Annotated in this window: 407 protein-coding genes, 7 tRNA genes, 3 pseudogenes and 6 riboswitches (1 of these 423 running past the window's edge); of the genes and pseudogenes, 270 read left to right on the top strand and 147 right to left on the bottom strand. The window is 66.7% G+C overall.

Going from position 1 to position 458412, the window contains the following annotated elements; translation table 11 throughout:
- Positions 1-116 precede the first annotated feature (116 nt).
- The 4 genes from IY716_RS07370 to pstB all read left to right on the top strand — a co-directional run bounded on the left by IY716_RS07370 (position 117) and on the right by pstB (position 3908).
- Positions 117-1052, top strand: coding sequence for a PstS family phosphate ABC transporter substrate-binding protein (locus IY716_RS07370; RefSeq protein ID WP_369699622.1), 936 nt, complete (start codon positions 117-119; stop codon positions 1050-1052).
- Between the two features lie 83 nt (positions 1053-1135).
- Positions 1136-2092: a phosphate ABC transporter permease subunit PstC gene (gene pstC, locus IY716_RS07365; protein WP_218220914.1), complete on the top strand. Its 957-nt coding sequence runs from the start codon at positions 1136-1138 to the stop codon at positions 2090-2092.
- Positions 2092-3015, top strand: a complete 924-nt coding sequence (gene pstA, locus IY716_RS07360; protein WP_218220913.1) for a phosphate ABC transporter permease PstA — start codon at positions 2092-2094, stop codon at positions 3013-3015. The genes pstC and pstA overlap by 1 nt, the downstream gene beginning before the upstream one ends.
- Positions 3016-3137: 122 nt before the next feature.
- Entirely contained in the window at positions 3138-3908 is a 771-nt protein-coding gene (gene pstB, locus IY716_RS07355) for a phosphate ABC transporter ATP-binding protein PstB (RefSeq protein ID WP_218221456.1), read from the top strand.
- A 44-nt stretch (positions 3909-3952) separates the two neighbouring features.
- Here pstB and IY716_RS07350 read toward each other — a convergent pair whose 3' ends face one another.
- From IY716_RS07350 to IY716_RS07340, 3 genes are all read right to left on the bottom strand, one after another.
- Positions 3953-4969 (bottom strand): inorganic phosphate transporter, encoded by a 1017-nt coding sequence (locus IY716_RS07350; protein ID WP_218220912.1) that lies wholly within the window; start codon positions 4967-4969, stop codon positions 3953-3955.
- 9 nt (positions 4970-4978) lie between these two features.
- Entirely contained in the window at positions 4979-5596 is a 618-nt protein-coding gene (locus tag IY716_RS07345; RefSeq protein WP_218220911.1) for a DUF47 domain-containing protein, read from the bottom strand.
- 403 nt (positions 5597-5999) lie between these two features.
- Positions 6000-6072, bottom strand: a tRNA-Lys gene (locus tag IY716_RS07340).
- Positions 6073-6200: 128 nt separating this feature from the next.
- On the opposite strand from IY716_RS07340, the gene IY716_RS07335 reads away from it, so the two are divergent.
- The 7 genes from IY716_RS07335 (at position 6201) to IY716_RS07305 (ending at position 14664) form a co-directional block, all read left to right on the top strand.
- The gene (locus IY716_RS07335) at positions 6201-6830 is read left to right on the top strand and encodes a hypothetical protein (protein WP_218220910.1); all 630 of its coding nucleotides are present in this window, start codon (positions 6201-6203) and stop codon (positions 6828-6830) included.
- A gap of 83 nt (positions 6831-6913) precedes the next feature.
- Entirely contained in the window at positions 6914-8281 is a 1368-nt protein-coding gene (locus tag IY716_RS07330; RefSeq protein WP_369699621.1) for an MFS transporter, read from the top strand.
- A 143-nt stretch (positions 8282-8424) separates the two neighbouring features.
- Positions 8425-9522: a BMP family protein gene (locus tag IY716_RS07325; RefSeq protein ID WP_218220909.1), complete on the top strand. Its 1098-nt coding sequence runs from the start codon at positions 8425-8427 to the stop codon at positions 9520-9522.
- Between the two features lie 33 nt (positions 9523-9555).
- Positions 9556-11145 (top strand): ABC transporter ATP-binding protein, encoded by a 1590-nt coding sequence (locus IY716_RS07320; RefSeq protein ID WP_218220908.1) that lies wholly within the window; start codon positions 9556-9558, stop codon positions 11143-11145.
- Complete coding sequence (locus IY716_RS07315; RefSeq protein ID WP_218220907.1) at positions 11142-12500, top strand: ABC transporter permease; 1359 nt, start codon at positions 11142-11144, stop codon at positions 12498-12500. Before IY716_RS07320 ends, IY716_RS07315 begins: the two co-directional genes overlap by 4 nt.
- Complete coding sequence (locus tag IY716_RS07310; protein WP_218220906.1) at positions 12497-13795, top strand: ABC transporter permease; 1299 nt, start codon at positions 12497-12499, stop codon at positions 13793-13795. Before IY716_RS07315 ends, IY716_RS07310 begins: the two co-directional genes overlap by 4 nt.
- A 26-nt stretch (positions 13796-13821) precedes the next feature.
- Entirely contained in the window at positions 13822-14664 is an 843-nt protein-coding gene (locus IY716_RS07305; RefSeq protein WP_218220905.1) for an NAD(P)-dependent oxidoreductase, read from the top strand.
- A 123-nt stretch (positions 14665-14787) separates the two neighbouring features.
- Here the strand turns inward: IY716_RS07305 and IY716_RS07300 are convergent, their stop codons facing one another.
- A complete protein-coding gene (locus IY716_RS07300; protein ID WP_218220904.1) occupies positions 14788-16461 on the bottom strand; it encodes a sodium:solute symporter family protein in 1674 nt (557 codons plus the stop codon).
- Positions 16458-16784 carry a DUF4212 domain-containing protein gene (locus IY716_RS07295; RefSeq protein ID WP_192591493.1) on the bottom strand — a complete coding sequence of 109 codons (327 nt, stop codon included), beginning with the start codon at positions 16782-16784 and terminating at the stop codon, positions 16458-16460. The genes IY716_RS07300 and IY716_RS07295 overlap by 4 nt, the downstream gene beginning before the upstream one ends.
- Positions 16785-17061: 277 nt before the next feature.
- On the opposite strand from IY716_RS07295, the gene IY716_RS07290 reads away from it, so the two are divergent.
- Genes IY716_RS07290 through IY716_RS07270 form a run of 5 tightly spaced genes read left to right on the top strand, consistent with a single transcriptional unit; the run spans position 17062 to position 21767 of the window.
- A complete protein-coding gene (locus IY716_RS07290; protein WP_218220903.1) occupies positions 17062-17544 on the top strand; it encodes a hypothetical protein in 483 nt (160 codons plus the stop codon).
- A 17-nt stretch (positions 17545-17561) separates the two neighbouring features.
- Positions 17562-17915 carry a hypothetical protein gene (locus tag IY716_RS07285; RefSeq protein ID WP_218220902.1) on the top strand — a complete coding sequence of 118 codons (354 nt, stop codon included), beginning with the start codon at positions 17562-17564 and terminating at the stop codon, positions 17913-17915.
- A complete protein-coding gene (locus IY716_RS07280) occupies positions 17912-19597 on the top strand; it encodes a cation acetate symporter (RefSeq protein WP_218220901.1) in 1686 nt (561 codons plus the stop codon). The genes IY716_RS07285 and IY716_RS07280 overlap by 4 nt, the downstream gene beginning before the upstream one ends.
- 19 nt (positions 19598-19616) lie before the next feature.
- Positions 19617-20912, top strand: coding sequence for a histidine kinase (locus tag IY716_RS07275; RefSeq protein WP_369699620.1), 1296 nt, complete (start codon positions 19617-19619; stop codon positions 20910-20912).
- A 42-nt stretch (positions 20913-20954) separates the two neighbouring features.
- Positions 20955-21767 (top strand): LytTR family DNA-binding domain-containing protein, encoded by an 813-nt coding sequence (locus IY716_RS07270; protein WP_218220899.1) that lies wholly within the window; start codon positions 20955-20957, stop codon positions 21765-21767.
- Positions 21768-21800: 33 nt separating this feature from the next.
- Here the strand turns inward: IY716_RS07270 and IY716_RS07265 are convergent, their stop codons facing one another.
- Positions 21801-22412, bottom strand: coding sequence for a hypothetical protein (locus IY716_RS07265; RefSeq protein ID WP_218220898.1), 612 nt, complete (start codon positions 22410-22412; stop codon positions 21801-21803).
- 224 nt (positions 22413-22636) lie between these two features.
- Between IY716_RS07265 and IY716_RS07260 the strand changes: the two genes are divergently transcribed.
- Entirely contained in the window at positions 22637-23467 is an 831-nt protein-coding gene (locus tag IY716_RS07260) for an aldo/keto reductase (protein ID WP_218220897.1), read from the top strand.
- A 132-nt stretch (positions 23468-23599) separates the two neighbouring features.
- Here the strand turns inward: IY716_RS07260 and IY716_RS07255 are convergent, their stop codons facing one another.
- Positions 23600-25696, bottom strand: coding sequence for a BCCT family transporter (locus IY716_RS07255; protein WP_218220896.1), 2097 nt, complete (start codon positions 25694-25696; stop codon positions 23600-23602).
- A gap of 414 nt (positions 25697-26110) precedes the next feature.
- Here IY716_RS07255 and IY716_RS07250 point away from each other — a divergent pair, with 414 nt between their 5' ends.
- The 4 genes from IY716_RS07250 (at position 26111) to IY716_RS07235 (ending at position 30711) form a co-directional block, all read left to right on the top strand.
- Positions 26111-27412, top strand: coding sequence for an endonuclease/exonuclease/phosphatase family protein (locus tag IY716_RS07250; RefSeq protein WP_218220895.1), 1302 nt, complete (start codon positions 26111-26113; stop codon positions 27410-27412).
- Positions 27413-27454: 42 nt separating this feature from the next.
- Positions 27455-28411: an EcsC family protein gene (locus tag IY716_RS07245; RefSeq protein ID WP_218220894.1), complete on the top strand. Its 957-nt coding sequence runs from the start codon at positions 27455-27457 to the stop codon at positions 28409-28411.
- A gap of 108 nt (positions 28412-28519) precedes the next feature.
- Complete coding sequence (locus IY716_RS07240; RefSeq protein ID WP_369699619.1) at positions 28520-29548, top strand: glycerophosphodiester phosphodiesterase; 1029 nt, start codon at positions 28520-28522, stop codon at positions 29546-29548.
- A gap of 80 nt (positions 29549-29628) precedes the next feature.
- Positions 29629-30711 (top strand): universal stress protein, encoded by a 1083-nt coding sequence (locus tag IY716_RS07235; RefSeq protein WP_218220892.1) that lies wholly within the window; start codon positions 29629-29631, stop codon positions 30709-30711.
- 180 nt (positions 30712-30891) lie between these two features.
- On the opposite strand, the gene IY716_RS14025 is transcribed toward IY716_RS07235, so the two are convergent.
- Complete coding sequence (locus IY716_RS14025; protein ID WP_218220891.1) at positions 30892-33069, bottom strand: C40 family peptidase; 2178 nt, start codon at positions 33067-33069, stop codon at positions 30892-30894.
- Between the two features lie 456 nt (positions 33070-33525).
- Positions 33526-33891, bottom strand: a complete 366-nt coding sequence (locus tag IY716_RS07225; RefSeq protein WP_218220890.1) for a metallopeptidase family protein — start codon at positions 33889-33891, stop codon at positions 33526-33528.
- A gap of 106 nt (positions 33892-33997) precedes the next feature.
- On the opposite strand from IY716_RS07225, the gene IY716_RS07220 reads away from it, so the two are divergent.
- The 4 genes from IY716_RS07220 to IY716_RS07205 all read left to right on the top strand — a co-directional run bounded on the left by IY716_RS07220 (position 33998) and on the right by IY716_RS07205 (position 35135).
- Positions 33998-34070 (top strand) — tRNA-Glu (locus IY716_RS07220).
- 81 nt (positions 34071-34151) lie between these two features.
- Positions 34152-34225: transfer RNA gene (locus IY716_RS07215), tRNA-Asp, on the top strand.
- Positions 34226-34286: 61 nt separating this feature from the next.
- Positions 34287-34362: transfer RNA gene (locus IY716_RS07210), tRNA-Phe, on the top strand.
- A 230-nt stretch (positions 34363-34592) separates the two neighbouring features.
- Positions 34593-35135: a DUF4282 domain-containing protein gene (locus tag IY716_RS07205; protein ID WP_218220889.1), complete on the top strand. Its 543-nt coding sequence runs from the start codon at positions 34593-34595 to the stop codon at positions 35133-35135.
- A gap of 28 nt (positions 35136-35163) precedes the next feature.
- Here IY716_RS07205 and IY716_RS07200 read toward each other — a convergent pair whose 3' ends face one another.
- Positions 35164-35967 (bottom strand): exodeoxyribonuclease III, encoded by an 804-nt coding sequence (locus IY716_RS07200; protein ID WP_218220888.1) that lies wholly within the window; start codon positions 35965-35967, stop codon positions 35164-35166.
- Between the two features lie 86 nt (positions 35968-36053).
- On the bottom strand, positions 36054-36881 hold the full coding sequence (gene nadE, locus IY716_RS07195) for an ammonia-dependent NAD(+) synthetase (RefSeq protein ID WP_218220887.1): 828 nt from the start codon (positions 36879-36881) through the stop codon (positions 36054-36056).
- 117 nt (positions 36882-36998) lie between these two features.
- On the opposite strand from nadE, the gene pyrE reads away from it, so the two are divergent.
- The 4 genes from pyrE (at position 36999) to IY716_RS07175 (ending at position 41555) form a co-directional block, all read left to right on the top strand.
- Entirely contained in the window at positions 36999-37595 is a 597-nt protein-coding gene (gene pyrE / locus IY716_RS07190; RefSeq protein WP_218220886.1) for an orotate phosphoribosyltransferase, read from the top strand.
- Positions 37596-37717: 122 nt separating this feature from the next.
- Positions 37718-39172, top strand: coding sequence for an FAD-dependent oxidoreductase (locus IY716_RS07185; RefSeq protein WP_218220885.1), 1455 nt, complete (start codon positions 37718-37720; stop codon positions 39170-39172).
- 19 nt (positions 39173-39191) lie between these two features.
- Positions 39192-40445 (top strand): MFS transporter, encoded by a 1254-nt coding sequence (locus IY716_RS07180; protein ID WP_218220884.1) that lies wholly within the window; start codon positions 39192-39194, stop codon positions 40443-40445.
- Between the two features lie 180 nt (positions 40446-40625).
- Positions 40626-41555, top strand: coding sequence for a DUF559 domain-containing protein (locus IY716_RS07175; protein ID WP_218220883.1), 930 nt, complete (start codon positions 40626-40628; stop codon positions 41553-41555).
- On the opposite strand, the gene IY716_RS07170 is transcribed toward IY716_RS07175, so the two are convergent.
- On the bottom strand, positions 41556-42071 hold the full coding sequence (locus tag IY716_RS07170) for a GNAT family N-acetyltransferase (RefSeq protein ID WP_218220882.1): 516 nt from the start codon (positions 42069-42071) through the stop codon (positions 41556-41558).
- A gap of 78 nt (positions 42072-42149) precedes the next feature.
- Between IY716_RS07170 and IY716_RS07165 the strand changes: the two genes are divergently transcribed.
- Positions 42150-42821 (top strand): O-methyltransferase, encoded by a 672-nt coding sequence (locus IY716_RS07165; RefSeq protein WP_218220881.1) that lies wholly within the window; start codon positions 42150-42152, stop codon positions 42819-42821.
- A 24-nt stretch (positions 42822-42845) separates the two neighbouring features.
- Positions 42846-43493: an RNA methyltransferase gene (locus tag IY716_RS07160; RefSeq protein ID WP_218220880.1), complete on the top strand. Its 648-nt coding sequence runs from the start codon at positions 42846-42848 to the stop codon at positions 43491-43493.
- Between the two features lie 27 nt (positions 43494-43520).
- On the opposite strand, the gene IY716_RS07155 is transcribed toward IY716_RS07160, so the two are convergent.
- Both IY716_RS07155 and IY716_RS07150 read right to left on the bottom strand, forming a co-directional pair.
- On the bottom strand, positions 43521-44090 hold the full coding sequence (locus IY716_RS07155; protein WP_369699618.1) for a YdeI family protein: 570 nt from the start codon (positions 44088-44090) through the stop codon (positions 43521-43523).
- Positions 44083-44958, bottom strand: coding sequence for a hypothetical protein (locus IY716_RS07150; RefSeq protein WP_218220878.1), 876 nt, complete (start codon positions 44956-44958; stop codon positions 44083-44085). Before IY716_RS07150 ends, IY716_RS07155 begins: the two co-directional genes overlap by 8 nt.
- An 81-nt stretch (positions 44959-45039) precedes the next feature.
- Here IY716_RS07150 and IY716_RS07145 point away from each other — a divergent pair.
- From IY716_RS07145 to fbaA, 4 genes are all read left to right on the top strand, one after another.
- Positions 45040-45112: transfer RNA gene (locus tag IY716_RS07145), tRNA-Ala, on the top strand.
- Positions 45113-45262: 150 nt separating this feature from the next.
- On the top strand, positions 45263-45556 hold the full coding sequence (locus IY716_RS07140; RefSeq protein ID WP_369699617.1) for a DUF3892 domain-containing protein: 294 nt from the start codon (positions 45263-45265) through the stop codon (positions 45554-45556).
- 232 nt (positions 45557-45788) lie between these two features.
- Positions 45789-49244 (top strand): pyruvate carboxylase, encoded by a 3456-nt coding sequence (locus IY716_RS07135; protein ID WP_218220876.1) that lies wholly within the window; start codon positions 45789-45791, stop codon positions 49242-49244.
- A 99-nt stretch (positions 49245-49343) separates the two neighbouring features.
- Entirely contained in the window at positions 49344-50366 is a 1023-nt protein-coding gene (gene fbaA, locus IY716_RS07130; RefSeq protein WP_218220875.1) for a class II fructose-bisphosphate aldolase, read from the top strand.
- Positions 50367-50776: 410 nt separating this feature from the next.
- Here the strand turns inward: fbaA and IY716_RS07125 are convergent, their stop codons facing one another.
- The 4 genes from IY716_RS07125 to IY716_RS07110 are packed head-to-tail and all read right to left on the bottom strand — an operon-like array spanning position 50777 to position 53798.
- A complete protein-coding gene (locus IY716_RS07125) occupies positions 50777-51592 on the bottom strand; it encodes an SDR family oxidoreductase (protein ID WP_218220874.1) in 816 nt (271 codons plus the stop codon).
- Between the two features lie 17 nt (positions 51593-51609).
- On the bottom strand, positions 51610-52194 hold the full coding sequence (locus IY716_RS07120) for an NADPH-dependent FMN reductase (RefSeq protein WP_218220873.1): 585 nt from the start codon (positions 52192-52194) through the stop codon (positions 51610-51612).
- A 48-nt stretch (positions 52195-52242) separates the two neighbouring features.
- Positions 52243-52515, bottom strand: a complete 273-nt coding sequence (locus tag IY716_RS07115) for a hypothetical protein (RefSeq protein WP_218220872.1) — start codon at positions 52513-52515, stop codon at positions 52243-52245.
- Positions 52491-53798, bottom strand: a complete 1308-nt coding sequence (locus tag IY716_RS07110) for an MFS transporter (protein WP_218220871.1) — start codon at positions 53796-53798, stop codon at positions 52491-52493. Before IY716_RS07110 ends, IY716_RS07115 begins: the two co-directional genes overlap by 25 nt.
- A 70-nt stretch (positions 53799-53868) precedes the next feature.
- Here IY716_RS07110 and IY716_RS07105 point away from each other — a divergent pair, with 70 nt between their 5' ends.
- From IY716_RS07105 to IY716_RS07030, 17 genes and pseudogenes are all read left to right on the top strand, one after another.
- Complete coding sequence (locus IY716_RS07105; RefSeq protein ID WP_218220870.1) at positions 53869-54444, top strand: TetR/AcrR family transcriptional regulator; 576 nt, start codon at positions 53869-53871, stop codon at positions 54442-54444.
- A 272-nt stretch (positions 54445-54716) separates the two neighbouring features.
- Entirely contained in the window at positions 54717-55145 is a 429-nt protein-coding gene (locus IY716_RS07100; RefSeq protein WP_218220869.1) for a hypothetical protein, read from the top strand.
- 108 nt (positions 55146-55253) lie between these two features.
- Positions 55254-56117: an HAD family hydrolase gene (locus tag IY716_RS07095; RefSeq protein ID WP_218220868.1), complete on the top strand. Its 864-nt coding sequence runs from the start codon at positions 55254-55256 to the stop codon at positions 56115-56117.
- Between the two features lie 235 nt (positions 56118-56352).
- On the top strand, positions 56353-57381 hold the full coding sequence (phnD, locus tag IY716_RS07090; protein ID WP_218220867.1) for a phosphate/phosphite/phosphonate ABC transporter substrate-binding protein: 1029 nt from the start codon (positions 56353-56355) through the stop codon (positions 57379-57381).
- A gap of 114 nt (positions 57382-57495) precedes the next feature.
- A complete protein-coding gene (gene phnC / locus IY716_RS07085) occupies positions 57496-58275 on the top strand; it encodes a phosphonate ABC transporter ATP-binding protein (RefSeq protein ID WP_218220866.1) in 780 nt (259 codons plus the stop codon).
- A gap of 6 nt (positions 58276-58281) precedes the next feature.
- Entirely contained in the window at positions 58282-59307 is a 1026-nt protein-coding gene (gene phnE, locus IY716_RS07080) for a phosphonate ABC transporter, permease protein PhnE (protein ID WP_218220865.1), read from the top strand.
- Positions 59304-60323: a phosphonate ABC transporter, permease protein PhnE gene (phnE, locus tag IY716_RS07075; protein ID WP_369699616.1), complete on the top strand. Its 1020-nt coding sequence runs from the start codon at positions 59304-59306 to the stop codon at positions 60321-60323. The genes phnE (IY716_RS07080) and phnE (IY716_RS07075) overlap by 4 nt, the downstream gene beginning before the upstream one ends.
- Positions 60324-60347: 24 nt before the next feature.
- Positions 60348-60770, top strand: coding sequence for a DUF3151 domain-containing protein (locus IY716_RS07070; RefSeq protein ID WP_218220864.1), 423 nt, complete (start codon positions 60348-60350; stop codon positions 60768-60770).
- A 68-nt stretch (positions 60771-60838) separates the two neighbouring features.
- On the top strand, positions 60839-61489 hold the full coding sequence (locus tag IY716_RS07065) for a thymidine kinase (protein ID WP_218220863.1): 651 nt from the start codon (positions 60839-60841) through the stop codon (positions 61487-61489).
- Between the two features lie 109 nt (positions 61490-61598).
- Positions 61599-62888, top strand: a complete 1290-nt coding sequence (locus IY716_RS07060; protein ID WP_218220855.1) for an adenylosuccinate synthase — start codon at positions 61599-61601, stop codon at positions 62886-62888.
- A 416-nt stretch (positions 62889-63304) separates the two neighbouring features.
- Positions 63305-63703, top strand: a complete 399-nt coding sequence (locus tag IY716_RS14020) for a DUF3693 domain-containing protein (protein ID WP_218220853.1) — start codon at positions 63305-63307, stop codon at positions 63701-63703.
- Positions 63606-64307, top strand: a pseudogene (locus IY716_RS14015) (choice-of-anchor G family protein); the annotation flags it as partial. The gene IY716_RS14020 and the pseudogene IY716_RS14015, both read left to right, overlap by 98 nt.
- A 423-nt stretch (positions 64308-64730) precedes the next feature.
- On the top strand, positions 64731-66932 hold the full coding sequence (locus IY716_RS07050) for a hypothetical protein (protein WP_255316461.1): 2202 nt from the start codon (positions 64731-64733) through the stop codon (positions 66930-66932).
- Between the two features lie 256 nt (positions 66933-67188).
- Entirely contained in the window at positions 67189-70158 is a 2970-nt protein-coding gene (locus tag IY716_RS07045; protein WP_218220849.1) for a LuxR family transcriptional regulator, read from the top strand.
- Positions 70159-70403: 245 nt separating this feature from the next.
- Complete coding sequence (locus tag IY716_RS07040; protein ID WP_218220848.1) at positions 70404-73121, top strand: hypothetical protein; 2718 nt, start codon at positions 70404-70406, stop codon at positions 73119-73121.
- A 96-nt stretch (positions 73122-73217) separates the two neighbouring features.
- On the top strand, positions 73218-74627 hold the full coding sequence (locus tag IY716_RS07035; RefSeq protein ID WP_218220846.1) for a SpaH/EbpB family LPXTG-anchored major pilin: 1410 nt from the start codon (positions 73218-73220) through the stop codon (positions 74625-74627).
- 12 nt (positions 74628-74639) lie between these two features.
- Entirely contained in the window at positions 74640-75575 is a 936-nt protein-coding gene (locus IY716_RS07030; RefSeq protein ID WP_218220844.1) for a class C sortase, read from the top strand.
- Positions 75576-75582: 7 nt separating this feature from the next.
- On the opposite strand, the gene IY716_RS07025 is transcribed toward IY716_RS07030, so the two are convergent.
- Genes IY716_RS07025 through IY716_RS07010 form a run of 4 tightly spaced genes read right to left on the bottom strand, consistent with a single transcriptional unit; the run spans position 75583 to position 80064 of the window.
- The gene (locus tag IY716_RS07025; RefSeq protein WP_218220842.1) at positions 75583-76119 is read right to left on the bottom strand and encodes a CoA-binding protein; all 537 of its coding nucleotides are present in this window, start codon (positions 76117-76119) and stop codon (positions 75583-75585) included.
- A complete protein-coding gene (locus IY716_RS07020) occupies positions 76119-77414 on the bottom strand; it encodes an O-acetylhomoserine aminocarboxypropyltransferase/cysteine synthase family protein (protein WP_218220840.1) in 1296 nt (431 codons plus the stop codon). The genes IY716_RS07025 and IY716_RS07020 overlap by 1 nt, the downstream gene beginning before the upstream one ends.
- Positions 77411-79516: an acetate--CoA ligase gene (gene acs / locus IY716_RS07015; RefSeq protein ID WP_255316460.1), complete on the bottom strand. Its 2106-nt coding sequence runs from the start codon at positions 79514-79516 to the stop codon at positions 77411-77413. Before acs ends, IY716_RS07020 begins: the two co-directional genes overlap by 4 nt.
- Before the next feature lie 17 nt (positions 79517-79533).
- Entirely contained in the window at positions 79534-80064 is a 531-nt protein-coding gene (locus IY716_RS07010) for a flavin reductase family protein (protein ID WP_218220839.1), read from the bottom strand.
- An 8-nt stretch (positions 80065-80072) separates the two neighbouring features.
- Positions 80073-80159: riboswitch (SAM riboswitch) on the bottom strand.
- A gap of 183 nt (positions 80160-80342) precedes the next feature.
- Positions 80343-80429, top strand: a riboswitch (SAM riboswitch).
- A 5-nt stretch (positions 80430-80434) separates the two neighbouring features.
- Between IY716_RS07010 and IY716_RS07005 the strand changes: the two genes are divergently transcribed.
- The 7 genes from IY716_RS07005 (at position 80435) to IY716_RS06975 (ending at position 89239) form a co-directional block, all read left to right on the top strand.
- Positions 80435-81649, top strand: a complete 1215-nt coding sequence (locus IY716_RS07005) for an acyl-CoA dehydrogenase family protein (protein WP_218220837.1) — start codon at positions 80435-80437, stop codon at positions 81647-81649.
- A gap of 86 nt (positions 81650-81735) precedes the next feature.
- Complete coding sequence (locus IY716_RS07000) at positions 81736-82971, top strand: acyl-CoA dehydrogenase family protein (protein ID WP_218220836.1); 1236 nt, start codon at positions 81736-81738, stop codon at positions 82969-82971.
- Positions 82972-82985: 14 nt separating this feature from the next.
- On the top strand, positions 82986-84431 hold the full coding sequence (locus IY716_RS06995; RefSeq protein ID WP_218220834.1) for an NtaA/DmoA family FMN-dependent monooxygenase: 1446 nt from the start codon (positions 82986-82988) through the stop codon (positions 84429-84431).
- A gap of 101 nt (positions 84432-84532) precedes the next feature.
- Positions 84533-85876, top strand: a complete 1344-nt coding sequence (locus IY716_RS06990) for an ABC transporter substrate-binding protein (RefSeq protein WP_218220832.1) — start codon at positions 84533-84535, stop codon at positions 85874-85876.
- Between the two features lie 133 nt (positions 85877-86009).
- The gene (locus IY716_RS06985; protein WP_369699615.1) at positions 86010-86837 is read left to right on the top strand and encodes a carbohydrate ABC transporter permease; all 828 of its coding nucleotides are present in this window, start codon (positions 86010-86012) and stop codon (positions 86835-86837) included.
- Positions 86830-87750, top strand: a complete 921-nt coding sequence (locus IY716_RS06980) for a carbohydrate ABC transporter permease (protein WP_255316459.1) — start codon at positions 86830-86832, stop codon at positions 87748-87750. Before IY716_RS06985 ends, IY716_RS06980 begins: the two co-directional genes overlap by 8 nt.
- Positions 87751-87835: 85 nt before the next feature.
- Complete coding sequence (locus tag IY716_RS06975; RefSeq protein WP_218220830.1) at positions 87836-89239, top strand: LLM class flavin-dependent oxidoreductase; 1404 nt, start codon at positions 87836-87838, stop codon at positions 89237-89239.
- A gap of 100 nt (positions 89240-89339) precedes the next feature.
- Here IY716_RS06975 and IY716_RS06970 read toward each other — a convergent pair whose 3' ends face one another.
- The 3 genes from IY716_RS06970 to IY716_RS06960 all read right to left on the bottom strand — a co-directional run bounded on the left by IY716_RS06970 (position 89340) and on the right by IY716_RS06960 (position 92325).
- Entirely contained in the window at positions 89340-90176 is an 837-nt protein-coding gene (locus IY716_RS06970; RefSeq protein ID WP_218220826.1) for an ABC transporter permease, read from the bottom strand.
- On the bottom strand, positions 90173-91255 hold the full coding sequence (locus tag IY716_RS06965; RefSeq protein ID WP_218220825.1) for an aliphatic sulfonate ABC transporter substrate-binding protein: 1083 nt from the start codon (positions 91253-91255) through the stop codon (positions 90173-90175). Before IY716_RS06965 ends, IY716_RS06970 begins: the two co-directional genes overlap by 4 nt.
- A gap of 182 nt (positions 91256-91437) precedes the next feature.
- Positions 91438-92325, bottom strand: a complete 888-nt coding sequence (locus IY716_RS06960; RefSeq protein WP_218220823.1) for an ABC transporter ATP-binding protein — start codon at positions 92323-92325, stop codon at positions 91438-91440.
- Positions 92326-92333: 8 nt separating this feature from the next.
- Positions 92334-92445, bottom strand: a riboswitch (SAM riboswitch).
- Between the two features lie 121 nt (positions 92446-92566).
- A riboswitch (SAM riboswitch) is annotated at positions 92567-92666 on the top strand.
- Positions 92667-92673: 7 nt separating this feature from the next.
- Here IY716_RS06960 and IY716_RS06955 point away from each other — a divergent pair.
- The 6 genes from IY716_RS06955 (at position 92674) to IY716_RS06930 (ending at position 98678) form a co-directional block, all read left to right on the top strand.
- Positions 92674-93546, top strand: a complete 873-nt coding sequence (locus IY716_RS06955; protein ID WP_218220822.1) for a methionine ABC transporter ATP-binding protein — start codon at positions 92674-92676, stop codon at positions 93544-93546.
- Positions 93546-94214, top strand: a complete 669-nt coding sequence (locus tag IY716_RS06950; RefSeq protein ID WP_218220820.1) for a methionine ABC transporter permease — start codon at positions 93546-93548, stop codon at positions 94212-94214. Before IY716_RS06955 ends, IY716_RS06950 begins: the two co-directional genes overlap by 1 nt.
- A 150-nt stretch (positions 94215-94364) precedes the next feature.
- Positions 94365-95237 carry a MetQ/NlpA family ABC transporter substrate-binding protein gene (locus tag IY716_RS06945; protein WP_218220819.1) on the top strand — a complete coding sequence of 291 codons (873 nt, stop codon included), beginning with the start codon at positions 94365-94367 and terminating at the stop codon, positions 95235-95237.
- Entirely contained in the window at positions 95234-96136 is a 903-nt protein-coding gene (locus tag IY716_RS06940; protein ID WP_218220818.1) for a MetQ/NlpA family ABC transporter substrate-binding protein, read from the top strand. The genes IY716_RS06945 and IY716_RS06940 overlap by 4 nt, the downstream gene beginning before the upstream one ends.
- On the top strand, positions 96133-97317 hold the full coding sequence (locus IY716_RS06935) for an acyl-CoA dehydrogenase family protein (protein WP_218220817.1): 1185 nt from the start codon (positions 96133-96135) through the stop codon (positions 97315-97317). The genes IY716_RS06940 and IY716_RS06935 overlap by 4 nt, the downstream gene beginning before the upstream one ends.
- Complete coding sequence (locus tag IY716_RS06930) at positions 97314-98678, top strand: LLM class flavin-dependent oxidoreductase (RefSeq protein WP_218220815.1); 1365 nt, start codon at positions 97314-97316, stop codon at positions 98676-98678. Before IY716_RS06935 ends, IY716_RS06930 begins: the two co-directional genes overlap by 4 nt.
- A 30-nt stretch (positions 98679-98708) precedes the next feature.
- Here IY716_RS06930 and IY716_RS06925 read toward each other — a convergent pair whose 3' ends face one another.
- From IY716_RS06925 to IY716_RS06890, 8 genes are all read right to left on the bottom strand, one after another.
- Positions 98709-99842, bottom strand: coding sequence for a hypothetical protein (locus IY716_RS06925; protein WP_218220814.1), 1134 nt, complete (start codon positions 99840-99842; stop codon positions 98709-98711).
- The gene (locus tag IY716_RS06920; protein WP_218220811.1) at positions 99829-100734 is read right to left on the bottom strand and encodes a hypothetical protein; all 906 of its coding nucleotides are present in this window, start codon (positions 100732-100734) and stop codon (positions 99829-99831) included. Before IY716_RS06920 ends, IY716_RS06925 begins: the two co-directional genes overlap by 14 nt.
- Before the next feature lie 95 nt (positions 100735-100829).
- Positions 100830-101240, bottom strand: a complete 411-nt coding sequence (locus tag IY716_RS06915) for a hypothetical protein (RefSeq protein ID WP_218220810.1) — start codon at positions 101238-101240, stop codon at positions 100830-100832.
- 140 nt (positions 101241-101380) lie between these two features.
- Positions 101381-101803: an aspartate 1-decarboxylase gene (panD, locus tag IY716_RS06910; RefSeq protein ID WP_218220809.1), complete on the bottom strand. Its 423-nt coding sequence runs from the start codon at positions 101801-101803 to the stop codon at positions 101381-101383.
- Between the two features lie 58 nt (positions 101804-101861).
- Positions 101862-104429, bottom strand: coding sequence for an HAD-IC family P-type ATPase (locus IY716_RS06905; RefSeq protein ID WP_218220808.1), 2568 nt, complete (start codon positions 104427-104429; stop codon positions 101862-101864).
- A gap of 25 nt (positions 104430-104454) precedes the next feature.
- Positions 104455-105531 carry a hypothetical protein gene (locus tag IY716_RS06900; RefSeq protein ID WP_218220805.1) on the bottom strand — a complete coding sequence of 359 codons (1077 nt, stop codon included), beginning with the start codon at positions 105529-105531 and terminating at the stop codon, positions 104455-104457.
- A 45-nt stretch (positions 105532-105576) separates the two neighbouring features.
- Positions 105577-106539, bottom strand: a complete 963-nt coding sequence (locus tag IY716_RS06895; protein WP_218220804.1) for an AEC family transporter — start codon at positions 106537-106539, stop codon at positions 105577-105579.
- A gap of 120 nt (positions 106540-106659) precedes the next feature.
- Positions 106660-107121, bottom strand: coding sequence for an SseB family protein (locus IY716_RS06890; protein WP_218220803.1), 462 nt, complete (start codon positions 107119-107121; stop codon positions 106660-106662).
- A gap of 102 nt (positions 107122-107223) precedes the next feature.
- Here IY716_RS06890 and dcd point away from each other — a divergent pair, with 102 nt between their 5' ends.
- Entirely contained in the window at positions 107224-107802 is a 579-nt protein-coding gene (gene dcd, locus IY716_RS06885; protein ID WP_192591405.1) for a dCTP deaminase, read from the top strand.
- Positions 107803-107903: 101 nt separating this feature from the next.
- On the opposite strand, the gene IY716_RS06880 is transcribed toward dcd, so the two are convergent.
- The gene (locus IY716_RS06880) at positions 107904-109277 is read right to left on the bottom strand and encodes an MFS transporter (protein ID WP_218220802.1); all 1374 of its coding nucleotides are present in this window, start codon (positions 109275-109277) and stop codon (positions 107904-107906) included.
- A 114-nt stretch (positions 109278-109391) separates the two neighbouring features.
- Here IY716_RS06880 and IY716_RS06875 point away from each other — a divergent pair, with 114 nt between their 5' ends.
- Genes IY716_RS06875 through mnhG form a run of 6 tightly spaced genes read left to right on the top strand, consistent with a single transcriptional unit; the run spans position 109392 to position 116369 of the window.
- On the top strand, positions 109392-112466 hold the full coding sequence (locus IY716_RS06875) for a Na+/H+ antiporter subunit A (RefSeq protein ID WP_255316458.1): 3075 nt from the start codon (positions 109392-109394) through the stop codon (positions 112464-112466).
- Positions 112463-112987, top strand: a complete 525-nt coding sequence (locus IY716_RS06870; RefSeq protein WP_218220801.1) for a Na(+)/H(+) antiporter subunit C — start codon at positions 112463-112465, stop codon at positions 112985-112987. The genes IY716_RS06875 and IY716_RS06870 overlap by 4 nt, the downstream gene beginning before the upstream one ends.
- Positions 112987-114723: a Na+/H+ antiporter subunit D gene (locus IY716_RS06865; RefSeq protein WP_218220800.1), complete on the top strand. Its 1737-nt coding sequence runs from the start codon at positions 112987-112989 to the stop codon at positions 114721-114723. The genes IY716_RS06870 and IY716_RS06865 overlap by 1 nt, the downstream gene beginning before the upstream one ends.
- A complete protein-coding gene (locus IY716_RS06860; RefSeq protein WP_218220798.1) occupies positions 114720-115391 on the top strand; it encodes a Na+/H+ antiporter subunit E in 672 nt (223 codons plus the stop codon). Before IY716_RS06865 ends, IY716_RS06860 begins: the two co-directional genes overlap by 4 nt.
- Positions 115391-115990, top strand: a complete 600-nt coding sequence (locus tag IY716_RS06855) for a monovalent cation/H+ antiporter complex subunit F (RefSeq protein ID WP_218220797.1) — start codon at positions 115391-115393, stop codon at positions 115988-115990. The genes IY716_RS06860 and IY716_RS06855 overlap by 1 nt, the downstream gene beginning before the upstream one ends.
- Positions 115983-116369, top strand: coding sequence for a monovalent cation/H(+) antiporter subunit G (mnhG, locus tag IY716_RS06850; protein WP_218220796.1), 387 nt, complete (start codon positions 115983-115985; stop codon positions 116367-116369). The genes IY716_RS06855 and mnhG overlap by 8 nt, the downstream gene beginning before the upstream one ends.
- 58 nt (positions 116370-116427) lie before the next feature.
- On the opposite strand, the gene IY716_RS06845 is transcribed toward mnhG, so the two are convergent.
- Both IY716_RS06845 and IY716_RS06840 read right to left on the bottom strand, forming a co-directional pair.
- Entirely contained in the window at positions 116428-118821 is a 2394-nt protein-coding gene (locus IY716_RS06845; RefSeq protein WP_218220795.1) for an ATP-binding cassette domain-containing protein, read from the bottom strand.
- Positions 118814-119443 carry an ECF transporter S component gene (locus IY716_RS06840; protein WP_218220794.1) on the bottom strand — a complete coding sequence of 210 codons (630 nt, stop codon included), beginning with the start codon at positions 119441-119443 and terminating at the stop codon, positions 118814-118816. Before IY716_RS06840 ends, IY716_RS06845 begins: the two co-directional genes overlap by 8 nt.
- Positions 119444-119520: 77 nt before the next feature.
- Positions 119521-119666, bottom strand: a riboswitch (TPP riboswitch).
- A gap of 59 nt (positions 119667-119725) precedes the next feature.
- On the opposite strand from IY716_RS06840, the gene IY716_RS06835 reads away from it, so the two are divergent.
- Both IY716_RS06835 and IY716_RS06830 read left to right on the top strand, forming a co-directional pair.
- On the top strand, positions 119726-119995 hold the full coding sequence (locus IY716_RS06835; RefSeq protein ID WP_369699614.1) for a DUF4235 domain-containing protein: 270 nt from the start codon (positions 119726-119728) through the stop codon (positions 119993-119995).
- 4 nt (positions 119996-119999) lie between these two features.
- Entirely contained in the window at positions 120000-120815 is an 816-nt protein-coding gene (locus tag IY716_RS06830) for a carbon-nitrogen hydrolase family protein (protein ID WP_218220793.1), read from the top strand.
- 58 nt (positions 120816-120873) lie between these two features.
- Here IY716_RS06830 and IY716_RS06825 read toward each other — a convergent pair whose 3' ends face one another.
- Positions 120874-121830 carry an aminodeoxychorismate lyase gene (locus IY716_RS06825; protein WP_218220792.1) on the bottom strand — a complete coding sequence of 319 codons (957 nt, stop codon included), beginning with the start codon at positions 121828-121830 and terminating at the stop codon, positions 120874-120876.
- A gap of 101 nt (positions 121831-121931) precedes the next feature.
- Here IY716_RS06825 and cls point away from each other — a divergent pair, with 101 nt between their 5' ends.
- Both cls and IY716_RS06815 read left to right on the top strand, forming a co-directional pair.
- Complete coding sequence (cls, locus tag IY716_RS06820) at positions 121932-123425, top strand: cardiolipin synthase (protein WP_218220790.1); 1494 nt, start codon at positions 121932-121934, stop codon at positions 123423-123425.
- Between the two features lie 175 nt (positions 123426-123600).
- A complete protein-coding gene (locus IY716_RS06815; RefSeq protein WP_218220789.1) occupies positions 123601-124500 on the top strand; it encodes a hypothetical protein in 900 nt (299 codons plus the stop codon).
- On the opposite strand, the gene IY716_RS06810 is transcribed toward IY716_RS06815, so the two are convergent.
- Positions 124497-126158, bottom strand: a complete 1662-nt coding sequence (locus tag IY716_RS06810; protein ID WP_218220788.1) for an anthranilate synthase component I family protein — start codon at positions 126156-126158, stop codon at positions 124497-124499. The genes IY716_RS06815 and IY716_RS06810 overlap by 4 nt on opposite strands.
- A gap of 51 nt (positions 126159-126209) precedes the next feature.
- Between IY716_RS06810 and IY716_RS06805 the strand changes: the two genes are divergently transcribed.
- Together IY716_RS06805 and IY716_RS06800 are read left to right on the top strand one after the other, a co-directional pair.
- Complete coding sequence (locus tag IY716_RS06805) at positions 126210-126845, top strand: TetR/AcrR family transcriptional regulator (RefSeq protein WP_218220787.1); 636 nt, start codon at positions 126210-126212, stop codon at positions 126843-126845.
- 82 nt (positions 126846-126927) lie between these two features.
- Positions 126928-129444: an MMPL family transporter gene (locus IY716_RS06800; RefSeq protein ID WP_218220783.1), complete on the top strand. Its 2517-nt coding sequence runs from the start codon at positions 126928-126930 to the stop codon at positions 129442-129444.
- 123 nt (positions 129445-129567) lie between these two features.
- On the opposite strand, the gene IY716_RS06795 is transcribed toward IY716_RS06800, so the two are convergent.
- The gene (locus IY716_RS06795; protein ID WP_218220782.1) at positions 129568-130383 is read right to left on the bottom strand and encodes an HAD-IIA family hydrolase; all 816 of its coding nucleotides are present in this window, start codon (positions 130381-130383) and stop codon (positions 129568-129570) included.
- 207 nt (positions 130384-130590) lie between these two features.
- Between IY716_RS06795 and IY716_RS06790 the strand changes: the two genes are divergently transcribed.
- From IY716_RS06790 to IY716_RS06780, 3 genes are read left to right on the top strand one after another with little or no spacing between them, the layout of a single operon-like run.
- Positions 130591-130941, top strand: a complete 351-nt coding sequence (locus tag IY716_RS06790; protein WP_318779798.1) for a GntR family transcriptional regulator — start codon at positions 130591-130593, stop codon at positions 130939-130941.
- 35 nt (positions 130942-130976) lie between these two features.
- Positions 130977-131894, top strand: coding sequence for an ATP-binding cassette domain-containing protein (locus tag IY716_RS06785; RefSeq protein ID WP_218220780.1), 918 nt, complete (start codon positions 130977-130979; stop codon positions 131892-131894).
- Positions 131891-132670 carry a hypothetical protein gene (locus IY716_RS06780; protein WP_218220778.1) on the top strand — a complete coding sequence of 260 codons (780 nt, stop codon included), beginning with the start codon at positions 131891-131893 and terminating at the stop codon, positions 132668-132670. The genes IY716_RS06785 and IY716_RS06780 overlap by 4 nt, the downstream gene beginning before the upstream one ends.
- Before the next feature lie 371 nt (positions 132671-133041).
- Here IY716_RS06780 and IY716_RS06775 read toward each other — a convergent pair whose 3' ends face one another.
- The 3 genes from IY716_RS06775 to IY716_RS06765 form a co-directional block, all read right to left on the bottom strand.
- Complete coding sequence (locus tag IY716_RS06775; RefSeq protein ID WP_218220777.1) at positions 133042-133404, bottom strand: non-heme iron oxygenase ferredoxin subunit; 363 nt, start codon at positions 133402-133404, stop codon at positions 133042-133044.
- A gap of 54 nt (positions 133405-133458) precedes the next feature.
- The gene (locus tag IY716_RS06770) at positions 133459-133845 is read right to left on the bottom strand and encodes an RNA-binding S4 domain-containing protein (protein WP_218220776.1); all 387 of its coding nucleotides are present in this window, start codon (positions 133843-133845) and stop codon (positions 133459-133461) included.
- A 182-nt stretch (positions 133846-134027) separates the two neighbouring features.
- A complete protein-coding gene (locus IY716_RS06765) occupies positions 134028-134678 on the bottom strand; it encodes a hypothetical protein (RefSeq protein ID WP_218220775.1) in 651 nt (216 codons plus the stop codon).
- Positions 134679-135274: 596 nt separating this feature from the next.
- Here IY716_RS06765 and IY716_RS06760 point away from each other — a divergent pair.
- On the top strand, positions 135275-139108 hold the full coding sequence (locus IY716_RS06760) for an SH3 domain-containing protein (RefSeq protein ID WP_218220774.1): 3834 nt from the start codon (positions 135275-135277) through the stop codon (positions 139106-139108).
- Positions 139109-139185: 77 nt separating this feature from the next.
- Here IY716_RS06760 and hisD (IY716_RS06755) read toward each other — a convergent pair whose 3' ends face one another.
- A complete protein-coding gene (gene hisD / locus IY716_RS06755; protein WP_218220773.1) occupies positions 139186-140493 on the bottom strand; it encodes a histidinol dehydrogenase in 1308 nt (435 codons plus the stop codon).
- Between the two features lie 132 nt (positions 140494-140625).
- Here hisD (IY716_RS06755) and IY716_RS06750 point away from each other — a divergent pair, with 132 nt between their 5' ends.
- Positions 140626-142131, top strand: coding sequence for a mechanosensitive ion channel family protein (locus tag IY716_RS06750; RefSeq protein WP_218220772.1), 1506 nt, complete (start codon positions 140626-140628; stop codon positions 142129-142131).
- A gap of 41 nt (positions 142132-142172) precedes the next feature.
- On the opposite strand, the gene IY716_RS06745 is transcribed toward IY716_RS06750, so the two are convergent.
- Positions 142173-143111, bottom strand: coding sequence for an SDR family oxidoreductase (locus IY716_RS06745; RefSeq protein ID WP_218220771.1), 939 nt, complete (start codon positions 143109-143111; stop codon positions 142173-142175).
- 117 nt (positions 143112-143228) lie between these two features.
- Here IY716_RS06745 and IY716_RS06740 point away from each other — a divergent pair, with 117 nt between their 5' ends.
- Positions 143229-143633 (top strand): hypothetical protein, encoded by a 405-nt coding sequence (locus tag IY716_RS06740; protein ID WP_218220770.1) that lies wholly within the window; start codon positions 143229-143231, stop codon positions 143631-143633.
- Between the two features lie 28 nt (positions 143634-143661).
- On the opposite strand, the gene IY716_RS06735 is transcribed toward IY716_RS06740, so the two are convergent.
- On the bottom strand, positions 143662-144429 hold the full coding sequence (locus IY716_RS06735) for an MBL fold metallo-hydrolase (protein WP_218220769.1): 768 nt from the start codon (positions 144427-144429) through the stop codon (positions 143662-143664).
- A gap of 120 nt (positions 144430-144549) precedes the next feature.
- On the opposite strand from IY716_RS06735, the gene IY716_RS06730 reads away from it, so the two are divergent.
- Positions 144550-145683, top strand: a complete 1134-nt coding sequence (locus tag IY716_RS06730) for a glutathione S-transferase family protein (protein ID WP_218220768.1) — start codon at positions 144550-144552, stop codon at positions 145681-145683.
- 143 nt (positions 145684-145826) lie between these two features.
- Positions 145827-146618, top strand: coding sequence for an SGNH/GDSL hydrolase family protein (locus IY716_RS06725; RefSeq protein ID WP_218220767.1), 792 nt, complete (start codon positions 145827-145829; stop codon positions 146616-146618).
- A gap of 70 nt (positions 146619-146688) precedes the next feature.
- Here the strand turns inward: IY716_RS06725 and IY716_RS06720 are convergent, their stop codons facing one another.
- Complete coding sequence (locus tag IY716_RS06720) at positions 146689-147987, bottom strand: aspartate aminotransferase family protein (RefSeq protein ID WP_218220766.1); 1299 nt, start codon at positions 147985-147987, stop codon at positions 146689-146691.
- 229 nt (positions 147988-148216) lie between these two features.
- On the opposite strand from IY716_RS06720, the gene IY716_RS06715 reads away from it, so the two are divergent.
- The 8 genes from IY716_RS06715 to IY716_RS06680 all read left to right on the top strand — a co-directional run bounded on the left by IY716_RS06715 (position 148217) and on the right by IY716_RS06680 (position 159343).
- Positions 148217-149695 (top strand): NAD-dependent succinate-semialdehyde dehydrogenase, encoded by a 1479-nt coding sequence (locus IY716_RS06715; RefSeq protein WP_218220765.1) that lies wholly within the window; start codon positions 148217-148219, stop codon positions 149693-149695.
- Between the two features lie 323 nt (positions 149696-150018).
- Positions 150019-151869, top strand: a complete 1851-nt coding sequence (gene dnaK, locus IY716_RS06710) for a molecular chaperone DnaK (RefSeq protein ID WP_218220764.1) — start codon at positions 150019-150021, stop codon at positions 151867-151869.
- A gap of 12 nt (positions 151870-151881) precedes the next feature.
- Positions 151882-152718, top strand: coding sequence for a nucleotide exchange factor GrpE (locus tag IY716_RS06705; RefSeq protein ID WP_255316457.1), 837 nt, complete (start codon positions 151882-151884; stop codon positions 152716-152718).
- Positions 152719-152747: 29 nt separating this feature from the next.
- Positions 152748-153755: a DnaJ C-terminal domain-containing protein gene (locus IY716_RS06700; RefSeq protein ID WP_218220763.1), complete on the top strand. Its 1008-nt coding sequence runs from the start codon at positions 152748-152750 to the stop codon at positions 153753-153755.
- A 14-nt stretch (positions 153756-153769) separates the two neighbouring features.
- Positions 153770-154222, top strand: a complete 453-nt coding sequence (locus IY716_RS06695) for a heat shock protein transcriptional repressor HspR (protein WP_304413974.1) — start codon at positions 153770-153772, stop codon at positions 154220-154222.
- A gap of 82 nt (positions 154223-154304) precedes the next feature.
- Positions 154305-156248, top strand: coding sequence for a penicillin-binding transpeptidase domain-containing protein (locus IY716_RS06690; protein ID WP_218220762.1), 1944 nt, complete (start codon positions 154305-154307; stop codon positions 156246-156248).
- Positions 156249-156250: 2 nt separating this feature from the next.
- Positions 156251-157138: a tRNA (guanosine(46)-N7)-methyltransferase TrmB gene (gene trmB / locus IY716_RS06685; RefSeq protein WP_369699613.1), complete on the top strand. Its 888-nt coding sequence runs from the start codon at positions 156251-156253 to the stop codon at positions 157136-157138.
- Positions 157139-157312: 174 nt separating this feature from the next.
- Positions 157313-159343, top strand: a complete 2031-nt coding sequence (locus tag IY716_RS06680) for a BCCT family transporter (RefSeq protein ID WP_218220761.1) — start codon at positions 157313-157315, stop codon at positions 159341-159343.
- Here the strand turns inward: IY716_RS06680 and IY716_RS06675 are convergent.
- From IY716_RS06675 to IY716_RS06665, 3 genes are all read right to left on the bottom strand, one after another.
- Positions 159325-159654: a winged helix-turn-helix domain-containing protein gene (locus IY716_RS06675; protein WP_218220760.1), complete on the bottom strand. Its 330-nt coding sequence runs from the start codon at positions 159652-159654 to the stop codon at positions 159325-159327. The genes IY716_RS06680 and IY716_RS06675 overlap by 19 nt on opposite strands.
- Before the next feature lie 227 nt (positions 159655-159881).
- Complete coding sequence (locus IY716_RS14010) at positions 159882-160877, bottom strand: type II CAAX endopeptidase family protein (RefSeq protein WP_218220759.1); 996 nt, start codon at positions 160875-160877, stop codon at positions 159882-159884.
- Positions 160878-160918: 41 nt separating this feature from the next.
- The gene (locus tag IY716_RS06665) at positions 160919-161704 is read right to left on the bottom strand and encodes a methyltransferase domain-containing protein (RefSeq protein WP_218220758.1); all 786 of its coding nucleotides are present in this window, start codon (positions 161702-161704) and stop codon (positions 160919-160921) included.
- A gap of 128 nt (positions 161705-161832) precedes the next feature.
- Here IY716_RS06665 and IY716_RS06660 point away from each other — a divergent pair, with 128 nt between their 5' ends.
- Positions 161833-163329 (top strand): hypothetical protein, encoded by a 1497-nt coding sequence (locus tag IY716_RS06660; protein ID WP_218220757.1) that lies wholly within the window; start codon positions 161833-161835, stop codon positions 163327-163329.
- Between the two features lie 38 nt (positions 163330-163367).
- Here the strand turns inward: IY716_RS06660 and IY716_RS06655 are convergent, their stop codons facing one another.
- The gene (locus IY716_RS06655; protein ID WP_218220756.1) at positions 163368-164333 is read right to left on the bottom strand and encodes a DMT family transporter; all 966 of its coding nucleotides are present in this window, start codon (positions 164331-164333) and stop codon (positions 163368-163370) included.
- A gap of 8 nt (positions 164334-164341) precedes the next feature.
- The gene (locus IY716_RS06650; protein ID WP_192591361.1) at positions 164342-164632 is read right to left on the bottom strand and encodes a metal-sensitive transcriptional regulator; all 291 of its coding nucleotides are present in this window, start codon (positions 164630-164632) and stop codon (positions 164342-164344) included.
- Positions 164633-164746: 114 nt separating this feature from the next.
- On the opposite strand from IY716_RS06650, the gene IY716_RS06645 reads away from it, so the two are divergent.
- The 6 genes from IY716_RS06645 (at position 164747) to IY716_RS06620 (ending at position 171627) form a co-directional block, all read left to right on the top strand.
- Positions 164747-164965, top strand: coding sequence for a heavy-metal-associated domain-containing protein (locus tag IY716_RS06645; RefSeq protein WP_218220755.1), 219 nt, complete (start codon positions 164747-164749; stop codon positions 164963-164965).
- Between the two features lie 11 nt (positions 164966-164976).
- A complete protein-coding gene (locus IY716_RS06640; protein WP_369699673.1) occupies positions 164977-167382 on the top strand; it encodes a heavy metal translocating P-type ATPase in 2406 nt (801 codons plus the stop codon).
- A gap of 117 nt (positions 167383-167499) precedes the next feature.
- Complete coding sequence (locus tag IY716_RS06635) at positions 167500-168369, top strand: PhzF family phenazine biosynthesis protein (protein WP_218220754.1); 870 nt, start codon at positions 167500-167502, stop codon at positions 168367-168369.
- A gap of 250 nt (positions 168370-168619) precedes the next feature.
- Positions 168620-170152: an HNH endonuclease signature motif containing protein gene (locus IY716_RS06630; RefSeq protein WP_218220753.1), complete on the top strand. Its 1533-nt coding sequence runs from the start codon at positions 168620-168622 to the stop codon at positions 170150-170152.
- 37 nt (positions 170153-170189) lie between these two features.
- Positions 170190-170981: an ABC transporter ATP-binding protein gene (locus tag IY716_RS06625; protein ID WP_218220752.1), complete on the top strand. Its 792-nt coding sequence runs from the start codon at positions 170190-170192 to the stop codon at positions 170979-170981.
- Between the two features lie 88 nt (positions 170982-171069).
- Positions 171070-171627, top strand: coding sequence for a dihydrofolate reductase family protein (locus IY716_RS06620; protein ID WP_218220751.1), 558 nt, complete (start codon positions 171070-171072; stop codon positions 171625-171627).
- 14 nt (positions 171628-171641) lie between these two features.
- Here IY716_RS06620 and IY716_RS06615 read toward each other — a convergent pair whose 3' ends face one another.
- Complete coding sequence (locus IY716_RS06615; RefSeq protein ID WP_218220750.1) at positions 171642-173213, bottom strand: GntR family transcriptional regulator; 1572 nt, start codon at positions 173211-173213, stop codon at positions 171642-171644.
- Positions 173214-173331: 118 nt separating this feature from the next.
- On the opposite strand from IY716_RS06615, the gene IY716_RS06610 reads away from it, so the two are divergent.
- Positions 173332-176925: a bifunctional proline dehydrogenase/L-glutamate gamma-semialdehyde dehydrogenase gene (locus IY716_RS06610; protein WP_218220749.1), complete on the top strand. Its 3594-nt coding sequence runs from the start codon at positions 173332-173334 to the stop codon at positions 176923-176925.
- Here the strand turns inward: IY716_RS06610 and IY716_RS06605 are convergent.
- Entirely contained in the window at positions 176831-178435 is a 1605-nt protein-coding gene (locus IY716_RS06605; protein WP_218220748.1) for a M14 family zinc carboxypeptidase, read from the bottom strand. The genes IY716_RS06610 and IY716_RS06605 overlap by 95 nt on opposite strands.
- A gap of 55 nt (positions 178436-178490) precedes the next feature.
- Between IY716_RS06605 and IY716_RS06600 the strand changes: the two genes are divergently transcribed.
- Entirely contained in the window at positions 178491-179186 is a 696-nt protein-coding gene (locus tag IY716_RS06600; protein ID WP_218220747.1) for an FMN-binding negative transcriptional regulator, read from the top strand.
- Entirely contained in the window at positions 179183-180769 is a 1587-nt protein-coding gene (locus IY716_RS06595; RefSeq protein ID WP_255316456.1) for an amidohydrolase, read from the top strand. The genes IY716_RS06600 and IY716_RS06595 overlap by 4 nt, the downstream gene beginning before the upstream one ends.
- Before the next feature lie 34 nt (positions 180770-180803).
- On the opposite strand, the gene IY716_RS06590 is transcribed toward IY716_RS06595, so the two are convergent.
- Positions 180804-181847, bottom strand: coding sequence for a FecCD family ABC transporter permease (locus tag IY716_RS06590; RefSeq protein WP_369699612.1), 1044 nt, complete (start codon positions 181845-181847; stop codon positions 180804-180806).
- Positions 181844-182905, bottom strand: a complete 1062-nt coding sequence (locus IY716_RS06585) for an iron ABC transporter permease (protein WP_255316455.1) — start codon at positions 182903-182905, stop codon at positions 181844-181846. The genes IY716_RS06590 and IY716_RS06585 overlap by 4 nt, the downstream gene beginning before the upstream one ends.
- A gap of 119 nt (positions 182906-183024) precedes the next feature.
- On the opposite strand from IY716_RS06585, the gene IY716_RS06580 reads away from it, so the two are divergent.
- The 4 genes from IY716_RS06580 to IY716_RS06565 all read left to right on the top strand — a co-directional run bounded on the left by IY716_RS06580 (position 183025) and on the right by IY716_RS06565 (position 189013).
- Complete coding sequence (locus IY716_RS06580) at positions 183025-184065, top strand: iron-siderophore ABC transporter substrate-binding protein (RefSeq protein ID WP_255316454.1); 1041 nt, start codon at positions 183025-183027, stop codon at positions 184063-184065.
- Positions 184065-185075, top strand: coding sequence for a siderophore-interacting protein (locus tag IY716_RS06575; RefSeq protein WP_218220746.1), 1011 nt, complete (start codon positions 184065-184067; stop codon positions 185073-185075). Before IY716_RS06580 ends, IY716_RS06575 begins: the two co-directional genes overlap by 1 nt.
- 115 nt (positions 185076-185190) lie before the next feature.
- On the top strand, positions 185191-186609 hold the full coding sequence (gene rlmN, locus IY716_RS06570) for a 23S rRNA (adenine(2503)-C(2))-methyltransferase RlmN (protein ID WP_369699611.1): 1419 nt from the start codon (positions 185191-185193) through the stop codon (positions 186607-186609).
- A gap of 19 nt (positions 186610-186628) precedes the next feature.
- Positions 186629-189013, top strand: a complete 2385-nt coding sequence (locus tag IY716_RS06565) for an excinuclease ABC subunit UvrA (protein WP_218220745.1) — start codon at positions 186629-186631, stop codon at positions 189011-189013.
- Here IY716_RS06565 and IY716_RS06560 read toward each other — a convergent pair.
- Complete coding sequence (locus tag IY716_RS06560) at positions 188976-189773, bottom strand: ABC transporter permease (RefSeq protein ID WP_218220744.1); 798 nt, start codon at positions 189771-189773, stop codon at positions 188976-188978. The two genes, IY716_RS06565 and IY716_RS06560, sit on opposite strands and share 38 nt — an antisense overlap.
- Entirely contained in the window at positions 189770-190579 is an 810-nt protein-coding gene (gene modA, locus IY716_RS06555; protein ID WP_218220743.1) for a molybdate ABC transporter substrate-binding protein, read from the bottom strand. The genes IY716_RS06560 and modA overlap by 4 nt, the downstream gene beginning before the upstream one ends.
- Before the next feature lie 26 nt (positions 190580-190605).
- Here modA and IY716_RS06550 point away from each other — a divergent pair, with 26 nt between their 5' ends.
- Positions 190606-191799, top strand: coding sequence for a pyridoxal phosphate-dependent aminotransferase (locus IY716_RS06550; protein WP_218220742.1), 1194 nt, complete (start codon positions 190606-190608; stop codon positions 191797-191799).
- Here the strand turns inward: IY716_RS06550 and IY716_RS06545 are convergent.
- The 5 genes from IY716_RS06545 to IY716_RS06525 all read right to left on the bottom strand — a co-directional run bounded on the left by IY716_RS06545 (position 191792) and on the right by IY716_RS06525 (position 197464).
- Positions 191792-193429: a molybdopterin-dependent oxidoreductase gene (locus tag IY716_RS06545; protein ID WP_218220741.1), complete on the bottom strand. Its 1638-nt coding sequence runs from the start codon at positions 193427-193429 to the stop codon at positions 191792-191794. The genes IY716_RS06550 and IY716_RS06545 overlap by 8 nt on opposite strands.
- Positions 193430-193484: 55 nt before the next feature.
- Positions 193485-194300 (bottom strand): anti-sigma factor domain-containing protein, encoded by an 816-nt coding sequence (locus IY716_RS06540; RefSeq protein ID WP_218220740.1) that lies wholly within the window; start codon positions 194298-194300, stop codon positions 193485-193487.
- Positions 194297-194908 carry a sigma-70 family RNA polymerase sigma factor gene (locus tag IY716_RS06535; RefSeq protein WP_255316453.1) on the bottom strand — a complete coding sequence of 204 codons (612 nt, stop codon included), beginning with the start codon at positions 194906-194908 and terminating at the stop codon, positions 194297-194299. Before IY716_RS06535 ends, IY716_RS06540 begins: the two co-directional genes overlap by 4 nt.
- A gap of 191 nt (positions 194909-195099) precedes the next feature.
- Positions 195100-195819 (bottom strand): fasciclin domain-containing protein, encoded by a 720-nt coding sequence (locus IY716_RS06530; protein ID WP_218220739.1) that lies wholly within the window; start codon positions 195817-195819, stop codon positions 195100-195102.
- A 157-nt stretch (positions 195820-195976) separates the two neighbouring features.
- Complete coding sequence (locus IY716_RS06525) at positions 195977-197464, bottom strand: SDR family oxidoreductase (RefSeq protein WP_218220738.1); 1488 nt, start codon at positions 197462-197464, stop codon at positions 195977-195979.
- A 165-nt stretch (positions 197465-197629) separates the two neighbouring features.
- Between IY716_RS06525 and idi the strand changes: the two genes are divergently transcribed.
- Genes idi through IY716_RS06495 form a run of 6 tightly spaced genes read left to right on the top strand, consistent with a single transcriptional unit; the run spans position 197630 to position 202265 of the window.
- Complete coding sequence (gene idi / locus IY716_RS06520; protein WP_218220737.1) at positions 197630-198184, top strand: isopentenyl-diphosphate Delta-isomerase; 555 nt, start codon at positions 197630-197632, stop codon at positions 198182-198184.
- Positions 198181-199056 carry a squalene/phytoene synthase family protein gene (locus IY716_RS06515; RefSeq protein WP_218220736.1) on the top strand — a complete coding sequence of 292 codons (876 nt, stop codon included), beginning with the start codon at positions 198181-198183 and terminating at the stop codon, positions 199054-199056. Before idi ends, IY716_RS06515 begins: the two co-directional genes overlap by 4 nt.
- Complete coding sequence (gene crtI, locus IY716_RS06510; RefSeq protein ID WP_218220735.1) at positions 199056-200702, top strand: phytoene desaturase family protein; 1647 nt, start codon at positions 199056-199058, stop codon at positions 200700-200702. The genes IY716_RS06515 and crtI overlap by 1 nt, the downstream gene beginning before the upstream one ends.
- 2 nt (positions 200703-200704) lie before the next feature.
- A complete protein-coding gene (locus tag IY716_RS06505) occupies positions 200705-201070 on the top strand; it encodes a lycopene cyclase domain-containing protein (protein WP_218220734.1) in 366 nt (121 codons plus the stop codon).
- Positions 201070-201402 (top strand): lycopene cyclase domain-containing protein, encoded by a 333-nt coding sequence (locus IY716_RS06500; RefSeq protein WP_218220733.1) that lies wholly within the window; start codon positions 201070-201072, stop codon positions 201400-201402. The genes IY716_RS06505 and IY716_RS06500 overlap by 1 nt, the downstream gene beginning before the upstream one ends.
- Positions 201399-202265, top strand: a complete 867-nt coding sequence (locus IY716_RS06495; protein ID WP_218220732.1) for a prenyltransferase — start codon at positions 201399-201401, stop codon at positions 202263-202265. The genes IY716_RS06500 and IY716_RS06495 overlap by 4 nt, the downstream gene beginning before the upstream one ends.
- A gap of 56 nt (positions 202266-202321) precedes the next feature.
- Here IY716_RS06495 and IY716_RS06490 read toward each other — a convergent pair whose 3' ends face one another.
- The 3 genes from IY716_RS06490 to purB all read right to left on the bottom strand — a co-directional run bounded on the left by IY716_RS06490 (position 202322) and on the right by purB (position 204936).
- Positions 202322-202732: a VOC family protein gene (locus IY716_RS06490; protein ID WP_218220731.1), complete on the bottom strand. Its 411-nt coding sequence runs from the start codon at positions 202730-202732 to the stop codon at positions 202322-202324.
- 160 nt (positions 202733-202892) lie between these two features.
- A complete protein-coding gene (locus tag IY716_RS06485; RefSeq protein WP_218220730.1) occupies positions 202893-203480 on the bottom strand; it encodes a sugar O-acetyltransferase in 588 nt (195 codons plus the stop codon).
- Positions 203481-203487: 7 nt separating this feature from the next.
- Entirely contained in the window at positions 203488-204936 is a 1449-nt protein-coding gene (gene purB / locus IY716_RS06480) for an adenylosuccinate lyase (RefSeq protein WP_218220729.1), read from the bottom strand.
- A gap of 163 nt (positions 204937-205099) precedes the next feature.
- Here purB and IY716_RS06475 point away from each other — a divergent pair, with 163 nt between their 5' ends.
- Positions 205100-205582, top strand: a complete 483-nt coding sequence (locus tag IY716_RS06475) for a hypothetical protein (RefSeq protein ID WP_218220728.1) — start codon at positions 205100-205102, stop codon at positions 205580-205582.
- A gap of 10 nt (positions 205583-205592) precedes the next feature.
- Positions 205593-207095, top strand: a complete 1503-nt coding sequence (locus IY716_RS06470) for a hypothetical protein (protein WP_218220727.1) — start codon at positions 205593-205595, stop codon at positions 207093-207095.
- Here IY716_RS06470 and IY716_RS06465 read toward each other — a convergent pair.
- The gene (locus IY716_RS06465; protein ID WP_218220726.1) at positions 207092-207481 is read right to left on the bottom strand and encodes a phage holin family protein; all 390 of its coding nucleotides are present in this window, start codon (positions 207479-207481) and stop codon (positions 207092-207094) included. The two genes, IY716_RS06470 and IY716_RS06465, sit on opposite strands and share 4 nt — an antisense overlap.
- A 7-nt stretch (positions 207482-207488) precedes the next feature.
- Here IY716_RS06465 and hisC point away from each other — a divergent pair, with 7 nt between their 5' ends.
- Genes hisC through IY716_RS06445 form a run of 4 tightly spaced genes read left to right on the top strand, consistent with a single transcriptional unit; the run spans position 207489 to position 212295 of the window.
- Positions 207489-208589 (top strand): histidinol-phosphate transaminase, encoded by a 1101-nt coding sequence (gene hisC, locus IY716_RS06460; RefSeq protein WP_218221439.1) that lies wholly within the window; start codon positions 207489-207491, stop codon positions 208587-208589.
- A 21-nt stretch (positions 208590-208610) separates the two neighbouring features.
- A complete protein-coding gene (locus IY716_RS06455; protein WP_369699610.1) occupies positions 208611-209810 on the top strand; it encodes a thiamine pyrophosphate-dependent dehydrogenase E1 component subunit alpha in 1200 nt (399 codons plus the stop codon).
- A complete protein-coding gene (locus tag IY716_RS06450; protein WP_218220725.1) occupies positions 209807-210802 on the top strand; it encodes an alpha-ketoacid dehydrogenase subunit beta in 996 nt (331 codons plus the stop codon). Before IY716_RS06455 ends, IY716_RS06450 begins: the two co-directional genes overlap by 4 nt.
- Before the next feature lie 2 nt (positions 210803-210804).
- Positions 210805-212295: a dihydrolipoamide acetyltransferase family protein gene (locus tag IY716_RS06445; protein WP_218220724.1), complete on the top strand. Its 1491-nt coding sequence runs from the start codon at positions 210805-210807 to the stop codon at positions 212293-212295.
- A gap of 28 nt (positions 212296-212323) precedes the next feature.
- On the opposite strand, the gene IY716_RS06440 is transcribed toward IY716_RS06445, so the two are convergent.
- Positions 212324-213034 carry a GerMN domain-containing protein gene (locus IY716_RS06440; RefSeq protein ID WP_218220723.1) on the bottom strand — a complete coding sequence of 237 codons (711 nt, stop codon included), beginning with the start codon at positions 213032-213034 and terminating at the stop codon, positions 212324-212326.
- Positions 213035-213489: 455 nt separating this feature from the next.
- On the opposite strand from IY716_RS06440, the gene IY716_RS06435 reads away from it, so the two are divergent.
- Together IY716_RS06435 and IY716_RS06430 are read left to right on the top strand one after the other, a co-directional pair.
- A complete protein-coding gene (locus tag IY716_RS06435) occupies positions 213490-214335 on the top strand; it encodes a CoA ester lyase (protein WP_218220722.1) in 846 nt (281 codons plus the stop codon).
- Positions 214336-214425: 90 nt separating this feature from the next.
- Positions 214426-215541: an enoyl-CoA hydratase/isomerase family protein gene (locus tag IY716_RS06430; RefSeq protein ID WP_218220721.1), complete on the top strand. Its 1116-nt coding sequence runs from the start codon at positions 214426-214428 to the stop codon at positions 215539-215541.
- Between the two features lie 4 nt (positions 215542-215545).
- Here IY716_RS06430 and ald read toward each other — a convergent pair whose 3' ends face one another.
- Positions 215546-216658, bottom strand: coding sequence for an alanine dehydrogenase (gene ald, locus IY716_RS06425; protein ID WP_218220720.1), 1113 nt, complete (start codon positions 216656-216658; stop codon positions 215546-215548).
- Between the two features lie 270 nt (positions 216659-216928).
- Between ald and IY716_RS13745 the strand changes: the two genes are divergently transcribed.
- Positions 216929-217744 (top strand): response regulator transcription factor, encoded by an 816-nt coding sequence (locus IY716_RS13745; RefSeq protein WP_255316452.1) that lies wholly within the window; start codon positions 216929-216931, stop codon positions 217742-217744.
- Positions 217745-217807: 63 nt separating this feature from the next.
- A complete protein-coding gene (locus IY716_RS06415) occupies positions 217808-218362 on the top strand; it encodes a thioesterase family protein (RefSeq protein ID WP_218220719.1) in 555 nt (184 codons plus the stop codon).
- Positions 218363-218439: 77 nt separating this feature from the next.
- On the opposite strand, the gene IY716_RS06410 is transcribed toward IY716_RS06415, so the two are convergent.
- The 3 genes from IY716_RS06410 to IY716_RS06400 form a co-directional block, all read right to left on the bottom strand.
- Entirely contained in the window at positions 218440-219513 is a 1074-nt protein-coding gene (locus IY716_RS06410) for a hypothetical protein (protein ID WP_218220718.1), read from the bottom strand.
- 197 nt (positions 219514-219710) lie between these two features.
- Positions 219711-220712, bottom strand: coding sequence for an aldo/keto reductase family protein (locus IY716_RS06405; protein WP_218220717.1), 1002 nt, complete (start codon positions 220710-220712; stop codon positions 219711-219713).
- A 9-nt stretch (positions 220713-220721) separates the two neighbouring features.
- On the bottom strand, positions 220722-221396 hold the full coding sequence (locus IY716_RS06400) for a GntR family transcriptional regulator (protein ID WP_218220716.1): 675 nt from the start codon (positions 221394-221396) through the stop codon (positions 220722-220724).
- 118 nt (positions 221397-221514) lie between these two features.
- Here IY716_RS06400 and IY716_RS06395 point away from each other — a divergent pair, with 118 nt between their 5' ends.
- Positions 221515-222507, top strand: coding sequence for a D-2-hydroxyacid dehydrogenase (locus IY716_RS06395; protein ID WP_218220715.1), 993 nt, complete (start codon positions 221515-221517; stop codon positions 222505-222507).
- An 82-nt stretch (positions 222508-222589) separates the two neighbouring features.
- Entirely contained in the window at positions 222590-224035 is a 1446-nt protein-coding gene (locus IY716_RS06390; protein WP_218220714.1) for an amidase, read from the top strand.
- Here IY716_RS06390 and IY716_RS06385 read toward each other — a convergent pair.
- Positions 223986-224900, bottom strand: coding sequence for a DMT family transporter (locus tag IY716_RS06385; protein WP_218220713.1), 915 nt, complete (start codon positions 224898-224900; stop codon positions 223986-223988). The two genes, IY716_RS06390 and IY716_RS06385, sit on opposite strands and share 50 nt — an antisense overlap.
- Before the next feature lie 364 nt (positions 224901-225264).
- Here IY716_RS06385 and rpmB point away from each other — a divergent pair, with 364 nt between their 5' ends.
- The 12 genes from rpmB (at position 225265) to IY716_RS06330 (ending at position 235144) form a co-directional block, all read left to right on the top strand.
- Entirely contained in the window at positions 225265-225501 is a 237-nt protein-coding gene (gene rpmB / locus IY716_RS06380; protein WP_036474464.1) for a 50S ribosomal protein L28, read from the top strand.
- Positions 225501-225668: a 50S ribosomal protein L33 gene (rpmG, locus tag IY716_RS06375; RefSeq protein ID WP_022872124.1), complete on the top strand. Its 168-nt coding sequence runs from the start codon at positions 225501-225503 to the stop codon at positions 225666-225668. The genes rpmB and rpmG overlap by 1 nt, the downstream gene beginning before the upstream one ends.
- 2 nt (positions 225669-225670) lie before the next feature.
- Positions 225671-225976 (top strand): 30S ribosomal protein S14, encoded by a 306-nt coding sequence (rpsN, locus tag IY716_RS06370; RefSeq protein ID WP_036474463.1) that lies wholly within the window; start codon positions 225671-225673, stop codon positions 225974-225976.
- 403 nt (positions 225977-226379) lie between these two features.
- Complete coding sequence (locus IY716_RS06365; RefSeq protein WP_036474622.1) at positions 226380-226664, top strand: HU family DNA-binding protein; 285 nt, start codon at positions 226380-226382, stop codon at positions 226662-226664.
- Positions 226665-226873: 209 nt separating this feature from the next.
- Entirely contained in the window at positions 226874-227122 is a 249-nt protein-coding gene (locus IY716_RS13740; RefSeq protein WP_255316451.1) for a hypothetical protein, read from the top strand.
- The gene (locus tag IY716_RS06360; RefSeq protein ID WP_369699609.1) at positions 227119-229251 is read left to right on the top strand and encodes a cytochrome c oxidase assembly protein; all 2133 of its coding nucleotides are present in this window, start codon (positions 227119-227121) and stop codon (positions 229249-229251) included. The genes IY716_RS13740 and IY716_RS06360 overlap by 4 nt, the downstream gene beginning before the upstream one ends.
- Positions 229248-230045: a hypothetical protein gene (locus IY716_RS06355; RefSeq protein WP_218220711.1), complete on the top strand. Its 798-nt coding sequence runs from the start codon at positions 229248-229250 to the stop codon at positions 230043-230045. The genes IY716_RS06360 and IY716_RS06355 overlap by 4 nt, the downstream gene beginning before the upstream one ends.
- Before the next feature lie 49 nt (positions 230046-230094).
- The gene (locus IY716_RS06350; protein WP_218220710.1) at positions 230095-232062 is read left to right on the top strand and encodes an NHL domain-containing thioredoxin family protein; all 1968 of its coding nucleotides are present in this window, start codon (positions 230095-230097) and stop codon (positions 232060-232062) included.
- A 94-nt stretch (positions 232063-232156) separates the two neighbouring features.
- A complete protein-coding gene (locus IY716_RS06345; protein ID WP_218220709.1) occupies positions 232157-232633 on the top strand; it encodes a flavodoxin domain-containing protein in 477 nt (158 codons plus the stop codon).
- A 19-nt stretch (positions 232634-232652) separates the two neighbouring features.
- Positions 232653-233513, top strand: a complete 861-nt coding sequence (locus tag IY716_RS06340; RefSeq protein WP_218220708.1) for a methionine ABC transporter ATP-binding protein — start codon at positions 232653-232655, stop codon at positions 233511-233513.
- On the top strand, positions 233510-234187 hold the full coding sequence (locus IY716_RS06335) for a methionine ABC transporter permease (protein ID WP_218220707.1): 678 nt from the start codon (positions 233510-233512) through the stop codon (positions 234185-234187). Before IY716_RS06340 ends, IY716_RS06335 begins: the two co-directional genes overlap by 4 nt.
- Positions 234188-234289: 102 nt before the next feature.
- On the top strand, positions 234290-235144 hold the full coding sequence (locus tag IY716_RS06330) for a MetQ/NlpA family ABC transporter substrate-binding protein (RefSeq protein WP_255316450.1): 855 nt from the start codon (positions 234290-234292) through the stop codon (positions 235142-235144).
- A gap of 26 nt (positions 235145-235170) precedes the next feature.
- Here IY716_RS06330 and IY716_RS06325 read toward each other — a convergent pair whose 3' ends face one another.
- Complete coding sequence (locus IY716_RS06325) at positions 235171-235665, bottom strand: pyrimidine dimer DNA glycosylase/endonuclease V (protein ID WP_218220706.1); 495 nt, start codon at positions 235663-235665, stop codon at positions 235171-235173.
- 144 nt (positions 235666-235809) lie between these two features.
- Here IY716_RS06325 and IY716_RS06320 point away from each other — a divergent pair, with 144 nt between their 5' ends.
- From IY716_RS06320 to IY716_RS13730, 8 genes and pseudogenes are all read left to right on the top strand, one after another.
- The gene (locus IY716_RS06320) at positions 235810-236625 is read left to right on the top strand and encodes an amino acid ABC transporter substrate-binding protein (RefSeq protein WP_218220705.1); all 816 of its coding nucleotides are present in this window, start codon (positions 235810-235812) and stop codon (positions 236623-236625) included.
- Between the two features lie 44 nt (positions 236626-236669).
- A complete protein-coding gene (locus tag IY716_RS06315) occupies positions 236670-237329 on the top strand; it encodes an amino acid ABC transporter permease (protein ID WP_218221435.1) in 660 nt (219 codons plus the stop codon).
- The gene (locus tag IY716_RS06310) at positions 237316-238095 is read left to right on the top strand and encodes an amino acid ABC transporter ATP-binding protein (RefSeq protein ID WP_304413973.1); all 780 of its coding nucleotides are present in this window, start codon (positions 237316-237318) and stop codon (positions 238093-238095) included. Before IY716_RS06315 ends, IY716_RS06310 begins: the two co-directional genes overlap by 14 nt.
- A 68-nt stretch (positions 238096-238163) precedes the next feature.
- A complete protein-coding gene (locus tag IY716_RS06305; RefSeq protein WP_218220704.1) occupies positions 238164-238517 on the top strand; it encodes a VOC family protein in 354 nt (117 codons plus the stop codon).
- Positions 238518-238584: 67 nt separating this feature from the next.
- Positions 238585-239538, top strand: coding sequence for an L-lactate dehydrogenase (locus IY716_RS06300; protein WP_218220703.1), 954 nt, complete (start codon positions 238585-238587; stop codon positions 239536-239538).
- 76 nt (positions 239539-239614) lie between these two features.
- Positions 239615-240778 (top strand): annotated as a pseudogene (locus IY716_RS14005) (histidine kinase dimerization/phospho-acceptor domain-containing protein); the annotation flags it as partial.
- Positions 240779-241022: 244 nt separating this feature from the next.
- Positions 241023-241319, top strand: a complete 297-nt coding sequence (locus tag IY716_RS14000; protein ID WP_369699672.1) for an ATP-binding protein — start codon at positions 241023-241025, stop codon at positions 241317-241319.
- A gap of 70 nt (positions 241320-241389) precedes the next feature.
- Positions 241390-243183 carry a glycosyltransferase family 2 protein gene (locus IY716_RS13730; RefSeq protein WP_255316449.1) on the top strand — a complete coding sequence of 598 codons (1794 nt, stop codon included), beginning with the start codon at positions 241390-241392 and terminating at the stop codon, positions 243181-243183.
- A 9-nt stretch (positions 243184-243192) separates the two neighbouring features.
- On the opposite strand, the gene IY716_RS06290 is transcribed toward IY716_RS13730, so the two are convergent.
- From IY716_RS06290 to purS, 4 genes are all read right to left on the bottom strand, one after another.
- The gene (locus IY716_RS06290) at positions 243193-243567 is read right to left on the bottom strand and encodes a response regulator transcription factor (RefSeq protein WP_218220701.1); all 375 of its coding nucleotides are present in this window, start codon (positions 243565-243567) and stop codon (positions 243193-243195) included.
- Positions 243568-243646: 79 nt separating this feature from the next.
- Entirely contained in the window at positions 243647-246022 is a 2376-nt protein-coding gene (purL, locus tag IY716_RS06285; protein WP_369699608.1) for a phosphoribosylformylglycinamidine synthase subunit PurL, read from the bottom strand.
- Entirely contained in the window at positions 246019-246798 is a 780-nt protein-coding gene (purQ, locus tag IY716_RS06280; protein WP_218220700.1) for a phosphoribosylformylglycinamidine synthase subunit PurQ, read from the bottom strand. Before purQ ends, purL begins: the two co-directional genes overlap by 4 nt.
- Entirely contained in the window at positions 246795-247055 is a 261-nt protein-coding gene (purS, locus tag IY716_RS06275; RefSeq protein ID WP_218220699.1) for a phosphoribosylformylglycinamidine synthase subunit PurS, read from the bottom strand. Before purS ends, purQ begins: the two co-directional genes overlap by 4 nt.
- 278 nt (positions 247056-247333) lie before the next feature.
- On the opposite strand from purS, the gene IY716_RS06270 reads away from it, so the two are divergent.
- Positions 247334-247825, top strand: coding sequence for a YchJ family protein (locus tag IY716_RS06270; RefSeq protein WP_369699607.1), 492 nt, complete (start codon positions 247334-247336; stop codon positions 247823-247825).
- 135 nt (positions 247826-247960) lie between these two features.
- Positions 247961-248617: an NADPH-dependent F420 reductase gene (locus tag IY716_RS06265; protein ID WP_218220698.1), complete on the top strand. Its 657-nt coding sequence runs from the start codon at positions 247961-247963 to the stop codon at positions 248615-248617.
- A gap of 18 nt (positions 248618-248635) precedes the next feature.
- On the opposite strand, the gene IY716_RS06260 is transcribed toward IY716_RS06265, so the two are convergent.
- The 10 genes from IY716_RS06260 to IY716_RS06215 all read right to left on the bottom strand — a co-directional run bounded on the left by IY716_RS06260 (position 248636) and on the right by IY716_RS06215 (position 259723).
- Positions 248636-249544: a 3-methyladenine DNA glycosylase gene (locus IY716_RS06260; RefSeq protein ID WP_255316448.1), complete on the bottom strand. Its 909-nt coding sequence runs from the start codon at positions 249542-249544 to the stop codon at positions 248636-248638.
- Positions 249545-249652: 108 nt separating this feature from the next.
- Positions 249653-250222, bottom strand: a complete 570-nt coding sequence (locus tag IY716_RS06255; protein WP_218220697.1) for a GNAT family N-acetyltransferase — start codon at positions 250220-250222, stop codon at positions 249653-249655.
- Positions 250223-250230: 8 nt separating this feature from the next.
- The gene (locus tag IY716_RS06250) at positions 250231-251514 is read right to left on the bottom strand and encodes an aspartate kinase (RefSeq protein WP_218220696.1); all 1284 of its coding nucleotides are present in this window, start codon (positions 251512-251514) and stop codon (positions 250231-250233) included.
- Positions 251515-251574: 60 nt separating this feature from the next.
- Positions 251575-252369: an ectoine/hydroxyectoine ABC transporter ATP-binding protein EhuA gene (gene ehuA, locus IY716_RS06245; protein WP_218220695.1), complete on the bottom strand. Its 795-nt coding sequence runs from the start codon at positions 252367-252369 to the stop codon at positions 251575-251577.
- Positions 252353-253033 carry an ectoine/hydroxyectoine ABC transporter permease subunit EhuD gene (gene ehuD, locus IY716_RS06240; RefSeq protein ID WP_255316447.1) on the bottom strand — a complete coding sequence of 227 codons (681 nt, stop codon included), beginning with the start codon at positions 253031-253033 and terminating at the stop codon, positions 252353-252355. Before ehuD ends, ehuA begins: the two co-directional genes overlap by 17 nt.
- 17 nt (positions 253034-253050) lie before the next feature.
- The gene (locus tag IY716_RS06235) at positions 253051-253845 is read right to left on the bottom strand and encodes an amino acid ABC transporter permease (RefSeq protein WP_218220693.1); all 795 of its coding nucleotides are present in this window, start codon (positions 253843-253845) and stop codon (positions 253051-253053) included.
- A gap of 98 nt (positions 253846-253943) precedes the next feature.
- Complete coding sequence (locus IY716_RS06230; RefSeq protein WP_255316446.1) at positions 253944-254825, bottom strand: transporter substrate-binding domain-containing protein; 882 nt, start codon at positions 254823-254825, stop codon at positions 253944-253946.
- A 358-nt stretch (positions 254826-255183) separates the two neighbouring features.
- Entirely contained in the window at positions 255184-255780 is a 597-nt protein-coding gene (recR, locus tag IY716_RS06225; RefSeq protein ID WP_218220691.1) for a recombination mediator RecR, read from the bottom strand.
- Between the two features lie 47 nt (positions 255781-255827).
- Positions 255828-258629 carry a DNA polymerase III subunit gamma and tau gene (locus IY716_RS06220; protein WP_218220690.1) on the bottom strand — a complete coding sequence of 934 codons (2802 nt, stop codon included), beginning with the start codon at positions 258627-258629 and terminating at the stop codon, positions 255828-255830.
- 83 nt (positions 258630-258712) lie between these two features.
- Positions 258713-259723: an acyltransferase gene (locus IY716_RS06215; protein WP_218220689.1), complete on the bottom strand. Its 1011-nt coding sequence runs from the start codon at positions 259721-259723 to the stop codon at positions 258713-258715.
- A gap of 229 nt (positions 259724-259952) precedes the next feature.
- Between IY716_RS06215 and IY716_RS06210 the strand changes: the two genes are divergently transcribed.
- The 4 genes from IY716_RS06210 (at position 259953) to IY716_RS06195 (ending at position 264358) form a co-directional block, all read left to right on the top strand.
- Complete coding sequence (locus tag IY716_RS06210) at positions 259953-261335, top strand: MFS transporter (RefSeq protein WP_218220688.1); 1383 nt, start codon at positions 259953-259955, stop codon at positions 261333-261335.
- A gap of 42 nt (positions 261336-261377) precedes the next feature.
- Entirely contained in the window at positions 261378-262436 is a 1059-nt protein-coding gene (locus tag IY716_RS06205; RefSeq protein ID WP_218220687.1) for an ABC transporter substrate-binding protein, read from the top strand.
- A gap of 178 nt (positions 262437-262614) precedes the next feature.
- Positions 262615-263565 carry an ABC transporter permease gene (locus IY716_RS06200; RefSeq protein WP_218220686.1) on the top strand — a complete coding sequence of 317 codons (951 nt, stop codon included), beginning with the start codon at positions 262615-262617 and terminating at the stop codon, positions 263563-263565.
- A 1-nt stretch (position 263566) separates the two neighbouring features.
- Positions 263567-264358, top strand: a complete 792-nt coding sequence (locus IY716_RS06195) for an ABC transporter ATP-binding protein (protein WP_218220685.1) — start codon at positions 263567-263569, stop codon at positions 264356-264358.
- 63 nt (positions 264359-264421) lie between these two features.
- Here the strand turns inward: IY716_RS06195 and IY716_RS06190 are convergent, their stop codons facing one another.
- Complete coding sequence (locus IY716_RS06190) at positions 264422-265060, bottom strand: HD domain-containing protein (RefSeq protein WP_218220684.1); 639 nt, start codon at positions 265058-265060, stop codon at positions 264422-264424.
- Positions 265061-265172: 112 nt separating this feature from the next.
- Between IY716_RS06190 and IY716_RS06185 the strand changes: the two genes are divergently transcribed.
- The 3 genes from IY716_RS06185 to IY716_RS06175 are packed head-to-tail and all read left to right on the top strand — an operon-like array spanning position 265173 to position 268135.
- Positions 265173-266378 (top strand): acetyl-CoA C-acyltransferase, encoded by a 1206-nt coding sequence (locus IY716_RS06185; protein WP_369699606.1) that lies wholly within the window; start codon positions 265173-265175, stop codon positions 266376-266378.
- Positions 266379-266381: 3 nt separating this feature from the next.
- Entirely contained in the window at positions 266382-267257 is an 876-nt protein-coding gene (locus IY716_RS06180) for an enoyl-CoA hydratase/isomerase family protein (RefSeq protein WP_218220683.1), read from the top strand.
- Positions 267254-268135 carry a 3-hydroxyacyl-CoA dehydrogenase family protein gene (locus IY716_RS06175; RefSeq protein ID WP_218220682.1) on the top strand — a complete coding sequence of 294 codons (882 nt, stop codon included), beginning with the start codon at positions 267254-267256 and terminating at the stop codon, positions 268133-268135. Before IY716_RS06180 ends, IY716_RS06175 begins: the two co-directional genes overlap by 4 nt.
- A 36-nt stretch (positions 268136-268171) precedes the next feature.
- Here IY716_RS06175 and IY716_RS06170 read toward each other — a convergent pair whose 3' ends face one another.
- Positions 268172-269089 carry a sugar-binding transcriptional regulator gene (locus IY716_RS06170; RefSeq protein WP_255316645.1) on the bottom strand — a complete coding sequence of 306 codons (918 nt, stop codon included), beginning with the start codon at positions 269087-269089 and terminating at the stop codon, positions 268172-268174.
- Positions 269090-269317: 228 nt separating this feature from the next.
- Here IY716_RS06170 and IY716_RS06165 point away from each other — a divergent pair, with 228 nt between their 5' ends.
- From IY716_RS06165 to glpK, 3 genes are all read left to right on the top strand, one after another.
- Entirely contained in the window at positions 269318-271066 is a 1749-nt protein-coding gene (locus tag IY716_RS06165) for a glycerol-3-phosphate dehydrogenase/oxidase (RefSeq protein WP_218220680.1), read from the top strand.
- A 65-nt stretch (positions 271067-271131) separates the two neighbouring features.
- Positions 271132-271875: an MIP/aquaporin family protein gene (locus IY716_RS06160; RefSeq protein ID WP_218220679.1), complete on the top strand. Its 744-nt coding sequence runs from the start codon at positions 271132-271134 to the stop codon at positions 271873-271875.
- A gap of 79 nt (positions 271876-271954) precedes the next feature.
- On the top strand, positions 271955-273469 hold the full coding sequence (gene glpK / locus IY716_RS06155) for a glycerol kinase GlpK (protein WP_218220678.1): 1515 nt from the start codon (positions 271955-271957) through the stop codon (positions 273467-273469).
- A gap of 117 nt (positions 273470-273586) precedes the next feature.
- Here glpK and IY716_RS06150 read toward each other — a convergent pair whose 3' ends face one another.
- The 4 genes from IY716_RS06150 to pdhA all read right to left on the bottom strand — a co-directional run bounded on the left by IY716_RS06150 (position 273587) and on the right by pdhA (position 278434).
- Entirely contained in the window at positions 273587-274477 is an 891-nt protein-coding gene (locus tag IY716_RS06150) for an urea carboxylase-associated family protein (RefSeq protein WP_218220677.1), read from the bottom strand.
- A gap of 149 nt (positions 274478-274626) precedes the next feature.
- Positions 274627-276168: a dihydrolipoamide acetyltransferase family protein gene (locus IY716_RS06145; RefSeq protein WP_218220676.1), complete on the bottom strand. Its 1542-nt coding sequence runs from the start codon at positions 276166-276168 to the stop codon at positions 274627-274629.
- 1 nt (position 276169) lies between these two features.
- Positions 276170-277246, bottom strand: coding sequence for an alpha-ketoacid dehydrogenase subunit beta (locus IY716_RS06140; RefSeq protein WP_218220675.1), 1077 nt, complete (start codon positions 277244-277246; stop codon positions 276170-276172).
- A gap of 3 nt (positions 277247-277249) precedes the next feature.
- Positions 277250-278434 carry a pyruvate dehydrogenase (acetyl-transferring) E1 component subunit alpha gene (gene pdhA / locus IY716_RS06135; protein ID WP_218220674.1) on the bottom strand — a complete coding sequence of 395 codons (1185 nt, stop codon included), beginning with the start codon at positions 278432-278434 and terminating at the stop codon, positions 277250-277252.
- Positions 278435-278669: 235 nt separating this feature from the next.
- On the opposite strand from pdhA, the gene IY716_RS06130 reads away from it, so the two are divergent.
- The 4 genes from IY716_RS06130 to IY716_RS06115 all read left to right on the top strand — a co-directional run bounded on the left by IY716_RS06130 (position 278670) and on the right by IY716_RS06115 (position 284063).
- Positions 278670-279116, top strand: a complete 447-nt coding sequence (locus IY716_RS06130) for an Lrp/AsnC family transcriptional regulator (RefSeq protein WP_369699605.1) — start codon at positions 278670-278672, stop codon at positions 279114-279116.
- Positions 279113-280129 (top strand): MDR family oxidoreductase, encoded by a 1017-nt coding sequence (locus IY716_RS06125; protein ID WP_218220672.1) that lies wholly within the window; start codon positions 279113-279115, stop codon positions 280127-280129. Before IY716_RS06130 ends, IY716_RS06125 begins: the two co-directional genes overlap by 4 nt.
- A 125-nt stretch (positions 280130-280254) precedes the next feature.
- Positions 280255-282363 carry a phenylacetic acid degradation bifunctional protein PaaZ gene (paaZ, locus tag IY716_RS06120; protein WP_218220671.1) on the top strand — a complete coding sequence of 703 codons (2109 nt, stop codon included), beginning with the start codon at positions 280255-280257 and terminating at the stop codon, positions 282361-282363.
- 98 nt (positions 282364-282461) lie between these two features.
- On the top strand, positions 282462-284063 hold the full coding sequence (locus tag IY716_RS06115; protein WP_218220670.1) for a sulfatase-like hydrolase/transferase: 1602 nt from the start codon (positions 282462-282464) through the stop codon (positions 284061-284063).
- A gap of 189 nt (positions 284064-284252) precedes the next feature.
- On the opposite strand, the gene IY716_RS06110 is transcribed toward IY716_RS06115, so the two are convergent.
- The gene (locus tag IY716_RS06110) at positions 284253-285152 is read right to left on the bottom strand and encodes a LysR family transcriptional regulator (protein WP_218220669.1); all 900 of its coding nucleotides are present in this window, start codon (positions 285150-285152) and stop codon (positions 284253-284255) included.
- Positions 285153-285224: 72 nt separating this feature from the next.
- Here IY716_RS06110 and hisD (IY716_RS06105) point away from each other — a divergent pair, with 72 nt between their 5' ends.
- The 6 genes from hisD (IY716_RS06105) (at position 285225) to IY716_RS06080 (ending at position 292221) form a co-directional block, all read left to right on the top strand.
- The gene (hisD, locus tag IY716_RS06105) at positions 285225-286571 is read left to right on the top strand and encodes a histidinol dehydrogenase (RefSeq protein ID WP_255316445.1); all 1347 of its coding nucleotides are present in this window, start codon (positions 285225-285227) and stop codon (positions 286569-286571) included.
- Positions 286568-287923 carry an ABC transporter substrate-binding protein gene (locus tag IY716_RS06100; protein WP_218220667.1) on the top strand — a complete coding sequence of 452 codons (1356 nt, stop codon included), beginning with the start codon at positions 286568-286570 and terminating at the stop codon, positions 287921-287923. Before hisD (IY716_RS06105) ends, IY716_RS06100 begins: the two co-directional genes overlap by 4 nt.
- Positions 287924-288006: 83 nt before the next feature.
- Positions 288007-288909 carry a carbohydrate ABC transporter permease gene (locus IY716_RS06095; protein ID WP_255316444.1) on the top strand — a complete coding sequence of 301 codons (903 nt, stop codon included), beginning with the start codon at positions 288007-288009 and terminating at the stop codon, positions 288907-288909.
- Positions 288906-289712, top strand: a complete 807-nt coding sequence (locus IY716_RS06090; protein WP_218220665.1) for a carbohydrate ABC transporter permease — start codon at positions 288906-288908, stop codon at positions 289710-289712. The genes IY716_RS06095 and IY716_RS06090 overlap by 4 nt, the downstream gene beginning before the upstream one ends.
- Positions 289709-290569, top strand: a complete 861-nt coding sequence (locus tag IY716_RS06085) for a nitrilase-related carbon-nitrogen hydrolase (protein ID WP_218220664.1) — start codon at positions 289709-289711, stop codon at positions 290567-290569. The genes IY716_RS06090 and IY716_RS06085 overlap by 4 nt, the downstream gene beginning before the upstream one ends.
- Complete coding sequence (locus tag IY716_RS06080) at positions 290566-292221, top strand: glycoside hydrolase family 13 protein (protein ID WP_218220663.1); 1656 nt, start codon at positions 290566-290568, stop codon at positions 292219-292221. Before IY716_RS06085 ends, IY716_RS06080 begins: the two co-directional genes overlap by 4 nt.
- A gap of 113 nt (positions 292222-292334) precedes the next feature.
- Here the strand turns inward: IY716_RS06080 and IY716_RS06075 are convergent, their stop codons facing one another.
- Together IY716_RS06075 and IY716_RS06070 are read right to left on the bottom strand one after the other, a co-directional pair.
- A complete protein-coding gene (locus IY716_RS06075) occupies positions 292335-293732 on the bottom strand; it encodes an aldehyde dehydrogenase family protein (RefSeq protein ID WP_218220662.1) in 1398 nt (465 codons plus the stop codon).
- 43 nt (positions 293733-293775) lie between these two features.
- Positions 293776-295299 (bottom strand): GMC family oxidoreductase, encoded by a 1524-nt coding sequence (locus tag IY716_RS06070; RefSeq protein WP_218220661.1) that lies wholly within the window; start codon positions 295297-295299, stop codon positions 293776-293778.
- Between the two features lie 183 nt (positions 295300-295482).
- Between IY716_RS06070 and IY716_RS06065 the strand changes: the two genes are divergently transcribed.
- Positions 295483-296445: a helix-turn-helix domain-containing protein gene (locus IY716_RS06065; RefSeq protein ID WP_218220660.1), complete on the top strand. Its 963-nt coding sequence runs from the start codon at positions 295483-295485 to the stop codon at positions 296443-296445.
- 24 nt (positions 296446-296469) lie between these two features.
- On the opposite strand, the gene IY716_RS06060 is transcribed toward IY716_RS06065, so the two are convergent.
- The 15 genes from IY716_RS06060 to IY716_RS05990 all read right to left on the bottom strand — a co-directional run bounded on the left by IY716_RS06060 (position 296470) and on the right by IY716_RS05990 (position 309305).
- Positions 296470-296697 (bottom strand): hypothetical protein, encoded by a 228-nt coding sequence (locus IY716_RS06060; protein ID WP_218220659.1) that lies wholly within the window; start codon positions 296695-296697, stop codon positions 296470-296472.
- A gap of 64 nt (positions 296698-296761) precedes the next feature.
- Entirely contained in the window at positions 296762-297532 is a 771-nt protein-coding gene (locus tag IY716_RS06055) for an enoyl-CoA hydratase/isomerase family protein (protein ID WP_218220658.1), read from the bottom strand.
- A 26-nt stretch (positions 297533-297558) separates the two neighbouring features.
- Positions 297559-298710 carry a 1,2-phenylacetyl-CoA epoxidase subunit PaaE gene (gene paaE, locus IY716_RS06050; RefSeq protein WP_218220657.1) on the bottom strand — a complete coding sequence of 384 codons (1152 nt, stop codon included), beginning with the start codon at positions 298708-298710 and terminating at the stop codon, positions 297559-297561.
- On the bottom strand, positions 298710-299222 hold the full coding sequence (gene paaD / locus IY716_RS06045; protein WP_218220656.1) for a 1,2-phenylacetyl-CoA epoxidase subunit PaaD: 513 nt from the start codon (positions 299220-299222) through the stop codon (positions 298710-298712). Before paaD ends, paaE begins: the two co-directional genes overlap by 1 nt.
- A gap of 11 nt (positions 299223-299233) precedes the next feature.
- Positions 299234-300061 (bottom strand): 1,2-phenylacetyl-CoA epoxidase subunit PaaC, encoded by an 828-nt coding sequence (paaC, locus tag IY716_RS06040; protein ID WP_218220655.1) that lies wholly within the window; start codon positions 300059-300061, stop codon positions 299234-299236.
- A complete protein-coding gene (paaB, locus tag IY716_RS06035) occupies positions 300058-300357 on the bottom strand; it encodes a 1,2-phenylacetyl-CoA epoxidase subunit PaaB (RefSeq protein WP_192591261.1) in 300 nt (99 codons plus the stop codon). Before paaB ends, paaC begins: the two co-directional genes overlap by 4 nt.
- A 74-nt stretch (positions 300358-300431) precedes the next feature.
- Positions 300432-301463 carry a 1,2-phenylacetyl-CoA epoxidase subunit PaaA gene (gene paaA, locus IY716_RS06030; protein WP_218220654.1) on the bottom strand — a complete coding sequence of 344 codons (1032 nt, stop codon included), beginning with the start codon at positions 301461-301463 and terminating at the stop codon, positions 300432-300434.
- Positions 301464-301647: 184 nt separating this feature from the next.
- The gene (locus IY716_RS06025; RefSeq protein WP_218220653.1) at positions 301648-302874 is read right to left on the bottom strand and encodes an MFS transporter; all 1227 of its coding nucleotides are present in this window, start codon (positions 302872-302874) and stop codon (positions 301648-301650) included.
- A 49-nt stretch (positions 302875-302923) separates the two neighbouring features.
- Positions 302924-303658 (bottom strand): MerR family transcriptional regulator, encoded by a 735-nt coding sequence (locus IY716_RS06020; protein ID WP_218220652.1) that lies wholly within the window; start codon positions 303656-303658, stop codon positions 302924-302926.
- 108 nt (positions 303659-303766) lie between these two features.
- The gene (locus tag IY716_RS06015; RefSeq protein ID WP_218220651.1) at positions 303767-305203 is read right to left on the bottom strand and encodes an SPFH domain-containing protein; all 1437 of its coding nucleotides are present in this window, start codon (positions 305201-305203) and stop codon (positions 303767-303769) included.
- A 364-nt stretch (positions 305204-305567) separates the two neighbouring features.
- Positions 305568-306188, bottom strand: a complete 621-nt coding sequence (locus tag IY716_RS06010) for a TetR/AcrR family transcriptional regulator (protein WP_218220650.1) — start codon at positions 306186-306188, stop codon at positions 305568-305570.
- Between the two features lie 21 nt (positions 306189-306209).
- The gene (locus IY716_RS06005) at positions 306210-307541 is read right to left on the bottom strand and encodes an AMP-binding protein (protein WP_218220649.1); all 1332 of its coding nucleotides are present in this window, start codon (positions 307539-307541) and stop codon (positions 306210-306212) included.
- 4 nt (positions 307542-307545) lie between these two features.
- The gene (paaI, locus tag IY716_RS06000; protein WP_218220648.1) at positions 307546-308004 is read right to left on the bottom strand and encodes a hydroxyphenylacetyl-CoA thioesterase PaaI; all 459 of its coding nucleotides are present in this window, start codon (positions 308002-308004) and stop codon (positions 307546-307548) included.
- Positions 308005-308133: 129 nt separating this feature from the next.
- A complete protein-coding gene (locus tag IY716_RS05995; RefSeq protein ID WP_218220647.1) occupies positions 308134-309090 on the bottom strand; it encodes an NAD-dependent epimerase/dehydratase family protein in 957 nt (318 codons plus the stop codon).
- A 123-nt stretch (positions 309091-309213) separates the two neighbouring features.
- A tRNA-Ser gene (locus tag IY716_RS05990) sits at positions 309214-309305 on the bottom strand.
- A 139-nt stretch (positions 309306-309444) separates the two neighbouring features.
- On the opposite strand from IY716_RS05990, the gene IY716_RS05985 reads away from it, so the two are divergent.
- A complete protein-coding gene (locus IY716_RS05985) occupies positions 309445-311532 on the top strand; it encodes an FAD/NAD(P)-binding domain-containing protein (protein WP_218220646.1) in 2088 nt (695 codons plus the stop codon).
- Here IY716_RS05985 and IY716_RS05980 read toward each other — a convergent pair.
- From IY716_RS05980 to IY716_RS05970, 3 genes are all read right to left on the bottom strand, one after another.
- Positions 311507-312943, bottom strand: a complete 1437-nt coding sequence (locus IY716_RS05980) for an FAD-binding oxidoreductase (protein WP_218220645.1) — start codon at positions 312941-312943, stop codon at positions 311507-311509. The two genes, IY716_RS05985 and IY716_RS05980, sit on opposite strands and share 26 nt — an antisense overlap.
- A 137-nt stretch (positions 312944-313080) precedes the next feature.
- The gene (locus tag IY716_RS05975) at positions 313081-313521 is read right to left on the bottom strand and encodes a hypothetical protein (protein WP_218220644.1); all 441 of its coding nucleotides are present in this window, start codon (positions 313519-313521) and stop codon (positions 313081-313083) included.
- A gap of 1 nt (position 313522) precedes the next feature.
- Positions 313523-313939, bottom strand: a complete 417-nt coding sequence (locus IY716_RS05970; protein WP_218220643.1) for a hypothetical protein — start codon at positions 313937-313939, stop codon at positions 313523-313525.
- A 149-nt stretch (positions 313940-314088) separates the two neighbouring features.
- Positions 314089-314218, top strand: a riboswitch (SAM riboswitch).
- Positions 314219-314351: 133 nt separating this feature from the next.
- Here IY716_RS05970 and IY716_RS05965 point away from each other — a divergent pair.
- From IY716_RS05965 to IY716_RS05900, 14 genes are all read left to right on the top strand, one after another.
- A complete protein-coding gene (locus IY716_RS05965; protein WP_218220642.1) occupies positions 314352-315803 on the top strand; it encodes an O-acetylhomoserine aminocarboxypropyltransferase/cysteine synthase family protein in 1452 nt (483 codons plus the stop codon).
- Between the two features lie 15 nt (positions 315804-315818).
- The gene (locus tag IY716_RS05960; RefSeq protein WP_218220641.1) at positions 315819-316925 is read left to right on the top strand and encodes a homoserine O-acetyltransferase; all 1107 of its coding nucleotides are present in this window, start codon (positions 315819-315821) and stop codon (positions 316923-316925) included.
- A gap of 74 nt (positions 316926-316999) precedes the next feature.
- Entirely contained in the window at positions 317000-318094 is a 1095-nt protein-coding gene (locus tag IY716_RS05955) for an acetamidase/formamidase family protein (RefSeq protein ID WP_218220640.1), read from the top strand.
- Complete coding sequence (locus tag IY716_RS05950; protein WP_218220639.1) at positions 318091-319338, top strand: amidase; 1248 nt, start codon at positions 318091-318093, stop codon at positions 319336-319338. The genes IY716_RS05955 and IY716_RS05950 overlap by 4 nt, the downstream gene beginning before the upstream one ends.
- A complete protein-coding gene (uraD, locus tag IY716_RS05945; protein ID WP_218220638.1) occupies positions 319335-319829 on the top strand; it encodes a 2-oxo-4-hydroxy-4-carboxy-5-ureidoimidazoline decarboxylase in 495 nt (164 codons plus the stop codon). Before IY716_RS05950 ends, uraD begins: the two co-directional genes overlap by 4 nt.
- A 52-nt stretch (positions 319830-319881) precedes the next feature.
- Positions 319882-321240, top strand: a complete 1359-nt coding sequence (locus tag IY716_RS05940; RefSeq protein ID WP_255316443.1) for an alanine--glyoxylate aminotransferase family protein — start codon at positions 319882-319884, stop codon at positions 321238-321240.
- Positions 321237-322490 carry an allantoate amidohydrolase gene (locus IY716_RS05935; RefSeq protein WP_369699604.1) on the top strand — a complete coding sequence of 418 codons (1254 nt, stop codon included), beginning with the start codon at positions 321237-321239 and terminating at the stop codon, positions 322488-322490. Before IY716_RS05940 ends, IY716_RS05935 begins: the two co-directional genes overlap by 4 nt.
- Positions 322487-323374: a MurR/RpiR family transcriptional regulator gene (locus tag IY716_RS05930; protein ID WP_218220637.1), complete on the top strand. Its 888-nt coding sequence runs from the start codon at positions 322487-322489 to the stop codon at positions 323372-323374. Before IY716_RS05935 ends, IY716_RS05930 begins: the two co-directional genes overlap by 4 nt.
- Before the next feature lie 28 nt (positions 323375-323402).
- Positions 323403-323729 carry a hydroxyisourate hydrolase gene (gene uraH, locus IY716_RS05925; RefSeq protein WP_218220636.1) on the top strand — a complete coding sequence of 109 codons (327 nt, stop codon included), beginning with the start codon at positions 323403-323405 and terminating at the stop codon, positions 323727-323729.
- Between the two features lie 100 nt (positions 323730-323829).
- Entirely contained in the window at positions 323830-324756 is a 927-nt protein-coding gene (gene pucL / locus IY716_RS05920) for a factor-independent urate hydroxylase (RefSeq protein ID WP_218220635.1), read from the top strand.
- 141 nt (positions 324757-324897) lie between these two features.
- Positions 324898-326388, top strand: a complete 1491-nt coding sequence (locus IY716_RS05915; RefSeq protein WP_218220634.1) for a uracil-xanthine permease family protein — start codon at positions 324898-324900, stop codon at positions 326386-326388.
- Positions 326385-327818, top strand: a complete 1434-nt coding sequence (gene allB / locus IY716_RS05910; protein ID WP_218220633.1) for an allantoinase AllB — start codon at positions 326385-326387, stop codon at positions 327816-327818. Before IY716_RS05915 ends, allB begins: the two co-directional genes overlap by 4 nt.
- A gap of 29 nt (positions 327819-327847) precedes the next feature.
- Positions 327848-328096 carry a helix-turn-helix domain-containing protein gene (locus tag IY716_RS05905; RefSeq protein WP_218220632.1) on the top strand — a complete coding sequence of 83 codons (249 nt, stop codon included), beginning with the start codon at positions 327848-327850 and terminating at the stop codon, positions 328094-328096.
- A gap of 13 nt (positions 328097-328109) precedes the next feature.
- The gene (locus IY716_RS05900; protein ID WP_218220631.1) at positions 328110-328808 is read left to right on the top strand and encodes an NTP transferase domain-containing protein; all 699 of its coding nucleotides are present in this window, start codon (positions 328110-328112) and stop codon (positions 328806-328808) included.
- On the opposite strand, the gene IY716_RS05895 is transcribed toward IY716_RS05900, so the two are convergent.
- Positions 328784-332782 (bottom strand): molybdopterin cofactor-binding domain-containing protein, encoded by a 3999-nt coding sequence (locus IY716_RS05895; RefSeq protein ID WP_218220630.1) that lies wholly within the window; start codon positions 332780-332782, stop codon positions 328784-328786. The two genes, IY716_RS05900 and IY716_RS05895, sit on opposite strands and share 25 nt — an antisense overlap.
- A 3-nt stretch (positions 332783-332785) precedes the next feature.
- Positions 332786-333829, bottom strand: coding sequence for an XdhC family protein (locus IY716_RS05890; protein ID WP_218220629.1), 1044 nt, complete (start codon positions 333827-333829; stop codon positions 332786-332788).
- Between the two features lie 178 nt (positions 333830-334007).
- Here IY716_RS05890 and IY716_RS05885 point away from each other — a divergent pair, with 178 nt between their 5' ends.
- The 5 genes from IY716_RS05885 (at position 334008) to IY716_RS05865 (ending at position 339126) form a co-directional block, all read left to right on the top strand.
- A complete protein-coding gene (locus tag IY716_RS05885) occupies positions 334008-335417 on the top strand; it encodes an amidohydrolase family protein (protein ID WP_218220628.1) in 1410 nt (469 codons plus the stop codon).
- A 114-nt stretch (positions 335418-335531) separates the two neighbouring features.
- The gene (locus IY716_RS05880) at positions 335532-336602 is read left to right on the top strand and encodes an ABC transporter substrate-binding protein (RefSeq protein ID WP_218220627.1); all 1071 of its coding nucleotides are present in this window, start codon (positions 335532-335534) and stop codon (positions 336600-336602) included.
- A gap of 9 nt (positions 336603-336611) precedes the next feature.
- Complete coding sequence (locus IY716_RS05875; RefSeq protein ID WP_255316442.1) at positions 336612-337484, top strand: ABC transporter ATP-binding protein; 873 nt, start codon at positions 336612-336614, stop codon at positions 337482-337484.
- A gap of 8 nt (positions 337485-337492) precedes the next feature.
- Positions 337493-338269 carry an ABC transporter permease gene (locus IY716_RS05870; RefSeq protein ID WP_218220626.1) on the top strand — a complete coding sequence of 259 codons (777 nt, stop codon included), beginning with the start codon at positions 337493-337495 and terminating at the stop codon, positions 338267-338269.
- A complete protein-coding gene (locus IY716_RS05865) occupies positions 338266-339126 on the top strand; it encodes an ABC transporter permease (RefSeq protein WP_218220625.1) in 861 nt (286 codons plus the stop codon). The genes IY716_RS05870 and IY716_RS05865 overlap by 4 nt, the downstream gene beginning before the upstream one ends.
- A gap of 13 nt (positions 339127-339139) precedes the next feature.
- On the opposite strand, the gene IY716_RS05860 is transcribed toward IY716_RS05865, so the two are convergent.
- The 5 genes from IY716_RS05860 to IY716_RS05840 form a co-directional block, all read right to left on the bottom strand.
- Positions 339140-339412: a CrcB family protein gene (locus IY716_RS05860; RefSeq protein WP_218220624.1), complete on the bottom strand. Its 273-nt coding sequence runs from the start codon at positions 339410-339412 to the stop codon at positions 339140-339142.
- A 196-nt stretch (positions 339413-339608) separates the two neighbouring features.
- Entirely contained in the window at positions 339609-339986 is a 378-nt protein-coding gene (gene fliW / locus IY716_RS05855) for a flagellar assembly protein FliW (RefSeq protein WP_218220623.1), read from the bottom strand.
- A 16-nt stretch (positions 339987-340002) separates the two neighbouring features.
- On the bottom strand, positions 340003-340890 hold the full coding sequence (locus tag IY716_RS05850; RefSeq protein ID WP_218220622.1) for a flagellin: 888 nt from the start codon (positions 340888-340890) through the stop codon (positions 340003-340005).
- 13 nt (positions 340891-340903) lie between these two features.
- Complete coding sequence (gene flgK / locus IY716_RS05845) at positions 340904-342331, bottom strand: flagellar hook-associated protein FlgK (protein WP_218220621.1); 1428 nt, start codon at positions 342329-342331, stop codon at positions 340904-340906.
- A 46-nt stretch (positions 342332-342377) separates the two neighbouring features.
- The gene (locus tag IY716_RS05840; RefSeq protein ID WP_218220620.1) at positions 342378-342842 is read right to left on the bottom strand and encodes a flagellar protein FlgN; all 465 of its coding nucleotides are present in this window, start codon (positions 342840-342842) and stop codon (positions 342378-342380) included.
- A gap of 318 nt (positions 342843-343160) precedes the next feature.
- Here IY716_RS05840 and IY716_RS05835 point away from each other — a divergent pair, with 318 nt between their 5' ends.
- The 16 genes from IY716_RS05835 to IY716_RS05760 all read left to right on the top strand — a co-directional run bounded on the left by IY716_RS05835 (position 343161) and on the right by IY716_RS05760 (position 358073).
- Complete coding sequence (locus tag IY716_RS05835) at positions 343161-343973, top strand: sigma-70 family RNA polymerase sigma factor (RefSeq protein WP_218220619.1); 813 nt, start codon at positions 343161-343163, stop codon at positions 343971-343973.
- A 148-nt stretch (positions 343974-344121) separates the two neighbouring features.
- Positions 344122-344946: a flagellin gene (locus tag IY716_RS05830; protein ID WP_218220618.1), complete on the top strand. Its 825-nt coding sequence runs from the start codon at positions 344122-344124 to the stop codon at positions 344944-344946.
- Positions 344947-345140: 194 nt separating this feature from the next.
- Positions 345141-346460, top strand: coding sequence for a flagellar filament capping protein FliD (gene fliD, locus IY716_RS05825; protein ID WP_218220617.1), 1320 nt, complete (start codon positions 345141-345143; stop codon positions 346458-346460).
- Positions 346461-346479: 19 nt separating this feature from the next.
- The gene (gene fliS / locus IY716_RS05820) at positions 346480-346905 is read left to right on the top strand and encodes a flagellar export chaperone FliS (RefSeq protein ID WP_218220616.1); all 426 of its coding nucleotides are present in this window, start codon (positions 346480-346482) and stop codon (positions 346903-346905) included.
- A 573-nt stretch (positions 346906-347478) separates the two neighbouring features.
- On the top strand, positions 347479-347820 hold the full coding sequence (flgB, locus tag IY716_RS05815; protein WP_218220615.1) for a flagellar basal body rod protein FlgB: 342 nt from the start codon (positions 347479-347481) through the stop codon (positions 347818-347820).
- The gene (flgC, locus tag IY716_RS05810; protein ID WP_218220614.1) at positions 347820-348215 is read left to right on the top strand and encodes a flagellar basal body rod protein FlgC; all 396 of its coding nucleotides are present in this window, start codon (positions 347820-347822) and stop codon (positions 348213-348215) included. The genes flgB and flgC overlap by 1 nt, the downstream gene beginning before the upstream one ends.
- Positions 348212-348547 (top strand): flagellar hook-basal body complex protein FliE, encoded by a 336-nt coding sequence (gene fliE, locus IY716_RS05805; RefSeq protein WP_218220613.1) that lies wholly within the window; start codon positions 348212-348214, stop codon positions 348545-348547. The genes flgC and fliE overlap by 4 nt, the downstream gene beginning before the upstream one ends.
- Positions 348547-350202: a flagellar basal-body MS-ring/collar protein FliF gene (fliF, locus tag IY716_RS05800; protein ID WP_218220612.1), complete on the top strand. Its 1656-nt coding sequence runs from the start codon at positions 348547-348549 to the stop codon at positions 350200-350202. Before fliE ends, fliF begins: the two co-directional genes overlap by 1 nt.
- On the top strand, positions 350199-351230 hold the full coding sequence (fliG, locus tag IY716_RS05795) for a flagellar motor switch protein FliG (protein ID WP_218220611.1): 1032 nt from the start codon (positions 350199-350201) through the stop codon (positions 351228-351230). Before fliF ends, fliG begins: the two co-directional genes overlap by 4 nt.
- The gene (locus IY716_RS05790) at positions 351220-351903 is read left to right on the top strand and encodes a FliH/SctL family protein (RefSeq protein WP_218220610.1); all 684 of its coding nucleotides are present in this window, start codon (positions 351220-351222) and stop codon (positions 351901-351903) included. Before fliG ends, IY716_RS05790 begins: the two co-directional genes overlap by 11 nt.
- Positions 351900-353252 carry a FliI/YscN family ATPase gene (locus IY716_RS05785; protein ID WP_218220609.1) on the top strand — a complete coding sequence of 451 codons (1353 nt, stop codon included), beginning with the start codon at positions 351900-351902 and terminating at the stop codon, positions 353250-353252. The genes IY716_RS05790 and IY716_RS05785 overlap by 4 nt, the downstream gene beginning before the upstream one ends.
- Positions 353249-353674, top strand: coding sequence for a flagellar FliJ family protein (locus tag IY716_RS05780; protein ID WP_218220608.1), 426 nt, complete (start codon positions 353249-353251; stop codon positions 353672-353674). Before IY716_RS05785 ends, IY716_RS05780 begins: the two co-directional genes overlap by 4 nt.
- Positions 353671-354519, top strand: a complete 849-nt coding sequence (locus IY716_RS13885; protein ID WP_218220607.1) for a C40 family peptidase — start codon at positions 353671-353673, stop codon at positions 354517-354519. Before IY716_RS05780 ends, IY716_RS13885 begins: the two co-directional genes overlap by 4 nt.
- The gene (locus IY716_RS05770) at positions 354516-356291 is read left to right on the top strand and encodes a flagellar hook-length control protein FliK (RefSeq protein WP_218220606.1); all 1776 of its coding nucleotides are present in this window, start codon (positions 354516-354518) and stop codon (positions 356289-356291) included. The genes IY716_RS13885 and IY716_RS05770 overlap by 4 nt, the downstream gene beginning before the upstream one ends.
- 54 nt (positions 356292-356345) lie before the next feature.
- Complete coding sequence (locus IY716_RS05765; protein WP_218220605.1) at positions 356346-356825, top strand: flagellar hook assembly protein FlgD; 480 nt, start codon at positions 356346-356348, stop codon at positions 356823-356825.
- Positions 356826-356909: 84 nt separating this feature from the next.
- A complete protein-coding gene (locus IY716_RS05760) occupies positions 356910-358073 on the top strand; it encodes a flagellar hook protein FlgE (RefSeq protein ID WP_218220604.1) in 1164 nt (387 codons plus the stop codon).
- A gap of 106 nt (positions 358074-358179) precedes the next feature.
- Here IY716_RS05760 and IY716_RS05755 read toward each other — a convergent pair whose 3' ends face one another.
- The gene (locus tag IY716_RS05755; RefSeq protein WP_218220603.1) at positions 358180-358962 is read right to left on the bottom strand and encodes an alpha/beta fold hydrolase; all 783 of its coding nucleotides are present in this window, start codon (positions 358960-358962) and stop codon (positions 358180-358182) included.
- A 145-nt stretch (positions 358963-359107) separates the two neighbouring features.
- On the opposite strand from IY716_RS05755, the gene IY716_RS05750 reads away from it, so the two are divergent.
- The 13 genes from IY716_RS05750 (at position 359108) to csrA (ending at position 369828) form a co-directional block, all read left to right on the top strand.
- Positions 359108-359356 carry a flagellar FlbD family protein gene (locus IY716_RS05750; protein ID WP_218220602.1) on the top strand — a complete coding sequence of 83 codons (249 nt, stop codon included), beginning with the start codon at positions 359108-359110 and terminating at the stop codon, positions 359354-359356.
- Positions 359356-360159 (top strand): motility protein A, encoded by an 804-nt coding sequence (locus IY716_RS05745; protein ID WP_218220601.1) that lies wholly within the window; start codon positions 359356-359358, stop codon positions 360157-360159. The genes IY716_RS05750 and IY716_RS05745 overlap by 1 nt, the downstream gene beginning before the upstream one ends.
- A complete protein-coding gene (locus IY716_RS05740; protein ID WP_369699603.1) occupies positions 360156-361067 on the top strand; it encodes a flagellar motor protein MotB in 912 nt (303 codons plus the stop codon). Before IY716_RS05745 ends, IY716_RS05740 begins: the two co-directional genes overlap by 4 nt.
- Before the next feature lie 71 nt (positions 361068-361138).
- Positions 361139-362062 (top strand): flagellar motor switch protein FliM, encoded by a 924-nt coding sequence (locus tag IY716_RS05735; RefSeq protein WP_369699602.1) that lies wholly within the window; start codon positions 361139-361141, stop codon positions 362060-362062.
- Entirely contained in the window at positions 362059-362868 is an 810-nt protein-coding gene (gene fliN / locus IY716_RS05730; protein WP_218220600.1) for a flagellar motor switch protein FliN, read from the top strand. The genes IY716_RS05735 and fliN overlap by 4 nt, the downstream gene beginning before the upstream one ends.
- Positions 362869-363297 (top strand): flagellar biosynthetic protein FliO, encoded by a 429-nt coding sequence (locus IY716_RS05725; RefSeq protein ID WP_218220599.1) that lies wholly within the window; start codon positions 362869-362871, stop codon positions 363295-363297.
- A 95-nt stretch (positions 363298-363392) separates the two neighbouring features.
- Positions 363393-364265, top strand: a complete 873-nt coding sequence (fliP, locus tag IY716_RS05720; protein WP_218221424.1) for a flagellar type III secretion system pore protein FliP — start codon at positions 363393-363395, stop codon at positions 364263-364265.
- A 2-nt stretch (positions 364266-364267) separates the two neighbouring features.
- Positions 364268-364543 carry a flagellar biosynthesis protein FliQ gene (gene fliQ, locus IY716_RS05715; RefSeq protein ID WP_218220598.1) on the top strand — a complete coding sequence of 92 codons (276 nt, stop codon included), beginning with the start codon at positions 364268-364270 and terminating at the stop codon, positions 364541-364543.
- 1 nt (position 364544) lies between these two features.
- Positions 364545-365303: a flagellar biosynthetic protein FliR gene (locus IY716_RS05710; RefSeq protein WP_369699601.1), complete on the top strand. Its 759-nt coding sequence runs from the start codon at positions 364545-364547 to the stop codon at positions 365301-365303.
- Positions 365303-366421, top strand: coding sequence for a flagellar biosynthesis protein FlhB (locus IY716_RS05705; protein ID WP_218220597.1), 1119 nt, complete (start codon positions 365303-365305; stop codon positions 366419-366421). The genes IY716_RS05710 and IY716_RS05705 overlap by 1 nt, the downstream gene beginning before the upstream one ends.
- 53 nt (positions 366422-366474) lie before the next feature.
- Positions 366475-368469, top strand: a complete 1995-nt coding sequence (locus IY716_RS05700; RefSeq protein ID WP_255316636.1) for a flagellar biosynthesis protein FlhA — start codon at positions 366475-366477, stop codon at positions 368467-368469.
- Positions 368444-369469, top strand: a complete 1026-nt coding sequence (locus IY716_RS05695; RefSeq protein ID WP_218220595.1) for a hypothetical protein — start codon at positions 368444-368446, stop codon at positions 369467-369469. Before IY716_RS05700 ends, IY716_RS05695 begins: the two co-directional genes overlap by 26 nt.
- Positions 369463-369828: a carbon storage regulator CsrA gene (gene csrA / locus IY716_RS13880; protein ID WP_218220594.1), complete on the top strand. Its 366-nt coding sequence runs from the start codon at positions 369463-369465 to the stop codon at positions 369826-369828. Before IY716_RS05695 ends, csrA begins: the two co-directional genes overlap by 7 nt.
- A gap of 2 nt (positions 369829-369830) precedes the next feature.
- On the opposite strand, the gene IY716_RS05685 is transcribed toward csrA, so the two are convergent.
- Complete coding sequence (locus IY716_RS05685) at positions 369831-370673, bottom strand: SGNH/GDSL hydrolase family protein (protein WP_369699671.1); 843 nt, start codon at positions 370671-370673, stop codon at positions 369831-369833.
- A gap of 181 nt (positions 370674-370854) precedes the next feature.
- Here IY716_RS05685 and IY716_RS05680 point away from each other — a divergent pair, with 181 nt between their 5' ends.
- Positions 370855-371520 carry an alpha/beta hydrolase gene (locus IY716_RS05680; RefSeq protein ID WP_218220592.1) on the top strand — a complete coding sequence of 222 codons (666 nt, stop codon included), beginning with the start codon at positions 370855-370857 and terminating at the stop codon, positions 371518-371520.
- Between the two features lie 11 nt (positions 371521-371531).
- On the opposite strand, the gene IY716_RS05675 is transcribed toward IY716_RS05680, so the two are convergent.
- From IY716_RS05675 to IY716_RS05660, 4 genes are all read right to left on the bottom strand, one after another.
- Complete coding sequence (locus tag IY716_RS05675) at positions 371532-372431, bottom strand: glycosyltransferase family 2 protein (RefSeq protein ID WP_218220591.1); 900 nt, start codon at positions 372429-372431, stop codon at positions 371532-371534.
- Positions 372428-373519: a hypothetical protein gene (locus IY716_RS05670; RefSeq protein ID WP_218220590.1), complete on the bottom strand. Its 1092-nt coding sequence runs from the start codon at positions 373517-373519 to the stop codon at positions 372428-372430. The genes IY716_RS05675 and IY716_RS05670 overlap by 4 nt, the downstream gene beginning before the upstream one ends.
- Positions 373516-374595, bottom strand: coding sequence for a glycosyltransferase family 4 protein (locus IY716_RS05665; RefSeq protein WP_218220589.1), 1080 nt, complete (start codon positions 374593-374595; stop codon positions 373516-373518). The genes IY716_RS05670 and IY716_RS05665 overlap by 4 nt, the downstream gene beginning before the upstream one ends.
- 151 nt (positions 374596-374746) lie before the next feature.
- Positions 374747-374998 (bottom strand): RNA-binding S4 domain-containing protein, encoded by a 252-nt coding sequence (locus IY716_RS05660; RefSeq protein ID WP_218220588.1) that lies wholly within the window; start codon positions 374996-374998, stop codon positions 374747-374749.
- Positions 374999-375166: 168 nt separating this feature from the next.
- Here IY716_RS05660 and IY716_RS05655 point away from each other — a divergent pair, with 168 nt between their 5' ends.
- The 5 genes from IY716_RS05655 to IY716_RS05635 all read left to right on the top strand — a co-directional run bounded on the left by IY716_RS05655 (position 375167) and on the right by IY716_RS05635 (position 381262).
- Entirely contained in the window at positions 375167-376159 is a 993-nt protein-coding gene (locus IY716_RS05655) for a DMT family transporter (protein WP_218220587.1), read from the top strand.
- A gap of 49 nt (positions 376160-376208) precedes the next feature.
- A complete protein-coding gene (locus IY716_RS05650; protein ID WP_218220586.1) occupies positions 376209-377591 on the top strand; it encodes a glycine--tRNA ligase in 1383 nt (460 codons plus the stop codon).
- Between the two features lie 134 nt (positions 377592-377725).
- On the top strand, positions 377726-378691 hold the full coding sequence (locus IY716_RS05645) for a GNAT family N-acetyltransferase (protein WP_218220585.1): 966 nt from the start codon (positions 377726-377728) through the stop codon (positions 378689-378691).
- A gap of 11 nt (positions 378692-378702) precedes the next feature.
- Positions 378703-379929 carry a tRNA dihydrouridine synthase DusB gene (dusB, locus tag IY716_RS05640; RefSeq protein ID WP_218220584.1) on the top strand — a complete coding sequence of 409 codons (1227 nt, stop codon included), beginning with the start codon at positions 378703-378705 and terminating at the stop codon, positions 379927-379929.
- Positions 379930-379939: 10 nt separating this feature from the next.
- Positions 379940-381262 (top strand): deoxyguanosinetriphosphate triphosphohydrolase, encoded by a 1323-nt coding sequence (locus IY716_RS05635; protein WP_218220583.1) that lies wholly within the window; start codon positions 379940-379942, stop codon positions 381260-381262.
- A 116-nt stretch (positions 381263-381378) separates the two neighbouring features.
- Here IY716_RS05635 and IY716_RS05630 read toward each other — a convergent pair whose 3' ends face one another.
- Positions 381379-381876 (bottom strand): aminoacyl-tRNA deacylase, encoded by a 498-nt coding sequence (locus tag IY716_RS05630; RefSeq protein WP_218220582.1) that lies wholly within the window; start codon positions 381874-381876, stop codon positions 381379-381381.
- Between the two features lie 111 nt (positions 381877-381987).
- On the opposite strand from IY716_RS05630, the gene dnaG reads away from it, so the two are divergent.
- From dnaG to IY716_RS05605, 5 genes are all read left to right on the top strand, one after another.
- Positions 381988-383898, top strand: a complete 1911-nt coding sequence (dnaG, locus tag IY716_RS05625; RefSeq protein WP_218220581.1) for a DNA primase — start codon at positions 381988-381990, stop codon at positions 383896-383898.
- 195 nt (positions 383899-384093) lie between these two features.
- Positions 384094-386793 (top strand): phosphoenolpyruvate carboxylase, encoded by a 2700-nt coding sequence (locus IY716_RS05620; RefSeq protein WP_218220580.1) that lies wholly within the window; start codon positions 384094-384096, stop codon positions 386791-386793.
- A 113-nt stretch (positions 386794-386906) separates the two neighbouring features.
- Positions 386907-389102, top strand: a complete 2196-nt coding sequence (locus IY716_RS05615) for a prolyl oligopeptidase family protein (RefSeq protein ID WP_218220579.1) — start codon at positions 386907-386909, stop codon at positions 389100-389102.
- A 138-nt stretch (positions 389103-389240) separates the two neighbouring features.
- Entirely contained in the window at positions 389241-390230 is a 990-nt protein-coding gene (locus IY716_RS05610; RefSeq protein WP_218220578.1) for an ATP-binding cassette domain-containing protein, read from the top strand.
- Positions 390227-391057 (top strand): ABC transporter permease, encoded by an 831-nt coding sequence (locus IY716_RS05605; RefSeq protein ID WP_218220577.1) that lies wholly within the window; start codon positions 390227-390229, stop codon positions 391055-391057. Before IY716_RS05610 ends, IY716_RS05605 begins: the two co-directional genes overlap by 4 nt.
- A gap of 49 nt (positions 391058-391106) precedes the next feature.
- On the opposite strand, the gene IY716_RS05600 is transcribed toward IY716_RS05605, so the two are convergent.
- Complete coding sequence (locus tag IY716_RS05600) at positions 391107-391496, bottom strand: DUF4870 domain-containing protein (RefSeq protein WP_218220576.1); 390 nt, start codon at positions 391494-391496, stop codon at positions 391107-391109.
- A gap of 116 nt (positions 391497-391612) precedes the next feature.
- Between IY716_RS05600 and IY716_RS05595 the strand changes: the two genes are divergently transcribed.
- The 3 genes from IY716_RS05595 to IY716_RS05585 all read left to right on the top strand — a co-directional run bounded on the left by IY716_RS05595 (position 391613) and on the right by IY716_RS05585 (position 393075).
- Positions 391613-392413: an NAD-dependent deacylase gene (locus IY716_RS05595; RefSeq protein WP_218220575.1), complete on the top strand. Its 801-nt coding sequence runs from the start codon at positions 391613-391615 to the stop codon at positions 392411-392413.
- A gap of 4 nt (positions 392414-392417) precedes the next feature.
- Positions 392418-392804: a DivIVA domain-containing protein gene (locus IY716_RS05590; protein ID WP_218220574.1), complete on the top strand. Its 387-nt coding sequence runs from the start codon at positions 392418-392420 to the stop codon at positions 392802-392804.
- A 100-nt stretch (positions 392805-392904) separates the two neighbouring features.
- Positions 392905-393075 (top strand): DUF3117 domain-containing protein, encoded by a 171-nt coding sequence (locus tag IY716_RS05585; protein WP_084479395.1) that lies wholly within the window; start codon positions 392905-392907, stop codon positions 393073-393075.
- Positions 393076-393135: 60 nt separating this feature from the next.
- On the opposite strand, the gene IY716_RS05580 is transcribed toward IY716_RS05585, so the two are convergent.
- Positions 393136-393786 (bottom strand): O-methyltransferase, encoded by a 651-nt coding sequence (locus IY716_RS05580; RefSeq protein ID WP_218220573.1) that lies wholly within the window; start codon positions 393784-393786, stop codon positions 393136-393138.
- Positions 393787-393946: 160 nt separating this feature from the next.
- On the opposite strand from IY716_RS05580, the gene IY716_RS05575 reads away from it, so the two are divergent.
- Positions 393947-394840: a hypothetical protein gene (locus IY716_RS05575; RefSeq protein WP_218220572.1), complete on the top strand. Its 894-nt coding sequence runs from the start codon at positions 393947-393949 to the stop codon at positions 394838-394840.
- Positions 394841-394866: 26 nt separating this feature from the next.
- On the top strand, positions 394867-395409 hold the full coding sequence (locus tag IY716_RS05570; protein ID WP_218220571.1) for a twin-arginine translocase TatA/TatE family subunit: 543 nt from the start codon (positions 394867-394869) through the stop codon (positions 395407-395409).
- Between the two features lie 110 nt (positions 395410-395519).
- On the opposite strand, the gene IY716_RS05565 is transcribed toward IY716_RS05570, so the two are convergent.
- Positions 395520-396653, bottom strand: coding sequence for a P-loop NTPase (locus IY716_RS05565; RefSeq protein WP_218220570.1), 1134 nt, complete (start codon positions 396651-396653; stop codon positions 395520-395522).
- A 132-nt stretch (positions 396654-396785) separates the two neighbouring features.
- Between IY716_RS05565 and IY716_RS05560 the strand changes: the two genes are divergently transcribed.
- Positions 396786-397700 carry a general stress protein gene (locus IY716_RS05560; RefSeq protein ID WP_218220569.1) on the top strand — a complete coding sequence of 305 codons (915 nt, stop codon included), beginning with the start codon at positions 396786-396788 and terminating at the stop codon, positions 397698-397700.
- 155 nt (positions 397701-397855) lie between these two features.
- Here IY716_RS05560 and IY716_RS05555 read toward each other — a convergent pair whose 3' ends face one another.
- Together IY716_RS05555 and IY716_RS05550 are read right to left on the bottom strand one after the other, a co-directional pair.
- Positions 397856-398131, bottom strand: a complete 276-nt coding sequence (locus IY716_RS05555; RefSeq protein ID WP_218220568.1) for a GlsB/YeaQ/YmgE family stress response membrane protein — start codon at positions 398129-398131, stop codon at positions 397856-397858.
- A gap of 148 nt (positions 398132-398279) precedes the next feature.
- On the bottom strand, positions 398280-399860 hold the full coding sequence (locus IY716_RS05550) for an aminopeptidase P family protein (RefSeq protein ID WP_218220567.1): 1581 nt from the start codon (positions 399858-399860) through the stop codon (positions 398280-398282).
- Positions 399861-399923: 63 nt separating this feature from the next.
- On the opposite strand from IY716_RS05550, the gene IY716_RS05545 reads away from it, so the two are divergent.
- The 9 genes from IY716_RS05545 (at position 399924) to IY716_RS05505 (ending at position 407809) form a co-directional block, all read left to right on the top strand.
- Positions 399924-400772 carry a PHP domain-containing protein gene (locus tag IY716_RS05545; RefSeq protein ID WP_218220566.1) on the top strand — a complete coding sequence of 283 codons (849 nt, stop codon included), beginning with the start codon at positions 399924-399926 and terminating at the stop codon, positions 400770-400772.
- Positions 400773-400813: 41 nt separating this feature from the next.
- Positions 400814-401464, top strand: coding sequence for a TetR/AcrR family transcriptional regulator (locus IY716_RS05540; protein WP_218220565.1), 651 nt, complete (start codon positions 400814-400816; stop codon positions 401462-401464).
- A gap of 107 nt (positions 401465-401571) precedes the next feature.
- The gene (locus IY716_RS05535; RefSeq protein ID WP_218220564.1) at positions 401572-401805 is read left to right on the top strand and encodes a DUF3107 domain-containing protein; all 234 of its coding nucleotides are present in this window, start codon (positions 401572-401574) and stop codon (positions 401803-401805) included.
- Positions 401806-401816: 11 nt separating this feature from the next.
- A complete protein-coding gene (locus tag IY716_RS05530; protein ID WP_218220563.1) occupies positions 401817-403580 on the top strand; it encodes a DEAD/DEAH box helicase in 1764 nt (587 codons plus the stop codon).
- An 11-nt stretch (positions 403581-403591) separates the two neighbouring features.
- Positions 403592-404497 (top strand): site-specific DNA-methyltransferase, encoded by a 906-nt coding sequence (locus IY716_RS05525; RefSeq protein WP_369699600.1) that lies wholly within the window; start codon positions 403592-403594, stop codon positions 404495-404497.
- On the top strand, positions 404494-405333 hold the full coding sequence (locus IY716_RS05520) for an ABC transporter ATP-binding protein (protein ID WP_218220562.1): 840 nt from the start codon (positions 404494-404496) through the stop codon (positions 405331-405333). The genes IY716_RS05525 and IY716_RS05520 overlap by 4 nt, the downstream gene beginning before the upstream one ends.
- A complete protein-coding gene (locus IY716_RS05515; protein ID WP_218220561.1) occupies positions 405330-406016 on the top strand; it encodes an ABC transporter permease in 687 nt (228 codons plus the stop codon). The genes IY716_RS05520 and IY716_RS05515 overlap by 4 nt, the downstream gene beginning before the upstream one ends.
- Positions 406013-406750, top strand: a complete 738-nt coding sequence (locus tag IY716_RS05510; RefSeq protein ID WP_218220560.1) for an ABC transporter permease — start codon at positions 406013-406015, stop codon at positions 406748-406750. The genes IY716_RS05515 and IY716_RS05510 overlap by 4 nt, the downstream gene beginning before the upstream one ends.
- A 150-nt stretch (positions 406751-406900) precedes the next feature.
- Positions 406901-407809 carry an ABC transporter substrate-binding protein gene (locus IY716_RS05505; RefSeq protein WP_218220559.1) on the top strand — a complete coding sequence of 303 codons (909 nt, stop codon included), beginning with the start codon at positions 406901-406903 and terminating at the stop codon, positions 407807-407809.
- 179 nt (positions 407810-407988) lie between these two features.
- On the opposite strand, the gene IY716_RS05500 is transcribed toward IY716_RS05505, so the two are convergent.
- On the bottom strand, positions 407989-409452 hold the full coding sequence (locus IY716_RS05500) for a glutamyl-tRNA reductase (RefSeq protein ID WP_218220558.1): 1464 nt from the start codon (positions 409450-409452) through the stop codon (positions 407989-407991).
- Between the two features lie 59 nt (positions 409453-409511).
- On the opposite strand from IY716_RS05500, the gene hemE reads away from it, so the two are divergent.
- From hemE to hemC, 5 genes are all read left to right on the top strand, one after another.
- Positions 409512-410732 (top strand): uroporphyrinogen decarboxylase, encoded by a 1221-nt coding sequence (gene hemE, locus IY716_RS05495; RefSeq protein ID WP_218220557.1) that lies wholly within the window; start codon positions 409512-409514, stop codon positions 410730-410732.
- 23 nt (positions 410733-410755) lie between these two features.
- On the top strand, positions 410756-412324 hold the full coding sequence (locus tag IY716_RS05490; protein ID WP_218220556.1) for an FAD-dependent oxidoreductase: 1569 nt from the start codon (positions 410756-410758) through the stop codon (positions 412322-412324).
- A 143-nt stretch (positions 412325-412467) separates the two neighbouring features.
- Complete coding sequence (gene hemQ / locus IY716_RS05485) at positions 412468-413196, top strand: hydrogen peroxide-dependent heme synthase (RefSeq protein ID WP_218220555.1); 729 nt, start codon at positions 412468-412470, stop codon at positions 413194-413196.
- Complete coding sequence (locus tag IY716_RS05480; protein ID WP_369699599.1) at positions 413193-414491, top strand: ferrochelatase; 1299 nt, start codon at positions 413193-413195, stop codon at positions 414489-414491. Before hemQ ends, IY716_RS05480 begins: the two co-directional genes overlap by 4 nt.
- Positions 414492-415511, top strand: coding sequence for a hydroxymethylbilane synthase (hemC, locus tag IY716_RS05475; RefSeq protein WP_218220554.1), 1020 nt, complete (start codon positions 414492-414494; stop codon positions 415509-415511).
- A 9-nt stretch (positions 415512-415520) separates the two neighbouring features.
- On the opposite strand, the gene IY716_RS05470 is transcribed toward hemC, so the two are convergent.
- Positions 415521-416006, bottom strand: a complete 486-nt coding sequence (locus tag IY716_RS05470; protein ID WP_218220553.1) for a hypothetical protein — start codon at positions 416004-416006, stop codon at positions 415521-415523.
- Positions 416007-416046: 40 nt separating this feature from the next.
- On the opposite strand from IY716_RS05470, the gene IY716_RS05465 reads away from it, so the two are divergent.
- The 3 genes and pseudogenes from IY716_RS05465 (at position 416047) to hemL (ending at position 419447) form a co-directional block, all read left to right on the top strand.
- Positions 416047-416859 (top strand): uroporphyrinogen-III synthase, encoded by an 813-nt coding sequence (locus IY716_RS05465; RefSeq protein ID WP_218220552.1) that lies wholly within the window; start codon positions 416047-416049, stop codon positions 416857-416859.
- Positions 416860-416946: 87 nt separating this feature from the next.
- Positions 416947-417921 (top strand): annotated as a pseudogene (gene hemB / locus IY716_RS05460) (porphobilinogen synthase); the annotation flags it as partial.
- 215 nt (positions 417922-418136) lie between these two features.
- A complete protein-coding gene (gene hemL, locus IY716_RS05455) occupies positions 418137-419447 on the top strand; it encodes a glutamate-1-semialdehyde 2,1-aminomutase (RefSeq protein WP_218220550.1) in 1311 nt (436 codons plus the stop codon).
- Between the two features lie 9 nt (positions 419448-419456).
- Here hemL and IY716_RS05450 read toward each other — a convergent pair whose 3' ends face one another.
- Both IY716_RS05450 and betC read right to left on the bottom strand, forming a co-directional pair.
- Positions 419457-420518 carry a zinc-dependent alcohol dehydrogenase family protein gene (locus tag IY716_RS05450; RefSeq protein ID WP_218220549.1) on the bottom strand — a complete coding sequence of 354 codons (1062 nt, stop codon included), beginning with the start codon at positions 420516-420518 and terminating at the stop codon, positions 419457-419459.
- A 202-nt stretch (positions 420519-420720) separates the two neighbouring features.
- Positions 420721-422346, bottom strand: a complete 1626-nt coding sequence (gene betC, locus IY716_RS05445; RefSeq protein WP_218220548.1) for a choline-sulfatase — start codon at positions 422344-422346, stop codon at positions 420721-420723.
- A gap of 153 nt (positions 422347-422499) precedes the next feature.
- On the opposite strand from betC, the gene IY716_RS05440 reads away from it, so the two are divergent.
- Complete coding sequence (locus tag IY716_RS05440) at positions 422500-423525, top strand: formylglycine-generating enzyme family protein (RefSeq protein ID WP_218220547.1); 1026 nt, start codon at positions 422500-422502, stop codon at positions 423523-423525.
- Here the strand turns inward: IY716_RS05440 and IY716_RS05435 are convergent.
- Positions 423503-424285: a 3'-5' exonuclease gene (locus tag IY716_RS05435; RefSeq protein ID WP_218220546.1), complete on the bottom strand. Its 783-nt coding sequence runs from the start codon at positions 424283-424285 to the stop codon at positions 423503-423505. The genes IY716_RS05440 and IY716_RS05435 overlap by 23 nt on opposite strands.
- 63 nt (positions 424286-424348) lie before the next feature.
- On the opposite strand from IY716_RS05435, the gene IY716_RS05430 reads away from it, so the two are divergent.
- Genes IY716_RS05430 through IY716_RS05420 form a run of 3 tightly spaced genes read left to right on the top strand, consistent with a single transcriptional unit; the run spans position 424349 to position 432730 of the window.
- On the top strand, positions 424349-428038 hold the full coding sequence (locus tag IY716_RS05430) for an ATP-dependent DNA helicase (RefSeq protein WP_218220545.1): 3690 nt from the start codon (positions 424349-424351) through the stop codon (positions 428036-428038).
- Positions 428035-431745 (top strand): ATP-dependent DNA helicase, encoded by a 3711-nt coding sequence (locus IY716_RS05425; protein WP_218220544.1) that lies wholly within the window; start codon positions 428035-428037, stop codon positions 431743-431745. Before IY716_RS05430 ends, IY716_RS05425 begins: the two co-directional genes overlap by 4 nt.
- A 55-nt stretch (positions 431746-431800) precedes the next feature.
- A complete protein-coding gene (locus IY716_RS05420; RefSeq protein WP_218220543.1) occupies positions 431801-432730 on the top strand; it encodes an HNH endonuclease in 930 nt (309 codons plus the stop codon).
- On the opposite strand, the gene IY716_RS05415 is transcribed toward IY716_RS05420, so the two are convergent.
- From IY716_RS05415 to IY716_RS13715, 3 genes are all read right to left on the bottom strand, one after another.
- The gene (locus tag IY716_RS05415; protein ID WP_218220542.1) at positions 432727-433431 is read right to left on the bottom strand and encodes a TenA family protein; all 705 of its coding nucleotides are present in this window, start codon (positions 433429-433431) and stop codon (positions 432727-432729) included. The genes IY716_RS05420 and IY716_RS05415 overlap by 4 nt on opposite strands.
- 47 nt (positions 433432-433478) lie before the next feature.
- A complete protein-coding gene (locus IY716_RS05410) occupies positions 433479-434696 on the bottom strand; it encodes an MFS transporter (protein WP_218220541.1) in 1218 nt (405 codons plus the stop codon).
- Positions 434697-434924: 228 nt separating this feature from the next.
- Positions 434925-436499, bottom strand: a complete 1575-nt coding sequence (locus IY716_RS13715) for a phosphotransferase (protein ID WP_255316438.1) — start codon at positions 436497-436499, stop codon at positions 434925-434927.
- Positions 436500-436701: 202 nt separating this feature from the next.
- On the opposite strand from IY716_RS13715, the gene nudC reads away from it, so the two are divergent.
- A complete protein-coding gene (nudC, locus tag IY716_RS05400; RefSeq protein ID WP_218220540.1) occupies positions 436702-437745 on the top strand; it encodes an NAD(+) diphosphatase in 1044 nt (347 codons plus the stop codon).
- Positions 437742-439934 (top strand): ATP-dependent DNA helicase UvrD2, encoded by a 2193-nt coding sequence (locus tag IY716_RS05395; RefSeq protein ID WP_218220539.1) that lies wholly within the window; start codon positions 437742-437744, stop codon positions 439932-439934. The genes nudC and IY716_RS05395 overlap by 4 nt, the downstream gene beginning before the upstream one ends.
- A 103-nt stretch (positions 439935-440037) precedes the next feature.
- On the opposite strand, the gene IY716_RS05390 is transcribed toward IY716_RS05395, so the two are convergent.
- Positions 440038-440577 carry a M48 family metallopeptidase gene (locus tag IY716_RS05390; protein WP_218220538.1) on the bottom strand — a complete coding sequence of 180 codons (540 nt, stop codon included), beginning with the start codon at positions 440575-440577 and terminating at the stop codon, positions 440038-440040.
- Between the two features lie 72 nt (positions 440578-440649).
- Between IY716_RS05390 and IY716_RS05385 the strand changes: the two genes are divergently transcribed.
- The 11 genes from IY716_RS05385 (at position 440650) to IY716_RS05335 (ending at position 454033) form a co-directional block, all read left to right on the top strand.
- Positions 440650-441621, top strand: a complete 972-nt coding sequence (locus IY716_RS05385; protein ID WP_218220537.1) for a hypothetical protein — start codon at positions 440650-440652, stop codon at positions 441619-441621.
- Between the two features lie 84 nt (positions 441622-441705).
- On the top strand, positions 441706-443262 hold the full coding sequence (locus tag IY716_RS05380; RefSeq protein WP_218220536.1) for a zinc-dependent metalloprotease: 1557 nt from the start codon (positions 441706-441708) through the stop codon (positions 443260-443262).
- A 51-nt stretch (positions 443263-443313) separates the two neighbouring features.
- Positions 443314-444408: a PDZ domain-containing protein gene (locus tag IY716_RS05375; protein WP_218220535.1), complete on the top strand. Its 1095-nt coding sequence runs from the start codon at positions 443314-443316 to the stop codon at positions 444406-444408.
- A 66-nt stretch (positions 444409-444474) separates the two neighbouring features.
- A complete protein-coding gene (locus tag IY716_RS05370; RefSeq protein ID WP_218220534.1) occupies positions 444475-447585 on the top strand; it encodes a UPF0182 family protein in 3111 nt (1036 codons plus the stop codon).
- A gap of 160 nt (positions 447586-447745) precedes the next feature.
- Positions 447746-447819, top strand: a tRNA-Met gene (locus IY716_RS05365).
- A 208-nt stretch (positions 447820-448027) separates the two neighbouring features.
- A complete protein-coding gene (locus IY716_RS05360) occupies positions 448028-448843 on the top strand; it encodes a phosphatidylcholine/phosphatidylserine synthase (RefSeq protein WP_218220533.1) in 816 nt (271 codons plus the stop codon).
- Between the two features lie 218 nt (positions 448844-449061).
- Complete coding sequence (locus IY716_RS05355) at positions 449062-449739, top strand: response regulator transcription factor (RefSeq protein WP_218221420.1); 678 nt, start codon at positions 449062-449064, stop codon at positions 449737-449739.
- A complete protein-coding gene (locus tag IY716_RS05350) occupies positions 449732-451072 on the top strand; it encodes a sensor histidine kinase (RefSeq protein ID WP_369699598.1) in 1341 nt (446 codons plus the stop codon). Before IY716_RS05355 ends, IY716_RS05350 begins: the two co-directional genes overlap by 8 nt.
- Positions 451073-451161: 89 nt before the next feature.
- On the top strand, positions 451162-451935 hold the full coding sequence (locus IY716_RS05345) for a PepSY domain-containing protein (RefSeq protein ID WP_218220532.1): 774 nt from the start codon (positions 451162-451164) through the stop codon (positions 451933-451935).
- A 185-nt stretch (positions 451936-452120) separates the two neighbouring features.
- Entirely contained in the window at positions 452121-452546 is a 426-nt protein-coding gene (locus IY716_RS05340; protein WP_218220531.1) for a DUF1801 domain-containing protein, read from the top strand.
- 11 nt (positions 452547-452557) lie between these two features.
- On the top strand, positions 452558-454033 hold the full coding sequence (locus IY716_RS05335; RefSeq protein WP_255316437.1) for a DHA2 family efflux MFS transporter permease subunit: 1476 nt from the start codon (positions 452558-452560) through the stop codon (positions 454031-454033).
- A gap of 7 nt (positions 454034-454040) precedes the next feature.
- Here the strand turns inward: IY716_RS05335 and IY716_RS05330 are convergent, their stop codons facing one another.
- The 5 genes from IY716_RS05330 to pdxS form a co-directional block, all read right to left on the bottom strand.
- Positions 454041-455384, bottom strand: a complete 1344-nt coding sequence (locus IY716_RS05330; protein WP_218220529.1) for a hypothetical protein — start codon at positions 455382-455384, stop codon at positions 454041-454043.
- A gap of 152 nt (positions 455385-455536) precedes the next feature.
- Positions 455537-456379 (bottom strand): hypothetical protein, encoded by an 843-nt coding sequence (locus IY716_RS05325; RefSeq protein WP_218220528.1) that lies wholly within the window; start codon positions 456377-456379, stop codon positions 455537-455539.
- Positions 456380-456381: 2 nt separating this feature from the next.
- Complete coding sequence (locus IY716_RS05320; protein ID WP_218220527.1) at positions 456382-457509, bottom strand: hypothetical protein; 1128 nt, start codon at positions 457507-457509, stop codon at positions 456382-456384.
- Between the two features lie 80 nt (positions 457510-457589).
- The gene (gene pdxT / locus IY716_RS05315) at positions 457590-458201 is read right to left on the bottom strand and encodes a pyridoxal 5'-phosphate synthase glutaminase subunit PdxT (RefSeq protein ID WP_369699597.1); all 612 of its coding nucleotides are present in this window, start codon (positions 458199-458201) and stop codon (positions 457590-457592) included.
- Positions 458198-458412, bottom strand: the final stretch of a protein-coding gene (gene pdxS, locus IY716_RS05310) for a pyridoxal 5'-phosphate synthase lyase subunit PdxS (protein WP_369699596.1). Its footprint extends 697 nt past the window's final position; the window shows 215 of its 912 coding nt (coding positions 698-912); the start codon falls outside the window, past its right edge; its stop codon occupies positions 458198-458200. The genes pdxT and pdxS overlap by 4 nt, the downstream gene beginning before the upstream one ends.

Raw genomic sequence — 458412 nt, 5'->3', positions numbered from 1 at the left:
GCACCGAGGGGAACCGAAACAGACTTAAGCACGGCGCTTCCTTGCGCTTGATGAATCACACGAGAGGCATATACGTGAAGATGAGAACCTTTGGTCGAGCAGCGGCCATCCTGTCAGTGTCAACCCTGGCCCTGGTGGGCTGCGGCAACGGCGACGCTGACCCGAACTCCGAGGCTGGCGCCGAAGAGGGCGAGAACGCCGGTTCGGGCAACGTCGTCATCGATGGCTCCTCCACGGTGGCGCCGTTCGGTGAGGCGGCGGCCGAGCTCTTCATGGAAGAGAACCAGGGCATCCAGGTCCAGGTGGGCACCTCCGGCACCGGCGGCGGCTTCGAGAAGTTCTGCCGCGGCGAGACCGACATCTCCGAGGCCTCTCGCGTGATCGCTGAGGATGAGGTGGCAGCCTGCGAGGAAGAGGGGATCGACTTCGTCGAGGTCGGTGTGGCCAATGACGGACTGACGGTCATCGTCAACGAAGAGAACGACTTCCTCCAGTGCATCAGCCCTGACGACCTCTCCGAGATCTGGAACCAGGACTCCGAGCTGATGAACTGGTCGGACCTTGATCCCTCCTACCCGGATGAGCCGATCGAACTCTACGGTCCCGGCACGGACTCGGGCACCTTCGACTACTTCACCGAAGCGATCAACGGCGAGTCGGGCAACATCCGCGACGACTACAACGACATCGGCGAGGACGACTTCGCGGCGATCAGCGGCACATCCGGCAATGAGTTTGCCATGTCCTTCGTGCCGCTGTCCTACGTGGTCGAGGCCGAGGGTGAGCCGATCCGAGCGTTGGAGATCGAGAACGAAGAGGGAGACTGCGTCGAGGCCTCCAATGAGACGGTCCAGGACGGAAGCTACAACCCACTGGGTCGCGAGCTGTTCATGTATCCCTCGGACGTCGCGCTGGAGCGCCAGGAGGTCGTGGACTTCATGGCCTTCACCCTGGAGAACAGCGAAGCCATCTCCGAGGCGGCGAACTTCATCCCGCTGACCGAGGAGCAGGCAGCCGAGGCCCAGGAAGCCGTGGACTCGATCACCAACTGATCGACCCTGCCGCGGAGGCTCGGTACCCGTTACAGGGCACCGGGCCTCCGTTCCTTGCGTATATGAAAGTAGAAGGAGCATAGGTGAGCACCACGACGCGAACCGACCGACCCAGCGTGGTCCTGGTCGCGCAGTCATCCCGGTGGGGTGAGAAGCTGATCCACTTCTGGCTCGGCTTCTGTGCCTTGTCCTCGGTCATCATCACGGTCGGTATCGTTCTGGCCCTCTTCACGCCGCTGCCCGAGTTCTTCAGCCGAGTCGACTTCCGCGCGTTCTTCTCCGCGGACCCATGGGCGCCCGCCCTGGCCACACCCTCCTTCGGGGTGTGGAACATCGTTGTGGGCACCTTGAACGTGACCATGTACGCGCTGATCGTCGCGATTCCCGCGGGCCTGGGTGCGGCGATCTACCTCAGCGAGTTCGCGGGCCGACGAGCCCGGAAGGTGCTCAAGCCCGTCCTGGAGGTCCTCGAAGGTGTCCCCACGGTGGCGTACGGCATCTTCGCCTTCATCTTCGTGACTCCGCTGCTGCGCGACAACTGGCCGACCTGGTTGCCAGGGGATCTCGGAGATGCTCCGGGCATCTTCTCCTCCGGTGCTGCGGGCCTCGTGCTGGGCGTCATGATCATCCCGACGGTCGCCTCCATCTCCGAGGACGCCATGTCAGCGGTGCCTCGATCCTTGCGAGAGGGCGCCTATGGTCTCGGCAGCACTCGTATGCAGGTGGCGACCAAGGTCGTCGTCCCCGCGGCGCTCTCCGGCATCGTGGCTGGATTCGTCCTGGGCGTCTCCCGAGCGATCGGCGAGACGATGGTGGTGCTTCTGGCCGCCGGCGCGAGTCCCAACCTCACGCTCATGCCGAATGAGTCGGTGCTGCCGATGACCGCCTTCATCGGGCGGACCGCAACAGGCGATATCTCCGTCGGCACCGATGTCTACTTCACGATCTTTGCAGTGGGTGCCCTGCTGTTCACCATGACCTTCCTGATGAACATGATTTCCATCGCCCTCGTCCGTCGATTCCGGGAGCAGTACGAATGATGAGCACGCGCGCCGAGAAGGCGTCCACCGTCGCCCGTGACACGACCAGGCGCATCGCCATGGGCAAGCGAAAAGGCATCTGGAAAGAGCAGCTGTTCAAGTACGTCCTGATCCTGTGCATCGTGATCGCGTTCGTCACGCTCCTGGCGCTGATCATCCATTCCGCGTGGCTGGGACGGGGACGCCTGGATCTGAACCTGATCACCCAGATGCCCTCCACGTTGAACCCGGAGACCTCGGGGATGCAGTCAGCCCTCTGGGGCACCGTGATCCTCATGGTGGGTGTGCTGGTCACCGTGGTTCCGCTGGGGATCTCTGCAGCGGTCTACCTGGAGGAGTACGCGGACACCGAGCGTTGGTGGAATCGCTTCATCGAGCTCAACATCCAGAACCTCGCCGCAGTGCCCTCCATCGTCTTCGGCATCCTTGGTCTGGCCTACGTGGTCCGTGAGGGCTTTGCGTTCGGGCCGGTGGCCTATGCAGGTTCGCTGACCCTGGCGATGCTGGTTCTGCCGACCGTGATCCTGGCTTCCCGTGAAGCCTTGAAGGCGGTCCCGGACTCGATCCGGCAGGCCTCCTATGGCATGGGAGCCACGAAATGGCAGACCGTATGGCACCAGGTTCTGCCAGTTGCGGTCCCCGGCATGATCACCGGCACCATCCTCGCGATGTCCCGGGCGATCGGTGAGACCGCTCCGCTGCTCCTGGTCGGTGCCACCACCTTCGTGACCTTCAACCCGGACAGCGCCTTCGCCGGTGCCTACACTGCGATTCCCGTGCAGATCTACCAGTGGGCCTCACGTCCACAGCCGGAGTTCCGCGAACTGGCCGCTGCAGGTGTCATCCTGCTGATCGTGGTGCTGCTGATCATGAACTCCGCCGCGATCTGGCTGCGCAACCGCTACTCGCGCTTCGACCTGTGACCCACTCCGGCCTACCCCTCTTTTCGCCGTCCTCACCCCTGAATGACAAGGACCACTGACAAATGACTTCGCAGACCACCACCGAAACCACCAGCAATACCCGCGGTCATGTGCCCCCAGTGATGGCGGCCAGGGAGCTCGGCGTGTACTACGGGGATTTCCATGCCGTGTCAGGGGTGAACCTCGACTTCAACCGTCATGAGGTCACCGCGCTCATCGGACCGTCAGGCTGCGGCAAGTCCACCGTTCTGCGCAGCCTGAACCGGATGAACGACCTGATCCCCAAGGCGCGGGTCGAAGGTGAGGTCACCTATCACGGGCAGGACATCTACCAGCCGAAGATCGACCCCATCGAAGTGCGACGCCGGATCGGGATGGTCTTCCAGAAGCCCAACCCCTTCCCGAAGTCCATCTTCGACAACGTCGCCTATGGGCCCCGCGTGACGAAGATGAAGGTCGACTCCATGAACGACCTCGTCGAGCAGTCGCTGCGCCGCGCGGCGCTCTGGGACGAGGTCAAGGACAACCTGAAGGGATCGGCATTCGGCCTCTCGGGCGGGCAGCAGCAGCGCCTGTGTATCGCACGCGCCATCGCCACCTCGCCGGATGTCATCCTGCTCGATGAGCCCTGCTCATCGCTGGACCCGATCGCGACAGCCGCGATCGAGGATCTGATGACTGACCTCAAGCAGGAGTACACGCAGATCATCGTCACCCACAACATGCAGCAGGCGGCTCGCATCTCTGACACGACGGCCTTTTTCACCGCGGGGGTCGACGAGGAGTCAGGCAAGCGTATCGGCCGGCTCGTGGAGTACAACGACACGTCCTCGATCTTCAACAACCCGGCAGAGAAGTCCACCGAAGACTACGTCTCGGGCCGCTTCGGGTGATCTGGAGCTGTCGCGGCTGAGTGGACCTCTGTCCACCGGCCCGCTCAGCCCAGCAGAGGACTCATGGCCAGCGTGAAGAGTGCAGTCGCGGTGCTTGCAGCCAGCGGGGTCAACACCCAGTAGAAGCAGATTCGCCGAAACTGTCGCCAGTGCACCGTGGCGAACCGCTGATTCGAACCGGCTCCGATGATGGTCGAGGCCGCTGTCAGCGAGGTCGACAGCGGCAGCGCAAAGCCCAGTGAACCGATGAACAGCAGCGCGGAGGTCGTCGTCGTGGCGACCATGCCGCGCAGCGGATCGATGTCCACCAGACGATGTCCCAACGTGTGTCCGATGCGCCACCCCCCGGTCAGGCAGCCGGCGCCGATCAGGACGGCGAAAGCCACATAGACATAAGGAAGCCACTGCTGAGCATCCTCCACCTGCGCGGCGACCAGCGCGGTCAGCAGGACGAAGGACAGTCGCTGGCCCTGCTGCAGCCCGGTGCCCAGTGAGGTCACTCCGACGCTGACCGACTGTGCCATCCGAGAGGTGGCGTTCACCGCGTCGGGATCCTCCCCGCGGGCGAAGCGGACGGCGAGGAATACCAGCAGGTAGGCGAGGCCGAAGGCGACCAGAGGTGAGAGCAGCAGTGTCATGGCTACGCCCACCCATGGCATCGCCAACACCTCAGCGATGTCCAGGTCGGCGACGGCGGAGGCGGCCACAGTACCGCCGAGAAGAGCGGCGAGCAGCGCGTGTGTGGTGGATGTGGGCATCCCGCGCACATAGGTGAACAGGTTCCAGCCCAGCAGAGAGACCGAGGCCGACAGCACGACGGCGAGCAGCAGACTCGGTTCCATGCGCGGGAACTCGAACCAGGTATAGAGGTAGATGCCCAGCGGAAGCGCCAGCAGGACACCCAAGGCGTTGAATGCTGCGGCCATCCGAGTCGCGGCGCGAGCCGTGAGTGCACGGGTGCGCACCGGAATGGCGATCGCGTTGGGAACATCGTGCAGGCCTGCAATGAACGCATTCGGGGCCAGCAGGACGCAGATGAGCCCCAACAGCAGGTTCTCCACGACGCGGCCTCAGGACTCGCGGACGATGATTGAACCAGCGGTCACAGCCACCGCACGCTGATCCTCGACGGCGGCGAGGAGGGCATTGGCTATCTGGGCCTGCTGCAGTGCGATGTTGGGCTGAAAGGCATTGTCACTCGACGTCATCCACACGCGATGAGTACGGTTCGCCTGCTTGGTCAGACGCTGCATCTGAATCCAATATTCCTCCAGCAGGTCGAAGTCCTCGAGACGAGACATGGCTGCCACCGTGAGGTCCAGCTGACGGCTGAGCGTCTCCAGCTGATCAGCGCTCTGCGTAGGAAGACTGAGGGTGGGGCGCGCCAGAATGAGGTCACCGGCGGCCACCACGTGCTCCATGGTGCGGTTCAGCTGCTGGGAGAGTGCATAGATGTCCTGGCGCGGCAGCGGGGTCAGAAAGACGCTGCGAATATGGGTCATCAGGTTGAAATGCAGATCCATCGCGCGACCTTCGAGCTCGATCAGCTGCTCTCGGAGAGCCGCTCGATCGTCGTGGGCGCTCCCCAGCAATTGGGAGATCAGCTGGACGCCGACGCGGACTTCACGAGCGATGCTCGCGAGAAGGTCGGTGGCCTCAGGCTTGCGCTGGCCTCTGCGTACGATCATGCGGTGCGTGTCCCCAGGGTGAACGAGTGTCGACGTGTCGGCCCCGAGTGTATAGCGCGCAGATGAACATCTCTGAGACGTTGGAGCAGGGAGCGGCAGGTCAGCGGCCAGAGGCGAGGCAACACGGACCGCGAGGCGGCTGCGCGTCAAGAGTGGGGGTGTGCCGGGCTGGGAACGCCTCACGGCGCGTGGCCGCTCGAAGCGGCTCGAGAATGGAGCCCGGGGGTTACCGCAGCCCGGCACACCTCCAGTGTGCTCCCTGTCCGGGGGCGAGGTCAACTGGGTCGTGAGCGTCTGAGGGGGAGCGGTTCCGGGCCCCTCATCTGCGCTGGAGAATGAGCGATGCCCAGGTCAACGCCGTAGCGTGGACCTGGGCATCGCTGTCTTCTACGGCAGAGGCCGGTGGGCCCTGCGGGACTCGAACCCGCGACCAGCGGATTAAAAGTCCGATGCTCTACCAACTGAGCTAAAGGCCCCTTCAGAAGCCCCTGAAGACGTGCCCTATGGTATCGCCGCCGCGGCCTGCGGCATAATGACGGACACCATGCGAGCGCGGCGATGATGCCGACGACGGACCGAAGCGAATCTCTTCAAGGAGGACGCGATGAGCAGCCAGCCTCGCCACCGCAGGCCCAGGTACACCGAACCAGCAGCATTCGATCAGCGGGAGGGCGGGGCCGACCCCGCCATCATCTCCCAGGCGGCCCACGACACGGCCCACGCACTGGTGTTCCACGGTCGGGATTCCGATGATCCCGAGGTGACCGAGCGCTTCATCCGGCTGGCCGAAACCGAAGGCATCGAGGCGATCGCCGAGCTCTGGTCCGATTCACCCGCGCACTCGTTGGCAGGCGGTCTCTGGAGGATCTACGCGATCCGCGCCGCCGTGAACAAGGACCCACAGCGGATGAGCGAGTACTACACACTCGGCAAGACCGACTCCGCGCCGCATGCGATCGCCGGTGTGGCCGAGCCGCCCACCGCACAGGAGATGGACCGCCTGGCGGACCTGGTGCTCGCCGGGATGTATCGCGGTGACATTGACTCAGCCTTCGACCGGGCCGGTGCCTTCTGCCGCGTGGTCGCCCGAGGTCAGGCTCTCTGGGCCGGAGGCTCAGAGCGTCACAGTCCCGAGTCCGCCCGTCGGCTGACCGAGCGGGCGAACCAGCTGCTGCGCACGGCCGAGGAGCTGGAGAGCGCCGCCCGCGGTTTCCGCGCCGGCACGCTGGACTGAGCTGTACGGGTCACTCCGTGGCGAGCGAGCGGAGTCGTTCACGCAGAGCTCGGTGGCCAGGTCCGGTGGCTTACACTCTCCTCGTGCACCAGAACACCTCGACGCCTTCGACGGCGCTGCCTACGGGAGAATCGGTCCTGCAGAATCTGCCCTGGCGGTGGAACACGCAGGGACGGATCTTCATCGTCGGCGGGCTCGGGTTCATGTTCGACGCCTGGGACGTCTCGCTCAACGGCATCCTGATCCCGCTGCTCTCCGAAGAGTGGAACCTCACCTCCTCGGATGCCGCCTGGATCGGCACCGCGAACCTGATCGGCATGGCGGTGGGGGCGGTTCTCTGGGGCACCATTGCGGATCGGATCGGGCGCAAGAAGGCGTTCGCATGGACCCTGCTGATCTTCTCGGTGTTCACGCTGGCAGGGGTCCTGACCGGCAGCCTCGAATGGTTCGTGCTGTTCCGCTTCCTGGCAGGCGTCGGACTCGGTGGCTGCATCCCGGTGGACTACGCCCTGGTGGGCGAGTTCACGACTGCCAAGCATCGCGGGCGCGTCCTGACCGCGATGGACGGCTGGTGGCCGCTGGGAGCCGCGCTCGCGGGCTTCGTCTCCGCCTGGCTCATCGGCACCTGGGGAGACTGGCGGCTGCCGCTGCTGGCCATGATCCTGCCCGCGCTCCTGGTCTTCGCCGTGCGGCTCTTCGTCCCCGAATCCCCGATGTATCTGATGCGGCAGGGCCAGATGGACGAGGCCCGCAGGGTCATCGACTCCATGGTGACGCGCACCGGCGCAGAGGTGCGTGAGTACGCGCTCGCGCCCACCCAGGCACCGCCGAAGCTGAGCTTCAGCGCCATCGGCGAGCAGCTCAAGCTGGTGTGGGCCCACAGCTGGCGAGTCACCACCGTCTCCTGGGTGCTCTTCCTCGCGATCATGACCGTCTACTACATCGCCATCCAGTGGATGCCCACACTGCTGATCGAAGCCGGTTATGAGCAGGACCAGGCCTTCATCCGGACGGCGGGGATGGCCGCCGTCGGACTTCTCGGCGTGGTGATCTCCACCGTCCTGGTCGAGCTCACCGGGCGTCGGGCACTCCTCGCCGTCTCTGCGCCGCTCGCCACGGCGATGCTGGTGGTGCTCGGACTCACGATGCACCTGCCCACGGCTGTGCTGCTGCTCCTGCTTGGGTTCGGCATGGTCATCCAGATCAGCATTCCGGTTCTCTACACCTACGTCTCAGAGCTCTATCCCACCGAGCTGCGCGGCTCGGGATTCGGCTGGGCCTCGACCATCTCTCGGATCGGAGCCGGGCTGGGCCCGCTGGTCTTCATCGCCTGGATGGAACCGACCTTCGGGCTCGCTGGTGCCTTCGGAATCTGCCTCATCGTCGTGATCGCAGCGGTGCTGCTGATGCTCAAACTCGCTCCCGACACCACGTCCAAGCAGCTTGACTGACCCCTGAAGGCCCCGTTGCGCCGGTGAACATCTCAGAAACATCCACGCAATGTTTGATGTGGAAATGTGTCGTACTATTGCCTGCATCACTCGTTTCACGGCACCCACCTGGGTGCCGTTCTTGCACCATGAGGAGCATCCCCATGAAGAGGTCCTTCAAAACCAGCGGCGCATTCGCCATGACCGCAGCCGCAGCACTTGTCCTGTCATCCTGCGGTGAGGCACCCGAGGAAGAGTCCGAGGGCGGTGACGCCGCAGCTTCCGAGGGGACCGACTACAAGGCTTGTGTGGTCTCCGATGAGGGTGGCTGGGACGACCGTTCGTTCAACCAGTCCGCCTATGAGGGACTGCAGATGGCCATCGATGAGCTTGGCATCGATCATGCCGAGGCGCAGTCCACCGCAGAGTCCGAGTACGCGCCCAACGTGGACACTATGGTCCAGCAGGGCTGCGACGTCGTCTTCGGGGTCGGCTTCCTCCTGGAAGAGGGCCTGCGCCTCGCCGCAGAGTCCAATGAGGACACCAACTTCGCGCTGATCGACTCCTACTTCAACGAGGAGGAGCTCGAGGGGGAGCTCACCAACGGCAAACCGCTGGTGTTCAACACCGGTGAAGCTGCTTACCTGGCCGGCTACGTCGCCGCCGCCATGACCGAGACCGGAACGGTCGGCACCTGGGGCGGCGTGCAGATCCCCTCGGTGACCGTGTTCATGGACGGCTATGCCGACGGAGTGGAACGGTACAACGAGGACAACGACGCCGACGTCGAGCTCGTCGGCTGGGACAAGGAAGAGCAGTCGGGAACCTTCTCCGGCGACTTCAGCGACCAAACCCAGGGAGGCGAGGTCACCGAGCAGCTGCTGAGCCAGGACGCCGACATCATCATGCCGGTGGCCGGCAACGCCGGTGTCGGCGCAGGGCCCGTTCTGGAAGATGCCGATGCGAAGATGATCTGGGTCGACTCCGACGGCTATGAGTCCACCGACTTTCCTGACATCATGCTGACCTCGGTGATGAAGGAGATCGGCCAGTCGGTGTACGCCACCATCGAAGAGGGCGTCGCCGGAGAGTTCACAAGCGAGCCGTATGTCGGCACGCTGGAGAACGACGGCGTCGGCCTGGCCCCCTTCCACGATTTCGAGGATGAGGTCCCCTCCGAGGTGCAGGATGCGATCGAGCAGCTTCGCCAGGAGATCATCGACGGCGAGACAGTCGTCGAATCCGAGAACGCCCCTTCCTGACCCAACGCTGAGCTGATTGGTGACACCGCAGAGATGAAGCTTGAGCTGAGAGGGGTCACTAAGCGGTTCGGCTCCTTCACCGCGAACGACCGGATATCACTCACCGTCGAACCGGGCGAGATCCACGCTCTGCTCGGTGAGAACGGGGCCGGCAAGTCCACCCTGATGAACACCATCTACGGGCTCTACGCTCCCGACGAGGGTGAGATTCGACTGGATGATGAGCCGGTCAGCTTCAACGGGCCCGGGGACGCTGTGGCCGCGGGGATCGGCATGGTGCACCAGCACTTCATGCTGATCCCGGTGTTCACCGTCACCGAGTCGGTGGCGCTGGGCTACGAGCCCACCCGTGCCGCCGGCATCATGGATATGAAGCAGGCACGTGAGAAGGTGCTGGAGATTTCGGGCCGCTTCGGCTTCGATGTGGACCCCGATGCCCGCATCGAAGACCTGCCGGTCGGCGCTCAGCAGCGCGTGGAGATCATCAAGGCGCTCTCCCGTGACGCGAAGGTGCTCATCCTCGATGAACCCACTGCGGTGCTGACCCCGCAGGAGACCGATGAGCTGATCACCATCATGGGACAGCTCCGGGATTCCGGGACGTCCATCGTCTTCATCACGCACAAGCTGCGCGAGGTGCGTGCCGTGGCTGATCGCATCACGGTGATCCGACGCGGAGCAGTGGTGGGGGAGACCACTCCTAAGTCCACCGAGACAGAGCTCGCGGGCCTGATGGTGGGCCGCGAAGTCAATCTCACCACCGCCAAAGAGCCCGCCGTGCCCGGAGATGTCAGTTTCTCGGTGCAGGGACTGACCGTGCTCAGCCCGATGGACAAGGTCGTGGTCGACAACGTGGACCTTGAGGTCCGGCGCGGAGAGATCCTCGTCATCGCGGGCGTGGACGGCAACGGCCAGAGCGAACTCGCTCAGGCGATCCTGGGCATCCGCGAACCCGTGGCCGGCCGGATCCTGCTCGATGATCAGGACCTGGCCCCGCTCAGCGTCAAGCAGCGACTGGCTGCAGGATTGGGCTTCGTGCCCGAGGACCGCAGCACCGACGGCGTGATCGGCGCCTTCACCGTCACCGAGAACTATGTGCTGGACATGTATGACACAGCTCCCTATGCCGGCGGCCCCGGAAACGTGGCCCTTCGTCTGCCGGTGATGCGCAAGGCAGCACAGACTCAGGCGGAACGTTTCGACGTGCGCATGGGCAGCGTGGATGCCCCGATCTCCACGCTTTCCGGAGGCAATCAGCAGAAGGTCGTCCTGGCCCGCGAGATGAGCCGGGATCTCCGCCTGTTCGTCGCCAGCCAGCCCACCCGAGGCCTCGACGTCGGCTCCATCGAATTCGTGCACCGCACGGTCATCGAGGAGCGGGACAAGGGCACCCCGTGTGTGATCGTCTCCACCGAGCTTGACGAGGCGCTGAACCTCGCTGACCGGATTGCGGTCATGTACCGCGGGCGGATCGTGGGGATCGTTCCGGTGACCACGAGCCGAGATGTGCTGGGTCTGATGATGGCCGGCGTTCCGTTGGAAGAGGCCAAGCAGCAGGCAGCCACCCACCACACCATGCTGTCCGAGGCCGATGAGATGGCCGAAGCAGAGGAGAACAAGTGACCGATTCAGGGTCCCAGCCGGGGACTTCCCCTGCCCAGACGTCGAAGCAGGAGGGTCCGTGGGCCGAGGCCGAGGGACGTCTCTCGCGTGCCCTCCGCGACCTGGGCCAGACCTCCTGGCTGGTGACGGTGCTTTCCGTGGTCGTCGCGCTGGTGGTCGGAGCCGTGCTGATCCTCGGCGCGAACGAGCAGGTCCAGGGGAGTCTGAGCTATTTCTTCGCTCAGCCCACCGATTTCCTCGAAACCTCCTTCCAAGTGCTGCGTGAGGCGTACTCCTCACTGTTCCGCGGCGCCGTCTTCGACTGGCAGGCCTCCTCGGTGGAACGTGCCATCCGTCCGTTGACCGAGACGATGGTCTACTCCGTGCCGCTGATCCTGGCCGGCCTAGGCATCGCCATCGGCTTTCGGTCCGGAATGCTGAACATCGGTGGACAGGGACAGATCATCCTGGGTGCCACCTCTGCCGGCTTCCTCGGCTACGCCCTCTCGCTGCCGGTCGGGCTGCATGTTCTCCTGGCGCTCGCCGGAGGCATCATCGGCGGCGCGATCTGGGGCGGCATCGCCGGTGTGCTCAAGGCGCGCACCGGGGCCAACGAGGTCATCGTGACCATCATGCTCAACAACATCGCGATCTACCTGCTGGCCTGGCTGCTGAAGCAGGAGTGGTTCAAGCAGACGGGCTCCAACCAGCCGCTCTCCAGCTCGGTGGACGATTCGGCCCAGCTCTTCTCGCTGCTGGGCCCGGGATTCCGGCTCCACGCCGGATTCCTCATCGCTATCCTCGCGACCGTCTTCGTCTGGTGGCTGCTGGAGCGCTCAACGATCGGTTTCGAATTCCGCGCCATCGGGGAGAACCCCGAGGCAGCCCGCACCGCAGGGATCAACGTCACCAAGGCCACTGCCCTGGTCCTGATCGTCGCCGGTGGGCTCGCCGGCCTCGGTGGAGCAGCCCACGTGCTGGGCACCGAGTACCGTATTGCCGGAGGCATCGCGGGCTCGCTCGGCTTTGATGCGATCACCGTAGCGCTGCTCGGGCGTTCCAAGCCCCTGGGTACCTTCCTGGCGGGGCTGTTGCTGGGCGGTCTGCGCGCCGGCGGTGTTCTGATGCAGGCCCAGACGGGGACGCCGATCGACATCGTCCTGGTGCTCCAGGCAGTGATCGTGCTGATGATCGCCGCCCCACCGCTGGTGCGCACGATCTTCTTCCTGCCCCGCGCTGACGGGCGACCGCGGCTGAGGAAGAATCGTCGCCGGGCACAAGCCGGCGGAGCCGACGAGTCAGCTTCGCGCGAGTCCACCCTCGCCACGGCCAGTTCCGGTTCAGCGCCGACTACGACACAGGAGGCGGACAAGTGAGCCAGACCGTTGAGACCACTGCCGTCGCGGCAGAATCGCCGAAGAACAGTCCCACCGGAGTGCGCCCCATCTCCTGGAAGTACCCCATCACCTATGCCATCCTCGCGGTGCTGGGGCTGATCTTCGCGCTGACCAATCCCGCCGGCGGTCGCACGCACTTCAGGATGGCCTCGGCGGGGGACTTCTTCGAGATCCCGATCATCGAGCTGCCCTCTCGTCCCGCGGGATGGGTGCTCGCCGCCGTCCTGCTCGCCCTCGCGGCGTTCGCATTCCGGCAGGCTGCTCGCCGAGCGCGCACAGGTCTTTGGCTGCCACTGCTCTTCGGGGTCCTCTTCGTGCTCGCATTCCTGGTCTGGGCCGGCGCCGACCGCGGTGCGGTGATCCCGCTGGTCACCATGCTCACCGGGGCCCTGGCGCTCTCGGTTCCGCTGATCTTCGGGGCCATGTGCGGCCTGGTCGGTGAGCGCTCCGGCGTCATCAACATCGCCATCGAGGCCCAGCTGCTGGCCGGGGCGTTCCTGGCCGCCGTCGCCGCCTCGGTCTTCACCAACGCCTATATGGGCCTGCTGTTCTCGCCGCTGGCAGGCGCCATGGTCGGTGCCGTGCTGGTCTTCTTCTCGGTGAGGTACCAGGTCAACCAGATCATCGTCGGCGTGGTGCTCAACGTGCTCATCATCGGGCTGACCGGGTTCTTGTTCTCCACTGCGCTATCGGACAACCCGGGCTTGTGGAACACCCGGCAGCAGCTCCCCGAGCTGCCGATTCCGCTGCTCTCCCAGATCCCCGTGCTCGGTCCGGTGCTCTTCGACCAGACCATCCTGGTCTATCTGATGTACGTCCTGGTGGCTGTCCTCAACGTCTTCCTCTTCCGTTCGCGCTGGGGGCTTCGCACCCGCGCCGTGGGAGAGCACCCCAAGGCTGCAGACACGGTGGGCATCAAGGTCAACCGGATGCGCGTCTACAACGTCATCCTCGCCGGGGGCATCGCCGGACTCGGCGGCTCCTTCTTCACCATCGGTCAGGGACTGGCGTTCGGCAAGGAGATGTCGGCGGGAGCTGGTTTCATCGCCCTGGCCGCCATGATCCTCGGACGCTGGAACCCCATCGGCGCTGTGCTCGCCGCCCTGCTGTTCGGGTTCTCCACCTCACTGGGCAACGTGCTTGCAGCCATCGGCACCCCGGTGCCTTCTGAGGCGCTGCTCATGCTGCCCTACGTGATCACCATCTTCGCGGTGGCAGGCTTCGTGGGACGGATCAGGCCCCCGGCTGCGAACGGCACGCCCTATGTGAAGTAGCGCTCCATGTGAAGTAGCGTGGCGGCATGAGAATTGCAGTCACAGGATCAACAGGCAAGCTCGGAAGTGTCGTGGCCCGGGAGCTCCGCGCGGCCGGACACGAGGTTCTCGGTCTCGACGTGGCGGGTGCTCGCGGACCAGGCTTCGTGAAGCTGGACCTGACTGACTACGGCCAGGTCATCGACGCTCTCGGAGGAGTCGGTGATCAGCACGACGGCGTGGATGCCGTGGTGCACCTGGCAGCGGTGCCCGCTCCCGGGATCCGTCCGGACGCCGCCACCTTCCACAACAACATGACCGCCAGCTTCAACGTCTTCTGGGCTGCGATCCGGCTGGGCATCGAGCGCATCGTCTACGCCTCTTCCGAGACCGTGCTCGGTCTGCCCTTCGATACTCCTCCTCCCTATATCCCGGTGGATGAGGAGTATCCCGCCCGCCCCGAGTCGACCTACTCGCTGGTGAAGCACCTCGAGGAGCAGATGGCGATCGAGCTCGTGCGCTGGAACCCGCAGCTCTCCATCACCGCGCTGCGCTTCTCCAACGTCATGAACCCTGAGGACTATGCAGAGTTCCCAGACTTCGACGCCGATGCGATGGCGCGCAAATGGAACCTGTGGGGGTACATCGACGCCCGCGACGGCGCGCAGGCCATCGAACGTGCACTGCAGGTGGCAGGCCCCGGCTTCGAGCGTTACATCATCGCCGCCGCCGACACCGTCATGTCCCGCCCCAATGCCGAGCTCGTCGCCGAGGTCTTCCCCGACGTGCCGCTGAAGGGTGACCTCGGCACCCATGACACGCTGCTCTCCATCGAGAAGGCCCGACGCGAACTCGGCTACGAGCCGCAGCACTCCTGGCGCGAGGCCTGATCACCCACCCGCGGCACGTGGTCCAGACTCGAGCACAGAGAACAGAGACAGGTGGCCCCCGCTCCATCACCGGAGCGGGGGCCACCTGTGTCTCTAGAACCGGCTGATTCAGCCAGCCGGGTCTCAGGACCGCGCAGCAGCTCGCGTCTGCGGATAGCGGATCTCTTCGACCATCTCCTGGACCACCTGGCTCGGCGGGGCGGTCAGCTTGGAGACCACCACGGTGACGATGAAGTTCACCGCAGCACCCACAGCGCCGATCCCCTCGGGGGAGACGTTGAGGATGTGATCGTTCGCGCCGGTGCCGAAGACCTCCAGCGTGTAGATCATGTAGGTCGAGGTGAACACCAGGCCGCTGAGCATGCCTGCTGTCGCTCCGGGGCCGTTCGCCTTCTTCCAGAAGATGCCCAGTATCAGGATCGGGAAGAAGGTGGAGGCGGCGAGTCCGAAGGCGAACGCGACCACCTGGGCCACGAAGGCCGGCGGGTTGATGCCGGCCCAGATGGCCACCAGGATCGCCACGGCCATGGCGATGCGTCCCACCAGCATCTGCTCCTTATCGGTGGCGCCGGTCTTCTTGATGACCCGGAAGTACAGGTCGTGGGAAGCGGCCGAGGAGATGACCAGAAGCAGACCAGCCGCAGTGGACATTGCTGCCGCCATGCCGCCTGCAGCCATCAGGCCGACGATCGGGGCGGGGAGTCCGCCGATCTCCGGGGAGGCCAGGACCAGGATGTCGTTGTTGACGATCAGGTCCGCGCCCGAGGTTGCGATGTTGGACACCGTCTGGATCGTCTCTGCGTCCTCGTTGACCGTCACCAGCCCCGTGGCTCCCCAGGTGTTGATCCAGTTCGGAAGGGTGTCTGGACTCTGCCCCTGGACTCCCTGGAGCAGGTTCAGCTTGGTGAAGGCGCCCACTGCGGGAGCCGTGAGGTAGAGCAGCGAGATGAAGAACAGCGCCCAGAATGCCGAGTAGCGAGCACCGCGGACCGTCTTGGTCGTGTAGAAGCGGATGATCACATGGGGCAGGCCGGCCGTGCCGAGCATCAAGGAGAGCGTCACCAGGAAGACGTCGACCTGGCCGCCGGCGCGTCCGGCGAAGGCTTCGGTGAAGGCGGCCAGTCCGAACTCCGCGCTGAGTGCGTCCAGCTCGCTGAGGATCTGTCCGTAGGAGATCTGCGGAATCGGGATGCCGGTGGTCTGGTAGGCCACGGCGAACGCGGGGATCAGGTAGGCGATGATCAGCACTGTGTACTGCGCCACCTGGGTATAGGTGATGCCCTTCATGCCGCCGAGCACTGCGTAGAAGAAGATGACGACGGCGACCAGCACCACGCCCCACTCGATGGACAGGCCGAGGAATCGACTGAACACGATGCCGCCGCCAGCCATCTGACCGACGACGTAGGTGAAGGAGACGACGATCGCGCAGATCGCGGCGACCAGGCGCACGGACTCCGAATAGCGGTCCCCGACGAACTCGGGAACCGTGAACTTGCCCCATTTCCGCAGGTAGGGGGCCAGCAGCAGTGCAAGCAGAACGTAGCCGCCGGTCCAGCCCATGAGGTAGACCGAGCCGTCCGATCCCAGGAACGCGATCAGGCCCGCCATTCCGATGAAGCTCGCAGCACTCATCCAGTCGGCCGCGATGGCCGCGCCGTTGGCGAGTGTGGGCACGCCCTGAGAGGCGACGTAGAACTCCTTGGTCTCCTTCACCCGAGAGCGCCACGCGATGATGATGTAGATCCCGAAGGTCAGGATGATGAAGAAGAAGGTCCAGAACTGTGTCTCAGTCACTTGTAGCCTCCTTCGTCATTGCGCTCGGCTACACCGAACTCGTCGTCGATCTTGTCCATCCACAGCGCGTAGACGAGGATCAGGATCAGGAACGTGTAGACGGACCCCTGCTGCGCGAACCACAGGCCCAGCGGGAAGCCGAGGATGACGATGTTGTTCAGCGGCTCGATCAGCAGGATGCCGAAGCCGAAGGAGACGGTGAACCATACCGCCAGAAGCACGAGCATCAGCCGCAGGTTCTTCTTCCAGTAGCGCTGCCGCCAGCTGATGTCCTCCGCTTCGGGCGGTACGCCGGAGTTTCCCTCATGTGCCACATCGGACATGGGAGTCTCCCTTCTTGTCTGTGCGAGGCGATTCACCCGCACGGGATGCGCGGGGCCATGTCTAAGCCACTCAAAATGTGAAACAGATCACAAGGGCAATGTCCCTCAGTGGTGCATCTGTGTTTGCCAACGGCAGATATTCGTCGACGAGCGGAGAATCAGCTCCGGGGAGCCGCTCGGCAGCTGAAAGCCGCCGCTCAGCGCCGCATATCGGCCGCTGGCTGGATTTTCGGTGGAGGATTGCTGCTGTGTCCTCGATCACATCTAGGATGACCGCATGACCACGACTGCTGACAAGGGCATCTACGGCGGCATCTCTGCCCGCCTCAAGGCTGGACGCGCCACCGGCTGGGGAGTGTTCCATCCCGGCAGCCGTGCCATGATCCTGGGCGGGTTGATGCTGATCGTCTCGGCGTTCCTGCCCTGGGTCTATCTGCCCTTCATGGAGCAGGTCACCGGTGAGACCTATGCTCTGCGGGGCACGGACGGTCCTGGTGTGATCACGCTCGCAGTGGGCTTCCTCGCCTTCGCCGGAGCGTTCGTCCCCCGGCGCCGGCTCGCCATAGCCCACGCGGTCATCCCTGGCCTGCTCGTCGCGGCCATCGTGCTGCTCCAGGCCTGGAACATCGTGGCATTCTCGGCCCAGGCCGACGCCTGGGGCGGGCTGCTGCCCGGCATGGGACTCGTGCTCGCGGGTGGCGGAGCCGTCGTGCTGATCAAGTCCGCATGGAACATGTACCGCACGTGGATGCCCGCCTGAACCGAAGCGAGAACTAGGTGACGCTTCCCGAGGTCGGCGCGTCCTCTGACCGAGAGGTGCGCGACACTCCCGCCGAGGTCGACGCCGCCTTCCGTGCCCAGCGTGCCATTGCGCTGGCCTACTTCTTCCTGTTCCTCATCCTCGTCGCCGCGTTTCCGCTGCTGACCCTGACCCTGCAGTGGTGGACCGGAGCGCGTGTGCTCGGCGGACTCAGTCCCGGCTTCGTGGCTGCGGCCGGTGGGCTCTACCTGATCTTTGCGGTCGTCGGCATAGCCGCCGCCAGGCTCAGCGCCTCCGTCGAAGCGCGCATGCTCGGAGGGCAGCAGGAGCTGGACGACCCCGAGATCTCAGCCGAGGAGGTGTCCCGGTGACCTCCACGGCGGTGGTCACCCTGGCAGCTGTCCTGGTGATCGTACTCGGGGTGTCTTTCCTCAGCCGCCCCCGCGGTCCGTCCACTGTGGACTTCTACCTCGCCGGCCAGCGCGTGGGGGTGATGACCAACTCCTGGGCCATCTGCGGGGACTATCTCTCGGCCGCCTCTTTCCTCGGGGTTGCCGCAGCCGTCTATGTCTCGGGTCTGGACGGTGCCTGGTACGCAGTGGGCTTCGCGGCAGGCTTCGTGCCAGTGCTGCTGCTGATCGCCGCACCGCTGCGCCGGTTCGGAGAATTCTCGCTGGCTGACTTCCTCGGGCGTCGAATGGAGTCGGCCCCGGTCCGGCTGGCCTCGGTGGGGGTGGTCCAGCTGGTCATCCTCTGTTACCTCGTCCCGCAGTCCGTGGGCGGGGGGATCACCTGGGAGCTGCTCGTCGGACAGGGACTGCTCGGACTGTCCCCCTATGCGACCGGGGTGCTGCTCTCCACGGCTGTGGTCGCCGTCGTCGTCGCCTTCGGCGGGATGCGCGGGACCACCTGGAACCAGGCGGTCCAATTTCTGCTGCTCTTCGCCGCGCTGGTGTGGCTGGCCGTGGTGGTGACCGCGGACGGTTTCCGCTACGGCGACGCGGTGCACAGTCTCAGCCAGGCGCCGCTGGCCAACCCCACGCTGGATGGGCCTGCAGGTCAGGAGTGGGTGCTGACGGAGGAGACGAACCAGATGCATCCCGGAGAGCCCGCGCTCTTCGGCGAACCTGGAGCGCGCTACGGCCCGCTGGGGCAGGTGGCGCTGGTGGTGACCCTGGGACTCGGCACGGCAGGACTGCCGCATGTGATGAACCGATACTTCACCTCGCCCACGGGCAAGGCGGCCCGCACCACCACGGTCTGGGTGCTGATGCTGATCGGCGCCTTCTATGCCATGGCGATCATGCTCGGCACCGCCGCGCGGGACATCATCCCCGATGCCGTCGCCGGTCGGCCCTGGCTGGAGGAGCTCACCATCAACGGCGTGCTGCATACTCCGGAACACGCGCTGCCGGTGCTGGGGCGCATCTACGGGGAGCAGTCTGGACTGGGCCTGATCGCCGCCGCCGCGCTGATCGCCGCCATGTCCACCGTCGCCGGGCTGCTGCTCGCCTCGGCAGCGACTTGGGGGCACGACGTCTATGAGCGCCACATCAATCCCAAGGCCACTCAGCGTCAGGCTGTCTGGGCAGGGCGGATCACCACTCTGCTCGGAGCCGCCCTCGCGGCAGGCCTGGCCATCGCGCTGCGGCCCGAGGCCTTCGCCCCGGCCATGCCCTCGCTGGTCGCCACCATGGTGACCTGGGCCTTCGCCGTGGCGGGGTCGGCTCTGACGCCGGTGCTCGTGCTGGCCATCTGGTGGCACAGGACGACGGCGGCCGGGGCTCTGGCTGGTCTGCTCACCGGCGCGGGACTTTCGGTGAGCATGTTCCTCACTGCGGGCCTGATCGAGGTCACCTGGCTGCGCGAGCTGCTCGCCGCGCCCACCCTGGTGGTGGCCCCGATCACCGTGGCGGTCGTGGTGCTGGTCTCGCTGCGCACCAGCGCGCCGGCCGGCGTGCAGGCACACTGGGTGCAGATGCATGGGACCGCCGCGGATCGCCGGGCGGAACGCATGGCCCGACTGACGCGAGGGGGAGTGGATGCGCGGTAGCGCGATACTGGCTGCGGCTGTGACGCTGATCTGGGTGCTGGTCTACGTGGGCACCCAGGTCCTGGCCGATCCGGCGCTGCCCATGGTCCCCACCCTGGGGCTCGGGCTGTTCCTGACCATTGGAGCGGTGCTGGGATATCCCTCCGCCCTGCGCGGAGCCACCGGGCGGCGTCGACAGCGCCCGGTCTCCCCGCGTGAGGTGGAGGTCAGCCGGGGGGTGCGAGATCTCGCCGCCGCAGGACGTTCCATGCCGCTGCGTGCAGGCCTCACTCCGGAGGCCGCACGGCGCACCTGCGAGCTGCTGCGCCCGATGCTCTCCGGTGACGCGGTCTCGATCACGGACCGAGAGCAGATCCTCGCCTATGTCGGCCCCGGGGCGGACCACCACCGTGAAGGCGCGCAGATGCAGACCTCTGCGGCACCTCGCACGATCGCCCGGGGCAAGACCCAGGTGGTCCGTGATCGCGCGTCTGTGGGCTGCCGCACCACCGACTGTGAGGTGACCTCAGCGGTGATCGTCCCGCTGCGTGTGGGCAGTCGCGTGATCGGAACGCTGGGGGTCTACCAGGCCGAGACCGAGATCCCGCCGCGCCGGCTCGTGGAGGATATGGCCGCAATGCTGTCACTGCACCTGGAGCTCGCGGAGCTGGACCGGGAGAAGCAGCTCGCCACGGACGCGCGGTTGAACGCGCTGCGGGCCCAGATCAATCCGCACTTCCTCTTCAACATCCTCAACACCATCGCCTCGAAGGCGCGCACCCGTCCGGACGAGGCGCGTGAGCTGCTGCTGCGGCTCTCCGAGTTCTTCCGCTACGCGGTGCGGCAGGAGGGCCACTACGCGGAGTTCGCGCAGGAGTACTACTTCGTGCGCACCTATGTCTCGCTGGAGCAGGCGCGTTTCGGAGACCGGCTCAAGGTCCGCTATGACATCGACCCGCAGGTGCTCACCACACGGGTGCCGGTGCTGATGATCCAGCCGCTGGTGGAGAATGCGGTCAAACATGGGATCGCCGGCAAGCCGGAAGGGGGCACGGTGCATCTGCGTGCCCGGGTCGACCCGCTGGCCCGCACGACCAGCATCAGGGTCAGTGACGACGGCGTCGGCATGGCCCCAGAGGTGCTGGCCAAGATGGCCGACAGTGCCCAGGAGCTTCGGGGCCTGGAATCGATCCAAGAAGACCCCAGCCACGCCGGTGTAGGGCTGCAGAACATCACCGAACGGCTCAACTCGCTGTTCGGGGACCGTTACGACCTCTCCATCTCCACCCCGCGCTCCGGTGGCACCGTGGTGGAACTGACCATTCCGCTCCGGTGATGCGCATCACAGGGAGCTGAACATCAGCTCTATACTGGGCGGATGCACCCCCGGGCCCTGATTGTCGACGACGAGGCGCCGGCCCGTGAAGAGCTGCGCTTTCTCCTGGAGGAGATCGGCGGTGTCCAGGTGGTCGGCGAGGCCACCAATGGTGAAGAGGCCCTCCTCCTGCTGAACTCGCTGGCCTATGACCTGGTCTTTCTGGATATCCGGATGCCCGGGCTGACCGGTCTTCAGGTCGCGGAGCGGCTGCGCGGGGCGGCGGGTGCCGAGGGGGTCCGCAGCCCCCAGGTCATCTTCACCACAGCCTATCCAGATCATGCCGTGGAGGCCTTCGATCTGGCGGCGGCGGACTACCTGGTCAAACCCTTTTCGGCGGAGCGACTGCAGCGTTCCGTGGAACGGGCGCTCGCGGGGGCGGAACCCGCAGCGAGCCCGGCCTCAGCGGCGTCGTCTGCTCGGTCTGCGCCCGCCGCTGCTGCCCCTGGCGAGACTGCTCCCTTGGGGCGCGCGGCGCAGCATCAGCTCGTGCGGATCCCGGTCCAGAAAGACGGGCGCACCGTGTTGGTGGAGGGCGACGCGATCGTCTACGCCGTCGCAGCACGCGGCTACGCCTCGCTGAAGCTGGCGGATGACCGCGTACTGGTCTCCTTCTCGCTCAATGAGCTCGAGCGAAGGCTGCAGGGTCACTTCTTCCGTGTTCACCGCTCATACCTGGTGAATCTGCGCTACGTCCGTGAACTGGTGCCGGACTTCCGCGGAACCCTGGTGCTGGTGCTCAACGATCGCCAGCGCAGCAGGGTAGAGGTCTCCCGCCGGCATGCGCCGGAGCTGCGAAGACGCCTGGGCCTGTGAACCGCTCTCGCGGCCACCAGGCCAGCTGCCGGCTCAACTGCGCGGGCGGTCCTCGGGCAGGCTCTGCGGCATCGGTTTGGTGGGCTGAACCGCGGGCTGCCGCGCCGGGGCAGATTCCTGTCGCGGCGCCGAGGCAGGCGCCGGAGAAGCAGGATCTCGGTCCAATCCCTTGCGCTGCTCGGTCTCAGCTGCGGACTTCTTCCCGGACCCCTTCGCGGCACTGTGATCCTTGGTCGAATCCTTCCGAGCCGCTGGCGCGCTCTGCCGGCCCCATGCCTTGACGCAGCCGAGCATCACGTAGGCGATCAGCAGCGCCAATGTCAGCAGCCCATGCAGCACCATGTTTGCGGTGGAGCCGGCGGCATCCTGATTGCTGAACGCCAGCACGAACATGCCGGCACTGTGCAGGATGGTCAGCTCCATCAGTCCCGGGTAGGCCCGCGGGCGCCACGCGACCAGCGCGAAGAGACCCGCAAAGACGACCAGCCCGAAGGCGTGCCACGCTTCGGCGAGGAACGTCTCGGGGCCGGACTGCTGAAGCTGGGCCATGGACCAGCCGGCAAATCCAGCGGTGCCCAGGGCTGAGACGATCAGCAGGGTCCGCCCCGTGGCGCGGCGTCGTGATGTGGTGACCTCTGCTGGCATGGTGTTTCCTCTGCGATCGGCGTGGGGCGGATTCCTCCGGTGCTGATCTCAGCTTAAGCCCGCTGACAACTGCTGACCAGTGAGGACAGGCTCGTATGATGCTTGGAGGGGCATCCAGGAGTGTCTGCGACTCATCACATGGAATGAACCTGTCCACTCGGTGGTTCGCAGTTTACGAGAGCACGGATGCTCCCGAACATGCACGGAGTACTAGAAAGGTTTCCATGGCTACTGTTCCCACCATCACACTCAACGACGGCGCTGAGATCCCTCAGCTCGGTTTCGGCGTCTGGCAGGTCCCCGCGGATGATGCCGAGACGGTCGTCGCCGAAGCGCTGAAGGTCGGCTACCGGCACATCGACAACGCTGCCGTCTACGGCAATGAAGAAGGCGTGGGCCGCGCAATCGCCGCATCCGGCGTGCCCCGTGAAGAGCTGTTCATCACGACAAAGGTCTGGGTCAACGACTTCAAGGCGGGCCGGACCCGACAGGCCCTGGAGACCTCGCTGCAGAAGCTGGGTCTGGACTACGTGGATCTGTTCCTGATCCACTGGCCTTCACCCGAGGACGAGGCGTACCTCGACGCCTGGAAGACCATGGAGGAGCTGCAGTCGGAAGGACTGACGCGCAGCATCGGCGTCTCCAACTTCCTTCCGGAGCACCTGGACCGGGTCCTCGAGGCCGGCACCATCGTGCCTGCGATCAACCAGGTGGAGATCCACCCGGCGCTGCAGCAGCGCGAGATCCAGGAGGCCAATGAAAAGCACGGCATCAAGACTCAGGCCTGGAGCCCCTTGGCTCAGGGTGCGGTCTTCGAGGATGAGCCGGTCAAGTCCGCAGCCGAGGCGCACAACGTCTCGCCCGCCCAGGTGGTCATCCGCTGGCACCTGCAGCGTGGACGCATCCTCTTTCCCAAGTCCGTGACTCCGGAGCGCATCGCGTCGAACTTCGACGTCTTCGGCTTCGAGCTCAGCGAGGACGAGCTCTCAGCCATCGATTCCCTGGAGCGGGACGGTCGCACGGGCCCGAACCCGGGCGAGTTCAACCCCTCCTGAATCGGGGAGGGTGACGGTTCGGTCAATGGCCTGAAACAGCGCCGGACCTGAAGCAGCACGAAAAGGAGCAGGGCCCCAGTTCGATGAGAACTGGGGCCCTGCTCCTTTTATGCGACCGAGTCGCTCAACGGGTCAGCGCTGAGTCTTGTCCCCGGTCGTCTTGGGGTCAGTCGGCTCGACGTCGCCGTTGCTGACCGCCTCGTCATAGATCTGTTCGGATTCCCACTGCTGGCCGCTGGCCGATTCAGCGAACTCGGGAGTCTCGAAGACCTCGTCTGCGATCGGGTCGTTGAACGCGGCGTCCTCGTCCCAGCCGATGGTGCCCGTCTCCGGGTTGACCGTGGTGGAATGCGAGGGCACGTCCTGGATGGCGAAGACCATGTCGTCCGAGGCGAACGGAGTGGAGATGCCCGACTCCTTCGAGGTGGGCTTGTCCAGACCGGCCAGGGTCGCCGAGGTGTTGCCCAGGAAGCCCTTCAACGCAGTGCGCTGCCCGCTGAGGATCGAGCGCAGATTGCGATGCACGCCGGGGGCGGAATCTCCGCCGCCCGGTGCACTGCGCGCGGTGTCCACCAGGGCTGCCTTGCTCGCCGTTGGGCGGATCCGCACGTAGCGCGGCATGGTGGCGGTCTCGTAGTTGAACATCCGCACCTGGGCGATCACGGCGAGGACCATCACGATCGAGAGCGGGGCTGCCGCAGCGATCGAGGTGACCTGCAGCACGCGCAGCGCCGCGTCTGCGGCTTCGCCCCCGGCGGCCAGCAGCACGATCGCAGTGATGGCGATGAAGACGGTCCAGAAGACCCGCGTGAGCTTCGGCGTGTCGGTGCGACCGCCATAGGCGAGCACATCGGTGACCAGCGAGCCGGAGTCCCCGGAGGTCACGAAGAAGATCGCGATCACCAGGATCGCCACCACGGCCGTGATGGAGGCCAGCGGCAGCTGCTCGAGCAGAGTGAAGGTGGCCCCCACGGTGTCGATGTTGCCGTCCTGGACCATGACGCCCTCGGTCATCTGGTACCAGATGCCGGAGGAGCCGAAGATGGTGAACCAGAGGAGGCTGACCAGGGTCGGTGCCAGCAGCACGCCCATGACGAACTGACGGATGGTGCGGCCGCGGGAGATCCGCGCGATGAACATGCCCACGAAAGGTGACCAGCTCATCCACCAGCCCCAGTAGTAGATCGTCCAGTCAGCAGACCAGCCAGCCTCATCCCCACCGACGTAGTTTGCGCCGGTCTCGAACATGAGCTGCGGGAAGGCCATGAAGTACTCGCCGAGGTTCCCCACGAAGGACTGCAGCAGGAACAGGGTGGGTCCGGCGATCAGCACGAACAGTGCGAGGAGCGCGGCAATCACCATGTTGAAGTTGGAGAGCCACTTCAGGCCCTTGTTCACGCCGGTGATCACCGAGAAGGTGGCGATGGCCATGATGATCACAATGATCGCGGTGAGCAGCACGGTGTTGGCCGGATCCTCGATCCAGCCCATGAAGCCCAGGCCCGCTGCGATCTGCTGCGTGCCGATGCCCAGCGAGGTGACGATGCCGAAGACGGTGCCGACAATCGCGACCACATCGATGACGTGGCCCACCCAGGACTCGATGAGCTTGCGTCCGAAGATCGGCTCCAGCAGCCAGCGGATGGACAGCGGACGTCCGCGGCGGAAGGTCATATACGCCAGACCAAGTCCGACGACCACGTAGATGGCCCAGGCGTGCAGACCCCAGTGGAAGGCTGCCTGACCCATGGCGGTTCCGGAGAGCGTGGCTTCAGAGGCCGAGACGATCTCGCCGTTGGCATCCATGCCCGTTGAGCCCGTGACATCCGGAGGAGCGATGAAGTGCCACAGCGGCTCGGCCACACCCCAGAAGACGAGTCCGATGCCCATGCCGGCGGCGAAGAGCATGGTAAACCATGAACCGAGCGAGAATTCAGGCTTCTCGTCGTCGCGGCCCAGACGGATGTTGCCGGCCTTGGACAGACCCGCCCACAGTGCAAAGACCACGAAGCCGGTGGCGATCAGGACGTACCACCAGCCGATGGTGTCCACGATGGTGGAGTTCAGGGTCTCGAACGCATCGGCTCCGTTCGCAGATCCCCAGATGGTGGCGAAGATCAGTCCGATGACGATGATGAGCACCGCCGGAATGAAGACGGGTTTGTTCAGGCCGCGCCAGGCATCAGCCGGCGACCAGTCCCGTAGTCGAGCTTCGGGTTCCGAAGCCATGAAGTCCTCCTCAGTCAGGTGAGAGTGTTCTCTAGTTATGTGCAAGGTGATTCACCTCGTGCGCACGCGACTCAGGCCAGACACGCAAAAACGACGCCGACTCTGTTGCCTCACCAGGTGGGTATGGTCCCATCCCGATGTGACAGGCGGCAGAGATCCTGCGTCGTCGTCAGAGGGGTCTTGATGCCTGCGTTCCTGCGCGAGTGAATCGGTAGCGTCCACCTACTATTTACACACCCGATGCGCTTATAATGCAACTGCCGTTCCCCGTATGACACCGCCGGAGCGGTTGTGCAGAGCGGCCAGGCCCAGGCCAGGGGCCTCTCGAATGGCGACTGTCACGCCTTCATAACTGTTTCCCCAAGACCGCTTCTGGGGTTGGCAGGGTGAGGCCACGGCGTTACCGTGTAACCCATGCCCACTGGCCCGATGCACCCTGCGTTCCGTGCCAGGGGAGTATTCAAAGGTGCCACGTCTGCATGCCTGCTGGCCTCGTTGATGGTGGCGGGCTCCGCCTCGGCGCAGGCGTCCACGTCGGAGACGGCAGTCACCGCACAGCTCCCGGGCTACCCGACTCCAGGCCAGCCAGCGTCTCCTTCCGCCGAAGAGCGGCCCTCCACGACCGTGGAGAAGGATGAGAGCGACATCCGAGTGGCGACGCTCCACGCGGGACTGAGGGCCGAGTCCTCTGCTGAACTCCTGGACGAGCTTCAGGGGGGAATGCATCCTGCGGCGCGGGTGCTCGCGGAGACCGTGCAGGCCAACGCCCCGGATGTCCTGGTGCTCACCGGCATCAGCTACGACGAGAATGAGCAGATTGCGGAGACCCTGAACAGTCAGTACCTCGCCCGCGGCCAGAACGGGCAGACGGGCATGCAGTACTCCTACACCTACACGGCTCCCACGAACTCGGGGATCGATTCAGGTGCCGACCTCGACGGTGACGGCCGCGTGGGCGGGCCTTCCGACGCGATCGGCTACGGGAATCATCCCGGGGAGCGCGGAATGGCAGTGTTCTCGGCCCACCCCATCGTCCAGGACGAGGTTCGCACCTTCCAGGAGTTCCTCTGGGAGGACATGCCCAAGAATTCGATCCCCGAAGGACAGTTCTCCGACCTCGAGAAGTCCGTGCTGCGACTTCCCAGCACCAGCATGTGGGACATCCCCATCGAGGTCCCAGGCGAAGCCGGACATGTCCACGTGGTCGCCACCGATCTCAACAGCTCACTACGGTCCGCGCGCCCCGACGAGGCGCGCAACCAGGACCAGCGTCGTATGGTCGCCGATTTCGTCTCCGGCTCAGCCTGGTATCTCTACGACGACGACGGCGCCCGCGGTGGTCTCGGGGCAGAGGAATCCTTCGTGATCGCCGGCAGCCTGGCCGACGAGCAGGAGCTGATGACTTCGCCAGCTGACAGGGTCCCCGAGCTTTCCACTCTGCTCAAGAGCGAAGTGCTGCAGGACCCAGCCCCGGAAGCCGTGACGGATGAGCCGCTTCCAGAGCGCGACGAGGCCGCGGATCCGAAGGCTACGCAGGGACTGAGCAACGGTGAAGCGGTGCGATCTTCTTACGTGCTTCCCGCCACCGCCCTCGAGGTGGATGGTACGGGAGTCTTCTGGCCCGCAGAGGGCGAGTTCGGTTTCGACCTGGTGGACCCGGCGGAGTCGGCTTCGCCGTCGGGCCGGTTGGTCTGGCTCGACATCGCCACCAGCTGAGCCGCTCACCTCGCAGTCAGGGTGAAGCTCTAGACTGAAGCCATGGCACCGACAAAACGGACGCTCATGCGCACTGCAGCCACCGGTTTCTTCGTCCAGCGGACGGTGTCCGCGGTCAAGGATCACGCCTTCGATGACCGCGGGAGTCTGACCCCCCGCGCCGAGAGCATGTTGACCCGGGCGGTCACCGTCCAGCGTCCGATCGTGCTGGCCAATCTGCGCAGGCTGCGGAAGGCCCATCCAGACTTCTCCAACCGGCAGCTCGCAGCTCAGCTGGAGCGTGAGTTCGTGCGCGGACTGACCGGCGGCGGCGCGCTCATCGGAGCCACGGCGGCGGTTCCTGCGGTGGGCACGCTGACCTCGTTGGGCCTCTCCGCGGCGGCGACAGGCACCTTCCTCGAAGCCTGCGCCCTGTATGCCCAGTCCATGGCAGAGCTGTCCGGGATCAGCACCGAGGACCCGGAACGGGCGAAGCTGCTCGTCATGGGCGTGATGCTCGGAGATCAGGGCCGCAAGCTGCTCAGTGAGCTCTCACAGCAGGCCGGCGGCAAGGGGGCCGGACCCTTCGCCTCACTGGTCCCGATGAACTCATCGTCCAGCTCCCCAGGGATGACCGGTGTGCTGGTCAACCAGATCAAGCGGCAGTTCGTCCGCCGGTTCTTCATCCGCCAGGGCACCTCCATGGTGGGCCGTGCGATTCCCTTCGGGATCGGGGCCGTCGTCGGTGGGGCCGCCAATCACAGCCTCGCGCGTCAGATCGTGAAGTCTGCTCATCTGACCTTCGGCGATCTCCCCGAGCACACGCCGGAGTCCCTGCTGCACGACATGAGGCGCGCCAAGGAACGTGAGCGACAGCGCGCCGAGCGCCGGCAGCGGCGGGGGCGCAAACGCGAGATCCTTGCCCAGCGCGGGGCGGCTGGACGGAACGGCGGGAGCGCCACGCCAGAGCTCACAGCGGAGAAGAGCTCCGAGACGCCCGCCAAGACCGCCGGGCGCTGAGGCACCTACCGGCGACGAACCCTCAGTCACACGATGTTCATCTGCTCTTCTCCAGCGACGCCGCGAGATGGACGTGTCCCCTTGTCTCCCGAGGCGCAGAATGACCCTGTGACCACTGATCTTGCGCAGCCCCACGATCTTCCCAGCGCGTTGCCTGTGGCGCCCCCGGTCGGTCGGAGTTCACGACACCACGGTCTGTTCTCCCCGGCAGACGCTCCTCATGTGAGACCTGGGCCCGAGTCCCGGCAGGCGATCATCTTCGCCCATCGCGGCTCATCGGGCCTCTTCCCCGAGCACAGTCGGGCCGCCTATCAGCGTGCCATCGAAGAGGGTGCAGACGGGCTGGAGATCGACCTGCACCTGACCGCCGACGGGGAGCCGGTCTGCTTCCATGACGCGACCGTGGACCGCACCAGCAACGGCACTGGAGCCGTTGCCGAGCTGAGCCTGGCCGAGCTGCGGTCCATGGACGTGACCAGCTGGAAGACCCCCCGTCTGCCGGCGGAGTATGGGGCTCGCCACCAGCAGCTGATGACGCTGTCCGACGTGCTGGAGATGCTTCTCGACGCCGGGCGCGACATCAGTCTCGCCATCGAGTTCAAGCATCCGTCCCCGTATGGCGATCGACTTGAGACCAAAGTGCTGCGCACCCTCCTGCGCTTCGGGTGGGATCCCGAGACCTCCGTGATCCCCTCCGAAGATGCCGCCGCGCACTCGGTGACGGTCTCGTTCATGAGCTTCTACCCGGGATCGCTGCTCTACCTCACGGAGATGGTGGCTCCGGACAAGCTGTGCGCCCTGATGAGCGATGTCACCGAGGCCCAGGTGCGCACACGGCTGCGTGGGGTGCCGATGGCCTTCGCCGTTCGGCCCGTGGTGGCCGCAGTGATGCGCGGGAACCAGCGAGATTCAGAGGCCCTGGTGTGGAAGGGACGCGCCGGCATCGCCGGTCCGGGGCTCGCCTACCTGAGGAAGCATCGGGCCGAGGTGAAGGCGTGGCTCGCGCGGGGGACACGTCTGCGGGTCTGGACCGTGGATGATCCGCAGGACGCCCGATTCCTGCTGGACCTCGGCGTTCAGGAGATCACCACGAACTACCCCGCCCGGCTGCTGGAGGCCGTGACGCCGGCTCGCTGAAGCACGGGTGGATGTCTCAGCGGGTACGTGAGCGATATCATGGGCGCAAGCTGACCGCCTACGGCCTTCAGGAGCTCGCCATGACTGATCCACGAATCCACGAACCAGATGAGGCTGCCCCGGGGAGGAAGTCCCGCGGCGTCGTCGTCGGGGTCGACGGCTCCGAGCAGTCTCTGCGCGCCGCGCACTGGGCGGCCGCCGAGGCGCATCGCCGGATGCTTCCGCTGACGGTGGTCACCGCCTATTCGATCCCCGCCTTCGCTGCCTCGTCCATGGATGGCGGGTATGCCCTGATGGACGACTCAGCGCTCCGGCAGGGGTCTGAAAAGGTCATCGAACAAGCGGCCGAGTTCCTGCGGGACTACCCCGGTGAGGTCCACTATGAGGTGGAATCGGGCGATCCCGCGGGAGTCCTGCTGGACTACTCTCACGAGGCCGTCGTGCTGGTCGTCGGCAGCAGGGGGCGGGGAGGCTTTCTCGGCCGCCTGCTCGGCTCGGTCTCCTCCGCGCTGCCGGCCCACGCCAAGTGTCCGACCGTCCTGGTGCCGCTGAAGTTCTCCGCCAAAGAGTCCAACGCGGTCACGACGTCTACCGGTGCGATCCCGATCGTCTCGGCATCGCAGCGTCCGGGCGCGGCTGCGCCGGAGTCCGTCATCGCAGAGGGCGCCCACCCCATCCGCTCCAAGGACGCGCGTCCGGTCGCGGCAGGCGTGGACGGTTCAGACTTTGGTCGCGTCGCGGCATTGGTGGCGGCGCGGGAGGCGAGTGAACGGGGGACCAGCCTGCGCATCGTCTGCGCGCTGCCCCCCGTGGGCGCCACGCTGGTGTGGATCCCGACCAACATCGACAACGACGCTGCGCTCAAGGAGCTCCGCGAGAAGCTCGAGGCGGGGAAGCGATGGCTGCACAGCCACTATCCGGAGCTGCAGATCGACGCCGAGGTCATCGACGGCACTGCGGTCGATGTCCTGGTGCAGGAGACCCGCGGCGCGCAGCTCACGGTGATCGGCACGCGCGGCCGTGGCGGATTCGCAGGGATGCTGCTGGGATCTACCTCCCAGGGCGTCCTGCACCACGCGGAGGGGCCGCTGATGGTGGTTCCCGATCACGAAGACGCCCGACTCGGCAACCGCGGCGAGTTCGGACCCGTGCTGGGCGGATGAGTCTGCGGAGCGGCCAGGCCGAAGACTGAGGGATCGACCTCGGCTGAACAACCCCAGAGACCAGAAGAAGAGGGCTCCCGGTGTCCGACGCCGGGAGCCCTCTTCTGTTCAGATCATCTCAGCGCCCTACCGCGAGCGCGAGAATCCAGTGAGAGGTTATTCAGTTGTGGGTCTTCTTGATCAGACGACTCGGCGAACTGCCGAGGGTGTCTGATAGAGCGAACGGACGGTGAGTCCGCGGGAGGGGTTCGAGGCGTCGACCATCTGCCCGTTGCCGAGGTAGATGCCCACATGCCCCGGAGCGCTCGCGCTGCCGAAGAAGACGAGGTCGCCGCGGCGCATGTCACCGCGGGAGACTGCCTGCCCCTCGTTGACCTGGGTGTAGGTGGTTCGGCTGAGGCCGACCCCGGCCTGGGCGAAGGCCTGCTGCACGAGCGAGGAGCAGTCGAAGGCGTTCGGCCCGTTGGCACCCAACACGTAGCTGACGTCGCTGCGGTTGGCCTGTGACACCGCCCAGTTGATCGCGATCTCGGCAGCGTTCGAGTTGCTGCTGGCCGGGACCACATTTGCGGACTGGGGCTGGCTCTGCGACTGAGTCGGAGCAGGAGCCTCACGACGCTCCGGCTCTGGCTCTGGCTCCGGCTCGGGCTCTGGTTCGGGTTCCGGCTCGACCTGGTCGCGCAGGTAGTCGACGTGCCAACGAAGCTGGGTCCAGGAGGCGTTGCCATCGGCATTCGTCAGCGAACCGTTGCTCAACACGGCCCGGTAGTAGTCCTGCGCTCCGCCGCTGAAGCCGGACTCAAGCTCGGCGCCCTGACGCATCAGAGTCTGCATGCTGGTGCTGAGGTCGCCGAAGGACGCGATGACGGGCTCTGGCTCTGGCTCGGGTTCCGGTTCGGGTTCCGGTTCGGGCTCTGGCTCGGGCTCAGGCTCAGGTTCTGGCTCGGGCTCAGGTTCTGGCTCTGCTTGGTCGCGCAGGTATTCCACGTGCCCACGAAGCTGGGTCCAGGAGGCGTTGCCGTCGGCGTTGGTCAGCGACTCGTTGCTGAGCACCGTCCGGTAGTAGTCCTCGGCGCTTCCGCTGGACTCAAGCTCGGCACCCTGGCGCAGCAGCGTCTGCATGCTGGTGCTGAGATCACCGAAGGAGGTGATGACCGGCTCCGGCGCGGATTGTGGTTCCTCGGAAGGTGCGGCTTCCCCATCCGCACCTTCCGAGGAAGTCTCTTCGGCTTCGGCCGCGGCTGCCTCTTCGGCAGCCTCCGCCTCGGCGGCGGCAGCGGCATCAGCTTCAGCCTGCTCTGCTGCGGCAGCTTCTGCTTGAGCGGCCTCAGCTTCAGCAGCCTCTTCAGCTGCGGCTGCCTCCTCGGCGGCTTCGGCGGCCGCTGCTGCTTCTTCCTCAGCTTCCGCTTCGTCAGCTTCCTCTGCCTCGGCGGCTGCGGCAGCCTCTGCCTCTGCCTCTGCCTCGGCGGTGGCCTCAGCTTCTTCATCCTCGGCGGGAGCCTCTTCGGCATCCTCATCCGTGACCTGAGCCTGCTCTGCATCGGCGCGAAGGGCGGTGATGCGGTAGGTCAGCTCCTCGTTGTCGACCTGACCGTCCTCGTCGACGAAGTCCGCGTTTCCGAGGACGTTCTCGAAGAAGGACTGCAGATCGCCCTCCCAGCCCTCGAGCTCCATGAGCGTCTTCAGAAGGTCCTGGAGGTTCTCACCCACCTGCTCGACGTCGGTGCGTGTCGCTTCGGTGGCGCGTTCGGCATTCTCGCGGGCCTCGGCGGCGCTGGTGGAGTTCTGTCGAGCCTGCTCGGCGAGGCTCTCCGCCTCCTGAGCGGCCTGTTCGGCAGAGACCGCGTCCAGTTCAGCCTGGTCTTCCAGCTGGGTGTCGGTCGCGGCGTCGGCCAGGCTGTCCTCTTCGGTGAGCAGGACCTCCGCGGCGGAGGTATCAGGCTCCTGGTACTCTTCGGCGGCAGCGGCCTGTGACTCTTCAGCTGCGGCGCGGGCCTCATCGGCGGCGGCTGCGGCTTCATCGGCCTCGACCTGGGACTGCACAGCGGCCTGGTGCTGCTCCTGCATGGCCGCTTCCAGTTCCAGCGCTCGCTGGCTGGCCTGGGAGATGCGATCGGCGATCTCGTCGATCATCTGCTCGGTGGCCTGGGAGGAGTCCCGGGCGGTAGAGATCTCTTTGGCGGAGGGAACGGCAGGGAGCTCGGTCAGGGCGACCGAGTCGGAGGCATTGTTGTCATTTTGTTCGACAGAATTGGCGGCACGGTCTGCCACCAGATCGGGGAGTGTTGTCCCGACCAAGGCTGTCGTCACGACGGCGGCAGTAACTGCGGCCACCGCAAGATTGCGACGGTATTTCACGGTAGATCCTCACTTAGTCCTCACTGGGGCAGCGCCGCAGCCCTTCTCAGGGGGCCGGCCGAAACGCGGGTGCCTCAGCTCCTGAGCCCACATGGCCAGGCGGTACTTGGGAGGAAAGTCTGGGAAACCCTCATCCATCAGGTGATCGCCGTGCGGTGCTAGCCATGTGATTCAGAGGCCGAAGCGGAACTATGGGAACCGCGATTCGAGCCTTTTGGCGCTACGCCGGCAACGATAGTTGTGAATTTGTCATCTTGGCAACAGGTCGTGTCGTTTCTGTGATCAAGCTGTGAACGCTACTTCCGCGTCATCCCGGGGATGCAGAGGCGAAAGCTGCTTGTCTGAACCTTCAAGTAGGTTGAAGGTTGAAGCTTCCGAGACATTGGAATCACTCTGTGCTAAGGCCATTTGATACACAAACTTGATAGCGCAATTGGCTCAGCGTTCTGGCGGCACTCAGCCCCAACCGAGGCGATGCAGCGTCTGGTCATCGATGCCGAAGAAGTGTGCGACTTCGTGGATCACGGTGATCGTGACCTGGGTGATGACCTCATCTCTGCTGTGACACATCTGCAGAATGGGTTCCTTATATAACGTGATGCGATCCGGCATGGACCAACCTTCGCCGCCGCGTTCGGTCAGCGGGATTCCTTCGTAGAGTCCCAGCAGCACGGTGGAAGGGTCCTCCCAGGGCTCAGGCGCGTACGTGTCCTCCACGAAGATGGCGACGTTGTCCAGCTGATCGGCCAGATCTGGAGGGATCAGATCCAGGGCCTCAGTGGTGGCGGAGTCGAACTCCTCGTCGCTCATCTGAAAAACCATGGGGCCAGTGTAAGGATCCCGCTCGTCGGGCGGTGCTGCCCAGCGCCGGATTTGCTCTGCGGGAGCTGTTCGACCTAAACTTTTACAGTTCCCTTGCAGGGATCGGGCCCCCATCGTCTAGCGGCCTAGGACACCGCCCTTTCACGGCGGCGGCACGGGTTCGAATCCCGTTGGGGGTACGCTTCAGCAATGAAGAGCAGTGATTTGGACAGCAAGGGTGAGACTGGTAAAGTTTCTCTCCGTGCCAAGGCACAAAGTAAGGCCCTGTAGCGCAGTTGGTTAGCGCGCCGCCCTGTCACGGCGGAGGTCGCGGGTTCAAGTCCCGTCAGGGTCGCTTCACTCTCTGTACAGAGGATCTGGCCGGAGAGCGAGTCGCCGCTTGAGATGGCGTCGATGGCTCTGTAGCTCAGTTGGTAGAGCGTTCGACTGAAAATCGAAAGGTCACCGGATCGACGCCGGTCGGAGCCACCAGAAGAGATGAGACCCTCGGGATTCCCGGGGGTCTTTTCTTGTGCCTCGCGCCCGCGTTCTACCCCTCTCTGCGTGTTCTACCCGCCGGACCGTAGCAGGTACTTCACGAAAGGATTGGTAAAACGCAGGGGTGGTGGGGGCGGGGGAGCGTTGAGAGAATCCTCGACTGTTCATGAGGGCTCGTATAAGTTGTGTTCAGCGCGGAGGGACCGCACTTCACAGGAGGCGTCATGACTCAGAACCCAGGACCTTACGGACCCGAGGACGGCGAGGGGCCCACCGGTGGCAACAGGCCCCCGGGGGGTCCGCCTCCCCAGAATCCCGGCCCCTATGGTCAGCCGAATCCGCCCGCCCAGGGCGGTTCACCCTACGGGTACGGGGGAGGACAGCCCTATCCCCAGCAGTCTCCGCCGAACTCCCCACCGCCGAAATCGCCCAGTCGGACCTCGGTGGAGGGCAAGAACTTCTTCGCCGCTCTGTTCGACTTCTCATTCCAGAGCTTCGTGACGGTGAAGTTCGCAAAGTTCATCTACGCGATCCTGATCGCCTTCATCATTCTCGGCTACTTGCTCGTGGTCATCTCAGCCTTCAGTGAGAATGCTGTTGCGGGGCTGCTCGTGCTGCTGCTGGGCTGGATCCCGGCGATGATCTACCTCATCCTGTTCCGCATCACGCTGGAGTTCATGATCGCGCTGGTGCGCACCTCGCAGAACACCGCCGGGACTCGGGCGGAGATCGAAGCGCTGCGTTCGGACTTGAAGAACCGCGGCTAGATCCGGCTCACCACCGTTGGAGAAGGGGTCAGCTCAGCTCCACGATCACCGGAGCGTGGTCCGAGGCGCCCTTGCCCTTGCGCTCTTCGCGGTCGATGGAGGCGGAGCTCACGCGTTCGGTCAGCGCGGGGGAACCCAACACGAAGTCGATCCGCATCCCTTCCTTCTTCGGGAAGCGCAGCTTGGTGTAGTCCCAGTAGGTGTAGACCCCGGGGCCGGGTGTGTGGGGCCGCACGACCTCGGTGTACCCGCTGTCCAGGAAGCCCTGGAAGGCCTGACGCTCGGGGGCGGAGACGTGGGTGAGGCCCTGGTCGCGGAAGAAGTCGATGTCCCAGACATCCTCATCGTGCGGGGCGATGTTGAAGTCGCCCATGAGTGCGATCTGGGCCTGTGGGTCCTCGGCGAGCCAGCCCTGGGCATTGTCCTTGAGCTGGTCCAACCAGTTGAGCTTGTACTGCATGTGCTCGTCTTCGAGCGAGCGGCCATTGGGGACGTACAGGCTCCAGATGCGCACGCCCCCGCAGGTTGCGGCGATGGCGCGGGCCTCCTGGATGGGATCCTTGCCGCCCTTGCCGAAGACTGGCTGGTCTGCGAAGGTGCGCTCCACGTCCTTCATGCCGACGCGGGAGGCGATGGCCACGCCGTTCCACTGGCTCAGTCCGAAATGCGCGACGTCATAGCCGTTGGCCTCGAAGAGCTCCCAGGGGAAGTTCTCGTCCTTGCACTTGGTCTCCTGGATCGCCAGGACGTCCACGTCGGAGCGGTCCAGCCAGGCCTCGACCCGATCGGCCCGGGCCCGCATTGAGTTCACATTCCATGTCGCAATCCGCATGGCTTCAAACTACCAGCGCGCTCCTCGGCGCCGAGCGTCGGGAGCGAGACCTCGGGAGCGGAGCCCCGGGGAGCGGGGTGGTGGGCTCAGCCTTCGCGCCACCAGTCGTCCTGGATCGTCACCGGCACCGTGCGCTTGTGTCGGGTGCGCAGGAAATGCTTCTCGAGGACAGCGGCTTCGCTGACCGGGATCTCGCGACCTTCGAGGTAGTCATCGATGTGGTCATAGCTGATCCCCAGTTCGGTCTCGTCGAGCTGACCGGGGGTGTCATCGAGCAGATCTGCGGTGGGGGCCTTGGACCAGAGGGTCTCCGAGGCGCCGAGGTGCTTCAGCAGCTGACGGACCTGACGCTTGTTCAGGGTGAACAATGGCAGGATATCGGCGCCGCCGTCCCCGTATTTGGTGAAGAAGCCCGTGGTGGATTCCGCCCCGTGATCGGTGCCGACCACGAGCAGTCCATGCTCGCCGCCCACGGCGTACTGCACTGTCATGCGCAGACGCGCCTTCACATTGCCGCGGTGGTAGTCCTGCAGGGCCCGGCCGAAGGTGTCATCGAACGCGCTATCCACGCCGTTGACGGCCTTCTCGATGTTGAACGAATCGGTCCGGTCCGGAGAGATGAACTCCAGCGCGGCCGCAGCGTCGTCGGCGTCGTGCTGGACGCCGTGGGGCAGGCGCAGCGCGTGGAAATGGGCGTCATGGCCCTGCGAGCGGAGCTTCTCCGCGGCGAGCTGGCAGAGCCGACCGGCCAGGGAGGAGTCCACTCCGCCGGAGATGCCCAGCACGAAACCGTTCACCCCCACGGACTTCGCGTAGTCCACCAGGAAGTCCACCCGGCGGGCGACCTCCTCGGCGGGATCGATCTCAGGCTTCACGCCCATTTCTTCGACGATGACACTCTGTAGCTCACGCATGAGGCGAGTCTACTCAGGGCGAGGTTTCGACCACGTCACTGATGTCTGTGTGTTGGCTCGACGCGTTCGCCGCACGGGGCCGGTCGACGAGCCCTGCAGAGCCATAGGATAGAGACCATGACTGAGACTGCCGCCAGCACCCCGCAGCCCGCCTCCGATCCGGCCGCTGACCGCCGTCGACTGCAGGAGCTCATCAGTGAGCTCGCCGTCGTCCGCGGCAAGGTCACGCTCTCCTCGGGCAAGGAAGCCGACTACTACATCGATCTTCGCCGCATCACGCTCCAGCACGAGGCTGCTCCGCTGGTGGGGCGGGTCATGCGGCATCTGCTCGCGGAGGCAGGTATCGATTACGTCGCCGCCGGCGGTCTGACCATGGGGGCGGACCCCGTAGGAACCGCCGTGATGCACGCCGCCGCGCAGCAGGGGGAGGCCGCAGACACCTTCGTGGTGCGCAAGGCGCAGAAGTCCCATGGCATGGGCCGCCAGGTCGAAGGTCCGAGCGTCGAGGGTCAGAAGGTCGTGGTGCTCGAAGACACCTCCACCACCGGTGGGTCAGCGCTGACGGCGGTGGACGCCGTGCGCGCCGCCGGAGGGCTGGTCCAGGCCGTGGCCGTGATCGTGGACCGCGACACCGGCGCGAAGGAGCATATCGAGGCCACCGCCGGGGTGCCGTACCTCTTTGCGTACTCGAAGAACGACCTCGGCCTGGACTGAGCTGCCTCTCGGCATGCATTGACGTTCATCGATACACCGGGCTAGTCTCAGTGCATCGAAGAAGATCGATATTCATCGATGCGATGCGTATCGAGTGAACTGATCGCCCAGATGGAGCCGTGATGGAAGCCAAGTCCACAAGCACCGAAGAACTGCCCGTCGTCGTCATCGGGGCAGGTCCGATCGGCCTCGCCGCAGCCGCACATCTGCTGGATCAAGGCCTCGAGCCGCTGATTCTGGAGGCCGAGTCCCAGGTGGGCGCGTCGGTCCGGGAATGGGGGCACATCAAGCTCTTCTCCCCGTGGCGGTACAACATCGATGCAGCATCCGCCGCGATGCTGGAGTCCACAGGCTGGGAGCCACCGCGTCCCACGGCTCTGCCCACGGGTGCCGAGCTGGTGCAGGACTACCTCGAACCGCTCGCAGCGCTCCCGGAGCTTGCCGGACGTATCCGCACGGATCACCGAGTTCTCGCCATCAGTCGCGGCGGGCGGGACAAGACCCATGTCCAGGCGCGCGCCGGCCAGCCTTTCGTCCTGCGCGTGGCCCACGCCTCGGCGGTGACCGAGCTGCATGCCCGTGCGGTGATCGACGCCTCCGGGACCTGGGGCAGCCCGAACCCGCTCGGTGCCGCCGGACTTCCCGCTCTGGGCGAGGAGGACCCCGCGGTGAGCGAGCGGCTGCTCGGTTCGCTGCCGGACGTCCTCGGCGCGGAGGCGCAGCGACTCGCCGGACGCCACACACTGGTCGTCGGTTCTGGACACAGCGCGATCAACACGCTGCTCAACCTCGCCGCGCTCAAGCGCCAGGACCACGCCACCACCATCACCTGGGCCATCCGTGGGGACTCCGCCGAGCGCGTCTACGGCGGCGGTGACGCTGATCAGCTTCCTGCTCGCGGCGCACTGGGACAGCGGCTTCGCCGGCTCGTCGAGGAAGGCGAGATCACGCTGCTCACCGGCGCCGAGATCCACGCACTCGCCGTCACCGAGTCGCAGGCTCAGGCCCCGGACGACGACGCCGCGGCCCCCTCGGTGCTGGAGGTCGACTTTGCGGATGGTCGCCGGATCACGGTGGAGTACCTCGCCGCCGCCACAGGCTTCCGCCCGCAGCTGGAGTTGCTGCGCGAGCTGCGTCTGGAGCTGGACCCCGCCGTGGAATCTCCGCGACGGCTCGCCTCCCTCATCGATCCGGAGTTTCACTCCTGCGGCACGGTGGAGGCCCATGGCGCTGATGTGCTGGCGCACCCGGAGGAGGGATTCTTCCTGGCAGGCATGAAGTCCTATGGCCGGGCGCCCACCTTCCTGCTGGCCACCGGCTATGAGCAGGTCCGCTCCATCGCGGCCCACCTCGCCGGCGCCGACGCGTCAGCGCAGAACCTGAACCTGCCCGAGACCGGGGTCTGCTCCGGAGTGAGCGCGCCGGACCCGGCGGAGCCGCAGTCCTGCGGCGCGCCCGCGCCGGCGACTGGAGAAGCGCAGTCCTGTGGCGCACCAGAGCTGGCGGCAGTCGGAAGAGCCTCCGATGGGACCAGGGCCGGTGTCTCCACCGGCGTGCTGCACGGACGCCACGGCTGAGCTCAGCAACACTGTACGAGTGCATCCCACCAAGCGGGCGGTCCTCACTGGTCTCTGCCTGACCCAGATCACGTCCTGGGGTGTGCTCTTCTACGCGTTCCCGGTGCTTCAGCCTCGCATCGCCGAAGACACCGGGTGGTCGGCCACGGCACTGACCGCCGCCTTCTCTGGCGCACTGGTGGTCTCCGGCGTGCTGGGGATCCCGCTGGGGCGGGTACTGGATCGGCGTGGGCCGAGGCTGATCATGACGGCAGGTGCTGCGCTCGCGGTCCTGGGGCTGCTGGCAGTGGCCACGGCGTCGTCGTACTGGGTGTTTCTGCTGGGCTGGCTGGGGATCGGCGTCGCGATGTCCGGCACGCTCTACCCGCCTGCCTTCGCGGCGTTGACCAGGTGGTATGGCTCGCGACGCATCTTCGCGCTGACCATGGTCACGCTCGCCGGAGGGCTGGCGAGCACCGTGTTCGCGCCCGTCACCGAGGTGCTGGCCGGGCATCTCAGCTGGCGGGAGGCCTATGTGGTGCTGGCGGCCGTGCTCGGTGCGTTGGTGGTCCCGGTGCATGCGGTCGTGCTGCGCAGGCCATGGCCGTCGGAGCCCGTCGAGGTGGAGACATCCGATGTCGGGCCAAAGACCGCGCCTCCGAAGGCTTCCGGAACCGGCGCGCCCCTCACGGACTACGCCTCGAGTGCGGACTATGCCCCCACGATCATGCGCAGCCGTCCCTACGTGCTGCTGGTCATCGGTGTGGCGCTCGGTGCCGTAGCGATGTACGCAGGACTGGTCAATCTGGTGCCGATGCTCGTGGAGCGCGGGGTTTCTCCACTGCTAGCCGCCTGGGTGCTGGGTCTCGGCGGAGTGGGGCAGGTCATCGGTCGCTTCTTCTACGCGCGGCTGGATCGGGGCACCACCGTGCGGCAACGCAGCGTGTTCGTCTACGCGCTGCTGGCGATCACCACGGGTGCACTGGCCTGGGACATCACGGCGGCGACGCTGCTGATCGCGATCTCGCTGGCGGCCGGTGTCGCCCGCGGGATCGTGACGCTTCTGCAGGCCACCGCCGTCACCGATCGGTGGGGGACGCGGGAATATGGGCGGCTCTCCGGGGTGCTTAACGGACCCATGATGCTCTCAGTGGCGATCGCTCCTTTCCTGGGTGCGATCCTCGCCGACTGGTTGGGCAGCTACGAGGCCATGTTCGGAGTGTTGGCCGGACTGGCCGTGCTGGGGATCGGTGCGATCGCGGCCAGCATCCCTGCGGAGGCCGCTCAGGGGTGACGGCCCCGCCTGATCCTGCCTCCTGCGTCTGCGTCCTCCCTCCCGGCGGGGGCCATCATCTGTTGAGCAATTCGGGCGAACTTCTCGTCATATCCTGGGAAAAAGCTGCACGAATTGCTCATTAGATGTGAGGTTGTGCATAACTGAGATCTGAGCATGAGAGCTGGGCAGACTGAGTGCATGGACACGCTGCCGCGGGAGCTCACGGGTCGGGCCTTCACCTCAGGTATGGCAGCGCGCGCAGGCGTGACCCGGTCCAGGTTGCGGCGCCGCGACGTCGTGGCGCTCGGGTCTGGCGTCTACATGCTGATGTCGCTTGCACAGGAACGCTCTCCGGAGCAGAAGCTCGAGCCCAAGGTCGCGGCACTCCTCCAGGAATGGCCCGATGCCTGGGCTTCGCACGCCACCGCGGCTCAGCTGCATGGGGTCTGGCTGCCTCCTCGGTTGGGCGAGGATCCGACCGTGCATCTTTCGTATCCTGCTCCGACAACCTCCTGGGCTCGTCGCAACGGGGTCCACGGCCACCGCGTGTCGATCCGGCCGCAGGATGTGATGGAGCGCGATGGCCAGCAGATCACCACCCCCGCGCGCACCTGGCTGGACCTGGCGCGAGACTGCAGCGTCCGCGACCTGATCATCATCGGCGACCAGCTGGTGCGGCATCCCTACCCGCGCTTCGAGGGGCGCGTTGAGCCTCACGCCACCGTCATCGAGCTCCGAAATCTTCTTGAGGCAAGCCCCGGAAAACCAGGACGACGACGCTGCCTCACCGCATTGCCATGGATCCGGGTCGGCGCAGATTCGGTGCAGGAGACGCTTCTTCGACTCGCGCTGATCCGCGCGGGGTTGCCGGAACCGGAGCTGCAGGTCCCTGTCCAGCCGGGGTTCCGTTGGTCGCCGCGCGCCGATCTGGGCTACCCGGCGCTGAAGATCGCCATTCAATATGACGGGGAGACTCACTTCAGGCCGAACCAGCAGCGCGCTGATCAGCGTCGCGACAACGTCTTCCTGGCGGGGGGCTGGCGGGTGCTGCGCTTCAACCAGGATGACTCCCGAGAAGGATTTCAGCGGGCGGTGGGCCAGGTCCGTGCGGCGCTCGGCCACAGGTGATCACCCACCCAGGGAGCGTTGCATCAGGATCGTGCTCAGCGTCCGTCCGCGCTTGACCCCGACGTCGGCCAGCCGGCCCACCTCGGTGAAGCCCAGCCGCTCGTGCAGCGCATAGGAGGCGCGGGTGGACTCATCCTCAGAAAGCACCGCGATGACCTGGCGGTGCCCGGCCTCCTCGCAACGGGTCAGCAGCTCGCTGAGCAGGGCGCGTCCGATCCCACGTCCCTGAGCTCCCGGACGCAGATACACCGTGTCCTCCACGGTGTGGCGGTATGCAGATTTGCGCCGCCAGTGACCGGCGTAGGCGAACCCCAGCACGACGCCCGCCTCCACAGCGACCAGGAAGGGGTGGCCAGCGGCCCGCTTCTCCTCCAGCTCGGCGGCCCACTCGGAGACTCCCATCGGCTCCTCACTGAAGGTGATCACCGTGTGGTGGGCATAGTGAGTCTGGATCATCACGACCTGCGCGAGGTCACGGGGCTCGGCGGGTCGAATAGTGAGCGAAGTGTCAGCCATATCTGGAGCATAATCCCGCCGCGGCTCCGGATCGGCGAACCATTCCCGGCGGCGCGCTCGCGGGCCTAGGGTGCTGACATGGGTGAAATGGAAAAAGAATGGACTGTTGTAGACGACTACCTCATCGAACACCTGGTGCCGGAGGACGAGGCGCTCGCAGAAACTCGGCGCAGCTCCGCAGAGACCGCGACCCCGGGAATCGATGTCACCGCCAATATGGGTGCCTTCCTGGCACTCCTCGTGCAGATCTCCGGGGCCAAGCGGGTGCTGGAGTTCGGCACCCTGGCGGGGTATTCGAGCATCTGGATGGCGCGAGCCATGGACGACGACGGCGCAGTGGTCACCTTGGACATCGATCCGGCGGCGGCCCAGGTGGCCCGGCGGAACTTCACGGCTGCCGGCGTGGCGGAACGCGTCCAGGTGCGGGTGGGTCCCGCACTGGAATCTGCGCAGTCCTTGATCGCGGAACAGATAGAACCCTTCGACCTGGTGTTCATCGACGCGGACAAGGCGAACAATCCGCACTATCTCGAGGCATCGCTGGCGCTGTCGCATCCCGGCACCGTCATCGTGATCGACAACGTGGTGCGCGGCGGTGCGGTGGTCGATCAAGACAGCACCGATCCGGATATTCAGGGCATCCGTACCCTGATGGAGCAGATCGAGGCCGATGATCGGCTCAGCGCCACCGCGCTGCAGACGGTGGGGCTCAAGGGCTGGGACGGGTTCCTTCTCGCGCGGGTGAACTGACGCCGGTGGGATAGCCTCGAAACCATGGAGCAGCAGGGGCAAGCCGACGGCGCAGCGCAGCCCACCGAACGCGAGATCGGTGTGGGCCCGTGGGAGGGGCCCTGGCCCGACGGTGAGCACTATGACCCGGAGCTCCTGCGCGAGGGGGATCGCCGCAACGTCACCGACGAGTACCGGTACTGGTCTCACGAGGCGATCGTCGCGGACCTCGATTCACGTCGTCATGACTTTCACGTGGCGATCGAGAACTGGCAGCACGACTTCAACATCGGCACCGTGGTCCGCACGGCCAATGCGTTCATGGCAAAAGAGGTGCACATCATCGGACGCCGACGCTGGAACCGCCGCGGCGCCATGGTCACCGATCGCTACCAGCACGTGCGCCACCACCCAACAGTGGAGGACTTCGTTGCCTGGGCGGAATCGGAGGGGCTGCCGGTGCTCGGCGTCGACCTGTTTCCGGACTCCAGACCCATTGAGACCTATGAGCTGCCCCAGCGGTGCGTGCTGGTGTTCGGACAGGAAGGCCCCGGACTCAGCGAGGAGATTCGGGAGGCCGCACAGGACACGCTCTCCATCGCGCAGTTCGGCTCCACCCGGTCCATCAATGCCGGCACCGCTGCAGGGATCGCCATGCACGCCTGGATCAGACAGCACCGCTTCAACGGCTGAGCCCGCGCTGCGACATGTGGACTGAAGCTAGGGCGTCTCTCCACGGTCCAGCCTCTCCATGAACCGCTCGATCCTCCGGGCCCGGATCGCCGGGTTGGCCGCGATCATCAGCTGATGCAGCACGTGATACCTGCTCTGGCTGCTCAGCGCCTCGAAGATCGCTTTCGCGGTGGGGGAGTTCTCCAGTGCCGCTGCCAGATCCGGCGGGACCTCGGCCCCGGCCTGACCGGCATAGGCGCGATCCCACCGTCCGTCGGCCTGAGCGCGTCCGATCTCGTCGAAACCTCGCTCCCGCATACGCCCCGAAGCAATCAACGCCTCCACGTAGCCGAAGTTGCGCTGTGACCAGATCGAGGTCTTCCGCCGCGGGGTGAACCGCTGCAGGAAGGTGCTCTCATCGCGGGATTTCCGCTGCCCGTCGATCCACCCGCTGCAGAGTGCCTCCTGCAGCGCGTCTGCGTAGCCCAGCGAGGTCGGCGCGGTGACGCCCTTCTTCGCCATCACCAGCCAGACCCCGTCCGAGCTGTCCTCGTGCTGATCCAGCCAGGCGCGCCAGGCAGCGGCGTCGGGCAGGATCAGCTCGCGGTGCTCAGTCACGGCGGCCCGCCCGGGTTCGTGCAGGGTCGGCGGCCCAGCGCGCGAGGAACTCGGCGCCGGCCTCATCGTGGATGGCGCCGGTGGAGGATGTGAGCACCTCATACTCGGTCTCCGGGATGCCGTCCTTGGGACGCACATCCACGTGACTGACCGGGAGTCCGCGCTCGTGCAGCCAGGTGGCCATGGCGTAGTCGCTGCGCGAGTCACCCATGGTGAACCAGGTCTCGGCGGTGATGCCGCGTGCCTCAAGGAGGCTCAGACTGCGGCGGGCACCGAGGTCCTTGCCCAGCCCTTCGTGCTCCACATCGGTGGAGATGATGGTGGGGTCGATGCGCACATGCTCCAGCTCGTGCTTCTTGAGCAGATCAGGGATTGCGGCGTCGAAGTCTTTCTGGGCCTCCAGGTAGTCCTCGTTCTCCACCTCGGTGGACTGCTCCACGGAGACCATGGCTCTTTTGGTCTCATCGAAGAACATGTGCTCGCTGAAGCGCTCCGCCACTAGGTCACGAACGTCGTCGAACAACTCCGTGGGGAGTTTGAGCTCATCGTCGACATGGATCTCGCCGAGCCCTTCCGGAGTCACCTCCGCCCAGACGGCCCCCTTCTCGCTCACCGTGAAGACCGGAGTGTCCGGGAGCAGCCCCGCCGCGCGCATGGGAGGGACCACCTGCTTGGCGATGAAGTCATCGGAGCGCCCGGTGTTGAAGATGATCGGGATGCCCTGATTGGCCATCATGGTCAGATCCCGTGCGATGGACTCGATGGCGACGCTCCGGGTCACCGGAGAGGCGATGGGCCCGTCCACGTCGAGCAGGAGTCCGAAGGGCGGGGTGGGGTTGAAGACGGCAGTCTCTGCAGAAGAAGTCACCTATCCATTATCCTGTACAGGTCGACGTCGCGCGTCCGGTTCGCGGGAAAGTTCCGGATCGCGTGGCACACGGCAAAGTACGGGGCTATAGCTCAGCTGGTAGAGCGCGTCGTTCGCATCGACGAGGTCAGGGGTTCGACTCCCCTTAGCTCCACTCACAAGGCCCGTGCCGGAGTGGGTACACGTGCACCGCGTTGCCCCTCACAACAAGTCGCTCAACGAAGATTCCCCACACTCTTCAAATTTGTACGGTTTCGTGTGAATATGTCTCTGATGTAGTGACCAATCTGGCCACTCGCGCGAGGTGGAGCGATACGTGGCAGTAGAGATCACACATGTTCGGTACGGTGCGACGGCGAAGACGGAGTCGGAGATCGTGGCCTACCAATGGCGCAACCCCGATGACGGAGTTTCTGGATCGAGCAACAGGCTCATCATGGTCGACTGGATCGAGAACAAGCGCGGAACCGCCTACGTGCAGACCGGGAGCCTCAGGGCCAGAGTTGCCGTTGTACGGCCAGACCATGGTCAGCCATTTCTTCGGACCCGTGCGGACCAGGAGTGGACGAACAATCTGCTCCAACTTCCCGAGTTCTAGCATCTTCCGGTACCTCTTTTGATCTATGAGGTTCTTCCAGCCACTGCGATTCATCGCCGGTCTCGAACCAGGTATTTCGCCGCATTCCGCAGAACCTCGATGAAACTGCCGCTTCCCTGACGAGGCGAATGCCCATGGCGCACCCCTCCTCCCCAAACCCTGCACCCGGTAGGATCGCCCCAACGCCGCCACAATGAGGTGGCGGCGCCATGAGTTGAGGGAGACCGCAGTTATGTTCTCGAAGATCTTGGTCGCCAACCGCGGGGAGATCGCGATCCGCGCGTTCCGCGCCGGCGTCGAACTCGGCGCCCGCACCGTCGCCGTGTACCCGCATGAAGACCGGAACTCCTTCCACCGCCAGAAAGCCGACGAGGCCTACCGGATCGGCGAAGAGGGCCACGCCGTCCGCGCCTACCTGGACATAGAGGAGATCATCCGCGTCGCCAAGGACGCCGGCGTGGATGCCATCTACCCCGGCTACGGCTTCCTCTCCGAGAACCCGGATCTCGCCCGCGCCGCAGAAGCCGCCGGCATCACCTTCATCGGCCCGCCCGCCGACGTCCTGGAATCCACCGGGGACAAGGTCAAGGCCCTGCGCGCCGCGAAGAAGGCAGGCGTGCCCGTCCTGCAGAGCTCCGAACCGTCCAAGGACACCGAGGAACTCACCACAGCTGCCGAGGAGATCGGCTTCCCCATCTTCGTCAAGGCAGTCGCCGGCGGCGGAGGCCGCGGGATGCGCCGGGTGGATAAGCGCGAGGACCTCGCCGAATCCCTGCGTTCGGCTATGCATGAGGCCGAGACCGCATTCGGCAACCCCACCGTCTTCCTAGAGCAGGCCGTTCTGCGGCCTCGCCACATCGAGGTCCAGATCCTCGCCGACGGCGAAGGCAACGTGGTTCACCTCTTCGAACGCGACTGCTCCCTGCAGCGCCGCTACCAGAAGGTCGTCGAGATCGCTCCGGCCCCGCACCTGGACGAGGACATCCGCCAGGCGCTGCACCGGGACGCGGTCGCCTTCGCCAAAGCCATGAACTACCGGAACGCCGGCACGGTCGAGTTCCTCGTGGACACCGTCGGGGAGCGCGCTGGGCAGCACGTGTTCATCGAGATGAACCCTCGCATCCAGGTGGAACACACCGTCACCGAAGAGATCACGGACATCGACCTGGTCTCCGCGCAGATGCGCATCGCCGCAGGCGAGACCCTCGAAGACCTCGACATTCGACAAGAAGACCTGCGCGTCCGCGGTTCCGCCATGCAGTGCCGCATCACCACCGAGGACCCGGCCAACGAGTTCCGGCCGGACATCGGCACGGTCACGGTTTACCGCTCCGCCGGCGGCTCCGGGATCCGGCTCGACGGCGGCACCGTCTACACCGGGGCTGAGATCAGCCCGCACTTCGATTCCATGCTGGTCAAGCTCACCGCACGCGGCCGCAACCACCAGACCGCCATCGCCAGGGCCCGCCGCGCGCTCTCCGAGTTCCGCATCCGCGGGGTCGCCACCAACATCCCGTTCCTGCTCAACGTGCTGGACTCCAAGGAGTTCCTCGCCGGGGACGTGGCCACCGACTTCATCGACGCCCACCCCGAGCTGGCCAAGATCAACCGCTCCCTGGACCGCGGTTCCAAGGCCCTGCAGTACCTCGCGGACATCACGGTGAACCAGCCGCACGGCCCGCGCGTCGAGGGCATCGACCCGCGGGACAAGCTTCCGCACTTCCCCGGGGACAAGCGCGACGAGCCGGACCGAAGCCCCTTCGACGGCCCCTCGGATCACCCCAAGCCCGACGGCTGGCGACAGGTGCTCCAAGCCGAGGGCCCGGAGGGTTTCGCCCGCAAGCTCCGCGAACAGACAGCGCTGGCTGTCACCGACACCACCTTCCGGGACGCCCACCAGTCACTCCTCGCCACCCGCGTACGCACCCGCGACCTGCTCGCGGCTGCGCCCGCCGTCGCGCATGTGACCCCCGGCCTTCTCTCGGTGGAGGCCTGGGGCGGCGCCACCTACGACGTCGCGCTGCGGTTCCTCTCCGAAGACCCGTGGGATCGGCTGCGTCTGCTGCGCGCCGAGCTGCCGAACATCCCGATCCAGATGCTGCTGCGCGGTCGCAACACGGTGGGCTACACCCCGTACCCGCTCGAGGTCACCGACGCCTTCGTGGCCGAGGCCGCCGCCACCGGCGTGGACATCTTCCGGATCTTCGACGCGCTCAATGACGTCAATCAGATCGTCCCGGCCATCGAGGCGGTGCGCAAGACCGGCACAGCCGTGGCCGAGGCCGCCCTCTGCTACACCGGGGACCTCAACAACCCCTCCGAGGATCTCTACACCCTGGACTACTATCTGGGCCTGGCCCAGCAGATGGTCGACGCCGGCGCGCACATCCTCGCGATCAAGGACATGGCCGGACTCCTGCGCCCCGCCGCGGCGAAGACCCTGGTCACTGCTCTGCGCGAGCGCTTCGATCTCCCGGTGCATCTGCACACCCACGACACCGCCGGCGGACAGCTGGCCACCCTGCTGGCCGCCGCCGAGGCGGGAGTGGACGCCGTCGACGTCGCCGTGGCTTCCATGGCAGCGACCACCTCCCAGCCGCCGGCCTCTGCCCTGGTGGCAGCGCTGGAGCACACCGAGCGTGATACCGGACTGGGCCTGGAGGCTGTGGCCTCCATGGAGCCGTACTGGGAGGCCGTGCGCTCGATCTACACGCCATTCGAGTCCGGGTTGCCGAGCCCGACTGGCCGGGTGTACCGGCATGAGATCCCGGGGGGTCAGCTCTCGAACCTGCGTCAGCAGGCCATCGCACTGGGTCTGGGGGAGCGGTTCGAAGCGATCGAGGACATGTACCACGCGGCCGACACCATGCTGGGCCGGCTGGTGAAGGTCACGCCGTCGTCGAAGGTGGTCGGTGACCTCGCCCTGCAGCTGGTGGGCATGGATGTGGACCCCAGGGAATTTGAGGCGAACCCGCAGAGCTTCGATCTGCCGGACTCGGTGATCCAGTTCCTGGCCGGACAGCTCGGGGATCCGCCAGGTGGCTGGCCCGAGCCGTTCCGGTCCAAGGTGCTGGAAGGTCGGACGGTCAAACCCATCGCGGAGGAGCTTTCCGCAGAGGACTCCGCTGCGCTGGCCTCCGAGGATCCCGCCGAGCGGCGCCGCACACTGAACAGGCTGCTCTTCCCCGGCCCGACCAAGGACTTCGAGGCCGCCCGCGACAAGTACGGCGACGTCCAGGTGCTGCATACCCGGGACTTCCTCTACGGTCTGCGCACCGGCTACGAGCACGTCATCTCCCTGGGTAAAGGCGTGCGGCTGCTCGTCACCCTGCAGACCGTCTCAGAACCTGACCCGAAGGGTGTCAGGACCGTCATGTGCACACTCAATGGCCAGGCGCGTCAGGTCGGTGCCCGCGATGACTCCGTGGAAGCCTCCGTTGCTGTCGCGGAGAAGGCCGACAGCTCGAATAAGGGTCATGTGGCTGCGCCTTTCGCGGGAGCGGTCTCACTCACCGTGGAGGAAGGTGACACCGTAGAAGCCGGACAGAACGTGGCCACCATCGAGGCGATGAAGATGGAGGCCGGGATCACGGCCCCGGTAGGCGGCACTGTCTCCCGGGTGGTGCTCACCGGCGTGCAACAGGTGGACGGCGGAGACCTGCTCCTCGTCGTCGAACCGGCAGAGTGAAGCCTTCGCCCCCTGTCACCGAAACCCATCACCGATAGGATGGCGGCAGTGCACCGAAGACGCTGCCGTCTTTGACTCAACGCAAAAAGGAGCTCACACGTGGCTATTGCAACCCCGGACAAGTACAACCAGATGATCGATTCAGCGAAGGCTGGCGGATACGCCTACCCCGCGGTCAACGTCACCAGCTCACAGACCCTGAACGCCGCGATCCGCGGTTTCGCCGAAGCCGAGTCTGACGGCATCATCCAGGTCTCCACCGGCGGTGCCGCGTACTGGTCAGGCGCCAGCGTCAAGGACATGGTGGTCGGCTCCCTGGGCTTCGCCGCCTTCGCCAAGCAGACCGCTAAGAGCTACGGCGTGAACATCGCTCTGCACACCGATCACTGCCCCAAGGACAAGCTCGACGGCTTCGTGCTGCCGCTGCTCGCCGCCTCCGAGGCCGAGGTCAAGGCCGGGCGCGACCCGATCTTCAACTCCCACATGTGGGACGGCTCCGCGGAGACCCTCGAGGAGAACCTGCGCATCGCCGCCGAGCTGCTGCCCCGCAGCGCTGCTGCCAAGCAGATCCTCGAGGTCGAGATCGGCACCGTCGGCGGTGAAGAGGACGGCGTGGAGAACGCGATCAATGACAAGCTCTACACCACCATCGAGGACGCCACCGCCACCATTGAGGCCCTCGGCCTGGGTGAGCACGGCCGCTACATGACCGCGCTGACCTTCGGCAACGTCCACGGCGTCTACAAGCCCGGCGGTGTGAAGCTGCGCCCGGAGATCCTCAAGGCCATCCAGGACGAGGCCGGTGCGAAGTACGGCAAGGATGCCCCCTTCGACCTGGTCTTCCACGGCGGCTCCGGCTCCTCCGAGCAGGAGATCTCCGACGCCGTCTCCTACGGCGTGATCAAGATGAACATCGACACCGACACCCAGTACGCCTTCACCCGCCCGGTGGCCGGGCACATGCTCGCCAACTACGACGGCGTGCTGAAGATCGACGGCGAGGTCGGCAACAAGAAGACCTACGACCCGCGCGTCTGGGGCGCCAAGGCCGAAGAGTCCATGGCGGCCCGCATCGTCGAGGCCTCCCAGCGCCTCGGCTCCGCGGGCAAGTCCATCAAGTAAGTCCCTTGGCTCAGTTCTAAGAGCTGACCGACGACGGCGGCCGCACCCTTTCTCGCGAGGGGTGCGGCCGCCGTCGTCGTCGGAGGGGGCGGTCCGGCCCCCGCCTCCCCCGGAAAAAATCGTAGGGCTCTAGCTTGTCGTATCGCTAGAGCACTACGACACGACGGTAGCTCTACGATTTTTTCAGAGGGAGCGCTTCTGTCGCACCGCGAGCAACAATGCTGCACCAGCCGACGCAAGGACGGCGCCCAGCACGAGGGCGGTTGTCTCGATCCAGGACCCCGCGATGGGGGAGTTGTCCGTTGTGCCGATCGTGGCCCCGAACACCACCGCGCAACCCAAAATGAACAACAACCAGTGAATGCGGCGTCGACGCCGCCGTCGCCCGGTCTTCACGCTCCTCGACTCACTCATCGGCGGAATCCGCCCTCCGTGTTGATGATCTGTCCGGTGATCCATGCGGCCTCCTCGGTGCACAGCCATGCGATCAGCCGCGCTGGATCGTCGGGCTCACCGAAGCGGCCCACCGGGAACAGGTGTGACATCTGCTTCCACGCCTCGGGTCCGAGGTAGCCGGTGTCTACCGGACCGGGGTTCACCGTGTTGACCCGGATGCCATGGCTTATCAGCTGCTCGGAGAGCGTCGCGGTGATGCCCGCGAGAGCGGCCTTGGATGCCGCGTAGGCCACCTCGCCCGGCATCGGTCCCAGTCCCTGCCCCGAGGTCAGGAAGACGATCGACCCCGGGACTTCGCCGGAGTGCTGGCAGAGGAACGCCTGCGCCAGGAGGATCGAGGCCCGGGTGTTCACCGCCCAATGCTCGTCGAGCTTTGCCGCAGTGAGCTCCCCCAGCGCTCCGTCCCGACCGTTGAGCGCCTGATTGCAGACCAGTGCGTCGACCGAGCCCAACTCAGCGATCGCTGCGGTCATCACGTGCTCCGCGCCATCAGGATCGGCCAGGTCAGCATGGACCTCGACGAGCCGAGCGTCTCCGACCAGGTGACCCCGGACACCGTCGAGCACCAGGGAGAGGTCGTCCTCACCCCAGGGCTGTTCCCGGTCATGAGGGGAGTAGTGGTGGCAGACGACGCTGGCGCCGTAGGCGGCCATCCGACATGCCGTGGCGTAGCCGATTCCCGCGCGCCTGCTCACTCCGGTGACCAGCACGTTGCGGCCCTGCAGCGGAAGAGGGTCGCGGGAGAGGTCGGAGGTGCGGGGCTGCTCCATGGGCTTATTGGACCACATCAGACCTCCCAGCGGGAGCTATAGCTGCGGTGTGCAAGCAGCGCGGCGAGTTCCGTGTGAACCGCGACGGTCTTCTCGAGCCGCGACTGCCGATCGGGGATCAGTCCGCTGTCGTCGTCCCAATCTCGGTCGCTGAAATAGCCCATGTAGGGATTGATCACGCACTTGAAGTCAAGCATCAATGACGAGGCCAACTGGCCCGTGGCCATGTAGGACTGCGGCAGGCCCGCCGCGCAGATGAACGTGACCACCTTGTCGAACCACGCAGCGCTCGTCCCCTCTTCGCCGGTGGCCCCGGTCGCTTCGATCAGGCTCTTGGTGGCTGCGGAAGGCGCCCAGTTGTAGATCGGCGTGGCAAGAATGATGCCGTCAGATTCTGCGATCGTGCGATGCAGACGGTCGAAGGGACCGGTCTCGAAGACGCTCGAGTTGTCGAAGGCTGGAAGAGCGTGCTCGCGCAGGTCGAGGATGGGCGCCTGGTGTCCGGCTGACTCCAGCAGTTCTGCGGCCTGAGTGGCAAGGGTTCGGCTTCTGCTCTCCGGATCGAGGCTGCAGGAGATCACGGGAAGCACGAGTCCACTCATGCCGCGAGGTTACCGGAGTTCAGAGTGCGTCAGTGGAGCCGTGAGCGTTCAGCCCGTGGCGCGGCGACGCCGGGCGAATCTCATCCCAGAGAGGAATCCCACCGCGAGCAGTCCCAGTCCCAACAGCACTATGCCGAGTACACCCAGCGTCGTGAATGTAGTAGAGGGATCGGGTGCATACGTGCTTTCTGACAGTGGCGCGTATGCGAACCACCCGAACCTGGTCTGCTGCTGCATAGCCGCGATCAGCGTGACGATGCCGCCTACGGTCAGAGCGATCGCGACCACCCAACTGATCAGCTCCTTGCGCGAGAATTCCATCCCCCGATCGTAGCCATCGCGCCGCCGGCCAGGCAGAGGCTTGCTGCCAGCACGGCCATCGCCGTCGGGCTCCAGCTGCCCTGCAGCATCCCGAACCCGGCCGCGCCCGCCGCTTGCCCCGTCGCCACGGCGATGAACAGTACAGAGGTTCCAGCCCCCGCGTGATCCGGCCAGAGGCGCCGTGCCCAGAGAATCAACACCCCCGTCAGCGCCATGTACCCCGCGCCGAAGATCGCCATGCTGGCATAGGCGAGAGCGGGGTGTTCCCCGAGCAGCGCCCACGCCAGGACCGCGTTCGCCGCCGCCAGCACAACAGCCGTGATGCTCCACCCGACAGGTTCACCGACCCGGTTCACGAGCGCCCCGGTGAGTGTGCCCAAAAGTCCTCCCGCCCCCAGGACGATCCAGAGCCAGCCGACCTGATTCGCGGCGACCACGCCCGAGTCCGTGACCAGCAGCGGTCCGAAGGTCCATAGCAGCGCAGACCCTGACCCGACGACGACGGCGGCGCCGCCCGGGAGCAGCATCTTCCGCCACGCGTGGGCTCTGACCTCGAGGGAGGGGGTCAGGCTCACGCCCGCCCCGGAGCCGGCACTCCAGGATTTCGTCGTCGTCGACGACGCGGCGTGTCCCCGGCGTCGAGGGCTCAGTTCAGCACGCCCGCGCAGCGGAAGCAGCACCGACGCGGCGGCGGCTCCCGCCAGACTCGCCATCACCACCCATGCGGTTCCCACTGACGGCGCGAGAAACGCAATCAGACCTGCCCCGATCACACCCACGCCGGTGCCGGTGTTCACCATCGATTGAGCGGTTGATCTCGCGCGGACAGCGACCATTGCGTCGATCACCGGCACCAGGGCTGGTGAGGCGAACCCCCCGCCCATCCCTGCGATGACCACAGAGGCGATGAAGAAGACCGGCTCCGAGGCCACGGCGACTCCGAGTGACCCGAGGGTCGCGGTGGCCCCTGCGAGGACCAGGACCGTTCGCGGGCGTCGATCCGCCAATCGTCCGGCGATCACGGCCGCCACCGAGTAGGCGATGAACTGGGCTGCGGCCGCCCAGCCGAGGACCTCGATCAGTTCGGGACGCTCGGCAGCCAGCCTCGGGGCGAAGAGCCCGACTCCGAAGCGTGCCATGCCGTACGTCACGGCGATCAAGAGCATGCTCGCCACCGCGATTCCCAACCCCGAGCTGCCTGCGGGTGGGCTCGCGCTGTCTATGGCCGGGGTCGTCCTGGCCGCGCCGATGGGGGAGGCCTGGGTTCCTGGGGTGTCGAGCATGCGCGGCCTCCGAAAGATGGCGTCTGGGGTATAACGAACGTTTCACTGTAACGAACGTTATACTAGTTTCATGCCAGATCCACAACGCACCAGAGACAGGGTGCTCGACGCTGCAGAGAATCTCTTCTTCCACGAGGGCATCAGCATCACCGGCGTGGACCGGGTTGCGGCCGGCGCGGGCGTCTCCATCGTGACGCTCTATAAGCACTTCGGATCCAAGGACAACCTGCTCCGCGAGGTCCTCGACCGCAGGCTCACCGACTGGACCGCACACTGGGACGCAGCCATCACGGCGGCCAACTCGCCCCAGGCGCGGCTGCTCTCGATCTTCGATGCGATCGAGACCTTCCGGGCCTCCGCGGGGGCGACTCAGTGGTGCTGCTTCCTGGCGACAGCTTCCGAGCGCCCAGCCCCCGAGCCGGACAGCGAGGACCCGGTCTTCGAACTCATCCAGCAGGACACGGAACTGGTGGCCCGGCGACTGCGTCAGTTCACGGTGGAAACAGGATTCCCTGACCCTGACGCGGGCGCATCGATGTTCCTGCTCCTCTATAACGGCGTGCTCTCCAGCCTGCTGCGTGGCGCACCGGCAAATCCTGTCAGTCAGGCTCGAAAGACGGCGCAGCAGCTCATCGCCGCCTGGTGAGCTGCCCCGGGTGCTGTTCCGGATGCAGTCCGGAGGAGTGTCACCCCCTTAAAAAATCGTAGAGCTATCCGCATTTCGTAGAGCTATAGCTCTACGATTCGCTAGAGTTCTACGATTTTTTCCAGGAGGGGCGGGGGCTCGACCACATACCCCCCCCCAGCAGCCTGCTCCCCGGGGAATGGAGCTGCTCTCGGTAGGGTTGAGCCTTGGGAAATCGTCTTCCTCGGCCGATCTCTCGGACGGCCGGACGTCACCACAGCTCGGAGAACCTCATGAACCTGACCTCAATCGCCCTGCGCGCCGTGCCCGGTGCCTTCATCCTCAACGCCGGCATCGGCAAGCTGAAGCTCGATGCCGAGTCCGCCGCCGGCATGCAGGGAATGGCCGCCACCGGCGTTCCTGCCGTCAAGCAGCTTTCCCCGGAGCAGTTCGGCAAGGCCCTGGCATGGGGTGAGATCACCCTCGGCACCGCACTGCTGACACCCTTCGTGAGCAACCGAGTGGCCGGCGTGGCCCTGGGCACCTTCGCCAGCGGCATGCTGAGCATGTACTTCCGCAACGACGCCATGACCCAGAGCGACGGCGTCCGCCCCACGCAGGACGGCACGCCGATCGCCAAGGACGCCTGGCTCGCCGCCATCGCCATCGCGCTGGTTGACCTCGGCACGTCGAAGAAGTCGAAGAAGTCCAGCCGCAAGTAGAGCCGACCCGCTCGGCTGCACCGGCCGGCCGATCGATGGCCGCCCCGCCCCGCTGGCGGATTGCCCACCCGCTGCCTGACCGCTGACCCCCGCGAGAAAGCGATCCTCATGACCCGCGAGAAGCTGCTCCTGCTCGATTTCGACGGCACGCTCTGTCTGGGGGACGACCCGGTGCTCTTCTACGCCGACCGGGTGGACGCCCAGCTGCGAGCCCGGAATCTGGCAGGACACTTCGCGGGCAGGACAGTCCGTGAGATCGCGACCCGCGCCTTCGCGGCAAACACCCTGCTTGCCCCGGAGATCCAGTACGACGCCGCGGGGGCTCCGCTCACCGTCGGCAATGAGCCCACCCACGACGATGCCAAGGCCCACCCGGTCTCCTGGCCGCTGCAGGACGGCTACCAGCTCGTCCAGCTGTTGGCCCGGCAGGCCGGGCTCACCGACGCCGAGTCCGGGGAGTGCTTCCGTGCGGCACGGCGGGATCTGCTGGCGCATGGGCTCGAGAAGACCGATGTCCACGCTTCTTCCGGGGCCAGGCAGCTGGTGGCGGAGGTTCGCGAGCACGCCGTCGTCGTGCTGGTGACGAACTCGCCGGCCGAGGTCTTCGCACCCTGGCTGGAGGCGCTCGGGCTGAGCCAGGCCTTCGATCTGGTCATCAATGATGCGCGCAAGCCCTTCGGCATGCCGGAGGCGTTGAAGCGCGCACGGGCTGCGGGAACCACCGCTGCGGGGAGCAGGGCTGCGGGAGTCGCGACGGCGGACGCATCCGGGCAGCCGATCCACCCACACCAGATCCTCTCGGTGGGGGACATCTGGCGCAACGACCTCGAACACGTCGCCGCCATCGGAGGCAGCACGGTCCTGATCGATCGCTTCGACACGGGGCTGGGGGAGCCGGATCACCGCGTGGAAGGCTTCGGCGGCGCCGCCCAAGCGATCCTGACCTGGTCCAATAGCGCGGCAAGGGTGTAACCTTCGTCACAACGCTGATAACCGCGTGTTAACAGTGTGTGACGGGTTGTCGAACAGCCCTCTCACAGGTTGGAGGGGGCCTGAGGCGGCCCTTAGAGTGAATCCAGAATCGCCCGACGTCAGCGTCATCACTGCGCTGACCTGGGGCGTGACTCACCGAGTACCGCAGCACTGAGAGTTCTACGGTGAGCCGGACCGGTGTCGCCCTTGCATCTTGATGAAGAGGAAACTCCATATGCGTATGAAGACCAAGTCCACGTTCGCCCTGGCGGGCGTGCTGACGCTCGCCCTCTCCGGCTGTGTCGCAGATGAGGGAGAGACCGGCGGCGGCGATGCCGAGGAGACCAACGACTCCGAGGCAGCGATCTCCAGCGTCGACGAGATCGTGATTGCGCTCGTCCCCTCCAATGACGTCGACAACATCGTGGAGAGCGCGGAGCCGCTGGCCGACGCCCTCAGCGATGCACTCGACGGATTCCCGGTCCGCGCCGAGGAGACCCAGGACTACCTCGGCGCCATCACCGCCATGCAGACCGGTGACGCACAGGTCGTCATGTCCGGGCCCGTGGGCATGATTCAGGCCGAGGAGCAGGCCGGCGCCGTGCCGATCACCCAGTCCATCCGCTATGGCTCCGATGTCTACGTGACCCAGTGGTTCACCAATGACCCGGACACCTATTGCATGGACGAGCCGGTGGACGTGCCCGATGACGAGGGCAACACCATGCTCTTCTGCAACGGCACCGACGAGGCCGAGCCTGGCGCCGTCGGCACCGAGGCGCTGGAGCAGATCGAAGAGGGCACCACCGTCTCCTATGTGGACCAGGGCTCCGCCTCGGGTTACTACTACCCGGCCACCCAGCTCAACGAACTGCTCGGCTTCGCCCCGGGTGAGGGTGACATCGATGAGCAGTTCGCCGGCAGCCACGACAACTCGGTGATCAACGTCTACAACGGCAGTGCCACGATCGGCACTTCGTTCGACGACGCTCGCGAGAACGTCGTTGCAGAGAACCCCGATGTGGGCGAAGAGGTCGTGGTCTTCGCCTGGGCTGGACCGATTCCGAACGACGGCATCGTCGTTTCGGACGAGTTCACCGAAGAAGAGCAGCAGGTCCTCACCGATGCCTGGCTCGCTGTCGCCGAGGACGAGGACGGTCTCGCAGCACTCGACGAGGTCTACGAGATCGAGGGCATGGTCGAAGCCGATCAGGAGGCGCTCGACGGCGCACGCCAGGTCTACAACGACTTCGGCGATGAGTGACCTCTAGCAACCCCTTCTGAGAGGAAACAGTCCTCCTTCAGTCGGCAGCCCGGGTGCGCAGCTCTTACGCTTGTGGCGTGAGCTGCGCACCCGGACCCGGCTAGGACACAGACCATGATCACTTTCGAGAACATCGACGTCGTCTACCCCAATGGTTTCAAGGGGTTGAGCAACGTCAATCTGCAGATCAACAAGGGCGAGTTCGTGGCCATCGTCGGGCTCTCCGGAGCAGGCAAGTCCACCCTGATCCGGACCGTCAACGGGCTGGTGCCCTTCACCTCGGGCACACTGACCGTGGGCGACGTCGTCGTCGATCCGCGCAGCAAGGCGAAGCTGCGCCGCCTCCGGTCCCGCGTGGGGATGATCTTCCAGTCTTTCAACCTGGTCACCCGGGTCTCCGTGCTGAACAACGTGCTCGTCGGACGATCCGCGGACACCCCCACCTGGCGCTCGCTGCTGGGCTGGTACCGCGCCGAGGACAAGGAGCTCGCCTTCCAGTCCTTGGAACGGGTCGGAATCGTCGACAAGGCCTATATGCGTGCCGCCTCGCTCTCCGGTGGCCAGCAGCAGCGCGTAGCCATCGCCCGTGTGCTGGCTCAGGACCCCGAGGTGATCCTCGCCGATGAGCCGGTCGCCTCGCTGGATCCACCCACTGCGCACAAGGTCATGCGCGACCTGCGCCGCATTCAGCAGGAGCTGGGTATCACCACCATCGTGAACATGCACCATCTGGACCTTGCCCGCAGCTACGCCGATCGCGTGATCGGAATGCGCGCCGGTGAGGTGGTCTTCGACGGACCCGTGGAAGAAGCCACGGATGAGGTCATCGAACAGGTCTACCAGCGCTCGCTGACCGCCGAGGACATCGTGACCGCTGAAGCGACGCAGGAGTAGCGCGTGGTGACCACCTCCACCGCGGAACGCCGTGCCGCACCGCAGGCGGCGACGGTCCGTCCCGAACCCCCGCGGCCCAGCGGCCTGGTCTACCTGGGTCTCGCGGGTCTCGCCGTCCTCGCGTTCATCGTCTTCTGGGTCATCCAGGAGTCCGGGGATGTTCTGCTGATCCCGCTGGGCTTCGTGACGCTGTGGGCCCCCTTGAACCCGGTCATCGGGCTCGTCGTGATGCTGGTGGCGCTCGCGGTGTGCTTCAAGGCCAGGATCGGCACGATGGCGGCCTTCGGAGCGCTCGCCTTCATCATGATGAGTTACTGGGCTGGCGCCACCGTCGGCTTCACGCTGCTCGAGATCCCCGAGCGCTGGTCCAATGTGGAACCTCGGCTCATGGCGTTCCTGGATCCGAACTGGAGCTACATCTGGACCGTCCGGGACCAGTGGCTGATCACGATCTCGATGGCGGTGGTGGCCACGCTGGTCGGCTGCGCCATCGGACTCGTCCTGGCCATGTATGCCTCCCCGGTCTCTAGTCCTAATAAGGGCACCTCGCAGACGATCAAGGCTGTGAACTCGGTCATCCGCTCCATCCCCGACGTCGGCTGGGCGCTGCTGTTCGTCGCTTTCATCGGCGGAACCGCTCACGGGCTGGGTCCCATGGCAGGCATCCTGGCGCTTCTGATGTTCAACATCGGGATCGTGGCCAAGCTGACGAGCGAGACCATCGACGCCGTGAACCCGGGTCCGGTGGAGGCCGCCGACGCCTCTGGCGCCACCCTCACCCAGCGCAACCGGCTCGCGATCCTCCCGCAGGTCCTCCCTGGCTTCGTCTCCTACGGCCTCTACGTCTTTGAGCTGAACATCCGCGCATCGGCCGCACTGGGAATCGTCGGCGTCGGCGGCATCGGCTCCGCCATGATGCTGCAGCTGAATCGTTTCCAGTTCGAGAACGTCGCCGCCATCCTGATAGCCCTGATCGTGGTGGTGCTGCTGGTCGACATGTTCTCCATGTACATCCGGAGGAAGCTGCTGTGAGTACCCCCAACCTCAACGCCGGACCGGGGAGCACCTCGCAGACGAAACCCCGCTTCGCTGAAGACGCGCTGGACCGACGTCCGGTGCGCCCGTCCAAGCTTCGCTACAACCTCGGCATGCTGGCCGTGGGCATCATCTTCATCGCCGCCGTCTCCGGTGCGGGCATGGACTTCGGCGCCCTGCTGAACCTTCCGGCAAGCATCATCCAGTACGGCCAGCTCATGGCTGCGGGCGTCTTCCAGGCCCCGGATGCGACGGTGGCCGGGTACTGGACACAGTCCTTCGACGCGATGTTCGAGTCTGTGGCCATTGCCTGGGTCGGCACCATGGTCGGAGCGCTGTTCTCCCTGCCGCTGGGCTTCCTGGCGGCCCGCAACATGTCCCCGCTGCCGGTGTACATCGTGGTGCGTTTCGTGCTCTCGGTCATCCGTGCGGTGCCGGAGATCATCTTCGCCATCGCCATCATGCTGCCGCTCTTCGGTTTCGGCAGCGGTGGCGGTGGAGCTCTCGCCGGCGCCATGGCGCTGGGCGTCAGCTCCATCGGCACGCTGTCGAAGCTCATCTCCGAGGCCATCGAAGCCGTGGACGGCGGTCCGCTGGAGTCCTCCCGGGCCTCGGGCAGCAACCAGATGCAGATGATCCGGTGGGCCGTGATGCCCCAGGTCATGCCGGAGGTCATCGCCATCTGGCTCTACCGCTTCGAGGTCAACATCCGTGCCTCGGCCATCCTCGGCGTCCTGGGCGCGGGCGGCATCGGCGCGCTGCTCTCCACCGTCTTTGGTGCACGCGAATGGGACCGGATCGGCATCGTCCTGGTGGTCATCATCGTGGTGACCATGCTCGTGGACCAGATCTCCGCATTCATCCGGCACCGCGTCATCCACGGTGGCGACCTCCGCAGTGACGGTGGGGAGCCGCAGGAGGACGACGACGACGCCGGCCCGAGCCCTGAGAATGATCCGCGGGTCGAGACTGATCCGGCTCCTCAGGAGAACCGGGCGGCTGCGGGTCTCTAGCTTCTCGAGCAGTAGGATGGACGAATGAGCATCGTCGGTCACAACTTGATGGAACCGGAGCCCACACTGCTTCCGGCTGAACCCGAAGTCTCTGAATCGCTGGTCGCCGGCGAAGAGCCCGTTGACCTGGCGGCCAAGCACCCAGAATCTTCACTGGTCTGGGCGCTGCTCGCCGAGGATGCGCTGGACCAGGGATACACCGTGGAAGGCTACGCATACGCCCGCGTGGGGTATCACCGTGGCCTCGACGCGCTGCGTGGCTCGGGCTGGCGCGGGGCTGGTCCCGTCCCGTGGAGTCATGAACCCAACCGCGGGTTCCTGCGCGCGCTCGGCGCGCTGGGGCAGGCTGCCGCCGCGATCGGAGAGACTGCCGAGGTCGAGCGCATCTCCCAGCTTTTGCGGGATTGTGATCCTTCGGCTCCTGAAGCGATCAGCCGCCTGCGCTGAACGCGGACTGGCGGGCTGTGGCCTGCGCAGACCTTCACTGACACGCATGCTGGGAGGGCGGCCTGACCATGGCTAAGCTCTATTTTCGCTACGGCGCCATGAACTCGGGGAAATCCACCGGGTTGCTGCAAGCCGCGTTCAACTACGAGGAGCGCGGCCAGCGTGTCCTGCTGGCGAAGCCTCAGGTGGACACCAAGGGTGAGGACGAGATCGTCTCCCGCCTGGGGGTCACGAGGAACGTCGACTTCTTGATCCCTCCTGACGCGCCCCTGCGCGAACTCGTCTCGCAGCATGCCCACGGCACCACGCCTGGCACCCTTCTGGATGACATGGAAGCCGAGTCCGGTGCGCTGAACCGCCAGATCAAGCCCGTAGCCTGCCTGCTCGTCGATGAGGCCCAGTTCCTCGCGCCCGCGCAGGTCGAGGACCTGTTGCGCATCGCGGTGCTCGACGACGTGCCGGTGCTCGCCTACGGGATCCGTACCGACTTTCGCACCACGGCGTTCCCCGGCTCAGCGAGGCTGATGGACCTTGCCCATGCCCTGGAGGAGCTCAAGACGATCTGCCGCTGCGGACGGAAGGCCGTGTTCAACACTCGTCGTTCCGGTGAGGGCATCATCTTCGACGGTGATCAGGTCGCGATCGACGGGACTGACATCTGGTACGAGTCCCTCTGCGCGGCGTGTTATCTGGAAGCGTCCGGAGGTCGGCTCGGCTAGTCAGATGACGGCGCTCGAGGGTGAGACCGAACCGCGTTGATAGAATCTCCCGGGATGCCTTCGCCGCTGCGCGAGCTTCCAGACCAGCTCAGCCCGGGAAAGGAACGCCATGCCAGCCATTGTGATCGTCGGAGCCCAGTGGGGCGACGAAGGTAAGGGCAAGGCCACAGACCTGCTCGGTTCGCGAGTCGACTATGTGGTGAAGCCCAATGGCGGCAACAACGCCGGACACACCGTGGTCGTGGGTGGTGAGAAGTTCGAGCTCAAGCTCCTTCCCGCCGGCATCCTCTCCCCGAACGCCGTGCCAGTCATCGGCAACGGCGTGGTGGTCAACCTTGAGGCACTTTTCCATGAGATCGACGGGCTCGAAGCTCGAGGCGCGGACACCTCCAAGCTGAAGATCTCTGCCAACGCCCATCTGGTGGCGCCCTATCACCAGACCATGGACAAAGTGGCCGAGCGCTTCCTCGGCAAACGTGCCATCGGCACTACCGGACGCGGCATCGGTCCGACCTACATGGACAAAGTGGCCCGCCTGGGCATCCGCGTGCAGGACATCTTCGATGAGTCGATCCTGCGCCAGAAGATCGAAGGAGCACTGCGCCAGAAGAACGAACTCCTGGTCAAGCTGTACAACCGGCGCGCGATCGCCGTGGATGAGATCGCCGAGTACTTCCTGGACTTCGCTGAACGGCTGCGACCGATGGTCGTCGACACCACGATCCTGCTCAACGATGCGCTGGACCGCGGTGACGTGGTGCTGATGGAGGGCGGACAGGCCACCTACCTCGACGTCGACCATGGCACCTACCCGTTCGTGACCTCCTCGAACCCCACGGCAGGCGGAGCCTCGGTGGGCTCGGGCATCGGGCCGACCCGGATCAGGCGTTCCATCGGCATTGTGAAGGCGTACACCACCCGTGTGGGTGCCGGACCGTTCCCCACCGAACTCTTCGACGAGTGGGGCGAATACCTGCAGAAGACCGGCGGAGAGTTCGGCGTCAACACCGGCCGTCCCCGCCGCTGCGGCTGGTACGACGCCGTCATGGCGCGGTACGCATCCCGCATCAACGGCTTCACCGACTTCTTCCTGACCAAGCTCGATGTTCTGACCGGCATCGAGCAGATCCCGGTATGCGTGGCCTATGAGATCGACGGCGTGCGCCACGATGAGATGCCGATGACGCAGACCGAGTTCCACCACGCTAAGCCGATCTTCGCGAACTATCCGGGCTGGACCGAGGACATCTCCGGGGCGCGTACCTTGGAGGACCTGCCGGTCAATGCGCGGGACTACGTGCTGGCCCTGGAAAAGCTCAGCGGCTGCCGCATCTCCGGTGTCGGCGTGGGCCCTGGACGTGACCAGGTGATCGCGATTCACGATCTCATCGAGGACTGACGCTGAGTTTCGCGGACTAAGACCTGGGCCAAGAGAGTGTCGCTTGTCCCAGGTCTTTGCCATATCAGGACGCATCTCGGCTTGTGATCTACATATGATTGGCGTTTCCTATCGACCGATCCGTCCGGAACAAATGCGGATGCTGTATCGAGGGGCCAAGCATCGAGTGCCAACCGGGGACCCTTTTGTTTCCATCTCAAGAAGTTGTGCACACTAACCTTGACGCCATCTAATTATTAGTGATTCTATCGATATGTTCTTGGGTGTCTTAGGTCACTTGTTGAACAAACTGTAATCAGGACGATCGTATTCACTCGCCTCGTCCCAGTACGGCAGGTGGCAGAAACAGGTCACGCAATGCGCGCAGGGGGCGTGCTCGCGGGGCGGGAGAACCTATTCAAAAGGGGATCCCGTAGATGAGGAACGACACACCGACGCGTTCGGAGGCCCGGCCTCCAGCGCACAGAAGCAGGTGGAGGAGGCTGACGGCCGCTGCCTCGACACTCGTATTGGGCTCGGGCCTGACCATGGTGGGCGCCGCGCCTGCTCAGGCAGCTCCCGGAGACGAATCAAGGGCGTCGGCCCAGTTTCTCGGCGGTTCGGTGCTGAGCGGCATTGATCTATCATCAATTGCCGGGCTAGCTGGCGTTGAAGCAGAGAACTTCGGTACACCGGAACCCGAGATCAGTTCCACAGACCTGGATGTGACGGCTCTCAGTGCGATTCAGGTGGTCGTCAGTGACGGGGTATCGGTTCCCCTTGGGGGACCTGTTGCAGCTGGGTGCTGTCAACCAGTACGCGGAGGCCCAGGATGAAGGGACGTCACGAGCCGCGTCGGGTGCTGTAAGCGACGCGGGTGTTGTGGACACGACGGGAGAATCTGGTTATCCCGCAAACGCCAACCTTGACCTGACCTCTCTGCTTCCGAGTTCTTCTCTCCTGTCGACAGCTGAGTTGTCGCTAGGCGCCGTCACTGGCGTCGCCGCGTTGGATGCTTCTGTAGATGGGCCGCTGGCCATTCAGTGCACCGACTTGTCCGCCCCAGCGCATTGCCGGGACTACCAGATTGCATCCGCTGACTTGAGCGTGGTCTCGCCGTTACTGGAAGACGTTGCGACAGGTGTCGACGCCGCCTTGGTGCCCCTGAGTGCAGGCCTCGGGGATCTAGAAGACGACGTTCTGGCTGGCCTTCTCGGTGGTGTCGAGGACTCCTTGGACCTCATTAACGGTTTGGATGGCATCACGGGCCTTGCGGTAGGTGAGAACGATCTTAATGTTGCGATCTCCGCTGACTTGGATGGCGCTCTCTCCCCGATCCTCAATGAAGATCGCAGCGCGGGTGGTGTCACGCTGAATTTGGCAGCAGGCACGGTGTCTGTCGATCTCGCGCAGGTTGTGGATCTGAATAACCTTCCCCCGAATACGCCGCTGCTCGGACCAGCGACCATCACTGCGATTGGGACGCAGGTTGAGGGGCTTCTCGCGGGTGCTCAGGAGGCCCTCAACGCCGAAGTGCAGAACGTCCTGTCTAACGCTGGTGTCACGGTGGGTGGCGGCGTATGTCTCCTGTCGACCCTCGGAGCTTGCACTGCGGGCGTCGATATCGACTTCGAGGGAAACCTGGCCAGCCTTTTGGATGGAAGCACTCCTCTTTCGATCACTGGCTCGGGGCTGCTCGGAGGTCTGCTGACGGGGATTCTTGAACCGCTGACGGCTACGGTGCAGGGGACACTGAGCTCTGTTGTCTCGCCCTTGGTTGAGAATGTTCTCAGCGAGGCAGGGGAAGCAGTTGAGAGCCTCACGACTGACGTAGCGTCAGACCTGACGCCGGCGCTTGCGTCCTTGAATGATCTTGCTGCGGTCAACGTCAATGTCCAGTCGGAAGAAGGTGGCCAGTTCACTGAGACCGCCGTTCAGATCGCTTTATTGGGCGGAGCCGGTGCGACTGTGAACCTTGGTTCTGCATCTGTTGGTCCCAATGCACTGGCGGCTGATGACAGTGATTTCGACACCTCCATCACCGCGGATCCCTCCACGGTGGAGCAGGGCGAGTCCACGGAGATCACCGGTGATGGTTTCGCCGCTGAGGAATCGGTGACGGTGAGCATCCCGGGTGCCGAGGATGGCGATGATCCGATCACGGTGGAGACCACCACGAATGCTGATGGTGAGTTCACCACGGACCTCCCGATCCCGGCCGACTACCCGACCGAGGATGTGACGGTCACTGCTGTGGGCGCTGAGTCTGAGACTCCAGCCACCACGGGTATCACCGTCGTCGCCCCGGGTGATGGGGGCGATGGGGACGATGGTGATTTCGACACCTCGATCACTGCGGACCCCTCCACGGTGGAGCAGGGTGAGTCCACTGAGATCACTGGTGATGGTTTCGCCGCTGACGAATCGGTGACGGTGAGCATCCCGGGAGCTGAGGATGGCGATGATCCGATCACGGTGGAGACCACCACGAACGCCGATGGTGAGTTCACCACGGACCTCCCGATCCCGGCCGACTACCCGACCGAGGATGTGACGGTCACTGCCGAAGGCGCCGAGTCCGAGACCCCCGCGACCACGGGTATCACCGTGGTTGCTCCGGGCGAAGGCCCTGGCGACGGTGATGACGGCGACGATGGCACGTTCGACACGGACATCGTGGCCGAACCCACCAACGTTGAGCAGGGTGGTTCCACGGAGATCACCGGTATCGGTTTCGCTTCGGAGGAAACTGTGACGGTGAGCATCCCCGGAGCCGAGGACGGCGATGATCCGATCACGGTGGACACCACCACCAACACTGACGGTCGCTTCACCGTGAACCTCCCGGTTCCTGCCGATTACCCGCTCGGCGAGGTAGTCGTGACCGCAGTGGGTGCTGAGTCGGAAACTCCCGCCAGCACCGAACTGAATGTCGTCGCTCCCGGCGATGGTGGCGACGATGAGGGTGATTTCGACACTGCTGTAGTCGTGGATCCCTCCACCGTCGAGCAGGGTGACTCCACCGAGGTGACCGGTATCGGGTTCGCTCCCGAGGAAACGGTCACGGTGAGCGTCCCCGGCGCCGGGGACGGCGATGATCCGATCACCGTGGAGACCACTACGGACGGTGACGGTGGATTCACCGTAGACCTTCCGGTCCCCGCGGACTATCCCACCGGTGATGTGGTCGTGACGGCAGTGGGTGATGAGTCCGAGACTCCAGCCACCACTGATCTGTCGATCGTCGCTCCAGGCGGAGGCAACGGCGGGGATGACGACGACTCAGACGTCGATCCCTCAGTCTCGGTTGACCCCGAGATCGCAGCACCTGGCGAAGACGTCACCATCGAGGGTGATGACTTCACCCCCGGCACCACCGTCGATATCGAGATCACCGACGAGAACGGAGACGTCATCGGCACGATCGAAGATGTCGAGGTGAACGACGACGGCGAATTCACCGAGGAGTGGACGGTGCCTGAGGGGACCGAGCCCGGTGATCTGACCGTGACAGCCGCGGATGAGGAGGGCAACAGCGCCAGCGCACCCCTGGTCATCGTCGGCGACGGTGGTTCTGGTGACGAGGACGGAACTGATGAGCCGTCAGTCACGGTGGATCCAGAGACTGCCGAACCGGGTGACACCGTGACGGTCGAGGGTGACGACTTCACCCCCGGCACCACGGTGGACGTCGAGGTCACCGACGAAGATGGCAATGTCGTCGGCACCATCGAGGATATCGAGGTCGACGAGAACGGCGAGTTCATGGTGGACTGGGCCGTTCCCGAGGACATCGAGCCCGGTGAGCTTGTCGTGACCGCCACCGATGAGGAGGGCAACTCCGCCAGCGCTCCGCTCGAGGTGCTTGGTGCGGGCAGCGGTGGGAACGGAGACGGCGTCCCCGTTGAAAGTGGCAGCGACGACGACGGAGCCGCCGGCTCCGGGCCCCTCGCCACGACGGGCGCGACTGTGGCGACATTCGGTCTGGTCGCTCTGGTGCTGACTCTGATCGGTATCGGACTCTACGTGGCGTCACGCCAGCGCCGAGTCACGGACCAAGAGTAAGCGCATTCGGTTGCACTGCTGATCCTCGCGGCGTCGCCTGAGCGACACGCAGGATCTCGAGGGCGGCGTCATCTACGGGTGGCGTCGCCCTCCGGCACGCCGGCATCACGTGACGCCCGCGTAGAGGACCGTCCCTCATCGAGAGCCTCTGCGTCCGTAGTTTGGCCCTCTAACGAGATTCGAGAATGACAGTAGCAAATTAGAAATAAGGACTGTATTGTGAGTGAGGTTACATTCATGATTTTGAGGGGACTCTTTGGGCACTGAAGGTCCTCGCGTCGGACGCGAGCAGGAACTTGAGCTGATCCGGCGGGCCTCGCGTCAGGCCGCAGAGCGCCGGGCGCAGGTCGTCTATCTCGAAGGATTCGCGGGCGTGGGCAAGGGAGCGCTCATGCGAGATGCCCTTGCGGACTTCGAGGACTGGCGGGAGATCGTCGTCGTCCTGGACCAGGAGCAGAGCGATATCTCAGGAGATCTGCTGCGCCGCCTGGTGCTTCCGCCGGATACGCAGTTGCGCGGCCAGAGCGTGGATGAGCTCGTCGCCGAAGGCCTGCAGAGGGCACAGATCCTGCGACGCCCGACGGTGATCACGTTGGTCAACACCCAGTGGATCGACAGTGAGTCGGCTGAGGCTCTGTTGCGCATCTGCACCATGCTTCGTGACGCGGCGATCCTGGTGGTGATATCAGGACGTCCCTCCGCCCGACCGGAGGTCAATCGACTCAGCGCCTTCGCTCGAAACAGCCCGAATGGCACCTACATCCGGGTCGACCCGTTCCGCCCAGCCGAGACGAAGGAGCTTCTGGCGCAGTATCTGACCACTCCGCTGAGCGCCAGGGTCGTCGACACGGTGCAGATCGAGACCGCCGGCTACCCGCTGCTGGTGCATGAGGTGGGACGCCATCTCGCGGCCACTCCCATCGGCACTCGACGACTGGCCATGTCGATCAATGCGACGAAGGCCGGACCCGCGGCCCAGTGGATGCGGCGAGCATTCGAAGAGGCCCTGGTGCCGCTGACCGAAGACACGAGGGAGGTTTTGCGTCTCCTCGCGGTATCCTCCATGCCCCTTGCAAAGCATCAGATCGCCCTCGCGCTGGACTCTCCTGCAGACCTGTCCGACGTTCTGGAATCAGGGCTTGCGGCCTGGGATGAGAGGTTGTTCGGCTACAAGATTCGAAACGGCCTCATCACCGAAGCGCTGCTGGCGTTGATGTGCCCCAAGGAGCTCGCCGAGCTCCGCCAAAAACTGATCGGCATCGTTGATGAAGCTGCTGCGCTCACCCACCGCGTGGAGATTGCCCGAGTCCTCCCCACCTCTGAATCCAACAGTGAGCTGATCCGCGACCTGCGCGATGCCGCCGCTGATTCCCTGCTGCGCGGGGACCTGGAACAAGCGTTCCAACATTTCCTCGCCGTGGCAAGCCTGAAGGCTGACACGCAGGCACTTCTGGATTTGTTGTACTTCGGTGCGGTCCTGGGGCACCTAGATTGTTTCGCCCCGTATGAGTCGTCGCTGCGATGCCTCAAGCCTGGTCCGCTGCGGCAAGGTGGGCTCGCGCTCGTGGCGTTGGATCGCGACAACCTGCAGGAGGCCGTCGCCGCGCTGGAATGGCAGACCCGAGTCGAGCCCGAGGATCCCGCGGCGCTGATCTTCGGACAAGCAGTCGCGCTGGTGGCGGCGGAGCTGGGCATCATGGGCGTTCCTGGCCGTGCCGAGGCGGCAAAACGTGAAACGCTGCGCATGCTCGCAGTCAGGGAGGAGCATCTCGACCAACGCCTCGCCGCACAGGATTACAGTCACGCGCCTCGAGAGGCGATGGAATGGGAGCGAGCGCACGGGGCGGGGTTGTGTGCCTTCATTCAGCTGTGGCAGGTCTTCGATGCTCAGGATCCCCGCACGGTCCGGGAGGCCGAGGCTGAGATCTCTCGAGAGATTCAGAGACTCGAGCAGATACCGAACTCGGAGCTCTTCCAGGTGGGTCTGCGTTCCGCGAGGGGCACCAGGCGTCGCTACCTCGGCGACCCGGTCGGGGCGTATGGGGACCTCTCCGACGTCATGGCGGTCTCTCCCGATATGACGTTCCTGACGTACGCGAAGGCCCAGTTTGCGCAGGTCCTGTTCGCTGCAGGCCTCTGGGAGGACGCGATGGACGTGGCGGCGGCCGCGACGGACAGTGCGCTGCTGAGGCGAGAGGATGCCACGGCGCTCGTCGCCTATTTGACCTGGGCGCTGATACCGATCAGCAGGGGTCGCTACGACGACGTCGCCCCGATGATCGAAGAGATCTCGGCCGTGCGTAAGGGGGCGGGCGTGCTGGTCTCTTCTGCGCTCGAACACCTGTACGCGTGGACGGCCGTGGTGGATGCCGATCATGAGCGCGCCGTGCAGCACCTGCTTCGATTTCGCGATGAGGCCGGTGGCTGGTTGAACGTCGGAATCGACGCGGTGCTGATGCTCGTTCGCGCAGCCCATTACGCCGGACTGAGTTCCATGATCCCCTCGCTACAACGTGTCGTCCAAGCTGGTGACTGTCCGGTCGCACCGGAGTTCGAGGAGGCCGTCGTGGATTACATGGAGGGTTTCCAGGCATGGGAGGGGCACGACCCCACCGAAGCCATGCGGCGATTCGCGCGAGTCGATGCGTGGCTGGAATCCCAGCCTCCCTTGCACCTGGCGCAGCAGATCTCTGACGCAGGCGGATTCCGGCTCTTCAAAGCCTTCACATACCTGGATATGAGTGCGCTGGTCATCGCCTATCCGCAGGAATTGAAGCGGAATCGCGTCACTGTGATCGAGGCGCTTGAGTGGACCATTGCACTGTTCACCAGCGTGGGGTCGCCGGGCCTTCTGAAGTTGGCCGTGGAGCAGCTCTCTGCGCTGAGGCCTCGACTGGACCGGCATGCTCCGCTCAAACGGGTCCCGCATGTGCAGGGGCCCTCAGCGGCGCGGACTTCAGCGGGGTTCACTCCCAAGCTGAAGCCGGAGATCTTCCGCGAGAATGTGGCGAACGACCACACCGGCCCTCTGGATGGGCTGTCTGGGCGGGAGCGCCAGGTGGCGGTATTGATCGCCGATGGGTGGACCAATAAGGAGATCGCCGAGGAGCTGGGGGTTTCCGTGCGCACCATTGACTTCCACGTGCGCAATGCGTTGACCAAGTTCGATGTGAGCTCCCGTCATGAGATTCGACACCGGCTGCGCCACGGGACAGCTGGCGGCTGAGGCTGTTCTCGCGAGCCCCCGCCCGAGGGGGTTCGTCACCGGCGGAAAGCCACCTGGTGATCTATACCAGGTATGACCTGGTGGCCCGGCACTTCTTGCCGGACTTTCACCAAATTGGCCACTTTCGTCTATATCGCGGCTCTCTTCTTTCTAGCCTGTGAGTGCAATAGAAACGTGTGTGCGTTTCCTGAGCACTAGGTGACGGGCGGACGAGCATGACAGGACACATCAACTGGAGTGCGGTCTTGTCGACCCTCCTGTTGATCGTGGTCCTAGCTCTCGGTCCAGGTATCACCGGCCCAGCAAGTGCCGCGGAGACTCCGGGAGAAGCTGAGTCACCGGCGCCGGTCGCCCCGGACGACAACACGGATGCTCCAGAGGAGTCCCCCACGCCCTCGCCTTCCGAAAGTGTGCCTGCCGAAGCTCCCGTGGAGCTCGAGGAACCACCCAGCGAGGCGCCCGAGTCTCCCGCGCCCACCGAGCCGGAAGAGTCTTCCTCTGCTACCCCAGAGGACGACGACTCCGCGGCTCAGGTCGAGGACGACGCCACCGATGAAGAGCCGGCTCCCCAGCAGCGCATGCAGCGGAACATGGGCGGATCCAACACGGCCACGGTGGAAGTCAAGGTCGGCGAGACCCGAGGCAGCGTCGGTGGGAACGCCTTAGACGGCGCGGAACTGGGGATCTTCAGGTCTCTTACAGCCAGTAGCCCCATCACGACGTGTAGATCGTCTTCCGGGATCTGCACTCTCGAGATCCCGATCGACGGTTCGAGCACAAGCACTCCGTATTTCGTGAAAGCGGTCACTGCCCCCGCGGGTTACAGCGTGGTCGGGGATTTGGGTGTGACCGACAACTATGGTCAGATCTCCCGGTCCAACTATGGATTCCGAGTGGGCGAGCGGGTCTGCTCCTGGTATCGCCCCTGTACGTGGGAACTTCGCTCCGGAAAGACCTATCGCTCCTATCCCACGGGCCGACAGGGAGCGGACTTTATGAGCGCAGACGACGCCTCCAGCGGAATCTTTCCCTTTATTCGTGACAATCCTTCGTTGCCCTCTCAGTGTGGGATGGACGTCGCTGTCATTCTGGACCTTTCGACGTCCATGAATGGCTCAGAGGACGAGTTGGCCGAGACTACGAACCGGGTTGTCGATGAGTTGCAGGGCACGCCCTCGACCGTTTCGATGTTCAATTTCGGCACGCACAGTCCCGCAACCCGGGTTTGGGGAATATCCGACTACACGGCTCCGCAGCCAGTCGACACGAGAGAGAAGGCCGACAAGGTTCGAGATCTTTACTCGGCCCGGGCTGACTGGTGGTCCTCGCGGCGCGCGGCGAAATTCGTGATCTCTTCCTACGGCGAGGGGACGAACTGGGACCGCGGTCTCTCCGCACCAGCAGACGCCCCCTCGAGCTATGACGCTGCTGTAGTGCTCACTGACGGAAACCCGACGTACCACGGCGAACCGACGTACTACGGGAATCCTCAGGGCAATGGTGCCCACACTCGCTTTGCGGAGGTGGAGCACGCGATCTTCTCCGCGAACGCGCTGAAGGCCAAGGGGACACACGTCATCGCGGTTGGAGCAGGGAACAGAGAGATCGCCGGCGCAGTCTCCAGAAGCAACCTCCTCGCAATTTCGGGGTCCGGCGCAATGATCCAGCAGTCCGACTTCGATGATGCGGCCGAGGAGCTGGCGAACATGATGAAGCAGAATTGCGCCAGTTCTGTCGCCGTGGACAAGACCTGGGTGATCAACGGCACCGAATACGCGCAGGGGACGCAGCCCGAGGGCATTGACGCGGAGCTCTTCCTTTCCGCTCCCGGGGACTCCTCTGGTAAGACTCGGCAGGCAGCCTGGGGCCAGGAGCGCGAAGGTTATATGGCAGGAACTCAGGTCCGGCTCAAGGAGACGCTGAGCATCAGCGAGACGCGCCCCGGCTGCCAGCTCAAGTCGTCCGAAGTCACGGCGGTCGGACCCGCCAGTACGTCTGCGTCCCTGACAGGCGGTTATCTCTCCAAGGCTCTCTCCGCCGGTGTCACTCGCTTCTCGGTGACCAGCACCGTCATCTGCGAGCAGAGTCTGACGCTGACCATGGAAGCCAAAGACAAGAGGGCCGATGCTTCGCGCTGGAAGCTCTCCGCCTACTCCACCCCAGAGGACCCAAGGAAGGGAAAGCCGGTGTTTTCTGGCTCTCAAGGAGTCAAGAGCCACTCCGTCGCCGCGGGTCAGACCCTTCAGCTTGCCGCCGAACAGGGGCCCGAGGTCTTCGTACAAGATGACAAGCGCTCGAACCCCTCGCGTGCGCCACTGGCCACGGGGTCCTGGACCTGCGTCCATTCCGATGGCCGAGGTTCAGCGCCCGGGGCAGGACTGCCGGCCGGTGGTGAGGATGGAACCGTCCAGGTTCCGCTGGGTGCGGACCTGAACTGCACGGCCACCAGCCGCACGGCAGAGGCGACTCTGCTCAAGCACGTGGTCAATGAGCATGGCGGAACCATCGCGCCGGAGGATTTCCAGCTGCAGGCAGTCCCAACCGCCAGCGGGTCAGCGTTGGCATCCAAAACCGTCCCTGGAAGTGGCGCGCCCAGCGAGAGCACCGCCGTGCTCGTGCGACCCGCTCAGGGCTACACCATCTCCGAAGAGTCACTTGTCGAAAATCTCGCCTTCCGGACCGGGGAGCTCCAGCGCTACACGGGCGTTCCCAACGAAGCGATCGATCACCAGGACGCCCGGCTCTGGGAGACGGTGTCCGACGGCGAGATTGCCGTCGAGGCGGACGGCGCGGAAATCTACCGTCTGGTCAGTTACGACATCGCTCCTTCCGTGCTGCCACAGACCGGTGGTCTCGGCTCCATGCCCTACCTGCTCGGAGGCGGCGCCATGATCACACTTGCCGCTCTCGCTGCCTTCAAGCTCCGTCATCCTGCTCGAACATCACGGAGGCGAGCAGCCTGAATCAGCTCTTCACCCCTTTATCCGACGACTCACATCATTCGCACGATTACTCGCTCGCACCGCTTCCTCCTTGGAAAAGCACCGAAAGGACCTGCCATGTCCCCATCTCACATCGCCCGGCGCTCCACCATCTCGGTGGCCGCCCTGATCGGAGCCTTCGCCCTGCTCTTCAGCGGCGTGGCCCCGGTCCAGGCTGCCCCCGGCCCCGCCAACATCGACCAGACACGGACCGGCTCGATCACCATCCATAAGTTCGCTGAAACCGAGACCGATGGCGCCGAGCACCAGGGTCAGGAGCTTGCCCCCTCCATGACCGCAGGACTTTCGCCCCTCGAGGGGGTGCAGTTCACCATCAGCAGGTTCGATGGGATCGATCTACGCACGGCGGAAGGGTGGGCGGCCATGGAGGGGATCACCGTGGATTCCGATCGGGCCAAGACCGTGGTCGATACTGTGAAGACCGACGCCAGCGGGATCGGATCAAAGAGCGGCCTGCCCCTGGGGCTGTACCTGGTGGAGGAGACCGGGTTCGGTGACAACGATGTCGTGCATCCGACCGCCCCATTCTTGGTGAGCGTCCCCACGGCAGGGGTGAGCGGAGACTGGCTCTACGACGTCCACGCGTACCCCAAGAACTCAGTAGTGAGCCTCGACATGGTGGCCGACGACTCCCGGGCGTTCGGCATGAACGGCACAGGCACCATCGACTGGAAGGTCACCACGAGCATCCCGTACCTGCCCGCCAATCAGTCGCTGAACACCTATTCGATCACCCTCAATCTCACTGACCACCTGACAACCCCGACTCCGAACGATGTCACCCTCCGTGTCGGTGGGATGGAGATTCCGCGCGGACAGTACTCGGTGAACGCCAGCAATGGAATGCTCACAGTCGCCCCGCCTGAGGGCGCCACAGGGTTGGACGCATACCAGGGTCAACCGGTCGAGCTCACCGTCGCGACGAAGATGACTGCGAACGAGGACCAGAAGGGGATCGTCGGCGCCCAGGCCACGGTCCAGGTCAACGACGCCGAGACCCGCCCGGCCGCAGCCGAGAGTGATTGGGGTGCGGTGCGGGTCATCATGAACGATGCTGAGGACGCACCGCTCAGCGGCGCGACCTTCGAGCTTCGGCGCACTCAGGATGGCGACCCGATCGAAGTCGATGGACGCACCTCATTCACCACACAGGACAACGGTGAGCTGATGATCCCCGGCATCCGCGTCGGCGAACGGTACTACCTCGTCCAGACCGGTGCCCCCGCCGGCTACACCCCCGCGCAGGCCAGGAACTTCGAGGTTGTCGCCGCAGACACGAACACCGTGGGGGGAGACTCGACGCATCCCAACGTGGTCACCTTCAACAACGAGCAGGTCTCCGGCTTCGCTCTGCCGATCACCGGTTCCTTCGGCTCGCTGCCCTTCCTGCTCGCTGGCCTGCTGCTCGTTGCCACCGCGCTGCTCGTCAACCGCAGCCGCCGTCGTCGGCTCGCTCGCGCGGTCTGATCCAGCCAACCGATGTCGGTCCTCGCCCCCGCTCCTCGGCATGCTGCCCCTGCGCCTGACTCGACCCCGAGTCAGGCGCAGGGCGGCGTCCGTGGCGCCCTCATGGTCTCCACGATGCTCGTTCTGGGTGTCGCTCTGATGCTCTATCCCAGCGCGGCGCAGTGGTTCACCGCGTGGGAGCAGCAGGGGCAGGTGGATGACTACTCGGAGTCGATGCGCGAGGCTCCGGAGGAGGAACTCGCCGCCGAGGTCGAACGCGCCCAGCAGTACAACCAAGGCCTTACCTCCGGTTCAGGACTCATCGATCCGTTCTCCACTCAGGCAGCTCGGCAGGAGGGCCTCGGCGTCGAACAGGAGGAGCTCTACCGGGATCTGCTCTCGGGTGCCCCCGGGGACGTGATGGCGCGGCTGACGATCCCCAGCATCGACGCGGACCTGCCGATCTTCCATGGCACCAGCGAAGAGATTCTGGCCCGCGGCGTCGGTCACCTCGAGGGCACGGCGCTGCCCGTAGGCGGGGAGGGGACCCACTCCGTGCTGACCGGGCACCGCGGACTTCCCAGCGCGGAGATGTTCACCCGGCTCGATGAGGTGGGGGAGGGGGACACCTTCTCTGTGGAGACCTTCGGCGAGACCCTGACCTATGAAGTCATTCGCACCCAGGTGGTGGAGCCGCAGGAGACCGAGTCGCTCTACCCCGAGGCAGGGCGTGACCTCGTCACGCTGGTGACCTGCACTCCGCTGGGGTTGAACACCCATCGGATCCTGGTCACGGCAGAGCGCACCACGACCCCCACGCAGGAGGAGGAGACATACGATACTGAGCCCTTCGTGCTTCCGTTCCCCTGGTGGGCCCTGATCCTGTTCGGAGCGCTGGCGTTGCAGCTCGTCTATATCTGGCGAGTGAAGTCAGCGGCTCGGCCGACGCAAGCGCAACGCCGGGAATAACAGACCCTCAGCCGTCGAGGATCTGCCGCTTCGCCGAGATGACCCCGGTGTTGAAGCCGGAGAGGTGCAGGTTCCCGTGGAAGCGGCCGTGTTCGATCTTGATGCACCGGTCCTGGACCGCGTTGAGCCCTGCGTCCTGCGCCAGCTGCATGGCCTCCTCAGACTGGATGCCGAGCTGCGCCCAGATCGTCTTCGCGCCGATCTCGGCGGCCTCTTCCGCGATGGCGGGAACGTCCTCGGCACGGCGGAAGATGTCCACGATGTCCGGCACCTCGGGAAGATCCTTCAGCGAGGCGTAGACCGGTTGGCCCAGCACCTCCTTGAGTCGCGGGTTCACGAAGTAGACCGTGTAGCTCGAGGAGCTCATCAGATAGGTGGCCACGAAGTAACTGGCTCGCGCGGGCTTGTCCGACATGCCCACGATCGCCACTGACTTCGCGCTGCGCAGCAGCTGCAGGCGTCGCGAGGGCGACGGCGCGGCCCAACGGCCATGGGGATGTTCGGCTGTGGTCTCGGCGTCGTTCGGCACGGTCTGCTCGCTCATCACTTGTCTCCTTCGACTGCGGTGCTCAGCGCCTGGTCCAGGTCCCAGATGATGTCATCGACGTCCTCGATGCCCACTGAGATGCGGATCAGGTCCTCCGGAATGCCGGCGGCGCTCATCTGCTCGGGGGAGAGCTGCTGGTGGGTGGTGGATCCCGGGTGCAGGATCAGTGTGCGCACATCACCCACATTAGCCAGGTGGCTGGCAAGCTGCAGCGACTCGATGAAGCGCGCCCCGGTCTCGCGCCCGCCCCGGATGCCGAAGCTGAACACCGAGCCCACACCCTTGGGCAGCATCTCCTTGGCGCGGGCATGGTCCGCATGAGAGGGCAGTCCCGCATAGTTCACATAGTCCACGCGCTCATCGGCTTCAAGCCATTCCGCGACCTTCTGCGCATTGGCCACGTGCTCATCGATGCGCTGCGGCAGGGTCTCGATGCCCTGGATCAGGTTGAACGCCGCCTGCGGGCCCAGCGAGGGTCCGATGTCACGCAGCTGCTCCGCGCGTAGCTTGGTGAGGAAGCCGTATTCACCGAAGTTGCCCCACCAGGAGAGTCCTCCGTAGGAGGCCACCGGTTCGGTCATCGCCGGGAAGTTCCCGTTGTCCCACGGGAACTCGCCGGATTCCACGATGACCCCGCCCAAGGTGGTGCCGTGACCACCCATGAACTTGGTGACCGAGTGGATCACGATGTCGGCGCCGTGTTCGAAGGGGCGGATCAGGTACGGGGTGGTCAGGGTGGAGTCCACCACCAGGGGCACGCCGTGGGCATGTGCGACCTCGGAGAGTCCACGCAGATCCGCGATGTCTGAGCTGGGGTTTGCGACCACCTCGGTGTAGACCACCTTGGTGTTCTCCTGCATCGCGGACTCGTAGTCGGCAGGCTCCAGCGAGTCCACGAACGTGGTCTCGATGCCGAATCGGCGCAGCGTGACGTCGAGCTGGGTGATGGTGCCGCCGTAGAGCTTGGAGCTGGCCACGATGTGGTCTCCGGAGCCGCACAGCGCTGCGAAGACGAGGAACTCGGCGCTCATCCCCGAGGCGGTGGCCACCGCGCCGATGCCGCCTTCCAATGAGGCGATACGCTCCTCCAGGGCCGAGACCGTGGGGTTGCCGATGCGGGAGTAGATGTTGCCGTACTTCTGCAGCGCAAACAGGTTCGCCGCGTCTGCGGTGTCCTTGAAGACGAAGGAGGTGGACTGGTGGATGGGCACAGCACGCGAACCGTAGACGGCATCGGGGACGGCCCCGGCGTGCAGGGCGCGGGTGCGGAAGCCGAACTGGCGATCGCTCATGGAGCTACCTCTTCTTTTCTCGGCGCGGTCCCGCGCCGTTGGCAGATCTCTTCAATTTTCGGAACACAGGGTTCATTCTGCAGGCTCGTGGTGTCCCCGAGGGTCTCACCGTCATGCAGCTGGGTCAGCAGCCGGCGCATGATCTTCCCGGAACGGGTCTTCGGCACCTCCGGCACCGGGATCACGCTGCGCGGTTTCGCCACCGGTCCGATCACCTCGCCCACGTGATGGCGCAGCGCATTCAGCAGCTCACGTTCAGTCTCACTTCCCGCCCCGCCCGCGGCTTCCAGGCGCTCGCGGGCGGCGGTGGTCAGCACAGTGAAGGCGACGGCGGCGTGTCCGGTCATCTCATCGAAGACCGGGCAGACCCCGGCCTCGACCACGTCGGGGTGGGAGATCAGCGCAGATTCGATCTCGATCGTGGAGAGCCGGTGCCCGGAGATGTTGATGACGTCATCGATCCGTCCCAGGATCCAGATGTCACCGTCCTCATCCTTGCGGGCGCCGTCTCCGGCGAGGAACCAGCCCTGATCAGCGTATTTCTCCCAGTAGGAGGTGAAATATCGTTCCGGATTTCCCCAGACCGTGCGCGCCATGGAGGGTCCGGTATGGGTGAGCACGATGTTTCCCTGCGTCCCGGCAGGTGCGGTCCGGCCCGCATCATCGACGACGGCGGCGCCCCAGCCGGGCAGTTCGCGCGTGGCCGCGCCGGGCTTGAAGTCACGGTCTTCCGGGCGCGGGGAGAGCACCGTGGACCCGGATTCGGACTGCCACCACGTGTCCACCATGGGAAGGGCGGGCTGGCCGGCGTCGTCGGTGGTGTCTCGGCCGATCTCGCGGCGGATCCAGTGCCAGGCTTCGGGGTTGACGGCCTCGCCCACCGTACCGGCGAGCCGGATCGAAGAGAGGTCGTACTGGGCCGGGACGCCCTCGGGGAACCAGCCCATCAATGAGCGCACCAAGGTCGGGGCGGTGTAGTACGTGGTGACCTTATGGCGTTCGATGATCTCGAAGTGGCGGCCCTCATGCGGGGTGTTCGGGGTGCCCTCGAAGATCACTTGGGTGGCCCCGGCAGCCAGCGGTCCGTAGATCTCATAGGTGTGCGCGGTGACCCAGGCGAGGTCGGCTGTGCACCAGTGAACATCCTCGGTGCGCCGCGCCGGATCGGGGTGGGCGAAGAGCCTCAGGTAGGTGTAGAGCGCGCCGGTGAGGTAGCCGCCGGTGGTGTGGACCAGTCCCTTGGGCTTTCCGGTGGTCCCGGAGGTGTACATGATGAACAGCTCGGTCTCCGCGTCGAAAAACTCGGGTGTGTGCTCGGTGGAGGCGGTCTCCACGACCTCGTGCCACCAGAGGTCACGCCCGTGAGTCCACTCCACCACGGAGTCGGTGCGGTTGATGACCAGCACGTGCTCGAGGTTGCCGCCGTGCTCCGCGCTTGCCTCGGCCACGGCGGCGTCAGCATTGGCCTTCACCGGGACTGCCTTGCCGCGGCGGAACTGACCATCCGTGGTGACCAGCAGCTTCGCCCCGGTGTCCTCCACGCGGAACTTCAGCGCCTCGGCCGAGAAGCCGCCGAAGACCAGCGAGTGCACCGCGCCGATCCGGGCGCAGGCCAGCGTGACCACGATGGTCTCCACCAGGACCGGAAGGTAGATGACCACACGGTCCCCGCGGGCAATGCCCATAGAGGTCAGGGCATTGGCCGCCTGGTTGACTCGGCGGCCAAGCTCGGCATAGCTGACGTCCTCACGGTCGCCGGGCTCACCCTCGAAGTGCAGCGCGATCTTCTCCCCTCGGCCTGCGGCGATGTGGCGATCCACGCAGTTCACGGCCGCATTGAGCGTCCCGCCTTCGTACCAGCCGATCTTTGGGCCGCGCTTTGTGTCTGGGTTCGGTGGGGTCCAGGTGTGAGTGCTTTCCCAGGCCTTTTCCCAGTCGAGCAGAGTGGCGGCCTCGGACCAGAACGCCAGGCGCTGGTCCTCGTCGGTCGGATCGGCCCAGTTGTGGACATCGGCGGCCTGCGGGTCTGCGAGGGCCACAGCTCGCTGCGCCGCCGCAGAGGGCGCAGCTGTGGTCAGGGCAGGGGAGTGCGAGGTGGTCAACGAGGGGTCCTTCTGGGTCAGCTCAGGGGGGTCAGGGTCTTGAACTTGTGCTGGTGGAAGACCAGCCCGGCAGCGTCCTCGGTGAAGCCCAGATCCAGGATCTCCAGCACGATGATGTCGTGGTCCCCGGCTCTGACCTCGTCATAGATGCGGGTACGGAGCCACATCGGCACGCCCTCGAGCAGCAGGGCGGAACCGTGGAACCGGTACTCCACCCCGGTGAAACGGTTCGCGCGGTCCTTCGAGGCGATCTGCCGGCAGAGCCCGTTCTGATCCCGGCCGAGCACGGAGATGCCCAGCTCTTTGCCGCTTCGCGCGAGCTTGGGCCAGGTGGAGGAATCGTGCTGCACGGCGAGGGTGACCAGCGGCGGCTCCAAGGAGACCCCCACCGTGAAGGTGGACGCGATGATCGCCTCGGGGGAGCCGTCGACCTCAGCGCCGACGGCGACCACGCCCTGCGGGAACTGGGCGAGGGCATGGCGCAGCGCAAAGGAGTCCACGCGAGATGCGGCCGCAGGATCTTCGAAAATACGAGCAGGGACAGACATGTCAATCAACTCCATCGGTCCTGGCGTTAGCACCCGGCATATCCGGGTTGCTGCGGCGTCTCTGAGCCAGATCTCTCAGCCGCTCGGGATGGTTACGAGTCAAAGCTACGGGGTCGCACCGTCGAGCAGCAAGATTTGTTCGCACTGTGAGACGCCATATGACGTCCAGATCCTCCCGCGCGTCAATTGTGTTCAGAGCTGACGAGTGAACACAATTCGACATGTGGCGTCATGATCATTTGACGAAACAGCATGCTTGTCCTCTATATTTGAGCCCATCACCATCCAGAGCGACTGAGGGATCTGGCCCGTCGATGTCGCAGCAACCCGGGATTGCCGGGTGCTACCGCCAGAATCGATGGAGGAAAGTATGAACATATATCTGCCTGTCTCTGATGGACTCCGAGACGCTGTGCAGCGCGCCGGGCTTTCTGCCCTGGACCGTGAATGCCACAGGGAACTGGCGCGTGAACAGGTCCGCACTCTCGCCGACGCCGGCATCGGTCGGCTGCGACTTCCGGTGTCCTCCGGAGGCAGCGGGCTCGACTGGGTGCAGACCAGTGTGGTGCTCCTGGAGCTCGCAGCCCAGGACAGCAACCTTCCTCAGGTGCTGCGCGGGCACTTTGCGGTGGAGGAGGACCTGCTCTGGCGCCCCGCCGCGGAAGGGCCTGTGCAGGGCTGGTTGACGCGTCTCGCCGCTGGTGAACTGGTGGGCAACGCCTGGACCGAGCCTGGCAAGGGTGGCTTTCACCGGTCGGGAACGCTTGTCAGTGAGACTTCGGCAGGGCCCGTGGTCAACGGAGTCAAGTACTACACAACCGGGGCGATCTTCGCGGACTGGCTCGACGTCACAGCCCGGGACGCCGACGACAATGAGCTCGCGGTGCTGGTTCGTCGGGATCAGCCCGGTGTCCAGATCGAGGATGACTGGGACGGATTCGGTCAGCGCACTACAGGGTCAGGGACGGCGCGGCTCTCCGATGCCGCGGTGGAGACCTCGGAGCTGCGTGGACTGACGGACCGTTTCCCCTACCAGACGGCCCTGTATCAGCACATCCTGCTGATCGTCTTGGCCGGGATCGTCGAAGCCGCAGCGCGGGATGCGGCGGCACTGCTGCACGAGCGTCCCCGCACCTACACCCACGCCAACACCCGCACACCCCGCACGGACCCTCAGCTGCTCCAGGCGATCGGTGAGGTGGACGCGGTCGCGGAGCTGGCCAGGGCGCAGGTCCTTCACACTGCCACGTATCTCGACGCAGCGTTCGCCACGCGCACCTCTGGGCCGGAGGAAGCGATCGCTGCCGCCAACGCCGCCGAGCTGTCCACGGGACGCGCCCAGGTGGCGCTGCACCGACCGGCGCTGGAAGCTGTCACGCGCATCTTCGACGTGCTAGGCGCCTCGGGAGTCAGCCAGACTCGAGGTCTCGACCGTCATTGGCGCAACGCACGCACGGTCACCAGTCATAACCCTTGGGTGTACAAGGCGCGGATAGCCGGAGATTACCGCGTCAACGGCACCGAGCCGGTGCGGCTATGGAGCGTGGGCGAACCAGACGTTTCGGCCGTCACCCAGCTCGTCTGACTGCCCGCGACAGCGCACTGGCGTGCGCTGTCTGAATCCGATGAGCGCTCGCTCTCGGCCCGCCCCGCCATGCCCTGGAGGATCCCGTGTCATACCCTTCGCCCATCAGCACAGAAGCCCGCACCCACTGGAGCGCAGGCGCCTCGGCCGCAGAACTTGAGGACTGGAGATCCATCGCCACCCATGTGGCGCAGACTCTCTCCCAGGACGCCGTCGAACGCGACCGCGCCAACGAGATCCCCTACCGCGAGACCCAGCTTCTGAAGGCCTCCGGCTTGGTCACTCTGCTGGTCCCAAGCGAGTTCGGTGGTGGTGGCGGCCACTGGGCCACCGCCCTGGAGGCCGTGAGAATCATCGCTCGGGCCGACGCGTCCATCGCGCAGCTCTTGGCATACCACTACGTCAATGAGGCCAACATCGTCTTCGGCATCCCAGAGCCTGGGAACCGCGAACGCTGGTTGCGCGCCACGGCTCGAGAGCAATGGGTCTGGGGCGACGCGGTCAATCCGACAGATCCGGATCTCACTCTGACTCCGAGCGAGAGCGGATATCGGCTCAGCGGACGCAAGCGGTACGCCACAGGCTCCGCCGTCGGAGATGTCTTGCTGGTCAACGCACGCGTCTCCGAAGGTCCCGAAAGTGGACGCGTCCTGGCCTTCGTCCTGGAGAACGGCCGCGAGGGAGTCACCTACCTGGACGACTGGGACTTCCTGGGCCAGCGTCTTTCATCCTCCAACACCGTGATCTTCAACAGCGTGCAGGTCCAGGAGCAGGACGTTCTCGGTTTCCTGTCTGAGGAGCCCTACTCATCGCTGGTCACTCCGGGGATCCAGCTTGCCTTCGGCAATCTGTACCTCGGAATCGCGGAGGGTGCACTTGCGAAGGGGCGCGAGCTGATCAATGCCCGCCCCAACGCCTGGTTCCTCTCCACCGCCTCGCAGTACCGACATGACCCCTTCGTTCAGCGTCTTCTCGGCGAACTCAAGGCCTTCACCGCCGGGGTCGCCGCCCTTGCCGAACGGGTCAACCAGAGGTTTGAGCAGGTACTGACATTGGGAGACACGGTCACTGAGTCGGTCCGCGGGGAGCTCGCCATCGAGATCGCCGAACTCAAGGTGGTCTCCTCCGATGTCGCCACCCGCCTCACGCACCAGATCTTCGAGGCGACGGGTACGTCCTCCACGGCCTCGAAGCACGGTTTCGACCTCTACTGGCGAAATATCCGCACCCATTCGCTGCACGACCCCGTGGACTACAAGAAGCTCGAGGTCGGCGCGCACTTCCTCAATGGCGAGTTCCAGCCCATCTCTCTCTACACATGAACCGGAGTAGCTCTATGCCCCGCAAGCCGCTCATCCTCTCGGCTTTCCTGATGAACACCACAAGCCACATCATCGGGGGAGCCTGGCGCCGCGAAGAGGCCCAACAACATCGATTCAACGAACTCAGCCACTGGACCTCCTTGGTGAAGAAGCTCGAGGGTGCAGGATTCGACATCGCATTCTTCGCCGACGTAGTAGGTCTCTACGGCAATCACGAGGGCGGTTGGGCCTCCCATGTGCGCCGTGGACTCCAGGTCCCGTCGAACGATCCGTTGGTGCTGCTCTCGGCCTTGGCCGCGGTCACAGATCGGATCGGCTTGGCCCTGACATCCTCGGTCATCCAGGCGCACCCGTTCAGCTTCGCCCGCCAGCTCTCCACTCTTGACCACCTCTCCGGCGGACGAGTGGGATGGAACGTGGTGACCAGCGCCCAGGAGAATGCCCACCGCAACTTCGATGCCACCGGTCTCGCAGGCCATGACGACCGATACGCGTGGGCCGAGGAATACCTCGACGTCTGTTACAAGCTCTGGGAGGGTTCCTGGGGCGACGAGGCACTGAGGCAGGACAAAGAGACGGAGCATCCCCGCGGCCGAGGGCTCCACGCGGATCCGGCTCTGGTGTCAAAGATCAACCACGTGGGCCCGCGTTACAGCGTGGAGGGCCCACACCTGGTGGCACCCTCGCCTCAGCGGACCCCGTTCCTTTTCCAAGCCGGTTCATCGGATCGCGGCCGCGACGTCGCAGCACAACATGCCGAAGCAACCTTCTCCATGGCCCCTCGCAGAGATATCGCTGCAGCTCACGCCGCCGACGTCAAAGCCAGGGCGCGTCGCTTCGGCCGATCCCCCGAGGACGTCAGCTTCATCCAGGGCCTGTCCTTCGTGGTCGGCTCCACGGAGGCCGAAGCTGTTGAGAAGGCCGCCGAACTTGATGAGTCCATCGACGATCACGCGCTGATCGCGCACACGGCGGGAAGTCTCGGCGTAGACGTGGGGCACCTCCCCATCGATACGCCCCTCGAGGAGCTCGAACACACAGAACAGGCCCAGGGCCATCTGGAGGAGATCAAGAAGATGGCCCCGAACGGCCGCGTCACACTCCGGGATCTCGCCAGGTTCCGGGCGCAGTCCACTCGTGTGGTGGGCACTCCCGAGCAGATCGCCGGAGAGCTGGCAGATTGGCAGGACTCGGGCATCGACGGGATCAACGTCATCAACTCGACGATCCCTGGCAGCTATGACGAGTTCATCGAGCACATCCTGCCGGTCTTGCGTGACCGCGGACTTGCCCGCCAACTCGAGGAGAGCGCTGCGCCGTCGGACACCCTTCGCCAGCGCCTCACCGGAGCCGATCGACTGCCGCAGACACATCCTGCCGCGCAGTATCGGGGAGCCTTCAGGCACCTGAGCGCCCAGGCCACAGAGGTGCCCCGCGAGGCACTGCTGAGCTCCCACTGACCGTCGCCTCCCCATGAGAGGCCTCACGTCCAAGCAGCGGCACCCCACTTGCTCATCCGACAATCTGCAGACCAGCACACAGAAGAACAGGACCTCAGCTCATGCCTACCAAGAACTCCATCCCCCGGCACGCACCCCTCGCGCTCGCAGCCGTCCTCTCCGTGGTGGCGCTCACAGCTTGCTCCGCCGACGCCGGGGCGCAGTCCCAGGGCGACGCGGCGTCGGGAGACTATGACGGCGAGGAGCTGAATCTGCTGCTCAATGCCTCCCACGAGGGAGCCGGCGAATGGCTTGCGGAAGAATACGAGGCGGAGACGGGCGTGCAGATCAACGTCACCACCGTCCCCTATGACGAGATCGCCTCTCAGCTGACCCTGGACCAGCAGTCAGGGGCCAACACCTACGATGTCTCAGCTCCCTGGTACGTCTCCCTCGGCGATCTGGCTGCCGACGGCAGCATCGCCCCGCTCACCGACTACGTGGAATCCACCCCGGAGATCGACGTGGAGGACTTCATCCCCAGCATCTGGGAACCCTATGCACTGGTCGATGAGGAGATCTACGGACTCCCCTTCGACGGCGACATCCACGCGTTGTTCTACAACGAGGAGATCCTTGAGCGCAATGGCTTCCAGGAACCCCCCGCCACCTGGGACGAGTACGCCGAACAGGTCAGCACCATCACTGAGAACGAGGGCGGGGATGGCGTCTACGGCGCAGCGGTGTTCGGCGAACAGTCGCCGATGATCCTCGGCGCGAGCTTTGCCAACCGATTGGCCGGGTTCGGCGGGGACTTCTTGGATGGGGAAGGCCGACCGGTGATCAACTCGCAGGAAGCAGTGCAGTCCCTGGAAGCCCTTGAAGACGTCTGGGAAGATGCGCTGCCCACTCCCGCCGAGACCGACTTCGGCGCCGGCAACTCGGCGTGGTTCGCCGGCAATGTCGGGTTCATCGAGAACTGGACGGACCTCGGGGTGCGCTCGCAGGACCCCGAATCCGGCTCAGAAGTGGCAGATGGATGGGGTGTGACCTATCTTCCCCGAGCCGAAGAGGGTGAGCGTCCTCGCGCCTCACTCGTGGCTGGCTTCAGTTGGGTGGTTGCGGGAAACACCGACAAGTCCGACCTGGCCCAGCAGTTCATCACCTGGGCGGCCTCGGCCGAGGTCAACGCAGAGCTGCTGACAGCGCTTCCTCCGACAGGGATCGACCCCAACCGAGTGACCTCCCTCGAGGACGAGACCTACTCGGAGGACTTCCCGCAGCTCCAGGAGGTCAACGAGTCCACCCTTGACGGCGCTCTGGCCTGGCCCACTGGGGAGAACGCCACGGAGGCGGCACAGGTGCTCACCGATGAGATCGCGGCTCATCTCTCCGAACAGCGCGATTCTGCCCAGGAGACCCTGGACACCGTACAGAGCGAATGGGAGAGGCTCCTTGTCGACTGACCAGCGTGAGCGCACAAGGATTCCCCCTGCAGCCGCCTCCCCGCCGCAGCCGGAGGCTTCACCGGATGCTGCCCCGACGTCCCGTAGGCGCCGGACCGAGCGGTTCCATCACCGGCTCTTTGTGACTCCCAGCGTGCTGGTGCTTCTGGTGCTGGCGCTGTATCCACTGCTGTTCATCGCCGCTGCGGCCCTCTCCCGGTCGAGCCTGGGGCAGCCCTTCCAGGAGTTCACCGGCCTGCAGAACCTCCGCGCCGCGGCCGGCGACCCCGCCGTGCAGGACTCGATGCTCCTCGGCACCTCCTACGGACTAGGCGTCGCGGCGGTGAGCACCGTGCTCGGCACGGCCACCGCTGTGGCGCTGTGGCGCTCGGTCAGCTCTGGCGCTGTGCTGCGCACTCTGCTGCTGCTTCCGATGATCGTGCCGCCCGTGATCGTGGGGATCCTATTCAGCTTCATCTTCAGTCCCTCCGGTGGCCTGATCGATACGCTGCTGCGGCAGTTCACCTCCTTCTCCGGCTCCTTCGCAGTGCTCTCCGACCCCAGCTGGGCGATCATCGGGGTTGCCGTGGCCGATGTATGGGAATGGACTCCGCTGGTGGTGCTGCTCGTCTTCACCGCGCTGCTCGGCCAGGACCCAGAAATTCTGGAAGCGGCTCAGCTCGACGGCGCGCAGCCCGTGCAGCAGTTCCTCCACGTCACCTTGCCGACGATCGCGGGCACCGTCGCCGCGGCCTTCCTGATCCGGCTGATCCTCGCGTTCAAGGTCTTCGACCTTGTCTACGTGATGACCTCCGGCGGACCCGGCTCCTCAACCCAGGTTCCCGCCTATCTGATCTGGCGGGCGGCCCTGCAGAACTTCGACGTGGGCATGGCCGCCGCCATCACACTCGTGCTCGCCGTGGTCGTCACCCTGGTCACCCTCCCGATCTTCTATCTCACCAAGAGGCTCCGCGATGATTGAGACCGCCGAAGCACCCAGCAGCCGCATGATCGAGGGCGCCGCGCCGCCTGCTGCCCCGTCCGACGTGACAAAGCGTGTGCGACGAGGAGTCGGGCGTCACCCACGCGGGTTGCCCGGCTCGGCGCTGAGCCTCGGCTGGGTGGCGCTCGTCGTCGTCGTCGTGTTGGTGCCGCTGGGCTATCTCGTCTCGCTCTCCCTGATGACGCAGGGCCAGATCTCCGCCGGCCTGCTCTTCCCGTCCGATCCTGCGTGGCAGAACTGGGGCAACGCATGGAATTCGGCGATTCCGCGCGGGATCACGAATTCGCTGATCGCGGCTTTCTTGGGATCCCTGCTGACTCTCGCCCTCGCGGTGCCCGGAGCATGGACGATCGTGCGGCACCGCACAGGTGGCTCCGCGTTGAGCGGGCTGATTCTCAGCCCCTGGCTGCTGCCGCCCGTGGTGGCGATCATTCCGCTGCTCACACTGCTGCGAATGCTGGGTCTGATCAACACTCTGCCCGGACTGACGCTGGTCTATGCACTGATGAATGTCCCGGTGGCCATCTGGCTGCTCGACGGGTTCATCCGTCGCATACCCGTGGAGATCGAGGAGGCCGCGCGCCTGGACGGCGCCGGAGAGCTGCAGCTGCTCCGCAGGGTGGTCGTGCCCGTGCTGGGACCTGCGCTGATCGCCGTCGGTGTGATCGTGGTGATCTTGAACTACAACGAGTTCCTCTTCGCCACCTTCCTGACTCAGAGCGAGGGTTCCCAGACGGTCCCAGTGGTCCTCGCAGGGATGCTCAGCGAACGCGTGCAGGACTTCGGGCGCATTGCCGCGTCTTCCCTGTTGGCGATCATCCCGATCTTCACGATCGCAGTCCTGTTGCAACGCCACCTTGTTGAGGGGCTCACGACTGGCGCCGTGAAATGAGACAGCGGGCGCCCAGACTTTCCACAGCTGGATCCGATTCCGTTGGATGCAGTTCTGCTCGATCCGATTCTGAAGGAGCACGAAAATGACCTACCCCACCACCGAGGCAGGCAACCGCGAGATCCTCTTCAACGCCTTCGACATGAACTGCGTGGTCCACCAGTCTCCGGGGCTGTGGCGCCATCCCGATGACCGCGCCCGGGAGTACAACACCATCGGCTACTGGACCGAGGTCGCGCAGATTCTGGAACGTGGTCTCTTCGACGGCCTGTTCATCGCCGACGTGCTGGGTCCCTACGACGTTTTCGGTTCGAACCCCGATGCCGCGCTGCGCTCAGGCGCGCAGATCCCGCTGCAGGATCCGTTCCTGCTGGTCTCGGCCATGGCCGCGGTGACCAAGAACCTGGGCTTCGGCATCACGGCCGGCACTGCATACGAGCATCCCTACCCCTTCTCCCGCCGGCTGGGCACCCTGGATCACCTGACCGGCGGACGCGTCGGCTGGAACGTGGTCACGGGTTACCTGCCCTCGGCTGCGCAGAACATGGGCCAGGACGATCAGATGGAGCACGACCGCCGCTACGACCACGCGGACGAGTATCTCGAAGTCGTCTACAAGCTGCTCGAGGGTTCCTGGGAGGATGACGCGGTGGTCGCCGACAAGGCTTCAGGGGTGTTCACGGACCCGGAGAAGGTGCACCGGATCGAACACCAGGGTGAGTTCTTCAAGACCCCGGGCATCGGGGTGGTGGAACCCTCCCCGCAGCGGACTCCGGTGATCTACCAGGCCGGGGCCTCCGCTCGGGGCCGCGCATTCGCCGGCAAGCATGCCGAGGCGGTGTTCATCAATCCACCGACCAAAGAGCTGGCCAAGGCCTCGGTGGCCAAGATCCGCCAGTCAGTGGCCGAAGCCGGACGGGACCCCTATTCGGTCCGCATCTTCGCCATGCAGACCATCGTCACCGGCCCGGACAACGATGCCGCCCAGGCGAAGTACGACGATCTCACCCAGTACATCGACGCCGAGGGCGGGCTGGTGCTGATGTCGGGCTGGATGGGGATCGACCTGAGCCAGTTCGACCTGGACCAGCCCATCGGCGACGTGAAGTCCAACGCCATCCAGTCCACTGTGGAGACCTTCCAGAAGGCCTCAGGGCGAGAGGACGAGGTCTGGACCGTCCGGCAGCTGGCCGAATGGGTGGGCGTCGGCGGCTTCGGGCCCGTCATCATCGGCGACGGTCCGAGCGCGGCGCAGCAGCTGATCGAGTGGCAGGAGGAGACCGACGTGGACGGGTTCAACCTGGCCTACCACATCACTCCCGGGACCTTCGAGGATGTGGTGGAGCACGTGGTGCCCGAGCTGCAGCGGCTTGGCCGGTACAAGACCGAGTACGCCGGCGGCACGCTGCGAAACAAGCTCTTCGGCGCGGGGGACCACCTCCCCGAGGACCACCACGGCGCCCAGTTCCAGCTTCGCCGCAAGGCCTGATCCTCCCCTCCACGCAAAATACCGGGGCTTCCGCGTTATACCTGGCCGACGGTGTGGCCGGTATAACTCGGACGCCCCGGTAAAACGTTGGAGCGGAGGGTCAGGCCCAGGTCTTGAGGGCCTTGCGCTCGACGATGCCGAGCAGGGTGTCGGTGAGCTTGCCCAGCAGAGCCAGCAGCACGATGGCCAGCAGCAGCCGATCCGTGCGCCCGTTGTTTCGGGATTCATCCAGCAGGAAGCCCAGTCCTTCGGAGGAGGCCAGCAGCTCGGCGGCCACCAGGAACAGCCAGGCCTGAGCCAGGCCCAGGCGCAGGCCGGAGAACACGCTGGGCACGACGGCAGGAAGCTGCACCGTGCCGAGCAGCCGCACGCCGTGGAACCCGAAGGCGCGCCCGGCCTCCACCAGTTGGGCATCCACATGCCGCAGCGCCGAATGCACGGCGGTGAACACCGGGAAGAACGCGCCGATGGCGATCAGGATGACTTTGGAGTCCTCATCGATGCCGACCCAGAGGAGCAGCAGCGGGACCCAGGCCAGCGAGGGCACTGCACGAAAGGCGCCCACGGTCGGATGCAGCAGGGCATCGGCGATCGAGGACAGTCCCAGCAGCGATCCCAGGGCCAGTCCGAGCCCAGCGCCGGCCGCGAATCCCAGCAGCACGCGCTGCAGCGAGACCGTCATGTGGTCGATCAGATCTCCGGACTCGAAGAGCCCGACCCCGGCGCTGAACACGGTCTGGGGAGCGGGGAGCTGGACCGGGCTGAAGGTGTCGGTCCCCTCGGTGACCAGCCACCACAGGCCCAGGAGCAGCACCGGGACGACGGCGCCGATCAGCAGCCCGCCCCCGGGGAGCTTCCTGCGTCTCCGCCGCCCAGGCGTCCTGGCCGGAGCATCGGCCGGCTGCGTGGTGGGTGCTGCGGGAAGGGTCTCGGTCACTCGTCAGTCTCCTCGATATCGGCCTCGTCGGCGGCGTTCTCGGTGCCTTCGGCGTCGGTGGCCTCGATGTTCTCGGCGAACTCGGTGTAGAACAGCGAATCAAGGGCCTCGTCCACTGCCTCCTGGCTGTCCACGTCGCCGTTCTCCACGAAGAACGGCCCGGCTGCCTCCATGGCCGCACGAACCTCTTCTCCTGGCACCGGATCCACTTCGAAGTTGGTGCGCTCGGTGATGACGGCTTCGGCGATCTCGGGTTCCAGCCCTGCGTACTCCGCCAGGATCTCCGCGGTGCCCTCGGGGTTCTCCTTGGCCCACTCGCGCGCCTGCTCGTAGACGTTGACCACGATCTGAGCGACGTCTGGGTGGTCCTCGACGAACTCGCCGGTCGCGTTGATCACCGAGTAGGTGTTGAAGTCCACGTTGCGATAGAGCAGCTCGGCGCCGTCCGCCTCGGCGCCGGCCATGATGGGATCCAAACCGGCCCAGGCGTCGACGTCGCCGTTGGCCAGGGCCTGCCATCCGTCGGCATGCTGCAGCGACTGGACCTCGACGTCATCCACGCTGAGCCCAGCCTCCTGCAGCGAGCGAGCCATGAAGAAGTACGGGTCGGTGGCCGGCGTGGCTGCGATCGAGGCGCCTTCGAGATCCTCCACCGATTCGATGTCAGAGTCGCCGTTGGTGACAAGCGCAGACCATTCCGGCTGGTTCTCGATCATGATCGTGTGGGTGTCCGCGCCGACTGCGCGGTTGAGCAGCGCGGCCGAGCCTGCAGTGGACCCCACGTCGATGTTGCCGGCGCGCAGGTTCTCGTTGGCGACGTTCGAACCCGTGGACTGCACCCACTTCACGTCGACGTCGAGCTCTTCCAGCTCCTCTTCCAGCCACCCGTTCTCCAGGATGATCAGGCTCAGCGGGTTGTAGGTGGCGAAGTCGATGTTCAGCGTCTCCAGCTGCTCGTCCTCACCGCCGTCTGATCCGCAGGCAGTGGCGAGAAGCGCGACGGCTGCGGCGACCGAGACAGCTTTGGCGGCGGATCCGCGGGAGGTGCCGAACGAGTGGGAAGCGGTGGTGCGGGGCATGGGAGAGCCTTTCAGTTCTTCAACGGTGGACGGGCTCCAGGGAGACCGGAGCTGTTATGTTCAGCAATGATTCTTTGGGGTGGAGGCAAGCGCGTCAGACGGGTCTTCTGCGGGGATGCCTGGACCGACGCGCCACTCGGTGGGACGAGTGCAGACGCGTCGAGCGTGCAGCTTCGGGTGCGTCAGCGGGTGTGGGAGTCCACTCCGAGTCCGGAGAACAGCTCCCCGCGCAGAGCGGCAAGCTCCGCGGAGGCGCGGTCTCGGGGGCGGGAACCCGGCACATCCAGCAGCCGAGCGATGGTCGCTCCCTCTGCGGCCGTCGGATCTTCGGCATTCTTTCCCAGCAGCAGGACACGGTCGGCCAGCTGCAGGGCCTCATCCACGTCATGGGTGACCAGCAGCACGGTGGTGCCGGTCTGGGCGTGGACGTCGAGGAGCAGGTCCTGCATCTTCAGTCGAGTCAGCGCATCCAGGGCGCCGAATGGCTCGTCGAGCAGCAACACTCCGGGGCGGCGCGCCAGTGCACGGGCCAGCGAGGCGCGCTGAGCCATGCCGCCGGAGATCTCACGTGGACGAAGTGCGGCGCGGTCCTTGAGTCCTACCAGTTCCAGGAGCTCATCCACCCGTTCGCGACCCTCGGCCTTGGACAGGCTCCGCGGCAGCCCGAGGCTGACGTTCTTGTAGATCGAGCGCCAGGGCAGCAGGCGCGGCTCCTGGAATCCGACTGCGGTGCGCTCGTCGTAGCGCTGCACCGCAGAGCCGTCGATCAGGATCTCTCCAGTGCTGCCGGTGTCGAGACCGCCGACGGCGCGCAGCAGAGTGGACTTCCCGCACCCGGAGGAACCCAGAATGGCGAGCACCTCGCCGGGCGCGACTCTCAGACTGACGTCGCGCAGCACGGTGTGGTCCCCGAAGGACCGGCCGACGCCGCTGAGCTGGACATCGAGTGAGGTGTAGCCGGGCCGACTGCGTGCCACGGGCGACGAGCCGGAGATCGGGACGGAGGAGACGGCGGCAGCACCAGTGGCGCTCACGTCGTCCTCGGTCAGGGTGGAGGCAGGCAAAATCATCAGAGATACTCCCATCGATCCTGGCGGTAGCACCCGGCGAAAAGACACCTGATCAAGGTGTCCCTGCCCGGGTTGCTGCGGCGTCGACGAGCCAGATCTCTCGGCCGCTCGGGATGGTACAGCCTCCAGAATACGCACAGGCGCGGAATCTGATCAAAACTGAGTTCATTGGGTGAGACAAAACGACACACGGCGACCTGTTTGACATTTCCACTATGTTCAAGCTTAGAGTTGAGGCACTCAACCATCCAGAGCGACTGAGAGATCTGGCTCGAAGACGTCGCAGCAACCCGCAGGGCCCACGGGCTCCGGACGGGTGCTAACGCCAGGACCGATGGAGTATGCCTCATGATTTCCCTGTCCCATGTGTCCACCACCTTTGCCGGCCGCGGCAAGGAACCGCTGACCGCGGTGGATGATGTCAGCCTCCACGTGCCTCGCGGAAGCATCCAAGGCATCATCGGTTTCTCCGGTGCCGGAAAATCCACTCTTCTGCGGAACATCAACCTGTTGGAGCGTCCCACCTCGGGCGAGGTCCGGGTTGCTGGAACGGAGCTGACCAGCCTTGATGACGCCGCCCTGCGGAAGGCCCGGCACCAGATGGGCATGATCTTCCAGGGGTTCAACCTGGTCAACAACCTCACCGTGGCCCAGAATGTCGAGCTCTCACTGAAGTTCGCCGGGGTGCGGGACCGTCGTGAACGCCTGCGCCGCGCCGCCGAGGCCTTGGAGATCGTCGACATCACGGATAAGACTGCGGTCTACCCCGCGCAGCTCTCCGGCGGGCAGAAGCAGCGCGTCGCCATCGCTCGAGCCTTAGCGACCAAGCCCGAGGTGCTGCTCTGCGATGAGCCGACCTCCGCGCTTGATCCCTTCACCACCGCCACCGTGCTGCAGTACCTGGCAGATGTGAACCGCGAGTTCGGCATCACGGTGGTCATCGTGACCCACGAGATGGACGTCATCAAGGCCCTGGCGGACAACGTGGCCGTGATGGAGGACGGCCGCGTCGTCGAGGAGTTCCCTGCTCAGGAGCTGACGCGCGAAGGCTTCAATCCGCGGACCTCGATCGGGAGGTACCTGCTCAGCGACGGCATCACGCTGGACCGGACGGGACGTTCCCGCACGGACCTCCCTGCTCAGGATCGTTCCGGCCCAGAGGATTCGGAATCGGTGCAGCAGAACCCCACGCTCGCCGGGGCCGCGGGAGGTGTTCGCTGATGGATCTCGTGATCGAACGTCTGCCTGAGATCTACCAGGCGATGCTGGAGACCTTCGCCATGATCGCGGTGGCCATCCCGGTGGCAGTCCTGCTCGGCACGCCACTCGGCATCTGGCTGTTCATCCACGCACCCGACAGCCTCGCTCCGCGGCCACGCTCACACGCCGTGGTCTCCGGGCTGGTGAACATGATCAGATCCTTCCCGTTCCTGATTCTGCTGATCGCCATCATTCCCTTCACCCGGTTCGTGGTCGGCACCTCGGTGGGAACTGCCGCGGTGATCGTGCCGCTGACCATCAACGCCATCCCTTATTTCGCTCGACTCGTGGAGCAGAACATCACCCAGCTGGGCTCTGGGGCCGTTGAGGCCTCCCGAGCTATGGGGGCCACGCAGCGCCAGATCATCCGCAATGTGCTTCTCGTGGATGCCAAGCCCGGCATCATCGGGTCCATCACCATCACGACGGTCAGCTTCATCTCCTATTCGGCGATGTCTGGACTCGTCGGCGGCGGGGGCATCGGCGATCTCGCGATCCGCTACGGCTACTACCGCTACGAGACCCCCACTATGATCGCCGCCATCGTGCTCATGGTGCTGCTGGTGACCATCGTGCAGTTCAGCGGAACCCGGATCGCCCGGGCCGCGGACCGACGCATCACCGCCTGACCTGCGTCTGACCAGAATCGCCGTCTGACCAGCAGCGGTCGTCTCTTCTCCCCACCACACACCTCTGCGGCCGACCTCCGACGTCGCCCGTGGCACTTTCCCCTGTCCTGATCCCGGGCCGCAGGCCCAGCAACAGAAAGCAGCACCCTCATGAATGCTCGACGTCCACTCCTCTTCACCGGCGCAGCCCTCTCAGTGGCCGCCCTGAGCCTGACCGGCTGCGGGTTCGTCGAGGACGATTCCACGATCAGCATCGTGGTCACCGAGTCAGCCCCGTTCCAGGAACCGGCCGAGATCGCCGCCGAGCTGCTCGAGGAGCAGGGCTACGAGCTCGACATCACCTATATGACAGACATCGTCCAGCCGAACCAGGTGGTGGACCAGGGGGAGTACGAAGGCAACTACTTCCAGCACCTGGCGTATCTGAACAACTTCAACGAATCCAACGACACCGCCGTGGAGCCGCTGTTCTCGGTGTACTACGCGCCTGCGGGGCTCTTCTCCCTCGAACACGACTCTCTCGAAGACCTCCCCGACGGCGCTGAGATCAATCTTCCGGTGGACCCCTCGAACAACGGCCGGGCGCTGCAGCTGCTCGCCGATGAAGGGCTGATCGAGATCGACGAGTCGGTCTCGGTCATCGACCTCACCCAGAACGACATCACGGACAATCCGCGGGACTTCCAGTTCGTCGAGACCGATCAGCAGTCGGCAGCCCAGGTGCTGCCCGACGTCGACGCCAGCTTCGCCTTCGTGCGGCTGATCGCCGAGGCCGACTACGACGTGGACGAGACCATGCTCAGCATCGAGGACGGCCGCGAAGAGATCCGCACCCCCTTCACCTGCGTGGTGGCGGTCGGACCGGACGGCGTCACCGACGAGCAGGCCCAGGCGCTGCAGGACGCCTTCCAGTCCGAGGAGGTCGAGCAGTGGTTCGAGGACTACCAGGGCGGCGTCATCGACTACGCAGATTTCATCACCCTGGAGAACAACGAGGAGATCTGGGAGGACTTCACCTCATGAGCTCCGCAGACACCCACACACTCTCCCGGCGTCGAGTATTGAGCGGCTCACTGGGCATGGCCGTGCTGCTCGGCGTCGGGAGTCTCACCTCAGGCTGCGGACTCCTCGGCGCTCGCGCCGAGGACCGCACGCTGCGGCTCGTCGTGACGGAGAACGCCCCCTTCCAGGAGCCCACTCGCATCGCCGAGCGGATCCTGACGGAGCAGGGCTGGGACTTCAACGCCACCTACGTCACAGACATCATCCAGCCCAACCACGCCGTGAGCAACGGCGAGTATGACGTCAACTTCTTCCAGAACATCAGTTATCTCCGCCAGTTCAACGAGGACAATGATCTGGACATCGAACCCATCTTCTTCATGTTCGAACAACCCTCGGGAATCTACTCGCAGCAATATGACTCGTTGGACGAGATCCCCGAGGGCGCGCAGATCGCGCTTCCGGTGGACACGGCGAACAACGGCCGAGGGATTCGCCTGCTGGCGCGGGCGGGACTGATCGAGATCGATGAATCCAAACATGTGGCCGCACTCAGCGTCCAGGACATCACCGCGAATCCGAAGAACTTCGAGTTCATCGAGGTCGACCAGCAGTCCGTGGGGCAGATCTATTCCGACGTCGACGCCGTCTTCGGCTTTGCGCGTCTGCTTGCTGAGATCGACGTGCTGCCTGATGAGGTCCTCATCATGGAATCCCCCGAGGAGGCGCTGCCCTTCGCGCTGGCAGTGTGTGCCAGGCCCGGGTTCCGGGAGGAACAGCCGGAGCGGTATGAGGCGCTGAAGTCCGCCTACCACTCGGACGAGGTGCGCGAGTGGTACGGAGAGTATCTGGACGGCCTGCTGACCCCGGCCTTCGACCGCGACATCGACCAGGCCTGGGAGCAGGTGAACAGCGCATGAGCGCAGGACTTTCAGCGCAGCTGCTGACAGAGATTCGAGCAGGTGCAGTGCAGCGCGAGCTGGAGCGCACGCTGCCCTTCGAACAGGTGGGCTGGCTCGACGAGGTACGGTTCGGCGCGCTGCGCGTTCCCGTCGAATTCGGCGGACCAGGACTCAGCGTCGAGGAGCTCATCGGCGAGGTCATCGCCCTCGCAGAAGCCGACTCGAACATCGCCCACCTCTACCGAGGCCATTTCGGCTTCGTGGAATCCCTGCGGTTCCAACCCGCAGAGATCAGGAAGACCTGGTACTCACGAGTGCTCGAGGGCGCGACGATAGGAAATGCCTCCACCGAGAAGGGCGGCAACGCGCTGGGCAGTCTGAACACCACCCTGCACACCGATGACTCCGGCCACCAGGTGCTGAACGGGCAGAAGTACTACTCCACCGGCACGATCTTCTCCGACTACACCCGGGTCTCGGCGGCGCAGGCCCAAGAGCGCGAGGGTCGGCGCTTCGCCGTCGTCCCCACCGATGCCGCCGGGGTCACGCTGATGGATGACTGGGACGGCTTCGGACAGAAGCTGACCGGCACCGGCACCACGGTGCTCGATGCCGTGGCGGTGGAGGACATCGCCGTGCTCGAGCGGCGGCCGGGAGACGCCGAATCAGTGCACGAGGCGGCGTTCTTCCAGCTGTACCTGCTTGCCGTGCAGGTGGGGATCGCCAGATCTGCGCTGAGTGACGCCACGGCCACACTGGCTCGGCGGACCCGGACGTTCAACACCTCAGCCTCGGGCCTGCCCTTCAGCCAGGACCCGCTCATCCAGCAGAGGATCGGCACCATGTCCTCGAAGACGTTCGTGGCCGAGTCCGCCGTTCTGGCAGCCGCACGAGTGCTCGACCACGCGCTGGCGCCGAGCACCGAAGCAGCGCAGCCCCATCAGGCCGAGATCGCCGTCGAGAAGGCGCAGGTCACCGTGCCGGAGCTGGTGCTCGCGGTGACCTCCGAACTCTTCCAGACGGTGGGCGCCTCTGCCACGGCGCGGACCAAGGCGCTGGACCGACACTGGCGGAATGCGCAGACCATCGCCACCCATAACCCCATCGTCTTCCGGGCTCGGTCCCTCGGTGACTATGAGATCAACGGAATCCTGCCGGAAGGGCTCAACGCCATCGGCGAAGCCAAGGAGAAACGATGACGATCTATTTCAACGCCTTCGACATGCTGGTGCCGGTCCACCAGTCGCCAGGCCTCTGGCGGCACCCGGAATCGCGAGTCGAGGAGTTCGACACGCTGCACTACTGGACCGAACTCTCGCAGACCGTGGAGCGGGCCGGCTTCTCCTGCTTGTTCCTCGCGGACATTCCCGGTGTCTACGACGTCTATGGCGGCACCGCCGAAGCCGCAGCGCGTGGGGGAGTGCAGTACCCGCTGCTTGACCCCCAGGTGATCGTGCCCGCCCTGGCCGCGGCCACCACCCACCTGGGCTTCGGCCTGACCGCCTCGGTCACCTACGAGGCTCCATACGCGCTCGCCCGGCGTTTCGCCACCCTGGACCACCTCACAGGGGGCCGCATCGCCTGGAACATCGTCACCAGCTACCAGGACTCGGCCGCACGCAACCTCGGTCTGACCGAACAGATTCCTCACGATGAGCGCTACGACCGCGCCGATGAGTACCTGGAGGTCATGTACAAGCTCTTCGAGCACTCCATCGACGACGGCGCCGTCCTCGCGGACAAGTCCACGGGAGTCTTTGTCGACCCCGAGCGGGTCCACCCGATCGTTCACCAGGGCCGGTGGTTCACCGTCCCCGGGGAGATGCTCACGCATCCAGGACCGCAGCGCACTCCGCTGCTCTTTCAGGCCGGATCCTCGGCGCGCGGACAGCAGTTCGCCGTGGACCATGGGGAGGCCATCTTCGTGATCAGCTCCTCACCGGAGCGACTGGCTCGGCAGGTCACCGATACGCGCGCCGCGCTGCTGCAAGCGCAGCGGGATCCTGAATCGGTGAAGTTCTTCGCCATGGCCACCATCATCGTCGCGGAGACCGAGGCACTGGCTCAGGCTCGGCTTGAGGAGTATCGCCAGTATGTGGACACGGCCTCGGCGTTGACCCTCTTCGGGGGCTGGACCGGCGTGGACCTCTCGGATCTCGACGAGGAGGACGTGATCGCTGATGTGCAGACGGAGGCAAACCAATCAGCGTTGGCGATGTTCACCCGGGACCCCAGCAAGCGCTGGACCGTGCGGGACGTGGCCGAGTTCGTCTCCATCGGCGGCCGCGGGCCCCTGATCGTCGGAGATCCCCGCCAGGTGGTGGACGAGCTCGTCCGGTTCAAGAAGATCTCCGGTGTCGATGGGTTCAACATCTCAGCAGCGGTGCGCCCGGCCGACTTCGAACGCTTCGAAGAGTTCGTCACGCCAGAGCTGCGGCGGCGCGGCCTGCTCCCAGAGAGCCCTGATCACCCGGTGACCCTGCGTGAGTCTCTGCTCCAGGAAGGCCCACACCTGCGGCCGGATCACCCTGCGCGTCGTCTTGCGCGCCCTGCGCCCTGACCGGCGAGATTGACGCGAGCTGAGGTCAGGTCAGCGCGAAGCGCGGTGCAGCAGCTGGTCGAGGATCGGATCGTTGATCCGGCGCGCGGTGCCATAGGCGGGGTAGTGGAACTGCATGAGGTTCGCATAGGGATTCACGTCCAGCACCACGGCCTCCGCAGCCGACCCCAGCTCCGGTGCCAACATGTCCACCGCAGCGGCACCGAGCCCGGGCACCGCCAACAGCCCGTCTACCGCGAGATCCTTGAGCTCGTCGCTGAGCAGGTCCAGGACATCGACGGCGAGTCCTCCGCCGCGGGCGGTGTCCGCCGTCGGCGTCAGCAGCTGCAGGGCTCCGTGCGCAGGGACCGTCTCGGTCGTGATTCCCATCGGCGCCAGGAAGGTGTCCGTGACGCGCGGCTGTCGCGTCGCAAGATAGGCATTGGCCTGCCGGCGCTGGATCTCCGCGGCGGCCAGTTCAGCGACCGTTCGCACACCATCACCGATGACGTAGAACGGGATGCGGGCGACGGCGCCGACCACCGTCTCGCCGACCACGTAGGCGCGGATGTCCAGGCCGGGGCGGTGTTCCTCCACCATGATCACGTAACGGGCGCTGGAGGTGGCCGAACGGGCCGCCATCGCGGAGGTCCAGGCCTGGCGCAGCTGCTCCCGCGTGGTGATGTTTGTGGTGATGCCCCGGCCAGCGCGCCCGGCGGAGGGTTTGACTGTGACGGGCCCGTCGGACTTCTTCAGGTGCTGCACCGCGCGGGTGAACTCGGTGGGGTTGATCGCCCGACCCCTGGGCGTCGGGACCTCCGCCGCCTGAAGGTACTTCTTCGTCATGGCCTTGGAGGCAGAGACCCGGCGTGCCTGATGACTGACCAGAGAGGTCACCACTGTGTCCATCCCCCCGACGACCATGCCGGAGAGGAAGAAGAGGACATTGGAGTCATTGATCTTGGTGATCGTCATCTTCTTGCGCCGGGCGGCGCGGTGCAGCAGCATCTCATGGTCCATGATGTTCTGCCAGCGGTGCAGCTCCTCGAACGCGGGCTCCAGATGCTCGGCGATGAATCTCTCGAGCGCGCTGGGGGCGGCGCTGCGTTCCAGGGCGGGCCGGACAGGCGGTGCCGGGGGCGCGGTCTCGCTGACGGCCGTGGCGCTGTGATTATCGGGATGCACGAAGCAGAATCTCCTCAGCGATGGCTCCCGCGACGTCATGGGAGTCCCCATACGCGGGGTAGTGGGCGGGGCTGATATCGGCCTCGGGCAGCACCGCCCGGACGAACGCACCCTCGGCAGTCTCGATGTCGTCGACTTCCAGATCGACGGCGGCGGCATTCAGTCCGGGGACCGCGGCCACGGCCTCGACGGCAAGTTCCTGCAATGCCTCGGGGAACTCGGCGGTGAGATCGATGTGCACGCCTCCGGCAGACACCTCCGGGGACTCACCGAGGAACACCGGCTCCTTCGCGGTCGGGACCCGCGTGTCCTCACCGGATCCCGTTGCCTGCGTCGTCGGCTCCCACTCCAGGGGGGAAGCCAGCAGGGCATGCCGACCACGGGCCTCGGCGTCCTTCTCCCGGAGCTCACGCAGGGTTGACGTTCCGTCGCCGAGGACCACGGCAGGCACTCGCAGCAGCGCGGCGCAGACGCGATCCCCGACGACGAAGACGCGGACGCTGTTCGCGGGACGCGGCGAGATCTGCGAGCTCTCGCCGGGCGCGGACGGCGCTTCCCCGATCATCTGCGGCTCAGGCGCGGCCTCGGCAGTCTGCGGCTCCACGGGGATCTCCTGGATCTCCAGGTGCCTCCGCAGCAGGTTCCGATCAGCGGTGATGCGTCGTGCGTGGGCGCTGACCAGCGTGGTCACGGTGGCGTCCATACCGCCGACCACCACGCCGCCGAAGACGAAGACCAGGCTGCGTTCACCGACGGGGCGCAGCTCCACGCGACGCCGGCGCAGCGCCAGACGGATGAGCTGGTCGTGGCGCGGCACCTCGGTGCACGCGTTCATCGAACGGTTCGCGAGGGTGTCGATGATCATTCGTGCGTCGATGGTCTCAGGCGGCATAGCTCTCAGGATATAGGTTGGCCGTGGTGCCTGCCCCACTCACGGCGGGCGGGCACCACGGCCAGCTCAACGGTTCAGCGCTCAGGCTGTCAGTCTCAGCTGCTGGAGCTGGAGCCGTTGTTCGAGTTCGAGCGTGTGCTGCTCGCCGTCGAGCTGGAGCTGGACCCGGAGTTCGACCCGGAGTTCGACCCGGAGGATGATCCGGTGGAGGAGGAGCCCGACTTCTTGGCAGCCTCTTCGACCCGGGCCGCCGCACCGACCGTGGCGTCAGCAACGGGGCCCTTGGCGTCTTCGGCACGCTTCTTCACGGACCCGGCGGCCTCGGAGGCGTATTTCTTGGCGGTGTCCTCGGCCTTGGAGACCTGCTCCTGGACCTTGGGATCCTTCCACTTCTCGGCGGCGTTCTTCCTCACGGTGCTGAGCGTGCGCTCAAATTCTGCCCTGCCTCGCTTGCTGCCGATGAGGTAGCCGATGGCGATGCCTGTGCCCAATGTGAACAGTTTCATGATCAACTCCGTTCTGCCGATGACTGTGGTGCGTCTGTACTGCGTGACTGAATCGAACCTAGCCGGAACAACGGGTGTCTGTCACGGCCATGACCGCCGAAGACCCCTGATAAGGCCCAGTTCCGCTCCGGATGAACAGCTCAGTGCAGCACCGCGGTCCGCGGATTGAGCTGATCAGTGGCTCCCGGCACGGGCTCAGCCGGATCATTGCCGACCTGCACGATCCGATTCTGCCCATCCACGTGGACGACCTGGGGCTGGTGCGCGACCAGCTCTGCTGCGTCGAGCATCACATAAGAGATCAGGATGACCAGGTCGTCTGGGCGCACGAGATGGGCGGCGGCGCCGTTGATGCCGATGACACCGGTTCCCCGCGGTCCGGCGATGGTGTAGGTCTCGATCCGCGCACCGTTGGTGATGTCGACGACCTGCACCTTCTCGCCCTCGATGATTCCGGCAGCCTCCAGGAGGTCGGAGTCCACGGTGACCGAACCCACATAGTGCAGATCCGCGTGGGTGACCGTGGCGCGGTGGATCTTTCCGCCCATGACGGTCCTCAGCATGAAAGGCTCACTTTCGACGAAGCCGGCGAAGCGCCGGGATGGATGAACAGGTTCCCCATTATTCAGCGTTGACCCGCGCACGGGAATTCCCGGGGCCGCCACGGCGCTGGGCCAGCGCTTTGGTGGCCCGGCTTCCGACCTCGACCAATCCACAGCCCATGATGATGGAGACCACCGTGGCGCTCAGCAGTTCGGCAGAGGGCATCGCGAACAGGTGGTACTGCTGGGAGATCGGGACGAGCAGCACCGCGGCCAGGAGCAGGTACATGCAGCCGATGAGGGTCACTCGCAGCGGGGTCAGCGGGCGCAGCGCCACATTGAGCACCCAGAGTCCCACTGCTGTCAGACACAGCGTCGCGGCAGTCTGGATCGCTGCAGCGGGCTCGGTCAGGTAGCGTCCGAACGCGCTCACGGTGATCACGCTCAGCACGATCGCCAGCGCGGTGGGGATCGCGAAGACCACCGATCGGCGCAGGAACCCTGGTCGATACAGCCTGGTATTAGGCATCAACGCCAGGAAGAAGGCCGGGCAGCCGAGCATCAGGAAGTCCACCGTGGAGAATTGGCGCGGGAGGAAGGGGAACTCCCAGAACAACAGGCCGTACAGCAGGCCCAGCAGGATGGCGTAGGCCGTCTTGGACAGGAACAGGTGCGCCACCCGCTCGGTGTTGGCGATCACCTTGCGTCCCTCGGCAAGCACGGAGGGCAGCCGGTCGAAGCGGCCGTCCAACAGCACCATGCGGGACACCGCCTTGGTGGCCGGGGCGCCGTCGCCCATCGCGATTCCAAGGTCAGCCTTCTTCATGGCGAGCGCGTCATTGACGCCGTCCCCGGTCATCGCCACCACGTGTCCTGCGGACTTCAACGTCTCGACCATCATCCGCTTCTGCTCGGGGGAGACCCGTCCGAATACGGAGTGGCGCTCCAAGACCTCGCGCAACGCAGCACCGTCGCTGGGAAGCGTGGACGCGTCCACTGCATCGCCCTCCACCGCCATGCCCACTTCCCGGGCGACTGCCGCGGCGGTCTTGGGCGAGTCTCCGGAGATCACCTTCAGCGCCACGTTCTGCTCGCGGAAGTACTCCAGGGTGGCGCGGGCTTCGGGCCGGACGTTCTCCTTGAACGTCAGCAGCGCCACCGGCGACATGTCCTGCGGGAGGTGCTCTCCGCGGCCCAATGGCCCGGTGCCACCAGGGACGATCGGCCCGTCCAGCGGGGCATGGGTGAGCAGCATGGTCCGCAGGCCGCGGCTGGAGAGGTCGTCCGTGCGGCGCAGCAGCGCTTCGACCTCTACGCCTGAGGCCACCGCATCCTGACGCAGCATCTCGGGAGCCCCGAGCACCCAGTGTCCCACCACCGCGCCGGCGTCCTCGGCGAAGGTCACCGCCGACCACCGGCGGGCCGAGGAGAACTGGACCTGGCTGGCGGCCCGATGCCTGGGCAGCGCCCCATAGGGGGCTCGCAGTGCGGCGGCAGTGGGGTTCGCGTGCTCGTCGGCGCCGAAGAACGCCAGCGCCTGTTCCCATCCATCGGTTCCCTCCAGCGCAGTGGAGTCCGGGCCCCGATCCCTCGCCGCGGGGCGCCCACGAGACGTCAGCGGCGTCGCCCGGTGAAACGCGATGGTGCCATCTGTCAGTGTGCCGGTCTTGTCCAGACAGACCACGTCCACACGGGCGAGGATCTCCACTGCGGGCTGTTCCTGGATCAACACGTTCTGCCTGGAGAGCTTCACCGCGGCCACGGCGAAGGCGATCGTGGTCATCAGCGCCAGGCCCTGCGGGATCATCGCCGTCACGGAGGAGACCGCCGTGACCACGGCGTCGCGCCACTGCCCGGAGACCCAGGCGGCGTTCCATCCGCCGAAGGCCTGCATCTGTCCGTTGAGGACCACGGCCACGATCGGCAGCAGGACGAGGGAGAGCCAGAACGCGATCTTCTCGAGCGCGCGGCGCAGCTCCGAGTTGATCTTCTGGTAGCGCTTCGCCTCGGTGGCGAGCTTGACGGCATGGGCGCGCTCTCCGACGGCGGTGACCCGGAACCGTCCCGAACCCGCCACCACGGCGGTGCCGGAGAGCAGCTGCTCGTCACGGCGCTTCGGCACCGCATCGGATTCTCCGGTGAGCATGGACTCGTCCACGTCCAGGCCCGCGGCGCTGAGCACGGTGCCATCGGCCGGGACCTCATCGCCGCGGTGCAGCTCGATGACGTCATCTAGGACGATCTGTTCGCGGTGGATCTCGAGCAGCATCCCGTCCCGCAGCGCACGGACGCTGTCCTGATGCAGCAGCGCGATGGCGTCCAGCTTGCGCTTGGCGCTGTATTCCTGGAACAGCCCGATGATCACGTTGGCCACAGCGGCGATGGCGAAGAGCAGATCCAGCCACCGGCCCAGCACGATGATGGCCAGCGCGCAGATGCCGATGATGAGGTTGAACAACGTCATCAGGTGTGTGCGCAGGATCTCGGTGAGTGATCGGGAGGTCGTGCGGGGCTGCACGTTCGCCAGGCCGAGCCGGTGACGTTCCAAGACCTGGACCGAGTTCAGGCCTTCCGATTCAAGAGTTGCGGGGTCCACTGCGGACCGGGTTTCCGCGGGGTCGCGGATCTCAGTCCTCTGGGCAGCCACAGGGCCAGAGTCTACCGTCCGGCCTCTAGAGTTCCGGCGGCTCCGCGCCGGTCACCGAGACGATGAGCTCCTCGCCGCTCGCGCCGACCTCCACGTCCAGGTCGAATCCGACCTCGTGACTCTCCTCGAGGCTCTCGCCGTCATGGAAATGCCGGGAGTCGAAGTTGATCGTGGCTTCCATCTCGGTCTCAGAGGTCTCCCAGCCGTCCTCGTCGAAGCCCAGGGAGAGCTCCTCAGGTTCCGGCATCTGCCAGCTGATCGACTCCGTGACCACCTGGTTCGGCGTGTTGATCCCCATCGGGCAGCCCGCCGGCATCAGCACCTGCTGGTCGGCGCAGCTGGCGAGGTACTCCTCGACCTCCTCGTGCAGGACCTCCTCGGCCGCCTCGGAGGCTCTCAGGTCGAGCGTGATCTGGTGCGCCTGCGTCTCCCCCTGCGCACCGGCATCCTGGACCACCACATAGCGGGCGGTGCCCACGAGCCATTCGCTGTCCACTGCGATCTCGACGACGGCGGGGACGTAAGAGCGAAGCGTGGCGGCGTCGTCGACGAGGTTGACCGGCTCTCCGTTCACGTCGATCTGCGCGATGCCGCCCGCCGCGGCGCCCGGCACGTCGATCTGCAGCTGGCTCATCGCCCCGGAGGTCAGCTCCCAGTTCTTGAAGACGGCCAAGGTGGACTCATGCGACTCCATCGGCAGTCGCGTCTCATAGTTCTCGCCCTCCACCGCGAACTGCATGACGGCATCGCCTCCACCGTCGGGGTCCTCCCCGAAGCGAGGATTCTCGATCGCGGTGCTGCTGGCCTGAAGCGGGGAGCCGTCGAGCAGGACGCTGTCCACGTTCTCCTCGCCGGCGGTGTCCAGGCCCTCGGCGTCGAAGAACCCAAGCGCCTCGGAGCCGCTTCCGCGGCTGATCGACTCCCAGTATTCCTGGGCGGTGTGGCCAGGCGTGTAGATCTTCTCGCTCACCTGCCAGATGGCCGCACCGCCGGCCGCCAGCGCCATGATCAGCGCGGCCACCCAGGCGAAGAGGACCACGCGAGAGGCGTGCGGCGACTGCTCCGAGTCGTTCTTCGGAGGTGGGGGAGGGGCCTGCGACATAGGGGCCAGCCTAGCAATGACCCGGCGAGGCGATGACCGCGCAGCTCAGCCCAACACCACAGCGACGAGCACCACGACGGGGATCGCCGCGATGGTGGTCAGCAGCACAGTGTCGCGCGCGATGACCTCCCCGGCCTGGTAGCGCACGGCGGCGATCAGCACGTTCTGTGCGCTGGGAAGCGCAGCGAGCACGACGGCGGCCAGCACCTCTGGACCGTCGAGGCCGAAGAGGACGTCGGCCAGCAGCCACGCCAGCAATGGATGCAGGATCAGCTTCAGTCCGGTGGCCAGAAGCACGTCACGACGTCGGTCGGCTTGTTTGTCCAGCGGGTGGCTGCCGACCAGGGCCAGTCCGAACGCCAGCAGCATGAGCGGGATGGAGGCCCCCGCGACGAGCTCGATGGATTCCTGGACCGGTCCTGGGAAGTGCCAGTCCTGCCAGGAGAAGATCAGGCCCAGCAGAGCTCCGAGGATCATCGGGTTGACCGCCGACTGCGCGAGGCTGCGCAGGGTGGAGGTCCGCGGATGCGGGCGCACCCGGGAAGAGCCACCCTGGTCCCTGCCGAGCAGGTCCAGGGCGGTGACGTAGATCGGAGTATAGACCGCGAGCTGGAACATGATGATCGGCGCTGCCAGGGCGATGTCTCCCAGCACGTAGGCAGCGATGGGGAAGCCGAGGTTCGCGGCATTGACCAGCGAGCCGCTCATGCCGCCGATCATCAGATCGGAGCCGCTTCGGCCTTTGAGCAGCACCAGGCGACCCAGCAGGATGTACACGCCCAGAGTCGTGAGGGCGCCGAGGCCGGCGATGACGAACTGCGGGCCCAGCACCTGGCTCATCGACGAGTCCGAGATGGTGACGAACAGCAGGCAGGGCGAGGCGACGAAGAACGCGACGCGGCTGAGCACCACCCGCGCGTCCGAGCCCAGTACGCCGAAGCGTCCGATGACCCAGCCGGCCCCGATGATCAGCCAGATGACCAGGAAACCAGACAGGACCGCCCCCATGTCTCTCCCCTCGGCGTAGCAGCGTAGATTCAGCTGCTCACTCTAGCCGGGGGAGTTCAGGGGCGGTCCTGGGGAGTCGTGGAGACGTGCTCGTCGCTGCTCGGCCGCGAGCACGTCAGCTCACTGCTGTGCTTCAGCGTCCTCTGCGGGGCTGATGAAATCGGTGCGGATGCGCTCCACGCCCTCGGCGGAGATCTGGAAGCCGTGCTCCTGGCCGGCGTCGATCATGATGCCGGCACCGGTGATGGACTGCACGACGGCCACGCCCGGAGCCTCGACCGCGTGCGGTGCGTGCTCCTTATAGTCCTCGGGGATGTTCTCGCTGGTGCTGAAGAGCGCGATCAGCGGGTTTCCCTCGTTGTCCTGCAGCGTGAGCGGGTTCACCGATCCGGTCTCGTCGGTGACCTCCTCTGGACTGAGGAAGTAGACGCTGCTGGTCAGGAAGGTGCGGATGATCTCACCGGCCTGCGCCTTGCCGTCCTTGCCCTCGATCAGGATCTGCTCGAGCGTGGCCGCGGAGCCCACGGTTTCGGTGTCCTGCTGGGGAGTGTGCTCTGGCTGGGTATTCGGGGTCTCAGTCATACCTCTACGCGATCATGGACGCGCGCAGAATGCAATGCGGGCTGGCCTGCACCGCAGCGCCCGGAGGGCCGCCATGACGCCCGGGTGCGGTATTTTGAGCGGGTGCTGCTATCTGATCGAGACATCCGAGCCGAGATCGACGCCGAGCGGATCAAGTTGGACCCGCTGGACCGTTCGATGATCCAGCCCTCGAGCGTGGACGTGCGCCTGGAGCGCATGTTCCGACTCTTCGACAACCACAAATACGCTCATATCGACCCCTCCCTGGATCAGCCGGATCTGACCCGACTGGTGGAGGTGGATCCTGATGAGCCCTTCATCCTGCACCCGGGAGAGTTCGTGCTGGGTGCGACCTACGAGACGGTCACCCTCCCGGACGACGTCGCGGCTCGACTGGAGGGGAAGAGCTCACTGGGGCGTCTGGGCCTGTTGACCCACTCCACCGCCGGCTTCATCGACCCGGGGTTCTCGGGCCAGGTCACCCTGGAGCTGTCGAACATGGCCACGCTGCCGATCAAGCTGTGGCCCGGATCGAAGATCGGGCAGCTCTGCTTCTTCCGCCTGACCTCACCGGCCGAGCATTCCTACGGCGCGGGAGCTCATCAGTCCCGGTATCAGGGCCAGCGTGGTCCCACGGCCTCACGCAGCCACGCGAACTTCCACCGCACCCGCGTCGAGTAGGCCGGAGCGAGGCTGGAGTCGGATCCAGGCCTAGGTCGGATCCAGGGCTGGGTCGGAGTCAGGCGGAGGCCGGCGACAGCCGGGGCTCATGGCCACCGGCCTCAGCTGCCGCGCAGGATCCGATGCTCCCGCATCTTCGCCGGCCCGGTCGGGTTGTGCACGAGCGCCAGGGTGGCCAGGCCGGCGGTGAGGATCACCACCACGCCGATGATGATGGCCTTGTCGTCCCCGCCTGCGGTGAACAGCAGCAGCGCGATCAGTCCCGGGGTCAGGAAGGACACGCTGCGACCAGCAGTGGCGTAGAGGCCGAACAGCTCCCCGGCCCGGCTCGGGGGAGCGAGCCTGGCCAGGAACGCCCGAGAGGAGGACTGTGCGGGTCCGACGAAGACGCACAGCAGAAGTCCGAAGATCCAGAACGCCGTCTGCGGTGTGAGCACGAGCGGTCCGATGCTGCGCTGCACATCGAGGAAGTACAGGATGGCCGCCGTGATGATCAGCGCGGTGACACAGGTGGCGATCACTCGACGTGGGCCCACCCGGTCATCGAACCACCCGCCGATGAACGCTCCGGCGGCGGCGGCCACATTGCCGGCGATGCCGAAGAGCAGGATGTCTGAGGTGGTGAACCCGAAGACCGTGACGCCGAGGATCGCGCCATAGGTGAAGACGGCGGAGAGGCCGTCGCGGTAGATCGCCGAGGAGACCAGGAACCAGAAGGTGTTGCGGTCCTCGGCCCAGAGTCCTATCACCAGCCCGATGAGCCGGCGGTAGGACTCCAGGATGCTCACCTTCTCCTCCACCACACGCTGGTCCGCCGTCTTCATCGGGGTGAGCAGCAGCGGGAGCGAAAAGATCAGGAACCATGCGGCGGCCACGAGTGCCACCGCCCGGACGTTGACCATCTCGTCCTCGCCGAGTCCGAACATGTGCGGCGGCTCCCCGGCCACCAGGCCGAAGTAGACGATGGCCAGGATCACGATGCCGCCGAGATACCCAGAGCCCCAGCCGATGCCAGAGACACGGCCCATCCGTTCAGAATCCGAGATATCGGTGATCATCGAGTTGTAGTTCAGGTTCGCGAACTCATCGAAGAGAGTCATCGTGGCCATCAGCGTGACACCGAGCACGAGATAAGCCTGGTCTGGCTTCACGAAGAAGCAGGCGGCCACCAGCGCGATGACGATCATCGTGTTGATGACGAGCCAGCGTCGTCGTCGTCCGCCGTTGTCGGCGCGCTGTCCGATCACCGGGGCGGTCAGCGCGATGATGAGTCCCGCGATGGTGTTGGCGGTGGTCAGATACTGGGTGCCCTGCCCGCCAGGCCCGACGGCGTCGGCGATGTAGGTGCCGAAGACGAAGGTCACCATCACCGCGCTGACGGTCGCATTGCCCCAGCTCCACAGGCTCCAGATGGCGATGAGCCGCTTCTTCAGCGGGACAGGAGCTGGTGCCTGAGCGGACTCGGTGCTGGTCATTGCCGCATAGTAACGCTGGTTTGTTAACATTGAGGGGATTGCCGCCGCTGACCCTGGTCTCAGGAACTCGCAGTTGGGCGTGCGAGGCACAGTCGACCGAGAGGAGCGGGGTAGATGATCCTTGGGATGCTCACGGCGCTCTTCGCAGTCAGCATCCTGACTCCGTTCATCTTCCAGCGGTTCGGCCGTCGCACCTTCTTCCTCCTCGCAGCACTTCTGACGGCGGCGCTGGTCTGGATCCTCAGCTACGTTCCTGCGGTGCTCGCGGCGGACCAGGCGGCGGCGATCGGCGAGCCCAATGCGCCTCCGGCCGAGGTCATGGAGTGGATCCCGCAGTTCGGCGTCGAGCTGGCGTTCCGCGTCGATGCGCTCTCGCTGGCGATGTCGGTGCTCATCCTGGGCGTGGGTGCGCTGGTCATGCTTTACTGCGCCCGGTACTTCGCGACCTCGGAGCGGGCTGCCGGTCCCTTCGCCGCAGAGCTCTTCGCCTTCGCCGCCTCGATGCTCGGGCTGGTGCTCTCCGATGACCTGGTCATGCTCTTCGTGTTCTGGGAGCTCACCACGATCCTCTCCTTCCTGCTGATCGGCTTCTCGGCGCACCGCATCTACGCCCGCCGCTCCGCCATCCAGGCGTTGATCGTGACGACCTTCGGCGGACTCGCCATGCTCGTGGGGCTGGTCTGGCTCGGCGAGCTCACCGGAAGCTACCGACTCTCCGAGGTCCTCGCCGCCGGTCCGAGCCTGCTTGCTGACTCGAGCACGGCGACCGCCGTGGACATCGCGGTGGCACTGGTCCTGCTGGGGGCCCTTTCGAAGTCGGCGCTCGTGCCCTTCCACTTCTGGCTGCCCGCCGCGATGGCGGCGCCGACCCCGGTCTCGGCCTATCTCCACGCCGCCGCCATGGTCAAGGCTGGTGTCTACCTGGTGGCGCGCTTCGCTCCGGGATTCCATGAATCCACGTTCTGGCTGCCGCTGGTGCTCGGGTTGGGACTGATCACCATGCTGGTCGGGGCATGGCGGGCGCTGCGACAGACCGATATCAAACTGATCCTCGCCTATGGCACGGTCTCCCAGCTGGGCTTCCTGATCATGATCAACGGGCTGGGAACCGAGGACGCGGCGCTCGCGGGCCTCGCCATGCTGCTGGCGCACGGGTTGTTCAAGGCCGCGCTGTTCATGGTGGTCGGGATCATCGACCACCAGTCGGGCACGCGCGACCTGCGGAAGCTCTCCGGTCTGGGCCGCTCACAGAGGCCGCTGTTCCTCGTCGCGCTGATCTCCACCGCCTCGATGGCCGGGCTGCCTCCGTTGTTCGGCTTCGTGGCCAAGGAGGTCGTGTTCGAGTCCTTCTTCAGCTACGCCGAGGCCACCAGCTCTGGATCGCTGCTGACCCTGGGCTGGCTGGTGGTGGCCGGCGTCGTCCTCGGCTCGGCGCTGACCGTGGCGTACTCCGCTCGCTTCCTCTGGGGAGCCTTCGCCACGAAGCGTCCCGTCCCCGGGGTGGCCGTGGCGCGCACCATCTTCCACGGCCCGGTGCCGCGGGTCTTCCTCGCGGCTCCGATGATCCTGACCGCGTTCACAGTGGCGCTGGCGCTGGTCCCGCAGCCGGTGCAGGCGCTCGCGGAATCCTTCTCGACGCTCTTCGATCCGGTGGAGCCCGGGGTGGAGGCGACCTACCTCGCTCTCTGGCACGGGCTGACCCCCGTGCTGGGACTCTCCGTGCTCACCTGGGTGCTCGGCTTCGCCCTGTTCTGGGTGCGCGACGCGTTCGGCAGGCTGCAGGCGAACGTCCCCGCCGTCGTCGAGGCCGAACGCGGGTATCGCGGCACCGTGCGCGGCGTGGATCTGCTCTCCTCCTGGGTCACCGCGCGGACGCAGCGCGGCGCGCTGGGCTGGTATCTGTTCATCATCCTGGCAGTGGCCACGTTGGTGCCGCTGGCCGTGGTGATCTTTGGAGCACCCGGAGGGCGCAGCCTCGCGGAGCGCGCGTCGTTGGACTCGGTGATCATCGCGGAGCAGCCGCTGCAGATCGTGCTCGCCCTGGTGATCCTCGCTGGCGCCTCGGGTGCGATCTGGGCGCCCAAGCGCTTCATGGCAGTGCTCATGGTCTCCATGTGTGGCTGGGGGATCGCCGGCATCTTCGCGCTGCAGGGCGCACCTGATCTGGCGCTGACCCTGCTGCTGGTGGAGTCGATCGTGCTGGTGGTCTTCGTGCTCGCGCTGCGCAGCCTGCCCGCCGGGATCTGGACGCAGAGCCCCACGCGCTTCAAGCTCGGCCGCGCGCTGCTCGGCGTCGGTTTCGGAGTGGTGATGATGGTCGTCGCTGCGATGTCCATGGACGCCCGCATCGCTGAGCCCATCTCCATGGAGTTCCCGTGGATGGCCTACGAGGTGGGACAGGGCGCCAACATCGTCAACGTCACGCTGGTGGACCTGCGCGTCTGGGACACCTTCGGAGAGATCACCGTGCTCGCGGCGGCGGCCACCGGCATCGCCTCCTTGATCTTCGTCAAGCGCCGCGATGTCCAGCGCCGCGAGCTCCACGAGGTCCCCAGCGGCACGGTGGGTCGTGTGCTCTCCGACAAGGCGCTGTCCCCGCGGCAGTTCAGGGAGATCAAGGTCGCCCGTTCCTTCGCCACGGTGGCCAGGGAGGCCTGGCTCGTGGCCGGGCGCACCGTGGCTCCGGAACACCGCAGCATCGTCTTCGAGGTCGTCACCCGCCTCATGTTCCACGGCATCATCATGATCTCGCTCTACCTGCTGCTCGCGGGTCACAACCTTCCCGGCGGCGGCTTCGCCGGCGGTCTCCTGGCCGGTCTGGCGTTCGTGCTGCGCTACCTGGCGGGTGGACGCTATGAGCTGGAGGCCGCCATCCCCTTCTCCGCCGGAGCATTGATGGGCTGGGGGCTCGCCGTCGCCTGCTTCACCGGGCTCGCTCCGCTGATCGCTGGCGGGCAGGCCTTCCAGTCCTTCGATGTCGAGCTCACCCTGCCGCTCTTCGGCTACCACCACTTCGTCTCGGCGGTCCTCTTCGACGTCGGGGTCTACCTCGTGGTGATCGGGCTGATCGTCGACATTCTGCGCAGCCTGGGCTCGGAGATCGATGTGCGCAGCGAGCGGGAGGGCCAGCGCGCCTCCTCGCCCGGTCACGGCATCCACGGCGAGACCTCCGCGGGGGTGGCACGATGACGATCAATCTCACGCTGCTGGTTCTGATGGGGGCGCTCTTCGCGATCGGCATCTACCTGCTGCTCGAACGCTCGCTGACCCGGGTGCTGCTCGGGATCATCCTGATCTCCAATGCGGTGAACCTGCTTCTGCTGCAGACGGCCGGACGGGCAGGTCTCGCCCCGCTCTATGACCCGGAGATCCCTGCCGAGGACTATCTTGACCCGCTTCCGCAGGCGCTGCTGCTCACCGCGATCGTCATCGCCTTCGCGCTGGTGAGCTTCATGCTCGCGCTGATCTACCGCTCCTGGGTGCTGGCCCGCCAGGATGAGCTCGCCGACGATGAGGAGGACCGCCGCGTGGCGTCCTATGCCGGGGCCTACGACGCAGAGGAGGATGCCTCGGCCGAGGACGAGACCACGGAGTTCGCCGATGAGACCGACGCCGTCGGACGCCCGATGCTCAATCCGCGCCGCGGCGCCGATGAGGACGCCCCCGATCCCGGCAACGGCCCCGCCATCGCAGAGCAGGGGGAGCGCTGATGGTCACCGAACTCCTGAGCTTCACCCCGCTGGCAGTGCTCATTCCCTTCTTCGGTGCTGCCTTCGCCTTCGCCTTCTACCGCAACAAGTCGACCCAGCGCGCGATCGCGATCGGCGCGCTGATCCTCACCGTGATCCTGGAGGTCACGCTGCTGGCCCAGGTCTGGTACGGCGGTGCCCACGCGGTGCATCTGGCCGGCTGGCCCGCGCCGTTCGGGATCGTCATGGTCATCGACCGGTTTGCCGCCCTGATGCTGGTGGTCTCTTCGATCATCACCCTGTGCGTGCTGCTCTACGCCGTCGGGCAGGGTGCCGCGGAGGAGAAGGAGGACTCGGGTCCGGTCTCGATCTTCTACCCCACCTACCTGATTCTGGTCGCGGGCGTCTCCAACGCCTTCCTCGCCGGAGATCTGTTCAACCTCTATGTGGGTTTCGAGATCTTCCTGACCGCCTCCTATGTCCTGCTCACCCTCGGCGGCGGCGAGTCTCGCATCAGGGCCGGGGTCACCTATGTGGTGGTCTCGATCATCTCCTCGATGCTGTTCCTGATCGCCATCGGCATGATCTATGCCGCCACCGGCACCGTGAACCTCGCCGACCTGGCCCTGAAGCTCGGTGATCTCGACCTGAGCACTCAGCTCACCCTGCATGTGATGCTGCTCGTGGCGTTCGGGATCAAGGCGGCGGTCTTCCCGCTGGCCTTCTGGCTCCCCGACTCCTATCCCACGGCCCCGGCCCCGGTCACGGCGGTGTTCGCCGGGCTGCTCACGAAGGTGGGCATCTACGCGATCATTCGCACCGAGACGCTGCTGTTCCCCGGAGAGCGGATCAACACGGCGCTGATGATCGTCGCCGCACTGACCATGATCGTGGGAATCCTGGGTGCGCTCGCCCAGGCGGACATCAAACGTATGCTCTCCTTCACGCTGATCAGCCATATCGGCTATCTGGTCTTCGGCCTCGCGCTGAGCTCGATCATCGGCATGGCGGCGACGATCTACTACGTGGCCCACCACATCACCATCCAGACCACGCTGTTCCTGGTCACGGGTCTCATCGAACGACGTTCCGGCACCTCCAATGTGCTCCGGCTCGGCGGCCTGGCGAAGATCTCCCCGGTGCTGGGCCTGCTCTTCTTCATCCCGGCGATGAACCTCGCGGGCATCCCGCCCTTCTCCGGCTTCATCGGGAAACTGGGAATGCTGCAGGGGGGCATCGCGGAGAACACCTGGATCACCTGGACCCTGGTCTTCGCCTCGGTGCTCACCTCCCTGCTCACGCTCATGGCGGTGGCCAGGATCTGGACCCGCGGATTCTGGCGCAAGCCGGAGGATGCCGATGAGGCTCCGGAGCGTCAGCTGATGTCCAAGACGCTGGCCCACGCTCGGGCGGCCAACAAGCGCTATCTGCCGATGTCCATGGTGGCGCCTACGGCGGCCCTGGTCGCGATGTCGCTGGCCTTCACGGTCTTCGCCGGACCGCTGATGGACTTCTCCCGTGCCGCGGCTCAGGACATGTACGAGCGCACCCCGTATCTGGAGGCGGTGTTCGGCCCGGAGCGTTCCGACGGAGTCCGCGAGGAGCTTGAGGACTTCGCGGCCACCTTCCTGATCGACTACGAGACCGGCGACGGGGGGGCCGCAGAACACGCACCCGTGGAGACCTCGCTGCAGCCCGACGACGAGTCGGCCGAGGTAGTCCCCGAGATCACCGATGAGAGTGATGATCACCGATGAAGCGACCCAAGACTCCGCTGCGGCTCGAGCTCCCGCTGATCGTCTTCCTGGGCTTCTTCTGGATGGCGATCTGGCGCGACTTCACACTGGGTACGCTGATCGTCGGGCTGATCTACGCGACCATCATCGTGCGCGTGTTCTACCTCCCTCCGCTGCGCGGCAGCGGGCGGCTGAACCCCCTCTGGGGGGCGGTCTTCACGGCTCGCTTTCTGATGAAGACGGTGGCGGCCTCTTTCCAGGTCTCCTGGCTCTCGGTGGTCACCGGACCGCGGGTGAGGAACTCCGTGATCTCGGTCCAGCTGCGCAGCCACGATGACCTCATCGTCACACTCACCGGACACACGCTCTCCCTGGTGCCGGGCTCCCTGGTCCTCGATGTGGACCGGACGACGGCGACGCTCTACCTCCACGCGCTCGACGTCACCTCCGATGAGGACGCAGAGAAGATCCGGCTGGACGCGCTGACGACGGAGGCGCTGATCATCCGGACCTGCGGCAGCCGCTCCGATGTCGCCGTGGTCAAGGCGGAGAAGCGCCTCGGCAGGATGTCGGGGTTCTCCAAGACCGAGCGAGACGCACCGTTCCGCCGCCACGGACCCGCCGAGGTGCACGGGGGCGCCGACTCCGCGTCGGACGCGCGGATCACCATCGAGGAGGTGGAGGACTGATGCTCGAGACCGCAGTGCACATCACCCAGGTGCTGCTCGCTCTGGGCGCCGCAGGCACCGTCTACCGGATCTACAAGGGTCCCTCGGTGCTGGACCGAGTGATCAGCCTCGACGTCATGCTGATCATCGTCGCCTCGATGATGATCGTGGACATGGTGATCAACGATCACCAGGACTTCATCCTCTTTGTGGTGGTCACCGCGGTGATCGGATTCCTGGGCGCCGTTGCGATCGCCCGCTACGTGGTGGTGCGCTCTCCCGAGGAGGTCGCCCCCGACGCTCCCGCACACGACCCGGTGCCCTTTCCGCCCGCTGTTCCGGTCGGCAGCTCGTCACAGCAGGAAGGCGAACCCGAGACCCCGCATCAGCCGATCTCCACCCCGGTGATGCCCGGCGTCGGGCCGCTGGAGGACGAGTCCACCTCCTGGTTCTCGGCGCTGGCCCGTTCAGGCTTCACACCGAAGCGGCGCGAGGACCCCATGCCTGAGGAGGCGGAGCCGGAGTCACGGCAGCCGCCGAAGCCGGAGTCGCAGCCCGATTCCACGCCGAAGCCTGAGTCGACGTCATCCCCCCAGCAGCAGGAGGACCGCGATGCTTGAGTCACCCACCGCAGACGTGATCCTGGACGCCCTGGCGTCGGTGCTGCTGGTGGTCGGTGGACTGATGTCCCTTGCCGCCGGCATCGGACTGGTTCGGCTGCCGGATCTGCATTCGCGCATGCACGCCGCCACCAAGCCCCAGGTGCTGGGCCTGCTCGCGCTGCTTCTGGCGGCCGCGATCACCTGGCGATCCTGGGAGCTGGTGCCGATCGTGGTGCTCGCCTGGGGTCTGCTGCTGCTCACCGCTCCGGTCAGCGCCCACGTGGTGGGCCGCTCGGGCTACCGCACCAAACACATGCGCCGGGACCTGCTGACCCACGACGAGCTGGCCAGTGCGGTGGAGCGGATCAGCCGGGAACAGCCGCCCAACCGCGGCTGACCGACCGCGAGCTGACGGATCGCTCCGCCCGGTGAGCGGCCCGTCCGCCAGCCCGGGTTCAGGACCAGACGAAGTTCCAGGTGCCCGCTGCCACCGCCGCGCAGACGGCCGCGGCTCCGATCAGGGCGCCCCCCAGGATGACCGGCACATCTGCCGCGTGGAATCGGGCGGGACGAGCCCAGGTCCGCCTGCCGGCGCCGAACCCACGGGATTCCATCGTCACTGCAAGTCGAGTCGCCATGCGGATCGCCTGGACCAGCAGCCCGAACGCCTGCGAGAGCGTGCTGCGCAGTCGCTGCCTGACGCCGCCGTGGGCACCCACTCCGCGCGCGCGCCGCGCATGGCCCAGCGTGGTCCAGTGCTCGGCGAGGAGCCCCAGCAGCCGCATCGCCGCCAGGGCGCCGAGCACGAACCGAGCCGGCAGCCGCAGCTGCTGCGCCAGCGAGTCAGCCAGGTCTGTCGGGTCAGTCGTGGAGAAGATGATCACCGAGGGCAGCACGATCGCGAAGGCACGTGCCCCGAGCGCCAGGCCCAGCGCGAGGGACCCCTCGCTGATCGTGGTGAATCCCAGATCGACGAGCACCGCTCCTGACTCCTCGGCGGCCAGCGCCGTGCCCCAGGCCGCCACCACCGCTCCCAGCGCGAAGGGCCACATGAGTCTGAGCAGTCCCGCGGCGCGGATGCCGGCCAGCGGCAGCGCAGCCAGGCTCGCGAGCACGACGACGCCGGCGCTCACCACGTCGATGGTCACCACCAGTGCCGCCGTGATCAGGAAGACGGCGATGAGTTTGGCCAGCGCATTGCGTCGACCCAGCCAGGAATCCGCCCGCATCCCACCGAAGAGTTCGCCGGCGGCAGGGGCCTCGGGTGGGGGAGTGCCGCGTTGGAGCTTGAGCTCCCGCGCCTGGAGGCCGCGCAGGAAGGCGGCGTCGTGGGTGACGGCCAGCACGGTGCCTCCCGCGTCGACATGGTCCTGGAGCAGGGAGATGAGCTCGCGGAAAGTGTGTGCGTCCTGCCCGAACGTGGGCTCATCGAGCAGCAGCAGTTCGGGGCCCGCCGCCAGCACCGTGCCCACCGAGAGCCGCCGCTTCTCCCCTCCGGAGAGGGTGAAGGGATTCGCCTGAGCCAGGGCGCGCAGCCCCAGCCGGTCCAGCAGCCGCTGCACGCGAGCGTCGATCTCAGCCGGGGTGTAGAGGGGTTCCGCAGTGCCGGGGACCTTCGCCTGCTCAGCGCCGAGTGCGAGCTCCTCGGCAACGCTGCCGCGCACGAACTGATGCTCCGGCTCCTGAAAGACCATGCCGATCCGAGCCACGAGATCAGCGGATCGCCAGTCGTGGGGATCGGCTGCCAGCAGCTCACCCGGCCCGTCGCCCTTGAGCCCTGCGGTCGCCGTGAGGGTTCCGCCATGAGCCGGAAGCAGACCGGCCAGGGTCAGCAGCAGCGTGGACTTTCCGGCACCGTTGGCACCGGTGATCCCCAGCGTCTCTCCGCGACGAATCTCGACCTCGACGCCGGTCAGCGTCGGTGGGGCGATGGCGCCGCGCCGCCATCGCGTGGTGGGCGAATGCCGGCCCACCGCGAGTCCGCCGGCATGCAGCAGCAGCTCACCCTGCGGTTCAGGGCATAGAGGCTCAGGCGGTGGGTCCTCCCGGTCAGCACCTGCGCTGCGGGGGATGCTCAGTCCGCGCAGCGGGTCTCGACCTGGCACCCAGAGGCCCATGCTGGAGAGCTCGTCACCGAGGGCTTCATCCGTGCGGATCTGTGCCGCCGGGCTGCGGCGACGAACTCCCGCCCCGGTCCCCAGGACCACGAGCGTGTCCATGTGCTCCGCCCAGATCTCGAGCCGGTGTTCGACCACGATCACCGTGGCGCCGGTGAGCTCTGCTGAGCGGAGCACCGCGTCACGGACCTGCCGCACACCCGCGGGGTCCAAGTTCGCCGTGGGCTCGTCCAGCAGCAGCAGCCCTGGCCGCATGGCAAGGATGCCGGCGAGGGCCAGCCGCTGCTTCTGACCGCCGGAGAGCTTGGCACTGGGGTGCTCGAGTCCGAATCCGCCGAGCCCCACAGCTTCCAGCGCACGGTCCACGCGGCCCCAGATCTCTGCACGCGGCACGGCGAGGTTCTCGGCGGCGAAGGCCACGTCGTCGCCGATGCGGGAGAGCACCACCTGGGATTCGGGATCCTGCTGCATGAGCCCCGCGCGGCCTCTGGCCTGTTCGGCGGGGACCCCGTCCAGGAGCAGCTGCCCGGCAGCCTGGGCATCCTCATCGTGCAGGACGCCCGCAAGTCCATGCAGAAGCGTGGACTTGCCAGCTCCGGAGGCTCCTGCCAGCAGCACCTTCTCCCCGGCGGAGATCTGCAGGTCCAGCCCCGCGATCGCGGGTGTCTCCCGCTCGGCGTGCTGCCAGCTCCAACCCTCGGCCGTCACGGCGACGCCGGGAGCTTCACCCACGCGGCGTGCCGCCCAGCAGCATCGGTTCGCGATGGGCGCGACGTGAGGCCAGCGGCCCCAGCACGGAGGAGGCCGCGAGCCCACGCGTGGCGAGCCAGGGCAGCACTCCGGCGATGACCGCCCCGGAGAGCGCGAAACAGGAGATGTGGATGATGGTCTCGAGCGGTGCGTAGGCATACATCGGCACGATCCAGTGGTACGTGATGCCGCCGGTCAGCCCCGAGGCCGCGCCGGCGAGCGTCGCGAACTCCAGGCTGAACCTGCGGTAGAGAACCGCGAGGAAGACCAGCTCGGCACCGAGCCCCTGCATGAAGCCGGAGGAGAGGACCGTCAGCCCCCACTGAGAGCCGAGCAGCGCGGAGACCGCCGCCGCGACCATCTCGCAGTAGATTGCGGCGCCGGGTTTACGGATCACCAGCGCGCCGAGTACCGCCGGAAAGAGCCACATGCCGTGCACGAGGGTCTCCACGGGCGGGTAGAAGACGAAGAGGTTCCCGATGAGGTGATAGCTGAGGTTCCAGCCCCAGAAGATGACACCCGAAGCGACGGCGAGCACCGAGGCCACCACGATGTCGGAGACCGTCCAGGACCATGACCTGGTGGTTGTTTTTCTGCTGCTCATGATGCTTCTCCCTGTACAGGTGAGGGCGGACCAGGAGCACGCAGGAGGAAAGCTGCTGCTCACAAGCATCAGCATCCGAGTGCAGAATCTCGACTTCCTTCGCAGGTCCTAACCTGATCAGGTTCGAGGGTCTGGGCCTTCAGCCCACTCTCAGCGTCCTGGCGGTGACATCACAGCTGGTCAGCTGTGTCTGGCACCGAGGGGCGCTCCCCTGTCGTGTCTCAAATGACGTGCACTAGAGTAGCACCAGAGACACTCGACCCACCTGCAACGGAGGACACTGTGGACAAGCTTCTCGATAAGGGCATGGCTCTTGGCATCTCACTGGGCGGTGGCTTCATCGCCACTCGCCTCTTCGACTTCGTGTGGAAGAAGGCCACCGGCGACGACGCCCCCCGGGTGGCCAACGATGAGATGACGCTCAAGCGTGCACTCGCCTTCTCCATCGGCTCAGCGGTGGTCTCGGCAGCCGTGCAGGTGCTCTCCCAGCGTGGCGCGAGTTCCACGGTGAAGAAGATGCGCAGCAAGTTCGGAGCTGGTTCCGAGGTCTGATCCGATGCGCATCGCTGCTGCTCAGATCACCACCGGCCCCGATCCGGAGGCCAATCTCGCGCTGATGCGCGAGTACACCTACCGTGCCTCCTATGCCGGCGCGAAGGTCGTGGTCTTCCCCGAGGCGACCCAGCGGGCCTTCGGGCACCCGCTTCCGCCCATCGCAGAACCCGTGACCGGCCCCTGGGCCGAAGCCGTGCGTCGATTGGCCCGCGAGTTCCGCATCGTGATCGTCGCGGGGATGTTCACTCCAGGTGTTCCCAGCGCGGACGGGCACCCTCGGGTGGTGAACACGCTGCTCGCCGTGGGGCCGGATGCGGACATCGATGTGGCCTACGACAAGATCCACCTCTACGACGCCTTCGGCTTCAAGGAGTCCGACGGCGTCCAGGCCGGTCGAAGCCCCGCCCAGTTCCAGCTGGACGGCGTCACGTTCGGCCTGGCCACCTGCTATGACATCCGGTTCCCGAACCTCTTCATCGCTCACGCTCGTTCGGGCGCCCACGTGACCCTGGTGCCCGCTTCCTGGGGCGCGGGGGAGGGAAAGCTCGACCAGTGGCGGCTGTTGGCGCGGGCGAGGGCGCTGGACTCCACTCAGTACATCCTCGCCTGTGGCCAGGCAGAACCGGCGGCCGCCGGCGTCGAGTCGATCCAGGGCGCACCCACCGGAGTGGGTCATTCGATGCTCGTCTCCCCCCTGGGGGTGCCGCTCGCAGAGGCCGGCGACGCGCCGGAGCTGCTGCTCGCCGAGGTCGACCCAGCGGTGGTCTCTCACACCCGGACCATGGTGCCGGTGCTGGAGAACGCGCGTCAGTTCTGAACGTGCCCGAAAAGGACCAGACGCTGAACCTCTCCGGAACGACCCGACGCGTGGCGCGCTAGTCCACCGGGTGGTTGACCGGCAGGTCCTGGTCCAGGAAGCTGTTCAGCGTGGCGGTCAGCTCCGGGTCCACCGCGAGACGGTGCTCGTCCAGGCGCTCGACGGGTGCGGCGAGCCGCACCGAGGAGAGCAGCCAGAGGTGATCGGCCGTGTAGAGGTCCTCTGGAGTCAGCGGCCCGTAGCCGAGCTTCCATCCCGCACGCTCGGCGGCGGTGAAGATGGCTCCCTGCGTGGTGCCGGGAAGAATGCCGGTCTCCAGCACAGGGGTGATCAGCGTCGGCGGCTCACCCTCGGCGCCGCGCCTGGCGATCAGCACCGTGGAGGTCGGTCCTTCAAGCACCTGGCCGTCGGAGGTGGTGAAGATGACGTCGTCGAACCCGTGGGCATCGGCGTGCCGCAGCGCGGCCATGTTCACCGCGTAGCTCAGCGTCTTGGCGCCCAGCACCAGCCAGGGGGCCCGTTCAGCGGCGGTGGAGTCGTATCCGCGGTCCAGCAGGGTGACCGCCAGCGGGGTCCCGCGGTTCGCGCGCATGGAGTCCGCCACCGGGGTCAGCGTGGCCCAGTAGGTTCCGGCGAAGGCGGGGTCCTCGGAGGCAGGTTCACCCTCGACGCCGCGCGTGGCCACCAGCTTGATCGCCAGCTCCTCCGGCACGCCGCCGCGGGCCCGGTACTCCTCGAGGCCCAGCCCGATGGCGGCCTCCCAAGACTCTGCCGGCGGGATGCCGATATCCAGGATGCCGGCTGACCGGCGCATCCGTGCCAGGTGCGCGTCGAGCTTCCGTGGGGTCCCGTTGACCGCCAGCATGGTCTCGAAGATGCCGTCGCCGCGCACAGCGCCGAGGTCTGTGATGCGCAGTTGGGGCTGGTGCGGGTCGAATACCAGTCCGGAGGTGTGTTCGGCGTCGATCCGTACAGCGACGGCGGCCACGGAGTCATCGCGAAAGTGCTCAGCCATGGCTACAGCCTAGCGCCTGCACGCCCGCTGCGAGGCCTGAGTGTGCTGGGCGCCCAGCGAGCACCCAGTAGGCTGTCCCAGAAGGGTTTGGAGGCGATGACGTGCTGTGGCCGATAAGCGGGTTGGGGATCGAGTCCCTACCGCAGTGGATCTTTCTGAGCATCCTGGTGCTGGAGGTCGGAATCAGGGTGGCCGTGATCGGCATCATCCCGGACAATCGACGACCGAACACCGCCATGGCCTGGCTGCTGGCAGTCTTCTTCATCCCCGCCGTCGCCCTTCCGCTTTTCCTGCTGATCGGTCGAAGCAAGCTCTCCTCGCGACGGCAGGAGCGCCAGCGCGGGATCAATGAGGCTCTGCTGAAGGCCACCAGTCACATGGACCTCTCGGATCAGCTCCGAGACTACGACGAGCAGCTCAGCGCCACCGCGGTGATGAACCGGAACCTCGGCGCGTTCCCCATCCAGGAGGGCAACCAGCTGACGCTGATCTCCGACTATCAGGAGACCTTCAACTGGCTCGTGGATCAGATCGACGAGGCGCGCGAATACGTCCACGTCCTCTTCTACATCATCGGCGACGACCCTGAATACACCGGCCCTGTGCTCGATGCCCTGGAGCGCGCGGCGCAGCGCGGCGTCAAGGTCCGTCTGCTCTTCGACCACCTCGGCACCGCCCGCGTGCACGGATACCGCAGGCTCAAGCGAAGGCTGCGCGCCTCGCAGATCGAATGGCACCGGGTGCTGCCGGTGCGACCGCTGCGTCGACGCTTCTCGCGCCTGGACCTGCGCAATCACCGCAAGATCGTCGTCATCGATGGGCTCACCGCACTCACCGGATCCACGAATCTCATCGAACCGCACTACCAGCGGGCCTCCGCGGTGCGGATGGGACGCGCCTGGGTGGAGCTCAACGTGGTGCTCACCGGGCCCGCCGTGACCGGACTCGACATCGTCTTCGCCTCCGACTGGTACGCGGAGACCAACGAGAACCTCGGCGAGAAGCTGCTGGTGGACCTCGAGGCGGACGAGGCGGCCTCCGGGGGCAGCCTCGTGCAGGTGGTCCCCTCCGGGCCGGGCTTCCCCGATGAGAACAACCTTCGACTCTTCAACGATCTGATCTATCAGGCCACGGACCGGATCGTCATCTCCACCCCCTATCTGGTCCCGGATGACTCCCTGCTCTACGCGCTGACCAATGCGGCACATCGCAATGTGGAGGTCCTGGTGCTGGTCTCGAAGAAGGCAGATCAGTTCACCGTCCAGCACGCCCAGCAGTCCTACTACCAGATCCTGCTCGAGGCAGGCGTAAGGATCTTCCGCTATCCGGACCCTGACGTGCTCCACGCGAAGTTCATGATCATCGACGACGACGTCGCAGTGCTCGGCTCCTCGAATATGGACATGCGCTCCTTCTCGCTGAACCTGGAGGTGACACTGATGATCGTCGACGACGCCAAGGTCGCCGATATCGAGCGGGTCTTCTCCGGCTACCTCGCGCTCTCCACGGAGCTGGACCTTGCCCAATGGTCCACCCGTCCCTGGTATGTCCGGTACCTGGACAACACCTTCCGGCTCACCTCTGCCCTTCAGTAGCGCCCATGCCCGCACCCCGAGCACGCTGCCCGAGCACGTTGGCACGCCCGCTCGACCGGCCGCCCTCGCCTGTTTCCCTGGGGTCAATCTCCCGCGGCGTTATATACTCTCTGCGGTGAAGGCCGGGGCATGCCCCGGTTCAGTCGCACCGTGCACCGATGAGACCTGAGGGAACATGACCGGAATGCGTTCTGCCGCTCGAGGAGCCGCGCCGCCCAAGGCCCGCGCTCCCAGGTTCGCGGCGCTGATCGCCGCCGCAGCTCTGTCACTGACAGGCTGCGCCCAGGGTGCCGGGGATCCGAGCCTCGCCAGCGATTCAGCCTCCGCGGCCGACCCCACCGATCCCGCGGCGCCATCGGATGGGGCCGAGTCCGGTGCCTCATCCGGTGATTCCGAGTCCGGGTCCAGTGATCCCGCGTCCGGTGCCTCGAGCGCGTCGACGGAGGAGGGCTCCGAGTCCGAGAGTGAGCCCGAGGAGCTGCTCGAGGAACAGGAGATCGCGAAGATCCTGTTGACCGAGAGCGAACTGCCCTTCACCCCGGACCGGCACTCAACCTTCACCGGACTGGACTTCTTCCAGGAGCAGCTGGCGGTCGGGGCGGACGTCTACACCGAGAACTTCGGCGAGGGAGCCTGCGCCGCGGCGATGGACCAGGTCAATGCCGAGCTGGTGGGGGAGAACCCGCAGGGCGGTGTCGTCCAGGAATACGAACACCAGCTCGAGGACCGCACCGAAAGCCTCTACGTGTGGATGCTGGGCGTCGAGGAGCCTCAGGACTCCACGGCCGTCTGGGAACAGGTGCTTGACCACTGCGCGGACACGCCGCTCCGCGGCGAGACAGACTCGGTGCGCGTGAAGCCCTTTGAGACCAGGGAGTTCGAGGGCATCGAGCTGGACATGGATGTCCACAACGGCGAGGGCATGGTTGAGGTGCTCGGTTACTCCGCGAGCGTGGACTATGGCAGGCATCTGCTGATGGTGAGCGCGGCGAACATGGAGGCAGAGACGTTCAGCACCATCGTGGAGCTGCAGGCCGACAAGCTCGTCGCCTACCGCGAAGAGAACGGCGACTAGGACGCCGCGCTGGGCTGCAACATCGGATCGGAGCCGCCGCTCTCCGGAAACTGCGCGCCGAGCGCGGCCAGCACACCGCGCGATTTCACCTTGACCTCCTCCCACTCCTGCTCCGGGTCGGAGTCGGCGGTGATCGCTCCGCCCAGCCCGAGGTGGAGCCTGCGGGATTCAGTGCCTCCGGTGAGGACCGCGGTGCGGATCAGCACCGCCAGATCGGCGGCCCCGTTGCTGCTGAAGTACCCCGCCACCCCTGAGTAGGGTCCGCGCGCTCCGGATTCCAGGCGTTCCAGGATGTCCATGGTGGAGATCTTCGGCGCTCCGGTCATGGATCCGGGAGGAAAGGCGTCGGCGATGACTCGCGCCCGGGAGGTCCCTGCAGGGATCCTCGCGCTGATGGTGGAGACCAGCTGATGCACCGTGGGATAGCTCTCCACCGCGCAGAGCCGCTCGGTGCGCAGGCTGCCGGGGATCGCGTGGATGGAGAGGTCATTGCGCACCAGGTCCGCGATCATCACATTCTCGGCGCGGTCCTTCGGATGGGTCGCGAGGTCCTCCGCCAGGCGTCGATCCTCGGCGGTGGACCGGCCCCGGGGTCGTGTCCCCTTGATCGGCTCGGAACGCAGCGTGCCGCCCTGGCTGATGCTCAGAAATCGCTCCGGTGACGTGGACGCCACCTCGGTCTCCCCGATCCGCAGGAACTGGGTGAAGGGCGCTCGATTCTGCGCCCGCAGCGTCTTGAAGAGCTCGACGCCGCTGCCTGCGGGTTCGCTCGCCGGGATCGCGTCCAGGGCGGCGGTCACCGCGGTGGTCAGGCAGATCTCATAGCTGTTGCCCGCGGTGATCTCTCGCTGCGCAGCTTCGATCGTCGCGAGATACGCCCTGCGCGAGTCCCGGCTCTGCAGGTCCTCGAGTCTCAGCCGATGATCATGGTGCTCGAGCTCTGACAGACTCCCTGTCTCGGGTTCGAATTGCAGCTGGGACAGCGTCTGCCGCACCAGCTCCGGCCATGTTGCGGCATCCTGCGATGCCGACTCCAGCCACTGCAGCTCGAGCTCGCCGCTGTGGTGGTGCAGGACCACCGCGTGGGTGGCGCGGAAGAGGCTGGCCTCTTCGGTCGGGAGGCTCCCTCGAGCCGAAGACGATTTCACGGGGGAGCCGGCCTCACGCTTGAGCTCGTAGCCGAGCCACCCCACCCAGCCGAGACGGAAGCTGGGGGTGTCCGAGGAGTCCTCGTGGGACTCCGGCTGCTCGCGGGCCTGCCCGCCGCTTGACCGCTGGCCGTCAGCACGCTGCTCACCGGGCCAGTTCTGCTCGAGCCAGGAGAAGAACGGCTGCTCCTGAACCTTCGTCCCTGCCGTGGTGACGAGGGTGGTCACCCCGTCGGTGTGGCTGACCGTGCCGGCGTGCTCGCCGAAGGAGAAAGCGAGGATGCTCTGGGCGCTGCGACTCGGGTTCTCGGTGTGAGCATGATCGCTGCTGTCGAGCAGGGCAGCAGGGGCCTCCGGCAACAGGGCGCTCAACGCCGTGAAGAGGCTCAGGGCCAGGTCTTCGGATCCAGGGGTGCCGGCTACAGCGCCGTCGCTCTCCTCGTGCTGCTCGAGGATGCTGCTGCGAAACTGAGCTTCCGCCACTGAGAAGGCCCGTCCCGCCGCTGTCATGGGTCAAGGATGGCACAGGCTCCTCACCTGCGCCGCGCTACGATGTCGCTCATGGCATGTGAGGTACAGCGATCCGGCACTGCGGAACCGCGTCGGGGGCGGCCGCGCAGCGAAGCATCCCATCAGGCGGTCCTCGATGCCACATCTCGGCTGCTGAGCCAGAGCTCCTACGAGGAGCTGACGGTGGAGGCCATCGCCTCGGAGGCGGGTGTGAGCAAGCAGACCATCTACCGCTGGTGGAGATCCAAGGCCCTGGTGGTGCTCGAGGTCATGCTCACCGGCGACGCGGAGTTCGAGATCGTTCCTATGCCCTCCACCGGCGATCTCCGCCGAGACTGTCTCAGCTGGGTCCGTTCCATGCTGGTCGAGGCGTTCCAGGAGACCCATGTAGGAATGGCGCGCAGCCTCGTCGTGGCAGGCCTGCAGGGCGACGCCGGCACAGAGCACCTGCTTCAGCGGGCCAGCATGTGGGACCACGGCGCGCTCGCCGAAAGGCTGCGCGAGGCGGAGCGGGCTGGTGAGCTGCGCGAGGGTGTAGACATCGCCGCGGCGGCCTCGGCCATGGGGGATCCGTTGATCTTTCGGATGCTCATCGGCTCTGCCCCGCCGCTGAGCTGGGCCGAGTCGCTTGTGGATGTCGTGGTGACGGGCCTGCTGCGTCCGGCTGAGGCCTCTCGGCCCTCCTGAGCTGCTATGAGATTTGTCACATATGGTGCGCAGACGTTGCTGAGTGAATTTCGAGACGCGGCGTTCCGTTTATGATCAACCCATGGCAAAGCTCCTTTATCGTCTCGGCCTGCTGTCTGCGCGCCGAGCCAAGACGGTCGTCGCAGCGTGGTTCGTCCTGCTCGCCCTCGCTGTCAGCTCTTTCCTCGCCTTCGGCGGTCAGCTGACAGACCAGATCAGCCTTCCCGACCTCGAGACCACCAAGGTGGCAGATCGACTGGCGGAGGAGATGCCGGATTCCGGCGGAGGCAATGCCTCGGCGCTGCTGCGCACGCAGGACGGTGAACCGTTCACGCAGGAGCAGAAGGATGAGATCGCCTCTCTCATGGAGGAGCTTGAGTCCGACGAGGCCATCAGCAGCGTGACGGATCCCTTCGCCACGCAGGCTGAGCTTCAGGATGCGCGCAGCGAGATCACCGATGGCCAGGATGAGCTCGACGCCGGTCGTGAGGAGCTCCAGTCCAACCGCGAGGAGCTCGAGGCTGGACTGGATCAGCTCGAACAGGGCCAGGAGCAGCTCGACCAGGCGATCGCCCAGGCCCGTGAGCAGGGCATCTACGAGGCCGCCGCGCCGCAGTTCGAAGCCCAGCAGGCCGAGATCGATGCCAATCGCGAGGCGCTCGAAGAGGGTCAGGAGGAGCTGTCCTCCGGGGAGGATGAGCTCTCCGAGGCCCAGCGGGAGCTGGATCGCGGCGAGGCGCTGCTGGAGCTCTCCTCCGGCGCGCAGGTCCTCTCCGATGAGGGTGATGTCGCAGTGCTGATGATCAATTTCAGTGAGCCGATGGAGAGTGTGGGCACCGAGGAGCTCGCCTCCATCTCCGAGGAGCTGAGCAACGCTGACATCGACGGCGTGGACGCGCTTCCGGGCGGTGACCTCGACATGGAGCTCCCGCACCTGTTCTCGGTGGCGGAGCTCATCGGTCTGCTGATCGCCGCGGCCGTGCTGCTGATCATGCTGGGCACGCTCATCGGCGCAGGGCTCCCGCTGCTCAACGCCCTGGTGGGCGTGGGCGTCGGCGTCGCCGGCGCGATGGCCCTCTCCGGCGTCGTCGAGATGATGTCGATGACTCCCATCCTGGGTCTGATGCTCGGCCTCGCGGTCGGGATCGACTACTGCCTGTTCATCATCCACCGGCATCGTCGCCAGCTGAAGGAGGGCATGGCCCTCCACGACTCCATTGCGCTTGCGACAGGCACGGCAGGCAATGCCGTGGTCTTCGCGGGAGCCACCGTGGTGATCGCTCTGCTGGCGCTCAACGTCACCGGTCTGCCGTTCCTGGCGCTGATGGGTACGGTCGCGGCCGCCTGCGTCGCCATCGCGGTGCTGATCGCCGTGACGATGACCCCAGCGATGCTCTCGATCGTCGGCCACAAGATCCTGCGCGGCAAGGAACGACGCCACATGGGCGACTTCCGGTCGAAGCAGGTCACCGAACCGATGGGCCACGGCAAGGCAGTTGTCATCGCGGCGCTGGCGCTGCTGGGACTCGGTGTGCTCTCGATCCCGACGTTCGATCTGCGCCTGGGTCTGCCCGACGCAAGCTCCAATGCCGAAGATTCGGCCTCCTATCAGGCGTACCACGCCACGGAAGAGGCTTTTGGCGCCGGAGTCAACGGGCCGCTGCTGGTGCTGGCAGATATGCCGACGGGCCTCGACGACGCCGCCGCCCAGGACTATCAGATCGAGATCGGCAATGCGCTGCTGGCCGATGACTCCATCGCCGCAGCTGTGCCGGCGGCCTTGAATGATGACAACACGCTCGGCGTCTTCCAGGTCATTCCTGAGGACGGCCCGGCGGCGGAGTCCACGGAGGAGCTTGTCCATGAGTTCCGCGCCGGTGGGATGCTGGATGGCACCGAGGCGGCCGACGTCGAGCTCTCCGTGGCCGGCATGACCGCGGCGCAGGTCGACATGTCTGATGTGATCTCTGACGCCCTCCCGCTGTACCTCGCGCTGGTCATCGGGCTCTCACTGCTGCTCATGATCATGGTCTTCCGTTCGATCCTGCTCCCGGTGATCGCCACTCTCGGCTTCATCGGCTCCTTCGCCGCAGCGGTGGGCATCGTCGTCGCGGTCTTCCAGTGGGGCTGGTTCGCCGATCTCGTCGGCGTCACCGAACCGGGTCCGATCGTGACCTTCCTGCCGGTGCTCATGGTCGGCATCCTCTTCGGGCTGGCGATGGACTATCAGCTGTTCACCGCTTCGGGCATGCGGGAGGCTTACGCCCACGGCTCCGCACCGCGGCTGGCGGTGCGCCAGGGCCTGCACGCCGGGCGCTCCGTGGTCACCGCCGCGGCGCTGATCATGTCCTCGGTCTTTGCCGGGTTCATCTTCACCGACGATCCGATGATCGCATCCATGGGCCTCGGGCTTTCAGTGGGCGTGCTGCTCGACGCCTTCGTGGTGCGGCTGCTGCTGGTGCCCGCGCTCCTGCATCTCGCCGGGCCGGCCGCCTGGTGGCTGCCCAAGTGGATGGATCGGATCATTCCCGATGTGGACGTCGAGGGCGCCAAGCTCGAGCGCAACATGGTCGACGATTCCGCAGGCCGGGATATCTGAGTCCAGACATGAGAATGCCCGGCGCCGCGCGAGCGGTGGCCGGGCATTTCTCGCTCCGCCTCGAAGCGCCGGAGATCAGCACGCCTGGGGCTGTCAGGCGGGGTGAGCAGGTGAGGTGAGGCCTCAGTCGTCCTCGTCTCCACCCTGCAGCGGCTCATCCAGCAGCTCATAGACGCCGTCGATGATGCGGTTCGGACGGAAGGGGAAGTCGGCGATGCTGGCTCGGCTGGAGAGTCCCGTCATCACCAGAATAGTGTGCATCCCGGCCTCCATGCCAGCGACGATGTCGGTGTCCATCCGGTCACCGATCATGGCCGTCTCCATGGAATGTGCGCCCAGGTGGTTCAGCGCAGACCGGAACATCATCGGGTTCGGCTTTCCTACGACGTAGGGTTCCCGCCCCGTGGCCTTGGTGATGAGTGAGGCGATCGCGCCGGTCGCCGGCAGGACGCCCTCGGCGCTGGGCCCGGTGGCATCCGGGTTGGTGAGGATGAATCGGGCGCCATTGTTGATCAGCCGCACGGCCTTGGTGATCGCCTCGAAGCTGTAATTTCGCGTCTCACCCACGACCACGTAATCAGGGTTGGTCTCGGTCATGATGAACCCCGCCGCGTGGATGGCGGTGGTCAGGCCAGCTTCACCGATGACATAGCAGCTGCCCTGGGCATTGGACTCCGGGTCGATCTGATTTGCGAGGAAGGTGGCGCTCGCGAGTGCAGAGGTCCAGATCCGCTCCTCGGGCACGACGAGTCCGGAGTGACGCAGCCTCGCGCTGAGATCCCGTGCAGTGAAGATGGAGTTGTTCGTCAGCACCAGATAGGGGAGATCCTGTCGCCGCCACTGCTCCAGAAGCTCAGCGGCACCAGGGAGCGCCTCCTGCTCCCGGACGAGGACGCCGTCCATATCGGTCAGCCAGCATTCGATGTTCGCACCATTCATGCCCTGATCCTATGTCCTTCGACTGCGGGCCCACTAGGAGGCAGGCGCCGGTCGCCTCGGGGGCACGCCTCGGCCGAGCCCGAAGAGCCGCCGGATCGTGAGCTCTTGACCCTTCTCAGCCTCCGTGGTTCATTAGTGGAGTAATTAACCATCGAGGTAGCAGACTGGCTATGCTGGTGTGGTTGCCGAATGAAAGGTGGTCAGTCCGTGGAAGAGGGTCGCGCACTGTTCGTGCAGATCGCGGAGCAGCTGGAGGCGTCCGTGCTGGACGGCTCGCTGGCTGAAGGTGAACGCGCCCCCTCGACCAATGAGCTCGCCACCTTCCATCGCATCAACCCGGCGACGGCGGCCAAGGGGATCAACCTCCTGGTGGACCGCGGGATCCTGGTCAAGCGGCGGGGGCTCGGCATGTTCGTCGCCCCGGGTGCTCAGGAGGTGCTCACGGCGCAGCGTCGCCAGCAGTTTGCTGCGGCCTACCTCGATCCGATCCTCACCGAAGCCCGCGCCGTCGGGCTCTCGGTGGACACCATCATCGAGATGCTTCGCTCACGGGCGTGAACAGCGTGCCGAAGCGCTGAAGGAAGGAGGCGGACATGAGGACCGCCATCGAAATCACAGGGGTCTCGCGGCGTTATCGCAGCACGACTGCACTGGACAACGTCTCACTGAGCCTGGAGAAGGACACCATCCACGGACTGCTGGGTCGAAACGGTGCCGGGAAGACGACCCTGATGTCCATCGCCACGGCCCAGGACTGGCCCAGCGCGGGAGAGGTGAAGATCCTCGGCATGCGCCCGCACGAGAATGAACAGGTGCTGCCGCAGATCTGCTTCGTGCGTGAAGAGCAGCGCTACATCGACGACGCACTCGCCCGGCACGCCTTTGCCGCCGCGGCCCGAGCCTTTCCCCGCTGGGATGACGATCTGGCCACCTCACTCGCGAGAGAGTTCAGGGTCCCGGAGAAGACCCGGATCAAGAAGATGTCTCGCGGACAGCGCTCGGCCGTGGGAGTCATCATCGGGATCGCCTCACGCGCCGAGGTGACGTTCTTCGATGAACCGTACATGGGCCTCGACGCCGTCGCCCGGCAGCTGTTCTACGACCGGCTGTTGGCTGATTACGCGGAACACCCGCGGACGGTGGTCATCTCTTCCCATCTGATCGACGAGATTGCTCATCTGATTGAGAACGTGGTGGTCATCGACCAGGGGAAGATCCTCATCCAGGAGCCCGTGGAGCAGCTTCGCGACCGTGCGGTCACGCTGGTGGGCCGGGCGGATGCCGTCGCCGAGATCGCTGGCACCCGTGAGGTGCTGCATCAGGAGTCGATGGGACGGATCGTGCGGACCACGGTCCTGGGCGCCCTCGACGACGCGGAACGACGAGCCGTGAAGGAACGGGAGGTGGAGCTCATTCCGGTCTCGCTGCAGCAGCTGATCGTGCGACTCACGGCGCGCGAAGAAGTGCCGATGAACTCCACGACGAACCCCACGCAGGAGGTGGCCCGATGAACAGCGCAGCAATTCAATCCGAGGCGGCGAAGCCGGTCCAAGCGGACCTGGCATCGCGGTCGAGCTTCGCCAGAGTTCCAGCAGCGTTCAAGCTGCAGTTCACCGTCCCCTCCGCCATGATCGGTGTGCCGCTGATCGTGTTCTTCGGCGCCTGGGCAGTGGCCATAGGCATCGGACTGTGGATCCGGCACCTCGCCGATGGTGAGGGGGAGCCGTTCTATACAGGGGCCTCCCAGGCGACCATCTGGTGCCTTCTCTTCATGGCCGCCTACTCGGCCTCGCACACCTTCCCGTTCTCGATGGCGTTGAGCTACAGCCGACGTGTCTTCGTGCTGGGAGCATTCCTGGCCTTTGCAGCGATCTCGGCAGGCTTCGGCGCCCTGTTCTCGGTCGCCATCCTCCTTGAACGGGCGACGGCAGGGTTCTGGGCGGAGAGCTACACCTTTGATCTCCCGCTGATGACACAGAACGCGGGTGTTCTGGGAGCAGGTCTGATGGCGGGCGCCGTGTGCCTGTTGTCGATGATGATCGGCTTCTTCTGGTCGATCCTGTATCGCCGCGTCAGCCTCGCGATGCTGTGGCTCACGGCGCTGGCAGTGATGGCGGCGCTGGTCGTGATCGTCATGGTGATCACGCAGAACGACTGGTGGCCCCATGTGGGGGACTGGTTGGCGGTGCAGAGCTCCTACACGTTCGCAGGCTGGGTGCTGCTGCTCACTCTGGGCCTGACTGCGCTGAACTACGTGGTCATCCGACGGGCAGTCCCCACCCCCTGAGCGAACCGCGAGTGTGCGGCGGGCTCCGATCGCGATGCATAAGAAAGGAGTCCCGGATCGGCCAGCGTGAGGGGGACGCTATATCGGCCGATCCGGGACTCCCGAATCACTCGCACCTTGATGAGGTAGTTCCTACTATAGGAAGTCTTCTTGAACGGGTACTTGCCATGAGCTGTTAAGTCACTGGGAATATCGACTGCATCGAGCGGACAAGAAGAAGCCCCGAGTCGGCCAGCGTGAGGGACGCTATATATGGCCGACTCGGGGCTTCCGAATCACTCGCACCTTGATGAGGTAGTCATGACTCTACTGACGATTCTTGGCAGTTCTCGGTGCAAATCCTGGGAAGTTCCTGGGTCTTTCTCCGGATGCTATTTCCCGTCAGGTCGAGGGGCCCCGGGGTGAAGAATGAGGCGGTCCCCGTCAAGCGAGATCTGGTGGGTCTTGACCGGTGTGAGGGCAGGCAGAGTCTCCGGGACCCCTGTACGCAGACAGAACGCGGAGGCGTGCATGGGGCACTCCAGGGTGTCCTCCTCCACGTAGCCGTCGGAGAGCGACACCGCTTCGTGCGAGCAGGTGTCATCCAAGGCGTAGAAGCCGCCATCCTCCGCGTGGACGACTGCGATGTCGTCATCCCAGCCCGTGGTCTCCGCCGCAACTCGGAACACCTCCCCTTCTGGATACTGGGCCGCAGGGCCGAGGTCGACAGGGGGGAGTGGTTCAGTCGATGACATGGGGGTGCCTCTCACAGAGATGAATATGTTCCGCCTGCATTGTCTCAGCGCGCGTCAGTACCCGCGCAGCTCCTCGAGCTGGCGCCGTTCTCGTTTGGTCGGACGACCCGCACCGCGCTCCCGCACAGGAAGACCGACGTCACGGGGTCGAATGCGCTCCGGGGAATGGTCCCGGTAGGCCTGCTGGGCCACGGGGGCCCCCACCCGCTTGGAATGCGTATGGATGATGTCGAGGATCAGCTCGTGCCCGGGTCGCCGCACATGTATACGCGTTCCGGGGCGGACTCGCACCGAGGCCTTGACCGGGTCTCCATCTATGGTGATGTGTCCGGCACGGCACGCCGACGTGGCGGCAGATCGCGTCTTGAACAGTCGCACGGACCAGAGCCAGGCATCGATGCGAACCGGGGCGCGCGGACCGGTGGGGGCGGTCTCAGTCATCACACCAGTCTAGGAGCAGTCCGACGGACGGGTGGAATGCACAGACCCCGCGCCCGGACTGTGAGGGGACACTGTTCCGTGACGCGGGGTCTGCTGAATCACTCGCACCTTCAAGAGGCACTCCTCACAGTAGAGCCGCTCTGTGGGCGGAGGGTGGATGCCTCCTGGGCAGAGCCTGGACCTCAGTCTTGAGTGCCTGCCTCGCCCTGATTCTGATTGTGGTATTCGCCTTCGCAGAATTCGACAGTGAGCCATCCCTCTACCGGTTCTGCCGCCACGAGAACCGCTTCTTCATCAAGATCTTCAACCTGCGTGTTCAGCAGATTAAGGATGTTCTCGAGCGGTTCACGCAATTCCTCGGGAACGAGTACATATGTCTGCTCGACAGCTAGATACGCTTCGTCCAGCACATCTTGTTCTTCGACACCTTGATTCATATCTGAACGCAGTCCATCAACCATTGAACCGACGGAGAGACACGCTTCTTCCTCGGAAAAATATGCGCCGAGTTCTTCGGTTCTTTCCATGTCCATTGCGTCAGGGTCCGGCAGTTCATCATCGGGCTCTGCGTCAGAGGGGTCGTCCCCACCAGGCTCAGAGTCCGTGCCACTTTCCGGGTCAGCAGCCTCTGTCTCGGCCGGCTCGACTTCCTCGGAGGCGGCGTTGGATGGGCTCGAAGAGTCGCTGGAGCTGGAGCTCGGCTCCTCCTCCACGGCACAGCTGACCAGCAGCAGGGGCGCGATCGCCGCGATTGAGAGAGCGGCGCGGAGGCGGGTCGGAAGCGGGCGGGAGTCCCGTGCCCGGGCCGTCGGAGGAGTAGGAAGCAGGTTCATGGGTCCAGTGTGGCACGTGACTTCGGTGATGGGTCACGAACACATCACAATGCCGTTCAAAGTCGACAAGCGTGGCGTTGTTCTACAACGGGGCTGAGATACTTCTAGCAAGAGGGCAGTGCGACGCACCCCGAATGTCCTGCGGTAGTGACATTCGGCCGTTGCACTGCCCTCTCCTCATGGGCCCAGGTCAACCCAGGTCAGCCGCGGACAAGCGACCGTTGATCGCCCGCGCGGTAATCACTGTGTGATGAAACAGCTGCTTCCTCGATACCGCGATCACATACTGGTTAAAGTTCGACTGGAAGCTTTTTTAGAATCTCTTGTCAGCTGCATCTATTCATGGGTTAGAGTAGTCCTGACTCGGCAGGCTGTACGCGTAGGCTTCCCATCTTCAAGTGCAGTTCGCTGCTTCCCCAGTCGCCCATATCTGCTTATGAATATCGTGCCTGCGCGTGTTGCCGCACGCTGGTCCTCGCCCCCTCAAGGGGGTTCTCTGGTGTCCCAGCCGGAAAAGAGGTTCAGCAGCTGCCACAGGCGTTTGTCCTCGTATTCATGGAGCCGTTCGGATGTGAACGACTAGTGAGGAATCAGCTGTGCCGAAAAAACTCTCTTCTGCCGTTGTCGGCACTCTCGCCGTTGGCCTGACCATGCCGCTGACTGCCAACGCCGCAGCAGCCGCTCCCACCGATCTGGCTCCGCTGCCCGCTACGGGGGTGGACACCACAGCGGCCAGCGCAGCGAGCTTGAGCACCGTCGACATCTCCGCCACGCGAAATGCGACGCAGTTCCGCTACCCGCTCGCCCAGCGCTCCTTCAGCTACACCTCGCCCTACGGTGCGCGCTGCATGCCGGTCCAGGGTGCATCCACCTATCACCTGGGTCAGGACCTCGGTGCTGCGAACAACAGCCCCATCTACTCGGTGGCCGACGGCACCGTGGTGCGCACGTTCAGCGGTACTCGGTACCAGGCCGGATACGTCGTGATCCAGCATCGGATCGACGGCAAGACCTTCCACAGCGCCTACTTCCACATGTGGAACGCGAACACGCATGTGAGGACGGGGCAGACCGTCAAGGCCGGACAGACCATTGCTCGGGTCGGCAGCTCGGGCCCGTCGACCGCCCCTCACCTGCATCTGGAGATCTGGGAAGGTGCGTGGCTCAGCGGCAAGTCGCACAACCCGACCACCTGGCTCGCCCAGCGCGGGATCAACCTGCGCTCGGCTGCGACCTCGGTCATGAACATCTCCGCACCTGCCTCGTGTGACTACTACACCGCCACCTCCACTCCGCTGCGTTCCAGCGCGAGCAGCTCGAGCTCGGTGATCATGCAGCTCGCCGCAGGGACCGCGTTGACTGCAGTTCCCGGTGACATCAGCAATTCGATGGTGCGGGTCAAGACCAATGGTCGGACCGGCTGGGTCGCACACTCTGCGGTCACCCCGTCCCGACCGAGTGGCTCCAGCGCCGGCACGATCCCGGCGTCCAGCGCTCCCAAGGGCACCTCGGTGACGCCCACGAAGTACCAGACGACGACGACGCTGAACGCACGAAGCGGCCCCGGCACCAACTACGCCGTCCTGCAGGGGCTCCCCTCGGGCACCGAGGTCACCGTCACCGCCAAGTACGGCAGCTGGTTGAAGTTCAGCCGCAACGGCCAGTCGGTGTGGTCGCACGGAGATTTCCTCAAGAAGGTCTCGGGCTCATCCTCGGGGGCCTCGACGACCACTCCGGCGACGTCGAGCAGCTCGGTCGCCAAGGCCAGTGGCACCTATAAGGTCCAGCCGGGCGGGCGGCTGAACGTGCGCACCGATGCCGGCACTTCGAATTCGGTTGCGAAGACTCTCGCGCCGGGCACCACGATCAAGGTCAACGGGAAGAAGGGCTCCTGGCTCCGGTTCAGTGACGGTTCGCGCAATCTGTGGGTGCACAAGAACTACGTGAACAAGGTCACCGCTTCTGCCCCTGCCTCCAGCAGCTCGGTCGCCAAGGCCAGTGGCACCTATAAGGTCCAGCCGGGCGGGCGGCTGAATGTGCGCACCGATGCCGGCACTTCGAATTCGGTTGCGAAGACTCTCGCGCCGGGCACCACGATCAAGGTCAACGGGAAGAAGGGCTCCTGGCTCCGGTTCAGTGACGGTTCGCGCAATCTGTGGGTGCACCAGAACTACGTGAACAAGGTCACCGCTTCTGCCCCTGCCTCCAGCAGCGGGGTCACCAAGGCCAGTGGCAGCTACAAGGTCCAGAGTGGCGTCAATCTGAATGTGCGCACCGAGGCGACTACTTCGAGCTCCAAAGTCACGACGCTCAAGCCAGGAACGACTATCAAGGTGACCGGCAAGAAGGGCTCCTGGCTCAGCTACAAGGACGGTTCTCGCACCCTGTGGGTCCATTCGGGCTACCTGGACAAGGTCAGCACATCGAGCACCGGCTCGGGCTCCGGCTCCGAGACAGTCCCCGGGGGTACCGAATATTCGCAGTCCGCCAGCACAACGTCGAACGGCACCTATAAGGTCCGCAGCGGCCTGCAGCTGAACGCACGGACAGGCGCTGGCACCTCGCACGCCAGTGTGAAGATGCTCAAGCCCGGTACCACGGTGAAGGTCACCGGCGAGAAAGAGGATTGGGTCAGCTTCAAGGACGGTTCCCGCACCTTGTGGGTACATTCGGATTACCTGACGAAGGCGTCTTCCTCCGCGTCCACCTCCCCGAGCAAAAAGTCGGACAGCGACTCGAGCAGCTCTTCGTCGAAGTCCTCGTCCAGCTCGACGACGGCTGCGAGCGGCTCGTTCCAGGTGAAGTCCGGGATCTCGCTGAACGCACGGACGGGGGCCAGCGCATCGAGTTCGAGCGCGAAGGTGCTCAAGGCCGGGACGAAGATATCTGTGACCGGGAAGAAGGGTGAGTGGGTCAGCTTCAAGGACGGCTCACGGACCCTCTGGGTGCATTCGGGCTACCTGGTCAAGGCCTCGGCGAGCGGTTCATCGAGCAGCTCTTCCTCCAGCAGCGACTCGAGCAGCTCTTCGTCGAAGTCCGCGTCCAGCTCGACGACGGCTGCGAGCGGCTCGTTCCAGGTGAAGTCCGGGATCTCGCTGAACGCACGGACAGGGGCCAGCGCATCGAGTTCGAGCGCGAAGGTGCTCAAGGCCGGCACGAAGGTTTCTGTGACCGGGAAGAAGGGTGAGTGGGTCAGCTTAAAGGACGGCTCACGGACCCTCTGGGTGCATTCGGGCTACCTGGTCAAGGCCTCGGCGAGCGGTTCATCGAGCAGCTCCTCCTCCAGCAGCGACTCGGGCAGCACCTCGTCAAAGCCAGCTCAGAGCTCCACGACGAAGGCCAGCGGGACGTACCACGTCAGGAGCGGCGTCTATCTGAATGCGCGCAGCGGGCCGGGCCTCTCGAACCGAGTGGTGCTCAATCTCAACCCCAAGCGCGAGATCCAGGTCACCGGGCGCAGCGGCGATTGGATGAGATTTACCTATAGCGGCAAGGATGTCTGGGTCACCGCCGAGTTCCTCGAAAAGGGCCCGGCCCGTGATGCAGCGCCATCGGGCTCCGACGGATCCACGAGCGCACCGGCCAAGAAGGCCAACTCCACCAACAGCAGCAGCAAGTCTGTGGGGACTGCCTACAGCACGAATGCCGTGAATGTGCGGATGGGTCCCAGCGTCAATCACAGCGCGATGTTCTCAGTGAGGTCGGGCACAAAGGTCGAGCTGCTGGAGAAGAAGAAGGACGGCTGGCAGGAGGTCAGGGTCAACGGAGCCACGGGCTGGATGTCCGCCCAGCTGCTGACAAGCAAGGCGCCGAGCGCCACCGGCCCGGCGAACTCGGGAAGCTCAGGATCCTCTGGCTCCACCAGCGGTTCGGGGAGCTCGAGCTCCTCGAATATGCACACCAAGAGCAAGAACGGGCCATACAGCGCGATCTGGGACAAGCTCGCGCAGTGTGAGTCCGGCCAGAACTGGAAGATCGACACCGGCAACGGCTTCTACGGAGGGGTGCAGTTCAGCCCGGAGTCCTGGGAAGCCGTCGGCGGGTCCGGATTCCCGCACGAGGCCAGCCGAGCGGAACAGATCAAGCGCGCCTACATGCTGTACAAGAAGCAGGGTTGGAACGCGTGGCCGCTGTGCAACGCCAAGCTGGGCCTCAAGGGTGATCCAGGCGGATATGGGGATGACTACTACCGGGTCCACCCCAACGCGAAGACTGCCTCCACCGTCACCCAGGCGGACTCCTGGACTGCTACGTACAGCGTGCCGCTGCGCGAATCGGCAGCGACCTCCAGCGATAAGCTGGTCCAGGTCCCTCGCGGCACCGAGCTCAAGCAGCTCAAGCGCGACGGTTCTTGGCTGAAGGTGGAGTACACCTCAGGCGGGGACACCCACACCGGCTGGGTGAACACCAGCTACATCTCCCAGGCCTGAGCCCAGAGCTCAGACCTGACACGACGGCGGGCACGACTCACTCATTCGCGGGTGAGTCGCGTCCGCCGTCGTCGTGTTCAGCGGAAGCGTGCCTCGACGGCTTCACCATGGGCCGGCAGGCCTTCAGCCTGCGCCAGCGCCGTGACGTGTGCCGCCACCTGTCGGAGTCCTGATTCGCCGTAGTGGACGACCTGCTGGGAGCGCAGGAAGCTGGAGACGTTCAGCCCCGAGGAGTACGCCGAGGCGCCTCCGGTGGGAAGCACATGATTGGACCCCGCGCAGTAGTCACCCAGCGATACCGGGGTGAAATCTCCGAGGAACACGGCTCCGGCGTTGTGGATCTCCTCGACCACGGCCGCGTCGTCGGCGGTCATCACTTCGAGGTGCTCCGCGCCATAGGCGTTGGCGATCTCCACCGCCTGTTCCATGGTGTCGACCACCAGCACCGCGGACTGGGACCCCGTCAGCGCCTGCTTCACACGCTCCGCGTGCAAGGTGCTGCGCGCCTGGACCTCGACCTGCTCCATCACGGCTTGGGCCAGCGGCATCGAGGTCGTCACCAGCACCGCCGCGGCGAGGGCGTCATGCTCGGCCTGGGAGATCAGGTCGGACGCGATCAAGGGAGCCTTGCCCGTCTCATCGGCGAGCACCATGATCTCCGTGGGGCCAGCCTCAGCATCGATGCCGACCACGCCCTGCACGGCACGCTTGGCGGTGGCGACGAAGATATTGCCCGGCCCGGTGATCAGCGATACCGGGGGGCAGACCTGTGTTCCCGCCTCATCGCGGGCGCCGTAGGCGAACATCCCCACTGCCTGGGCACCGCCGACCGCGTAGACCTCCTCGATGCCCAGCAGATGTGCGGCACCGAGGATGGTCGGGTGGGGAAGCCCGCCGAAGTCCTTCTGCGGAGGGGAGGCGATCGCCAGAGAACGCACGCCGGCCACCTGCGCGGGCACCACGTTCATCACCACAGAGGACGGGTACACCGCCTGTCCGCCGGGGACATAGAGACCGACGCGGCGGATCGGAGCCCAACGATTGGTCACCTGCGCATCGGGTCCTGGTGAGACGACCGAAGCGGCCGGCAGCTGAGCGTTGTGCACCTCACGGGCCCGCAGGATCAGCGTCTCCAGCGCCTCTCTGACTTCTGCGGAGAGCTGGTCTGCGGCTTCACGCAGCTTCTCAGCCGGCACGCGGATCGAGGGAGGGCGCACGCCGTCGAACTTCTCGGAGTACTGCATCAGCGCCGAGACCCCGCGCTGACGGACATCGTCGAGGATCGGTGCAACGGTCTCGATGGTGGCCGAGATGTCCTGGGAGGCGCGGGGGAGCACGGAGGCGGCGTCGACCGAGCTTCCGCGCAGGTCTTTGAGAGTGAGCATCTCCCCATTGTCTCCACTGGCGCACGTTGTTGCCCACTTCGTGACGTGAGAGCCCACACACCGGACGCGCGGGGAGATCTCAGTAGCCATTCAGAAGCCCGTGGCATGATGCTGGCCATGGCCTTTTCCCTCATGGATATCTTCTCAACGCCATGGGCGCACACTGTGCCCCAGATCCTCGGTGCCGCACCCGGCGAGGGCGAGCCCACCGGGGGAGTGGACGAAGTGGTCGAGGACAGCGTGCCCGACGGCGTGGAGAGCCTGCTCTACCAGCAGGGGCCGGTCTTCGGCATCCTCACAGGGATCGCACTGGCGGTGGTGGTCGCACTGGCGGTCACGATTCTTTCCTCGATGGTCCTGAAGCAGATCTTCCGGAACAACGACCATGTGAAGCACGCGATCAACCGCACCCGAACCCCGCTGTTCATCACGCTCGTGCTGATCGGCTCGTGGCTGACGCTGCGGATCACCGCCGAAGCCACCGAGTGGTTCCCCCCGGTCTCCTTCGCTCTGCTGGTGGCGGTGGTCATCGGAGTCGCCTGGTGGGCCCTGCGGATCGTGCGGATCGCCGAAGCCATGATCCAGTCTCAGTACATCGGGTATGTCGATGGCGAGCTGGACGTCGAGGATCGGCGGGGGCGCCGTCTCTCCACCCAGGTCTCACTGATCCGCCGAATCCTGACCGCGGTGATCATCACCCTGGCGGTGGCGGCGATCCTGCTCATGATCCCTCAGGTGCGCACGCTCGGTGCGGGGCTCCTCGCCTCGGCGGGCGTGGCCTCCGTGGTGGTGGGCCTGGCCATGCAGTCTGTGCTCACCAACGTCTTCGCGGGCATCCAGCTGGCCTTCACCGACTCCATCCGTGCGGGCGACGTGGTGGTGGTGGAAGGGAACTATGGCTCCGTGGAAGACATCACGCTGACCGCCGTGGTGATCAAATCTTGGGACGAGCGCCGGTTCATCTACCCCTCCAGCTACTTCGTGGCGACCCCCTTCGAGAACTGGACGCGGGTGGGCACCGAGATTCTCGGCACGGTGGAGCTCGACGTGGACTGGAGGGTGCCGATGGACCCGCTGCGCGCCCGGCTGAAGCGACTGCTGGACTCTGCGGAGCTGTGGGACGGACGTGACTACTCCTTGCAGGTCACCGACGCAGTGGGCGGGATGGTCAAGGCCCGGGTCGTCGTGTCAGCGCGCAACTCCGGGGAGCTATGGGATCTGCGCTGCCTCATCCGCGAGGACCTGGTGAACTACCTCCGCGCAGAGCATCCCTATGCGGTCTTCACCCAGCGCATGCTGCTCAGCAACGAGGAGGCGCTGGTGAAGACACCCGACCCCGTCAGCACCGGCAAGGTGGGGGTGGTGGACTCCAGCGTTGACTCCCAGCCCGTCACGCAGGCGGGAGAAGGCGCCTCGGTGTTCACCGGATCGATCGCCGCGGTGCAGCGCAACCGGGAATTCTCCGGCCCCGGCGAAAGCGCCTACCGCGAGCGGATGGAACGCCAGGAGGACCGCAGTGAGATCGAGGCGGACGGGACTGCCAATGCTGAGGACGTGGAGAAGAAGGTGAACGCCGAGGAGGAGACCTTCTCGGCGGCAGCCACCCGCCGGCCCGGCGAGCCGGCACCGCCGCGCTGAGGCTGAGGCTCAGGCTCTCAGGACCTCAGGCTCTCAGGACCTCAGGCCGGCGGGGGCGGTGGGGTGGCTCGGCCCTTGCTGGCCTTTGACGCGCTCTTGGCCTTCGCCGCCTTATAGGCGTCCACGGTGTTGATGGCTTCCGTGGTGGGCTCTGCGGTGCCGTCGGCAGAAGTGCCGTACTCCACCCCGGGAGCCGCCGACTCGCCGCTTCCTGAGTCGCCGGTCCGTTTGTCGACGGCCCACTGCACCATCGAATCCGGCATGAACCGCAGTCCCGCGGTGAGCATCTGATAGCTGCGCGCCGGAACGCAGATGGCAGCGCCCTGAGCATTGGCGGTCAGCGCCTCGCGCACGACGTCGTCGGCGTCCAGCCACATCCAGCGTTTTGCGGCCTTGACGGTGATGCCAGAGCGCTGGTGGAACTCGGTCCGCACCAGACCCGGCAGCAGGGCCGTCACGGTCACCCCGCGGGAGCGGAGCTGGCTGTGCAGGCCTTTGGAGAAGTTGATCACCCAGGACTTCGCCGCCGAGTAGGTCCCGGTGGGGGTGTATCCCGCCACCGACGCCACGTTGATGATGCGCCCGCCGCGCCGCCGGGCCATGGCGGTCGCCGCAGTGTGGGAGAGCTCGAGCGTGGTCTGCACGTGCAGGCGCAGAAGCTTGCGCTCATCCTCGAGGTCGGAGTCGATGAAGTCAGTGGCCAGTCCGTGCCCCGCGTTGTTCACCAGCAGGTGGACTGGGTGCGCACGGTCGGCCAGGCGCTCCTGGACCGCCGCCACGCCGTCGTCGGTGACCAGGTCGGCCACGATCACGGAGGTCCCCACGCCATATTGCGAGGACATCGACTCCGCCTGCATCCGCAGCCTGTCGCCGTCGCGCGCGACCAGGACCAGGTCGTACCCCTGGGCGGCCAGCTGACGTGCGAACGCAGCGCCGAGGCCGGCGGTGGAACCGGTGATGACAGCCGTGTGGTTGCTCATGCTGGCTATCCTAGAGTGCCCAGATGTGCAGCGGGTCCAGTATTGTTCAGGGTCTATTCAGACTTTCCGGAGAAGCCCGGATCTGCGGCCATCGAGTCGGACCCGTCAGGAGGATCAGTGCGCTGGAAGAGACGCCCCGCGTGGGGAGGCCGTCCGCTGGGCGCCGATGAATGGGCAGTCCTGCAGGCAGAGATCGTGGCAGGAGACCTGATCGCTGTCGACGACGCCGTGGAAGAGATCACGGGGTTCATGGACCCCTTCCGCGAGGACCTCGATGGGAGCCCCGTCGTCGGCGTCACGGATGGTCAGCTTGCCGTGGTGAAGGAACAGGTCATCGATGCGCGCGGCCGACGTGCACTGGCGCTCTCGCTCTACGCCGCCGGTGTGGCAGGGTCCAGTCCCGATGCCTTCGCGCGGCTGAACTCGGCGGCCTCGGCTCTGGTGGACTACCTCAACGCGGAAGGGATCGTGGTGGACTCGATCAGCTGGACGGAGTCGGGCCCGATCAAACGGCCCTTCTAGCCTCAGGATCGCCGAGCACCGAGGTGCTCTAGCGCGGGCCCAGCTCGCCCAATCGCTGCAGGTGATCCAGCTGCGCCGCCGCGATCTTGGTGGTGATGCCTGCGGGGAGTCCGCTGCGTTCCCCGTAGATCATCTCCCCCAGCGTCGCGGCGCTGATGTCTGTCTCGGCACGGTCCGCGGCGCGCAGCAGGCCGCGCACCTGGTCCAGCCGCTGAAGCCGGTGCTCCAGATAGCGCTCGGCGACAGCTGCCACGCTGTCCTGCTCCGGGCCGTGGGCCGGCAGCAGGCGGGCCGCGGTGTACCGGCGCAGGCGTTCGAGGCTGTGCAGATAGTCGGTGAGGGTGCCGTCGGGATGGTCCAGCATGGTGGTGCCCTCACCCAGGATCGTGTCCCCGGTGATCATCGCCTCGGCCTCTGCCCGAGTCTCATCGCGCAGCCACAGACTCACCGAATCCGAGGTGTGGCCGGGGGTGTGCAGCACCTGAAGGCGCAGACTGCCGAGGTCCAGCACCTCTCCGTCGGTGAGCGGAGCCGCAGGTGAGGAATCGAGGGCGAGACACTGCGCGCCGTCGTGACCGCGGACCGGCGCGGCGAAGGCCTCGCTGAACTCGGCAGCGGCACCGGTGTGGTCGGTGTGACGGTGTGTGACCAGGATCTGGGTCACCGTTCGAGAGCCGACGGCGCCGCGCACCTGTGCCAGATGCGCCGGGTGATCCGCCGGCCCGGGGTCCACGATGATCGCCTCGGAGGCCTCCTCGCCGCCGAGGACGTAGGTGTTGGTCCCCTGCAGCGTCATGGGAGAAGGGTTGTCACAGGTGATCCGCTTCACTGGTCTCGCCTCAGGCATGGGCACAGCCTACCGATGCGGGCGCCAGGCGCACCCGTCCCGCCAGTTCCAGACGCGTAGTCTGAGCCCATGGCCGAGAACAGCGAACCGAAGAAGACAGCAGGCACCGCGCACTCCACGAAGGGTGCATACGTGACCGGAGGCGAGTTCACCCGGGACACCAATTACATCGAGGATCGCGTCGTCGCAGACCCGGAGGCTGCGCGCGCTGCCTCTCCCGAGGAGTCATCCTCGATCGGAGATCCTCGCGCAGCAGGCCTCACCGAAGGAGGTCAGGCCTGGCCGGTGGAGCCCGGACGGTATCGCCTCGTCGCCGCGCGCGCCTGCCCCTGGGCGCACCGCTCGATCATCGTCCGCCGCCTGCTCGGCCTCGAGGACGCGATCTCGCTGGGAACTCCCGGGCCCACGCATGACGCACGCTCCTGGACCTTCGACCTGGACGACGGCGGGGTGGACCCGGTTCTCGGCACCGAACGGCTGCAGGAGAACTATTTCGCCCGCTTCCCCGACTACCCCCGCGGAATCACGGTCCCGGCGCTGGTGGATGTGCCCTCCGGCGGGGTGGTCACCAACAACTATCCGCAGCTGACCTTCGACCTCTCCACCCAGTGGCGCGAGCATCACCGCGCGGGCGCACCGGATCTGCTCCCCGAGGACAAGATCGAGGAGATGCTTCCGGTGATCAAGCGGATCTTCACCGAGGTCAACAACGGCGTCTACCGGGCAGGCTTCGCCGGGTCGCAGAGCGCCTACCAAGAGGCCTACGACCGGCTCTTCACCGCCTTGGACTGGCTGGAGGAGCGCCTCGCGTCCAGCCGCTACCTGATGGGTGAGCACATCACCGAAGCCGATGTCCGGCTCTTCACCACACTGGTGCGCTTCGACCCGGTGTACCACGGCCACTTCAAATGCAACCGGAACAAGCTCTCCGAGATGTCGAACCTGTGGGCCTACGCCAGGGACCTCTTCCAGACCCCCGGCTTCGGCGACACGGTGGACTTCGATCAGATCAAGCGCCACTACTACGAGGTTCACGAAGACATCAACCCGACCCAGATCGTCCCGGCCGGACCGGACCTGGAGAACTGGCTGAGCGAGCACGGCCGCGAGGCCCTCGGCGGCTCACCCTTCGGGGAGGGTTCCGCTCCCGGACCGATCGCCGAATCGGAGCAGCCTCCGGGAGCCAACCCGCTCTACCGCTGAGGCCCTCGAGGCTGCCGCGTCAGCCTCGGACCGTGGGCTTCAGGGGGGCTCCGGCCGCTCAGCCCGCTGGGTTCAGTACTGCACTGCCCACCGGTAGTGTTGCTGGTGAGACAAGCACAGCGGTATGCGAACGGGAGGGCTCAATGTCCGCATCAGATCAACTCGACGGCCCCTTTCAGCAGCGATTCGTTGCCATGGGGGATTCCTTCACCGAGGGCGTGGCGGACATTGATCCGTCGAGCCCCAACGGGGTGCGCGGCTGGGCCGACCGGGTGGCCGGTCAGCTGATATCCAATGACTCCTCCTGGGGCTATGCAAACCTCGCCGTGCGGGGCAAGAAGCTGCAGCAGGTCTTCGACGAGCAGCTGGACCCGGCGATCGGGCTGGAGCCGACCCTTGTCACCGTCTACGCGGGCGGCAACGACATCCTGCGCCCCACGGTGAACATCGATGCGCTCATGGAGCGCTACCGCTGGGGCGTGGAGAAGCTCATGAGCACCGGCGCGCGCGTGGTGCTCTTCACCGGGTTCGACTCCGGGCAGGCTCCGCTGTTCAAGGCGACCCGCGGCCGGACGGCGATCTACAACGAGCATGTGCGCAAGATCGCCGCCGACTTCGAGCTGGACCTGGTGGACTTCTGGCATATGCGAGAGTTCCAGGACTGGCGCTACTGGGATGTGGACCGCATGCACCTGGGCATCGCCGGGCACATGCTGATGGCCAAGAAGGTGCTCCAGGTGCTCGGCGAGAAGGATGAGATCGAGGATCCAGAGATCGAGGAGTCCCCGGTGGCCTCGCTGCCGGAGCGGCTCATGGGTGAGGTGACCTGGACCCGCGACTACCTCTACCCGTGGCTGAAGCGCCGGGTCACCGGCACCTCCTCCGGGGATGACATGTCCCCGAAGTACCCGCGGCTCACCTCCAGGGTCTGGTAGTCCCCAGGCTTCAGCTCTCGGCGCGAGCGTCGCGCTCCTGGCTCGCGATCCTGACTCGCGATACGGCGGCTCAGCCGCCGAGGACGGCGCTCACCGACTCTGACCACAGTGCGACAGCCTGGTCCACCTCGGATTCGGAGACCACCAGCGCGGGGATGAAGCGCACCACCTCGCCCCAGGAGCCGCAGATCAGCAGCAGCAGACCGCGCCGCGCCGCCTCCTGCTGCACCGCCGTCGCGGTGGCCGGATCGGGGGCGCCGTGGGCGTCGCGGAACTCGTTGCCCACCATCAGGCCGAGTCCGCGCACCTCGGCGATGCGCTGCGCGCCCGCGGTCTCATTCGCGGTCGCCGCCACCTCGCGCAGTCCCGCCCGGAGCTGCTCGCCGCGGACGGCAGAGTTCTCCACCAGGCCCTCATCGGCGATCACGTCGAGCGTCGCCACCGCCGCGGCACAGGCCACCGCATTGGCGCCGTAGGTTCCTCCCTGCGAGCCCGGCCAGGCTTTGGCCATGAGCTCGGCCGAGGCCGCGATGCCGGAGATGGGGAAGCCGGAGGCGATGCCCTTGGCGAACATCATGATGTCCGCCAGCGGCTTGGCGCCCTCCGGGCTGAAGTGCTCGTGGCCCCAGAACCTGCCGGTGCGCCCGAATCCGGTCTGCACCTCGTCGACGATCAGCAGGATCCCGTGCCGATCCGCCCGTTCGCGCAGGCCCGCGAAGAAGCGCTCGTTGCCCGGGACGTAGCCGCCCTCACCGAGCACCGGCTCCACCATGAAGGCGGCGGTGTCTGCTGGATTCGACTGCGTCTGCAGCAGCAGGTCCAGCTCATGGAGCGCGAAATCAGTGGCCTGCTCCTGGTCCCAGCCGTACTCGCGGTAGTGGCTGGGGTTCGGGAACGGGGCGACCATCACCCCGGACATCAGCGGGCTGAATCCTGCCCGGAACTTGGTGCCCGAGGTGGTCATCGATGCCGCGGCCACCGTGCGGCCGTGGAACCCGCCCTGGAAGACCACGATGTTCGGACGCCCGGTGGCCTGGCGGGCGAGCCGCAGGGCGGCCTCGGCAGCCTCGGATCCGGAGTTGGAGAAGAAGACGGAGTCCAGGCCGACCGGCAGCACCTCGGAGAGCTTCTCGGTGAGCTGGAGCAGGGGCTGATGCATGATCGTCGTGTACTGGCCATGGATGAGCTGACCGACCTGCTCCTGCGCCGCGGCGACCACCCGCGGGTGGCAGTGTCCGGTGCTCGTCACGCCGATGCCTGCGGTGAAGTCGAGGTGCGGCTGCCCGGACTCGTCGTAGAGCCACACTCCCTCACCCCGTGTCGCGACCACGGGAGTTGCCTGCTTCAGGAGGGGGGAGAGGGTCGCCATCGTGTGCACCTTTCGGATTGTTGACAATCTTGCGTCCGGACTAGGCTAGCGCGCATAGCGGCACATGACCAGTGCAGCAGGTGACCAGGACCCGCCGGCGCAGCGTGACCCGCCGGTGTCATTCGAACCGCTGACGCAACCCGAACAACCCGGATGACCCGGGCAGGCGGGCGGCGTAGGCTGAGCGAGCAGGCCCACCGACGCCCGGTACACCTCTTGAGGAGGACACATGGCAGAACAGACCATCACTGCGGAACGCGAGGCCAGCCTGATCCAGGCTGTGCCGAAGCAGCTCTACATCAATGGAGAGTGGGTGGACGCCGAGGGCAAGGCCACCTTGGAGGTCATCGACCCCTCCACCGGCAAGCCGCTCTGCACCGTCGCCGACGCCTCCGAGCAGGACGGATGGGACGCGTTGAAGGCAGCCGAGGCCGCCCAGCCCGGACTCGCGGCGATGGCGCCGCGGGAACGAGCGAACATCTTGATGCGCGCCTTCGAGCTCATGCATGAGCGCAAGGATGACCTCGCGCTGCTGATGACCCTGGAGATGGGCAAGCCGCTCAGCGACTCCTACGGCGAGGTCACCTACGCCGCAGAGTTCTTCCGGCACTTCGCCGAGGAGGCGACCCGGATCAGCGGGAGCTACCAGACCGCTCCCGCCGGCAATGCGCGCTTCCTCGTCTCGAAGCAGCCGGTGGGGCCCTCCATCCTCATCACCCCGTGGAACTTCCCGCTGGCCATGGGCACGCGCAAGCTGGGGCCGGCGATCGCCGCGGGCTGCACCTCCGTGCTCAAGCCTGCTGAGCTGACCCCGCTCTCCATGCTGGCGCTCGCAGACATACTGCATGAGGCGGGACTGCCCGCCGGAGCGGTCAACATCCTGGTGACCTCGACCTCGGGCAAGGTCATGGAGCCGCTCATCCGTTCGGGCATCGCTCGCAAGCTCTCCTTCACCGGGTCCACCGGTGTCGGACGAAAGCTGCTCGAGCAGGCCTCGCAGCATGTTCTGCGCACCTCCATGGAGCTTGGCGGCAACGCAGGTTTCGTGGTCTTCGAAGACGCCGATCTCGAGGCTGCGGTGCAGGGCGCGCTGCTGGCCAAGATGCGCAACACCGGAGAGGCCTGCACGGCGGCCAACCGCATCTTCGTCCACCGCAGCGTGATGGATGAATTCGCTCAGAAGCTCTCTGCCGAGCTGGAGAAGCTGCCGCTGGGCCGCGGTGTGGAGGACGGCGTGCGCGTCGGCCCGCTGGTGGACGCCAAGCAGCTGAACAAGGTCGATGAGCTGGTCACCGACGCGGTCGACGGCGGCGCGAAGGTGCTGCTCGGAGGCAAGCCGGTGGACCGCGAGGGCTACTTCTATCCGCCCACGGTCCTCACCGACATTCCTGAGGGCGCGCGGATGCGGGATGAGGAGATCTTCGGACCCGTGGCTCCTCTGACCGCCTTTGACACCGAGGAGGAGGTCGTCGAGTGGATCAACGCCACTGAGTACGGTCTGGTCAACTACGTCTATACGGAGAGCCTGCGCCGCGGCATCCGAGTGGCCGAAGCCGTGGAGTCCGGAATGGTGGGCCTGAACCAGGGCGCCGTCTCCAATCCGGCTGCCCCCTTCGGCGGAATCAAGGAGTCCGGACTGGGTCGCGAGGGCGGTGACATCGGCATCGAGGAGTTCCTCGAGACCAAGTACATCGGCATCGCCATGTGAACAGCGCGGTGAGGATCCCGGCGAGGCAGGTCTGATCCTCCTGGCAGAGCGGGCCCAGACTCCTTCCGAGGAGCTGGGCCCGCTCTGGTCTCACCCCCTCGGTGAGCCCAGCATCGACACCGCCTGGAGGGGTGCTGCTCGGAGAGGCGCTGCGGAAGCCGTGTGCAGGCTCCGGGAATGGATTCCATGGGGGTGTGGTTGGACCGGGAGTAGAAGTTGAGTCGACTTCACTCAAGTCAGTTTGACACCGCGTCGAACGAGGATAAGACTTGAGCGTAGTTCGCTCAACGCAGCTCTCGACTCAGCTCTCGAAAGGAGTTCGTATGTCTCGCGCAGTAGGTATCGACCTCGGAACCACCAACTCGGTGGTCACAGTTCTCGAAGGTGGCGAGCCCACCGTCATCGCCAACGCAGAGGGTGCACGCACCACTCCCTCCGTCGTCGGCTTCTCCAAGTCCGGCGAGGTCCTCGTCGGCGAGGTCGCCCGCCGTCAGGCAGTGTCCAACCCCGACCGCACCATCGCGTCGGTCAAGCGCCACATGGGCACCGACTGGTCCACCGAGATCGACGGCAAGAAGTACACCGCACAGGAGATCTCCGCCCGCACCCTGATGAAGCTCAAGCACGACGCCGAGTCCTACCTGGGCGAGGACGTCACCGAAGCCGTCATCACCGTGCCGGCATACTTCAACGACGCCGAGCGCCAGGCCACCAAGGAGGCTGGCGAGATCGCCGGCCTGAAGGTCTCCCGCATCGTCAACGAGCCCACCGCCGCAGCTCTGGCCTACGGCCTGGACAAGGGTAAGGAGGACGAGCTCATCCTGGTCTTCGACCTCGGCGGCGGCACCTTCGACGTCTCCCTGCTCGAGGTCGGCAAGGACGAGGATGACTTCTCCACCATCCAGGTCCGCTCCACCTCCGGTGACAACCGCCTCGGCGGCGACGACTGGGATCAGCGCATCATGGATTGGCTCGTCGCACAGGTGAAGTCCAAGGAGGGCGTCGATCTCTCCAAGGACAAGATCGCCGTGCCGCGTCTGAAGGAAGAGGCTGAGCGGGCCAAGAAGGAGCTCTCCTCCACCTCCAGCGCCAACATCAACATTCCCTACGCCACCCAGAACGACGGCGTCCCGGTGCACGTCAACGAGACCCTTTCCCGGGCCAAGTTCCAGGACATGACCTCGGATCTGCTGGACCGCACCAAGAAGCCGTTCAACGACGTCATCACCGAGGCCGGGGTCAAGATCTCCGAGATCGACCACGTGATCCTCGTCGGCGGCTCCACCCGCATGCCCGCAGTGGCGGACCTGGTGAAGCAGCTCTCCGGCAAGGACGCCAACAAGGGCGTCAACCCGGACGAGGTCGTCGCCGTCGGTGCAGCCCTGCAGGCAGGCGTGCTCGCCGGTGAGCGCAAGGACGTGCTGCTCATCGACGTCACACCGCTGGCACTGGGCATCGAGACCAAGGGCGGTGTGATGACCAAGCTGATCGAGCGCAACACGGCCATCCCGACCAAGCGCTCCGAGGTCTTCTCCACCGCTGAGGACAACCAGCCCTCCGTGGCGGTCCAGGTCTTCCAGGGCGAGCGCGAGTTCACCCGGGACAACAAGGCGCTGGGCACCTTCGAGCTGACCGGCATCGCGCCGGCACCGCGCGGCGTGCCGCAGGTCGAGGTCACCTTCGACATCGACGCCAACGGCATCGTCCACGTCTCCGCCAAGGACAAGGGCACCGGCACCGAGCAGTCGATGACCATCACCGGCGGCACCTCGCTGGAGAAGGAAGACATCGAGCGCATGGTCGCCGACGCCGAGGCGCACGCTGAGGAGGACAAGGCTCGTCGCGAGGCCGCTGAGAAGCGCAACGCTGCCGAGTCCACCGCCTACTCCGTGGACAAGCTGCTCAAGGACAACGGCGATAAGCTGCCCGAAGAGGTCAAGACCGAGGTTCAGGCCGACGTCGACGAGCTCAAGAAGGCGCTTGAGGGCGAGGACAACGCGGATGAGGTCAACGCCGCGTACGAGAAGCTCCAGGCCTCCCAGGTCAAGATCGGCGAGGCGCTCTACTCCCAGGCCCCCGACGGTGCGGCAGATGGCACCGGCGAGACGCCTGAAGAAGAGGACATCGTTGACGCAGAGGTCGTCGACGAAGAGGACGAAGCCGAGAAGAAGTAAGGGGTCTGACTCATGGCAGATCATAAGAACCCTGAGGTCCCCAGCGGCGAAGAGCCCGAGGAACAGGACCCGGTGCAGGACCCCTTGGCTCAGGCTGAGAAGATCCTGCAGGACCTTCCCGTGGAGGACGCGCAGGACACCGAGACGATGTCAGCCGAGGGCAACGCCGAGAACTACGGCGCGGCCGGCGATCCGGTCACCGAGGAAGAGGCCGCAGGCGTCTCCTCCGAGGATCTCGACCCCCGGGTCGCCGAGGAGCCGGAGCTGCAGCAGGTGACCGGTGACGAAGGCATCACCGGCGGTGTCGAGACTGAACCCGAGGAGCGCATCGAAGCAGCGGATGAGTTCCTCCGCGGCACCGAGGAGGAGGAGATCGCCGAGGCGGCTATGGCATCAGAGGATGAGGCAGACACTGCCGAGGACGCTGTGCGCGAAGCGGAGCTGCAGGCTGACCTGCAGCGACTCCAGGCTGAGTATGTGAATTATCGTCGCCGCGTGGAGCGAGATCGGGCCACAGAGCGCGACCGGACCAAGGGCCAGCTCGTCACCGAGCTGCTTCCGGTTCTGGACGACATCTCCGCGGCCCGCCAGGCGGGCGATCTCGAGGAGGGCCCCTTCGCCCACATCGCCTCACGGCTCGAGTCGGTGCTGCAGCAGCAGGGCCTCGTGGTGGTGGGGGAGATCGGTGAAGCCTTCGATCCCAACCAGCACGAAGCCATCATGGCCCAGCCTCATGAGGAGATCCCCGCCGACCATGTGGCCGTCGTGCTGCGTGCCGGCTACCGCCACGGTGACCGCCTGCTTCGGGCGGCCCAGGTGATGGTCTCCTCAGGACCTGCCCAGAGCTGAACCGAGAAACAAGGAAGGAGGGAGGCGCCATGGCCTCACAGGACTGGATCGATAAAGATTTCTATGCCATCCTCGGCGTCTCCCGCGATGCCTCCGAGGAGGACATCAAGAAGGCGTACCGGAAGCTCGCTCGGAAGCATCATCCCGATAAGAACCCCGGGGATGATGCCTCCGAGCAGAGGTTCAAGGACATCGCCGAGGCCCACTCCGTGCTGGGTGACAAGAAACAGCGCGAACAGTACGACGCCGTCCGCGCCATGGGCTCGGGCGCCCGATTCTCGGGTGGCCCGGGCCCCGGCGGAGCGGGCGGAGGTTTCGAGGATCTCTTCGGAAACCTCTTCAACGGCGGCTCCGGCGGCGGCTTCGGTCGCGGAGGCGGCAGCCAGTCCGCAGGCGGCCCCGACCTCTCCGACATCTTCGGTGGCGGAGGCTTTGGCGGCGGCGGCTTCGGTGGCCGATTCGGCGGGGGCGGCGCGCCCGCCAAGGGGGCTGACCGCACCTCCAAGACCACGATCTCCTTCGGTGGTTCCATTCGCGGAACCACCGTGGGGCTCCGTGAGCCCAATGGAAGCGTCATCGACGTCCGGATCCCTGCAGGGATCCGCGCCGGACAGAAGGTCCGGGTCAAGGGCAAGGGTCAGCGCGGCCCCGGGGGCTCCGGTGATCTGCTCGTCGAGGTGGCGATCTCCCCACACAAGTTCTTTGAACGGGTGGACGACGATATTCGCATTCACCTTCCGGTGGCCTTCGACGAGGCGGCGCTGGGCACCAACGTCCAGGTGCCCACTGTGCATGGCGAGAAGGTGCACATCAAGATTCCGGCGGGCACAGCGTCCGGTCGGGTGCTGCGTCTCAAGGGACACGGCGTGCGCCGCAGAGAGAAGGGCCGCGAAGTCTCCGGCGATATGCTGGTGACCGTCGAGGTCCAGGTGCCGAAGGATCTTCCCGACGAGGCCCTGGACGCGATCAAGGCGTATGCGAAGGCCACCAAGGGGATCGATCCCCGGAAAGGCCTAGAGGCCAAGGCGGTGCTGTGATCATGGATGCTCGGATGAGGCTCGACGCTCGGATGCTCGAGGCGGACCAGCGGCATGCGCCGATGTTCGTCATCTCCGTGGCGGCCGAGCTCGCCGATATGCACCCCCAGACCCTGCGCCAGTATGACCGCATCGGTCTGGTCACCCCACGCCGCCAGGGCGGACGTCACCGCAGATACTCCCCGTACAACGTCGAGCAGCTCCGCCAGATCCAGCAGCTCTCCCAGGAGGGCGTCTCGCTGGAAGGCATCCGACGGATCCTCGAGCTGCAGAACCGGGTGGAGGTCCTGGAAGAGACCGTAGACGTGCTCCGCCACGAGCTGCGCGAATCCGAACGGCACTCCACCAAGCCCCGGATCTTCGCCGTCGGCCCTCATGGGGACGTGGTCACGGTGGCCCGCGGGCGCCGGCCCCGAGCCAACACCCAGGCGCTGGTCCTGTGGGAGCCGGCCCCGCGCCGTCGCTGAATTGTTCCTCCGGACAGGCGTCTGACCTGCACTCAGCGAGTCCTCCATGTCCCGAGAGGTGGTCCCCGGGATACTGGAGGACATGTCTGTTTCGAAGCTCCCCCGATCCATCTCCGTCGGTGCCCTGGGAGCTGCGACAGTCCTGATGCTTGCAAGCTGCAGCGCTGAACCCTCCGAGACGGTCGACGACGCCGCAGAGTCGCTGGCCACCGCCGTGAGCACGGGAGACTTCTCCGAGGTGGGCTTCGCCTCCGGCGACGCGGCATCCCTGGCCGCCGCCGTGGAGAACCTGCATGAGCCGCTCGGAGAGATCGACCCCACGGTCACCACAGGTGAGATCACCTTGGATGAGCCGGGGGAGGAATCCCCACGTCCGGTCACCGCCACCGTCGAACTGCAGCACACCTGGGAGCTCGACGACCTGGGCATCGACGGGGAGAGCTGGACCTACGACACCTCGGCTGAACTCGTCTATGACCAGGAGGCCGAGACCTGGTCCGTGGAGGGCACCCCAGAGATCATCTTCCCGGACTACACCGGAGACCAGACGCTGGACCTGGTGACCACCTCGGCCGACCGCGGCCGCATCATGGACGATGACGGACGTGCGATGGTCTACAACCGGGACGTGGTGCGGCTCGGCATCGACAAGGGCCAGCTTGCGCAGGACGGGGAGCCGGCCGACGAGGACACGCTGCGCTCTTCCGCGGAGGAGCTTGCCGAGCTGGTCGGCCGGGACCCGGGAGACTATGCAGACATCGTCGTGGCCGGAGGTGAGATGGCTTTCGTCGAGGCGATCACGCTGCGCCGCGAGGAGAGTGAGGTCACCGCCACCGAGGTCGAACAGATCCCCGGCGCCGCCTCAATCTATGACCAGATGCCGCTGGCCGATTCGCGTGATTTCGCCCCGCTGCTGTTGGGGCGGGTGGGGCCGGTCACCGCAGAGATCCTCGAGTCCGATCCGAGCCTCTCGGTGGGAGACACGGTGGGCCTCACTGGGATCCAGGCCGCCTACGAGGACACGCTGCGCGGAACCCCGGGCATGGAGATCCAGTTCAACGGCGAGACGCAGTTCGCCGTGGAGCCCGAACCCGGTGAGGACCTCGACACCACGATGGTGCCGCGGCTGCAGAACCTCGCCCAGGACATCGCCGACGACCAGGACACCACGGCCGGCATCGTCGCCATCCGCCCCTCCGACGGCGGCATCCTTGCAGCCGCCAGCCATGACCCCGAAGGCGGATACGTGCCGGTCGCCACTCAGTCCACCTACGCTCCGGGCTCCACCTTCAAGGTGGTCTCATCCCTGGCGATGCTCCGCAGCGGTCTCACGCCGGAGTCCTCCGTGGAATGCACCGAAGGCACCACGGTGAACGGGCAGCAGTTCGGCAACTACTCCGGCTTCCCTGCGGCGTACCTCGGCACCATCGAGTTTCGCGATGCGGTGGCGGTCTCCTGCAACACCGTCTTCGCCGACGCCTATGACGATGTGACCTCCGAAGAGGTCCACCAGGCCGCGGTGGATCTTGGGCTGCGCGAGGATCCCAGCATCGGCGTCCCAGCCCGCATGGGCTCGATCCCCTCGGATTCCGAGGAGAATCTCCACGCCTCCAACCTCTTCGGTCAGGGCAATGTGGAAGCCTCCACCTTGGGGATGGCCACGGTCACGGCTTCCATCGCGGCGGGGAAGACCATCCAGCCCCACCTCGTGGTGCCCGAGGAGGCGCCGGAAGCCCCGGAGGGCGGCGTCACCGAGCAGGAGGCAGAAGACCTGCGCACGCTGATGACCGACACCGTGAACTTCGGCTCCCTGGAGTCCATGGGGGACGTGCCGGGCGAGCCGATCTATGCGAAGACCGGTACGGCGGAGCGCGGCGAGGGCGACGACGCCTACTCCCACACCTGGGCCATCGCCATGCAGGGGGACCTCGCCGTGGCGATCTTCCTGGAGGAGGGCGAGTTCGGTGGATCCACCAACGGCCCGCTGCTCCAGGAGTTCCTCGAGGGCGCCTCCGCTATCCTGTAGCGGTGACTTTCCAGCCCGACACCCCTTCGTCCGACACCTCCCAGTCGGCCTCCGACCTCCCGATGCGCCGACCGCTGTCCTTCGTGCGCCGCAGCAACCGGCTCAAGCCCAGCTACCAGCGGACCTGGGACGCGGCGCTGGGCCATGAGCTGCTGGACATCCCCCACGGGGAGCGTGACACCTCCGTGGCGGAAGGATTCACGATCGACTGGGCCGCGGAGTTCGGCCGCACCGCGCCGCTCATCGTAGAGATCGGCTCCGGCTCCGGTGAGGCAGTGGCGCACGCCGCCGCGGCGAACCCGGAGACCGACTTCCTGGCCGTCGAGGTCTATAAGCCCGGCGCCGCGCAGCTGGTGAGTCGACTCCGCCGCGAAGGCCTGCGCAATGTCCGGGTCGCTGTGGCGAACGCGCCCGAGGTCCTCGACCAGCTCTTCAACCCCGGCGAGGTCTCAGAGGTCTGGATCTTCTTCCCCGACCCGTGGCATAAGAAGAAGCACAACAAGCGCCGACTGATCGACGCCGGATTCCTCGAGAAGGTGGCGCGGGTGCTGCCCGAGGGCGGTGTCTTTCGTCTCGCCACCGACTGGTCCGGCTACGCCGTGCAGATGCGCGAGGTCCTCGGTGCCTCGCCGCAGTTCATCAATCCGCATGCGGGGGAGCGTTCCGGTGAGGACTCTGCGCTGACGCAGGTGCGCCTGTACGATCTTGACGCACAGTCCATGGGCAAGGAGCCGCAGCCGCTCGACCTTCAGGAGGCCCGCGACGACGAGGGCGGCTGGGCGCCCAGGTTTGCGGGTCGTGCACAGACCGACTTCGAGACCAAGGCGCTGAACGTCGGTCGAAGGATCTTCGACCTCACCTTCATCAGGAGGTCGGCCGAGAACTCCTGAGGCGTCGACGGCGCTGCTGTCGTGTCCGTCCCTGGTGGACGGGAGTCGTAGCCAGGCCCGGTCGAACCGAGAACACTCACACACACAAGCGGTGAGCCAGATGCAGACTCGCACCTGTATCGAACTGCCGGATCCACATGGCCGGGAGAACAACGAGATTGAGGTACAACACTCATGTCTGAAGAGCAGCCACCCCGACGGAGTCAGCGACTGGGGGAGGAGACCCGACGCGTGTCGCGGCAGGCCGGACAGGCGCTGGGCCAGCTGAATCCCATCTCCCGGGCCCGCTACCCGCATGACACCCATCCGGCGCTCGTGCCCGGGATCGGGATCGACGAGCAGCGCCGCCGCTACAGCATCGACTGGTTCATCTTCGCGATCACCGGTGTGCTGACCGTGGCCTTCGTGATCTGGGGCGTCACGAACCCTGCGAGCGTCGGTGAGGTGGCAGGAGTCGCCTACGACTGGACCATGGTCCACGCCGGCTGGCTCTTCAATGCGCTCGCCATCGTCGTGCTGGTCTTCCTGCTCATCCTGGCGGCCACCCGCTATGGCAGGATCCCGCTCGGCAAGGACGGCGAACAGCCGGAGTACTCCACCTTCGCCTGGATCGCGATGCTCTTCGCCGCGGGCATCGGCATCGGAGTCCTCTTCTGGGGACCTGCCGAACCGCTGGCCTACTTCTACAACGTGCCCGCACCGCTGGAGCATGAGCCCGAGTCCAATCAGGCTCTGCACAGCGCCATGGCGCAGACCTACTTCCACTGGGGCCTGCATGCCTGGGGCATCTACGCCCTGGTGGGCGGCGCGGTGGCCTACGCCGCCTACCGCCGTGGCCGCGTGCCGCTGATGTCCGCCATCTTCGAGAAGCTCTTCGGCAAGAAGCACTCGGAGGGCTTCGCCGGAAAGATGATCGACATGTTCGCGATCATCGCCACGCTCTTCGGCACCGCGGCGGCGTTGGGCATCGCCGTGATGCAGATCGGCGAGGGTGTGGTGATCGTGGCCGGCGCCTCGGAGCTCACCAACATGATGATGATCGGCATCATCGCCGTGCTCAGCGCATGCTTCGTCGTCTCCGCGGTCTCCGGCATCTCCCGGGGCATCCGCTACCTCTCGAGCATCAACATCGTGCTCACCATCGGTGTCATCGCGGTGTTCTTCTTCGCCGGCCCGACGCTGTTCCTGCTGAACCTGCTGCCTTCGGCATTCATGGAGTACCTCGGAACCATGTTCCAGATGATGGGCCGCTCGGCCTCCTGGGGCCAGGAGACTCTGGACTTCCAGTCGGCATGGACCGTCTACTACTGGGCATGGTGGATCTCCTGGTCCCCCTTCGTCGGCATCTTCATCGCCCGCGTCTCCCGCGGCCGGACCATCCGCCAGTTCATCCTCGGCGTCATCCTGGTCCCCTCCTCGCTGCTCTTCGTGGCCTACGGGGTCATGGGCGGCGTGTCCATGTGGCTGGCTCGTGAGGGACAGGGCAATGTCAGTCCGGAACTCAGCGCTCCAGAGGTGCTCTTCTCCGTGATCGACGCCCTCCCGTACCTGCAGTGGCTGCCGATCGTCGTCGTCGTCATCCTGGCGATCTTCTTCATCACCTCGGCCGATTCCGCCTCGGTGGTGATGGGCATCCTGACCACCCGCGGTGATCAGGACCCGAATAAGCTGGTCGTGGTGTTCTGGGGCCTCGTGATGGCAGGCGTGGCCACAGTGATGCTGCTGCTCGGCGAGGGCACCGCCCTGCAGGGCCTGCAGTCCCTCGTGATCGTCACCGCACTGCCCTTCGCCCTGGTGCTGATCCTGATCATGATCGCCTGGTCCCGTGAGCTCGCCACCGATCCGCACGCGCTGCGCGAGAAGTACGCCGATCTGGCGGTGAGCAACGCCGTGCTCGACGGCGTGGAGCGCTACGGCGATGACTTCGCGCTGGAGGTCGTCCCCACCCACCCGGGCGAGGGCGCCGGCGCCGAGGTCGACTCGGAGCATGACGACTACACCGAGTGGTACCAGCGCACCGACGAGGATGGCGCCCCGGTGGGCTACGACTTCGCCACCGGCGAGTGGGCCGACGGCTGGGATCCGGAGACCGGGGAGATCGGCACTGTGGTCACTGAGGACTCCAAGGCCCCAGCAACGGCAGATCAGCTCGGGCAGGACCCGCAGCCCGGGCAGGATCCGCAGGGTCAGACCACCAAGCGATAGCCGCGCTTCACCACCGTCTTGATTATCGAGGGGTCAGGCAGTGATTGGCGCAGCCGTGACACCCACATCTCCAGGGCGTGCTCTGAGCCGCAGTGCGGAAGCACCGCCAACAGATGCTCCCTGGAGAGCACGGCCCCCTGTGCCTTCATCAGCGCCCGCATCAGCGCCAGCGGGCCGGGCGCCAGCTGCACCGCAGCGGCGCTCGGCCCGGGCAGGTGCACGGTGTCGCCGGAGACTCGGATCGTCCCGCGGCGGGTCTGCAGCAGCAGGACCTGGTCCTCATCGGCATGCTGGTGCGCTGGGATCGCCATCACCGCTCCTCACCATGCCGGGTGTCGTCAGGCATGTCATGGGCTGCCTGATCTCAGGCTATGGCGCGGTGGTTTCTCGATGTTGTCGGGAGTGTAAAGCGGATGTATCTTGCGGCTCTCAGCTGGAGCGAGCGTACGCAGCCGCGGCTGCTGGCGCGGGCCGCGGCGGCCTGAGCTGGCCTCGGCTTCAGCGAGCTGGCGTCGGCTTCAGCGGGCCGGCCTCGGCTTCAGCGAGCCGGTGCGTAGGCGCGGCGGGCGAAGATCAGCAGCCCGAGCAGCAGCAGCCCCGGAAGGATCCAGCCCGTGACGCCCTGCAGCGTGGCCACGCGGAAGTCGGTGGGTGCACCCGCCTCGGCGAACCAGAAATGCAGGATCGCGGCGGCCGAGATCATCGACTGGGCGAAGGCCGCCGGCCAGATGGAGCCTGAACGCATGCGCAGCCAGGCGAGCACGCCGCCGATGATGATCGAGAAGCCGACCATCAGGGCCAGCGCAAGGAACACCGGGGTCTGGCCGTAGAAGAAGCCCACCGCCAGCAGCGGCGCGTACCAGAGTCCCGAGACGATTCCGGTGAGCACGACGGCGGCGCGAGCCCCCCAGCGCACCTGCAGGCGGGGGAAGAGGTAGCCGCGCCACCCCATCTCCATGCCCGCGTGGATCACCACGCCGAGCACCGCACCGGAGAAGATGTACCCCACCTCGACCAGCAGGCCGGTGGCGATGAACTCCGTGGCCTCGCGTCCCAGCCGGGAACTCAGATCCTGGACGAAGATGGGCATGGAGAGATCGAGCGGGTAGGCGCCCAGCGCGGCGCCGATCGGCAGCGCCGCCAGGCTGAACGCGAAGAAGAGCAGCAGCGCGAGCACGCTCCAGGCCAGCAGCCTCCCCACCGGTCGCAGCGGGGTGATGCCCAGCGCATCGGTGATGGTCTGTGACTTGAGCTGCGCGCCTGCCTGCTCGCGCTCGGCGGCCGTGTGCCCGTAGAGCACCCCGGGAGGCTGGCGCCGTTCCATGAGGTAGGCGACCACCGCGGCGATCGCCGGAGTGAGCATGAAGAGATTCAGGAACACATCGTCCGGAGCGGCGCTGCGCTCCTCAGGGCTCATGAGGATCAGCGGCAGTCCGACGATCCAGCCGAGCCCCAGGGTCACCAGCACGAAGACGCTGAGTATGACCAGGGGAGTGCGCGGCGTCGCAGTCAGGGTATTGGTGGGAAGACTCACGCGATGACCCTACCGGCTTCGGCTGGACGATCCAGCCTCGCTCAGGCTCGCTGACGTCGGGCGATGAAGAACAGCCGCCGGAACGGCAGGATCGTGCCGATGCGGGTCGCCGGATATGCCTCGCGCAGCGCCGCCTTGTACTCGGCGCTGAACTGCTCGCGGATCTCACCGGGCAGCGCCTGCAGCACCGGACGGGCCGCCGCCGCGGAGATCCAGTCGAAGACCGGGTCCTCACCCTGGAGAACGTGGTGATAGCGGGTCTCCCAGGCCTCGACCTCCCAACCGGGCTGGGCGACGTCGAGCATGTAATCGGTCAGCTCCGCCGTGGGCTTGAGCAGCGCGGCGGGATCGATGTGCTGCGCATAGGGCTGGGCAGCGGCGAACTCGGCGAGCAGCTGGTGGCTGGGCGCATGGAAGTTGCCGGGCACCTGGACCGCCAGCATGCCGCCGGGAGCGACGTTGTCCATGATGGAGGGCAGCAGCTCGCGGTGCTCCGGGATCCACTGCAGCGCCGCGTTGGAGACGATCAGGTCGGCAGGTTCCTGCAGCTGAAGGTCGCGGATGTCCGCCCGGGTGTAGGAGATGCGGTCGTCATCGGTGGCCTCGCGGGCCCGCTGGAGCATCTCCTCCGAGGAGTCGATCCCGGTGATCTGCGCCGTGGGCCACATCCCGCGCAGCACCGGCATGCCGTTGCCAGGTCCACACCCGAGGTCGACGATCCGGGCGGCCTTCGGGGCTCGCACGCGCTGAAGGAGGTCGATGAAGGGCTGGGTTCGTTCGGAGGCGTAGGTCAGATACGCCCCCGGATTCCACTGGGTGCTGGGCATGGACCGAGTCTAAGTGTGGGTCAGGGGCCACCGCCGGGGTTCTGACACATTCCGACACTCGCGTGCTCTGGTGTCGATTAATGCGAATGACTTGCAATTAGTGCGCTGCTTAGATGAGAATGGTTCGCATGAACACGAAATCACTCACACTGTCATCCCGGGCTCTGCCCTCTCTCGCCCTGCCTTCTCTGCTCCTGGTCTCCACGCTGGCGCTGACCTCCTGTGCCGACGGCTCCAACAGCGCCGACCCTGAGTCCATGGAGGGCGCTGCGGCCGAGTCCTCGGCCGCCCCCGAAGCGGCCTCGACCGAAGACGCCGAGTCCGCCGTCGAGCCCTCGGATCGCGAGACCCATGAAGCAGGAGGCCCCAGCCCGCGAGTAGCGGTCACCTACGACGGCGGCGTCGCCGTGCTCGACGGCGCCACCCTGGAGGTGCTCAGCGAGGACGAGGCTGAGGGTTTCGTCCGGGTGAACCCTGCTGGGGATGGTCGGCACTTCTTCCTCACCGAGGGTGAGAGCTTCCGGCTGCTTGACGGCGGCACCTGGGCAGAGCCCCACGGAGACCACGACCACTTCTACACCACAGATCCGCTTCTCAGCGATGTCACGGTGGGCGGTCCGGCCCCGGGCCACGTGGTCTCTCACGATGGAATCGGAACATTGTTCTTCGACGGCAATGGCGAGATCCACAGCTATGACCTGGCCGAGCTCAGCGATCTTGACCTCGGTGCCGAGTCCGAGTTGGAGACCGAGGTGGCCGCGACCGAGGAGGCGCATCATGGCGTTGCGGCGGTCTTCCCCGACGGTGGCCGCTTCGAGACTCTCGGCAACGAGGATGCGCGGACCGGCGCGCGCGTGCTCGACGCAGACGGGGAAGAGCTGGCCCGCAACGAGGACTGCCCCGGCGTCCATGGTGAGGCGGCCGGCCCAGAGGGGATGATTGCGGTCGGCTGCGAGGACGGTGTGCTGATCTGGGACGGCGAGGAATTCTCGAAGATCGATGCCGGTGAGGACTTCGCCAGGACCGGCAACCTCTTCCCCGCGGAGGACTCCAGGGTGTTTCTCGGTGACTACAGCCTCGTCGCTGACGGTGAGGAGCCGATGACTGAGGTCGCCCTGGTGGATGCCGCCAGCGAGGAGATCTCGACCGTGGAGATCGGCGCGGCGTACAACTTCCGCTCGCTGGCCCGCGGGCCGGAGGGCGAGGCCCTCGTGTTGGCTGAAGACGGGGTGCTGCATGTGATCGATCCGGACACCGGCGAGCACACCGACGAACTGGAGATCATGGACGAGTGGACCGAGCCGGAGGAGTGGCAGGAGGCCCGCCCGGCCATCCGCGTGCTGGATGACATCGCCTACATCACCGAGCCTGATGCGCAGAGCGTGCACATGGTGGACCTGACCACGATGGAGATCATCAACTCTGCTGAATTCGAGTTCACCCCGAACGAGATTGCGGCCGTCGACGGGCGCGCCGTCGAGGGCGCCGAGGAATCGGGCCATGACCATGCGGAATCAGACAGCGATCACGCTGAAGAGGGCCATGAGGATGCAGAAGAAGGCCACGACCACGCTGAAGAGGGCGCCGAGCACTCAGCCGATGAGCACGAGGATCACGACCACTGATCCCACCCACCGCGGGTGAGGGCGACTGAGTCCCTCTGCTAGGAGCGCCGTCGACTTCCCACGGGGTCGCTGACGAGAAGGGTCGGAGGCACCACGCCTCCGGCCCTTCGGCGTGCCGCCGCCGCGGTCCACCACGCGCCGCCGATGATCATGGCGCAGCCCAGCAGCTGCCAGGTGGTGGGGATCTCGGCGAAGAGCACCGCCGCCAGCGCGACGGCGAAGACCGCGGAGAGCAGCATGAGGGTGCTCGATGCGGTCTCGGAGATGCTGGTCATGGCGATGTTGAAGCACAGGTAGGTCAAGACCTGGCCCACGAAGGCAAGGGCGAGCATCGCTCCCCAGCCGTCTGCGCCCTCCGGGACCGCTAGCCTGCCCAGCCCGGCCGCGGTCAGCAGGGTGGTCGCGCCTGCGGAGAAGCAGACCAGGCTCAGCACGGTGAAGGGTGCGGACCTCCTTGGGTGCGCACCCTTCGGGCTGCTGCGTCGGATGATCCCGAGATAGAGGGCGTACCCGGTTCCGGCGGCGAGGCCCGCCAGCACGCCCGCCAGCTGCAGGTTCTGCAGATCCAGGGCTCCGGCCGTGAGCGCGACGCCGGCCAGCATGAGCGGAATGATGAGAGCGAGCTGGCGCATCGGCCGGGTGCCTTCAAGCGCCCAGGCGATCAGCGGGAGGATCACGATCTGCACGTTGATCAGCACGGTCGCGATGCCCGGTCCGATCATCGCGATCGAGGTGTTGTAGAAGCTGTAATCCGCTCCCAGTGCGACGCCCGCGATCAGCGCGCCGACCAGGGTGCGGCGAGTGGGTCGTGCCCGGCGGCGCAGCAGCTCCCAGGCAGCGAGTGGAAGCAGCATCGGTACTGCGAGCAGGCAGCGCCAGGCGGCCACACTCAGCGGTTCGCCGTCGATCACTGCGATCATCGCTGCTGACGAGGCAAGAGCCATGGTGCCCAGCACCATCAGGACGACGCCGCGAGCCGGGGTCATATGCTGCGCTACAGCCATTGCCGAGGTTAGGACTTCACGAGTCGACGAATGGCGGCGGTGGCCTCCTGGATCTTCTCCTCGGCCTCCTCGCCGCCCGCGTTCACAGCATCGGCCACGCAATGACGCAGATGATCCTCGAGCAGCGCCATTGCCACATTCTCGAGCGCGGCTGTGGTGGCGCTGATCTGGGTCAGGATGTCGATGCAGTAAGTGTCCTCGTCCACCATGCGGTGCAGCCCCCGGGCCTGCCCCTCGATCCGGCGCAGTCTGCTGAGATACTTGTCCTTCTCCGTCATGTACCCGTGCTGGGGATCCATGGGTCCTCCTCTGATGGCCAGGCCACCACTATATGGTCCGTTGTGCAGAAATATACCCTAAGGGGGTATGTTTGAGGTGTTGCCGAATGATCCCACACCCCCAAGGAGCGCATCATGGCCGAGGTTCGCCGCTATTCCGTCACCGGCATGTCCTGCACTCATTGTGAGAACGCCATCCGCGAGGAGGTCGGACAGCTTCCAGGCGTCACGAGCCTGCAGGTCAGCTCCTCCACGGGGCGGCTCGAAGTCACGCTCGCCGAGCCCGCGCCCAGGGACGAGCAGGTGCTCGCCGCGGTGGACGAAGCGGGATACGACGCGACGCGGCAGCCGTGACTCGGCCAGACATGGCCCACGGCGCCCCTGCCGCAGCGGTGCCGGCTGATCCCGCGCCGGTTGCCGCTGAGCGCATCGAGCTGGAGATCGGTGGGATGACTTGCGCCGCCTGCGCCCAGCGCATCGAACGCCGGTTGAACAAGCTCGAGGGTGTGACGGCCAGCGTCAACTACGCCACCGAGAAGGCGGCGGTCCATCGCACCCCGGCGGAGACCACCGGAACCACCGATGCCGCCAGCTCTGCCGCCACTACCGCCACCACCCGCGCTGCCGGCCGAGAGGCGCTCATCGCTGAGCTCATCGCCGCGGTGGAGAAGACCGGATACAGCGCCCAGGTGCCGGCACCGCCGCATGATGAGGCCGGCAATGCGAGCACGGCCGACCGAGATCTGACTGGGCTGCGCCGTCGCCTGCTGGTCGCGGCGGGCTTCACGCTGCCGGTCGTCGCGCTGGCGATGATTCCGGCGCTGCAGTTCCCCGGGTGGAACTGGGTCTCTCTCGTGCTGAGCCTGCCGGTGGTGCTCTGGGCCGGCTGGCCATTCCACCGTGCCGCCGCGCTGAATGCACGGTCCGGGGCGGCCACGATGGATACGCTCATCTCGCTGGGGACCCTCGCCGCTCTGCTCTGGTCCGGCTACGCCATGGTCTTCGGTCAGGCCGGCGATCCCCAGCTGCGCCATGAGTTCGTGCTCTTCGCCCAGCCGCCCTGGCTCTCGGAGACCGCTCATGCTGCGGGAGCAGAGAACATCTACTTCGAAGTCGCGACTGCGGTGACAGTCTTCCTCCTGCTCGGCAGGTATTTTGAGAAGCGCTCCAAGTCCCGTGCAGGTCAGGCGCTGCGGTCGCTGCTGAACCTGGGAGCCAAGCAGGTCGCGGTCCTGCGGGAGGGCGGGGAGGTCCTCATCCCGGTGCGTGAGCTTGCTGCGGGCGACGAGTTCGTGGTTCGGCCGGGGGAGAAGATCGCCACCGACGGCACGGTCCTCTCCGGGGCCTCCGCGGTCGACATGTCGATGCTCACCGGCGAGTCGGTCCCGGTGGAGGTCGCGGCCGGAGACCGCGTCACCGGAGCGACCACGAACACCTCGGGACGGCTGCGGATCCGCGCCACTCGGATCGGGGCCGATACGCAGCTGGCTCAGATGGCCCGCCTGGTCGAGCAGGCCCAGTCCGGCAAGGCCGAGGTACAGCGGCTCGCCGACCGGATCTCCGGAATCTTCGTGCCCATCGTCCTGGTCATCGCGCTGCTCACCCTGCTGACCTGGCTGCTGATCGGACCCTCGGCCGAATTCGCGTTCACCGCAGCGGTAGCAGTGCTCATCATCGCCTGCCCCTGCGCGCTCGGTCTCGCGACCCCCACCGCCCTGCTGGTGGGCACCGGTCGCGGCGCCCAGCTCGGCATCCTGATCCGTGGCCCCGAGGTGCTCGAGGCCTCGCGCGGGGTGGATACGGTGGTCCTGGACAAGACGGGGACCGTCACCACCGGGGCGATGCAGCTCGCCGCGATGCACTCTGCCCGTTCCTGGGACGAATCCGACGACGACGACGCCGAGCTGCTCCGGCTCGCCGGCTCCCTGGAGGCCGCGTCCGCGCACCCGATCGCGCGCGCGGTGACCAATGCTGCCCGTGAGTCGCTGGGCTCCACCTCGGGCACGCTTCCCGAGGTGATCGAGTTTCAGAGTCACCAGGGCTACGGGGTCTCCGGCGAGGTCCTGGGACGCAATGTCGTGGTGGGACGCCGTGAGCTGCTGCGTCAGCGAGGGGTTGAGATCCCCGCGGAGGTCGAGCCCATGCTCGCGACATCCGAGTCCCATGGATCGACGCCGGTGCTGGTCGCGGTGGATGGACGATTCGCCGGAGTGTTGATCGTCTCCGATGCGGTGAAGCAGACCTCCGCCGAGGCGGTCTCGCGTCTTGGCGCGATGGGCCTGCGCACGGTGCTGCTGACCGGCGACAATGCAGGTGCCGCGCGGCGGGTGGCCGCCGAGGTCGGCATCGACGAGGTGATCGCCGAAGCGCTGCCGCAGGACAAGGTCGCCGCTGTCGCAGGGTTGCAGGAGCAGGGCCGAAGCGTGGTGATGGTGGGGGACGGCGTCAACGATGCCGCCGCGCTGGCCCAGGCGGATCTGGGCATCGCGATGGGCACGGGAACGGATGTGGCGATCGATGCGGCCGGCATCACACTCATGCGCGGGGATCTGCGCGCCGTCTCGGATGCCATCGCGCTCTCCCGCCGGACGCTTCGAGTCATCCGCTCCAACCTCTTCTGGGCCTTCGGCTACAACGTCGCTGCCATTCCGCTGGCGGCGCTGGGGCTGCTCAATCCGATGCTGGCCGGGGCGGCGATGGTGCTGTCCTCGTTCTCCGTGCTGGGCAACAGTCTGCGACTGCGTGGGTTCAACGGCTCCGGCACCAGGTAGCATGCGGGTCGACGCAGCGAGCGTGCCCCGCCGGGCCCCGCCCGGGCCTGGGTCAGGTCGGCCCGACCCGGGCTGGCCCGGCCCGACCCGGGTCAGGACTCTGCCTAAGATAGGTCCATGTTGAAGCCATTCCTCCAGGTCGACGTCTTCGGTGACGGGCCATTCACCGGCAACCCGGTCGCGATCATCGCAGAGGCGCAGGACCTGAGCGATGAACAGATGCGCGCCATCTCGCGCTGGACCAACCTTTCTGAGTGCGTCTTCCTGCTTCCTCCCACGACCGCTGAGGCGGACTATCGAGTGCGCATCTTCGCGCTGGATACGGAGCTTCCCTTCGCCGGGCACCCCACGCTGGGCGCTGCACGGGCCTGGCTGGATCTCGGGAACGAGCCGCGATCGGCCGGCGTCGTCGTCCAGGAGTGTGGCGTGGGGCTGGTCCCGGTGCATATCGGCGAGGACACGTTGTCCTTCGGCGCTCCGGGCCTGGTGCGTTCGGGGCCCGTCACCCGGGCGGCGCGCACGATGCTCACCGAGGCGCTGGGCGTCACCGAGGACCAGGTGGTGGATGCGGCGTGGGTGGACAACGGCCCGGGGTGGGTCGCGGTGCTGCTCGACAGTGCGGCGACGGTGCTCGCGGTGACCCCGGACGTGACCAAGATCCCCGAGGCTGAGTACCGCTTCCTCGGCGTCGTCGGCGTCCAGCCGGAAGGCTCGGAGACGGCGCTGGAGCTGCGCGCCTTCTTCCCCGATGACACCGGGGCGCTGCGCGAGGACCCCGTGACGGGCAGCCTGAACGCCTCGGTGGCACAGTGGCTGGAGTACTCCGGGCGCATGTCGCCGCCCTACGTGAGCAGTCAGGGCACGGTGCTGCAGCGCCGCGGCCGCGTGCATATCGAGGGTGAGGGCGAGGCGCTGTGGGTCGGCGGTCGCACCCATGTGGCCATCAGCGGAAGCATCGACATCCCGGTCGAGGCCCCCGAGGAGTGAGCACCGCACTCGGCGGTGACCACCAGCACTCGGCGGTGACCACCCGCACTCGCCCGTGAGCACCCGCACTCGCCCGGCGAGTCCGGGTGGTGCTGTGCTCTCTGGGTTGACGCGCTGATCTACGTGGTGATGCTGGGGTGGAGCCCCTCCCGAGAGCAGGCTAGCGAGCGTTGCGAACATCATCAAATGGCATCAAAGAGGCAGCTACTAGACTATTGTGCTTCATTCGATTCGAAGGTATATTCGAATCATGAAGGCAGTACTGACTGACCCGATGTCGGAGTCGCTGTGGGAGTCACAGCGGAAGCTGAATCAGGCGCAGGCTGAGCAGCTGAGGATCCTCGTGAACTATGTGGAGTCCTTCCTTCGTGAGACCGAGGTCATCGACCCGCATCTCATGCGAACAGCTCGCGGACGTTCCACCGTCGAGTCCGCGGCCATCATGAACGCCGCCGAGGCGCTGGCAGCCGGTGAGGGCCATGTGTTCAGCCAGTACCAGCAGGCGCGATTCGCACGCCAGCATCTGCCCGGTGTCTGGGACTGCACGCGGCGCGGGGACGTTTCGGTCCGTTCGCTGCTCCGGGTCGTCTCGGCCGCGGAGAAGCTGCAGTCGCCGGTCAGTCTGGAACGGCTGGATCGGGATGCCGCCGCCTACGCCGTGAGTCATCGCCCGGCGCAGCTCAATGCATGGCTCTCGCGCTTCGTCGCACGGGTGGAGCCGGAGCACCAGGCTCGACGCTGCCACCTGGGGCATGCCGAGCGCCGAGTCTGGCTGGAACACCTCGACGACGGACTCAGCATCCTGCACGCGATGCTTCCCACACTCACGGCCGAGGCGATCAAGAACCGCCTGGTCGATGTAGCCCGGAGTCCCCGACAGGCGGTGCCCTATGACCCCTGCGTCGAACGCCCGCTGATCCAGAAGACAGATTCCGGACGTGTCTCGGGTGCCACCGACTGGCTCGGATTGGGCCACGTGGCGGAGCCGAGTGGAGCGACGGTCTCGGACTCAGCCCCCGTGTGGGCGTCACTTCAAACGCAGGGGTGCCGCACCTCCTCCGCCTTCGAGACGTCCCCCACGGCCGGCGGCGAGACCTTGCCAACCGGCGCCGCAACGGCGCGAACGGTCGCCGCGACGTCTCCGACAGCCGGCGGCGAGAATGGCCACAGTGTCGAAGCCGGAACGAATCGACCTTCTGGAGACCCTCGGACGCAGGCCCAGCGCGAGGCGGATCTTCTCTCGTGCTGGCTGCTCACCGGAGGCACGGATTCTGGCATCCCCATCAACGGCCATATCGGTCTGCTGATCACTGCAGAAAGCCTCCGGGGGATCTCCGATGCTCCAGCGGTGAGCCGAAACCGCCGCCACGCGTATCCGGCGGAGATGATTCGTCGCATCGTGGGCGCCCAGCAGCACCAGCTGGCATTTACCCCGGTGCCGGGAGCATTCGAGGCCACCGGCTTCCAGAATCCCCCGCGAGGTGATCTCTTGACCGAAGACCCACCTCCTGACGACATATGGCAGGTGGTCATGGAACGGGTGTACCACAGTCGCTTCGTGCCCCGGGTGCTGCGTCGGCTGATCGAGTTTCGGGATGGAACGTGTCAGGCGCCGGGCTGCACAGTGGCGGCGGAGCATTGCGACATCGATCATCGGCTCCCCTGGCCGAGAGGAGAGACCACGGCCGCCAATCTCTGGGCGCTGTGCCGCAAGCATCATCGACTCAAGACCGCAGGTCTGCTGGAGGTGCCTGACGTTCGGGAGCCTTTGCCCACGGCGTAAACTTGGCGCAGCAGCGCGCCCCCTTGCAAAGGATCCGATGACCGACGAATATCGCCTCTCCGCCGCAAGCCTGACCTCCGGCTACGAGGAGCGTCAGGTTCTAGAGGACCTCACCATCACCATCCCTGATGGGTCGTTCACCGTCATCATGGGTCCCAACGCCTGCGGAAAGTCCACCCTGCTGCGCAGCCTGGCTCGGCTGATCAAACCCACCGGCGGCCAGGTGCTCCTCGATGGCGAGTCCATCTTCAACATGCCCACCAAAGAGCTCGCCCGCACTGTGGGACTGCTGCCGCAGTCAGCGATCGCTCCCGACGGGATCACGGTCTTCGACCTGGTCTCCCGCGGTCGGCACCCGCATCAGCACATGTTCAAGCGTTGGGGCAATGAGGATGAAGCCGCGGTGCGGACAGCGCTGGAGAACACGGCGTTGACTCAGCTCGCCAGCCGTGAGGTCGACGCCCTCTCCGGCGGACAGCGGCAGCGTGCGTGGATCGCCATGGCATTGGCCCAGGAGACCCCGCTGTTGCTGCTCGACGAGCCGACCACCTACCTGGACATCGCCCATCAGATCGAGATCCTCGAACTCTGCGCACGGCTTCAGCGCGAGGGGCGCACCCTCGTGGCAGTCCTTCACGACATCAATCAGGTGCTGCGCTATGCGTCACATATCGTGGCGATGAAGGACGGGCGCATAGTGGCCGAGGGTACCGCCGAAGAGGTGGGCACCGAGGACACCATCAAGCAGGTGTTCGGCGTGGACTCGCGAGTCATCGAAGACCCAGAGACCGGCAAGCCCCTGATGATCCCGAAGTCGCCGGTGCGCTGAGGAGGTGGCCGGAGCGTCGAGCCTTCCAACCGGGGTGTCGACCGTGTGAGACTTCTGCGCATCGAGGAGGAACTCTCAGGAGGTCGCAGTGGGAAAGCTCATCTTCTTCATGCTTGTCTCGGCCGATGGCTACGTCACCGATGAGGCCGGTGATTTTCAATGGGGAGAGCCGGACGAAGAAGTCATGGAGTCCATCAATGACCAGACCCGGGACATCGGCACCTACCTGTACGGGCGGAAGATCTACGAGCTCATGAGCGTCTGGGAGACGGATCCGTCATTGGCTGACGATTCCCCCGGGTCGGCAGATTTCGCCAGGATCTGGACCGCCGCAGAGAAGATCGTCTACTCGAGGACGCTCGCCCAACCCACGACCTCCCGCACCCGGATCGAGCGCGAGTTCAACCCCTCCGAGGTCCAACGGATCAAGGAGGAGAGCGCCAAGGACCTGACGATCGAGGGCCCCACCCTTGCTGCCCACGCGCTGCATCACGGCCTCGTGGACGAGGTCCACCTGTTGGTCTGTCCGCTCATCCTCGGCGGTGGACTTCGCATGCTGCCGGACCAGAGGATGACGCTCTCGTTGCTGGATGAACGCCGATTCAGCAATGGAATGGTTCAGCTGAGCTATGCCGTCAAGAGTTGAATCCGGCGCCGCTCTCAGTGACTCAGCCGCGACCAGAGCTCCGCATCGAAGGATTCCGGGGCGAGCGCCGACATATGTCTCACCGCGTTGTCCAGCTTGAGTCTCCAGGCGCGGACCGCGCTCTCGGCATCCCCAGCCAGCACCGCCGAGAGGATCCGCCGGTCGTCGCTCACGATCCGTTCCACCGCTGGGCTGTAGTCCAGCTGAAGGACGGCGATGAACATCCGCACCCGCAGAGTGAGCGCGTGGAAGGCGCGTGCCGATTGTCCCAATCCCGAGGCCTCGGCGAGCTCCTGCTGGAACTGCAGATCCGCGAGGCCGACATCGGACCGCGTCCCCTGGGATGCCGCAGCCTCAACGGCGCCGAGCGCGAGCCTCGCGGGAAGCAGCCTGTGCCGGGGCTGCACCGTGCAAGCCCGCAGGAGCACCATCCCCACATGGAGCCGGGCGGCGTAGAGATCCACCACGTCAGCCCCCGTCACGGCGGGGATGCGGAAGCTGCCCTGGTCGAGGTCAAGGAGGCCGTCATCGACCAGCCGAAGCATGGCGCTGCGCACGACTGCTCGACGAAGCCCGAGACGGTCTGCAAGCGCTGCCGGAGACAGCTTGTCGCCAGCACGGAATCCCGAGTTTGTGATCTCCTTGCGCAGCGCGATGGCGATCTGTTCGGTCACCGAGAGCTCGACCTGGGCGAACCAGGTGTTTCGCGGAGAACGCTCGGGTTCCATCAGCCCCGGGTCACCCGACTCTTCTGAGTCAGAATTCAAGCGAATTTCTGTCGGTTCCGACGTCCGACGCCATTGCACGCCGTGCAGTCCACGACCCGCACGGCGTGCGAGGAGATCGAGCAGGTCCCCCGGAACCGTGTCCGGGCCGGGTTCGCATCGAGAGAGCAGGGCGGCAACGTGGTCCAGGAACTGCTCCCAGCTCTGCTTCTGGCGGGGATCCCACAGCGCCTCGGGTGCGTGTGCAGGGATGGGGGAGGCCGGAGAGTCCGGTGCGGTGGGGGAAGCCGGAGAGTCCGGCACGGTGGGGGAGGACCGTGAGGTCGATGTGGTCATTGCGGCACTCGGGGCCGCCGCCACATCCCGCCGCCCCGTGGCCCCTCGAACCCGCCAGGTCCCGGCCTCGGAGACGCGCAGCGCCGCCATCAGGGCGGTGGCCCGGCGCTCCGTATCGGCCCCGCCGGCACGGGCCCGGGCGGCACGGGCCCGGCCGGCACGGGCCCCGCCGGGTGGCGGGGCCTCGGGCGTAGCCCCCTCAGCTGCATCCGCCGCGTCGAACCGCACCCGGATCTGCGGGAAGCGGACGCTCACCTCGGACAGCACCACAGGTTCAGCAGTGCCAGCCGCCTCTGTGCCGCGCGGGGCCGCGACGCGGCGGAGCCGTCTGAAGGATCGGCTGACCAGCGTCTGGCTCAACCCGGTCAGCTCCGCCACGCGGCGCGTGGAGAAGTCCGGGGTGCTCACCCGAGCCCCGGCGGTGGCCAGCACGCTGGCCACGATGTCATCGGCCATGTCCTGGACGCGGGGGCGGCCACGGGCGGGAGCGGTCATGATGGCCATCATCGCTGATTTCTGACTCATAAGATACCGAGAATCTCCTCTGCGCCGTGCCAGAGCCTTGTGCCACAGCCCACACTGAAGTCAGCAGATCGAGCTACCAGAGAGCTGCAGCCGCAGCGTCGCGTGAATTGAGGCCCCGATGTCCACTGTGAACACCACCGAGCTCACCGAGATCGCCGAGGCGGCCATCAGCAAGGTCACCCGCTGGCTGCAGCCCAGCACAGCAAAAGAAGCGGGTGCGAAGAAGCCGAGCAAGAATCACGCTGCGGCTGACAAGTCGGCCCAGCGGCTCTCCGCCGTGCTGTCGCACCCCAATGGTCTTGACTTCACGGTCGGGTTCGTCGACCGGGTCATCCGCACTGAGGACACCAAGGCCGCCGCCTCGGCGCTGGCTGAACTCGGTGAACTGGCGCCCGATACACTCTCGGCGCTGGACCGGGCGCAGATCCGCACCGGCAGCGCGCTGGCGAAGGTGCTTCCCGACGTCGTCGTCCCGGCGGCGCGCGCTCGCATGCGCTCGATGGTCGGGCACATGGTCGTCGACGCTCGTGACAAGCCCTTCGGCAAGGCCGTCGCCACGATCAAGCAGGACGGCCACCGGCTGAACATCAATCTGCTCGGTGAGGCGGTGCTCGGCGAGGCCGAGGCGGACAAGCATCTGCAGGACACTGTGGAGCTGCTGCGCCGAGACGACGTCGACTATGTCTCCATCAAGGTCTCCTCCATCGCCTCACAGATCTCCATGTGGGGCTTCCAGGCGACCGTCGACTATGTGGTCGAGCGGCTGATCCCGATGTACCAGGAGGCCGCCAAAGCCCCTGCAGGATCCAAGTTCATCAACCTGGACATGGAGGAGTACCGCGATCTGAACCTCACCATCGCGGTGTTCAAGACCCTGCTCTCCCGTCCCGAACTGCAGCACTACGAAGGCGGCATCGTCCTGCAGGCCTATCTGCCCGACGCACTGGGAGCAGTCCAGGAGCTCGCCGAATTCGCCAACGCCCGGGTCGCCTCCGGGGGAGCCGGGATCAAGATCCGCCTGGTCAAGGGCGCGAACCTCGCGGTGGAGAAGGTCCATGCCGAGATCGCCGGCTGGCCGCAGGTCACCTGCGACTCCAAGGAGGCCACCGATGCCAACTACAAGCTGGTCCTGCACTGGCTGCTGACCAGTGAGAACATGTCCGGCGTGCGTATCGGCGTGGCCGGGCACAACCTCTTCGACATCGCCTTCGCGCATCTGCTCGGCGCCCAGCGCGGCGTGACCGAGCAGATGGAGTTCGAGATGCTCCAGGGCATGGCCACGGAGCAGGCAGAAGCGGTGAGCGCTGACGTCGGCCAGCTCCTGCTCTACGTTCCGGCCGTGCGCCCTGCCGAGTTCGACGTCGCCATCTCCTATCTGGTCCGTCGGCTGGAGGAGAACGCCGCGAGCGAGAACTTCATGTCCGGCATCTTCGAACTCGAGGTTGACGCCTCCGGCCGCGGCAGCGAGGTCTTCGAGCGCGAGGCCAAGCGCTTCCGGGAGTCCCTGCAGCTGCTCGAAGAGATCCTGGACACGAACGGGCACACGGCGCCGCGCCCCGCCCATGTCCAAGACCGCTCAGCTGAGACCCTGGCGGCTCAGGCGGCGAAGGACGCACCGCTGCCCGACTTCATCAATGAGCCCGACACGGACCCTGCTCTGCCGGCGAACCAGCGCTGGGCCGCCGAGGCGCTGGCCCGTGCGGGCGAGACCGGATGGCTGGAGAAGCAGTCGCTGCCGGAGAAGATCAGCGGCGACGGCATCGACGAACTCGTCGCCCAGGCTCGCGCAGCCGGGGAGAAGTGGGCGGCGCGCCCCGCCGTCGAACGTGCTCGCATCCTCTACCGGGCTGCCGACATCCTTGCCTCGCGCCGTGGTCACCTGGTTTCCATCGCCGCAGCCGAAGTGGGCAAATCGGTGGCGCAGACCGACCCGGAGATCTCCGAGGCCATCGACTTCGCCCGCTACTACGCACACAGCGCGCTGAAGATCGAGCAGGTCGAACATGCCACCTTCATCCCCGACCGGCTCGTGCTGATCACCCCGCCCTGGAACTTCCCGCTGGCGATCCCCGCGGGTGGCACCTTTGCGGCGCTCGCGGCCGGTGCCGCAGTGATCCATAAGCCCTCGAATCACACCCCGCACTGCTCCATGACGATCCTCGAGGCGCTCTGGGAGGCCGGTGTGCCCCGCGAGGTGCTCCATGGCGTCTACCCGTTTGAGGGTGAGGACGGCAAGCGCCTGGTCTCCCATGACGGGGTGGATCGAGTGATCCTCACCGGTGCCTCCGAGACCGCCGCGATGTTCCGCTCCTGGAAGCCGCAGCTGCAGATCAACGCGGAGACCTCGGGGAAGAACTCCCTGGTCATCACCCCCTCCGCCGACCGTGATCTTGCAGTGGCCGATCTGGTGACCTCCGCCTTCGGACATGCCGGGCAGAAGTGTTCCGCCGCATCGCTGGGCATCCTGGTCGGCAGCGTCTACGACTCGGAGCGGTTCCGCCGACAGCTCGTCGATGCCGCCTCCTCGATGGTGGTGGACTGGCCGAGCAACCTCTCCGCCACGGTGGGCCCGCTCACCGAGGAGCCCAGCGACAAGCTGCAGCGCGCGCTGACCTCACTCGAGCCCGGTGAGTCCTGGCTGCTGGAGCCCAAGCAGCTCGACGACACCGGGCTGCTCTGGTCACCAGGCATCAAGGACGGGGTCAAGCCGGGATCGTTCTTCCACCTGACCGAGGTCTTCGGCCCCGTGCTGGGCCTGATGGATGCTGCGGACCTCGATGAGGCCATCGCGCTGCAGAACCAGGTCGACTTCGGACTCACCGGCGGCATCCATTCGCTGGAGCCCGCTGAGGTGAGCGATTGGCTGAGCCGCGTGCAGGTGGGCAACGCCTACGTGAACCGCGGGATCACCGGCGCCATCGTGCAGCGCCAGTCCTTCGGCGGCTGGAAGCAGTCTTCGGTGGGCCTCGGCTCCAAGGCCGGCGGCCCCAACTACGTGATGCTCTTCGGCCGCTGGGAGGACGACGACGCCGGGAGTGCCGGTTCGGTCACCAGTGGGTCCTCGGGCGCAGCACTGGCTCCCGAGGTGCGGTCCCTGCTGGACCTGGCGGTCAGCAGCGGAGTGGTCTCCGGGGCCGACCGGGCCTGGCTCGCCGCCGCCGCGGCCGATGATCAGCACTGGTGGACCGAGGAGTTCGGCCAGCCCAAGGACCACACCGGGCTGGACAGCGAGGCGAACATCTTCCGCTACCTGGGCGAAGACGTGCTGCTGCGCGTGGGCGTCGATGCCTCGGCGGCGCAGGTGCTGCGCGTCCTGCTGGCCGCGCAGCGTGCGGGTGCCTCCGTGGAGATCTCGGCGGAGCCCGGGCTCCCGGGCAAGACCGCGAAGGCCGTGGAGCTGGGACGGCGCGCCATGGACCTGCGGGTCCAGGAGGAGTCTGCGCGCAGATTCTCCACCGAGCTGGCCGACGGTGCCTACGATCGGGGCGTCGGGGTGCGAATGCGCATGGTCGGGACGCTGGACCTCAAGCTCCAGCAGCAGCTGGCGGAGCGCCCCGAGGTCGCTCTGCTCGCCGATGAAGTGACGGCATCCGGTCGGGTGGAGCTGCGCTACTGGGTCAAGGAGCAGGCGGTGTCGATGACCCTGCACCGCTTCGGCAACCCGGCACGGGACTTCCACCGGCTCGCGCAGGAGCTGGTCCAGGCGCGCTGATCAGGTGCGGGTCAGCGAGCTCCTGGCGCTGGCGCAGCGTATGCGCGGCCAGTGCCAGGACCGAGCCGTATTGCAGGCCGGCCGCATCCTGGATTGGGATGACCTGTAGATCGGCCTCCTCGGTGAGCGCCTCGTCCAGCCAGCGCGCGTAGACCGGCTCGAGCTCGGAGACGAGGGCAGTGACGAGGGGCGTGACGAGGGGCGTGACGAGCGCGCCGGTGCTGGGCCGCTCGCCAGCCGCCGCGCCCGGCCGCTCGCCCGCCTCCTCATTCGCCGCGTCCCGGAGCGCGCGGAGGAACATCCCGCCGAAGCGCAGCCGGAGCATGTGAAGGATTCCCTGGACCCCGTGGATCTCTGCCACCGTGGCGAGGCGCTGTGACGCCGCCTCGCCGGCGCGGGCGCGCTGAGACTGTGCAGCATGGGACAGCAGCGGCAGGAAGGCGCGGCTGGCGCGCAGCAGCGGGGGCGCGGCGGGCTCCTGCGTTCGAGGGAGCTCGTCGAAGCGACCCAGCAGATCCATGAGCAGGTCTCCCGCGGCCGCGAGCTCCTCGGCCTGGTCCTGCAGCAGCCACGCATAGCTGCGCTGCGTGGGGGTGACGTCGTCGGCGCCGGGATGCTTCCACAGCGGCATCTCCGCCACCATCGAGATCGTGCCATGGGTTCTCGCGTATCCCGTGGAGGATTCACCGGCCGAACCCTCCGGAAAGGGGTCGAGGCCCAGTGCCTCCATCCAGTCATAGGCCTCCTCGAGCGTGCCCATGGCGAAGATCCCCGGCGCCAACACCTCGAAATGCGCGCCTTCGGGCTCTCCTCGGTGCAGCGGGACTCCGAGTGCCTGTGGGAGCTCGCCGAGCAGCTCGTGCAGCGGCTGCATCGCGTCCGAGAGGTAGAAATACGCTCCGCCGGCCTCCGCGTTGTGCAGCGGCATATAGAAGTCAGGTCGGCTCAGATCGATCGCCCGCTGCAGCGCCCGGGTCTCGGGCAGCATCGCATCGAAATGCGCGCTCTTGTACTTGAACGGAAACGTCCACTCCACCTGTTCCGGTCCGGCGGGACGGTAGAAGTGCTGGAAGTACCGACTCCGCTCACCCGGGCTCTGGAACCAGCCCTCGTTGAGTCGCATGGAATCGGGGTCCGCGCAGGGCAGGAAGTGCCAGCTGGTGCCCAGCCGACCGCGCAGGTCCGGATCTCCGAGCAGCTCGCGGGCGAGATGCAGCATCGTCCAGGAACCGATCGGCTCATTCGGGTGCACGCCCCCGGCGAGCAGGCCGCTCAGCTCGGCGGTCGGCCCGCCGTGCACGGTGTAGAGCAGGATCGGGTCCCCGGCGCGCGAATGGCCGAGCTGTCTGACGCTCATCAGCTCCGGATGCGCGGCCTCCAGGTCGGCGAAGGTCTGATGCAGCTCATCGACGCTCGGATAGTGGTGGGCCTCCGGCAGTCCCGCAGCCCGATCCAGGATCTCCTCGCGGCGCAGCGGTGCCGGAGCGGCGGGGATCCCGCGGGGATGCATCGTCGTGAATCCTTAGAAATTGGAGGCGGTCGAGGCAGCTCCCTATCCTAGTGGGATGCGCCATAACCCTGACTACGCCCTCGACGACCTTGAGGGCATCAAGGAACTCATCAGGGCGCACCCGTGGTGCACCTTCGTGGCGAACACCCCGGCCGGGCTCACCGCCTCGCACTATCCGGTGATGCTCGAAGAGCAGGCAGCCGGCGACGACGACGAGCTCGTCTTGCTCAGCCACGTGGGGCGGCCCGACGAGGTCAAGCTCGGGCTGGGCGGCGACGGCGATTCTGGCGAGCTGCTGGCCATCATCCAGGGGCCCCACGGTTATATCTCGCCGAGCTGGTACGGCTACCGTCCCAACGTGCCCACCTGGAACTTCGTCACTGCCCACCTCTATGGCGTGCCCGAGGTGCTCTCGGACGCGGAGAATCTCGCAGTGCTGCACCGATTGGTGGAACATTTCGAGTCGCCGCTGCCCGACCCGCACCTGCTCGACGCCACCGAGGAGAACAGCGAATACGCCCGGCGGATCGTGCGCGGGACGGTCGGATTCCGGATGCGGATCACCCGCATCGAGGCCAAGGAGAAGATGAACCAGGACAAGCCCGCAAAATCTGTGCGCAACATCATCGAGCAGCTGCGTGCACCAGGGCCGTACTCCAGCCCGGCGCTCGCAGATCGGATGGAACGCGTCAACACCGAGAAGCTGAACACCGGAAAGCTGAACACCGGGAAGCTCGGGGGCTCCGCATGAGCGGACGGACCATGCACACAGCCGTGGGCGCCCGAGTGAGTTCCACCCCGAGCGCGACGCCGGAGCCGCTCGTGCTGCGCAACGTGCGCCTTGCGGGCGGGGGCGTGCTTCTCGACGCCCACCTGGCACAGGGCCGCGTGATCGCGCTGGTCCCGGCGGGCTCGCCCGCCCCGGACCCCGCCGCCGGAGCCGCCGCTCCGACTCCCGCCACGAGCATCGACGCAGCGGGGCGGTTCCTGATCCCCGGACTCTGGGATCACCACGTCCACTTCACCCAGTGGGTCATCCAGCGCCAGCGCCTCGACCTCGCAGACACCAACAGTGCCGCAGACGTGCTCCAGCTGGTCCGCGGTGCGTTGGCCGACGATGCACAGGCGGCGAGCTCCGGCGTCGTCGGCTATGGGTTCCGTGACGGACTCTGGCCTGATCTGCCGACGCTCGCCAGCCTCGACGAAGCCACCGGGTCCGTGCCGGTGGGTCTGATCAGCGGTGATCTGCACTGCATGTGGCTGAACTCCGCGCTGCAGGCGAAGCTCGACGTGTCCACGGACGCCAGCGGGCTGCTCCGCGAAGGGGAGTCCTTCGCGGTGATGGACCAGCTGCAGGACCCCTCGGCGCTGACCCACGAGATCTACGCCAAGACCGCAGCCGATGCGGCCCGGCGCGGAGTGGTCGGGATCGTCGAGTTCGAGAACGCCGACAACATCGCTCAGTGGCCCGTGCGCACCGCAGCCGGGGTGGACTCGCTGCGCGTGGAGGTCTCGGTGTGGCCCGACTTCCTGGAGGCGGCGATCGCTGCCGGGCTGAAGACCGGCGATGTGCTCGACGATCGTGGTCTGGTGACCATGGGCCCGCTGAAGGTCATCTCGGACGGTTCCCTGAACACGCGGACGGCGTGGTGCTGGGAGCCGTACCCCGATCTGGACCTGATGCACCCGCACAGCTGCGGGATGCAGACCGTGCCGCTGGAGGAGCTCCAGGAGGTGATGGGCAGGGCGCGGGACGCCCAGATCGCCGCGGCCATCCACGCGATCGGTGACCGCGCGAACACCGCCGTGCTCGATGCCTTCGAGGCGCTGCGGATGCCCGGGGTGATCGAACATGCACAGCTGCTGCGCTGGGAGGACATCCCGCGCTTCGCGCAGCTCGGCCTGACCGCCAGCGTCCAGCCCGAGCATGCGATGGATGACCGAGACGTTGCCGACGCCTTCTGGGCCGGGCGCACCGACCGTGCATTCCCGCTGGAGGCGATGCGCCGCGCGGGCGTGAAGCTGCGGCTGGGCTCCGACGCCCCGGTGGCGCCGCTTGATCCCTGGGTGGCGATGGCTGCCGCAGTCGGGAGAAGCCGGGACGGGCGCACCCCCTGGCACCCCGAGCAGCGGCTCGACCCGGCCACGGCACTGGCAGCTTCCACGCGCACCGCGTCTGTCCAGGTCCGCACCGGAGATGTGGCCGATCTGGTGCTGGTGGACAGCGATCCGCTGATCGACACGGTGACCGATCCCTCGGCCTCAGGCCTGCGCGAGATGGGAGTCTCCGCCACGCTGCTCGGCGGCCGGCTGACCTACGACGGGCTCAGCTGAGGTGCCTGTTGACGGGCTGCGCCGCGGGGAGTGATCAGTCCCGGCGCGCCTGGTACGCCAGCAGCGCCGCCAGGTAGCCGCCTCCCAGGATCACCGTCACCATGCCGACCGGAATCGGCTGCGCCAGCGCCTGCTGCGCGATCATGTCCGAGCCCAGCAGCACCAGGGCTCCCATGAGTGCCGAATGCACGAGCGGGATGCCGGGGGAGCGCGCCACCAGCCGGGCGATCTGCGGGGCCGCCAGCGCGACGAAGGCAATGGGACCGGTGGCCGCGGTGACCAGAGCGGTCAGCAGCACCCCGACTCCCAGGATCACCAGCCGGGTGGGCTCCACCCGGACGCCGTGCGAGGCGGCGACGTCGTCGCCGAGTTCGAGCTGACGCAGCGGTCGCACCGTCATCAGCAGCAGCGGAAGCACCGCCAGCACGATCCCGATGGCTGGAAGGACATCTGCCCAGCTGGTCAGCCCCAGGGACCCGGCGCCCCAGATCGCGGCGCTCATGGCGGTCTCGGTCTGGGCGCGCAGCAGGATCCAGGAGTTCACCGCGTGCAGCGCGGCCGTCACACCGATGCCCACCACGATCAGCCGGAAGCCCTGCACGCCTTGGCGGTAGGCCAGGAAGTAGACCAGCAGCGCCGTGCCCAGGCCTCCGATCAGCGCCCCGAGGGCGGTGCCGATGAGCCCGTTCGCCAGCGTCGCGCCGCCGATCCCGACCGTGGCGAGCAGCACGCCGGTGTAGGCGCCGGTGGAGAAGCCGATGATGTCAGGAGAGCCCAGCGGGTTCCGCGTCAGCGTCTGGAACAGTGCTCCGGAGACGGCGAGCGCGGCACCGAAGACCAGTGCGGCGGTGATCCGGGGCAGCCGCCATTGCAGCACCACCGTGGAGTCGAAGTCCCCGGATCCGGTCAGCGCGGTCAGCACCTCCGATGGGTTCAGCGGGTAGTCCCCCATCCCCAGCGCGATGATGGTCAGGATGATCAGCGCCAGGCACAGGCCGGCCGCCACCAGCATCGAGCGGACAGGCCGGTGGGTCAGCCGGGGGGCGCTCGCGGGGCGCGGGTCCAGGTCCGCCGTCACAGCTTCAGCGCCTTCCGCCGCCGGATCAGCAGCACCAGCACGGGCGCGCCGATCAGCGCGCTGACCAGTCCCACCGGCATCTCCCCGGGCCAGACGATGAGCCGGGCGATGATGTCAGCGGTCAGCATGAGGATCGGACCGAAGACCATCGAGAGCAGCAGCACCCAGCGCTGATCGGCCCCGGCGAACCAGCGGGCGGCGTGCGGCACCATCAGACCGATGAAGGCGATGGGTCCGGCGATGGCGGCCGCACCGCCGGCCAGCACGGTGATCGCCAGGATGCTCATCACCCGGGTCTTCCAGAGAGAGACACCCAGGGCTGCTGCCAGCTCATCGCCCAGCGCCAGCGTGTTCAGGCCCTTGCCCAGCGGAAGCGCCACCAGCAGGGCGGCGAGGACGAGCGGCGCCACGGTGAGCGTGACATCGAGGCCTCGACCGGCCAGGATTCCAGCCTCCCAGACCTGCAGCGCATTGAAGGTGCGCGGGTCCGAGACGCGCAGGGCCCCGATGATCCCGGAGAGCACTGCGGAGAGAGCGACGCCGGCCAGCACCAGTCGCATCGGATCCACTCGTCCGGAGGACATCCCGCCGATCAGCGCCACGGTGACGGTGGCGAAGAACGCGCCCGCCAGAGCGAACCAGATATAGCCCAGCGGGGCGGTGATGCCGAAGCCCACGATCGCGATCGCCACCGCGAAGGCCGAGCCCGCGGAGACCCCGAGCAGCCCGGGCTCGGCCAGTGGATTGCGGGTGAGCGACTGCATCAGCGCCCCCGACACTGCCAGAGAAGCGCCGACGACGACGGCGGCGAAGGTGCGCGGGACCCGCAGTCCGAGGATCGCATGGCCATCAGCGGCGCTGACCTCTCCACCGGTCAACGCGGCCCAGACCGTGTCCAGTCCGATGCCGCGACTGCCGATGCTGATGCTCGCCAGGCACAGCAGGAGCAGCACGATCACGCCCGCCACCAGGGCGAAGCGGGTCCTGGGCGTGGCGCTGCGCCCCAGGGCATGCGGATGCATGCCGGGGCGTCTCAGGGTGCGTGATTCTGCCGTCATGCCGGGATGAGTCTAGCCTTAGTAGAAAATAGGTACTGTCTCGTTCTCTAATTTGATCTATTCTGGTGGGGCGGTCAATCGGCCCCCCCCGACATCCTTTCACCACTAGGAGGATCCTCTTGCGCGGATCACGCCCCGTCTCACCCTCGCTCACTCGCACACCCGCGGCCGGGATCGCCGTCGCCGCGGCGGCCCTGCTCGCCCTGACGAGCTGCTCCTCTTCGGCCGAGGAAGATGCCGGCGCTCAGGAGAGCGAGTCCACCGAGAGCGCAGAGTCGGCAGGATCCTTCCCCGCCACCGTGGAGACCGAGTTCGGCGAGGTCACCGTGGAGGAGGAACCGCAGCGCGTCGTCGCACTGGGCTGGGGAGACGCGGAAGTCGCCCTGGACCTGGGTGTGGAGCCTGTGGGCGCCTCCGACTGGATCGGCTTCGAGGACTCCAACGGGATCGGGCCCTGGGTGGAGAACACCTACAGCGAGGACCCCGAGATCCTCGGCACGCTCGAGCTCTCCTATGAGGCGGTCGCGGCCCTGGAACCCGATCTGATCCTTGATGTGCGCAGCTCCGGGGACCAGGAGCGCTATGACCGGCTGAGCTCCATAGCCCCGACCGTGGGGGTCGCGCCGGGTGGCGCGAACTACCTGACCGACTCTGCGGAGCAGGTGCAGATGATCGCGACCGCGCTGGGTCAGCCCGAAGCTGGCGAGGAGATGCTTGCGGAGCAGGACGAGGCCTTCGCCGCTGCCACCGAGGAGCACCCCGACTGGGCTGGACAGACCGTCACGGTGGCCACCCGCACCGCAGAGGGCTGGGGCGCCTACACCGAGGCCGACGGGCGCGTGGAGTTCATGCAGGACCTCGGCTTCGAACAGAACGCCGAGGTGGCCGACCTGGGTGGCGAGGGCGAGTTCAGCGTGAACATCTCCGATGAGCAGCTGAACCTTCTTGACGCCGACCTGCTCATCGGTTTCCCGATCTTCATCGAGGCCACCGAGATCACCGAGGACGAGGGATGGAACAGCATCCCCGCCGTGGAGGACGGGCGCTCCATGGTGATCACCGATGACCTCGCGAACGCCTTCTCACTGGGGACGCCTGAAGCGCAGATCTTCGCCTTGGATGAACTCACCGGGGAGATCGAGGAGACGCTGGGCCAGTGATGCTGCGCTCCAGCCTCGCCGAAGCAGCTCCCCGCAGCACCGCCGCGGGGGTGTCCGCCGAGCCCGCCCCGCAGCGCGCCTACCGCACCGTGGTGGCCCGTGTGCAGCGATTGAGCCCGAACTTCCTGCGGTTCACTCTGCAGGATGAGGAGCTGCGGCACTTCTACACGGGCGGACTCGATCAGCGGATCAAGCTGCTGCTTCCCCGTGCCGACGGCACGCTGCCCGAGCTGGGGCTCTTCAGCGACCCGCAGCCGGAGGCGATGACCTGGTACACCACCTGGAGGCAGCTGCCCGAGGCCGAGCGCAACCCCATCCGGACCTACACCGCACGAAGCATCAGGCCCCGTGAGGATCAGATCGACGTGGACTTCGTGGTCCACGGCACAGAGGGCCCGGCCTCGGCCTGGGCGGTCCAGGCGGAGGTCGGGGACGAGCTGGTCATCATCGGTCCGGATGGCCGGTCCTCCAAGGCCGGCGGCGGCATCGAGTTCAACCCCGGCACTGCGCGTGACATCCTTCTTGCCGGCGATGAGACGGCGGTTCCCGCCATCTGCGCCATCCTGGAGATGCTCCCGGAGCGCATCCACGGGGAGGCCTATCTGGAGATCCCCACCCGGGCCGACGCTCTCGACGTGGTGAATCGCTCCGGCGTGGAGATCTATTGGCTTCCCCGCGAGGGTGCCGACCGCGGTGAGCCGCTGACCCGGGCCGTGCAGAACTGGGGCCGGCGGCGGGGCGAGATCTTTGCCCAGCGCCGCTCCTCCTGGCAGCCCTCCCGCGGCGAGCCGGTGGGCGCGCCCTCGGGTGCCGAGGAGCTCGGTGAGATCGCTGAGGGGGACCTGCTCTGGGAGGTCGCCGACGCCGACGGGTTCCGTGAGTACGCCTGGCTCGCGGGGGAGGCCGGGGTCATCACCGGGCTCCGCAGGCACCTGGTCAAGGACGTCGGGCTCAGCCGCAAACAGGTCTCGTTCATGGGCTACTGGAAGCACGGCCGCGCAGGGGCCTGAGGGTCGCAGCCGCGCAGGGGCCTGAGGGTCGCAGCCGCGCAGGGGCCTGAGGGTCGCAGCCGCGCATCCAGCGCCGGCATACCGGTTCCCCGGCCCCCGTGGGACAATCAAGACGATGTCTCCTTCGAAGAACCCGCGCCCAGAACCCTCCAGCTCCGCACCCAAGCAGGGGTCGGCCCGCCGCGCCGCAGGTCAGCCGCCTGCCGCCGGGGGTGGCTCCAAGGCTCCGGCTGGCGGGTCGAACGCTGATGCCTCGCGTCCGCAGATCCGGCCCAAGGCCGAGGGCTGGCAGCAGCCCATGGACGCCGAAGGTCGGCCGAAGCTCCAGTTCGCCCAGCCCAAGGTCAAGCAGCCCCCGAAACACCTCGCGGACATGACGCTGGATGAACGCATCGACAAGGCCAAGGAGCTGGGCATCTCCGGCTTCCGCGCCAAGCAGCTCTCCGTGCACTACTTCCGGCACTACACCGCCGATCCGGAGCAGATGACCGATCTCCCCGCAGAGACCCGCGAGCAGCTCGTGGAGGAGTTCCTTCCCCCGCTGCTCACCGAGGTCCGCCGGCTGAAGACTGACGACGGCGCCACGATCAAGTTCCTCTGGCGGCTCTTCGACGGCGCCCTGGTGGAGTCTGTGCTGATGCGCTATCGCAGCCGGATCACGCTGTGCATCTCCTCGCAGTGCGGCTGCGGGATGAACTGCCCCTTCTGCGCCACGGGCCAGAACGGGCTCACGCGCAACATGTCCTCCGCGGAGATCGTGGATCAGATCGTCCAGGCCAACCGGGCGATCGCCGCCGGAGAGCTGGATGCCCCGAACGCCGCCGAGATCGCGGAGGAGCAGGACCACGCGGCCCTGGGTGAGGAGACCGAATTCGCCGAGTCCGAGGCCTCGGCAGCGGCGGGCAAGGGTGCGTCGTCGTCGGGGGTCGGTCCGCAGCGCGTCTCGAACATCGTGTTCATGGGGATGGGCGAGCCGCTGGCGAACTATAAGCGCGTGATGAGCGCCGTGCGCCGCATGGTCGACCCCGCCCCGGAGGGCCTGGGCATGAGCGCCCGAGGCATCACCATCTCCACGGTGGGCCTGGTTCCGGCCATCCGCAAGCTCGCCGACGAGAACCTGCCGATCACCTTCGCGCTGAGCCTGCATGCCCCCGATGATCAGCTGCGCGATGAGCTCATCCCGGTGAACTCGCGCTGGAAGGCCGACGAGGCCATCGACGCCGCGTACCACTATTACGAGACCACCGGTCGGCGGGTCTCCATCGAATATGCGCTGATCAAGGACATGAATGATCACCTGTGGCGCGCGGAGCTGCTGGCCGAGAAGCTCAACGCCCGCGGCCGCGGCTGGGTCCATGTGAACCCGATCCCGCTGAACCCCACGCCCGGGTCCATCTGGACCTCATCGGAGCCCGAGGTCATGCGCGCCTTCGTGAACCGGCTCGAGTCGCTCGGGGTGCCCACCACGCTGCGCGACACCCGCGGCAAGGAGATCGACGGCGCCTGCGGCCAGCTGGCAGCGGCCGAGGACTGAGAGGCAGAGGACCCACTCCGTGAGCAGAGAGCGCAGTCACCATGACGTCATCCGCGTGGTCGGCGCGCGGGAGAACAACCTCAAGGGATTCAGCCTCGAGATTCCCAAACATGCGCTGACGGTCTTCACCGGGGTGTCCGGCTCGGGTAAGTCATCGCTGGTGTTCGGCACGATCGCTGCCGAATCCCAGCGGATGATCAATGAGACCTACAGCGCCTTCCTGCAGGGGTTCATGCCCAGTCTGAACCGCCCCGAGGTCGACGATCTCCAGGGGCTGACCGCGGCAATAGTGGTCAACCAGGAGCGCCTCGGCGCCAATGTGCGCTCCACCGTCGGCACCGTCACGGATGTGTACACCCTGCTGCGGATCCTCTTCAGCCGGGTCGGTGAACCTCATATCGGCTCACCTCAGGCATTCTCCTTCAACGTGGCCAGCATCAGCGGAGCCGGTGCGGTGACTTTCGAGCGTGCCGGCGAGAAGACCAAGGAACGCCGTGAATTCAGCATCACCGGCGGGATGTGCTCGCGCTGCGAAGGCCGTGGGCAGATCAATGACATCGATGTCTCTCAGCTGATCGATGAGTCCAAATCGCTGAACGCGGGCGCCATCACGGTGCCCGGCTATAAGGCCGGAGGCTGGTCGGTGAAGTTCTATGCCGAATCCGGATTCTTCGATCCGGACAAGCCGGTGCGGGACTACACGGAGCAGGAGCGCCACGATCTGCTCTACCGGGAGCAGGAGAAGGTCAAGATGAGCGGGATCAACATGACCTATCAGGGGCTCGTGCCTCAGGTCCGCAAGTCCATGCTCTCCAAGGACCGCGAAGCCATGCAGTCTCATATCAAGGCCTTTGTGGACCGCGCGGTCACCTTCGTGACCTGCCCCGCATGTGAGGGAAGTCGGCTCAGCGAACTGACCCGCTCGGTCAGGCTGCAGGGTCTCAACATCGCCGAGGTCTGCGCCATGGAGCTGCGCGATCTCGCCGAGTGGCTGCGCACCCTCGATATCCCCGCCGTGGCTCCGCTGCGCTCGGCCCTGCTGGAGACCGTCGAGCACTTCATCGAGATCGGGCTGGGTTACCTCAGCCTGGACCGTCCCGCCGGGACCCTCTCAGGTGGTGAGGCGCAGCGGGTGAAGATGATCCGCCACCTCGGCTCGGCACTGACCGACATCACCTATGTCTTCGATGAGCCCACGATCGGGCTGCACCCGCATGACATCGCACGGATGAACCAGATGCTGCTGCGGCTGCGGGACAAGGGCAACACAGTCCTGGTGGTGGAGCACAAGCCCGAGACCATCGAGATCGCCGATCATGTCGTGGACCTGGGTCCGCGAGCCGGGGAGGATGGCGGCGAGCTGTGCTTCGAGGGCACCGTGGCGGGCCTTCGCCGGGCCGATACGCTGACCGGCCGACACCTGGACTACCGCGCGCAGGTCAAGGACCGGGTGCGCGAGCCTGACGGGGCGATCGAGGTCCGCGGGGCACAGGCCAACAACCTGCAGCGCGTGGACGTGGACATCCCCACCGGCGTGCTCACAGTGGTCACCGGCGTGGCCGGCTCCGGCAAGTCCACCCTGATCGAGGGCAGCCTGGCCGGGCGGGAGGGCGTGGCGTTCATCGACCAGACCGGGATCAAGGGCTCGTCCCGCTCGAACCCCGCGACCTACACGGGACTGCTCGAACCGATCCGCAAGGCCTTCGCCAAGGCCAATGGAGTCAAGCCGGCACTGTTCAGCGCGAACTCCGAGGGCGCCTGCCCGAGCTGCGGCGGCGCCGGAGTCATCTACACCGAACTGGGCGTGATGGAGACCGTCGCGAGTCCATGTGAGGAGTGTGAAGGCCGACGCTTCCGCCATGAGGTGCTCGAGTACACCCTCGGTGATGAGGAGAGCGGCGGTGGTGGCGGCGGGGCCAAGAACATCAGCGAAGTGCTGAACCTCTCCGTGGATCAAGCCCTCGAGTTCTTCGCCGACGGAGCCGCCCGACTGCCCGCCGCGTCAAAGATCCTGACCCGGTTGAGCGACGTCGGGTTGGGCTACCTGCGGCTGGGCCAGCGGCTGAACACGCTCTCCGGCGGTGAGCGCCAGCGCATCAAGCTCGCCACCAAGATGTCAGACCCCGGCGGAGTCTATGTGTTGGACGAGCCCACCACCGGGCTGCACCTGGCGGATGTGGAGAACCTGCTCGCTCTGCTCGACCGGCTGGTCGACTCCGGGACATCGGTGGTGGTGATCGAACATCATCAGGCGGTGATGGCGCACGCCGATTGGATCATCGACCTGGGCCCCGGAGCAGGCACCGACGGCGGACGCGTGGTCTTCACCGGCACACCGGGCGATCTCATCTCAGAGGCCTCCACGCTCACCGGAGAGCATCTGGCGCGGTACGTGGCCGGGTGAGCCCGATGACCACCACCGCCACCAGGATCAGCAGCACAGACAGCGCGACGGCGGCGTCGGGGTCGGTCTCACGCTGGAGGTAGATCTCCAGCGGAAGCGTCCGGGTGACCCCCTGGAGGCTGCCGGCGAAGGCGATGGTCGCGCCGAACTCCCCGAGTGATCGAGCAAAGGCCAGCACGACCCCCGAGGCCAGTCCCGGGGTGATCAGCGGCAGCACGATGCTGCGCAGCAGCTGGGTCGGGCCGGCCCCGTCGACGACGGCGGCCTCCACCACTTCCTTCTGCACTCCGCGGATCGCCGCCTCCACGGCGATGACCATGAAGGGCAGTGAGACGAAGGTCTGCGCGAGCACCACCGCGGCCGTGGAGAACGCGACCTGCACACCGAGGATCTCCAGGCTCTGTCCCAGCAGTCCCTGACGCCCGAACGTGGTCAGCAGCGCGATTCCGCCGATGACCGGGGGCAGCACCAGGGGCAGCAGGATCAGGGTGCGCAGCAATCCGCTGCCCGGGAACCTGTGCTGGGAGAGCATCAGCGCCAGCGGCACGCCGAGGATCACGCACAGCACGGTCGCGAGCAGCGCGGTGCGCAGGCTCAGCCAGAGCGCGGCCACTGCGCTGGGAGAGCTCAGCAGGAAGGGGAGCTCCGCAGGATCGACTCGGGTCAGCAGCGCGACGATGGGCAGCAGGATGAATGCGGCGCCGATCGCGGCAGGGAACAGGACCCAGCGCGGCATGATCACCGTTGGTCGCCGGCTCATCCAGGGTCTCCCGGGGAGAATCCGGCCTCACGCAGCGCCCGCTGTCCGGGCGCGCTGAGCAGAAACTCAATGAAGTCACGGGCGGCGGCTGGCTGCGCGGAGCCCTGCAGAACGGCCGCGGGGTAGTGGTTCGGGTAGGCCTCGGCCCCCTCGATCTCCACCGAGTCCAGCTGATCTCCGGCGCGGAGCACATCGGTGGAATAGACCAGGCCGGCGTCGGCCTCTGCGCTGCTGACCTTGCCCAGGACATCGGTGACCGCAAGCTCCTCGCTGACCGGAGACAGCGTGACCCCTGCGGCGTCGGCGGCCTGCTGGGCGGCCGCACCGCAGGGCACCTGCTCGGCACAGACCACCAGGGCGGGGGAGGATTCGGGGGAATCCGCTGCGGGGGAGGTGTCGAGATCCTGCAGAGATCGGATCTGTGCCGGGTTCCCGGCGGGGACCGCGATCACCAGAGTGTTCGCCGCGATGCGCCGCGTGGGCGGTGTGATCAGCTCGGCCGACGCGGCGCGCTCCATGGTCTGTTCATCGGCGGGGATGAACACATCGGCCGGTGCTCCCTGCTGAAGCTGTGCGAGCAGCCCCGCGGAGCCTGCGGAGCTGATCTCAACGTCCACTCCGGAGGCGGCCGTGTAGTCATCGGCCACGGTGGTCATCACCTCATCCAGCGAGGCGGCCGCGAAGACGGTGATCTGGGCTGCCGTGTGCTGGTCATCGGCGTCCTGGCCGTCAGCGGCGTTCGGAGCTGGGGCGCAGCCTGGAAGCACCAGCAGCGCCGCTGCAAGGAGTCCGGCTGAGGTGCGCATAGGGGCTGAGTCTATAGGCTGGATGGATGTTGCCTTCGAAGAGATCACAGGTGCCCGGTTTCGAAGTGATGAGCATCCTGGGCCGGATCGACGCCATGCGCGCCGCGGGCCGGGATGTGGTCTCGCTGACCGCAGGGGAGCCCGGATCCGGCGCGCCTGCGGGGGTGAATCAGGCTGCGGCGCAGATCCACTCGAAGAACACCGTGCTGAACTACACCGCCGCGATGGGGATCATGCCGCTGCGGGAAGCGATCGCGGAGCACTACCAGCGCTGGTACGGAGTCAGCGTGCCGGTGCACCGGATCGCCGTGACCACCGGCTCCTCGGGTGCCTTCATGCTCAGCTTCCTGGCGGCCTTCGACCCGGGGGATCGGGTGGCGCTGGCCCGACCCGGCTACCCGGCCTACCGCAACATCCTCACCGCCCTGGGCATCGAGGTGGTGGACCTCGACTGCGGCCCGGCAGAGCGCTTTCAGCCCACTGTGGCGCAGCTTGAGGCTCAGCGCCGTGAGGGCGGGCTCGCCGGCGTCATCCTCGCCTCTCCGGCGAACCCCACCGGCACCATGATCGATCGGGAGAAGCTGGCCGAGCTCTCCGGCTGGTGCGCCGAACATGAGGTGCAGCTTCTCAGCGATGAGATCTACCACGGCATCAGCTTCGGCGCCGAGAATGTCAGCGCCAGTGAGATCGATGCACGGGCGGTGGTCATCTCCTCGTTCTCCAAGTATTGGGGGATGCCCGGTTGGCGCCTGGGTTGGATGGTGCTGCCCGAGCATCTGGTGGACCCGGTCTCCAGGCTCGCCGGCAATGTCGCCCTGTGTCCTCCGCATGCCACCCAGCTGGCCGCGGTGGAAGCGTTCACGCCGGAGTCGCTGAGCTTCGCCGCCGATCAGGTCCAGGGGTACGCGGCAGCGCGCGAGGTGGTGCTCAGCCAGCTCGGTGACCTGGGCTGGGGCGAGGTCGCCCCGGCCGACGGGGCGTTCTATGTCTATGCGCATCTCGGAGCGCAGCTCGACCGGTTCGGCGATTCGACCGCCTACTGCCGAGCGCTCCTGGAGGAGGCAGGTGTGGCCATCGTGCCCGGCACAGATTTCGATCCGGTGGCCGGGACCCAATGGGTCAGGCTGAGCCTGGCGCCCGGGGAGCCCGCAGTGGCCGAGGGCATCCGACGGATTCTGCAGTTCCAAGCAGGCCATGCTCAGCCTGAGAGGATCAGCTGACGCTGAATTCGATCCGGTGATGGCCCGTGGCGGATCCCGGGATCGAGTCCCGGCGTTCGCCGGACTGCACTTCGCCCTCGGCGTTGGTCGCGCGCACTGTGACGGAGTGGCGTCCTGAGTCGACACCGGCGAAGGTGTGCTTCCACTGCCGCCAGGTGTCATCGGTGACCTTTTCGGCCAGTTCTGCCGACTGCCAGTCGCCGTCGTCGAGGCGGACCTCGACGTTCTCCACACCGACATGCTGGGCCCAGGCGCTGCCTGCCACGACGAGCTCCTCGCCCGGCACCTCTGCCAGCGGCCGCGGAACATCGATGCGTGAGGCCACAAGGACCGGACCGCGTTCATTCCAGCCACGGTCGGTCCAATAGGCAGTCTGCTCGTCGAAGCGAGTGAGCTCGAGCTCGGTGACCCATTTCGTGGCGGAGACGAAGCCGTAGAGCCCCGGCACCACAAGTCGGGCGGGATAGCCATGCTGAGCAGGAAGGGGCTCGCCGTTCATGCCGACCGCGACCAGCGATTCACGGTCCTCGTCGGTGAGCACCTCCAGGGGAGTCGACGCCGTCCATCCGTCCACGGAGCGGGAGAGCACCATGTCAGCATTGCCCGTGGGGCGGGCTCGGGCGAGCAGCTCGCGGATGGGGTAGCCGAGCCAGGTGGCGTTGCCTACGAGGTCGCCGCCTACGGGGTTCGAGACACAGGTCAGGGTGACGTGGTGTTCGACCAGCGGGAGTTCGAGGAGCTCTTCCATCGTGATGGTGACCTCTTCCTCGACCATGCCGTGGATGCGCAGCGACCAGTCCTCCGGGCTCAGCTCAGGGACCGCCAGAGCGGTGTCGATCCGGTAGAAGTTGTCATTGGGCGTGATGAAGGGCGGCATGCCCTCGACACCTATGCTGGCCGCATCGGGGATGGCGGCGGCCTGCACGGCGGGGGAGGGAAGCATCTGTCGCGCCGCAGCCTGGCCCACCTCTTGTCCGAAGGCGTTGACGGAACGGCCGAAGGCGATGGAGCCCGCAGCGATGGCGGTTCCGGCCGCCGCGAGGCCGATGAATCGGCGTCGTGAATGGGCAGACTCCTCCGCGCGGGACCGGCCCGAGCGGGTGTCAAGGTCACGATCCGTGGGTCGTGGTTCCTGCGGTCGCAGCCAGCCGGTGGCGGCGCCACCGAGCAGCAGCAGAGCGAACAGTCCCAGGGCCGCACCGATGAGCGTGGGCACGGCGTCGATCGCCGAGTTCTCCGGGCGCACCAGGACCGCTGCCAGCAGGATGAGAGCGACGAGGCTGAAGGCACCCAGTGCGAGCTTCATGCGTGAGCGTGCGAGCACCCCGATCAGTGCGGCGACGACGGCGCCGACCACACCCATGCTGATGTAGAGCACCAACTTGTCGTTGTTGCCGAAGGCCGAGATGGCGAACTCCTGCAACCAGCTTGGAGAGAGCTGGATGACCGCGGAGCCGAGCGCGACGAGCGTGGAGGAGGTCGGCCCGAAGAGGCGGGAGACCAGGTCTGCGACCCCCAGGAAGATGGTTGCAGCAAGAACGCCGGCCAACGCATGGGGGACCAGACGCAGCAGTCGTTGGCCCGGGCCATAGTGGGCCTGGTCTTGTTGCTTCCGTGCGGTCTGTGTCATGTCTGCTTATTCGGAGCGGAGGGGCCTGCTGGATGGGAGATCCAGCGGAAGATTCTCAGAGGTCGGCGAGGAGCACCGGCTCGGTGGTGGGCTCTGCGGAGCCGCCGGCCGGCTCAATCGTCACGCCGAAGGTCATGCCCTCGTCCATGGCCACCTCGGTGATCATCTCCGTGCGGGTGCCGCTCATCAGCCCTGCGCTGTGCGGGCCGGCCTCGTCGATCAGCCACAGCTGCATGGTCTGATCCTCGGGCAGCTCAGGCATGTCATGCGGGGTCAGATGCAGCATCTGCTCGGAGACCGAGTAGGCCAGGGTCACGCGACCGCCCACGGTTGCCTCGGCCTCGGTGAAGGAGAGGTCGGAGGCGGCGAGGAGCCGCTCCGCACGTTCCGCCTGGGCCTCGGCCACGGTGAGCGACTCTTCCATCTCAGTGGTGTCCTGCTGCTGGTTCACCAGCACACCTGCCAGGACCGCCGAGAGCAGGAGCAGCGTGGAGGCGGCCAGCGCGAAGAGCGTCGTCACCGGCCGTCGGCGTCGAGCCTGCGGTGGCGTCTCAGGCGTGGTGGTGGACTCGCTGCTGGTTCCCGGCGCCGCAACGCCGGCATGCGCGGAAGACTGCGAAGCACTGTGGCTCCCCGGTGCCGGTCGCTGCTGTTCCCGCCGGGGGATCGCCAGAATGCTGGCTTCGACCTCGGCGCTGGGCGCGATGGCATCATCGGACTCGGCAAGCATCCCCAGCGTCTCGCGGAAGGACTGCACCTCGTCGGCGAACTCAGGGTCTGTGGCCTCGAGCGCCCGAGCCTCGAGCAGCTCCTCCTCGGAGAGGGTTCCCAGCGCGCAGCCGGCTGCCAGGTATTCACGATCGGCGTTCATCCGGCACCCCCTAGCTGGGCTCTGAGTCTCTGCATTCCGTCTCGGATCCGAGACTTCACGGTCCCCAGCGGCACTTCCAGCTGGCGAGAGATCTCGGAATGAGACAATTCTTGATAGTAGGCCATCGCAATTGCGGTGGCCTGCTCTTCGGGAAGGGTGCGCAGCGCTGTCTGCGCGCGATCCGCTTCCACCTGAGTGAGGACCGAGTCCTGGACGTCCGGCTCAAACACATGAGCCTCCTTCACCCCCTGGGTGAAGTCCCTGTTCTGCTGGGCCTGTACCGCGCGGACCCGGTCGATGGCCCGACGGCGGCACATGGTGGTCAGCCAGGATCTGCCGCTGCCGGCCTCGGGTCGGTAGCTGTGACAGTTGACCCAGACTTCGGTGAAGATCTCCTGGAGAACTTCCTCGGCGAGAGATCTATTCCGCAGCACTCGCAGCGCCGTGGCCAGGAGGATGGAGCTCTGTTCGCGGTAGAGCTGTTCAAAGGCCTGCTCATCGCCGCGCTGGATCTTCAGCAGAAGCTCCCGGCACGAGTCGGAGGAAGCATGCACAGGCTGCGCGCCGTCAGCGGCTGAACCGTTGGTGCCCATGTCATGCATCCCCATAGGATGCCACACCCCGGAGGTGTCCTCTGCACACACACCGCACCGGCTGCGTCTGGATCAAGGGTGTGATAAAGCAATGGCGGCGTCGACACCCTGTCCTGCAGGGAGGTGCCGGACGCCGCCGTCGCTCGTCACAGTGCGTTGGTCACAACGCGTCAGGAGCGGTCAGCAGCGACCGCGCCCAGTGCGGATCACTCCTCTGCTGCCGCCGGCATCAGAACAGCGTCCACCATGTAGACCGTGGCGTTGGCGGTCTGGACTCCGCCGCAGACGAGGCCTGCGTCGTCGAACATCAGGTCTTCACCTTCACCCTCGATGGTCACGGTGGCGCCGTTGACGGTCTCGTGCTCACCGGCGATCTCATCGGGGGACATCTGGCCCTCGATGACGTGGTAGGTCAGCACGTCGGTCAGCATGTCGGCATCCTCGACCACTGCGTTGAGGTCTTCCTCAGGGATGGCTGCGAAAGCATCATCGGTGGGGGCGATCACGGTGAACTCGCCACCGTTGAGGGTGTCGACGAGATCAACATCGGGGTTCAGCTCCCCGGAGACTGCCGAGGTGAGCGTGGTCAGCATCGGGTTGTTCGAGGCTGCGGTGGCCACTGGATCTTCGGCCATGCCGCCGACCGAACCGGCGCCGTCGGGGACTTCCTCGGCGTATGCCTCACAGGAAGCGCCGACCAGGTTCGCCGCGGGATCGGACTCGTCCATGGACTCTTCATCCATAGGCTCTTCCGACTCCATGGACTCCTCGTCCATCGGAGCCTCTGACTCCATGGTCTCTTCTTCGCTCATCTCAGCGCCGGTGTCCTCGGCGGGCTCCTCGGAGTCGCCGCAGGCGGTCAGGCCCAGCAGGGCGACCATGCCGATTCCGAGCAGGGAAGTTGTCTTGCGCATCTCGGTCTTCATGACTGAATCTCCTGTTGATCGCACTTTGGTCTAGGGCATGACATCTGATCGTTGTCTCGACCAGGTCATGTGCTTAGAGTTCGGAGCAGGCACAGGATCGGATGGGAAGAATCTGAGATTCTTTCCAGACCCCGCCGATTCGGCGGAGTTCGCGGGATCAGTCTCTGGTGTCGTTCGTGGGCCCTGCGTTCTCGGCATCGGCGAGGATGCGGGCCGCCATCTTCTTGAAGATGATCGCGTGGAACGGCGTCACGCCGAGCCAGTAGGCGCGACCGGCGAGACCCCGGGGGAAGAAGATCGCGCGCTGGCGGTAGCGGGAACCGCTTCCCTCGGGCTCCACCATGAACTCCAGCCAGGCCTGTCCCGGAACCTTCATCTCCGCTCGAAGCCGCAGCAGTCGGCCGCGCTGGAGCTCCTCCACCCGCCACCAGTCGAGGGTGTCCCCGAGGGCGAGCTCTCCACGGCTGCGCCGGCCGCGGCCCAGCCCGACCCCGCCGACGAGCTTGTCGGCAAGTCCGCGCAGCGCCCAGGCCCGGGAGAGCGAGAAGTAGCCGGTCTCACCGCCGATTCCCTCGATGATCGCGAAGACGGCCTCGGGTGAGGCGGTGGAGAGCCGCTCGCGCTCGTCCACCAGCACCGAGCGGCCGGTCCAGTCAGGGTCCGAGGGCAGCGACTCCGAGGGCACGTCCAACGGGTGGGCGGCGGCCCAGGTGGTCTCCACCCGGTCGGCAGAGATCTTGTCCAGTGCCAGCCGCACTGAGGTCTCGTAGTCGGTCAGTCCCTCCTCGGGAGGAGCGATGATGTCGTCGATGATGGTGTCCTTGACCACGCAGTCATGCTGCAGCGACTCCACGAGGGGGATGGCCAGGGTGCGCGGGATCGGAGTGACCAGGTTGACCCACTGCGCGGCCAGCCACGGGGTCAGCACCGGAAGCGGTATGACGCGAGGCTCGTTGAGCTCGGCTGTGCGGGCGTAGATCTTCATCAGCTGTGCGTAGCTGTGCACATCGGGTCCGCCGATGTCGGCGCGGACGCTGGACTCCAGCTCGATGTCCATCGCGCGGGTCAGGTAGTGCAGCGCATCACGCACCGCAATGGGCTGGATCTGGTTCATCACCCATTTCGGCGCCGGCATCACCGGAAGCACATCGGTGAGGTGGCGGATCATCTCGAAGCTCGCGGAGCCCGACCCGATCACCAGCCCCGCCTGCAGGGTCAGGGTGGGCACGCCGCTGGACTCCAACACCTCGCCCACGTGGACGCGGGAGCGCAGGTGAGCACTGAGCTGACCCTCCCGCGCGTCGGGGTGCAGCCCCGCGAGGTAGACGAGATGGCCGACGCCGGCTTCACTCGCCGCGGTGCCCAGAACGCGAGCGCACTTCTCATCGAGCTCTTCGAAGCTGCGGTCCGAGGTCATCGAATGGACCAGATAGTAGGCAGTGTCCGCGCCCTCGCACAGTTCACGTGCGGCCTCCGGATCGGTCAGGTCGCCCTCGACCACGGTGACCTCGTCACGCCAGGGAACGTCACGCAGGGCCTCGGCCCGGCGGGTCAGGACACGGACCGTGTGCCCTGCACGAAGCAGCTGGGGCACCAGCCGTCCTCCGATATATCCGGTCGCTCCGGTCACCGCTGCTGTTCCCATCAGGCACACATCCTCGCTCGGAGATCTCCGCGGCGGGCAGTCCTGCAGGGGACGCGCCGCGGCACGTCCTGGTCAATCTAACACCGATGCCCGCCCCGGAATCGAGGGTGTCGCCACCTGCGACGCATACAGCAGGCACGGGCTGTGACTGGCTATGCTCGGAGCATGACCTCAGGCTCGTCCTCGACAGAGGAACACGTTGTTCTCCTTTCTGAGACCGGAGCGGCCATCGGCGTCGCACCCAAGCGCACAGTGCACACCCGGGACACCCCGCTTCACCTGGGCTTCTCCTGCTATCTCTTCGATACGGATGGCCGGCTTCTGCTCAGCCGTCGGGCGCTGAGCAAGGCCACCTGGCCGGGTGTCTGGACCAACAGCTTCTGCGGGCATCCAGCCCATGACGAAGACCTGGCGCTCGCGGTTCGTCGCCGAGCGCTGCAGGAGCTCGGTGCTGAGGTCGACGCGGTCCGGGAGGTCCTGCCGGATTTTCGCTACCGCGCCGTAGACGCCAGCGGCGTCGTCGAGAATGAGATCTGCCCGGTGTTCACCGCGGTCCTCGTCGGGGAGCTCGACCCTGTGGCCGAGGAGGTCAGCCAGTGGCAGTGGGCCGACCCCGAGGCCGTGCAGCGAGCAGCGGCCGAGACCCCTTTCGCATTCAGCCCGTGGATGGTGGAGCAGCTGCCGGCCCTGAAGGCAGCAGGCTGGGGCGTCCCCGCGTGAGCGCAGCGATCGATCCTGCCGACCACTTCACCGCCACCGCGCGCGCTGCGGCGGACCGGGTGATCTCCTCGTACTCGACCTCCTTCGGGCTCGCCACCCGGCTGCTCGGTGCGCGTCACCGCAGCCACATTCGCAGCATCTACGCCTTGGTCCGGGTCGCCGACGAGGTGGTGGACGGAGCCGCCACGGCGGCCGGTCTAGACGCTGATGCCAAGGAGCAGGCGCTCGAACGCTATGCCGAGGAGACAATGGCCGCGCTGCGCCGCGGATACAGCACCGATCTGGTCGTCCATGCCTTCGCTCGGACCGCGCTCGAGGCGCAGATCGGCCCCGAGCTGATCGACCCGTTCTTCGACTCGATGCGCGCCGACCTCTCCTCTGCGACCTTCGACGCCTCCGAGCACTCCCGCTACGTCTACGGCTCGGCCGAGGTCATCGGTCTGATGTGCCTGCAGGTCTTCCTTCGTGAGGAAGAGCGCAGCCCCGCGCAGCGGGCGATCCTGGTCACCGGTGCCCGCCAGCTCGGGGCCGCCTTCCAGAACATCAACTTCCTGCGCGATCTCGCCGAGGACACCTCGGAGCTGGGCCGAGACTACCTCGGCGGGGGCACCGGGCTGACCGAGGCTCAGCGTGATGAGTGGGTGGAGACCGTCCGGGAGCAGCTCCAGGACGCCCGCGCCGCGATGCCGCTGCTGCCCCGGGACGCGCGCACCGCGGTGCGCAGCGCCTGCTCGCTCTTCGAGGCGCTGCTGGACAAGGTCGCCGCCACCGAGGTGAGCGAGCTCTACGAGACCCGAGTCAGGGTGTCCAATGTACGCAAAGCGGGTCTGGCCCTCCGCTCGGCCCTGACCACACGACTGGAGTCCTACTGATGCCTCGCACCCTCGTGATCGGCGCCGGCGTCGCCGGACTGGCCACCGCCGCCCTGCTGGCCCGGGAGGGTCATAAGGTCACGGTGTTGGAGAAGGGCACCCGGACCGGAGGGCGTGCCGGAGTGCTGGAGCGCGACGGCTTCCAGTTCGACACCGGGCCTTCCTGGTACCTGATGCCCTCGGTGTTCGAGCACTTCTACAACCTGCTGGGTACGACGACGGCCGAGCAGCTCACCCTCGTGGACCTGGACCCCGCGTACCGCGTCTACTCGGAGCCCGAGCCCGGCAGCGTCCGCCCGGAGCCGGTGGACCTTCCGCGGGGGGCCGATCGCGTCCGCCAGCTCTTCGAGGAGCTTGAGCCCGGCAGCGGCCCCACGCTTGACCGCTATATCGCCTCAGCCAAACGGACCACCGACATCGCCGAGCGACGCTTCCTCTACAACCCTTTCAAGCGACTGAACAACCTGGCGGTGCCGGAGGTGCTCGCCGCCGGCCCGGAGCTGGCCCGGCTGCTGCTGACCTCGCTGGAACGCTACGTGCAGCGCCGCTTCAGCCACCCCGTGCTGCGCCAGATCCTCGGTTACCCCGCGGTCTTTCTGGGCACCCGGCCGCAGGACGCACCTGCGATGTACCACCTGATGAGCGCACTGGACCTGGACGACGGGGTCCGCTACCCGCTGGGCGGCTTCTGGGAGGTCCTCGCCAGCTTCCGCCGGCTCGCCGAGGATGCCGGGGTGGAGATCATCACCGGCGCAGAGGTGACCGAGATCGTCACGGCGCCCGCGCACCGTCGTCGTCTCGCGCGTGGGCCTCGGCGCGTGGCCACCGGGGTGCGCTGGCGCGACGAGCACGGGGTGCTCCATGCCGAGCAGGCGGATCATGTGGTCTCCGCCGCGGACCTGCACCACACCGAGACCGCGCTGCTCGGGGAAGAGGATCGAAGCTATCCGGAGTCCTGGTGGGAGAAGGTCACCAGTGGTCCGGGGGCGGTGCTGGTGATGCTGGGAGTGCGCGGGAAGCTGCCCGAGCTGGCGCACCATTCACTCTTCTTCACCCGCGACTGGACCGCGAACTTCGAGTCCATCTTCGGCGCGAATCCGAGCGTGCCCACCCCTGCCTCCTCCTATGTCTGCCGGGCAAGTGCCAGCGAACCCGGGCTGGCCCCGGAGGACCACGAGAACCTCTTCGTGCTGGTGCCCGTGCCGGCCGACGTCTCGCTGGGACACGGTGGAGCCGAGGGACAGGGCGACCCCGCCGTCGAGCAGGTGGCCCAGGCCGCCATCGAACAGATCGGCCAGTGGGCCGGAATCGAGGACTTCGAGGAGCGGATCGTGCTGCGTGAGACCATCGGCCCGGCGGACTTCGCGACCGATTACCACTCCTGGCGGGGATCGGTGCTCGGCCAGGCGCACACGCTGCGGCAGAGCGCGATGTTCCGACCACAGAACACCTCCGCCAAGGTGCGCGGCCTCTACTACGCCGGTGGCACCGTCGCGCCGGGCATCGGCGTGCCGATGTGCCTGATCAGCGCTGAGCTGGTGCTCAAACACATGCGCCGGGACTACAGCGCCGGCCCGCTGCGCACCGGGCCCCTGGACACCGAATCCCGGAGCACCGGCTCGCCCGCCGGCGACGCGGAGGACTGAGCGTGTCCTACCTGTACCTGGCAGGACTGCTCCTCTCGGCCGCCTGCATGCTGCTGATCGATCGCCGATTCCAGCTGTTCTTCTTCCGGGACCCGCGCGTGGCGGCGGTGGTGACCGTCATCGGCGTCGTGTTCTTCCTGCTCTGGGACTTTGCCGGAATCGGACTCGGAATCTTCCTGGTGGGCCACAGCGACTACATGACCGGCATCATGCTCGCCCCGGAGATGCCCCTGGAGGAACCGGTGTTCCTCGCGTTCCTGAGCCTGTGCACGATGGTCCTCTACACCGGCGCGGCCAGGCTGCTGGACTCTCGCACCGGGGAGAATGCTCCGTCGGGCGCGCCGGTCAACGGGAAGGGGAACGCCTGATGGCCTACTTCTGGCTGAGCCTGGCGTTCATGGTGCCCGCGGTGCTCGCGGCCGTGGTGCTGCGTCATCGGATCCACTGGGTCGCGGTGGGGGTGACGACGCTGGTGCTGCTGATCCTCACGGCGGTCTTCGACAATGTGATCATCGGTCTGGACATCGTGCGCTACGGCCATGAGCACCTGCTCGGGGTGTATCTGTGGCTCGCCCCGATCGAGGACTTCAGCTACTCGCTGGCCGGAGTGCTTCTGCTGCCGGCGCTCTGGCATGTGCTCCGTGCACGGTCGGGGGCGCGAGACGCCGAGCGGCGCGGCGCCCGGCAGGTGGGCCGATGAGCCTGATCCGCCAGCTGGTGCTGTCCTCGCGTCCCTTCAGCTGGATCAACACCGCGTTTCCGTTTGCTGCGGCGTATCTCTACGCCGCACGGGAGATCGACTGGGTGCTGATCCTGGGGGCGCTGTTCTTCCTGGTTCCGTACAACGTCGCGATGTACGGGATCAATGACGTGTTCGACTACGAGTCGGACCTGCGCAATCCGCGCAAGGGTGGGATCGAGGGAGCCCTGCTGGATCCCTCGCTGCACGCCCCGGTGCTGTGGATCTCGGCGCTGAGCACCCTGCCGCCCGCGCTGGTGCTGATGCTCGGCGGCGGGCCCGCCACCTGGGCCGCGATGGTGGTGAGCCTCTTCGCCGTCGCCGCCTATTCGGTCAAAGGACTGCGGTTCAAGGAGCGACCGTTCCTGGACTCGCTGACCTCCAGCACCCACTTCGTCAGCCCTGCGGTGGTCGGGTTCGCGCTGGCACATGACCGGGTCGGCTACGCTCCCGGCGCCACGGTGGTGCTCATCCTGGCGGCCTTCTTCCTCTGGGGCATGGCCGCTCACGCCTTCGGTGCCGTGCAGGACGTGGTGCCAGACCGTGAAGGCGGCATCGCCTCGGTGGCCACCGCCCTCGGGGCGCGCTTCACCGTGCGGATGGCGGTGCTGCTCTGGGCTGCGGCGGGTGTGCTGCTGCTTCTCGGGCAATGGCCGACTCCGCTGGCGGCCGTGCTGGTGGTGCCCTATATCGCCATCTCGCTGCCCTGGTTCAACGTCACCGATGAGACCTCCGCTGCGGTGAACTCTGCCTGGCGCAGATTCATCTGGCTGAACTACGCCTGTGGGTTCCTCGCGACGATGATGCTGATCTGGGTGTGGTGAGGCTGCTCGCGCGCTGGTGGGGCTTCTCGCGCTCTGGCACGGCTGTCGCCGGCTGCTCAGCGTGAAGCGTTGACCATCCAGGGCACCCCGAACTTATCGGTGAGCATCCCGAAGGTGTCGCCCCACGGCGACTTCGCCAGCGCTTCGGTGATCTCGGCTCCTTCGGAGAGCTTCTCCCACCACTGCTCCAGCGTCTCGTGCTCGGCGTCATCAGGCGCGCTGTTGCTCAGCGACACGGTGCCCAGTGACGCCGCCATCCCAGGAGGAGCGTCGGCGCCCATGAGGTGGATGCCTCGGTCCACGAACAGGGAGCCATGCATGATCAGATCGTTGTTCTCATCATCGGTGCCCATGCCCTCGGCGTAGGTCATCATGCCGAGCTCTCCGCCGAAGATCGAGTGGTAGAACTCCAGGGCGCCGCGGGCTGTGCCGGAGAACTGCAGATACGGGGTCATGCCGATGGTCATGGCGAGCCTCTCTTCACCAGGGCGCCGCCGCGCCCGAACTATGGGACGCGGCCATTCTCACCTGCTCATGCACGGCGGGGGAAGCGCTGCGGCCCGGCACGTCGCCGGCGGGTGGAGCTTCGCCCGTGATCCCGCGGCATCGGCGCAATCCCCGGGGGCTTCACTCCACCAGCTGGCGGATGACCCGCGCGGGATTGCCCACAGCCACGGAGTTCGCTGGGATGTCACGGGTCACCACGGAACCTGCGCCGATCACGCTGTTGCGACCGATGGTGACTCCGGGGCAGACGATGACGCCGCCGCCGAGCCACACGTTCTCCTTCAGCGTGATCGGCTCCGCGGTCTCCCACTTCTGCCGTCGCAGTCCCGGCTCCAGGGGGTGGATCGGGGTCAGCAGCTGCACGTTGGGACCGAGCAGGCAGTCAGCCCCGATCCGGATGGGGGCCACGTCCAGCGCCACCAGGCCGGTGTTGATGAAGACGCGGTCACCGATGGACATGTGCGCGCCGTAGTCCACCGAGAGCGGAGGGCGGATCGCCACGTCCTCGCCGAGGTCACCGATCAGCTGCGACAGCAGCGCGGCGGCAGCGTCGTCGTCGCCCTGGGCTGCTGCCTGGCTGTACCGGTGAGAAAGCTGATGCGCCGCGAAGGCCCGCTCCAGGATCTCCTCATCGGCTCTGTACCAGTGCCCGTCCCGCAGGCGCTGGTACTGGGTCCGGTGGTCATCGGCAAAGGCTCCGTGGTCCATTCGCGGCCTATCTGCCGAACTGTGTGGCCAGCTGAGAGGCCAGACCCGTGTAGCCGGCCGGGGTCAGCTGCTTCAGCCGAGCCTCCGCGGCCTGGGACAGGCCCAGCCCGCCCACGAACTCCTCGAGCTTCTCGGCGTCCACCCGGCGGCCGCGGGTGAGCTCCTTGAGTCGTTCATACGGGTTCTCCATGCCTGCGACCCCGGCCACCGCCTCGGCGCGCATCACGGTCTGGATCGCCTCGCCGAGCACCTCCCAGTTCGCGTCGAGATCCGCGGCGATGACCTCCTCGGCCACCGCAAGCTGCTTGAGCCCCTTGCTCACGTTGCTCAGTGCGAGGACCGAGTGCCCGATTCCGGTGCCGATATTCCGCTGTCCCGAGGAGTCGGTGAGATCGCGCTGCCAGCGTGATTCCACCAGCGTCGAGCCCAGCGCGTCGAGCAGCGCATTGGAGATCTCCAGGTTCGCCTCGGCGTTCTCGAAGCGGATGGGGTTGACCTTGTGCGGCATGGTCGAGGAGCCGGTGGCGCCGGCCACCGGAATCTGGCGGAAGAAGCCGATCGAGATGTAGCTCCACAGATCCACGCACAGTCCATGCAGGATCCGGTTGAATCGAGCCATGTCGGAGTAGAGCTCGGCCTGGAAGTCATGGGACTCGATCTGGGTGGTCAGTGGGTTGAACGTGAGTCCCAGCTTCTCCACGAACCGCTGCGACAGGGCAGGCCAGTCCGCCTCGGGGGCTGCCGCGAGGTGGGCGGCATAGGTCCCGGTCGCGCCGTTGAGCTTGCCGAGGAACTCCTGGGATTCGACGCGCCGCAGCTGTCGCCGGAGCCGTTGGACGAAGACCGCGATCTCCTTGCCCAGCGTGGTCGGCGTGGCGGGCTGCCCATGTGTGCGGGCCAGCATCGCCACCTGGGCGGAGTCTTGGGCGAGCGTGGCCAGGGAATCCAGGGCGGTGCGCGCTGCCGGGAGCCAGACCTGATGAACCGCGTCGCGGATGCCCACGGCGTAGGAGAGGTTGTTGATGTCCTCGCTGGTGCAGGCGAAGTGCACCAGCGGGGTCAGCTCCGCCAGCCCCAGCGACGGGAGTCGGCGCGCGATGAAATACTCCACAGCCTTCACATCGTGCAGGGTCTCGGCTTCGATGGCCCCCAGCTCGGCGAGCTCCGCGGTGCCGAACCCGGTGACGATGCCGCGCAGACCGCGGAGCTGTTCGTCACTGAGCGTCGGCAGCCCCTCCAGCGCCCCTTCGGCGCACAGATGGATGAACCACTCGACCTCCACGTGCACCCGGTTGCGGTTCAGGGCGGCCTCGGAGAGATGGTCCACCAGCGGCGCGACGGCGCTGCGGTAGCGCCCGTCCAGCGCGCCGAGCGCGATCTGCGGCTCGGCATCGGCCAGCGCGACGCGGCTCGCGGGGTTCTCGTTCTCGGCGGGGGTGGTGGAGGAGGTGACCATGGGCCGATTCTTTCATGAGTTTTCCCCAGCGCCGGTGACGACGACGCCGCCCGGCCCGGTCTCCACGGGCCGCTCAGACGCGCCGTGTGCGGCCTGCTGCCGATCTAGATTCGCAGCACACGCAAGCTACACCAGCCATAGGCAGAGGGGGGAGGGGCGGCCGATGATCGGGTTCTCTCCGGCGGTGCAGCAGCTCCAGGAGTCCGCGCTCGCCTATGAGCGGGCCGCCTCGGCCCTGGAATTCGTGGCGGTGCGCAGTGAGGACTGCATCGCGGCGATCTTCGCCTCGGCCCAGAGTGTGCGCTGGGAGTCGCCGGCCGGACAGGCCTTCATAGCGCTGACCTATCATCACGTGACCTCGGCCCGTGAACGGCAGGAGTCGGTCGCCGCGCTGGCGGCGCGCGCCCGGATGATCTCCGGCGACCTGCAGGAGTATGCCCACTTGGCTCGTGTGCTCGCTGGTGCCGTCGAATCGTTGACCGGGGCGGGGATCGGGACGGGAATCGAGGCTGAGCTGGGAGCGGGGGCTCTGCTCGCGGGTGCTCGCCGCGCCGGAGACAGTGCGGCTGATTTCCTGGGATTCCTGGAGCGTCACGGAGGTCTCCCGAGGATGCTTCTCGCCGAGGCCAGCGGATCAGGAAGCTGAGCCGGCCGCCATGTACGTCCTCAGACCCGATCAGTTCGGCGAGCCGCGTGACCGGGAGTTCACCGTCCAGGCCTATGGCGGGCCCACTCAGGCGAATCTGGTGTTGGAGACGCTCCAGCTGGGGGCGCAGCAGCTGCGGCAGGCGGCGCGCATCGCTGAGGAGCAGCGGCAGGACCTCGCCCGCATCGCCGATGAGCTCTTCGGCTCCATCGCCGGTGTCGCCCCGCACTGGCGGATCCCGCTCTTCGGTGCGCAGCTCGGCATCAGCACCGCGCAGTCCGCGATCAGCAGCTCGGCCATGGAGGGGACCTCTGAGGCCGTTGAGCGAGCGCACGAGAGCTACCGCGACACCGAGGCGCTTGTGGTGCACTGGCTCGGGGCAGCCCGGCAGGTCGCGCAGTATCCCGAGATGTACCCCCATATCGTCCATCCGCAGGGAGACAGGGCACTGGCTGCGGCCTGGGCCAGGACGGCGCTGGTGAACCTCGGGCATATCGGCGTCCTGCTCTTCGCCCGAGCGACGAGGAGGCAGCCAGCGATACGTGCATCGGGCGAGGCCGGCGGGCTGGTCTCGCAGACACTGCTGGAGGAGGTGCGCCGCGCCTCCAGGGCCAGCACGCAGACGCTGAATGTGCAGACCCAGCAGCTCACATCCACTCAGTCACGTGGGGTCACGGACTATCTCGAGGCGCAGGCAGGAGTCGCCGCCGCCGGAGACTTCAGCATCTCCTCCTCTGCAACCGAGGGGAGCCGGCGGCACATCGTGCATATCCCCGGGCTCGAGCTTCCCGAAGACCTGGAAGACATGGACCTGGACGCGCTCGCTGCAGGTGAGCTGGACCTGAGCGCCGGTCGCGGTGTGAACAGTCTCGCGGATGCCCTCACCAATGACTCGGAGAACCTGCAGACGGTGATCGACGAGGCCCTGCAGCGCTCGGGCGCGCAGCCTGGGGATGAGCTGCTCGTCTCCGGGTACTCCCAGGGGGCGCTGCATGCACTGAACATCGCGGCGGGCGGCCGACTTGCCCGCAGGTACCGCATCTCGCAGGTGGTCACGGTGGCGGGACCGGGGCGGGAGGGACCGATCGCTCCCGGTGTACGCACCACGAGCTTTCAGGACGTCAACGACCCGGTGCCGCGCCTGATGAACGAGCAGAGTCAGCTCTCCTCAGCACGGGTGGAGATCAACTATGAGCACCACGCGCCCGACGGGCAGGTGGGAGGCATCTTCGGTCAGAGTCACAGCTACACCCACAACCTCGAGGCGATCAGAATCCTGGAAGAGGACGCGAACACCCATCTGGACGCGGGCCAGCGAGAGCACCTGCGCGAACTTGCCGCTCAGCTCTCCGGTGAACACCAGGCCACGGTGTACTCCACGGAGTGGGACGCGGCCAGCACGGAGCGGGTGCAGCAGACGATCACTGAATGGGCGGGCAGGCTGCAGGGCGGCACGGAGGAGGCGAGCTCCGGAGTCGAGGAGGTGAGATCCGGGGTGGGGAAGGCTCGCTAGTTCTCCAGCGGGCGCAGGATGAACCGGTTCAGCAGTGCCGAGACCAGGGAGACCACGATGGAGCCCAGGACGGCGCTGAAGAAGAAGTCCTCCACCACGAAGTGCACCGGGACCCAGGAGGTGAGCCACGCGGTGAGCATCAGCATGCCGGCGTTGATGACCACAGCGAACAGGCCCAGCGTCAGGCAGGTGATGGGCAGTGAGAGCAGCGCAATGATGGGCTTGATGACCACATTGACGAGCCCGAAGACGGCTCCTACGAACAGGAAGGCGAGGATCGTCGAGCCTGTCCCCGTCTCGGCGCCGTCCACGTAGATGCCAGGGATGAGGAACGCCGCCGCAGCGAGCGCCAGGGCGTTCAAGAGGATTGCCAGTAGGATTCTCACGGTGACTATGTTCTCACGCGCCGGGTCGATCACCCCACGGGAAAGTGTCAGCCTTTTGCCAGCGTATGCGGCGGGCAAGCCGCCTCAGCCAGCCGACGGGCTCACCCCTTATAAGCTCTCCTCCAACGAGAACCCATTGGGCCCCGTGCCTGCAGTGGCGAAGACGCTCGCGGAGATCGACACCCTGCATCGCTATCCGAATCCGACCGCGGAGGGACTGCGCGCCGGACTGGCCAGCGCCCTGGAGGTGCCGGTTCAGGACATCGTGGCCGGCACCGGCAGCCTGGGAGCGCTGACCCAGATCATCAACGCCTTCGCCGGCTCCAACAGTGACGGAAGCCAGGATGAGGTCATCTACGCCTGGCGCTCCTTCGAGGCCTACCCGATCGTGGTGCGCACCGCCGGCGCCAAGGACGTCACAGTTCCGGTGGCCTCCGACGGACGCCACGATCTCGAGGCCATGCTCGCCGCCATCACGGAACAGACCAAGGTGATCCTGCTGTGCACCCCGAACAACCCCACTGGTCCTGCGCTGAGCCACAGCGAGGTCGAGGGTTTCCTCGCGAAGGCGCCCAGCGACGTCGTCGTCGTCATCGATGAGGCCTATCAGGAATTCGTGCGCAGCGAGGACCCGCTCGATGCGCTCTCGCTCTACCGCAGCCATCCCAACGTGGTGGTGCTGCGCACCTTCTCCAAGGCTCACGGCCTGGCCGCACTGCGTGTGGGCTACTCCATCGCCTCGCAGGAGATCACCGCTCACCTGCGCGTGGTCGCACCGCCCTTCGGCGTCTCCACGCTGGCCGAGGCCGCGGCGCTGGCCTCCCTGCAGAACATGGATCAGGTCAATGAGCGGGTCGATTCCCTGGTGGCCGAGCGGGAGCGCGTGTTTGCGGCGCTGACCGAGGCCGGCTGGAAAATCCCCGAGCCGCAGGGCAACTTCGTCTGGCTCCCGCTGGGGGAGAAGTCCCAGGACTTCGCCCAGCAGGCCGGGGTGCAGGCACTGGCAGTGCGCGCATTCGCCGGCGAGGGTGTGCGGGTCACGATTGGTGAGGTCGAGGCCAATGATCGATTCATCGAGTTGTGCCGGACCTACAGATTCCGGGACTGAGTCGAGCTGACAGAATGAACGGTGGCCCTCCTCACCTGCGGGGCGGCCATCAGCGGCGCCACCGGAGAGGATCACACAGTGCAGCCACAAGAGGTGCAGCCTATCCAGCTGCTCGCCCCCGACGGGAAGCTCGCTGAGAACGAGGTCTACGGTCCGTATATCGCGGCGCTGAGCGCCGAGGAACTGCGCGAGCTCTACCGCTACATGGTCATGGAGCGTCGGCTCGACGCTGAAGCGACGTCGCTGCAGCGGCAGGGGCAGCTCGCACTCTGGGCTCCGGCACTGGGTCAGGAAGCTGCGCAGGTGGGCACCATCGCCGCGCTGAAGACCTCCGACATGGTGTTCCCGACCTACCGCGAGCACGCCATGGCGCTCTACCGGGGGATCGCCCCGGAGGAGCTGCTGACCATGTTCCGCGCCACCCGGCACACCGGCTGGGACCCGCGGCAGCACAATTTCCAGGTCTACACGCTGGTGCTGGCGGCGCAGACCCTGCATGCCGCCGGCTGGGCGATGGGCATCAACCAGGATCTGCGCATGGGCAGCATTCCGCGTGATCGGGCCGAGGACGAGATCGTCGTCGCCTGCATCGGCGACGGAGCGACCAGTCAGGGTGACGTGCATGAATCCATGGTCTTCGCCAGCTCCTACGAGCTGCCGATGCTCTACTTCATCCAGAACAACCATTGGGCGATCTCTGTGCCCACGCGCACCCAGTCCCGCGGGCCGCTGGCGAACCGCGCGCTGGGCTACGGGTTCGAAGGTGTTCGCGTGGACGGCAATGACGTGCTCGCCAGCTACGCGGTGGCCACGAAGCTCTCCGCTGAGATCCGAGCCGGCAAGGGCCCCAAGCTGATCGAATCGGTCACCTACCGCATGGGTGCTCACACCACCGCCGATGATCCGACCAAATACCGCAGCGCCCAGGAGCTCGAGCTCTGGGAGGGCCGCGACCCCATCCGGCGCTATCGAACCTGGCTGGACTCCACCGGCGACGCCGATCAGTCCTACTTCGAGCAGGTCGACGCTGAGTCCAAGGATCTCGCCTCGGACATGCGCAAGTCGGTGCTCGCGCTGGAGCCGATCGATCTGGAACGGGTCTTCGACACCGTCTACTCCGAGCCGCACCGGCAGGTGGAGGCCGAGAAGGCCTGGCTGAAGGACTATGAGGCCGGATTCGCCGAGGAGACGACCTCCACGGAAGCGGGAGGCACACGATGAGCGCGATCAAAGAGATGCCGATGGCCAAGGCGATCACGGCGGCCCTGCGCGACGAGTTGGCGGCGGACCAGCGGACGCTGCTGATCGGTGAGGACATCGGAGCCCTCGGCGGCGTCTTCCGCGTCACCGACGGACTCCAGGCGGAGTTCGGCACGCACCGGGTGATCGACTCCCCGCTGGCAGAGTCGGGCATCATCGGCACCAGCATCGGCATGGCCATGCGCGGCTACCGGCCGGTGGCGGAGATCCAGTTCGACGGCTTCGTCTTCCCCGGCTTCAATCAGATCACCAGCCAGCTGGCGAAGATGCACAATCGCACCGATGGCAAGATCAAGGTGCCGGTGACCATCCGGCTGCCCTACGGCGGACACATCGGCTCCGTGGAACACCACTCCGAGTCCCCGGAGGCGCTCTTCGCGCATACCGCCGGACTGCGGATCGTGGCCCCCTCCAGCCCGCAGGACGCCTACTGGATGACCCGCCAGGCGATCGTCAGCGATGACCCGGTGATCATCCTCGAACCCAAGCGCCGCTACTGGCTCAAGGGCAAGGTGGACACCGAGAATCCGGCGCCCGACGCGTTCCGAGCGCAGGTGCTGCGCGAGGGCACCGATGCCACCATCGCCACCTATGGCCCGCTGGTCCCGGTGGCGCTCGCCGCCGCCGAAGCTGCCCGCGCAGACCAGCGCAGCATCGAAGTGGTGGACATCCGGTCGATCAGTCCGCTCGATGACGAGACCATCGCGCGCTCGGCCGCGAAGACCCAGCGACTCGTCGTCGCCCATGAGGCGCCCACCTTCGGCGGAATGGGCGGAGAGATCGCCGCCCGGGTCGCCGAGCGGGCGCATCACCGTCTCCTGGCGCCTGTGCTGCGCGTGGGAGGATTCCACATGCCCTATCCGCCCGCCTCGCAGGAGCACCGGTACCTGCCCGATATTGACCGCATGCTGGAAGCCGTGGAACGCAGCTTCAGCTACCAGAGGGGTGTCTGAGCATGGCCGAGACCTTCAACCTTCCCGATGTCGGCGAGGGACTCACCGAGGCGGAGATCGTCAGCTGGCGCATCTCCGTGGGGGACACCGTCGAGGTCAACGACATCGTCGTCGAGATCGAGACCGCCAAGTCCCTGGTGGAGCTGCCGGTGCCCTTCGCCGGGACTGTCACCGAGCTGGTGGCGAGCGAGGGGGAGACCATCGAGGTGGGCTCCCCACTGATCAGGATCGCCGCCGAGGGCGAAGACGTCCCGGCGTCGGACTCGGCAGCTCCGCAGGCTGCACCGGAGGAGCCTGCCGCTCCTGCTGAGAAGAGCAGCCGGTCGCGCTCGGGTCGCGGACGCAAGGCGGCCGAGAAGGCTGAAGCCGCCGAGCAGGCGGCGGCCTCCGAGCGGGCCGCGAAGGCGCAGAGCGAGGGCGAGAACCAGGCGCTCGTCGGCTCGGGGCCCAAGGCCGACTCCGCCACCCGGCGTCGTCGGACCCGCTCCACGACACCGGACCTGGTGGACCTGGATGGGCTCGGGATCGCTGATAGGCCTGCGCCCAGCGGCGCTGCCACCGACATCGCGGACATCGTGGCCCGTGCGAGCCCGCCGGTGCGTGCGTTGGCGAAGCGGCTCGGCGTCGCGGTCTGGGAGCTCGTCGGCTCCGGACGCAACGGCCAGATTACCCGGGATGACGTGGAGCGCCAGGCGCGGCAGAAGCGTGAACAGCGCGCCTCCGGCCAGGTCCCTGCCACTGGTGCGCCGTCCCCGGGACGGCGCAAGACGACGCCCGCCGAGGAGGGGCTGCTCTACGAGGGCCCGCGTGAGGACAACGTGCAGGTGCGTGGCGTGCGCAAGGCGACCGCCCGCAACGTCACCGCTTCCGCGACCACCGTTCCGCATGTCTCGGTGTTCAAAGAGGTCGACGTCACCCGCACCATGGAGCTGCGCTCCGCCCTGAAGCAGGATCCCTCCTATGCCGGACTGAGCGTGTCGCCGATGCTCTTTGCCGCCAAGGCGATCATCTGGGCCGCACGCCGCAACCCCCAGGTCAACGCGACCTGGCATGACACGTATTACACCTTGAAGAACTATCTGAATCTGGGGATCGCTGCGGCCACCCCGCGCGGTCTGGTGGTTCCGGTGATCCACGAAGCCCACGCCTTCAACACCCGCGGGCTGGCCGCGGCGATCACCCAGCTGACCATCGACGCCCGCGAAGGTCGGACCACCCCCGGTGAGATGCAGGGCGGGACCGTCTCGATCACCAATATCGGCACTCTGGGTCTGGACAGCGGAACCCCGATCCTTCCCACGGGGCAGGCCGCGATCGTCGCACTCGGCGCCGTGCGCAAGAAGCCCTGGGTCGTGGAGGGCCAGATCGTCCCGCGCGACGTCATGGTGATCGGCGGGTCCTTCGACCACCGGCTGATCGACGGGGACCTGGCGGGCCGGTTCATCTCCGACGTGGCTGCGGTCATGGAGCAGCCGGGTCTGCTGATCGACTGAGATCCAGCCTGTTCTGCTGATCGACTGCTCAGTCGATGATCTCGCGGATCTCCACCGGGCTCTGCGTCGGACCGAGGCCCAGGACCTCTGCCAGCGGCTGGCCTTCGAGAAGAACCTCGCTGCCGGTGGCGCCGGTGGCTGCCCGGGCGGTGGTCTCGATCTGCGTGAGGATCTGCCATGACTCGCACTCGCTCCTGGTCACTGTCTCGCCGCTGAGCTGCACGGTCACGGTGTCCCCCTCGAGCTCTACGGAGTCCACTCTGAGTTCGTCGGAGGCGGAGAGCGGGTTGCCGAAGGCCGGAGAGCCGTGCGAGTACAACTCGTCGCTGATCAGGTATTCCAGGGCGGCCACCGCCGGATCCTCGGTGACCATCGGGACCGTCTGGATGACCGAAAGTGTGTCCCCGCAGCCGAAGGCCTCGGTGCGGGCGATCTCGATCTCGTGTGCCTGCTGGCCGTTCGACTCCTCCACCGGACTTCCCGGCGCCCCCGAGCCTTCCAGGCTGCCATCCTCCTCGAGCGGTGCGTCCTGGCTCTGTTCAGCGGGGCTGATCATCGCCAGCGGCAGCCGGACGGAGTCGTCGGCGTCGTATTCGGGCTGAGGAATGGAGCTTCCGGTATCCTCGGTCTGCTCCTGCTCGGTCTCGGAGGAGTCGCCGCAGCCCGCCAGCAGCACGGTGAGTCCCAGGCCGGCCGCGACCCATGGGTTCCGGGATCGCGAAGACCGTGTGGGTGTCATAGCACCAGAATAGAAGCTGCGGCGGCGTGCACCGAATCCATCGCGCGGGCTGCGCCGCACAGTGATGCCTGCTCAGGCATGGGTGGCGCCCATGGCTCAGGGTGTCTCACACCCACGCCCTCGGTGGCTCACACCCACGCCCTCGCGGGTGGAAGGCCGATACGGGGGAGCCTTCCACCCGCGGAACAGATGAGGTGTCGGTGCAGACGGGGGCGGATTGTCATGCACGCGACCAGTGGAGCCTCATCCCTTGGGCGGCGCCGGTCAGGAGAGAACGGGGGGCTCCTGACCCTGCGTCTGGGGCGACGTGTCAAGCGATCTATTTCAAACTTGAACGTCTACCGTGACTCATCTTGAGCGTCGTGCACCTGAATGTCAACAGTCCTTGTCCAGGCGCCGGCAGAGGGACGCCGTCAGCTCAATCCCGGGCCGCCTTCTCCGGTAGGCTGGAGCTCATGCCCATCCGGAACCGGCGCGCCGCTGCGCTTCCCGCAAAACTCTCCCGCTCCTGGCTGCTGATCAACGCCGCCAAGGAGGAGGATTTTGCCCCCGGACTGGCCAGTGAAGCTGACTCGGTGATCTTCGACCTCGAAGCCTCGGTGCCCGACGACGGCAAGGTGGCCGCGCGCGAGGCCGTGCTGCGGGCACTCAATGGTGGAATGACGGCCTGGGTCCGAATCAGCCCCACGACCTCCGAACACTGGGAAGACGATCTGAGCGCGCTCTCGCGGGCCGACGGTCTCCGCGGCGTGATGCTCGCCGAAACCGAGCGCCCCGAACAGGTCACCTATACCGCGATGCGGCTGCGCGCCGGCACTCCCGTCATCGCCCTGGTGGAATCCGCCCTCGGGGTGGAGAACGCGACCCTCATCGCCTCCGCACCGGGCACGTTCCGGCTGGCCTTCGGCACCAATGACTTCCGCAAGGACGTCGGCGTCTCGGCCGATCCGATGGCGCTGGCCTACGCGCGGTCGCGCCTGGTGATCGCCTCCCGCGTGGGTGGCCTCCCCGGAGCGATCGACGGCCCCACTGCCGCCGACGCCGACCCGGAGCAGACTGCCGAGGCATGTCTCGTCACGGCGAACATGGGCATGACGGGCAAGCTCTCGCTGAATCGCGCGCAGGTCGAGCACATCAATACCGGTCTGGCTCCCTCAGAGGATGAGCTGAGCTGGGCCCGAGAGCTGATCGAAGCGCACGAGGCCGGCGGTTCCATCGGGGACGGCTCCTATCTGCCGCGGCTCGCACGAGCGCAGAAGATCGCCTCGCTGGCAGACTCCTACGGCCTCTGGAACGCCTGACCCCTCGCCGCAGGCCCTGATTTCTCGGACGCAGCCCCGGGTCACGTTCCATTTTTCGGCGCAGCGAAGCCGCAGGGTAATCTCTGTCACATGGGCAGGGAGACATATACCGGTGATGTGGCCTTCGAGCTGCGCGGCCACCTGGGGATCATCACGCTGAACAGGCCACGCTCGGTCAACGCGCTGACCCAGCTGATGTGCGAGTGTCTGCTGGTGCAGCTCCAGGACTGGGCCGTCGACGACGCCGTCACCCAGGTCCTCATCCGCGGTGCCGGTGACAGGGGGCTCTGCGCCGGAGGGGACGTCTCCAGCCTCTATGCCGAGATGCTCGCACTGCAGGACCACGACGGCGGCGGGATCCTCCCGGCCGGCGCACCTGGGTATGCCGCTGACTTCACCAGCGAGACGTTCCTGGCGAACGAATACGCGCTCAATCGCACCATCGCGCAGTACCCCAAACCCTTCATCGCGCTGATGGACGGGCTGGTGCTCGGTGGCGGGATCGGCGTCTCCGCCCATGGCTCGCACCGAGTCGTCACCGAGCGCACGCGGGCCGGCATGCCGGAGACGACCATCGGGTTCTCCCCGGATGTCGGTGGCACGTGGCTGCTGGGGCAGGCTCCCGGTGAGCTCGGCCTGCATGCGGGACTCACCGGGGCTCATCTCGATGCTGCCGAGGCCATCGCCTCGGGGCTGGCCGACGTCGAAGTCCCGTCGGCTGCGCTCGGAGAACTGACCCAGGCGCTGAGCTCTGCCCCGGTGGCCGAGGTGCTGCCGAAGTTCACCGTGACGCCGCCGGGCCCAGCCGAGACCGATCGCCGCGGGTGGATCGACTATGCGTATTCGGCTCCGTCCGTGGAGCAGGTGCTCGAGCGCCTCGACGAGCTGGCCCCTGAACAGGAGGAGGCCGCCGCCGCGGCGCGGGCGCTGCGTGGGAAGTCGCCCATCGCGCTGCGAGTCGCGCATCGAGCGATTCTTGCGGCCAAGCAGCTGACGCTGGAGGCGGCGCTGGATCAGGAGTTCACCATCGCTGTGCACATGCTGCGGTCACATGACTTCCGTGAAGGCATCCGAGCCCAGATCATCGACAAGGATCGGACGCCGCAGTGGAGCCCCGCTCGGCTTGACGATGTCGACGACTCCCTGGTGGAGAGGTATTTCACCCCGGTGCCGGGTCACCGGCTCCGCGAGCTCCAGACGCTCTGATCCGTCAGGCCAGCACGCTGGAGGTTGCGGAGTACTCCGCCCCGAGCGCCTCCGCGACCGGGGCGTTGGTGATGGCTCCTGCGTGGACGTTGAGTCCATTGGCCAGGTGTGGGTCTTCACGCAGAGCCTGCTTCCAGCCCTTGTCCGCGAGTGCGAATACGAAGCGCAGCGTGGAGTTCGTCAGCGCTGCCGTCGACGTGTGCGGCACCGCGCCGGGCATGTTCGCCACGCAGTAGTAGATCTGCTCGCCGAGCGTGAAGGTGGGATCCGCGTGGGTGGTGGGCCGTGACCCCTCGAAGCAGCCGCCCTGATCGATGGCGATGTCCACCAGCACCGATCCGGGTCGCATGGCCGAGGCCATCTCGCGGGTCACCAGCTTCGGCGCGGTGGCCCCCGGCACGAGCACGGAGCCGATGACGAGGTCAGCGTCCGCGACCTCCTTGCTCAGCGTCAGGGTGTTCGAGGCCAACGTGGTCAGTCCCCGCCCGGACAGCGCCGAGAGCTCCCGCAGACGATCGATGTTGAGATCCAGCACCGTGACGTCGGCGCCCATTCCCAGCGCGGTCAGCGCCGCCTGCTCTCCAGCCTTGCCGCCACCGATCACGACCACCTTCGCCGGCCGTGAGCCGGGCACGCCGCCGATCAGGATGCCGGGCCCACCCTGAGAGTGCATCAGATGATAGGCGCCCACCTGCGGAGCGAGCCGACCTGCCACCTCACTCATGGGTGCCAGCAGCGGCAGCCCGTGGGGTCCGGTCACCGTCTCATAGGCGATGGCGGTGACGCCGCGCTCCTGCAGCGCGCGGGCGCACTCGGGCTCGGCTGCCAGATGGAGGTAGGTGAAGAGAAGCTGGCCCTCGCGCATCCGCACGAACTCCTCGGCCTGGGGTTCCTTGACCTTGAGGATGAGCTCAGCCTGTGCCCAGACCTCGTCCGCGCCGTCGCGGATATCCGCGCCTGCGGTCGCATACTCCGTGTCAGCGAATCCGGAGCCCTTGCCCGCGCCGCTCTGCACCAGCACCTGGTGGCCGCGGCCGATCAGATCGAGAGTTCCGGCGGGGGTCAGTGCCACGCGGTATTCGTTGTTCTTGACTTCGGCGGGAACTCCGATGATCATCTGTTCTCCTCTTCACGTGCCGAGTAGGCGGTTCAGCGGCGGAACCGAGTGCCGACGTGGGGTGATGTCGGTCACTGTGGCCAGTCTGTCATGGATGCCGGTCGCTGTTCGAGAGTGCCGCTGAGGTCTTCGCCACACCTCGAAGGGGTCAAGCTGTTGTTGAGCCTGTGACTTCACCCCGCGCGAAGATCTTGACAGTCTGTAGGAGACTCAGGACACCTGCGGCGCCCTGATAGGTATGACTGGGAGAACGATCTGGAGACACATTCGATGGAGCACGAGGACGATGCTGGGCGCCAGCGCGAGGCGGCTCTGCCGTCGTCGTCCTCCGGAGGCGCTGGTCGAAGTCTGTCCATCTCCTCGCCCGTACTGATCCTTGGTGGGCCGTCTCCGGCGGCCTCCGAGCTGAGCCAGCGCCTGCGCGGGCTCGACGTCAAGGTCCTTCAGGCCTCCAGCGGCGATGCTGCGCGAGCGAGCCTGCGTGCCGATGTGCCGGAGATCTTCGTGGTGGATGCCCGTTTCAGCCGCAGAGTCGCCGATCTCGACGCGATCCTCCTCGAGCTGCGCGCCAGCGGAGAACATACGGCGGCGCTGCTGTGGTTCGACGCGGAGGTGGAGCTCGCTGAGGTCCTGGATGTGGTCCATCCGCTGGACGACCACATGACCGGGGTGATCACGGTGGAGGAGTCTCTGCGAAGGCTGCACCTGATGACCGCTCGGCTTCCCGCCCGGGCCGAGGGTGAGCGACTCGTCGTCGGAGACCTGGAGCTGGACACCACGGCGCGGACGGTGCGCCGGGGAGAGCGGGACATCGACCTCTCCGACACCGAGTTTCGACTGCTGCGGCTGCTGATGCGTCATGCCAGGACCGTGCTCCCCAAGGCGGAGATCCTGCAGCAGGTCTGGGCCTACGAGTTTGCTGGTCAAGCCAACATCGTCGAGCTCTACATCTCCTATGTGCGCAAGAAGATCGAGGCGGGGATGCCGCGCATGATCCACACGGTGCGGGGAGCCGGCTATGTGCTGCGTCCCGCCGAGACGGAGCCTGCGGTGGAGCAGGCAGCATCCAGTTCCTCCCCTCGCTGAGGCGTCGACCGCTGTGGGACGGCGGCTTATTACTCGGCGGTAGCGTTGTGGCACACTGAGCCCATGCATGTGATCTTTCGCACCCTCTTGATTCTGCTGCGCGCCCGGCGTCGACCTTCGCTCACCCCGTGGGAGTCCTCGGTTCTCGCGCTGCGCGCGCTGCCCACCGACATCGACATCGCACGCCATATCAACAACGGCCAGTACTTCTCGCTCTTCGACCTGGGCCGCTTCGACCTCATGGCGCGATCGGGACTGTGGGCGCAGATGCGCCGGCGTGGATGGTCCCCGGTCGTGCAGTCGGAGCAGATCACCTTCCGGCGTTCGGTGACCTTCATGACCCGATTCGAGATCCACACCCGGATGATCGGCTTCGATGAGAAGTGCTTCTACTTCGAGCAGCGTGCAGTGGTCGACGGCGAGATCTACGTCCGTGCCCACATCGCAGGGCGGCTGCTCTCCTCGCAGGGGCCGGTCTCCAATGAGCAGATCCTCGAGGTGATCCGTGAACTGGGTCATGAGGTGCCCGCAGATCTCACCGTCAGCGACGAGCTCCAGCGCTGGCGGGCCGATTCGGCACTTCCCTCAGCCCGGAAGCCTGCCCCCAATCACTGGTGACGTGTCTGCGACGTCCCGTGACGGCAACGCGGGCCGCAGTTCAGCGGGGTTGATTCACCGAGCGACGAGGCCGCAGCCTACTGCGCTGAGCGGACCCGGCGTGAGGCCAGCAGCAGAGCGGCGACTCCGGCGATGATCGCCAGCAGCGCCAGGGTCACAGCGGTGGACACTCGGAGCGTGTCGAGTCCGGTCTGCGCCAGCGCCTGACCTTCTGCGGCCTCAGTGGCGGCGTCGGTCTGTGGAGAGTCCAGTTCGGGCAGCGGGTAGCCGGGCATTCCTGGAATGGGAGGGCCGCCGAGGGTGGCTCGCGAGGTGGCCGGTCCCGAGATTGATGACTCGGGTGACGACGGTGTCACCTCCGGTGTCTCCTGGGTCTGCGCGGCTCGGGTGGGGCTCAGCGACGAGGGGCTCGGCGCGTTGGGATCGGTGTCACCGTCGGCCGACTCCTGCAGCCCCACATAGCAGCGAGCCTGGACCCTGGTCCCATCGGGAGCCTGGCCGCGCACGGCGAAATCGTCCTGAGAGGAACCGCGGGGCAGGGGAGATGGAGCCTGATAGTAGACCACCCCGTCCTCGATCAAGATGGCGGCTCCGGTGAGGCTGGAGCCAGCGCTGAGATCGGTGATGCCGCGACTCATGTCCAGTCGCAGCGCCTCGGTCTCTCCCGGTCCGGCGAAGGCCGAACCGCAGCGAAGGTAGTGCTCGCCCGCAGGGGCCCCGGACCCGGGAGCCGGGGTGGCTGTCGGGTCACTGGGGGCTGGTTCGCTGGGCGTCGGCCCGTCCGGGAACTGAGTCGGGTCCTCACTGGGGATCGGAGTCCCGGGGGTGGAGGGCTCTGGAATCGCGGGCGTCGAGGGGTCCGGAGTCGGTGTCGCCGGCTGATCCGGAGTCGGTGTGGGCTCCGGGGGTGTTTCGCCGGGGTCCGGGGACGTGGTCTCCCCGGGATCCGGAGCTGGCGTCTCTGACGGTGCCGGGGACTGTGAAGGCGTGGGCTCTGGGGCTGAGGAGGCCGAGCCGTCGGACCCGGCGGAGTCCTCGTCCGTATCCTGGGTGGACTCGCCGCTGGGCGTCCCCGCAGAAGAGGTCGAGGTGACCTCCCCAGACGGTGACGCCGAGGAGGCGGCGGCCACGGCAGGGCTTGCGGCGAACATCAAGGCCAGGCTGAGGAGCGCAGTGCCGCTCCAGGACGCGGCATACTGCGCTCCCCGCTTCATCCAGTTCTGCCCCCGTTATGTGGTGGGCGGCCGAGCCCCGACTCTGCCGCTGATGTCAATAGATCAGCGGCCAGTCTACGACGAGAAACGCCTTTTTCATAACGATCCGGTAAAGACGGTCGGATCCTTCGGACTCAGACGAGGCGCGACTCCGGAGACTTCGTCAGGCTGGGGTCCTGCTGGGCCAGATCCCCCAGGACCGAGTCGATCGAGTGCATTGCGGCGTCATCCAGGGTGACCCCGGCAGCAGCCACATTGCTGGCGATCTGTTCGGGCCGCGAGGCTCCCACCAGGGCGGAGGCGACATTGGGGTTTTGCAGCACCCAGGCGACGGCGAGCTGTGCGAGGTTCAGCCCATGGTCCTCGGCGATCGGCTTGAGCTTCTGCACCGCGGTGAGGATCTCCTCGTTCATGTATCGCTCGATGAACTTCCCGGCCTCCTTATCCGAGGCGCGGGAGCCCTCTGGTGCCGCCTGTCCGGGGAGATATTTGCCGGTCAGCACGCCCTGGGCGATGGGTGACCAGACGATCTGCGAGATGCCGAGCTCTTCGGAGGCCGGGATCACCTCTGGTTCGATGACCCTCCAGAGCATGTTGTACTGCGGCTGGTTGCTGATCAGCGAGATGTTCAGCTCCTTGGCCAGGGCATGTCCGGCGCGCAGCTGATCCGCCGTCCATTCGGAGACGCCGATGTAGAGCGCCTTCCCCGAGCGGACCACGTCTGCGAAGGCCTGCATGGTCTCTTCCAGCGGGGTCTCGTGGTCGTAGCGGTGGGCCTGGTAGAGGTCCACGTAGTCGGTGCCGAGTCGGCTCAGTGAGCCGTTGATCGACTCCATGATGTGTTTGCGGGACAGCCCGGTGTCGTTGGGCCCCTTGGGACCGGTGGGGAAGTAGACCTTGGTGAAGATCTCCAGCGACTCCCTGCGCTGTCCGGCCAGGGCATCGCCGAGCACCTGCTCGGCCACCGTGTTGGCGTAGACGTCAGCGGTGTCGAACGTGGTGATTCCGGCGTCGAGGGCGGCATGGACGCAGGTGGTGGCGACGTCGTTCTCGATCTGCGAGCCGTGGGTCAGCCAGTTGCCGTACGTGATCTCAGAGATCTTCAGGCCAGAGTTTCCGAGGTATCTGAATTCCATGAACCGAGCCTAACCCTGGTGGCCTGCCCGGACCAGCCTGTCCAGGGCCTCCTGCATATGCTCCTCGATCTCGCGCCGGAGCACCTCGTCGTCGCCGACAGCGATCGCCTCGGCGATGCGGCTGTGCTCGGCCACCTGGTCCTCCGGGTCGAAGTAGGTCTCCTGCAGTGCGGTCATGCACATCCGGGTCTCCACCATCAGGGTCTCGTGCATGCGGTGGAGTCGGGGGCTGCCCGCCAGGCTCACGAGCTCCTCGTGGAAGGCGAAATCCGCATCGGCCAGCGCATTCAGGTCTCCGGCCGCCGCTGCCTCCGCCATCGCCGCGGCGCGCTCGCGGAGTCGCTGAGCGCCGGCGGCGGCCCCCTCCGAGTGCGCGAGGGTGTAGGCCGCCGCCGTCTCAATCGCGGTGCGGGTGAGGTAGAGATCGCGGATCTCCGCCTCGTCGAGCTCCTTGACGAAGAGTCCTCGGTTCAGCTCGCTGCGGACCAGGCCCTCCTGGACCAGGCGCTGCATGGCTTCACGCAGCGGTCCGCGACTGACTCCGAACTCGGCCGCCAGCCCTGCCTCGGAGAGCTGCGCCCCAGCCGGGAGTCGGCCGTTCATGATGCCCTCGCGAAGCGCGCGTGTGATCAGTGAGGAGGTGGACTCACGGTGGACGGGTTGAAAACCTGCGGGGGAACTCATGGCATCTCCGGATTGTTGACAATCTTCACAGGTATTCATAGCATAGCCGGACCTCAGGATGAAAGGTCGTCAGATCAGTGATGCCGGCACAATCCCCCGCGATGAAGGGCAGGTGAGCATGTCAGCAGCTCCGCCGATCATCGCCGTGCTCTGTCCCTCCGCGGAGACCGCAGGACCGAATGCGCGCCCCAGCGGACTCGAGCGGATCGCTGCGCGCGCCGAGATCCGCTACACCGAGGCCGGCGACCTGCCGCAAGCGCTGGACGGGGCGCAGGCGCTCTTCCTCTGGGACTTCTTCTCCCCGGCCGTCAAGCAGGCCTGGCCGCACGCCGCCGCGCTGGAATGGATCCACGTGGCGGCCGCAGGTGTCGACTCGCTCATGTTCGAGGAGCTCAGCGACTCGGCCGTCACCGTCACCAACGCGCAGGGGATCTTCGACCGACCGATCGCCGAGTACGTGCTCGCGGCCATCTTCGCCCACGCCAAGGACTTCTCCGGCAGCCTGCGGCACCAGCAGAATCGGGAGTGGGTGCATCGCGAGACGAAGAAGGTGCAGGGCAGCACTGCGCTGGTCGTCGGCACCGGTGCCATCGGCCGCGAGATCGCACGGCTGCTTCGCGCCGTCGGGATCGCCGTCACCGGTGCCGGGCGCACCTCGCGGGAGCAGGACCCCGATTTCGGGACGGTGATCGACAGCGCGGAGCTGGACCTGCATGTGGGGGCCTTCGACCACCTCATCAATGCCGCGCCGCTGACGCCGCAGACCACCGGGCTGGTGGGCGAGAAGACCCTGTCTGCGATGCGCGAGGGGGCGCATCTGATCAACGTCGGACGCGGAGAGTCTGTGGACGAGCAGGCGCTGATTCGTGCGCTGGAGGCAGGACGGCTCTCCCGAGCCACGCTCGACGTCTTCGTCGAGGAGCCTCTCTCCCGGGATTCTCCGCTCTGGGGCATGGAGACCGTGACGATCTCGGCGCATATGTCCGGCGATGTCCGGGGCTGGCGCGATGCCCTCGCGGAGCAGTTCGTGCGAAACGCGGAGCGCTGGCTGGACGGAGAGCCGCTGCGCAACGTGGTCGACACCGCCAAGGGATACGTCCCCAGCGGCTGAACCGAACCTCGCCGATTCGAGTCACCGAAAGATCTAGATCCACCCGCCGAGTCCGCGGACTCAAGAGCTTGAGGAGGGGCGCATGCCGCACCTTGCTGAACTGACCGCCGTCGAGCTTCTCGCGGGATACCGCAGTGGGGAGTTCACTCCGGTGGATGCCACCGAGGCGGCGCTCGAAAGGATCGAGACGCAGGACGGCGAGATCAACGCCTTCGTCCTGGTCGATCGGGAGTCCGCACTGGCCTCCGCGCGGGACTCCGCCCGGCGCTGGGCCGACGGTGAGTCATTCGGCCCCGCCGACGGCATCCCGACCTCGATCAAGGACATCTTCTACACCGCAGGATGGCCGACGCTGCGCGGGTCGAACCTGATCGATGAGTCCGGCCCCTGGGACGTCGACGCCCCCTGTGTGGCGCGGCTGCGCGCCGCCGGTGCGGTGCTGATCGGCAAGACCGCCTCGCCGGAGTTCGCCTGGAAGGGCACCACAGATTCCCAGCGCTTCGGCATCACCTCCAACCCATGGGACCCCTCGGTGACCGCGGGAGGATCCTCAGGAGGGGCGGCAGCGGCCGTCGGGGCCGGAATGGGGCCCTGGGCCGTGGGCACCGACGGGGGCGGGTCTGTGCGCATCCCGGCAGCCTTCACCGGCACCGTCGCGATCAAGGCCACCTATGGCACGGTGCCGATGTATCCCGCCAGCCCCTTCGGCACTCTGGCCCACGCCGGGCCGATGGCTCGGACGGTGACGGACACCGCGCTGCTGTTGGACGTGATCTCGGGCTTCGACTCTCGGGACTGGTCGGCGCTTCCCTCACCGACACGTCCGTTTGCGGCAGACCTGGCCACGCTTGAGGCAGATTCGTCCTCGCTGGCAGGCGTGCGGATCGCGTACTCACCCACGCTGGGGTTCGGCACCAACGATCCGGAGGTGGAACAGCGCGTGCGGGAGGCCGTCGACGTGATGGCCTCGCTCGGTGCCGACATCGAGGAGGTCGACCCCGACATCGAGGACCCGGTGGAGGCCTTCCACGTGCTCTGGTTCACCGGGGCGGCGAAGGTGCTCGAGGCCTACGGGCCCGGCGCGCTGGAGAAGATTGATCCGGGGCTTCGGGAGGGGATCGAGAAGTACGCCGACGCCTCGGCGCTGGATTACCTCAGCGCGACCGCCGTGCGGATGGACATGGGGGTGCGCATGGGGAACTTCCATCAGTCCTACGATCTGCTGCTCACCCCGACGATGCCGATCCCGGCCTTCGACGCCACCCGGCAGGCCCCTGACGGGTGGCCCTCGGAGCTGTGGACCAGCTGGACTCCCTACACCTATCCGTTCAACATGACCCAGCAGCCTGCCGTCTCGGTGCCCTGTGGACTCACGAGCTCCGGTCTGCCGGTGGGTCTGCAGATCATCGCCGCCAGAACCCAGGACCGGTCCACGCTGCGGGCCGCCCGCGCCTACGAGATCGCCAGCGGCGAGAAGTTCAGTGCGCCGGTCTCACCGGCCGCGCGGGTCGGCGGAGCTGGGCGATAGCCACACCGGTCAGGGTGATCGCGCCGCCGAGGATTCCCAGCGGCGGGGGGATCTCCCCGAGCGTGAGTCCCGACATGATCACGACGACGGCCGGGACAGCCAATGTGCTCGAGGCCACCTTGCCGGTGGGGAAGTGGTTCATGGCGTAGCCCCAGAACCAGAATCCCAGTGCGGTGGGTCCGATGCCCATGTAGATCGCCCCCAGGATCACGGGGGTCGAGGTGGACTGGACCTCGTTGATGGTGGCGCTGACGAAGGGCAGCAGTGCGACGGTCCCTGCCGCGCAGGCCAACCAGGTGGCGGTCAGCGGGTCCGTATGCCGCAGCGCCACCTTCTGGATCAGCATGCCGCCCGCATAGAGGAAGGCGGCGACCAGTGCGATGCCGAGTCCGGCCAGCGCCAGCTGGCCGGTGGAGCCCGCCACGGTGATCAGGCCGATCCCGCACAGCGAGACCACCATGCCGAGGAAGAGCCGTGGCGAGAAGGACTCCTTGAAGAACACCACGGCGCCCACGCCGACCATGAGCGGGGCGAGATTGACCACCATCGCGATGGTTCCGGCATCGATGTAGTGTCCCGCGAGGTTGAACACCAGTGTGTAGAGGGCGAACCAGATGACGCCGAAGAGCGCTGTCAGTCCGATCGCGGCCCGCGTCGGCAAGGTGATGCGCCCGCGTCGCACCCACAGCAGCAGGATGGTCAGGGTTGCGGAACCTGCCACCAGCCGCAGCAGCGCGAGCGGTCCGGGGGAGAGCTCGCCGGCCGACCAGCGGATCAGGACGAAGGACGAGGCCCACATGAGCACTGTGGCGATGATCGCCGCCACGGGCAGCGTCCTGCGGGGAAGGGTGGCGGTCTGAGTCACGCCATGACTGTACCGCCGCCCTGCTCGATTCGCCTTGATCGATCCGCTTTGCTCAATCCCGAGGGCCGGGCTATGATTGACAGTCGCAAGCCGTGCTGCGCTGTGCCCATGCGTGTCCTCTTGGAAGAGGGCCGCCGGGGTTAGGCGCCGGAAAGCAGCAGGGCCGTTGTGAAGCCTGGATTCCAGAGCACCACATCAAGCACCACCGTCCGTGCAGCGTCTCGCTGTGCGAATGAGAAGACACTTCGGTTGGATCTCACCCAGCCTGGTCCGTCCTCGCAAGTAACGGTGTCATAGCTGGTGGCGGGACCCAGAATCGGGTGCCGCCCGTATACATTCACGTACTTACGTCAGAGGAGTGATCATGGCAGCACGTTGCCAGGTGACCGGAGTGGGGCCGCAGTTCGGCAACTCAATTTCCCACTCGCATCGGCGCACCAAGCGCCGGTTCGACCCGAACATCCAGAAGAAGCGCTACTGGGTCCCTTCATTGGGGCGCAATGTGACGCTGACCTTGTCCGTCAAGGGCATCAAGACCATCGACGTCCGCGGCATCGACGTAGTCGTCGCCGAGCTGATCGAGAAGGGTGAGAAGCTCTAATGGCAAAGGACAAGGACGTACGTCCCATCATCAAGCTGAAGTCGACGGCAGGCACCGGGTTCACCTACGTGACCCGTAAGAACCGCCGCAACAACCCCGACCGCATCGTGCTCAAGAAGTACGACCCGGTCGTTCGCAAGCATGTCGACTTCCGAGAGGAGCGCTGATCATGGCCAAGAAATCCAAGATCGCAAAGAACGAACAGCGCAAGGTCATCGTTGAGCGCTACGCCGAGAAGCGTCTGCAGCTCAAGAAGACCCTTGTTGATCCCAACGCCTCCGACGAGGACCGCGAAGCAGCCCGCGTGGGTCTGCAGAAGCTTCCCCGTGATGCTTCCCCGATCCGCGTGCGCAACCGCGACTCCATCGATGGTCGCCCCCGTGGCACCTTCCAGAAGTTCGGCATCTCACGTATCCGGTTCCGCGACATGGCTCACAAGGGTGAGCTTCCGGGCATCACCAAGTCTTCCTGGTGACCCCTCGGTTCTGAATCGCGAACCTCGCTGACGGGGTGGGCCACCTTCGGGTGACCCACCCCGTCGCTCGTTCTGCTGTACATTTGTCACTGCAGAACCCAAAGACCGCCACCCGTGCACAGGCAGCTGTTCCTCACCCCCTGGAGGAATTGCATCCTCGCACGGGTGGCTTTTTTGTTCAGAACGCGCTTCCTATTGTCCTGTGAAGTGTTCGCGGAGCGGAAAATGCGGCGATTCGGCCCAGAATCTCGGGCTTCTATGCTGGTTCGTCCGGGCCTGCGTGGTAAGTTGCCGTTCTGAAAGCCCCACGCGGCATGACCCGCGCGCCGCCGCCTGAGAAATGCAGCGGCGGCACGCGCTCAGGCCGGGGACTGCCACCGAATAAGTCCAGGAGGACAAACATATGGCACTGAACCGCAGCGAGCTCGTCGCAGCAGTCGCAGAGAAGTCCGGCAACTCCCAGGCCGCCGTCAACGGCGTCCTGGATTCGGTCTTCGAGGTCTTCACCGAACAGGTTTCCAAGGGCGAGAAGGTCACCATCCCCGGTTGGCTGGCAGTGGAGCGCACCAAGCGTGCCGCCCGCACCGGACGCAACCCGCAGACCGGCGAGACCATCCAGATCCCCGAGGGCTACTCCGTGAAGCTCTCCGCCGGATCAAAGCTGAAGGCTGCTGCCACCGGCAAATGAGCGTGATGAGTCGCAGCCGCCCCTAGAGGGCGAGCCGCGGCCGCGCTGAACGTCTCGGCCCCTCGTCCAGTCCGCTGGGTGGGGGGCCGACGTCGTCTCCCCGACGTCTCCCGCCACGTGATTCCCTGGTCTTTCCACGCCGTCTTTCTACGCGGCGTAGAATTGGTCGACGCCCCGTCACGGGCGCCCCCGCAGGAAGGTGCAGCACCATGACAGTCTCGTTCGCCCTCACCGCGGGCGCCGCCTCCGCCGACGGTCTGCCGGCATGGAGCCCGCTGGTCTTCGGGCTGGTCAGCCTGCTCGTGGTGGTCCTGGTGGTCGTGCTCGCCCGGCGCAAGATGAACGACTCCCAGCGCTGGCGCAGCGGCACCGGCTCCCACGGATCGGATTCCAGCGGCACCGGCTCCCACGGATCGGCCGAGCCCGGAGACGATCCACGCAGGAACGACGGCGCGTGAGCACCTCCACCGTGCGCACCTCGACCCAGGAACGGCCTCGCGCCGATCTCTGGCGAGCACCCCTCCCACTGACCGCAGCGGTGCTGTGCACCGGTCTGCTGGCCCTGATCATCGCGGGCGTCCTCACCGGCGTCTCCGAGCCCGGAGAGCTCTCGGACTCCGGAGCCCTGACCCGATGGGGTCTGCCGGTGGCACGCTTCATCCACCACCTCGCCATGGCCACTGCCCTCGCGGCGGTGATCCTGGCTGCCGTCGCCGTCCCGCCCCAGCGCGGACCTCGCCAGCGCAGGAAGCTGGGGAACACCGAGGCCGCGGCCGAGCACCCGATCTTCACGCGGATCCTGCAGATTGCGGGCCTGGCGGGCGTCGTCTGGACCGTGGCTGCCGTGGCCGTGCTGGTGCTCACCTTCTCAGACCTCTCCGGACTCCAGCTCTCTGCCTCGGACTCCTTCGCCTCGGGATTCTTCGGGTATGTCCAGTCGATTGCGAACGGGCAGGCCTGGACCGCAGTGGTGCTGATCTCCGCGGTCTTCACCACGCTGGTCACAGCGGTGCGCGCCCCCGCCGGACTGTTCTTCATCGGGCTTCTCGGGCTCACCGCCATCCTGCCCATGGCGCTGGTGGGGCACTCCGCTTCCGGAGATGATCACTACGCTGCGGTCAACTCGCTGGGACTGCACCTGCTCGGCGTCGTCGTCTGGGTGGGCGGTCTCGTGGTCCTGGCGCTGCTGGCTCCCAGCCTCGGTCGGGAGGCGGCGCGACGCGGGACCGGCCCTGCCGGGCGAGGCGGGGCAGGCGCCGACTCCGCCGACCTGACGGAGACGCTGCTGCGTCGCTATTCCACGCTCGCCGGGCTGGCCCTGCTGACCGTGGTCGCCTCTGGGGTCATCAACGCCAGCCTGCGGATCGAATCGCTGGACCAGCTGGTGGGCACCGAGTACGGCCTGCTGCTCTGCGCGAAGCTTCTGGCCACTGCTGGCCTGGCGCTGATCGGCTGGCTGCACCGCAGCTGGATCATTCCCCGGCTGCACAGCCGAAGCCGACCCGCCGGCATGCTCTTCCAGCTCATCCTGGTGGAGGTCGCGATCATGTCTGCCGTGATCGGGATCAGCACGATCCTCGGGCGCACCGCACCTCCGGTCTCGGAGGAGCTGCCCCCGGATGCGAGCCCCGCCCGGACGCTGACCGGGTATGACCTCCCGCCCCAGCCCGAGGGAAGTCTCTGGTTCACCCTCTGGCGCCCGGACTGGCTCTGGGTCGCGGTGATCGTCTTCCTCGCCGCCTGGTATGTGCTGGCGATGGTGAGGGTGCGTCGACGCGGGGACCACTGGCCCGTGCTGCGGACGGCGAGCTGGCTGCTCGGTCTCCTGGTGCTGCTCTGGGTCACCTCCGGGGGTCCTGCGGTCTATGGAATGGTGCTGTTCTCCGGGCACATGATCCAGCACATGACGCTGACCATGGTCGCGCCCATCTTCCTCGTGCTCGGCTCCCCGGTGACCCTCGCCCTGCGCTCGCTGCCGGCGCGCACCGACGGCACCAGAGGGCCGCGAGAGTGGATCCTCTGGCTCGTGCATTCGCGCTTCTCGAAGATCGTCACGCACCCGATCGTGGCGGCGGTGAACTTCGCCGGGTCGCTGCTGCTCTTCTACTACACCCCCGTCTTCGGGCTCGTGCTCAACTACCACGTGGGCCACGAGCTGATGATCTTCCACTTCCTGGCTACCGGCTACATCTTCGCCCTGGTGCTCATCGGAGCCGACCCGCTGCCCCAGCGCCCCGCGCATCCGATGCGGCTGATCATCCTGTTGGCCACGATGGTCTTCCACGCGTTTCTCGCGGTGGCGATGACCAGTTCCGACCAGCTCATCCAGGCGGCATGGTTCGGCAATATGGGGCACGACTGGGGCTTCACCGCGCTGGAGGACCAGCACCGCGGTGGCGAGCTCATGTGGGCCCTGGGAGAGATCCCCGCGATCCTGATGTCCTTCGCCGCCGGTGTCATCTGGTCGCGCGACGACAAACGTGAGACCAAGCGGCTCGATCGCGAAGCTGACCGCTCCGGGGACGCGGAGCTGCACGACTACAACGACATGTTCGCCGAGATGGCAGAACGGGATCAGCCGCGATGAACCCTTACCGAAACCTCCTGACCTCTTGCTCCGCCGTCCTCGCGCTGGGCGGGCTGCTCCTGCTGAGCGGGTGCTCCGCCCCGGAGGAGCCCGAGTCCGGGCAGCAGGCCGAAAGCGCCGATCCCGAGAGCGGCGAGGCTGAGAGCAGCGATGGCGAGGTGAACGGATCCCCCCGACTCATCGCTGCCGCCCAGGCGGGACTCGAGAGAGCCTCCAGCTTCGGTTTCACGGAGGCAGGCTTCGTCTCGGCCGAGGTCGCCGAATCCTATAGAGACCTGCTCGAGGGCAATTCCCTGGCAGGGGAGGACCCCGATGTCGAAGTCACACCTGCCTCCTGCGCCGACCCGCTCGCCGCGGTCGACTTCTCCCCGCTGCTGCTGGGCCAGGACACCGTGCGTGCCGACTTCTTCGCGGAGAGCTTCTCCGGAGCCGGGTCGGTCGAGCTGGCCGAACTGGCCGACGAGCAGGACGCCGAGCAGGTCCAGGTCCATCGGGACAACGTGCGCCAGCTCCTCGAGACCTGCGCAGACACGGAGTTCACCCTGGACGGAATCGACTACGCGCTGAGCATCACCGAGCCTGAAACAGAGTCTTCACCGGAGCAGACCATCAGCTATTCCTGGAAAAGGACCGGTGAAGGAACAACTTTCGCCCAGATCCTGTTCACGCAGGTGAAGGATGACATCATCATGGTCTCCTTCACCGGAGGTGAGGAGGCCGCCTCGGCGGAGTTCACCTCCATCGCCGAAGCCATCAGTGCAGAAACGGCCGCCGCGCTCGAGGAGACACCATGATCTCGGGCGCACCGGCACGAACCACCGCAGGACCGACAGGAGAACCCGCATGACAGAGACGATTCGCCGCGCCGAGCGTGTGCGCGCTTCCGAGCTGGTCGGAAGAGGCTGGCTGAACACCGGAGGCAAGCAGGTCTCCCTGGAGGACCTTCGCGGCAAGATCGTCATTCTGGACTTCTGGACCTTCTGCTGCATCAACTGCCTGCACGTCCTCGATGAGCTTCGCCCGCTCGAGGAGCGCTTCAGAGACGTACTGGTCACCGTCGGCGTCCACTCTCCGAAGTTCGAGCACGAGGCGGATCCCGATGCGCTCGCCGCAGCAGTGGAGCGCTACGAGATCGCCCACCCGGTGCTCGATGACCCCAACCTGGTGACCTGGCAGGCCTACTCGGCCCGTGCCTGGCCGACCCTCGTCGTCGTCGATCCGCAGGGATACATCGCGGCGTCGCTTGCCGGAGAGGGACACGTGGCCGGGCTGACCTCGCTGGTCGAGGAGCTTGCCGCTGAGCATGAGGCCAAGGGGACGCTGCACCGTGGTGACGGCCCCTATGTGCCCCCCGAGCCGGTCTCCCGCACGCTGCGCTTCCCCGGCAAGGCCGTTCCGGTTTCCCGCGCGCTCGGCGGGCAGCAGGACTCGCTCGGGAACTTCCTGGTCTCGGACACCGGTCACCACCGAATCGTCGAGCTTGACCCGGACCTGCAGACCGTCGTCCGCTCCTGGGGCGGCGGCGAGGACCAGGAGAAGGGTCACCACGACGGCGTGGCCGATGACGCACGGTTCAACGAGCCGCAGGGTTTGACTGTTCTCCCGGAGGCGCTCAGCGCCCAGGTCGGCTACGACATCGTGGTCGCGGACACGGTGAATCACCGCCTCCGCGGCATCAACACCTCCACCGGCGAGGTCACCACGCTCGCCGGCAACGGCGTCCAGCGGCTGCTCGACGCCGAGCGCGCCCGGGCCGGAGCCGTCGAATCCGGATCATTGGGGCTCGACCCGCTGAACGTCTCGCTGTCCTCGCCCTGGGACGTGCTGTGGTCCGAGACCCTCGGCCTCGTCGTCGTCGCGATGGCGGGGACCCATCAGATTTTCACCTTCGATCCACGCACCGGCGAACTGTCCATCTTCGCCGGCACCGGGCTCGAGGGACTCCTCGACGCCGAGGCGGACGCGGCCTGGTTCGCGCAGACCTCGGGACTCACCGAGGATGCCGCAGGCGATATCTGGATCGCTGACTCCGAGACCTCCTCGCTGCGCGTCATCCGGACCGGCGCCGCGGCCGCGCAGCCCGCCGTGGAGACCGTGGTGGGCGAAGGCCTGTTCGACTTCGGCTTCCGCGACGGCGAGCCGGGGCAGGCCCGCCTGCAGCACCCGCTGGGCGTCACCGCACTGCCGGACGGCTCGGTCCTGGTGGCCGACACCTACAACGGCGCGATCAGGCGCTACCGCGGCGAGCACCTGGCCGCCGACGGCACCACCGTGGCCGCCGAGGTGTCCACGGTCGCCCGCGGGCTCAAGGAACCCTCAGACGTGCTCCTCGACGCCGACGGCACCGGCCTGCTCGTCGTGGAGACCAACGCCCACGAGCTGGTCCGCATCGCGATCCCCGAGGACTACCTGAGCGTGGATGAAGGAGCGTCGCAGACCCAGCGCCCCACCACCGCGGTGGCTCCCGGGGAATTCTCCCTGGACATCGGCTTCGCCGCCCCCACAGGCCAGAAACTGGATGACCGCTGGGGTGATCCGACCCAGCTGAAGATCTCCTCCTCCCCCGAGAACCTGCTGCTGGACGGCGGCGGAAACTCCGAGGGCCTGCACCGCACTCTGCGGCTGAACCCCGAGGTCGCCGAAGGCGTGCTGCACATCACCGCCCGTGCCGCTGCCTGTGACGGTTCGCCCGGGGAAGAGATCCCGATGCACGCAGCCTGCCACCTCTATCAGCAGGACTGGGGCATCCCGGTCCGACTCGAGGACGGGGCGCAGACCGAGCTCACTCTGGACCTGCGCGGAGTGCGCTGAGCGCAGCTGAGAACGCCCTGCCCGTCCCGACCTGGGCCTGGCGTTGGTAAGCTCATGGGCGAACCAGATTTTCTGCGAAGAAGGCGGTTGAACTATGACCACGATGGTCGTTGTCGCGAGCAAGCATGGGTCCACCGCGGAGATCGGTGAGCACATCGCCTCCACGCTGCAGAACCGCGGTGTCTCCGCGCATGTCAAGGATGTCTCCGACGCGAGCGCCTGGCTCTACGAGACGGACAACGTCGTGCTCGGCATCCCGGTGTACCAGCAGAAGCTCTGGGGTCCCGGGAGACTGTTCCTCGAGGCGAACCAGACCGAGCTGGCCGGCAAGCCGCTGTTCCTCTTCGCCGTGGGCGGCGGGCCCAGCCTCGCCCCGGAACTGGCCGAGCAGCTGCGCAGCTACCCGCACCGGGAGGTCACCTATTTCCGGGGAGCCATCGACGCGGAGAAGCTCAGCTTCCTCGAGAAGATGATGCTCAAGGTCGCCAAGGCACCCGAGAATGCCGACCTGCGTGACTGGCCGGGGATCGAGGACTGGTCCCGGTCGCTGCTGGCCTACGGCCTGAGCTGATTCCGCCGTCTTCTCCTCGATGATCGAGTTCGACCAGGTCAACAAGACTTTCACCCAGCGCTCAGCCACCGGCAGGGGCAAGTCCGTGCACGCCCTGCACGACATCAGCCTCAGCATCGATGAGGCCGAGATCTTCGGCGTCGTGGGGGAGTCAGGTTCCGGGAAGTCCACGCTGCTGCGGCTGATCAACGCCCTGGAGGCGCCCACCTCGGGCGTCGTCAGGGTCAACGGCGTCGACCTCGCCGCCCTGCGGCCTGCGGAGAAGCGCCTCCAGCGGCGCCGGATCGGCATGATCTTCCAGCAGTTCAACCTGCTGGCGAACAAGACCGTCGCCGCCAACGTCGCGCTGCCGCTGAGTCTGCATCGGCGCCGCGGGATGCCCGGGTCGAACAGCCGCGCATCGACGGAAGCCACCGGCCGCGGGTCGGCAGAGACGAGTGGCCGGGGGGCGGCAGCGACGAGTGGCCGGGGGGCGCCCAGGGAGCGCGCCCTCGAGATGCTGGACTTCGTGAACATGGGCGCCCACGCCGCGAAGCACCCCGCCCAGCTCAGCGGCGGCGAGAAGCAGCGCGTGGCCATCGCCCGTGCACTGGTGAACGAACCCGACATCCTGCTCTGCGATGAACCGACCTCCTCACTGGACAGTCAGCACACCGATGAGGTGATGGCCACCCTGCTGCGCGTGCGCCAGGAGATGGACACCTCGATCGTCGTGGTCAGCCACGAGCTGGAGGTCATCCGCGGAGCCTGTGACCGGGCCGCCATCCTCGAGTCGGGACGGCTCACCGGAGTCGTGGACATCGCGGCACCCGAAGCGCGGGAGCGCTTCAACTCCTACTCCGAGCGCGCCCGGCGCTACCTCGAAGGGGGTCAGCAATGAACGAGTTCGGCGAGCGGCTCGCGAGGTACCAGGGCGAGATCATCACCTCCATCCTGGAAACCGGGGCGATGCTGGGGTGGTCGCTGCTTGCCGCAGTGTTGATCGGGCTGCCCGTGGGCACCGGAATGTACCTTTCACGCCGGGGTGGACCCAAGGAGCGCGGCTGGCTCTACGCGGGGCTCAACGGGTTCGTCAACGTCGTGCGCTCCGTGCCGTTCCTGCTCTTCGTGGTGGCGCTGATTCCTTTCACCCGCTGGGCCGTGGGCACCTCCTTCGGCACCACGGCGGCGGCCGTTCCGCTCTCCTTCGTCGCCGTCGCGCTCTACGCGCGGTGGGCGGAGCAGACGCTGGTGGAGGTGCCGCAGGCCACCGTGGAGCTGGCCGATTCGCTCGGAGCGAGCACGTCGCAGCTCGTCACCCGCTTCCTCTACCCCGAGGCGCGCTCCGGACTGGTGCTCTCGCTGACCACCGTGACGATCTCGATGATCTCCTACTCCACCATCATGGGGGTGGTCGGCGGCGGGGGCGTCGGCGACTTCGCCATCCGCTACGGATACCAGCGCTATGAATACGACATCATGTACGTGACCATCGCGGTGATCGTGGTCATCGTGATGCTGATTCAAGCCTTCGGGACCAGACTTTCGATGGCGCTGGATCATCGCTCGCGCTGAGACACACCTGTCACGACCGGCGCACCCGGCATAACCGGCGCGGCTGAGTCGTTGATCTATACGGACCTGGACCAGGTCCGTCCATCCCGATCGAGGAGAACCTTGAACGCCGAATCCCCGCAGAACCGTCCCGTCCGTGCACTGAGCGCCGCTGCCGTCGCTCTGGCGCTGTTCGCCACCGCCGCCTGTTCTGGGGAAGAGTCCCAGGGGGCGGGCGAAGCCTCAGGTGACGACACGCTCATCCAGGTGGCCTCGCACACCACCCCGATGACCGACGTTGTCGAAGCCGCCGCCGAGGTCGCCGAGGCCGAGGGCTACACCATTGAACTGGTGCAGGTCAGCGACAACGTCCAGTACAACCGGCTCCTTGCCGATGGAGAAGTGGACGCCAACTTCGCCCAGCATGAGCCATATATGCAGGCCTACAACGAGGCCAACGACGCCGAGCTCGCCGTCGTAGCGCCGATCTACAACGCGCGTGTGGGCTTCTACTCCCAGGACTACGATTCCCTCGACGAGATCCCTGAGGGTTCCCAGATCGGCCTGCCGAACGACGCTTCCAATGAGGGACGCGCGCTGGCGATCCTGGCAGACCAGGGTCTGATCACACTTCCAGAGGGGATCGGGTTCGAGGCCACGTTGGCCGATGTCGAGGAGAACCCGAAGAACATCGAGTGGGTACAGGTCGACCTGCTCAACCTCACCTCGGCCTATGAGGAGGACGGCATCGCGGCGGTCTTCAACTACCCCACCTATATCGGCAGCCTCGGGCTCACCCCTGAAGACGCCATCGCTGTCGAGGAGAACGTCGACGAACGCTTCGCGATCTCCCTGGTGGCGAACGAGGCGGACCTCGACAGCGAGAAGATCCAAGTACTCGAGGATGCGATGACCAGCGACGAGGTGCGTGACTTCCTGGTTGAGGAGCACGACGTGACGCTGACTCCCGCCTTCTGATGCGTTGAGCAGGCCCGCGCGGCTGATCAGCTCGACGGCGGTGTTATGCCCTCCGTTCCCGGTGACGCGCGTTCCCAGGGCTCCACGCCCCCGGGGATGACACGCATCATCGGGTGCGGAGCGGGCACCGGCCGGGCCGGCGTCTGCCGCTGCGCTGCGAGCTGGTTCGCGCGAGCCTTCTCCGGGGAGCGCCGCTCCAGCTTCGCGGCGAGGTGCTCCCATTCCAGCGCAAGCTGGCCCGCCGTGACGTCGATCGCCTCTCCGGTGTCGGTCTTCGAGTGAATGATCTTGCTGCGATTGAAGCGGTAGCCCCTGACATCCGCCTCCTCCGCGACGCCCTGCAGATAACGTCCGACAGCGGCAAGCGGATCGGCCTGCGCGCGGAAACGAAGAAGCTGCGGATGATCGAGGTACCCCTTGGTGCGTCCGCTCAGCACGGCCTGTGCCAGAAGCGTCTCCCGCCAACAGGCGACGAGTCCCTGACGGTCGAGATGGCCGGGATGGAGGCTCCAGATGCGCATCGGCACAGGCTACCGGTGCGCGGCGACGTATGGCGTAACAGAGGGCCCGGAGTCGCCGGGGGCGGGTGATAGCGTTCTGTGCCTGTCCGCGACCGATCATGTCTGCGCGCCGCCCACACGGGGTGCCGAATCAAGGGAATCTCAATGACCACACGCCTGCTCTCCACTCTCGCGATCTCTGCCGCTGCGGCACTGACTCTCGCCTCCTGCGGCGGAGGCGAGGATGCCCAGAACGACGGCGAGTCCGCCTCAGGTCTGAGCCTCGAGGAGGTCCAGGAGGCCGGCGTGCTGACCGTGGGCACCGAAGGGACCTACCGGCCCTTCAGCTACCACGAAGACGGCTCCGGAGAGCTCACCGGATTCGACGTGGAGATCGCCTCCGCAGTGGGCGAGGAGCTCGGCGTCGATGTCGAGTTCGAAGAGACTCAGTGGGACGCCATGTTCACCGGACTGGAATCGGCCCGCTTCGACGTCATCGCCAATCAGGTCTCGATCACCGATGACCGCGAGGAGAGCTACCAGTTCTCCGAGCCCTACACCGTCTCCAACGGCGTGATCGTCACCCTGGAGGAGAACGAGGACATCACCAGCTTCGAGGACCTCGACGGGGCCACCACTGCGCAGTCGCTGACGTCGAACTGGTACGAGCTCGCCACTGAGTCAGGTGCCGACGTCGAAGCAGTGGAGGGCTGGGCGCAGTCGGTGACGCTGCTCGAGCAGGGCCGTGTGGACGCCACCGTCAACGACAAGCTCACCTACCTCGACTACCAGGCCACGGAGAACAACGAGAACATCAAGATCGCCGCCGAGACCGAGGACCAGTCCTTCTCCGCACTGACCTTCCGCCAGGGCAGCGACTCCCTGGTCGAAGCGGTGGACGAGGCCATGGCCACGCTCGCCGAGGACGGTACGCTGGCTGAGATCTCCGAGAAGTACTTCGGCGAAGACGTCACTCAGTGAGCCTCCACCCCAGCATCTCCCGTTAGGCTTCAGCTGTGATCGACATCGATTGGACGCTGGTCGCCGAGTCTTTCTGGCCACTCTTGCGTGGCGGCCTGACCGGCACCATCCCGCTCACCCTTGCAAGCTTCACGTTGGGACTGGCCCTGGCGCTGGTGCTGGCCATGATGCGCATCAGCGGCAATCGGCTGTTCTCGGGCATCGCGAGGGTCTACATCTCGATCATCCGCGGCACCCCGCTGCTGGTGCAGCTGTTCGTGATCTTCTACGGCCTGCCCTCGGTCGGGGTGACCATCGATCCCTGGCCCAGCGCCGCCATCGCCTTCTCGATGAACGTCGGCGGCTATGCCGCGGAGATCATCCGCGCCTCCATCCTCTCCGTGCCCAAGGGCCAGTGGGAGGCGGGCTACACGATCGGGATGTCCCGCAACCAGGCGCTGTGGCGGCTGATCCTCCCGCAGGCGCTGCGGGTCTCGGTGCCGCCGCTGTCGAACACCTTCATCTCCCTGGTCAAGGACACCTCACTGGCCTCGCTCATCCTGGTCACCGAGCTCTTCCGCGTGGCCCAGGAGATCGCCGCGTTCAGCCAGGAGTTCATGATCATCTACGTGGAGGCCGCAGTGATCTACTGGTGCTTCTGCCTGGTGCTCACCATGATTCAAGACAGGCTCGAACGGAGATTGGACCGCTATGTCGCCCACTGATCGTCTCGGCGAGACGCCGCTGCTCGAAGTCTCCGGGTTGAACAAGTCCTTCGGAGACAACGAGGTGCTGCGCTCCATCGATCTGCAGGTGAAGTCAGGCCAGGTGCTCGCGCTGATCGGGCCCTCCGGGTCCGGAAAGACCACGGTGCTGCGGTGCCTCAATGGTCTGGAGCAGCCCGACGCCGGCACGGTGGCCTTCTCCGGGGGGCCCGCGGTGACCTTCGGCGCGAAGACCAGCAGGCGCGAGAAGGAATCGCTGCGTACCCGTTCGGCCATGGTCTTCCAGGGCTACAACCTCTTCCCGCACAAGACCGTGCTGCAGAACGTGATCGAGGGTCCCGTCCAGGTGCAGAAGCGCTCCAAGGCCGACGCCACGCAGCGCGCCGAACGGCTCCTAGAGCGAGTCGGCCTGGCCGAGAAGCGTGACAACTACCCGCACGAACTCTCCGGGGGTCAGCAGCAGCGCGTAGGCATCGTGCGCGCCCTGGCCCAGGAGCCCTCGCTGCTGCTCTTCGATGAGCCGACCTCCGCACTCGACCCCGAGCTGGTGGGCGACGTGCTCCGTGTGATCAAGGAGCTCGCCGAGGAGGGCTGGACCATGGTCCTGGTCACCCACGAGCTCGCCTTCGCACGAGAGGTCGCCGATACCGTGGTCTTCATGGACGAGGGTGTGGTCGTGGAGCAGGGCCCCGCGGAGACTGTCCTGCGCGAACCGGCACAGGAGCGAACCCAGCGCTTCGTGCACCGGCTGCTCAACCCGTTCTGAGCTGAGCTGCGCTGAGCCTGCGGTTTGCGTCCTTGACCGCCCCGGTGCCGCGGCGGAGACTGGACGCCATGAAGATCACCGCGACCACTGTCGTCTTCGACGCAGCCGACCTCGACGCCGAGAGCAGGTTCTGGGCCCGGATGCTGGGAGGTGAGGTGCAGGCCGAAGAGGACTGGCACACCGTCATGGTCCAAGGCGCGGCACCTGTGGCGGTGCAGCTGGCCCCGGATCACCAGCCTCCACAGTGGCCCGATGGCCAGCCACAGCAGATCCACCTGGACCTCGACGTCGAGGACATCGCCTCAGCCCACGCTGAGGCCGTCGAACTCGGTGCCACGGTGCTGCAGATGGCCACCGGCAGGCAGCGCTTCAACGTCTACGCCGACCCTGCCGGGCACCCCTTCTGCCTCTGCTGGCACTGACCCCAGCTGCACTGATCCCTGCAGCCTGACCCTGTCCAGCCGAGTCGCGCTGTGCGAAGCTGAGCCCATGAGCGTCATCGAGAACTCCACACTGGCCATCATCGGCGCCGGCAGCGTGGGCACCGCCACGGCGTATGCGGCCATGATCCGCGGCTCCGCCCGGCACGTGCGGCTCTACGACATCGACGCCGCCCGCGTGGACGCTGAAGTGCTCGACCTGGCTCATGGCAGCCAGTTCACGGGAGCAAGCGACATCTCCGGCGGCGCGGACCTCAAACACGTGGAAGGTGCCGACGTCGTCGTCATCACCGCCGGAGCCAAGCAGCACCCCGGGCAGACGCGCCTGGATCTCGCCGCCACCAATGTGGGGATCCTGCGCCGAATGCTGCCGCAGCTGCTCGAGCGCGCGCCCGATGCCGTCTACGTGCTGGTGACCAATCCCTGCGACGTGCTCACCGTGGCGGCGCAGCAGATCTCCGGACTCCCCAGCAGCCGGGTCTTCTCCTCCGGCACCGTGCTGGACACCGCGAGGCTGCGCTGGAAGCTCGCCCAGCGGGCCGGAGTCGCACAGTCCAGCGTGCATGCCCATATCGTCGGCGAGCACGGAGACACCGAGTTCCCGCTGTGGTCCTCTGCGAGCATCGGCGTGACCCCGCTGCTGGACTGGGAGCGGGACGGGACCAGGGTCTTCCACCCGGAGGAGCTCGATGCCCTCTCGCACGAGGTGCGCAACGCGGCCTACCAGGTGATCGCCGGCAAAGGAGCCACCAATTACGCCATCGGCCTGTCTGCCGCGCGGATCGTGGAGGCCGTGCTCCATGATGAGCACGCGATCCTGCCGGTGAGCAGCGTGCTCAACGGCTTTCTCGGCATCGACGGTGTGGCGCTGTCCATCCCCACCGTGGTCTCCGCCCGAGGGGCTGAGCCGGTGGTCACGACCCCCTTCGACGAGGCCGAGGCTGCCGCGCTGCGGGTCTCGGCCGAGGCGCTGGTCAGCGTGCAGAGGTCCCTGCGCCTCTGACTCAGCTCTGGCGGATTCCTGATTCGTTCCAGGTCAACGCGGGGATGCAGCTCTTGTCCCAGTAAAGTGTCACATCATGACGCGTATTGGGACCTTTGTGGGGGCGTTGTTCTACCACTCCGGCGGCAAGACGTTCGCCCTCGTCCAGCAGCTCACCTTTCTGGCGGTCCTGACCGCGCCCACCGTGGCACTGGCGATCTTCGAGCCAGCGACCACCTCCCTCTTCCGGGTGATGCTGGGGCTCGGACTTCTGTTCGCTGCCACGGCAGTGGTCGCGATGTCCCCGCGCGCCGGCCTGCCTCCGGCGCTGGAATGGCTGGTGCCTATCAGCAGCATCGTGGCCTGCGGCATCTGCCGCTACGCCACCTATCCCGACGGCGCGGTGATCTCCAATCTAAGCCTGGTGCCCTCGCTGTGGCTGGTGGTGCGGTTCCGGCTCAGGGGTGCCGCCGTCGCCGTGCTGATGGTGGTCCTCTCGATCAGCATTCCCTCGCTGCTGGCCATCAGTGATGATCTCAACGTGGCGTCGTTCTCGAGATACACGGTCCTGCCGGTGGCTCTGGCGCTCATGTCCTTCGCCGTGGTCGGGATTATGCAGAGCCTCGAGGCCAACAGCATCGAGGCCAAGCGTGCGCTGATGAGCGAGCTCGAGTCGCTGACGCAGCTGGAGCGCACCGACAGACTGCTGCGCGGGGTGTTGGAGAACCTGAACGTCGGGGTGCTCGTGATGGACACCGCCGGCCACGATGTGATGACGAACAGTGCGCAACGTGAGATCCATGCCTACGCCTCCCCGCCGAGCAACTCGGACCGGACGGAGGCAGGCCACCTGCTCTTCTACACTGACGGCACCCCGATCCCCGAACTGAACCGCCCAGCCGCTCGCGCCAACAAGGGTGAAGAGTTTGACAACGTGGAGTTCCTCGCCGGCAACCCTGGCCCGGAGCAGCGCGTCATCTCGGTCACAGCCCGGGCCGTGCTCGCCGATGATGGCACCCGGGACGCCTCTTTCCTGATCTTCCGCGACGTGACCGATCAATACAATCTTCTGCGCGCCCAGCACGAGATCATCGCCACGGTCTCCCATGAAATGCGCACGCCGCTGACCTCGATCGTGGGTTTCACCGACTTCACCGAGGACACGCTGCAAGAGCTGCCGGCGTCGGCAGTGCGGGATGAGGCGGAGGACCAGCTCGGCGTGATCCGACGCAATGCCGAGAAGCTCAGCAAACTGGTGGAGGATCTGCTGCTGGAGCAGCAGGCCGCCGTGGGCCGACTGACGCTGAACCTCGAACCGGTCGACGTGCAGCAGCTGATCACCGACTGCGTGACCGGGTTCCAGCCGATGGCGGAGCGACGCAACATCACGCTGGACCTCGACCTGGACGCCGGTGCGACCATCATCGCCGATCACCTGCGCATCTCTCAGGTCATGGACAACCTCGTCGGCAATGCATTGAAGTACACGCCGTCTGGGGGGGCATGTGACAGTCCTAGCGAGCACCCCCAGCGGTGGCGAGAGCCTGACCGTGAATGTCACCGACGACGGTCCGGGGATGACTCAGTCCGAGGCGAGCCAGGTCTTCACTCCCTTCTACCGCGCCCCCGCGGCTCGACAGTCCGAGACGGCAGGGGCCGGCCTCGGCCTCGCGCTCTCGCAGTCCATCATCGAGGCGCATGGGGGAACCATCACCGTCCGATCGGCTCCCGGGGAAGGCGCGCGATTCACCTTTACGTTGAACAACGATTTCACCCAGCGCGCTCTCGACGTGCGGATCTGAACAGGACCCCTCCATGTCACCAGCGCCGAAGAATCAGTCGACCCGGCCGCGGACCCGTCGAGTCTCCACAATGGTCTTCATCACCTGTGGGCTCTATGGCAGCATCGCCGCCCTCGTCTTCTGCTTCTCGGGAGCCTTCGGTGATTTCGGGGCCGAGCCGGTCCGCGATTCCGGACTCGTCACCGTCACCGTGATCTCCTCGCTGGCGCTGACCTATATCACCCTGCTCATCCACTCCTACCTGTTTCGCCGACCGAACCGAAAGGGAGACCCCAATGCGCTGACCTGGCACGTGATGATTCCCTGCCGGGATGAGGAGAGCGTCATCGCCGAGACCGTCTCGGCGGCACGAACGACCTTCCCCGGACTGCATGTCTGGGTCATCGACGATGACAGCGAAGACGCGACCGCCACGATCGTGCGAAAACTTCAAGACTTCGACGACAAGGTCCACCTCATCTCCCGCCGCCGACCCGACGCGCGGACCGGCAAGGGCCACGCGCTGAATGCGGCCTACCGCGTGATCTCCTCAACCGTGGGGGAGGACCGCAGAGACCGGCACCGCACGGTCATCGGCGTGCTCGACGCCGATGGCTTTCTCTCCGGCAACGCTCTCGACCTGCTCGCCGGCGCCGATGCCTTCGGCGAGGACACGGTCGGGGCGGTGCAGCTGGAGGTGTGGATGAAGAACCGCGGCGATCGCAGGCCTCGTCCACGCTCCGGACCGTTGAAGAACTTCGTGGGCCGGGCGCTGATCCGCATGCAGGACATCGAATTCCGCACCTCGAACTCGGCGATGCAGATGCTGCGGATCAAGACCGGGACCGTGGGAATGGGCGGCAACGGGCAGTTCACCCGGCTTTCGGTGCTCGACGATCTCGACGCCGAGTACGGCCAACCCTGGGGCAGGAAGCTCAGTGAGGACTACGAGCTTGGGCTCAACATCATCACCCGGGGGCACCGCACGCACTATGTTCCAGAAGCACACGTCTCACAGGAGGCGCTGCCCTATACGCGGCGCCTGCTGACCCAGCGCACACGCTGGGCGCAGGGAAACATGGAATGCGCCGAGCTGCTCTCGGCGCTGCGGAGGAGCGGCAATCTTCGACGCTCGGGCTGGGCGGAGATCCACTTCTTCATGGGACAGCCGGGGCTGCTCATGATCAATCTGGTGCTCGCTCCGGTGCTGATCATCCTGGCAGCCGTGGAGGGCCGGTTCGGGTTCAGCTTCGGCAATCCCGTGGAGTGGATCATCGTGCTGGCTGCCGTACTTGTGATCCTGCCGTACTTCCTCTGGGGAATCTTCTACAAATACTGCTGTCGCGAGGATGTGAGCCTGCTCAGCAGCTTCTTCCTCGGCGTCGCGTATGTCTTCTACATCTACCTGATCTACATCTACTACCCGCGGGCCATGACGCGCATGGCCAGGGGACAGACCTCGTGGGCGAAGACCGCGCGGAACGCCGATCACCTGCTGATGCCGATGCTCGGACTGCGCGAGGAGCTGCGTCGTCTGCCGCTGCTGGATGCGGAGATCATCACCAGCCTGGCCGAGGAGCTCGACGGCGCCGAAGACTTCGCCAGGGAACTGGTCAACACCTTCGGACTCATCTGGCCGCGACGATGGGCGAACCTGCGGCTCGCGGCCGCGGCCGATGACCACGTGGCGACGGCGGATGCGCTTGCCAGCATCCGGGTCTCCTCCGAGATGCTGGGGGCGAAGCGCCTCGCCCAGTGCGCCAAGGATCTTGGGAACTCTCTCGACGCCGAGGACTACGCCTCGATGCGCCGCGAGCTTCCGATCATCTCTGCCATAGGTGAGGAGACCGTGGAGGAGATCCGCGCACGGTTTGTCGCTGCCTAGGACATCTCCCTAGGACATCTCCGCGGAGACCAGGTCGAGGAACTTCTGCTTGAGCTCCCGTGGTCGGAAGGGTTTGGTGATGTAGAGGTCAGCACCGGCGGTTTGGCCGGAGGCCTGGTCCGCAGCTGATGAGCGGGCGCTGACCATGACGATCCGACCACTGAAGCTCGGGCGCACGCGACGCACGACTTCGAGCCCGTCGATATCGGGCAGGCCCACATCCACGCTGATCAGGGCGTAGTCTCCACCGGCGGCCTTGGCCACGCCAGCTTCGCCATTGGGCACGGTGTCCACGCCGAATCCGGCCTGGGTCAGCACCATCTCGAGAAGGCGACGGATATCGTCGTCGTCCTCGATCACGAGCGCCCGGTGGGTCTCCGGCATAGTGTTCCTCTCCTAGGATTCGTCTCCATCCTAAGCGAGGCCCACCGGGGCGCTCGGTCATCGTCTGACACGCCAGCTGTCACTTCTCCTGACGGACCGCCTCGGTGGCCTCACCCAGGCCGGCGAAGCGCGAGGGGATGACCGCGCTCCACGCCTCACGCAGCTCGTCGATGCCGATCGTGAAGCTGCCGCCGTCGAACGGTCCGGCCACCTCGAGGTCGCCCGAGGTGGCATCCACGATGCCGATCCGCAGCGCCGCGAAGCCACGAGCGGAGGTCATATCGGTGAAGCGCAGCTCCTCCGACCGTGGCAGCGCGACCAGTGCACGGGCCTGGGACTCGCTGAAGAGCGCGGTGAAGGGATCGACACCGTCGCGCTCGCAGATCCCATCCACGGCCACCCGGGCACCCACGCCGAAGCGCAGGCTCATCTCGGCGAGGCCGGCCGCGAGGCCGCCTTCGGAGAGATCGTGGGCGGCGTCGATCATGCCGTCGCGGGAGGCGTTGATCAGGATCTCGCCGAGCTTCTTCTCTGCCTCAAGGTCCACCGCGGGGGGCAGCCCGCCCAGGTGGCCGCGTCCGCGGGCAAACTCGGAGCCGTCGAGCTCATCGGCCGTCACGCCGAGCAGGTAGATCGCCTGACCATCGGCCCAGCGCTCGTAGCCCGAGGGGGTGCGCCGTCCGACGTCGTCGAACTTGCCGAGCACGCCCACCACAGGAGTGGGATGGATGGCGCGGCCCGCCGTCTGGTTGTACAGCGAGACGTTGCCGCCGGTCACCGGGATGCCCAGCTGCTGGCAGCCATCGGCAAGCCCGCGGACGGCCTCGGCGAACTGCCACATGACCTCGGGATCCTCCGGCGAGCCGAAGTTTAGGCAGTCCGAGACCGCCATCGGGATCGCACCGGTGGTGGCCACGTTGCGGTAGGACTCCGCCAGGGCAAGCTGCGCCCCTGTATAGGGGTCCAGATAGGCATAGCGCGCATTGGCATCGGTGGAGAGCGCGACGCCGAGCCCGGTCTCTTCATCCACCCGGATCACGCCGGAGTCATCGGGCTGGGAGAGAGCGGTGTTGCCGCCGACGAAGCGGTCGAACTGGTCGGTGATCCAGGAGACATCTGCCATATTGGGGCTGGTCATCAGATCCACCAGCGCGCGACCGAGCTCCTGGCCAGTCTGTGGCAGGTTCTGCCCTGCCTGCGAGGAGCGGAAGGTGTCCGCCTGCAGTGAGTCCTGCCAGGAGGGGCGGTGATAGGGCCGCTCGTAGACGGGGCCGTCGTGGGCCACCGTGCGGGGGTCCACGTCGACGATCGTCTCGCCGTCCCATTCGATGATAAGCCGACCGGTGTCGGTCACCTCGCCGAGCCAGGAGTATTCGACCTCCCACTTGGCCATGACGCGCTCAAACTCCGCGGCGTTGGCGGGCGTGACCACTGCCATCATGCGTTCCTGGGACTCCGACATCAGGATCTCGCCCGGGGTCAGTGAGGGATCGCGCAGCAGCACATTCCGCAGTTCCACGTGCATGCCGCCCTCGCCGTTGGAGGCCAGCTCCGAGGTGGCGCAGGAGATGCCCGCCGCGCCGAGGTCCTGGATGCCTTCCACAAGTTCAGCATGGAAGAGCTCCAGGCAGCACTCGATCAGCACCTTCTCGGCGAAGGGGTCACCGACCTGGACTGCTGGGCGCTTGGAGGGCTTGGAATCATCGAAGGACTCTGAGGCCAGCACCGAGGCGCCGCCGATGCCGTCTCCACCGGTGCGGGCGCCGAAGAGCACGACCTTATTGCCCACGCCTGAGGCGTTGGCCAAGCGGATATCCTCGTGGCGCATCACGCCGACAGCCAGCGCATTGACCAGCGGGTTGTCCTGGTAGACGGAGTCGAAGACGACCTCACCGCCGATATTGGGCAGACCCAGGGAGTTCCCGTAGCCGCCGATGCCAGAGACCACTCCGGGCAGCACGCGTTTGGTATCGGGGTGGTCGATATCGCCGAAGCGCAGGGGATCCATCACGGCGACCGGGCGTGCGCCCATGGAGATGATGTCGCGGACGATTCCGCCCACGCCGGTGGCGGCCCCCTGGTAGGGCTCCACGTAGCTGGGGTGATTATGGGACTCGATCTTGAAGGTGACGGCCCAGCCGTCACCGAGGTTGGTCACCCCGGCGTTCTCACCGATGCCGACCATCAGGTCCTTCTTCATCTCCTCGGTGACCTTCTCGCCGAACTGGCGCAGATGGACCTTGGAGGACTTGTACGAGCAGTGCTCGGACCACATCACCGAGTACATGGCCAGCTCGGCCGCCGTCGGGCGCCTGCCCAGGATCTCCACGATCCGGTCATACTCATCGGACTTCAGGCCAAGCTCCGCCCAGGGCAGGTCGGTGTCCGGGGTGGTGGAGGCGTGCTCCACGGTGTCGATGTTGAATTCTTTGTCTGTCACAGTCTGCTCGCTCACTGGGCACCTCCGGCAAGAGATGCGATCACGGAGGTGAAAATGGTCAGCCCGTCGGTGCCGTTGCGCATCCCGGTGGCGTCGTCGGGGCCGTAGCCAGCCTCGACGGCGTGTTCGGGGTGCGGCATCAGACCCACGACGTTGCCGGTCTCATTGGTGATGCCGGCGATTGCGTTGCGGGAACCATTGGGGTTCTCGCCCACGTAACGGAAGACCACGCGCCCCTCGGCCTCGAGCGCCTCGAGGGTGTCTGGGTCGGCGAGGTACTGCCCGTCCTGGTTCTTCAGCGGGATGGCGATGAGCTCATCCTGCGTGAACTGGGAGGTCCATGCGGTGGAGGTGTTCTCGACCTGCAGCACCTGGTCCTTGCAGAGGAACTTCAGGTGTTCGTTCTTCACCATGGAGCCCGGCAGCAGGTGGGATTCGGTGAGCATCTGGAAGCCGTTGCAGATGCCCAGCACCGGGAGGCGGCTTCCCGAGGTGGCGGTGGCGGCCTCGATGATCCTGCCCATCAGCGGTGCGAAGCGGGCGATGGCTCCGGCGCGCAGGTAGTCGCCATAGGAGAATCCGCCCGGCAGCACGATCGCGTCCACGCCCTGGAGCGATTCCTCGCCGTGCCAGAGTTCCACGGCGGTGCCGCCACCGAGACGGACGGCGCGTGCGGCGTCGCGATCATCGAGGGTGCCGGGGAAGGTGACGACGCCGATGCGCGCGCCACCCAGGGGAGTGGCACCCGGAGCGGCATGGAAGTCCCCGATGAGGGGGGTCTCAGTGCTCATGCAGCGTCCTCGTCATCCACGCGCACGCTGATGACGTCTTCGATCACCGGGTTGGAGAGCATCTCGGTGGCCGCTGTGCGGGCGCTCTCGAGGATCTCGTCGGTGATCTCGCCGTCCACGGCGAGCTCGAAGCGCTTGCCCTGGCGTACTCCGGAAAAGCCGGTGAAGCCCAGATGGGGCAGTGCGGAGGCGATGGCCTTGCCCTGTGGATCGAGAATCTCGGGTTTGGGCATGACCTCGACGATGATGCGCGGCATAGGGTCTCCTGTGCGATGGTGCGGGCGGGTGAGCCCGCGGGACCGCTGCCAGGTGCCGTCTCACGCACTGCCGGGACCTGATCAGCACGGCTGAGGACGACGGCGGCACGCTCCGCGAGCTTGCCGGTCCAGTCTACCGGTTGCTCACGAGCAGCCCGCCCGTGAGGCCTAAGGCATCTATTGGGCGAAAAACGGTGGAATACGCGTCTGCTGGTCGGGCCATAACGACGTTTTGCGCCCAATGGATGGAGGTTTCGCCCAGATGAGATGCTGAAGCGATGACCGAGATCCACCCTGAACAGGTTCCCCAGGCAGGCCACGCCGAGGCTCGGCACTCCATGTCAGTGGCGCTCGATCCCGCGCAGCGTTGTCCCTGCGGGTCTGGCGACACCTATGCCGCGTGCTGCCGACGGTTCCACGCCGGCGCGCCGGCTCCCACTGCGGAGGCGCTGATGCGGGCGCGGTACAGCGCCAACGCCCTGATGAGTGAGGATCCACAGTTCTTCGGCGGCTACCTGCACCGGAGCTGGGCGCCCGAGACGCGACCGGCGCTCGCGGTCCTCTCAAGGCCGGGTGCTCGCTGGACGCGCCTCGCCATCCTGGGTACGTCCGGGGGCGGACCCTTCGAGACGCACGGAACTGTGGAGTTCGTGGCCAGCTATGAGGATCTCAGCGCGGGCCATGCGCGGGGACGCGGACGGCATCATGAGCTCAGCCGATTCCGTCGCGAATCAGGGCAATGGCTCTACATCGATGGGGATGTGACCTGAGCGGGGAGGTGGAACAAAATACCAGCGCCTCGCGTTATGCCCCACGGAATCTTTCAGTTTTGAAGCACATGTGAAGCAATTCGCGGCCGCGGAGCCGCCGGGTCGACGCTCCGCCAGTCAAGGGATGGGAACACTATGACGCAGACGCCATTGAACATCGGAGTCCTCGGCGCAGGGCGGGTCGGCACAGCCGTTGCCCGGCAGGCCGTGCGCGCGGGTCATACGGTCACCATCGCCACTGGCAAGCCCGCCGCGGACATTCGGCTGCTGACCGAGGTCATCGTCCCCGGCGCCACGGCTGTTGATCGTCAGGACCTGCGCAGCGCAGACATCATCGTGCTGGCCGTGCCGCTGCACAAGTACCAGAGCGTGGACACCTCGGTGCTGCGCGACAAAGTGGTCATCGACACGATGAACTACTGGGCGCCGGTCGACGGGTTCATGGACGAGTTCGAGACCGGCACCAGCACCAGTGAGGTCATCGCGAACTTCCTCGGAGCCGCGCGCGTGGTCAAGACGCTCAACCACATCGGCTATGGCGACCTCGAGGTCGATTCCTACCCCGCCGGGGATCCGCATCGCCGCGCCCTGGCGGTGGCCTCCGATGACGCCGAGGCCAAGAGCCTGGTCTCTACGTTCATCGACTCGCTGGGTTATGACCCGGTCGATGCCGGGCCGCTCGCGGCTGGCAAGGCCTTCGAGAACGGCACCGAGATCTTCAACGGTCGCCACGGCGCCGCCCGCATGCAGGAGCTGCTCAGCGAGTGCAGCCGCGTGCTCGCCAACGCCTGAATTCAGCGAGCTCGCGGATCAGAGCGGTCCCTCGAGCTGGTCCAGCACCGCGAGGAGCTTCCCGCGCAGCACCTGTGACTCCTCGGCGAAGCCCTTCTGTGCCCGAGCATAGGTCGCCCGCCCCGCAGGCGTCTCGATCGGGACCGGCTCGTAGCCCCAATCGCTGAGGTCATAGGGGGAGGCGCGCATGTCCAGCTCTCGGATCCGTGCGGCGAGGTCGAAGCATTCCAGCAGGAGATCGCTGCTCACCGCCGGGACGAGCTTATAGGCCCACTTATACAGATCCATATTGGCGTGCAGGCACCCGGGTTGCTCCATGCGTGTCTGCGACTCCCGGGTGGGTTCCAGCGCATTGAGCGGCTTCGCCGAGGGCGTGTAGAAGCGGTAGGCGTCGAAGTGCGTGCAGCGGATGTTCGCGGCCTCGACCACCTCGTCGGTGCCGGAAGAACCCAGGCGGAGTGGAACCTGGTCGTGGCGCTGGCCGTGCTCCACGGACTTGTACACCATGGCCCACTCATGCAGACCGAAGCATCCCAGCTGCGCGGGTGTGGCCGCCGTCGTGCTCAACAGTCGGCGAGCGAAACCGATCATGGAGGCACGGTCGTAGCGGAACCCCTCGACGTCGAGGGTCACCCCGGTGCTGATGGTGCGGTAGTGCTTCCACTCGGCGTGCTCGAGCCGATCGCCCTGGAGCAGGACCCCGACTCCGGGATGCCAGCGGGAGAGCTTGCCGGGGGAGTGGGAGTAATAGGTGAAGAGGAAGTCCTCGACGGGGTGCTTGACCCCGGCGTGGCGACGCGCGAGGAACCCCTCGGTGAGACGGTCCACAGCGGCCTGGTGGGCGGCGGCCTTCTCTCGGTGCTCCTGTTCAGGAATCACCGTCAGCCCGTGAGCTTCCTCGAGAGGAGCTGGTGTCTGGGTTACCATCGGGTATATCACTCGTACCAAGTGCGCAGGCGGCAGGGAACCCGTAAAGGGTACACCTGCCGCCTGTGTGCTGCGCGGGGCTGTGTCATCGATTCAGGGCACTCGGCCTCAGCCGAGTTCTCGGCGCATGATCCAGCGTGGACGGTGTCCGCTGTGCGCCGTGGTGGGCGCGGCGGCCTCGAACCCGTGGACTGCGAAGAGCTCGGTGGCGCCGACATAGCCGCTGATCACGTCCACCCGCGAGGTCTCTGTCTCCAGCTCGAGGGGGTAGCCCTCGACAACCTCGGCTCCATGATGCGCCGCGTGGGCCACGGCGCCCTCGAGCAGATCATGCATCAGCCCACGTCCGCGGAACCCCGGGCGGACCACGAAGCACACCACGGACCAGGCATCGCGGTCGTCGAGGAAGGGGATCGTCCGGGAGTTCATTAGCCGTCGGTAGCTGCTGCGTGGGGCGATCGAGCACCAGCCTGCGGGTTCGTCATCGACGTAGGCGAGCACCCCGGGGCCGGGCTCCTGAGCGCAGAGCTCGCGCATGAACTCCGGGCGGTCCTCATTCGTCACCCGAGAGTCCCGATAGGACATGCACCAGCACCCCCGGCCGCCGGGCTTCTTGACCCCGACTACCTCATGGAAATCGGCGAAGCGTCCGACGGCGGGGAGTACCTCGGTGCCCATGCTCGGGCCTAGCGACCGGTCCCGGCGTAGACCTTGGCCTCTTCGTCAGAGTCCAGGCCGAACGCGGTGTGGATGGCCTGAACGGCGCGGTCCAGCAGCTCCACGTCCGTGATGACCGAGACGCGGATCTCCGAGGTGGAGATCAGGCCGATGTTGATGCCGGCGTCGCGCAGCGCGGTGAAGAACCGCGCCGAGACACCGGGATGGTTGCGCATGCCGCCACCGATCAGCGAGACCTTGCCCACCTGAGGGACGAAGTCCATGGACTCGAAGCCGATGGTGTCCTTATGTGCGTTGATCATCTCCTGGGCGCGCTCGCCGTCTTCGCCGGGAAGCGTGAAGGAGATGTTCGTGGTCCTGGTCGCCATAGAGACGTCCTGGACGATCATGTCGATGTTGACCGCCCCTTCGGCGATGAGGTTGAAGATCTCAGCCGCCTTGCCGGGAACGTCGGGGACCCCGGTGATGGTGAGCTTGCCTTCGGACGCGTCATGCGAGACGCCAGAGATGATGGGCTGTTCCAAGGGTTCGCCTTCCTGAATGGTCACAGTGTCTTTGGGGTCGGGGATGACCCAGGTGCCTTCGAGCTGGCTGAAGGAGGAGCGCACATGCAGCTTCACGCCGAAGCGGCGCGCGTACTCCACCGAACGCAGGTGCAGGACTTTGGTGCCGGCCGCGGCCATCTCCAGCATGTCCTCGCTGGAGATGGTGTCGATCTTCCGGGCCGTCTTGACCACGCGCGGATCGGCGGTGAAGACACCGTCGACGTCGGTGTAGATCTCGCACACATCGGCATGCAGCGCGGCCGCCAGGGCGACGGCGGTGGTGTCCGAACCGCCGCGGCCCATCGTGGTGATGTCGCGGGATTCCCGGCTCATGCCCTGGAACCCTGCGACGATGCCGATGTGGCCATCGTCAAGGGATTCCTGCACACGTTTGGGGCTGACCTCGATGATGCGGGCCTTGCCATGGATGGCATCGGTGATCATACCGGCCTGGGATCCGGTGAAGGACTGGGCGGTCTCATCGAGCTCGTGGATGGCCATCGCGAGCAGCGCCATGGACATGCGCTCACCGGAGGAGAGAAGGATGTCCATCTCCCGGGAGGGTGGGGCCGAGGTGATGCGTCCGGCGAGGTCGAGCAGGTCATCGGTGGTGTCACCCATGGCCGAGACCACGACGACGACCTGGTGGCCGGCGTGCTTGGTCTCGACGACCCGCTTCGCCACACGTTTGATGCTTTCGGCATCGGCGACGGATGATCCGCCGTATTTCTGAACGATCAGGCTCATGACAGGTTGTCTCACTCCTGGAAAGGGATGGGAAGGAACTTAGGTCAATTCTAAATCTGGTCAGGCGTCTCGCAGCACGGCGCTGAGGAACTGCTTGGTGCGCTCGTGGGTGGGGTCGGAGAAGATCTTCTCCGGGGCACCTTCCTCGACCACGCGGCCGCCGTCGAACATCATCACCTTGTGGGAGACGTCGCGGGCGAAGCTCATCTCGTGGGTCACGATCAGCATGGTCACATTGGTGGTGTCCGCGACTGTGCGCAGGATGTTCAGCACATCTCCGACCACCTCGGGATCCAGCGCGGAGGTCACCTCATCGAGCAGCAGGATCTCGGGGTCCATGGCCAGGGCGCGGGCGATGGCCACACGCTGCTGCTGACCACCGGAGAGGCTCATCGGATGCTCGTTGGCCTTGTCCGGCAGTCCCACCTGCTCCAGCAGTGAATGCGCCTTCGCGGTGGCTTCGGACTTTGACTGACCCAGTACGTGGATGGGCGCCTCGATGATGTTCTCCAGCACCGTCATGTTCGGGAACAGATTGAACTGCTGGAAGACCATGCCGATCCGGGTGCGCAGCTGCTTCTGCTCCTTGGCGGAGACGGGGACGCGCTTCCCATCCTTTTCACGGTGGGTCAGCGGCTCGCCGTCGACGAAGATATAGCCGCCGGTGAGCTCCTCCAGCGTCATCACCAGACGCAGGATCGTGGTCTTGCCCGAGCCGGAGGGTCCGATGAGCGTGACCCGCTCGCCACGGCGGACCGAGAAGTTCAGGTCCTTGAGGACGATGTTGTCGCCGAAGCGCTTCTCGACATCGACGAACTCGATGACGGGAGTTTCGGGATCAGTTGGCGTAGGCAAGACGCTTCTCCAGACGGTTGATCAGCAGTGCGGTGGGGTAGCTGGCGGCGAGGAAGATCAGGCCAGCGATGGTGATGGCTTCGGTGTAGCGGAAGGTCTGCGCACCGATCGTCTGAGCCACGCGGACCATCTCCGCCACCGAGATCACGAAGAGGAACGGCGTGTCCTTGAACATCGAGATCGCGTAGTTTCCCAGCGAGGGGATGGTGGAGCGCAGCGCCTGTGGGATGACGACCCGGCGCCAGGTCCGCCCGGCGCTCATTGAGAGTGCCTTGGTGGCCTCCCACTGCCCCTTGGGCACGGACTCGATGCCGGCCCGATAGACCTCAGACATATACGTGGCGTAATGGATGCCGAAGACGATGAACCCGATCAACAGGGGGTCCATCCAGGTGAAGCCGTAGTAGAGCACCAGCAGCTGGACCACGATCGGCGTCATCCGGATGAAGTTGGCCGCCCAGCGCACGATCAAGGCCAGTGGTGTGGGCAGAACGCGGATCAAGATTGCGATGACGAGTCCGAGAATAGCCGCGATGATAGTGCCCACGACGGTCACCAGAAGGGTGACTTGGATGAAGGCGGTCAAGATCTCCGGGAAGATCTCGACGGCGAATTCCCAGTTCCAGATGGGTCCGGAGCTGTCCCCCGCGGGCTGTGCGGTCAAGAGTGGAGTCAATGTGATCATCCCTGCCCCCCTGGAGTCTTTCCGCCGAATAGGCTCGGAGTAGAGCCGGGGTGCGCTGAGGCGATAGGCATCTTGGGTGCTGGTGAAAGGATCTCCCGGATGGTGGGTCCCTGTCCGAGCCGGTGCTTGGCGCGGATCTCCAGAAGCCTCATCCCCTGCGTGAGGACCAGCGCGAACAGGAAGTACGCAATGAGCCCGATGAAGGCGTAGGCGAACCACGCGTCGGTGACGCGGCGCAGCTGGTCGAGCTCGAAATTGAAATCATTGAGTCCGACGATGTAGACGACAGCCGATCCCTTCAACAGGTGCACGAGTAGGTTCGCCAGCGAAGGGATCATCAGCGCCCAGGCCTGCGGGAAGATGATCCGTCGGATCTTATGCGGCCAGGACATGGAGAGTGCGACGGTGGCCTCCCACTGGCCGGAAGAGACGGAGGTCAGCGAGGCGCGGACCGCCTCTGCGCCGTATGCCCCGTAATTCACGCCCAGGGCGATCACGCCCACGGTGAAGGAACTCTCTAAGGTCAGTCCGAAGAGGGGCAGGACGTAATATACCCAGAACAGCTGCACGAGCAGCGAGGTGCCACGGAAGAACTCGATGATGACCCGCGCCGGGCCTCTGAGCCAGAGATTCGGGCTGCCTGCCATCAGGCCCAGGATCACGGCAATGACGAAGGCGAGTGCGGCGCCGACCAGGGTGAGCTGCACGGTGAGCACGAACCCGTCCCAGAGTCTGGGCCCGAAATTCTGCAGCGTCTCGAAGTACTGCTGCTGTTGATCTAGCCAGTCCACGGTAGGAGGTGTTTCCTCTCTGCTGGAGGTGATGTCACCGAAGCGGTGGCCGGCACCTTTTCAGGGCCGACCACCGTGAAGTGTCTGAAGTTCTCAGCTCAGTCTTCGATGTCCTGGAGCGACTCCAGGTCGCCTGCGCAGAGCGCCTCCGCAGTCAGATCAGCTGGCGGGATCTCGGCCTCGGTGAAGCCGTACTCACTGATGATCTCCAGCAGCTCGCCGCTTTCCTTGAGCTCTGCCAGGTGCTCGTTGTACTCCTCGAGCATGTCGGAACCTTCCGGGAACACGGTCGAGCCTGCGCCGTACTGCATGACACCGTCCATGTCATGGACGAAGCCCTCGGTGACCTCATAGCCGTCCATGTCGCCCGCCATCTCGCTCAATGAGATCGCGGTCAGCGCGAACACGTCCGCGCGACCGCCGGTGACCATGTCGACGCCGTCGTCCGCTGAGCCCACACCCTCAGCCTCGATGCCCAATTCCTCTACGTAACCGGCCTCGATGCCGGAGGACAGTGTGGCCAGGGTGATGTCTTCGCCGGATTCCATGGCCTCGGCGACGTCGTTGAGGTTCTCCACGCCGAGGGGGTTGCCCTCTTCCACCAGCAGCGCGGTGGTGTACATGATCTCCGGCTCGGCGAACGAGGCTTGCTCGCAGCGTTCGGGGAGAATTGACATGCCCGCGGAGACAGCTTCGTAGCGGTCCGCGTTCAGGCCAGGTATCAGGCTGTCCCAGTCGGTCAGCTCAGCCTCAACGGCGTAGCCCATCTCGCCGAAGATCTCCTCGGCGAGGGCGATGGTGGCACCCTCAGGCTCCCCGTCGTCGTTCAGGTAGGAGTATGGTTCTTCGCCCGCGATGGCGACGGTGATCGTCTCCTCACCGGAGTCTGCTGCCGCCTCGTCGCTCTCGGCGTCATCTCCGCCGCAGGCGGTCAGGGCGAGCAGTGCGGCGGCGCTTACGGCGCCAGCGCGGACTGCCATAGAAGTCTTGTTCCTCATCGGTGCTTACCTCATCCTCTGGGTTCGTCTGGTGCGAGTCGGTGACACCATGCGCCGTGACGGCGGCATGCCACCTGACTTTCCACGCTAGACCGATCAAAGAGATTTGGAAACTGAATTGATCGGTTGAGGGAACACAGAGAGTCGAAACGCCGAGTCAGAAATGGGGTCAGGAAATCTCAGGGTTGATCGGAGCACGCGCGTGGTTGCCTGACGTGCCTAGGCAAGCGCTCCATAGGTAAACCTGACGAAATACGATTCCTAGAAACCTGAGTATTGCCTGATTACGCTTGCATAACTATCTGGGCGGCGCGTTGTCCTGCCGACTGCAGGAGGATGGTCAGGACATCGCGCGGCGGCCCTCGAAGGCCCGGCCCAGAGTGACGTCGTCGGCGTACTCCAGATCGCCTCCCACGGGCAGGCCGGAGGCGAGCCGGGTGACGGGTATCCCAATGGAGCCGAGCATCCTGAACAGGTAGGTGGCGGTGGCCTCGCCCTCGAGGTTCGGGTCCGTCGCGATGATCACCTCTTGGATCGCGTCATCGGATAGCCGACCCAGAAGTTCGCGGATATGGAGCTGATCAGGACCGATGCCGGCGATCGGATTGATGGAGCCGCCGAGCACGTGGTATCGGCCGCGGAAGGAGCGGGTGCGCTCAATGGCCATGACGTCCTTGGACTCCTCCACCACGCAGATCAGACTGGCGTCGCGCCGCGAGTCCTGACAGATCCGGCAGGTGTCCTCCTCGGAGACGTTGAAGCAGATGGAGCAGAACTTCACCTTCTCCTTCACAGTGGTGATCGCATCAGCCAGCCGCTTCATGTCCTCGCCATCTGCCTCGAGGATGTGGAAGGCCACACGCTGGGCCGACTTCGGTCCGATGCCGGGCAGGCGTCCGAGCTCATCGATCAAATCTTGGACTGCGCCTTCATACACGGTGGGGACGAGCCTTCCAGGTGGGGTGGTGATTCAGTCTATCGGGGTTACTCGTTGAGCCAGCGTTCCTCGAGAAGCGTGGCTCCGAGGTGCTTCTCGAAGGCCTTGCGGCCGAAGACCCCGGAGTGTTCCAGGGCGACATCATCCTCGCTGGCGATGTCCTCGGGCTCGGGCCCCTTGGGGGGTTTCGGCCCAGGCTGGTTGTTCGTTCCAGGCTGGCCAGCAGGCTGGGTCCACGATGGCGGCGCCGTCTGGTCATAGTCACTGGGCGGCCCAGAATCCCAGGCAGGATCAGGCGGGGGTGCCGGGTGATCGTGCTCAGCCGGCGGTTCCGCCGGTGCGGGAGCAGCTTCCCCGCGGCGCTGCGCGAGCCGGCGTCGAATCTCGGTAGCCCGGCTGGGGGCACCACCGCCGGGAGGGGCAGTCGCCGGTGCAGAGGTTGCGCTGTCCGATTCAGTCGCCGCGCTGGAGGGGCTGCTGCCTGACCGCGGCCCCGCCGAGGCTCGGCGGGCGAACGCAGGGACCGGCGGCTTCGTCTTCAGGGGCTTATATGACTCGGGCTCACTCGGGGAGAGGTCCGAGGTCGAGGTGGCCGCCGGCGTCGAGGTCGGACCAGGGGCGGGGGCCGAGGCAGCGGCCGGGTTGGGGTCCCGGTCGGGTTCATCTCTGTCATGCTCGAGCTGCTCAGGTTCGAGCTGCTCAGGTTCGAGCTGCTCAGGTTCGAGCTGCTCAGGTTCGGCGGGCCGCGGCGACGGTGCTTCAACTGGGGGTTCCGGCGGGGCCTCGTAGAACCCGGGGTCATAGGGCTCAGGAGGCTCTTCCTGAACCCACGCAGGCGACCCGTCGGCAGGTTCATCAGCAGGTGCGAGGCCCTCGCCTGCGGGCGGCACATCCCCTGAGTCCGCCGGGCTCAGCCGGCGGTCAGCTTTTGGGCCGCCACCACCGCCTGGGGAAGAGGATCCACCGCTGTTGAGCGTCAACCGCACCTGCATCCCCAGCACGTCCTGGACCGCGGAGTTCAGGGCCTGTTCGCCGTGTCGATTCGCGAACGTAGATTTCGCGCCTTCATTGGCGAAGTTCAATGTCAGGGTCTGGCCATCGAAATCGCCTACTTCCACGTTGCCCTTGACCAGCATCCAGAGCATCCGTGACTGCGATTTCAGGGAGTCCACAATGTCGGGCCAGGCGCGACGCATCATCTCAGCCGGCGAGACCCCCGAGGAGGAGTCGGGCTGTGCGGCGGGCCGTGGTGTCACCGTTGCCGCAGGGGCGGATTCGCCGGCCCTCGAGGCCGCCGGCGCAGCAGCAGAGGATTCATTGTTCCGCGCGGGCTGCGAGGCAGACGGTTCCTCCGGCGCTGCTTCTGGTCGCGCAGCGGCGGCAGGCTGCTGCGCAGCGGGATCTGGCTGTGCGGCGGCGGCAGTCTCCACGACCGGTGCGGCTGGCTCCCACTGCTGTTCGCCATCGGCCTGAGCTGCAGGCTGGGGTTCGCGATCAGACTGCGGTTCTCGATCAGGATGGGGACTGGGGTCCGGGCTCGACTCCGACTGGGGGGCGGGTGTGAAACTGGGCTGAGGCGCGGATCCGTCCACGGGACGAGCCGGCTGGCTGGGCTGCGCGCGGGATGGGGCACCTGAACGGGTGGGCGCCTGGTGCTCGGACTCGGGGGTCACGCCGGCGCCGGCAGAGAAGTCCAGCCGCCGCTCCACGCGTTCCAGCCGTGCAGCGACCGACGCATGACCCTGTTCGGCATGGGGCAGCAGCAGCCTCGCCATGAGCAGCTCGAGGTGCAGCTTGGGAGAGGTCGCGCCGACCATATCGGTCAGCGCCTGGGCGGTGATGTCCGCCCCCCGGGACAGCTCGGCAGAGCCCAGCTTCCCGGCCTGGGTCTGCATCACGCGGATCTGGTCCTCGGGGACCCCGCGCAGAATCGCCCCCGGGTTCTCCGGCACGGACTTCACGATGATCAGATCGCGCAGCCGCTCCAGGAGGTCCTCGACGAAGCGCCGGGGGTCCTGCCCAGACTGGACGACCCGGTCGACCACCGCGAAGGCGGTGGCCCCGTCGAGGCTCGCCACGGAGTCCACCACATCATCGAGCAGCGTGGCGTGGGTGAAGCCGAGCAGCGCCGTCGCTCGGTCGTAGTCGAGCCCGTTTTCGGTGGAGCCGGCGATCAGCTGATCCAGCACCGATAGCGTGTCGCGGACCGAACCGCCGCCGGCACGGATCACCAGCGGCAGGACGCCAGGGGCCACGCTCACCGACTCCTGTTCGCAGAGCCTGTGCAGGTAGTCCATGAGCGGCTCGGGCGGCACCAGTCGGAAGGGGTAGTGGTGCGTGCGGGAGCGGATCGTGCCGATGACCTTGTCCGGCTCCGTGGTCGCAAAGATGAACTTGATGTGCTCCGGCGGCTCTTCGACGATCTTGAGCAGCGCATTGAATCCCGCCGCCGTGACCATGTGGGCCTCATCGATGATGAAGATCTTGTAGCGGTCCCGAACCGGGGCGAAGGTGGCGCGCTCTCGGAGATCACGGGCATCATCGACGCCGCCGTGGCTGGCGGCGTCGATCTCGATGACATCCAGGGAGCCGGATCCGCCGGTGGCGAGGTCCACGCAGGAGTCGCATGTCCCGCAGGGAGTCCCCGTGGGCCCCTGCGCACAGTTCAGGCAGCGAGCGAGGATCCGCGCCGAGGTGGTCTTGCCGCAGCCACGGGGGCCTGAGAAGAGGTAGGCGTGGGAGACCGCGTCCTTGCCCAGAGCTGTCATCAGGGGAGCGGTGACATGCTCCTGCCCGATCACCTCGGCGAAGGTGTCGGGGCGATAGCGGCGGTACAGGGCGGTGCTCACAGTCAGAAACCTTATCTGCTCCCTCGGACATGCGCATGCAGCAGGGGTCCGCCGGGACTCACCGGGCTTCGGGGAGGGTTCGATCAGCCCCGTGGAGCGGCATCTGCCGCGAGGCGCTGCGCCACCCTGCGGTTCCCGGGCACGGTGTAGAGCCAGCGCGTCCAAGGGCGCAGCCAGACGACCCCAAGGGTCAGTGCCAGCCCGCCCACGGTGCAGACAGCCACGTGGACCGGAGCATCCACCCCGAGCTGATCGATCCAGCGGTGGAGGAGGATGATGATCGGAAAGTGGCTGACGTAGACGACGATCGAGTTCCGTCCCGCCCACTGCATGAAGCGGTTGAGCAGACCTGCGGGGATCCGTGGTGCCACCCAGAGGATCAGGGCGATGCCGAGCACTGCGGTGGGAGCCGAATAGATCGTGCCTGCACGAAACTCTGGGCTCTCCAGCCCGTGGTGCGCCAACCATGCCACGATCACCGCGAGGACTGCCGCGAGCAGCCAGGGTGCGCGGGTCCACCGCGCGAGCAGCCGAGCACTGGCGGCACCGAGGAAGAAGAACGCGCCGTAGTACAGCGTGCGATTGAGAAGCGCCTGGTCGACCTCGATCGAATGGCGGGTGAAGATCATGACCACGAACAGCGAAGCCGCGACAGCGGTGAACAACAGGGGCCTGCCGAGCAGCGGTTTGAAGATCAAACCGACCAGGTAGCAGAGGGTCAGCGCCATGAGGAACCAGAGGTAGTCCCCGTTCTGCCAGTAGCCAGGATCTCCGGGGCCGTTCCTGTAGATCAGCACGCCGAAGCCCACGAGCCAGACCATCAGTGGCCAGACGACCGCGCCGAACTTGCCCCAGAGGTATCCCGCGGTGGGCTTTCGCAGCGACCGTGGCAGAAGAGTGCCGGAGAGGAACATCAGCAGCGGCATGCGGAACGGTTCCAGGTACAGGTTCAGCTCAGCCCACTGCGCGACCTCGATGCCGTTTGCCCGCGGAATGTCCGAGCCGTGGAGCACCACGACGAGCAGCACCGCCACTCCGCGCAGGAGGTCCATCCACTGCATGCGCTGCGTCGACTCAGCAGATGGGTGTGGCATGGTCCTGGAACTGACTCTCTCTGGCGATCAGGAAGGAGGAATCGCGAGGCAGCTGGCGCGAATCAACTGAAGTCACTGTAGCTGACCAGATTTCTGCAGGTCACGAGACTGACCAACCGTTCGGTCATTTAATCTGATACATTAGCGCTCATGTCCGTGACCTGGATCACAGACGACACCTATGAATCACTCGTACGTCCACGTGACGTGTCCAGCACTTGGAGCAGATATGACCCAGTCCACCTACCTCAGCAGCGAGGGGCATGCGCTGACCCGCGAGGAGAAGAAGGTCCTCGCAGGCACCCTCGTCGGCACCACCATCGAATGGTACGACTTCTTCATCTACGCACAGGCGGCTGGCTTCGTGCTGGCCATGCTGTACTTCGAGCCCCTCGGTGAGGACAACGCGGCGCTGGCGCAGATCGTGGCCTGGGCCTCGGTCGGCATCTCGTTCCTCTTCCGCCCACTGGGCGCGATCCTCGCCGGTTGGATGGGTGACCGGTACGGGCGCAAGGCAGTCCTGGTCATGACGCTGATGGGCATGGGCGGAGCCACTGTGCTCATCGGCGTGCTGCCCACCCACGCGACCTGGGGTGTTGCCGCCCCGATCCTGCTGATCCTCCTGCGCGTGCTGCAGGGCCTCTCCGCCGGCGGAGAATGGGGCGGCGCTGCCCTGCTCGCCGTCGAACATGCACCGCGGCATAAGCGTGGCCTCTTCGGCGCCTACCCGCAGATCGGCGTTCCCATCGGCATGCTGCTGGCCACCGGTTTCATGTTCGCGCTCAACGCGGTGACCACCGAAGAGCAGTTCATCTCCTGGGGCTGGCGCATTCCGTTCCTCTTCTCCTTCGTGCTGATCCTCGTCGGCTTCTTCATCCGCATGAAGGTCGATGAGTCCCCGGTCTTCCTGGAGATGAAGGAGCGCAAGAAGGAATCTTCAGCTCCGCTCAAGGAACTGCTCACCACGCACAAGAAGTTCACCTTCCTTGCCGCGCTGATCTTCGCCGCCAACAACGCGGCCGGCTACCTGGTCATCGCCTTCTTCGCCGCCTACGGCGTGAACAGCCTGGGCATGGAGCGCAATGACACGCTCATCGCCTCGCTGATCGGCGGCGTGGGCTGGCTGATCTTCACGCTCTACGGGGGCTGGATCTCGGACCGCATCGGTCGAGTCAAGACCTTCCAGATCGGCTACGGCATCATCATCGTCTGGGCGGTCCCCATGTGGTTCCTGCTCGACACCGCCTCGCTGCCGCTGTTCGCCCTGGCGATCTTCATCCTGACCATGGGTCTCGGCCCCTCCTATGGTCCCCAGTCCGCGCTCTACGCCGAGATGTTCCCCGTCTCCATCCGTTTCTCCGGAGTCTCCATCGGCTATGCCCTGGGCTCGATCATCGGCGGCGCCTTCGCGGCGACCATCGCGCAGACGATCCTGGACACCACCGGCCAGTCCTGGCTGATCGGTGTCTACATCTCCGTGCTCGCGATCATCTCCTTCCTGGCCGTCTCGGTGATCCCGAAGAAGTTCCAGGGCATTAACCTCAATGACGACAGCGAGCGCGAGGAGTTCTCCGTGACCCCCGGAGCGCGCTCGACCACTCCCACCAGCTGAATCACTCGCACCATCTCGACGCACCACAGAAGAGGACCATTGATGAGAAACAGCACCTATACCCTGAGGCTCTCCGCAGCCGTCGCCGCGACCGCACTGACGCTGACCGCCTGCGGCGGCGCCGGTGAGGGGGAAGACACTGAAGGCGGGGCCGGCGAAGAAGGCGGCAGCTATTCGATCGGCATCACCCAGATCGTCTCCCACCCCTCGCTGGATGAGGCCCGTGACGGCTTCAAGGCAGCCTTCGAGGACGCCGGACTCGAGGTGGAGTGGGACGAACAGAACGCCCAGGGCGAGCAGGCCACGGCGAGCAACATCGCAGGCACCTTCGCCTCCTCCGATATGGACCTGATTCATGCGATCGCGACGCCGACCTCGCAGGCAGCGGCTCAGGCCATCACCGACAAGCCGATCGTCTTCTCCTCGGTCACCGATCCGGTGGAGGCCGGTCTGGTGGAGTCCTGGGAGGAGCCCGGGGCCAACATCACCGGTGCTTCGGACCTGAACCCGGTCATGGAGCAGTTCGAGCTGCTCCAGGAGATCGCTCCCGAGGCCGAGACCGTGGGCATCGTCTATTCCTCCGGTGAGGCGAACTCCGAGGTCCAGGTGGAGCTCGCGCAGGAGGCAGCGGACGAGCTCGGGCTGGAGATTCAGGAAGCCACGATCTCGAACTCCTCCGAGGTGCAGCAGGGAGTGGAGTCCCTCGATGTGGACGCGATCTGGGTTCCCACCGACAATGCCGTCGTCTCGGCGCTGGAGTCCGTGCTGCAGTATGGCCAGCAGAACTCCATCCCGGTGATCGCCTCCGAGGGCGACTCGGTCATCCGCGGTTCTGTGGCCACCTACGGACTGAACTACGGCGACCTCGGCCGTCAGGCCGGCGAGATGGCCATCCGGATCCTGGAGGACGGAGAGGACCCCGCCAGCATGGCGGTTGAGACCCTGGAGGAGCTCGAGCTGACCGTCAACCCCGAGGCCGCCGAGGCTATGGGCGTGGAGCTGGACCAGGAGCTCATCGACCGGGCCGATGTGGTCGTCGGTGAAGATGTCGACGCCGAGGACCCGGCAGCCGGTGACGAGGCCGCCGACGAGGAGGAGTGACTCCAGCCGCAGGTGAGACGCGACCTCCAAGGGTCGGCTCACCTGCGGATATGACCAACAATTGACCATCTGGCCGGGCGCCGGAACAGCCTCACCAGGCTGGACCGGCGCCCGCGGCCTGGGTGGACGTGGACCCGCCGACTGCCGATGACCCGGTGGCGACGACGATTGAGGACACATGATCACTGCATTCGAGCTCGGGCTGATCTACGCGATCATGGCCCTGGGCGTGTACCTGACCTTCAGAATTCTGAACTTCCCCGACTTGACCGTCGATGGCTCCTTCACCTCAGGTGCTGCCACCGCCGCCATCCTGATCACCCATGAGGTGGACCCGTTCCTGGCCACCGCCGTGGCCTTCGTGGTCGGAAGCGTGGCGGGTCTGATCACGGGCCTGCTGCACACCAAGGGAAACATCAACGGACTGCTCGCCGGCATCCTGACGATGATCGGGCTGTACTCGATCAACCTGCGCATCATGGACGGGGCCAACGTGCCGCTGCTGGGCCAGGACACGGTGATCTCCATGATGCGCGGCTTCACCGGCGTGGGCTGGACATCCGTGGCCGTGCTCGCCGTCGTGGCGCTGCTCTTCAAACTGGTGATGGACTGGTATCTGCAGACCGACAACGGTCTGGCACTGCGCGCCACGGGCGACAATGAACAGATGATCAGCTCCTTCGCCGTCAGCACCGACCGGCAGAAGATCATCGGCCTGATGCTCTCCAACGGACTGGTCGGCATCGCCGGCGCCGTGGTCGCCCAGCATCAGGGCTTCGCCGACATCGGGATGGGCATCGGGCTCATCCTCGTCGGCCTGGCCTCGGTGATCGTGGGGCAGGCCATCTTCGGCAGCCGCACCGTCATCCAGGCCACCCTTGCCGTGATCCTCGGCGCGGTCGTCTATCGGCTCGCGATCCAGTTCGCGCTGAACATCGGGCTCAACCCGAACGACATGAAGCTCATGTCCGCAGTCCTCGTGGTCGCCGCGCTGCTGCTGCCGCAGTGGAAGGGCTTCTCGAAGCTCAGCCTGCGGCGCAAGAGTCGCTCCCCGCTGGCGGCCGCCGCTGAGCCTGCCACCACCGAGGACGCGCCCCTTTCCACGACATCGGCAGAGAAAGGAGTCTGACATGTTGAAAGTCGATTCAGTCTCCAAGACGTTCTTCCCGCACACCGTCAACGAGCGCCGCGCGCTGGTGGACGTGGACCTGGAGCTCAAGGAGGGCGATTTCGTCACCGTCATCGGCTCCAACGGCGCCGGCAAGTCCACCCTGCTCAACACGGTGGCGGGACGCATCCATCAGGACGAAGGGGTGGTGTCCCTCGACGGTGTCGATGTCAGCAAGCTCAAGGAGCACCAGCGGGCAGCGAAGGTCGGCAGGGTCTTCCAGGACCCGATGGCGGGCACCGCGCCGAACCTCAGCATCGAGGAGAACCTCTCACTGGCTGACCGTCGGGGACGTCCTCGCGGGCTGTCCCGCGGCGTCACCAAAGCAAAGCGGGAACGCTTCGCGGAGGCGCTCAAGCAGCTGGAGCTGGGTCTGGAAGGCCGGCTCAAGACCAAGGTGGGCCTGCTCTCCGGCGGCCAGCGCCAGGCGCTGAGCCTGCTCATGGCCACCTATTCTGACCCCCGCGTCCTGCTGCTCGATGAGCACACCGCGGCGCTGGATCCGCAGCGGGCCGAGCTCGTCACCCGACTGACCCGCAGCGTGGTCCAGGACAAGGGCCTGACCACGCTGATGGTTACGCACAACATGGTCCAGGCGCTCGAGGTGGGCAACCGGCTGATCATGATGCACGAAGGTCGCATCATCCTCGACGTCGGCGCCGAGAAGAAGGCGCAGATGACCTCCCAGGATCTGCTCGCCGAGTTCGGCAAGCTCAAGGGCGCCGTGGTCGACGATAAGACGCTACTGCAGTGAATTCCGGCGCGGCCGGCGAGCACTGAACCCGCGGGTCTGGGGCTCTAGGGGCCTGGGGCGCGTCTATTCCGGCCAGGGCGAGCTGCGGATCACCTCGACGAAGTCGCCGCGTTCGAAGCCAGGCAGGAAGTGGGCCAGCACATCGGCCTTCACGTTGCCGAAGGTCGTCTCCGGTCGGTCCTTCAGCCCCTCGGTGAACGCTTCGAGGATCTGCTCCTTGAAGTCCGGCCGCGGGTGGGCGTCGACGACGGCGGCGCGCTGTTGATCGGTGAGGGCGTCATAGTCCACTCCGAGCACGTCCAGCTCCACCCCGCGGGTGACCAGGGCGATCTCCGGATCCATGTGCAACGGGATCTCCGGGGTGGTGTGCAGCGCAATGCCGGTCCATACCTTCTGCGCCTGCTCAGCCGCGATCCCGTGGCTCAGCAGGAACCGCCGGGCCTCGTCGGCGCCATCGATCTCGAATCGCTGGTCGGTCCGGCGGTAGGCCTCGGTCAGTCCCAGGTCATGGAACATGGCGCCTATGTAGAGCAGCTCGGGGTCGACGCTGATGCCGAGCTGCTCTGCCCGCAGCGAGCCGAAGAGGTAGACGCGCCGAGAGTGGTGGAAGACCAGCGCCGGGGCGGCTTCGCGGACCAGAGAGGTGGCCTCACGGGCCATTGTGCTGTCGGGAATCGGGATGCCTGCAATGTTTTCGCTCATACCCTCCAGTGTGGACCACGGGTGAACCCTCGCTGTGATTGACCCCACACGGTGCTCATGGAAGAGTGTTAGGTGAACGATCGGTCAGTTATTCCTGCGAAAGGCGCATGACGTGGCGATCAGCCCTGCATATCTTGTCTCCGGCACCCGCACCCCGGTAGGCCGCTACGGCGGTGTTCTCTCTTCGGTCCGACCCGATGACCTCGCGGCCCTCGTGGTGCGCCAGGTGGTGGAGGAGTCCGGCATCGATCCGGCCGACGTCGACGAAGTCATCCTCGGGAACGCCAACGGCGCCGGGGAGGAGAACCGCAACGTCGCCCGCATGGCCTGGCTGCTCGCGGGTTTCCCCGACTCCGTCCCGGGCATCACGGTCAATCGACTCTGCGCCTCGGGCATGAGTGCGATCGCCCAGGCCCAGCACATGATCGCGGCAGGGGCCGCCGACATCGTCGTCGCCGGCGGAGTGGAGTCGATGTCCCGCGCGCCCTGGGTGATGGCCAAGCCCACCACCGGCTTCGCCAAGCCCGGGGAGGTCGTCGACACCTCCATCGGCTGGCGGTTCACCAACCCGAAGTTCCTGGAGATCGACAAGCGGACCTTTTCCATGCCCGAGACCGCCGAAGAGGTGGCCCGGGTCGAGGGGATCACCCGCGAGGACGCCGATGCCTTCGCCGCGGAATCACAGCGCAGGGCCGTGGCCGCCATGCAGGCAGGCCGGCTGGCGCGGGAGATCACCCCGGTCGAGGTGCCAGGCCGCAAAGGCGCCGTCACCGTGGTCGACACCGATGAGGGCCCACGGCCCGGCACCACTGCTGAGTCCCTCGCGGGACTGCGCCCGGTGGTCGCGGGCGGCAGCGTGGTCACCGCAGGCAATGCGTCCTCGCTCAACGACGGCGCCTCGGCGGTGATCGTCGCCTCTGAGGCTGCGGTGCAGAAATACGGACTGACCCCTCGAGCACGCGTGGTAGGCGCTGCAAGCGCGGGAGTCGCCCCGGAGATCATGGGGATGGGCCCGGTCCCGGCCACCGCCAAGGTGCTGGAGCGCGTCGGCTGGGGGATCGAGGATCTCGGCGCCGTCGAGCTCAACGAGGCCTTCGCCACCCAGTCCCTGGCCAGCATGCGCAGGCTCGGACTTGACCCTTCCATCGTCAACGCCGACGGCGGCGCGATCGCGTTGGGACATCCGTTGGGCTCCTCCGGATGCCGGATCGTGCTGACCCTTGCCCGCCGCATGGAGGACGAGGGCGTGACCCGCGGCCTGGCGACGATGTGCGTCGGTGTCGGCCAGGGCTCAGCCCTGCTGCTGGAAAGGGTGTAGCCGGTGAGTTCGGACGAGACCCCGACCCTGGACGCAAGCGGGTTCAGCACGCTGCGGATCACCGAGACGTCGGATCGGATCCACGCCCAGCTGGACCGTCCCGAGGTGCGCAACGCCATCGACGCCACCATGATCACCGAGCTGCACGCCGTCTGCGCGCATCTCGAGCATCACCCCAAGCTGCTGATCCTCTCCGGCACCGAATCCGGGGGCAAAGGCATCTTCGCCTCGGGTGCTGATATCGGTCAGCTCCGCGAGCGACGGCGCGCTGATGCCCTTCGCGGAGTCAATTCCACCGCCTTCGACCGCCTCGCCAAGCTGCCCATGCCGGTGATCGCCGCCCTGGACGGATTCGCCCTCGGTGGTGGCGCCGAACTCGCCTGGGCCGCTGACTTCCGGCTGGGCACTCCGGAGGTGAAGATCGGTCAGCCCGAGACCGGGCTGGGGATCATTCCTGCCGCGGGAGCGCTCTGGCGGCTGCGCGAACTGGCAGGTGAGGGCATCGCCAAGGAGATCCTGCTGGCGGGACGCATCCTGGATGCGCAGGAGGCGCTGGAGAACGGCCTGCTCAATGCCGTGCATCCGGCCACCGAGCTGCTCGATGCAGCCCACGCGCTCGCGGATCGGATCGCCAAGCAGGACCCGCTGGCGGTGCGCATCAGCAAGCAGGTGTTCTCCATGCCGCGCGAGGCCCACCCGCAGGTGGACAACCTGGCGCAGGCCATCCTCTTCGAGTCCGAGGCGAAGTTCGAACGGATGCAGGCATTCCTGGACCGACGCGAGGCCAAGACTGCTGGACGAGCCCCAGACCAAGCCTCCGAGAAGACCTCGGAGCTGGACCACCAAGCATCAGAACGCACCTCAGGAGAGACCCCATGAGCACCCCTTCCGCTTCGAATCAGCCTTTCCCCGCCACCGTCGGTGTCCTCGGCGGCGGTCGCATGGGGGCCGGGATCGGCCACGCCTTCCTGGTGGCCGGAGCCGAGGAGGTCATCGTCGTCGACGTGTCCGAAGCGGCCGCACAGACCGCCGCGGCGCGGATCACCAAGGATCTCGAGGCATCGCTGAGGCGCGGAAAGATCAAGGGCGAGCTCTCCACCTGGACGAACCGGCTCACCACCACTGTGAATGTGACCGCGTTCAGCCGTTGTGGCCTGGTCATCGAGGCGGTGCCGGAGGATATGACCCTGAAGGTGGAGTCGCTGCGCCGAGCCGAGGCGCAGCTCGCGCCAGAGGCGTGGCTGGCCACCAACACCTCCTCGCTGTCGATCACCGACCTGGCAGGGCATCTCGATCGACCCGAGCGCTTCTGCGGACTGCACTTCTTCAACCCGGTGCCCGCCTCGAAGCTGGTGGAGGTGGTGCTGGCCGAGCGCACCGGCGAGGAGCTCGCCGAACTGAGCCCACGCTGGGTCGAAGCCCTGGGCAAGACCCCGGTAGTGGTCAAGGACGCGCCCGGCTTCGCCTCCTCGCGGCTGGGGGTGGCCATCGGACTCGAGGCCATCCGCATGGTGGAAGAGGGTGTGGCTGCGCCTGCTGACATCGACAACGCGATGGTGCTGGGCTACAAGTTCCCGATCGGGCCCCTGGCGCTGACCGACATCGTGGGACTGGACGTGCGGCTGGGCATCGCCGAGTACCTCGAATCCCAGCTGGGAGAGCGTTTCGCTCCACCCCAGCTCATGCGCGACATGGTCGCCCGCGGGGAGCTGGGGCAGAAGTCCGGCAAGGGCTTCTACGACTACCCCGAGAGCTGACCGAGACGCTCAACGCGGCCTCCGCTGAGGAATCGTTCAGGTCGACTGATCTTGAACGAGCCAGCGCGCGGTCGCCTCATCCAGAATGAGGTCCGTGGGCAGACCGGCCGCCAGGGCGCCCCGCAGACCGCTGAGCTTGGCCTCGCCCGAGACGACGCATATGCGCCTGGGCACGCGTCGCAGCAGCTCGAGCTCAGGGCCCGTGCCCCGTTGGTTGATCAGCAGGTCACGGTGGCTGCCGTCTGCCCGAAAGAACATGGTGGCCACATCGCCGACGACGCGTTCCTGGTGGAGAGCGAGAAGGTCTGCGTCGTCGAGGTACCCGCCCGAGTACACGTGGCTCGGGATCCCTGAGTTGGTCGACCCGACCCCGAATATCGCCATGGTCATGCGCTCCTGGAGCTCCAGGATTCTGCGCACGCTGCGCTCAGCCCACATTGCGGTCTTGGTCTCGGCGTGATCGAAGAAGGCGGGGACGGGGAACTGTTCCACGCGTGCGCCGTAGGCGTGTCCGAAGCGCTGCAGGATCTCGCTGGCATAGGCGATGCCGGTGGTCTGCGTGTTCCCGGCACCGTTGAGCTGCACGACGGTGGTGTCATGCGTGAGCTTCCGGGCCAGGTGCTGACTCACGGCGCTGAGTGTGGAGCCCCAGGCGACGCCGATGACTGCATCTGACTCGACCAGTGGGCCGATGGTCCGCGCAGCCTGGATGGCGACGCGTTCCAGCACCTCGGAATCTCTGACCAGCTCCGAGACGGGCACGACGTGGGCCTCCACCCCGAACCGTCGCTGGATCTCGTGCTCCAGCGAGGGCGCCCGGTGCTGCGGATTGTTGACCTGGATCTCCACCAATCCCGTCTCTCGGGCGGTGGAGAGCAGGCGGGAGACCGTGGAGCGGGAGGTGCGCAGCTCTCGAGCGATCGCGTTCATGGTGAGGTCCTGCAGGTAGTACATCTGTGCCGCGCGCAGAGCATCGCTGCCTCGGGACCGCGATCCTTCTGCGTTGGAATAACGTGCAGCGCGATCGCCACGGTCGGGCTCGGTGACGGAATCTTCTTCCACGACGCTCCTCATTTCTGCACGTCTGTGCATCAGCATTGACTAATCGTTGCATTCTTTCAAGAGTGAACCCATACGCACTGCGGACACCGATGCAGCACGCGACACCCTGAGGAGACTGTGATGGCCGACACAACTGTGAACACTGGCAAGACCCCGGCACCCGCCGAGCGGAGTGAAGTGCGAGCGCTGCGGGAGAACCCTCGCGCCTCCGTGCTGGTCATCGGCGGGGGAATCAACGGCGTGGGCACCTTCCGCGACCTGGCGCTGCAGGGAGTCGACGTCGCGCTGGTAGAACGCGGCGATTACTGCCAGGGTGCCTCCGGCGCCTCCTCGCACATGATCCACGGTGGCATCAGGTACCTGGAGAACGGCGAGTTCAGGCTTGTCCGCGAGTCTGTCGTGGAGCGCAATGCCCTGCTGAAGACCGCGCCGCACTATGTGAAGCCGCTTCAGACGACGATCCCGATCTACAGCACCTTCTCGGGCATCCTCGCTGCGCCGATGCGGTTCCTCACCCACCGTCAGCAGGGCCAGCCGCGCGAGCGTGGCGCCTTCCTGATCAAGGCTGGGCTGACCATGTATGACTGGTTCTCCCGGGACGGTGGCTCCGTGCCCCGCCATCGCTTCGCCGGTCGCCGTGCCTCACTGGCGCAGCTTCCCGATCTCCGTGACGATGTGCGCTACACGGCGACCTACTTCGACGCCTCGGTGCACAATCCTGAGCGGATGACGCTGGATGTGCTGCGTGACGGCCTGAATGCCAACCCGGACGTGCGCGCCACGAACTATGTCAGTGCGGTGGGACGCAGCGGCGAGGCCGTGACGCTGCGCGACGAGCTCACCGGCGAAGAGTTTCCATTCACCGCCGACGTCGTCGTCAACGCGACCGGCGCCTGGGTCGACGGGACCAATGACTCCCTCGGCGAGCCCAGCTCGTATATGGGCGGCACCAAGGGCTCGCACATCGTGCTTGACCACCCCGCCCTGCTGGCAGCCTGTGCAGGCCGCGAGATGTTCTTTGAGAACACGGACGGGCGCATCGTGCTCATCTACCCCATCGAGGATCGGGTGTTGGTCGGCACCACCGACATCGACGTCGATGTCGATGAACAGCCCGTGTGCACGCCGGAAGAGGTCGACTACTTCATCGACCTGATCGGGCAGGTGTTCCCGGATATCACCGTGGAACCGGACCACGTGGTCTACAGCTTCTCCGGCGTCCGCCCGCTTCCGAAGCACGATGAGACCCAGCCAGGCTTCGTCTCCCGCGACTACCGCATCGAGCAGCGCCGGGACCGGGTCGCCGGTCGCGACGTGACCACGCTGAGCCTGGTGGGCGGCAAGTGGACCACCTTCCGTGCGCTGTCTGAGCACATGACCAACGACGTGCTCGAGGTGCTGGGTCGGCGTCGCGCTGTCTCCACCGCGGGTCTGCCCATCGGCGGCGGAAAGGGCTTCCCGAAGACCGCCTCCGCGGAGAAGGCCTGGGTGATGTCCCATGCCGGGGACGGACTCTCCGGCGAGCGGGTCGAGGGCCTGCTGATCCGCTATGGGGCGCGTGCGAGCGAGGTCATCGACTACCTGCGTGCCGGAACCGACCGGACCTTCGACTCGACTCCCGAGCTGAGTGAGCGCGAGCTCGCCTACATGGTGGAGCACGAGCAGGTGGGCCATCTGGTGGATGTGCTCATCCGCCGCACCTCCCTGGCCTTCCGTGGACTCGTCACCGGCGAGCTGCTCCGCGAACTGGGAGACGCCCTTGCCCCGTTGAAGGGGTGGGACGCAGGGACTGTCACCGCTGAGATCGAACGCGCCGAACGAGTGTTGCGCGAGTGGCACAACGTCGACGTCAAGGATCTGGTGGCGTAACTCCGGAGGCTGCATTCGCGCCACTGGATCAACAACATAGAAAAGAATAAGGAAAGGAGCCAAAGATGTCTCTTGAAGTATTTGTCGCTGAGACCTTCGGCACCATGTTGCTGCTGCTGCTCGGCGGCGGCGTCGTCGCGAACGTCGCCCTGAAGGGGACGAAGGGCAACGGCGCTGGGTTTCTCATGGTCAACTTCGGCTGGGGTCTCGGCGTCTTCGCCGGTGTCTACGTCGCAGCACTCTCCGGGGCACACCTGAACCCCGCTGTCACCATCGGCCTGCTCGTCAACGCCGATACCGCCACCCTCGGCCCGGAAATCGACAAGACGTTCCTCAACGTCGTGCTGTATTTCCTCGCGCAGATTCTGGGAGGGATCATCGGCGCGGTGTTGTGCTACCTCAGCTATAAGCCGCATTTCGACGCCGAGCCTGATGCCGCCACGAAGCTCGGAGTCTTCTCCACAGGTCCTGCGATCCGGTCCTATGGCTGGAACCTGGTGACCGAGATCATCGCGACCTTCGTCCTGGTCTTCGTGATCATCGCCCAGGGGAGCACGCCTTCGGGCCTCGGTCCGCTGGCGGTCGCGCTGCTCGTGGTCGGCATCGGCGCGTCTCTCGGCGGGCCCACGGGCTACGCCATCAATCCGGCGCGTGACCTGGGCCCCAGGATCGCCCACGCCCTGCTGCCCATCAAGGGCAAGGGCGGCAGCGACTGGTCCTACGCATGGGTCCCCGTGGTCGGCCCCTTGATCGGTGGTGCTCTGGGTGGTCTGCTTGCCATGGTGGTCAGCTTCCCGGCAGTCAGCTGAAATCCCGAGCAGGCCCGTGATTCCAACACGGCCTGCCACAGCATGATCGACTGATAGAACACTCAAAGAGGAGAAGAACATGTCGAAGTACGTCATTGCGATTGACCAGGGAACCACATCGAGCCGCGCGATCATCTTTGATCACACCGGCAACATCGTGTCCTCGGGCCAGAAGGAGCACGAGCAGATCTTTCCCAAGGCGGGCTGGGTCGAGCATGACCCGATGGAGATCTGGAACAACACCCGAGAGGTCATCGGCAACGCGCTGTCCAAGGTGAACCTCACCCGGCATGACATCGCCGCGGTGGGCATCACCAACCAGCGTGAGACCACCGTGGTGTGGGACAAGAACACCGGTGAGCCGGTCTACAACGCGATCGTCTGGCAGGACACCCGCACTCAGCCGATCGTGGACGAGCTTGCCGCCGACGGCGGAGTCGAGCGCTTCAAGACGAAGGTCGGTCTGCCGCTGGCGACCTACTTCTCCGGCACCAAGGTGAAGTGGATCCTGGACAACGTCGAAGGCGCCCGCGCCAGGGCAGAGGCCGGAGACCTGCTCTTCGGCAACACCGACTCCTGGATCACCTGGCACCTCACCGGTGGCACCGAAGGTGGTGTGCACATCACCGATGTCACCAACGCCTCCCGAACCATGTTCATGGACATCGAGACGCTCACCTGGGATGAAGACATCCTGGAGGCTTTCGGTGTGCCGCTTTCGATGCTGCCGGAGATCAAGTCATCCTCCGAGGTCTATGGCAAGGTCCACGGCGCGCAGCTGCTGCGCGAGACCCCGGTGGCCGGAATCCTGGGCGACCAGCAGGCCGCCACCTTCGGGCAGGCTGCGTTCGAAAAGGGCGGTGCCAAGAACACCTATGGGACCGGCAACTTCCTGATCGTCAATACCGGTGAGGAGATCGTCCGCTCGGAGAACGGACTGCTGACCACGGTCTGCTACAAGCTCGGTGATGCCAAGCCGGTCTACGCCCTGGAAGGCTCCATCGCGGTGACCGGATCGTTGATCCAGTGGCTGCGCGACAACCTGGGCTTCATCAAGACGGCCCCGGAGGTGGAGCAGCTGGCCAAGTCCGTCAAGGACAACGGTGGCGTGTACGTCGTGCCGGCGTTCTCGGGTCTGTTCGCTCCCTACTGGCGCGGCGAGGCGCGAGGAGCCATCGTGGGCCTGACACGCTTCGTGAACAAGGGTCACATCGCCCGTGCAGCCCTGGAGGCCACTGCCTTCCAGACCCGCGAGGTGCTGGATGCCGCAAATGCCGACTCCGGGGTCGACATGGAGGACCTGAGGGTCGACGGCGGCATGGTGGCCAACGACGCCCTGATGCAGTTCCAGGCCGATATCCTCGGCATTCCCGTGGTCCGTCCGAAGGTCACCGAGACCACAGCGCTGGGCGCGGCCTACGCTGCGGGTCTCGCGGTGGGCTTCTGGAATGACACGGACGAGTTGGCGGCCAATTGGGCCGAGGACAAGCGCTGGGAGCCTGCCATGGACGAGGCAGAGCGCGACCGTCAGCTGCGACTCTGGAAGAAGGCCGTGACGCGGACCTTCGACTGGGTGGACGACGACGTCAAGTAATCAGCAGCCACCTGATTCAGGTGAGTGGAGCGGGCCCGGGGTGATCTCTGATCGCCCCGGGCCCGCTCGTGTCTCACGTGGTCTTCTCCCAGTTCTAGGCAGGATGAAGCTCGAGTTCTAGGCGGAGTGCCGCTGCAGCCCGTGGCGACCGTTCTTGCCGCGATACGCTGCGGTCTGCGGCTGTGCCCAGCCGCGGAGCGCATCCTCGGCCACGGAGAAGACCTGGACGCCGAGCGGGTGACAGTGCTCCAGCTGCTCCTGCGGGGTCGCCGCCTCCGGTCCCCACATGTGCATGGAGAGATCTCCGCCCGGGCAGGTGGAGAGTGCACAGAGCAGGTCGATCTCGGCGAAGAACTCGAAGAAGTCGCCGGGCTGCGTGGGACAGGTGTCCATGAAGTACTCGCGCTTCTCGTTCAGGCCCGCGAACTGGAAGACGTTGAGCACATCGTGGATGTCGGATTCGGCGAGGCCATGATCCAGCACCGCCCGTGTGAGGTTCGAATGACAGTGCAGATCGAAGTCCTCCCCGCTCAGCATGCGATTGACATAGGGATCACAGCGCGTGCCCAAGAGGTCATGGATGACCTCGGCGTCGGGATGATCGGCCAGAGAGTCCCCGACCACGGTCGCCATGGGCCGCAGGTACGGCAGCGTGGACCAGAAGCGGTCATAGGTGGTCATCGACGCGCGCTGCAGCTGCCGGGTCCGCGCCGCCCAGAAATGTTCGCGAGGGTTGTGCAGGTTCCAGAGATTCAGGTCACCGACCTGAGGCCCTTCCACCGCATGGATTCGCACGATCGACCCTGCCTTGACCTCCCATGCCTGCGCAGAACGGACCGGGATCTCAAACTCCTGGGTGAGCGTGCGGTCTGCCGCGGCCATACCCGAGTAGAAGCCGCGATCGAGATCGAGCGGTGAACCGGGACGTGACTGATACGCCGCGGGCTGAGCATAGCGGCGGGGTGCGTCGGGGGGTGCGCTGGGGTGTGTGCTGGGGTCGTCGGTCATGCTGACTCCTCGAAGGTTCGTCCACGAGCCTCCATTCCTACTACCCCGCGGCCTGCACCGCATCTCCTGAGACGAAGAGCAGGGGCCGGCATCGACAGCCCCTGTCGACGCCGGCCCCTCCTTGCTCAGCTCTGCGGGCAGAGTCAGCGCTACAGATCAGCCAGCGCGGAGGATGGGTCCTCCAGGCAGGTCGCCACGAAGTTGAGGAACCCACCGGCGGTGCCGCCGTCGCACACCCGGTGGTCGAAGGCGATGGTCAGCGTCGCGACCTTGCGCACTGCCAGCTCCCCGTTGACGGCCCAGGCGCGGTCCAGGATTCGACCGATGCCCAGGATGCCCACCTCTGGATGGTTGATGATCGGCGTGGCCCCGTCCGAGCCGAAGACCCCGTAGTTGTTCACCGTGAAGGTCCCCCCGGTGAGCTCCTTGCCAGAGATCGACCCCTCGCGAGCCTCGCCGACGAGCCGTCCGATCTCGGTGTGCAGCCCCCGGGCCGAGAGCCGTTCGGCGTGCCGGATCACCGGCACCACCAGACCGCCCGGAGTCTGCGCCGCAAACCCGAGGTTCACCCCGTCGAAGTGCACGATCTCCTGACCGCCGTCCTCGCGCTCCTCGAGCCGGGTGGCAAGATCCGGATAGCGCGAGAGCCCGGCCAGCACGAATCGACTCAGCAGAGCGAGCAACGAGGGTGCCGCGCCGCCGTCCTTGGCCGCCTGTTCCTTGAGGCGGGCACGCAGGGCGAGGACCTCGGTCATGTCCACGTCCTGCCAGACGGTCGCCTCGGGGATCTCGCGACGTGAGCGGGACAGGGTGGTGGCCACGGCCTTGCGCATCCCGGACATCGGGACGCGCTCGCGCACCTCGAGACCCCCGGGAGCGGCCGCCGTCGTGGAGCCGGCTGCTGCCTTAGGGGCCGCGGCGGTCTTCGAAGACGCCGCCGGAGCCCCGGTGGTCGCAGCCCGATCCGCTGCTGGAATGCTCTGCGCAGCGGTTGCGTCCTGCTTCGAGGAGACACTGATCGCTGCCTGCACATCGGCGCGCAGGATCATTCCGTCCGGGCCGGAACCGCTGAGTTCGCTCAGTGCAACGGAGTGCTCCCGTGCGAGGCGGCGCACCAGCGGGGAGGAGACCCGAGGGGCCTTCTGCTGGGCGGTCGGGACGGCGGGACCCGCCGGCGTGTTCTCACCGCTGCCGGCGGCGTCGGTCTGGCGCACAGCACCGTTGCGCCGGCGTCGTCGTCGGCTGTTCGAGGAGGTGGAGGTGCCGTAGCCGATCAGGACGTTGCCCGATCCCTCGTCCTCCTCACCGGAGGAACCTTCCTCGGGGTGGGAGACGTCCCCGGTGGCGGGGGTGGTGCCGGCGCGCTCCTCCTCACGGTAGCTCAGCGCTCCGGCATCCTCAGCGGCACCGGTCGGGGCGGCATCATCGCTGGAGTCGGTGGCACCGCCCTCGGCACCCTCGCCGTCCACAGTGATCAGCGGCTGGTCGACGATCATGGTCTCGCCCACGGCGCCGTGGAGCGTGGTGACGACTCCGGCATACGGGGAGGGGACCTCGATCGCGGATTTCGCGGTCTCGACCTCGGCGATGGGCTGGTCCACCACGATCGTCTCGCCCTCGGCCACCAGCCAGCTCAGCAGCGTGGCCTCAGTGAGTCCTTCGCCCAGATCGGGCAGATTGAACGTGGTCATCTCAGTCCTCCCACTGCAGTTCGTCGAGAGCGTCCAGGATGCGGTCCACGCTGGGCAGGTGGTGCTCCTCGAGCTTCGGCGACGGATACGGAATGTCGAAGCCGGTCACGCGCTTGACCGGGGAGGAGAGCGAATGGAAGCTGCGCTCCTGGATCCGGGCGACGATCTCCGAGGCCACGGACACGAAGCCCTGCGCCTCGGCGATCACGATCGCGCGTCCGGTCTTGGCCACCGTGGCGGCCAGGGCGGCGTCGTCGAAAGGGACGATGCTGCGCAGGTCCAGGACCTCCGCAGAGATCCCGTCCTCTGCGGCGGCCTCGGCAGCCTTGAGCGCGGTGGACACACTGGGCCCGTAGCTGATGAAGGAGACGTCGGTGCCCTCCCGGACGACGACGGCGCGGCCCTCGGCTCCGACTCCGGCGGCCGGCGTCGTGGAATCCTCTGCGGCGGACTCGTACTGGGTTCGCAGCGCGCTGAGATCCACGCTCTCCTTGGTCCAGTAGAGCTTCTTCGGCTCGAAGAAGACCACGGGATCGGGGGAGTCGATGGCCTCGCGCAGCATCAGGTAGGCGTCGCTCACGGTGGCCGGGGTGTAGATCTTCAGCCCGGGAGTGTGCGCGTAGTAGGCCTCGGAGGAGTCGCAGTGGTGCTCCACCCCGCCGACTCCGCCGCCGTAGGGGATGCGTATGACCATGGGCAGGCGGACCCGCCCGCGGGAGCGGTTCGCGGTCTTGGCGATGTGGCTGAAGATCTGTTCCAGCGCCGGATAGGCGAAGGCGTCGAACTGCATCTCGATGACCGGGCGCATGCCGTTCATCGCCATGCCCATGGCCATGCCGGCGATGCCCGATTCGGCCAACGGAGTGTCGAAGCAGCGGCCCTTGCCGAAGCGCTGGGTCAGCCCGTCGGTGATGCGGAAGACACCGCCGAGCGTGCCGACGTCCTCGCCGAAGACGCAGACCGAGGCCTCGCGCTCCATGGCATCGGACATCGCAGTGTTCAGCGCTGCGGCGAAGGTGGTGGGCTTGGCGGCCGTCGCGGTCTCGGCCGCTGCGGGCGTGGTGGTCGTGGTGGCCATGGGTCAGCCCTCCTGGTTTCGAGCGAGCTCATCGGCCAGCTGGGCGCGCTGTTCGCGCAGCTGGGCGGTGGGAGCGGAATAGACGTGGTCGAAGATCTCCAGCGGGTCCATGGCCGGTTCGGTGGTCATGGCGAGCCGCAGGGCCGCGGCGACCTCCTCGGCCTTGCCGCTGATGCGGGTCTCCGCGTTCTCATCGAGCACGCCGCGATCGGTGAGGAAGGTGCGCATGCGCTGCAGCGGATCGCGCTGCTTCCACTGCTCGACCTCATCGGACTCGCGGTAGCGGGAGTCGTCGTCGGCGTTGGTGTGGGCCTGCATGCGGTAGGTGATGGCCTCGAGCAGAAGCGGCATCGAATTCTTGCGAGCGAGGTCGACGGCGCGGCGCAGCGTGGCCAGCACGGCCACCATGTCATTGCCGTCGACCTGCTCACCGGCCATTCCATAGCCGATCGCCTTGTGAGCCAGCGAGGGGGCGGCGGTCTGATGTGAGAGCGGCACCGAGATGGCGTAGCCGTTGTTCTGCACGAAGAAGACGACTGGGACCTCGAAGACGGCGGCGAAGTTCAGCGCTTCATGGAAATCGCCTTCACTGGTGGCGCCGTCGCCGCACATGGCCAGGACCACGGTGTCCTCCCCGCGCAGCTTGGCCGCATGGGCGACCCCGACTGCATGCAGCAGCTGGGTGGTCAGCGGGGTCGACATCGCCGAGATCTTGTACTGCAGCGGGTCGTAGCCGCAGTGCCAGTCCCCGCGGAACGAGACCATGACCTCCAACGGGTCGACGCCGCGGCTGATGGTGGCCACAGTGTCGCGGTAGGTGGGGAACATCCAGTCCCCGTCGCCCAATGCGAGCGCGGCCCCGACCTGGCAGGCCTCCTGGCCGTGGGAGGAGGGGTAGACGGCGAGCCGACCCTGCCGGACCAGGGCGTAGTTCTGGTCATTGACGCGGCGGCCCACCACCAGCGCCTCATAGGCTGCAAGCAGCGCGTCGTCTTCCGGGATCGGGTACTCGTGTCCCGGGCTGGTGCCCTGCTCCTCCTCGGGGATCAGTCTCCCGTCGGGGCCGAGCATGCGAATCTGCTGGGCAGCCGGGAGCATGTACTGCTCCGGCGTGATCCCGAAGCTGCTGCTGGTGTCCCGGATGTGGGAGCCCTGTTCGGTGGACCCCGGCGCTGTGTCGCTGGTCATGCCCAGCCTCCTCAAAAGACGTCAATGGCACGTGTGGTGCATCACACTCTTGGTATGAGTGTGGCTGAGCTCACCTGCATTGAGCTATCCGCGCCGCGGATCCGAGACAGGGTCTGCCGCGAGGAGGCTGAGGCTGGACGAACTGCATGATTGAGATGCGGCAACGCTGGTATCGTCCAGAACTATGGGCCAGGGACGAGACAGACCGACAGAACGCGACATCTCACTGGACTCAGTGGATCACCGGATCCTGCATGCGCTCAGTGTGGACGCCCGTCAGTCGGTCTCGGCCATCGCCGCCGGGCTCCACCTCTCCCGCGCCAACGCCTACGAGCGCATCTCTCGCCTGCGTCGATCGGGAGTGCTCGAGGGCTACACCGCCGTGATCGATTCCCGCGCCGCCGGGATGGCCACTGCCGCCTATGTCTTCCTCACGCTGAAGCAGGATGACTGGGAGGTGCTGCGCGGCGCGCTCGCCGATGAGCCTGCGGTGCGGCACCTGGCCCTGGTGGGAGGACAGTACGACGCCGTACTGCTGGTCCGCACCCGGACCGTGGAGGAGCTTCGCCGGGTGATCTTCGAGCGGATCCAGTCCCTGGCCTGCGTCCAGTCCTCACAGACGGCGTTGATCTTCGACGACCACACTCAGCATGAGCACCCAATGCCAAGGAGGCAGTCATGACCTTTCGCGCAGCACTGATCCAGCAGACCCTGAACAAGGGCCGAGTCCAGGAGCATCAGGCAGAACTGATCGATCTCGAGGAAGATTTCCTCGCCGACTCCGGCGGCGACGCCCCGGTGGACATCGACGTCCACTACTCCGGGATCAACTACAAGGACGGGCTTGCTCTGGCGGGCAAGCCGGGGGTCGCCCGCACCTCTCCGCTGATCCCCGGCATCGATCTGGTCGGGAAGGTGACCGCCTCGGGGGACCCGCAGTTCGACATCGGTGACGAGGTGGTGCTCACCGGTGGCGGCATCGGGGAGTCGGCCCACGGTGGCCTCGCGCAGCGGGCCCGCGTGTCGGGTCAGCACCTGGTGAGGCTCCCCGCGGGGCTGACCCCGCGCCGGGCCGCCGCCATCGGCACAGCAGGGTTCACCGCGATGCTCTCGGTGCTTGCGCTGGAGCGCGGGGGAGTGCGGCCTGAGGCAGGCGCCGTCGTCGTCACCGGTTCTGCCGGGGGTGTGGGATCGGTGGCGATCGCACTTCTGGCGAAGCTCGGCTACCAGGTGAGCGCGGTGACCGGGCGTGCGGACACCGAGGGCGATTACCTCCGTCGCCTCGGTGCCAGCGCGCTGCTGGACCGCGCGGAGTTCGCCGAGCCCGGCGCCCCGCTGCAGAAGCGCCGCTGGGCGGGCGGCGTGGATTCGGCCGGTTCGGCCACGCTGGCGAACATCCTCTCCCAGACCGACGACGGCGGCACCGTCACCAGCTGCGGGCTCGCACAGGGCCACGACCTGCCCACCACCGTGATGCCGTTCATCCTGCGCGGGGTCACGCTCGCCGGGATCAATTCGGTGACCGCGCCGCAGTCGCTGCGCGAAGAGGCCTGGGCGCGGCTTGCCGCTGACCTGCCCCTGGAGCTGCTGGATGAGATGACCCAGGAGATCGCTCTGGACGGGGTGTTCGAGCAGGCGGAGCAGATCCTCGCCGGCAAGGTCCGTGGCCGCACCGTGGTGAATCTCGCGAGCTGACCCGGCTCGCCGCTGGCGCTGTGTGTGGGGTGTCACATCCGGAGATCCCACGTTAGGATGGGATAAATTACCGACCGATCGGTCAGTTCTGCTCCGGTCTGTCCCACGCTCATCGAGAGGACCCCATGGCTGCCATTGAAACTTCTGCGGCTCCGCGCCTGCTGCCCAGCTACATCCAGGACTCCTGGTGGACCCCGGAGAGCCCGGAGCGGGTCAGCGAGATCCTCGACGCGTCCACCGGTGAGCCGGTCTGCCAGGTCTCCACGGAGGGGGTGGACACGGCGGCCGCCGTCGCCCATGCCCGCTCGGCAGGTCAGACCAGTCTGGGGCAGCTGACGATCCACCAGCGTGCGCTGCGGCTCAAGCACCTGGCGGCCTACCTCCACGAGCACCGCGAGGAGCTCTACGAGCTCTCCGACCGGACCGGCTCCACGCGTCGGGACCACCTGGTCGACGTCGACGGCGGCATCGGTACGATCCGCACCTTCTCCTCCAAGGGGCGCAAGGAGCTGCCGAACGCGAACGTCATCGTCGACGGGGCGGTGGAGCAGCTCTCCCGGGACGGATCCTTCCTGGGTGAACACATCTACACCAGGCTGACCGGTGTCGCGGTGCAGATCAACGCCTTCAACTTCCCCGTCTGGGGGATGCTCGAGAAGTTTGCCCCCAGCTTCATCGCCGGGGTCCCGACCATCGTGAAGCCCGCCTCACAGACCGCCTATGTCACGCAGGCCTGTGTGCGGCTGATGATCGATTCCGGACTGATCCCCGCCGGTGCGCTGCAGCTGATCTCCGGATCCGCCCGCGACCTGCTCGATCACCTGGATCATCGAGATCACGTGGCCTTCACCGGTTCCGCGAACACCGCCCAGCTGCTGCGCTCCCATGAGAATGTGGCGAACCAGGGCGTGCGCTTCACCGCGGAGACCGATTCGCTCAATGCCGCCATCCTCGGCCCCGATGCGGCGCCTGACACCGTGGAGTTCGAGGCCTTCATCAAGTCGGTGACCCTGGAGATGACCGCGAAGACGGGACAGAAGTGCACCGCCATCCGCCGCGTCATCGTGCCCTCCGCCCAGGTGGACCCTGTGGTGGAGGCGCTGCGTGCCCGGCTCGAGTCCCGTGTGGTCCTCGGTGATCCGCGTGACGCCGACACCACGATGGGGCCGCTGGCCTCCACCGACCAGCGCGATGAGGTCGCCCGGGCGGTGGACACGCTGGTCAGCGCCGGCGGCGCGGTGCGGGTGGGCGGACCCGAATCAGGCACCGGCTCGGCCGATGCTGCACGGGGCGCATTCTTCCCGGCCACCGTGCTCTCCTTCGCCGAGCCCCGCACCCCCGCGGTGCACTCGGTCGAGGCCTTCGGGCCGGTCACCTCGGTGCTCGGCTATGCCGACATCGACGACGCCGTTGACCTCGCCGCGCTCGGCGGCGGTTCCCTGGTGGCAACGGTCTGCACCCACGACCCGGAGATCGCCGCGGAGTTCACCCGGGGGATCGCCTCCCATCACGGCCGGGTGCTCTTCCTCGACCGCGACGACGCGAAGACCTCCACCGGGCACGGATCCCCGCTGCCGCATCTGGTCCACGGCGGTCCCGGCCGGGCCGGGGGCGGCGAAGAGCTGGGCGGCATCCGCGCAGTGAAGCACTATATGCAGCGCACCGCGGTCCAGGGCTCGCCCGATCTCCTCACCGGCGTGACCGGAGTCTGGCACCGCGGAGCGAAGGCCGTCACGGCGACGCCGGAGACGGTGGCCGAGGGCACGGCGGTGCACCCGTTCCGCAAGTCCCTGGCGGAGCTGCGCATCGGCGACCAGTTCGCCTCGGGCCTGCGCACTGTGGCGCTGGAGGACATCACCGCCTTCGCCGAGTCCACCGGAGACACCTTCTACGCGCACACCAATGAAGAGGCCGCGACCGCGAACCCGTTCTTCCCGCGCCGGGTGGCGCACGGCTACCTGCTGGTGGCCTGGGCTGCGGGGCTCTTCGTGGAGCCGGCACCGGGGCCGGTGCTGGCGAACACCGGCCTGGAGAACCTCTCCTTCCAGACCCCGGTGACCTACGACGACTCGATCCGAGTGACCCTGACCGCCAAGCAGATCATCCCGCGCGAGACCGATGATTACGGCGAGGTCCGCTGGGACACGGTGCTGCACAACCAGCATGACGAGATCGTGGCCACCTATGACGTGCTGACCCGTGTGGCGAAGGAGAACAAGCCCGAGTGGGTGTGACCCTCGAACCCTGTTCCGCATCACACCGAGCAAGAAAGAGTATCGTGGTTCGCTGAATGACTTTCAGGTGAACTTGAGGTGGAGCAGGGATGACGGACATGCATGCATCTGGATCGCGGGATGCTGCCGGTTCCCGGCGGGCTCGATCCACGACCGGGCGGATCGGCAGGGTCCTTGCTGGCGTGCTGCTGTTCACGCTGACCTGGCTGGGAATGGCGCTGCTCATCGCGGCGGCCATCATCCACTATCACTGGGGCAAGGTCACCGTGGTCCAGGTGCTCATGAACCTCATGTCGATGGAGATCGGCGGCGGAGGCGGCGTCATCGTCTGGGTCTGCATCCTGGGCATCGGCGTCGTGCCGCTGCTGCTGACCATCGCCATCATGTTCTGGCCGTCCATCATGCGTCGACTGCGTCACCGCAGCTCCAAGACCCGGACCCATCAGTCTGCGTCGGACCACACTCGCCCCACATGGTTCGGACGCGGAATGTACGCCGTCGTGGTTCTCACGCTCATCATCGGCGGGCCCGCTGCATTCGTCAGCACGGTCCAGGTCACGGACTACATCGACGCCGCCGACTCCAGTTATGAGATCGGCGACCACTACGTGAAGCCGAACGTCACCAGCGAGGGTGACGAGCGCAATATGGTCATGGTGTATCTCGAATCTGGCGAGGCGGCGCTCGGGGATGACGAGGTCTTCGAGAAGGATGCCTATGCTTCGCTGAAGGAGGTCACCCGCGCTGAAGATGGGTGGCAGAGCATCGATGATCTGCGTGAGTACGACGGCAGCGGCTGGACCATGGCCGGACTGGTCTCGACGCAGTGCGGAGTTCCGCTCGACGGCATCCTCTCCGCAGCGAGCAGCGGATCCTATGCCGAGAGCGGCGTGGGGACCGAGACCTATCTCGGTGGGCTGACCTGCTTCGGTGACATCCTCAAGGACAACGGCTACACCAACGTCTTCCTCGGAGGTGCCAACCCCTCCTTTGCGGCGAAGGACACCATGCTCGGCGATCATGGCTACTCGAAGGTGCTGGGCCGAGGTGACTGGCGCGACCGGGGAGAGCCCGACAGCAGCTTCCGCAGCGACTGGGGCCTGAGTGACCAGCGGCTCATGGAATACGCCAAGGACGAGCTCGATGCCCTGCATGCCGAGTCCGAGGTGACGGGCGAGCCCTTCAACCTCTCAGTGCTCACCCTCGACACGCACGAGCCTGTGCACGTCCATGACTACTGCACAGTGGACACAGAGAAGGAAGCCACCTCGGTGTATGCATGCTCGATGGATCAGGTGGCCGGACTCGTGAAGCATATGGAGGAGCAGGGCTACCTCGAGGACACAGCCGTGGTGATCATGGGTGACCACCTCAAGCCTGTGGACGCCGGCGATGCCTTCCACGAAGAGCTGGGCGATGACGAGACCCGCGCTCTCTTCAATCGCATCTGGGTTCCGGGCGGGGAGGAGGCCCCGCTGCGTTCGGACATGGACCAGCTGAACATGTTCCCCACCCTCTTGGAGATCGCCGGGCTGAACGTGGAGGACCACGAGGCCGGTCTGGGCGTGTCAGCGTTCACCACCGAGGTGCCCGAGGATTCAGCGCAGTCGCTCCCCGACGAGGCGTACACCGAGCTGTTGAAGTCCAGGTCTTCGCAGTTCTACGAGGACGCCTGGGTCGGCGAAGACGTCACCCCGTAACCCCGCCCCCTCCCGGAGAAAATCGTAGACCTCTAGCGAATCGTAGAGCTATAGCTCTACGACATCGCCGGAGGTCTACGATGTTTTCGGGGGAGACGGTTCTTGAGAATTGCGCTGATTCCCGACAGGCGACGGACCTCCGCTCCGGCACCTTCCTGCGGTGGATCGCGAGGCCACAACTGACAGCGCTTAGAAATTCGGTTGGAGCAGCATCCGTTGAGCGAGTCTGGTGAGTTCACGCGTGGCGGGTGAGAGTACCGCTCCGGGTCTCTGAACAAGGGCGATCGTGTCATACATCGGTTCAGCAAATGGGGCGGTATGGATCGATGGGGGGAAGGCTTTCCCTGCTCTGACTGCCCCTGAGATGATCGTGTCGCCGTGTCCGTGCTGCACCATGTCCAGCGCAGATTCAACGTGTTCCACTTCGATTCGAGCCGTGAGAGTCACCCCTTCGAGGTTGGCGCGCTCTGCGAGTTGCCGCCGTGTAGGATCTCGCCAGCCGTAATGCGCGTCGTAGAGGATCAGATCGGCCTGCGAGAGGTCTCGGATCGTGACGGGGCTTGCCGTGCGCGAGGGGTCTGCCGAGGCGTAAAAGACTTCGTCTCTCATCAGAGGCGTCACCTGCAAGCCCTCTGAGTCGATCGGCAGCACGACGAGGCCTGCTTCCAGATCGCCAGCCGCTACTGCTTCTGCAACTTCGGCTGAGTTGAGGCCGAAGACCCTCAGGCGCACATCCGGAAACCGCGTCGTGAATGTTTCGAGCAGGCGTGAGAGGAAGTAGTAGTTTGCGTTGCGCAGCAGTCCGAAGGTGGCGACCCCGCCAGCGAGAGACGTGAGGGATCGAAGCGCGACGTCGGCGTTGTCCGCCGCTTCCACGGCCGCTTTCGCATACGGGAGAAGCTCCTGGCCTGCGTTGGTCAAGACGAGGCGTCGCGGCCCCCTGGTGAAAAGCCGCACGCCGTAGGCCTGTTCGATTCTCTTGATCATTCCAGACACCGAAGGCTGCGCCATCTGCATCTCTGTTGCTGCCCCGGAGAAGCTCCCCATGGAGACGACCATGAGAAAAGCCCGCATCTGGTTCAAAGACATAGCTTCAGGCTATAGGAATCCGTTGAAAACCTGCAGTTGTCCTTCATCTTCCAACCCGGAATAGTCGGGTTCATGAGAATTAGCCCACAGTTCAGGTCCGTACATGGTGAGCGCTTTGATGAGCTCAAAGCGCCGAAAGTCGACGCGCCCCCCGCCCAACGCGACCCTGCGGTCGCCGCCAGAGTCAGCGAGATGCTGCTCGATATCGAACGTCACGGCATGCAGGCGATTCGCAAATACGCGAAGGATCTCGATGGCTCTGAGCTATCGACGTTCGAACTGGATGCCGCCTCGATTGCCTCGAGCGGCGATCGACTGAACCCGGAGCTGCGGGCCGCGATCGAGCTTGGCTCCGAACGAACCCGACAGTTCGCGGCCCTTCAGCGCGAACACCTCTTCGACTTCGAAGCGGAGATGGTCCCAGGACTTACTGTGGGACAGCGCTACATTCCGATCAATAGCGTCGGGGCCTACCTTCCTGCCGGACGCTTTCCGCTCACTGCGAGTGCGCTGATGAGCATTGGAGTCGCCAAGGCCGCCCAAGTGCCTTCCGTCCTGGGTTGCACTCCGCCGCAGCCGGACGGACGGGCCAACGATGCGGTGAGCTATGCCGCACACCTCTCCGGGGTGGATCATCTCTACCTGCTGGGTGGCGTGCAGGCCCTCGCGGGGATGGCATTCGGACTCCTGGGAGAGGCGCCGGTTGACATGATCGTCGGTGCGGGCAATGCCTACGTCGCTGAAGCCAAGAGGCAGCTCTTCGGCGCGGTCGCCATCGATCTCTTGGCTGGGCCCTCCGAGGTCGCGGTGATTGCTGATGAGACCGCCGACGCAGAGATAGTCGCCGCTGACCTGCTTGGACAGGCAGAGCATGGCCCCAACTCTCCTGCGGCACTCGTGACGACATCCAGGTCGTTGGGGCAGCAGGTCATCGCGGCGGTCGAACGTCAGATCCTGGAGCTATCCACGCGTGACATCTGCGGACCTGCCTGGAGAGATTTCGGTTCGGTAGTCGTCGTCGAGTCGCCGGAAGACGCAGTTCTAGTCATGGACGAGCTGGCGCCGGAACATTTGGAGGTCCAGACCGCAGATGACGCATGGTACCACGACCACCTCACCAACTATGGCTCACTCTTCATGGGCCATTGGAGTACCGTTGCCTATTCTGACAAGGGCATGGCGGGCACGAACCACACGCTCCCTACTGCTGGTGGCGCGAAGCACAGCGCTGGACTCTCCGTTTCGAGGTTCCTCAAGCCGCTCACCTACCAGCGCATCACTAGGGAGGCGACGCCAGCCTTGGCCGAGGCCGTCGCAGTGATCTCCAACAGCGAGGGCATGTCTGCGCACGAGGCAACCGCGACCATGCGTCTCGCCTCATTTGAAACCGTCGGAAACACCACAGGAGAACAGTCATGAGACACAGCGTTCGAGCAGGTCACCGTGCACGATTCATGTCTATGCCGCTCACCACGTCGGTGGTAGCGCTGCTCGCACTCTCCGGATGTGGGGCCCCTGGCAGCGGTGCTGCCGCAGAATCATCAGATGAAGATCGCCAGTCCATCACCGAGGAAGTGACGCCTGAACAGATCGCGGATCTTGGGGATGTCACGCTGTCAGTCTGGGCCGACCAGGCCGAAGAAGGGCTGATGGAAGAGGTCGTCCCAGCATTCGAGGACGAATACCCGAACGTGACCGTTGACGTGACGTACAAGAGCTTCGATGATCTCATCGCCACCGTAGTGAATGCTGCAGCGAGCAGCTCCCCGCCTGACCTGTTCCAGGGCAACATCGGACACGCAGTCGACGGAGCACTTGTGAAGGGAGACCTCGTCCGCCCACTTGACGATGTGGCCGACGTCTACGGCTGGGAAGAAGGCACCGGAGCAAGCACCCTCGATCCGGCACGATGGAACGACGAGGGATCAGCTTTCGGCAGTGGAACCCTCTACGGCATGTCACCCATCAGCGAAGTGCAGGGCATCTACTACAACAAGGAAAAGCTCGAGGAACTGAACCTCACGGCTCCGGATTCCGTCGAGGATCTGGAAGCTGGCGCCGCAGCGGCAGACGAGGCTGGAGAGCAGGCGATCATGCTCGGCAATTCCGACCAGTACGCCGCAACGCATATCTTCTCCGACATCGCTGCGACCACTCAGGATCCAGCGGATATTGCAGCGTGGATCGGCGGCGATCCAGACGCAACGTTCGAGACGGAAGGAAATGCTGAGGCGGCTCAGACGATGGCAGCTTGGGCGGATGCGGGATACTTCGGACCCGGCTATGACGGCATCAGCAACCAAGACGCCATTGCTCGGTTCGCCGACGGTGAGGGGGTCTACTTCGTCGGTGGATCATGGAACGGTGCCCCGCTGAACTCCGAAGAGTTCGGTTTCGGGTCACTCACCTCGGGTGGCGTCGGTGCCACGGCATCGCCATGGCACATCAGCAGCAGCACCGACGCGGAACTCCCCGCGATCGCTTTTCTGGAGACCTTGCACTCTCCGGAGGTGGGCCAGCAGATTCTCGACACCGGTCGACTGCCTGTTGTGACCGACGGAGTCACAGCTGACGACCCGTTGGAGGAACAGACGCTGACGGCTCTCGAGGAGACGATCGAAGCGGGAACCCAGGTCGGATATTACGACTGGGCGACCACCGACATGCTGAATCAGATGGGTGGAACGTTGCAGGAAGTGATGGCCGGACGGGTGAGCCCGGAGGAATTCACCGAGCAGGTCCAAGAGGTCTGGGCCGAGGCGCACGGATGACCGTGTCGAGGGCCGAAGCGAAAAGACCCGAGGCTTCTTCGAAGCGACGCAGGCAGGGTTCATCCAGATACTCCTGGTCCTCGTTGTTCTATGTCGCGCCCGCGCTGGCGTTCTTCATCGTGTTTGTGATCGTCCCGATCGTGCAGTCGGTGCGAATCTCCTTCTACCGCTGGGACGGCATCACCGCGGCAACTCCGGTTGGCTTCTCGAACTACGTGGAGGTCTTCACCAATCCGGCCATGAGAGAGGCGCTCAGCCACTCCTTGGTGCTGCTGTTCTTCTATGCGGCCCTTCCTGTGGTCATTGGTCTCTTTCTTGCGGGGCTCATGTCTCGGATCAGGATCTACGGGTTGACCTGGTTCAGGGCGCTGTTGTTCCTCCCGCAGATCCTTTCGAGCGTGGTCGTTGCTGTCTCGTGGCGAGATATTCTCGCGATCGATGGACCGCTCAACGAGACTCTGCGCGCTGTCGGTCTTGGGTCGATCACGCGTGCCTGGCTCGGAGATTTCGGCACTGCGCTGCCAGCCATCGGCGGGATAGGAACCTGGGTGGAGTACGGGTTGTGCATGCTGCTCTTCCTCTCCGGCATCGCCTCGATCGACCGTTCGCTGTACGAGGCTGCGCGGCTTGACGGCGCGGGTCCCATCCGAGAGTTCGTCAGCATCACTCTGCCATCCCTGCGCCCGCAGATATCTATCGCACTGATTCTCACCATCACGTTCGCGCTGAGGAACTTCGATCTGATCTGGAACACCACTCAGGGCGGCCCCGGCACCTCTACGGCCGTCCCCAGCGTCTACATCTACCAGGACGCGTTCCAGAACAGATTGCTCGGGGAGGCTTCGGCGCTGGCGGTTGTGCTTACCGTGCTCACCTTGGTGATCGTCGGCATCGTTCAGCTTGCGCTGCGAGAGTCGCCCGACCGAGCTCCACGCTCGACGCCGGAGCCGGCGCAGGCCCCCGGCAAGGAGGAGAGAAACTCATGAAGGTTGCACGCAGCGAAGTTGTCATCACCCATACTCTCCTCCTCATCGCAACGGCCATCGCCGTCTTCCCGTTCCTCTCAATTGTGATTTCCTCGCTCCGTGGATCGGACTCCTCTGGGTCTCTCACGTTCGCGAACTACGCCGAGGCGTGGACGAGAGGCGGCTTCGGATCGGCACTGGCCTCAAGCGCCTTGGTGACCACCGCCGTCGTCGCTGTGACCGTCGCCGTGGCCTGTTTGGCTGGCTATGCCATGGCCCACATGAGGGTCCCCGGGGTCAAGATCATGCTGGGCGCGATGCTGCTGGGGTTGGTGCTTCCGTATGAGGTCACCGTCTTGCCGCTCTATCAGATGTTGGCAGACTGGAATCTCATCGACACATATCTCGCTCTCATATTGCCCCAGATCGGCCTCTCCGTACCGTTAGGAGTGTTCTGGATGCGTGCGTTCTTCGCGTCCGTGCCCAAGGAACTCTTGGAAGCGGCGCGGATGGACGGGGCGTCGAGGTTCATCATCTTCAGGAGTGTGCTGATGCCCATCGCGGGACCGGCAATCGCTACTTTGGTGACCATCTTGTTCCTCTTCACCTGGAATGAATTCCTCCTCGCCTTGATCCTTGTTCCCCAGAACGAAGCCGTCCAGACGGCGCCGCTAGCTTTGTCCTTCTTCTCTGGCGCCGCTCGTGCTTCCGACCCGAACATCACAGCTGCCGCGGCAGTCCTCGTGGCGCTGCCGATCGTCAGCGCCTATGTGGTGCTGCAGCGTCGCCTCATCTCTGGGATCACCGAAGGGGCCGTCAAATGAGTCCGGGTGCTGCTCTTGAGCGGAAGCTGACGAATGTCGCGTGTCACCAGCTCACACCCATGGTGGGTGACCTCGAAGGAAATCTCACCCTGATCGGCGAGGCAGTCGCGGAAGCCTGTTCCGACGGAACGGATGTTCTCGTGCTGCCCGAACTGTCCACGTCGGGCTATGTGTTCAGGAGCCGGGCGGAGGCTCGCAGCGTCGCAATGACCACGGATCACCCCTTCTTCGCCGAGACTTCCGCGGCGCTTGGAGGTACTTCGCTGGTTGTCGTCGTGGGGTTCTGCGAGGACGGGGGTGAGGTGCTCTACAACAGTGCGGCGTTGATCGACGCCGACGGTGTGAGCGCGGTCTATCGAAAGACGCATCTCTGGGATCGCGAGACCCAGGTATTCGAGCCGGGGAATGATCTGCCTCCCGTGGTTGACACGGTGCACGGCAGGATAGGCCTGTTGATCTGCTACGACATGGAGTTTCCCGAGATGCCGCGGCTCCTCGCTCTCGCAGGGGCTGATCTCATCGCTGTCCCCACGAATTGGCCCTCGGGAGAGCATCCCGTGGCCGAGCGTGCTGCCGAGGTGATCGCAGCTCAAGCGGCGGCGCGGACCAACGGCGTCTTTATCGCCTGCTGTGATCGAGCCGGGATTGAGCGGGGTCAATCGTGGAACGAAGCCACCGTGATCGTGAGTCAATACGGTTGGGTTGTGGCCGATGTTCCAGACGCTTCGGGGGCCCGCCCGGTCGCCCGTGCGTCACTCTCGCTTCATCTCGCCGAGGACAAATCAATCTCCCCGCACAACGGTCTGCTTGCCGACCGACGACCTGACTTGTACCGAAAGGGAACCCTCACTGCATGATCGACATCAACGACTCCGAATGGTGGCGCACGGCCGTCATCTACCAGGTCTACCCCCGCTCGTTCGCCGACAGCGACGGCGACGGAACCGGCGATCTGAGAGGAATCTCCCAGCGACTCAGCCATGTCGCGGATCTGGGGGCGGACGCCGTGTGGTTGTCCCCCTTCTATCCGTCCCCGCAACGTGACGGGGGCTACGACGTGGCCGACTACCGCGACGTCGACGAAAGGTACGGAACCCTCGCTGACTTCGATGAGATGGTCGACCGGGCTCATGAGCTGGGACTGAGAGTAATCGTTGACCTTGTGCCCAACCACTGCTCCTGGGAGCACGTGCTGTTCAAAGAGGCACTCGCCGCGGCGCCGGGGAGCCCTGAGCGGTCCCTCTTCCATTTCAAAGAGGGGACGGGGCCCGAGGGGTCGCTTCCACCGAATGATTGGGAGAGCATGTTCGGCGGCCCCGCGTGGACACGGGTCACCGAAGCCGATGGGACCCCGGGTCAGTGGTATCTGCATCTCTTCGACTCTGGTCAGCCCGATTGGAACTGGGACAACCCCCGGGTGCGGTCCGAGTTCGACACGACGCTGAGATTCTGGCTGGACCGCGACGTCGACGGGTTCAGAGTCGATGTATGCGACGCCATGGTGAAGGCTCCGGGCCTCCCCAGCTGGCCGCACGCGGCTCACGGTGTGGTCGAGCCCATAGATGGCCTCATGCCACCGATGTGGGACCAGGAGGGCATCCACGACATCTTCCGCCATTGGCGAGAGATTCTCGACAGCTATTCCGGCACCAGAATCCTATGTGCAGAGGCATGGCTCCCCCCGGAGCGGACTGCGCGCATAGTCCGTGAGGGGGAGATGCACCAGGCCTTCAACTTCGCCTACCTGTCTCTGCCATGGGACTGCGCTGAGATCCGTGAGACCATCGCCACATCCCTTGCTGCGAATGAAGCGGTGGGCGCCCCGACTACCTGGGTGCTCTCCAACCACGATGTGATGCGACATGCGAGCCGCTTCGGATACCAGGGCCCGGTGAACCTCGAAGCAGGTGTGGGTCCAGAGGATCCTCAACCTGACGATGCCCTCGGCCTGCGCCGTGCACGCGCCGCGACCGCCATAATGCTAGCCCTGCCGGGTTCCGCTTACCTCTACCAAGGGGAAGAACTCGGCCTCCCGGAGGCCACGATGCTTCCCGATGAGGTCCGTCAGGATCCGGTGTGGGAGCGATCTGGCCATGCCATCCGGGGTCGCGATGGTTGTCGTGTGCCCCTTCCTTGGCGCGCCGATGACGTGGCTTTCGGGTTTTCTTCATCGCCGCGCACTTGGCTGCCGCAGCCCGAGAGCTTCGGGGCACTCGCCGTTGATCTTCAGGAGAAGGAGTCGGATTCGACTCTCTCCTTCTACCGAACAACGCTTGCTATGCGGCGTGACTACGCCCTCGCTGGATCTGACCTGACGTGGGGGACGGGGAGGGGGGAAAGCGATTCCCTCGAGGACGTTCTCGAGTTCCGCGTGGGTGAGGTGACAGTGGTGGCAAACCTCTCCACTGCGCCTGCTGCGCTGCCAGCGGGTGAAGTGATCTTGATGTCGGTCCCTGATGCGTTGACCGATGGTCTTTTGAACCCTGACGCGACTGTGTGGATAGCGTAGGTAGCTGACTCCTGAGGCAAAAAATCGTAGACCTCCGGCCATGTCGTAGAGCTATAGCTCTACGACATGCTAGAGGTCTACGATTTTTTTGCGGGGGCGGCGGGGGAGACTGCTCAGCGCTGGATCACGTGCGGCTGAGCGACCTCTTTGAGTCCCTGCAGCCCGAACTCCAGTCCGAAGCCGGACTGCTTGGCTCCGCCGAAGGGCACTCGTGGATCGATCGCGCCGTGCTTGTTGATCCACGTGGTGCCGGCCTGAAGCCGGGAGGCGACTTCGGTGGCACGCGTGACGTCTGAGGACCAGACCGAGGAGCCGAGACCGACCTCGAGACCGTTGGCCCATTCGATGGCCTGGTCCAGGTCGCTGTAACGGATGATCGGCAGGGCCGGGCCGAACTGCTCCTCGGTGACCAGCGGGTTCTGCTGGTCGATGTCTGCCACGAGGGTGGCGGGATAGAAGAAGCCTGCGGCGTCGTCGTCGGGGTTGGCGCCGATCAGCACGCGCGCACCGGAGTCCTTCGCGGCGTCCACGAGACGGGCCACGATGTCACGCTGCTTGGCGTTCTGCAGCGGTCCCAGCACATTCTGCTCCTCGAGGCCGACGCCCATCGGCATCTTCGCCGCGACCGCCGTCAGTGCCTGGCAGACCTCGTCGTAGATCGAGTCCGGCACGTAGAGTCGCTTCAGTGCCGCGCAGGTCTGACCGGTGTTGATGAACGCGCCCCAGAACAGGTCCTCCGCGATGGCCGCCGGATCGGCGTCGTCCAGCACGATCCCGGCGTCGTTGCCGCCGAGCTCCATGGTCATCCGCTTCATCGTGTCGGCGGCAGTCTTGATGATGGCCTTGCCCGTGGCCACCGAACCGGTGAACATGATCTTCGCGATATCGGCGTGCTCGGTGAGCTGCTTGCCCAGTGAGCCGTCACCTGGAACCGCGATGAGCACATCCTCCGGCAGGGCCGAGTTCAGGACCTTGACCAGGGCCAGCACGCTGAGCGGGGTGTATTCGGAGGGTTTGATGACCACCGTGTTGCCCATGCGCAGCGAGGGGGCGATCTGCCACACGGAGATCATCATCGGCCAGTTCCAGGGTCCGATCGCGCCGACGACGCCAAGCGGACGGTAGTGCAGCTCGGCGTGCCCGGACTCGTCGTCGAGGAGGACCTCAGGCTCCACCGGGATCGATGCGGCGGTGCGCAGCCAGGCCACGCAGGCGCCGACCTCGAAGCGCGCATTGGGGCCGTTGAGCGGCTTTCCCTGTTCACGGGAGAGCAGCTGGGCGAGTTCCTCGGCGTGAGCCTCGACCGCGTCGGCGGCGGACTGCAGTGCGGCCTGCCGCTCGGCGTCTGGCGTGGCAGCCCAGGAGACCTGGGCGCGCACGGCACGGGCGACGGCGTCGTCGAGGTCTGCGGGGGAGGTCTGCGGCGCCCGGGCGATGAACTCACCGGTGGCGGGGTCGAGGATCTCTGGGCCGTCAGTGGACTGGATCTGCTCGAGCAGGGTGGTGGTCATGGTGTTCTCCTAAAGGGTCAGCGGTGGTGATCGAGGAAGATGTTCAGCGACTCTGCAGCAGCAGGTCGGCGGCCTTCTCGCCGATCATGATCGACGGGGCATTGGTGTTGCCGCTGGGCAGTGCGGGCATGATCGAGGCGTCGGCCACGCGCAGGCCGGTCACTCCGCGCACACGCAGCTGGGGGTCAACCACCGAGAGGTCGTCCACGCCCATCCGGCATGTGCCGGCCTGGTGGTGGTACGTCCCCGCCATGGCCCGGGCGTGGTCGCGGACCTGGTCGCGGGTCTTCAACGGTCCGGCAGGGTTGAAGTCGGCTCTGCGATAGGGGGCTAGAGCATCCTGTTCGCCGATTTCGCGGCAGAGCTCGATCGCGTCACAGAGAGCCTCCAGGTCATACTCCTCGGCCAGCAGATTCGGATCCAGCAGCGGAGAGGCCTTTGGATCGGAGCTGGTCACCCGCAGCGTCCCGCGGGAGCGCGGACGGACGATCCCGGCGTTGATGGTGAAGCCAGCTGCGGGCACCTCTCCGCCGTCGGTGGGATACGGGAAATGCATGAAGAGCGGCTGGATGTCGGGTGCCTCCTCGTCGGTCTGTCGACTGTGCGCGAAGAGCTGCGCCTCCAGCAGATTGTGCCGTCCCTCGGCAAGCGGCTCGGGGGCCTCGTAGATGACGCTTGCAAGCACATGATCCTGCAGGTTCTTGCCGACGCCGGAAAGCTCCAGCGCCGAATCGATGCCCGCCTGGCGAAGATCAGACGGATCACCGATGCCGGAGCGTTGCAGGATCGAGGGGGAGCCGATTGCTCCGCCGCAGAGGATGATCTCCGCCTCAGCGCGGGCGATGTGAGCCCCAGACGCGGTGCTGTACTCCACCCCGGTGGCTTGCCCGGATTCGTGGGTGATCCGGTGCACCATGGCGTCAGTGGTGACGGTGAGCCGCTCGTGCCCCAGGATCGGTTGGATGAACGCGCGCCAGGGGCTGTGCCGCTTCCCGTCCTTAGTGGTCGTATGGTTGAACCCGGCTCCGGACATCTGCTCGCCGTTGAAGTCCTGGGTCTCGGGGATTCCGACGCTTCCTGCCGCCTCGACGAACGCTTCGGAGCTCGCGTGGCGGTGCACGATCTTCTCCACGTGCAGCGGTCCGCCGGCGCCGTGGAACTCGGAGGCTCCGTCTTCGTGGTCTTCCGAACGCCTGAACAGTGGCAGCAGGTCCTCCCACGCCCAGCCCTCGCATCCTGCAGCGGCCCACTTGTCGTAGTCCGAACGGTGACCACGGATATAGATCATGCCGTTGAGCGAGCCTGACCCTCCCAACACCTTGCCGCGCGGCCAGGCGATGCTGCGATTGTCCGCATGCACCTGAGGCACAGTGGTCAGTGCCCAGTCCGACGGTCCCTGCATGAGCAGGGGCCAGCCTTGGGGGCTGTGGATGTTGGGGTCCTCATCCTGGCCGCCAGCCTCGATCACGTGCACGCTGTGTCCGGCATCGAGCAGGCGCCGAGTGATCGCCGAGCCAGCTGACCCTGCGCCGATCACGATGTATTCGCTTGTCCGGGGTGCATCCATCGTCTTCTCGTCTCCTTGAATCGCCGTCCTGCGGTGAGGAGACCAGCATCTCCGCAGATCAGGCACCCGCCTTGATCTCAGACGCACGGACCTGTGCACCATGCGCATGATTGTGTCTCGGGTCACAATAAGGTGGAAGACTGGGAGCATGCAGATCAGCAGGAAAGAGGCCGGTGGGCAAGCATGATGACGACGGGGCAGGTGTCCTTCGACCCCGACCCGCTGGCGCCTGGTGAGCGCTTCGAAGCGTGGCGCCACGCCGTGAACACCGCTTTCGTCCCGCTCGATGCCAGGACGGAGCACCCTGCTCAGTTCCACGGCTCTCTCACCGGGCTGGCTCTCGGCTCATTGAGCGTGGCCGGGGTGGGCGGGGATGCCGTGACAGTGCGTCGAAGTCGGCAGACGATCGCCGCAGGGGACCCAGGAGTCTTCAAGTTCGCTCTGCAGGTCGAGGGGAGTTCACTCACGCGACAGGATGGACGCGAGGCCCTGCTCTCACCAGGAGACCTCGTCATCTATGACACTCGCCGACCCTATGACCTCGTCTTCGATGGCGCCTACCGAATGTTCGTCGTGCAGATCGCAGTGGAGCATCTCGGTCTCTCCGCCGAACAGGCGCGAGAGGTGGTGGCTCAGCGGATCCCAGGAAGTGCGGGGTTGGGAGCCCTGACATCTTCGCTGCTGGGGAGCCTTGACGATCAGCTGCAGAAGGGGGAGATGGCCCCGGATCCGCGTGCGGCTTCGGCAGTGTTGCAGCTGGTCCAGGCGACGCTGCTCTCGCGCTTCAGGCCCACCTCAGATGTTCCCACCAGGGACGTGGTCTACCTGGAGGCGGTCAGACATATCGACGACCACCTGAGCGACCCCGGCCTCGGGGTCGAAGCTGTGGCGCGGGCCCTGCATGTCTCACTGCGCTATCTGCAGGGCGTCTTTGCGCAGGAGGGAACGACGATCAGCGAGTGGATCCGTCGTCGTCGGCTGGAGCGCTGTCGCATAGAACTCGGTGACCCGGCACAGTCGCGTCGATCAGTGAGCGCGGTGGCGGCCCGCTGGGGCTACCCGGACGCGTCGAGCTTCAGCCGTGCATTCAAGCATGAGTACGGTGTCTCGCCGGGCGAATTTCGCCGACAGATCATCGGCGGCTAAACAGGTCTGCCCCTCGGGGAAGCCTCAGACGTGGTGGCGGGCATTCCTGCGGTCCTGGTGCAGCTCCCAACGCAGCTCGGCCGCGGTGGTGATCGCGACCACCGAGCCGATGATCGGCAGCGCGAAGGCGACCAGGAACATCACCAGTGCGTGGGTCTTCGTGTTGGTCAGCGGGACGGCGACCAGCGCCGCGACGATGCCAAGCACCCAGATGCCGAGGATGACCGCTTCAATGAACTCAATGGCTTCCATGCGAGAAGGCTAGACCTGCGCCTGCCTCTCGGCAAGCCTGCGCGGGTATTCCCCGGGTCACGTTTCAGTGACCGTGGAAGATGGGCTTCCGCTTGGACTGGAAGGCGGCGAAACCCTCCGAATAATCCGCGGAGTCGCACAGCCGACCCTGGGCGTGGTTCTCATCCTTCAGCGACTCCCAGAGTCCGATGCGCTGGTCCCGCAGCGTCGCCACGAGTGCCTTCGACTCGCGGAAGGCCAGCGTGGCCCCCTGGGCGGCGACGGCGGCCTTCCCTCGGGTGAACTCGAGGAGCTCTTCCGGATCCACGGCACGGGAGAAGAGCCCGGCCGCGACCGCCTCAGCTCCGGACATCAGGTCCCCGGTGTAGATCAGATCCAGGGTGCGGTGGGCACCGAGACGCTCCACGAACAGGGCGTGACCCCCGGAATCCAGCGTGGCGCCCAGTGCTGCGAAGGGAGAGCCGATCTTCGCGTTCTCGGCGACATAGACCACGTCTGTAGCGATGGCCAGTCCCAGCCCGACGCCCAGGCACGCGCCCTGGACCGCGGCGAAGGTCGGTGCCGGGAAGGCGGCCATCCGGCGCATCAGCGGGGTGACCTTCCCCTGCAGGAAGCCGAGCGCGTCGTCGGTGGCCGGCACGACTTCGGAGATGTCCCGCCCGGCGCAGAAGCCTTTGCCCTCGCCGCGCAGCAGCAGGGAGCGGACCTCTGCCTGTTCGGCCTCCTGGTAGGCCGCGTCGAGGTCGTCGATGGCCTGCTCATCCAGCGAGTTCAGCTTCTTGGGGGCGTCGAGGACGATCTCGGCGACGCCGTCGACGATGGTGAGGTTGATCATGGCAGCTCCTGTGTCGGTGGTGGCGCTCAGGCGTCGTAGTCGACCACGAGCTTCTCGGAGGTGGGACGGGTCTGGCAGGTCAGGATGTAGCCCGCCGTGACCTCGTCGGACTCCAGCGCAAAGTTCTCTTCCATCTCGAAATCTCCAGAAACGACCTTCGCGCGGCAGGTGCCGCAGACTCCGCCCGCGCAGGCGAACGGCACGTCCGAGCGGGCGCGCAGTGCGGCGTTGAGCACGGTCTCTCCCGAACCCGTCGGCGAGGCCACCTGGCCGGTGAGTCCGTCGAGGGTGAACTCGATCTGGACGTTCTCGCCCTCCGGATCGGCCTCCACCTTGCGGCCCTGCTGACCTTCGGGGCGGTCCGGGCGTCCGGTGGTGAACAGCTCGAAGCGGACGTCATTCTCATCCACTCCGCGGGCTGCGAGGAAGTCCCGGGCCATCTGCACCAGCTCGAAGGGCCCACAGAGGAACCACTCATCGGTGTCCTGGACGCGCAGCACCTTGTCCAGCAGATCGCTGAGCTTCTCCTCGTCGATCCGCCCGGTGAGCAGCGGGTTGATGCGCTGCTCCCGGCTGAGCACATGGTGCACCGCGAGCCGGGAGGGATAACGGTCCTTGAGATCACCCAGCTCCTCGGCGAACATCACGTCACCCGCGGAGCGGTTGGCGTAGACGAGGTCGAAGGTGGAGTCCTTTGAGGCGGCCAGCACGGAGCGTGCGATGGCCATGATCGGAGTGATCCCTGATCCTGCGGCGAAGGCGACCAGGTGCACGTCCGAGCGCAGCGCCACCGCCTCCTCCGCGAGCTTCGCGGGATTGTTCATCGAGGTGATCGCCGTCTTGGAGACGAACGCCCCGGAGGGGTTCATCACCTCCATCTGATCTCCGGGCTTCAGCGACTCGTTGGCCCAGTTGGAGAACAGGCCACCGATGTCACGTTTGATCGCAACGCGGATCTCTCCGGGGGTGGGCTCGGTGCAGATCGAGTAGGAGCGGCGGACCTCCTGGCCGTCCAGCTCGGTGCGCAGCGCGACGTACTGGCCGGGTGCGTAGTCGAAGTCCTCCTGCAGCTCCTCGGGAACGGCGAAGGTGACCTCCACCGAGTCCGAGGTCAGTGGGCGCACTTCGGAGACGGTCAGCGTGGAGAAGCTCGCGCGGCGGCGGGTGGTCGTCGACATCAGTGCACCTTGAAGTGGTCAAAGGGCTCCAGGCAGTCGCGGCACTGGTAGAGCGCCTTGCATGCGGTGGAGCCGAAGCGGGTCATCTCACGGGTATTGGGGGAGTCACAACGCGGGCATTTCACGCTCAGGCCCACTCGGACCGGCCCGAGGGCCGCCTTGCCGGTCGGCGGGGCGATGCCGTACTCACGCAGCTTCGCCTTGCCCTCATCGGTCATCCAGTCGGTGGTCCAGGCCGGCTGCAGCACGGTGTCCACGCGCACGGCTTCGTGCCCGGCGTGGCGCAGCGCCGCCGTGACATCGGCATGGATCGTGTCCATGGCGGGGCAGCCCGAGTAGGTGGGCGTGATGACGACGACGGCGGTGCCGTCCTCGTCCAGCCGTGCCTCGCGCAGGATTCCGAGATCGGCGATGCTGAGCACCGGAATCTCCGGATCATTCACGGTGGCGGCGACCTCCCACACGGTGGCGTCTGCGGGAAGGGTCACGGCTTCTGGTCTCAACGTCCCCATGACTGCTCCTCTCACCAGGTGGCTCCAGGGTGGCGGCGGGCCAGGACCTGCATCTCGGCCAGGATGAATCCGCGCTGCTCGGAGTGGCGTCCGGATCGGTCGGCTCCGTGGGCGCCGGACATGTCTGGCACGCTCAGATCGGCCTGTTCGATGACCTGGTGCAGCCGGTTCAGCGTGGGTTCGCGCAGAGTCGAGGGCAGCACTGCGACGTCGCCGAGCTCGGTGATGGGCTCCACATCGGTGAAGAGCTCCTCCACATAGGACCAGACTGAGTCCAGGCCGGCCTGCATGCGTCGCGAGGACTCCTCGGTGCCCAGTCCCAGGCGCAGCACCCACTGGGCGGCGTGGTCCTGGTGGTAGTCCACCTCCTTGAGCGCCTTCTCCGCGATCGCCGCGAGAGTGGCGTCCGTGGAGTGCACAAGTCGGCTGTAGAGCTCGTGCTGGTAGAAGCTGAAGATCAGCTGCCGGGCGATGGTCTTGCCGAAGTCCCCGTTCTCCTGCTCCACCAGGCGGCAGGAGCGGAACTCCTCCTCCTCGCGGAAGTAGGCGAGGTCATCCTCGGACTTGCCCCAGGCGGTGCCGGCGTAGGTGAGCAGGAACCTGGCGTGGCCCAGCAGATCCAGCGCGATGTTCGCCAGGGCCACGTCCTCCTCCAGCTCCGGTGCACGAGAGACCCAGGCGCCGAGTCGCTGGGAGAGCATCAGCGCGTCGTCGCCCAGGATCAGGGCATAGCGGGCGGTGGCCTCATCGGCCGTGGCACCTGAGGCTGCGATCTCCTCAGCGGTGATCGCCTCGCCCTGGGACTGCCGGGTGGCGGAGTCATGCGATGCGAAGCTCACAGGTGCTTCACCCCTTCTGACTGGGTGTAATAGGTGGCGTGGCGGTAGCTCTTGCCCTGGGCCGATTCGAAATAGCCGCCCTTGGAGTCCGGATCCGAGGCCATGATCGCCTCAGCCGGGACGACCCACACCGAGGTGCCCTCGTTGCGCCGAGTGTAGAGATCCCGGGCATTGCGGATCGCCATCGTGGCATCGGGGGCATGCAGGGAGCCGGCGTGGACGTGGGAGAGGCCGCGGGAGCCTCGGATGAAGACCTCCCAGAGAGGCCAGGAGCTCGAATCTGCGCTGGAGGACATGGCCTCGCCTTTCTTGCGGTGGTGACGACGTCGGGTCGGTCAGCGTGCGGGGGTGGTGGGGGAGTGGGTGACGCTCAGGCGCCGATCAAGGCTGCCTGGTCGCGGTCCTGCTCCTGGGACACGCGGTTCGCATAGGCCACGGCGGCCTCGCGGACCCAGGCTCCCTCGTCGCGTGCGCTGCGGTAGTGCTCCAGGCGCTGGCGGCTCAAGGGGCCGTTGCCCTTGATCACGGCGAAGAACTCGTCCCAGTCCAGCTCGGCGAAGTCGTAGTGACCGCGTTCTTCGTTCCACTTCAACTCGGGGTCGGGGAGTGTGAGGCCCAGGGCCTCGACCTGCGGGACGATCATGTCCACGAAGCGCTGGCGCAGCTCGTCATTGGTGAAGCGCTTGATGTTCCACGCCATCGACTGCTGCGAGTTCGGGGAGTCTCCGTCCGGTGGTCCGAACATCTGCAGCGCCGGCCCATAGAAGCGGTCCACGGCGGCCTGGGCCATCTCGCGCTGCTCCTGCGTGCCGTGGGACAGCGAGTAGAGGATCTCCCAGCCCTGGCGCTGGTGGAAGGACTCCTCCTTGCAGATGCGGACCATGGCGCGGCCATAGGGTCCGTAGGAGGCGCGGCAGAGCGGCACCTGATTGACGATCGCGGCGCCGTCGACCAGCCAGCCGATGGCGCCGACGTCGGCCCAGGTGCGTGCCGGGTAGTTGAAGATCGATGAGTACTTGGCCTTGCCGCTGTAGAGCTGGTCATACATGTCTTCGCGGGGGGTGCCCAAGGTCTCGGCGGCGGAGTAGAGGTACAGCCCGTGGCCCGCCTCGTCCTGGACCTTGGCCATCAGGATGGCCTTGCGCTTGAGGCTGGGCGCGCGGGAGATCCAGTTGCCTTCGGGCTGCATGCCGATGATCTCGGAGTGGGCGTGCTGGGAGACCTGTCGCACCAGAGACTTCCGGTAGGACTCCGGCATCCAGTCCCGCGGCTCGATGCGAGAGTCATCGGCGATGATCTCGTCGAAGCGGTGCTGTCCGGACTCTGCCTCGTCGCGCGCCGCAGCGGCATCTGCCTCATCGGCGAGGCGAAGGGGCGCGTGCTGGTGGTTCTGGGGTGACATGGTCATCCTCGATTCCGTCGCATTATTTACCGACCGTTCGTTCAGTATAGCACTGGAGGTGTGACGGTCAACACGCAGAGCCAGCGAAAGATCGGAGGTCCGGGGTGGGGAGCCCTCCTGAGCCGAGTGTCGGGCTGTTGCGTCGCTGCGGCTGAGTGGGCTCCCTCCCCGTGGTCAAGCGTGTTCACGCATCGACGAGCTCACGGGAGGGTTCGCCGAGTCTGCGGATCAGCGGGTTGAACAGGGATCCGAGCGAGACCACCACCCAGGCTGCGACGAAGGCCGTGGTCGCGAGGTGCAGACTGCCGGTATCGATCAGGACAGCCCCACCGCCGATGCCCAGCGCCGGTGCGAGGGTCAAGATCGCGTTCTGTGCGCCCAGGACCCTGCCACGCTGGGACTCGTCGACGTTCTCCACAAAGGTCAGTCCGACGACGGCGTTCATGGCGCCACCGCCGAGACCAGCGACTGCGGCCGAGGCGAAGATCGTCCAGACCGGGCCGAGGAAGGCGAGGCCGCCGAAACCCACCGCCAGAATGACGATGCCGGAGATGAACCAGACCCTGCGCGGGAATCTGTTGGCGAGGGCCGCGAAGAGGCCACCGCCTACAAGCAGGCCTGCGGCGAGTGAGCTGAGCACGAATCCGACGTACTGAGGTTCATTCTGGAAGGCGAAGTGGACCGGCACCACCATGCCCTGGATGGCCGCGAGCACGACCCCGAGCGTGATGGCCAGCAGCAGCATTCCGCGAAGCAGCGGGGAGCGGAGCAGAATGTTGAGGCCGTTGAAGACCGAGCTCATGCCCTGCGTCGAGGTCTCCGCGTCGCGGTCACGCTGATGCGCCGTCGCCCTGGACGGAATGCCGAGGGTGAGCAGCACCGCCAGGCCCGCTAGGCCGGAGGTGAACCACAGGACCGTCACCGGCTCCAGGGCTGCGACCAGCACGCCGGCGATGGCCGGACCGATGAGCATGGTCACCCCGGTGAGTGCTTCGCGCAGGCCGATGAGCCGCGACGGCTCCGCTCCCGCCGCCTTCGCGACGGCCGGGAGCATCGCTTCCCGGGCGGTGATTCCGGGGACGTCTCCGAAGGAGCTCGATACCGCCACGGCGATGAACCAGCTCGGGTTCAGCCCGACCGTCAGTTCGACGATGGGCAGGATGAGCAGTGCGAGGGCGGAGATGACATCCGCGATGATCGATGCGGTGCGTCGATTGATCCGGTCGATGAGCGAACCCATCAGCAGCCCGGCGATCGCGGCCGGCACCGAGGCGGCGATCGCCACGATTCCGGCGTCGAGCGGACTGCCGGTCGTGAACAGCACGAGCAGCGGCAGGGCGATGGTGGTGATCGAATTGCCCAGCAGGGAGGCGACGAATGAGGCGAAGTAGAAGAGCGAGGTTCTGTTCATGCGCACAGTTCAGGCTATGACGTCGCGTCAGGGTCAAGTCCTCGGAGGTTCAGCTGTCCTCGAGCTGTTCCATCACCTGCTGGATCTGGCGCAGAACACGACGCTGGACAGGATGCAGCCTCTGCTCAGCCAATTCGTCCATCAGCGCGATGACCTGGTCATCCAAGGGCGGAAGATCCGCGAACCTCTTATTCACAGGGCGCAGGACAGAGATCATCTCCTGGGTCAGAGCCTCGATCTCGGTGTCGGGTGTGTCGGTGTCGAGGGCGGCGAAGCGCGCCGTGAGCGGTGTGATCAACTGGGTGTTCAGCGCTGCGAAACCGGCCGAGAAGGTCTCGTGCCCGCCGTCCCCCAGGAGGTGCCCGAGCAGCACCAGCTGTTCGTGTTCGAGCTGCGAAATCTCTTCGGAGAGAAGCGCCTCTGGAGCCGAGCGCCAGGCTGCCAGTTCGGGTGAGAGATCAGCCGGGGATCCGCTGCTGCGCAGTTCAGCGATGCGTGCACGGCGCGCGTTGAGACGCTCGATCTCGGCGGCGGCCTGCAGGTCAAGCTCCTCGAGCAGGTTCTCGGCGGCCGAAGGAACATCCAGGGCCGTCTCTAGGTCTGCCAGTGGGAAGCCCAGTGCGGTCAGTCTCTTGATGCGCAAGAGCTGAACCAGATGGCTGATGTCGTAGTGGCGGTAGCCGGCGGAGCTGCGAGGGGGCTCGGGAAGCACTCCGATGTGATGGTAGTGGCGCAGCGTGCGCACGGTGACCCCCGCGAGATCGGCGATCTCACTGCTGAGCACTGCTCGACTCCCTCTGCGCTGAACGACCGTCCCCGAGGGGGACGTCTGACTCAGGGCAGAATCTCACGCACGGGGGAACGCGGCAAGACCATCTGGACTGCTGGGTACCTACTCGTTCTGTGTGCTCTCCGCTTCCTTGGTGCCGGTGCCGGTGCCGGTGCCGGTGCCGGTGCCGGTGCCGATGCCGGAACTGGACTCGGCCAGTGCCTCACCGATCGCCGTTCCCTGGGCCTTCGACTGCAGAATCGACCCGAGATCGATCCCGGTGGTGGCCTCGACGCTCTTGAAGACTCCTGCCAGGGCGACCGAGGACTCACCGTCGAAGTGCTTCGCGGCACCCGATTCGCCGCTGCCACCGATGAGCGTCACGGATCCGACGTTGGCATAGCCGGCTGCGAAGGATTCCATCAGCTGGGGGAGCACGGAGAGGGCCTCACGGGCCAATACGGCTTCCTGGTTCTCGCGCAGCGCCTCAGCCTCGGCACGGATTGCAGAAGCCTTCGCCTCGCCCTCGGCACGTATGGCGGTGGCCTCAGCCTCAGAGCGCTGGAGGCGCGCGCGTGCCTCTGATTCGGCGACCAGTGCCTCCGCCTCGGCGGCCTTGGTGCGGTCGTAGGCCTCGGCGTCGGCGCGCTTCTGCTGCTTGTAGAGATCAGCGTCGGCGACACGCTTCACCTCGGCGTCGAGCTCAGCCTGGCGGTTCTCCGCGCGCTGTCCGAGGACCTCCTGCCGAGCCTTCTCCCCGGCCAGGGCCTCCGCCTGCTCGGCCTGAGCTCGTGCCTGACCGACTCGCGAAGCCGCAGCGGCCTTGTTCGAGTCGTACTCGGTCTCCTCGACCAGGTTCTGCTCGCTGTTGGAGATCCGCTCCTTGGCGATCGCACGCTCGGCATTCGTCGCGGCGATCTCGGCGGCCTGGCGCTTGGCTTCGATCTCCGGAGCGCCCAGGGAGGAGATGTACCCCGAATCGTCAGTGATCTCACGGATCTGGAAGGAGTCCAGCAGGAGGCCCTGGGTGAGCAGCTCGGGGGAGATCGACTTGGAGATCTCATCGGAGAACTTCTGTCGGTCGCGCATCAGCTGGATGACGGTCTGCTGGGCCATCAGCCCACGGAGAGCACCTTCGAGCTGGTCCTGGGTGTACTCGACCACGGCGTCGTCCTGGGAGGCGAAGCGCTCCGAGGCTGCCTTGACGTCCTCGTCCGCGCTGCCGATCTTGACCAGCGCCACGGCCTCGGCGTTGATCGTCACGTTGTCGTGACTCTGCGCGGTGACCGTCATCAGGACCTGCCGGGAGCGCAGCGAGATGATCTCGTGCCGCTGTCGGATCGGGTTGACCATGGCTCGTCCGTTGACGATGACCTGTTTGGGTCGCGAACCCGGCACATCGGACCGGGAGGACTTGCCGGTGACCACGAGTGCCTCATCGGCCCGGGCGACTTTGGTCCAGGCCCGCATCATCAGCAGCACCACGGCGCCGATCACCACCGCGGCCACCAGCAGAGCGATCACCAGGGCGAGTGTGCCGCCCGTCGTCAGAATATCCATCCGTTGGTACCTCCATGCGCAGGTGTGATCAGACCTGGTCGATGGTGAGCTGGAGTGGCTGCACTCCGGGACAGGCATCTGTCGCGGAATCGACTGAAATCTTCAGATCTTCGATGGATCGAGGACACAAAAGATTCCCAGGACCAGCCCTGGGTGGACTGAGAGTGTCACTGACAAGTGAAAACACGTGAGCGGCACCCTTGATTTGGTTCGACGCTAGCTTGAACAAAACTCGACGGTCAACAGGTGTGCGGTGCCGTTCACCGCGAAAATGACGCCTCACGGGGGAGTGTGCGCGCCTGCATCGCTGCCGTGGCGGGACTTCAGGCAGTTGCCCGATGCAATGAAAAGTTTCTCGTGAGGGCTAGCTGGAGGACGCTGCGCGCAGCCCGCCGAGCACCATCTGCTTTACCGTCTCGGCCAGGGCGGCGTCCGGGGCGCCGCCCACGGGGCGGTACCAGTCCACGATCGAATTGATCGTGCCCATGGCCAGGCGGGAAGCGGTGCGTGCATCGATGTCGCTGCGCAGGTCACCGTTCTCCTGGGCCTGACGGATCAGCTCCGCGATGCGCAGAGTGATCTCGCGACGTCGCTGCAGCGCCTTGACCTCCATCTCGGAGTTCCCGCGCAGCCGCAGCAGCAGCGTCACATAGGGCAGTGACGTGGTCAGCACCTTGACCGATTCGCTGAGGATGATCTCGAGCTCCTCCACGGCCGTAGCCTCCAGCGCCTCCGCCTCGGAGACCACGCGTTCCAGCTCGGCAAGCGAGCGGTTCAGCGCGATGTCAAGGATCTCTTCCTTGGAGTCCACGTGGTGATAGATTGCGGACTTGGAGATGCCCAGTTCACGGGAGAGTGCGCCCATGGACGTGGCCTCATAGCCATGCCTGTTGAAGGCCTCCACGCACACGGTGATCAGCCCCTCGCGGTCATAGCCGGGACGCCCCCGGCGCGAGGTGCCGGCAGTCGTGGAAGTGCTTGTCATGGCTCCCACACTAGCGGCGGATTATTTCGGGCGTTGGTCATAGATCCGGCGCAGCTTGCCGGAGGAGCGGGCCAGCGAACCGGGCTCTTCCACGGTGATCCGGCAGCTGGAGCCGACCTTGACCTTGATCTGCCGGCCCAGCTCTGCGCCTGCGGCCTCAGCGGCTTCGAGGCTGGTCTCCGGGCGCCGCTCGATGTGCACGGTCATCTCGTCCATCTTCTCCGGCCGAGCCAGGCGCAGCTGGAAATGCGGGGAGAGCCCGGGGATCTCCAGGGCGATCTCTTCGATCTGGGAGGGGAAGAGGTTGACCCCGCGCAGGATGATCATGTCATCGCTGCGGCCGGTGATCCGGCCCATCCGGCGGTGACCGGGCCGGTCCGAGCCGGGCAGCAGCCGGGTGAGGTCGTGGGTGCGATAGCGGATGATGGGCAGCGCCTGCTTGGTCAGCGTGGTGAACACCAGCTCGCCGTGTTCGCCGGTGCGCAGCACCTCTTCGCTGATCGGGTCGATGATCTCGGGGCGGAAGTGGTCTTCCCAGATGGTGGAGCCGTCCTGGCGTTCTCCGGACTCACCTGCCACGCCGGGGCCCATGACCTCGGAGAGTCCATAGATGTCACAGGCTGTGAGGTTGAAGGTCTGCTCAATCTCGTGGCGCATCTTGTCGGTCCAGGGCTCCGCGCCGAGGACTGCCACTTCCAGCGAGGTCTCTCGCGGATCCACCCCGGCGTTGCGGAAGGCGTCTGCCAGCGCGAGCAGGTAGGTCGGGGTGCACAGGATGACCCTGGGCTTGAAGTCCTGGATCAGCTGGACCTGCTTCTCGCTCTGACCGCCGGACATGGGGATCACCGTGGCTTTGAGCTTCTCGATCCCGTAGTGGGCTCCAAGGCCGCCGGTGAAGAGTCCGTAGCCGTAGGCGTTGTGCACCAGGTCTCCGGGGCGCACGCCGGAGAAGCGCAGGCAGCGGGCGAGCAACGTGGCCCAGGTGTCGATGTCCTCATCGGTGTAGCCCACCACCGTGGGACGGCCCGTGGTGCCGGAGGAGGCATGGACGCGACGGACCTGCTCCATCGGCACGGCGAACGCCTTGAAGGGGTAGGCCGCGCGCAGGAACTCCTTATCGGTATAGGGAAACTTCGCGAGATCGTCCAGTGTCTGCAGGTCGTCGGGGCCGACGCCGTGTGCGTCATAGAGCTCGCGGTAGGCCGCGACGTTCTCGTAGGCGTGGCGGATGGTGGCCTTCAGCCGGGTGAGCTGCAGCGCCTCGATCTCCTCGCGGGTCATCAGCTCGGCGGGGTCGGGCTGGCCGGGTTCGGTCGCGGCGGCCTCGTCGGTCTCGGTGTTGAGGATGCTCATGGGTTCACTTCTTTCCGGGGGAGGCGATGGTGCGTGAGCGGCCACGGAAGATGCCGATGAGGTCGTCGCCGCGGCTGATCGTCACATCAGTGAAGCCGCTGCGTCCGGTGTGCGCCACCTCGATCGCTTCGGCGACGACCTCGTCGCCGAGCAGGGCGGGCTTCAGGAAATTGATGTCGACGCCGGAGGCCACGGTGATCGTGCCCTCGTCCAGCTCGGGGTGGTTGCAGGCCATCGCGAAGCAGGTGTCGGCCAGCGAGAAGATCATCCCGCCGTGGGCGATGTCGAAGCCGTTGGTCATGTCCTCACGGATCGTCATGCTGATCTTCGCGTGGCCGGGATCAGCCTGCAGAACCACGATCCCCAGCGCCTGCGAGGTGCGATCGTTCTCCAGCATCCGGTGCCGCGGGCCCTGGTGGGAGCTCTCATGACCCGCCGGGGCGAGCTGGGTGGATTCAGTCATCGGTGCTCCTCATCGCATTTCCAGACCGAATGGTCAGTAAGTCAACTGAAGCACCGGAGCAGATGTGATGTCAAGCACACGAGGTGGAACGCAGACGCGTGGGGCGGCTCATTCCTGGGGTGGCGCCGATCAATCACTCAGCATCGCGGCGTAGCCCGAGCGGAAGTCCCGGTGCAGCAGCTCGCCGAGCAGCCCGCGAAGCCGGGACCCGTCGAGCGACTTGCCATGACCCGCGGCAAGCAGATCCATCGGCCGGGAACTCTCCAGCAGCGCCGGTTCCAGACGCGGATCGCTCCACGGTCGGGGCAGCTCAAGCTGATCGGCCATCCAGTTCTGCACCACACCGATGGGGATGGGGAGCTCATCCACTCCCAGCACGAGTTCCGGCGGGGCCGGGTGGGTCAACAGCTCGACGGCGGCGCGGGCGGCGTCATCGGAATGGATCCGGTTGGAGATCCTCCAGGCATCCTGGGTGTCCTGACCTGCGGCCTCGCCCACCGAGCCCGCGCGCAGCTGCTTGCGGATGCGGTCTCGGCCCGGACCGTAGATGCCGGAGAGGCGCAGCGTGCTGCTGCGTCGCCGCGGAGACGCATCGGCCCCAGCGGTGCGCCACCTCGCCAGCAGCTCCTCGGTACGGGCCAGGATCTCGCCCGTCGGACTGGCCGGCGTGAGCGGAGCGGATTCGTCGAGCATGCCTTCGGCGTCGCCCATCACCGAGGTGGAGGAGACCAGCAGGACCCGCACTGAACCCGCGAGGCCTGCCTGTTCCAGGCGGTCCAGCACGGTGCTCAGACCCTGGAGATAGACCTGCTCGTAGCGCTGCGGATCTCGGCTGCCGGCGGCGGGGGAGAAGACCAGTGCCGCGGTGTCAGCAGGCGGCTGGGGCACGGAGTCGGGCTCGGTGAGGTCCATCGCCGCGCCGTCGAACTCAGCGGGGAGCCGCTCCGGGCTGCGTCGCCATCCGGTGACGGAGAAGCCGCGTTCGAGCAGGCGATGTCCGATGCGCGTGCCGACATCGCCGCAGCCGACCAGCACGGCTCGCGGAGCAGGGGATTCCTCGGCCGGGAAGTCTGCAGAAGTTCTCATGCTCCGAGCCTAGCCAGAATCGACGGGGAGTGGAGCGGGGGACGTGGGGTGCGGGTTGCGTGGGGTGCCAGACACAGAAGAACCCCCGTCAGGTGCATTCCCGACAGGGGTTCTTCGATCACGTGGCGGAGGCGGGGGGATTTGAACCCCCGGTCCGCTTTGAGGCGGACACTTCATTAGCAGTGAAGCCCATTCGGCCGCTCTGGCACGCCTCCTGTGCCCACGATTGCGGCGAGCCGTTCTCATGCGCCCGTCTAGACTAGCGGTTCGGTCAGGGAACTGACAAAGCGCGTGCCCGCAGTACTCTGGTCGGGACGAATCCGCCGAAGAGCCCACCAGGAGACCGCGCCGCCCATGCCCCGTCTGACGCAGGAACGAAGAGTTGCCGTGATCGGCGCCGGACCCCGTGGCACCTCGTTCCTCGAACGACTCCTCGCTGCCGTAGAACATGCCCCAGGCGAGGCTGTGGAAACTGCGCTGCGCATCCTGGTGATCGACCCCGCTCCGCATGGCCCGGGCCGTGTCTGGAACCCGCGGCAGTCGCCGCTGTATCTCATGAACACCCCCGCCAGCTTTCCCACTGCGGCGCCGGCCGGAGACACGCAGAGCCGGCTGCCGGCGTCGTCGGTCTCCCGCTCCTTCGCGCAGTGGAGGGAGGGGCATGCGGCAGAGGCCACCGCGAGTCCCGTGCGGAGCGACAGCTTCGAGCCTCCGGTCTTCCACGGAGTGGACCACGGTGGGCAGGACTCCGACTACCCCACCCGCGCGGCCTACGGCCAGTATCTGAGCTGGCTCCACGCCGAGGTCTGCGCGGCGCTGCAGCGGCACCCTGGTATCACGGTGGAGCACATTCAGGCTGAGGTCAGTGGACTGCGGCGGGGGCAGGTGGGATATGAGCTGACCTTGCAGGGCGACGACGCTGATGCCGAGAACGACATCGACGACGACGCCGACAACGACGACGACGCCCGCCGGCTTCGCGTCGAGCACGTCGTGCTCGCGCTGGGGCATATCCCCGCGGGGTTGAACGAGACCGGCGAGCACTTCAGCGCGGTGGCCGCAGAGCTGGATCTGCACTACCAACCGCCCGCGATTCCTACGGAGGTGGACTATCACGCGCTGCCAGCAGGGGAGAACGTGCTGGTCCGCGGCATGGGGCTGAACTTCTTCGACCTGATGATCCAGGCCAGCGTGGGCCGCGGCGGAGTGTTCCACGAACACCCGGACCGCCCGGCTGGACAGCGGCTGGAATACCTCGCCACCGGAGACGAGCCGCACCTGGTGGCTGGTTCTCGGCGCGGCACTCCCTACCGGGCCAAGTCCACCGCGCTGACCACTGCCCCTGGATTCGCGCCCGTGGGCGTGACGCTGCATCACCTGCATGCCGATGCGGTGGCCGCCGCCGAGCGCCGTCACGACGTGCTGGACTTCTCTGCACACCTGTGGCCGCTGATCCAACGCGACGTGCTTCGAACCTACTACCGGACCTTGGAGCGGAACGCGCCGGAACTTTTCAGTGCGGAGTTCCTCCCTGCTCTGGATGCTCTGCTCGCGGACACTCATCTGGGCGAGGCGGTGTTGCAGGCGCGGGGGCATCGTCTGCTGCGTGAACACGCCCCCGACGTCCTCTGGTTCGACATCCGATCCCTCGGCAGACCCTTCGGCGGACTGACCTTCGACTCCGCGGAGCAGTACCAGCAGCATATGCAGACCTACCTCGAAGATGACGCGGTCACCTCGGCGGCAGGGATGCAGAGCCCGGTGAAGATGGCGATCGGCGCACTGCACCTGGCCCGGATGGAGGTCAAGGCGCTGATCAGTCAGGGACGCGTCTCGCAGTCCAGCCAGATCAGCGAGATCGAGGGATGGTTCGAATCGCTGGTCGAAGGCCTCGCGAGCGGACCGCCGCTGCAGCGGATCGAGGAGCTGGCAGCGCTGACCCGGGCGGGGGTGGTGGAGTTCCTGGGGCCGGAGCCGATCTTTGATGTCGACCGGGAGACCGGTTGCTTCACCGCGGAATCTCCAGCCGTGGCCGCGCCGGCCTATCAGGCGCGGTGGCTGCTCGAAGCGATGATGCCGGCGAACCGGGTTCAGCTCTCCCGCTCACCGCTGGTGGCGGGCCTGCTGCGCAGCGGCATGGCTCGGCCGCGCGAGCTGGTCGACGCCTCGGGGGCCCCTCGATCGGGCAAGGGCTTCGACGTCACGCCGCTGCCGCACCGGCTCATCCCCGCCGACGATGCGGCGGAGGAGATCTACGTGCTCGGGTTGCAGCTGAGCTCCGTGCAGTGGGGGACCGCGATCGCCGCGGAGGCCGGTGGTGATCCGGAGTCCTCGGCGCGCAGCCTCGCCGACGCGGACGCCGCGGCGCGCGCGGTGCTTGCTGGGGCGGGGCCGGGTGATGGCCCGGTCTCAGCCGCTACAGGATCGCGCGACCCGGATTGAGTCGATAGTCAGGGTCAAAGACGTTTTTGATGCTGCGCTGCAGCTCGATCACCTCGTTCGACTGTTCCCAGTCCAGCCAGCGCAGCTTATAGGTGCCGATGCCGTGCTCGCCGGTGATCGTGCCGCCCATCTCCAGTGCGATCCGCACCGAACCGTCCAGGGCCGCATGCAGCCGGGACATCGCTGAGACGGGTGCGCCGTCGTCGTCGTTCTGCTCGCCGGCCGTTGCGTCCGGCTCGGGCGCCAGCTCGGAGCTCGGCACGCTGAAGGTGGGGTGCAGGTTGCCGTCCCCGGCATGGGCGACGACCTTGAGCTGGACCTCGTGCTCCACTGCGAGGTCCTGGATCGCGCGGATGTAGTCCACCAGCCGGGATCGCGGCACCGCGACGTCCTCGCCCACGCGAACCTCGGTGATGATTCCATCGCCCCGGGCGTGCCGGCGCAGCTCGATCAGACGCTCCGATTCAGTGGAGCCGGGGTCGCTGACCGTGGCGTCGAGTGCTCGGAGCACCTCGCGGATGATCTCGGCTTCGATGCCCGCCCCGTGCCCGTCGGTCTGGATCAGCAGCAGGGTGTTCCCGCGGGTGGCGAGATCCGAGCCCTGCGCTTCGTCGAGGGCGAGCATGGTGCGGTGGTCCAGCAGCTCGGTGATCGCCGGCTGGACTCGAGCCTTGCCGATGTCGAGCACGCCCTGGGCGGCGGTGGTGAGTTCGTCGAAGAACGCGGCGATGGTCTCAGTGTGCTGACTCAGGTGGCGCAGCCGCACGGTGACGCCGACGACGATGCCCAGGGTCCCCTCCGACCCGACGAACAGGCTGGTCAGGTCATAGCCGGCGACTCCCTTGAAGGTGGCCTGTCCGGCATGGATGAGGGTGCCGTCGGCGAGGACCACGTCCAGAGCCAGCACCGAGTCCCGGGTGACGCCGTACTTGGCGCAGCGCAGCCCGCCGGCGTTGGTGGCGACATTGCCGCCGATCGTGGAGGTGCGGTAGCTGGCGGGGTCCGGGGCGTACATCAGTCCATGCTGTGCGGCCGCGGTGTTCAGATCCGCGTTGATCACGCCGGGTTCCACGACGGCGACCTCGTCCTCGGGGCGCATCGCCAGGATCTGGTTCATCCGGGTCAGGTTCAACACCACCGAGCCTGCTGTGGTGTTGGCCCCGCCCGAGACGGAGGTCCCAGCGCCGCGGGTGATCAGCGGGAAGCCGTGCTCGGCGGAGAGCTGGACCAGCTGCTGCACCTCAGCGACCGATTCCGCGAAGACGACCGCGAGCGGGGTATGCACCTGCCAGTGCTCCAGCGGCCCCTTGTCCACAGCGTGGGAGTCGAGCTCCGCCGGGTCGGTGGTCACGGCGTGGGGCGCGAAGGCGCTGCGCAGGGCTGCGCGGACATCGTTGTCAGAGGAGCTCATGAGAGATGAGTGTAGGCCAGCGACGTCCCGCCCTCCCGCGTCACCCCCGTCGCCCCCCCCTCGCGAAAAAATCGTAGGGCTCTAGCGAATCGTGGGGCTATAGCTCTACGACAACGCGATAGCTCTACGATTTTTCGTCAGGGGGCCGGGGTCGACGGGGCGACCCTCCACTGTTGGACGTCCTCGTCACACGCCTCGGGAACGGCGTAGAGGGTCGACCCGGACATGCTTCCGCCGACGGTGATGGCGTCGCCATCGGCATAGTCCTCTCCCAGGTACGCAAATCCTGACCCCTCCGACGCGTCTGTGACTTCGCGAGCAGGGAAAACTGCGAGGGTGAGAATTCGCTCTGGGGCCGGGCCCTGGACGTAGAAACAGCCATCGATCTCTGCCACGCGCCCCGCCAGCGCGGCGTCGGCACCGGCCTCTTCGTCGACGATGTAGTTCGGCACGCCTTCTGGTGCATCGGGGTCCTGCAGATCTGTCGCGCATCCGGTCAGCGATGCGCCGAGTGCTGCGCCCAGGAGCGCGGCTGCGGCGAGTCGGCGACGTGCACGGTCTGGACCTTTGATGCTCACATCAGCCCTCCGGATGGACCTGCCACTGCGGAGCCTCCTCGTCACATTCCTCGGGCGCTGGGTAGTCCGCCTCGACGGCGCGGCTGCCTCCGACGGTGCTCTGGTCGCCGTCGTTGTAGTCCTGCCCGTTCAGGGAGAACCCGTCCCCAGCCGAGGGTTCGGCGACGATATCCGAGGGGAACACCGCCACCCACAGCTCGCCCTCGGGGTGGGCGTCCTCGATGTAGAAGCAGCCCTCCAACTGGGTGACGGTGCCCTGGAGCATGGCTGAGTCGCCGCCGTCGTCGTCGGTCTCGCGAGTGACGAGGCCCTCGGGCGCATCGGCGGTGCTCGGTTCTGAACCACAGCCCAGGAGGCCGAGGACGAAGATCGCGCCCAGCGGGAGGGCTGCGCCCAGCGAACGGATTTCGTGCTGCATCGTCCCAGGATGGCAGAAATCGTAGAGCTTTCGCGTTGTCGTCGAGCTATAGCCCTACGACTTGCTAGAGGTCTACGATTTTTTCGCGGGAGGGTCGCAGGAGGGGGTGCACTTGCACTGCGGCGTTCCGCGATGCAGACTTATCCCTAGGTCAAGAGTGCCAGCGCAAAACCCCGGTTTGCTGGCCGGCAACCCTCCAGTTCGCGGTGGGGTGCCCCGGGTGACGACCTGGCTGCGGCTATCACCGAGCATCGGTGATCGACGTGGCAAGCGCGGGCCACACACCAGTGCGGGCCCTTAAACCCAGTCCTCAGGACGGGGCCGTACAGGATTCAACGCCGGAGCTCCTCTGACCGGCAGCGACGTTCACGCGCGGCTCAGCCCCAAGGACCGCATTGAACGGAGCAGTTCCTTGAGCAACGACGACAGCACCTGGCAGTTCGAGACCCAGCAGATCCACGCCGGAGTCGCCCCTGATCCGGCCACCGGAGCACGGGCCCTGCCGATCCATCAGACCACCTCCTTCGTCTTCCCCGACACCGCCGCAGCAGCACGTCGCTTCGGTCTCGAGGAGATCGCACCGATCTACTCCCGCATCGGCAACCCCACGGTCCAGGCCATCGAGGACAAGATCGCCGCCCTGGAAGGCGGCGTCGGGGCGCTCGGAGTCGGCTCCGGCCAGGCCGCCACCTCGCTGGCCTTGCTGAACATCGCCGAGTCCGGCAGTCACATCGTCGCCTCGCCCACCCTCTACGGCGGCACGCAGAACTTCTTCAAGCACACGCTTCCGAAGTTCGGCATCGACGTCACTTTCGTGGAGGACCCGGACGACCTCGAGTCCTGGCGGGCCGCCACACGGGAGAACACCGTCGCCTTCTTCGGCGAGGCCGTGGCCAATCCGCGCGGGGACGTGCTGGACATCGAAGGGGTGGCCTCGGTCGCCCACGACCATGGTGCGCCGCTGATCATCGATTCCACGCTGACTACCCCGTACCTGATCAAGCCGATCGACTTCGGCGCCGACGTCGTCGTGCATTCGGCCACCAAGTTCCTCGGTGGGCACGGCACGGCGATCGCCGGGGTGATCGTGGACTCCGGACGCTTCGACTACTTCGCCCACCCGGAGCGCTTCCCCGGCTTCAGCACCCCTGATGAGAGCTACCACGGGCTGGTCTTCGGCCGGGATCTCGGCCCCGAGGGGATCTTCGGAGTCAACCTCTCCTTCATCCTCAAGGCCCGCGTGCAGCTGCTGCGCGACCTCGGGCCGGCGCTGTCTCCGCACAACGCCTTTGAGATCAACCTCGGTCTGGAGACCCTCTCGCTGCGGATCGAGCGCCACGTCGCCAACGCCCAGAAGGTGGCCGAGTATTTGGAGGGCCACGAGGCCGTGAAGCGCGTCTACTACTCCGGGCTGCCGTCGAGCCCCTGCTTCGAGCGGGCGCAGAAGTACCTGCCGCGCGGCACCGGCGCAGTGCTGGCCTTCGAGCTTGCCGGCGGAGCCGAGGACGACGACGCCACGCAGGCCCGCGCGGGCCAGACGCTGGTGGACGCGCTGGAGCTGCATTCGCTGGTGGCCAACGTCGGTGATGTGCGCTCGCTGGCGATCCATCCCGCCTCGACCACCCACCGGCAGCTCAGCCCCGCCGAGCAGCATGCCGCGGGGGTCAAGCCAGGTCTCGTCCGGCTCTCCGTGGGTCTGGAGCACATCGACGACATCATCGCCGACCTGGCCCAGGGGCTCGAGAAGGCGGCCGCCATCCAAAGCACCACCCAGAGTGCTGGCCAGGCTTCTGACCAGGACTCTTCCGCCGATGACCAGAGTGCGGACAATGTGACGAAGCGAGAAGCCGCGTCCGCGGTCTGAGGTTAGGGTGATCGGGTGCTGAATGACTTTGGGGACAGGCCTGCGGGTGCGCTGAACACGGCAGATGTGGGGGCGTACACATTCGAGACAGGTGGGCAGCTGCCCGAAGTCACCATCGCCTACGAGACCTGGGGCACGCTCAACGAGGACGGCAGCAATGCGATCCTCGTGGCGCACGCCTTGACCGGGGACTCCCATGTCGCCGCGACCCCGGCAGACCCCTCCATCGGATGGTGGGAGGGTCTGCTGGGCCCCGGTCGACCGATCGACACCCAGCGCTGGTTCGTCATCGCCCCGGCGATGGTGGGTGGCTGCTACGGCTCCACCGGACCCGCCTCTCTGGATCCCGACGGGAAGCCCTATGGCTCCCGGTTCCCCTTCGTGACGATTCGCGATTCCGTGCACCTCGAAGCCCGGCTGGCTGCGGCCCTGGGCATCAAGACGTTCCACACGGTGATCGGTGGATCCATGGGAGGCGCCCGCGCGCTGGAATGGGCCGCCACCTACCCGGAGATGGTCGACGGCGTGGCCGTCTTCGCCTGCGGTGCGGCGTCCACCGCTGAGCAGATCGCTTTCGGGCAGGCCCAGGTGCTGGCGGTGGAGAATGACCCGTATTTCGCCGGCGGGGACTATTACGGCGGCCCCGCCCCGCATTCCGGACTCGGGCTCGCGCGGCGGATCGCCCACATCACCTACCGTGCAGAGGCCGAGCTGGGCGCTCGATTCGGACGCGCCCCGCAGGGTGCAGAGGATCCCTTCGGCTGGCCCGACCGGCGGCGCGGCCGCTACCAGGTGGAGTCCTACCTGGACCACCAGGCCGAGAAGCTGCTCAAGCGATTCGACCCCAATGCCTATGTGGTGCTCTCCGAGGCGCTGATGAGCCACGACGTCGGGCGTGGGCGTGGAGGCGTGGCCGAGGCTCTCTCCTCGGTCACCGCCGTTCCATTCCTCGCAGCTGTGGAGACCGATCGGTTGTACTTCCCTGAACAGTCCCAGCAGATCGCCGATGCCATCCCAGGCGGCCACCCGGTGCACACGATCCACTCGCCGATCGGTCATGACGGCTTCCTGACCAGTGCGGAACAGCTGAGCGAGCCCATGAAGGCCACGCTCCGGCTCTGAAACGGACATTCCAGAGATGTCACTCTGCTGTAACACCTGATCGGGCAGACTGATCGGAACGAGGAGAGTGATCCATGAGCCCGCAGCCCATCCTGCAGCCCGGCGAACACCTGCCCGAGGGTGCCCGCTACCTCCCGGCGCGCCCGGAGAACATCTTCTGGGGGAGGCTGCCCTGCGCCGCCGATGAGCCGGCGCTGCACATCGAGTCCGGTGAGCAGGTCGTCATCGACACACTCTCTCATGAGGGCATTCTCGAGGATCAGGGACGGGACCCGCTGGCCTATTTCGGCGGACACGGCGTGCCCGAGGATCAGGTGCTCACCGACGCGATCGCGCTCGCAGCAAGCGACCACCCGCGAGACCCCGCCGTCGACGGCCCGCACGTGAACACCGGCCCCCTCCATGTCGAGGGCGCCATGCCGGGCGACCTGCTCAAGGTGACCATCAAGCAGCTGCAGCGCCGCGTCCCCTACGGCATCATCTCCAACCGCCACGGCAAGGGAGCGCTCAACGGGGAGTACCCGCGCGGAGAACGCAACGTCTCGATCTTCGCCGCCGTGGAAGAGGCCGGTCAGGGTCAGGCTCGCGGCCGTATGGCCCCGCGCACCGGAGCGGAGAGGCTGCTGAGCTTCGAGCTGGCTCCCTTCTTCGGGACCATCGGGGTGGCGGTAGCGGGGGAGGCCCGTCCCCATTCCGTGCCGCCGGGGGCCCACGGCGGCAATATCGACATCAAGATGCTCACCGAGGGAACTTCGCTCTACCTGCCCGTGCAGGTGCCCGGCGCGCTGGCCTACGTGGGCGATCCCCACTTCGCCCAGGGCGACGGCGAGGTCGCGCTCACCGCGATGGAGGCCTCCCTGCGCGGGCTGCTGAGCTTCGAGGTCATCCCTCGGGAACAGGCCTTGGCCGCCTTCGGCGAACAGATCGGGCCGCTGGCCGAGACCGCGGAGTTCCTCATCCCCACCGGGATGGACGAGGACCTGGACATCGCCGTGCAGAACTGCGTGCGCAACGCGATCGTGCTGCTGCAGGCCCGCTGGGGCCTCGATGCAGAGCATGCCTACGCCTATCTCTCCGCGGCCACGGACTTCAACATCTCCCAGGTGGTCGACCTGGTCAAAGGAGTCCACGCGCGGGTGGCCGTCCGAGACTTCGCGGAGCTGCGATGAGCACAGCAGAGCCCACGATCTGGCGGGTGGGTGGGGACCCCGATGCCCCGCTGATCCCGTCTTCCGGAACCGGACCGCTGGGCGGGCAGAACGTCGCCGTCAAGGACCTCTACGCGATTGCGGGACACAGCATCGGTGCCGGCAACCCCGCCTGGCTGGCCGAGGCCCCCGAGCAGACCAGCACCGCGCCCCCCGTGAGACAGCTGCTCGAGGCAGGCGCCGCGATCACCGGGATCGCGCAGACCGACGAGTTCGCACTCTCCCTGGCCGGAACCAATCAGCACTACGGGACACCGCCGAACCCGGCGGCCCCCGACCGGATCAGCGGGGGGTCCAGCTCGGGCTCCGCCGCCGCCGTCGCACTGGGTCAGGTGAGCATCGGGCTGGGAACCGACACCGGTGGGTCGATCCGCGTGCCCGCCTCCTACCAGGGGCTCTGGGGCATACGCAGCACCCACGGCGCCATCTCCCGCGAGGGTCTGCTGCCACTTGCGCAGAGCTTCGACGCGGTGGGCTGGATGACCCGCGACGCCGCGACGCTGAGCCTCGTGGCCGAGGTGCTCCTGCCCGCCGGCGCGGAGACGGAGCAGCCCGCCGCACTCCCGGAAGAGCTCACGCTCCTCCCCGGCCTCTTCGATCAGGTGGAGCCGGAGGTCGCCGACGCCGTGCGCACCGCCGTGGACGGTGTGACCGCGCCTCCGAGCGCCCTGCCACCACGCCTGCACCTGAGGCGGATCGCCGGCGTCTCCCCGGAGATGCACGCCGCCTGGTTCGAGGCCTTCCGCATCATCCAGATGCGCGAGGCCTGGGCCAACCACGGCGAATGGGTCAGCACCCACTGGGAGGCGATGGCCGACGACGTCGGCGCGCGGTTCCGCACGGCCCGCCAGTTCACCGCAGATCAGGAGCGGCAGGCCCGGGCGCTGGCCGCCGGGGCACGCCGAATCATCCGCGACTGGGTCGGCGATTCCGTGCTGGCGCTTCCCTCGGCGGCCGGTCCCGCACCGCTGCGCAGCGAGGCCGCACTGGGCGGAGAAGTCATCGAGGAACACCGCCGCGGCACCATGATGCTCACCTGCCTGGCCGGTCTGGCCGGGCTGCCCGCGGTCAATGTCCCGCTGCGCACGGCAGCGGGACTTCCCACCGGCGTCTGCCTGCTCGGGGCTGCCGGGAGCGACCGTGCACTCATCCGCTGGGCGCAGGAGTTCCACGCCCGGCTGCCGTCGACACAGGAGATCCGATGATGAAGCTCAGCGAATTCAATGCGGCCACCCCGGAGGAGCTGACGGAGACGCTCGCCGCCTGCGCGCCCATTCCCTCCTGGCGCGCCGCGCTCCTCGCCCGGAGGCCCTACGAGAGCGTCGCGGAGCTGACCACCACCGCCGCGGAGCTCGCACAGGACTGGACCGACCTCGAGGTCGACGGCGCGCTCGAACATCACCCGCGGATCGGAGAGAAGGTGCAGGGCTCCTCCCGGGAAGCCGAGGCCTCCCGACGAGAACAGGGAAGCCTCGGCGCCGATGAGACCGCCCAGGCGGAGTGGATCAGCGCCAATGAGGCCTACGAACAGCGCTTCGACCGGATCTTCCTGATCCGCGCCGCAGGCCGATCAGACCGTGAGATGCGCACCCAGCTCGAACTTCGCCTGCAGAACACCGAGGAGGAAGAGGCCGTCGTCCGACGCGAGCAGCTCGCCGAGATCGCAGTGCTGCGACTGGAGCAGGTCGTCTCATGACGATACGCACCTGTTTCACGAATGAAACAATAGTTTCAGTAGCATGGTCCTCATGAGCTCCCGCCAGATCAATCCGCCACCCCGGCTGCTCATGGGGCCGGGCCCGATCAACGCCGATCCGCGCGTGCTGCGTGCCATGTCGGCTCAGCTCGTGGGCCAATATGATCCCGCGATGACCGGTTATATGAACGAGGTCATGGAGCTCTACCGCGGAGTCTTCAAGACCAACAACGAGGCGACGTTCCTGGTGGACGGCACTTCCCGGGCCGGCATCGAAGCGGCTCTGGTCTCGCTGATCGAGCCCGGTTCGAAGGTGCTCGTGCCGATCTTCGGACGGTTCGGTCACCTGCTCGCCGAGATCGCCGTGCGCGCCGGAGCTGAGGTCGCGGTCCGCGAGAAGACCTGGGGCCAGGTCTTCACGCCAGAGGAGATCGAGGCGGCCATCATCGAGGAGCGGCCCACGCTGCTTGCTCTCGTCCAGGGGGACACCTCCACCACGATGAATCAGCCGCTCGCCGGCATCGGTGAGATCTGCCAGCGCCACGACGTGCTGTTCTACACCGACGTGACGGCCTCTCTGGCAGGCAATGAGTTCTCCGCCGATGCATGGAAGATCGACGCTGTCACGGCCGGACTGCAGAAATGCCTCGGGGGACCCTCTGGTTCGGCGCCGATCACCCTCTCCCCGCGCGCCGTGGACGTCATCCGTTCTCGTCGGCATGTCGAGGCAGGCATCGCCGACGGCACTGCAGGCCGCGGCACCAGAATCGCCTCGAACTACTTCGATCTGGCGATGATCATGGACTACTGGGGCCCCCAGCGGCTGAACCACCACACCGAGGCAACCTCCATGCTCTACGGGGCGCGTGAATGTGCTCGACTGCTGCTGGACGAGGGGATCGACGCCGCCGTCGCCCGTCATGAGCTCCATGGCCAGGCCATGCTGGCGGGAGTCCGGGGGCTCGGGCTGGCGGTCTTCGGGGACGTCACGCACAAGATGAACAACGTGGTCGCCGTGGAGATCCCTGCAGGGATCGATGGCGACGCCGCCCGTTCGGCCATGCTCCAGGACTACGGCATCGAGATCGGCACCAGCTTCGGGCCGCTGCACGGGAAGGTCTGGCGCATCGGCACCATGGGCTATAACGCCCGCAAGGACGCCGTGATGCTCACCCTCGCGGCGCTGGAACAGGTGTTGCGCGCTGGTGGCGCTGAGGTCCGCGCCGGCGGCGGCACCGGAGCCGCGGCAGAGATCTACCAGGAACAGTCGACTCGCGGGCAGGCGGGGCAGCTCGACCAGCTCGACCAGCTCGACCAGCTCGACCAGCCCGGGCAGCCCGGTCAGTCCGACCAGCTCCACCAGCCTGGGCAGTTCGATCGGCCCCTGGAGTCTCGGGAGGTCTCCCCGTGACCCTCGACGCTGCGGCCGACCGCATCATGACCCGCTGTGACGAGCTTGCCGCGATCAGCGCTCTCCCCGACGGGATCCTGCGCGCCTACCTGACCGAAGAGCACCAGCGGCACAATGCACTCGCCGCGGCGTGGATGGCCGAGGTGGGGATGGAGACCTGGCAGGACGCCGCAGGCAACCAGTGTGCTCGGCTCGAGGGTCGCGAGCCCGGCCTGCCGGCGCTGATCATCGCCTCCCACCTCGACACCGTTCCCGATGCCGGACGCTATGACGGCATCATGGGTGTGCTGCTGGGAATCGAGACGGTCCGTCTGCTGGCCCCCTACGCGAAGGACCTTCCCTTCGCCGTGGAGATCATCGCCTTCGCCGATGAGGAGGGCACCCGGTTCGGCGCGACCCTGCTGGGATCACGTGCCATGGCGGGCACCTGGGACCCCGCCTGGTGGGAGGCCGTGGACGCCGAGGGGATCAGCATGGCTCAGGCCTTCTGGGACTTCGGCCTGGATCCAGAGAAGGTCGACGACGCCGCCCGGGCGCCTGAGGATCTGGTCGGCTACCTCGAAGCCCATATCGAGCAGGGCCCCTCTCTCGAAGCGGCCGATCGGGCCTTGGGGCTGGTCAGCTCCATCGCCGGGGCGCGCCGCTTTCGGCTCGCCATCCTCGGTGAGGCCCGGCATGCCGGGGGCACCCCCTATGAACGCCGGCGGGACGCACTGGTCGGGGCCGCTCAGGCAGTCCTGGACGTGGAACGGATCGGCCGTGAGCGCGGTGTTATCGCCACGGTCGGTCAGCTGGAGACCCGTCCCGGTGCGGTGAACGTCGTGCCGGGAGAGGCCGACTTCTCCCTGGACCTGCGCGCCGAATCTGATGAGCTCCGTGACACCGCCTGGCAGGAGATCCACGCTGCGCTGAGCCGGTTCTGCGCCCAGCGCAGCTTGGAGCTGGTGGTCGAAGAGATCCACGCCGCGTCCACCGTGGGCTGCTCGCCGCGGATGACGCGAGCGCTCGCGGCCGGCGTGGCCGCCACCGGGGACGCCGACCCGATCACCCTGTACTCGCGTGCTGGGCACGACGCCATGGCGATGGCGGCGGTGACGGAGATCGGCATGCTCTTCACCCGCTGCGAGGACGGCATCAGCCACCACCCGGAGGAGAACGTCATCTCCGCCGATGTGGCATTGGCTCTGCAGGCGCTGCAAGAAGCTGTCTGGGTGCTTGCACGTGAGCACGGAGAGCGAGCAGGACGATGACCCCGCCACCGGAGGCCGCGAACCAGCCCCCGCTCGAACCCGAGACGCGCATCGACGCCCGGATCGACGCCCACTACGGGGCGCTGGCCCCGCAGGAGCGGCGAGTGGCTGACTTCCTGCTGGAGCATTTGGGCGACCTGGCCATCTTCTCCGCAGCAGATATCAGTCGCGAGACGGGCGTCTCGAAGGCCACGGTATCTCGGCTGTTCCGCAAGCTCGACTTCGAGGACTTCCGCGAGGTCAAAGATCACGCTCGCGCGCTGCGCAGCCGAGGAGTCCCCACAGCTGCGCCGGTGACCTCCGCCGACACCGAAGGCTCCACCGGAATGCAGCGTCACGAGGCGCGCGACCACGATAACCTCGCGCGGCTGACCGCAGGCTTGGCCGATGGCAGGCTTCAACAGGCGGTGGAGATGCTCGCGAGCGCCGAACGGGTGATCCTGCTCGGGCTGCGCAACAGCTACCCGGTGGCGCTTCATCTGCACCAGCAGCTCATCCAGACCCGGCCCAGGGTGCGGATCGCACCCCAGCCCGGTCAGACCCTGGGCGAGGAGCTCGCCGGCATCGGAGCCGGGGATCTGGTGGTGGCGGTGGGCTTCCGCCGTCGTCCCGTGGTCTTCGGCAAGGCGGTCCGGGCGGTGGCGTCCTCCGAAGCCCAGCTCCTCTGCCTGGGCGACAGCACCTCCCGGCACTACGCCATGGAGGCCGACTGCTGGATCGAATGCCCCATCGACTCGGAAGGTGCCTTCGACAGCTACGCGGCGGCGATGACCCTGGTCAGTCTGCTCGCCAACGGGGTGCTCAACCGGCAGCTCGGTGCTGGCCGGAAGCGCATCTCCGCCATCGCGAAAGCCTACGACGAACTCGACGAGCTCGAACGCTGAGAGATTGAAACAAGGCAGAGGAGCCACGATGAGTCTCATCACCACCCATGTCCTGGACACCACCACCGGGACTCCGGCACGAGGAATCACCGTGCAGCTGCTGGGGCCCGAGGGGGCGCAGATCGCCTCCGGAACCACCGACGCCGATGGTCGCATCACGGAGCTGGGACCCGAGACGCTGCCCGAAGGTGCGCACCGGCTCGTCTTCGGCACCGGAGAGTACTTCGCGTCCCGCGCGGTGGATCACTTCTTCCCTGAGGTCACGCTGACCTTCGCTGTGGAGGCCTCGGCTGCGCATTATCACGTGCCCCTGCTGCTGAGCCCCTTCGCCTACAGCACCTACCGGGGCAGCTGACCATTGCCAGCCCTTCGAGTTCGGGGATCCGCGCGCCCGACCCTCGCACGCCTCACCCACTGACACCTGCACGCCGACTCACCCCTGAAGGAGCATCCCTATGAGCAGTCCCGACGTCGTCCTTGGCCCCAACCAGTACGGGAAGGCCGAGGTGCGCGTGGTCCGGGTGAACCGGGACACCCCGGTCCACACGCTCATGGATCTCAACGTCAGCTCGATGCTGCGTGGAGACTTCACCGACTGCTACACCGAGGGTGACAACAGCAGGGTCATCGCCACCGATACCCAGAAGAACACCGTCTACGCCTTCGCCAAGGAGCACGGGATCAGCACCCCGGAGCAGTTCCTGCTGCTGCTCGGACGCCACTTCGTCGAGTATGCCGAGGTCGACGGCGGCCGCTGGAGTGCTGAGTCCTACCCCTGGGAACGGATCCAGGTCCCGGGGTCCGATGGTGCGCTCACCGAACACGAGCACTCCTTCGTGAAGTCCAAGCAGGAGATCCGCACCGCGGCGCTGACCATCCAGGATGGTGACGAGCACCTGATGGGCGGATTCAGCGACCTCACCGTCCTCAAGACCACCGGCAGCGAGTTCTCCGGGTATCCGAAGGACCGGTACACCACGCTGCCCGAGACCCGGGACCGGGTGATGGCCACGGACATCACCGCCCGCTGGCTCTTCGCCGCAGATATCGACGCACAGGAGGTCGACTTCGACGCCCTCTACGCGCGCGTCAAGCAGATCGTGATGGAGCAGTTCGCGCTGGTCCACTCGCTGTCCCTGCAGCAGACGCTCTACGCCGCAGGCGAGGCCGTGCTCGGTGCAGTGGAGGAGATCGAGGACATCCGGTTCGTGATGCCGAACAATCATCACTATGTGGTGGACCTGAGTCCCTTCGGTCTGGAGAACCCCAATGAGGTCTTCCAGGCGGGGGACCGCCCCTACGGTCTGATGAACGCCTCCGTCACCCGCAGGGCAGCGCCTGCGCGACCGCAGGCCTGGGAATGGATCGGCGGCTTCGCCTGAGTGAAACCTGCGTTCCGATAGGCGTGAAATACGGAACGCATGTTTCTTACGGCGGTAATCGTGTGGAAACACGGCCCTAACACCGGACTCATAGCGTGTAGGAGACAAGCCGGTTCATCACCGTGACAGGAAGTTGCTCCTATGCCTGCCGAGACCACTGCCTCCCCTCACACCACGGATACGGCCGAGGGCTCGACCCACGGCGGCGCGACTGCTTCGCAGGTCACTGCGGCCGAGGCGGTCGCCCGGGTCAATGAGCTGCCCCCGCTGCACCGCGCAGCTCCGCTGGCGGTCCAGCATCTGCTGGCCATGTTCGTCGGCAATGCGGCGCCTCCCCTGATCGTGGCCACCGCCATCGGGATGACCACCGGGGAGACCACGCTGCTGGTGCAGCTGGCCATGATCGTCTCGGGTGTGACCACGCTGCTGCAGACGTTGGGTCTGGGGCCCGTGGGATCTCGGCTGCCCGTCATGCAGGGCACCAGCTTCGCGTTCCTGGCGGTGGCGATTCCCATCGCTCAGGAGTTCGGCATCGCGGCGGTCTTCGGCGGCGCCTTCGTCGCAGGCTTCGTGCAGGTGATCTTCGGCGGTGCCCTGCACTGGATCTCACGGCTCTTTCCGCCCCTGGTGTGCGGCATCATCATCCTGATCATCGGCATCAAGCTCATGCCCACCGCCATCGACTACGCCGCAGGCGGTGCCCCGGCGCAGAGCGCCGGGGACTATGGGGCGCTGTTCCACTTCGGCATCGCAGCCCTGGTGGTCGTGGTGACCGTGCTGTGCAACCAGTTCGGCAAGGGCTTCCTCTCCGTGGCCTCAGTGCTGATCGGTCTGCTCACCGGCTACGCCGTGGCGGCAGCCTTCGGCATGGTCAGCCTCGCCGCCGTGGCCGAGGCGGACTGGTTCTTCGCCCCGACCCCGCTGCACTTCGGCATGGACTTCACCGGAGCCGCCATCATTGCGATCACCGTCATCGCGCTGGCCAGCTCGATGGAGTCCATCGGAGATCTCACCGCCGTCTCCCGGACCGCCGTCGGGGCATCACCCACCTCCCGCCAGCTCAGCGGAGGCGTCATGGCGGATGGGGTGGGCACTTCGCTGGGAGCGCTCTTCGGTGCGATGCCCAACACGACCTTCAGCCAGAACACCGGCGTGGTCGTGCTCAGCGGCGTCGTGAGCCGCTTCGTGGTCGCCATGGCCGGGGGCATGCTGCTTCTGGCAGGGTTCGTGCCGAAGTTCGCGGCCTTCTTCAGCACCATCCCCTACGCCGTGCTCGGCGGAGCGGTGCTGGTGATGTTCTCCATGGTGGCCTCCGCAGGGATCCAGGTGGTCAGCAGCCAAGTCCTCGACCGCCGGGCCATGCTGATCGTCGCCGTCTCGCTGGGCCTGGGCATCGGATTCTCCTTCGCCTCCGAGGAGGTCACGGCCGCCTTCCACCCGGACATCGCGCTCCTGCTCACCTCGGGCATCGTGCCGGCCATGCTCGCCGCCGTCCTCCTGAACGCCGTGCTCCCTACCACCCCGAAGGTCGCCGAAGTCGGAGCGGAGATGCCGGGAACGGCTGGACCGACCACAGACGTTGCCCCCGCCCTTGGGGCCGAGACCCTCGCCGAGAAGGAGGCAGAACGTTGACGCTGCGACACCTCATCGCCGAGCAGGTGCTGCTCGAAGGAGAGTTCCTTCCCGCGCACCTGGAGATCCTCGACGGTGAGATCGCCCGGATCCATCGGCTGAGCCCGGGCGAAGGTCGGCGGCGGGCCGAGATCGTTAAAGCCAGCGACGTCGGCGCCGGCGCCGGGATGACCGTGGTCAGGCCCGCCCACCAGGTGCTCCCGGGCAACGTCGACACCCACGTCCACATCAACGAGCCCGGCCGCACCAGCTGGGAGGGCTTCGCCACCGGCACCATGGCGGCGGCACTGGGCGGGGTCACCACCGTGGTGGACATGCCGTTGAATTCCATCCCGCCCACGGTGGATGTGGAGTCGCTGCGGATCAAGCAGCAGGCCGCTGCGGGCCAGACCTATGTGGACGTCGGCTTCTGGGGAGGGATCATCCCCGGCAACACCGCCCAGCTCAGGCCCCTCTGGGAAGCCGGTGCCTTCGGGTTCAAATGCTTCCTGCTGCCCTCCGGGGTGGATGAGTTCCCACCGGTGAACGGCGAGCAGCTGCGCGAGGCGATGGCCGAAGTGGCCGGATTCGACGGTCTGGTGATCGTCCACGCAGAAGATGCCGAGACGATCGAACGTGCCACCGAGGTCACCGGCCGACGACGCCGGCTCAGCCACTACGCGGACTGGGCGCTCACCCGCCCGCATGATGCCGAAGTGGCAGCGATCAGCGATCTCATCGAAGCCGTCCGCGAGACGGGCTGCCGGACACATATCCTGCACCTGGCCTCCGCCCGTGCTCTGGACATCATTGGCGCGGCCCGCGCTGAAGGTCTGCCGCTCTCTGTAGAGACCTGCCCTCATTACCTCTGCTTCGACGCCGACTCGATCCCGGATGGGGCCGCCGAGTTCAAATGCTGCCCGCCGATCCGCGACACCGGCAACCGGGAGGCGCTCTGGGAGGGACTGCGCGAGGGGCTCATCGACGCGGTGGTCAGCGATCATTCGCCCTCCACGATCGAGGAGAAGCACCGCGGAGCCCCTGACCTGCAGCAGGCATGGGGCGGGATATCCGGGCTGCAGGTGGGATTCTCCGCCGTGGCCCATGAAGCTCGGCTGCGTGGAATAGGACTTGAGCAGGTCAGCAGGTGGATGGCCCAGAACACCTCCACCCTGGCCGGGCTGACTCGCAAGGGGACCATCGCCACGGGTAAGGATGCGGACCTGGTGATCTATGACCCGCTGGAGACCAATGTGGTCTCCGCCGTGGGACTGGCGCACAAGAATCCGATCTCTGCCTATGAGCATCTCGAGATCACCGGCACCGTGATCGGAGCTGTGCTGCGCGGCATCGAGCTGTTCACCGCCCGGGACACGACCACTGCACTGGCCCCTGTGGGACAGTTCCTCCGCGGCACCGGCCACCCTGCGCTCAGCGTGATGAAGCGCTGATCCACATGACCGATGACAAGGAGCGGCTCATGACCGAGGGACCACGCAAGGTGCAGTCAGTGGACCGGGCGTTCGACATCCTCGAAGCCATCGGTGCCCACGGTGGCCAGATGAGCCTCAGCGAACTGGCAGAACAGACTCATCTTCCCGCGCCGACCGCGCACAGGCTGCTGCGCACCATGATTGCCAAGGGCTATGTCCGCCAGCTCGCCGACCGCAGCTACGGTCTGGGAGAGAAGCTCATCGCGCTGGGTCAAGCCGCCAACGAGCGCGCCTGAGCGAGGGTGCAAGATGGCAGTGACGGGTCCACAGCAGCTCGTGCCGCGCCCGGCTGCCCTGGGGCCCGACCCCGAACCCCTGAGGACGGTGACGGTGATCCTCGCCGCAGGGGAGGGAAGCAGGCTCGGTTCTCGAGGTAAGGCACTGGTGAGTGTGCACGGCAGAACGCTGATGCAGCGCGCGGTGCAGGCGGCGACGGATGCAGGAACTGTCCCGCTGCTGGTGCTGGGCCACCGCGCCGAGGAGGCCCTCGCAGTGTTGGACGAAGCGGTAGCGCTGGGCGAAGCGTCTGCCATAGCCCCGGAGGTCGTGGTCTGCCCGAACTGGCATCGAGGGCTCTCGGCGTCCTTCCGCACTGGAATCCAGGCTGCCCGTGACCGCCGGGCTGACCGGGTCGCCGTCGTTCTGGTGGACCAGCCGGGCATCGGGGCGGAGGCGCTGCGCAGGGTCCTCGACGCGCACCGTCCCGGTCGCGTTGCGCGCGGTGTGGTTCAGGGACGCCCCACGCACCCCGTGGTCTTCGAGATCCGCGCCGCTCTCGACGCCGCAGCCGCCGCGCAGCAGGACGAGGGTGCCCGGGCGTATCTGCGCGACCATCCCGAGCTCCTCGACGCCATCGACCTCACCGACTGCGCCGAAGCCGCCGACATCGACACGCCTGAGGACCTGCTGCGGTGGCGCGCCGCTCAGGCTCCAGAGATCTCGGACTGAGAGATCGCCTCGCTGAGGCCGGACTTGCTGAGCTCCGCGTTCCGCAGGGCCGCCGCGATCCGGTCCTTGCGGAAGGGCGTGCGCGTCATGCGGACCCCGGTGGCATCGCGAATCGCATTGCCCAGCGCCGGTGCGACAGGGTTGAACGGTGCCTCGGACATCGACTTGGCACCCAGGGGTCCGATGGGATCGCGGGTCTGGGCGAAATGGACTTCGGTGCGCGGCACGTCTGCCATCTGGGGTATGTGGTAATTGCGCAGGATGTCGGTGGTGACGGCGCCGTCCTGATCGATCTCCAGCTCCTCGAACATCGCCGCGCCCAGCGCCTGGGCGACACCGCCTTCGACCTGTCCGCGGCACTGCGCCTCATTGAGCACCACGCCGGCGTCGGCGGCCTGCACCGACTGCAGGATGCGCAGGGTCCCGCTGCGCCGGTCCACCGCGATCCGGAAACCATGCACGTTGAACGAGACCGAGCGGGGAGTGCCGGACCAGGTGCCCTCGCCGATGAGCCCGGCGGGGTCCGCCTCCGGATTGGCGGAGAGCTTTTTGAGCAGATCTTCCGCGGCGGCATGGGCTGCCTTGACCCCGACCGTGATGCCGGTGGAGCCGAAGGCGCCGGTGTCGAAACGCACGGCGTCCGTGTCGGCCTGGACCAGGTGGATCTTCTCGGCGGTGGTGCCCAGCACCTCGGCCACCACCTGGCGGTGCACGGTGGAGGTGCCGTTGCCGAACTCCGCGGTGCCGACCTTGAGCTGGTAGCGCCCGGACCCGAGCGCGGCGACGGTGGCGTGGGAATGATGCCCGTTGGGTGGCACGGTGTCGATCATCGCCACCGCGGTGCCGGTGCCCACCGCCCAGTCCCCGAGCGAAAGGCCAGCTTTCGCGCCGTCGGGCGCTTCATCGGGACCGTCGCTGGGCGCTGCCTCGAGAGCACCGTGACGCTCCTCCGCAAGCAGACCCTCACACTCTGCCAGCTCCGCAGCACTCAGCTCGCCGGTGCGCAGCTCCTTGCCGATGATCTCCAGGCACTGCTGCAGCCCGTCCACCTCCACGAGCACATCGTCATGTTCTGCGCCGAAGAGGGTCTCACCCTGGGCGATGATGTTCGCCGCCTTGAAGCTCAGCGGATCCCGACCCAGCCGGTGGGCCAGCTCGTCCATCGCCGAATCCACCGCGAAGAGGGTCTGGCTCAGTCCGTAGCCGCGGAAGGCGCCCGCCGGGGGATTGTTGGTGTAGACCACTTCGGCGTGCACCTGCTTATGCGGGGCCGAGTAGAGCTGCATGGACTCGGTCACGCTGTGGAACATCACCCCGGGCCCATGGTTGCCGTAGGCCCCGGTGTCGGAGAGCACCCGCAGCTGCATGGCCTGCAGCGCGCCCTCAGCGTCGGCTCCCACCGAGACGTCGATCAGATAGGGGTGACGCGTGGTGGTCGCTGCGAAGGCCTCCGAACGGGTGAGCTCCAGCTGCACCGGCCGGTCGATTCCGCGCTCATGCAGAGTGCGCAGCACCAGAAGCACCAGATCCTCGGTGAGCACCTCCTGCTTGGAGCCGAAGCCCCCACCCACCCTCGGCGCGAAGACGCGCACCGCCTCCGGCGCGAGACCGAAGATCCGACACAGGGTGCGCCGCACCAGGAAGGGAACCTGCGTGGAGGAACGCAGCGTGAAACGGCCCAGCTCATCGATCCACCCCAGGCAGCCGTGGGTCTCCAGTGCCACATGCGAGGTCCGGTGGGTCTCGAAGCTGCCGGTGTAGGAGGTGCCCGTTTCACCCGTGGACAGTGCCGCGCCTTCAGAGGGCTGGAGCGAGGCGAGCTGTTGCTCGGCCTGGCCGTGGGAGCTGGAGGCGACGGCCACGAGGTTCCTCTTCGGGGCGAGGATCCGGTGCGTGGCGGAGTCCTTTCCCGCGTGGACCGCAGCGGCCCCTGTGTCCTGTGCAGTCCGTGGATCCAGCACTGCGGGAAGCGGTTCGTAGTCCACCTGTACCAGCTTCGCGGCGCGTTCGGCCTGTCGACGAGATTCCCCGACGACGACGGCGACCCGCTGCCCCACGTGGCGGACCACGTCATCGAGCACCCGGGTGTCCGCGGGGTCATCCTCCACCAGTTCGTGCTGAGCGGAGGAGTAGAGCTCAGCGGGGGCGTCCTCGTGGGTGAGCACGGCGATCACTCCGGGCGCGTCCAGGGCTGCCCGGGCATCGATGTTCTGGATCCGGGCGTGGGCATGCGGGGACCGGATCACTACGATGTGCAGAGGATCCTCCGGGGGTCGCTCGCCGGCCTGGTCAAAGGTGAAGGCAGCGGTGCCGGTGACCACGGCGGGTCCGGCGGGTGGTGCCGGGCTCTTTCCGGGGCCTGATTCGGCGCTGACCCGTGGGGTCTGCGTGAGCGCATCCTTGATCGAGCAGTAGCCGGTGCATCGGCAGAGATTGCCCTTGAATCGACGAAGCGTCGCGGGGTCCTCGGCGTCCAGGGTCGTCCCGGTGGCCGTCTCGGTCGATTCATCGGTCTCGCGCTCGGCAGGACCTCCAGGGTTGGTGTCAGCGGGCGAGGGCCCGGGAGAGTACGGGCTCTCCGCGGTGGCGGTCATCAGGTAGCCAGCGGTGCAGTAGCCGCACTGGAAGCCGTGAGAGTCGAGGAAGTCCCGCTGGGTCGGATGCAGGGCGGCCGCGAACGCCTCATGATCATGTGATGCACCGTCTTCCTGCTGGGAGGACAGCACCTGGGCGGTGGCTTCCGGACTCAGCCCCTGCACGGTGGTGACCTCGGTTCCCGCGGCGCGCTGCGCCGGGACGATGCAGCTGTGCACCGCGGTCGGCTTCTGCCCGGGCTGGGCGAGATGCACGGTGCAGGCCCCACAGTCTCCGGCGTCACAACCGCGTTTGACCCCGGCCGCGCCGGTGTCCCGCAGCCAGGTGCGCAGGCACTGCCCGGGATCAGCGTCCAAGGCGAGCTGCCTGCCGTCCACCGTGACCTGGGCTGGCTGGGCTGGCTGCCCGGCCGCAGCATGTGTGCTCAGCAGAGTCGGCTCGGGGAGCTCCGCCTGGGCAGAGGATGCCTCCGCACCCTGTGGCGCGAGTGCAGAGGCGCGCTCCTGGCTGAAGATCGCCTCTGCAAGTTCCTGCGCGAGCCGGATCGTGACCTCGATGCGCCACTCGCGGTCGCCATGGACATCGTCATTCCACGTCGACTCGGGGACCCCGGCGCGCACTGCGGCCGCCACTCCGGTGTCCACCGCAGCATCGCGGGAAAGCTGCAGGATCACTGGATGCACCGTGCTGGCGGTGATGGTGAGACGCACCTGATCGGTGCCGTGGGCCCCACCAGGGAGGGGGGAGGCGAGCAGCAGGGCGGCAGACCGGCCGTAGCGGGTCAGCGATTCCCGCACCATCAGCGTGGGGCGCGCCAGCGCGCTGACGGGCACGAAGAAGGCGCGGATTAATTCGCCGGACTCCAGGGCGGTGGACCCTGTGCCGAGCACCAGATCCGAGACCAACGCGGTACGTCGGGTCCCGCCGGGGGAAAAGATCACAGCCTGAGCCTCCATGGCGGAGAGCCAGGAGGTCATCGGTCCCGCCGGCAGCGCAGTAGCGACATTGCCGCCCACGGTGGAGCTGTTCCACACCTTCCAGGAGGCTACGAAGCACTCTGCGGCAGCCTCCATGAGCTTGATGCCGGGCAGCCCCTCGGCACCGGTCCCGGCCAGAGACGAGGCGGCGGCGTGGAACTGCGCGATGGTCGTGGTGGCGGCGATCTCCAAGCCCGTCCATCCCTGACCGGCGTCCTGCTCGTGCCAGGTCAGGGGTGCCCACCCGGCAGCAGTGATGTCCAGAAGCCTGCGCGGGGCGGGGTTCGTGAAGTCATAGCCATAGGAGTAGAGCACCGTGCCTCCGGCAAGCCTGGAATCCCCGGGCTCGAAATCCTCCGGATCCGCGGTGCTCAGGGTCGTCTCAACACTGGTGATGTCCACGGTTCACACTGCCATTTCTCTGATGATGCTGATGCTGCGCGGCCGAGACGCATTGATCGGTCCTTCGCTGAGGCTCAGCGGCTGTGCACTGGTCTGGGAGTTCTTCGCTGCGAGGAGCTCGGCGAGCATCGAGACTGCCGCTTCTCCGGGCGTCTCGGCGCCCAAGTCCAGTCCCAGCGGGGAGACCACGCGCTCGCGGGCGGCCTCGCTGTGACCCATGGCGCGCAGTGCGGCGTCTCGGCGTGCCGCTGAGGTGCGTGAACCCATGGCCCCGATAAAGCAGCGGGCTGCGTCGTCGTCGGCATCGTTGACCCAGTCCGCCCGGTTCGCCAGACTCAGCGCCGCGTCCAGCACCGGGACGTCGAGATCCGGGTGGTGGGTCATCACGACCACACCGGTCCAGGCCGCGGCCTCGTCCTGCAGCAGCTCGGCGATGATCGTGCCGGGGTGTCCCAGGTGCAGCTGCGCTCCGGTGGGGACGCGCTCGGGCGTGCCGAAGGCGGGGCGGATCTCCACCAGGTGGACGTTCCAGCCGATCTGCAGTGCGAGCTGAGCCAGCTGGGTGGAGAAGTCATGGACTCCGCTGAGAATGAGCCGCGGCGAGCCGGCGCGCTGTTCCCGGATGACCAGACGGGTCCCCGCGTGATCTGTCACCATCCGAGTCAGTTCCGCCGGAACGTGTGGATCCCGCTCCGCGAGCTCACGCAGCGTATCCAGCTCGGCGGTCACCAGGGGCTGGATGAGCACCTCGATCTCGCCGCCGCAGGTCAACGCGATTCCGAGGCCAGCCTGACCGAACGGGGTGCCGTCGGGTCCGAAGGCTTCCCGGCGGACGGTCCCGGCAGCGATCGCGTCCTGGGCGGATGCGGCCACCGAGGACTCCACGCAGCCCCCGGAGAGTGAGCCGATGATCTCCAGGTCGGCAGAGACCGCCATCGAGGTGCCCACCGGGCTGGGCGAGGAGCCATGCACCGAAACGATTGTTGCTATCGCCCAGTGTTCGGGGTCGTCGAGGCAGGAGCTGTAGGAGGTGATGCGGTCGAGCATGGTGCCTCCTCCGGGAGTGCGCGGCGCTGCGGCCATGAGCTGGAATCGTGCTCCAGCTTAGGCAAGCGCGGGTTACAGCGCCGTTACGCGCTCCGGCATTTACATATCCGTAACCGAGCCGAGTGAAGGAAGAAACATCTGTTTCATAGGTTGGGGTCAATCAACTTCAGGAGGACGAATGCCCCCCGCCGCACTGCGCGTCGACACGCTGATCACCAACGCCTATATCGTGCTCGACGTCGCGACTGAGGGACCCGAGGCGCAGCAGGAGGCGCTGGAGGCCGGCCGGGAGATCGACGGCGGGTGGATCGCTCTCGATGCCGGGCGGGTGCACAGTGCTGGGGCGAGGTCGGTGCAGCCTCCGGCGGCCGAGCGAGTGATCGACGCCGGCGGTCGGCTCATCACTCCGGGTCTGGTCAACACGCACCATCACATGTACCAGAACCTCACGAGGGCCTTCGCCCCGGCCATCAATGGGAGCCTCTTCCAATGGCTCACCACCCTCTACCCGCGCTGGGCGGCGCTGGACGAAGAGTCCACCTATCTCTCCACCTATGTGGCCTGCGCGGAGCTGCTGCTGAGTGGCTGCACCACCTCCTCGGACCACATGTATGTGCACCCGAGGCCGAACCTGATCGACGCCCAGATCAAGGCCACCACCGAGATCGGCTTCCGCTTCATGGCCAACCGCGGCTCGATGACCCGCTCCGTGGAGGACGGCGGGCTGCCGCCCAAGGCGGTGGTGCAGGACGAGGAGACCATCCTCGCCGATTCCGAGCGACTGATCTCCACCTTCCATGACCCGACACCTGGCGCGATGACCCGCGTGGCACTGGCGCCGTGTTCCATGTTTTCGGTCAGCGAGTCGATCATGCGCAAGACCGCCGAGCTCGCCGAGAAGCATGACGTCCGGCTGCATACCCACCTCGCTGAAGACAAGGACGAGGACACCTACGCCCTGGAGGTCTACGGGCGGCGCCCCGTGGAGTACTTCGAGGACGTCGGCTGGGCCACGCCCCGGTCCTGGGTCGCGCACTATGTGTACGGCAACGAGGAGGAGAATCGCCGACTTGCGGCCGCAGGCGTCACCGCGACGCAGTGTCCCAGCTCCAACATGATCCTCGCCGGTGACACCGCCGACGCCCAGGCGCTGCGCTCTATGGGCATGGCGGTGGGCCTCGGCTGCGACGGTTCGGCCTCCTCCGACTCGGCGAACCTCTGGATGGAGACCCGCGGAGCGATGCTGCTGGCCCGCTATCGCAACGGACCCTCAGCGATGTCGGCACGTGGGGCGCTGTCCATGGCCACTCGCGGATCCGCGGCGAACCTCGGTTGGGCCGACGAGATCGGCCACCTTCGTCCTGGAGCCTGTGCGGACCTGGTGATCTGGGAATCCGCGCCCCTCTCCCAGGCCGGCGCGCTCACCGATCCCGTCGAAGGCTGGCTGCGCTCGGGCCCTGCCAGCGGCTGGTGCGTCATGGTCGCCGGAAAGTCCCTCGTGGAATCCGGCCAGCTCCAGCTGGGCGCGCTCGACGATGTGCTTCCCCGCCATGCGCGAGCCGCAGCGCAGATGCAGGGAGTCAGCTGAGTCCTCCCGGGCAGAGAGCAGGCCGCCGCAGCGCACAGCCCGCACCAGAACCTAGGACCGCACCACCGATCACTCTTCGCACCGTCCACTGCACCACTGATGAAGGAGCACCACATGAACACCGGAACCCACTCCCGCCGTCGTCGGCTTGCCGCCGTCTCCGCTGTCGGAATCCTCGCACTCACCTCCTGTTCAGGAGGTGACGAGTCCGAAGCGGCTGAAGGTGGCGGGGAGGAGAGCTACGGCGATATCAGCCTGGCGCTGTCATGGATCGAGAATGCCGAGTTCGCCGGAGAGTTCTTCGCCAAGGAGAACGGCTACTACGAGGAGGCCGGATTCGACTCCGTCGAGTTCATTCCGGGTCCCGGCCCCATCGAGAACATGGTGGCCTCCGGGGAGGCAAGCATCGGCACTTCCAACGCCGTGGCAACCGGTCAGGTCATCGCGGAGGAGGATGCACCGTTGAAGATCGTCGGCGCGAAGTACCAGCGCAACCCCTTCACGATTCTTTCCCTGGCAGATGGCGGAGATATCGCCACTCCCGAGGACCTCGTGGGCAAGACCATCGGGGTGCAGGCCGGCGGCAATGAGGCGCTGTTCGAGGCGCTGCTGGAGGCCAACGACATCGATCCCGAAGAGGTGGAGATGGTCCCGGTCGAATACGATCCTGCCCCACTGGTCGACGGTGAGGTCGATGGCTTCTTCGCCTTCGTGACCAATGAGTCGCTCACGGTGGAGCTCATGGGCAATGAGGTCACCAACCTGATGCTCAGCGAGAACGGACTGCCCTTCGTCGCAGAGGCCTTCATCACCACGGAGGAGATGATCGAGGAGGACCCCGAGCTCATCAAGTCCTTCCTCGAAGCCGAGATTCAGGGCTGGAAGGACGCGGTCAGCGACCCTGAAGAGGGAGCGCGACTGGCGGTGGAGCAGTACGGCGAGCACCTCGACCTCGAGATGGAGAAGGAGGTCCGCCAGGCCGAGGTACAGGTGGACCTGGTCGTCACCGATGAGGTGCGGGAGAACGGTCTGTTCACCATTTCGGAGAACCTGCAGAGCGAAAGCGTGGAGAGCCTGGAACGCGCCGGGGTCGACGTCACCGCCGAGGAGCTCTTCGACCTCTCCCTGCTCGAAGAGCTGCTGGAGGAGAATCCCGAACTCGCCGAGATCCCCGACGGAGCGTGAACCGACATCATGATGACTGCAGCTGATCAGCAGGCATCCTTGGCCGGAGGCGTCTCCCACGGCGACGCCTCCGGTGTCGGCGCGGGCGAGCCCCTCGCCGGCACCGGGCTGCGGATCGAAGGACTCACCAAATCGTTCGCACTCGGCGGCGGAGAGACACTCACCGCGCTCGAGGATGTCTCTCTGCATACCGACCGTGGCAGCTTTCTCTCCCTGCTCGGCCCCTCCGGCTGCGGCAAGTCCACAGTGCTGCGCGTACTCGCCGGTCTCGAGGAGCCCACCGCGGGCACTGCGCTGGTGGATGGAAAGACTCCGGCTCAACTGCGCAGCGACAGTGAGCTGGGCATCGCGTTCCAGGACGCAGCCCTGCTGCCCTGGCGCAGCGTGGCGTCGAACATCAGGCTCCCCTTTGAGGTCTCGGGCCAGAAGCCCGACGATGACCTGGTCAGCGAACTGATCCACCTGGTGGGGCTCACCGGGTTCGAGAAGGCCAAGCCGGGACAGCTCTCTGGGGGTATGCGGCAGCGCGTCTCCATCGCCCGAGCGCTGGTCGTCCAGCCTTCGGTGCTCCTTCTCGATGAGCCCTTTGGAGCCCTGGATGATATGACGCGGCAACGTTTGAATGATGAGCTGCTGCGCATCTGGACGCAGAAGCCGGCGACGACGCTCATGGTCACTCACGGAATCTCAGAGGCGATCTACCTCTCGGATGAGGTGGCGGTGATGAGTGCTCGCCCGGGCAGGATCGCTGAGGTCATCGAGGTCGATCTGCCACGTCCGCGTACCCCCGACATGATGCGCAGCCCAGAGTTCCACGCGCTGCATGACCGAGCATCGGAGCTGCTCTTTGGACTCGAGGAGACCGGGAGCCAGACCGGATGAACACGGCGATGACACGAAGCCGCGCAGCGCTCTACAGCGCGGCCGGCCTGGCCGGGATCATCCTGATCTGGTGGGTGGCGGCACTGACTGTGCTCTCCGAAGCGCGCATCCCCTCACCGGCCGGCGTGGTCGGCGCGCTTGCCCGGGACGGCTTCGACTTCTACTGGCAGCACTTCTCGGTGACGATCCAGGAGGCCGCCATCGGCTTCTTCTGGGGGAACCTCGCTGCGATTCTGTTGGCCTCAGTGGTGCTGGTGCTCCCCTGGACGGAGCGACTGGTCACCCAGATCGCGGTGATCAGCTACTGCATCCCTATTGTGGCGGTGGCCCCGGTGCTCTACATCGTCATCGGGGCGCCCTCTCCGGGGGAGCCCTCGGGGACGGCCGTGGCGCTGGCGGTGCTCGCCGTCTTCTTCACCACAGTGGTGGGCACCCTGCTGGGGCTCAAGTCAGCAGACCCGGCGAGCCTCGACGTCGTCACGGTCTATGGCGGCTCCCGACTCACCCAGCTGCGCAAAGTGCGGCTGATCGCCGCGCTGCCCGCGATGCTCAACGCACTGCAGATCGCAGCGCCGGCCGCGCTGCTCGGCGCGATACTCGGCGAGTACGTGGGCGGCGTCCGCGAGGGAGTGGGCCTGGCGCTGATCATCGCGCAGCAGAACCTTGACGTGGAACGGGCGTGGGCCATCGGCCTGATGTGCGCAGTGGTGGCCGGTGGGGCCTATGCAGTCTTCGGGCTCATCGGAAGAGTGGCGGCACCATGGTCGAAGGGGGCATCCGTATGACCGCGGCAACGCAGACCCAGGCCTCCCGGGCCGCCGGGGTGCAGTCCTCCCGTGCGGGCCGCTTCGGAGTCCTGACCCGCACGGTGCTGACCACGCTGGCGAACACGGCCATCATGCTCACCGTCATCCTGGTGCTCTGGCTCGGGCTGCTCAGTGTCTTCGACGTCTCGGATTTCGTCGGCAAGGGTCCGTTGGATGTCTATGAACATCTCTTTGCGGAGGAGGAATCGGCCGCTACCCGTGCTGAGATCTGGGGGCTCACCCTGGCCACGATGCGTGATGCGGCCATCGGGTTCATCGCCGGGATGATTGCGGCGGCGGTGGTCGCGGTGGGGATCGTGATGAGTCGCATCGTGGAGTCGGCAGTGATGCCGATGGCCATGATCGTGCGGTCGGTGCCGCTCATCGCGCTGGCTCCGCTGATCATCCTGGCGCTGGGACGCGGCACCGCGGTGGTCGCAGCCATGGGCGGAATCGTGGTGCTCTTCCCTGCCCTGGTCACCATCGTCTTCGGCCTGCGCTCAGCCACCCCGCAGATCCGGGACGTAGTCCATGTCTACGGAGGCTCCACCTGGGACGTGCTGCGCAAGGTCGCAGTGCCTTCGGCTCTTCCCGCCTTCTTCTCCGCCGTGCGCATCTCGGTGCCTGGAGCATTCACCGGAGCGCTGCTGGCCGAGTGGCTGGCCACCGGGGAGGGGATCGGATACGCGGTCGTCTCGGCTGTCAGCCGGTCTCAGAACACTCAGGTGTGGGCGCTGGTCGTGGTGATCACACTGGTCTCGCTGGTGCTGTACATGGTGGCGCAGCTGGTGGAGAACCTCGTGCTGGCGCGCTATGACATGGCCAAGGAGGCCTGAGCGGCTCGGCGGTTCACAGGATGAGCCCGGCGAGTGCGAGGCCGCCAGCGGCGGCCGTCACGGTCAGCACGGCAGTGCCGAGTACGTTGAGCAGCGCCTTGAGGTGGTCTCCGCCTTGGACGAAGCGCACGGTCTCCACCATGGCCGTAGAGAAGGTGGTGTACCCGCCGCAGAAGCCCAGGGTGGCCGCGCTGAACAGCGGTGTGTCCCCGAGGGCGACGAGGGCGATCAGCCCAGGGTGGACGTGGGGTGCCCGGGTCATGGCTGAGGTCAGATCAGTGCTCATCACTGTCACCTTCTGTCCTGGACTGCCCGGAGGCGAGCCCGTTGCGGAAAGGCTCGGCCTAAGGGCCCCACGGGTGACCGTCGAGCAGAAACACGGCAGCAACCAGCCTCACTGAGGAGACCAGGGACCGTTGACGGCACCGTTGCCGTGGTTCAAGGCGAGCCCCACCGCCGTGTTGGCCACTACTATAAGCCCTTCACCCGGCGGGCTGAGGCAACGCTGCACGCACGGGGAGATCCTGGCCCTCGAGGATGACCTGTGCCGCCTGTGCGCGGGAGATGTCCAGGACAACGGGCGCCAGCAGATTGACGTGGGGCGCGCCGTCGGAGGTGTTGACGATGACCAGCACGCGAACGTCCTCCGACCGGGGGTTTCCCAGCGCGCTGAGCTGGCCCTGCGTGCGGGGGGAGTAGTCGGGCAGGTGCACGGCAGGGTCCAGCAGGAAGAGTCTGACCTCGGGGAGCTCGGTGGCATCCAGGGAGTACAGCCCGGTCGAGCCGTCCACCTCGGCAAGCGTGAAGTCCTTCAGGGGTTCCAGCCCGGGGAGTGAGGCGGGGAAATGGATACTCGTCATCGCAGCCGGGCCGTCCTCATCGCAGGTAGTCCATCAGGGAGGGCTGGATGACCTTGGCCGAAGCGGACAGCGCCGCACGGTAGGCCAGTTCCTGAGTCTGCAGCTCCAGGGCGACGGCGGCAAGGTCGGCGTCTTCGAGGCCGGAGCGTCGAGCCTCCAGGGCCACCTTCTGGCCCGCCAGTGCGTTCTCGGCTGTCAGTACGGAGGCATGGGTGGCGCCGATGGTGGCCTGGGCAGCGAGCACGCTGTTGAGCTTCTCATCGACCTCGGCCAGCCGCGCGGACACCGGATCACCGGCACGGAGATCCTCGGCGAGCCCCTTCACCAGGGCGAAGACGCTGCTGGCCCCTTGGCCGAAGGCCGCCGCGCCGTCGGCGTCCACTCGCACGGTGGTGTTCTCACCTATGCGGCGCGTCACGGAGGAGTTGGGCATCCCGTTGAAGCTCCCGTCCGCCTCGAAGGCGGAGGCCGCGTCCGAGGTGCCGGCGAACACGCTGCGCCCCATGTACTGGGAGTTCGCCGCGTTGAGCAGCTCGCCGTGAAGATTGTCCAGCTGCACGGCGAGAGCCTCTCGGGCTGCCGGTGGCAGGACGCCCTGATTCGCGCCGGACATCACCACGTCCCGGACCTGGTGGAGCAGGTTTGTGGCAGTGCTCAGCGCGGTGTCGGCGGTGGTCAGCCAGCCGCTGGCGTTGTCCACATTCCGGCTGTGCTGTTCTGCCGCCCGCTGTGCACCCCGCACCGCCATGGCCTCCGCAGCGGCGCCCGGATCGTCACTGGGACGGGAGATCTCCTTGAGCGTGGAGGCCTTGTCCTGGGTGGATGCCAGGCGCTGCATCGCAGCCTGGAGGTTCCGCTGCGCGGCGGCAACGGTGGAGCCGTGGGTCACTCGAGTGATGGACATAGTTTCAGCCTCTCTAGCGTCCGACCACGCCGGTGCGGTTGATCAGGGTGTCGAGCATCTCGTCGACGGCGGTCAGGACGCGTGCGGCGCCCTGGTACGCGTGCTGATGGGTCACCAGTGCGAGGTTTTCTTCATCGAGGGAGACTCCCGCCTGAGACTGCTGCTGCTCCAGTGCTGAGACCAGCGCCATGGAAGCGTTGACCGCGGACTGCGCGCCGTTCTGGACCGTGGTGCCGGTGGAGATGACCAGCCGGGACCACAGCGCGTCGGGCCCATCGCCGAGTTCCGCGAGGGCCGCCATCTTCGCGGCATTGGAACCGTCGAGGGCACCGCCGCCCGGGGTTGCGGCCGCAAGGTCCGCTGCTCCTGCGGCCAGAACCCGCAGGCTGGCGGCCGGTCGCGTGGGATCGATCGCGAAGAAGGCGCCGCCGGGGGTGCCGGCCGTGGTGAGGCCTTCTGCCTGGACCGCATTGACCCTGGCGGCGAGATCTGTGGCGATGCCGTCGAGCGCCCGCAGTGTGACGGCGATCGGGCCGCCCGTGCCGTCAGTCTCGGCGGCAGCGAGCATGGTGAGACGTCCGGACAGGACACCGGACTGAACATTGACCGTGCTGGCCGGATCGCCCGCCGCACGGTGGGTCCATCCGAGGGTGGGAGCCTCACCATCCTGAGGGCGCGCGCCACCGGTGAGCTCCATCGCCCGGGCGCTGGTTCCCGCCACGAGCGGGGTCCCGCCCACCAGCACATCCGAGGTGCCGTCGGGCTGCTGGCGCACCGTGGCGCCGGTGAGTTCGGCGAGTCTCGTGGTGAGCTGGGCACGCTCATCCATCAGGGAGTTGGCGTTGCCGCCGGTCGCAGCGGTGGAGCGGATCTGACCGTTCAGTGCTGCCACACGCTCGGCAGTGGCGTTGACTTCTGCCACCTCGGCGCTGAGCCCCCGGTGCTGCGCGGTCCATTGCTGGGTCAGTTCGCCGTGCAGCTGTCCCAGGTGGTCCGCCACCGCAGCGCCGCGCGCGATCACGACGGCGGCGGGCGCCTGCTTGCCCGGCTGATTCGCGACGTCATCCCAGCCGGCCCAGAAGTCGCTCAACCGCGCGGAGAGGCCATCGGTACCTGGTTCGCGGAAGCTGGATTCCAGGGTCTCTAACCCTGCTGCCACGGTTTCGGCCTGGCCGCCGATTCCCGCCGTGCCGCGGACCCGCGCGTCGAGCTGTGCATCCGCCAGCCGGGCAATCCCGGTCACGGTCACACCCTGCCCGGGCAGGGTCGGACCGGCGAGCCGACCGATGGAGGAGCTCGCCGTCACGGAGGAGGTCTCGACGCGCTGGCGGGTGTAGCCGTCCACGCCGACGTGGGCGATGTTGGCCCCGGCCGTCTCCATGGAGCGTCGGGCGGCGGTCATCCCCGTCCATGCGGTGTTCAATCCGCTGAATGTACTCACGCGGTGTCCTTAGTCTTGAAGTGTCTCTGCCGTGTTTCGACGTTGCTCACAGGCTCGTGTCGAGCAGGCGGGGTCCCTTGTCGCCGTCGGGTCCTGAGGGTTCCGGGTCCAGCGCGGCGAGGGATTCCTGCGCCGCGCGCTGGGCCGAGCGCAGGTAGGTGGAGTTGGTGTCGCGCAGCGCAGTGATGCTCGAGGCAGAGGCGCGCAGCGCCTGCAGGTGCTGAGTCAGCACCTCGCGCCATGCCGGATCGTTGACCGCCGCGGACAGCTGGGCAAGCGTCACGTCATCGGGCAGACCCAGCTCAGCGGCCACCCAGGAGGAGGCGACGGCGCGGCTCAGCGAGGCCTCACGCAGCTTCTCCAGAACTGTCTCGATCTCGCGTGCGGCATGGCCCACCCACTGGGACTTGCCGGAGATGAGAAGGAGCTGCTGCTCCTCGAGCTTGAACTGGAGGAGGTCGAGCAGCTCGCGTTCACGCCACAGTCGCGTGGAGAGTGCATTGACAGACATGTCGGGTCCCCCGATTTCCATTTATGACGGGTGACCGACGATGCCGTCGGGCCGGGTGCTCGGCAGCCCGTCACCAGAGTCTATCGGCGGTGGATCCGCGGTGGTTAGCCCCGGAGTGAAGTATCTTCGCGTACTTCCTCAACACTGTTTCCATACAGGTCATGTTCAGGTCATGGACTGGTAACGATCAGTCAGCTACTATTCGTTATCAGGAGAAACTAAGGTTTTGATCATGGAGCATCCAGAAGGACGTTTCATCGCAAGTTTCTTCACCGCATGGGGGTGCGGTTCTAGCAGGAATTGTGGGGGACGTCTGCAGTGGATCGTAGCGCGCGCAACGCACTTGTCGTGGAGAACTTGCCGCTGGTCGGCTATCTGGTCTCCGACATGTGTGCAAAGGCCACTCATCTCTCGCGTGAGGATCTCACCTCAGTGGGGTCAATCGCTCTTATCACTGCCGCTGATGCCTTTGATCCAGCTCTCGGAGTGCCTTTCGGGGCCTATGCCCGCCGTCGCATCGTCGGGGCCTTCGCTGATGACATGCGGTCAGCAGACTGGGCAGGCCGCGGGTCACGGAAGAAGATCCGCGAACTCAAGACCGTGGAAGAGACCCTCACTGCAGCACTTGGCCGCGCGCCGAGCGTGACCGAGCTTGCGGCGGCCCTGGGCGTGGAGGAGAAGGCCGTCGCCGCCACGCAGCAGGACGCTTCGCGCAGCGTGGTGGCGCTGGAGACGGACATGTCGGACTACCTGGTGACCGAGGGTCGAACCCCTGAGCAGGAGCTCGTGGAGGCCGAGCAGACCGCGATGCTTCGCGCAGCAGTCGAGACGCTGCCTGAGCGGATGCGGCTCATCGTCTCCCAGCTCTTTTTCGAGGGAGCCACGGTCAAGGACATCGCGGCGGACCTGGGGATCACCCATTCCGCGGTCTCCCAGCAGCGCTCCGAGGCGATGAAGCTGCTCCGTGACGGCCTGCAGACCCATTACAGCGCAGCTGAAGTGCCCGTGTCTTCGCCCAAGACCAGCTCGCGTCGCCGGGATCAGTACCTGCACGAGTTGGGGGAGCGGACCCTCGGCGGGATCCTGCAGCGTGCCCGTGAGCTGCAGCCGGCTCCGCTCGCCGAGGCCTGATCCTCGGCCCTAGATTGGTCCTCCGGCGTGACAGGCAGAGATTTTTGATCGTGCACTAACGGCATCTTCGAAGCGTGCCGATAAGGGTGTGTGGAGTCCATGGATGGACCCACCACAGATACACACCCACTTTCATGGAGGAATCACCATGGGTATGCAGATCAACACCAACGTTGCGGCGCTGAACGCTCACCGCAACCTCTCCAACACTCAGAACGATCTCTCCAAGTCCCTGGAGAAGCTCTCCTCGGGCCTGCGGATCAACCGTGCCGCCGACGACGCCGCCGGCCTGGCCATCTCGGAAGGCCTGCGCTCCCAGGTCAACGGTCTGGGCGTGGCAGCTCGCAACGCTCAGGACGGCATCTCGGTCATCCAGACCGCTGAAGGCGCCCTGACCGAGGTCCACTCCATCCTGCAGCGCGTGCGTGATCTCGCGGTGCAGGCAGGTAACGACTCGAACAACGTCGACTCCCGCACTGCGATTTCAACTGAGATCACAGCGCTTACAGAGGAGCTGACTCGTATCGGGGCGACCACGAACTTCAACGGCATCGATCTGCTCAACACTGGGGATGCCCTTACCTTCCAGGTCGGAGCTGGCAGTGACGCGGCGGCCGATCAGATCTCATTGAACCGCTTCGATCTGAGCACCGTCGTCACGGCACTGGAAGGGATTAACGTTGAAGACGCCGCCGGCGCGCTGGGCGCCATCGGCATCGTCGACACTGAGATCCAGAACGTCTCCAGCGCGCGTTCGGACCTCGGTGCCGTGCAGAACCGTTTCGAGTCTGCGATCAACTCACTCAACGTGTCCCGGGAGAACCTCTCGGCTGCGGAGTCCCGCATCCGCGACGTGGACATGGCGGCAGAGATGGTCAACTTCACCCGCTCGAACATCCTGTCCCAGGCGGGCACCGCCATGCTGGCGCAGGCCAACCAGTCGAACCAGGGCGTCCTGCAGCTCCTCGGCTGATCGAGTTCAGCTCGCTGATGGTCTTGTGCTCAGCAGCGAGCTGAAGAGCAGGTCACAGTGGTCCGGCCGCGTCGGGACAGCATAGTTCCGGCGCGGCCGCACCGCCGTCTGAATCTCAGCACCAATCTTCAGCGTGGGCTTCGCGCTCCACGTCACCCCCACAGCACCCCCCCCCACCAGCAGGGAGACCACCAGTGTCCATCGCGCTTCCCGGACTTGCCAGCGGTCTGGACTCTGCCGCGCTGATCGAGAGTCTCATGCAGGTCGAGGCCGTCCCGCAGCAGCTGCTCCAACGCCAGGCCGCCAAGACCAACACTTTCGTCGCCGCCCTGCAGGGTCTCAACACACGGGTGGCCGCCACGGCCGAAAGCTCGGCAGAGATCGCGAAGCCTGGCGCGCTGCGGGCGTTCACCGCACAGTCCAGCAGCGACTCGGTCACTGTCACCACGACTTCCGCAGCCGCCGCTGGAAGCCTCGACTTCACCGTGGAGAGCACCGCGGCGCGCCATACACTCGTCACCGATGCGGTCGAGGAATGGGACACCACGGCATTCAGCATCACCTCCAGCGACGGCACCACCACGGCGATCACTGCTGACTCCACCAGCCTCGATGACGTGGTCAAGGCCATCAATGCCTCCGAGGCGGGCGTCTCCGCCGTAAAGATCCCGGTGGGAGATGGTACCCACCGGCTGCAGCTATCCGCCGCCTCCACCGGAGCCGATGGAGCGTTCACCGTGGGTGGCAGCGCGCTGGGCAGCACCGTCACCAGCGCGGGAGCCGATGCCGCCATCACGCTCTGGGCCGGTACCGCCGCCGAACAGCGCGTCACCTCCGCGACCAACACCTTCGAAGGCCTGATGCCCGGGGTCGATGTCCAGGTCTCCGCCGTCAGCGCCGCGCCCGTCACGCTGACCGTGGAGCGCGACGCCGAAGCCTCCACCAAGACCGCCGAATCCCTGGTGGCCTCGGTGAACTCCGTGCTCAGCTACATCCGCACCAACTCCAAGGTCTCCACCACCGGCGACGGCGGCACCTCGGCAGGTGTGCTCACCGGAGACAGCGCGGTCCGCAGTGCCCAGCAACGGATGAGCGACGCCGTCATCCGCCCCGTGGACGGCCGCTCGCCCTCTGAGATCGGGATCTCAGTGACCCGCGACGGTGAACTCACCTTTGACCAGGAGAAGTTCGCCGCGGCGCTGGCTGCCGACCCCGCAGGCGTCGAGGCCACGGTGGCTCAGCTCGCCAGCCGGATCAACGGCGTGGCGTCGGAGCTCTCCGACCGTTATGACGGTCAGATCACGCAGCGCATCACGGGCCAGGAAGGCCTGGCCAACAGGCTCACCGACCAGGTGGAGCAGTGGGATGACCGGCTTGCCAACCGGCGCGCCACGCTCGAGCGCACCTACGCCGCCCTGGAGGTGCAGATGCAGAGCCTCAACTCTCAGATGGATTATCTGAGTTCGCAGCTCGCTTCTCTGCCACAGGCCTCCTCCTCCCGAAACAACTCCTGATCAGGACGTGATTGCCGTGATGTATGAGAACCTCCACCGGGCCCGCAGCCAGTTCAACCGCGAAGCCATCCTCTCCGCGTCCCCGGCCAAGCTGCTCACCATGCTCTATGACCGACTGATGCTGGATCTGAACCGTGCCGAGGCGGCACAGCAGCAGCAGAATTGGCAGGAGGCCTCCGCCCAGCTCGTCCACGCCCAGGCGATAATCGCCGAGCTTTCCTCCTCGCTGGACACCACGGTCTGGGACGGCGGCAGGGAGCTTCAGGCGCTCTACGCGTTCGCCACGGCGGAGCTCATCGCCGCGAACACTCGGCGTGACTCGGCCAAGACCCGAAGCATCATCGAGATCTTCGAGCCGCTGCGCGCCACCTGGCATGAGGCCGCAGAGGCTTCGCTGGCCGCCTCGCCCGCCGCGCAGCCTCGCGGAGTCCTTGGGGTCGGATAGCGCGGTGGTGGATAGTCCCATGTCGGATAGGCCCCTGCCGGACAACCCCAGGTCGGACAGTGCCGCGTCGGACAGTGCGGGGCCTGGTGAATCTGGGCAGAATCTCCTGAACTGGGAGCTCTACCTGACCAGGCTCGAGTCTTGGGCCGCGCAGGCAGGCCATCCCGTCGCCCCTTCCCAGGACGGTGAAGACCCGCGTCAGCCCCATGAACTGCATTCCCCGGAACCACCTCTCGCCGGCCCCCTTCCTGGGGAGCTCCAGGAACGTGCTCGCGGCGTGTTGGATGCGCTGGCCCAGGCAAACGAGCGGGCGCGGGCGGCGAGGCTCGACGTCGGACGCCAGCTCAGCGCCCTCCGGCAGGTTCCACCGCGTGACTCAGGCGAAGCCAGATACCTCGATACCAGCGGTTGATTCTGCCATTTCTCCCAGTTCTTCATACTCGCTGAAAGAAATCTTTGCAGAACCCTTACGGTTTCTTGAAGGCTGCCGAAAGTGTCCAGTGAGCATGGATTGCTCGTCCTTTGAGGCCACGGATCGGCCGCTGTCGATTCAAGGTGCCCTGAGGGGGAGCAGTGTTCGATTCCGTGACCTCGCGCGCATTCTCCAGCGCGCTGGACGGTCTGGCCATGCGCCAACGCGCCATCGCCGACAACATCGCCAACGCCAACACCCCCGGATACCAGTCCCGCCGCGTCGCCTTTGAAGACGCCCTCGCATCCTCCGTGGGCAAAGGCGAGGGCCAGGTGCAGGCCACCGAGGCTCGTTCCCTGGAACCCACGCGGCTCAATGGGAGCAACGTCAATCTCGACACTGAGACGCTCGCGAACATCGACACGGTGCTGCGCTTTCAGTTCGCCGCCCAGGCGGCCGGCGGCCAGTTCAACAGCATGCGCACCGCCCTGAGGAGCAACTGATGGCTCTGGATGCGATCGGCATCGCCGGGACTGCTCTGACCGTCCATCGCAAATGGCTGGATTCCGTCTCCGACAACATCGCCAACGTCAACACTGTGCGTGCCACCGATGAGGCGGCCTTCCAGGCGCGCTATGTCAACGCTCAGGCCGACGCCGCAGGGCAGGGCGTTCACGTGGCGGGTGTTGAATACGGCGACGCCGAAGGCCGGATGACCCACGAGCCGAACCACCCACTGGCAGATGAGGACGGCTACGTGCGCTACCCCGATATCGACATGGCGGAGCAGATGGGCAGCCTCATCATGGCTCAGCGCGGATACCAGATGAACGCGGCCGTGGTGGATCGCGCCAAAGAGACCTACCAAGCCGCACTCCAGATCGGACAGAACCGATGATCGAAGGCATCGCCCCCGCAGCAGGGGTCGCCGCCGTCTCCGGCACGGGCTATGTACCCGCCGCCGGCGCCGCCCAAGCCACCGGCCAGACCCAGCGAGCCGAGGCGCCCGAGGGCAGCTTCGCCGCCACCCTCGGTGGAGCCATGGATGAGGTGCAGTCCCTGCAATCCACGTCTCGCGACCTTGGGGTGAAGGCACTGACCGGGGACCTCACCGACATGCATGAGGCCACGCTGGCCTCCTCGCGCGCCTCCGTGGCCCTGGAGATGGTTGCTACGGTCCGCAACCGCGGGGTTGAGGCGTTCAACGAGATCATGAGGATGCAGGCCTGATGGCGCAGGTTCCAGCCCCGCTCGCCCGCCTGGGTCAGCGGCTGCGCGAATTCACCATCGCCCAGCGCACCATCGCGATCATCGGCGTCGCTGTCCTGGTCCTCGGCGGCGTCGCGCTGAGCACCTATATGTCTCAGCCTCGAATGGCTCCGCTCTACAGCGGACTGGACCCCGCCGATGCCTCCGCGATCGTGGAACAGCTGCGGACCGACGGCGTCCCCTATGAGCTCACCGCCGGCGGAACCTCGGTGATGGTCCCCGAGGCGCAGGTCTACGACGCGCGGCTCAACGCCGCGGCCGACGGGCTGCCCAATGCCTCCACGGGCGGGTACTCCCTGCTGGACGACATGGGAGTCACCTCGAGTGAGTTCCAACAGAACGTCACCTATAAGCGGGCGCTCGAGGGCGAGCTGGCCGGCACCATCGAGGCCATCGACGCTGTGGAGCAGGCCTCGGTCACCCTCGCCATTCCGGAGGAGACGGTCTTCGTCGACTCCGCCCAGGAGCCCACCGCTTCGATCTTCGTCCAGGAAGCGCCGGGCGCCACCTTCGGCGATGACCAGATCCAGTCCGTGGTCCACCTCGTCGCGGCCGCTGTGGACGGGCTTGACCCCGAGAACGTCTCCCTGGTCGACGCCGAGGGAACTCTGCTCTCTGCAGTGGGAGTCGGCGCGGCCGGAGGAAGCACGCAGCAGGCGAGTGACTATGAGGAGCGGGTCAGCACCGCCGTCCAGACCATGCTTGATCGGGTCGTGGGGCGTGGGAACGCCACTGTGGCCGTGGCGGCCGACATGTCTCTGGAGTCTGCCGAGCGCCTCGAGGAAGTCTTCGAAGAGCCCGAGGACGCCCCTGCGCTCAGCGAATCCACCCGAACCGAGGAATACACAGGAACCGGTGGGGGAGCGGCAGGTGTGCTGGGACCCGACAACATTGCAGTGCCCAATGAGCAGGCGGGCGAGGGCAGCTATAACGCCGAGGAGTCCGATCGCAGCAACGCGGTCAACAAGGTCACCGAGAACCGGTCCATCCCGGCAGGAGAGCTCACCACCCAGTCGGTGTCCGTCGCCGTGGACGACGCCGCAGCGGCAGGGCTCAACGTCGCCGACCTGACCACCATGGTCAGTGACGCCGCCGGCGTCGATGAGGCCCGCGGTGATCAGGTCAGCGTCTCCCTGGTGCCGTTCAGCACGGCCGATGCCGACGCCGCAGCCGAGGCGCTCGCCGCCGCGGAAGCCGCCGACGAGGCCGAGCGTCGTGCCGCCTGGCTGCAGACCATGGCGATCGGGGGAGCCGCAGTGCTCCTGCTGCTCCTGATCCTGGCCATCGCGCTGTTCATGCGCCGCAGCCGGCAGTCTCGTGAACTGGTCGATCTGGGCGAGCCCTTCCCCACCGGTGAGATCACCGCGGGGCGGATGGCGGCGCTGCAGCCGACTGAGGAGGTGGCCGCCCCGGTGCTGGAAGCACCGGGGGACTACGCCACAGCATCGATTCCACGAGTGGTCGCAGACGAACCCACTGAGTCGCAGCTGGCGGAATGGGACCCGCGGGATCAGGCGCACAGCAAGCGCGCAGAGCTCAATGGACTGGCCTCCCAGGACCCGGCTCGCATGGCAGAGCATCTGCGTGCACTCATGGAAGAGGACAGCCGCGTATGACCCCCTCCCCAGGCTCCGCTGAGAACCTCACCGGGACACAGAAGGTCGCCCTGGTGCTCATGCAGATGGAGCGTGCCCAGGCCTCGGAGGTGCTGCGGCACTTCTCCGAGTTTGAGGCCGACGAGGTGATCGCCGAGATCGTCCGACTCCGCCGGGTCGACCGCAGCATCGCCGAGGAAGTGGTCACCGAGGTCTTCACCGCGATCTCCTCAGGGGCACCGCTGCCGCGCGGCGGACGCGATTTCGCGGCCGGACTGCTCAATGACACCTTCGGCAGCGCGCAGGCCGATGCCGTGATGAACCGACTGGCCTCGACGATGGCCGGCAAATCCTTCGACTTCCTCGAGGCGGTGGACCCCAAACACATCAGCGTCATGCTCGATGATGAGCTGCCACAGACCGTCGCGCTCGTCCTGGCCCATCTGAAGCCCGACATGGCCTCTGCGGTGCTCGCCGGAGTCGAACCCGACCGGCGCACCGACGTGGCCACCTGCCTGGCCACTATGGGCCCCGCCTCTCCCGACGCTGTCCGCACTGTGGCCGATGTGCTGAGGTCCCGCATGGGTGCCGCAGTGGCACCGACGGAGCCGCTGGCCGCCGTCGGAGGCATCGACCCGCTGGTGGAGATCATCAACCGTTCCAGCGTGACGGTGGAGCGGGAGCTGCTCGAATCACTCACGCTCAAAGACAAGGAACTCGCGGAGGAGGTCAAGTCCCGCATGCTGACCTTCGCCGACCTGGTGCGCTTCGACCGCCGCGGGGTCCAGCGGGTGCTCCGCGGAATCAACCCCTCGAGCCTCGCCCTGGCGCTCAAGGGCGCCCCCGAGAACGTGGTGCGCGTCGCCCGGGAGAACATCACCGAGCGAAATCGGGAACTCCTCGATGCGGAGATGCGCTCGCTGGGGCCGGTGCGCATGTCCCAGGTGGACGAAGCCCGCGCCGACATCGTCCGGGTGATCCGCGAGCTCGAACAGGAAGGTGGCATCGCCATCCAGCGCGTGGAGGAGGAGGACACCCTTGTCGTCTGAGACCACCCGCACCGCAGAGGAACCGCCGGTGAGCCTGCTGGACTTCGGAAACTACGGCGGCCCTGGGCCGACCGATGCCATCTACGCGGGAGCCAAGACCCACGGCTACGCGGCCGGATATGCGGCAGGCATGCGCGCCGCGGCCGAGGCCGCCAGGCGCCAGCGCGAGCGGATCCAGGCGGCGGCCGAGACCGCCCAGCAGGAAGCCGCGGCCGAGGTGCTCGCTGCGACGGCCGCGCTCAGAGGTGCCGCCCAGGCCTTCCATCGGGAGGTCGCACCCGTGGTGACCTCGGTTGAGACCATCCTGGTCGAGGCTGGACTGGAGCTCGCGGAGGAGATCGTGGGCACCGAGCTGCTCCACGGAGAGCATTCGGCCCAGGCAGCCCTGGCTCGCGTGCTGGGTCACCTGGAGCCTGCAGACGTGAGCAGAGTCCGCATGCACCCGCAGACGGCGGATCAGCTGCCCGAAGGGGCCGCCGCGCAGGCAGGGGTCCGGATCGTGCCCGATGCCCAGCTTCGACCCGGCGACGCCGTCGCCGACCTTCCCGAAGGATTCCTGGACGCCAGGATCGGCGCGGCGCTGCAGCGCTGCCGGGAAGCTCTGCTGGCCCACCGTGCCCAGCAGGACCACGAGAGTCAGGCCCATCAGGTCCGTGAAGGCCAGGGACGATGAGCGTCTCGATGATGGTGACAGCCCAGGCCAGGATGCTTGCCGCCGCGCGCCCGGTGATCGCGGGCAGGGTCAGCCGCATCCTTGGGCTGAGCCTCGAGGTGACAGGCCTTCAGAGCCCGCAGGCACTGGCTCGGTCGGGCTCGGCTGTGCCAGTGGGAACGCTGCTGAGCATCGGAGCCGCCAGCATTCCCGCGGAGGTCGTCGCCGCGGAGGGTTCCGTGCTGCGCTGCATGCCGCTGGCACCGCTGGAAGGCGTGGCGGTGGGCGACGAGGTGCAGCGGGCCGCCGGCCCGGCGCTGGTCCCGGTCGGTGCAGGGCTGATCGGTCGCGTCCTTGACGGCCTGGGCCGCCCCTTGGACGGCAGGGGTCCGCTGGGGCCTCATGACCTGGTCCCGCTTGAGCAGGCTCCCCCCACCCCGATGAGCCGTCGCCGGATCACCGAGCAGCTGCAGCTGGGCATCAGGTCCATCGATGCGCTGGCCTCCGTGGGACGCGGCCAGCGGATGGGTCTCTTCGCCGGATCCGGCGTGGGCAAGTCCTCGCTGCTCTCCATGGTGGCCCGCGGCACCGAGGCTGCGGTCAACGTGATCGTGCTGGTCGGTGAACGCGGCCGTGAGGTCCGCGAGTTCCTCGAGGATGATCTCGGGGCGGCTGGACTGGCCCGCTCCGTGGTGGTGGTCGCGACCTCCGACGAACCGGCACAGATGCGCCTGCGGGCAGCGTTCACCGGAACCAGGATCGCGGAACATTTCCGCGCCCAGGGCCAGGACGTGCTGATGATGATGGACTCGTTGACCCGGGTGGCCATGGCGCAGCGCGAGATCGGGCTTTCCGCGGGCGAGCCGCCTGCCACGCGCGGATACCCTCCCTCCACGTTCTCTCTGCTGGCCAGGCTTCTGGAGCGCGCCGGCACCGACGCCGCCGGAACCATCACCGGCATCTACACCGTGCTGGTGGACGGCGACGACTACAACGAACCGGTGGCCGACGCGGCCCGGTCCATCCTCGACGGCCACGTGGTCCTGGATCGCGCCCTCGCCGCAGCAGGCCACTATCCGCCGATCGACGTGCTGGGCTCCATCTCCCGAGTGGCCGGGCGCGTCATCACGCCGGAGCAGGCGGCCACTGCCACTTCGCTGCGCCGTGTGCTGGCCGCGCGGCGTGCGGCACAAGATCTCCTGGACGTGGGGGCCTATCAGCGCGGGGCCAATGCCGCCGTGGATGCGGCCGTGGACCATCAGGACGCCATCGATGGGTTCCTGCGCCAAGGCCTGGATCAGAGCATCCCGCTGGCCGTCACCTGGGACCACCTCCGCACGCTCGTTCGACGCTGGGAAGGCACCTCATGAGCCGTGGATTCGGACTGGCCGGGCTCAAACGCCTGCGCGACCTCAAGGAAGCCGGCGCGGCAGGGAAGCTCGCGGTGGCCAACGCAGACCTCACCCGCGGACGACGACGAGCCCAACAGGTCTCTGACGCAGCCGCAGCCACTCAGGAAGACGTGGCCACCGGGGCGGACCTGCTCGCGCTCGCCGCGGCGCGCGCCTCGAACCGCAGCATGCTCACCGAGGTCCAGGCCCACCTCGCCGCCTTGCAGGCCACGGCCGATCGCGCCGAGGAGGAGCACCACCACGCCCGGCGCGACGCCGTGATCGTGGAGAAGCTGGAGCAGCGCCACGCGCAGGCGGCGGCTCGCGCCGAGCTCAGCGCAGAACAGGCGCGATTGGACGAGGCCGCCCAGCGCGGACACCAGGGAAGAAGGCGGGCATGAGCTTCACCGATGTCATCGGCAGGGTCGGGCAGATCGAAAGCAGGATCGCCCAGGTCTCCGGCGCGCAGCGCCAGACCAGCACGGCATCGGCAGCCGCGACGTCCGCCGCACAGAACGGGGCGTTGCAGAGCGTCCTGGCCGACCCGACCAGCACGAGCGGCACTGATTTCAGTGCTGTGATGCGCAGCCTCACGGGTACTTCCACCGGGGCTGGACCCGCCGCAGGATCGGGCGGGGCCGCGAGCCCGACGGGCGGGTCTGCTTCGGCAGGGGCTTCCGGGTCAGCCGCGGCGAACGGTGCCGCAGCGGCTTCGGCGTCGCGCAGCCAGGGAACTGCGAGGTCTGAGTCTGGGTCCAGCTCCGGGCCTGGTTCCCGGTCTGGCGGAGTGGACGGCAGCGACGTCGTCGCTCAGGCGAAGAAGTATCTGGGCGTGCCCTATGTATGGGGCGGCACCAATCCCGATGTGGGACTGGACTGCTCGGGTCTCGTGCAGCTGGTGTTCAAGGACCTCGGCGTGAAGGTCCCGAGAGTGACCTACGACCAGCTGAAGACAGGCACCGAGATCCCGACGCTGGCACAGGCGCGGCCGGGCGATCTGATCGTCACCCGCAACGGGGACCACATCGGGATCTACGCGGGGGACAACAAGATTCTGCATGCTCCCAAACCCGGTAAGGACGTGGAGATCCGGGAGATGTTTGAGCGTGACGCCGATATCCTCACCATCCGGCGAGTGGTGGACGCCCCGGGGGCCTCCTCTCCCCGGAGCGACGGCGAGATCGCCGCTGCCCAGCGATCACAGTTCGAAGCTTCGCCGCGCACCAGGTCTGGAGCGAACTCATGACCGGACCGATGAATCTGATCTCCGCACCCGCACGGGAGCTCGCGCCCGCCTCGCGGAGGAGCGGCGCGGAGGCCGGCCGATTCTCAGCTGAGGCTGCGCCTCAGCACGCCTTCGAACAGGTGCTCGATATCGCCCGACAGCACCCGCAGCAGCCGCAGCGCCAGACCGACAGCGCCGACAGCGCTGCAGGAGCAGGCGCGGAGACACCAGTGCCGAATGAGCCGACCACTCCGCGGCGAACCGGCATCCCCGCCTTCTTCGCAGCGGCTTTGGGCCCCACCGTCGAGGTCTCCGGCTCGACGGCACAGCACGGAAACACCGCTGCGCCGGTCATCGACCTGGACCTCGTCAGAGGGACAGTCAGTCTCGAATCGGCGATCCCCGCGATGGCCGGCGAGAGCTCTGTATCCGCCGAGACTGCTGCCGCCGATACCGAGGTGGCTGAAACGTCCGGGACCGAGACCACGGACGTCAGAACTTCTGCAATCGCGTCAGGGCTGGTGGAGGACGCGAGGACCGAAGCGGCAGCGGTCGAGCCCAGCGCAGGCACAGACCAGCTCGGCACAGACCAGCTCGGCGCAGATGCCGAGCACGCCACGTGGACGCGTCAGCCCGCCATGCCCGCCGTGGAAGATCCCGCTGCGCAGTCGGCGCGGGACGGCCAGGCCGACGGTTCTGGCCGACCAGCCGGTGAGGAGCCGGTGTCCGGTGCGAGTCAGAGCGTCCGGCCGGATGCTCGGGTCGGACCGGATCAGGTGCCTGCAGGATCCCCCGCTCGGCAGGGCGAAGGTGCCGGCGTCTCTGCAGAGCAGCTCGCGGCTCGGGGAACGCCTCCTGCTTCCTCCACGCACCAAGCCACAGCTCCCGGCGCCGAACAGTCTGCCGAGAACTTCCCGGAGGGGCGGGACACCCGTGTGCACCAGGGTGCTGACCCTTCGACCTCCGCACTCGAGGTTTCACGTCAGCAGGCCCCGGAAGAGGCTGCGGTCCATGCCTCGGTGCGCACTGGGACAGGGGAGGGGAGTGCGGCGGGCTCCACCGGGGCGCACGCACCGACGCTGCCTCCTTCGGATGTCACGATGTCGAATAATCAGACTCCTGGCACCGGGGTGCCGGCCGGAGTCACAGGTGAGACGCCACTCGCCCCGGCCAGCGGCACCACCAACACTCCGACATCGGCTCCAGCGCCCATGCCACAGGCGGGAGCCGTCCAGCCGACAGCAGCGCCGGCACCTGCAGCGGCAGCGCAGCCATCCGCCCCCGCCGCACCACCGCTGCAGGCACAGCTGGCAGGTCCCATCGCCCAGCTGGCCACCGGCCCGGCGGGGGAGAAGATGCTGACGGTGAACGTCGCCCCGGAGAACCTCGGCCCGGTCACGGTGCGTGCCAGCATCAGCGGTGACGCCATGCGGATCGAGCTGTTCGCTCCCCAGGACGTGGGGCGCGAGGCGCTGCGCGGGATGCTCACCGACCTGCGCCGTGACCTTGCCGGGCTCGGTCTGGGCTCGAGTCAGGTGAGCCTCGGGGAGGGGGACCCGCCGTCGTCCTCCTCGGGTCAGCCGCGTGGAGACGCGCCGATGGGGGAACGCTCACGTGACCCCGCTGCGGGTCACCAGCCGACTGGGGACTCAGAACCGGGAGACCAGCAGCGTGACCCGAGCGCCGAACAGCTTCTGAACCAGCCCCCCGGGGCAGCGGCGATCCCCCGACTCGTGGGTTCCGCCCTGCTGTCCGAGGCGCCGCAACCTGTGGGGCTTGACCTGATGGCCTGAACAGCCCGCCGAATCCTCACCCACACCTCACTGCCACAGTCCCCAGGAGACCAGATGCCGATCACGCCTATAGACGCCGCTCAGCCGAGCCGCTCAGCCTCGATAGAGACCGAGTCGATCGATGCCGCCCGCCGCGCCGGCACCGATCCGAGTCAGGCGCCTCGTGAGCTGAAACAGACCATGGACGGGGAGGTCTTCCTGAAGCTGCTGGTCACCCAGCTGACCAATCAGGATCCCAGCTCGCCCATGGACACCAATGACATGATCGCGCAGACGACTCAGCTGGCCTCCATGGAGCAGCTCTCCGCACTGGCCCAGTCACAGCAGAGCGCGCTGGGCGTGGGGCAGCGCACGGCAGCCGCTGCGCTCATCGGGCAGAGCGTGACCACGTCCCCGACGCCTGCAGATCCTGCTGTCACCGGCATCGTCACCTCAGTGACCTTCGGTGAGGGCGAGCCGCAGGTGCTCATCGACGGCACCGCTCACCCCTATTCCAGCATCGCCGCCGTGGCAGCTGTCGATGCGCAGGACTGACCCGCCATCTGCTGACCAATCCTGCTTCCATTCCACCCTCGACGCTTCAATCTCACGCTCCAGCTCTCACCGAAAGGCACGCACATGCTTCGCTCACTGAACTCAGGTATCTCGGGTCTGCGCTCGCACCAGACCATGCTGGACACCACCGGCAACAACATCGCCAATGTGAACACCTCCGGCTTCAAGAGCCAGAGCACCCAGTTCCAGGACACTCTCTCGCAGATGACCCAGGGCGCCCGAGGTGCCGCCGAGGAAATGGGTGGAGGCAACCCGGCGCAGGTCGGCCTCGGCGTGCAGGTCGCCGGCACAGCCACCAACTTCACCCAGGGCTCGGCCCAGTCCACCGGCCGCGCCACCGACATGATGATCTCCGGAGACGGCTTCTTCGTGCTGCGCAAGGGCGGCCAGGAGATCCTCTCCCGCGCGGGCACCTTCGACTTCGACGCGCAGGGTCGACTGGTCAGCCCCGACGGAGGCATCGTGCAGGGCCGCATGGCGGCGAACGGTCAGCTCCCCGCGGGAGGTGCACTCCAGGACATCGTGCTCCCGGTGGGCCTGACCGCGCCCGGCACCCAGACCACCACTGCCGCCGTGGACGGAAACCTCCCCAGTGAAGCGGCCGTGGGCACCACCAAAACCCTGGACCGGGAGATCTTCAACGCCGACGGCTCGAGCGACACGCTGCAGCTGAGCTTCACCCGCACTGGAACGGGCTGGAACGTCACCGGACCCGGGGTCCCGGGGGGTACGGCGCTGACGCAGAATGCCGACGGCACCCTTGCCGGGCCGAACGTCAACGTCGGCGGCGTCCAGGTCGACCTCGCCGGCCTCACCGGCTACGCAGGCCTGGACACCGCGTCCATCGGCGAACAGAACGGCACTGCCGCAGGGGTTCTGCAGTCCTACACCCTCGGTGCCGACGGCACGCTGACCGGTCGCTTCAGCAACGGCGCCCAGCAGCCGATCGCGCAGATCATGCTGGGTCAGGTCGGCAACCCTGCCGGACTCGAAAAGCTCGGCAGCTCGGGTTACACCGTGACCGCCAACTCCGGGGCACTGGACTTCATGGCACCAGGAGCGGCAGGAGTGGGCACGCTCGCCGGAGGCATGCTGGAGATGTCCAACGTGGACCTCTCCCAGGAGTTCACGAACCTGATCGTGGCCCAGCGTGGCTTCCAGGCCAACGCGCGCATCATCACCACCAGCGACGAGGTGCTGCAGGAGCTGACCAACCTCAAGCGCTGAGTCCCTGGAGGACTCGTGATGTCTCCCGCATGAGAGAGGATCCGGTCCTGGTCCGAACTGCGGTTCGGGCCAGGGCGGGAAGCCTCCATCGGGTGCACCCTATGTGTCAGTGCGTGCCGTTGAGGATGAGCTCCACGGCCTTTTGCGGCGCGTCCCACTGCGGGAAGTGTCCGCACCGGGGGAACCAGTGCAGGGTCGCATCGGGGAACGCCGCCACAGCCCGATGGGCTTGCCGCGGAACGGTGACGAGGTCGCGACGTCCCCACCCGATGGTGACGCGACCGGGGACGGACCCGAGCGGAGCGCCCTGCTGCTTGGGTCCCTTCGTGAGCGCATCCATGGCTGCATCCGTCGCCGGAGCATCGGCCAGCCCGAGCAGGTCGGGCAGCACAGTCTTCTGCGTCAGCGACCACGGGTGAGCCGAGAACTGTGCGAGCAGCGCGGACCGACTGACGCGATTCCCCAGCAGCGCCGGCAGGGCACCGCGCAGAGCACGGACCAGAGAGATCGAGGGCCGAAGTGTATAGCTGAACACCGCCAGCTCGCGCTCGCTCCAGAAACCCCCAGGGTCCAGCGCCACGGTGTCACCACCGACCCCGCGTCTGGCGAGCTCAAGCACGATCCGCCCACCCATCGACTGCCCGGCAGTGGCTACGCCTTCCAGCCCCTGCTCGTCGATGAACTGTGCGACCGAATCGGCGAGAGTGGCGATCGAGACCTCACCAGAGCGCGGCGGCGTCTTACCGAATCCGGGCAGGTCGATCGCGATGACTTCCCGGTGCGCGGCCAGCTCGTCGATGATCGGATCCCAGGACTGCAGGCCCGCCCCGAGACCGTGCACCAGCAGCAGGGGGCTTCCGTCGCCTTTTCGCACGTGGTGAAGACTCATCTCACCATTGTAGGGATGGGGGAGGCGAGCTCACTTCCGAGCGGGGTGAGGCCTCGGGTCATGCTCGATGCGCTGATGACGACCCCTGGTGGGGGCTAACGAAGCGTTCGGATCAGCCGACAGTGTGTCCTGAAAGGACGTGCTGATGATCGTCGTGACCAGGCTCAACGGATCCCGCTTCGCGGTGAATCCCGATCTGCTCGAGCGCATCCAGGAGCACCCGGACACGGTGCTGCTGATGGTCAATGGCGCCCGATACGTGGTGCGTGAGCCGATGGATGACGTCATCGGTCTGATCGTCGGCTTCCGCGCTCGCGTGGTCGCGGCCGCTTCGACCAGCGCCTCGTCCGCATCAACCCACCTGCCCGCTGAGCCCCCACCCAGGATGGTCTGATGGATCCCGCAACTCTGCTCGGACTGCTCCTCGCCTTCGGCGCCATGTTCGCGATGCTCTTCCTCGAGGGCGCCCACGTGAGCTCCATCCTGCTGCCGGCGCCGATGATCCTCGTCTTCTTCGGCACCATCGCCGTCGCAGTGGCCGGCGGCACGCTTCGCGACGCACTCCTGGCAGTCAAAGCACTCCCCAAAGCTTTCACCGGTCGCGTGGCAGCGGCTGAGGAGCGCATCGACAGGCTGGTCTCACTCGCCGAGGTCGCGCGCAGCGACGGGCTGCTCGCCCTCGAAGCCGAAGCGCAGCTGGAGGAGGACCCCTTCCTCGCGCGCGGCCTGCAGTCGCTGGCCGACGGCGTGGACGGGGACTCCCTGCGCCAGCAGCTCGAAGACGACATCGCCACCAAGGACGCCACCTCCCAGGTGGCCTCCCGGTTCTACAGCTCCATGGGCGGCTACGCGCCCACAGTGGGCATCATCGGAACCGTCGTCTCACTGACCCACGTCCTGGAGAACCTGTCCGAGCCCGATGAGCTCGGCCATATGATCGCCGCCGCCTTCGTCGCCACGCTGTGGGGGCTGGTCTCGGCGAACTTCATCTGGCTGCCCATCGGGGCGCGGCTGGGTCGCCTGGCCCAGCTCGAGCAGGAGCGCATGGAACTGACCATGGAAGGTCTGCTTGCGATCCAGGACGGCAATCAGCCGATACTGCTCGGTGAACGACTGAGGGCGATGGTCCCCGCTCACGAGCTGCGCGCCGAGCCCGCGACGTCGACCTCGGCGCCGGATCTCAACGAGGCGCTGTGAGCTCCCCGGGCTCACCGGTCCGCCGATCCTCCTCAGCCCACGGACAGGGTGGGACGGCCCGCGGTTCGCGACGTCGCGGACGCGGCTCGTCAGGGTCCGGCGGCTCGGGACATGGCGGCGGCGAGGAACGCTGGATGGCCTCCTACATGGACATGGTCACCGTGCTGATGTGTCTGTTCATCGTGCTCTACGCGATGTCCACCGTGGACCAGGGCAAGTACGAGCAGCTGCGAAACTCGCTGGCCACCGGATTTGGCACCGAGAGCAGCGAAACCGTGGACACCGCCTCCGGAGTGGTGGTGCCGCCTGCCATCGTCGACCAGGAGGGCCCCTCCTCGGAGCTCAGCCAGGCCGCGGAGCAGGGGCTGATCGAGGATGCCACCGAGGACAGCGTCGCCTTGGCGCAGGCGGAGATCGAGGATCTTCGGGAGCTGCAGCGCAAGCTTCAACAGCGGCTGGATGACGCGGGACATGAGGGCAGCGCCGAATTCGTCCTCGACGAGCGTGGGCTCACGGTGCGCCTGGTGGGGGCTGAGACCTTCTTCGACCCCAACAGCTCCACGCTCAATGACGAGGGTCAGGAGGTCATCGACGCCATCGCCCCGGTGCTCGCGCCCACGAAGCGGTTCTTCGAGGTCGGAGGCCACGCCGATGTGCGCCGACCCGTGGAGCCCTACCCCACCAATTGGGAGCTCTCCGCCAGCCGTGCCACGGGAGTGCTGCGCGAACTCGTCGAGGTCGGTGGGGTCGACGCCACCAAGATCATCTCCGTGGGCTACGGCGACGCCCATCCGGTGGATGAGCGGCTGTGGCTGAATCGCAGGGTGGATGTCACGGTGCTCTCCGATGAGCCAGAACAGATCCGTGAGCTGCTCCCCGGGCTGGCGGAGGCCGCGGAGGAGGCCTAGGAGACACTGGTCAGAAAAATAGTCTCCCCCATCCGCTAACCGGCAGGTCAGAGTCTCCGATAGTGGCCGACGTGTCCTCTACGCTTCTGCCGCCGTCGCATGATGCGACGCCGGTGAGCACCCCTGCCTCGGCGGACGAGCCGGTGCCCTATGACTTCCGTCGTCCCACCACGCTCTCCCGCGAACACGCGCGCACGCTGGAGCTGGCCTTCGAGACGTTCGCGCGCCAGTGGGGCACCCAGCTGACGGCCCGCGTCCGGGTGCTCTCCCAGGTCACGCTGGAATCGGTGACGATGCAGACCTATGACGACTACATCGCCCGTCTCCCCGCCACCACGGCCATGGTGCTCTGCGCCATCGAGGGACTCGATGCGCGAGCTGTTTTTCAGTTCCCGGCCGCCGGCGCGCTGAACTGGGTCTCCCATATCCTCGGCAGCCCGCACGCGGTCGATGTCGAGGAGCGAAAGTTCACCGGCATCGAGCAGACGCTCGTGCGGAACCTGGTCACGGAGACTCTCGAGGATCTGCATTATTCACTCGGCGGGCTGCTCAAGAGCACGGTGACCGTGGACGCGATCCACTACAACGCCCAGTTCGCCCAGGCGGCCACGAAGTCCGACCTGATGCTGGTCGCCGCCTTCTCCATCCGTGTGGGGGAGCGTTCGTTGTTGGCCACCGTGGCGCTCCCGGGGGACGCGGTCCTCCCGCAGCTGGGCGAGGAGAACCCGATCGACACAGGTGGTCACGCCGTGGAGCTGCTCCACGAACACATCGTGCATGTCCCGATGGAGCTGGCGCTCAGCGTCAATGATGCCCAGATCACCCCCGAACAGATCCTGAACCTTTCGGTGGGTGACGTTCTGCGTCTGCCGCACCCTTCCCACCGCCCGCTGAATCTGACCGTGGATGGTCAGCGGCTGGGCACAGCAGCCGCTGGCTCCCATGCCGGGCGGATCGCCGCCGTCGTCGTCTCCACTGAGGAAAACACACTATGAGCTCGCCCCAGAAGACCGAGTCCGGCCACGCCGACACCCAAATCCTGCATGCCTCTGCCGCCGAGGCGCTGTCCGCAGCGCTGCCGGTCAGCGTCCCCGTCACGGCCCGCCCGTGGAAGGACGCAGCCGGTGCTGCGAACGGCGATTCCGCAACCCCTGACCTCGCCGCGCTGGCCGGTGCCGCAGACCTCGTGGTGGCGGCATTCGTCGGCAGCATCTCCGCCGACCTCGCGGTGCACGTGGACACCGCGATCCTCGGCGACGCCGCCGACCTGGACCCGAAGCTCGTCTCCCTGGACGATGTGCTGCGCCCGGCCTTCGAGGCGGCCACCGGAGTCCTGGGCGCCGGAGTGCTCTCCACGGTGCCCGCCAGCGCAGCGCCGGCGCTGCTGCAGGACAGCGAGACGGCGCTCTTCCAGCTCGTCGCTGATGATCGGGGCGTCGGCTGGTTCGCGCTGCGACTGCGTGAACCCGCCTCAGCCACCGCGACCGACAGCCGAACCCAGAGCGGCCAGGGCACGACGACGGCGGCGCAGCACCCCGATCAGCACGTCACCTCCCGGTTGAGTCGGCTCAACAACGTGCAGATGGCGCTGACCGTGGAGATCGGGCGCACCCGAGTCTCCGTCCGAGACGTGCTGGCGATGGAGCCGGGCGCGGTCATCGAGTTGGACCGCAACGCCGGAGCCCCGGCCGACGTGCGGCTCAACGGCAGGCTCATCGCCCAGGGCGAGGTGGTGGTGATGGATCAGGACTACGGCGTGCGCATCACCAAGATCCTCGACTCCGCGGAAGGCCTTGCCTGAGTGGACAGCTTCTTCCTGATCCTCAGGGTCGCGGTCTCACTCGCCGCTGTCCTGGGGCTCATCTGGTTCATCAACCGCCGCTGGTCAGGACGGACCACCTCAGCGACCCCGCACGCGGTCACGATGATCGGACGCCAGGCCTTGGGACAGAAGTCCTCAGTGGCCGTGGTGGACATCGATGATCACCGCTACGTCATCGGAGTCGCTGAGCAGAGCGTCACCCTGCTCGAGAGCTACCCTGCTCCCGATCCTCTGCCCGTGGAGGCGGCCGCGGCGAGCTCCGCCGGACGCTACTCCGCCGTGAGCCGCGGCTTCGAGCAGAAGCTGCGTTCCGCCGTCGCGCTCGCCCAGGGCAGGACCGGTCATGACCGGGTCGGCAGCCAGTCCCCTTCCCGCACCCAGGATCCGCACCAGGACCCCACGCAGTGAACGCTGCCGCGCACACGAGTGTCCTCGCGTCGACGCTGGCCCAGGCGCTGGCACCCGAGCCAACAGCAGGACCCGAGCCGACAGCAGGACCCGAGCTGCGACAGCTCGGCCGGAAGGTGCTGCTGGTCCTGCTCCTGGTCCTCGCGGTGGGAGCCTCACTGTGGCTCTCCTCCGGAACAGCCTCGGCGACCCCGGTGGACCCGCCGGAACAGCCAGCTCCGGGGGAGCCCGCACCCGCCCCCGGAGACGACGACGGCGGCGATGCAGGACAGGACGGCGAGGGCGGAGAAGGTGGCGGCGGCCTCTCCGTGGACATCAACGGCCCGGACGGCACGCCCAGCTCCGCGGTGGTCACACTCATCGCCATCACGCTGCTCTCGGTGGCGCCGGCGCTGCTGCTGATGATGAGCTCCTTCACGAAGATCTTCGTGGTGCTCGCACTGACCCGGAATGCCCTCTCGCTGCCCTCGATCCCGCCGAACCAGGTGCTGGCCGGGCTGGCGCTGTTCCTCTCGCTGTTCATCATGTCCCCGGTGCTCAGCGAGATCAATGAGCTCGCCGTGCAGCCCTATACCGACGGCGGGCTGACGTTCACCGAGGCGCTCGAGGCGGGATCCGAGCCGCTGCGCCAGTTCATGCTCGCGCACACCCGCGAGGAGGACATCGCGCTGATGACCCGGGCCGCCGACCTGGAGAACCCCGGCTCCCCGGAGGACGTGGCGCTGACCACCCTGATTCCTTCGTTCATGATCTCGGAGCTCCGTGCGGCGTTCATCATCGGCTTTGTGATCTTCGTGCCCTTCCTGGTCATCGACCTGGTCGTCGCCTCGGCGCTGATGTCCATGGGCATGATGATGCTTCCGCCGGTGATGATCTCGCTGCCCTTCAAGATCCTGCTGTTCATCCTCGTCGACGGGTGGGGACTCATCATCACCGCCCTGGTCGGCAGCTATTCGGGAGGTGGCTAGGCATGGATACCAACGCCGTGCTCGACATCGGGCTGGCTGGGCTCGTGGTCGCCGCGAAGCTCTCGGCCCCGGTGCTGATCACCTCACTGGTGGTCGGCTTCGCCATCTCGCTGTTCCAGTCGATGACGCAGATCCAGGAGATCACGCTGTCCTTCGTGCCCAAGGCGGTCGCCGTGGGCATCGCGCTGGTGGTCTGCGGACACTGGATGATCTCCGAGATCGTGAGCTTCACCCATACTCTCTTCGAGCGCATACCGGCCCTGCTCGGGGGCGGATGACGTGGAGTTCACCCTGCCGCTGACCTGGCTGGAGGCCACGATGCTGGCGGCCGTGCGTGTGACCGCCTTCATCGTCATCGCGCCGCCCTTCTCGCACGGCTCGGTGCCGATGCGCATCCGGGCAGCCATGGGAGCCTGCTTGGCGCTGGTGGTGGCGCCGCGCGCCGTCGCCGACTATGTGCCGCTGGACACCGGGGGCTTCATCGCCGCGCTGCTGCTGGAGATCCTGGCGGGGGCCGCGCTGGGCTTTCTGGTGATGCTGCTCTTCGCGGCCGTGCAGTCCGCGGGTGGACTGATCGACCTCTTCGGAGGCTTCCAGCTGGCGATGGCCTTCGACCCGGGATCCCAGATCAACGGCGCCCAGTTCACCAGGCTCTTCCATTTCGCCGCGATCGCGCTGCTCGTGGCCTCCGACGGCTACCAGCTGATCCTGGCCGGGCTCTTCCGCTCCTTCGACGCGCTGCCGCTGGGCGCGGAGATCAGTCTGACCGCGCTCGCGGAGAACGTGGTCACTGGATTCTCCGAGATGTTCATGGCTGCGGTGCAGATCGCTGGACCGCTGCTGGTGGTGCTCTTTCTCGCCGACGCCGGCCTGGGTCTGCTGACCCGGGTCGCCCCCGCGCTGAACGCCTTCTCACTGGGCTTCCCGCTGAAGATCTTCCTCACACTGACCCTGGCCGGCACGGTGTTCGTAGTGCTGCCGGCGGCGGTCTCCACCCTGGTGCAGTCGGCCCTGCGGTCCTTCAGCGGGGTGATCTGATGTCAGAGCCCACCGGAGAACGGACCGAGAAGGCCACGCCGCAGCGCATGAAGGAGGTTCGGGAGAAGGGCAAGCTCTCCCGCTCCCAGGACCTCACCGCGTGGCTGGGCATCGGTGCCGCGACCGCCGCGATGCCCTGGGTGCTCGAGGCTGGCCGGGAGGCCGGCCAGGCGCAGCTCGGTGCGGTGAAAGCAGTCATCGACGCCCCCGATCCGGCCGTGGCCGTCACCGCCCTGGCCGAGGCAGGCGGGTCCATGGCGCTGACGCTGGGACCCATGCTGGGCGCCGTCGTCCTGGCGGTGCTGGCCGGCGCGGTGCTCCAGGGTGGCGTGACGTTCAAGAAGTTCGCACTCAAGGGTGAGCACCTGGACCCGGTCAAAGGCCTGAAGCGCACCTTCGGTCTTCAGGCCCTGTGGCAGGGGGCCAAGGCGCTGCTCAAGACCCTGGTGGTGGGTCTGATGCTCTGGTACGTCATCCGCTCCCTGATGCCGCTGCTGCTCAACGCCGGTCTGCTGCCAGTCTCCTCCATGCTCAGTGCCGCAGGAAGTGGGACGGTCTCGCTGCTGCAGGCCTCGATCCTGGCCGGTGTGGGACTGGCGGTGATCGATCTGCTCGTGGTCTCGCGGCGCAACCGCAAGCACACGCGGATGACCAAGCAGGAGGTCAAGGATGAGAACAAGAAGACCGACGGCGATCCGCTCGTGCGTCAGCACCGGCGCAGCCGAGCGCTGGAGATGAGTCGGAACCGGATGATCGCAGCAGTGGGGGAGTCCGACGTGATGCTGGTGAACCCCACCCACGTGGCCGTCGCGCTCTCCTACCAGCCGGGGTTCGCGGCGCCGAAGGTGGTGGCGCTGGGCACCGATAACATCGCGCTGCGTCTGCGCGAGGAGGCCGCGGCCAAGCGGGTGCCGATGGTCCGCGACGTCGCCCTGACCCGCGCGCTGCATGCTGAATGTTCCCTGGGGGACGAGGTCCCCGTGGAGCTGTTCACCCAGGTGGCCCAGGTTCTCGCCTTCGTCATGGCGCTCAAGGAACGCGGCAGCGTCTCCGGGGTCCACACCGTGCCCGCCGCCCGCCGTCAGCCCCCCGTCGGGACCAAGGAGAAACGACCGTGAAGCTCAACAACCTCTCAAAGGTGGCCGTCCCGCTCGGGGTGGTCGCGATCGTGATGCTGCTGGTCGTGCCGGTCCCCGCCGGGCTGCTCGACGTGCTGATCGCGGTCAACATCCTGCTCGCGATCCTCGTCCTGATGACCACGATGTTCGTGAAGAAGCCGCTGGACTTCTCCGTGTTCCCCTCGCTGCTGCTGGTCATGACGCTGCTGCGGCTCGGGCTCAACGTGGCTTCGACCCGACTCGTGCTGGGCAACGGCTACGCCGGCGAAGTCATCGGGGCCTTCGGAAACATCGCCGTGGGTGGAAGCCTGATCATCGGCTGCGTGGTGTTCCTGATCCTGGTGGTGATCCAGTTCGTCGTCGTCACCAAGGGTGCCGAGCGTGTCGCCGAGGTCGGGGCCCGCTTCACCCTCGACGCCATGCCCGGAAAGCAGATGGCCATCGACGCCGATCTCAACGCCGGCCAGCTCACCGACGCGCAGGCCCGGGAGCGGCGGGCGGAGGTCGCCGCTGAGGCCGACTTCTACGGGGCCATGGACGGCGCGTCGAAGTTCGTCAAGGGCGACGCCATTGCCGGCGTCGTGATCACACTGATCAATCTGGTCGGCGGCATCGCCATCGGAATGCTATCCCAGGGGCTCGGCGCCGGGGAGGCGGTCAACACCTATTCGCTGCTGACCATCGGCGATGGTCTCGCCACCATGATCCCCTCGCTGCTGATGGCAGTGTCCACCGGCATGATCGTGACCCGCTCCAATGCGGAATCCGATATGGGCTCCTCAGCCTCGAAGCAGCTGGCCCAGTCCCAGACAGCGCTGCTCGTGGCCGGCGCCGCAGCGATCGCCCTGGGGCTGATCTCCGGGATGCCGAAGCTGCCCTTCATGGGGGTCGGACTGGTGCTGATCATCGTGGCCTACCGGATGCGCGCCGGGGAGGCCGCCGAGGCCCGCCGCGCGGCCGAGCAGGAGGCGGAGCAGACCGCCCGTCCCGCGGAGACCACCGAAGACCTGATCGACCATATGCGGGTGCACACCCTGGAGATCCAGCTTTCCCCGGACGTGGTCGACATCGTCGGCGGCGGAGGCGATGACCTGCTTGCCCGGGTCAAGGCGCTGCGCAAGCGGATCGCTCTGGAGCTCGGCATCCTGGTGCCTCCCGTGCGCACCCGGGACAGCGTGGAGCTGCCGCCCGCCAGCTACGCGATCCGCATCGCCGGGGTGGAGGTCGGCCGTGGACAGATCCCGCGCGGCAAGATCCTCGCTCTGGGCGAGCAGCTGGGATCGCTGCCCGGTACTACGGTGGTGGAGCCGGTGTTCGGGCTGTCCGGAAAGTGGGTCCCCACCGAGCTGCGGCATAGTGCGGAGATGAGCGGAGCCATGACGATCGACCGGGTCTCAGTGGTGGTCACCCACCTGTCCACGCTCATTCAGCACAATGCTGCGCGGTTGCTCACCCGCGAGGATGTGCGCGTGCTCACCGACGCGGTCAAGGAGATCAACCCCTCCGCCGTGGAGGAGCTCGTGCCCTCGGTGCTCACGCTCGCCGAGGTGCAGCGGGTGCTGCAGGGGCTGCTGGAGGAACAGGTGCCGATCAATGATCTGCAGCGCATCTACGAGGCGCTCGCCCTGCGCGGGAAGGTCTCCGGTGAGCCGGAGGGGCTCATCGAGGCGGCTCGGGCGGCGCTGGGGCCGGCCATCGCGGCCAAGCACCTGGAAGAGGGTCGACTCCGGGTGATCATGATCGACCCGAGTCTGGAACACTCGATGCTTGAGGGTCTGCGCACGGCCGAGGGTGCGAGTCAGATCCTGCTGGACACCAGCAGGATTGAGGCGATCCACGCCTCGGTGAAGGAGTCGCTGGCGGAGGCGGAGTCCCGAGGACAGAACCCGGTGCTGGTCTGCGCGCCGGCTCTGCGCCCGGCGGTGCGGCGACTCATAGCCCCCCAGGCCGGGGGGCTGCCGGTGCTCTCCTATCAGGAGGCGTCCTCCGGCGGAGCAGAGATCGAGACTGTGGGGGTGGTGCGTGGAACCGAACAGATACGTCCTTAAGGGCAGTTCCCTGGCCAAGCTGGGGGTGCAGGCGCTCGCCGACTATGGGCCCGAGGCGCGCATCGTCTCTGCCGAACGCGTGACCCGCGGAGGGATCGGCGGGTTCATGGCCCGCGAGCACTTCGAGGTGGTGGTGGAGGTGCCGCCCCCGCGCGGACAGCAGTCGCCCGCGCTGCCGCCTCCTCCCGAGGCGGATTCGCGGCGTCGTCGTCGGCTCCGGGAGGAGGCTCAGGAGCGCCATTCTCGGGGGCAGCAGACGCAGGGGCAGCAGGCTCCGGGTCAGCAGACTCCGGGTCAGCAGACTGACCCGGAGGACCTCGATGAGGACTTCGCCCGGATGATGGACGACCTGTGGCTGGCCTCCCGGAACCCGGCCGGCTCCACGGAAACTCCTGCTGCTGAGCTCCGCAAGGACGCTGGGCCTGACTCCGTGATCGATTCTGTGGCGTGGTCTCCCGTCCCGGCTCCCGCTCCGCCGGCCAGGGTCGGGGACCGCACGGCCGCTGCTCCGGCGCCCGTGCCGCCTGATCTTCTGCGCGCCCCCGGGACGCTGATCGTGCTGGCCTGTCTGGGTGCCGACGAGTCCGGTGCTTTGGCGGTCCTCAGCGGAGAATCAGGTCTCCAGGCCTGGGGAGATCCGGTGCTGCTCACCGCCTCCGAGCATGCCGATAAACCGCTGCGGGAAGCCAAGCAGGTGCTGCGCGAGGCGCGAGCGCGTGCCGTGGCGCTTCAGGTTCCGGTGCTGGCGACCTGTCCGGTGCGGTTCCCTCGTCCCGGGGTGCGCAGCGGTGCCGAATCGCCTGCCATCCTCGAGGCCGATCAGCTCTGGGCGGTCGTGGATCTGCGTCGCAAGCCTGAGGACATCAGGCATTGGTTGGCGGCGCTGGAGGAGTCGCGGGCCATCGATGGACTGGTCCTGACCTGCGCCGATGAGACGCTGAGTCCCGAGTCGGGACACCAGCTCGGCTGGCCAGTCTCCGTTAGGATGAACCAGTGTTAGTGCTCACACGCAAGGTCGGAGAACAGCTCCTCATCGGCGAAGACGTGGTGATCACGGTGCTGGAAGTCCGTGGCGACGGCATCAAGATCGGCATCGATGCCCCGCGCGACGTCAAGGTCCAGCGGCGAGAGGTGCTGCTCTCGGTCTCCGAGACCAACCTGGAATCCGCCCGGGCCGCGAGCCCCGAGGCAGAGACCGCGCTGAAGGCGCTCTTCGGCGTGACGCAGCAGGACGACTCTGCGGCTTCAACCGACTCTGAGCTGGCCGATGCCGATTCAATCGACTCTGAGGCACGCGACCCGGGTCGGGCGGAACGGCAGGGTTCAGCAGAGACTGGCGAATCGGACCGCGCGCAGTAGGCTCAGCCGTCCACGCTGCTGGAGCCTGGGGGCATCGACCCGCCGAAGAGCGGCTCGAAGTTCGGCCGCTTGGCGTGGATCCCATCTCCTGAGGACCGTCCGCGCAGCCGCCGGACCACCCAGGGGAAGAGGTGGTGACGAGCCCAGACCGCGTCGTCCACGCGGGCCGCTCGCCAGCTTCGCACCGGCACCGGGCGAGGTTCTGAGGGCTTGAGATCGTGCCGCACGTTCATCGTGTCCAGGACCATGCGCGCGATCGTGTGATGACCGAGCGCGGAGAAGTGCAGCCGGTCCTCGTCCCACATCTCAGGCCGGGTCAGCTCGCGCAGTGACCACATGTCGGCCACCACGGCGTCGTGGCGCGCGGCGATGGTGCGGATGTTCTCGTTGAAGATCGCCACCTTCCCGCGGATCGAGCCGACCACCGGCGTCTCGCGCATATCGGGACCGTTGAACAGCACGATGGTGGCGCCGGTGGTGCTCAAGATCTGCACCATGGTGTCGAGCACGCGCGCGATCTCATCAGGGTCTCCGCCGGGGCGGATCACGTCATTGCCACCGGCGCACAGGGTGATGAGGTCAGGCCGCAGCTCCAGGGCGGGCGCAATCTGTTCGTCCCGGATCTGGGCGATCAGCCTCCCGCGCACGGCGAGGTTCGCGTAGGAGAACTTCGGAGCCGCTGCGGTGGTGGCGGCTCCGAGGGCGAGCTCCTCAGCCACCCGATCCGCCCAGCCGCGGTGGTAGCCCGGCCGGGTCTCGTCGGGGTCACCGATGCCCTCGGTGAAGGAGTCGCCCAAGGCCACGTATCGAGTCCAGGGGTGTCGGGGATCAGCATCGCCGCTCACGGATGCAGGGTTCGCATCGGCGGGGACGTCTGGTGTCTCAAGGATATCTTCGGGGGTGTTCCGGTCTTCACTCACCAGTCCATTCTCGCGCAGGAGACCTGCCTCGTGCATCCACCTCTGGGCTGATTAGAGTGGGACACGCACTTCTCCCGCCGCATCGCCCACCCGCAAAGGTCGTCCCATGTCAGCACAGCCCCACGTCGTCTGGTCCCGCGAGCCGCAGGAACGCGCAGGCACCCCTCTGGTGGTGCTGCTGCACGGCTACGGATCGCACGAGGAGGACCTCATGGGTCTGGTCCCTGGACTGCCGGCAGAGTTCACCTACGCCTCCGTGCGCGCCCCGGTGAGGATGGAGTTCGGCGGCTACACCTGGTTCGACCTCGACGTGGAAAGGCTGGCCTATTCCTCCGCCGCAGCCCGGGAGGCCGTGGAAGACCTCTGGGCGTGGATCGCCTCGATCAAGGACCAGCACAGCTCGGTCACCCTGCTGGGCTTCTCCATGGGCATGGCGATGGCGACCTCGCTGCTGCGCAGCCGGCCCGATCAGTTCGCCGCCGTCGTCGGGCTCTCCGGCTTCGCCGTGGACCCGAGCCGCGGCGAGGGGATCGAGGACTACTTCGACGACGACGCCCTGGCCTCCGCGCAGATTCCGTTCTTCTGGGGGCGCGACCAGGAGGACCCGATCATCCCCGCCGAGCACGTGGAATACACCCACGCCTGGGCCACCAAGACGGTGAAGCTCACGAAGGTGCTCTATGCCGGAGCCGGCCATGGAGTCGTCCCCCAGGAGATCGGGCACGTCGGCGAATTCCTCACCCACACGGTGCTCAAGTCCCGCCGTTCCTAGTCCCGCCGTTCCTAGTCGGCGTCCTGGTCCGGTGCCGTCGGACGGGCCGGGACCCAGTCCTCGCCTGAGCGCCTGACAAGACCCATGCGCTCGAACTCCTCCAGCCAGCCCTCCATGGGCCAGTGCCCCCAGGTGTTCGCGAAGAGGCGGCCGTTGCGCAGGATGTCGTCCAGATGTTCCACGGGCGGGCGGGAGACCGGATGGTGCTGGTGGTAGGCGCGTGCGCCGCCCACCCAGGCCAGCTCGACCCCAGCGGCTCGGGCGCGCCAGGCGAAGTCGGTGTCCTCCGCGCCGTAGCCGGTATAGGCCTCGTCGAACCCTCCGATGCGCTCCCAGACGGCCCGCCGGACCGCGAAGGACAGCGACCAGAACAGGGCATGCTCCCCGCCGAGGAGGATCTGCCCGGGAGCCGGAGCAGGCCGAGCGGGATGGGGGGCCGCCCATTCGGCGAGCTGCGTGGGGGCAGCGGCGTCGAGCTGTGCCGCCGGCAGCTCCGGCAGATACGCGACCGGCCCGCACAGCAGCTCCTGAGGGTGCTGCGCCGCGGCCTCCAGGTACGCGCCGACCAGCTCCGGGGCGGGGATGCAGTCCACATCGAGGAAGATGAGCAGGTCATCCGGGTGGGGGAGAGAGTCCAGCGCCCGCTGCGCGCCACGATTTCTCGCCTCGGCCAGCGGCAGCCGTCCCTGAACGTCGGGAACTTCGCTGACCTCGGTGGGCAGCAGGCCGCCGTCGGGCAGCAGAGCGTCACCGTTGACCAGAGCGGAGATCTCCCGGTCCGCCATCGCCACCACCTGGTGTCGCAGGGGCGGCTGGAAGCTCGCGGCCAGGCCGGAGCGCATGCGGCGCAGATGAGTGTGCCGGCCATGCACGGCGGTGATCACGACGGCGCGGGGCTGGGCTCCCGTCATCGGCTGAGGTCCGCGCCGACGTGGTCGGTCAGGTCTTGCAGCAGCGCGGCGAAGCGGTCTGCGGCGGCGCCTTCGCACCAGCTCGACCACTCCTGGCCGTCGAGCTGCAGGACCTGCGTCATGGCCAGCTCCCAGCCCGCATCATCCCGGGGCGCGGGCATCGCCACCACGGGCCAGGGGCCGCGCTCAAGGGCTGAGAGCATATGCCGCTGCTCCTGGTGCGGCCGGTCCAGTGCCGTCACCAGGGCAGGCGTGCGGCTGGCCGCCACCTCGGCGATGGAGTTCTGCCCCGCCGCGGTGAGCACCAGATCGGCACGTTCAAGATGCGGCCAGGGGTCCATCTCCCAGGCGCCTCCGCCGCCGAGCACGGTCACCCGCGCGGTCGGCAGCAGACGGTGAACCTGCGCGATGCTCTCGGTCTCGACGGCGCCACCGCCGCCGCCGCTGAGCACCACCACGCGCAGGGTGGAGGTTGAGGAGTCCGTGAAGGCCGCTGCGGATCTGGCCTCTGAGGATCCGGCGTCCTCGGGTTTCGGGGTGAAGCGGGAGAGCCCGCCGAGTGCCTGGACATCGTCGGCTCCACGGAAGATCTCTGTGGCCTTCTCGGGCCACATGCCCACGACGCGCTCCGAGATCGCGTAGCCGAGTTGATGGGCCGGATCGGTCCGGTCGCCGGGAAGCGCCACGGTGACCACCGGAATTCCATGCAGCCGGGCGAGCAGGGCGACCTCGACCGAGACGTCCACCACGATCAGCTGCGGACGCCTGGATTCCAACCACTGAGAGAGCTGCGCGCTTCGGCGGAGCAGGCCCTGATGGTGCCGGGGCACCCAGTGCAGGGCCCCGGCGGCCGTGGGGTCGATGACTTGCTCAGAGCCTTCCCCGGCGGGGTCTTCTCCAGCGGGGTCGCTCGGCAGCGCGGTGTCGTCGCGGTCGAGCTGTACCCAAGCGGCACTGGGCCAGTCGGGTGGCTGCGGCAGCGAGGACAGTCCGGTGATGCGCAGTCCGTGGGCCGCTGCCACCTGCGCGACCGCAGTGGCGCGGTGCAGGTGACCGTGGCCCTGGTGATGGATGTACCAGCCGATCATCGGGCCGGGGCCGTCTGCCGCCGGGAGTTCTCCTCCGCCATCTCGGCGTAGACATTCTCATACTCGGTCACCATGCGCTCGAGCGAGAGATGGTCCACCGCCCGCCGTCGAACGGCGGCGCGGTCACAGCGGGAGGCGCGCGCGATCGCCTCAGCGAGCCCGGCCACAGAATCCTCCGAGGCCAGCGCACCTGAGGTCTCGGTGACGATCTCGACCAGTCCGCCACGGCGGAACGCGGCCACCGGGGTTCCGCAGGACATCGCCTCGGCGGCCACGAGGCCGTAGGGCTCGTCCCATTGGGAGCTCACGACCGCGACCGCCGAGCCGCCGACCAGCTTCACCAGCTCAGCGTGGCGCAGATGGCCCGCGTAGACGGCGTCGTCGCTGAGCCGGGGCGCCACCTGCTCTTCGAAGTAGCTCCGGTCCATGATCGGTCCCGCGAGGGTGATGCGGTGACCGGCGGCGCGCGCGGCGTCGATCGCCAGATGTGGCGCCTTCTCGGGGACGAGGCGCCCGGTCCAGACGCAGTCGCTGCCACCGGCGCCGGCACTCCAGACATCGGTGTCGACCCCATTGGGGATCACTCCGGCGCTGACGGTGCTTGCCCAGGCCTCGGCGGTGGCCGAGCTCACTGCCATGAAGACCGCAGAGGGCGAGGCGTAGCGCATCCCCGATTCCAGCCAGGGCGTGGGCGGGGTGTGCAGGGTGGTCAGGACTGGCACCGGCACCATCGAGGACAGCGCCAGCGGAAGGTGATGCAGCGAGTTGTTGTGGATGACGTCGAAATCATCGGACTGCGCGAGCTTGAGCATCAGCCCGAGGTAGGCGTGGTGCTGCTGCATCCAGTCCACGGGCATGGCGCCGACGTCGGAGCGCGCCGCCGCGGTGAGCTCCAGGCGCTCCGGGATCAGCATCTCCGCGCCGAGGGCCGGATCGCTGCCGCCCGCGGCGAAGAGGGTCACCGAATGTCCGCGGCTGATGAGCTTGCGTGCAACTGTGTACGTGAAGGCTTCGAGTCCTCCGGCGAAGGGTTCCCGGATCGGGAACTGACTCGACGCAATGATGCAAATGCGCAACCGCACCCCTTGTTCACTGGGCGAGGCACCGGCCCCTGTCGCCGGTCAGATCACCGGCACGAGCCTCGCGAGAAATGTCGTGTGAGGCCCGGCACACCGCGTGCACCGGTCCTATAGACGCACTTTACACAAGGTTTCCCGGCGGTCCAGTTCAGTCCCCTCGGTCCTCGACGGGCATGAGCTTCGCGGCAGGCAGGCCGAAGGCCTCACCCTCGAATTCCACCAGCTGTCCGCGGCGGATCTGACGGCCGCGGCGGGTCTCCACCTCACCGTCCACGCGGACTCCTGAGGCGTCGATCACCTCCCGGGCGATCGCTCCGTTCTCCACGGTCCCGGCCAGCTTCAACAGCTGGCCCAGTCGGATGGATTCATCTCTGATCGGCACTTCACTCACATCGCTCATGGGGCAAGTCTGCCACCCACCCCTCACCCCCAGCGTTTTACCCGGGCTTCCGCGTTCTACCGGGCACGCCGTCGGCAGGGTAGACCTCGTAGGGGGAGGTAAAACGCTGGGGCGGAGGGGGAGGTGAGGGCGAATCGCTGGGGGAGGGGGCTGGATAGAGTGATCCCCATGAGTTCTGCCGTTCCCGCTGCGGCCCCCCGCTCCCCGCTGGTCTGGGCCTTTCTGCTTCTGCTGATGCTCGGCTCGGGGATGGCGATCCCCGCTCAGGGTCGGGTCAATGCTGCGCTGACCACCGAGATCGGCGATCCGGTGCTCGCCGCCACCATCAGCTTCTCGGTGGGCACGCTGATCATGATGCTGGTGACCTTCGGCACAGCGCGCGGCCGCCGAGGCCTGAAGCGAGTGGCACCAGCAGTGCGGGACGGCCGCATCCGCTGGTGGTACTTCCTGGCCGGCTGCGCGGGCGGCTACTTCGTGCTGACCCAGACGCTGACCATCGGGCTGATCGGCGTCGCGGTCTTCACCGTCGCAGTGGTCACCGGTCAGACCCTGGGCGGGCTGCTCTGGGACCGCATCGGGCTCGGCCCGGCCGGCAGCATGCGACTCAACGCGTTCCGCGTGGGAGGAGCCGCGCTGACCGTCCTGGCAGTGCTGTGGGCGGTCTCACCCCAGCTCACGGCCGAGGGTCACGGCGCGGCCTGGCTGGCGCTGGTGCTGCTGCCGCTCTCGGCGGGATTCGTGCAGTCGGGCCAGCAGGCGATCAACGGGCGGCACTCGGCCGCCTACGGCGGGCCCGCTCCGGGCACCCTTTTCAATTTCCTCGCCGGAACCCTGTTCCTGCTGCTGATCTGGGCAGCCAAGGCCCTCATCGCCGGGGTCGATCCGGCCCTTTCGACCACCTGGTGGCACTACCTCGGCGGCCCGCTGGGCATCATCTTCATCGCCCTGGGAGCGCTGCTGGTGACCCAGGTCGGGGTGCTCATCGCCGCGATGGGGATGATCGCCGGCCAGCTCCTGGGTTCTCTGCTGCTGGATGTGCTGCTGCCCACCCCCGGCTCCCTGGTCACCACGGCCACGGTGCTCGGCACCGTGCTGACGCTGGTTGCGGTGATCCTGGCATCGCTGCCGGACATTCTGCGTGGGCGTCCGCAGGCGCGATAAGCTGACGCAGTCTGCCTTCATCCCGTACTACCTGAGGTGTATCTGCCACATGGCCAAAGAGACCGCACTCGACAAAGTCATCTCCCTCGCGAAGCGTCGCGGCTTCGTGTTCCAGTCGGGAGAGATCTACGGCGGCACACGGTCTGCCTGGGACTACGGGCCACTGGGCACCGAGCTCAAGGAGAACATCAAGGCCGAGTGGTGGCAGACCTTCATCCGCGGACGCGGTGACATGGTCGGTCTGGATTCGGCGATCATCCTGCCGCAGGCGGTCTGGCATGCTTCGGGCCACGTCAAGACCTTCTCCGACCCGCTGGTGGAGTCGCTGCACACCCACCGCCGCTACCGCGCCGATCATCTGATCGAGGCCTATGAGGCCAAGCACGGTCACCCTCCAGAGAACGGGCTCGCCGACATCCGCGATCCCGAGACCGGCCAGCCCGGCAAGTGGACCGAGCCCCAGCAGTTCTCCGGTCTGATGAAGACCTACCTTGGCCCCGTCGATGACGAGGAGGGGCTGCACTATATGCGCCCCGAGACCGCCCAGGGCATCTTCGTGAACTTCAACAACGTGGTCACCTCGGCGCGCAAGAAGCCACCCTTCGGCATCGGTCAGATCGGCAAGGCCTTCCGCAACGAGATCACCCCCGGCAACTTCATCTTCCGCACCCGCGAGTTCGAGCAGATGGAGATCGAGTACTTCACCCACCCGGACGAGGCCGACGAGTGGTTCAAGCATTGGGTCGACGCCTGCTACAACTGGTTCATCAACCTGGGTCTGAACCCGGAGAACCTGCGCAAGTTCGACGTCCCCGAAGATGACCGCGCGCATTACTCCGCCGGCACCATCGACCTCGAGTACCGCTTCGACTTCGCCGGCTCGGCCTGGGGCGAGCTCATGGGCGTGGCGAACCGCACCGACTATGACCTGAACTCCCACACCGATGCCTCCGGCGCGAAGCTGGCGTACTTCGATCAGGCCAGCGGCACCCGCTACACCCCCTACGTGATCGAACCGTCCTTCGGGCTGACCCGCGCGATGATGGCGTTCCTGGTGGACTCCTACACCGAGGACGAGGCGCCGAACACCAAGGGCGGCGTGGACACTCGCACGGTGCTGAAGCTCCATCCGAAGCTCGCCCCGGTCAAGGCCGCGGTGCTGCCGCTGTCGAAGAAGCCGGAGCTGGCAGGAGTCTCGCAGGACCTCGCCGATCAGCTGCGCCAGCATTGGAACATCGATTTCGACGATTCCGGTGCCATCGGCCGCCGCTACCGCCGCCAGGACGAGATCGGCACCCCGTTCTGCATCACCGTGGACTTCGACACCCTCGAGGACCAGGCCGTCACCATCCGCGACCGCGATGAGATGACCCAGGAGCGCGTCTCTCTGGACAAGGTCCAGTCCTACCTGGCGGTCAAGCTGCTGGGCTGAGTCGGGCTGCTGGGGTGAGCTGCTGAACAGCGGGTATCGCACACCCACATCCCCGCTTTGGCAGTGTCGAGATTCGGTACTACCATAGATTGGTTGACCTGAACGACACTGTCTGCACTCTTGAAGGACACGCGATGAGCACTGAGCACGACGCCGCAGCTCGGCCTGGCGACCCAGCCCGCCTCACCCTGGACTCCGGTCTCACGGTGCGGCCCTGGGCCGAAGGTGACGATCTGAAGCTGCTCCAGGTCTGGGGAGACCCGGAAAACTCGATGCACCACCAGGACCGCAGTCTGCTGCGGCCCTCCTCGAACGAGCCCTGGTCCCGGTGCATCGTGGCGGAGGCCGATGGTCTGCCGGTCGCCGCGGCCACCATCTTCCGCTCCTCGCTGCACCCCGACCGGCTGTCCTTCTACGCGGAGGTCGCTCCCGAGCACCGCCGCCGCGGCGTGGCCGCGCAGATGCTGCAGATCCTCGAGGCTGAGGTTCCCAACTGTGCCGTCCAGTCATTGAAGTCCCGGGTGGCCAAGCGTTCCGCCGCGCAGTGCTTCCTCAAGGACAACGGCTTCACCAAGATCCAGGCCTCGCGCCAGGTCGTGGTGCAGCCCGGCGCGATCAAGCTGCCCGACCTGGACAGCGCGGGCCTCGATCTTGAGGACCTCGCCACCGGGTCGGTGGAGCTCACCCAGCTGGTGGCTGACTTCTACAACGCCGTTCACACCTGGGATCGTTCCGAGATGACCGTGGGCCGGGCCCAGCAGATGCTGCTGGCACCGGAGACCGGGGCCTCGGGTGCCGTGGTGCTGCGCGACACCGCCAACGGTGGAGACAACAGCATCCTGTCCTTCGCGATCAGCTACACCCCCGAGCGCACCGAGGATCCGGCCGACGTGCTGCTGGGATGGAACCCCGAGCTGCCCGAGGCCGACGCCGAGACCTCCTGCCGCGCGATGCTCTCCATGCTGGCCGCGCACTTCCCGGTCAAGGTCGAGGTCGATGACGCCATGGTGCCGCTGAAGACCGTCACCGATGAACTCATCGAGGCAGGCCTGGCCGAGTTCGACTTCGAGGCGCTCATCTACGCCCGTGACGCAGCCTGAGGACTCCCTCCATGACCGTCGAGACCACCGCCCCGTCGAGGACAGGCACCGCTTCGCTGGGGACAGACGCACCACCGCCGCGGACCGGCGCGCTGCTGCCGCCGCTGAAGCTGGGACCCATCACCGTGGACACCCCTGTGGTGCTCGCCCCGATGGCAGGGATCACCAACACCGCCTTCCGCAGACTCTGCCGCGACTACGGCGGCGGACTCTTCGTCAATGAGATGGTCACCGCTCGTGCGCTGGTGGAGCGTCGGCCCGAGTCGCTGAGGATCATCAAGCACGAACCCGACGAGGTCCCCCGCTCGGTGCAGCTGTACTCGGTGGACCCGGTCACCACCGGACATGCCGTGCGCATGCTGGTCGAAGAGGGCCGTGCCGATCACATCGACATGAACTTCGGCTGCCCGGTGCCCAAGGTCACTCGCAAGGGTGGCGGCTCGGCGCTGCCCTGGAAGACCCGGCTCTTCGAGTCCATCGTGGCCACCGCCGTGCGGGAGGCCTCGAAGGCGAACATCCCGGTGACGGTCAAGATGCGCAAAGGCATCGACGAGGACCACCTCACCTTCATTGAGGCCGGCAAGATCGCCCGGGACTCCGGGGTCGCCGCTGTGGCGCTGCACGGCCGGACCGCCCGCCAGCACTACTCGGGCCAGGCCGACTGGACCGCGATCGCTGCGCTGCGGGAATCCCTCACGGACATCCCGGTCCTGGGCAACGGCGACATCTGGTCCGCAGAGGATGCAGTCGCGATGGTGGAGCAGACCGGGGTGGACGGCGTCGTCGTCGGCCGCGGCTGTCAGGGCCGTCCCTGGCTCTTCGGAGACCTTCAGGCGGCCTTCGAGGGGCGCCCCGAGCGCCACCGCCCCGATCTGCCGATGGTCTCGGCCACGCTGCTGCGCCATGCGCAGATGCTGATCCCCTATTTCGACGGTGACGAGCGCAAGGCCATGCAGGACATCCGCAAGCACGTGGCCTGGTACTTCAAGGGATACGCCGTGGGCTCGGCGCTGCGCACCCAGCTGGTTGCGGTGGAGACCATGGCCCAGCTCGAGGACCTCCTCGGGCAGCTGGATCAGAGCCTGGAGTACCCCGGTGCCGACGCCGAAGGCCCGCGCGGCCGAGCCGGCTCGCCGAAGAAGGTTCACCTCCCGCAGGACTGGCTGGAATCCCAGGAACTCAACGAGGCACAGCGGGAGATGATCCAGGCCGCAGAGGTCGATACCTCCGGCGGCTAAGGTTGAACGCATGAGTGCGCAGAATGTGGAGCGAGTGGAGGGCGGATACGCGGCCCTGCGGCCGGGCTACACCGAGGCGGACGAGGCCCGCTGGGTGCCCGAGCACGGGAAGTCGGTCTACCGGTCAAGCTTCGAACGCGACCGCGCCCGGCTGCTGCACTCCTCCGCGCTGCGCCGACTCGGCGCCAAGACCCAGGTGGTCTCCCCGGACATCGACGACTTCTCCCGCACCCGCCTGACCCATTCGCTGGAGGTCGCCCAGGTGGGCCGAGACCTCGGCCGCCTGCTGGGCTGCGACCCCGACGTCGTCGACGCCGCCTGCCTCTCCCACGACCTCGGGCACCCTCCCTTCGGCCACCACGGGGAGACCGTGCTGAACGCACTGGCCGCCGAGCACGGCGGGTTCGAAGGCAATGCGCAGACGCTGCGACTGCTGACCCGGCTGGAGACCAAGCGCTTCCACCCCGACGGGCGCTCCGCCGGGCTGAACCTGACCCGCGCCTCGCTGGACGCCGCGGTGAAGTACCCCTGGCAGGCCCATGAGGCCCCGGCGCTGCCCGATGGCAGCCGCAGCCCGAAGTTCGGCGCCTATGCCGATGACCTCGAGGTCTTCGACTGGATCCGAGCGGGCGTGGACGGCCGGCGCAGATCCATGGAGGCCCAGGTGATGGACGCCGCCGATGACATCGCCTACTCCGTGCATGACATCGAGGACGGCGTGGTCAACGGCCGCTTCCAGCTGAAGTTCCTCTCGGATCCGCTGCAGCGGCGCCGCGTGGTGCAGACCACCCACGACTGGTACCTGCCCGAGACCGACCCGGAGCGGATCGAGGCCGCGCTTCAGCGCCTCGCCTCGGCGGAATCCTGGGTGGGGGAGTCCGACGGCTCTCGGAAGGCGCTGGCGGCGCTGAAGAACATGACCAGCGAGCTGATCGGCCGGTTCTCCCACGCGATCTTCGCCGCCACCCGGGAGGCCTACGGCGACCGTCCGCTGGTCCGCCATGAGGCGGACCTGGTGGTGCCGGGCGACACGCTGGAGGAGATCTCGCTGATGAAGGGGATCGCCGCGAACTACATCATGGCTTCGCGGGAGCAGAAGCCGATCTACGCCCGGCAGAGCGAGGTCATCGAAGGGCTGCATGCGCTGCTGACCGAGACGGGGGATCAGTTTCTGGAGCCGCCGTTCCAGGCGGATTTCCACGATGCCGCCGACGAGTCGGGCCGCCGGCGCGCGATCATCGATCAGATCGCCTCGCTCACCGACGGTGCGGCCCTGGAGTGGTACGACACCCTGGTCAACGGCCGCCCGGTCTTCAACCGCCTCTTCGCCTAGCCTCTCCCGGAGGGGCGGACCCCTCTTCTTCCGTTGAGGGGCGGAATCTCCGGGTATCTCATGCGGAAGCAGGGCCCTGATGCTCGGAGAATCCGCCGCTCAACGCAGAAGGGACGCTATTTGCTAATGTCCCCGACGACGACGTCGAAGGCCTCGAACAGCTCATCCGCATCCACGAAGAGATTCAGGTCCGGTTCGCCGGCGCCCATCGCGATCCTGCCCGAGATCGAGTCGTCCGCGTAGATCGGCCACTGCTCACCGGAGGCCGTGCGCGCGCCGAACGGGGTGATCGTGCCCGGGTGATACCCGGTGGCCTCCACCGCCTCCTCGGGTGCGGTCATCGACATCTTCTTCATCCCGGCGAGCCGTCGCAGCTTGGCCCAGTCCACCTGCTTGTCCCCGGGGATCAGGGCCACCACGTAGCTGTGCTCGGTGGCGGACTGGGTGAGCTTCGCCTTGGCCACCAGGGTCTTGACGATCTCCCGGGGCTCGAGGCCGAGATTCTGTGCCGCCTCCTCCAGGGAGGACGCGGGTCCGCGCTGGACGAACTCGAGGGTCACCGCGCGGGAATCGGCATCTGACTGCACGCGCTCACGTCCGGAAAGTTCACTCATGATCTCCAGCCTAGCGAGACTTCGAGTCCTCCACGGACGCACTGCATCCACGCACTCCACAGGCCCGGCACCGACCGGTCATGATTTGGCCGCGCCGAGTAGATTAGGACCATGGCCGGACTGATCAAACGCGAGGACATCGACGCTGTGCGCGAGCGTGCGGACCTTCGCGAGGTCGTCGAACAGTACGTCACGCTCAAGGGCGCCGGAATCGGCTCGTGGAAGGGCCTGTGCCCGTTCCACGACGAGCGCTCACCGAGCTTCCACATCCGTCCCCAGGTGGGCACCTTCCACTGCTTCGGCTGCGGAGAATCCGGCGACGTGATCGCCTTCCTCATGGGCATGGAGCACACCAGCTTCCAGGAGACCGTGGAGAAGCTCGCCGGCAGGCTCGGGATCGAGCTGCGCTACGAGGACGGCGGCAAGGGCCCCGACAAGGCAGAGATCGGACGCCGCCAGCGGCTTCTCGATGCCCATAAGATCGCCGATGAGTTCTTCCAGCAGGCCCTGCAGAGCCCGGAGGCGCAGATCGCCCGCCAGATGCTCACCGGCCGCGGATTCACCCGCGAGCACGCCGCCCAGTTCTCCGTGGGCTACGCCCCCAAGGGCTGGGACAACCTGCTCAAGCATCTGCGCTCCAAAGGCTTCTCCGAGGAGGAGCTCACCGAGACCGGGATGTTCTCCTCCGGCAGCCGCGGGATCTACGACCGCTTCCGCGGTCGGCTCATGTGGCCGATCCGCGACATGACCGGCAACACCGTGGGCTTCGGCGGTCGGCACCTCTACGAGGAGGACAAGGGACCCAAGTACCTGAACTCCCCGGAGACCGCCATCTACAAGAAGTCCCAGGTCCTCTACGGGATCGAGCACGCCAAGCGCCACGTCGCCAAGCAGCGTCAGCTCGTCGTGGTGGAGGGTTATACCGACGTCATGGCCTGCCACGTGGCAGGGGTCGAGACCGCGGTGGCCACCTGCGGCACGGCCTTCGGCGAGGGCCATATCCGGATCGCGCGCCGGCTGATCTCGGACGAGGGCGGCGCCGGGGAGGTCATCTTCACCTTCGACGGCGATCAGGCAGGCCAGCAGGCGGCGCTGAAGGCCTTCAAGGAGGACCACATGTTCCTCGCCAAGACCTTCATCGCCGTGGGACCTGAAGGAATGGACCCCTGCGACATCCGCCAGCACCGAGGGGATGAGGCGGTCAAGGAGCTGATCAACTCCAAGACCCCGCTCTTCGAGTTCGCCATCCGCGCGAAGCTGCGCGAGTTTGACCTGAACACCATCGAAGGCAGGGTGGGCGCCCTGCGCGCCACCGCCCCGATCGTGGGCGGCATCAAGGACCCGGCGCTGCGTCCCGCCTACACCCGCGAACTTGCCGGCTGGCTGGGAGCCGAGATGGACGACGTCGCCCGCGCGGTCACCTACGCGCAGAAGCACCAGCCCTCACCCCAGCAGGAGGCGGAGAAGGCCTCTGCGTCGAACCCACCCAGCGGCCAGCGGCGCGAGTCGCCCGCGACCGACCCGCGCGGGGGCCGCGGGTTCGCCCGGCCCGACACGCGTGACCCCGCGGTGCTCATGGAGCGTCAGGCGCTGGAAGTCATCCTCCAGCATCCGACGCATCTGACTGCCGAACAGTGGGAGGAGATCTTCACGGTCCGCTTCTCTGCTCCGGCGCACCAGGCCATCCACGACGGCGTGCGCATCGCCGCCGCCTCTGCTTCGGATCCGCGCAACTGGGTCAACGCAGTGCGCGATGAAGTGCCGGAGCCGATCAAGTCCTTCGTCTCCGAACTCGCCGTGACCGCCCTTCCCACGAATTCCGATGAGCACCTGGAGAAGTACTGCCAGTCCATCCTGAACAGGCTGGTGGAGCTGAAGATCACCCACCAGAAGGCCAATCTGCTGGGTCGGCTCCAGCGGATGGATCCGGCGCGCGACCCGGAGGAGCATCAGGCCGTCAACCGCGAGCTGATGGAGCTGGAGCAGCGGCGTCGTGCGCTGCGCGAAGCCGAGTGGGCCTGATCTCGGACCGCCGGGCCGGGGCTGGAGGCGTTTCGCGGGTGGACAATATTGCACCCAACTTCGGGCCTGACCCGGAGCTTGATAACGTGTTGCCTCGAACACAGTGAGCGCGCCACCTGAACGCGCTCCTGGTGCCCGACAGGCCCACCAGACGTGACGATGGGGTCACGTGAAGCATCCGAGAAGGAGATTCACATGACCCAGGAACACCCGATTCCGGCGAGCTCGCCGGCCACCGGCAGCATCACCCGCGTCCAGGCCACCCATGAGGTGCCCGAGGCCATGCGCCGGGACGTGAGCCTGCTCGGCGGACTGCTCGGCCAGGTGCTCGAGGAGTACGGCTCCGAGGGACTGCTCGCCGACGTCGAGGCGCTGCGCGAGCTGACCATCGCAGCCCTGGAAGACCCCAGCGGGGAGACCCTCGAGCGAGCCGAAGAGCTGGTCGCCTCCTTCTCCGCGGAGCGCGCCAAAGAGGTCGCCCGCGCGTTCACCTCTTACTTCCTGCTGGCCAACCTCGCCGAGGAGCAGCACCGCGTGCGCACCCTGCGCATCCGCGACGGCGAGCTTCCGCTGGCCGAGCAGGCCCCCACCGACTCGGTGGCCGCGGCCTTCACCCACCTCGCCGAAGAGGTCGGCGAACGGGAGGCCGAGCGCCGGCTCAAGGAGCTGCGCTTCCACCCGGTGCTCACCGCGCACCCCACCGAGGCCCGCCGCAATGCCATCACCGCCTCCGTGCGGCGCATCGGTGCCCTGCTCGATGCGCGCGACGACGCTCGGGTGGGCCCCACCGCGCTGGCGAAGAACCGCCGCGAGATCCTCGAAGAGATCGACAACATGTGGCGCACCGCCCAGCTGCGCGTCTCCAGCCCCTCCCCGCTGGATGAGGTGCGCACCGCCCTGGGGGTCTTCGACTCCTCCTTCTCCTCCGTCTTCACCCAGGCCTACCGCCGGATGGACGACTGGCTGCAGGGTGAGGCCTCAGGCGCCGAGGCCCCCAAGGCTCCGGCCTTCATCCGGCTCGGCTCCTGGATCGCCGGCGACCGGGACGGGAACCCCAACGTCACCGCCACGATCACCCGTAAGGCCGTGGCGCAGGCCGCCGACCGCGTGCTCGCCGATCACGAGAACCGGGCCCGCCGCACCGGCATGTCGCTGACCCTGGACGACCGATACACCCCGCCGAGCCGGGGACTCGAGACGCTCTGGAACCGGCAGCGCCAGCTCTCCGAGGAGCTCGCCGAGCAGGCCTCCCAGCATTCACCCGGAGAGCCGCACCGGCAGGTCCTGCTCGCCATCACCGGGCGCATCCAGGCCACCCGCGAGCGCAACGCCGATCTGGCCTATGCGGTGCCCGAGGAGCTCATCGCCGACCTGCGGGTCGTGCAGGACTCTCTCGTCGAGGCAGGCGCCAAGCGTGCGGCCTACGGGGATCTGCAGGAGCTCATCTGGCAGGTGCAGACGTTCGGCTTCCACCTGGCCGAGCTGGAGGTCCGCCAGCACTCCAAGGTGCACGCGCAGACCCTCGCCTGGCTCGAGGACCCCGCCTCCGTGGAGAAGATGGCGGTCCCCGGTGAGGAGGTGCTGGAGACCTTCCGCGCCATCGCCTCGGTCCAGCAGCGCTACGGCGTGGACGCTGCCCGGCGCTATATCGTCTCCTTCACCCAGTCCGCGAAGAACCTCGCCGATGTCTACACCCTGGCTGAGAAGGCGCTCGGCGGTGCCGAGAACGCCCCGGTGCTCGACGTCATCCCACTCTTCGAGACCTACGAGGATCTGCGCAATGCGCCGGAGATCCTCGAAGAGATGCTCCACAACCCGGCAGTGCAGGCCCGGCTGGAAGAGACCGGCCGCCGCATGGAGATCATGCTGGGCTACTCCGACTCCGCCAAGGACGTCGGCCCGGTCTCGGCCACCCTGGCGCTGTACGAGGCTCAGGAGAAGATCGCCGCCTGGGCGAATAAGCACGAGATCACGCTGACCCAGTTCCACGGCCGCGGCGGCGCACTGGGGCGCGGCGGCGGACCCGCAAACCGCGCCATCCTCGCGCAGCCGCCGCATTCGGTGGACCTGCGCTTCAAGGTCACCGAGCAGGGTGAGGTCATCTCCGCCCGCTACGGAAACCCGGAGATCGCCCTGCGCCACATCGAGCAGGTCGCAGCCGCCACGCTGATGGCCTCGGCACCCTCCACGGAGCGGCGCAACGCCGAGGCCGCGCAGCGCTATGCCGGTCTCGCCGAGAAGATGGACGCCGTCTCCCGGGAACGCTTCCACGGCCTGGTCAACGCGGAGGGCTTCGCCCCGTGGTTCGCCGAGGTAACCCCGCAGGATGAGGTCGGCCTGCTGGCCATCGGCTCCCGCCCGGCCAAGCGCGGCCTCTCCGTGGAGTCCCTCGAGGACCTTCGCGCCATCCCGTGGAACTTCGCCTGGGGCCAGGCGCGGATCAACCTCACCGGCTGGTACGGGCTGGGCAGCGCCCTGGAATCGATCAACGATCCCGAGCTGCTGCGCCAGGCCTATGCCGAATGGCCGCTGTTCCGCGCGCTGATCGACAACATCGAGATGTCGCTGGCCAAGACCGACCGCCGCATTGCCCAGCGCTATCTCGACCTCGGCGATCGCGAAGACCTCACCGAGGTGGTCCTGGAGGAGTTCGACCTGACCTCCAAGTGGGTGCTGACCATCACCGAGCAGCAGCGGCTGCTCGAGAAGCACCAGGTGCTCGGTCGTGCCGTGCAGCTGCGCAACCCGTATGTGGATGCGCTCTCGCTGATCCAGCTGCGGGCCCTGCGCAAGCTGCGCTCCGGCACGCTCACCGATGATCAGATCGATGATCCGCGGAACCTGCTGCTGATCTCGCTCAAGGGCGTGGCAGCAGGTCTGCAGAACACCGGCTGATCTTCCTCCTTCCCTTCTGCGTTTTACCTCCCATTGCGTGGTCTACCAGGCTGACCGTTTCCCCGGTAGACCACGTAAGCCCAGGTAAAACGCGGGTGGCTAGGATTGGGGGCATGACTCTCCCCACGGCGAAGCCTCTGATCGATCCGCACCGCGACCCGGCCGAGGCCGATCCGCACCTGTGGCTCGAAGATGTCAGCGGAGACCGTGCGCTGGACTGGGTGCGCCAGCGCAACGCCCGAGCCGAGGAGCGCATCCAGGACGCTGAGTTTGCTCCGCTGCGCACCCAGCTGCGCGACATCCTCGACGCCTCCGACCGCATCCCCGGGGTGACCAAGCGCGGCGATCACCTCTATAACTTCTGGACCGATGCCGAGCACCCGCAGGGGCTCTGGCGACGCACCACCGAGGACTCCTACCGCAGCGAGACCCCCGAGTGGGAGATCCTGCTCGATCTCGATGCGCTCAGCGCCGAGGAAGGCATCACCTGGGTCTGGCACGGCGCGGAGGTGCTGCGTCCGCACAGCGACGACGGCACCCCCGACGACGGCACCCCCGACGACGACGCCCCGTGGCGTCACACGCTGATCTCCCTGTCCCCGGGCGGTTCCGACGCCGATGTCACCCGCGAGTTCGATCTGGTCACCAAGAGCTTCGTCGCCGAGTCCGACGGCGGATTCCACCTTCCCCAGGGCAAGGGCGGACTGAGCTGGATCGACCGCGACACCGTGTATATGACCCACGACGCCGGCCCGGACGCCGTCACCAGCTCCGGGTACCCCCGCGTGGCGCGGCGGTGGCATCGCGGCACGCCGCTGACCGAAGCCCAGGCAGTCCTCAGCGTGGAGCCTGACGAGATGACCGCCGTCGTCGGCTATGACAGCACCCCCGGCTTTGGGCGCCACTTCGGTCTCAGGCTGCTGGGCTTCTACGATCGCGAGACCTACCTGCTGGACCCCGCGGCGGAGGACGCGCTCACCCGGATCGAGGTGCCCACCGACGTCTCCGTGGGCTTCCATCGGGACCTGATCGTGCTGCGCCCGCGCACCGACTTCACCCACCACGGCGTGGACTATCGCGGTGGCAGCCTGATCGTCGGCGACGCCGACGCGTTCATCGCCGGGGAGCCCGAGCTGACCGTGCTCTTCGAGCCCACGGAGTCCGCCGCGCTGCTCAACGTCGCGGTGACCCGTGAGATGTTCGTGCTGACCCTCCTCGAGGACGTGATCCACCGGGTGCAGGCTCACTGGCGCGAGGACGGCCAGTGGCAGGAGACTGCTGTGTTCGCCGAGCTCGGTGGATCGCTCAGTGTGGGGGCCGTGGATGCGGAGGACACCGATGAGGTGTGGGTGACCAGCAACGACTGGGTCACGCCCACCAGCCTTTACCGCGGAGACCTCGCGGCGCTGCGCGCCGGTGAGCAGCCAAGCCTCGAGCTCATGAAACAGGCGCCCGAGCGGTTCGAGGCGGACGGGCTCGCCTCGGTGCAGGCTTTCGCCACCAGCGCTGACGGCACCCGGGTCCCATACTTCCTGATCGGCCGCGCTGACGCCGTGCAGGCCGCCGAGACACCCGCGCCGGACCAGGTGCCCGGCGCCACCCAGATCGCCGGCCCCGAACCTCACCCGACCATCCTCTACGGCTATGGCGGATTCCAGATCTCGCAGACCCCGAGCTACCTGGGCCTGGCCGGCAAGGCCTGGCTCGAGGCCGGGGGAGTCTTCGCCGTGGCGAACATCCGCGGGGGCGGGGAGTACGGGCCCGGCTGGCACCAGGCTGCGCTGAAGGAGAACCGCAACCGGGCGAACGAGGACTTCGCCGCCGTGGCGCGGGACCTGGTGGCCACCGGCGTCACCACCGTGGAGAAGCTTGCCTGCCGGGGCGGATCCAACGGTGGGCTGCTCACCGGAAATATGCTCACCCAGTACCCGGAGCTGTTCGGCGCCGTCGTCATCCAGGTGCCGCTGCTGGACATGCGCCGGTTCGCGCAGCTGCTCGCGGGAGCCTCCTGGCGTGCCGAATACGGCGATCCGGAGACCGACGACTGGGAATACATGGCCGACTTCTCGCCATACCACCTGCTCGCTGAGGGTGTGGAGTACCCGCCGGTGCTGCTGACCACCTCCACCCGGGATGACCGAGTCCACCCCGGTCATGCCCGGAAGATGACGGCGGCCCTGGAGACGCTCGGGGCGGACGTCACCTATTGGGAGAACACCGAAGGTGGGCACGGCGGGGCGGCGAACCCGGAGCAGCAGGCCACCATGAATGCGCTGATCTACCGCTGGCTCTGGCAGCAGCTCGGCTGATCGAGGCGCGGGACCTGAGAGCGCAGACAACGGCGAGGCGGGAGCAGGTCGCACCGGGCTCAGAAGGCTTCCCCCTCGGGGGCCGCGGACTAGACTGGAGCCCAATCATGAAACGAATCTCAGGGGGGATTGCTGCACATGAGCGCGCCGGCCATTGAAACGCGCGGACTGGTCAAACGGTTCGGCAACACCGCCGCGGTCGACGAGATCGACCTGCATATTCCACAGGGCGGCATCTACGGTGTGCTGGGCCCCAACGGGGCCGGCAAGACCACCGCGATCAGAATGCTCGCCACCCTGCTGCGCCCGGATGCGGGCGAGGCCAGGGTGCTCGGGCACGACGTGTTCACCGAGCCCAAAGCCATCCGCGAGAAGATCGCGCTGACCGGCCAGTTCGCCTCACTCGATGAGGACCTCACCGGCATCGAGAACCTGATGTTGCTGGGACGCCTGCTGGGCTACAGCTCCCGTGACGCGAAGGTCCGGGGCACGACGCTGCTGGACGCGTTCGGCTTGACCGACGCCGCCACCCGCCAGGTCAAGAAATACTCCGGAGGCATGCGACGGCGCCTGGACATCGCCGGGTCGCTGATCGTCACCCCGCAGCTGATGTTCCTGGATGAGCCCACCACGGGCATCGATCCGCGCAGCCGCAACCAGGTCTGGGACATCATCCGCACCCTGGTGGCCGGCGGCACCACCATCCTGCTCACCACCCAGCACCTGGAGGAGGCCGACCAGCTGGCGGACCGGATCGCGGTGATCGACACCGGCAAGGTCATCGCGGAGGGCACCCCCGGTCAGCTCAAGGCGCAGGTGGGCACCGGTGCGCTCAAGGTGCGGGTCGCAGATCCCGCCCGTCGCGAAGAGGCGGCCGAGATCCTCGGCCGCACGCTGATGACCGAGGTCCTCCGTGAATCAGACTCCGCCGCGCTGACCGTGCGGCTCGAAGATGAGTCCCGCGCGGCCTCCGCGCTCATCGCCCTGCAGGACTCCGGGCTCGCCGTGGAGACCTTCGCGCTGGGGCAGCCCAGCTTGGACGAGGTGTTCCTCGCCCTGACCGGCCATAAGACAGCTCACGAGCCGGCCGAGGGCGATGCCCCGGCCGCACAGGAGGAGGCGGCGTGACCACCACGGCGCAGGACCAGAGCCAGAAGATCCGAAGCGTGCTCGTCCCGGCAGAGGAGCGGCCCGCCCCCTCGGGCGCGGTCAGCGCCTCGCTGACCTACGGCTGGCGAGCGCTGCTGAAGATCAAACACATCCCCGAGCAGCTCTTCGACGTCACGGTCTTCCCGATCATGATGACGGTGATGTTCACCTATATCTTCGGCGGCGCGATCGCCGGATCCGTGGACGGCTATGTGCAGTGGCTGATCCCCGGCATCTTCGTGCAGACGATGATCATGATCACCATGTACACCGGGATCACGCTCAACCGGGACATCTCCAAGGGCGTCTTCGACCGCTTCCGCTCGCTGCCCACCTGGCGTCCGGCCCAGCTGGTGGGCGCGCTGCTCGGTGATCAGGTCCGTTATATCCTTGCGGGCACCATCATCCTACTGGTGGGCTTCGTCATGGGGTTCCGTCCCGAGGGTGGCCTCACCGGAGTGCTGATGGCCTTCGTGCTGCTGCTGCTCTTCAGCTTCAGCCTCTCCTGGATCTGGACCGTGATCTCGCTGCTGGTGCGCACCGAACAGGCAGCCATGGGCATCTCGATGTTCATCATGATGCCGCTGACCTTCGCGTCCAACATCTTCGTGGACCCGGAGACCATGCCGAGCTGGCTGCAGGGCGCTGTCGAGGTCAACCCGGTCTCCGTAGTGGTGACCGCCATCCGCGAGCTCATGGCCGGAATGGGCGACTTCGGCAGCGTCACCCTGGTGCTCATCTACTGCGCCGTGCTGGTGGGCGTCTTCGGTCCGGTGTCGATGTACTTCTACAACCGCAAGAGCTAGCGGCCAGCTGGCATCTGCTGGCCGCCCGCTGGAGCGCCGGGCGCTTCGCTCAGGAGATGAAGCGGATCGTCAGCGGGTAGCGGTACGGACGACGCTGATAGGCGGCGACGGCGGCAAGGATGCTGAATACCCAGGAGAGCAGCCAGATGATCGGCAAAATCACGAAGCCGATCAAGATCACCGTGGTCGCGGTGCCGATCACGTAGCCGATGAACAGGGTGATCTGGAAGTTCAGCGCCTCTTTGCCGTGGTCATCGAGCATCCGGCTCCGTTCCCGGAAGACCAGCCACAGCACCAGCGGCACGAGCCAGGAGAGGAAGACCCCACCGAGGTGCATCGCGACACCCCAGCCCTGTTCCTCGCCGGCGCTCACCGGGACCGCGCGGGGTGCCTCGGGTTGCTGCCACTGGCCCTGGGACTCGGGTGGGATCTGGCTCATGGTGTCCTCCAAGACGACGTGACAGCCTGATGACTCTTCTCGAACATGCTCACCGAAGTGGCGGGCTCACGCTTAAGCGTAGTCTCCGCGGTCCCGGGATGGATAACGTAGGGGACATGTCTGATGAACCCGCGGCCCCGCTCATTCCCGACGAGGTGCTGAGCCTTGCGCGCGCAGCCCGTCACGTCGCCGTCTTCAGCGGCGCCGGCGTCTCCGCGGAATCGGGCGTTCCCACGTTTCGGGAGGTTCAGCACGGACTCTGGGAACAGTATTCCGCGCAGGATCTCGCCACTCCCGAGGCCTTCGAGAACGACCCTGCCGTGGTGCACACCTGGTATCGCTGGCGGGCGTCACTGATCCAGGGTGTCCAGCCGAACGCGGGGCACCTGGCGCTCGCCCACTGGCAGCAACGGCTCCGTTCGAGCGGAGGAACACTGAGCATCTCCACCCAGAACGTGGATGACCTGCACGAACGTGCCGGAGCCGAGGTTCTCGCCCACCTCCACGGCAACATCATGGCCCATCACTGCCACGAGTGCGGAGCCCCAGTCGAGCTCAGCGCACCCCAGTACGACGGCGCCGAGCCACCTTCCGAGCCGGAAGAGCCACCGGTCTGCCAGGTCTGTGAGCAGGGAATGATCCGACCCTCGGTGGTCTGGTTCGGCGAACCGTTGCCGATGGAGGATTTCGAGCGCACCGCCGCGGCCATGCGCGCCGCGGACCTGATTCTGGTGATCGGCACCTCGGGGCTCGTCCAGCCGGCGGCCTCGTTGCCGCTGCTGGGCATGGAACGCGGTACGCCCCTGATCGAGATCAACCCTGAGCACACCGAACTCAGCGACGCGATGCACCACCGGCTCCGAGGCCTCGCGGGGGAGATGCTCCCGGCTCTGGTGCGGGCGCTGGAGGTGGACTGAGCTCATGCTCTGGCTCTCACTGCTCGCTCTGGTCCTGCTCGTCGGAGTGGTCGCTGCCATCCTGGGCCGCTGGGAGGGTGCCGCGGTCCCCCAACCTGATGGCGCTGCCGGAGCGACCTCGGATGTTGACGAGCTGCTGCGCCGTCGTGCACAGACGGAGATCACCCCGGCGGATCTCGAGGAGCTGCGCCTGGACTCCGCAGTGCGCGGATACCGGATGGACCAGGTAGACCGGCTGCTCGATGCTCTCGAAGCGCAGCTGCGTGAGGCGGAGAGGCAGCGGGACAGGGCCGATCATCGTTCCCGCGAGCGTCCCTCAGGGACCTCTGACAAGGGCGAATCTCGAAGCCATGAGGGGGAGCCCGATTCCGGATTTCATCGAGCGGAGTGACATTCGTCCCAGATGCGAGATAATAGAGTGAGTTCAGGCGCTGGATCTCTGCATCAGGCATGGACACGCACGCTATAGAACTTCAGAAGGGATGCACTCGATGGCTGCAATGAAACCGCGTACTGGCGACGGTCCGATGGAGGTCACTCAGGAGGGACGCAGCCTGATCATGCGGGTGCCGATCGACGGAGGGGGCCGGCTGGTCCTCGAGATCAACAACGAAGAGGCTCAGGCGCTGAAGCAGTGCCTGATCAAGGCCGTCGGAGAATGACCTGCTGTTCAGGCCGGGCGCGTTCAGCGTGCCCGGCCTGAACCGTTCCGGGGCTCGTCCTCAGTGACGAGCGGCCACAAGAAGTCCGGTGCCGACGCCGAGCATCGAGGTCTGGAGCCGCCCGTCCTCCAGCAGATTCCTCTCCAGGGCCCTCAAAGCCTGTGTGGAATCCTCTCTGACCGCAGGTCGCGGGACCCGATCGTGGTCCAGCGCATCATTGATGATCAACAGCCCCGCGGGGCGCAGCAGCCGGGTCCCCTGCTCCGCGTAGTCCCCAACACGCGCCGCATCCGCATCGATGAAGACCACGTCGTAGGCGCCAGTTGTCAGCCGCGCCAACACCTGCTGGGCTCGACCCGTGATCAACCGGGCTCGAGAGGCTGGAAGACCGGCGTCCTTGAATGTCTCGCGCGCCGCCTGGATGTGGTCGGCCTCGTAATCGATGCTGGTCAACACGGCGTCGGAGCGTGCTCCACGGAGCAGAGCCAGTCCTGAGACCCCCACGCCGGTGCCCACCTCCACCAGGGCATGCGCCTGGGTCGCAGCGGCCAGGACGGTCAGCAGGGCGGTGACTCCCGGGCTCGCGGGGCGCACCCCGATCTCTTCTGCTCGGACGCGGGCCTGCGCCAGCGCCGGCTCCTCCTCCGCGTGCTGCTCGGCGTAGGCCCAGCTCGAATATTTGACGGGATGCTGAGGCTGCTGAGCTTTCATGGGTCCTTCTCTGAACACGAATGTGATGACGCAGGGACGGTGCGCGCTCTTCCGTGAGGTCGAGTGCAAGGGGGGTCACCGAGGAACGGATTCTCGGATACTGATAGATTTCCAGAAAAATTTCAGGTTCTGCTCAGTTCTACCCCTCATGATAATCAGGATGACAAGGCACGATTCAAGTACTCCGCTCGTACGCGGGGCCAGCACCGGTGAGTCGACCCGCAGCTGGCCAGGTGCCGCGACCGCTCATAAAGCCACCCGTCCGCGCGCCGGGTGGCTTGTTGTGCTCTCGCTGATCGTCTTGGCTCTGCTGGGCGTGCTGGTGTTCGTGGCGGCCTGGGTGGTCGGTGGACGAGCCCTGCCTCAGATCAGCTCCGTCCAGTCGCTGCTGCCTCAGGGCTCGCAGAGCAGCGAGACCCAGCAGGAGGGTGACGCCGCCCTGACGAATCCAGGCGTGCCGCTCACCAGCACGGACCTGAACCTGATCCCCGTGGACGACTCCGATTCGATGCTCCCCGGGTCGCCGGAGACCACAGAGATCCAGCAGATCCCACTGGACAGCCTCAACGCGCTCAAGAGCCTGGGCTGGTCGGCACCGCATCTTTCAGGGTTCGGCCTCGCGACCGAGTATGCCGAGACCGGCGTCGTCGCTGGCATCCGTACGGTGCAGATCCGACTCACCGACGGCGAACATCACCTCGATGTCTCTGAGACGAGACCCGAGGAGGCCGGAGTGGAGATGGCGCCGCTGGAGTCGAAGCTGGCAAGCGCGGTCGACGTCTCGGATGCCCGTAAGGAGAACATCACTCTGCGCACCGGTGACGAGTGCCAGCTCTTCATCTCCGAAGACGAGAAGGAATGGACCGCCGCCATGGAGAGCGGCAGGGTCCAGTATGTGGTGAGCTCCGATCTTCCCGAGTCCGCGGCGGAGCAGATCTCCAACTGGGTCATGGCGACCGATCGTTCACGGGTCCAGGTCCTGCCCATCGTGCCCTCGGGCTCCGAGCGGCTGGAGCGCGGATTCGAGGAGCTGCTCGACTGGCTCACTGACTGAGTCACGGCTGAGGGTAGGCTTGGTCCGTGACCGGTATCAATGGGTATGAGTTCGTCATTCTGGTGGTGCTCGCACTGGTCATCCTTGGACCGGAGCGGCTGCCCCAGTATGCGCGCAACCTGGCGCGCTGGGTCCGGCAGGCCCGTGACATGGCTGAGGACGCCAAGGGTCGATTCAAGGACGAGACCGGCACCGACTTCGACGACGTGGACTGGAAGCGGTATGACCCGCGCCAGTACGACCCGCGGCGGATCATCCGCGAGGCTCTGAGCGACGAATACTCCGAGGACTTCCGCGACGCCCGCTCTGCGGTCACCGGGACTCTGGATTCCGCCCGAAAGGCGACCGACCCGCGCGAACTCTTCCGCAGCACCAAGCCCAATGGCCGGAACGGGGTCAGCGGTGTCCCACCGAGCTCCGCGTTCGGCACGGCGGGATCCGCTGGATCCGCCCTCGCCGCCGGAATGGCCGGGGCTGACTCCCGCGACGGGACCGCGCCGCGCGAACCAGAAGACTCCGCACGGACGGAAGCGTTGCGTGACGCTCCCTTCGACAGCGAAGCCACCTGACCGCCCACCCCCTGCCGCGTTTTACCCCGCGATACGTGGAGTACCGCCTCGACGGTTGGCCCGGTAGACCACGTAACCCCAGGTAAAACGCCGAGGGGGGGAGGCTCGGCTCAGGAGGCCGGGCTGAAGGGGAGTTTGCGGCCGCTGATCCCGCGCGGCTGGACTGCCAGGCGTGCCGCGATGCCGCGCAGAGCGGCCCCGGCCGGAGACTCCGGAGCTGACAGGACGACGGGCTCGCCGTCGTCGCCGGCCTCACGCAGGTGCATATCCAGCGGCACCGAGCCCAGCAGCGGAACCTCGCTGCCCAGGGAGTCGCTCAGCCGGTCCGCGACAAGCTGGCCCCCGCCGCTTCCGAAGAGTTCGAAGCTGGTGCCGTCGGGCAGGGTCATCGGGCCCATGTTCTCGATCACCCCTGCCACCCGCTGCTTGGTCTGTGAGCTCAGCGCCCCTGCGCGCTCGGCGACGTTCGACGCCGCGGACTGGGGTGTGGTGACCACCAGCAGCTCGGAGCCGGGCAGCAGCTGAGCCACTGAGATCGCGATGTCGCCCGTGCCGGGTGGGAGGTCCAGCAGCAGCACATCAAGATCGCCGAAGTGCACGTCGGTGAGAAACTGCTCCACAGCGCGGTGCAGCATCGGCCCACGCCAGGCCACCGCCTGATTGCCGTCGACGAACATGCCGATGGAGATGGTCTTCACGCCATAGGCCACCGGGGGCAGGATCATCTCGTCCAACCGGGTGGGTTTATCGGTGATGCCCATCAGGTCCGGGACGGAGAAGCCATGGATATCGGCGTCGATGATGCCGACCTTCATCCCCTGCGCGGCCAGCGAGCAGGCGAGGTTCACCGTCACCGAGGACTTGCCCACACCGCCCTTGCCCGAGGCCACCGCGTAGACCTTGGTGAGGCTCTCGGGTTGGGCGAACCGATTGATCTTGCCGGCCTCCCCGCCGCGCAGGTGCTCCTTGAGCTCGGCGCGCTCCTCCGGGGTCATCACGCCCAGCTCCACCGAAGCCGTGGAGACACCCTCGGCGCGGACAGCCGCGGCGGTGACGTCTTCGACGATGCGGCTGCGCATGGGGCAGGCCGCGATGGTGAGCTTCACGCCGACCTGCGCGGCACCTGCATCGTCGACGCTGATGTCCCCGACCATGCCCAGCTGGGTGATCGGGAGACGCAGCTCCGGATCGATGACCTCGGTGAGGCGCTGGCGAATACGTTCGACGACGGTTGGATCAGACACCGCCCCAGTCTACGAGTCGTCAGGGGACCCGCACTGCACCGGCTGAGGCAGTGCTGGCCCCGCCGCACAGCACTGCCTCGTGCGTGTGACGGGCGAGCGGGAGCAGCTCCGCCGACCTGAGACAATGAGCACATGTCGATGAATGCTGGGACCAATTCAGGCGGGCTCAACACTGGCGGGCTTCCCCGCGGCGAGCTGCTGGGACGCTACCGCTCCTATGAGGACGCGCAGAAGGTGGTGGACCACCTGACCGCGGCGGAGGGCTTCGACGTCAAGGCGCTGACGATCGTGGGCAATGACCTGCGGTCGGTGGAGCACATCCGCACCCGGCTGACCTACCCCCGGGTGGCCCTCGGCGGCGCGGCGCAGGGCGCGATGTTCGGTGCCTTCATCGGACTGCTGATCTATCTGTTCAGCCCCGAGGCGAGCATCTACAACCTCGCGTTCTCCGTGGTGCTGGGCATGGCCATCTGGATGATCATCGGCGTGCTGGGCTTCGCCATGCGCAAGGGTCGCCGTGAGTACGCATCCTCCTCGCAGCTGGTGGCCACCAGCTTCGACGTGGTGTGCGAATTCGGCTCCGCCCAGCGCGCACGCCAGCTGGTCGCCGGCGCGGGAGTGATGAGCCTGAACGCATTCAACGATCCCACCTCCACCAGCATGGGCGGGGTCCCGCAGCAGCCAACCGCAGCGCCACAGCCCACGCCTCAGCCCGGCACCGGCCAGGGTGCAGCGGGCGTCGAGCAGCAGGGCGGCACGACGACGACGGCAGCTCCTGACTCGCAGGCCTCGGAGTCGCAGGCCCCGGCCACCGGCTATAACGATCTTCCCGACGGGCGGCCGCGCTACGGTGTGCGCGCCCCGCAGGAGCAGGCGCCCCAGGAGGCTGAGTCCCATCCGTCGACACCGGCGGAGCAGGCCGGGGAGAGTTCAACCTCCCAGCCCCAGGACGGTCCGGGGGAGCCCGAGCCGCATGTCACGGGTGAACAGGCCGAACAGCCCGAATCCCACGAAAACACGCAGGCCGCGGAGGACCCGCGATCCTGAACCCCGCGGTCTGAGCCGACCGCTCCCGCAGGTTTCCGGCCCCTGTACATGAAAACGCCCCGTCCGCCTGGAGCTCCAATGGAGTCCAGGCCGACGGGGCGTTTCAGTGTGAGCGCCGGTTCAGCGAGGAACCGTCTGCTCAGTGTGCTTGCGAATCAGACCTTGCGGCTGCCGCGGCGACCGGTGATGGCCTGCCAGATGAAGGCCACGATCACGCCGCCACCGATGGCGAACAGCCATGTGGGCAGCGAGAAGAATGAATCGTTGACGCTGATGTCAAAGAGCACTGAGGCGATGAACCCGCCGAGCAGTGCGCCGAGCACACCGGTGATCAGTGCCGCGATCCATCCGCCGGCCTGCTTGCCGGGAAGGATGAGGCGTGCGATGGCACCTGCGATGAGGCCCAGTACGAGCCAACCGATAATTCCCATGGTGTTCCTCCTGTGATTGTTTGAACCTGTCAGGTTCGACTGGTTCAAGCGTAGCGGTCGAAACCCAGGACCTCCGAATGGTTAGAGGCTGACAAGCGTCGAATTCATCACATCTAGATCGCCGTCATATCACGATTTTTCGCAGTGGTTAACCACTCTTGTTTTGTGCCCAGATCCCCTGCATCCAGGTCTCCACCTCCGAGGCCGTGCGCGGCAGGGAGGCTGAGAGATTCTCCGCACCGTCCTCGGTGACCAGCACGTCATCCTCGATCCGTACGCCGATACCGCGGAACTCCGCCGGCACCGCGAGATCCTCGTTCTTGAAGTACAGCCCCGGCTCGATGGTGAACACCATTCCGGGTTCCAGCACGCCGTCCAGGTACAGCTCGCGCTTGGCCTGTGCGCAGTCATGGACGTCCAGGCCGAGGTGGTGGCTGGTGCCGTGAGGCATCCACCTGCGGTGATGCTGGCCGCTCTCATCCAGGGCCTCTTCGAGGCTCACCGGCAGAAGCCCCCAGTCATCGAGGTGCTCGGCGAGCACCTTCACCGCCACCGCGTGGATCTCCCGGAACTTGATGCCCGGGCGGACCACCGCGAAGGCCGCGTCTGCCGCCGCGAGGACGGCCTCGTAGATCCGGCGCTGCACGGGGGTGAACTCTCCGGTGACCGGCAGTGTGCGGGTGATGTCTGCGGTGTAGAGAGACTCGGCCTCCACACCGGCGTCGAGGAGCAGCAGCTCTCCCGGGTTCACCGCGCCGTGATTGCGGATCCAGTGCAGGACCGTGGCGTTGTTGCCCGAGGCGGCGATCGTGTCATAGCCGAGGTCATTGCCCTCGAGTCGAGCGCGGGCGAAGAACGCCCCCTCCACGATCCGCTCGCCGCGGGCGTGCCCCACCGCGGCAGGCAGCGCGGCGACCACATCGTGGAACCCCGCGATGGTGGCGTTCACCGAGGTGCGCAGCTGTTCGACCTCCCAGCTGTCCTTGACCAGGCGCAGCTCGGAGAGGGACTCCAGCAGCTCGCCGTCGTAGGCATCGGAGGTCTCCAGGTCCACTGCGGTGTTGATCCGGGAGGTGTCCACCAGGGCGTCGACGTTCAGGTCCACCTCGCGCAGCAGCCGCAGACGCGTCCCGCCGAACTCCACGGGACCGGCGTTCTTGGTCACGGCCACCTCAAGTGCTCCGGTGTCGCCGGTGCGGATCCCGAGTCGCTGGGAGAACTCCTCCAGGCCGGGCCGGGGCCCGATCCAGAACTCACCGTGGCGTGCATCGGCGTAGAAGGCCTCCGAGTCCCGCCCCGCCATCGGCGTGAAATAGAGCGTGACCTCGTGGTCGGAGCCGTCGTCACCGGTGCCCTCGTCCACCGGCTCGAAGACGAGCACGGCACCTGCCTCGTGGTCCAGTCCGAGCCCGGAGAGATGGGCGAAGGCGGAGTGCGGGCGGAAGCGGTAATCGGTGTCATTCGAGCGAACCTTCAGGGGTCCGGCAGGGATCACCAGCCGCTCACCCGGGAACTGGGCCGACACCGCGGCACGGCGTCGAGCGGCGTAGGAGGCGACCTCATCGCGCTCATGCGCCACGCGCTCGGCCGGAGCCCAGCTCGAGGCCATAAACTCTTTGAATGCCTCTGAGGTGGGGCGCTGCGAGCGATTGTTCACACGATCCCCGAGCTCCTGTGCTGAGGCTGCGGCGACGAAGTCGAATTCTTCACTTTTCTCAGAACTGGTCATGGTCCCAGTCTAGGTGCGCCCGTGAGGCCTGGCCGGAGGCGGCAGCCCGGTAGGCTGAGGCGCATGAGCGTGGACCTGCACACCCATTCCAACGTCTCCGACGGCACCGAAGCTCCCGCTGCGGTGATCGCCGCCGCGGCGGCTGCGGGACTGGAAGGGCTGGCGCTGACCGATCACGACACCACCGTCGGCTGGGACGAGGCCATCGCGGCCGCGAGGCAGCACGGGGTCATGCTGCTGCCCGGGATGGAGATCACCACGCTCACCGAGAACGGGATCAGCGTCCATCTGCTGAGCTACCTCCATGATCCGCTCCACGAGGGGCTCTCCACCGCGGTCGCCGAAGCCCGCGACGGTCGGATGCACCGGGCCCGACGCATCGCCGAACGCCTCTCCGTAGACTTCCCGCTGACCTGGGAGACCGTTGAGCAGCACGTCAGCACCGGAGCCACCGTGGGCCGCCCGCACCTCGCCGACGCGCTGGTGGGGATCGGGGTCGTGGCCGACCGCCAAGAGGCCTTCGACCATCTGCTCCACGCGGGATCTCCGTATTACGTCAGCCAACAGAACATGCACCCGACGATGGCGATCGAGCTGGTCCGCGCCGCCGGGGGAGTCCCGGTGCTGGCCCACGGCATGGCATCGGCGCGCGGCCGCACCGTCAGCGCCGCCCAGCTCGAGGAGATGGTCGACGCGGGCCTCGCCGGAGTGGAGGTCCACCACCGCGACAACCCCGAATCCGGCCGCGCGGTGCTGCGCGACCTCGCCGCGCGCCATGACCTGCTGGTCACCGGATCATCTGACTATCACGGCACCGGCAAAGCGAACCTGATCGGGGAGAACACCACGGACTGGGCCACGGTAGAGACGCTCTGCGGGCTCGCCACCGGTTTCGCTCCGATCCGTCCATGACAGATCCGGTCGTCCGCCCCTCCCAGCCCTAGACTGAGCCCATGAACGAAAGCATGAGGGACCCTGCCGGCGTCGTCCGCGCCAAACGGCTGCCTCGGGAGCAGCGCCGCAGGCAGCTGCTCGACTGTTCACTGCAGGTCTTCGTGGCCAAGGGATACCACGGCGCCTCGATGGATGACATCGCCGAGATCGCCCAGGTCTCCAAGCCGGTGCTCTACCAGCACTTTCCGGGCAAGCACGAACTCTTCCTCGGTCTGCTCGACACCCATCTCGCCCAGCTCGAGTACGAGCTGACCCAGGCACTGGCCACCAGTGCGGACAACAAGGAACGCGTCCAGGCCACCATGGCGACCTTCTATGAGTTCATCGCCCGCAAGGACGAGGCCTACCGTCTGGTCTTCACCTCCGGCATGGACAACGACGAAGAGGTCGAAGACCGCCTGGAGCGCTTCCATGACGCGATGGCAGGAGCCATCGCCGAGGTGATCGCCGATGACACCGGCCAGCCGATGGCCGAGGCCACCATGCTGGGTCACGGGCTGATCGGCATGGCGCTCTCCGCGGCACGGCACTGGAGCAGGCTCTCCGAGCGACCGGACCAGGAGGTCTCCTCCCAGCTGACCGCGCGTTTGGCTTGGCGCGGAATCTCGGGCTTCCCGAAGGAGTCTGAGAGCAGCGAAGGCGCACAATAGGTAGTATCGAGACAGGTAAACCCGCCCACTTCTGACTCAGGCGTCCGTCCCAGGACCGCTGCGGCTCTGAACAAGTGAGCGTTGACCCACGGATTCAAGGAGTTGGCATGGAAGTACGTATCGGCATTCAGCACGTCTCACGTGAGATCGTCATTGAGACCGAGGCCAAGCCCGACGATATCGAACAGGCCGTTGCCGCCGCCATCGAAGGTTCGCAGACGCTGCTGAGCCTTCAGGACCGCCGTGGCAAGAAGATCGTGGTCCCCGTGGCCTCCATCGGCTATGTGGAGATCGGCTCCGACACAAAACAGACTGTCGGCTTCGCCGCCGCAGTCGCTTAATGAAAGTACCTATGACTGAACAGACCACCGAGTCATCAGCCGCCGAGACTGACGCCCCCATCTCCGCCGCTGATCCCGAACTCGTCGAGGCTGTCGAAGCCTCCAGCCTGACCTTCGCCGATTTCAACGTGCGCCCCGAGATCGTCGAGGCCCTCGCCGCGAAGGGCATCACCACCCCCTTCCCGATCCAGGCCGAGACCCTGCCGATCGCGCTGGGCGGCTATGACATCATCGGCCAGGCCAAGACCGGCACCGGCAAGACCCTGGGCTTCGGCATTCCAGCCATCCAGCGCGTCACCAGCCCCGACGACGCCGGCTACGACGACCTTCCGGCCCCAGGAGCACCTCAGGCGCTCATCGTGGCCCCCACGCGTGAGCTCGCCGTGCAGGTGGCAGCCGACATCAAGGTCGCCGCCGCTCGTCGCGGCATCCGCGTGGCCACGATCTACGGCGGCCGTGCCTACGAGCCCCAGATCGAAGAGCTCGACCGCGGCGTCGAGATCGTCGTCGGCACCCCCGGTCGGCTGATCGACCTGCACCGCCAGCGTCACCTGAAGCTCAAGAACGTCAACATCGTGGTCCTCGACGAGGCCGACGAGATGCTCGACCTCGGCTTCCTCCCCGACGTGGAGACCCTGCTCTCCGCCGTGCCGGAGATCGGTCGCCAGACCATGCTCTTCTCCGCGACCATGCCTGGCCCCGTGGTCGCCATGGCCCGCCGCTACATGTCCAAGCCGACCCACATCTCCGCAGCAGACCCGCTGGATGAAGGCATCACCAAGAAGGACATCCGGCAGCTCGTCTACCGCGCACACCACCTGGACAAGGACGAGGTCATCGCCCGCCTGCTCCAGGCTGAGGGTCGCGGCCGCACGATCGTCTTCACCCGGACCAAGCGTCAGGCCGACCGGCTGTCTTCGGAGCTGATCTCCCGCGGCTTCGCCGCCGGAGCGATCCACGGCGACCTCGGCCAGGGTGCTCGCGAGCAGGCCCTGCGCGCCTTCCGCAACGAAAAGATCGACGTCCTGGTCGCCACCGATGTCGCTGCCCGCGGCATCGACGTCACGGACATCACCCACGTCATCAACCTCACCGCTCCGGACGACGAGAAGGCCTACCTTCACCGCGTCGGACGCACCGGCCGCGCAGGAAAGACCGGCATCGCCGTGACCTTCGTGGACTGGGAGGACATGCCCAAGTGGAAGCTCATCGACAAGGCGCTCGGCCTGGGCATCCCGGAACCGATCGAGACCTACTCCTCCTCGCCGCACCTCTACGAGGACCTCGACATCCCCAAGGGCACCAAGGGACGGCTGCCCCGGCATAAGCGTTCCAAGGCCGGACTCGACGCCGAGGAGCTCGAGGATCTGGGCGGACCTGAGAAGCGCCAGTCCCGCGGCGGACGCTCCGGCGACCGTGAAGGTGGCCGCGGCGGACGGTCCAGCGACGGCGGACGCGGTGGACGTGACGGCGACAAAGCCGGCAACGGCCGTGGCGGACGCTCCGGCGACCGTGAAGGTGGACGTGGCCGAGGCCGCGGAGAGGACTCCGCCAAGGAATCGCAGCCCGCCGCCGAGGGCTCCGCACCGCGCAGCCGGAACCGCCGACGCACCCGCACGGAAGACTCAGGCTCAGAGGGTTCAAGCGCCCAGACTGCCCCCGCGGAGTCCGCTGCGCCGTCCGAGGGCGGAGAATCTGCCACGCAGCCCAGGCGGCGCCGTCGTCGTCGCGGTGGCTCCGGCTCAGGCGGCGGGAACGCCTCCAGCGAGAGCTGAACGGCCCACGGGTGACTTCCGGGGACACCGCTGCGGCGAGCAGCCGCGGCTTCGATCCAGCCGGGCCCTCCCAGGTGATCGAGGGCGAGAACCTCGATCACCTTCCGGGTCTTCCGGACAGCTCCTTCACCATGGTCTACCTGGACCCGCCCTTCAACACCGGGCGGGCCCAGCGGGCCACTGAGACCACCAACACCCGTCGCCCGCACGGCGAAGGCAATCGGGTGGGGTTCGCCGGGCGCAGCTATGACACCGTGCGCCGTGCGCTGGCCGAATACGACGACTCCTTCACCGATTACTGGGAGTTCCTCGAGCCGCGGCTGCTGCATGCCTGGCGCCTGCTGACCGAGGACGGCACCCTCTACCTGCATCTGGACTACCGCGAGGTTCACTACGCCAAGGTGCTCTGCGACGCGATCTTCGGGCGCGAATCGTTCCTCAACGAGATCATCTGGGCCTATGACTATGGCGGGCGCACGAAGAAGCGCTGGCCGACCAAGCACGACACCATCCTGGTCTACGTGAAGAACCCCGCGCGCTACTTCTTCAACGCCGAGGCGGTCGACCGGGAGCCCTATATGGCGCCGGGACTGGTCACTGCGGAGAAGGCCGCCCTGGGCAAGCTGCCCACCGACGTCTGGTGGCACACCATCGTCTCGCCGACCGGCCGGGAGAAGACCGGATACCCCACGCAGAAGCCCGTGGGTCTGGTGCGGCGCATGGTGCAGGCCTCCTCCCGCCCCGGTGATTGGGTGCTGGACTGCTTCGCCGGTTCGGGCACCCTGGGCGCCGTCGCCGTGGAGACCGACCGCAGATTCGTCCTGATCGACTCCTCTGCGCAGGCTCTCGATGTGATGGAGTCACGTCTGAGAGAGCACGCGCAATTCCGCCGGCACCACCTGATGGAGGCTTCATGATCGAATTTCGCCAGGTCGGCAAGACCTACCCGGACGGCACCACCGCGGTGGAGGAGTTCAGCCTCACGGTGCCCTCGCGCAGCACCGCAGTGCTGCTGGGATCCTCCGGCTGCGGAAAGACCACGCTGCTGCGCATGGTCAACCGCATGGTGGAGCCCAGCACGGGCAGCGTGCTGATCGACGAGGAGGACATCTCCGGCGTCGAGCCCGTCGCGCTGCGACGGCGCATCGGCTACGTCATGCAGCACTCGGGACTGCTGCCGCACCGCCGGGTCATCGACAACATCGCCACCGTGCCCCGGCTCAACGGCGCCTCCCGCGCCGATGCTCGCAAGCGCGGCTATGAGCTGATGGAGATCGTCGGCCTGGACGCCAAGCTAGGCCTGCGCTATCCCGGCCAGCTCTCCGGAGGCCAGCAGCAGCGAGTGGGCGTGGCGCGCGGACTCGCTGCGGATCCGAACATCCTGCTCATGGACGAGCCCTTCGGCGCAGTGGATCCCTTGGTGCGGGTCGAGCTGCAGCGCGAACTGGCCCGCGTGCAGGAGGAGCTGAAGAAGACCATCATCTTCGTCACCCACGACATCGACGAAGCCCTCACGCTCGGTGACCAGATCGTCGTGCTCAAGACCGGCGGAGCGGTGGCCGCCTCCGGAACCCCCGCCGAGCTGCTGTCGAACCGGCAGGACGAGTTCGTCTCCCGCTTCCTCGGACTGGACTCCGGGGCCCGGTCCCTCTCGGCGGAAAAGACCGACGACGGCGAGCTGCTCATCTCCGACGCACAGGGACGGCCGCTGGGCGTGGTCCCGGCGCAGACGGATCGCGCAGACCGCCCATGAGTTGGATCCTGGAGAACCTCGACACCATCGGTGAACTCACGCTGGTTCATCTGGCGCTCAGCCTGCCCGCCGTGGTCATCGCGTTCCTGGTCTCCATACCACTGGCCTGGATCGCCAATCGCATCCGCGTCCTGCGTGAACCCCTGCTGACCGGCACGGGGCTCCTTTACGCCGTGCCTTCGCTGCCGCTGTTCATCCTGCTGCCCGCTCTGGTGGGCACCTCGGTCAGAGATCCGCTGAATGTCGTGATCGCACTGTCGATCTTCGGCCTCGCGCTGATGGTCCGCTCCGCGGCCGAGGCGCTGGACGCCGTCACCGACGACGTGCAGACCTCCGCCACCGCGATCGGGTTCTCCCGAGTGGGTCGCTTCTTCGCCGTGGAGCTGTCGCTGGCCGGCCCGGCGCTGCTCGCCGGTGTGCGGGTGGTCTGCGTCAGCTCGATCAGCCTGGTCTCGGTCAGCGCCGTGCTCGGCGTCAACTCGCTCGGCTCACTGTTCACCGATGGATTCGCCCGCGACATCATCGGTTCGATCCTCGCCGGCATCGTGATGACCGTGGTGCTTGCATTGATCTGTGACCTGCTGCTCGTGCTCGCGGGCCGGCTGCTGATGCCGTGGAACAAGAACGCGGCGACTGTTCGTCCTCGGCTCAGGAAGCGACGCACCCAGGAGGCGGCGGCATGAACAACATCGTCGAGGCGGTGCGCTGGCTGCTCACCGCCGACGCCTGGTCCGGAACCGGGGGACTCTGGGTGCGGTCCATGGAGCACCTCGGCTACACGCTGATCGCGCTCGGGATCTCGGCGGCGATCGCGCTGCCGCTGGGACTGCTCATCGGACACACCGGCAAGGGCAGGGGAGCCGCCGTCGTCGCCACCGGTGCCGCCCGCGCCCTGCCCACCCTGGGACTGCTGACCCTGGTGGCGCTGTTCACCGGGATCGGACTGACAGCACCCATGGTGGCGCTGGTGATCCTGGCGGCACCCTCCGTGCTCGCCGGTGCCTATGCCGGGGTGGAATCGGTGAACCCGGCGACGGTGGACGCCGCCCGTGCGCAGGGGATGAGCGGCTGGCAGGTCCTCACCCGGGTCGAGATTCCGCTCGGGCTGCCGTTGATCCTCAGTGGACTGCGCCTCGCGGCGCTGCAGATCATCGCCACGGCCACGCTGGCCGCATACGTGGGTGCCGGGGGACTGGGACGGCCGCTGTTCCTGGGGCTGCGCACCTACGACTACCCGCTCATGCTCGGCACCTCGATCGTCGTGATCCTGCTCGCGATCCTCGTCGACGCCGTCTTCGGCACCGGTCAGCGCCTCCTTCGCAGGATCCCGGGGCTCGCCGGACCGCAGCGCGCTCCGCGGGGACAGCGACGCGACTCCCGTCGCGCCACCGCAGCCGCCCCCGCCGCCGGACGCTGACGTCCTGCGCCTCGGGACGCTGACGATTCGCGCCGTCACAACCCGACACTGAAGCCGAGTCCACCACCGGGTGCGCCAAGAGTTTCCTATGATGGGCTTCCGGACCAGTTGCCCCTGACGTGGGAGCTGCACAACGAAAGAGGATCAGACATGCGGACCACAGGACTCTGGGTCACAGGAACCATCGCCGCGCTGGCACTGACCGGCTGCGGAGGAGACAGCGATCCCCTCGCCGAGGACTCCGAGGGCGAGGCGGCTCAGGGTGAGGCCCTGGTCATCGGCTCTCAGCAGTATTACTCCAACACGATCATCGCCGAGCTCTACGCCCAGGTGCTTGAATCCGAGGACATCGAGGTGGACCGCCAGTTCGACATCGGTCAGCGCGAGGTCTACGTCTCGGAGCTCGAATCCGGCGCCATCGACATCTTCCCCGAGTACGCCGGAAACTTCCTGCAGTACTACGAGGAGTCCTCCGAGGCTGCCAACCTGGAGGAGATCACCACTCAGCTCGAAGAGGTCCTTCCGGACGGGCTGCGCGTGCTCGAGCCCGCCGAGGCCACCGATCAGGACAGCTTTGTGGTCACCGCAGAGTTCGCCGAGGAGAACGACCTCACAGAAATCGGTGACCTCGCCGGCCTGGAGGATCTCCAGATCGCCGCGAACGCCGAGTTCGAGGCCCGCCCCTACGGACCCGAAGGCCTGCAGGACGTCTACGGCGTGGAGATCACGCTGGTGCCGGTCGAGGCCGGCGGCGGTGCACTGACCGTGGATGCGCTGCGCGACGGCGACGTCGAGGTCGCAGACATCTACAGCGCCGATCCGGAGCTCGCCTCCGATGATCTGGTAGTGCTGGAGGATCCCGAGGAGCTGGTGCTCCCGCAGAACGTCATCCCGGTGGTCTCGGATCGCGTGGATGAGGAGGCTGCCGCGCTGATCAACGAGGTCAACGCCGCGCTGACACCTGAGGAACTCATCGCGCTGAATGGCCAGAGCGTGGACGAGCAGGCCGACCCGGCCGACGTCGCGTCGGAATGGCTCACCGAGCAGGGTCTCAACTGAGCTGAGCCCTCATGAAAGGCGGCCCGCCCGGAGATCTCTCCGGGCGGGCCGCCTTTTTGCATGAGATCCCGCCCCGAGCGCACCCCCCGAGCGTAAAAATCGTAGACCTGTAGCGAATCGTAGAGCTATAGCACTACGACGACGACGAAGCTCTACGATTTTTTCGAGGGAGCGGGCGCTCAGCTGGCGCGGCGGATGTGCAGATCGCGCACGGCGTCGATCCGTTCGATCTCGAACTCGCCGGGCCGGTGGTGCTGGCAGAAGCCGCCGTCGGGGACGTTCGTGAGGTAGCTGGCCATCTGGGTGAGCTCCGCTGCGGAGAAGTCCTCGGCGCGGCGGCGCTTCGCGGGGGTGGCCCGGGCGGGCTCATCGCGCAGGGGCACTTCGATGCCGTGCAGGTCCTGCAGAGCCTGCACGAAGTCCTCGGTGCGTCCCTCGGCCGCCATCTCCCGGGCGCGCACGGTCGGGGTGTGCAGCATCTTGCGCACGATCCGGCGGACGGCGAACTCCACCTCTTCGGCGGCGCCGGTGCAGCCGTGCTGCTTGCGGACCTTGTCCATCTCCTCGTCCAGGAGCGACTGGGTGTGCCGACGCAGCGCCACGATGGCGTCATCGGCGGTGCGTTCACGACGCTCCGTGAGGTACTGGTCCACGGCCGAGCGTACGACGTCGCGCGCCTCCTCCACAGAGTCCTCGGTCTCCCCGGGGGCCGCCATCTTCACCGACTCCAGGGTGATCAGCTCCACGCCGTCCAGGTCGGCCACATCGGGGTCGAAGTCATGGGAGAGCGCCAGGTCGATGATCGTCAGCGGCTTCTCCCGCGGTGCATCTGCGGCGAGCCCGGCGAGGTTGCGCACCTCTTTGGCGGTGATGCGCCGGTTCCCGCCCGAGCAGCCGATGATCACATCGGCCTCGCGGAAGGCGCCGGGCAGCTCCTGCATCTGCAGCGCACGGGCATCGCCGGCGCGCTCTGCGACGAATTCCTCGGCACGGCCGGACCCGGAGAAGACGCCGATGTCGGTGACGCCGCGCTCCACGAGCTGGGCCAGCGACGTCCCGGAGTAGGCCCCGGTGCCGATCAGCACCACGGAGGCACCCGGGTAGAAGGTGGTTCCGTCTCCGCGCATGTCTCCGGCGATGTCCAGGGCGACCGAGACGATGGACCGGCCCCGTGAACCCAGCGCGGTGCGCGTCCCGACATCCTTGGCGGTGCGCGACGCGGTTTCGAAGAGCTTGGTGAGGTTTCCGGAGATGGTGCCGGCATGCTGCGCGTCCGCCAGGGACTTGCGGACCTGCCCGGCGATCTCACGCTCGCCGATGACGGCGGAGTCCAGACCCGCGCCCACTTCGAAGAGGTGGGAGACGGCGTCGTCCTCCACCAGCGTGCGGAAGGACCGGCCGACCACTTCACGGTCCAGGCCGGAGGACTGGGCGACGGCGTCGAGCAGCTCCTCGCGGGTGGACTGGACCGCGTCATGAGAGCTGCCGGTGGACTCGGCGTAGATCTCCATGCGATTGCAGGTCGCCAAGGTCACGGCAGGCATATGAACAGAACCGGCCAGATTGGCCGCTCCTGAGCTGAGTGTTCCCACGGTCTCGAGATCGAGCTCGGCGTGGGTGGCGACTAGAGAAATGAGTACCACGACGTCATTGATTCTACAGCGGGTCGAAGTGTGTCGTGGAAAAGGGGAGAATATGGCGTATGACTTCTGGATCCTTCGCGGGCATGGCCGCGTCCTCCCCGGCCACCGGCACCGTCACCGCCATCCCGCTGGCGGCCGCGCATTCTCAGGCATCCGCCCCGGAGCTGCCGGCAGAGCACCCGCTGGTGAGTGGTCTGACCGCCGATTCGGCGCTGATCACGCAGTATCGCGGAGGGCGTAACACTGCGGGAGAGATCACACGCCCGCACCGCCGTCCCGTGTGGTTCATGCGCCAGGCCGGGCGGTCGCTGCCCGAGTACCGGGCGCTGCGTGAGGGCACCACCATGCTCGACAGCTGCCTGGATCCCAAGCTTGCCTCCGAGATCACCCTGCAGCCGGTGCGCCGCCATGATGTGGACGCGGCCATCTTCTTCTCCGACATCGTCATCCCGCTGCGCCTGGCCGGGATCGATGTGGAGATCGAGCCGGGTGTGGGCCCGGTGCTGGGCAGCCCGGTGCGGACCCGCGCAGATGTGGATGCACTGCCTACACTCGACGACGCCGCCTTCGCCCCGATCACGGAGGCCATCGGGCGCATCGTGGCCGAGCTCGGCTCCACCCCGCTGATCGGCTTCGCCGGAGCCCCGTTCACCCTGGCCGCCTACATGGTCGAGGGCAAACCCTCCCGGGACCACCTCGGGCCCCGCGCCATGATGCATGCCGACCCCGAGACCTGGAACGCGCTGGCAGCCTGGGCCGCTGAAGTCTCCGGCCGCTTCATGCGCGCCCAGCTGATGGCCGGTGCCTCTGCGGCCCAGCTCTTCGACTCCTGGGCCGGCTCGCTGAGCCGCGAGGATTACGCCCGCCACGTCCAGGCCCATTCGGCGGTGGCGCTGGCCCACGTGAAGGGCCTCGGCGGGACCACCCCACAGGGCCACCGCGTCACGGCGCCGCTGATCCACTTCGGCACCGGCACCGGGGAGATCCTGGACCTGATGAAGGAGGCCGGGGCCGACGTCGTCGGTGTCGACTACCGGCTGAACCTGGCTGAGGCCACCCGCCGGGTCGGCGCCGAGACCCCGCTGCAGGGAAACATCGACCCCGCGCTGCTGCGTGCTGACTGGCCGGTGCTGGAGGCCCACGTCCGCGAGGTGATCGAGGCCGGATCCGGAGCCGCCGGACACGTGCTCAACCTCGGCCACGGCGTCCCCCCGGAGACCGACCCCGATGTGCTCACCCGGGTGGTCAGCCTGATCCATGAGATCGGCTACGAGGACTGAGTTCTGCCTGCATGGATGACCCCGTGGATGACCCCCTGAACGCGCGCACCAGCGCACCGCGCGTCGCCGTGGTCGGCGGAGGCATCGCCGGCCTCATCGCCGCCTGGGATCTGGCTCGCTCCGGCTGCTCGGTGGAAATCTTTGAGGCCGGAGATCGGCTGGGCGGCGCCATCGGCGCGCACACGTTGTCCGGAGTCGCTTACGACGCCGGCGCTGAAGCCTTTGCTACGCGGTCACCTGTGGTGCCGCGGCTGCTGGAAGAGCTGGGACTGCAAGATCTGGTCGTGGCCCCGCAGCATGCCATCGCCTGGCTGCAGCTGCCCGACGTGGCGGCCCCGCTTCCCGCCACCGGGATCCTGGGGATCCCAGCCGACCCGCTGGCTCCGGATGTGGTGGCGATCCTCGGGGAGGAGGCCGCCGCCAGGGCCGCAGAAGACCTCAACGCCCCGATCGAGGGGTGGGCCGAGGAGCACGCCTCCCGCGGCGGACGCATCACGCTGGGCGAGGTGGTCCGCGACCGCATGGGCCAGGACGTGCTCGACCGGCTCGTCACACCCATCGTCTCCGGGGTCCATTCGGCCGAGCCGGATGACCTGGACATGAGCAACACCGCCCCGGGTCTGTTCGAGGCGATGCTGCGCGAGGGATCCCTGGCCCGTGCGGTGGCGCAGGTGAAGTCCAAGGCCCCGGCGGGCTCTGCGGTGAACTCCCTGCATGGTGGGCTCAATCGGCTGGTCGCCGCGCTGGAGGAGGAGCTGCTTCGCCTCGGGGCGGTCATCCGGCTGAACTCCCCGGTGCACGATCTCGCCACACTCGATGCTCCCGGGGCCGACCGGCCCGACCGGCCCGACCGGCATGACCACATCGTCCTCGCCCTCGACGCCCCGGCGGCGGTGGAGCTCGCTGCAGGAATGGTCGACCTGAGCGGTCTGGACCTGACGGGTCTGGGCGCGGGTAGCCGGAACCCAAGAGGCTCACAGCACGAGGTCCAGCCTGAATCGCAGACCCCTGGCCCCGGCGTCGCCCTGGTCTCCATGGTCCTGGACGCACCGGAACTTGATTCTCATCCACGCGGCACCGGCGTGCTCGTGTCTCCGCATGTCACGGAGATCGGCGCCAAGGCGATGACGCACATCAGCTCCAAATGGGAGTGGGCGGACGCCGCGGTGACCCAGGCGCATGGACCCGGACACCACGTGGTGCGGCTCTCCTACGGAAGAGTCGGGCAGAGCAGCCAGCGCAGCCTCGGCGCCGATTCCAGCGACGAGGAGCTCCTACAGGCGGCAGCCCTGGACGTGGGCGCGCTCTTCGGAGTGGCGATCGAGCCCGCGCAGATCCTTGAGGCCAGCGTCACCCGCTGGAGAAAGGCCCTGCCGCAGACCTCAGCCGGTCACGCGGACCGGATCGCCGCCCTGCGTGCCCGGTTGGCGGAGCAGCCCGCCGCGTCCGCCGCCGACCAGGCCGAGCGAACCCCGGGCACCCGCTCTCCGAGGCTCCACATGACCGGCGCCTGGTTCGCCGGCACCGGCCTGGCCCGAGTGGTGCCCGACGCCCGCGCCGTCGCCGCGTCGATACTGGGTGCATCAGGCTGAGCGGGCTCCGCCGTAGCCGCGTCGACCCTGCGCCCGACCAGCTGAGCCGTCGAGCACCTTTCGACGTCATGTAGAAAACCGTCGGGGACCGGGCGATAAGCTGGATGCGGGACCTGCCACCTTGGGTTCCGGACTGAAGATCAATGCTGATGGAGGCATCTGTGAGCTACGGCAGCAACGCCCAACGAACGCCGGAAGAGGTCAACTCCTCGGGCAAGGACTGGTTCACGCTCTACACCGTCTTTGCGCGCACCGGCCCCGCGCCGCAGGGAGCTGACACGGAGGTCGAGTTCGACGAGCTCGAAGCGGTGTTCGCCGAGCAGGAGGTCACGTTCCGGGGGACCTACGACGTCTCCGCGATGCGCGCCGACGCCGACGTGCTGACCTGGGTCACGGGACCAAATGCCGAGGACTTGCAGGCCGCGGTTCGCCGCATCCGCCGCACGGCGATGTTCTCCCGCACCCACATAGCATTCTCCGCCATGGGCGTGCATCGCACCGCTGAGTTCTCCCGCAGCCACGTCCCGGCCTACGCCCTCGGGGTTCCGCCGGAGGACTGGCTGGTGATCTACCCCTTCAACCGCTCCTACGACTGGTACCTGCTCGATCCCGCCAAGCGCGGGAAGATGCTCCGCGAGCACGGCATGCTGGGACAGGAGTTCCCCTCCGTGCTGGCCAACACCACCTCGGCCTTCGCATTGAACGACTGGGAGTGGCTGCTCGCCCTGGAAGCGCCCAGGCTGACAGACCTGGTGGACATGATGCGCAAGCTCCGCGAGTCGGAGACCCGCTATCACGTCCGCGATGAGATTCCCTTCTACACCGGACGCCGTCTGAAGACCGCCTCCGAGATCGCTGAGGTCCTGCTGTGACGACTACCCCGAACTCCGAATCCGCGCACCACCCCACTGAGACTGAGGATCACCCGACCCAGACCGAGGCCGAGTCCGCAGTGGCGGAATCCTCCCGGACGACTCCCACCCCGGGTACGGAGCAGAAGACCGAGGCGGCAGAGGCCCCGGCCCCGCTGCCCGTGGACTATGCCGAAGGCTCCACGACCGACGAACCCGGCAACTACGACGCCATCCTGCTGGCCTCCTTCGGCGGTCCGGAGGGACAGGATGACGTCCTGCCGTTCCTGCGCAATGTCACGCGCGGCCGAGGGATTCCGGATGAGCGTCTGGAGGAGGTCGCCACCCACTATCGGGCCAACGGCGGCGTGAGCCCCATCAATCAGCAGAACCGCGACCTCAAGGGCGCGCTCGAGGCCGAGATCGCCCGGCGCCAGCTCAACGTGCCGATCTACTGGGGCAACCGCAACTGGACGCCCTTCTTCACCGAGACGTTCAAGGCCATGCACGAGGCCGGGCACCGCCGGATCCTGGCACTGGTCACCTCCGCCTACAACGGCTACTCCTCCTGCGGGCAGTACCGCGAGGACTTCTCGCTGACCCTGGATGAGACCGGTCTGCGCGAGGAGCTCAGCGTGGTCAAGGTCCGCCAGTTCTTCATGGACAAGGCCTTCATCGACCCGTTCAAGGACGCCCTGGCCACCGGCATCGCCGATGTCCGCGCCCAGCTGGATCAGGCCGGCAAGCCCGAGGCCAAGCCCAAGATCGTCTTCGTCACTCACTCGATCCCGAGCCGCAACGCCGAGGCCATGGGACCGGACCGCGTCGTGGAGGAGTACGGGACCGACGTCTACTCGGCCGAGCACCTCGCCGTGGCCCGTCACCTGATGGACGTGGTGCCGGAGGCCGAAGGTCTCGAGCACTCGCTGACCTTCCAGTCGCGCTCCGGCAGCCCCAAGACTCCCTGGTTGGAACCTGACATCAACGACGCCCTCGAGGAGTACGCAGAGGCCGGCGTCGAAGGTGTCGTCGTGATGCCCATCGGCTTCGTCTCTGATCACATGGAGGTGCTCTGGGACCTCGACACCGAGGCCAAGGACACCGCCGCGGAGCTGGGCATGGCGTATCACCGCGCCGCGACGCCCGGTATCCAGGAGAAGTTCGTCTCCGGGCTCGTGGACGTGCTCAGCGAGTACCTCCAGGGCGTCAACGGCGAGCCGGTCGGATTCGGCGAGCAGGTCGTGCCGGGCAACTGGTCCGGCATCTGCGGACCCTGCCACTGCACGCGCTTCCGCAAAGACGTCGTCAGGAGCTAGATGGGGACCTTCACAGTCGGCACCCGCGGCAGCAAGCTGGCACTGACCCAGACGACGACGGCGGCCGAGGCGCTCGCCGGTCACGCGGAGCAGGGGTACGAGCTCATCACCGTCAAGACCGAGGGGGACATCCTCACCGGTCCGCTGGCGCAGATGGGGGGCACGGGGGTCTTCGCCTCCGCGCTGCGCCAGGCGCTGTTCGACAAGAGGTGTGACGTCGCGGTGCATTCGCTCAAGGACCTCCCGGCCAAGGACCTCGAGGGACTCACCATCGCCTCGGTCCCGGTCCGCTCGGAGGTGCGCGACGCGCTGTGCTCCGCCGATGACCTCACGCTGGATGAGCTTCCGCAGGGCGCGAAGGTGGGCACCGGATCACCGCGTCGAGCAGCCCAGCTGCGCGCGGCCCGGCCTGATCTTCAGATCGAGGACATCCGTGGCAATGTCGGCACCCGGCTCGCCAGGGTCCGCGGGCACGAGGCCGCGGCAGAAGCTTCGCCGCAGGCGCCCAATGCGGCGCGGGGGGACCTGGACGCCGTCGTGCTGGCTGGAGCCGGGCTCAAGCGGCTGGGGCTGGAGCACCATATCGCCCAGCTGCTGCCGCCCGAGGTCATGCTGCCCGCACCCGGTCAGGGCGCGCTCGCGGTGGAGGTCCGCGCCGAGGACGCGGTGCCCGTGGCGCCGCTGGGCTTCGCGCTGGCGCTCTATGACGACATCCCTGCCCGGCTGGAGACCTCCGCCGAGCGCGGGATGCTCGCCCGGCTCAACGCCGGATGCTCGGCGCCGATCGGCGGGCTGGCGCGCTACGACGACAACCCGGACGGCGGGGCCACACTGCGCCTGGACTCGGTCATCTGCGCCCCGGACGGGACCCAGGTCCAGCGTGCCGGAGCTGAGATCGCGATCGAGGCCGGCGCTGAGCGTGCAGTGTCCGTGGAGCGCGCCATCCAGCTGGGCACCGCCGTCGCGGAGCAGCTGCTCGCTGAGGACTTCGGGCTGCTCAAGCACGTGATCGATTCCTAGACCGGACCCTCAGACGGGTACGGGCCTCGCCCGCGGGGTCAGCAGCGCGTACACCAGCAGCGCGACGGCGAAGCTCGCCACCCAGGCCAGCAGTGAGTACTCCACCGCCGCGGCACCGGGCACCTCACCGGAGGGCACGTCAATGCTGAGGATGACCCCCAGCACAGCAGCGGTGAACGCGAAGCCTGCGGCCTCAGCGACCACCACGATCGACTTCTCGTAGAGGTGCCACTCACCGCGGCGCAGCGTGTTCCGCGCCGTCACCGCCCCGATCACGAACCCCAGCAGGGCCAGCCCGAAGCAGACCGACACCATGACCGTCAGGCTGCCGAAGCCGGTGCCGTCGGGACCCATATGCACTGCGATCTGGTCCGGCATCGAGCCTGCTTGGAGCACGTAGGTCAGGGCGGCGAGCCCCACCGCCAGCAGGGGAGCGACAATGAGTGCTCCGACGTACCGGCGGACGCCCATCTCTGGATAGCCCACTGTGTTCATGCAGACATTCTGCACTGCCTGTACTCGGTAGGCTGGGAGCATGCGCATCGCCCTGACTCGAGACCCCGCCCAGACGGGTCCGCTCGAAGCAGGATTGCGCGCGGCGGGGCTCCAGGTGGAGTTCCTGCCGCTGACCGAACAGCGCCTTCCCACAGACACCTCTGAACTGCGGTCGGCGCTGGCCGCTCTGGGACGCGGGGAGTTTCCCTGGCTGATGCTCACCAGCGGCAATACCGTGCGCGCGCTGCGCAAGGTGGGCTGGGACGGGACCCTTCCTGAGCAGGTGCGGGCCGGCGTCGTCGGACCTGGCACGGCTCGGGTCCTCGCGGACCTCAGCAGCATCACCGATCCATGGATGCCTGAGGCGGAGAAGAGCGCCGCCGGCATCATCGACGGGATGCCAGCAACCTCGCAGGACTCCGGCTCCACGCTGCTGCTGCCCCAGTCGGGGCAGGCCCGCAGCACGCTGCGGGAGGGCCTGGAGGCCCTGGGCTGGGAGGTGGCCTCTGTCACCGCCTACGAGACCGAGAGTCTCGTCGTGGACCGCAGGATCACCGCCGGAGACTCGACGCGGCGGCTGCTGCCCCCGCCGAATCCCGGCGAGCTGCTCGACCTCGATCAGCTGGCCGCGGACCTGCGCCGGCATCGGCTGTCCCATGTGGACGCCGTGGTGCTGCTCGTGACGAGCTCCTCGTCCGCGGATGCGCTTGCTGACCTCGGAGTCCCCGAACGCGTGCGCGTGCTGGCCATCGGAAGACCCACCGCCAGGACGCTGATCCGCCGGGGGATTCCCGCCGATGGTGTTCTCCGAGAGCCGAGCGCGGCCGCTGTCCTCGCTGCCCTGGGTCGCTGAGAACTAGACTGATCAGCGGCGAGACCGCTCGGGCAGATCTGCCCGGAGAGCACCGTCCGCCATCCGCCTGACGAGCAGGAGACCCAAGTGAGCTTTCCCGAACAGCGCCCCCGCCGGATGCGTCGCAGCCGCGCCATGCGCCGACTCGCGGCCGAGACCCGGCTGCATCCTGCGGATCTGATCCTGCCGGTCTTCGTCCGCGAAGGACTCACCGAACCCTCTCCGATCAGCTCCATGCCAGGTGTGGTGCAGCACAGCGAAGCCTCCCTGCTCGCCGCCGCCGAGGAGGCCCGGGATCTGGGCCTCGGCGGGATCATGCTCTTCGGCATCCCTGCCACCCGCGATCCCCAGGGCAGCGCGGGTCTGGACCCCGAGGGCATCCTCAACCGTTCCATCCGCGCCGTGAAGGACCGGGTCGGCGATGACCTGGTCGTCATGAGCGATCTGTGCCTGGATGAGTTCACCGATCATGGGCACTGCGGGGTCATCGACGAGGACGGCGAGGTGGACAACGACGCCACCCTGGAGCTCTATGCCGAGATGGGCGTGGTCCAGGCAGCCTCTGGCGCCGACGTCGTCGCACCGTCCGGCATGATGGACGGCCAGGTCGCGGTGATCCGTCAGGCCCTCGACGAGGCCGGACACCAGCACGTGCCGATCCTGGCCTATGCCGCGAAATACGCCTCCGGGTTCTATGGGCCCTTCCGAGAGGCGGTGGACTCCCAGCTCAGCGGCGACCGCAAGCAGTACCAGATGGACGCCCCCAACCGGACCGAGGCGCTGCGCGAGGTCGAGCTGGACCTCGCCGAGGGCGCGGACATGGTGATGGTCAAGCCTGCCAGCGCCTACCTGGACATCCTCTCCGACGCCGTGAGCATCAGCGACGTCCCGGTCTCGGCCTACCAGGTCTCCGGGGAGTACGCGATGATCGAGGCCGCAGCTGCCAACGGTTGGATCAACCGCCGCACCGTGGTCACCGAATCGCTGATCGCGATCCGCCGCGCCGGTGCCACAAATGTGCTGACCTACTATGCGGCCGAGGTGGCCAGGTGGCTGCGCGAGGAGATGTCGGGGAGCGGGGAATCCAGCGCGCGCGGCACTCCCGCGAGTGCACCACGTGCCACGAGCGCCCAGCGGGCCCAGAGCTCCCAGGGCTCCCCGGCGCAGGACCCGATCCAGCCACGCACCACCGTGGCCGATGCTCCCACCGAGCCCCACGACCCCTCCCGCACCGACGCCGGCTTCCCGCCGGTCAGCTGAAAGGACCCTGCGTCCCGATGACGACGAACCAGAAACTCTTCGACACCGCCCGCGAGCTCATGCCCGGGGGAGTCAACTCCCCGGTCCGCGCCTTCGGCTCGGTGGGCGGCACCCCGAGCTTCATGGTCTCCGCCGACGGCCCCTACCTGAGAGACGCCGAGGGCACCGAGTACGTGGACCTCGTGGGATCCTGGGGCCCGGCCCTGCTGGGACATAAGCACCCCGCGGTGATCGCCGCGGTCCACGCTGCCGTGGACCAGGGCCTGGGCTTCGGCACCTCCCACCCCTCCGAGGCGCGGCTCGCCGAGCTTGTCCGCGCCCGGGTCCCCGGGGCGGAAATGATCCGCATGGTCTCCACCGGCACCGAGGCGACCATGACGGCGGTCCGGCTGGCCCGCGGGGTCACCGGGCGCAACATCGTGGTGAAGTTCGCCGGCTGCTACCACGGGCACTCCGACGGTCTGCTGGCCGCCGCCGGCTCCGGTGTGGCCACCCTGGGGCTTCCGGGCTCCGCCGGGGTGACCGAGGCGCAGGCCTCAGAGACCATCGTGGTGGAGTACAACGACCGCCCCACCCTGGAGGCGGTGTTCGCCGAGCATGGCGAACGGATCGCCGCGGTCATCACCGAGGCCACCCCCGCGAACATGGGCGTGGTCGCGCCTGCGGAGGGGTTCAACGCGTTCATCCGGGAGATCACCCAGCGCCACGGCGCACTGATGATCTTCGACGAGGTGATGACCGGATTCCGCATCACCGAGGCCGGCTACTGGGGCGCCTCCGGACGCCTCGAAGGCTGGGAGCCGGACCTGTTCACCTTCGGCAAGGTCATCGGCGGCGGACTTCCCACCGCCGCGCTGGCCGGACGCCGCGAGATCATGGAGCACCTGGCGCCCACCGGGCCCGTCTATCACGCAGGCACCCTCTCCGGTAATCCGGTGGCGATGGCAGCAGGTGTCGCCACCCTGGAACACGCCACCGCTGGGGTCTACGCGCATGTGGATGAGAAGGCCCAGCTGGTGGCCGAGGCGCTGACCGCCGCCCTGGACGACGCTGGTGTGGATCACACCGTGCAGAAGGTCGGCTCGCTGTTCTCGGTGGCCTTCGGCACCTCTGCCACGGGTGTGCACAACTACGCGCAGGCGCAGGCCCAGGAGGCCTTCCGCTACGGACCGTTCTTCCACGCGATGCTCGACGCGGGGGTCTACCTGCCGCCGAGCGTCTTCGAGGCCTGGTTCCTCTCCTCCGCGCACGACGACGCCGCGATCGGTCGAATCCTGGATGCTCTGCCGGCCGCCGCGAAGGCTGCCGCGCAGGCCCAGCCTCACTGAGCGTTCGGCTCAGGAGCGGAGGCGTTCCGGGGCTGCCCTCTTGGGGTCGATCATCGTCATCCCCGAGGTCGCTGACCGCTGCATCTCCGGCAGCAGGAGAACCGCCTCCTCGAGCCCGACCACGCGTTCGATCAGGTCCTGCGGGCGCAGAGCGCCGCTGGCGATGAGACCCAGCATGCCCGGGTAGTCGACTGCGGCCATGCCATGGCTGCCCAGGATGTCGAGCTCCCAGGCGATCGCTCGGGCCATCGGCACCTGAGAGAGACCCGATTCCGTGGGGAGCAGCCCGATCTGCGCGTGCCTCCCGCGGGGGCGCAGGCTCATGATGGCTGCCGCGCAGGTCTGCTCGCTTCCCACCGCATCGATGGAGACCTGGCTGCCCTCGCCGGTGATCGCCCGGACCTCGTCCGGGACGTCGCGGCCATCGGCGAGGACCACATGGTCTGCGCCGAGCCGCTGGGCGGACTCAAGTGCCCGGGTATTGCGATCCACCGCGATCACTTGGGCGCCGAGCGCCTTCGCGATCATCACCGCACTCAGCCCCACACCACCGGCGCCCACCACCGTGACCCACTCCGCAGGCTGCACCTTGGCGCGTGCAGTGAGCGCCCGGTAGGCGGTGGCGAAACGGCAGCCCAGCGCCGCAGCCGCCTCGAAGGAGACATCATCGGGGATCGCCACGAGATTGGTGTCCGCGGCGTGGAGTGCGACGTGTTCGGCAAACGATCCCCAGTGGGTGAACCCCGGCTGCTGCTGGTTCGGGCAGACCTGGGCGTTGCCGGAGCGGCACCAGTCGCAAGCCCCGCAGCCGCAGACGAACGGCACTGTCACGCGGTCTCCCACGGACCAGTTCTGCACGTCGGGGCCGATGGCTGAGATGACGCCGGCGAGCTCATGGCCGGGCACATGAGGGAGGGTGAGCTCTTCATGGCCGGCCCAGGCATGCCAGTCGCTGCCGCAGAGCCCGGTCGCGCGGACTTCCACCACGACCCCGGCCGCGGGCGGAACGGGATCCGGCACGTCACGGACCTCGAGAGGCGCGTTGGTGCGGGTCATGATCATTGCGCGCATGGGGATTCACTGTACCGAACGCGGGTTCGCCTCAGCTGCCGCGAGTCCTGACGTCCCAGATCCCGGACGTGCCCTCATCCCTGCGGCACGAACGGGCGGAATGATCCGATTTTCTGCGGTCATTCCGCCCGTTATCGCCCCAGGGATGGGGCTGGCTGCTCACGGGCTAGTCCCTCAGGGAGCGTTCCCTAGGAGCGTCCGCTCAGCGGGCGCCGTCGCGGATCGTGCCGTACTCCAGGGCGCTCCAGAAATCACCGCGCACGTAGCGCTGTTCGGGCTCCGGGTTGTGGTCGAAGGCGCGCTTGCGCCCCTGCGCCAGCGCCTCGGCCACCAGGCGCCGCTGATCCTGGCTGGCCAGAATGCCGGACTCCAGGGCGGTGAGGTCATAGCGGGCATCGAGCTCGCCGTGCAGCTGCGCCACCCGGCCTGCATGCTTCTCCTCGCGAGCCACATTGCGCAGCTCATCAGGGTCCTCGGCCAGGTCGAACAGCTGCTCCGGATCGCCCGGGCACAGCACGTACTTGTACTGTCCGCGCACGATCGTCAGCTGCGGGCGGTAGGTCCCCTCGGCGAGGTATTCGATGATCACCGGGCGGTCCTCTGTGCTGATCTCCCCGGCCTGCTCGCGCCGCGCGATCTCCAGCATGGAGTCACCGGCCGAGTCTGGCTTCCTCGCGCCTGCCAGATCCACCAGGGTGGGCATCAGGTCCAGCAATGAGACGGGGGTCTGATACCGGCCCGTCGGCACAAGATGCTCAGGCCCGTAGGCGATCATCGGCACTCGGGAAGAGCGCTCGTAGGGGGACATCTTGTACCAGAGGCCCTTCTCGCCGAGCATGTCGCCGTGGTCGGCGGTCACCAGGATCACGGTGTTCTCGAGGAGCCCCAGAGTCTCGAGGCGCTCGCGGATCCGGCCCACGTGGTCATCGATGTAGCTCACGGCCGCGTAGTAGGCGCGGCGTGCGTTGCGGACCTGCTCGAGGTCCGGGTAGCGCTGATCGAAGCCGCTCATCGCGCGCAGCCGATGGCTGTGTGGATCCTCGGCGATGTCGGGGACCTCGGGATGGGCCGGGTCGGGGATCTCCCCGTCCGCGAACCGATCCCAATGCTCCTGCGGCGGCTCGTAGGGGTCATGCGGGTGGATGAAGCTGCTCACCATGAGGAACGGCTGCGGCTTCTCCCCGGCGGCGGCTGCCGCCTGGTTCGCGCGCACGCGATCGTTGAGGTGGCGCAGGGTGCGGAAGCCCACCTCGTCGTCGAAGTCCTGCTGCACGGAGGCCTTGGAGACCCCGGCGGTGAAGACGGCGTCGGCGTCGTGGTACCACTGCAGCTTCTGATCCAGCGGCAACGTCCAGTCGGGGACCATGTCCAGGTCGGCGGGGTAGACGTCCGTGGTCAGGCGCTCCTCGAAGCCGTGGTGCTGATCGGCACCGACGAAGTGCATCCGGCCTACGAGCGTGGTGTGGTATCCGGCCAGGCGCAACCTGTGTGCGAAGGTCGGGACCGAGGAAGGGAAGTCGTCGCCGTTGTCGAAACATCCCAGCTCCGAAGGCATGACGCCGGTCATCATCGATGCGCGCGAGGGTGCGCAGAGCGGCGTATTGCAGTAGGCGCGGTCGAACACGGCTCCTTCCTCAGCAAGCGCATCGATGTTCGGGGTCTTTGCGGCGTCGTCGCCGTAGGCACCGAGCGCCTGGGCTGCCATCTGATCAGCCTGGATGACCACGATGTTCGGAGGTGAGACGCTAGGTGGAGGTGAAACGGTGGACGAGTGCTCCGGCGGAGACACGGTTCCGGTGTGGTGTGAGCTGTGCTGAGATTCAGACATAGTGTGTCCCTCCTTCGTGGTGAGCACTGGATTGGGCGTTCGCGTACGCAAGTGCAAGAGGCACGCCCGGCCAGGCTACAGGTCGTCTTCAGCACCCGCCCAGCAACCCCGGCTCAGCGCTGGAGACAGCCGGACATCAGGAGGTCAGCAAGGATGAACAGGTCAGAAATGGGAGCCGTGGCGGAGAGCTGCTGCGGTCCGAGCCGCGCCACACCTTCCAAGCAACGCAGCCAGCCGACGACGACGCCGGCCAGTTCCGCCTCAGACTCGGCAACGAAGGCCGCAGTGGTCGCTGAGCTGGCGGCCAGCGCAACGGAGGAGCTGCAGCTGATCGGACTGGGCGCGGCGAAGTTCCAGATGGGCAGCGAGGACGCACTGGCCTACCCCGCGGATGGTGAGGGACCTGTGCGCACGGTCCGCGTGGCGTCCTTCGCGATCAGCGCCACGGCTGTCACGGTGGCCGAGTTCGCCCGATTTGTGCAGGCTACGGGACACGTCACCGACGCCGAGAAGTACGGGGACTCCCTGGTCTTCCAGGGGCTGCTCCCGCCACGGCTGCGCGATCGGATGCCCGCACCGGTGGCTTCCACGCCCTGGTGGCGGCAGGTTCCCGGTGCCTGCTGGTTCGCACCCGAGGGGTCAGGTTCCACTGCAAGGGGCCGCGAGGATCACCCGGTGACCCAGGTGTCCCAGCGCGACGCGCAGGCCTACGCCGACTGGGTGGGGGCGCGGCTCCCGACCGAAGAGGAATGGGAGTACGCCTCCCGCGGTGGACTCGACCAGCAGCCCTACCCCTGGGGAGACGTCCGGGACCCTGAGGGGCAGCGCCGGATGAACATCTTTCCGGGTGAGTTCCCTGAGGGGGTCCCTGGAGAGGTGGGGACGAAACCGGTGACATCTTTCAAGCCCAACGGATTCGGGCTCTACAACACCACCGGCAACGTCTGGGAATGGACGGCGTCGACGTTCAGCTCCGGGTCCTACGCCAGTCCGGCAGCCAGCGGAACCACGGACTCAACGGGTGCGGCCGCCGACCCGGTGATGCGCGGGGGTTCCTATATGTGCCACAGCTCGTATTGCAGGCGCTACCGCACCTCGGCGCGGACCTCAGCCTCTGCGGACAGCTCGCTGGGCCATACTGGATTCCGCCTGGCGTTCACACCGGCCAGTCCGGGCTGACCTCGGCGTCGGGACGAGTGCGGCGCAGGTACTCCTGAAGGTCGGCTGACTGATCGACCTTCCACTCCGCCTGCAGCCGGTGCAGCTCCGTGGCCGGGATCTGCAGCTGGGGGAACCGCTCCGCCTGACAACCGGCCACCTCCACGGCGGCCCAGGCATCCGGTGCCGCCGAGTGGGCGCCGTCGAGCTCCACCTCATAGTGGGTGCACATGTGGCTCAGCGTGCGTTTTCCGCGCCGGTACTTGTCCACCTGTTTGTCGATCACCAGCGGGTCGATGATCCCCACCGGTTCCGGGAACTCCACGCCGTGCCGCTCCGCCTCAAACTTCAGCACGGTGAAGTCATAGGGCGCGTTCATCACCACCACGGCGTTGCCCTCCGCGAACTCCTGCGCCAGAGCCGTGGTGATCTGCGCGACCGCCTCGGCCGCCGGCTGACCGTTGGCCTGGGCATATTCGGTGGAGATCCCATGGATGGCGGTGGTCTCGGCCGGAATCTCGACTCCCGGATCCACAAGCCATTCCCGGGTGCGCACGATCCGCTCCGGCGGACCCGGGGTGGGAGCCGCAACGAGCGCCGGCGTGGCCTCCGCCAGGGGATCGCGTTCCACCTCAGCGTCGAAGATCACCAGCGCCGCGGAGACGATCCGGGCGACGCGCGGGTCCCGGGAAGTGGTCTCCAGGTCGAAGCCGACGCGACGCCGGGTGTGCCAGGAGTCGGTGCTGGGAGTGATCTCGAAGAGAGCGGGAGTCTCGGCCATGACACTACGGTAGCGCGCGGGTGGGACATGGCCGTGTCCGCCCCCTCTGATTGAATGAGGCCCATGGAGTTCGATGAGTCTCAGCAGCAGGTGCTGGCCGCCGCGGATCACGCTGGACATGGGCCGATCCTCAGCTTCGGAGGTCCCGGCAGTGGGAAGTCCACGCTGGCCACAGAGCTGGCGCTGCGCCATCTCGAGTCCGGCCAGGACTCCTCTCGGCTGCTGGTGCTCTCACCCACCCGCGCCACCTCAGCGGTGCTGCGGGATCAGATCGAATCCGGCTGGGCGGTGCGCGACACCAGCTCCCGCGGCGGGTCGCTGTCCGAACAGCCCTCGCGCTCCTTCTCCTCCTACGCCTTCTGGCTGCTCGGTGAGGCCCGTCGCCGCGAGATCCTCACCTTCCGAGCACGCCGGCCGCGGCTGCTCTCCGGCGCGGAGCAGGACAGTATCATCCGCGAACTGTTGGCCCAGGACGCCACCGGCGGGGTGCCGCTGATCGAGTGGCCCGCCGCGCTGCAGGAGGCCGCAGGAACCGACGGGTTCCGCAAAGAGATCCGCGAACTCTTCGACCGCGCCGCCGAATACGGGGTCTCCCCGGAGCAGATGCGCGGCCTCGCCGAACAGTGCCGCCGTCCTGAATGGGCCTCGGCGGCGGAGCTCTATGAGCGCTACCGCGAGGATCTGGACGCGGGCGCGAACGCTGACGCCTTCGACCCGGCGGGGCTGATCAACGAGGCCTGCAACCTGCTGGAGGAGAACCCCGAGTTCCTCGCGACCGAACGGCAGCGGCTGCGCCGCATCGTGGTCGATGACCTCCAGGAGGCCACCCCCTCGGTCTACCGGCTGCTGCGGCTGATCGGTGCGGGTGCCGATGTGCTGGCCTTCGCCAATGCTGAGACCGCCGTCCAGGGCTTCCGCGGAGCCCGGCCGGACAAGCTGCGCAGCTGGACCGTGCCCCCGCGCCGCGTCACCGCCGACAGCGTACTGGGGCTCAATCCGGAGACCGACGCGGAGATCGACGGCATCATCCGACGCAGCATCTCCGGGTCCATGACCCCTGACCCCCATGGGGGACTGCCCGGCGTCGAACCGCATGTGATGGTCCTCGAGCACAATCACCGGATCGCTCCCGAGGTCGGCAAGGCCTACGCCAGGGCCCTGCGAAGGATCGCTCCGGCGGGTCCGCAGCAGCCGAGGCAGCGTTGGCTGGAGCTGCTCCACGAGCCTCCCGCAGAGGAAGACCACGCGGCGCAGAAGACTCAGAACCCGGAAGCCCAAGAGGTCCAGCAAGCTCAGGAGACCCCGGAGATGCGGGGCTCCTGTGCCGTGGAGATCGTGCCCGGGGACTACCTCGCCGAGCAGTTCGTCCTGCAGGAGGTGCTGGACCGGCATCACCGTCACGAGGTGCCCTTCGACCAGATCGCCGTGATCGCACGCAACGGCGCCCTGCTGCAGCGCCTGGTCCGGATGTTCCAGACCCAGGGCGTTCCCGTGCGTCAGTCCATGAGTGACGTCATCCTCAACCAGGAACCGGCCGTGGCGCCGCTTCTGCGGGTGCTCCGGCTGGTCGCTGATCACCGCGAGCCCGCCGCAGAAGCCCCCGAGGCCGAAGATCTTGACGTCGGTAGCCCAGAGGCTCGTCAGGCCGTCACGCTCCCCGAGGTACTGGCCCTGCTGACCAGCCGCTACGGGGAGACCGATTCGATGACCCTGCGCAGCCTCCGCCAGGTGCTGCGCGGACAGGAACGCCGTCGGCTCCGGGAGGCACCAGAGGATGCAGGTGCTGATCGGGACGCTTCGACGGAGCCCCGCAGCTCCGATGAGCTGCTGGTCGCCGCTGCGAACGACGCCACGGATCCGGTCTTCCACGCCGTCAGCTCGCAGGGCCGTTTCCAGCACCTGACCCGGGGCCTGGAGCGGGTGGCCGCCATGCTCGCGGCAGGACGGGCCGCTTCCACCCCCTCAGCGGGACCGGAGGAGCTGCTCTGGGAGATCTGGAACGCCGCCGATGTCAGCCGCCACTGGGCAGGACTGACCCGCCGCGCCAGCGCCGAGGGCCGCCGCGCCGATCAGGACCTCGATGCGGTGATGGCGCTCTTCCAGGCCGCCGAACGGTTCTCGGATCAGAACCCTGGAGCCTCCGCGCTGAGCTTCGTGGACCATATCGAACGCCTGGAGCTGCCGATGGACACCTTGGCGAAGACCTCTGCCGGGGACTCCGCCATCGAGGTGCTCACCCCTGCCAGCGCCGCGGGCCGCGAATTCGACACCGTCATCCTCACCGGACTCCAGGAGGGTGCCTGGCCCAACCTGAATCCGCGCGGTCAGCTGCTCGGCAGCGGACACCTGGTCGACGTCGTCGAGGGACGGGCGGAGGCCTCCGCCCAGTCCCTGTTGGTGAAGCGAATGAACGTGCTGCAGGACGAGTATCGGCTCTTCGCCTCCGCGGTCTCACGGGCCAAGAACCGGCTCTACGCAGTGGCCGTGCATGCTCAGGAGGAGAGCCCCTCGCTGCTGCTGGATCTGGTGGTCCCTCCCGGTGAGCGCGAGGCGCGCAGCGCGGCGATTCCGCGGCCCATCACCGCCCCCCGGCTGATCGCGGAGCTGCGCCGTCACCTGGAGATCAGCATTCAGGCCGAGCTCGACGACGACGCCCATCCGGCTCCCAGCGGATCCGCGCAGGCCCCGGATGCCACCGCTCGAGACGCCACCACCCAGAACGCGAGCACGCAGACCCAGCGGGAAGCCGCAGCGCGCGCCCTTGCGGTGCTGGCCGAGGGAGGACTCACCGGAGCAGAGCCCAGCACCTGGTGGGGCCTGCTCGAGCTCAGCACCACCGAGCCGCTGCTGGACCCGGAGGACACCGTGCGCGTGTCTCCCTCCTCGGTGCAGAACGCCATCGAGTCTCCGCTGCAGTGGTTCACCTCAGCGGCCGGGGGAGTGGAGGCCACAGACTTCAGCCGGATGCTTGGATCGCTGATCCACGAGATCGCTGAACACCACCCCACTGAGACCCGGGTCGAGGTGCTGAACGAGGAGCTCGACGAGCGCTGGGAGGGCCTGGGTCGGGACGAAGGGTGGGAGACCGAGAAGGACCGCAGTCGTGCTCAGGTGATGTTGAAGAAGCTTGCTGGCTACTTCGGCCAGGCTGAGCGTGAGGGCCGCCGGGTCATTGCCCGGGAGCTGCAGGTGGAGGCCGAGCTGACGATCCCCGTGGCCGAAGCCGGTGCCGCAACAGGGTCCGACGCCGGAGCCGAGACTGGCTCCTGGGGAGAGGCGAGCACACGAACGGTGCTGATCCGCGGCGTGATCGACCGGGTGGAGCGCACCGAGGACGGCGAGCTCTTCGTGATCGATCTGAAGACCGGCAAGCACAAACCAGCCAAGACCGAGATCCCCACCCATGGCCAGCTCGGCTCCTACCAGCTGCTGGTGGCGTTGGGGGCGGTGGACCGGGCACTCGCCGACGCTGACGGCGCGACCGAGGGAGCAAGCGCAGAGGGTGCCTCCACGCCCTCACCGGGACGCGGGGCGGCCCTGCTGCATGTGGGCACCACCGTGGCCAAGCTGGATCTCCAGGAACAGCCCCCGCTGGGCGCCGATGACAGCTGGCCGCTGGAGCAGCTGACCCAGGCGGCGCGCGCGATGTCCGGATCCCAGTTCGCCGCCTATCACGCGCCCAACCAGCAGCGCTGCCTGGTGGGGGCGCTCTGCCCCCTATGCGAGAACACGAAACAGGTGACCCAGCCATGACCTCCGAAGCCGCTGATCAGATGCCCACCGTGAGGTACACCGCCCGGGACATCGTCGACGCGCTGCAGCGCGAGACCCCCGCTGAGAAGCGGCAGTACCCGACATCCGAGCAGCAGGCCGTCATCGAATCCGGACTGGACCCGATGCTCGTCGTCGCCGGGGCCGGTTCAGGCAAGACCGCCACCATGGCTGACCGGGTGGTCTGGCTGGTGGCCAACGGAATTGTGCGCCCGGATCAGATACTCGGGGTGACCTTCACCCGCAAAGCGGCCGGAGAGCTCCGCGAACGGATCACCCGCAAGCTTGAGCAGCTGCTCGAGGCCGAGCTGATCTCCCCCGAGGACGTCATGCCCGCGGAGGTCGCCACCGCCGTGGAGCATGCCGACATCTCCGAGCTGCTGGCACCGTCGGTCTCCACTTACCACTCCTATGCGAACACGCTCGTGAGCGAATACGGCCTGCAGATCGGTCTGGAGCCGGAGACCCAGCTCATCGGAGAGGCCAAGGCCTGGCAGCTGGTCCACCAGCTGGTCAGCGCCTATGACCGGGCCGAGGTGCTCGTGGAAGCGGATCAATCCGCGGGGAGCCTCGCCGGATACGTGATGCGTCTGGCGGGGGACTGCGCCGAGCACCTGCAGACCCCCGAGGATGTGGAAGCCCACCTCGATGCTGAGCTGTCGCGGGTCGAGGCCTGGAAGGCAGCAGGCACGAAACCCAGCAGCGAACAGGCCAAACTGATCCGCAGCCTCCAGGTCCGACGGGAGATGACCGAGCTGGTACGTCGCTATCAGCGCAGGAAACTCAGCGAAGGTCTCATGGACTACGGAGACCTGCTGCGCTTCGCCGCGCAGATCGCACTCGAGGTCCCCAGCGCAGGAGAGGCCGAGCGGGAGAAGTACAAGGTCGTCCTGCTCGATGAGTTCCAAGACACCTCCTACGCGCAGCTGGCGCTCTTCAGCAGCCTCTACGGGGCGGGCGGTTCCGCCGGCGGGCTCGGTTATGCCGTCACCGCGGTGGGCGACCCGAACCAGTCCATCTATGGATTCCGCGGCGCCTCGGCCGGTCAGCTCTTCGACTTCCCGCAGTCCTTCCCCGCCCTGGACAGAAATGCCGACGCCGACCGTGACGCCGCCGACCGCGACCCCGGCCTCGGGCACCGGCGCCCCGCCGACCTGCTGCAGCTCACCGTGGCCTGGCGCAATGGCGAGCGGATCCTCGATGTGGCGAACCGGCTGGTCACCCCCTTCCAACCGAACACCGCAGATTCTCAGGACAAGCCGTGGCGCCAGCACAATGCCCATCTGCGCGCCCAGCTGAAGCCGCTGAGTCCACCGGAAGGGGCGCACACTGCCACCGTGCGCTACGGGTGGTTCACCTCCGAGGTGGAGGAATCCCTGGCGATCACCGAACAACTGGCATCGGTCTTAGAGCCTGACCCTCAAGGCAATGTCCCCAGCTGCGCGGTGCTGGCCCGCACCCGCGCCCAGTTGGAGACGATCGCTGAGCACCTGCGCGTGGCCGGTCTGGACTACGAGCTGGTTGGACTCTCTGGACTGCTGAGCACCCCCGAGGTCGCCGAGGTGCTGGCCTACCTGCGCGTGATCTCCGATCCGGGCCGCTCCGACGCGCTAATTCGCATCCTGGGGGGAGCGCGCTACCGGATCGGGCCCCGGGACCTGATGCGTCTGCAGCAGTCAGCGCGAGATCTCGAGGGGCTGCGCAAACGCACCCCCTCGGGGCCGGAGTCTGAGAATGCGGCGGCACCGGAAGAGTCTCAGGCGCAGGCTTCAAGCGAGACCGACGCTGAGGACCGCTACGAGTCCACGGAACTGGAGATGGACGAGCGCGCCTCTCTGGTGGAGGCCTTGGAACGGCTGAAGGACGATCCCGAGCAGGCCCAGCACCTGGGGCTCTCGGCGGAGGGTCACCGTCGGCTGCTTCTGGCCAGGGACCAGATCCGGCGACTGCGCCAATGGGCCACCTTGGATCTGGGCGTGCTGATCCAGCGCATCGTCAGCGACACGGGCCTGGACATCGAGGTCGCCGCGCGCCCCTGGGAGGAGCAGCACTACGCAGCGCGGCAGCTGGATGCCCTGATCGATCAGGCGGAGAGCTACGCCGCGACCGAGACCACACCTGACCTGCGCAGTTTCCTGGACTGGCTCGACGCTGCGGAGGAGAAGGAACGTGGCCTGGAGCAGGCGGACATCGAACCCACCCCCGGGGCCATCCAGCTGCTGACCATCCACGCCTCCAAGGGGCTCGAATGGGATGTCGTGGTGGTGGCCGGACTGCGCGAGGAGAAGTTCCCCAGCAAGAAAGCCGACCGATGGACCGGCAGCAACGGGATGCTGCCCGCCCCGCTGCGTGGAGACCGTCACAGCATCCCGCAGTGGGAATCCGACCAGCCCGACATGCGGTCCTGGGCGGTGGCCGCTGGGGTCGGCAGCTGGAAGCAGTTCACCGAGGAAAACCGCGTCTATACCCAGGATGTCCAGGATTTCAGCCGCGAGGAGGAACGCCGCCTCGCCTATGTCGCGGTGACCCGAGCCAGGACGCTGCTGCTGTGCACCGGCGCCTGCTTCTATGGGACCGCCGCCGGCAAGGACCCCTCAGAGTTCCTCCTGGAGATCCGTGAGATCGCCGACAGGTTCGGGGACGCATCAGCCGCGCTGGAATGGGCCGAGATCCCAGACATGAAGGACAACCCCGTCGGCAACGACCTCTTCGGTGCGCAGTGGCCCTACGACCCCCTGGCTCCGCTGCCCATCGGCCGGTATCGGAAGCAGGGCGCGCCAGAGGGGGAGACCCGCTTGCCGCAGATGATCGCTGTGGAGGCACCGCAGAGCCGGCCCGGACGCCGCGAGGCGCTGACCCGAGCTGCAGAACTGGTGGAACAAGCGCTCGCGGAACGGTCCTCTGCCTTCGGTGAGGAAGCACCGCCGCTGACCTCGTGGGAGCAGGAGGCGGAGTGGGTGGTGGATCGGGCGCGCACCCAGCAGCGCGGCACCGGGAAGCCCCGGTTCCCCGGCCACATCAGCGTCTCCGGAGTGGTGGGCATGGCACGCAATGCTGAATCCATGGCGGAATTCGCCCGTCGTCCCGTGCCGGTCAAGCCCTCTCAGGCTGCCCGTCGTGGCACGGTGATGCACGAGTGGATCGAAGAGTTCTACGAGACCCGCAGTCGTCTACCCGGGATCGAGGAACCCAACCGCGGTGATGAGGACCTCGACGACACCTTCGACCTGGCCACGGTGAAGGAGCGCTTCACCCAGACCGAATGGGCCCAGCGCCGTCTCTACGCCGCCGAGATTCCGGTGGAGACCACGCTGGATGGTGTGGTCATTCGTGGACGGATCGACGCCATCTTCGGAAAGGACGACGCCGGCCGGAACCTCACCGCTGAAGACTTTGAGCGGTGGGAGCTGAAGCCGGCCGAAGAGCGCAATGCCCAGATGCAGCAATGCACCTGGGACCTGGTCGACTGGAAGACCGGAATGGTGCCCACCGGCAAGGACCTGCGTGAGAAACAGATCCAGCTGGCGGTCTACCGGCTGGCTTTCCACCGGCTCTATGGGGTTCCCCTGGAGCAGATCGAAGCATCGTTCTTCTACGTCGAGCACGGTGAGACGGTGCCGGGATCAGATCTGCCTGAGGATGGCGCGTTGGAAACATATATCAGGAGTGCGCGCCACTACTTCTCCTAGGAGGTATAAAGGAGTACTCAACTTCGAATAAACCTCGAGCGGATGGCAACGCCATATGGGCACATTGGATCTCGCGCAGGATCTTAAATTCCGGCAACTCGCCTTCGATTGGCTTGCTACAAATTCGGCGAATGGAAGCCGATCTCTCACGCGCCAGGATATAGAGGCATTCCAAGGAAATGTGCCCGAAGCACGCCACAGATTAATGAACCAAGAAGGCATCTGGAAGCCAGCATCATTAGTTGCGACGCTGTCAGTGACCTCGGGACTCACGAACAGCCGTCACAATCCCTATGTCGACCGAGTTACTGAGGGTGGTTTGGTCGAGTACGCGTTCACCGAGGCCCCGAAAAAGCAGTACCAAAACGACGGCCTCCGATTGGCAAGCACCCACGGATTGCCAATTATCTATTTTCGAGCCGTGCGGAAATCTGTCTTCGACGCGTATTTCCCTGTAAGTGTTGTGGGTATTGACGAAGACCGCCGCGTCGCACTTCTGGACCTTGCCGGGCCTCTTGAGCCTTACGGTCGTATCGACGTTGACGTCGCACCTCGTTTGGGAGAAATCGAAGTTAAGTATCGCGGACAAGTCGTCAAACGCAGATTGCACCAGCGTGACTTCAGGTCGAACGTGATGTTCGCGTACACATCCAGATGCTCCGTGTGCTCCTTGGGGCACGCTCAGTTGCTGGATGCGGCTCACATACTTGCTGACTCCCGGGGTGGATTGCCAGAAATTAGTAATGGGTTAGCGCTTTGTAAAATTCATCACGCCGCCTATGACTCAAACATTATGGGCGTTGACTCTGACCATCGGGTTCACGTTCGGGAGGACATCTTGCAAGAAGCGGGAGGCCCTGTTCTGGAGCACGGATTCCAGAAGCGTCACCGTGAGTTGTTGCGAGTCATCCCGTCGAACAAGGAGTTCTCACCGAATCGCGAGTACCTCGCCGCTCGATTCGAAGAATTTCGGTCGGCCACCTAGTCCCGAAACGGGGCATCTGAATACGCTGCGTCAAAGAACGCCCGCTCGATCCCCACCACCCGATTCCACCGTTCGGACAATTGGGCGCCGTCGTCGGAATCCAGCGGCGGGGCCACACGGTTGAGCTCGTCGATCAGGAACTGAGTCCACGCACGGAACTCATCGCCCCGGTGCAGCTCAACCCACTCCCGGTGCTTTTGCGCTTCGGGAAGTGGCTTGTCGCGCTCTCCCCAGTCCAGGTACAGCCATTCGGCGATGACCAGCACCACGAGCAGATCCGCATAGTCTCGGGACCGCGCCACCTCCCACATCTGGGCGACGAACTCCTGAGTCGGGGTCGTGAGCTGAGGCGAGGTGACCTCGGAATCAGGCACCTCCAGCTCGGCGAAGGTCTGCTGGAAGTAGCCGTCCTCATCCGCTGCCAGCATCCCAAGCTGGGCGGCGAAGCGCAGCCGGGCAGGCTTCGAGTCGGTGGTGGCCACGCAGGCGCCGAGCATCGCAACGAACGCGTCGAAGAACTGATAGTCCTGGACCAGGTACCGGGCTAAAACTTCATCGCTGACGGTCCCGGCAAAGAGCTCCTCGACGAACCGGTGATGCACCGAGGCGTCCCAGTCTGCACCGGTGGACAGCCGAAGCTGGCCCGCGAAACTTTCTGGGTCGACGTCGGCTGTCGTGTTGAAGGGCTTGACTGAAGTCATGGCATCAGCCTAATCAAGGGCGTTCAGAAGCTGGGGCAGCGCGCGACTCAGATCGCTTGGCGAGGAGTCTTCATCAGACGGGTCAAGCGGATCGCGTACAGCGCGACCATCACACCCAGGACGGCAGCGAACGCCCCCACATAGCTCGGGGCGCGCAGGCCGAGGTCCGCGGCGATGACCTGGCCGCCCACCAGTGCGCCGAGGGCATTGGCGGCATTGAAGGCCGAATGATGCAATGAGGCTGCCAGCTGCGGCGCATCGGGTGCGGTATCGATCAGGTGGGTCTGCATGGACGGGCCCAGGGCGCTGGCGGAGACGCCCACCAGGAAGAGGAAGACCAGCATCAGAGCAGGAATGTGTGCCGTGTAGGCGAAGAGCACCATGAACACCGCTACGAGGCCCATCGCAATGACCACGGTGCCCAGCACGGACTTGTCCGCCGCCCAGCCGCCGACGAAGTTGCCGACCACCATACCGGAGCCGAAGAGCCCCACGATCCAGGGCAGGGAGCTTTCACTGAAGCCGGTGATCTCTGTGCTGACCGGGGCGATATAGGAGTACAGCGCGAACATCCCGGAGAAGCCGACCACGGCGAGCATGATGCCCACCCAGAGCCGCTTGTTCTTCAGCCCCTTGATCTCGGAGCGCATCGTGGCCTTCGCCGGGGGCATCTGCCGTGGGGCATAGCGCGCCACTGCCGCCATGGTGATCAGGGCGAGCACGATCACGCTGATGAACATCCAGCGCCAGCCGAACTGCTGGCCCATCGCCGTCACCACCGGGACGCCGAGCACATTCGAGATCGCCAAACCACCCAGGACGACGGCGATCGCCCGGCTGCGCTTGGCGGGTCCCGCCATCTCGGCCGCCATCAGCGCCGCCACGGCGAAGTAGGCGCCGTGGGGGAGTCCGGAGAGGAACCGCGCCACCAGCATGGTCTCGTAGTTCGGGGCGAAGAAGCTCAGCACATGGCCCAGGACGAAGATTCCCAGCAGCAGCAGCGCGTAGAACTTCCGCTCACGCTTGGCGCCCAGGATGGACAGCACCGGGGCACCGATCACCACGCCGATCGCGTAGGCGCTGATCAGCATCCCTGCCTGGGGGATGGTGATGCCCAGGTCTTCCACGGCCTCGAGCTGGAGGCCCATGATCGCAAACTCGGTGACGCCAACGGCGAAGCCGCCGATGGACAACGCGAGGATGGCCATCGCCACCTGCTTGCGCGTGTATCTGCGCTTGGTCGGGGTCTGTTCCGCGGTGGTCATGATTGTCATCCTGTGCTGCAGCCGGTCGAGTGAACGTGCGCCTGTCACGGCGCAGATGTACCCCCAGAGTCTGACGAGCCGGGAGAAGACACCCACCCGACAACTGCGCGGCACGGGGAATCATTCCCGTCATCACGCGGCACCTCGGCACTGAGGGTCAAACAGAGAGGTGCTTGGGAGACCCGGGCGGCTCAGCAGTGAGGCGTCGGAGTCCCGTGGAGAATTCGGTCAGGAGGACGGTGGGCGCAGACCGGGGTGCCGCTGGTAGATCGACTCGTCCCCGTTCTCGTCCTGCTGCGTGCCCTGAGTCTGACCAGGGCGCTCGGTCTCGCCCGTCGTGCCGGGGCCCGCAGAGCTGGCAGGCTCGGCAGAGGAGGCCGGCGAATCAGCTGAGGGGGCTGACGGGGCAGAATCCGCCGAGCCCGCTGAATCGGCGGAATGCGCAGAGGCCACCGACTGGGCCGAAGCCGCTGAATCCACGGAGGCAGCAGAGCTGGCCGAGGTGGGGAAGAAGTTCTTCTGCTTGGCCCGCCGCTCGGAGGTCTCATCCGGGTGGATGGGCAGATCCGAGTCCTCATCAGCGGTCGTGCCATTCACCATCGGGATGGCCCCGGTCGCGTCATCGGCTGGCTGCGGGCGCGGATGGAAGGCCGGCACCTTGCCGGTGGCGTCCGGGTCGTCGACGACCTCTTCATGGTCTGCGGTGGCGGTGGGTCCCGCCCCGGGGGCAGGGGAATCGGTGATCACGGCGGGCTCGTCGTCGTCCTCTCCGGACTCCGCCCACTCACCGGTGTCCGCCACGGTCGCAGCCGCTCCCGCACGGGCCACGGGCCGGGAATCCTGCACCTCAGCAGGTGCCGCTGGCTCCTCGCCCTCCATCGGAGTCAAGGAGATCGGTTGCCCGCCGTAGGTCTCGATGTCGACCTTGAGCTGCTCCAGCAACACCTTCGCTTCGGTGACCATCTCCGGGTTCTCACTCGCATGGCCACGAACCAGCCACTGGGCCAGCGCGAACTCCGCGGTGAGCGCGGCGCGCCGCATCAGGTGCTCGTCGGCCTGGCCGGTGCGGTGCCGGTGATACGCGGCGAGCACCTTCTCGGTGAACTCGGCATCGCCAGCGGCGGTCAGCCAGGCGAAGTCATCAGCCGGGTCCCCGCTGTGCAGATCGGTCCAGCCGGTGACCGCGACGACGCGCTCGCCTTCGATCAGCAGTGAGTCCTCGTGCAGGTCCCCGTGAGTCACGGCTGGGGAGAACCGCCACAGTTCACGGTCCTCCATGGCGTGCTCCCAGCGGCGCAGCAGCAGCGCGGGGATCTCTCCCGTGGTGGCAGCCTGATCGAGCTCGTTGAGTCGGCGCTGGCGGTAGCGCTCGGCGGAGTAGCGCGGCAGATCGGCGTTGTCCACGACTGCGTCATCGAGGTCGTGGATGGCGGCGATGGTGCGTCCGATGTCGTCGATGACGGCTTCGGACTGGGTGGTGAGCTCGCTGAGCTCCAGGGAGGTGCCGGGCAGGTGGTTGTACACGAAGGTGCGCATCTCGCCGCGGCGAACGGCGCCGGCCACGGAGGGCACCCGGAAAGGCAGTTCGGCGCGGATGCCGGTGGAGAAGCCGCGCAGCACCTGCAGCTCGGTCTCCAGGCGCATCGCTGCCTCCTGGTGCTGAGGGGAGCGGATCCGCCAGCGGTGACCTTCGGAGTCGATGACGACGGCGGACGTGAAGTCGCGGGCATCATCAGCCGCCACGGCCACGCCGGTGGGGGAAAGGCCCGGCACTGCCGCGGTCGCCAGGGCCGCAAGTTCCATCGAAGTCCATCGCACGAGGACCAGCGTATGGGGTCGGAGCCCTCCGCCCGTGCTGAGCCACGGCGTTTTCCAGAAATCACGCGGATTTCGACTCTGAACCTCTGGGCCGAACCTCTGGGCCGGCGCGCTGAAGGTCACTCTCCACAGCGACCTGGGCGGTGCTCGCCGCGCGCGTGGGCCGGTTACGGTAGGAGGTATGCATATGCGCCGCCGCGACCCGGGTGAAACTCTGCTCACACTTCCCCAGGACGGGGCTCGTATCGACCGTCTCGACGCCGAGCGCAAGCGTCCGGAATGGCTCAGCGAGGTCTGGGCCACCCCGGGCACGCGGGTGCTGAACCTCTACGGCCGCCGTGCCCAGCTCAGCGGAGACCGGCTCAAGTATGACGTGGCGGCGGGGGAGCTGCCCGCAGGTGCCGTGACTCTCGGCGCCGTGGATGCGGCGGATCTTCCCGGCGGCGAGGACACGCAGAACGGCCGCGTGCACGTCGTGACGGTCGCGCATCCGAAGCCGGAGGAGAACGGAGCCGCGAATGGGGTCGCCGAGCCGGCGGACACCACCGGCACCAGCTGGGCCGATCTGGCCTTCGCCGGCTCCCAGCTGACCCCGGTCGACGCCGCCCTGCTCACCCAGGCGCTGGCCATCACCACCTGGCATGCCCGCAGCGCCTTCTGCGCCGCCTGCGGCTCCGCCACCGAGGTGGAGGTCTCCGGATGGATGCGCACCTGCCCGAACTGCGGCGCGCAGACCTTCCCGCGCACGGACCCCGCCGTGATCACCGCGGTGCTCGACGCCGAGGATCGAATCCTGCTCGGCTCGGCCTTCCGCTGGGGACCCGATCGCTTCTCCACCTTCGCCGGGTTCGTGGAGGCCGGGGAGTCGGTGGAAGCGGCACTGGCCCGTGAGGTCGAGGAGGAGGCCGGCGTCGTCGTCTCCGAGATCCAATACATGGGCTCGCAGTCCTGGCCCTTCCCACGCTCGCTGATGCTGGGGCACTTCGCCCTGACCGAGGACCCGTCGATGGCGCGCCCTGATGGCGATGAGATCCGCGAGGTGCGCTGGTTCACCCGTGAGGAGCTCGCCACTGCGGCCGCCGCCGGTGATGTCTCGCTGCCCACGCGGTCCTCCATCTCCCGAGCGCTGATCGAGGACTGGCACGGCTCACCGATCGAGGCTGCCTCCGATGCGCAGCCGCCACGCGCCGGCTCTGCCGCGCCAGCACCACGGGGACAGCAGGCACGATGAGCAGGCCCGCGTTCACCTCCACCTCGACTCCTGGGTCGGCGCTGACCGCTGCCCAGCTGGCCGCCTCCCCACCCGAGGCGATCCTCGACGGGCTCGACGAGGAACAGCGACTGGCCGCCTCCACGCTGAACGGCCCGCTGTGCATCCTCGCCGGCGCCGGCACCGGCAAGACCCGCGCCATCACGCACCGGATCGCCTATGGGGTCCGCGCCGGGGTCTATGATCCGCACCGACTGTTGGCGGTGACCTTCACCGCGCGCGCCGCGGCCGAGATGCGCTCGCGGCTCTCCGCGCTGGGCGCCCCCGGGGTGCAGGCGCGAACCTTCCACGCCGCCGCGCTGCGCCAGCTGCAGTACTTCTGGCCGATGTCGATCGGTGGGACCATGCCGCAGATCCTGGACCACAAGGTCCGCCTCCTCGCCGAGGCCGCCCGCCGGCTGCACATCACGACTGACCGCGCCACCCTGCGCGACCTCGCCAGCGAGATCGAATGGGCGAAGGTCTCGACGCTGACCCCGGAGTCGTATCTGGAGGTCGCCACCGCCGAGGGGGCGGGCCGCCCCGAACCCGGAGGAGTGGACCACCGCACCTTCGCCAAGCTCTATCAGTCCTATGAGGACGTGAAGCTGGACAAGCACCTGATCGACTTCGAGGACGTGCTGCTGCTGATCGTGGGCATCCTCGAGGACGACGAGCGGGTCGCCGCCCAGGTCCGCCAGCAGTATCGGCACTTCGTGGTGGACGAGTACCAGGACGTCTCCCCGCTGCAGCAGCGGCTGCTGGACCTGTGGCTCGGCGGACGCGATGAGATCTGCGTGGTGGGCGACGCCGCGCAGACCATCTATTCCTTCACCGGCGCCACCCCGGATTTCCTGCTCGGCTTCAAGCGCCGCCACCCGGAGGCGAACCTGGTCAAGCTGGTCCGCGACTACCGCTCCACCCCCGAGGTGGTGAAGCTGGCCAACGGCCTGCTGGCGGACCGCACCCGGGAAGCGCCTCGACTCTCCGATCCAGCTCCCTGGCCCGAGCCTCTGCAGCTGATCTCCCAGCGCGAGCACGGCCCGATGCCGAAGCTGATCCAGCACTCCGACGACGACGCGGAGGCCGCATGGGTGGCCTCCGAGATCGCCGCGATGCAGGAACAGGGTGTGCCGCTCTCGGAGATGGCGGTGCTCTACCGCACCAACGGACAGTCCCAGGCCTTTGAGCAGGCGCTGGCCACCGCGGGGATCTCGTATCAGCTGCGCGGCTCGGAGCGGTTCTTCTCCCGCCGCGAGGTCCGCGAGGCGCTCGCGGCCCTGCGCACCTCCTCGCTGGTGGTCGACGCCGGGGACGAGGTGTCCAAGAGCGTGCGCGACATCCTCTCCTCCCACGGATATTCGGACAAGGCCCCGCAGGCCACCGGCGCGGTGCGTGAACGCTGGGAGTCCATGTCCGCCCTGGTGGCGCTGGCGGATCAGCTCTCCACCGAACGCGAGGGCTTCACCATGCGCGGGTTCATCACGGAGCTGGAGGAACGCTCGGCCGCGCAGCACGCTCCCACGGTGGAGGGTGTCACGCTGGCCTCGCTGCACTCCGCCAAGGGTCTGGAGTGGGAGGCGGTGTTCCTCGCCGGGCTCTCCGAAGGGCTGATGCCGATCACCTTCGCCAAGACGCAGAAGGAGGTGGATGAGGAGCGCCGCCTCTTCTACGTGGGCATCACCCGTGCGCGGAAGTACCTGTTCCTGAGCTCCTCTTCCTCCCGTCACACAGGCGGCCGCGGCCGACGTACCCCGTCTCGGTTCCTGCGCCCGCTGCGCCGCGAGATGGGGCTGGAGGAACCCGGCCGCAAGATCGCTCCCTCGGCGGGCGGGCTGAGCCCCAATGCCGCCGCGCGCAAGAAGAAGGCCTCCACCTGCTCCACCTGCGGGAAGGTGCTGACCGTGGCCACCGAGGTCAAGCGGCGCCGCTGCGAGGACTGCCCCGCCCGGTATGACGAGGAGCTCTTCGACAAGCTGCGCGCCTGGCGGATGGAGTACGCCAAGGAGCTGGAGGTGCCGGCGTTCGTGGTGTTCACCGATGCCACGCTCGAGGTCATCGCCGAGCGCAAGCCCAGCACGGATGAGGAGCTGCTGAAGGTCCCCGGCATCGGAGAGCGCAAGCTCGAGAAGCACGGGGAGCGGCTGCGCGAGATCCTCAACGAAACCTGAGCGGCCTGTCCCTCACGCGTTTTACCTCCCCGTCCGTGGATTACCCGCCGGACGGTCGCCCCGGTAGATCACGTAAGCCAGGTAAAACGCGAGGGAGTGGGGGTCAGGCTGAGTGGTGGTCGGCCCAGCTCACCCCGGCCAGGAACGCATCTGCCTCCGCGGTGCGCGGGTAGTTCGCCGTCAGCGCTTTGAACCGTGGACCGTGTCCGGGTTCGATCAGGTGCGCCAGCTCATGGACCAGCACCGAATCCTGCACCCAGACCGGCATCTCGCGCAGCCGCCAGGAGAGACGGATGGTGCCGGTGGTGGAGGTGGTCGACCCCCAGCGCTGATTCTGCTGAGCGGACCAGGTCACGGACTCGGGCTGCGGAACGCCGTCCAAGTATCGAGCCGAGAGTGCGCGTGCCCGCTGCAGAAGGTCAGCATCGCTGCGCGGCTTTCGCGCCGCCCGCTGGCTGAGCTTCTTCTGGAAGGCCCGAGCATGTTTCTCCACCTCGCGCTGACTCAGCCGCAGCGGGACCCGCAGGCGCAGCGTGCCCGCGACCTGATCGGCGCTGACCGTGCGGGTGCGGCGGGCCGAGCGGATCACCAGCACCGGCTGGTCATCCACTGTGATCTGCTGCTGGAGCTGCCGCGTCGCCATAGCAGGAGCCTAGCCCGGCCCTGATCTGTGGAAAACTCCGGCAGTCGCGCGGGGGCTTGGCACCATAGGTGCATGGATCCCGCTCGACTCCCCGCCAGCTGGCAGCGGCTGCTCATGCTTGATGAGCGCACGGTGCAGCTCGGTGATGATGAGGAGGCGGTGCGCATCATCGGGCCTGCTCAGCGCCTGGTGGAGCAGCTGCGGCCACATTTCGGCCTCGCCCACGCAGGGGAGGATTCCGACGACGAGGCCCACGCAGAATCCCCGGCCGCTGAGCTGCGCATCCAGGCGGACGCGCGCCGGCGGCTCGCCGCAGTGCACCTTGACGGGCTCCCGGCCCCCGCGAAGCTGGTGGCCGAAGAACTCACCCGGTTGAACATCGGCATGCTGCTGCTCAGCGACGAACGCCTGGTCTCACCCCAGGACACCGCGGCGGGGTACCCCGCGTCCTCGCTCGGCCTGGCCCGCACTGCCGCCGTGCGGAGAACGTGCCTGCGGCTGCGCCCGGATGCCACCATCGCGGCGCGGACATCGCAGCGCGATGAGGAGGTGCCCGGGGAGGAGGTCCGCGGCGACGTCGTCGACGTCCATGTCATCTTCGCGGAGAGGGGGATCGCCCCTGCTCGACTGGCAGACGCCGCGGGGCGCACCCAGGTGCTGCTGCCGGTGGTCCACACGCGGCACGGGTGGCGGATCGGACCGCTGCTGAGCCGGGATCCCGGTCCCTGCCCGCAATGTCTTCTGCTGCACGGCCAGGACCGGGACCCGCACTGGGAGACGCTGCAGACCGCGCTCGCCGGACCCGGAGAGACAGACCGTGCCGCCTCCGCGTGCGAGGAGCCTGCGTGGGTGGTCGCGAGTCTCGTCGCCCGCGAGGTCCAGCTTGCCGTGGACGGTCAGTACACGCCGCAGACCTCGGGCGGCATGCTGTGCCTCTCCGGCCCGGCCGGCCACGTCAGCTTCGAACCCGTCACCCCGCACCCCGAATGTGAGTGCCGCCTGCGGGCGACGAGAACCTCCCGACTTCATCCTGTGGCGAACTGACGGCGCTCATACAGACAGCACCGAGCCGCGCTGGATACGCTGGAGGTTCTCAGGCCGAACCAGGATCACCACAGGGAGCGTCCGATGAGCGAGAACAACTCCGGCAACAACAATCAGGGCAACGGGGATGACCCACGTGACCCCATGGAGGAGTTCTTCAAACAGCTCTTCGGCGGTCAGATGCCCGGCCAGGAGGCCGACGGCGATGACGCCAAGGACAAGAACGACGCCGGAGGCCGCGGCCCCAGCATCGGATTCACCGGGACCCCCGGAGCGGGTCAGGGCAACCAGTCCGGAACGGGTGGCCAGGGCGGATTCCCCGGATTCCCACCCGGCTTCGACCCCTCCCAGATCCCCGGCATGGCGGATATGAACCCGCAGATGATGCAGCAGATCATGGGGCAGGTGCAGTCGATGTTCTCGGCCATGCAGAACCCCTCCGAGGAGGACCAGGGACCGGTCAACTGGTCCATGGCACGCCAGGCCGCCCGTCAGGCAGCCGCCGGGGACGATCCCAGCGTCTCGGCCGCTGAGCGCAAAGAGATCGACGATGCGCTGCGCCTGGCAGACATGTGGCTCGACGGCGCCACCGCCTTCGAGTCCGCAGGCCAGATCGGCAAGGCCTGGTCCCGCGCGCAGTGGGTCGAAGAGACCTTTGACTCCTGGAAGCGGCTGACCGAACCCGTGGCGGAATCGGTGTCCAAGGCACTCTCCGGCGCCATCAAAGACCAGCTCGGCGAGGAGGGCTCCGGCCTGCCCCCCGAGCTGGAATCCATGATGGGCGGAGCAGGCGCGCAGCAGATCACCGGCATGGTCGAGTCCATGGGCGGCATGGCCTTCGGTGTGCAGCTGGGGCAGGCCATCGGTGAACTGGCCAAAGAGGTCGTCTCCTCCTCCGACACCGGGCTCCCACTGGCCGGTCACACCACGGCGCTGCTGCCCAAGAACGTCCGAGATTTCGGCAAAGACCTCAGCGTGGACAGCCGTGAGGTGCTGCTTTACCTGGCGCTGCGCGAAGCTGCCAGGATGCGGCTGTTCATCCACGCCCCCTGGCTCGAGCAGGACCTGTTCAACGCCGTGGGCCAGTACGCCGCGGGCATCCACATCGACATGGGCCGGATCGAAGAGGCCGCGAGCCAGATGGACCCCAGCAACCCCGAGTCGATGAACTCCATCCTGGGGGAGGGGCTCTTCCCCGAGGAGCGGACTCCCATGCAGGAGGCCGCGCTCAAGCGCATCGAGACCACCCTGGCCCTGGTCGAAGGCTGGGTCGATGATGTGGTGACCCAGGCGGCCGAACACCTGGAGTCCCTGTCCCGGCTGCGCGAGACGATGAACCGTCGTCGTGCCTCGGGGGGACCGGCAGAAGACACCTTCGCCGCCCTGGTCGGACTGGAGCTGCGCCCACGCCGACTCCGGGACGCCGCCGCGCTCTGGGCGCACCTGCGCGAGACCGAGGGCATGGCCGGACGCGACGACGTCTGGGGCCACCCCGACGTTCAGCCCGACGAGCAGGACCTCGACGATCCGACCGGCTTCCAGCAGCGCCGCGCCGAGCGCCAGGAGGAGACGGCCAAGATCGACGAGGAGCTGCAGAAGCTGCTCGACGGCGGATATGACGGCAAGTCTCCTGAGTCCTGACACACTTTTCGTGCCTGCTCAGCCCAGATGAGATGATGAGTGACGATCATCATGACTGAGCACCCGCCGAAATCCCCCAAGCCCCGCCTGCGGAGAAGTCTGCAAGCCGTGGCCGGCACCTCAGCGCTCATCATCGGGCTGCTCAGCCTGTTGCTGCCCAGTCCCTACCTGATCGAAACCCCGGGGCCGGTGTTCAACACCATCGGCGAGATCGAGGACGAAGCGGTGATCTCCGTGACGGGAGAGCCGACCTACCCCACTGAGGGTGCGCTGAATCTGACCACGGTCTACGTCAGCGGCGAGCCCACCTCCACGGTGCGCGTCCCCGAGGCGGTCCTGGGCTGGGTCAACCCCGGCACCGACATCCAGCCGCACGAACTCATCTACCCCTCCGGGACCACCGCTGAACAGGTGCAGGAGCAGAACAGCGCCGCGATGACCAGCTCGCAGGACCTGGCGGTGGCAGCGGCGCTGCAGGAGCTCGGCATCGACTACAGCCAGCAGCTCTCGGTGGTGGACTTCACGCCCGAGGCCGACGAAGTCGGCACCGACGAGCAGCTGCGTCCCGGTGACACGGTCACCGCCGCCGCCGGAAGCGACATCACCGGTCTCGAAGGACTGCGTGACGCAGTCAACACCGCCGCAGGTCAGCCGGTAGAATTGACCGTGCGCCGCGAAGGTGAGGAGCTCGAGTACGAGGTCCCCACCTACCAGGAGGCTGACGGGGCCTACTACGTGGGAATCATGCTTCAGAACGAGTTCTCCTTTCCCGTGGACGTAGAGATCAAGTTGGACGGTGTCGGTGGGCCCAGCGCCGGGCTCATGTTCACCCTCGGGCTCGTCGATGAGATGACCGAGGAATCCATGACCGGCGGCGTGAACTGGGCCGGAACCGGAACAGTGGATCCCGACGGGACAGTGGGACCCATCGGCGGGATCGCCCAGAAGGTCGTGGGCGCCCGCTCCCAGGGCATCGAAAACTTCCTGGTGCCGAATGAGAACTGCGCCGACCTTCAGGGACGAGTCCCAGAGGGGCTGCAGACATATCCGGTAGCGAACGTCTCCGAGGCACGGCAGATCGTCGAGGCGGTCCGCGACGAGGACGAAGACTTTCTCGCAGGACTAGCGTCCTGCGGATCACAGTAGAACGACCCAGCAGAACCAGCAGTACAGACGTATCCAAGCACCACATATAGAGACGAGGGATTGTCCGTGAGTTTCTCTCAGGGATTCGGGTCCGCGAACCCGTTCGGCGGGGGCCTGTTCGGCTCCGGCTCGGGCGGGGATGACGGCGATAACTCCGGCGGGTCCGGGTCCGAGCGGCAGGAACGAGGGTCAGGACCGCGGCGTCCGTCAGCACTGGTGCTGACGATCATCATCATCGCCGTGCTGATCGGCGCCTTTGTGGCATCTTCCGGCTTCTACGCCGAGATCCTCTGGTTCAACCAGCTGGGGTATGAGGACGTCTTCTGGACTGAGCGGATCGCACGCGGTGTGATCTTCCTGGTGGCGTTCGTGCTGATGGCCGCTCTGGTCTGGCTCAGCCTGTTCCTGGCGTTCCGCAACCGGCCGATGTCGGTGCAGAGCCAGATGAACGAATCAGTCATCCGGTATCAGCGCACGCTGAACTCGATGCGTCGACTCTTCATGATCGGCCTGCCCGCGCTGATGGGCTTCTTCGCAGGCACCGCCGCGCAGGGCAGCTGGGAGACGGTGCTGCTGTTCATCAACCAGCAGCCCTTCGGCATGACCGACCCCGAGTTCGGCATGGACTTCGGCTTCTTCGTCTTCACGCTGCCCTTCCTGGGGCTGCTCAACGGCTTCCTGGTCTCCGCCGTCCTGGTGGCAGGCATCGCCGGCATCCTCACCCACTACCTCTTCGGCGGCATCCGGATCGAGCCCAGCGGCAAGTTCGTCGTCGAGACCGCCGCCCGGTGGCACATCGCGGTGACTGCCGCCATCTTCCTGCTGCTGCAGGCCGTGAACTGGTGGCTTGATCGCTACGCCACCCTGCAGAACCAGAGCGGCAACTGGGCCGGCGCGCTGTACACCGATGTCAACGCCGTCATTCCGGCTCAGGCGATCCTCGCCGCCGCCGCCGTGCTGGTGGCGCTGGTCTTCATCGTGACTGCCGTGACCGGACGCTGGCGCTTCTCCATCATCGGTTCGGCCATGCTGCTGATCACCGCGATCATCGGCGGCGGGCTCTACCCCTTCCTCGTGCAGGAGTACCAGGTCCAGCCTTCGGAGCGGACCCTGGAGATGCCCTATATCGAGCGCAACATGGAGCTGACCCGCTACGCCTACGGGCTGCAGGACCTTGAGCAGGAAAGTTACGACGCCGACTCCGCCGCCACCGAGGGAGCGCTGTCGGAGGACGCTGGAAACACTGAGAACATTCGCCTGCTGGACCCGAACCTGGTCTCCGCGGCGTTCGGTCAGTTCCAGCAGTTCCGCCAGTACTACTCCTTCCCAGACACCCTGAGCTTCGACCGCTACGAGATCGACGGCGAGCGTCAGGACACTGTGATCGCTGCCCGTGAGCTCAACATTCCTGACGATGCCTCCTGGGTCAACCGGCACCTCGTCTACACCCACGGCTACGGACTGGTCGCGGCCAACGCCAACACCGTCACGCCCGAGGGCCGGCCGAGCTTCACCCTGCAGGGAATCCCCACGCGTGGTGAGCTCGCGTCCGATGAGGACTACGAGCCGCGCATCTACTTCGGCGAGAACTCCCCGGAGTACTCCATCGTCGGCGCTCCGGAAGATGATGAGCCGCTCGAGCTCGACCGCCCGGCAGCCGCAGACTCCGAGGCTGAGACCGTCTACACCTTCGAAGGCGACGGCGGTCCCGACGTCGGCGGACTGTTCAACCGACTGGTCTACGCGATCCAGTTCCAGTCCCCGGAGATCCTGCTCTCCGGAGACATGACCGAGGAATCCCAGATCCTCTACGAGCGCCAGCCGCGCGAACGTGTGGAAGAAGTGGCTCCGTTCCTCGATGTCGACCAGAACGCCTACCCGGCGATCGTTGACGGACGGGTCAAGTGGATCGTGGAGGGTTACACCACCTCCAACGACTTCCCGTACTCGGACCAGCAGCAGCTCGAGCAGGCCACCACAGATGCCCTGACCCAGGGAGCGCCCACGCTCGCCGGACAGGTCAACTACATCCGCAACTCGGTCAAGGCCACCGTGGATGCCTACGACGGCTCCGTGGAGCTGTACGCCTGGGACACCGAGGACCCGATCCTTCGTGCCTGGCAGCAGGTCTTCCCCGAGGCGCTGCAGCCCTACGAGAACATGTCCGCTGAACTGATGGACCATGTCCGCTACCCAGAAGACATGTTCCGCGTGCAGCGTGAGCTGCTCGGCCGCTACCACGTGACCGATCCAGGCACGTTCTACGAGAACAACGACGCCTGGTCCGTCCCCTCGGATCCCACCGCGGATGAGGAGACGGCCCAGACGCAGCCTCCGTACTACATGACCCTGCAGATGCCGGGCCAGGAGGAGCCGGCGTTCTCGCTGACCGGTACGTTCATCCCGCAGATCGCCGAAGGTGCTCAGCAGCGCAACGTGCTCTATGGCTTCCTCGCCGCCGCTGGCGACGCAGGAACCGGCGAGGACGGGGTCAAGGCTGAGGACTATGGCCAGCTGCGGCTGCTCGAACTGCCGCGCGACACGGTGATTCCCGGACCTGGTCAGACACAGGCGAACTTCGACTCGAACTCGCAGATCTCCCAGGAGCTGAACCTGCTGCGTCAGGGCGCCTCCGAGGTGATCAACGGCAACATGATCACTCTGCCCGCCGGCGACGGCATCCTCTACGTCCAGCCGGTCTACGTGCAGTCCACTGGAACCGAGGCCGCCTACCCCGCGCTGCGCAAGGTGCTGGTGGCCTACGGCGAGGAGGTCGGCTTCGCTGACACCCTCGACGAGGCGCTGGACCAGGTCTTCGGCGGCGACTCAGGTGCCGCGGTGGCTGAAGGTGCCGGCGTCCAGGGTGAGGCCGTGGATGACGAGCTCGACGTCCCAGAGGGCGAGGCGCCCTCTGACCAGGAGCCCGCCGAGGAAGAGGCCCCTGAAGAGGACGCCACGACCGAGGAGGAGCCCGCAGAAGAGGCGGAAGCTCCCGCCGCTCCCACTGGTCCCGCCCAAGAGCGCCTGACCGACGCACTGAATCGTGCAGGCCAGGCGATCCGGGACTCCGACGCCGCACTCTCCGAGGGAGACTTCGCCGCCTACGGCGAGGCCCAGGAGCAGCTGCAGCAGGCCATCGATGATGCCCTGCAGGCCGAGGCCGACTTGGAGGAGTAAAGACTCCGCCGCGGTGGTCCTGACCCCGCAGCACCCGCCGCCGTCCCCGCCCGAACCTTCCAGGTCAGGGCGGGGACAGCGGGTGTCGGAGGTCACCCACCACTGAGTGCATCTCGATTTTGCACAGCAGATATGTGTGCGTAGACTAAACAAGTCGCAACGCGGGGTGGAGCAGTTCGGTAGCTCGCCGGGCTCATAACCCGGAGGTCGCAAGTTCAAATCTTGCCCCCGCAACGAGATGAGGCCCCTGACCTGGGGATAAACCAGGTCAGGGGCCTTTTTGCTTGACCTAGAAGATCTTCAACCCGGGGTTATAGGCAGCAATGTGTGTTGTTGAAGCCACACAGGTCCGGCATCTCTGTCGACGCAACGACGAGCCTGCCGGTGGGGGTGTGTCAGGCCAATGTGGCGGTGCGCACATTGGGCAAACTAGGGTGGAGTCATGTCTGCACCGCAATCCGGCTCCGGGCATCGCCTGAAAGCGATGTCGGTCCATGCCTATACCGCCATGGGTGTCGTCCTTGCGCTGCTGATGGTGCATATGTCCTATGCCGGTGAAGTCGAAATTGTGCTGTGGCTCTTTCTCGCCGCAATGATCATCGACGGGTCTGACGGCTTCCTGGCGCGCCGCTTCCGCGTCAAAGAGGTGATGCCGGGCTTCGACGGTGCACTTCTGGACAACATCATCGACTACATCACCTATGCCTTCGCGCCGATGGTGCTCTTGTGGAGCGCAGGCTATCTGCCGGACGGGTGGCTAGGCGGTGTTGTGGCCTCCGTGCCTCTGCTCGCGTCGTGCTATCAGTTCTGCCGAAGCGACGCCAAGACCGATGACCACTTCTTCCTGGGGTTCCCCAGCTACTGGAACATCGCGGCGTTCTATCTCATCGTGCTCGGCGCCAGCGTTGCCGCGACCACGACCACGCTGCTGGTCCTGACAGTGCTCGTGTTCGTTCCTATCAAGTACGTCTACCCCTCCCGCACCGAGACCGCGTGGTGGTTGACCATGACGCTCACCACGCTCTGGTTGGGCCTGTACGCGCTGATTCTTGCGCAGTACCCCTCACCGAGCCTGTGGTTGATCGTCTTGTCCGGCGGCTACTTGGTCTATTACGCAGTTCTGAGCCTGCGTCTCACCCTGAATCGCCGCAGTCAGGATGGCGGCGCGGCGGGCTCAGCCAGCCCCGCCGACAGTTCCTCAGCCGCGGGCGGCAAAGGGATTCTGCAGAAACCCCCGCAAGACGCCAAGGAACTCTGAGTCAGGACACCAGGACGGTTCCATGAGGGACAAGCAGCGTCCCAACGCGGGATTCTGTTCGTCGACGCAACTCCGTCTGCCGATTGACTGCCGGTCGTTCGACCGAGACGTGACGCGGCCTGCACTCACCACGCTTCATGCCATGCAGGTGGGCGCCTTTCAGCCCAGTTTCAGCGCGGCCTGGGAGACTGACAGGACAATTGAGTGAGAGGACAGGCATGCGAGTGCTCGTGGTCGACGACGAGCGGCGTCTAGCGTCGTCGCTGCGGGTAGGGCTGGAGGCCGAAGGGTTCGCCGTCGACGTGGCCCACGACGGCACCGACGGCCTGTGGCTGGCGCGGGAGCACCCCTACGACGCGATCGTGCTCGACCTGATGCTGCCCGGGATCAACGGCTATAAGGTCTGCGAGACGCTGCGCGGCGAGCGGAACTGGACGCCGGTGCTGATGCTGACAGCCAAAGACGGTGAGTGGGACCAGGTCGAGGGCCTCGACACGGGGGCTGATGACTACCTCACGAAGCCGTTCTCCTTCCCGGTGCTGCTTGCCCGGCTGCGTGCGGTCGCGCGTCGCGGCGCCCGAGAGCGGCCCACGCTCCTCGAGGCTGGCGACCTGCGGCTGGACCCGGCGGCGCGCCGAGCCTGGCGCGGCGAGGATGAGATCGAACTGACCAGCCGAGAGTTCTCCTTGCTGGCCTTCCTGATGCGTCACGTCGGTGACGTGGTCTCCAAGCTGCAGGTCCTGGACGCGGTCTGGGACGTCGACTTCGAGGGCGACCCCAACATCGTCGAGGTCTACGTGCGCCACCTGCGCAACAAGATCGACCGCCCCTTCGGCCGCGAGGCGATCCAGACCGTCCGTGGCGCGGGCTACCGGCTGAGCAGCGACGGTGGGTAGCCGCCTCACCTCGGTGCGGCTGCGCACGACCACCGCAGCCGTCGCCGTCGTCGCAATAGCCCTGGTGGTCGGGAGCGTGATCCTGGTGCTGCTGCTGCGTGCCTCGCTGCTCGACGGGCTGGAGGCGAGCGCCGAGCAGCGCGCCTCGGCGATCGCCGACGAGCTTGAGGACGGCCGCACCCCGACCGGCGTTGAGGATCCCGCCGACGAGCCCGAGGAGGACCCCGACACCGAGCCCGAGGACGAAGTCTGGCAGGTTCTCGGCCCCGACGGGCAGGTGCGGGAGTCCTCCCAGCCGCTCGTCGAGGCGCTGCCGACGGACAACGTCGAGAGCTTCGCGCTCTCCGGTGCCGAGAGCGCCTACCTGGTCGAGACGGAGGACACGGAGGATGGCTCGGTCATCTCTGTCGCGGTGAGCCGTGAGGAGGTCGACGACTCGGTCGGAGCGCTGGTGCCGCTGCTCCTCCTCGGCCTGCCGGTGCTGCTGCTCGTCGTCGGCGGCACGACCTGGCTGATGACCGGGCGCGCGCTGGCCCCGGTCGAGAGGATCCGCGCCGAGGTCGACGGCATCACCAGCGATCGTCTGGAGCGCCGGGTGCCCGAGCCCGGCAGCCGCGACGAGGTGCAGCGGCTGGCCGAGACGATGAACCGCATGCTCGGCCGGCTCCAGCACGCGCGTGAGCGCCAGCAGCAGTTCGTCGCCGACGCTTCCCACGAGCTGCGCTCCCCGCTGGCGAGCATCCGTCAGACCGCCGAGGTTGCGCGAGCCCACCCCGGGGCGCTGGGGGAAGGCGAGCTTAGTGAGGCCGTCCTCGAGGAGTCGGCCCGCATGGAGCGCCTCGTCGGACAGCTGCTGATGCTGACCCGGGCCGACGAGGGCGCGCTGGTAGCGACGCCCCGAGATGTGGACATCGACGACCTCGCGCTCGCCGAGAGCGCCCGCGTTCGTCGCTCCGGCCTGCGCGTCGATACCCACGCCGTGGCGCCGGGTCGTGTCCGCGGCGACCCCAGCGCGCTGGGGCAGGTCACGCGCAACCTCGTCGACAATGCCGTTCGTCACGCCGACGGCCAGATCGCCCTGACGGTGCAGGAGCGTCCTGGGGCCGTCGAGCTGGTCGTCGAGGACGACGGGCGCGGAGTGGCGCCCGAGGACCGTGAGCGAATCTTCGAACGCTTCGTCCGGCTCGACGAGGCGCGCGGCCGCGACGCCGGAGGCAGCGGGCTCGGGCTCGCGATCGTCGCCGAGATCGTGCATGCCCACGGCGGAACGGTCACGGTCCGCGACGGCCGGCTCGGCGGCGCGGCGTTCACGGTCGTGTTGCCGGCCGGCTGAACCCACTTTCAGGAGCGTTCAGGTCGGCTTCAGCGGAGGTGTCGCATGGTGGTGGAACACAGACAACGACACCGAAATGAGGCATCACCATGAGTAACCTCCGCAGCAAGCGCGTCCTCGTCCCCGCCCTCGCCGTCGCCGTGACGGCTGTCGGAGCCGGCGCCTGGACTGCCGCCGCCCAGACCGACGACGTGCGTGGCTCCGAGCGCGACCAGGTCGTGTCCGCCGTGGCCGACGCCGTCACCGACGGCCAGGTCACCGACGTCGAGACCAGCGACGACCCGGGTGAGGCCTATGACGTCGAGGTCCGACTGCCCAACGGCAGCGAAGTGGACCTCGCTCTCAACCAGGACCTCGCCGTGGTCTCCCGCGAGGACGAGAACCGCGACGACGACGATGACCGCGACGACGACCGTGACTACGACCGCGTGCTGGACGCCGGCGCGCGTGAACGCGCCGAGCAGGCCGCGCTCGAGGCCGTCGGCAGCGGCACTATGACCGACGTCGAGGCCAGCGACGACCCGGGTGAGGCCTACGACGTCGAGGTCCGCCTGCCCGACGGCAGCGAAGTGGACCTCGCCCTCGACGAAAACTTCGCAGTGGTCTCCCGCGTGGACGATGACCGCAATGACCGCGATGACCGTCAAGAGACCGACGACGACCGCGTGCTGGACGCCGGCGAGCGTGAACGCGCCGAGCAGGCCGCGCTCGAGGCCGTCGGCAGCGGCACTACGACCGACGTTGAGGCCAGCGACGACCGGGATGCGACCTACGAGGTCGAAGTCGTCGACGCCGACGGCGTGGAGTGGCACGTCGACCTCGACGCCGCCTTCGATGTCGTGGACCAGCGACAGGACCGCTGACCGATCACGTGACGTCGGTGGTGGTGCCACACGCTGTCCAACGAGGAACACCCCTCGCGGCGCTTGGCGGACCGACAGGCTGCACGCCCCACCGGGCCGCCTACTCACCCGGTCGCCCGCAAGAGGACAGAGAACCCCCAGCACTCAGGTGCTGGGGGTTCTCTCGTGTCCGCTAGGCTCTCGCCATGACACCGGTCGATGACGACGTAGACGCATTCCTCCGCACCACCCACCGGGCCGAGGAGCTGACGGCACTGGACGCCCTGATCAGGGCGGAACTGTCTCAACTGAGCAGGGTGCTGTGGCGCGGGACCATGTGGGGCGGCACCGAACAGGCCGTCATCGGCTACGGCAGAATGCGTCAGCCACGACCGCGCGGCGCCGACGTCGACTGGTTCCTCATCGGCCTGGCCGAGCAGTCGAAACACCTCTCCGTCTACGTCAATGCCATCGAGGACGGCGGGTACCTGCTGAAGAAGCGCGCGGCACGGCTGGGACGGGTCAAGGTGGGGGCCGCCGCGCTGACCTTCACCACGCTTGAGAAGCTTGATCAGGCAGAGTTTCGCAGCATGATCTCTCGCGCGGCCGAGCTGCACCCGGGGGCGATATGAGCGAGATCCGGATGAAGACAGCAGCGGGGCGGTGGATCCTGCTCGCCACAGTCCTCGGCTCAGGCATCGCTGGGATCGACGCAACCGTGGTCAACGTCGCTCTGCCGACCATCGGGGCGGACCTCGGCACCGACTTCGCGGCCCTACAGTGGATGGTCACGGGTTACACACTGACGCTTGCCTCGTTCATCCTGCTCGGTGGTTCGCTGGGGGACCGGTACGGTCGCCGACGCATCTTCGTGATCGGAGTCGTGTGGTTCGCGGTGGCCTCCTTGCTCTGCGGCTTGGCACCAGATGCGGGACTGCTCATCGCCGCTCGGGCTCTGCAAGGGGTCGGCGGGGCGCTGCTGACCCCGGGAAGCCTCGCCATCATTCAGGCCAGCTTCTCGGGCGAGGATCGGGCTCGGGCGATCGGCGCCTGGTCCGGCCTGGGCGGGGTCGCCACCGCGATCGGCCCGTTCCTGGGCGGCTGGCTCGTCGAAAGCGTGTCCTGGCGCTGGGTGTTCCTGATCAACGTGCCGATCGCTCTCGCCGTCGTCTGGATCGCGGCCCGCCACGTGCCGGAGACGCGCGACGCCGAGGCGACGGGCCGACTCGACATCCTCGGCGCCGTCCTCGGTGCCCTCGCCCTCGCCGGAACCACCTATGCGCTCATCGAGGCACCCGTGCAGGGCGTGACAGCTCCGGCGGTCCTTGGTTCAGCGGTTATCGGCGTCGTCGCCGCTGCGCTGTTCCTCCTCGTGGAGCGAGGCACAGAGCACCCGATGCTGCCGCTGCGGATCTTCAGGAATCGACAGTTCAGCGCCACGAACGCCGTGACATTCCTGATCTACGCGGTGTTCGGCGGCATCTTCTTCCTCCTCGTCCTCCACCTGCAGGTGGTGGCAGACTTCAGTCCGCTCGCTTCTGGCATCGCGATGCTGCCGGTCACTGCTCTGATGCTCGTCCTCTCCCCATCGGCCGGCGCCCTGAGTTCGCGGATCGGCCCGCGCCTGCCGATGACAGTCGGACCGCTGGTCTGCGCCGTCTCCCTGGGACTGATGCTGCGCATCGACCAGGACGCGTCCTACCTCCTCGACGTCCTGCCGCCCGTGATCATCCTGGGCCTGGGACTGTCGCTGCTGGTCGCACCACTGACGGCCACCGCGCTGTCTTCCGTGCCCGAGCGGCAGGTCGGCCTGGCGTCGGGTGTGAACAACGCCGTCGCTCGTGCCGCTGGGCTGATCGCCATCGCCGTCCTGCCCGCGGCAGTCGGGCTCAGCGGTGAGGTCTACAGCGATCCGGTCCAGTTCGCGGCGGGGTTCGACGCCGCCTGCATCATCGGGGCGGTCGTCCTCGTCCTCGGCGGGCTTCTCGCGGCCTTCACCATCCGCGATCCAGGACCGGCACCCGCGAGTCCCTCCGCAGTGGCACATCCGGCGCATTGCGCGGTCGAGGGGCCGCCAGCGGCGCCCGGCGCGATCGAGGCTCGCCCACACCAGAGCTGAGACCGCGTCAGTAGGTGGCGTTCCGGCTGGCCGAAAGGTTGATCCCCTCACCGGTGAGCTGGTTCCAGCAGGACATCTGCGACTGAAAGGACGAGCAGGCATAGAACTCATTCGAGGCTGTCTGACCGTAGCCGAGCACCGGCTGACCCGCGGGCTCGACCGGATCCCCACACGCAGGCTCTGCCGGTCGGTCGACCTCGATCGCGTAGGTGACGCCGCCGGTGCAGCCCTCCGGAGCAGAGAAGCTGTGCTCCAGAACCGTGCAGCGCATCGCCTCTCCGAGCTCGCAGACCACGTTGCCTCCCGGTGCGGCGAAGCTCTCCAGTGGCTGTCCCTGCGCAGGGAACGACGTCTGGATCCAGGCGGAGCCCATCTCCTGCACAGTGCCGGCCAGCGCAGTGGCCTCCTCGGATCCGCGCAGGTCAAGGTACAGCGCAGCCGCGTGGACGCTGCCACAGCTTTCCTGAAGTCCGAGCAGCGTCTCCTGGACCAAAATCGAGTCCGAGGGCTCCAAACCGCCGCCGTCCGTCGTCACCGCCGTGCCGAATTCCGCGAAGGTGGCGGCGTCGTCGGCGACGGAGGCACAGGTGGACTCCTCCGGCAGGGAGGTCACGGCGGCGCGGAGCTCCTGCAGCGTCGCAGGTTCGGTGGTGGAGCTGGCGGCACCCTCGTCCGGGTCCGCGTCTTCCTCCCCGGGGCTTCCCTCAGCGGCATCCTCCTGCGCACTGGGTGAAGCTGGAGCCGTAGCCTCCGTCGCGGTGGAGTCGCCCTGATTCACGTCCAGCAGCGCGAGCACCATAGCGCCCACCGCGACCAGGGCGATGAGGGGCAGCACCAGCGCGAGCATGAGCCGGCGGGTGGAGGGCCGGCTGCGCCGAGGCGGTGTGGTCGAGGGTCGACCAGCCGGACCGGGAGCGGCTGCCGTGGAGGCAGCCGTGTCCGAGGGTCGAGAGCCAAACCACTCCTCCTGCGTGTCCGAAGCGGTCTCGATCGGGGGCGAGGGGGTCTCCTCATCCGGTGTCGCGATCCACCAGGACGACGATCCGCCTCTCGCGGATCTCGCCGGTCCTCCGGAACCCGACTCTCCTGCAAGGCCTGTCCGTTCTGCAGAGCTCGCGGCAGTCGGCGGATTCACCGAAGCCCGGGGCTGGCTGCGACGCCGAGCGAGTGCCGCGTCGATCTCGGGGTCGCCGATGGCACTCAGCGCATCGAGCAGTTCGGGATACGCGGCTGGATTCTCCGCCACGGCGGGGCGAAGCTCGGGATAGTTCTCCGCGATCCAATGCAGCGTGTCCCAGTCAGTGTGAGGGTCCGCGGCGATCGCCCCGAGCTCGTCATAGATCGAAGCCATGCGTTCCTTTTCGGTCCCGTCGGTGGCGCGCCGAGCCCCGTGCTGGGTGGACAGTTCACATCAGGGGAAGCTTACTCAGATCACAGCCGCTGAGTGCCTCGAGCCGGTGCTTCGAATGAGTGCTTCGAGTCAGGAGTCACGGGCTCGTGTGTTCAGAGCCAGTGCAGCGCCGAACGGTTCCAGAAGCCGACCGTGTCGCCCTCGGCGGTCTCGAACTCCGTCCAGTGGAAATAAGGCATGAGACTGGTGGCCGCACCCTGGGTGATCTCGAAGTCGAGTTCCCAACAGACCTGCTCATCCCGGGGGATCGCCGTCTCGGTTCCCTCCGGGGGCCGCAGGCACTCATCGGCCTCCACCAGCTCGTAGCGGCTCTCCATCAGCCAGGCCGGTGCCTCGAGCTCCGTGGAATCGAGCATCGATTCAAGTTCACGGACATTGCCGCGATCCACCACGCGGGCAAGCTTCATCGCGATGTCCGTGCCGCCATGCTGCTCCGCGAGCAGCTCACCCAGGTGGTACAGCTGATTGAGGTACCAATACTGGTCCAGGATCTCCCGGGGTTCGTCCTCGGCGCTGGCGGTCTCCACCGGGTTGTAGGCGTCGAGCCCCTCCTCCGGGGCGAAATGCTCGGCGTAATCGCTGCTGAGCTCCGCGTAGTGCCAGAGCAGCTGAAACCGCTGCTCCCGGCGGACCTCACCGGAGCGGAACTGCTCGTAGGGCATGTCCTGGAGCTCAGCCAGGCTGAATTCCTCGGCCTGCGCACCTCCACGCGGTCCGTTGGAGGCCCCCGACTCCGCCGGAGGCTCATCGGACTCCGTATGCGGACCCCGATCCAGCACCAGCACACTCTTCTGGTCCTGATCCGACTCTGACTGCACGACCTCCCCGCAGCCGGTCAGCATCAGCACACAGGCCAGGGAGCCTGCGGAGAGCGCCGTCGAAGTCCGTGCAGTCGAAGTCCGTGCCGTCGAAGTCAGTGCACGCGGATCTCCCACGCTCAGTCCTGGAGCTGGTAGCTCTGCCGGGCCATGAAGAAGCCGCTTCCGGTCTCGGTGTTCCAGCATTCGAAGCCTGACTCCGAAGAGACGCAGGCGAAGCGTCCGTTGCTGGCGGACTGACCGTACTGCAGCGTGGCGGACTCGGCGGCGCCGGACTCTCCGCAGCCCAGCTGGGCCTCCTCGGCGGCCAGCGAGAAGCGGGCAGGGCCTTCGCAGTCCTCGGGGGTGTCGAAGGTGTAGTCGAGGATGCTGCACTCGAGCTCCTCGGCGTCCATGGCGCAGTTGATGTTTCCGGAGGGAGCGGTGAAGGCGGGAATGTCCTGGGCGCCCTCGGGTGCTGGACGCGTCGTCCCCTCCTCGATGTCTGCGTCAGAATCTTCCTCTGCGGGGGTGCTCTCCTCCGCGTTCGGATCCTCTTCGGGGGCCTGCTCCTGTTCACCCTCCTGGACCTCGCCCTGGGAGACGGTGTCCTGGTCGGCGTCGTCGTCCCCGCTGAACACGCCGCCGAAGATCAGGAAGTAAGCGGCTACCACTGCGGCCACTGCAAGCAGGATGATCAGGAAGACGATGGCGCAGGTGCCCCCACCGCGACGGCGCGGCTCCTCCTCGCGTTCGGCGGGGTAGGCGTCGGCAGGGTAGGCGCCGGCAGGGTACGACGCCGCCGGATGCGGTGTCTGCCAGGGCGCGCCCTGCGCGGGGGCCGAGGGATAGTAGCCGGCTCCCGGCTGGGGCTGGCCGTAGCCCTGGGGATACTCGGACTCGTTGCCGGCAGGCTCTGTCGACTGCTCATAGTCTGCGGGGCGGCCCTGCTGCACTGCGGAGAACTCCTCAGTGCCACCGCCCTGGCCTGGTCCGGTGGCAGGGAGCATCGTGGTGTTCTGCTCGGCGGGGTCGATTCCCCCGCCATTGCCGGCGCGGCGCGCCAGGGCGGCGTCGACGGCTGGGTCATCGAGACCGGCGAGCCATTCGAGCAGCTCGGGGTAGGTGTTGGGGTTCTCGGCGATCAGCGGGCGCAGCTCGGGATGGTCCCCGGCGAGCATGTGCAGCTGGACCTGAGGCGTGTTCGGATCGGCGGCGCGGGCCGCTGGCCCCGTTGAACTCTGCCCATTCTCTGGTCCGTCAGTCATGGTCTCTCCTATATCGAGGGTCCCGTGGGTCCGTTCAGCATCCCTGAGACATCATGCCTGACCCCGGCCCAGTTTTCAGGTCAGCTGTTGAGCCGAGCGCCGGCGAGCTGGACGAAATGCTGGTGCAGGCGATGATCTGGAGTCAGCTCCGGGTGGAAGCTGGCGGCCAGCACCCGGCCCTGTCGCACCGCCACCGGTCGGTCCTGCCAGGAGGCGATGACCTCGACCGCGGAGCCCACGGATTCGATGACGGGAGCCCGGATGAACACCGCCTGCAGCGGGCTGAGGTCGTCTTCGGGCAGCCCGCTCACGGGCAGCGCACCGGTGAAGGAATCGAGCTGGCTGCCGTAGCCGTTGCGGCGCACGACCACATCGAGCCCGCCGATCCGCTCGAAGCCGGTGAGCGCCTCCGCGTCGAGGATCTGATCGGCCATCAGGATCATGCCGGCGCAGGTGCCGAACATGGCCATCCCCTCGGCATGGCGTTCGCGAATGGCTTCCATCAGGTGCACCGGGGCGGCCAGCCGGGCCATCGTGGTGGACTCACCCCCGGGGACGATCAGTCCGTCAAGACCCTGAAGCTCGGTCGGCCGGCGCACCGTGGAGACTTCTGCCCCGGCGGCCTGCAGGGCGCGGGCATGTTCTGCCACAGCTCCCTGAAGCGCCAGGACCCCGATGCGCGGTGTGCTCACCAGCCGCGCTCGGCGAGGCGGTGTGGTGCGGGAAGGTCAGCCACGTTGATGCCCACCATGGCTTCTCCCAGGCCCTTGGAGGCCTCGGTGATCACGGCGGGGTCGTCGAAGTACGTGGTGGCCTTGACGATGGCCGCCGCGCGCTCCGCCGGGTTGCCGGCCTTGAAGATGCCCGAGCCGACGAACACGCCGTCGGCGCCCATCTGCATCA

It is taken from the genome of Nesterenkonia sp. Act20 (assembly GCF_019173455.1).
Classification (GTDB): Bacteria; Actinomycetota; Actinomycetes; order Actinomycetales; family Micrococcaceae; genus Nesterenkonia.
The sequence above is the reverse complement of the archived record's forward strand: the minus strand, read 5'-3'. Positions and strand labels throughout refer to the sequence as shown.

Excerpts from the sequence above, each read along its gene's own strand:
- pstA (WP_218220913.1), top strand. The coding sequence starts at position 2,092 with ATGAGCACGCGCGCCGAGAAGGCGTCCACCGTCGCCCGTGACACGACC.
- pstB (WP_218221456.1), top strand. The coding sequence starts at position 3,138 with ATGGCGGCCAGGGAGCTCGGCGTGTACTACGGGGATTTCCATGCCGTG.
- IY716_RS07345 (WP_218220911.1), bottom strand. The coding sequence starts at position 5,596 with ATGATCGTACGCAGAGGCCAGCGCAAGCCTGAGGCCACCGACCTTCTC.
- IY716_RS07335 (WP_218220910.1), top strand. The coding sequence starts at position 6,201 with ATGAGCAGCCAGCCTCGCCACCGCAGGCCCAGGTACACCGAACCAGCA.
- IY716_RS07325 (WP_218220909.1), top strand. The coding sequence starts at position 8,425 with ATGAAGAGGTCCTTCAAAACCAGCGGCGCATTCGCCATGACCGCAGCC.
- IY716_RS07320 (WP_218220908.1), top strand. The coding sequence starts at position 9,556 with ATGAAGCTTGAGCTGAGAGGGGTCACTAAGCGGTTCGGCTCCTTCACC.
- IY716_RS07305 (WP_218220905.1), top strand. The coding sequence starts at position 13,822 with ATGAGAATTGCAGTCACAGGATCAACAGGCAAGCTCGGAAGTGTCGTG.
- IY716_RS07295 (WP_192591493.1), bottom strand. The coding sequence starts at position 16,784 with ATGTCCGATGTGGCACATGAGGGAAACTCCGGCGTACCGCCCGAAGCG.
- IY716_RS07290 (WP_218220903.1), top strand. The coding sequence starts at position 17,062 with ATGACCACGACTGCTGACAAGGGCATCTACGGCGGCATCTCTGCCCGC.
- IY716_RS07270 (WP_218220899.1), top strand. The coding sequence starts at position 20,955 with ATGCACCCCCGGGCCCTGATTGTCGACGACGAGGCGCCGGCCCGTGAA.
- IY716_RS07265 (WP_218220898.1), bottom strand. The coding sequence starts at position 22,412 with ATGCCAGCAGAGGTCACCACATCACGACGCCGCGCCACGGGGCGGACC.
- IY716_RS07260 (WP_218220897.1), top strand. The coding sequence starts at position 22,637 with ATGGCTACTGTTCCCACCATCACACTCAACGACGGCGCTGAGATCCCT.
- IY716_RS07255 (WP_218220896.1), bottom strand. The coding sequence starts at position 25,696 with ATGGCTTCGGAACCCGAAGCTCGACTACGGGACTGGTCGCCGGCTGAT.
- IY716_RS07250 (WP_218220895.1), top strand. The coding sequence starts at position 26,111 with ATGCCCACTGGCCCGATGCACCCTGCGTTCCGTGCCAGGGGAGTATTC.
- IY716_RS07245 (WP_218220894.1), top strand. The coding sequence starts at position 27,455 with ATGGCACCGACAAAACGGACGCTCATGCGCACTGCAGCCACCGGTTTC.
- IY716_RS07235 (WP_218220892.1), top strand. The coding sequence starts at position 29,629 with ATGACTGATCCACGAATCCACGAACCAGATGAGGCTGCCCCGGGGAGG.
- IY716_RS07225 (WP_218220890.1), bottom strand. The coding sequence starts at position 33,891 with ATGGTTTTTCAGATGAGCGACGAGGAGTTCGACTCCGCCACCACTGAG.
- IY716_RS07205 (WP_218220889.1), top strand. The coding sequence starts at position 34,593 with ATGACTCAGAACCCAGGACCTTACGGACCCGAGGACGGCGAGGGGCCC.
- IY716_RS07200 (WP_218220888.1), bottom strand. The coding sequence starts at position 35,967 with ATGCGGATTGCGACATGGAATGTGAACTCAATGCGGGCCCGGGCCGAT.
- nadE (WP_218220887.1), bottom strand. The coding sequence starts at position 36,881 with ATGCGTGAGCTACAGAGTGTCATCGTCGAAGAAATGGGCGTGAAGCCT.
- pyrE (WP_218220886.1), top strand. The coding sequence starts at position 36,999 with ATGACTGAGACTGCCGCCAGCACCCCGCAGCCCGCCTCCGATCCGGCC.
- IY716_RS07185 (WP_218220885.1), top strand. The coding sequence starts at position 37,718 with ATGGAAGCCAAGTCCACAAGCACCGAAGAACTGCCCGTCGTCGTCATC.
- IY716_RS07175 (WP_218220883.1), top strand. The coding sequence starts at position 40,626 with ATGGACACGCTGCCGCGGGAGCTCACGGGTCGGGCCTTCACCTCAGGT.
- IY716_RS07170 (WP_218220882.1), bottom strand. The coding sequence starts at position 42,071 with ATGGCTGACACTTCGCTCACTATTCGACCCGCCGAGCCCCGTGACCTC.
- IY716_RS07165 (WP_218220881.1), top strand. The coding sequence starts at position 42,150 with ATGGGTGAAATGGAAAAAGAATGGACTGTTGTAGACGACTACCTCATC.
- IY716_RS07160 (WP_218220880.1), top strand. The coding sequence starts at position 42,846 with ATGGAGCAGCAGGGGCAAGCCGACGGCGCAGCGCAGCCCACCGAACGC.
- IY716_RS07135 (WP_218220876.1), top strand. The coding sequence starts at position 45,789 with ATGTTCTCGAAGATCTTGGTCGCCAACCGCGGGGAGATCGCGATCCGC.
- IY716_RS07125 (WP_218220874.1), bottom strand. The coding sequence starts at position 51,592 with ATGGAGCAGCCCCGCACCTCCGACCTCTCCCGCGACCCTCTTCCGCTG.
- IY716_RS07120 (WP_218220873.1), bottom strand. The coding sequence starts at position 52,194 with ATGAGTGGACTCGTGCTTCCCGTGATCTCCTGCAGCCTCGATCCGGAG.
- IY716_RS07115 (WP_218220872.1), bottom strand. The coding sequence starts at position 52,515 with ATGGAATTCTCGCGCAAGGAGCTGATCAGTTGGGTGGTCGCGATCGCT.
- IY716_RS07110 (WP_218220871.1), bottom strand. The coding sequence starts at position 53,798 with ATGCTCGACACCCCAGGAACCCAGGCCTCCCCCATCGGCGCGGCCAGG.
- IY716_RS07105 (WP_218220870.1), top strand. The coding sequence starts at position 53,869 with ATGCCAGATCCACAACGCACCAGAGACAGGGTGCTCGACGCTGCAGAG.
- IY716_RS07100 (WP_218220869.1), top strand. The coding sequence starts at position 54,717 with ATGAACCTGACCTCAATCGCCCTGCGCGCCGTGCCCGGTGCCTTCATC.
- IY716_RS07095 (WP_218220868.1), top strand. The coding sequence starts at position 55,254 with ATGACCCGCGAGAAGCTGCTCCTGCTCGATTTCGACGGCACGCTCTGT.
- phnD (WP_218220867.1), top strand. The coding sequence starts at position 56,353 with ATGCGTATGAAGACCAAGTCCACGTTCGCCCTGGCGGGCGTGCTGACG.
- phnC (WP_218220866.1), top strand. The coding sequence starts at position 57,496 with ATGATCACTTTCGAGAACATCGACGTCGTCTACCCCAATGGTTTCAAG.
- IY716_RS07070 (WP_218220864.1), top strand. The coding sequence starts at position 60,348 with ATGAGCATCGTCGGTCACAACTTGATGGAACCGGAGCCCACACTGCTT.
- IY716_RS07065 (WP_218220863.1), top strand. The coding sequence starts at position 60,839 with ATGGCTAAGCTCTATTTTCGCTACGGCGCCATGAACTCGGGGAAATCC.
- IY716_RS07060 (WP_218220855.1), top strand. The coding sequence starts at position 61,599 with ATGCCAGCCATTGTGATCGTCGGAGCCCAGTGGGGCGACGAAGGTAAG.
- IY716_RS14020 (WP_218220853.1), top strand. The coding sequence starts at position 63,305 with ATGAGGAACGACACACCGACGCGTTCGGAGGCCCGGCCTCCAGCGCAC.
- IY716_RS07035 (WP_218220846.1), top strand. The coding sequence starts at position 73,218 with ATGTCCCCATCTCACATCGCCCGGCGCTCCACCATCTCGGTGGCCGCC.
- IY716_RS07030 (WP_218220844.1), top strand. The coding sequence starts at position 74,640 with ATGTCGGTCCTCGCCCCCGCTCCTCGGCATGCTGCCCCTGCGCCTGAC.
- IY716_RS07025 (WP_218220842.1), bottom strand. The coding sequence starts at position 76,119 with ATGAGCGAGCAGACCGTGCCGAACGACGCCGAGACCACAGCCGAACAT.
- IY716_RS07020 (WP_218220840.1), bottom strand. The coding sequence starts at position 77,414 with ATGAGCGATCGCCAGTTCGGCTTCCGCACCCGCGCCCTGCACGCCGGG.
- IY716_RS07010 (WP_218220839.1), bottom strand. The coding sequence starts at position 80,064 with ATGTCTGTCCCTGCTCGTATTTTCGAAGATCCTGCGGCCGCATCTCGC.
- IY716_RS07005 (WP_218220837.1), top strand. The coding sequence starts at position 80,435 with ATGAACATATATCTGCCTGTCTCTGATGGACTCCGAGACGCTGTGCAG.
- IY716_RS06995 (WP_218220834.1), top strand. The coding sequence starts at position 82,986 with ATGCCCCGCAAGCCGCTCATCCTCTCGGCTTTCCTGATGAACACCACA.
- IY716_RS06990 (WP_218220832.1), top strand. The coding sequence starts at position 84,533 with ATGCCTACCAAGAACTCCATCCCCCGGCACGCACCCCTCGCGCTCGCA.
- IY716_RS06980 (WP_255316459.1), top strand. The coding sequence starts at position 86,830 with ATGATTGAGACCGCCGAAGCACCCAGCAGCCGCATGATCGAGGGCGCC.
- IY716_RS06975 (WP_218220830.1), top strand. The coding sequence starts at position 87,836 with ATGACCTACCCCACCACCGAGGCAGGCAACCGCGAGATCCTCTTCAAC.
- IY716_RS06965 (WP_218220825.1), bottom strand. The coding sequence starts at position 91,255 with ATGCCCCGCACCACCGCTTCCCACTCGTTCGGCACCTCCCGCGGATCC.
- IY716_RS06960 (WP_218220823.1), bottom strand. The coding sequence starts at position 92,325 with ATGATTTTGCCTGCCTCCACCCTGACCGAGGACGACGTGAGCGCCACT.
- IY716_RS06955 (WP_218220822.1), top strand. The coding sequence starts at position 92,674 with ATGATTTCCCTGTCCCATGTGTCCACCACCTTTGCCGGCCGCGGCAAG.
- IY716_RS06950 (WP_218220820.1), top strand. The coding sequence starts at position 93,546 with ATGGATCTCGTGATCGAACGTCTGCCTGAGATCTACCAGGCGATGCTG.
- IY716_RS06945 (WP_218220819.1), top strand. The coding sequence starts at position 94,365 with ATGAATGCTCGACGTCCACTCCTCTTCACCGGCGCAGCCCTCTCAGTG.
- IY716_RS06940 (WP_218220818.1), top strand. The coding sequence starts at position 95,234 with ATGAGCTCCGCAGACACCCACACACTCTCCCGGCGTCGAGTATTGAGC.
- IY716_RS06935 (WP_218220817.1), top strand. The coding sequence starts at position 96,133 with ATGAGCGCAGGACTTTCAGCGCAGCTGCTGACAGAGATTCGAGCAGGT.
- IY716_RS06930 (WP_218220815.1), top strand. The coding sequence starts at position 97,314 with ATGACGATCTATTTCAACGCCTTCGACATGCTGGTGCCGGTCCACCAG.
- IY716_RS06920 (WP_218220811.1), bottom strand. The coding sequence starts at position 100,734 with ATGCCGCCTGAGACCATCGACGCACGAATGATCATCGACACCCTCGCG.
- IY716_RS06915 (WP_218220810.1), bottom strand. The coding sequence starts at position 101,240 with ATGAAACTGTTCACATTGGGCACAGGCATCGCCATCGGCTACCTCATC.
- panD (WP_218220809.1), bottom strand. The coding sequence starts at position 101,803 with ATGCTGAGGACCGTCATGGGCGGAAAGATCCACCGCGCCACGGTCACC.
- IY716_RS06900 (WP_218220805.1), bottom strand. The coding sequence starts at position 105,531 with ATGTCGCAGGCCCCTCCCCCACCTCCGAAGAACGACTCGGAGCAGTCG.
- IY716_RS06895 (WP_218220804.1), bottom strand. The coding sequence starts at position 106,539 with ATGGGGGCGGTCCTGTCTGGTTTCCTGGTCATCTGGCTGATCATCGGG.
- IY716_RS06890 (WP_218220803.1), bottom strand. The coding sequence starts at position 107,121 with ATGACTGAGACCCCGAATACCCAGCCAGAGCACACTCCCCAGCAGGAC.
- IY716_RS06880 (WP_218220802.1), bottom strand. The coding sequence starts at position 109,277 with ATGACCAGCACCGAGTCCGCTCAGGCACCAGCTCCTGTCCCGCTGAAG.
- IY716_RS06875 (WP_255316458.1), top strand. The coding sequence starts at position 109,392 with ATGATCCTTGGGATGCTCACGGCGCTCTTCGCAGTCAGCATCCTGACT.
- IY716_RS06870 (WP_218220801.1), top strand. The coding sequence starts at position 112,463 with ATGACGATCAATCTCACGCTGCTGGTTCTGATGGGGGCGCTCTTCGCG.
- IY716_RS06865 (WP_218220800.1), top strand. The coding sequence starts at position 112,987 with ATGGTCACCGAACTCCTGAGCTTCACCCCGCTGGCAGTGCTCATTCCC.
- IY716_RS06860 (WP_218220798.1), top strand. The coding sequence starts at position 114,720 with ATGAAGCGACCCAAGACTCCGCTGCGGCTCGAGCTCCCGCTGATCGTC.
- IY716_RS06855 (WP_218220797.1), top strand. The coding sequence starts at position 115,391 with ATGCTCGAGACCGCAGTGCACATCACCCAGGTGCTGCTCGCTCTGGGC.
- mnhG (WP_218220796.1), top strand. The coding sequence starts at position 115,983 with ATGCTTGAGTCACCCACCGCAGACGTGATCCTGGACGCCCTGGCGTCG.
- IY716_RS06840 (WP_218220794.1), bottom strand. The coding sequence starts at position 119,443 with ATGAGCAGCAGAAAAACAACCACCAGGTCATGGTCCTGGACGGTCTCC.
- IY716_RS06830 (WP_218220793.1), top strand. The coding sequence starts at position 120,000 with ATGCGCATCGCTGCTGCTCAGATCACCACCGGCCCCGATCCGGAGGCC.
- IY716_RS06825 (WP_218220792.1), bottom strand. The coding sequence starts at position 121,830 with ATGGCTGAGCACTTTCGCGATGACTCCGTGGCCGCCGTCGCTGTACGG.
- IY716_RS06815 (WP_218220789.1), top strand. The coding sequence starts at position 123,601 with ATGACCGGAATGCGTTCTGCCGCTCGAGGAGCCGCGCCGCCCAAGGCC.
- IY716_RS06810 (WP_218220788.1), bottom strand. The coding sequence starts at position 126,158 with ATGACAGCGGCGGGACGGGCCTTCTCAGTGGCGGAAGCTCAGTTTCGC.
- IY716_RS06805 (WP_218220787.1), top strand. The coding sequence starts at position 126,210 with ATGGCATGTGAGGTACAGCGATCCGGCACTGCGGAACCGCGTCGGGGG.
- IY716_RS06800 (WP_218220783.1), top strand. The coding sequence starts at position 126,928 with ATGGCAAAGCTCCTTTATCGTCTCGGCCTGCTGTCTGCGCGCCGAGCC.
- IY716_RS06795 (WP_218220782.1), bottom strand. The coding sequence starts at position 130,383 with ATGAATGGTGCGAACATCGAATGCTGGCTGACCGATATGGACGGCGTC.
- IY716_RS06785 (WP_218220780.1), top strand. The coding sequence starts at position 130,977 with ATGAGGACCGCCATCGAAATCACAGGGGTCTCGCGGCGTTATCGCAGC.
- IY716_RS06780 (WP_218220778.1), top strand. The coding sequence starts at position 131,891 with ATGAACAGCGCAGCAATTCAATCCGAGGCGGCGAAGCCGGTCCAAGCG.
- IY716_RS06775 (WP_218220777.1), bottom strand. The coding sequence starts at position 133,404 with ATGTCATCGACTGAACCACTCCCCCCTGTCGACCTCGGCCCTGCGGCC.
- IY716_RS06770 (WP_218220776.1), bottom strand. The coding sequence starts at position 133,845 with ATGACTGAGACCGCCCCCACCGGTCCGCGCGCCCCGGTTCGCATCGAT.
- IY716_RS06765 (WP_218220775.1), bottom strand. The coding sequence starts at position 134,678 with ATGAACCTGCTTCCTACTCCTCCGACGGCCCGGGCACGGGACTCCCGC.
- hisD (WP_218220773.1), bottom strand. The coding sequence starts at position 140,493 with ATGCTCACTCTCAAAGACCTGCGCGGAAGCTCGGTCGACGCCGCCTCC.
- IY716_RS06750 (WP_218220772.1), top strand. The coding sequence starts at position 140,626 with ATGGATATCTTCTCAACGCCATGGGCGCACACTGTGCCCCAGATCCTC.
- IY716_RS06745 (WP_218220771.1), bottom strand. The coding sequence starts at position 143,111 with ATGAGCAACCACACGGCTGTCATCACCGGTTCCACCGCCGGCCTCGGC.
- IY716_RS06735 (WP_218220769.1), bottom strand. The coding sequence starts at position 144,429 with ATGACGCTGCAGGGGACCAACACCTACGTCCTCGGCGGCGAGGAGGCC.
- IY716_RS06730 (WP_218220768.1), top strand. The coding sequence starts at position 144,550 with ATGGCCGAGAACAGCGAACCGAAGAAGACAGCAGGCACCGCGCACTCC.
- IY716_RS06725 (WP_218220767.1), top strand. The coding sequence starts at position 145,827 with ATGTCCGCATCAGATCAACTCGACGGCCCCTTTCAGCAGCGATTCGTT.
- IY716_RS06720 (WP_218220766.1), bottom strand. The coding sequence starts at position 147,987 with ATGGCGACCCTCTCCCCCCTCCTGAAGCAGGCAACTCCCGTGGTCGCG.
- IY716_RS06715 (WP_218220765.1), top strand. The coding sequence starts at position 148,217 with ATGGCAGAACAGACCATCACTGCGGAACGCGAGGCCAGCCTGATCCAG.
- dnaK (WP_218220764.1), top strand. The coding sequence starts at position 150,019 with ATGTCTCGCGCAGTAGGTATCGACCTCGGAACCACCAACTCGGTGGTC.
- IY716_RS06705 (WP_255316457.1), top strand. The coding sequence starts at position 151,882 with ATGGCAGATCATAAGAACCCTGAGGTCCCCAGCGGCGAAGAGCCCGAG.
- IY716_RS06700 (WP_218220763.1), top strand. The coding sequence starts at position 152,748 with ATGGCCTCACAGGACTGGATCGATAAAGATTTCTATGCCATCCTCGGC.
- IY716_RS06695 (WP_304413974.1), top strand. The coding sequence starts at position 153,770 with ATGAGGCTCGACGCTCGGATGCTCGAGGCGGACCAGCGGCATGCGCCG.
- IY716_RS06690 (WP_218220762.1), top strand. The coding sequence starts at position 154,305 with ATGTCTGTTTCGAAGCTCCCCCGATCCATCTCCGTCGGTGCCCTGGGA.
- IY716_RS06680 (WP_218220761.1), top strand. The coding sequence starts at position 157,313 with ATGTCTGAAGAGCAGCCACCCCGACGGAGTCAGCGACTGGGGGAGGAG.
- IY716_RS06675 (WP_218220760.1), bottom strand. The coding sequence starts at position 159,654 with ATGGCGATCCCAGCGCACCAGCATGCCGATGAGGACCAGGTCCTGCTG.
- IY716_RS06665 (WP_218220758.1), bottom strand. The coding sequence starts at position 161,704 with ATGCCCAGCACCCAGTGGAATCCGGGGGCGTATCTGACCTACGCCTCC.
- IY716_RS06660 (WP_218220757.1), top strand. The coding sequence starts at position 161,833 with ATGAACACGAAATCACTCACACTGTCATCCCGGGCTCTGCCCTCTCTC.
- IY716_RS06655 (WP_218220756.1), bottom strand. The coding sequence starts at position 164,333 with ATGGCTGTAGCGCAGCATATGACCCCGGCTCGCGGCGTCGTCCTGATG.
- IY716_RS06650 (WP_192591361.1), bottom strand. The coding sequence starts at position 164,632 with ATGGATCCCCAGCACGGGTACATGACGGAGAAGGACAAGTATCTCAGC.
- IY716_RS06645 (WP_218220755.1), top strand. The coding sequence starts at position 164,747 with ATGGCCGAGGTTCGCCGCTATTCCGTCACCGGCATGTCCTGCACTCAT.
- IY716_RS06640 (WP_369699673.1), top strand. The coding sequence starts at position 164,977 with ATGGCCCACGGCGCCCCTGCCGCAGCGGTGCCGGCTGATCCCGCGCCG.
- IY716_RS06635 (WP_218220754.1), top strand. The coding sequence starts at position 167,500 with ATGTTGAAGCCATTCCTCCAGGTCGACGTCTTCGGTGACGGGCCATTC.
- IY716_RS06630 (WP_218220753.1), top strand. The coding sequence starts at position 168,620 with ATGAAGGCAGTACTGACTGACCCGATGTCGGAGTCGCTGTGGGAGTCA.
- IY716_RS06625 (WP_218220752.1), top strand. The coding sequence starts at position 170,190 with ATGACCGACGAATATCGCCTCTCCGCCGCAAGCCTGACCTCCGGCTAC.
- IY716_RS06615 (WP_218220750.1), bottom strand. The coding sequence starts at position 173,213 with ATGAGTCAGAAATCAGCGATGATGGCCATCATGACCGCTCCCGCCCGT.
- IY716_RS06610 (WP_218220749.1), top strand. The coding sequence starts at position 173,332 with ATGTCCACTGTGAACACCACCGAGCTCACCGAGATCGCCGAGGCGGCC.
- IY716_RS06605 (WP_218220748.1), bottom strand. The coding sequence starts at position 178,435 with ATGCATCCCCGCGGGATCCCCGCCGCTCCGGCACCGCTGCGCCGCGAG.
- IY716_RS06600 (WP_218220747.1), top strand. The coding sequence starts at position 178,491 with ATGCGCCATAACCCTGACTACGCCCTCGACGACCTTGAGGGCATCAAG.
- IY716_RS06595 (WP_255316456.1), top strand. The coding sequence starts at position 179,183 with ATGAGCGGACGGACCATGCACACAGCCGTGGGCGCCCGAGTGAGTTCC.
- IY716_RS06585 (WP_255316455.1), bottom strand. The coding sequence starts at position 182,905 with ATGACGGCAGAATCACGCACCCTGAGACGCCCCGGCATGCATCCGCAT.
- IY716_RS06575 (WP_218220746.1), top strand. The coding sequence starts at position 184,065 with ATGCTGCGCTCCAGCCTCGCCGAAGCAGCTCCCCGCAGCACCGCCGCG.
- rlmN (WP_369699611.1), top strand. The coding sequence starts at position 185,191 with ATGTCTCCTTCGAAGAACCCGCGCCCAGAACCCTCCAGCTCCGCACCC.
- IY716_RS06560 (WP_218220744.1), bottom strand. The coding sequence starts at position 189,773 with ATGAGCCGGCGACCAACGGTGATCATGCCGCGCTGGGTCCTGTTCCCT.
- modA (WP_218220743.1), bottom strand. The coding sequence starts at position 190,579 with ATGCGCACCTCAGCCGGACTCCTTGCAGCGGCGCTGCTGGTGCTTCCA.
- IY716_RS06550 (WP_218220742.1), top strand. The coding sequence starts at position 190,606 with ATGTTGCCTTCGAAGAGATCACAGGTGCCCGGTTTCGAAGTGATGAGC.
- IY716_RS06545 (WP_218220741.1), bottom strand. The coding sequence starts at position 193,429 with ATGACACAGACCGCACGGAAGCAACAAGACCAGGCCCACTATGGCCCG.
- IY716_RS06540 (WP_218220740.1), bottom strand. The coding sequence starts at position 194,300 with ATGAACGCCGATCGTGAATACCTGGCAGCCGGCTGCGCGCTGGGAACC.
- IY716_RS06535 (WP_255316453.1), bottom strand. The coding sequence starts at position 194,908 with ATGGGGATGCATGACATGGGCACCAACGGTTCAGCCGCTGACGGCGCG.
- IY716_RS06530 (WP_218220739.1), bottom strand. The coding sequence starts at position 195,819 with ATGAAGACCGAGATGCGCAAGACAACTTCCCTGCTCGGAATCGGCATG.
- IY716_RS06525 (WP_218220738.1), bottom strand. The coding sequence starts at position 197,464 with ATGGGAACAGCAGCGGTGACCGGAGCGACCGGATATATCGGAGGACGG.
- idi (WP_218220737.1), top strand. The coding sequence starts at position 197,630 with ATGACCTCAGGCTCGTCCTCGACAGAGGAACACGTTGTTCTCCTTTCT.
- crtI (WP_218220735.1), top strand. The coding sequence starts at position 199,056 with ATGCCTCGCACCCTCGTGATCGGCGCCGGCGTCGCCGGACTGGCCACC.
- IY716_RS06500 (WP_218220733.1), top strand. The coding sequence starts at position 201,070 with ATGGCCTACTTCTGGCTGAGCCTGGCGTTCATGGTGCCCGCGGTGCTC.
- IY716_RS06495 (WP_218220732.1), top strand. The coding sequence starts at position 201,399 with ATGAGCCTGATCCGCCAGCTGGTGCTGTCCTCGCGTCCCTTCAGCTGG.
- IY716_RS06490 (WP_218220731.1), bottom strand. The coding sequence starts at position 202,732 with ATGACCATCGGCATGACCCCGTATCTGCAGTTCTCCGGCACAGCCCGC.
- IY716_RS06485 (WP_218220730.1), bottom strand. The coding sequence starts at position 203,480 with ATGGACCACGGAGCCTTTGCCGATGACCACCGGACCCAGTACCAGCGC.
- purB (WP_218220729.1), bottom strand. The coding sequence starts at position 204,936 with ATGGTCACCTCCTCCACCACCCCCGCCGAGAACGAGAACCCCGCGAGC.
- IY716_RS06475 (WP_218220728.1), top strand. The coding sequence starts at position 205,100 with ATGATCGGGTTCTCTCCGGCGGTGCAGCAGCTCCAGGAGTCCGCGCTC.
- IY716_RS06470 (WP_218220727.1), top strand. The coding sequence starts at position 205,593 with ATGTACGTCCTCAGACCCGATCAGTTCGGCGAGCCGCGTGACCGGGAG.
- hisC (WP_218221439.1), top strand. The coding sequence starts at position 207,489 with ATGTTCTCACGCGCCGGGTCGATCACCCCACGGGAAAGTGTCAGCCTT.
- IY716_RS06450 (WP_218220725.1), top strand. The coding sequence starts at position 209,807 with ATGAGCGCGATCAAAGAGATGCCGATGGCCAAGGCGATCACGGCGGCC.
- IY716_RS06445 (WP_218220724.1), top strand. The coding sequence starts at position 210,805 with ATGGCCGAGACCTTCAACCTTCCCGATGTCGGCGAGGGACTCACCGAG.
- IY716_RS06440 (WP_218220723.1), bottom strand. The coding sequence starts at position 213,034 with ATGACACCCACACGGTCTTCGCGATCCCGGAACCCATGGGTCGCGGCC.
- IY716_RS06435 (WP_218220722.1), top strand. The coding sequence starts at position 213,490 with ATGCCCATCCGGAACCGGCGCGCCGCTGCGCTTCCCGCAAAACTCTCC.
- IY716_RS06430 (WP_218220721.1), top strand. The coding sequence starts at position 214,426 with ATGGGCAGGGAGACATATACCGGTGATGTGGCCTTCGAGCTGCGCGGC.
- ald (WP_218220720.1), bottom strand. The coding sequence starts at position 216,658 with ATGATCATCGGAGTTCCCGCCGAAGTCAAGAACAACGAATACCGCGTG.
- IY716_RS13745 (WP_255316452.1), top strand. The coding sequence starts at position 216,929 with ATGGAGCACGAGGACGATGCTGGGCGCCAGCGCGAGGCGGCTCTGCCG.
- IY716_RS06415 (WP_218220719.1), top strand. The coding sequence starts at position 217,808 with ATGCATGTGATCTTTCGCACCCTCTTGATTCTGCTGCGCGCCCGGCGT.
- IY716_RS06410 (WP_218220718.1), bottom strand. The coding sequence starts at position 219,513 with ATGTTCGCCGCAAGCCCTGCCGTGGCCGCCGCCTCCTCGGCGTCACCG.
- IY716_RS06405 (WP_218220717.1), bottom strand. The coding sequence starts at position 220,712 with ATGGAATTCAGATACCTCGGAAACTCTGGCCTGAAGATCTCTGAGATC.
- IY716_RS06400 (WP_218220716.1), bottom strand. The coding sequence starts at position 221,396 with ATGAGTTCCCCCGCAGGTTTTCAACCCGTCCACCGTGAGTCCACCTCC.
- IY716_RS06395 (WP_218220715.1), top strand. The coding sequence starts at position 221,515 with ATGTCAGCAGCTCCGCCGATCATCGCCGTGCTCTGTCCCTCCGCGGAG.
- IY716_RS06390 (WP_218220714.1), top strand. The coding sequence starts at position 222,590 with ATGCCGCACCTTGCTGAACTGACCGCCGTCGAGCTTCTCGCGGGATAC.
- rpmB (WP_036474464.1), top strand. The coding sequence starts at position 225,265 with ATGGCAGCACGTTGCCAGGTGACCGGAGTGGGGCCGCAGTTCGGCAAC.
- rpmG (WP_022872124.1), top strand. The coding sequence starts at position 225,501 with ATGGCAAAGGACAAGGACGTACGTCCCATCATCAAGCTGAAGTCGACG.
- rpsN (WP_036474463.1), top strand. The coding sequence starts at position 225,671 with ATGGCCAAGAAATCCAAGATCGCAAAGAACGAACAGCGCAAGGTCATC.
- IY716_RS06365 (WP_036474622.1), top strand. The coding sequence starts at position 226,380 with ATGGCACTGAACCGCAGCGAGCTCGTCGCAGCAGTCGCAGAGAAGTCC.
- IY716_RS13740 (WP_255316451.1), top strand. The coding sequence starts at position 226,874 with ATGACAGTCTCGTTCGCCCTCACCGCGGGCGCCGCCTCCGCCGACGGT.
- IY716_RS06355 (WP_218220711.1), top strand. The coding sequence starts at position 229,248 with ATGAACCCTTACCGAAACCTCCTGACCTCTTGCTCCGCCGTCCTCGCG.
- IY716_RS06350 (WP_218220710.1), top strand. The coding sequence starts at position 230,095 with ATGACAGAGACGATTCGCCGCGCCGAGCGTGTGCGCGCTTCCGAGCTG.
- IY716_RS06345 (WP_218220709.1), top strand. The coding sequence starts at position 232,157 with ATGACCACGATGGTCGTTGTCGCGAGCAAGCATGGGTCCACCGCGGAG.
- IY716_RS06340 (WP_218220708.1), top strand. The coding sequence starts at position 232,653 with ATGATCGAGTTCGACCAGGTCAACAAGACTTTCACCCAGCGCTCAGCC.
- IY716_RS06335 (WP_218220707.1), top strand. The coding sequence starts at position 233,510 with ATGAACGAGTTCGGCGAGCGGCTCGCGAGGTACCAGGGCGAGATCATC.
- IY716_RS06325 (WP_218220706.1), bottom strand. The coding sequence starts at position 235,665 with ATGCGCATCTGGAGCCTCCATCCCGGCCATCTCGACCGTCAGGGACTC.
- IY716_RS06320 (WP_218220705.1), top strand. The coding sequence starts at position 235,810 with ATGACCACACGCCTGCTCTCCACTCTCGCGATCTCTGCCGCTGCGGCA.
- IY716_RS06310 (WP_304413973.1), top strand. The coding sequence starts at position 237,316 with ATGTCGCCCACTGATCGTCTCGGCGAGACGCCGCTGCTCGAAGTCTCC.
- IY716_RS06305 (WP_218220704.1), top strand. The coding sequence starts at position 238,164 with ATGAAGATCACCGCGACCACTGTCGTCTTCGACGCAGCCGACCTCGAC.
- IY716_RS06300 (WP_218220703.1), top strand. The coding sequence starts at position 238,585 with ATGAGCGTCATCGAGAACTCCACACTGGCCATCATCGGCGCCGGCAGC.
- IY716_RS13730 (WP_255316449.1), top strand. The coding sequence starts at position 241,390 with ATGGTCTTCATCACCTGTGGGCTCTATGGCAGCATCGCCGCCCTCGTC.
- IY716_RS06290 (WP_218220701.1), bottom strand. The coding sequence starts at position 243,567 with ATGCCGGAGACCCACCGGGCGCTCGTGATCGAGGACGACGACGATATC.
- purQ (WP_218220700.1), bottom strand. The coding sequence starts at position 246,798 with ATGAGCACTGAGACCCCCCTCATCGGGGACTTCCATGCCGCTCCGGGT.
- purS (WP_218220699.1), bottom strand. The coding sequence starts at position 247,055 with ATGCCGCGCATCATCGTCGAGGTCATGCCCAAACCCGAGATTCTCGAT.
- IY716_RS06270 (WP_369699607.1), top strand. The coding sequence starts at position 247,334 with ATGACCGAGATCCACCCTGAACAGGTTCCCCAGGCAGGCCACGCCGAG.
- IY716_RS06265 (WP_218220698.1), top strand. The coding sequence starts at position 247,961 with ATGACGCAGACGCCATTGAACATCGGAGTCCTCGGCGCAGGGCGGGTC.
- IY716_RS06260 (WP_255316448.1), bottom strand. The coding sequence starts at position 249,544 with ATGGTAACCCAGACACCAGCTCCTCTCGAGGAAGCTCACGGGCTGACG.
- IY716_RS06255 (WP_218220697.1), bottom strand. The coding sequence starts at position 250,222 with ATGGGCACCGAGGTACTCCCCGCCGTCGGACGCTTCGCCGATTTCCAT.
- IY716_RS06250 (WP_218220696.1), bottom strand. The coding sequence starts at position 251,514 with ATGAGCCTGATCGTTCAGAAATACGGCGGATCATCCGTCGCCGATGCC.
- IY716_RS06230 (WP_255316446.1), bottom strand. The coding sequence starts at position 254,825 with ATGGCAGTCCGCGCTGGCGCCGTAAGCGCCGCCGCACTGCTCGCCCTG.
- IY716_RS06215 (WP_218220689.1), bottom strand. The coding sequence starts at position 259,723 with ATGCCACACCCATCTGCTGAGTCGACGCAGCGCATGCAGTGGATGGAC.
- IY716_RS06210 (WP_218220688.1), top strand. The coding sequence starts at position 259,953 with ATGACCCAGTCCACCTACCTCAGCAGCGAGGGGCATGCGCTGACCCGC.
- IY716_RS06205 (WP_218220687.1), top strand. The coding sequence starts at position 261,378 with ATGAGAAACAGCACCTATACCCTGAGGCTCTCCGCAGCCGTCGCCGCG.
- IY716_RS06200 (WP_218220686.1), top strand. The coding sequence starts at position 262,615 with ATGATCACTGCATTCGAGCTCGGGCTGATCTACGCGATCATGGCCCTG.
- IY716_RS06195 (WP_218220685.1), top strand. The coding sequence starts at position 263,567 with ATGTTGAAAGTCGATTCAGTCTCCAAGACGTTCTTCCCGCACACCGTC.
- IY716_RS06190 (WP_218220684.1), bottom strand. The coding sequence starts at position 265,060 with ATGAGCGAAAACATTGCAGGCATCCCGATTCCCGACAGCACAATGGCC.
- IY716_RS06175 (WP_218220682.1), top strand. The coding sequence starts at position 267,254 with ATGAGCACCCCTTCCGCTTCGAATCAGCCTTTCCCCGCCACCGTCGGT.
- IY716_RS06170 (WP_255316645.1), bottom strand. The coding sequence starts at position 269,089 with ATGTACTACCTGCAGGACCTCACCATGAACGCGATCGCTCGAGAGCTG.
- IY716_RS06165 (WP_218220680.1), top strand. The coding sequence starts at position 269,318 with ATGGCCGACACAACTGTGAACACTGGCAAGACCCCGGCACCCGCCGAG.
- IY716_RS06160 (WP_218220679.1), top strand. The coding sequence starts at position 271,132 with ATGTCTCTTGAAGTATTTGTCGCTGAGACCTTCGGCACCATGTTGCTG.
- glpK (WP_218220678.1), top strand. The coding sequence starts at position 271,955 with ATGTCGAAGTACGTCATTGCGATTGACCAGGGAACCACATCGAGCCGC.
- IY716_RS06150 (WP_218220677.1), bottom strand. The coding sequence starts at position 274,477 with ATGACCGACGACCCCAGCACACACCCCAGCGCACCCCCCGACGCACCC.
- IY716_RS06145 (WP_218220676.1), bottom strand. The coding sequence starts at position 276,168 with ATGACCACGTTCAATCTGCCCGATCTGGGCGAAGGACTCACTGAGGCC.
- IY716_RS06140 (WP_218220675.1), bottom strand. The coding sequence starts at position 277,246 with ATGGCCACCACGACCACCACGCCCGCAGCGGCCGAGACCGCGACGGCC.
- pdhA (WP_218220674.1), bottom strand. The coding sequence starts at position 278,434 with ATGACCAGCGACACAGCGCCGGGGTCCACCGAACAGGGCTCCCACATC.
- IY716_RS06125 (WP_218220672.1), top strand. The coding sequence starts at position 279,113 with ATGACCTTTCGCGCAGCACTGATCCAGCAGACCCTGAACAAGGGCCGA.
- paaZ (WP_218220671.1), top strand. The coding sequence starts at position 280,255 with ATGGCTGCCATTGAAACTTCTGCGGCTCCGCGCCTGCTGCCCAGCTAC.
- IY716_RS06115 (WP_218220670.1), top strand. The coding sequence starts at position 282,462 with ATGCATGCATCTGGATCGCGGGATGCTGCCGGTTCCCGGCGGGCTCGA.
- IY716_RS06110 (WP_218220669.1), bottom strand. The coding sequence starts at position 285,152 with ATGTCTTTGAACCAGATGCGGGCTTTTCTCATGGTCGTCTCCATGGGG.
- hisD (WP_255316445.1), top strand. The coding sequence starts at position 285,225 with ATGAGAATTAGCCCACAGTTCAGGTCCGTACATGGTGAGCGCTTTGAT.
- IY716_RS06100 (WP_218220667.1), top strand. The coding sequence starts at position 286,568 with ATGAGACACAGCGTTCGAGCAGGTCACCGTGCACGATTCATGTCTATG.
- IY716_RS06090 (WP_218220665.1), top strand. The coding sequence starts at position 288,906 with ATGAAGGTTGCACGCAGCGAAGTTGTCATCACCCATACTCTCCTCCTC.
- IY716_RS06085 (WP_218220664.1), top strand. The coding sequence starts at position 289,709 with ATGAGTCCGGGTGCTGCTCTTGAGCGGAAGCTGACGAATGTCGCGTGT.
- IY716_RS06080 (WP_218220663.1), top strand. The coding sequence starts at position 290,566 with ATGATCGACATCAACGACTCCGAATGGTGGCGCACGGCCGTCATCTAC.
- IY716_RS06075 (WP_218220662.1), bottom strand. The coding sequence starts at position 293,732 with ATGACCACCACCCTGCTCGAGCAGATCCAGTCCACTGACGGCCCAGAG.
- IY716_RS06070 (WP_218220661.1), bottom strand. The coding sequence starts at position 295,299 with ATGGATGCACCCCGGACAAGCGAATACATCGTGATCGGCGCAGGGTCA.
- IY716_RS06065 (WP_218220660.1), top strand. The coding sequence starts at position 295,483 with ATGATGACGACGGGGCAGGTGTCCTTCGACCCCGACCCGCTGGCGCCT.
- IY716_RS06060 (WP_218220659.1), bottom strand. The coding sequence starts at position 296,697 with ATGGAAGCCATTGAGTTCATTGAAGCGGTCATCCTCGGCATCTGGGTG.
- IY716_RS06055 (WP_218220658.1), bottom strand. The coding sequence starts at position 297,532 with ATGATCAACCTCACCATCGTCGACGGCGTCGCCGAGATCGTCCTCGAC.
- paaE (WP_218220657.1), bottom strand. The coding sequence starts at position 298,710 with ATGTCGACGACCACCCGCCGCCGCGCGAGCTTCTCCACGCTGACCGTC.
- paaD (WP_218220656.1), bottom strand. The coding sequence starts at position 299,222 with ATGGGGACGTTGAGACCAGAAGCCGTGACCCTTCCCGCAGACGCCACC.
- paaB (WP_192591261.1), bottom strand. The coding sequence starts at position 300,357 with ATGTCCTCCAGCGCAGATTCGAGCTCCTGGCCTCTCTGGGAGGTCTTC.
- paaA (WP_218220654.1), bottom strand. The coding sequence starts at position 301,463 with ATGTCACCCCAGAACCACCAGCACGCGCCCCTTCGCCTCGCCGATGAG.
- IY716_RS06025 (WP_218220653.1), bottom strand. The coding sequence starts at position 302,874 with ATGAACAGAACCTCGCTCTTCTACTTCGCCTCATTCGTCGCCTCCCTG.
- IY716_RS06015 (WP_218220651.1), bottom strand. The coding sequence starts at position 305,203 with ATGGATATTCTGACGACGGGCGGCACACTCGCCCTGGTGATCGCTCTG.
- IY716_RS06010 (WP_218220650.1), bottom strand. The coding sequence starts at position 306,188 with ATGACAAGCACTTCCACGACTGCCGGCACCTCGCGCCGGGGGCGTCCC.
- IY716_RS06005 (WP_218220649.1), bottom strand. The coding sequence starts at position 307,541 with ATGAGCATCCTCAACACCGAGACCGACGAGGCCGCCGCGACCGAACCC.
- paaI (WP_218220648.1), bottom strand. The coding sequence starts at position 308,004 with ATGACTGAATCCACCCAGCTCGCCCCGGCGGGTCATGAGAGCTCCCAC.
- IY716_RS05995 (WP_218220647.1), bottom strand. The coding sequence starts at position 309,090 with ATGAGAACTTCTGCAGACTTCCCGGCCGAGGAATCCCCTGCTCCGCGA.
- IY716_RS05985 (WP_218220646.1), top strand. The coding sequence starts at position 309,445 with ATGCCCCGTCTGACGCAGGAACGAAGAGTTGCCGTGATCGGCGCCGGA.
- IY716_RS05980 (WP_218220645.1), bottom strand. The coding sequence starts at position 312,943 with ATGAGCTCCTCTGACAACGATGTCCGCGCAGCCCTGCGCAGCGCCTTC.
- IY716_RS05970 (WP_218220643.1), bottom strand. The coding sequence starts at position 313,939 with ATGCAGCACGAAATCCGTTCGCTGGGCGCAGCCCTCCCGCTGGGCGCG.
- IY716_RS05955 (WP_218220640.1), top strand. The coding sequence starts at position 317,000 with ATGAGCCCGCAGCCCATCCTGCAGCCCGGCGAACACCTGCCCGAGGGT.
- IY716_RS05950 (WP_218220639.1), top strand. The coding sequence starts at position 318,091 with ATGAGCACAGCAGAGCCCACGATCTGGCGGGTGGGTGGGGACCCCGAT.
- uraD (WP_218220638.1), top strand. The coding sequence starts at position 319,335 with ATGATGAAGCTCAGCGAATTCAATGCGGCCACCCCGGAGGAGCTGACG.
- IY716_RS05940 (WP_255316443.1), top strand. The coding sequence starts at position 319,882 with ATGAGCTCCCGCCAGATCAATCCGCCACCCCGGCTGCTCATGGGGCCG.
- IY716_RS05930 (WP_218220637.1), top strand. The coding sequence starts at position 322,487 with ATGACCCCGCCACCGGAGGCCGCGAACCAGCCCCCGCTCGAACCCGAG.
- uraH (WP_218220636.1), top strand. The coding sequence starts at position 323,403 with ATGAGTCTCATCACCACCCATGTCCTGGACACCACCACCGGGACTCCG.
- pucL (WP_218220635.1), top strand. The coding sequence starts at position 323,830 with ATGAGCAGTCCCGACGTCGTCCTTGGCCCCAACCAGTACGGGAAGGCC.
- IY716_RS05915 (WP_218220634.1), top strand. The coding sequence starts at position 324,898 with ATGCCTGCCGAGACCACTGCCTCCCCTCACACCACGGATACGGCCGAG.
- IY716_RS05905 (WP_218220632.1), top strand. The coding sequence starts at position 327,848 with ATGACCGAGGGACCACGCAAGGTGCAGTCAGTGGACCGGGCGTTCGAC.
- IY716_RS05900 (WP_218220631.1), top strand. The coding sequence starts at position 328,110 with ATGGCAGTGACGGGTCCACAGCAGCTCGTGCCGCGCCCGGCTGCCCTG.
- IY716_RS05890 (WP_218220629.1), bottom strand. The coding sequence starts at position 333,829 with ATGCTCGACCGCATCACCTCCTACAGCTCCTGCCTCGACGACCCCGAA.
- IY716_RS05885 (WP_218220628.1), top strand. The coding sequence starts at position 334,008 with ATGCCCCCCGCCGCACTGCGCGTCGACACGCTGATCACCAACGCCTAT.
- IY716_RS05880 (WP_218220627.1), top strand. The coding sequence starts at position 335,532 with ATGAACACCGGAACCCACTCCCGCCGTCGTCGGCTTGCCGCCGTCTCC.
- IY716_RS05875 (WP_255316442.1), top strand. The coding sequence starts at position 336,612 with ATGATGACTGCAGCTGATCAGCAGGCATCCTTGGCCGGAGGCGTCTCC.
- IY716_RS05870 (WP_218220626.1), top strand. The coding sequence starts at position 337,493 with ATGACACGAAGCCGCGCAGCGCTCTACAGCGCGGCCGGCCTGGCCGGG.
- IY716_RS05865 (WP_218220625.1), top strand. The coding sequence starts at position 338,266 with ATGACCGCGGCAACGCAGACCCAGGCCTCCCGGGCCGCCGGGGTGCAG.
- IY716_RS05860 (WP_218220624.1), bottom strand. The coding sequence starts at position 339,412 with ATGAGCACTGATCTGACCTCAGCCATGACCCGGGCACCCCACGTCCAC.
- fliW (WP_218220623.1), bottom strand. The coding sequence starts at position 339,986 with ATGACGAGTATCCATTTCCCCGCCTCACTCCCCGGGCTGGAACCCCTG.
- IY716_RS05850 (WP_218220622.1), bottom strand. The coding sequence starts at position 340,890 with ATGTCCATCACTCGAGTGACCCACGGCTCCACCGTTGCCGCCGCGCAG.
- IY716_RS05840 (WP_218220620.1), bottom strand. The coding sequence starts at position 342,842 with ATGTCTGTCAATGCACTCTCCACGCGACTGTGGCGTGAACGCGAGCTG.
- IY716_RS05830 (WP_218220618.1), top strand. The coding sequence starts at position 344,122 with ATGGGTATGCAGATCAACACCAACGTTGCGGCGCTGAACGCTCACCGC.
- fliS (WP_218220616.1), top strand. The coding sequence starts at position 346,480 with ATGTATGAGAACCTCCACCGGGCCCGCAGCCAGTTCAACCGCGAAGCC.
- flgC (WP_218220614.1), top strand. The coding sequence starts at position 347,820 with ATGGCTCTGGATGCGATCGGCATCGCCGGGACTGCTCTGACCGTCCAT.
- fliE (WP_218220613.1), top strand. The coding sequence starts at position 348,212 with ATGATCGAAGGCATCGCCCCCGCAGCAGGGGTCGCCGCCGTCTCCGGC.
- fliF (WP_218220612.1), top strand. The coding sequence starts at position 348,547 with ATGGCGCAGGTTCCAGCCCCGCTCGCCCGCCTGGGTCAGCGGCTGCGC.
- fliG (WP_218220611.1), top strand. The coding sequence starts at position 350,199 with ATGACCCCCTCCCCAGGCTCCGCTGAGAACCTCACCGGGACACAGAAG.
- IY716_RS05785 (WP_218220609.1), top strand. The coding sequence starts at position 351,900 with ATGAGCGTCTCGATGATGGTGACAGCCCAGGCCAGGATGCTTGCCGCC.
- IY716_RS05780 (WP_218220608.1), top strand. The coding sequence starts at position 353,249 with ATGAGCCGTGGATTCGGACTGGCCGGGCTCAAACGCCTGCGCGACCTC.
- IY716_RS13885 (WP_218220607.1), top strand. The coding sequence starts at position 353,671 with ATGAGCTTCACCGATGTCATCGGCAGGGTCGGGCAGATCGAAAGCAGG.
- IY716_RS05770 (WP_218220606.1), top strand. The coding sequence starts at position 354,516 with ATGACCGGACCGATGAATCTGATCTCCGCACCCGCACGGGAGCTCGCG.
- IY716_RS05765 (WP_218220605.1), top strand. The coding sequence starts at position 356,346 with ATGCCGATCACGCCTATAGACGCCGCTCAGCCGAGCCGCTCAGCCTCG.
- IY716_RS05760 (WP_218220604.1), top strand. The coding sequence starts at position 356,910 with ATGCTTCGCTCACTGAACTCAGGTATCTCGGGTCTGCGCTCGCACCAG.
- IY716_RS05755 (WP_218220603.1), bottom strand. The coding sequence starts at position 358,962 with ATGAGTCTTCACCACGTGCGAAAAGGCGACGGAAGCCCCCTGCTGCTG.
- IY716_RS05750 (WP_218220602.1), top strand. The coding sequence starts at position 359,108 with ATGATCGTCGTGACCAGGCTCAACGGATCCCGCTTCGCGGTGAATCCC.
- IY716_RS05745 (WP_218220601.1), top strand. The coding sequence starts at position 359,356 with ATGGATCCCGCAACTCTGCTCGGACTGCTCCTCGCCTTCGGCGCCATG.
- fliN (WP_218220600.1), top strand. The coding sequence starts at position 362,059 with ATGAGCTCGCCCCAGAAGACCGAGTCCGGCCACGCCGACACCCAAATC.
- fliQ (WP_218220598.1), top strand. The coding sequence starts at position 364,268 with ATGGATACCAACGCCGTGCTCGACATCGGGCTGGCTGGGCTCGTGGTC.
- IY716_RS05705 (WP_218220597.1), top strand. The coding sequence starts at position 365,303 with ATGTCAGAGCCCACCGGAGAACGGACCGAGAAGGCCACGCCGCAGCGC.
- IY716_RS05700 (WP_255316636.1), top strand. The coding sequence starts at position 366,475 with ATGCTGCTGGTCGTGCCGGTCCCCGCCGGGCTGCTCGACGTGCTGATC.
- IY716_RS05680 (WP_218220592.1), top strand. The coding sequence starts at position 370,855 with ATGTCAGCACAGCCCCACGTCGTCTGGTCCCGCGAGCCGCAGGAACGC.
- IY716_RS05675 (WP_218220591.1), bottom strand. The coding sequence starts at position 372,431 with ATGACGGGAGCCCAGCCCCGCGCCGTCGTGATCACCGCCGTGCATGGC.
- IY716_RS05670 (WP_218220590.1), bottom strand. The coding sequence starts at position 373,519 with ATGATCGGCTGGTACATCCATCACCAGGGCCACGGTCACCTGCACCGC.
- IY716_RS05660 (WP_218220588.1), bottom strand. The coding sequence starts at position 374,998 with ATGAGCGATGTGAGTGAAGTGCCGATCAGAGATGAATCCATCCGACTG.
- IY716_RS05655 (WP_218220587.1), top strand. The coding sequence starts at position 375,167 with ATGAGTTCTGCCGTTCCCGCTGCGGCCCCCCGCTCCCCGCTGGTCTGG.
- IY716_RS05650 (WP_218220586.1), top strand. The coding sequence starts at position 376,209 with ATGGCCAAAGAGACCGCACTCGACAAAGTCATCTCCCTCGCGAAGCGT.
- IY716_RS05645 (WP_218220585.1), top strand. The coding sequence starts at position 377,726 with ATGAGCACTGAGCACGACGCCGCAGCTCGGCCTGGCGACCCAGCCCGC.
- dusB (WP_218220584.1), top strand. The coding sequence starts at position 378,703 with ATGACCGTCGAGACCACCGCCCCGTCGAGGACAGGCACCGCTTCGCTG.
- IY716_RS05635 (WP_218220583.1), top strand. The coding sequence starts at position 379,940 with ATGAGTGCGCAGAATGTGGAGCGAGTGGAGGGCGGATACGCGGCCCTG.
- IY716_RS05630 (WP_218220582.1), bottom strand. The coding sequence starts at position 381,876 with ATGAGTGAACTTTCCGGACGTGAGCGCGTGCAGTCAGATGCCGATTCC.
- dnaG (WP_218220581.1), top strand. The coding sequence starts at position 381,988 with ATGGCCGGACTGATCAAACGCGAGGACATCGACGCTGTGCGCGAGCGT.
- IY716_RS05620 (WP_218220580.1), top strand. The coding sequence starts at position 384,094 with ATGACCCAGGAACACCCGATTCCGGCGAGCTCGCCGGCCACCGGCAGC.
- IY716_RS05615 (WP_218220579.1), top strand. The coding sequence starts at position 386,907 with ATGACTCTCCCCACGGCGAAGCCTCTGATCGATCCGCACCGCGACCCG.
- IY716_RS05610 (WP_218220578.1), top strand. The coding sequence starts at position 389,241 with ATGAGCGCGCCGGCCATTGAAACGCGCGGACTGGTCAAACGGTTCGGC.
- IY716_RS05600 (WP_218220576.1), bottom strand. The coding sequence starts at position 391,496 with ATGAGCCAGATCCCACCCGAGTCCCAGGGCCAGTGGCAGCAACCCGAG.
- IY716_RS05595 (WP_218220575.1), top strand. The coding sequence starts at position 391,613 with ATGTCTGATGAACCCGCGGCCCCGCTCATTCCCGACGAGGTGCTGAGC.
- IY716_RS05590 (WP_218220574.1), top strand. The coding sequence starts at position 392,418 with ATGCTCTGGCTCTCACTGCTCGCTCTGGTCCTGCTCGTCGGAGTGGTC.
- IY716_RS05585 (WP_084479395.1), top strand. The coding sequence starts at position 392,905 with ATGGCTGCAATGAAACCGCGTACTGGCGACGGTCCGATGGAGGTCACT.
- IY716_RS05580 (WP_218220573.1), bottom strand. The coding sequence starts at position 393,786 with ATGAAAGCTCAGCAGCCTCAGCATCCCGTCAAATATTCGAGCTGGGCC.
- IY716_RS05575 (WP_218220572.1), top strand. The coding sequence starts at position 393,947 with ATGACAAGGCACGATTCAAGTACTCCGCTCGTACGCGGGGCCAGCACC.
- IY716_RS05560 (WP_218220569.1), top strand. The coding sequence starts at position 396,786 with ATGTCGATGAATGCTGGGACCAATTCAGGCGGGCTCAACACTGGCGGG.
- IY716_RS05555 (WP_218220568.1), bottom strand. The coding sequence starts at position 398,131 with ATGGGAATTATCGGTTGGCTCGTACTGGGCCTCATCGCAGGTGCCATC.
- IY716_RS05550 (WP_218220567.1), bottom strand. The coding sequence starts at position 399,860 with ATGACCAGTTCTGAGAAAAGTGAAGAATTCGACTTCGTCGCCGCAGCC.
- IY716_RS05545 (WP_218220566.1), top strand. The coding sequence starts at position 399,924 with ATGAGCGTGGACCTGCACACCCATTCCAACGTCTCCGACGGCACCGAA.
- IY716_RS05540 (WP_218220565.1), top strand. The coding sequence starts at position 400,814 with ATGAACGAAAGCATGAGGGACCCTGCCGGCGTCGTCCGCGCCAAACGG.
- IY716_RS05535 (WP_218220564.1), top strand. The coding sequence starts at position 401,572 with ATGGAAGTACGTATCGGCATTCAGCACGTCTCACGTGAGATCGTCATT.
- IY716_RS05530 (WP_218220563.1), top strand. The coding sequence starts at position 401,817 with ATGACTGAACAGACCACCGAGTCATCAGCCGCCGAGACTGACGCCCCC.
- IY716_RS05520 (WP_218220562.1), top strand. The coding sequence starts at position 404,494 with ATGATCGAATTTCGCCAGGTCGGCAAGACCTACCCGGACGGCACCACC.
- IY716_RS05515 (WP_218220561.1), top strand. The coding sequence starts at position 405,330 with ATGAGTTGGATCCTGGAGAACCTCGACACCATCGGTGAACTCACGCTG.
- IY716_RS05510 (WP_218220560.1), top strand. The coding sequence starts at position 406,013 with ATGAACAACATCGTCGAGGCGGTGCGCTGGCTGCTCACCGCCGACGCC.
- IY716_RS05505 (WP_218220559.1), top strand. The coding sequence starts at position 406,901 with ATGCGGACCACAGGACTCTGGGTCACAGGAACCATCGCCGCGCTGGCA.
- hemE (WP_218220557.1), top strand. The coding sequence starts at position 409,512 with ATGACTTCTGGATCCTTCGCGGGCATGGCCGCGTCCTCCCCGGCCACC.
- hemQ (WP_218220555.1), top strand. The coding sequence starts at position 412,468 with ATGCTGATGGAGGCATCTGTGAGCTACGGCAGCAACGCCCAACGAACG.
- hemC (WP_218220554.1), top strand. The coding sequence starts at position 414,492 with ATGGGGACCTTCACAGTCGGCACCCGCGGCAGCAAGCTGGCACTGACC.
- IY716_RS05470 (WP_218220553.1), bottom strand. The coding sequence starts at position 416,006 with ATGAACACAGTGGGCTATCCAGAGATGGGCGTCCGCCGGTACGTCGGA.
- IY716_RS05465 (WP_218220552.1), top strand. The coding sequence starts at position 416,047 with ATGCGCATCGCCCTGACTCGAGACCCCGCCCAGACGGGTCCGCTCGAA.
- hemL (WP_218220550.1), top strand. The coding sequence starts at position 418,137 with ATGACGACGAACCAGAAACTCTTCGACACCGCCCGCGAGCTCATGCCC.
- IY716_RS05450 (WP_218220549.1), bottom strand. The coding sequence starts at position 420,518 with ATGCGCGCAATGATCATGACCCGCACCAACGCGCCTCTCGAGGTCCGT.
- betC (WP_218220548.1), bottom strand. The coding sequence starts at position 422,346 with ATGTCTGAATCTCAGCACAGCTCACACCACACCGGAACCGTGTCTCCG.
- IY716_RS05440 (WP_218220547.1), top strand. The coding sequence starts at position 422,500 with ATGAACAGGTCAGAAATGGGAGCCGTGGCGGAGAGCTGCTGCGGTCCG.
- IY716_RS05435 (WP_218220546.1), bottom strand. The coding sequence starts at position 424,285 with ATGGCCGAGACTCCCGCTCTCTTCGAGATCACTCCCAGCACCGACTCC.
- IY716_RS05430 (WP_218220545.1), top strand. The coding sequence starts at position 424,349 with ATGGAGTTCGATGAGTCTCAGCAGCAGGTGCTGGCCGCCGCGGATCAC.
- IY716_RS05425 (WP_218220544.1), top strand. The coding sequence starts at position 428,035 with ATGACCTCCGAAGCCGCTGATCAGATGCCCACCGTGAGGTACACCGCC.
- IY716_RS05420 (WP_218220543.1), top strand. The coding sequence starts at position 431,801 with ATGGGCACATTGGATCTCGCGCAGGATCTTAAATTCCGGCAACTCGCC.
- IY716_RS05415 (WP_218220542.1), bottom strand. The coding sequence starts at position 433,431 with ATGACTTCAGTCAAGCCCTTCAACACGACAGCCGACGTCGACCCAGAA.
- IY716_RS05410 (WP_218220541.1), bottom strand. The coding sequence starts at position 434,696 with ATGACCACCGCGGAACAGACCCCGACCAAGCGCAGATACACGCGCAAG.
- IY716_RS13715 (WP_255316438.1), bottom strand. The coding sequence starts at position 436,499 with ATGGAACTTGCGGCCCTGGCGACCGCGGCAGTGCCGGGCCTTTCCCCC.
- nudC (WP_218220540.1), top strand. The coding sequence starts at position 436,702 with ATGCGCCGCCGCGACCCGGGTGAAACTCTGCTCACACTTCCCCAGGAC.
- IY716_RS05395 (WP_218220539.1), top strand. The coding sequence starts at position 437,742 with ATGAGCAGGCCCGCGTTCACCTCCACCTCGACTCCTGGGTCGGCGCTG.
- IY716_RS05390 (WP_218220538.1), bottom strand. The coding sequence starts at position 440,577 with ATGGCGACGCGGCAGCTCCAGCAGCAGATCACAGTGGATGACCAGCCG.
- IY716_RS05385 (WP_218220537.1), top strand. The coding sequence starts at position 440,650 with ATGGATCCCGCTCGACTCCCCGCCAGCTGGCAGCGGCTGCTCATGCTT.
- IY716_RS05380 (WP_218220536.1), top strand. The coding sequence starts at position 441,706 with ATGAGCGAGAACAACTCCGGCAACAACAATCAGGGCAACGGGGATGAC.
- IY716_RS05375 (WP_218220535.1), top strand. The coding sequence starts at position 443,314 with ATGACTGAGCACCCGCCGAAATCCCCCAAGCCCCGCCTGCGGAGAAGT.
- IY716_RS05360 (WP_218220533.1), top strand. The coding sequence starts at position 448,028 with ATGTCTGCACCGCAATCCGGCTCCGGGCATCGCCTGAAAGCGATGTCG.
- IY716_RS05355 (WP_218221420.1), top strand. The coding sequence starts at position 449,062 with ATGCGAGTGCTCGTGGTCGACGACGAGCGGCGTCTAGCGTCGTCGCTG.
- IY716_RS05345 (WP_218220532.1), top strand. The coding sequence starts at position 451,162 with ATGAGTAACCTCCGCAGCAAGCGCGTCCTCGTCCCCGCCCTCGCCGTC.
- IY716_RS05340 (WP_218220531.1), top strand. The coding sequence starts at position 452,121 with ATGACACCGGTCGATGACGACGTAGACGCATTCCTCCGCACCACCCAC.
- IY716_RS05335 (WP_255316437.1), top strand. The coding sequence starts at position 452,558 with ATGAAGACAGCAGCGGGGCGGTGGATCCTGCTCGCCACAGTCCTCGGC.
- IY716_RS05330 (WP_218220529.1), bottom strand. The coding sequence starts at position 455,384 with ATGGCTTCGATCTATGACGAGCTCGGGGCGATCGCCGCGGACCCTCAC.
- IY716_RS05320 (WP_218220527.1), bottom strand. The coding sequence starts at position 457,509 with ATGACTGACGGACCAGAGAATGGGCAGAGTTCAACGGGGCCAGCGGCC.